This is a genomic window from Vibrio algarum (assembly GCF_028204155.1).
Taxonomy (GTDB): Bacteria; Pseudomonadota; Gammaproteobacteria; order Enterobacterales; family Vibrionaceae; genus Vibrio; species Vibrio algarum.
In genome coordinates this window covers 692,057-1,153,429 of record NZ_JAQLOI010000003.1, presented here as the reverse complement: position 1 = coordinate 1,153,429, position 461,373 = coordinate 692,057, and the positions used below count along the sequence as shown (strand labels likewise).

The 461,373-nt window shown below is 40.6% G+C and carries 393 protein-coding genes, 36 pseudogenes and 1 riboswitch (2 of these 430 only partly in view); of the genes and pseudogenes, 226 read left to right on the top strand and 203 right to left on the bottom strand.

What is annotated here, in order from left to right; genetic code table 11:
* The 3 genes from PGX00_RS20600 to PGX00_RS20590 all read left to right on the top strand — a co-directional run.
* On the top strand, positions 1-622 hold the final stretch of the coding sequence (locus PGX00_RS20600) for a TRAP transporter large permease (RefSeq protein ID WP_272140946.1). It extends 692 nt beyond the left edge of the window; 622 of the gene's 1,314 nt are visible here — the last part of the coding sequence; its start codon lies beyond the left edge, outside the window; its stop codon occupies positions 620-622.
* 35 nt (positions 623-657) lie between these two features.
* A complete protein-coding gene (locus PGX00_RS20595) occupies positions 658-1,623 on the top strand; it encodes a TRAP transporter substrate-binding protein (RefSeq protein ID WP_272140089.1) in 966 nt (321 codons plus the stop codon).
* 167 nt (positions 1,624-1,790) lie between these two features.
* Positions 1,791-2,558: a GntR family transcriptional regulator gene (locus PGX00_RS20590; protein ID WP_272140087.1), complete on the top strand. Its 768-nt coding sequence runs from the start codon at positions 1,791-1,793 to the stop codon at positions 2,556-2,558.
* A gap of 57 nt (positions 2,559-2,615) precedes the next feature.
* Here the strand turns inward: PGX00_RS20590 and PGX00_RS20585 are convergent, their stop codons facing one another.
* From PGX00_RS20585 to PGX00_RS20575, 3 genes and pseudogenes are all read right to left on the bottom strand, one after another.
* Complete coding sequence (locus PGX00_RS20585; protein WP_272140085.1) at positions 2,616-2,906, bottom strand: antibiotic biosynthesis monooxygenase family protein; 291 nt, start codon at positions 2,904-2,906, stop codon at positions 2,616-2,618.
* Between the two features lie 68 nt (positions 2,907-2,974).
* Positions 2,975-3,744 (bottom strand): annotated as a pseudogene (locus tag PGX00_RS20580) (phosphotransferase).
* A gap of 214 nt (positions 3,745-3,958) precedes the next feature.
* Complete coding sequence (locus tag PGX00_RS20575; RefSeq protein WP_272140082.1) at positions 3,959-5,257, bottom strand: carbohydrate porin; 1,299 nt, start codon at positions 5,255-5,257, stop codon at positions 3,959-3,961.
* A gap of 444 nt (positions 5,258-5,701) precedes the next feature.
* Here PGX00_RS20575 and PGX00_RS20570 point away from each other — a divergent pair, with 444 nt between their 5' ends.
* Positions 5,702-6,703, top strand: a complete 1,002-nt coding sequence (locus PGX00_RS20570) for a LacI family DNA-binding transcriptional regulator (RefSeq protein WP_272140081.1) — start codon at positions 5,702-5,704, stop codon at positions 6,701-6,703.
* A gap of 42 nt (positions 6,704-6,745) precedes the next feature.
* Entirely contained in the window at positions 6,746-7,117 is a 372-nt protein-coding gene (locus PGX00_RS20565; protein ID WP_272140079.1) for a DUF4225 domain-containing protein, read from the top strand.
* Between the two features lie 14 nt (positions 7,118-7,131).
* Here PGX00_RS20565 and PGX00_RS20560 read toward each other — a convergent pair whose 3' ends face one another.
* The 7 genes from PGX00_RS20560 to PGX00_RS20530 form a co-directional block, all read right to left on the bottom strand.
* Complete coding sequence (locus tag PGX00_RS20560; protein ID WP_272140077.1) at positions 7,132-8,424, bottom strand: DEAD/DEAH box helicase; 1,293 nt, start codon at positions 8,422-8,424, stop codon at positions 7,132-7,134.
* Positions 8,425-8,935: 511 nt separating this feature from the next.
* Positions 8,936-12,385, bottom strand: a complete 3,450-nt coding sequence (locus PGX00_RS20555) for a hypothetical protein (RefSeq protein WP_272140075.1) — start codon at positions 12,383-12,385, stop codon at positions 8,936-8,938.
* Between the two features lie 46 nt (positions 12,386-12,431).
* A complete protein-coding gene (locus PGX00_RS20550; RefSeq protein ID WP_272140073.1) occupies positions 12,432-13,412 on the bottom strand; it encodes an ABC transporter ATP-binding protein in 981 nt (326 codons plus the stop codon).
* A gap of 11 nt (positions 13,413-13,423) precedes the next feature.
* Positions 13,424-14,377 carry an ABC transporter ATP-binding protein gene (locus tag PGX00_RS20545; protein ID WP_272140070.1) on the bottom strand — a complete coding sequence of 318 codons (954 nt, stop codon included), beginning with the start codon at positions 14,375-14,377 and terminating at the stop codon, positions 13,424-13,426.
* A complete protein-coding gene (locus tag PGX00_RS20540; RefSeq protein WP_272140068.1) occupies positions 14,374-15,354 on the bottom strand; it encodes an ABC transporter permease in 981 nt (326 codons plus the stop codon). The genes PGX00_RS20545 and PGX00_RS20540 overlap by 4 nt, the downstream gene beginning before the upstream one ends.
* 8 nt (positions 15,355-15,362) lie before the next feature.
* Positions 15,363-16,337, bottom strand: coding sequence for an ABC transporter permease (locus tag PGX00_RS20535; RefSeq protein WP_272140066.1), 975 nt, complete (start codon positions 16,335-16,337; stop codon positions 15,363-15,365).
* A gap of 124 nt (positions 16,338-16,461) precedes the next feature.
* Positions 16,462-18,096 (bottom strand): ABC transporter substrate-binding protein, encoded by a 1,635-nt coding sequence (locus tag PGX00_RS20530; protein ID WP_272140064.1) that lies wholly within the window; start codon positions 18,094-18,096, stop codon positions 16,462-16,464.
* Between the two features lie 631 nt (positions 18,097-18,727).
* On the opposite strand from PGX00_RS20530, the gene PGX00_RS20525 reads away from it, so the two are divergent.
* Both PGX00_RS20525 and PGX00_RS20520 read left to right on the top strand, forming a co-directional pair.
* On the top strand, positions 18,728-19,537 hold the full coding sequence (locus PGX00_RS20525) for a type 2 periplasmic-binding domain-containing protein (RefSeq protein WP_272140062.1): 810 nt from the start codon (positions 18,728-18,730) through the stop codon (positions 19,535-19,537).
* Between the two features lie 152 nt (positions 19,538-19,689).
* Positions 19,690-19,980, top strand: a complete 291-nt coding sequence (locus tag PGX00_RS20520) for a putative quinol monooxygenase (RefSeq protein WP_272140060.1) — start codon at positions 19,690-19,692, stop codon at positions 19,978-19,980.
* A 321-nt stretch (positions 19,981-20,301) separates the two neighbouring features.
* Here PGX00_RS20520 and PGX00_RS20515 read toward each other — a convergent pair whose 3' ends face one another.
* From PGX00_RS20515 to PGX00_RS20495, 5 genes are all read right to left on the bottom strand, one after another.
* Entirely contained in the window at positions 20,302-21,834 is a 1,533-nt protein-coding gene (locus PGX00_RS20515) for a GGDEF domain-containing protein (RefSeq protein WP_272140058.1), read from the bottom strand.
* Positions 21,827-23,161 (bottom strand): ABC transporter substrate-binding protein, encoded by a 1,335-nt coding sequence (locus tag PGX00_RS20510; RefSeq protein ID WP_272140056.1) that lies wholly within the window; start codon positions 23,159-23,161, stop codon positions 21,827-21,829. The genes PGX00_RS20515 and PGX00_RS20510 overlap by 8 nt, the downstream gene beginning before the upstream one ends.
* 299 nt (positions 23,162-23,460) lie before the next feature.
* Positions 23,461-23,721 carry a hypothetical protein gene (locus PGX00_RS20505; RefSeq protein ID WP_272140053.1) on the bottom strand — a complete coding sequence of 87 codons (261 nt, stop codon included), beginning with the start codon at positions 23,719-23,721 and terminating at the stop codon, positions 23,461-23,463.
* Positions 23,722-23,938: 217 nt separating this feature from the next.
* Positions 23,939-24,700 (bottom strand): DeoR/GlpR family DNA-binding transcription regulator, encoded by a 762-nt coding sequence (locus PGX00_RS20500; protein ID WP_272140051.1) that lies wholly within the window; start codon positions 24,698-24,700, stop codon positions 23,939-23,941.
* A gap of 17 nt (positions 24,701-24,717) precedes the next feature.
* On the bottom strand, positions 24,718-25,443 hold the full coding sequence (locus tag PGX00_RS20495; protein ID WP_272140049.1) for a PfkB family carbohydrate kinase: 726 nt from the start codon (positions 25,441-25,443) through the stop codon (positions 24,718-24,720).
* Positions 25,444-25,788: 345 nt separating this feature from the next.
* Here PGX00_RS20495 and yihU point away from each other — a divergent pair, with 345 nt between their 5' ends.
* From yihU to PGX00_RS20455, 8 genes are all read left to right on the top strand, one after another.
* Positions 25,789-26,736, top strand: coding sequence for a sulfolactaldehyde 3-reductase (yihU, locus tag PGX00_RS20490; protein WP_272140047.1), 948 nt, complete (start codon positions 25,789-25,791; stop codon positions 26,734-26,736).
* Between the two features lie 47 nt (positions 26,737-26,783).
* On the top strand, positions 26,784-27,845 hold the full coding sequence (locus tag PGX00_RS20485) for an aldose epimerase family protein (RefSeq protein WP_272140045.1): 1,062 nt from the start codon (positions 26,784-26,786) through the stop codon (positions 27,843-27,845).
* Between the two features lie 441 nt (positions 27,846-28,286).
* A complete protein-coding gene (locus PGX00_RS20480) occupies positions 28,287-29,534 on the top strand; it encodes an AGE family epimerase/isomerase (protein ID WP_272140043.1) in 1,248 nt (415 codons plus the stop codon).
* A 463-nt stretch (positions 29,535-29,997) separates the two neighbouring features.
* Entirely contained in the window at positions 29,998-30,858 is an 861-nt protein-coding gene (locus PGX00_RS20475; RefSeq protein WP_272140042.1) for a class II fructose-bisphosphate aldolase, read from the top strand.
* 296 nt (positions 30,859-31,154) lie between these two features.
* The gene (locus tag PGX00_RS20470) at positions 31,155-31,685 is read left to right on the top strand and encodes a TRAP transporter small permease (protein ID WP_272140040.1); all 531 of its coding nucleotides are present in this window, start codon (positions 31,155-31,157) and stop codon (positions 31,683-31,685) included.
* Between the two features lie 11 nt (positions 31,686-31,696).
* Positions 31,697-32,986, top strand: a complete 1,290-nt coding sequence (locus PGX00_RS20465) for a TRAP transporter large permease (protein WP_272140038.1) — start codon at positions 31,697-31,699, stop codon at positions 32,984-32,986.
* Positions 32,987-33,054: 68 nt separating this feature from the next.
* The gene (locus tag PGX00_RS20460) at positions 33,055-34,104 is read left to right on the top strand and encodes a TRAP transporter substrate-binding protein (RefSeq protein WP_272140036.1); all 1,050 of its coding nucleotides are present in this window, start codon (positions 33,055-33,057) and stop codon (positions 34,102-34,104) included.
* 196 nt (positions 34,105-34,300) lie between these two features.
* Entirely contained in the window at positions 34,301-36,307 is a 2,007-nt protein-coding gene (locus tag PGX00_RS20455; protein WP_272140034.1) for an alpha-glucosidase, read from the top strand.
* A gap of 109 nt (positions 36,308-36,416) precedes the next feature.
* Here the strand turns inward: PGX00_RS20455 and glpK are convergent, their stop codons facing one another.
* Positions 36,417-37,925 carry a glycerol kinase GlpK gene (glpK, locus tag PGX00_RS20450; RefSeq protein WP_272140032.1) on the bottom strand — a complete coding sequence of 503 codons (1,509 nt, stop codon included), beginning with the start codon at positions 37,923-37,925 and terminating at the stop codon, positions 36,417-36,419.
* A gap of 293 nt (positions 37,926-38,218) precedes the next feature.
* Between glpK and PGX00_RS20445 the strand changes: the two genes are divergently transcribed.
* The 3 genes from PGX00_RS20445 (at position 38,219) to nrtS (ending at position 40,245) form a co-directional block, all read left to right on the top strand.
* A complete protein-coding gene (locus PGX00_RS20445; RefSeq protein WP_272140030.1) occupies positions 38,219-38,653 on the top strand; it encodes a hypothetical protein in 435 nt (144 codons plus the stop codon).
* 2 nt (positions 38,654-38,655) lie between these two features.
* Complete coding sequence (locus PGX00_RS20440) at positions 38,656-39,924, top strand: ATP-binding response regulator (RefSeq protein WP_322107887.1); 1,269 nt, start codon at positions 38,656-38,658, stop codon at positions 39,922-39,924.
* A gap of 75 nt (positions 39,925-39,999) precedes the next feature.
* Positions 40,000-40,245: a nitrate/nitrite transporter NrtS gene (gene nrtS, locus PGX00_RS20435; protein ID WP_272140028.1), complete on the top strand. Its 246-nt coding sequence runs from the start codon at positions 40,000-40,002 to the stop codon at positions 40,243-40,245.
* 18 nt (positions 40,246-40,263) lie between these two features.
* On the opposite strand, the gene PGX00_RS20430 is transcribed toward nrtS, so the two are convergent.
* Positions 40,264-40,935: a haloacid dehalogenase type II gene (locus PGX00_RS20430; protein WP_272140026.1), complete on the bottom strand. Its 672-nt coding sequence runs from the start codon at positions 40,933-40,935 to the stop codon at positions 40,264-40,266.
* A 169-nt stretch (positions 40,936-41,104) separates the two neighbouring features.
* On the opposite strand from PGX00_RS20430, the pseudogene PGX00_RS20425 reads away from it, so the two are divergent.
* Positions 41,105-41,721 (top strand): annotated as a pseudogene (locus PGX00_RS20425) (DsbA family protein).
* A 112-nt stretch (positions 41,722-41,833) separates the two neighbouring features.
* Positions 41,834-42,964: a site-2 protease family protein gene (locus tag PGX00_RS20420; protein WP_272140024.1), complete on the top strand. Its 1,131-nt coding sequence runs from the start codon at positions 41,834-41,836 to the stop codon at positions 42,962-42,964.
* 40 nt (positions 42,965-43,004) lie between these two features.
* Here the strand turns inward: PGX00_RS20420 and PGX00_RS20415 are convergent, their stop codons facing one another.
* The gene (locus tag PGX00_RS20415) at positions 43,005-44,990 is read right to left on the bottom strand and encodes a peptidase U32 family protein (RefSeq protein WP_272140021.1); all 1,986 of its coding nucleotides are present in this window, start codon (positions 44,988-44,990) and stop codon (positions 43,005-43,007) included.
* 138 nt (positions 44,991-45,128) lie between these two features.
* Positions 45,129-45,575, bottom strand: coding sequence for a hypothetical protein (locus tag PGX00_RS20410; RefSeq protein WP_272140019.1), 447 nt, complete (start codon positions 45,573-45,575; stop codon positions 45,129-45,131).
* 559 nt (positions 45,576-46,134) lie between these two features.
* Between PGX00_RS20410 and PGX00_RS20405 the strand changes: the two genes are divergently transcribed.
* Positions 46,135-46,602 carry a YhcH/YjgK/YiaL family protein gene (locus PGX00_RS20405; RefSeq protein ID WP_272140017.1) on the top strand — a complete coding sequence of 156 codons (468 nt, stop codon included), beginning with the start codon at positions 46,135-46,137 and terminating at the stop codon, positions 46,600-46,602.
* Positions 46,603-46,709: 107 nt separating this feature from the next.
* On the opposite strand, the gene PGX00_RS20400 is transcribed toward PGX00_RS20405, so the two are convergent.
* The 3 genes from PGX00_RS20400 to tnaC form a co-directional block, all read right to left on the bottom strand.
* Positions 46,710-47,330: a LysE family translocator gene (locus PGX00_RS20400; RefSeq protein WP_272140015.1), complete on the bottom strand. Its 621-nt coding sequence runs from the start codon at positions 47,328-47,330 to the stop codon at positions 46,710-46,712.
* A 230-nt stretch (positions 47,331-47,560) separates the two neighbouring features.
* Complete coding sequence (tnaA, locus tag PGX00_RS20395) at positions 47,561-49,027, bottom strand: tryptophanase (RefSeq protein ID WP_272140013.1); 1,467 nt, start codon at positions 49,025-49,027, stop codon at positions 47,561-47,563.
* 70 nt (positions 49,028-49,097) lie between these two features.
* On the bottom strand, positions 49,098-49,190 hold the full coding sequence (gene tnaC / locus PGX00_RS23080; RefSeq protein ID WP_407702400.1) for a tryptophanase leader peptide: 93 nt from the start codon (positions 49,188-49,190) through the stop codon (positions 49,098-49,100).
* Between the two features lie 393 nt (positions 49,191-49,583).
* Here tnaC and PGX00_RS20390 point away from each other — a divergent pair, with 393 nt between their 5' ends.
* Positions 49,584-49,808, top strand: a complete 225-nt coding sequence (locus PGX00_RS20390; protein WP_272140011.1) for a DUF2798 domain-containing protein — start codon at positions 49,584-49,586, stop codon at positions 49,806-49,808.
* A gap of 81 nt (positions 49,809-49,889) precedes the next feature.
* On the opposite strand, the gene PGX00_RS20385 is transcribed toward PGX00_RS20390, so the two are convergent.
* The 6 genes and pseudogenes from PGX00_RS20385 to PGX00_RS20360 form a co-directional block, all read right to left on the bottom strand.
* Positions 49,890-51,218 carry an alpha-amylase family protein gene (locus tag PGX00_RS20385; protein WP_272140941.1) on the bottom strand — a complete coding sequence of 443 codons (1,329 nt, stop codon included), beginning with the start codon at positions 51,216-51,218 and terminating at the stop codon, positions 49,890-49,892.
* Positions 51,219-51,752: 534 nt separating this feature from the next.
* Positions 51,753-52,946 (bottom strand): hypothetical protein, encoded by a 1,194-nt coding sequence (locus tag PGX00_RS20380; protein WP_272140009.1) that lies wholly within the window; start codon positions 52,944-52,946, stop codon positions 51,753-51,755.
* On the bottom strand, positions 52,946-53,656 hold the full coding sequence (locus PGX00_RS20375) for an ABC transporter ATP-binding protein (protein ID WP_272140939.1): 711 nt from the start codon (positions 53,654-53,656) through the stop codon (positions 52,946-52,948). The genes PGX00_RS20380 and PGX00_RS20375 overlap by 1 nt, the downstream gene beginning before the upstream one ends.
* Positions 53,657-53,675: 19 nt before the next feature.
* Positions 53,676-54,910: pseudogene (locus PGX00_RS20370) on the bottom strand (ABC transporter permease).
* A pseudogene (locus PGX00_RS20365) lies at positions 54,900-56,128 on the bottom strand (ABC transporter permease). The pseudogenes PGX00_RS20370 and PGX00_RS20365 overlap by 11 nt, the downstream one beginning before the upstream one ends.
* Before the next feature lie 65 nt (positions 56,129-56,193).
* Positions 56,194-56,945 (bottom strand): annotated as a pseudogene (locus PGX00_RS20360) (outer membrane lipoprotein-sorting protein).
* A gap of 227 nt (positions 56,946-57,172) precedes the next feature.
* Between PGX00_RS20360 and PGX00_RS20355 the strand changes: the two are divergent.
* Both PGX00_RS20355 and glgC read left to right on the top strand, forming a co-directional pair.
* Positions 57,173-58,054: a LysR family transcriptional regulator gene (locus PGX00_RS20355; RefSeq protein WP_272140007.1), complete on the top strand. Its 882-nt coding sequence runs from the start codon at positions 57,173-57,175 to the stop codon at positions 58,052-58,054.
* Between the two features lie 184 nt (positions 58,055-58,238).
* The gene (gene glgC, locus PGX00_RS20350) at positions 58,239-59,456 is read left to right on the top strand and encodes a glucose-1-phosphate adenylyltransferase (RefSeq protein WP_272140005.1); all 1,218 of its coding nucleotides are present in this window, start codon (positions 58,239-58,241) and stop codon (positions 59,454-59,456) included.
* Between the two features lie 184 nt (positions 59,457-59,640).
* Here the strand turns inward: glgC and PGX00_RS20345 are convergent, their stop codons facing one another.
* Complete coding sequence (locus tag PGX00_RS20345) at positions 59,641-60,513, bottom strand: sterol desaturase family protein (protein WP_272140003.1); 873 nt, start codon at positions 60,511-60,513, stop codon at positions 59,641-59,643.
* Positions 60,514-60,665: 152 nt separating this feature from the next.
* On the opposite strand from PGX00_RS20345, the gene PGX00_RS20340 reads away from it, so the two are divergent.
* Together PGX00_RS20340 and PGX00_RS20335 are read left to right on the top strand one after the other, a co-directional pair.
* On the top strand, positions 60,666-61,949 hold the full coding sequence (locus PGX00_RS20340; RefSeq protein WP_272140001.1) for an imelysin family protein: 1,284 nt from the start codon (positions 60,666-60,668) through the stop codon (positions 61,947-61,949).
* A 72-nt stretch (positions 61,950-62,021) separates the two neighbouring features.
* Positions 62,022-63,488, top strand: coding sequence for a di-heme oxidoreductase family protein (locus PGX00_RS20335; RefSeq protein ID WP_272139999.1), 1,467 nt, complete (start codon positions 62,022-62,024; stop codon positions 63,486-63,488).
* 302 nt (positions 63,489-63,790) lie between these two features.
* Here PGX00_RS20335 and PGX00_RS20330 read toward each other — a convergent pair whose 3' ends face one another.
* From PGX00_RS20330 to PGX00_RS20320, 3 genes are read right to left on the bottom strand one after another with little or no spacing between them, the layout of a single operon-like run.
* On the bottom strand, positions 63,791-64,630 hold the full coding sequence (locus PGX00_RS20330) for an energy-coupling factor transporter transmembrane component T family protein (protein WP_272139997.1): 840 nt from the start codon (positions 64,628-64,630) through the stop codon (positions 63,791-63,793).
* Positions 64,627-66,321 (bottom strand): ABC transporter ATP-binding protein, encoded by a 1,695-nt coding sequence (locus PGX00_RS20325; RefSeq protein ID WP_272139995.1) that lies wholly within the window; start codon positions 66,319-66,321, stop codon positions 64,627-64,629. Before PGX00_RS20325 ends, PGX00_RS20330 begins: the two co-directional genes overlap by 4 nt.
* A gap of 6 nt (positions 66,322-66,327) precedes the next feature.
* Entirely contained in the window at positions 66,328-66,876 is a 549-nt protein-coding gene (locus tag PGX00_RS20320) for an ECF-type riboflavin transporter substrate-binding protein (protein WP_272139993.1), read from the bottom strand.
* A 643-nt stretch (positions 66,877-67,519) separates the two neighbouring features.
* Between PGX00_RS20320 and PGX00_RS20315 the strand changes: the two genes are divergently transcribed.
* Positions 67,520-69,097: a putative bifunctional diguanylate cyclase/phosphodiesterase gene (locus tag PGX00_RS20315; protein ID WP_272139991.1), complete on the top strand. Its 1,578-nt coding sequence runs from the start codon at positions 67,520-67,522 to the stop codon at positions 69,095-69,097.
* Between the two features lie 22 nt (positions 69,098-69,119).
* Here the strand turns inward: PGX00_RS20315 and PGX00_RS20310 are convergent, their stop codons facing one another.
* Positions 69,120-70,001, bottom strand: coding sequence for an AraC family transcriptional regulator (locus PGX00_RS20310; RefSeq protein WP_272139989.1), 882 nt, complete (start codon positions 69,999-70,001; stop codon positions 69,120-69,122).
* An 89-nt stretch (positions 70,002-70,090) separates the two neighbouring features.
* Between PGX00_RS20310 and PGX00_RS20305 the strand changes: the two genes are divergently transcribed.
* The 7 genes from PGX00_RS20305 to PGX00_RS20275 all read left to right on the top strand — a co-directional run bounded on the left by PGX00_RS20305 (position 70,091) and on the right by PGX00_RS20275 (position 77,895).
* Complete coding sequence (locus PGX00_RS20305; RefSeq protein WP_272139987.1) at positions 70,091-70,324, top strand: hypothetical protein; 234 nt, start codon at positions 70,091-70,093, stop codon at positions 70,322-70,324.
* Complete coding sequence (locus tag PGX00_RS20300; protein WP_322107897.1) at positions 70,324-70,740, top strand: glycoside hydrolase family 3 N-terminal domain-containing protein; 417 nt, start codon at positions 70,324-70,326, stop codon at positions 70,738-70,740. The genes PGX00_RS20305 and PGX00_RS20300 overlap by 1 nt, the downstream gene beginning before the upstream one ends.
* A gap of 34 nt (positions 70,741-70,774) precedes the next feature.
* Complete coding sequence (locus tag PGX00_RS20295) at positions 70,775-72,289, top strand: glycoside hydrolase family 3 C-terminal domain-containing protein (RefSeq protein ID WP_272139985.1); 1,515 nt, start codon at positions 70,775-70,777, stop codon at positions 72,287-72,289.
* 325 nt (positions 72,290-72,614) lie between these two features.
* Positions 72,615-74,273, top strand: a complete 1,659-nt coding sequence (locus PGX00_RS20290) for a sensor domain-containing diguanylate cyclase (protein ID WP_272139982.1) — start codon at positions 72,615-72,617, stop codon at positions 74,271-74,273.
* A 544-nt stretch (positions 74,274-74,817) separates the two neighbouring features.
* The gene (locus PGX00_RS20285; RefSeq protein WP_272139980.1) at positions 74,818-76,485 is read left to right on the top strand and encodes a methyl-accepting chemotaxis protein; all 1,668 of its coding nucleotides are present in this window, start codon (positions 74,818-74,820) and stop codon (positions 76,483-76,485) included.
* A 280-nt stretch (positions 76,486-76,765) separates the two neighbouring features.
* A complete protein-coding gene (locus PGX00_RS20280) occupies positions 76,766-77,563 on the top strand; it encodes an EAL domain-containing protein (RefSeq protein ID WP_272139978.1) in 798 nt (265 codons plus the stop codon).
* Between the two features lie 53 nt (positions 77,564-77,616).
* Complete coding sequence (locus tag PGX00_RS20275; RefSeq protein WP_272139976.1) at positions 77,617-77,895, top strand: putative quinol monooxygenase; 279 nt, start codon at positions 77,617-77,619, stop codon at positions 77,893-77,895.
* A 14-nt stretch (positions 77,896-77,909) separates the two neighbouring features.
* On the opposite strand, the pseudogene PGX00_RS20270 reads toward PGX00_RS20275, so the two are convergent.
* Positions 77,910-78,489 (bottom strand): annotated as a pseudogene (locus PGX00_RS20270) (GGDEF domain-containing protein).
* A gap of 842 nt (positions 78,490-79,331) precedes the next feature.
* Between PGX00_RS20270 and PGX00_RS20265 the strand changes: the two are divergent.
* Positions 79,332-80,171, top strand: a complete 840-nt coding sequence (locus PGX00_RS20265; protein WP_272139973.1) for an AraC family transcriptional regulator — start codon at positions 79,332-79,334, stop codon at positions 80,169-80,171.
* Positions 80,172-80,218: 47 nt separating this feature from the next.
* Positions 80,219-80,854: a LysE family translocator gene (locus PGX00_RS20260; protein WP_272139971.1), complete on the top strand. Its 636-nt coding sequence runs from the start codon at positions 80,219-80,221 to the stop codon at positions 80,852-80,854.
* A gap of 91 nt (positions 80,855-80,945) precedes the next feature.
* Here the strand turns inward: PGX00_RS20260 and PGX00_RS20255 are convergent, their stop codons facing one another.
* Positions 80,946-81,665, bottom strand: a complete 720-nt coding sequence (locus PGX00_RS20255) for a helix-turn-helix transcriptional regulator (protein WP_272139969.1) — start codon at positions 81,663-81,665, stop codon at positions 80,946-80,948.
* Between the two features lie 183 nt (positions 81,666-81,848).
* Between PGX00_RS20255 and PGX00_RS20250 the strand changes: the two genes are divergently transcribed.
* The 6 genes from PGX00_RS20250 to PGX00_RS20225 all read left to right on the top strand — a co-directional run bounded on the left by PGX00_RS20250 (position 81,849) and on the right by PGX00_RS20225 (position 87,592).
* Positions 81,849-82,814, top strand: a complete 966-nt coding sequence (locus PGX00_RS20250; protein WP_272139967.1) for an alpha/beta fold hydrolase — start codon at positions 81,849-81,851, stop codon at positions 82,812-82,814.
* A 307-nt stretch (positions 82,815-83,121) separates the two neighbouring features.
* A complete protein-coding gene (locus tag PGX00_RS20245) occupies positions 83,122-83,400 on the top strand; it encodes a YdeI/OmpD-associated family protein (RefSeq protein WP_272139965.1) in 279 nt (92 codons plus the stop codon).
* Between the two features lie 296 nt (positions 83,401-83,696).
* Entirely contained in the window at positions 83,697-85,679 is a 1,983-nt protein-coding gene (locus tag PGX00_RS20240) for a methyl-accepting chemotaxis protein (protein ID WP_272139963.1), read from the top strand.
* A 202-nt stretch (positions 85,680-85,881) separates the two neighbouring features.
* Positions 85,882-86,670, top strand: coding sequence for an MATE family efflux transporter (locus PGX00_RS20235; RefSeq protein WP_272139961.1), 789 nt, complete (start codon positions 85,882-85,884; stop codon positions 86,668-86,670).
* A complete protein-coding gene (locus PGX00_RS20230) occupies positions 86,670-87,245 on the top strand; it encodes an MATE family efflux transporter (protein ID WP_272139959.1) in 576 nt (191 codons plus the stop codon). The genes PGX00_RS20235 and PGX00_RS20230 overlap by 1 nt, the downstream gene beginning before the upstream one ends.
* 80 nt (positions 87,246-87,325) lie before the next feature.
* Entirely contained in the window at positions 87,326-87,592 is a 267-nt protein-coding gene (locus tag PGX00_RS20225) for a DUF5062 family protein (RefSeq protein WP_272139957.1), read from the top strand.
* A gap of 66 nt (positions 87,593-87,658) precedes the next feature.
* Here the strand turns inward: PGX00_RS20225 and PGX00_RS20220 are convergent, their stop codons facing one another.
* Positions 87,659-87,850: a YwbE family protein gene (locus tag PGX00_RS20220; protein ID WP_272139955.1), complete on the bottom strand. Its 192-nt coding sequence runs from the start codon at positions 87,848-87,850 to the stop codon at positions 87,659-87,661.
* A gap of 165 nt (positions 87,851-88,015) precedes the next feature.
* Positions 88,016-88,915, bottom strand: coding sequence for a DnaJ C-terminal domain-containing protein (locus PGX00_RS20215; RefSeq protein WP_272139953.1), 900 nt, complete (start codon positions 88,913-88,915; stop codon positions 88,016-88,018).
* A 151-nt stretch (positions 88,916-89,066) separates the two neighbouring features.
* On the opposite strand from PGX00_RS20215, the gene PGX00_RS20210 reads away from it, so the two are divergent.
* The gene (locus PGX00_RS20210) at positions 89,067-89,681 is read left to right on the top strand and encodes a 3'-5' exonuclease (protein WP_272139951.1); all 615 of its coding nucleotides are present in this window, start codon (positions 89,067-89,069) and stop codon (positions 89,679-89,681) included.
* Between the two features lie 35 nt (positions 89,682-89,716).
* Here PGX00_RS20210 and PGX00_RS20205 read toward each other — a convergent pair whose 3' ends face one another.
* The 7 genes and pseudogenes from PGX00_RS20205 to PGX00_RS20175 form a co-directional block, all read right to left on the bottom strand.
* On the bottom strand, positions 89,717-91,321 hold the full coding sequence (locus PGX00_RS20205; protein WP_272139949.1) for an ABC-F family ATPase: 1,605 nt from the start codon (positions 91,319-91,321) through the stop codon (positions 89,717-89,719).
* A 194-nt stretch (positions 91,322-91,515) separates the two neighbouring features.
* Entirely contained in the window at positions 91,516-92,031 is a 516-nt protein-coding gene (locus PGX00_RS20200) for an RNA methyltransferase (RefSeq protein ID WP_272139947.1), read from the bottom strand.
* Positions 92,032-92,125: 94 nt separating this feature from the next.
* Entirely contained in the window at positions 92,126-92,893 is a 768-nt protein-coding gene (locus tag PGX00_RS20195; protein ID WP_272139945.1) for a GNAT family N-acetyltransferase, read from the bottom strand.
* Between the two features lie 18 nt (positions 92,894-92,911).
* Positions 92,912-93,756: pseudogene (locus tag PGX00_RS20190) on the bottom strand (patatin-like phospholipase family protein).
* 694 nt (positions 93,757-94,450) lie between these two features.
* The gene (gene uxuA, locus PGX00_RS20185) at positions 94,451-95,650 is read right to left on the bottom strand and encodes a mannonate dehydratase (protein WP_272139943.1); all 1,200 of its coding nucleotides are present in this window, start codon (positions 95,648-95,650) and stop codon (positions 94,451-94,453) included.
* A gap of 83 nt (positions 95,651-95,733) precedes the next feature.
* Positions 95,734-96,504, bottom strand: a complete 771-nt coding sequence (locus PGX00_RS20180) for an FCD domain-containing protein (RefSeq protein WP_272139941.1) — start codon at positions 96,502-96,504, stop codon at positions 95,734-95,736.
* A 217-nt stretch (positions 96,505-96,721) separates the two neighbouring features.
* On the bottom strand, positions 96,722-97,708 hold the full coding sequence (locus PGX00_RS20175; protein ID WP_272139939.1) for a TRAP transporter substrate-binding protein: 987 nt from the start codon (positions 97,706-97,708) through the stop codon (positions 96,722-96,724).
* Between the two features lie 365 nt (positions 97,709-98,073).
* Between PGX00_RS20175 and PGX00_RS20170 the strand changes: the two genes are divergently transcribed.
* The 13 genes and pseudogenes from PGX00_RS20170 to PGX00_RS20110 all read left to right on the top strand — a co-directional run bounded on the left by PGX00_RS20170 (position 98,074) and on the right by PGX00_RS20110 (position 111,519).
* Positions 98,074-98,571 (top strand): TRAP transporter small permease, encoded by a 498-nt coding sequence (locus tag PGX00_RS20170; RefSeq protein ID WP_272139937.1) that lies wholly within the window; start codon positions 98,074-98,076, stop codon positions 98,569-98,571.
* Between the two features lie 25 nt (positions 98,572-98,596).
* Positions 98,597-99,898, top strand: coding sequence for a TRAP transporter large permease (locus tag PGX00_RS20165; RefSeq protein ID WP_272139935.1), 1,302 nt, complete (start codon positions 98,597-98,599; stop codon positions 99,896-99,898).
* A 57-nt stretch (positions 99,899-99,955) separates the two neighbouring features.
* A complete protein-coding gene (locus tag PGX00_RS20160) occupies positions 99,956-102,352 on the top strand; it encodes a glycoside hydrolase family 31 protein (RefSeq protein ID WP_272139933.1) in 2,397 nt (798 codons plus the stop codon).
* Positions 102,353-102,365: 13 nt separating this feature from the next.
* The gene (locus PGX00_RS20155; protein ID WP_272139930.1) at positions 102,366-103,832 is read left to right on the top strand and encodes a mannitol dehydrogenase family protein; all 1,467 of its coding nucleotides are present in this window, start codon (positions 102,366-102,368) and stop codon (positions 103,830-103,832) included.
* 9 nt (positions 103,833-103,841) lie between these two features.
* Entirely contained in the window at positions 103,842-105,254 is a 1,413-nt protein-coding gene (gene uxaC, locus PGX00_RS20150; protein WP_272139928.1) for a glucuronate isomerase, read from the top strand.
* Positions 105,255-105,258: 4 nt separating this feature from the next.
* Positions 105,259-106,242 carry a sugar kinase gene (locus PGX00_RS20145; protein ID WP_272139926.1) on the top strand — a complete coding sequence of 328 codons (984 nt, stop codon included), beginning with the start codon at positions 105,259-105,261 and terminating at the stop codon, positions 106,240-106,242.
* A 30-nt stretch (positions 106,243-106,272) separates the two neighbouring features.
* Positions 106,273-106,899 carry a bifunctional 4-hydroxy-2-oxoglutarate aldolase/2-dehydro-3-deoxy-phosphogluconate aldolase gene (locus PGX00_RS20140; RefSeq protein ID WP_272139924.1) on the top strand — a complete coding sequence of 209 codons (627 nt, stop codon included), beginning with the start codon at positions 106,273-106,275 and terminating at the stop codon, positions 106,897-106,899.
* Between the two features lie 257 nt (positions 106,900-107,156).
* Positions 107,157-107,744, top strand: coding sequence for a hypothetical protein (locus PGX00_RS20135; protein ID WP_272139921.1), 588 nt, complete (start codon positions 107,157-107,159; stop codon positions 107,742-107,744).
* A gap of 180 nt (positions 107,745-107,924) precedes the next feature.
* Complete coding sequence (locus PGX00_RS20130) at positions 107,925-108,491, top strand: VTT domain-containing protein (protein WP_272139919.1); 567 nt, start codon at positions 107,925-107,927, stop codon at positions 108,489-108,491.
* Positions 108,492-108,612: 121 nt separating this feature from the next.
* A pseudogene (locus PGX00_RS20125) lies at positions 108,613-109,688 on the top strand (D-alanine--D-alanine ligase).
* 12 nt (positions 109,689-109,700) lie between these two features.
* Entirely contained in the window at positions 109,701-110,228 is a 528-nt protein-coding gene (locus tag PGX00_RS20120; protein ID WP_272139917.1) for a DinB family protein, read from the top strand.
* Entirely contained in the window at positions 110,228-110,977 is a 750-nt protein-coding gene (locus PGX00_RS20115; protein WP_272139915.1) for an NRDE family protein, read from the top strand. Before PGX00_RS20120 ends, PGX00_RS20115 begins: the two co-directional genes overlap by 1 nt.
* A gap of 71 nt (positions 110,978-111,048) precedes the next feature.
* A complete protein-coding gene (locus PGX00_RS20110; RefSeq protein ID WP_272139913.1) occupies positions 111,049-111,519 on the top strand; it encodes a YHS domain-containing (seleno)protein in 471 nt (156 codons plus the stop codon).
* 41 nt (positions 111,520-111,560) lie between these two features.
* On the opposite strand, the gene PGX00_RS20105 is transcribed toward PGX00_RS20110, so the two are convergent.
* The 5 genes and pseudogenes from PGX00_RS20105 to PGX00_RS20085 form a co-directional block, all read right to left on the bottom strand.
* Complete coding sequence (locus tag PGX00_RS20105; protein WP_272139911.1) at positions 111,561-112,079, bottom strand: NUDIX hydrolase; 519 nt, start codon at positions 112,077-112,079, stop codon at positions 111,561-111,563.
* A 20-nt stretch (positions 112,080-112,099) separates the two neighbouring features.
* Positions 112,100-113,283 (bottom strand): annotated as a pseudogene (locus PGX00_RS20100) (MFS transporter).
* 81 nt (positions 113,284-113,364) lie between these two features.
* The gene (locus tag PGX00_RS20095; RefSeq protein WP_272139909.1) at positions 113,365-113,991 is read right to left on the bottom strand and encodes an HAD-IA family hydrolase; all 627 of its coding nucleotides are present in this window, start codon (positions 113,989-113,991) and stop codon (positions 113,365-113,367) included.
* Positions 113,988-114,527: a GNAT family N-acetyltransferase gene (locus PGX00_RS20090; RefSeq protein WP_272139907.1), complete on the bottom strand. Its 540-nt coding sequence runs from the start codon at positions 114,525-114,527 to the stop codon at positions 113,988-113,990. The genes PGX00_RS20095 and PGX00_RS20090 overlap by 4 nt, the downstream gene beginning before the upstream one ends.
* A 24-nt stretch (positions 114,528-114,551) precedes the next feature.
* Positions 114,552-115,025 carry a GNAT family N-acetyltransferase gene (locus PGX00_RS20085; RefSeq protein WP_272139905.1) on the bottom strand — a complete coding sequence of 158 codons (474 nt, stop codon included), beginning with the start codon at positions 115,023-115,025 and terminating at the stop codon, positions 114,552-114,554.
* Between the two features lie 169 nt (positions 115,026-115,194).
* Here PGX00_RS20085 and PGX00_RS20080 point away from each other — a divergent pair, with 169 nt between their 5' ends.
* Positions 115,195-115,434, top strand: coding sequence for an RNA recognition motif domain-containing protein (locus PGX00_RS20080; protein WP_272139903.1), 240 nt, complete (start codon positions 115,195-115,197; stop codon positions 115,432-115,434).
* 259 nt (positions 115,435-115,693) lie between these two features.
* Here the strand turns inward: PGX00_RS20080 and PGX00_RS20075 are convergent, their stop codons facing one another.
* Entirely contained in the window at positions 115,694-116,356 is a 663-nt protein-coding gene (locus tag PGX00_RS20075; RefSeq protein WP_272139901.1) for a type 1 glutamine amidotransferase domain-containing protein, read from the bottom strand.
* 165 nt (positions 116,357-116,521) lie between these two features.
* Here PGX00_RS20075 and PGX00_RS20070 point away from each other — a divergent pair, with 165 nt between their 5' ends.
* The 3 genes from PGX00_RS20070 (at position 116,522) to PGX00_RS20060 (ending at position 119,030) form a co-directional block, all read left to right on the top strand.
* Positions 116,522-117,376, top strand: coding sequence for a LysR family transcriptional regulator (locus PGX00_RS20070; RefSeq protein WP_272139899.1), 855 nt, complete (start codon positions 116,522-116,524; stop codon positions 117,374-117,376).
* 160 nt (positions 117,377-117,536) lie between these two features.
* A complete protein-coding gene (locus PGX00_RS20065; protein WP_272139897.1) occupies positions 117,537-117,707 on the top strand; it encodes a hypothetical protein in 171 nt (56 codons plus the stop codon).
* A 144-nt stretch (positions 117,708-117,851) separates the two neighbouring features.
* Positions 117,852-119,030 carry an HD-GYP domain-containing protein gene (locus PGX00_RS20060; RefSeq protein WP_272139895.1) on the top strand — a complete coding sequence of 393 codons (1,179 nt, stop codon included), beginning with the start codon at positions 117,852-117,854 and terminating at the stop codon, positions 119,028-119,030.
* 49 nt (positions 119,031-119,079) lie between these two features.
* Here the strand turns inward: PGX00_RS20060 and PGX00_RS20055 are convergent, their stop codons facing one another.
* From PGX00_RS20055 to PGX00_RS20040, 4 genes are read right to left on the bottom strand one after another with little or no spacing between them, the layout of a single operon-like run.
* Positions 119,080-119,973, bottom strand: coding sequence for an FAD:protein FMN transferase (locus PGX00_RS20055; protein WP_272139892.1), 894 nt, complete (start codon positions 119,971-119,973; stop codon positions 119,080-119,082).
* Between the two features lie 17 nt (positions 119,974-119,990).
* Positions 119,991-121,286, bottom strand: a complete 1,296-nt coding sequence (locus PGX00_RS20050; protein WP_272139890.1) for a DUF3570 domain-containing protein — start codon at positions 121,284-121,286, stop codon at positions 119,991-119,993.
* Positions 121,277-121,498, bottom strand: coding sequence for a DUF4266 domain-containing protein (locus PGX00_RS20045; protein ID WP_272139888.1), 222 nt, complete (start codon positions 121,496-121,498; stop codon positions 121,277-121,279). Before PGX00_RS20045 ends, PGX00_RS20050 begins: the two co-directional genes overlap by 10 nt.
* Before the next feature lie 9 nt (positions 121,499-121,507).
* Positions 121,508-121,990 carry a TlpA family protein disulfide reductase gene (locus tag PGX00_RS20040; RefSeq protein WP_272139886.1) on the bottom strand — a complete coding sequence of 161 codons (483 nt, stop codon included), beginning with the start codon at positions 121,988-121,990 and terminating at the stop codon, positions 121,508-121,510.
* Between the two features lie 260 nt (positions 121,991-122,250).
* On the opposite strand from PGX00_RS20040, the gene PGX00_RS20035 reads away from it, so the two are divergent.
* The 3 genes from PGX00_RS20035 (at position 122,251) to PGX00_RS20025 (ending at position 127,186) form a co-directional block, all read left to right on the top strand.
* Complete coding sequence (locus PGX00_RS20035) at positions 122,251-122,616, top strand: EF-hand domain-containing protein (RefSeq protein WP_272139884.1); 366 nt, start codon at positions 122,251-122,253, stop codon at positions 122,614-122,616.
* 113 nt (positions 122,617-122,729) lie between these two features.
* On the top strand, positions 122,730-124,055 hold the full coding sequence (locus tag PGX00_RS20030; protein ID WP_272139882.1) for an efflux RND transporter periplasmic adaptor subunit: 1,326 nt from the start codon (positions 122,730-122,732) through the stop codon (positions 124,053-124,055).
* Positions 124,052-127,186 carry an efflux RND transporter permease subunit gene (locus PGX00_RS20025; RefSeq protein ID WP_272139880.1) on the top strand — a complete coding sequence of 1,045 codons (3,135 nt, stop codon included), beginning with the start codon at positions 124,052-124,054 and terminating at the stop codon, positions 127,184-127,186. Before PGX00_RS20030 ends, PGX00_RS20025 begins: the two co-directional genes overlap by 4 nt.
* Positions 127,187-127,425: 239 nt before the next feature.
* On the opposite strand, the gene PGX00_RS20020 is transcribed toward PGX00_RS20025, so the two are convergent.
* Together PGX00_RS20020 and PGX00_RS20015 are read right to left on the bottom strand one after the other, a co-directional pair.
* A complete protein-coding gene (locus PGX00_RS20020) occupies positions 127,426-128,025 on the bottom strand; it encodes a thiol:disulfide interchange protein DsbA/DsbL (protein ID WP_272139878.1) in 600 nt (199 codons plus the stop codon).
* Positions 128,026-128,153: 128 nt separating this feature from the next.
* Positions 128,154-128,519, bottom strand: coding sequence for a hypothetical protein (locus PGX00_RS20015; protein WP_272139876.1), 366 nt, complete (start codon positions 128,517-128,519; stop codon positions 128,154-128,156).
* Between the two features lie 204 nt (positions 128,520-128,723).
* Here PGX00_RS20015 and PGX00_RS20010 point away from each other — a divergent pair, with 204 nt between their 5' ends.
* Positions 128,724-129,314 (top strand): GNAT family N-acetyltransferase, encoded by a 591-nt coding sequence (locus PGX00_RS20010; RefSeq protein WP_272139874.1) that lies wholly within the window; start codon positions 128,724-128,726, stop codon positions 129,312-129,314.
* On the opposite strand, the gene PGX00_RS20005 is transcribed toward PGX00_RS20010, so the two are convergent.
* Positions 129,311-130,213: a LysR family transcriptional regulator gene (locus PGX00_RS20005; RefSeq protein WP_272139872.1), complete on the bottom strand. Its 903-nt coding sequence runs from the start codon at positions 130,211-130,213 to the stop codon at positions 129,311-129,313. The two genes, PGX00_RS20010 and PGX00_RS20005, sit on opposite strands and share 4 nt — an antisense overlap.
* A gap of 164 nt (positions 130,214-130,377) precedes the next feature.
* Between PGX00_RS20005 and PGX00_RS20000 the strand changes: the two genes are divergently transcribed.
* The 3 genes from PGX00_RS20000 to PGX00_RS19990 all read left to right on the top strand — a co-directional run bounded on the left by PGX00_RS20000 (position 130,378) and on the right by PGX00_RS19990 (position 133,313).
* Complete coding sequence (locus PGX00_RS20000; protein ID WP_272139870.1) at positions 130,378-130,899, top strand: NADPH-dependent FMN reductase; 522 nt, start codon at positions 130,378-130,380, stop codon at positions 130,897-130,899.
* Between the two features lie 190 nt (positions 130,900-131,089).
* Positions 131,090-132,193, top strand: coding sequence for a mechanosensitive ion channel family protein (locus PGX00_RS19995; RefSeq protein ID WP_272139868.1), 1,104 nt, complete (start codon positions 131,090-131,092; stop codon positions 132,191-132,193).
* Positions 132,194-132,323: 130 nt separating this feature from the next.
* Complete coding sequence (locus tag PGX00_RS19990) at positions 132,324-133,313, top strand: Gfo/Idh/MocA family protein (RefSeq protein WP_272139866.1); 990 nt, start codon at positions 132,324-132,326, stop codon at positions 133,311-133,313.
* A gap of 144 nt (positions 133,314-133,457) precedes the next feature.
* Here PGX00_RS19990 and aroG read toward each other — a convergent pair whose 3' ends face one another.
* The 5 genes from aroG to PGX00_RS19965 all read right to left on the bottom strand — a co-directional run bounded on the left by aroG (position 133,458) and on the right by PGX00_RS19965 (position 137,328).
* Positions 133,458-134,513 carry a 3-deoxy-7-phosphoheptulonate synthase AroG gene (gene aroG, locus PGX00_RS19985; RefSeq protein WP_272139864.1) on the bottom strand — a complete coding sequence of 352 codons (1,056 nt, stop codon included), beginning with the start codon at positions 134,511-134,513 and terminating at the stop codon, positions 133,458-133,460.
* A 233-nt stretch (positions 134,514-134,746) separates the two neighbouring features.
* Complete coding sequence (locus PGX00_RS19980) at positions 134,747-135,622, bottom strand: DMT family transporter (protein WP_272139862.1); 876 nt, start codon at positions 135,620-135,622, stop codon at positions 134,747-134,749.
* 89 nt (positions 135,623-135,711) lie between these two features.
* On the bottom strand, positions 135,712-136,059 hold the full coding sequence (locus PGX00_RS19975) for an XRE family transcriptional regulator (protein WP_272140935.1): 348 nt from the start codon (positions 136,057-136,059) through the stop codon (positions 135,712-135,714).
* A gap of 173 nt (positions 136,060-136,232) precedes the next feature.
* Entirely contained in the window at positions 136,233-136,847 is a 615-nt protein-coding gene (locus PGX00_RS19970) for a fumarylacetoacetate hydrolase family protein (protein ID WP_272139860.1), read from the bottom strand.
* A 28-nt stretch (positions 136,848-136,875) separates the two neighbouring features.
* Complete coding sequence (locus PGX00_RS19965; RefSeq protein ID WP_272139858.1) at positions 136,876-137,328, bottom strand: MarR family winged helix-turn-helix transcriptional regulator; 453 nt, start codon at positions 137,326-137,328, stop codon at positions 136,876-136,878.
* 116 nt (positions 137,329-137,444) lie between these two features.
* Between PGX00_RS19965 and PGX00_RS19960 the strand changes: the two are divergent.
* Positions 137,445-137,866 (top strand): annotated as a pseudogene (locus tag PGX00_RS19960) (organic hydroperoxide resistance protein).
* A 99-nt stretch (positions 137,867-137,965) separates the two neighbouring features.
* Here PGX00_RS19960 and ppnP read toward each other — a convergent pair.
* From ppnP to PGX00_RS19945, 3 genes are all read right to left on the bottom strand, one after another.
* Complete coding sequence (gene ppnP / locus PGX00_RS19955; protein WP_272139856.1) at positions 137,966-138,247, bottom strand: pyrimidine/purine nucleoside phosphorylase; 282 nt, start codon at positions 138,245-138,247, stop codon at positions 137,966-137,968.
* A gap of 81 nt (positions 138,248-138,328) precedes the next feature.
* Positions 138,329-139,063 (bottom strand): putative bifunctional diguanylate cyclase/phosphodiesterase, encoded by a 735-nt coding sequence (locus PGX00_RS19950; RefSeq protein WP_272139854.1) that lies wholly within the window; start codon positions 139,061-139,063, stop codon positions 138,329-138,331.
* Positions 139,029-140,825: a sensor domain-containing protein gene (locus PGX00_RS19945; protein ID WP_272139852.1), complete on the bottom strand. Its 1,797-nt coding sequence runs from the start codon at positions 140,823-140,825 to the stop codon at positions 139,029-139,031. The genes PGX00_RS19950 and PGX00_RS19945 overlap by 35 nt, the downstream gene beginning before the upstream one ends.
* 435 nt (positions 140,826-141,260) lie before the next feature.
* Between PGX00_RS19945 and PGX00_RS19940 the strand changes: the two genes are divergently transcribed.
* Positions 141,261-143,213, top strand: a complete 1,953-nt coding sequence (locus PGX00_RS19940) for a PAS domain-containing sensor histidine kinase (protein WP_272139850.1) — start codon at positions 141,261-141,263, stop codon at positions 143,211-143,213.
* A 102-nt stretch (positions 143,214-143,315) separates the two neighbouring features.
* On the opposite strand, the gene PGX00_RS19935 is transcribed toward PGX00_RS19940, so the two are convergent.
* Together PGX00_RS19935 and PGX00_RS19930 are read right to left on the bottom strand one after the other, a co-directional pair.
* A complete protein-coding gene (locus PGX00_RS19935) occupies positions 143,316-144,860 on the bottom strand; it encodes a DUF3369 domain-containing protein (protein WP_272139848.1) in 1,545 nt (514 codons plus the stop codon).
* 269 nt (positions 144,861-145,129) lie between these two features.
* A complete protein-coding gene (locus PGX00_RS19930; RefSeq protein ID WP_272139846.1) occupies positions 145,130-145,330 on the bottom strand; it encodes a restriction endonuclease subunit S in 201 nt (66 codons plus the stop codon).
* Positions 145,331-145,645: 315 nt separating this feature from the next.
* Here PGX00_RS19930 and PGX00_RS19925 point away from each other — a divergent pair, with 315 nt between their 5' ends.
* Genes PGX00_RS19925 through PGX00_RS19890 form a run of 8 tightly spaced genes read left to right on the top strand, consistent with a single transcriptional unit; the run spans position 145,646 to position 152,513 of the window.
* A complete protein-coding gene (locus PGX00_RS19925; protein ID WP_272139844.1) occupies positions 145,646-146,602 on the top strand; it encodes an AAA family ATPase in 957 nt (318 codons plus the stop codon).
* Between the two features lie 55 nt (positions 146,603-146,657).
* Positions 146,658-147,605, top strand: coding sequence for a DUF58 domain-containing protein (locus PGX00_RS19920; protein WP_272139842.1), 948 nt, complete (start codon positions 146,658-146,660; stop codon positions 147,603-147,605).
* The gene (locus tag PGX00_RS19915) at positions 147,602-147,847 is read left to right on the top strand and encodes a DUF4381 domain-containing protein (RefSeq protein WP_272139840.1); all 246 of its coding nucleotides are present in this window, start codon (positions 147,602-147,604) and stop codon (positions 147,845-147,847) included. Before PGX00_RS19920 ends, PGX00_RS19915 begins: the two co-directional genes overlap by 4 nt.
* Positions 147,835-148,080, top strand: a complete 246-nt coding sequence (locus tag PGX00_RS19910; protein ID WP_272139838.1) for a DUF4381 domain-containing protein — start codon at positions 147,835-147,837, stop codon at positions 148,078-148,080. Before PGX00_RS19915 ends, PGX00_RS19910 begins: the two co-directional genes overlap by 13 nt.
* Before the next feature lie 4 nt (positions 148,081-148,084).
* Positions 148,085-149,050, top strand: a complete 966-nt coding sequence (locus PGX00_RS19905; RefSeq protein ID WP_272139836.1) for a vWA domain-containing protein — start codon at positions 148,085-148,087, stop codon at positions 149,048-149,050.
* The gene (locus tag PGX00_RS19900) at positions 149,043-150,851 is read left to right on the top strand and encodes a VWA domain-containing protein (RefSeq protein ID WP_272139834.1); all 1,809 of its coding nucleotides are present in this window, start codon (positions 149,043-149,045) and stop codon (positions 150,849-150,851) included. Before PGX00_RS19905 ends, PGX00_RS19900 begins: the two co-directional genes overlap by 8 nt.
* 1 nt (position 150,852) lies before the next feature.
* Positions 150,853-152,256: a BatD family protein gene (locus PGX00_RS19895; RefSeq protein ID WP_272139832.1), complete on the top strand. Its 1,404-nt coding sequence runs from the start codon at positions 150,853-150,855 to the stop codon at positions 152,254-152,256.
* Between the two features lie 35 nt (positions 152,257-152,291).
* Positions 152,292-152,513, top strand: coding sequence for a hypothetical protein (locus PGX00_RS19890; RefSeq protein ID WP_272139830.1), 222 nt, complete (start codon positions 152,292-152,294; stop codon positions 152,511-152,513).
* Positions 152,514-152,963: 450 nt separating this feature from the next.
* Here PGX00_RS19890 and PGX00_RS19885 read toward each other — a convergent pair whose 3' ends face one another.
* The 4 genes and pseudogenes from PGX00_RS19885 to PGX00_RS19870 all read right to left on the bottom strand — a co-directional run.
* Complete coding sequence (locus PGX00_RS19885; RefSeq protein WP_272139827.1) at positions 152,964-153,674, bottom strand: substrate-binding periplasmic protein; 711 nt, start codon at positions 153,672-153,674, stop codon at positions 152,964-152,966.
* A gap of 119 nt (positions 153,675-153,793) precedes the next feature.
* Positions 153,794-154,258, bottom strand: a complete 465-nt coding sequence (gene soxR, locus PGX00_RS19880; RefSeq protein WP_272139825.1) for a redox-sensitive transcriptional activator SoxR — start codon at positions 154,256-154,258, stop codon at positions 153,794-153,796.
* Positions 154,259-154,553: 295 nt separating this feature from the next.
* Entirely contained in the window at positions 154,554-157,199 is a 2,646-nt protein-coding gene (gene mngB, locus PGX00_RS19875) for a mannosylglycerate hydrolase (RefSeq protein ID WP_272139823.1), read from the bottom strand.
* 276 nt (positions 157,200-157,475) lie between these two features.
* Positions 157,476-157,958: pseudogene (locus PGX00_RS19870) on the bottom strand (fructose PTS transporter subunit IIA); the annotation flags it as partial.
* A gap of 276 nt (positions 157,959-158,234) precedes the next feature.
* On the opposite strand from PGX00_RS19870, the gene PGX00_RS19865 reads away from it, so the two are divergent.
* Positions 158,235-158,954, top strand: coding sequence for a GntR family transcriptional regulator (locus tag PGX00_RS19865; RefSeq protein WP_272139821.1), 720 nt, complete (start codon positions 158,235-158,237; stop codon positions 158,952-158,954).
* A 199-nt stretch (positions 158,955-159,153) separates the two neighbouring features.
* Positions 159,154-161,952, top strand: coding sequence for a M16 family metallopeptidase (locus PGX00_RS19860; RefSeq protein ID WP_272139819.1), 2,799 nt, complete (start codon positions 159,154-159,156; stop codon positions 161,950-161,952).
* Between the two features lie 135 nt (positions 161,953-162,087).
* Here the strand turns inward: PGX00_RS19860 and pstB are convergent, their stop codons facing one another.
* From pstB to PGX00_RS19780, 16 genes are all read right to left on the bottom strand, one after another.
* On the bottom strand, positions 162,088-162,837 hold the full coding sequence (gene pstB, locus PGX00_RS19855) for a phosphate ABC transporter ATP-binding protein PstB (RefSeq protein ID WP_272139817.1): 750 nt from the start codon (positions 162,835-162,837) through the stop codon (positions 162,088-162,090).
* A 67-nt stretch (positions 162,838-162,904) separates the two neighbouring features.
* Entirely contained in the window at positions 162,905-163,774 is an 870-nt protein-coding gene (gene pstA / locus PGX00_RS19850) for a phosphate ABC transporter permease PstA (RefSeq protein WP_272139815.1), read from the bottom strand.
* On the bottom strand, positions 163,774-164,694 hold the full coding sequence (pstC, locus tag PGX00_RS19845) for a phosphate ABC transporter permease subunit PstC (protein ID WP_272139813.1): 921 nt from the start codon (positions 164,692-164,694) through the stop codon (positions 163,774-163,776). Before pstC ends, pstA begins: the two co-directional genes overlap by 1 nt.
* Positions 164,695-164,789: 95 nt before the next feature.
* Positions 164,790-165,611, bottom strand: coding sequence for a phosphate ABC transporter substrate-binding protein (locus PGX00_RS19840; RefSeq protein ID WP_272139811.1), 822 nt, complete (start codon positions 165,609-165,611; stop codon positions 164,790-164,792).
* 334 nt (positions 165,612-165,945) lie between these two features.
* Positions 165,946-166,497, bottom strand: coding sequence for a DUF1097 domain-containing protein (locus PGX00_RS19835; RefSeq protein WP_272139809.1), 552 nt, complete (start codon positions 166,495-166,497; stop codon positions 165,946-165,948).
* A gap of 8 nt (positions 166,498-166,505) precedes the next feature.
* Positions 166,506-167,390: a 3-hydroxy-5-phosphonooxypentane-2,4-dione thiolase gene (lsrF, locus tag PGX00_RS19830; protein ID WP_272139807.1), complete on the bottom strand. Its 885-nt coding sequence runs from the start codon at positions 167,388-167,390 to the stop codon at positions 166,506-166,508.
* Between the two features lie 9 nt (positions 167,391-167,399).
* Complete coding sequence (locus PGX00_RS19825; protein ID WP_272139805.1) at positions 167,400-168,041, bottom strand: DAK2 domain-containing protein; 642 nt, start codon at positions 168,039-168,041, stop codon at positions 167,400-167,402.
* A 191-nt stretch (positions 168,042-168,232) separates the two neighbouring features.
* Positions 168,233-169,228: a dihydroxyacetone kinase subunit DhaK gene (locus PGX00_RS19820; protein ID WP_272139804.1), complete on the bottom strand. Its 996-nt coding sequence runs from the start codon at positions 169,226-169,228 to the stop codon at positions 168,233-168,235.
* Positions 169,229-169,278: 50 nt separating this feature from the next.
* On the bottom strand, positions 169,279-169,593 hold the full coding sequence (locus PGX00_RS19815) for a VOC family protein (RefSeq protein ID WP_272139802.1): 315 nt from the start codon (positions 169,591-169,593) through the stop codon (positions 169,279-169,281).
* 317 nt (positions 169,594-169,910) lie between these two features.
* A complete protein-coding gene (locus tag PGX00_RS19810; protein ID WP_272139800.1) occupies positions 169,911-170,273 on the bottom strand; it encodes a helix-turn-helix domain-containing protein in 363 nt (120 codons plus the stop codon).
* A gap of 140 nt (positions 170,274-170,413) precedes the next feature.
* Positions 170,414-171,754, bottom strand: coding sequence for a DEAD/DEAH box helicase (locus tag PGX00_RS19805; protein ID WP_272139798.1), 1,341 nt, complete (start codon positions 171,752-171,754; stop codon positions 170,414-170,416).
* 53 nt (positions 171,755-171,807) lie between these two features.
* Positions 171,808-172,410: a GGDEF domain-containing protein gene (locus tag PGX00_RS19800; RefSeq protein WP_272139796.1), complete on the bottom strand. Its 603-nt coding sequence runs from the start codon at positions 172,408-172,410 to the stop codon at positions 171,808-171,810.
* A gap of 110 nt (positions 172,411-172,520) precedes the next feature.
* A complete protein-coding gene (locus PGX00_RS19795; RefSeq protein ID WP_272139794.1) occupies positions 172,521-172,898 on the bottom strand; it encodes a hypothetical protein in 378 nt (125 codons plus the stop codon).
* A gap of 55 nt (positions 172,899-172,953) precedes the next feature.
* On the bottom strand, positions 172,954-173,418 hold the full coding sequence (locus tag PGX00_RS19790) for an oxidoreductase (RefSeq protein WP_272139792.1): 465 nt from the start codon (positions 173,416-173,418) through the stop codon (positions 172,954-172,956).
* 216 nt (positions 173,419-173,634) lie between these two features.
* Complete coding sequence (locus PGX00_RS19785) at positions 173,635-174,180, bottom strand: hypothetical protein (protein ID WP_272139789.1); 546 nt, start codon at positions 174,178-174,180, stop codon at positions 173,635-173,637.
* 342 nt (positions 174,181-174,522) lie between these two features.
* Entirely contained in the window at positions 174,523-176,157 is a 1,635-nt protein-coding gene (locus PGX00_RS19780; RefSeq protein ID WP_272139787.1) for a PTS fructose transporter subunit IIC, read from the bottom strand.
* Positions 176,158-177,121: 964 nt separating this feature from the next.
* Here PGX00_RS19780 and PGX00_RS19775 point away from each other — a divergent pair.
* The 3 genes and pseudogenes from PGX00_RS19775 (at position 177,122) to PGX00_RS19765 (ending at position 179,020) form a co-directional block, all read left to right on the top strand.
* On the top strand, positions 177,122-177,394 hold the full coding sequence (locus PGX00_RS19775) for an Lpp/OprI family alanine-zipper lipoprotein (RefSeq protein WP_272139785.1): 273 nt from the start codon (positions 177,122-177,124) through the stop codon (positions 177,392-177,394).
* 176 nt (positions 177,395-177,570) lie between these two features.
* Positions 177,571-178,346 (top strand): annotated as a pseudogene (locus tag PGX00_RS19770) (ribonuclease H1 domain-containing protein).
* Between the two features lie 74 nt (positions 178,347-178,420).
* A complete protein-coding gene (locus PGX00_RS19765; protein ID WP_272139783.1) occupies positions 178,421-179,020 on the top strand; it encodes a hypothetical protein in 600 nt (199 codons plus the stop codon).
* Between the two features lie 8 nt (positions 179,021-179,028).
* Here the strand turns inward: PGX00_RS19765 and PGX00_RS19760 are convergent, their stop codons facing one another.
* Entirely contained in the window at positions 179,029-179,265 is a 237-nt protein-coding gene (locus PGX00_RS19760; RefSeq protein WP_272139780.1) for a DUF1059 domain-containing protein, read from the bottom strand.
* Positions 179,266-179,326: 61 nt separating this feature from the next.
* Positions 179,327-180,228: pseudogene (locus PGX00_RS19755) on the bottom strand (L,D-transpeptidase family protein).
* A gap of 253 nt (positions 180,229-180,481) precedes the next feature.
* On the opposite strand from PGX00_RS19755, the gene PGX00_RS19750 reads away from it, so the two are divergent.
* The 7 genes from PGX00_RS19750 (at position 180,482) to PGX00_RS19720 (ending at position 187,911) form a co-directional block, all read left to right on the top strand.
* Positions 180,482-180,826: a hypothetical protein gene (locus PGX00_RS19750; RefSeq protein ID WP_272139778.1), complete on the top strand. Its 345-nt coding sequence runs from the start codon at positions 180,482-180,484 to the stop codon at positions 180,824-180,826.
* 246 nt (positions 180,827-181,072) lie between these two features.
* Positions 181,073-182,188 (top strand): phosphoserine transaminase, encoded by a 1,116-nt coding sequence (locus tag PGX00_RS19745; RefSeq protein ID WP_272139776.1) that lies wholly within the window; start codon positions 181,073-181,075, stop codon positions 182,186-182,188.
* 52 nt (positions 182,189-182,240) lie between these two features.
* On the top strand, positions 182,241-183,410 hold the full coding sequence (locus PGX00_RS19740) for a phosphoglycerate dehydrogenase (protein ID WP_272139774.1): 1,170 nt from the start codon (positions 182,241-182,243) through the stop codon (positions 183,408-183,410).
* A gap of 231 nt (positions 183,411-183,641) precedes the next feature.
* Positions 183,642-184,994 carry a molecular chaperone gene (gene yegD / locus PGX00_RS19735; protein ID WP_272139772.1) on the top strand — a complete coding sequence of 451 codons (1,353 nt, stop codon included), beginning with the start codon at positions 183,642-183,644 and terminating at the stop codon, positions 184,992-184,994.
* Between the two features lie 90 nt (positions 184,995-185,084).
* Positions 185,085-186,785 (top strand): vWA domain-containing protein, encoded by a 1,701-nt coding sequence (locus PGX00_RS19730; protein ID WP_272139770.1) that lies wholly within the window; start codon positions 185,085-185,087, stop codon positions 186,783-186,785.
* Positions 186,785-187,333 (top strand): sigma-70 family RNA polymerase sigma factor, encoded by a 549-nt coding sequence (locus tag PGX00_RS19725; protein ID WP_272139768.1) that lies wholly within the window; start codon positions 186,785-186,787, stop codon positions 187,331-187,333. Before PGX00_RS19730 ends, PGX00_RS19725 begins: the two co-directional genes overlap by 1 nt.
* On the top strand, positions 187,330-187,911 hold the full coding sequence (locus tag PGX00_RS19720; RefSeq protein WP_272139766.1) for a hypothetical protein: 582 nt from the start codon (positions 187,330-187,332) through the stop codon (positions 187,909-187,911). Before PGX00_RS19725 ends, PGX00_RS19720 begins: the two co-directional genes overlap by 4 nt.
* A 32-nt stretch (positions 187,912-187,943) precedes the next feature.
* Here the strand turns inward: PGX00_RS19720 and PGX00_RS19715 are convergent, their stop codons facing one another.
* The 5 genes from PGX00_RS19715 to PGX00_RS19695 form a co-directional block, all read right to left on the bottom strand.
* Entirely contained in the window at positions 187,944-188,390 is a 447-nt protein-coding gene (locus PGX00_RS19715; RefSeq protein WP_272140933.1) for a GNAT family N-acetyltransferase, read from the bottom strand.
* Positions 188,391-188,563: 173 nt separating this feature from the next.
* Positions 188,564-191,008 (bottom strand): molybdopterin guanine dinucleotide-containing S/N-oxide reductase, encoded by a 2,445-nt coding sequence (locus PGX00_RS19710; RefSeq protein ID WP_272139764.1) that lies wholly within the window; start codon positions 191,006-191,008, stop codon positions 188,564-188,566.
* Between the two features lie 93 nt (positions 191,009-191,101).
* On the bottom strand, positions 191,102-192,196 hold the full coding sequence (locus PGX00_RS19705) for a NapC/NirT family cytochrome c (protein WP_272140931.1): 1,095 nt from the start codon (positions 192,194-192,196) through the stop codon (positions 191,102-191,104).
* A gap of 116 nt (positions 192,197-192,312) precedes the next feature.
* The gene (locus PGX00_RS19700; RefSeq protein WP_272139762.1) at positions 192,313-193,143 is read right to left on the bottom strand and encodes a hypothetical protein; all 831 of its coding nucleotides are present in this window, start codon (positions 193,141-193,143) and stop codon (positions 192,313-192,315) included.
* Positions 193,071-193,496 carry a hypothetical protein gene (locus PGX00_RS19695; RefSeq protein ID WP_272139760.1) on the bottom strand — a complete coding sequence of 142 codons (426 nt, stop codon included), beginning with the start codon at positions 193,494-193,496 and terminating at the stop codon, positions 193,071-193,073. Before PGX00_RS19695 ends, PGX00_RS19700 begins: the two co-directional genes overlap by 73 nt.
* A 376-nt stretch (positions 193,497-193,872) precedes the next feature.
* Between PGX00_RS19695 and PGX00_RS19690 the strand changes: the two genes are divergently transcribed.
* The 4 genes from PGX00_RS19690 to PGX00_RS19680 all read left to right on the top strand — a co-directional run bounded on the left by PGX00_RS19690 (position 193,873) and on the right by PGX00_RS19680 (position 195,530).
* A complete protein-coding gene (locus PGX00_RS19690) occupies positions 193,873-194,292 on the top strand; it encodes a helix-turn-helix domain-containing protein (protein ID WP_272139758.1) in 420 nt (139 codons plus the stop codon).
* The gene (locus tag PGX00_RS23075; protein ID WP_407702421.1) at positions 194,202-194,420 is read left to right on the top strand and encodes a cupin domain-containing protein; all 219 of its coding nucleotides are present in this window, start codon (positions 194,202-194,204) and stop codon (positions 194,418-194,420) included. The genes PGX00_RS19690 and PGX00_RS23075 overlap by 91 nt, the downstream gene beginning before the upstream one ends.
* Positions 194,421-194,569: 149 nt before the next feature.
* The gene (locus PGX00_RS19685; RefSeq protein ID WP_272139755.1) at positions 194,570-194,872 is read left to right on the top strand and encodes a PAS domain-containing protein; all 303 of its coding nucleotides are present in this window, start codon (positions 194,570-194,572) and stop codon (positions 194,870-194,872) included.
* A gap of 31 nt (positions 194,873-194,903) precedes the next feature.
* Complete coding sequence (locus PGX00_RS19680) at positions 194,904-195,530, top strand: GGDEF domain-containing protein (RefSeq protein WP_272139754.1); 627 nt, start codon at positions 194,904-194,906, stop codon at positions 195,528-195,530.
* 398 nt (positions 195,531-195,928) lie between these two features.
* Here PGX00_RS19680 and PGX00_RS19675 read toward each other — a convergent pair whose 3' ends face one another.
* Positions 195,929-196,807, bottom strand: coding sequence for a nuclear transport factor 2 family protein (locus tag PGX00_RS19675; RefSeq protein WP_407702399.1), 879 nt, complete (start codon positions 196,805-196,807; stop codon positions 195,929-195,931).
* Positions 196,808-196,905: 98 nt separating this feature from the next.
* On the bottom strand, positions 196,906-197,781 hold the full coding sequence (locus PGX00_RS19670) for an AraC family transcriptional regulator (RefSeq protein WP_272139752.1): 876 nt from the start codon (positions 197,779-197,781) through the stop codon (positions 196,906-196,908).
* Between the two features lie 199 nt (positions 197,782-197,980).
* On the opposite strand from PGX00_RS19670, the gene PGX00_RS19665 reads away from it, so the two are divergent.
* The gene (locus PGX00_RS19665; RefSeq protein WP_272139749.1) at positions 197,981-199,372 is read left to right on the top strand and encodes a sensor domain-containing diguanylate cyclase; all 1,392 of its coding nucleotides are present in this window, start codon (positions 197,981-197,983) and stop codon (positions 199,370-199,372) included.
* A 1-nt stretch (position 199,373) separates the two neighbouring features.
* Here PGX00_RS19665 and PGX00_RS19660 read toward each other — a convergent pair whose 3' ends face one another.
* Complete coding sequence (locus tag PGX00_RS19660) at positions 199,374-200,279, bottom strand: LysR family transcriptional regulator (protein WP_272139747.1); 906 nt, start codon at positions 200,277-200,279, stop codon at positions 199,374-199,376.
* A gap of 123 nt (positions 200,280-200,402) precedes the next feature.
* Here PGX00_RS19660 and PGX00_RS19655 point away from each other — a divergent pair, with 123 nt between their 5' ends.
* Positions 200,403-200,762 (top strand): antibiotic biosynthesis monooxygenase family protein, encoded by a 360-nt coding sequence (locus PGX00_RS19655; protein ID WP_272139745.1) that lies wholly within the window; start codon positions 200,403-200,405, stop codon positions 200,760-200,762.
* 157 nt (positions 200,763-200,919) lie between these two features.
* Here PGX00_RS19655 and PGX00_RS19650 read toward each other — a convergent pair whose 3' ends face one another.
* Complete coding sequence (locus PGX00_RS19650; protein WP_272139743.1) at positions 200,920-201,204, bottom strand: hypothetical protein; 285 nt, start codon at positions 201,202-201,204, stop codon at positions 200,920-200,922.
* Between the two features lie 228 nt (positions 201,205-201,432).
* Between PGX00_RS19650 and PGX00_RS19645 the strand changes: the two genes are divergently transcribed.
* Positions 201,433-202,695, top strand: a complete 1,263-nt coding sequence (locus tag PGX00_RS19645) for a hydroxymethylglutaryl-CoA reductase (protein WP_272139740.1) — start codon at positions 201,433-201,435, stop codon at positions 202,693-202,695.
* A 22-nt stretch (positions 202,696-202,717) separates the two neighbouring features.
* Here PGX00_RS19645 and PGX00_RS19640 read toward each other — a convergent pair whose 3' ends face one another.
* The 3 genes from PGX00_RS19640 to PGX00_RS19630 form a co-directional block, all read right to left on the bottom strand.
* Positions 202,718-203,158 (bottom strand): Mpo1 family 2-hydroxy fatty acid dioxygenase, encoded by a 441-nt coding sequence (locus PGX00_RS19640; RefSeq protein WP_272139738.1) that lies wholly within the window; start codon positions 203,156-203,158, stop codon positions 202,718-202,720.
* A 193-nt stretch (positions 203,159-203,351) separates the two neighbouring features.
* Positions 203,352-205,751, bottom strand: a complete 2,400-nt coding sequence (locus PGX00_RS19635; RefSeq protein ID WP_272139736.1) for an EAL domain-containing protein — start codon at positions 205,749-205,751, stop codon at positions 203,352-203,354.
* 28 nt (positions 205,752-205,779) lie between these two features.
* Positions 205,780-206,526 (bottom strand): transporter substrate-binding domain-containing protein, encoded by a 747-nt coding sequence (locus PGX00_RS19630; RefSeq protein WP_272139734.1) that lies wholly within the window; start codon positions 206,524-206,526, stop codon positions 205,780-205,782.
* Between the two features lie 275 nt (positions 206,527-206,801).
* Here PGX00_RS19630 and nfsA point away from each other — a divergent pair, with 275 nt between their 5' ends.
* Together nfsA and PGX00_RS19620 are read left to right on the top strand one after the other, a co-directional pair.
* Positions 206,802-207,524: an oxygen-insensitive NADPH nitroreductase gene (gene nfsA / locus PGX00_RS19625; RefSeq protein WP_272139732.1), complete on the top strand. Its 723-nt coding sequence runs from the start codon at positions 206,802-206,804 to the stop codon at positions 207,522-207,524.
* A 143-nt stretch (positions 207,525-207,667) separates the two neighbouring features.
* The gene (locus PGX00_RS19620) at positions 207,668-208,219 is read left to right on the top strand and encodes a hypothetical protein (RefSeq protein WP_272139730.1); all 552 of its coding nucleotides are present in this window, start codon (positions 207,668-207,670) and stop codon (positions 208,217-208,219) included.
* A gap of 112 nt (positions 208,220-208,331) precedes the next feature.
* Here the strand turns inward: PGX00_RS19620 and PGX00_RS19615 are convergent, their stop codons facing one another.
* From PGX00_RS19615 to sbcD, 5 genes and pseudogenes are all read right to left on the bottom strand, one after another.
* Complete coding sequence (locus tag PGX00_RS19615) at positions 208,332-208,865, bottom strand: acyl-CoA thioesterase (protein ID WP_272139728.1); 534 nt, start codon at positions 208,863-208,865, stop codon at positions 208,332-208,334.
* Positions 208,866-208,981: 116 nt separating this feature from the next.
* Positions 208,982-210,250 carry a histidine kinase N-terminal 7TM domain-containing diguanylate cyclase gene (locus tag PGX00_RS19610; protein WP_272139726.1) on the bottom strand — a complete coding sequence of 423 codons (1,269 nt, stop codon included), beginning with the start codon at positions 210,248-210,250 and terminating at the stop codon, positions 208,982-208,984.
* Positions 210,251-210,259: 9 nt separating this feature from the next.
* Positions 210,260-210,883, bottom strand: a pseudogene (locus tag PGX00_RS23070) (SbcC/MukB-like Walker B domain-containing protein); the annotation flags it as partial.
* A gap of 2,434 nt (positions 210,884-213,317) precedes the next feature.
* Positions 213,318-213,964: pseudogene (locus PGX00_RS23065) on the bottom strand (AAA family ATPase); the annotation flags it as partial.
* On the bottom strand, positions 213,961-215,193 hold the full coding sequence (gene sbcD, locus PGX00_RS19590; protein WP_272139718.1) for an exonuclease subunit SbcD: 1,233 nt from the start codon (positions 215,191-215,193) through the stop codon (positions 213,961-213,963). The gene sbcD and the pseudogene PGX00_RS23065, both read right to left, overlap by 4 nt.
* Before the next feature lie 145 nt (positions 215,194-215,338).
* Between sbcD and PGX00_RS19585 the strand changes: the two genes are divergently transcribed.
* Positions 215,339-215,824 (top strand): acyl-CoA thioesterase, encoded by a 486-nt coding sequence (locus PGX00_RS19585; RefSeq protein ID WP_272139716.1) that lies wholly within the window; start codon positions 215,339-215,341, stop codon positions 215,822-215,824.
* A 180-nt stretch (positions 215,825-216,004) separates the two neighbouring features.
* Positions 216,005-216,256: a hypothetical protein gene (locus PGX00_RS19580; protein ID WP_272139714.1), complete on the top strand. Its 252-nt coding sequence runs from the start codon at positions 216,005-216,007 to the stop codon at positions 216,254-216,256.
* 76 nt (positions 216,257-216,332) lie between these two features.
* Here the strand turns inward: PGX00_RS19580 and malG are convergent, their stop codons facing one another.
* The 3 genes from malG to malE form a co-directional block, all read right to left on the bottom strand.
* Complete coding sequence (gene malG, locus PGX00_RS19575) at positions 216,333-217,223, bottom strand: maltose ABC transporter permease MalG (protein WP_272139712.1); 891 nt, start codon at positions 217,221-217,223, stop codon at positions 216,333-216,335.
* An 11-nt stretch (positions 217,224-217,234) separates the two neighbouring features.
* The gene (gene malF / locus PGX00_RS19570; protein WP_272139710.1) at positions 217,235-218,803 is read right to left on the bottom strand and encodes a maltose ABC transporter permease MalF; all 1,569 of its coding nucleotides are present in this window, start codon (positions 218,801-218,803) and stop codon (positions 217,235-217,237) included.
* A 119-nt stretch (positions 218,804-218,922) separates the two neighbouring features.
* On the bottom strand, positions 218,923-220,104 hold the full coding sequence (gene malE / locus PGX00_RS19565; protein ID WP_272139708.1) for a maltose/maltodextrin ABC transporter substrate-binding protein MalE: 1,182 nt from the start codon (positions 220,102-220,104) through the stop codon (positions 218,923-218,925).
* A 783-nt stretch (positions 220,105-220,887) separates the two neighbouring features.
* Between malE and malK the strand changes: the two genes are divergently transcribed.
* From malK to PGX00_RS19455, 23 genes and pseudogenes are all read left to right on the top strand, one after another.
* Positions 220,888-222,006 carry a maltose/maltodextrin ABC transporter ATP-binding protein MalK gene (gene malK, locus PGX00_RS19560; RefSeq protein WP_272139706.1) on the top strand — a complete coding sequence of 373 codons (1,119 nt, stop codon included), beginning with the start codon at positions 220,888-220,890 and terminating at the stop codon, positions 222,004-222,006.
* A 242-nt stretch (positions 222,007-222,248) separates the two neighbouring features.
* On the top strand, positions 222,249-222,575 hold the full coding sequence (locus PGX00_RS19555; protein WP_272139704.1) for an STAS domain-containing protein: 327 nt from the start codon (positions 222,249-222,251) through the stop codon (positions 222,573-222,575).
* Positions 222,576-222,611: 36 nt separating this feature from the next.
* Entirely contained in the window at positions 222,612-223,448 is an 837-nt protein-coding gene (locus PGX00_RS19550; protein ID WP_272139702.1) for an OmpA family protein, read from the top strand.
* A 46-nt stretch (positions 223,449-223,494) separates the two neighbouring features.
* Positions 223,495-225,567: an SLBB domain-containing protein gene (locus tag PGX00_RS19545; RefSeq protein ID WP_407702420.1), complete on the top strand. Its 2,073-nt coding sequence runs from the start codon at positions 223,495-223,497 to the stop codon at positions 225,565-225,567.
* The gene (locus PGX00_RS19540) at positions 225,567-226,256 is read left to right on the top strand and encodes a P-loop NTPase family protein (protein WP_272139700.1); all 690 of its coding nucleotides are present in this window, start codon (positions 225,567-225,569) and stop codon (positions 226,254-226,256) included. Before PGX00_RS19545 ends, PGX00_RS19540 begins: the two co-directional genes overlap by 1 nt.
* A gap of 73 nt (positions 226,257-226,329) precedes the next feature.
* Positions 226,330-227,142 (top strand): phosphate/phosphite/phosphonate ABC transporter substrate-binding protein, encoded by an 813-nt coding sequence (locus tag PGX00_RS19535; protein WP_272139697.1) that lies wholly within the window; start codon positions 226,330-226,332, stop codon positions 227,140-227,142.
* A gap of 11 nt (positions 227,143-227,153) precedes the next feature.
* Positions 227,154-229,427, top strand: a complete 2,274-nt coding sequence (locus PGX00_RS19530; RefSeq protein ID WP_272139695.1) for an ATP-binding protein — start codon at positions 227,154-227,156, stop codon at positions 229,425-229,427.
* A gap of 91 nt (positions 229,428-229,518) precedes the next feature.
* Positions 229,519-230,677 (top strand): annotated as a pseudogene (locus PGX00_RS19525) (sigma-54-dependent transcriptional regulator); the annotation flags it as partial.
* Positions 230,678-230,838: 161 nt separating this feature from the next.
* Positions 230,839-231,006, top strand: a pseudogene (locus tag PGX00_RS23060) (helix-turn-helix domain-containing protein); the annotation flags it as partial.
* On the top strand, positions 230,981-232,069 hold the full coding sequence (locus tag PGX00_RS19520; RefSeq protein WP_272139691.1) for a glycosyltransferase family 4 protein: 1,089 nt from the start codon (positions 230,981-230,983) through the stop codon (positions 232,067-232,069). The pseudogene PGX00_RS23060 and the gene PGX00_RS19520, both read left to right, overlap by 26 nt.
* 156 nt (positions 232,070-232,225) lie before the next feature.
* Positions 232,226-232,486: a hypothetical protein gene (locus PGX00_RS19515; protein WP_272139689.1), complete on the top strand. Its 261-nt coding sequence runs from the start codon at positions 232,226-232,228 to the stop codon at positions 232,484-232,486.
* Complete coding sequence (locus PGX00_RS19510) at positions 232,471-233,418, top strand: glycosyltransferase (RefSeq protein ID WP_272139687.1); 948 nt, start codon at positions 232,471-232,473, stop codon at positions 233,416-233,418. The genes PGX00_RS19515 and PGX00_RS19510 overlap by 16 nt, the downstream gene beginning before the upstream one ends.
* Before the next feature lies 1 nt (position 233,419).
* On the top strand, positions 233,420-234,856 hold the full coding sequence (locus PGX00_RS19505; protein ID WP_272139685.1) for a lipopolysaccharide biosynthesis protein: 1,437 nt from the start codon (positions 233,420-233,422) through the stop codon (positions 234,854-234,856).
* On the top strand, positions 234,853-236,238 hold the full coding sequence (locus tag PGX00_RS19500) for an O-antigen ligase family protein (RefSeq protein WP_272139682.1): 1,386 nt from the start codon (positions 234,853-234,855) through the stop codon (positions 236,236-236,238). The genes PGX00_RS19505 and PGX00_RS19500 overlap by 4 nt, the downstream gene beginning before the upstream one ends.
* An 87-nt stretch (positions 236,239-236,325) precedes the next feature.
* Positions 236,326-237,035, top strand: a pseudogene (locus tag PGX00_RS19495) (acyltransferase).
* 33 nt (positions 237,036-237,068) lie between these two features.
* Positions 237,069-238,184, top strand: coding sequence for a glycosyltransferase (locus PGX00_RS19490; protein WP_272139680.1), 1,116 nt, complete (start codon positions 237,069-237,071; stop codon positions 238,182-238,184).
* Positions 238,181-239,605: pseudogene (locus PGX00_RS19485) on the top strand (GumC family protein). The gene PGX00_RS19490 and the pseudogene PGX00_RS19485 overlap by 4 nt, the downstream one beginning before the upstream one ends.
* 148 nt (positions 239,606-239,753) lie before the next feature.
* Complete coding sequence (locus PGX00_RS19480) at positions 239,754-240,860, top strand: glycosyltransferase (RefSeq protein ID WP_272139678.1); 1,107 nt, start codon at positions 239,754-239,756, stop codon at positions 240,858-240,860.
* Entirely contained in the window at positions 240,860-242,059 is a 1,200-nt protein-coding gene (locus tag PGX00_RS19475) for a glycosyltransferase family 2 protein (RefSeq protein WP_272139676.1), read from the top strand. Before PGX00_RS19480 ends, PGX00_RS19475 begins: the two co-directional genes overlap by 1 nt.
* Before the next feature lie 19 nt (positions 242,060-242,078).
* A complete protein-coding gene (locus tag PGX00_RS19470) occupies positions 242,079-242,711 on the top strand; it encodes a sugar transferase (protein WP_272139674.1) in 633 nt (210 codons plus the stop codon).
* Positions 242,712-243,860: a glycosyltransferase family 4 protein gene (locus PGX00_RS19465; protein ID WP_272139672.1), complete on the top strand. Its 1,149-nt coding sequence runs from the start codon at positions 242,712-242,714 to the stop codon at positions 243,858-243,860.
* A gap of 100 nt (positions 243,861-243,960) precedes the next feature.
* A pseudogene (locus tag PGX00_RS19460) lies at positions 243,961-246,070 on the top strand (LruC domain-containing protein).
* A gap of 10 nt (positions 246,071-246,080) precedes the next feature.
* Positions 246,081-246,560 (top strand): hypothetical protein, encoded by a 480-nt coding sequence (locus PGX00_RS19455; RefSeq protein ID WP_272139671.1) that lies wholly within the window; start codon positions 246,081-246,083, stop codon positions 246,558-246,560.
* A gap of 15 nt (positions 246,561-246,575) precedes the next feature.
* On the opposite strand, the gene PGX00_RS19450 is transcribed toward PGX00_RS19455, so the two are convergent.
* The 18 genes and pseudogenes from PGX00_RS19450 to PGX00_RS19365 all read right to left on the bottom strand — a co-directional run bounded on the left by PGX00_RS19450 (position 246,576) and on the right by PGX00_RS19365 (position 262,818).
* Positions 246,576-246,830, bottom strand: a complete 255-nt coding sequence (locus PGX00_RS19450; RefSeq protein ID WP_272139669.1) for a hypothetical protein — start codon at positions 246,828-246,830, stop codon at positions 246,576-246,578.
* A 177-nt stretch (positions 246,831-247,007) separates the two neighbouring features.
* Positions 247,008-247,562 (bottom strand): tetratricopeptide repeat protein, encoded by a 555-nt coding sequence (locus tag PGX00_RS19445; protein ID WP_272139667.1) that lies wholly within the window; start codon positions 247,560-247,562, stop codon positions 247,008-247,010.
* A gap of 14 nt (positions 247,563-247,576) precedes the next feature.
* Positions 247,577-248,188: a tetratricopeptide repeat protein gene (locus tag PGX00_RS19440; RefSeq protein WP_272139664.1), complete on the bottom strand. Its 612-nt coding sequence runs from the start codon at positions 248,186-248,188 to the stop codon at positions 247,577-247,579.
* Positions 248,185-248,859 (bottom strand): energy transducer TonB, encoded by a 675-nt coding sequence (locus tag PGX00_RS19435; RefSeq protein WP_272139662.1) that lies wholly within the window; start codon positions 248,857-248,859, stop codon positions 248,185-248,187. The genes PGX00_RS19440 and PGX00_RS19435 overlap by 4 nt, the downstream gene beginning before the upstream one ends.
* Positions 248,860-249,264: an ExbD/TolR family protein gene (locus tag PGX00_RS19430; RefSeq protein ID WP_272139660.1), complete on the bottom strand. Its 405-nt coding sequence runs from the start codon at positions 249,262-249,264 to the stop codon at positions 248,860-248,862. It lies immediately after the preceding gene.
* Positions 249,261-249,791: pseudogene (locus PGX00_RS19425) on the bottom strand (MotA/TolQ/ExbB proton channel family protein). The gene PGX00_RS19430 and the pseudogene PGX00_RS19425 overlap by 4 nt, the downstream one beginning before the upstream one ends.
* An 11-nt stretch (positions 249,792-249,802) precedes the next feature.
* Entirely contained in the window at positions 249,803-251,131 is a 1,329-nt protein-coding gene (locus PGX00_RS19420; RefSeq protein WP_272139658.1) for a MotA/TolQ/ExbB proton channel family protein, read from the bottom strand.
* Positions 251,128-251,925 carry a DUF3450 domain-containing protein gene (locus PGX00_RS19415; protein ID WP_272139656.1) on the bottom strand — a complete coding sequence of 266 codons (798 nt, stop codon included), beginning with the start codon at positions 251,923-251,925 and terminating at the stop codon, positions 251,128-251,130. The genes PGX00_RS19420 and PGX00_RS19415 overlap by 4 nt, the downstream gene beginning before the upstream one ends.
* Before the next feature lie 7 nt (positions 251,926-251,932).
* Complete coding sequence (gene fhuB, locus PGX00_RS19410) at positions 251,933-253,921, bottom strand: Fe(3+)-hydroxamate ABC transporter permease FhuB (RefSeq protein WP_272139654.1); 1,989 nt, start codon at positions 253,919-253,921, stop codon at positions 251,933-251,935.
* 26 nt (positions 253,922-253,947) lie between these two features.
* Positions 253,948-254,898: an iron-siderophore ABC transporter substrate-binding protein gene (locus tag PGX00_RS19405; protein WP_272139651.1), complete on the bottom strand. Its 951-nt coding sequence runs from the start codon at positions 254,896-254,898 to the stop codon at positions 253,948-253,950.
* A complete protein-coding gene (locus PGX00_RS19400) occupies positions 254,892-255,659 on the bottom strand; it encodes an ABC transporter ATP-binding protein (protein ID WP_272140925.1) in 768 nt (255 codons plus the stop codon). Before PGX00_RS19400 ends, PGX00_RS19405 begins: the two co-directional genes overlap by 7 nt.
* Positions 255,647-256,372 carry a siderophore ferric iron reductase gene (locus tag PGX00_RS19395; protein ID WP_272139649.1) on the bottom strand — a complete coding sequence of 242 codons (726 nt, stop codon included), beginning with the start codon at positions 256,370-256,372 and terminating at the stop codon, positions 255,647-255,649. The genes PGX00_RS19400 and PGX00_RS19395 overlap by 13 nt, the downstream gene beginning before the upstream one ends.
* Before the next feature lie 61 nt (positions 256,373-256,433).
* Positions 256,434-258,605, bottom strand: coding sequence for a TonB-dependent siderophore receptor (locus PGX00_RS19390; protein ID WP_272139647.1), 2,172 nt, complete (start codon positions 258,603-258,605; stop codon positions 256,434-256,436).
* A gap of 149 nt (positions 258,606-258,754) precedes the next feature.
* The gene (locus tag PGX00_RS19385) at positions 258,755-259,213 is read right to left on the bottom strand and encodes a GyrI-like domain-containing protein (RefSeq protein ID WP_272140923.1); all 459 of its coding nucleotides are present in this window, start codon (positions 259,211-259,213) and stop codon (positions 258,755-258,757) included.
* Positions 259,214-259,254: 41 nt separating this feature from the next.
* Positions 259,255-259,677 (bottom strand): helix-turn-helix domain-containing protein, encoded by a 423-nt coding sequence (locus PGX00_RS19380; RefSeq protein WP_272139645.1) that lies wholly within the window; start codon positions 259,675-259,677, stop codon positions 259,255-259,257.
* 538 nt (positions 259,678-260,215) lie between these two features.
* Positions 260,216-260,763 (bottom strand): annotated as a pseudogene (locus tag PGX00_RS19375) (DUF1415 domain-containing protein).
* A gap of 20 nt (positions 260,764-260,783) precedes the next feature.
* Complete coding sequence (locus PGX00_RS19370) at positions 260,784-261,959, bottom strand: MFS transporter (protein ID WP_272139643.1); 1,176 nt, start codon at positions 261,957-261,959, stop codon at positions 260,784-260,786.
* A 13-nt stretch (positions 261,960-261,972) separates the two neighbouring features.
* On the bottom strand, positions 261,973-262,818 hold the full coding sequence (locus PGX00_RS19365) for an alpha/beta fold hydrolase (protein ID WP_272139641.1): 846 nt from the start codon (positions 262,816-262,818) through the stop codon (positions 261,973-261,975).
* Between the two features lie 174 nt (positions 262,819-262,992).
* Here PGX00_RS19365 and PGX00_RS19360 point away from each other — a divergent pair, with 174 nt between their 5' ends.
* Positions 262,993-263,952 carry an AEC family transporter gene (locus PGX00_RS19360; RefSeq protein ID WP_272139639.1) on the top strand — a complete coding sequence of 320 codons (960 nt, stop codon included), beginning with the start codon at positions 262,993-262,995 and terminating at the stop codon, positions 263,950-263,952.
* A 63-nt stretch (positions 263,953-264,015) separates the two neighbouring features.
* Positions 264,016-264,630 (top strand): START domain-containing protein, encoded by a 615-nt coding sequence (locus PGX00_RS19355; RefSeq protein WP_272139637.1) that lies wholly within the window; start codon positions 264,016-264,018, stop codon positions 264,628-264,630.
* A 29-nt stretch (positions 264,631-264,659) separates the two neighbouring features.
* On the opposite strand, the gene glgB is transcribed toward PGX00_RS19355, so the two are convergent.
* The 3 genes from glgB to PGX00_RS19340 form a co-directional block, all read right to left on the bottom strand.
* A complete protein-coding gene (glgB, locus tag PGX00_RS19350; protein WP_272139634.1) occupies positions 264,660-266,855 on the bottom strand; it encodes a 1,4-alpha-glucan branching protein GlgB in 2,196 nt (731 codons plus the stop codon).
* Positions 266,856-267,093: 238 nt separating this feature from the next.
* Positions 267,094-269,271, bottom strand: coding sequence for a 4-alpha-glucanotransferase (gene malQ, locus PGX00_RS19345; RefSeq protein ID WP_272139632.1), 2,178 nt, complete (start codon positions 269,269-269,271; stop codon positions 267,094-267,096).
* Positions 269,272-269,431: 160 nt separating this feature from the next.
* Positions 269,432-271,885 carry a glycogen/starch/alpha-glucan phosphorylase gene (locus tag PGX00_RS19340; RefSeq protein ID WP_272139630.1) on the bottom strand — a complete coding sequence of 818 codons (2,454 nt, stop codon included), beginning with the start codon at positions 271,883-271,885 and terminating at the stop codon, positions 269,432-269,434.
* 564 nt (positions 271,886-272,449) lie between these two features.
* Between PGX00_RS19340 and malT the strand changes: the two genes are divergently transcribed.
* From malT to sstT, 8 genes and pseudogenes are all read left to right on the top strand, one after another.
* Positions 272,450-275,158, top strand: coding sequence for an HTH-type transcriptional regulator MalT (gene malT / locus PGX00_RS19335; RefSeq protein ID WP_272139628.1), 2,709 nt, complete (start codon positions 272,450-272,452; stop codon positions 275,156-275,158).
* A gap of 139 nt (positions 275,159-275,297) precedes the next feature.
* The gene (locus PGX00_RS19330) at positions 275,298-275,981 is read left to right on the top strand and encodes a DUF4336 domain-containing protein (RefSeq protein WP_272139626.1); all 684 of its coding nucleotides are present in this window, start codon (positions 275,298-275,300) and stop codon (positions 275,979-275,981) included.
* Between the two features lie 337 nt (positions 275,982-276,318).
* Positions 276,319-277,233 carry a DUF368 domain-containing protein gene (locus PGX00_RS19325; protein ID WP_272139624.1) on the top strand — a complete coding sequence of 305 codons (915 nt, stop codon included), beginning with the start codon at positions 276,319-276,321 and terminating at the stop codon, positions 277,231-277,233.
* Positions 277,234-277,372: 139 nt separating this feature from the next.
* Positions 277,373-277,798 (top strand): hypothetical protein, encoded by a 426-nt coding sequence (locus PGX00_RS19320; RefSeq protein WP_272139622.1) that lies wholly within the window; start codon positions 277,373-277,375, stop codon positions 277,796-277,798.
* The gene (locus tag PGX00_RS19315; RefSeq protein WP_272139620.1) at positions 277,795-278,406 is read left to right on the top strand and encodes an SCO family protein; all 612 of its coding nucleotides are present in this window, start codon (positions 277,795-277,797) and stop codon (positions 278,404-278,406) included. The genes PGX00_RS19320 and PGX00_RS19315 overlap by 4 nt, the downstream gene beginning before the upstream one ends.
* A gap of 53 nt (positions 278,407-278,459) precedes the next feature.
* Complete coding sequence (locus PGX00_RS19310) at positions 278,460-278,909, top strand: copper chaperone PCu(A)C (RefSeq protein WP_272139618.1); 450 nt, start codon at positions 278,460-278,462, stop codon at positions 278,907-278,909.
* A gap of 318 nt (positions 278,910-279,227) precedes the next feature.
* Positions 279,228-280,276, top strand: a pseudogene (gene rsgA, locus PGX00_RS19305) (ribosome small subunit-dependent GTPase A).
* 253 nt (positions 280,277-280,529) lie between these two features.
* The gene (gene sstT, locus PGX00_RS19300; protein ID WP_272139616.1) at positions 280,530-281,741 is read left to right on the top strand and encodes a serine/threonine transporter SstT; all 1,212 of its coding nucleotides are present in this window, start codon (positions 280,530-280,532) and stop codon (positions 281,739-281,741) included.
* Positions 281,742-281,843: 102 nt separating this feature from the next.
* Here sstT and PGX00_RS19295 read toward each other — a convergent pair whose 3' ends face one another.
* Entirely contained in the window at positions 281,844-282,971 is a 1,128-nt protein-coding gene (locus PGX00_RS19295; protein ID WP_272139614.1) for a tetratricopeptide repeat protein, read from the bottom strand.
* Between the two features lie 440 nt (positions 282,972-283,411).
* Between PGX00_RS19295 and PGX00_RS19290 the strand changes: the two genes are divergently transcribed.
* Both PGX00_RS19290 and PGX00_RS19285 read left to right on the top strand, forming a co-directional pair.
* Positions 283,412-285,217: an alpha-amylase family protein gene (locus tag PGX00_RS19290; RefSeq protein ID WP_272139611.1), complete on the top strand. Its 1,806-nt coding sequence runs from the start codon at positions 283,412-283,414 to the stop codon at positions 285,215-285,217.
* Positions 285,218-285,362: 145 nt separating this feature from the next.
* Positions 285,363-286,334 (top strand): tyrosine-protein phosphatase, encoded by a 972-nt coding sequence (locus tag PGX00_RS19285; RefSeq protein ID WP_272139609.1) that lies wholly within the window; start codon positions 285,363-285,365, stop codon positions 286,332-286,334.
* A 69-nt stretch (positions 286,335-286,403) separates the two neighbouring features.
* Here PGX00_RS19285 and PGX00_RS19280 read toward each other — a convergent pair whose 3' ends face one another.
* The gene (locus PGX00_RS19280) at positions 286,404-287,228 is read right to left on the bottom strand and encodes a MalM family protein (protein ID WP_272139607.1); all 825 of its coding nucleotides are present in this window, start codon (positions 287,226-287,228) and stop codon (positions 286,404-286,406) included.
* Between the two features lie 73 nt (positions 287,229-287,301).
* A complete protein-coding gene (locus tag PGX00_RS19275) occupies positions 287,302-288,639 on the bottom strand; it encodes a carbohydrate porin (RefSeq protein WP_272139605.1) in 1,338 nt (445 codons plus the stop codon).
* Positions 288,640-289,114: 475 nt separating this feature from the next.
* Between PGX00_RS19275 and glgX the strand changes: the two genes are divergently transcribed.
* A complete protein-coding gene (gene glgX / locus PGX00_RS19270) occupies positions 289,115-291,076 on the top strand; it encodes a glycogen debranching protein GlgX (RefSeq protein ID WP_272139603.1) in 1,962 nt (653 codons plus the stop codon).
* Between the two features lie 77 nt (positions 291,077-291,153).
* On the opposite strand, the gene PGX00_RS19265 is transcribed toward glgX, so the two are convergent.
* Complete coding sequence (locus PGX00_RS19265; RefSeq protein WP_272140921.1) at positions 291,154-292,122, bottom strand: arginine deiminase-related protein; 969 nt, start codon at positions 292,120-292,122, stop codon at positions 291,154-291,156.
* A 409-nt stretch (positions 292,123-292,531) separates the two neighbouring features.
* Here PGX00_RS19265 and PGX00_RS19260 point away from each other — a divergent pair, with 409 nt between their 5' ends.
* Together PGX00_RS19260 and PGX00_RS19255 are read left to right on the top strand one after the other, a co-directional pair.
* Positions 292,532-294,376, top strand: coding sequence for an ABC transporter ATP-binding protein (locus tag PGX00_RS19260; protein WP_272139601.1), 1,845 nt, complete (start codon positions 292,532-292,534; stop codon positions 294,374-294,376).
* 151 nt (positions 294,377-294,527) lie between these two features.
* Positions 294,528-295,231 (top strand): annotated as a pseudogene (locus PGX00_RS19255) (DUF445 domain-containing protein).
* 90 nt (positions 295,232-295,321) lie between these two features.
* Here the strand turns inward: PGX00_RS19255 and PGX00_RS19250 are convergent.
* On the bottom strand, positions 295,322-296,281 hold the full coding sequence (locus PGX00_RS19250) for a helix-turn-helix domain-containing protein (protein ID WP_272139599.1): 960 nt from the start codon (positions 296,279-296,281) through the stop codon (positions 295,322-295,324).
* Between the two features lie 309 nt (positions 296,282-296,590).
* On the opposite strand from PGX00_RS19250, the gene PGX00_RS19245 reads away from it, so the two are divergent.
* The 7 genes from PGX00_RS19245 (at position 296,591) to PGX00_RS19215 (ending at position 302,921) form a co-directional block, all read left to right on the top strand.
* Positions 296,591-297,100, top strand: coding sequence for a TRAP transporter small permease subunit (locus PGX00_RS19245; RefSeq protein ID WP_272139596.1), 510 nt, complete (start codon positions 296,591-296,593; stop codon positions 297,098-297,100).
* Complete coding sequence (locus tag PGX00_RS19240; RefSeq protein WP_272139594.1) at positions 297,097-298,419, top strand: TRAP transporter large permease; 1,323 nt, start codon at positions 297,097-297,099, stop codon at positions 298,417-298,419. Before PGX00_RS19245 ends, PGX00_RS19240 begins: the two co-directional genes overlap by 4 nt.
* Before the next feature lie 86 nt (positions 298,420-298,505).
* A complete protein-coding gene (locus PGX00_RS19235) occupies positions 298,506-299,546 on the top strand; it encodes a TRAP transporter substrate-binding protein (RefSeq protein ID WP_272139592.1) in 1,041 nt (346 codons plus the stop codon).
* Positions 299,547-299,612: 66 nt separating this feature from the next.
* Positions 299,613-301,016 (top strand): ethanolamine ammonia-lyase subunit EutB, encoded by a 1,404-nt coding sequence (locus PGX00_RS19230; RefSeq protein WP_272139590.1) that lies wholly within the window; start codon positions 299,613-299,615, stop codon positions 301,014-301,016.
* Positions 301,016-301,891, top strand: a complete 876-nt coding sequence (eutC, locus tag PGX00_RS19225; protein WP_272139588.1) for an ethanolamine ammonia-lyase subunit EutC — start codon at positions 301,016-301,018, stop codon at positions 301,889-301,891. Before PGX00_RS19230 ends, eutC begins: the two co-directional genes overlap by 1 nt.
* 216 nt (positions 301,892-302,107) lie before the next feature.
* The gene (locus PGX00_RS19220; RefSeq protein WP_272139586.1) at positions 302,108-302,428 is read left to right on the top strand and encodes a DUF1840 domain-containing protein; all 321 of its coding nucleotides are present in this window, start codon (positions 302,108-302,110) and stop codon (positions 302,426-302,428) included.
* Positions 302,429-302,510: 82 nt separating this feature from the next.
* Positions 302,511-302,921 carry a PAS domain-containing protein gene (locus PGX00_RS19215; RefSeq protein ID WP_272139584.1) on the top strand — a complete coding sequence of 137 codons (411 nt, stop codon included), beginning with the start codon at positions 302,511-302,513 and terminating at the stop codon, positions 302,919-302,921.
* Between the two features lie 104 nt (positions 302,922-303,025).
* Here PGX00_RS19215 and PGX00_RS19210 read toward each other — a convergent pair whose 3' ends face one another.
* Positions 303,026-304,630: a BCCT family transporter gene (locus PGX00_RS19210; RefSeq protein ID WP_272139582.1), complete on the bottom strand. Its 1,605-nt coding sequence runs from the start codon at positions 304,628-304,630 to the stop codon at positions 303,026-303,028.
* A 356-nt stretch (positions 304,631-304,986) separates the two neighbouring features.
* Here PGX00_RS19210 and PGX00_RS19205 point away from each other — a divergent pair, with 356 nt between their 5' ends.
* Together PGX00_RS19205 and PGX00_RS19200 are read left to right on the top strand one after the other, a co-directional pair.
* A complete protein-coding gene (locus tag PGX00_RS19205) occupies positions 304,987-305,676 on the top strand; it encodes a peptidoglycan DD-metalloendopeptidase family protein (protein ID WP_272139580.1) in 690 nt (229 codons plus the stop codon).
* Between the two features lie 12 nt (positions 305,677-305,688).
* A complete protein-coding gene (locus PGX00_RS19200) occupies positions 305,689-306,333 on the top strand; it encodes an HAD family hydrolase (protein ID WP_272139578.1) in 645 nt (214 codons plus the stop codon).
* Between the two features lie 25 nt (positions 306,334-306,358).
* On the opposite strand, the gene PGX00_RS19195 is transcribed toward PGX00_RS19200, so the two are convergent.
* The gene (locus PGX00_RS19195; RefSeq protein WP_272139576.1) at positions 306,359-307,000 is read right to left on the bottom strand and encodes a substrate-binding periplasmic protein; all 642 of its coding nucleotides are present in this window, start codon (positions 306,998-307,000) and stop codon (positions 306,359-306,361) included.
* Positions 307,001-307,246: 246 nt separating this feature from the next.
* Between PGX00_RS19195 and PGX00_RS19190 the strand changes: the two genes are divergently transcribed.
* Together PGX00_RS19190 and PGX00_RS19185 are read left to right on the top strand one after the other, a co-directional pair.
* On the top strand, positions 307,247-307,492 hold the full coding sequence (locus PGX00_RS19190; protein WP_272139574.1) for a hypothetical protein: 246 nt from the start codon (positions 307,247-307,249) through the stop codon (positions 307,490-307,492).
* Positions 307,493-307,577: 85 nt separating this feature from the next.
* A complete protein-coding gene (locus tag PGX00_RS19185) occupies positions 307,578-307,946 on the top strand; it encodes a hypothetical protein (protein WP_272139572.1) in 369 nt (122 codons plus the stop codon).
* 5 nt (positions 307,947-307,951) lie between these two features.
* Here PGX00_RS19185 and PGX00_RS19180 read toward each other — a convergent pair whose 3' ends face one another.
* The 5 genes from PGX00_RS19180 to PGX00_RS19160 form a co-directional block, all read right to left on the bottom strand.
* Positions 307,952-308,431, bottom strand: coding sequence for an Lrp/AsnC family transcriptional regulator (locus tag PGX00_RS19180; RefSeq protein WP_272139570.1), 480 nt, complete (start codon positions 308,429-308,431; stop codon positions 307,952-307,954).
* A 592-nt stretch (positions 308,432-309,023) separates the two neighbouring features.
* Positions 309,024-310,517, bottom strand: a complete 1,494-nt coding sequence (putP, locus tag PGX00_RS19175; protein ID WP_272139568.1) for a sodium/proline symporter PutP — start codon at positions 310,515-310,517, stop codon at positions 309,024-309,026.
* 76 nt (positions 310,518-310,593) lie between these two features.
* Positions 310,594-311,283, bottom strand: coding sequence for a 1-pyrroline-5-carboxylate dehydrogenase (locus PGX00_RS19170; RefSeq protein WP_272139566.1), 690 nt, complete (start codon positions 311,281-311,283; stop codon positions 310,594-310,596).
* Entirely contained in the window at positions 311,280-314,411 is a 3,132-nt protein-coding gene (putA, locus tag PGX00_RS19165) for a bifunctional proline dehydrogenase/L-glutamate gamma-semialdehyde dehydrogenase PutA (protein ID WP_272139564.1), read from the bottom strand. Before putA ends, PGX00_RS19170 begins: the two co-directional genes overlap by 4 nt.
* A gap of 176 nt (positions 314,412-314,587) precedes the next feature.
* Positions 314,588-315,412 (bottom strand): AraC family transcriptional regulator, encoded by an 825-nt coding sequence (locus tag PGX00_RS19160; protein WP_272139562.1) that lies wholly within the window; start codon positions 315,410-315,412, stop codon positions 314,588-314,590.
* Between the two features lie 357 nt (positions 315,413-315,769).
* Between PGX00_RS19160 and PGX00_RS19155 the strand changes: the two genes are divergently transcribed.
* Both PGX00_RS19155 and PGX00_RS19150 read left to right on the top strand, forming a co-directional pair.
* Positions 315,770-316,873 (top strand): PEGA domain-containing protein, encoded by a 1,104-nt coding sequence (locus PGX00_RS19155; RefSeq protein WP_272139560.1) that lies wholly within the window; start codon positions 315,770-315,772, stop codon positions 316,871-316,873.
* A 186-nt stretch (positions 316,874-317,059) separates the two neighbouring features.
* Positions 317,060-318,883, top strand: a complete 1,824-nt coding sequence (locus tag PGX00_RS19150; RefSeq protein ID WP_272139559.1) for an SUMF1/EgtB/PvdO family nonheme iron enzyme — start codon at positions 317,060-317,062, stop codon at positions 318,881-318,883.
* A gap of 103 nt (positions 318,884-318,986) precedes the next feature.
* On the opposite strand, the gene pdxH is transcribed toward PGX00_RS19150, so the two are convergent.
* Positions 318,987-319,640: a pyridoxamine 5'-phosphate oxidase gene (pdxH, locus tag PGX00_RS19145; RefSeq protein ID WP_272139557.1), complete on the bottom strand. Its 654-nt coding sequence runs from the start codon at positions 319,638-319,640 to the stop codon at positions 318,987-318,989.
* Between the two features lie 292 nt (positions 319,641-319,932).
* Here pdxH and PGX00_RS19140 point away from each other — a divergent pair, with 292 nt between their 5' ends.
* From PGX00_RS19140 to PGX00_RS19125, 4 genes are read left to right on the top strand one after another with little or no spacing between them, the layout of a single operon-like run.
* Complete coding sequence (locus PGX00_RS19140; protein ID WP_272139555.1) at positions 319,933-321,324, top strand: HlyD family type I secretion periplasmic adaptor subunit; 1,392 nt, start codon at positions 319,933-319,935, stop codon at positions 321,322-321,324.
* A gap of 48 nt (positions 321,325-321,372) precedes the next feature.
* The gene (locus PGX00_RS19135) at positions 321,373-322,038 is read left to right on the top strand and encodes a transglutaminase-like cysteine peptidase (RefSeq protein ID WP_272139554.1); all 666 of its coding nucleotides are present in this window, start codon (positions 321,373-321,375) and stop codon (positions 322,036-322,038) included.
* A 5-nt stretch (positions 322,039-322,043) separates the two neighbouring features.
* Complete coding sequence (locus PGX00_RS19130) at positions 322,044-323,954, top strand: bifunctional diguanylate cyclase/phosphodiesterase (RefSeq protein ID WP_272139553.1); 1,911 nt, start codon at positions 322,044-322,046, stop codon at positions 323,952-323,954.
* A gap of 31 nt (positions 323,955-323,985) precedes the next feature.
* A complete protein-coding gene (locus PGX00_RS19125; RefSeq protein ID WP_272139552.1) occupies positions 323,986-326,100 on the top strand; it encodes a type I secretion system permease/ATPase in 2,115 nt (704 codons plus the stop codon).
* A gap of 62 nt (positions 326,101-326,162) precedes the next feature.
* Here the strand turns inward: PGX00_RS19125 and PGX00_RS19120 are convergent, their stop codons facing one another.
* From PGX00_RS19120 to PGX00_RS19105, 4 genes and pseudogenes are all read right to left on the bottom strand, one after another.
* The gene (locus tag PGX00_RS19120; RefSeq protein WP_272139551.1) at positions 326,163-327,842 is read right to left on the bottom strand and encodes a DUF342 domain-containing protein; all 1,680 of its coding nucleotides are present in this window, start codon (positions 327,840-327,842) and stop codon (positions 326,163-326,165) included.
* Positions 327,843-328,004: 162 nt separating this feature from the next.
* Positions 328,005-330,011: a GNAT family N-acetyltransferase gene (locus PGX00_RS19115; protein ID WP_272139550.1), complete on the bottom strand. Its 2,007-nt coding sequence runs from the start codon at positions 330,009-330,011 to the stop codon at positions 328,005-328,007.
* A gap of 76 nt (positions 330,012-330,087) precedes the next feature.
* Positions 330,088-331,058, bottom strand: a pseudogene (locus PGX00_RS19110) (ParB/RepB/Spo0J family partition protein).
* Between the two features lie 6 nt (positions 331,059-331,064).
* Positions 331,065-332,299: pseudogene (locus tag PGX00_RS19105) on the bottom strand (ParA family protein).
* Positions 332,300-333,434: 1,135 nt separating this feature from the next.
* On the opposite strand from PGX00_RS19105, the gene PGX00_RS19100 reads away from it, so the two are divergent.
* The 5 genes from PGX00_RS19100 to PGX00_RS19080 all read left to right on the top strand — a co-directional run bounded on the left by PGX00_RS19100 (position 333,435) and on the right by PGX00_RS19080 (position 338,515).
* On the top strand, positions 333,435-335,423 hold the full coding sequence (locus PGX00_RS19100) for a replication initiator protein RctB domain-containing protein (RefSeq protein WP_272139549.1): 1,989 nt from the start codon (positions 333,435-333,437) through the stop codon (positions 335,421-335,423).
* Positions 335,424-335,989: 566 nt separating this feature from the next.
* Positions 335,990-336,184 carry a PA3496 family putative envelope integrity protein gene (locus PGX00_RS19095; RefSeq protein WP_272139548.1) on the top strand — a complete coding sequence of 65 codons (195 nt, stop codon included), beginning with the start codon at positions 335,990-335,992 and terminating at the stop codon, positions 336,182-336,184.
* A gap of 190 nt (positions 336,185-336,374) precedes the next feature.
* Positions 336,375-336,584, top strand: coding sequence for a DUF3283 family protein (locus PGX00_RS19090; protein WP_272139547.1), 210 nt, complete (start codon positions 336,375-336,377; stop codon positions 336,582-336,584).
* A 77-nt stretch (positions 336,585-336,661) separates the two neighbouring features.
* Positions 336,662-337,387, top strand: coding sequence for a YebC/PmpR family DNA-binding transcriptional regulator (locus PGX00_RS19085; RefSeq protein WP_272139546.1), 726 nt, complete (start codon positions 336,662-336,664; stop codon positions 337,385-337,387).
* 255 nt (positions 337,388-337,642) lie between these two features.
* Positions 337,643-338,515 carry an NAD(P)-dependent oxidoreductase gene (locus PGX00_RS19080; RefSeq protein ID WP_272139545.1) on the top strand — a complete coding sequence of 291 codons (873 nt, stop codon included), beginning with the start codon at positions 337,643-337,645 and terminating at the stop codon, positions 338,513-338,515.
* A 107-nt stretch (positions 338,516-338,622) separates the two neighbouring features.
* Here the strand turns inward: PGX00_RS19080 and PGX00_RS19075 are convergent, their stop codons facing one another.
* Positions 338,623-340,287 (bottom strand): methyl-accepting chemotaxis protein, encoded by a 1,665-nt coding sequence (locus PGX00_RS19075; protein ID WP_272139544.1) that lies wholly within the window; start codon positions 340,285-340,287, stop codon positions 338,623-338,625.
* Positions 340,288-340,560: 273 nt separating this feature from the next.
* On the opposite strand from PGX00_RS19075, the gene PGX00_RS19070 reads away from it, so the two are divergent.
* Positions 340,561-340,917 (top strand): YibL family ribosome-associated protein, encoded by a 357-nt coding sequence (locus PGX00_RS19070; RefSeq protein ID WP_272139543.1) that lies wholly within the window; start codon positions 340,561-340,563, stop codon positions 340,915-340,917.
* Between the two features lie 147 nt (positions 340,918-341,064).
* Here the strand turns inward: PGX00_RS19070 and PGX00_RS19065 are convergent, their stop codons facing one another.
* Complete coding sequence (locus tag PGX00_RS19065) at positions 341,065-341,931, bottom strand: glycerol kinase (protein ID WP_272139542.1); 867 nt, start codon at positions 341,929-341,931, stop codon at positions 341,065-341,067.
* 198 nt (positions 341,932-342,129) lie between these two features.
* Between PGX00_RS19065 and PGX00_RS19060 the strand changes: the two genes are divergently transcribed.
* Entirely contained in the window at positions 342,130-342,381 is a 252-nt protein-coding gene (locus PGX00_RS19060; RefSeq protein WP_272139541.1) for a DUF3081 domain-containing protein, read from the top strand.
* 44 nt (positions 342,382-342,425) lie between these two features.
* Here PGX00_RS19060 and nhaD read toward each other — a convergent pair whose 3' ends face one another.
* Positions 342,426-343,865, bottom strand: a complete 1,440-nt coding sequence (gene nhaD / locus PGX00_RS19055) for a sodium:proton antiporter NhaD (protein WP_272139540.1) — start codon at positions 343,863-343,865, stop codon at positions 342,426-342,428.
* 347 nt (positions 343,866-344,212) lie between these two features.
* On the opposite strand from nhaD, the gene PGX00_RS19050 reads away from it, so the two are divergent.
* A complete protein-coding gene (locus PGX00_RS19050) occupies positions 344,213-345,574 on the top strand; it encodes a diguanylate cyclase domain-containing protein (RefSeq protein ID WP_272139539.1) in 1,362 nt (453 codons plus the stop codon).
* A 38-nt stretch (positions 345,575-345,612) separates the two neighbouring features.
* Here PGX00_RS19050 and PGX00_RS19045 read toward each other — a convergent pair whose 3' ends face one another.
* From PGX00_RS19045 to PGX00_RS19035, 3 genes are all read right to left on the bottom strand, one after another.
* Entirely contained in the window at positions 345,613-346,635 is a 1,023-nt protein-coding gene (locus PGX00_RS19045; RefSeq protein ID WP_272139538.1) for a GGDEF domain-containing protein, read from the bottom strand.
* A gap of 257 nt (positions 346,636-346,892) precedes the next feature.
* Positions 346,893-348,023: an HlyD family secretion protein gene (locus PGX00_RS19040; protein WP_272139537.1), complete on the bottom strand. Its 1,131-nt coding sequence runs from the start codon at positions 348,021-348,023 to the stop codon at positions 346,893-346,895.
* The gene (locus PGX00_RS19035; RefSeq protein WP_272139536.1) at positions 348,023-348,433 is read right to left on the bottom strand and encodes a DUF3302 domain-containing protein; all 411 of its coding nucleotides are present in this window, start codon (positions 348,431-348,433) and stop codon (positions 348,023-348,025) included. The genes PGX00_RS19040 and PGX00_RS19035 overlap by 1 nt, the downstream gene beginning before the upstream one ends.
* A gap of 153 nt (positions 348,434-348,586) precedes the next feature.
* Between PGX00_RS19035 and PGX00_RS19030 the strand changes: the two genes are divergently transcribed.
* Positions 348,587-349,474 (top strand): DMT family transporter, encoded by an 888-nt coding sequence (locus tag PGX00_RS19030; RefSeq protein WP_272139535.1) that lies wholly within the window; start codon positions 348,587-348,589, stop codon positions 349,472-349,474.
* Between the two features lie 13 nt (positions 349,475-349,487).
* On the opposite strand, the gene PGX00_RS19025 is transcribed toward PGX00_RS19030, so the two are convergent.
* The 6 genes and pseudogenes from PGX00_RS19025 to hpaA form a co-directional block, all read right to left on the bottom strand.
* Positions 349,488-351,071, bottom strand: a complete 1,584-nt coding sequence (locus tag PGX00_RS19025; RefSeq protein ID WP_272139534.1) for a GGDEF domain-containing protein — start codon at positions 351,069-351,071, stop codon at positions 349,488-349,490.
* Positions 351,064-352,548 (bottom strand): hypothetical protein, encoded by a 1,485-nt coding sequence (locus tag PGX00_RS19020; protein ID WP_272139533.1) that lies wholly within the window; start codon positions 352,546-352,548, stop codon positions 351,064-351,066. Before PGX00_RS19020 ends, PGX00_RS19025 begins: the two co-directional genes overlap by 8 nt.
* A gap of 156 nt (positions 352,549-352,704) precedes the next feature.
* Positions 352,705-354,172: pseudogene (locus tag PGX00_RS19015) on the bottom strand (transposase).
* 54 nt (positions 354,173-354,226) lie between these two features.
* Positions 354,227-354,937, bottom strand: a complete 711-nt coding sequence (gene deoD, locus PGX00_RS19010) for a purine-nucleoside phosphorylase (RefSeq protein WP_272139532.1) — start codon at positions 354,935-354,937, stop codon at positions 354,227-354,229.
* Positions 354,938-355,225: 288 nt separating this feature from the next.
* Positions 355,226-355,651 (bottom strand): homoprotocatechuate degradation operon regulator HpaR, encoded by a 426-nt coding sequence (gene hpaR / locus PGX00_RS19005; RefSeq protein WP_272139531.1) that lies wholly within the window; start codon positions 355,649-355,651, stop codon positions 355,226-355,228.
* Between the two features lie 34 nt (positions 355,652-355,685).
* Entirely contained in the window at positions 355,686-356,582 is an 897-nt protein-coding gene (hpaA, locus tag PGX00_RS19000) for a 4-hydroxyphenylacetate catabolism regulatory protein HpaA (protein WP_272139529.1), read from the bottom strand.
* Between the two features lie 235 nt (positions 356,583-356,817).
* Between hpaA and PGX00_RS18995 the strand changes: the two genes are divergently transcribed.
* The 5 genes from PGX00_RS18995 (at position 356,818) to PGX00_RS18975 (ending at position 361,575) form a co-directional block, all read left to right on the top strand.
* On the top strand, positions 356,818-357,987 hold the full coding sequence (locus tag PGX00_RS18995) for a p-hydroxyphenylacetate 3-hydroxylase oxygenase component (RefSeq protein WP_272139527.1): 1,170 nt from the start codon (positions 356,818-356,820) through the stop codon (positions 357,985-357,987).
* 270 nt (positions 357,988-358,257) lie between these two features.
* Entirely contained in the window at positions 358,258-359,283 is a 1,026-nt protein-coding gene (locus PGX00_RS18990) for a TRAP transporter substrate-binding protein (protein WP_272139525.1), read from the top strand.
* Positions 359,284-359,288: 5 nt separating this feature from the next.
* On the top strand, positions 359,289-359,813 hold the full coding sequence (locus PGX00_RS18985; protein WP_272139523.1) for a TRAP transporter small permease: 525 nt from the start codon (positions 359,289-359,291) through the stop codon (positions 359,811-359,813).
* A complete protein-coding gene (locus tag PGX00_RS18980) occupies positions 359,810-361,108 on the top strand; it encodes a TRAP transporter large permease (protein WP_272139521.1) in 1,299 nt (432 codons plus the stop codon). The genes PGX00_RS18985 and PGX00_RS18980 overlap by 4 nt, the downstream gene beginning before the upstream one ends.
* Positions 361,109-361,230: 122 nt before the next feature.
* Positions 361,231-361,575 (top strand): RidA family protein, encoded by a 345-nt coding sequence (locus PGX00_RS18975; protein WP_272139519.1) that lies wholly within the window; start codon positions 361,231-361,233, stop codon positions 361,573-361,575.
* Positions 361,576-361,774: 199 nt separating this feature from the next.
* On the opposite strand, the gene PGX00_RS18970 is transcribed toward PGX00_RS18975, so the two are convergent.
* The 7 genes from PGX00_RS18970 to hpaC all read right to left on the bottom strand — a co-directional run bounded on the left by PGX00_RS18970 (position 361,775) and on the right by hpaC (position 368,235).
* Positions 361,775-362,722, bottom strand: coding sequence for a LysR family transcriptional regulator (locus PGX00_RS18970; protein WP_272139517.1), 948 nt, complete (start codon positions 362,720-362,722; stop codon positions 361,775-361,777).
* A 115-nt stretch (positions 362,723-362,837) separates the two neighbouring features.
* Positions 362,838-364,172 (bottom strand): MATE family efflux transporter, encoded by a 1,335-nt coding sequence (locus PGX00_RS18965; RefSeq protein ID WP_272139515.1) that lies wholly within the window; start codon positions 364,170-364,172, stop codon positions 362,838-362,840.
* Between the two features lie 178 nt (positions 364,173-364,350).
* Positions 364,351-364,791, bottom strand: coding sequence for a DUF411 domain-containing protein (locus PGX00_RS18960; RefSeq protein ID WP_272139513.1), 441 nt, complete (start codon positions 364,789-364,791; stop codon positions 364,351-364,353).
* A gap of 10 nt (positions 364,792-364,801) precedes the next feature.
* A complete protein-coding gene (locus tag PGX00_RS18955; protein ID WP_272139511.1) occupies positions 364,802-365,401 on the bottom strand; it encodes a hypothetical protein in 600 nt (199 codons plus the stop codon).
* Between the two features lie 744 nt (positions 365,402-366,145).
* The gene (locus tag PGX00_RS18950) at positions 366,146-366,562 is read right to left on the bottom strand and encodes a MarR family winged helix-turn-helix transcriptional regulator (RefSeq protein WP_272139509.1); all 417 of its coding nucleotides are present in this window, start codon (positions 366,560-366,562) and stop codon (positions 366,146-366,148) included.
* Complete coding sequence (gene dmeF / locus PGX00_RS18945) at positions 366,559-367,512, bottom strand: CDF family Co(II)/Ni(II) efflux transporter DmeF (protein WP_272139506.1); 954 nt, start codon at positions 367,510-367,512, stop codon at positions 366,559-366,561. The genes PGX00_RS18950 and dmeF overlap by 4 nt, the downstream gene beginning before the upstream one ends.
* Before the next feature lie 210 nt (positions 367,513-367,722).
* On the bottom strand, positions 367,723-368,235 hold the full coding sequence (hpaC, locus tag PGX00_RS18940; RefSeq protein WP_272139504.1) for a 4-hydroxyphenylacetate 3-monooxygenase, reductase component: 513 nt from the start codon (positions 368,233-368,235) through the stop codon (positions 367,723-367,725).
* Between the two features lie 436 nt (positions 368,236-368,671).
* Here hpaC and hpaH point away from each other — a divergent pair, with 436 nt between their 5' ends.
* The 10 genes from hpaH (at position 368,672) to PGX00_RS18890 (ending at position 377,417) form a co-directional block, all read left to right on the top strand.
* Positions 368,672-369,475: a 2-oxo-hept-4-ene-1,7-dioate hydratase gene (hpaH, locus tag PGX00_RS18935; protein ID WP_272139502.1), complete on the top strand. Its 804-nt coding sequence runs from the start codon at positions 368,672-368,674 to the stop codon at positions 369,473-369,475.
* Between the two features lie 9 nt (positions 369,476-369,484).
* A complete protein-coding gene (gene hpaI, locus PGX00_RS18930; protein WP_272139500.1) occupies positions 369,485-370,297 on the top strand; it encodes a 4-hydroxy-2-oxoheptanedioate aldolase in 813 nt (270 codons plus the stop codon).
* Between the two features lie 31 nt (positions 370,298-370,328).
* Positions 370,329-370,979, top strand: a complete 651-nt coding sequence (locus PGX00_RS18925; protein WP_272139498.1) for a fumarylacetoacetate hydrolase family protein — start codon at positions 370,329-370,331, stop codon at positions 370,977-370,979.
* Positions 370,979-371,749, top strand: coding sequence for a fumarylacetoacetate hydrolase family protein (locus tag PGX00_RS18920; protein WP_272139496.1), 771 nt, complete (start codon positions 370,979-370,981; stop codon positions 371,747-371,749). The genes PGX00_RS18925 and PGX00_RS18920 overlap by 1 nt, the downstream gene beginning before the upstream one ends.
* A 14-nt stretch (positions 371,750-371,763) precedes the next feature.
* Positions 371,764-373,287: a 5-carboxymethyl-2-hydroxymuconate semialdehyde dehydrogenase gene (gene hpaE, locus PGX00_RS18915; protein ID WP_272139494.1), complete on the top strand. Its 1,524-nt coding sequence runs from the start codon at positions 371,764-371,766 to the stop codon at positions 373,285-373,287.
* 39 nt (positions 373,288-373,326) lie between these two features.
* A complete protein-coding gene (locus PGX00_RS18910) occupies positions 373,327-373,731 on the top strand; it encodes a 5-carboxymethyl-2-hydroxymuconate Delta-isomerase (protein ID WP_272139492.1) in 405 nt (134 codons plus the stop codon).
* Positions 373,732-373,825: 94 nt separating this feature from the next.
* Complete coding sequence (hpaD, locus tag PGX00_RS18905) at positions 373,826-374,677, top strand: 3,4-dihydroxyphenylacetate 2,3-dioxygenase (RefSeq protein WP_272139490.1); 852 nt, start codon at positions 373,826-373,828, stop codon at positions 374,675-374,677.
* Positions 374,678-374,705: 28 nt separating this feature from the next.
* Positions 374,706-375,317 carry an MFS transporter gene (locus PGX00_RS18900; RefSeq protein WP_272139488.1) on the top strand — a complete coding sequence of 204 codons (612 nt, stop codon included), beginning with the start codon at positions 374,706-374,708 and terminating at the stop codon, positions 375,315-375,317.
* Positions 375,275-375,901 (top strand): MFS transporter, encoded by a 627-nt coding sequence (locus tag PGX00_RS18895; protein ID WP_272139486.1) that lies wholly within the window; start codon positions 375,275-375,277, stop codon positions 375,899-375,901. Before PGX00_RS18900 ends, PGX00_RS18895 begins: the two co-directional genes overlap by 43 nt.
* 70 nt (positions 375,902-375,971) lie before the next feature.
* A complete protein-coding gene (locus PGX00_RS18890) occupies positions 375,972-377,417 on the top strand; it encodes an NAD-dependent succinate-semialdehyde dehydrogenase (RefSeq protein ID WP_272139484.1) in 1,446 nt (481 codons plus the stop codon).
* A gap of 17 nt (positions 377,418-377,434) precedes the next feature.
* Here PGX00_RS18890 and PGX00_RS18885 read toward each other — a convergent pair whose 3' ends face one another.
* Entirely contained in the window at positions 377,435-378,199 is a 765-nt protein-coding gene (locus PGX00_RS18885; RefSeq protein WP_272139481.1) for a type 2 periplasmic-binding domain-containing protein, read from the bottom strand.
* Between the two features lie 192 nt (positions 378,200-378,391).
* Here PGX00_RS18885 and PGX00_RS18880 point away from each other — a divergent pair, with 192 nt between their 5' ends.
* A complete protein-coding gene (locus PGX00_RS18880; protein WP_272140919.1) occupies positions 378,392-378,916 on the top strand; it encodes a DUF1439 domain-containing protein in 525 nt (174 codons plus the stop codon).
* A gap of 121 nt (positions 378,917-379,037) precedes the next feature.
* Here the strand turns inward: PGX00_RS18880 and PGX00_RS18875 are convergent, their stop codons facing one another.
* Positions 379,038-379,316 carry a hypothetical protein gene (locus tag PGX00_RS18875; RefSeq protein ID WP_272139478.1) on the bottom strand — a complete coding sequence of 93 codons (279 nt, stop codon included), beginning with the start codon at positions 379,314-379,316 and terminating at the stop codon, positions 379,038-379,040.
* A gap of 308 nt (positions 379,317-379,624) precedes the next feature.
* On the opposite strand from PGX00_RS18875, the gene PGX00_RS18870 reads away from it, so the two are divergent.
* The 15 genes and pseudogenes from PGX00_RS18870 to PGX00_RS18800 all read left to right on the top strand — a co-directional run bounded on the left by PGX00_RS18870 (position 379,625) and on the right by PGX00_RS18800 (position 391,020).
* Entirely contained in the window at positions 379,625-380,269 is a 645-nt protein-coding gene (locus PGX00_RS18870; protein WP_272139476.1) for an LON peptidase substrate-binding domain-containing protein, read from the top strand.
* A 58-nt stretch (positions 380,270-380,327) separates the two neighbouring features.
* A complete protein-coding gene (locus tag PGX00_RS18865; protein WP_272139474.1) occupies positions 380,328-380,966 on the top strand; it encodes a sigma-70 family RNA polymerase sigma factor in 639 nt (212 codons plus the stop codon).
* Entirely contained in the window at positions 380,959-381,711 is a 753-nt protein-coding gene (locus PGX00_RS18860) for a ChrR family anti-sigma-E factor (RefSeq protein ID WP_272139472.1), read from the top strand. The genes PGX00_RS18865 and PGX00_RS18860 overlap by 8 nt, the downstream gene beginning before the upstream one ends.
* A 33-nt stretch (positions 381,712-381,744) precedes the next feature.
* Positions 381,745-382,689, top strand: coding sequence for a YbgA family protein (locus tag PGX00_RS18855; protein ID WP_272139470.1), 945 nt, complete (start codon positions 381,745-381,747; stop codon positions 382,687-382,689).
* Positions 382,686-384,079: pseudogene (gene phrB, locus PGX00_RS18850) on the top strand (deoxyribodipyrimidine photo-lyase). Before PGX00_RS18855 ends, phrB begins: the two are co-directional and overlap by 4 nt.
* A 12-nt stretch (positions 384,080-384,091) precedes the next feature.
* Positions 384,092-384,523 carry a nuclear transport factor 2 family protein gene (locus PGX00_RS18845; protein WP_272139468.1) on the top strand — a complete coding sequence of 144 codons (432 nt, stop codon included), beginning with the start codon at positions 384,092-384,094 and terminating at the stop codon, positions 384,521-384,523.
* Entirely contained in the window at positions 384,523-385,239 is a 717-nt protein-coding gene (locus PGX00_RS18840; RefSeq protein WP_272139466.1) for an SDR family NAD(P)-dependent oxidoreductase, read from the top strand. Before PGX00_RS18845 ends, PGX00_RS18840 begins: the two co-directional genes overlap by 1 nt.
* Positions 385,240-385,241: 2 nt before the next feature.
* Positions 385,242-386,507: an NAD(P)/FAD-dependent oxidoreductase gene (locus tag PGX00_RS18835; RefSeq protein ID WP_272139464.1), complete on the top strand. Its 1,266-nt coding sequence runs from the start codon at positions 385,242-385,244 to the stop codon at positions 386,505-386,507.
* Positions 386,504-387,231, top strand: a pseudogene (locus PGX00_RS18830) (DUF1365 domain-containing protein). Before PGX00_RS18835 ends, PGX00_RS18830 begins: the two are co-directional and overlap by 4 nt.
* 53 nt (positions 387,232-387,284) lie before the next feature.
* Positions 387,285-388,565 (top strand): class I SAM-dependent methyltransferase, encoded by a 1,281-nt coding sequence (locus tag PGX00_RS18825; RefSeq protein ID WP_407702398.1) that lies wholly within the window; start codon positions 387,285-387,287, stop codon positions 388,563-388,565.
* A complete protein-coding gene (locus tag PGX00_RS18820) occupies positions 388,543-389,046 on the top strand; it encodes a DUF2878 domain-containing protein (RefSeq protein WP_272139462.1) in 504 nt (167 codons plus the stop codon). The genes PGX00_RS18825 and PGX00_RS18820 overlap by 23 nt, the downstream gene beginning before the upstream one ends.
* 8 nt (positions 389,047-389,054) lie before the next feature.
* Positions 389,055-389,573: a chalcone isomerase family protein gene (locus tag PGX00_RS18815; RefSeq protein WP_272139460.1), complete on the top strand. Its 519-nt coding sequence runs from the start codon at positions 389,055-389,057 to the stop codon at positions 389,571-389,573.
* Positions 389,570-390,091 (top strand): DUF3833 domain-containing protein, encoded by a 522-nt coding sequence (locus PGX00_RS18810; protein WP_272139458.1) that lies wholly within the window; start codon positions 389,570-389,572, stop codon positions 390,089-390,091. Before PGX00_RS18815 ends, PGX00_RS18810 begins: the two co-directional genes overlap by 4 nt.
* A gap of 96 nt (positions 390,092-390,187) precedes the next feature.
* Positions 390,188-390,462 (top strand): annotated as a pseudogene (locus PGX00_RS18805) (nitrogen fixation protein NifW).
* 78 nt (positions 390,463-390,540) lie between these two features.
* Positions 390,541-391,020 carry a hypothetical protein gene (locus PGX00_RS18800; RefSeq protein ID WP_272139456.1) on the top strand — a complete coding sequence of 160 codons (480 nt, stop codon included), beginning with the start codon at positions 390,541-390,543 and terminating at the stop codon, positions 391,018-391,020.
* A gap of 62 nt (positions 391,021-391,082) precedes the next feature.
* Here PGX00_RS18800 and PGX00_RS18795 read toward each other — a convergent pair whose 3' ends face one another.
* The 7 genes and pseudogenes from PGX00_RS18795 to PGX00_RS18765 all read right to left on the bottom strand — a co-directional run bounded on the left by PGX00_RS18795 (position 391,083) and on the right by PGX00_RS18765 (position 398,803).
* Entirely contained in the window at positions 391,083-391,418 is a 336-nt protein-coding gene (locus tag PGX00_RS18795) for a hypothetical protein (protein WP_272139454.1), read from the bottom strand.
* A 132-nt stretch (positions 391,419-391,550) separates the two neighbouring features.
* Positions 391,551-393,503 carry an alkyl/aryl-sulfatase gene (locus tag PGX00_RS18790; protein WP_272139452.1) on the bottom strand — a complete coding sequence of 651 codons (1,953 nt, stop codon included), beginning with the start codon at positions 393,501-393,503 and terminating at the stop codon, positions 391,551-391,553.
* 283 nt (positions 393,504-393,786) lie between these two features.
* The gene (locus tag PGX00_RS18785; protein ID WP_272139450.1) at positions 393,787-395,058 is read right to left on the bottom strand and encodes a hypothetical protein; all 1,272 of its coding nucleotides are present in this window, start codon (positions 395,056-395,058) and stop codon (positions 393,787-393,789) included.
* Between the two features lie 60 nt (positions 395,059-395,118).
* Positions 395,119-395,912: pseudogene (locus tag PGX00_RS18780) on the bottom strand (HAD-IIB family hydrolase).
* A gap of 18 nt (positions 395,913-395,930) precedes the next feature.
* The gene (locus PGX00_RS18775; protein WP_272139448.1) at positions 395,931-397,214 is read right to left on the bottom strand and encodes a TRAP transporter large permease; all 1,284 of its coding nucleotides are present in this window, start codon (positions 397,212-397,214) and stop codon (positions 395,931-395,933) included.
* A 9-nt stretch (positions 397,215-397,223) separates the two neighbouring features.
* Positions 397,224-397,700, bottom strand: coding sequence for a TRAP transporter small permease (locus PGX00_RS18770; RefSeq protein ID WP_272139446.1), 477 nt, complete (start codon positions 397,698-397,700; stop codon positions 397,224-397,226).
* Between the two features lie 83 nt (positions 397,701-397,783).
* Positions 397,784-398,803: a C4-dicarboxylate TRAP transporter substrate-binding protein gene (locus PGX00_RS18765; RefSeq protein WP_272139444.1), complete on the bottom strand. Its 1,020-nt coding sequence runs from the start codon at positions 398,801-398,803 to the stop codon at positions 397,784-397,786.
* Positions 398,804-399,089: 286 nt separating this feature from the next.
* On the opposite strand from PGX00_RS18765, the gene PGX00_RS18760 reads away from it, so the two are divergent.
* Positions 399,090-399,794, top strand: coding sequence for a glycerophosphodiester phosphodiesterase family protein (locus tag PGX00_RS18760; RefSeq protein ID WP_272139442.1), 705 nt, complete (start codon positions 399,090-399,092; stop codon positions 399,792-399,794).
* Positions 399,795-399,809: 15 nt separating this feature from the next.
* Positions 399,810-400,544 (top strand): DeoR/GlpR family DNA-binding transcription regulator, encoded by a 735-nt coding sequence (locus PGX00_RS18755; protein WP_272139440.1) that lies wholly within the window; start codon positions 399,810-399,812, stop codon positions 400,542-400,544.
* A 113-nt stretch (positions 400,545-400,657) separates the two neighbouring features.
* Here the strand turns inward: PGX00_RS18755 and PGX00_RS18750 are convergent, their stop codons facing one another.
* Entirely contained in the window at positions 400,658-402,103 is a 1,446-nt protein-coding gene (locus PGX00_RS18750; RefSeq protein ID WP_272139438.1) for a sucrose-specific PTS transporter subunit IIBC, read from the bottom strand.
* A 238-nt stretch (positions 402,104-402,341) separates the two neighbouring features.
* Between PGX00_RS18750 and PGX00_RS18745 the strand changes: the two genes are divergently transcribed.
* From PGX00_RS18745 to PGX00_RS18730, 4 genes are all read left to right on the top strand, one after another.
* Entirely contained in the window at positions 402,342-403,331 is a 990-nt protein-coding gene (locus tag PGX00_RS18745) for a LacI family DNA-binding transcriptional regulator (RefSeq protein ID WP_272139436.1), read from the top strand.
* Between the two features lie 67 nt (positions 403,332-403,398).
* On the top strand, positions 403,399-405,072 hold the full coding sequence (locus tag PGX00_RS18740; RefSeq protein ID WP_322107884.1) for a glycoside hydrolase family 32 protein: 1,674 nt from the start codon (positions 403,399-403,401) through the stop codon (positions 405,070-405,072).
* A 28-nt stretch (positions 405,073-405,100) separates the two neighbouring features.
* Positions 405,101-406,024 (top strand): aminoimidazole riboside kinase, encoded by a 924-nt coding sequence (locus PGX00_RS18735; protein ID WP_272139434.1) that lies wholly within the window; start codon positions 405,101-405,103, stop codon positions 406,022-406,024.
* Between the two features lie 272 nt (positions 406,025-406,296).
* The gene (locus tag PGX00_RS18730; protein ID WP_272139431.1) at positions 406,297-407,406 is read left to right on the top strand and encodes an HD-GYP domain-containing protein; all 1,110 of its coding nucleotides are present in this window, start codon (positions 406,297-406,299) and stop codon (positions 407,404-407,406) included.
* 21 nt (positions 407,407-407,427) lie between these two features.
* Here PGX00_RS18730 and PGX00_RS23055 read toward each other — a convergent pair whose 3' ends face one another.
* The 3 genes and pseudogenes from PGX00_RS23055 to PGX00_RS18715 all read right to left on the bottom strand — a co-directional run bounded on the left by PGX00_RS23055 (position 407,428) and on the right by PGX00_RS18715 (position 409,079).
* A complete protein-coding gene (locus PGX00_RS23055) occupies positions 407,428-408,312 on the bottom strand; it encodes a sensor domain-containing diguanylate cyclase (protein WP_407702419.1) in 885 nt (294 codons plus the stop codon).
* 12 nt (positions 408,313-408,324) lie between these two features.
* Positions 408,325-408,678, bottom strand: a pseudogene (locus PGX00_RS23050) (PAS domain S-box protein); the annotation flags it as partial.
* 20 nt (positions 408,679-408,698) lie between these two features.
* A complete protein-coding gene (locus PGX00_RS18715; RefSeq protein WP_272139429.1) occupies positions 408,699-409,079 on the bottom strand; it encodes a PAS domain-containing protein in 381 nt (126 codons plus the stop codon).
* 448 nt (positions 409,080-409,527) lie between these two features.
* Here PGX00_RS18715 and PGX00_RS18710 point away from each other — a divergent pair, with 448 nt between their 5' ends.
* Entirely contained in the window at positions 409,528-410,076 is a 549-nt protein-coding gene (locus PGX00_RS18710; protein ID WP_272139427.1) for a carboxymuconolactone decarboxylase family protein, read from the top strand.
* A gap of 82 nt (positions 410,077-410,158) precedes the next feature.
* Here PGX00_RS18710 and gltS read toward each other — a convergent pair whose 3' ends face one another.
* Positions 410,159-411,385 (bottom strand): sodium/glutamate symporter, encoded by a 1,227-nt coding sequence (gltS, locus tag PGX00_RS18705; protein WP_272139425.1) that lies wholly within the window; start codon positions 411,383-411,385, stop codon positions 410,159-410,161.
* A gap of 184 nt (positions 411,386-411,569) precedes the next feature.
* Positions 411,570-412,471 (bottom strand): annotated as a pseudogene (punR, locus tag PGX00_RS18700) (DNA-binding transcriptional activator PunR).
* A gap of 142 nt (positions 412,472-412,613) precedes the next feature.
* Between punR and punC the strand changes: the two are divergent.
* Positions 412,614-413,818 (top strand): annotated as a pseudogene (punC, locus tag PGX00_RS18695) (purine nucleoside transporter PunC).
* 133 nt (positions 413,819-413,951) lie between these two features.
* On the opposite strand, the pseudogene PGX00_RS18690 reads toward punC, so the two are convergent.
* Together PGX00_RS18690 and hisC are read right to left on the bottom strand one after the other, a co-directional pair.
* Positions 413,952-414,718 (bottom strand): annotated as a pseudogene (locus PGX00_RS18690) (ABC transporter substrate-binding protein).
* A 19-nt stretch (positions 414,719-414,737) separates the two neighbouring features.
* A pseudogene (hisC, locus tag PGX00_RS18685) lies at positions 414,738-415,828 on the bottom strand (histidinol-phosphate transaminase).
* A 182-nt stretch (positions 415,829-416,010) separates the two neighbouring features.
* On the opposite strand from hisC, the gene PGX00_RS18680 reads away from it, so the two are divergent.
* Complete coding sequence (locus tag PGX00_RS18680) at positions 416,011-416,883, top strand: LysR family transcriptional regulator (protein ID WP_272139423.1); 873 nt, start codon at positions 416,011-416,013, stop codon at positions 416,881-416,883.
* A gap of 34 nt (positions 416,884-416,917) precedes the next feature.
* Here PGX00_RS18680 and PGX00_RS18675 read toward each other — a convergent pair whose 3' ends face one another.
* The 9 genes from PGX00_RS18675 to add form a co-directional block, all read right to left on the bottom strand.
* A complete protein-coding gene (locus PGX00_RS18675; protein WP_272139421.1) occupies positions 416,918-417,451 on the bottom strand; it encodes a hypothetical protein in 534 nt (177 codons plus the stop codon).
* Between the two features lie 135 nt (positions 417,452-417,586).
* Positions 417,587-419,344 carry an FAD-dependent oxidoreductase gene (locus tag PGX00_RS18670; RefSeq protein ID WP_272139419.1) on the bottom strand — a complete coding sequence of 586 codons (1,758 nt, stop codon included), beginning with the start codon at positions 419,342-419,344 and terminating at the stop codon, positions 417,587-417,589.
* A gap of 5 nt (positions 419,345-419,349) precedes the next feature.
* Positions 419,350-419,565: a 4Fe-4S dicluster domain-containing protein gene (locus tag PGX00_RS18665; RefSeq protein ID WP_272139417.1), complete on the bottom strand. Its 216-nt coding sequence runs from the start codon at positions 419,563-419,565 to the stop codon at positions 419,350-419,352.
* A gap of 24 nt (positions 419,566-419,589) precedes the next feature.
* Entirely contained in the window at positions 419,590-420,708 is a 1,119-nt protein-coding gene (locus PGX00_RS18660; protein WP_272140910.1) for a ferredoxin reductase family protein, read from the bottom strand.
* Between the two features lie 35 nt (positions 420,709-420,743).
* Positions 420,744-420,989, bottom strand: a complete 246-nt coding sequence (locus PGX00_RS18655) for a hypothetical protein (protein WP_272139415.1) — start codon at positions 420,987-420,989, stop codon at positions 420,744-420,746.
* Positions 420,990-421,163: 174 nt separating this feature from the next.
* Positions 421,164-423,467, bottom strand: a complete 2,304-nt coding sequence (locus PGX00_RS18650; protein WP_272139413.1) for a sensor domain-containing protein — start codon at positions 423,465-423,467, stop codon at positions 421,164-421,166.
* The gene (locus tag PGX00_RS18645) at positions 423,455-424,318 is read right to left on the bottom strand and encodes an ABC transporter substrate-binding protein (protein ID WP_272139410.1); all 864 of its coding nucleotides are present in this window, start codon (positions 424,316-424,318) and stop codon (positions 423,455-423,457) included. The genes PGX00_RS18650 and PGX00_RS18645 overlap by 13 nt, the downstream gene beginning before the upstream one ends.
* Before the next feature lie 273 nt (positions 424,319-424,591).
* Positions 424,592-424,948, bottom strand: a complete 357-nt coding sequence (hpf, locus tag PGX00_RS18640; RefSeq protein ID WP_272139408.1) for a ribosome hibernation-promoting factor, HPF/YfiA family — start codon at positions 424,946-424,948, stop codon at positions 424,592-424,594.
* A 291-nt stretch (positions 424,949-425,239) separates the two neighbouring features.
* A complete protein-coding gene (add, locus tag PGX00_RS18635) occupies positions 425,240-426,235 on the bottom strand; it encodes an adenosine deaminase (RefSeq protein WP_272139406.1) in 996 nt (331 codons plus the stop codon).
* Positions 426,236-426,259: 24 nt separating this feature from the next.
* Positions 426,260-426,359, bottom strand: a riboswitch (purine riboswitch).
* Between the two features lie 187 nt (positions 426,360-426,546).
* Between add and PGX00_RS18630 the strand changes: the two genes are divergently transcribed.
* Complete coding sequence (locus PGX00_RS18630; RefSeq protein ID WP_272139404.1) at positions 426,547-426,963, top strand: hypothetical protein; 417 nt, start codon at positions 426,547-426,549, stop codon at positions 426,961-426,963.
* Positions 426,964-427,114: 151 nt separating this feature from the next.
* Here the strand turns inward: PGX00_RS18630 and PGX00_RS18625 are convergent, their stop codons facing one another.
* Both PGX00_RS18625 and narQ read right to left on the bottom strand, forming a co-directional pair.
* Complete coding sequence (locus tag PGX00_RS18625; RefSeq protein ID WP_272139402.1) at positions 427,115-427,744, bottom strand: response regulator; 630 nt, start codon at positions 427,742-427,744, stop codon at positions 427,115-427,117.
* 13 nt (positions 427,745-427,757) lie between these two features.
* Positions 427,758-429,449, bottom strand: coding sequence for a nitrate/nitrite two-component system sensor histidine kinase NarQ (gene narQ, locus PGX00_RS18620; RefSeq protein WP_272139400.1), 1,692 nt, complete (start codon positions 429,447-429,449; stop codon positions 427,758-427,760).
* 244 nt (positions 429,450-429,693) lie between these two features.
* On the opposite strand from narQ, the gene napF reads away from it, so the two are divergent.
* The 8 genes from napF to PGX00_RS18580 all read left to right on the top strand — a co-directional run bounded on the left by napF (position 429,694) and on the right by PGX00_RS18580 (position 435,955).
* Positions 429,694-430,206, top strand: coding sequence for a ferredoxin-type protein NapF (gene napF, locus PGX00_RS18615; RefSeq protein WP_272139398.1), 513 nt, complete (start codon positions 429,694-429,696; stop codon positions 430,204-430,206).
* On the top strand, positions 430,207-430,458 hold the full coding sequence (locus PGX00_RS18610; protein ID WP_272139396.1) for a chaperone NapD: 252 nt from the start codon (positions 430,207-430,209) through the stop codon (positions 430,456-430,458).
* Positions 430,459-430,468: 10 nt separating this feature from the next.
* Positions 430,469-432,955 (top strand): nitrate reductase catalytic subunit NapA, encoded by a 2,487-nt coding sequence (gene napA, locus PGX00_RS18605; RefSeq protein ID WP_272139394.1) that lies wholly within the window; start codon positions 430,469-430,471, stop codon positions 432,953-432,955.
* Positions 432,956-432,978: 23 nt separating this feature from the next.
* Complete coding sequence (gene napG / locus PGX00_RS18600; protein WP_272139392.1) at positions 432,979-433,779, top strand: ferredoxin-type protein NapG; 801 nt, start codon at positions 432,979-432,981, stop codon at positions 433,777-433,779.
* Positions 433,776-434,651 (top strand): quinol dehydrogenase ferredoxin subunit NapH, encoded by an 876-nt coding sequence (napH, locus tag PGX00_RS18595; RefSeq protein ID WP_272139391.1) that lies wholly within the window; start codon positions 433,776-433,778, stop codon positions 434,649-434,651. Before napG ends, napH begins: the two co-directional genes overlap by 4 nt.
* Complete coding sequence (locus PGX00_RS18590; RefSeq protein ID WP_272139388.1) at positions 434,641-435,075, top strand: nitrate reductase cytochrome c-type subunit; 435 nt, start codon at positions 434,641-434,643, stop codon at positions 435,073-435,075. The genes napH and PGX00_RS18590 overlap by 11 nt, the downstream gene beginning before the upstream one ends.
* Positions 435,076-435,083: 8 nt before the next feature.
* Positions 435,084-435,665, top strand: a complete 582-nt coding sequence (napC, locus tag PGX00_RS18585; protein WP_272139386.1) for a cytochrome c-type protein NapC — start codon at positions 435,084-435,086, stop codon at positions 435,663-435,665.
* A gap of 146 nt (positions 435,666-435,811) precedes the next feature.
* Complete coding sequence (locus tag PGX00_RS18580) at positions 435,812-435,955, top strand: hypothetical protein (protein ID WP_272139383.1); 144 nt, start codon at positions 435,812-435,814, stop codon at positions 435,953-435,955.
* Positions 435,956-436,144: 189 nt separating this feature from the next.
* Here the strand turns inward: PGX00_RS18580 and PGX00_RS18575 are convergent, their stop codons facing one another.
* Positions 436,145-437,287 (bottom strand): GGDEF domain-containing protein, encoded by a 1,143-nt coding sequence (locus PGX00_RS18575; protein WP_272139381.1) that lies wholly within the window; start codon positions 437,285-437,287, stop codon positions 436,145-436,147.
* A 302-nt stretch (positions 437,288-437,589) separates the two neighbouring features.
* On the opposite strand from PGX00_RS18575, the gene PGX00_RS18570 reads away from it, so the two are divergent.
* Complete coding sequence (locus PGX00_RS18570) at positions 437,590-439,950, top strand: Lon protease family protein (RefSeq protein WP_272139379.1); 2,361 nt, start codon at positions 437,590-437,592, stop codon at positions 439,948-439,950.
* Between the two features lie 84 nt (positions 439,951-440,034).
* Here PGX00_RS18570 and PGX00_RS18565 read toward each other — a convergent pair whose 3' ends face one another.
* The 3 genes from PGX00_RS18565 to PGX00_RS18555 all read right to left on the bottom strand — a co-directional run bounded on the left by PGX00_RS18565 (position 440,035) and on the right by PGX00_RS18555 (position 443,823).
* On the bottom strand, positions 440,035-440,748 hold the full coding sequence (locus PGX00_RS18565) for a flagellar brake domain-containing protein (protein WP_407702418.1): 714 nt from the start codon (positions 440,746-440,748) through the stop codon (positions 440,035-440,037).
* Between the two features lie 304 nt (positions 440,749-441,052).
* Positions 441,053-442,738 (bottom strand): glycoside hydrolase family 13 protein, encoded by a 1,686-nt coding sequence (locus PGX00_RS18560; protein ID WP_272139375.1) that lies wholly within the window; start codon positions 442,736-442,738, stop codon positions 441,053-441,055.
* Positions 442,739-442,782: 44 nt separating this feature from the next.
* Complete coding sequence (locus PGX00_RS18555) at positions 442,783-443,823, bottom strand: LacI family DNA-binding transcriptional regulator (protein ID WP_272139373.1); 1,041 nt, start codon at positions 443,821-443,823, stop codon at positions 442,783-442,785.
* A 281-nt stretch (positions 443,824-444,104) separates the two neighbouring features.
* Here PGX00_RS18555 and PGX00_RS18550 point away from each other — a divergent pair, with 281 nt between their 5' ends.
* From PGX00_RS18550 to PGX00_RS18535, 4 genes are all read left to right on the top strand, one after another.
* The gene (locus PGX00_RS18550; RefSeq protein WP_272139370.1) at positions 444,105-445,454 is read left to right on the top strand and encodes an ABC transporter substrate-binding protein; all 1,350 of its coding nucleotides are present in this window, start codon (positions 444,105-444,107) and stop codon (positions 445,452-445,454) included.
* Between the two features lie 148 nt (positions 445,455-445,602).
* Positions 445,603-446,613, top strand: a complete 1,011-nt coding sequence (locus PGX00_RS18545) for a carbohydrate ABC transporter permease (RefSeq protein WP_272139369.1) — start codon at positions 445,603-445,605, stop codon at positions 446,611-446,613.
* Positions 446,614-447,777: a carbohydrate ABC transporter permease gene (locus PGX00_RS18540; protein ID WP_272139367.1), complete on the top strand. Its 1,164-nt coding sequence runs from the start codon at positions 446,614-446,616 to the stop codon at positions 447,775-447,777.
* Positions 447,778-447,798: 21 nt separating this feature from the next.
* Positions 447,799-448,890 (top strand): ABC transporter ATP-binding protein, encoded by a 1,092-nt coding sequence (locus PGX00_RS18535; protein ID WP_272139365.1) that lies wholly within the window; start codon positions 447,799-447,801, stop codon positions 448,888-448,890.
* 132 nt (positions 448,891-449,022) lie between these two features.
* Here the strand turns inward: PGX00_RS18535 and PGX00_RS18530 are convergent, their stop codons facing one another.
* Complete coding sequence (locus PGX00_RS18530; RefSeq protein WP_272139363.1) at positions 449,023-450,603, bottom strand: BCCT family transporter; 1,581 nt, start codon at positions 450,601-450,603, stop codon at positions 449,023-449,025.
* A 384-nt stretch (positions 450,604-450,987) separates the two neighbouring features.
* On the opposite strand from PGX00_RS18530, the gene PGX00_RS18525 reads away from it, so the two are divergent.
* The 5 genes from PGX00_RS18525 (at position 450,988) to PGX00_RS18505 (ending at position 455,618) form a co-directional block, all read left to right on the top strand.
* Complete coding sequence (locus PGX00_RS18525; protein ID WP_272139361.1) at positions 450,988-451,485, top strand: MarR family winged helix-turn-helix transcriptional regulator; 498 nt, start codon at positions 450,988-450,990, stop codon at positions 451,483-451,485.
* A gap of 407 nt (positions 451,486-451,892) precedes the next feature.
* Entirely contained in the window at positions 451,893-452,876 is a 984-nt protein-coding gene (locus tag PGX00_RS18520) for an ABC transporter substrate-binding protein (protein ID WP_272139359.1), read from the top strand.
* 74 nt (positions 452,877-452,950) lie between these two features.
* Complete coding sequence (locus tag PGX00_RS18515; protein WP_272139357.1) at positions 452,951-453,850, top strand: ABC transporter permease; 900 nt, start codon at positions 452,951-452,953, stop codon at positions 453,848-453,850.
* Positions 453,843-455,075, top strand: coding sequence for a quaternary amine ABC transporter ATP-binding protein (locus PGX00_RS18510; protein WP_272139356.1), 1,233 nt, complete (start codon positions 453,843-453,845; stop codon positions 455,073-455,075). The genes PGX00_RS18515 and PGX00_RS18510 overlap by 8 nt, the downstream gene beginning before the upstream one ends.
* 141 nt (positions 455,076-455,216) lie before the next feature.
* Positions 455,217-455,618 carry an OsmC family protein gene (locus PGX00_RS18505; RefSeq protein ID WP_272139353.1) on the top strand — a complete coding sequence of 134 codons (402 nt, stop codon included), beginning with the start codon at positions 455,217-455,219 and terminating at the stop codon, positions 455,616-455,618.
* Positions 455,619-455,627: 9 nt separating this feature from the next.
* Here PGX00_RS18505 and PGX00_RS18500 read toward each other — a convergent pair whose 3' ends face one another.
* Positions 455,628-456,380, bottom strand: coding sequence for an alpha/beta fold hydrolase (locus tag PGX00_RS18500; RefSeq protein WP_272139351.1), 753 nt, complete (start codon positions 456,378-456,380; stop codon positions 455,628-455,630).
* A 349-nt stretch (positions 456,381-456,729) separates the two neighbouring features.
* Between PGX00_RS18500 and PGX00_RS18495 the strand changes: the two genes are divergently transcribed.
* Positions 456,730-457,089 (top strand): DUF2850 domain-containing protein, encoded by a 360-nt coding sequence (locus tag PGX00_RS18495; RefSeq protein WP_272139349.1) that lies wholly within the window; start codon positions 456,730-456,732, stop codon positions 457,087-457,089.
* A 12-nt stretch (positions 457,090-457,101) separates the two neighbouring features.
* Here the strand turns inward: PGX00_RS18495 and PGX00_RS18490 are convergent, their stop codons facing one another.
* Both PGX00_RS18490 and PGX00_RS18485 read right to left on the bottom strand, forming a co-directional pair.
* Entirely contained in the window at positions 457,102-457,998 is an 897-nt protein-coding gene (locus tag PGX00_RS18490; RefSeq protein ID WP_272139347.1) for a cation diffusion facilitator family transporter, read from the bottom strand.
* Positions 457,999-458,183: 185 nt separating this feature from the next.
* A complete protein-coding gene (locus PGX00_RS18485) occupies positions 458,184-459,062 on the bottom strand; it encodes a LysR family transcriptional regulator (protein WP_272139345.1) in 879 nt (292 codons plus the stop codon).
* A 168-nt stretch (positions 459,063-459,230) separates the two neighbouring features.
* Here PGX00_RS18485 and PGX00_RS18480 point away from each other — a divergent pair, with 168 nt between their 5' ends.
* Both PGX00_RS18480 and PGX00_RS18475 read left to right on the top strand, forming a co-directional pair.
* On the top strand, positions 459,231-459,806 hold the full coding sequence (locus PGX00_RS18480) for a class I SAM-dependent DNA methyltransferase (RefSeq protein ID WP_272139343.1): 576 nt from the start codon (positions 459,231-459,233) through the stop codon (positions 459,804-459,806).
* A 123-nt stretch (positions 459,807-459,929) separates the two neighbouring features.
* On the top strand, positions 459,930-460,178 hold the full coding sequence (locus tag PGX00_RS18475; protein WP_272139341.1) for a hypothetical protein: 249 nt from the start codon (positions 459,930-459,932) through the stop codon (positions 460,176-460,178).
* Positions 460,179-460,365: 187 nt separating this feature from the next.
* Here PGX00_RS18475 and PGX00_RS18470 read toward each other — a convergent pair whose 3' ends face one another.
* On the bottom strand, positions 460,366-461,373 hold the 3' portion of the coding sequence (locus tag PGX00_RS18470) for a glycerol dehydrogenase (protein ID WP_272139339.1). The gene runs 78 nt beyond the window's last position; the window shows 1,008 of its 1,086 coding nt (coding positions 79-1,086); its start codon lies beyond the right edge, outside the window; its stop codon occupies positions 460,366-460,368.

Below are 461,373 nucleotides of genomic sequence, written 5' to 3'. Positions count from 1 at the left end.
ACTCGTTGTAATTATCATGGGTGGTATTGTAGGTGGAGCATTCACTGCAACTGAAGCATCAGCAATCGCTGTTGTATATAGTTTGATACTTGGCTTTGTTTATAGAGAACTTAAAGTCGCTGACTTGCCATCGATATTAATAGACAGTGTATTAACAACTTCGATTGTGCTGCTCATGATTGCTACTTCATCCGCTATGTCGTGGGCAATGGCAAACGCTGATATTCCAAATGCAATTGCAGACTTTGTTCTCAATTATTCAACGAACCCTATCGTTATCATGCTACTAATGAATATCGTGTTGCTCGTTGTCGGTACATTTATGGACATGTCACCAGCCGTCTTAATTTTTACCCCTATTTTCTTACCTATTGCGGTTCTACTAGGTGTTGACCCAGTTCATTTCGGGATCATCTTAGTATTTAACCTTTGCATTGGTATCTGTACCCCTCCTGTCGGCACTGCATTATTTGTAGGTTGTAGTGTGTCAGGAAACAAAATTGGAGAGGTGGTGCCAAAACTACTGCCACTTTTCCTCATTATGGTATTCACGCTGGGATTGGTAGTGGCATTTCCTGCACTGACCATGTGGCTACCTGAATTAGCAGGATATAAATCCTAAAATCTCTACAATATTAAAAATAAAGGAACAAAAAGATGAAACTTAATAAACTGTTACTCGCAACACTTGTTGCGGGAATGACCTGTAGTACAGCAGTATATGCAAAAACAATTAAACTTGCTCATATCCTGCCAACAGAGCATCCAGTTCACCAATCTCTTGACTGGTTTGCGAAAGAAACAAGTAAAGAAATTAAAGATAGAATCAAGGTTTACCCTAATGGGACTTTGGGCAGTGAGACAACTTCATTGCAGATGGTTCAAAATGGTACTATCGGGCTAACTAAGGTAAGTGCAGCACTTTTAGAGTCATTTTCTGACTCATACAAAATTTTGTCTCTACCTTATTTGTATCGCGATTTAGACCATTATTATAACGTTGTTAATGGTCCAATTGGCCAAAGCATCTTAGATTCTTCTCGCGAGAAAGGCTTTATCGGTCTAGCTTTCTTAGATGCAGGTGCAAGAAGCTTTTACACCGACAAGCCAATTGTTACACCATCTGATCTTACAGGTATGAAAATCCGAGTACAAAACTCACCATTGGCTATTGATATCATCAAGTCACTTGGTGCAACACCAGTGCCTCTACCTTATGGCGAACTATACTCAGCACTTCAACAAGGTGTTGTAGATGGCGCTGAAAATAATATTCCGTCTTATTTTTCTTCACGTCATTTTGAAGTCAAAAAGTACTACTCTTACGACCGTCATACTATGGTGCCAGACGTATTAGTTGTTTCTACTGGCGTATGGGATAGCTTTACTAAAGAAGAGCAAGAAAAAATTCGCAATGTGATCAAAAAGACCCTCGAAGTTCAAAAGAAAAACTGGAGTGATTACGTAGCTGATGCGAAAGTTGAACTTGCTGCACAAGGCGTTACGTTTGTAGAAAGTGACACACCAACGTTCCAAGCGGCTGTTGTACCTGTGTATGATAAATTTAAGAAAGAATATCCTCAGTTCGGCGATATGCTTAAAGATATTCAAAACACTAAATAAGCGACTCTATTCGCTTTAACCCTAATAAAACGATACCTTTGGGTATCGTTTTTCATTATCTGCAACAAAAAATCACTTCGTTTTTTCTCTGTTTCTGTTCCTATCTTATTAAATAGGTATAATAGATTTCATCAAGATCTGAACCAACAGAATCACATGAGGATCCCATGAGTAAAAAAAGGCTATACCAGCAAATTGGAGAGCAAATTCGCGACAAAATTATTCAAGGTGTTTACCCTGTTGGCACTAAGCTTCCTCCAGAAAGGCTTATTTCCGATGAGTTTTCTGTTAGCCGCACAGTGGTAAGAGAGGCCGTCATCATGCTAGAACTTGAAGGTTATGTTGAAGTAAGAAAAGGGTCTGGCATTCACGTATTGAGCATTGAGGCGAAAAAAAACAATAGCAGCTTTGATGAAACAGAAAGTTTTATACGTCACATTGCTAATGAACTTAAAGGTGTCGGTCCATTCGAAATGCTTCAAGCTCGACAGTTAATTGAATGTTCAATCGCAGGGTTTGCCGCTTCACAAGTAACAAAAAGTGACATTGATGAATTAAATAACATTCAACAGAAAGGCTACGAAGATAGCGATCGAAGAGATTCTGAATGGGATAAAAAATTCCATCAAAAGATTGGTGATATTACGAATAATTCTGTTCTTTCACTTATCGTTGAGTTGATGTGGTTTGGCCGGAATCAAAACCCATTGTGGCTTAAACTTCACGAACATATTGAAGAAGATAGACTGAATACCTGGGATGATGAACATAACGAAATAACCAAAGGCTTTACCATGAAATCCCCGGAGCTCGCCAAAAAAGCGATGTGGAGTCATTTAGAAAGCACAAAAAATGCGCTCTACAACGCATCATCAGTAGAAGATAATCACTATGACAAGTTTTTATTTCAAGATGACCCGATAAAATATACTTAGCCACGTAATCATTTAAGGGCCTATGTCTTTCCGGCCCTTAAAGCTTAATCTGACCTATTAAGGAAAACTATAACGCCTTTGAATTTCTACAACCTCAACAGTATACGATTGATACCACTTCTCTCGGCCAAGTTTTTGAGCCACAGTATGTTGTGTATCACTATGCCATCGTTGAATATCGTTCTCTGACTCCCAGTAGGATATGGCGATCTCCTGATCGCCCTCTGAGACAGCGAAAAAATCTAAACAGCCGTATTTCGAAAACGCCAGTTCTCGCATTACGGCAACCATATCTAGATAATCCTTATCTTGTTTACCCACTTTTGCTTTAAAAATCACCGCAAACATACTCATTCCTCACATATTCAATACCAACGCATTGCCACTATAGGCCGACCGTTTTTTGGCGCCAAATATCACTTTAGACCAATAGTTATTTCGTGTCTGTTTTCCGTCAAATACTCAATATCCGCTAAATAGCTAAGGTGATGGCCATCATCCAAGTTTTGTTGAAAATGTTTGTTACCCTCTGCTGCCTCTAAACGCATAAAGTTGACCAATTTGTTCAACCTATTAATCATAATGTCTACCAGTATGTTTCTCTGGTGTTCGGAAATGTCATAAGCATCACAAAATATTTTTGCTCGTTGAATTTGCTGGGCAATATTCCCTAATGCGTCATCCGGATTAGTTTTAAAAGGTGCCCAACAATAGACGGAATAAGCAATATCCCACACTCTCGGGGCTGGGTGAGCAGTATCAAAATCAAATACACCAACCACATCATTGTTTTTTAACGCTACGTTATAGGGTGTGAAATCACCATGGCAGATAACTTCTTGTGGCTCTATTGGGTTCAGCATCCAGTAGCAACCTGTATCTTGGTTAGCATTGACAAAACCTACAGAGCTATCATGAAGTTTACGTAGCATTTTAGCTGCCGAAATAAGCGCGGTGTCACTCGCTATTGCTCCCTTTAACGGGTAATTAAACGTATCACCTTCTATGAAGCTAAGTTTTTCCTTTCCGACTTCTATTGCTAATAGCTGCGGGCATTGATTAAATCCATTTGCGTGTAAATGTTCTAATAACCGATGAATTGTAGGTGACCATTTATTAGAGGGTCTCCAAACACCATCACCAGAGCGATAAATCACTGCTTCGCGTCCCCCTTAAGTTCTTCCATACGTTCAAACCTTTTTAATACGATGTCGAATTACAAGAATACCTATAGAATTAGGCCTGAAGTTTGGTTTACACGACATCTCCAAATATAATTGTTTATCACTATTTTAGACAGTGATGTCATAAAAAAAGGGTTCAGTTTAAAAAACTGAACCCTGTTACAAAACTAAATAACTATTTTCTTAATCAAACCAATAAGGCAATTGGATTTTAACTTACCACCACATATCAGCCTGGATGCCCACGATTACATCGCTTTTTTCACGAGCTGTTCCGTCTAAATATGTTGCAAGGAAACGAATTTCTGGCGCTGGTCCCATGCCTGTATTAACCACAACCGTTGGCGCAATCGTCAGTTTATAGTCGTTGTCTGTTCCTGTAGTTCCATCTACATTTTCATAACCGGTATGTTGAAAGCCCAGTTCAGTTGCTACAAAGAAGTTATCACTTACGGTATAAGTAGGGCGAACCATTGCCGATGCCCAATAGTCATTACCACCATCATCGTAGTCATTGTATTGACCTTGAATCGAAGTAAAATAATTCATCTTACCCTCAGGGAAGTAGCCACCCCAAGTAAGTAGACGGAAGGAGTTATCTCCATCTTTAACTTGCGTTAAGTAGCTTTGACCTTGACCGCGACCTGAGCCCGGCTTATACGCATTGTACTCCGTCATTGTGCCACCAAGTAGTTGACCCGAACCCAACCCAGTACCGGCTTGACCAATCACTTTTGAGAAACCATTCCCAGGTAAACCCCAAAGGCTATCGATATGATAAATACCCGTCACTTCGAAACCAGTTTCGGCGTAGTCACCTGTTGTTACGTCGTCAACGGTGTTGTAGTTGTCCGGTAAATACTTAGCCATCGAATGAATCTCAAACTTACCAAGATTTACACCTACATGTACCGAGTGCATTGTGTTGTTGGTATTATCACCCCAACGTCCCGCATCATTATCATTTTTGTCACTCGCCATATAGGCAAAGTCCCAAACGTATTCGCCGAGTTTAATACCTTCAACACCAGCACCAATACCTGACATATCAGTGTAGAAAAAATCTGTCATAAATATGTAGTTATCTTTTCCGTAAAAACGCTTACCACCCCAAACCACACCTGTTTCGGTAACGCCTTCAAATTCTACAAATGTTTCCATAATACCGATGTCGCCACCGTTAACATTAGAAGAAAGTTGGTTTGTCGCATCGCCATTATTATTGTCTGCACCAGCACGCGTTTTAATTCTAATTTTTTGGCCATTATCTAAATCAAAGTTTTTTTGCAAAGCGAGTTCATAATGGTTGTCAGATTCAATACCCAAGCGCCCCAATGTCTCTTTTGTTGCTGGGAATTTTGATCTCTTTAAGTCATCTTCAACACTAAAAATGGCACCTGCTCGAAAGTAACCATGGAACTCAAAACCGTCAGTCGTGTCAGCGACTGCAATAGGTGAAAGGGAAATGCCCGATGTTGCCATAAGACAAGCTAAAGATATTTTTGATAATTTCATGTTCACTCCGTCGAGGGTACTTTTTATAACACTTTAAAGCGGATGGCACCCCGCTAAGAAAGCGCTTTCTTTATGGTTTTAAAAAAGTGACCAATTGGATAGATAAAAACTTTCCTTATCTAAAAAATACCGCGATAAAGGTTATTTCACTCGCCTAATTGGCCTTCGGAGTAAATTATACTGTTCAAGACCCCCTACAAAATGTGACACAGACGCACAAAGAAAGCGCTTTCTATCATCAGCTTCACATTTTGAGAGGTTAGAAATATTAAAAAGGAATTACCTAGAAAAAATTGACACTAATACTAAGTTCTATAGTCGAGGTTTGATAAAGTAAGTGCTATCAAAGGTGCGTAAACGAAAACTAGTGACAAAAGTTAAATCGTGTAAAATCGATAATATTAGCGAATGGAAACACTCCATACCATTAAGGACTTAAGAACATTGATAACCATTAAAGAAGTCGCGGAGTATGCCCAAGTATCCCAGTCGACTGTTTCTAGGGCTTTAAACGGCCATGAATCTGTCAAAGAAAAAAATAGAGTAAAAGTGTTCGACGCGATTGAAGCATTGGGTTATCAACCCAATGCTTTTGCTCAAGCGTTAGCGTCGAACAAATCGTACAGCATTGGCATGTTAGTCGGCACACTAGATGGTCCATTCTATGGTCCGATGATGCATAATGTCGAAGAAGCCGCACGTAAAGAGAACTATCACGTTATTATCTCTAGTGGCAACGAACTATACGAACAAGAGCAAGAATCTATTGCTTTTTTACGTTCGAAAAAAGTTGATGGATTGGTTCTAACATCCGACATGCTAGCCGATAGTGATATTCTTGAAATAGTAAAGCATACCCCTGCGACCGTCTTACTTAACCGCTATATCCCCGAGATTTCAGAACAATGCATCTACATTGATAATGAGCACGGTGGCACCATCGCCGTTGACTATCTAATCCGTATGGGACATAAAAAAATCGGCTGTATCACCGGGCAATTAAGCAAAATTGATAGCCGGGACCGCCTGCAAGGCTACCGGAATGCATTAGCAAAGAATGGGATTGAATACGATACGAATCTCGTTGTTGAAGGCCGATTTGACCACAAAGGTAATGACAGTGCGGTAAGGCGTCTACTTGACAGAGACACAGATATGACAGCAATTTTTTGCATGAACGATAATATCGCGATGACCGCTTATGGAGTTTGCGCAGAAAAAGGGCTTCGAGTAGGTGAAGATATGTCGATTATCGGTTTCGATAACAATAACTACAGTCAATACATGAACCCTAGCTTGACGACTATCGACTTCCCACTGAAAGAGATGGCTATTCAGGGCGCAAGTTATGTACTCAATGAACTCACAAAAAAATCACAAAAACCTATTGAAAGAAGGTTGGAGCCAACTTTAATAGAGCGTCAGTCAGTTAAAGACCTGAATTGATAGACATTCATTTTTTGTTTCCATCATTATTTCTCATAACTTATGAATATGTACTTATGCAACAAGTTTTTTGACAGAAGCAGCTTAGGCTCTTCTTCCTCTCATGGTGATTTCGCCTATTACGGGGCCGATTTAGCTTTGTCTGCTTATGGAGCTCTTGCTAAAACAACCACGATAAAAAATGCCACAAACGCTAAGCAAATCGCTTCAAAGCCCAACTTACATTTCATACCTTGGACAAGAACCAGAAAAGCGAAGCAGTTCAAGTTATTTAGATACAGTTCTGAGGATTATTTAAGAGGGTATAAGACCACATCGAAAGAGGCTCTATTAAATGGAGCTCTATCTGATGGATTTACGCTACAAGCATTAAACGACACTAAAAACCGATTGACTTGCATCATTGCCGTTTAGTGCCGTTGACTAGCTTACTTCTTAGTGGCTGCAGCTCTATTTCTCACGATGTTACGTAATCTAGCGCATCTCTCAGCAGAGCCCTGGTTAGCATCAGAAGGGTTGTTCGTACGAGTTTTACGGTCTTTGAACGCTGGTTTGCTGTGCATTTTCTGTAATAGTGCATCACGATTCTTTGGCTCGTATCCTGCTTGCTCTACACGTCGAATCGTATGGCCAATCAACGACTCTACTTGTTGCAACGTCAGTTCTTCTTCACGACTGACAAAAGACACAGCGTGTCCTTTTTGGCCAGCTCGACCTGTTCGGCCAATACGGTGAACATAATCTTCTGCCAAAAATGGCATATCGAAATTCACTACGTGCGGAAGGCCTTTAATATCTAGGCCGCGAGCAGCCACATCGGTTGCAATCATCACACGTGCCTTGCCTTCTTTAAACTCGTCAAGCGCTCTACGACGGGCACTTTGTGCTTTATCTCCGTGACATAGTACCGCTTTAATACCGTCCAGTTTGAGTTCTTTCAATAACATGTTAGCCGTTTCTTTGTAGTTCACAAAGACCAATACCTGTTTCCAATTCTTACGACCAATAAGTTCAGATAACATTTCATTCTTTCTTTCTTGGTCTACTGGGTAGACAACATGCGCGATAGTATCTGCCGTCACGTTTTCTTGAGCTACGGATACTCTTTTCGGTTGATTCAACATTTCAGCCGCTAATTTGTTCATTTGCGGAGAGAACGTCGCCGAGAACAGCATAGTCTGTGGCTCCGTTGAAACACCAGACATAATGGTTTCAATTGATGAAATAAAGCCCATGTCTAACATACGGTCGGCTTCATCGAAAACCAAGAACTCAAGGTTCTGCAGGGAAACACTTTTCTCATCCAGATGCTCAATTAAGCGACCTGGTGTAGCCACTAAAATGTCGACGCCGTTCTTTAGCTTTTGAACCTGAGAAGACATCTTCACACCACCATAAATGGCAGCAACACTCAATGATGTGTACTTGATATAATCTTCAATGCTTTGCGCAATCTGTGCGGCCAATTCACGAGTTGGAGCAAGAACCAGTGCTCGTGTTTGAAAATGGTTATTAACTTTGGTCTTGTCTAATAACTGCTGAATAATAGGCAGAGCGAAAGCGGCAGTTTTACCTGTCCCTGTTTGAGCATTCGCTAAGATATCGTACCCTTTACGAGCGAGTGGGATCGCTTTCTGCTGAACAGGCGTAAGTTTTTCGTAGCCGCACTCGGATAGTGCTTTCACAATTTCTGGAGAAAAATTCTGAGATGAAAATGACATTGTTGTTTTCCTAAAATTAAACGGCTACGACCACGTAAAGCATAACCAAAAATACGGTCGCAGATTGTAGAACAAACTGTATCGGAACGGCAGACTTTTTACCAATTTGTCGCAATAAGCTCGAAAATACGAAACTTTAATGGCAACAAGTCCTTTAGAGACTATGTTTTGCAAGGTAAAAGGCTACTTAACCACTCTCAACGACTGACAGTGTAGTGGATTGGCAAATTTGGTCAGGTAGTTAGAGTTCTAGGCATGAAAAAAAGTAAGTCAAATAATGCTTTGGTGAAGAGTGTGTTCAATCGGTCGAAAGGCACAAAGGGGCAGATTCGTGTTAACGAGCATAGCAAACACAGTGACTAACTCGATAAAACCCTAAGGCGTGCTTAACTCACTTTGATATTCTGTTAGTACGCTAATTTAGTCACTCATTTTCCTGCTACACTTTCGGAGGCACATAACATAAAAAAACAGACGCTTTTAGCGCCTGTTTTTCTTTACTAGATTAACGTCAATTCCAACAACGTTTTGCTGGAACGAACACCCTTATTTTCTCAACCTCACCAGAACGACGGAAGATTTTTTCACAAATAGCGGAAGGTATTTGTGAACCCTGTACTAACGTCTCGCTACCATCTTTCATCACAATGCTTATCTCCATTTCTCCTTCGTAGGTCATTTGGTAGATAAACGGCACCTGGCAGTACGTAAACGCAAGACATCCTTTATCTATTACTTTAACCACTGAGTCACCAAATACATTCTCGAATTTAAATGATTCAGATTGAGATAAAAACTCGCTAACTTTTAATAACTTAGGGTTAATTGAAATAATTCCATCAACGATATTAAGCCCCAACTCACCAAACCGTGTGATAATTTCTTCTTTAACTTGCCCTGTCATACCTGGTTGCTGCGCACCTGAATGCTTTGGCGTATGAGAATAAGGGTCAGTAGGGAAAGCACCATAATTTTCTGGTGTTTTGTTAAATCCAATACCTTGACGCACGAGGTAATAATACTCGGCCAGTTTTTGAGTTTCTGAGCTTGCAGAGTCAATCAACAAGGAAGCTTGATAGTTCTCTTGTACCGCTAACAATAATTTAGAAACCATGTGCCAATAAATGCTCCCCAACCCTTCATAACCAAACATGGTTCCAGAACGACCAGTAAAGGCACGATGATTGAAGACTTGCTCATAAATACTCATAACGCCTTGAATACTATCGTCAGGTATTTGCGAATAGTCACTACGAACTTGTTCCAACACCTCTTGAAGGTACCCGTTATTTTCAAAATTTGCGTTGAAGTGATATTGATTCGAAGCGTCTTTATTAATAACTCGTACATCACCTTTTTCTAACATCAGAGTAAGCAGATAATTTCCGTCAACTAACTCATTGTCAATGCAATTTTTTTGCGTAAAGGTAGCCAACTCTCTGTCTGGGTAAAGCATAAAGCTTTGTTGATCTTCACGATACATCTCACTTGAAAACAGTTTGTCTAATAACTGAACCGCTTGTTTTGGAGAAAGCACTCCTGAACTAAGTATCGCGACTTGACCTTCTAACATTGGGTATAGTTCTGAAACCTCTACCTGTTCTCCAGAGTAATTGATGATGTTATAGGCGTTATAAAGACCATCTTCACGCTTGTTGTTAGCGATCGTATCATCTAAAACAGCCAAACTTACGTCCATCAGTTTGACTATCTCAGCTACCTCTACATTGGCTTTTCCAGAAAAACCATTCATGCGATACACTTTTTCACGATACTCTTCAGCTGCTTTCTCTAACTTAGTAAGAATCGCTTTACGAGTTTGACGAGTTACGGTTTTTTGAGTGATTTCTAACGCAGCTTCTGACAAGATTTTACTCGTAGCAAACATCCATGCAGACACCTCTTTTGAAAGTGCGATTGATGTCGGGGCTTGAGCGAGTAACTTTCGCAAGAAGGTGACGTATCGACGGATATAATAGAGCGTTACCATCGACAAACCATTACCAACAATAGCATTATTGGCGTCATTCCATTCTGGCCTTTGGGTATTAAGCCAAATACCACCATCAAGTACTAAATTACTTAGTTTAGACAACAATGGAACGAGCATTTTTTCCATCAGGTTAACTAAGTAAACATCATCACCATTGTGTAGCATTAAGCGACCATCGCTACCAATTTTTGATACGCGATGTTCAATTTTCTGCTGCTTTGCGCTATTAAATACAACCGTATCTTTAGGGTTGGCGAATAAAGCCTCAACACCACACAATTCATAAGGCACATTGGCATAGGCATACAACTCTTTATCTAAAAGATTCCCGAGATCAGATTTACCATATTTATCGGCCAATTCTAGAAACTTAAGTAAATAGATAATTTGATGATCACCCCAGTAACCTATGTTGCTCCATGGGTCTTCCTCGTCAAGCAGCTCCCAATCCACACCCTCTTTAGTGATACGGTAAGGGTTATAACCATCGACAGTTGATGCATTAACAAACTTCGCGATAAAAGACGGGATAAAGCCCGGATAACTCAATGCTGACGCTTCCCAGTTTTGGAATATATCGCGCCAGTTTCCTTGGTAAGAAAGTAGTCTGTCTCCATTCTCATCTCTTACTTTTATCTCGTAATGATTCCAAGGTCTGCTCGGGTCACCATGACGACGTCCAAATGTAAGTGGTAAATATTCGTAACACAGTCGCGTTAGTTGCGCGTCGCCGGTTTCTTCGGCTTGTTTAATCAAAGCGCTGTGCGAGATGACGTCTGGTAACGCAGCAAAAAACGATTGGTTTCTCCCTACTACTTGCTGGTTAGAATTTTGCATCGTTTTAAGAACATCTGCCGACTCTAAGTCGTAGTTGCTTTCAAAAACACCACCACGCATATTATTAAACAATACGTTGGCGTAGTGATGAACACTGGTATTTTCTTCTGAAGTTAATTGCCAAGCATCGGCACCGGACATCAAACTAATAAGTTCAGAATGGTTATCTTCAATACTTCTTTCTATATCCGTGGCTAATTCACTGGCATGGTTAAGAAGTGGTTTTAAGCTCTCAATATCAGAATGGGTTTTATCGATGTCGGCAACAATTGTCCATGTGTTCGTTTGTAAACTCTCTAGAGAAATCGCCTTACGAACGAAGTACGCACCTCTAAGCCCCTTCGTTAACGGTTCTGCCGTTACCATCTTGCCTTTACGAAACTCGTTTAGCTGTTTACTTGAAAGTAGGATATCTCGGCTATCACTATCGACACTAAATACGGTTGTCGCTCTTAAAGATTCGGCAGGTTCAGCTTTGTCGCTTAGCATTGCGTACATACTAAAGAGTGCTAATGGTGTCTCTTCGACCTGCTCATTCCACTTATAAGCATCGACTAATGCACTGCGTGTTTGCAAAGCTTGCAATGGAGCACCTGAAGGTAAGATATTTTGAATACCGTCAAGTAACTCAATCTGTCTTACTTCATTGGCTAGGTTAGTCAGCTCAGATTTGCGTACAAAGCCAAATTTTTCGCTGGTATTCCAGCTGTACTGAAACTTGATCTGCAGAGTGATGTTAATCTCTTCAAAGGTAATCTTATCGCCAATACTGTTTTTATATAGATTTCTTTGGACTTCATATAATCCATCATGATGAGAGTTAAACGGTTCCCAGTTATTTACACCGTCTTTTGAAGTAAGTCTAATCACGGTTTTCGCACCCGTATTTTCGGCACTCTCGTGGATGTGATCGACAGACCGATAGGGGAAAAGTGCATTCTCAGGGCGAATCCTACCCGCTGATAGACAGCCAGTAGAAGAGATGAACAACCAGTGATTGCTCGCAGAAACGACACTAATAAAGAACGGATCCATTTGATCTACGTTTTCAATTTTATAGAAACGCTCACCATCTAGGTTAACGAACTCACCTTTAACGTGCGTTGATTTTTCATATATTGAATGTTGCATAAAAATACCAATAGTACGGAGCGCAATAACGCGCTTAATTTTTAAATTATAGGTGATGACAGCGAGCAAAGTGTTCTTCACCGATTTGAGTCGCTTCAGGCATAGATTCACTGCATTTCTCTGTTGCTTTAAGGCAACGAGTCGCAAATGGACAGCCGACACTGTCTGGTTTCCACATCGGAATTTCGCCTTTCTTAACTGTTAATTCTCGGCGACCCGATTTGCCCACTTCAGGAACCGCAGATAACAAAAGTTGCGAATAAGGGTGCTGTGGGTTTTGCGTTACACTATCACTGCTGCCCCACTCCACCATATGACCCACATACATTACCGCAGTTTTTTCAGCAAAATAGCGAGCTGTCGCAATATCATGGGTAATATACATAAAGGATATGCCATGTTTGTCCTTGAGATCTGACATTAAGTTCAAAATACCAAGGCGGACCGATACATCGAGCATTGAGATAGGCTCATCGGCTAGGATAACCTCCGGACTAACCGCTATTGCTCTTGCTATAGCAACCCGTTGTCGCTGGCCGCCACTTAACTCATGAGGGTATTTTTCAGCGGTTTCTTTCACAGGTTGAAGGCCAACGAGTTCTAATAACTCATAGACCAGCTTCGCGACATGTTTTTTCTCGGCTCGCTTATGAATAAGTAGCGGTCTAGCGATATGATGATAAATCGTATGTACAGGGTTCAATGAGCCAAATGGGTCTTGAAAAATCATCTGTACTTGGCGTGCATATTCCAATTCACCATTTTTGTCGATGTAATCTTGGATTGGCTCGCCTTTAAAAGTGACATCACCGGCCGTCTTATCATAAATACGGGTAAGAATTCGCGCTCCGGTACTTTTTCCAGATCCTGATTCACCCACAATCGCTAATGCCTCACCCTTGCGTAATTCAAAGGTAACATCATTGACTGCTCGCATTAGATTGCTCTTAGAAGACTGACCAACAGGGAAGTCTTTAACCAGATTACTAACCGAAAGAACAACTTCTTTTTCGTTTACTTGTTCCATTATTTTATCCCCTACACAAGATGACATGATACTTGATGCCCTGCGTCTAACATGGACAATGTCGGTTCGTTCGCTTTACAGTCTGAAAAACATTTTGAGCAACGCTCTTGAAAGTTGCAGCCTTGCGGTATCTTGAGTAAGTTCACAGGGTTGCCAGGAATACCATACAAACGTTCTTTCGGTCCATGTATGGTTGGAAAAGACGAAATCAAACCTTGAGTATAAGGATGCTGTGGCGAACCAAAGACGGTTTTGGCGGCACCTAACTCAATTAGGTTACCTGCGTACATCACACCAATTCTGTCAGCGATTTCACCCATCAAACTTAAATCATGGCTGATAAACAGAATTGAGAAACCGAATTTGGTTTTTAAATCATAAAGCTCGTTAAGAATTTCACGCTCTACCACCACATCCAATGCCGTAGTTGGTTCATCCATAATGATGAGCTTGGGTTCTAGCGCCAAAGCGACAGCAATAACAACACGTTGTCTCATTCCACCACTAAGTTGATGAGGAAAACTCGACAAACGGTCAGCGTGTATTCCAACTATTTCAAGTAACTCTGCTGCTTTTTCGTAAGCCTGTTTTTTTGTGACAGGTTTGTGCGCTAGAATCACGTCCGTTAACTGCTCACCAATCGTGATTACGGGATTTAGCGAGTTCATTGCACTTTGGAAAACCACCGATACATCATTCCAGCGGAAATCTCTAAGTTGCTTATTGTTCATTTTGAGAACGTCTTTACCTTTGTAAAGAATTTCGCCTTCAGAGATAAGTGCAGGTGCTTTATGCAATCTTGAGATGGCGAATGCTAGAGTGCTTTTACCACAACCTGATTCACCAGCAATACCTAACGTTTCACCTGGTGCAATGGAAACGCTAACGTTGTTTACCGCTCTCGCGATACCATTTGGAGAAACATAATCAACACAAAGGTTGTTTATTTCTAATAAATTGCTCATCTTAGACCTCTGCGTATGTCAGCTTCTTTTTTCAGCTTATGCCAGACTTTTATATGTGGACCTGTCTTCAGTTTCGGATTACTCACCTGATCAATCGACATATTAATCAGTGCCAAAGCACCGCCAGTTAATGCAAGCGCCATCGCAGGAACGATCATTTCCCACCATGCTCCGGTATAAAGAGAAGAAGAGGTCTGCGCCCAATAAAGCATTGAGCCCCAGCTCACTTCCGTCGCATCACCTAGGCCCAAAATACCTAAGCCAGCTTCTGCTCCCATGGCATAAATAACCGTTCCCAAAAAGCCACCAAATACGATGGAGATCAAATTTGGTAATATTTCGACCAGAATAATTCGGATTTTCGATTCCCCCATCACTTCTGCTGAAATAATGAACTCTTTACTTCGGATCGCCATGGTCTGTGCTCGTATAACCCTAGCCCCCCATGGCCACGATGTAACCCCTAATAGCACCGTAATAACTAAGGAACCGACTTGCCCGAGAAAGGCCGCGAGTACTATTAACAAGGGGAGCTGTGGGAAGACCAGAAATACGTTCGTGACAAAATTTAATCGTTCGTCGATCTTGCCTCCGAAATAACCAGACGATACGCCCACAATAATGGCTAGCGTCATGGCAATAGCACCCGCTAAAATAGCCACGGTTAATGATTTTCTTGCACCATAAAGCACTTGGCTATACACATCACGACCACTTCGTGTTGAGCCCATAATATGCTCTGAGTTCGGAGCAACGTGTGGCCTTGCGACACGCTTTTCAGGGTTGTGTGTAGCAAATACTGGCGCCATTATTGCTCCAGCTAAAATAACTGATAACAAAACACCGCCAATGATTGCTGGTGGATTTCCGTAGAAAAAAGCGTAAACCTTGCCCATCACCTCTTTCACTTTTTTCCATGAAAAAGTTGGCTGTTTTACTTCAAATTCAGTCGGTTGATTTGGAATAAGCTTGTCCATGATGCACCCTAATTTGAGATTCGTGGGTCTAGCCAAACATATAGAAGATCGGCAATGAAGTTGGCGGTTAGTACCGCAGTGACCAGTATTAAGAGAATGGCTTGTATAAGCGGATAGTCACGCGCGACAATCCCTTTCAATAGGATGTTACCCAAACCTTGATAGTTAAATACCACCTCAGTCATGATTGAACCTGCGAATGAAAACCCAATAGCCATCGCGATGGCTGTCGCGACAGGAAGAATGGCGTTACGACCAGCATAGCGATACATAACTCGGTAACTACTTAACCCTTTCGCTTCTGCCATGGTGACATAATCTTCACCAAGCACGTTGATCATGGCATTTCGCATATTGAATACCCATGTAGAGATACCAACCACTACCATTGACCCTACTGGAAGAATGGCGTGTTTAGCGACACTTCCAATAAACTCCAAGGTGAAACCTGGCGTAAGTGACGGGTCATATGTGTAAGCAAGTGGTAATAAATCGAGTTTTAAGCCAAAGATATAGAACAGCAATAGCGCGGTAACGACATAAGGGAAATTACTGATAAAGGCAAGCACTGGCGGAACAACCTGACCAAAGATGCCAGCACGATTGTACGAGGCATATGTACCTATGCTGACACCAATAATGAGTGCAACGATAAGTGAGCCAAGGGCAAGAAACATCGTCCAAGGAAGGGCCATTGCTATAACATCAGACACACTGACAGGAAACATCAGCACTGATGGCCCCAGGTCCAACGTGAACACGCTTTTCATATACGCGAGGTACTGTTCGAAAATATTGCCATCAAGGAAGCCATACATCTCACGAACAGCATCCATTTGAGCAATATCCATTCGACCTTGCGCTGCGGCAAATAGAGCCTCAACAGGGTCACCTGGCATCAAACGTGGCAGCATAAAATTAAATGAGATAGCAATTAAAAATGCAGTGAAATAAAAGCCAAAGCGGCGAAGTAAAAACGACATAAGGAATCTTTTAACCTAGGAGCCACAGACTACTGTGACCCCTTATCAAGGTACATTTACTAACGAGAATTCGATGATGAAACGAGTCTCTGGGATAGGGATATTTCCCTACCCCAGTTTCATGCTACTTAAGATGTAGATTGTTAAGAATGATCACTCGTTTACCACCGTCATACCATACTGGTTGAACATATGGGTCTTTCTCACTTGGCCAACCCACAATTTTATCTGTGCGGTACTGGAACCATGTTGGGTTTGAGAATAATGGGATAAATGGCATATTCTGAGCGGTAAATTCTTGAAGCTGATCCAGAATTTTTTGCTGCTCTTGAGTGTCACCTGTTTTACCAAAACTATCGATTAAAGCGTCGATTTCAGGTGTATGTACACCGTGGCCAGCATGCCAAGTTTTACCTATACGAGAAGTTGAAAAATACTCTTGGTAAGCAAGGATTGGGTTTGTAGCAACCATTGACCAATTGATAGACATCTTATATTTGCTCTCTTTAAGATTCTTATCGTAAACCGCCCAATCGACTGTTTTAACGTTGGCCTTAACACCGACTTCTTCAAAGTATTCCGTTACCATCTGAACCACTTGAATCCAATCAGTCCATCCGTTCACGACTTCGATATCAAACTCAACGGTATTGCCATCTTTATCATCACGGAATCCATCACCGTTTTTATCTATCAGACCAACTTCATCAAGTATCGCGTTGGCTTTGTCAGGGTTGAAAGCCGTTAACGATTTATATTTATCGGAGATGTCTGTGTTGATGTTTGTTTCGTAAAGTTCACCAATACCACCAGCGTTAAAGTTAGCGGTTGGATAACCGTAAGCAGCGATATCTACAATTGCATCACGATCAAGTGACATTGATAATGCCTGACGAACGCGCAAATCATTAAATGGCGCTTCTTTGGTGTTTACATACAGGTGAATCGCATCGTTTGCTGGATACCAGTAGTGGTTCGTTTCTGGTGACGCCTCTACGAACGTCGCATCGATATCAGCGATAAAGTTAGAACCCCAGTCAATCTCGCCTTTTATCAATGCAGGCTGAAGCTGTGAGTTATCGTTATAAGAACGGTATGTCACACAATCCAGATACGGACGCCCCTCAAGATAGTAATTTGGGTTACGACATAATTCCATCTGTTGCGCTTTAAGGTATTTAACCGTGGTCATTGGGCCACTACCTACTGGATTAGGGTTAGTGAATGTCGTTAAATCCTCTACCTCACCCCAGATATGCTTCGGTACGATATGGTATCTTTCTAAGTTCCAAATAAACGTTGAATCCGCTTGGTTCAACTCAAACGTAATGGTCGTATTGTCAACGGCTTTAATTTCCGTCAAATTTTTACCAGACCAAATACCTTTTTGGTCAAACGCTGGTGCATCTTTCGTCAATAAAAAGCTGAATACAACATCTTCTGCGGTAAGAGGCTTTCCATCGGACCATTTTAAGCCGTCACGAAGTTTTACTGTGATTGTTTTTAAGTCATCAGAATAAGCAGCAGACTCTGCAAGGCGATAATTCGTTTCACCAGTCATGTTGTTAAACACCATCAATGGTTCAAACATGATTCCATGAAAAACGTCTTTTGTCGTATACGGGTTAAAATTATCAACAAAGCCAGTGTTAATAATTGGCACCGTAAGCGTACCGCCTTGTTTAATTTCTTCTGCCTGAACTGCAGAAACAAACATAGCACTACATAATAATGAGGCCAGTAAGGTTTTGTTTTGCATCACGTATTCCTTTGTTATGTGTATTATTGACTTAAAAAGAAAGCGCTTTCTTTGTTGCCCAAAAAAATTATCCTACTTGCTTCTTCGTGTTAGAATCACAAAAAAGAAAGCGCTTTCTTTGATGGGAGACTACATCAGCGATAATCTATCAACAACACGAAATAGCCCGAAACCCTACTAATGTCACAAATATCCCAGCAAACAGGAAAGTAATATATTTCCTTATAAAACAGATAATTACAGAAAACGCAGTACGGGCACTATATTCGCATTCACAGTTAAAGCATTAAAAACATTGAAAAAAAACACCTTGCTTATAACATTGACCTTTGGTTCTAATTTTGTGATGAGACAGACAGACCGCCCCTTACTATTCCGTTTTTCTCTTTCTCGATAGCATTTTAATTTAACCCCCAAAGGGATGTGCTTGTTTTTTTATCAATAAATTTGAATTTGGAAGATTTTAAACAACCAAACTGGCGATTCATCCACATTATTTCTTGTCACCTCAAACTTTTCACACGTATAGAAAGCGCTTTCTTTACAGTGGCTATATGGTACGCTAGTCTGGTTAGATTACTAAGAAAAGTATACATCCGCTATTACCCTGAGTATCTACGAATATAACACAATGAAAAACATACATTTTTGGAACGGCAATAAATCCCCTGTTCGTCAGCAATATGAATTTGAGATTCTCACTGCCGCGTTGCAAGCAACGAAAAGTGCTACAAACTCAAAACCTTCCGTTATTATTGATACTACAGACTATCCATCTGCAAAAGATGAAGGAAACGTCTTTTCCAACGGAACCGACGTACTCGTAACCGTTGCGGGAAACCTCAAGTTTTCCAACAAAGCGTTTATCCCCATCAACAAACCAATAACCAAAGGACTATTGGGGTACCGTATATTAATAACTCGGAAAAATTTCAGCTCGATAATCAGCCATACGTTAGAAAGCACCAAACAAACAATCAGCACACTAAAGGCAGGTATCCCCGCTACATGGGCTGACGCAGATCTGTTTAGGCACAATGGTTTTCAAGTGTTTGAGAAAGGCAGTTTCGAAGAAATATTTCATTACCTCAGCAACGGTGAGTGCGATTACGTCTCTTTAGGGGCAAATGAAGTAGAGACTGTTTTTGAAAGTATTACTCATAAGTTTCCTAACCTGATCATTGAACCGGATTTGGTACTTTATTATCCATTCCCTCTAGTATTTTACGTACACCCAGAAAAACCTGAACTGGCAAAACAGATAGAACTGGGATTAACTTATCTAATTAACAATGGCGGACTTGATGAGATATTTGACCGTTATTTCGGTGAGTGCCTAGATAAATTAAATCTAAATAACAGGGATATGGTTTTGCTGTCCAACCCTATTTTACCAATAGCGTTAGACGGCGCTATTACCGATTCTTTAATAAGTAGCTAGGCAATAGTCAATACCCACATTTAGTGTCTTCCTTTTTAAGCGTAGAAATGAATAAACCTAGATCTCTTTCCTATGGTTTACTCATATTAATCTTATTATTCATCTCAGCCACAGACCGACACAAACCGAACAAGACTATCGAGGAAGACCCCATGACGAAATTGACTATTGTCGCCAATATCGTCGCTAATAAAGACAAAATTGAGCCAGTTAAAGCCGAGCTTTTAAAATTGATTGGTAGTACTCGTTCTGAAGAAGGTTGCATCAACTATGATCTTCACCAGGATAACGAGAACCTTGCTCACTTTACGTTCTATGAAAACTGGGTATCTCGTGAATTATGGCAAACACATATGAGTAATACACACTTAGCTGAATACATGGTCGCCACAGATGGCGCAGTCATGTCGTTTACGCTAAACGAAATGACACAGATCGCTTAACGCTAAAAATCAAATAACATTTACATACAAGGCCTCTAATTTAGAGTAATGCTGTTCGGTTAAGGTCATTTAAACCTGTAATCCCGACGAAAACCGACGTCATCCCCATGAAAATCGGGATCTAGTACAGCCAAGATTCCCGTTTTCACGGGAATGACGAAGTATTTAGCACTAACCGAACGGCATTATCTAATTTAGAGGCCTTGTTTTTTGAGTACATTATTGACGAAACTCAACATAAACGTCAGGTGACATTTCAGTACAACTCAAGCAAAGAGAAATACTTGATGAAGGTAAAAATAATATGCCAACTTTATCAGTTTAAATGTCGTTATAATGTAAAACACAGTTCCTATTGTTACGCTTAGCCTTATAAAGCGCTCTATCTGAATAACTGATAAGCGTTTCAGTCGGTATTTCTTCCTTGTCAGTCATTGTTGCGACGCCCATGCTAATTGTGACAAACGCGTTAATTGAAGACGTTCGATGAGGCACTTTAAGGCCTTCTATACTAAGCCTCATTTTTTCAGCAATGTCTAATGCCATTTTCGCAGACGTGTTGGGTAAAATTATCACAAATTCTTCGCCACCGTATCTTGCGACAAAATGTTCGGGTCGGTTACATGTATTATTGATGGAAGCTGCGACTCTTTTAAGGCAAAGGTCGCCCAGTTGATGACCGTACTCATCATTGTATTTTTTAAAGTAATCAACATCACACATGATTAAAGAAAGCGGCTTACCCTCTCTTTTCGCTCTAATCCCCTCTCTCTCTAAACCTATATCGAACGCTCGCCTATTAGCGACTTGTGTTAAGCCATCAAGGTTAGATAGATCTTGTAACTCTTGAAATATAGGAGCAATTATCTTTCGTAAAACAACATAAATAAGCGCTAAGTTAATCAAAATTGCAATAATGACAGCCGCTAACAATTGAAGCTGAGTCGTTCGCACCAACTCTTGGGTCAAGTTATTACCCTTTTTGTACTCATCTTCAATACGCATAGCTATTTTTGAAGACGTTTGAACAACTTTTAATTCATGATCGTCTAACTTTTTGGACAACCTTCTTAAAGAGATGTTGGCGCGATGTATATCAAGGAAAGTATTATAATAAATTCTCAATTCTTCCTGCGCTTTCATTGCGTTATTAACTATGTCTGAATGTATTGAGGCTTTAGTCATGGCCTGAATCAAGTCAGAAAATGCATCCGTAGAAAGCTCATAATTGTTCTTAAACATCACAAAGTACTTTTCATCATTTTTACTAAGATACTTTGACTGCTGTAAGCGCATCAACTCGAATGAAGCTCGAGCATTTCCAAATGAAAAATAGATGTCTGGAACCTGAACGATACCAACATTTATACGAATAGCAGATAATTGATTTTCTACGAGAAGTTCTTGTTTCAGAAAAATTGTAGACAAGAGTGATTGCTGATACATGATAAGTTTGGTTATCTCTTCAAACTCTTTCAAATAAATATCTGTTTCTCGTTGAATATAATGCACCATATCCAACGTAACTTCGTCGCTGATCAAAACGCTTATACTATCTAAACTAGCCTTTAAATCTAAAACCTTTTCGTTAAAGGAATCTAAATCTACTTGATGGTATAAACGTTGGTATCTGTCGGTATAAAACCCAACCAATTGGAGTTTGTTGTCAATACCCTGAGCGAGGTTCCGAGTCTCGGTCAATCGATTGGTAATATCATCGACAGTAGCATTAATCTTATTTAGCCCAGTAAAAGCTAAGAATACAATAACAATGGTAAAACTAAGCGCTAAAACATATCCAAGAATAACTCTACGGACTATATTTCGTTTAATTAACGGCTTAGTCTTAGTCATGTTGACATTGTTGCGCAGGCAAATACCAAGAAGAGATCCCTTCTTGAAGGTTGTCTGCTGCCTGTTGTGGCGTGATTAAATTATTCATAACATCAGCTGAAGCTTGGACCGCTACTTTGTAGTCACTTGGCTCCCCTTGCTCAATTTGTCTCCAGATACGAGTCGCTGTTTTATATTGGTTATGTAAATCCAGAAACAAGTTAGCGTGTGGATTCTTGGTGCTTGTCACCTCATAGTGCATAGGAAAAAAACCCGGCAACTGCTCTTCAAAAAGCACTGCAAATTCTTTGGTTGTCATCCATTGCAAAAATAGCTTAGCTTCTTCTATATAAGGCGACGAACTATTCAGACCGATTCCCGCATCAGGATGAAACGTGACGTAATACTCTTTTCCATCTGGTGGCGGGATAGCAAAAACGCTCCAATCAAAATCAGGGTTTTGAGCCTCAAAAAACGGAATATCCCATGAACCACCAAACCACATTGGTGATTTTCCTTGGATAAAGAGTTGTAAGCTATCCGCATATTTTAGTAGTCTATGGTTCGTTGCTATATAAGAAGAAATATCTTTAACTGCCTTAAAAACACTAACCATCTGAGCATCGTTAAAACAACGTGTCCCATTGTAATACTCTAATCGACCTTGATCCCCACCGATAATTCCTGGTAGGACGTTTTGCAATATCAATCCATTCGTTGTCCAGTTATCACCGGTTGCATTCGCAAATGGAATAATCCCTTCGGCCTTAAGCTTTTCAGCTAAAGATAGCAAAGCTTCCCATGAAGTAGGCACTACCAAATTATTTTGCTCAAAAAAGGATGCGTTAAAGTAAATTCCATGAGACACGGCCATTAACGGGACACCGTAGATATTTTCTTTTGTGGCCCAAGCATTGAGCATTTGCGGCGGAAAATTATTTCGAATATCAGTCAGATCATTAAGCCCAACGAGATAACCTTTATTAAACATCTCTGCCGATGCGCTATGAGAACGAAGGTAAAACAGATCTGGTGCTGTACCACCTTCTAATTGAGCAGCAATAACGTCGTTATATTGAGAAGGTTCGGTCGGGTCAAATTTGATAACAATATGCGGATACTTTTCATTGAATTTCTTTAAAATAAACCCTATCTGCTCAACATCGTCTTTCCTCCATGAACCCATGGTCAAAATTATCTGTTTTAAAGGCTCTGATGCTTCTTGTTCGTTTTTTATCGTTGTATCGATACTTGGGCTTTCGGTGGTCGTATTTTTAGTTGGGGAATCACATCCAATCAATAGCAATGCTGTCAATAATCCTGTGATTAACTGAAACGTTGGTGTCATCCTAACTCCCACTTATGTACTCAAACAGGTCAATCTGGTAAATAATATTACTTATCAACTCTAACACATTGGTTAAATGGACAATACGGCAAATGATAAACCAATCATGTATTCAGCTCACTAATTCTATAATTATTACTTTCAATAGTAGTATTAACTGCCTTTTGATTAGGTAATGACAGAGATCAACACCTAGGAACTTAAATTCAGTCAAGCGAAAGGGAGATTTGGGGTAGGTACGAAAAAAGGTCAGTACACAGCGTGCCTGACCGTTAGGGAAGTATCATTTAAATTATGAATTAATAAGAACGTTTAGCGACTGTTGGTAACTTAAATAGTCCTCGTTCAACGCCAATTTTAGCATTAGCAAACGCTAAGATTCCGATCGAACATACACCCGCGGTAAAGATAGCGCCAATGATCGCGTTCATTGCATAAACACTTGAAGGGATAGTAAAAGCAATAACTATAATTAAAAAACTTAATACCATTAACCCTTCTAGAAAAAACAGAATACTGTACTTCTCTGTAGTCACTTCGTGTTGTTGTTCTTTTTGCATGGTTAACCCCTATTTCTATCAATGTTATACATCGCAATAAAATCTTATTGTACGACAAATTATCTACCCACATATTACTACCCAGATAGAGATTGATAGGTGCGCTAACAGTCAGAGAAATGTCAATTTCCTGTTTGTTATGACAGAAAAGTGATTTGGGATCACAAAAAAGGAGAGTACCCTCTCCTTTTAAAATTTTGAATTACGCTACTTAAGCTTAACTACCACAGACTTCTAATTTCACCGTCGTCTGATTCAGAACTTCCTGAATATCAGTGGGTGGCTGTACATCCGTGAAGAAAACGGTCGCCTCGCGTATATGCCCCAATTCTATAGAGCCTTTAGGTGTGTATTTAGTCGAATCTATCGCGACAAATACATTTCTGGCTGACTTCATCACCGATTGAGCAATAGCTGTTTCATTTAAATCGTACTCCAAGAGCGTACCATCTGCATCAATAGAACCAGCACTCGTGATCAGATAATCAAAACGGAAGTTATTGATAAAATCAAGCGCTTCTGTTCCAACGATTCCACCATTTGTTGCGCGAATTTTTCCGCTTGGTATAAGTACATCAAAGCTTTTATTACTATGCAGCACATTGGCAACACGCAATGAATTAGTAATGATTTGAAGGTTACTTTTTTTAAGCAAGTGAGTCGCAATAATTTCTGCAGTCGTGCCGATAGTCAAAAATACTGTCGAACTATCAGGGATCATATCTGCTATTCTTTCACCGATTGCATTTTTTTCATCAGTTTCAGATACTTTACGAATTTCGTAGTCTAAATTTACAGTGCTAGAAGGAGAACTCGCTCCCCCATGGTGACGCACAATTAGTCTCTCATCACTAAGCTTTTTTATATCTCGTCTTATCGTTTGTGTAGAAACTTGTAAAGTTTCTGCCAAATCTTCAACGGTACAGTAACCTTTATCGATAACTAATTGTAATAATTTGTCTTGTCTAGGATTAGTCATGATAAACCTTGTTGTTATTAATTTATATCGGCGTTAACAATTTCCCTACTTGGAATACCTTCACGCCCACCTAACTTGGTGCATTTCAACGCTGCAACTGTGTTTGAAAAAATAACGGATTGTCTTGTTTCCATCTGTTCTGAAACCGCGACAGCAAAGGCTCCGTGAAAAACATCGCCCGCACCAGTTGTATCTACTACGTCTACAACTTTGCCTGTTTGGTGCTTAAGTTCGCCATTTTCTAACCAGTAACAACCTTTCGCGCCAACGGTAACATAAACTTTACCTTTTGTCCTTTTCTGAGCGATTTTTAACCCTTCAATTGGGTCACTTGTCTCAGTAAACCTTTCTAGGCCGGGTTCAGAAAAAGCAACATGATCAGCAAGTTCCACCAAATCGGCGATTGAATCAGGTGATAAATCCGCATCCAGCACCGTTGGAACGTTATACTTTTTAGCCTGTTCTAGTGCATATTTTGCACCTTCTGGCCAACGCACATCACATAAGATGGTTGAGTATGTAGAGAAATCGACAGATTTAAGAGGCTCGATATCTCGTATAAGTGATTTGTCTTGATAATTAATAATCATACGCTCACCTTCATCATCAACTAATACGGCTGAAAACGCCGATGATGCATTAGGAATACGAATGACTTTACTAACATCCACACCATAACTGGATAATTCTGCCAGCATAGTTTCAGCAACAGAATCACCACCAACGCGGCCAATAAAATCCACTTCACATCCCAACTTAGCTACTGCTACCGCAGCTGTAGCAGCTGGACCGCCACCAATTTCGAAATAATCTGTCGCGACAAATTTCCCCCTGTTGTCGGGAGTTGTACTACTCGCTGTACTCTATCTAATACAGTAATTCCAAGACACGCAATCGGCATTATTTAATTCTCTTTTTAATTATCACATATCTGTATACACATGGATTATCAACACCAGCACAGATAGGTATAGGGCTACAGTATGGTTACATTATAAGAAATCTGTTGATTTCTATTGAGATTGCAATCACAAAACAACAACAAATGAACACAAAACGACAAAATGTGACATTGATTACAGTAGTTTTTGGTAAAAACGTTATATTGGCGACAATCCCAATATGCATACAAGGAACAAATCATGTCAACTATCGGCTTTATCGGTCTTGGTCAAATGGGCAGCCCAATGGCGGCTAACCTAATTAACGGTGGTCACACGCTAAAAGTTTTCGACATCAGCGAAGACGCAATACAAGCACTAGTAAGCCAAGGTGCGGTAGCAGCTGCTTCTCCAGCAGACGCCGCTTCAGACGTTGAATTCATTGTTACTATGCTGCCAAACGGTGCGCTAGTAAGAAATATCATTTTTGGTGAAAATGGAATCACATCAACCATGAGCAAAGAAGCGCTTTTGATTGATATGTCTACTATCCACCCATTTGAAACTGACGCACTTGTAAAAGAGATGGCAGACAAAGGTTTCTCTATGATGGAAGCACCAGTAGGTCGCACATCAGACCACGCGATCAAAGGTGAACTTCTTATCTTAGCTGGTGGCTCAAAAGAGCAAATAGCTAAGGCGCAGCCTCTTTTCGATTGCATGGGGAGTGAAACAGTAGACGCTGGCGGTGCTGGTAAAGGCATCCGCGTAAAAATCATCAATAACTACATGAGTATTGCTCTTAACGCGTTATCTGCAGAAGCCATTACGTTAGCAGAAGCAATCGGCTTAGATTTCGATACGGCAATGGCTGTAATGAGTGGCACCCCAGCAGGTAAAGGTCACTTCACTACAACCTGGCCTGGTAAAGTATTATCCGGAGATTTGTCTCCTGCGTTTATGGTTGATCTTGCGCACAAAGACTTAGGTATCGCTCTTGATTTAGCTAACCAAGTTAATGTTCCTATGCCATGTGGTGCTGCGTCTCGTGAGGTTTATAGCATTACTCGCGCTGCGGGCCGTGGTCGCCAAGACTGGTCAGCAGTATTAGAGCAGTTACGAGTAACTTCAGGTCTAGAACCAAAGATCAAATAGTCTTTCGTTATCACATACCATAACTAATATTATCAGAGGCCAATAACGTGGAACTTACCATCACCTCTTGGGGATCAGTAGAAGGTCAGGATAAACCTGTTCAACTTTTTACGCTCACCAATACAAATGGCATGAAAGTATCGGTCACCAACTACGGTTGTATCGTCACCTCAATCGAAACACCAGACCGCGATGGCAATTTAGCCGACATCGTTCTAGGTTACGAAAGCTTAGAAAAATACCTTGGTGGTCACCCATTTTTTGGTGCTATTGCTGGTCGTTTCGCGAACCGTATTAAAGATGGGAAGTACTCTCTTGATGGTATCAAGTATCAGTTAGAGACCAATGAATCACCAACAGTGCAACACTTGCACGGTGGTTCAAAAGGATTCGACAAATACGTATGGGACTATTCTATTGAAGAATCGGAACAAGAAACCTTCATCCACTTTAGTCGCGTGTCACCAGATGGTGAGTCCAGCTACGGTGGGACATTGAATGTTGTTCATACTATTGGTCTAGACGAAGATAATCAGGTGCACTACAACTTTAAGGCGACGACCGACAAACCTACAGTCATTAACCTCGTAAACCATAGCTACTATAACCTTGGTGGTCATGACTCTGGCTCAATAGACGGTCACCAGCTGAAAATTTATGGCGATTACTACACACCAACCGCTGAGAATATGATACCTACAGGTGAAATTTTGTCCGTTAAAAACTCAGGACTAGACTTTACCTCAATGGTAAATATTGGCGAAAATAAGTCTCATGTCCCTGATGGTGCATATGACCATAATTACATCTTGCACAATCGAGACGTAGAAGGTGAATATGCCTTCGCTGCTGAATTATATGAGCCCAATAGCGGCCGCTTTATGACCGTGTTGACCACTCAGCCAGCTGTCCAGTTCTACAACGGTTCTAAACTGTCTAACAAGCCTTGGATTGCTCGCAACGGTTATAAATATGAATCGTGTAGCGGTATGTGTTTGGAAACTCAGCACTTCCCTGATAGTCCTAATCAGTCTCACTTCCCGACAACTCGTCTGAACCCGGGCGAAATTTTCGAAGAGAAAACGGTCCATCGTTTCAGTATTAAATAAGCCAACGCTTTATTTGAATTCAATACTGGCGCTCTATTACGAGCGCCTTTTTTAGGAAACCCCCGACGGATACCACTTAGTACACAAGTATCTTTTTGTCACTTATTGTGTGCTAACGCTCAAAAATGTCCATTTATGGCTGTTTTTGTACAAAATGCTACATAACTAACAGAAATATAGCCACAAGCTGATAATATCAGTAGTAACAAACAGTAAAGAGAAATATCCAAAACAACTCAACAAGATAAACTAAGAATAGCACTGTTAAATCGGTCTCAACTTAGCTTAATACACTTTATAAATGTTGTTTATGTTTCGGCCTTGACCTTTATTAAACTTAATTAGAACTTAACACACACCTTTACTTTCGAATTTGTAGTTATTTGGTTTGGTTAAGCTTCGCACTATCTTATTATTTGTTTTCACAAGAGGAAATTTTGTATGAAGTGGATTAACACCAGATCCCATAATTCTTGGTTAGAAACTGAAACAGATCGAATTTTTGAATTTGGAAGAAATGCAGTAGTACCAAACGGATTTGGTTGGGTTGGCAATAATGGCAGCATTCGTGAAGAAATGGGAACACGCCTATGGATCACGGCACGAATGTTACATTGCTATTCTCTCGCTGCTTTGATGGGACGTCCTGGTGCGTATGATCTCGTTGAACATGGCATTGCTGCATTAGAGGGACCACTAAAGGATACTACTCATGGTGGTTGGTACGCTACTATAGACAACGAAGGTAACGGAATTGTCGATGCATCAAAACAGGGTTACCAACACTGCTTTGTTTTACTTGGTGCAGCAAGTGCTGTAACAACGGGACACCCGCGTGCCCAAGCGTTACTAGACGAAGCAATTAAAGTAGTTGAGCAATACTTCTGGAGTGAAGAAGAGCAAATGTGCCTTGAGTCTTGGGATGAAAAATTCTCAGAGACTGAAGACTACCGTGGTGGTAATGCCAGTATGCACGCTGTTGAAGCTTTCTTGATTGTTTACGATGTAACAAAAGACAAGAAATGGCTAGATCGAGCACTACATATTACTGAGTTTATGATCCACAAGACAGCCAAAAGCCTCAGCTACCGTGTAAACGAGCATTTTGACTCAAACTGGAATCCACTTCCTGACTACAACAAAGAAACGCCAGCAAGCCATTTTCGTGCCTACGGTGGTACTCCTGGTCACTGGATCGAGTGGGGACGTCTAATCTGCCATCTTCGTGCCACATTACTAGAAATTGGTGCAGAAACCCCAGATTGGCTACTAGAAGATGCGAAAGGCTTATTTGATGCAACCGTTCGTGATGCATGGTCGGTCGATGGTGCACCGGGTTTTGTTTACTCTGTTGATTGGGACGGTAAACCAGTTGTTCGTGAACGTATCCGTTGGACTCCTGTTGAAGCTATCGGTACAGCTTATGCGCTATTCACCGTCACCGGTGATAAAAAATATGAAGAGTTTTATCAAACTTGGTGGGATTACTGCCGCACCTACCTAATGGATTACGAAGGTTGTTCTTGGTGGCAAGAACTTGATTGTAATAACGTAGTGTCAGCAAAAGTGTGGGATGGTAAACAAGATATTTATCACCTAATGCATTGCTTAGTCATTCCAAGGTTACCTCTCACTCCTGGTTTAGCTCCAGCATTAGCTGCGGGTTTGTTAGACCAAGACATGAAGTAAATTAATATAATTTTACTGACATTTGTTAGTGAGAGATTGAAAGATGATGGCCTTTGGCTGTCATCTTTTTTTGTATGTTAAAAAACGCTCAGACAGTTCAACTGTTTGATCTATCGCAGGGTATCGACTTTAGTAAACTTTACGCTGTTCACTCCCAGCTAATATAAGAATGCCATCAATTGGGATGCTACATCTCAAAGCACTCAAAGCTTTCCAGGGCAGTCGCAATGGCTTTCCATACAAACAAGCTTGCTCATTGATGTTTGCTTTACCACATCTAATTTGCTGAACAGTGACTTATCTTAATTAGAGTCAATAAAAGTGCATTGATAAGATGTGCACTAGCGCTCACTTTTGTCCATTGTTGTTTGTTTATGTCGTAAAATGATACTTATCTAACAGAAATGAACTCTGATGACTGATAATTTCTACAGTAACAAACAAATACAGAGGAATATCTCCAATGCCTTACTTATCCGGCAAAACAATGATCAAAGAAGCGTGGGAAAACGGCTACGCTATCGGTGCATTCACAGCTCACAACCTAGAAACCATCAAAGCGGTACTTCTAGCGGCACAAGAAGAACAATCTCCTTTTATGTTGCAAATTGGCCAAAAAGCCATTAACGAAATTGGTATGAAGCCTCTTCGTGACGCAGTGGACTCTCTTATTCAACATCACAACATCACTGTTCCAGTCTGTATTCACCTTGACCACAGCCGCAAGTTTGAGCAATGCATGGAAGCAGCCACTCGTGACTTCCAGTCTTTAATGTTTGATGGCTCTGCTCTACCTTTCGAAGAAAATATTCGTATCACAAAAGCCGTTGTTGAAGTCGCTGCTGCACTTGGCCTTGGTTCAGAAGGTGAAATCGGCAAGATAGGCGGTACAGAAGATGATATCACTGTTGATGAAAAAGATGCGATGATCACAACCGTTGCAGAAGCTTTAGATTTCTCAGAGCGCACAGGTGTTGATTATCTAGCAGTTTCTATCGGCACTGCTCACGGTGTGTATAAAACAACACCAGAACTTAAGTTTGAGCGCCTAACTGAAATCAAAGAAGCTGTGAAAAAACCTATTGTTCTACACGGTGGTTCAGGTGTGCCAGATGACCAAGTTATCGAAGCCGTTAAACGTGGTGTTGCAAAAATAAATGTTGATACAGAATTGCGTCAAGGCTTTATCCGAGGTGTACAAGCACATTGGGCTGAAAATCAAGACGACTTTATTCTAGCAGACGTTAACAATTCTGGTATCGCCGCAATGATGGAAGTAGTTAGACACAAGATCCGTCTGTTCGGTTCAAACGGTAAAGCTTAATAATAAGTCACTTTTATTTAGGGAGTTTACTCCCTAAATAATGTTAGAAATGTGACATGAAATATGCAGATAATGACAAGCATTGTTTGGATGTGAAAAGCATCACGGTCGAAAATTACCAAAATGCTAAAATTTCGCCAAACCAAACGGACAATTTACGGAAAGCAAGCTTAGTCATAAAGAGCACAGGATGTGCTTAAATAAGCGTGAACTAACTCTACAGAATATCAGCTACAAATTATTGATTTAATAAAAATAATTCTAAGTTTGTAATGCTAAATTCTAATGGTGACTATATGTTTAAGGGTATTGAAAACGCGTTACATAAGATTAACGCACCTATAGCAAATTTTACTGCTCAGTTTTCAGGTATCTTGTTATTAATAATGACAGCAATCGTTCTTCTTCAGGTCGGCTGCCGTTACATTTTGAACATCCCTCTAAGTTGGACCGATGAATCATCACGTTTCCTGATGATATATATGACTTATTTGTGTTTGCCTATCGTGTATTTACGTGATCAAAACATCGCAATGACGTTTATCACAGACAAGTTTAAGAATATGCGTGTTTACCACATCTTTATGATTGTCGCACACATTGCTGCTCTCATACTGTTCACAATTTGGATCTATTACGGATACATATTCTATACCACTGGTGGTGTAATGGCTGATAGCTTGCCAATCCCGATGTACGTCATTTACATCATTCCACCTGTTATGTTGACGCTATCTTGCTTTACTGCATTAGAAAAGTTAGCTGCATCGATACACAATTTCATCCACTTTGCTGACGAAACAAAGTTAGCTGAAGTAACTGAATAGGACGTCGTATTATGATTTCTCCAATTTTCCTCGTCTATTTCATGACATTTTTGCTCATTGGTGTACCTGTTCTTTTTGCTCTAGGTCTTTCACCAATCATCACTTTTGTTCAGGACGACCAAGTTTTATTTATTAACATGTTGTATCAACGACTTTATTCAGGCCTTGATAACTTCCTTCTACTTGCACTGCCGTTCTTTATGCTTGCTGGTGAATGTATGTCTAGTGGTGGTATCACCCCTCGTATCGTGTCATTCGCTCAAACTCGTGTACAGCACATGCGTGGTGGTTTAGGCCATGTAGTTATTATCGCAGCGACAATGTTTGGTGCTTTAACAGGTTCATCTGTAGCAGCGACATCAGCGATCGGTAACATGCTTATACCTGAAATGAAAAAGTATAAGTACGATGCAGCATATGCAGCAGCACTAACAGCAGCAGCAACGGTACTGGGTACTATTATCCCACCATCCGGCATCATGTTGATCTACGCATTTGTAATGAATACTTCTGTAGCAGCAATGTTTCTCTCTGGTATTGTACCTGGATTGATCTTCTGCTTAGGTTTAATGCTGGTTAACCGCTTCCAAATTCGTCATTATCCTGATATCCAACCGTTTGAACGTGCTTCAAAAGAAGAGCGCCGCAAGAGCATGAAGATGGCAATTTTGCCGCTAATGACTCCGGTAATCATTCTTGGTGGTATCTACGGTGGTATCTTCACCCCTACGGAAGCTGCGGCAGTTGCTGTACTGTATGCCATCATTCTGTCGGTTTATATTCTAAAAGTAAGCACTGTTAAAGCCACTTACGCTCTATTTGCAAAAGTAGCAGTTAACGCAGCAGCAATTCTAATAATCGTTGCCGCTGCAAGTGGGTTTGCTTCTGCTATCAGCTTCTCAGGTATATCTAACAGTGTTGCAGAATTCTTTAACGGTATTACTGACAACCCTTACCTGCTGTTCTTCATCATCAACATCTTCCTATTCATTGTAGGCATGTTCTTGGATGCAGGCCCAGCGATCTTGATCTTTGCGCCAATCATTGCCCCTATCATGATTGCCGCTGGTATCGACCCCGTACACTTCGGTGTAGTAATGGTGTGTAACCTATCTATTGGGTTAGCTACTCCACCTATGGGTCTCGTACTATTTGTGGCGTCTGGTGTATCCGGTGTACCGCTACAACATATTTCGAAGGCGATTATTCCATTCCTTGCAATTGAGTTTTTAATCATCTTCTTAATTTCGTTCTTCCCTCAGCTAGTTATCGGCTTGCCGCAACTACTCGGGGTTATGTAATACCCTCATTGATATACGTGAAATAAAAGCCCCGGCTTTATAATAAAATATATTTAAAGGAACATAATATGAAAAAAACACTACTTGGATTAGCTACTACGGCAATTCTAGCTTCTGGCGCTGCAACAGCTGCAGACTACAAACTAACTGTGCCGCACGTATCAAACCTAGATAGTTATAACCATCAGTCTCTACTTGTTTTCAAAAACTACGTTGAGTCTCGTTCTAACGGTGCAATCTCTGTTGATATCTATCCTTCAGGTCAGTTATGTAGCAATGCTAAAGAGTGTCTTGCTGGTATCCAAGCGGGCATGTTTGATTACTTCCAAACAACTATTGCTGAATTAGCAAACTACTGGCAACCAATTGGTGCATTTGATCTACCTTACATGCTTCCAAATGACCGTGTCGCTGAATGTGTATACGACAATGAAGAGTTCCTAGGCGACGTGCGTGGCAACATTTTGAAAACCGCTCCTAACTCACGTTTAATGATGGTTTCTAACTCTGGTGGCTGGCGTAACATTGCAACCACTAAGAAACAAGTTAAGTCTCCTGCTGATCTAAACGGTCTAAAACTACGTACTGTACCGGCTAAGATTCAACAAGAACTTGTTAAAGAACTTGGTGCAGCTCCAACGCCTATCGCATGGCCTGAAGTTTATACTGCACTTTCTACAGGTGTAGTAGACGGAACTAAGAATGGTATCGTTGATATCGTACAAAACCGCTTCCAAGAAAGCTTGAACTACATCATTCTTGATGGTCACGCATACATGGGTGGTGCTTGGGTATTTAACGACAAGAAATTCAAGTCGTTCCCAGATGAGTTGAAGCAAGTAATTATTGACGCAATCGACGCTCAAAACCAGTACCTACGTTCTTATCCTAAGCACCGTGAATACACAGCTTACGAAGAGTTCAAGAAAGCTGGTGGTACGGTTTACAGCCCGACTGCGGAAGAAAAAGCTGCATTCCAAAAAGCGGCAGCTCCAGTTCGTGATTACTTCGCTAAAACAGCAGGTGCAGACGGTCAAGTTTGGCTAGAACGTTTCCAAAACGAAATCAAAACTTGTGAAGCTAAATTAGCATCAGACTACAAAGTTCAGTTTAAATAAGCTAAACATATAAGTAGTAATTAAAATCCCTCCCTATTCTGGGGGGATTATTTAAAACAGACGCTGAAAAACATTTGTATAGGTTATTTATTTCTACTCTATTTATATTTAATTATCATATGTAGATTATAAATAAATAACTTTAAATCAAACCAATTAATTTAGTCGTTCCCTCTTACTATTTCGGAGCTATAGAATGGATATATCCAACAACGAAAGTGCTTTAATTATAACGCATAAAAATAGAACCATATTTAAGCACTCTGCACAAAACCCATCGCTATTTCTAGGCGTGGGTGAAGCAAACTACGATATGTATCGCGGTAACTTTGATATTACTGATTATGTCACAGAAAGATTACCTCTTCGCCAATATACCGTGGAAGAAACCGGCGATAAGACTGTCATTACTTTTAACTTTGATGGCCAACCAGCAATTAAAATGCTGCTTTCTGAAACCGCAGAATCGCGTTTAAAAGCAGAATTTGAAGCACTTGATCCTAAATACAACAGATTCTGGTTTCGTGTAGCCGCAACAGAAGACGAGAAAGTATATGGTTGCGGTGAGCAACTTACCTACTTCAACCTCCGTGGTAAAAACTTCCCACTTTGGTCTTCAGAACCAGGTGTAGGTCGTAATAAAGACAGCTATGTCACATGGCTTGCAGATACTAAAGATAAAGCAGGTGGCGATTACTACAACACCAATTACCCACAACCTACCTTCGTATCAGACAAAAAATATTTCTGTCACCTGGAAACAACTGCTTACGCTGATTTTGATTTTACCAATGATGAATTCCATGAACTTCAATGTTGGAACATACCTGAGTACTTACTTCTTGATGCGGAAGAGTCTTTCCCATCATTAGTTGAAAACATTACAGGTGTCTTTGGTCGTCAACCTGAATTACCGGATTGGGTAACGAATGGAGTGATCCTCGGTATTCAAGGTGGTACTGAAATTACATTAGAAAAAATCGAAGCCGCCAAGGCCGCTGGTGTTGAAGTTGCTGGCGCTTGGTGTCAGGACTGGCAAGGCATCAAGATGACTTCGTTTGGTAAGCGTCTTCAATGGGACTGGCAGTGGAACAAAGAGCTGTATCCTGAATTAGACACAAAAATTCACCAGCTAAAAGAAGAAGGTGTTCGTTTCTTAGGCTATATCAATCCATACGTTTTGGAAGATTTCCCCCTTTACAACGAAGCGGCAGAAAAAGGTTATTTAGCCACTAAACAAGACGGTTCGAAATACGTTGTTGATTTTGGTGAATTCTACTGCGGTGTGGTTGATTTCACCAATCCTGACGCTTGCGAATGGTATAAAGGCGTCATCAAGACAAACATGATCGATTTTGGTCTAGACGGTTGGATGGGTGATTTCGGTGAGTATCTGCCGACAGACTGTTCTTTAAGTAATGGCGTTAGCGCTGAAATAGAACACAACAAATGGCCTTATCGTTGGGCAAAAGTTCAGCACGAAGCTATTGAAGAAGCAGGTAAAACAGACGATATCTTATTCTTTATGCGCGCCGGTGGTACTGGCATTCAAGGCAACTGTCATACGTTGTGGGGTGGCGATCAGTTGGTAGACTGGTGTATTGATGACGGTCTTGCTTCTGTAATACCAGCAGCACTGTCTTCTGGGCTAATGGGTAATGGTATCCATCACAGTGACATCGGGGGTTACACAACACTTCACGGCTGTAAACGTTCAAAAGAACTATTCCAACGCTGGGCAGAAATGGCCGCATTTACGCCTATCATGCGTAGCCACGAAGGCAACCGTCCTGGTGATAATCATCAGTTCGATACCGATGCAGAAACATTAGCGCATCTAGCTCGCATGACTAAGATCTTTAAACACCTTAAGCCTTATATCAAAGCGGCGTCTAAAGAGAACTCTGAAAGAGGAATGCCGGTTCAGCGTCCTTTGTTCATGCACTATGAAAACGACACTGAAGCATACGAAATCAAGTTCCAGTATCTGTTTGGCCGCGATTTACTTGTTGCTCCGGTTTATAACCAAGGCGAAGAAGTTAAAAAGGTTTACCTACCAGAAGATGAATGGGTCCACGTATGGAGTGGTAAGACATTTACTGGCGGATGGATTGAAGTTGACGCACCAATCGGTCAACCTGCTGTGTTCTATAGAAAAGCATCTAAAGATGTCGAGCTATTGAGCCAAATCGCTGCTATTTAATCCAGTAGTCTAGGTCACATAGAAAAAACCACCTTCAATACAATGAAGGTGGTTTTTTATTCTCTTTAAATAATCGTGTTTATCGCCATCTCACGACAATTCGGTGAGATCAATGCTCTGCATCAGACCAAGCTCGAACCGCTTTTACGGCTCTCTTCCATCCGTTATACCGCCCCGTTCGCTTATCTTCATCGTCGGCGGGTTCGAAAGTCTTATCAATTTCAGCTTTATTTCGCACCTCTTCAATACTGTCCCAATATCCTACCGCTAACCCAGCAAGATAAGCCGCCCCCAATGCAGTTACTTCGGTTACTTTAGGCCGGTGGACATTAGTATCTAAGATGTCGGCTTGATACTGCATTAAAAAATTGTTCGCGACCGCACCACCATCGACCCGAAGATCAGTAAGCTTAATACCCGAATCCGCTTGCATTGCATCGATAACGTCACGGCTTTGATAAGCAATACTTTCTAACGTCGCTCTAATGATATGATTTACGCCCGTACCACGAGTCATTCCCAAAATAGTTCCACGAGCGTAGGCATCCCAATAAGGGGCTCCAAGACCAGTAAAGGCGGGAATAACATAAACACCATTCGATGACTCTACTTGAGTTGCAAAGTATTCAGAATCCTTAGCGTTAGCGATCATTTTCATTTCGTCACGCAGCCACTGTATCGACGCTCCAGCCATAAAGACGGAGCCTTCCAGAGCATAAGCAACCTCACCTTTGGGACCGCAAGCCAACGTCGTTAACAAGCCATTAGAGGAAGATACTTTATCTTTCCCTGTGTTCATCAGTAAAAAGCAGCCGGTACCATAAGTATTTTTTGCTTGACCAGCCTCTACGCACATTTGACCAAACAGCGCAGCTTGTTGATCACCCGCTATACCCGCGATAGGTATGCGAGTACCTCCTCTGCCACCCAAATTTGCTTGACCATACACCTCGGAAGAGGCTTTGACTTCCGGCATCATAGAAAAGGGAATACCGAATTCATCTAAAATTTTACGATCCCATTCTAGGGTATTAATATTGAAAAGCATGGTTCGAGAAGCGTTAGTGTAATCCGTAACGTGAACTCTACCCTGAGTCATTTTCCATACAAGCCAAGAATCCACCGTCCCAAACAGTAATTTACCTTCTTCAGCTTGCTCCCGAGCCCCCTCGACGTTATCTAAAATCCATTTAACTTTTGTACCCGAAAAATAAGGGTCTAAAACTAGTCCGGTGTTGTCACGTACGTATTCTTCGAACCCTTCATGTTTTTGAAACTCTTCGCATATTGCGGCTGTTCTTCTGCATTGCCAAACAATAGCGTTATATACCGGCTTACCTGTTTCTTTATTCCACACGATCGTGGTTTCACGTTGGTTGGTGATCCCAATTGCTGCTATCTGATCAGTAGATATGCCTACTTGAATAAGTGCTTCAATTAATGTTGTTGTTTGCGTTGCGTAAATTTCCAAGGGATCATGCTCTACCCACCCTGCTTCTGGATAAATCTGAGTGAACTCTCGTTGTGCAACACTAACAACATTGGCATCGTGATCCAGTACAACTGCTCTTGAACTCGTGGTCCCTTGATCAATTGCAACAATATATTTGTTATCCATATGCAGAGCCTTCGTGTTTTTTCTTTATCTTTTATTAAAATTATACCAGACACCAAATACACACAAGAATGCGTATCAAAAACCACATTAGCGCCATTAGTGAAATAGTTATCATTACGAAACCATTATGCAGTTTACTTATAAAACCAAGACCTTCAACACCAAAAATCACCTGAACACACGCTCAATGTCACAATTATTTAACTTAAATGAACATTTGTAATGCTCGAACGAAACATTCGTTCGGTTTTTATTGAACTAAGATCCAGGCTTAGCATTATCAAGGCATTTACATGGGAGTGATGCTATTTACGGATGTTGAGTATTTCAACAACATAGCCCCTATAAATGCGATTAATTTAAGGCTTGAAAAGATGTTGTTCCCACAAAATTGTTTAGATATCACCATGCTCTCAAACCTAGTTTCTACTAGCATCAACAATGAAGAGCAACTCCATCTGATATCCTACATTATCGATGATGTCGAGGCAGTTATATGCGCTAAAGATACAAAAGGTAGGCACTTCATCGCCAATAAATATTATGAAAAAAACGTAGGCGTAGACCGAAAAAACGTATTTGGTAAAACAGATGAAGAAATATTTTCATTTTCACCAGAAACAGCGAGAAAAATCAGGGAACGGGACGCAGAAATAATGCGAACCAAGAAAAAACTTCTTTTGAAGAACAAGTACCCTGCTCTTGTGGAGAAATCAAATACTATCTGACGATGAAATCTCCTATCTTAGATTCTAATGGTTCATGCGTTGGTATCATGTGTCTTGCTGTTGATATCAGTACACAAAAGATGCTAGAACAGAAACTAGTACGCGCTACCACCGCCAAAAACCTATTCCTTGCAAAAATGAGCCATGAGATTCGCACACCAATTAGTGCTGTAGCTGGTTATGTCGACCTTATCCATAATTCTGACCCATCACAGCATCAAAAATACCTTAGAAATATATCAACCTCTGTTGAACACCTATTAAACCTTGTTAATGATATTTTAGATATATCTTCAATTGAAGAAAATAAAATAAACTTAGCTCATAAAAAGTTCAACATACTTGAAATATTAAATAGCGTAATTTCCACCTTAAAGTTCAAATCTAATATCAACAAAATAAAAGTGGTTACGAAAATACAAGCCAATCAAAGTAAATATTTTGTTGGTGATGAAACAAGAATAAAACAGATTATTCTTAACTTAGTATCCAATGCTGTTAAATTTTCCAATGGGAAACCGATTGAAGTTAGAATTTCAATTGGTAAAAGTAAATATAATGAGAAAAAGAAAATTTCAATAATGGTGAAGGATCAAGGATGTGGGGTAAATACATCCAATAGAGAAAAAATCTACCAAGCCTTTAGTCAATTAGGAAGCTCTGAGAGCTACTTCGAGGGAACTGGCCTTGGGTTAGCAATAGTAAAAGAACTATCTCAACTGATGAATGGTTCTGTGAAAATTTTTTCAAAAGAAGGTCACGGTACTCTTGTCGCAACCGCGATACACCTTGAAGAATCCGATCGAATAAACCATCAAGCCCCCAAGTTTACGGTGTATGACTCCAGCGAAAGCAAATTACTAAAAAATAAAACCATTTGCATTGCAGAAGACCAAACATTCAACCGTGAAATTCTTAAATTAATGGCTCAAAATGAGGGTGCAAAAGTAATTGCCTATGAGGATGGCGATGATTTAATTAAGGCCGTTAAGTCAAACCATTTACCCGCGAAGATCGATTGTTTTTTTCTTGATATCCATATGCCCATTATGAGCGGCATTGAAACCCTAAGCGTACTAAGAGAGTTTAAGGAATACGAAAAGACACCAGCTTATTTCATTACTGCTGATGCGGTACAAGACAACCTTGAGCGCTATCGTTCAAATGCTTATAACCTCAGTGGGATCTACTTAAAACCACTAAAACGACAAGAGCTTATCCATTGCGTAAACAATAGCATTGAGCTAACCTTGAACGACAGTTCATCATAGATTATTGCCCATAACCCGTACGCGGTCCAACAGCGTCAATAACAACGTGCAATGCTTTGCAGAAGGAACATAAAAGTGCCGCAACAGACGAAAGTAAAGCTAGTACTCAATACTGCTTTTTCTGCCAAAATTGTCCAACGTTCATTGAAGGTATCTGCGGTTGTCGGCACAATCTTAATCGTTATAAATCACGGAGAAGCTCTGCTGGCAGGGAATATAGAACCTCAACGGCTGATAAAAATGGCACTAACCTATTGTGTGCCTTATTTAGTATCAACCTATTCAGCCGTCTCAACCACACTAGAAAATAATCACCCTTAATACTCACTCAAGCTCAGGTTAAATCTCTATCGCTTTCTCTAACATAGACAAGTTAGAAACGATTGCCGTGGGTTCGATTTCCCATGGATCAAATATCGCCTCATCGGATCGCTTAACCCAGGCCGATCTCAGACCTGCAGAGATAGCACCAGTAACGTCAAATGGATTACTGGAAATCAACCAAGCTTCGCTGCCCTTCGCATCAGATTCACGTAAAAAATGACTATATACGGCAGGATTGGGTTTATAAGACTGCATATCATCACAACTAATTACACCGATAAACAATTCTCTAATTCCCGCACATTCTAGGAGTTGATTAACCGCAGCCCGACTGCCGTTAGAGAAAGCGTACAAGCGATACCCACTCTGCTTTAGTTGTAACAGTGAAGCTGTTACATCATCAAAACAAGGTAAGGTTTTATATCCTTCTAATAAGACTTGTTTCTGCTCGACCGTTAAGCTAATTTTATGAAACGCACAACTATAATTAAGCGCATCGCGAGTACAAATGGCGAAATTTTTGTAGTTTTGCATTAAGCCTCGACGAAACGAATACTCTAACTGTTTGTTTCTCCATGTATGGGAAAACTCATCCGCTTTCTTCCCCATAAATTCTTTCAAAATAGCGGTAATTCCATGAGTGTTTATTAACGTTCCGTACACATCAAACGCGAGTGTTATTGACATTGAATCCCCCTAAGTAGATAGTGAACTTGCTGATTTAATTCAACTTACCAAACATTACAATATTAGAAGTATGGTGAAAGATGAAGTAATAACGGTTGTTTTCTACAGCTCACTACTTAATAAATTAGCATCGTTATGGATAACAAACATTTAAATAAGGAAATAATTAATGTCTTCTTTGCCAAAACTCTATTACGTGTATGACCCAATGTGTTCATGGTGCTGGGGGTATAAGCCCACCTGGGCTGAACTCGAAAAAAGCTCGCCAACCAGTTTGAAATTGTTTACCTACTTGGAGGATTAGCGCCCGATTCTGACGTCCCTATGCCCGAAGAAATGCAAAAGCAGATTGCATCGTATTGGAAAAAAATAGAAGACTATTTAGGCACTAAGTTCAATTATCAGTTTTGGCAAGAAAATACTCCTCGGCGTTCAACCTACCCTTCTTGTAGGGCTGCTTTAGCGGCAAGAAATCAAGGCGCAGAAAAAGAGATGTTATCTGCCATTCAACATGGGTATTATCTAGAAGCTCGGAATCCAAGCGATAATGAGATGCTCATCCAACTCGCAGATGAAATAGGTTTAGACACGGAAATATTCACCCAAGATCTCGTGTCAGACGAAACAAATCTCGCCTTGATGGAAGAGATCGGGTTCGCTCGTTCTATTGGTGCTAATGGCTTCCCGTCATTGTTAGTTAGAAAAAATGACAATATTGTAAATATCCCTATTGATTATCAAAATGCTGAAGTAACCATTAGCCAAATCAAGGAAGTTATAAAATGAGTCAATAATCACTAACCCAAGGTTAAAGCATCAAAGGTGATACTGAGTGACTCAAGTGATCCCAATTTCAGATTATTGGTTTGGTTAAAATTGGAAAGAAAAAGAGAACACATTGGAACTATTAAATATCGATTGTTTAGGAAAACCGCTTCGTCTCGAAGGGTCTTTAGCCGGTTGGCAGCAACTTTTTTGGGGAAATACACCTGTATCCGTTATACCAGCATCTACCGATAACCAAGGTATTAAAGAACATACATTTGAATTAAAGGTGCAAACCAAAAATACGGGGTCATCAACAAACGGCTCTGAAGAAGCCAATTTAGAAAAGACCATTACCGTCCGGTTAGTCACAGATTTAACTTGGCAACCATTTACTATTAACTATCAGCTATTTATCGATGAACAACCTTTAGTACAAGGCTCACGTGACACTAAGGACATCGAGCAACAAATTCCCGTAACACCAATAAAAAAACAGACAAAACTCAGTATAGTTGGCCTTGCATCATTAGGCTTCAAACTGCTGAAAAGCGCTAAGATCATCAAAGTTGTCTTGATGGGGGCGAGTGTTGCAGCCTATTCATGGTTGTTTTCATTCCAATTTGCATTAGCACTTATTGCCTGCTTAGTGTTCCACGAATATGGCCACATTCGCGCCATGAAATACTTCGGCATGAAAACCAAAGGTATTTATCTCATTCCCTTTATGGGTGGCCTTGCCTTAAGTGATGAACGCATAAACACTCGTTGGCAAGATGTGGTTATTTCTATAATGGGCCCAAGCTTTGGCCTATTAATGTCGGCACTGTCTCTTATTATTTATTGGATAACCGATGTGGATTTTTTTGCTGGCTTAGCCGCTTTTAATGCGTTGCTGAACCTTTTTAATTTACTGCCTATTTTGCCACTTGATGGTGGACATATATTAAAAAGCATCAGTTTTTCTATGAACTCAGTGGTGGGGTTAGCGCTGTGTATTGTAGGTGCGTCGTTAGGTGTCTACTTAAGCTATACCTTAAACCTGACCCTACTTGGATTGATGTTGCTGATTGGCAGCATGGAAATTGTTTTTGAATGGCGAAGTCGGCACGCTAGCCACCTTTTGCCCTTAGACAGATCAGGGCAAATCTTTTCTACTTGTTGGTATCTTGTCACTGTTACCTGCTTAATCGGCATAATTTGGTATTTAGCAGGTAGCGGTGATGCTATGCTTGGCCTTCCATTGAAGATTTTACAAAGCTAACCCGATGATTTTTATGGCAAGCCTTTGGCTAGTAAACGGTCTACAACCCTTTAATGTACTGGTTGTTGACCGTTCCAATGATATTGCTATCTAAGGCTTGTTTAGCGTTCTCTTTATGGCTAATTAAATCATTGAACATAGCAACTAGCTCCTCTTTTGGAGCGTTTGCTTTGGTCATTGTTTCAATGTCCCTCAGATCCACCATAAAGCCAGTAAACAGCTCTGGTAACTCCTCTACAACATTAGGATTGTAGAAATGGTTATTACCATACAGGGTATTATGGCTTCCTTTCTGCTTATCGATAATATACGACGATTCATTAAAGTTAATTATCGAGGTGTGCTTTTCACAGCGAGGTAAACAACCTTTGTTGATTTTCATCTTTTTACAGCCGCTGGTTTGCTGGAAGAGACATTGGCGACTGGTTAATAAGCCATTAGGGTGATAAATACTATGCAAGAGCTGAAATTCGTCAGGACGAACAATTCGTCTCATTTGAAGCCTTGTAATCTCATTTGAGATGAATGCGCCACTGCAATTAAATTCCTCTTTCAAGCATTTTAGAGCGTAGGAATTAACCGTATTAAATTGTGGACCCGCTATCCATGCAACGCCTTTTTCAGCCGCAAGATAACCAATACCCATGTTGTTAGTCACTATCAACTTTGGTTTGACTTCATCAATAAATTCGACAGCCGCATCATAGTCTTTATCGATCAGAACCGCAGGGAACCAAGGGATCAGCGTTGAATTAGATTGAAAAACGTCTACCATCTCTTTTAGCGAATAAGCCAGTGCATTGGGTAGCTCAAAATAGCAATCAACATTATCACTCTCCACCTTCTCTATGTCCGCTTTATTTGAAATCAATACACTAAGACGCGCATTATCATCCTGCGCAACATGTGGTGTTAATTTTGGTATCGTGTCTACACCACCAGCTTTTAGGCTGATTGCCGGTGATGACTGAACGTCGGACATCAGATTTTTAGTTTTTTCCTCCACCATGCGCATGATGTCGGTTTTTTTATCAAACAGATCTTGTTGGACTTTCTTTATATCCGCTTCAGCTGTGACACCGTATATTTTAACAAAGTGTCTTGAGGCATTGTCACGTGGATGGTTTATGTACATGTTTCTGCTAATTTCGCCTTGTAGATAACCGTCTGAAAAATCGCGGTTAAAAACCGTATAAAGCTCAGAAGTATCCGTTAGCAGATCACTACCTTCGCAGTAAGCATCAATCTGTTTACGCCAGTTATCCACTACCGTATAGACGTAGTGCGCTTTCTTAATTCGGCCTTCAACTTTAAGAGAATAAACACCAGCATCCGCCAGTTCTTTTAAATCTCCAAATGCAGAGTTGTCTTTCATATTTAGCGGATAATCACTACCGACATCCGTGGTTTGGTATTGATCACGGCATGGCTGGCTGCAACGCCCTCGGTTTCCGGAAGCGCCATTTCTCGCAGAGCTCATATAACAAAGCCCTGAGAAGCCAATACAATATGAACCGTGAACAAACACTTCCATTAATACGTTATGGTTTAAGCCAAACTGAGCCAGACGCTTTATCTCTGTGATATTTAATTCTCTAGAAAGATTTACTCGGCTAACGCCAAGCTTATTCATAAAGAGAATCTGTCCTTCATTATGGGTGTTGAGTTGCGTAGACGCGTGGACATCGAGCTCAGGGAAGTGATGTTTAAGGATATATGCAAGGCCTATATCTTGCACAATCACACCGTCTACTTTCGTACTAACGAGCTCTTTTAACAGACGGGTGATCGCCGGTATTTCATTTTCTAAAATAATGATATTGAGCGTGAGGAATATTTTACAATCGTGTTGATGTGCAACCTCAATAACTTCATTGAGATTCTCTAAACTCAGGTTTTCAGCTCTATTTCGGGCGTTAAATCTATCCAAACCACAGTAGATAGCATCAGCACCAGCAACAATAGCCGCTTTAATCGACTCTAAATCACCACCCGGTGCTAACAACTCAAATTGACTTCTATCCACGATTTTACTCACCTCACTCTTTTAGAGGCGGTATTCTACTGTGCTACAAACAATATTTCTCGTGAAATTTTAAGATAGTTTAACAAAGTAGTTAAATCGCAACTTCGCAGTGGTTTTTCACTACGTTAAGTACTCTTTCTAATGACGGCTAAGTATCTCTTTTAAAACGACAGACAGAGATCCTTCTACCTGTTTATTCTTCCCTTGCATTGCATCACGGTATTTTGCGTAATGATCGTCCATTAAGAATTGTAATTGCGCTTTTAGATCTTTTTCCGTGCAGCTTCTAATCACTTTTTTTAAATCATCCAAAGATTTACTCAAATACTCGTCCGCCAACACTTCTTTGTCATCTTCGTTTAGAAGGGTCAACTGCTTCAGTGCGTCTGAATAAGGATTGCTTAATGCGTATTCACTAAAGTCGTTATAGTCATATTTTTTAAGAACTCGAGCCATTATCGAATCTTTTTCGGCTATATACCCCAACATATCATTGACTATCACATTGCTGACACCTTCATCATCTATTTGGCAATTCGCGTTAACATTAAAGGATAGGATCAGAAGAAGTAACCATTTTTTCATTAAACAATTCCACACATTTTGTTATAAATTGGATATCAACGAACGACACAGAACCTCAAGCTTGGATCTGTTTAACGCTATAGCCAATATGAGAATATATAGGGCAAGATTCTAGGGTATTTTGTTTCTTTTTACTATTCGTATACTCAAAGAGGCGAAAGCAAAAGATCAGGCCGTTATATAGGCCACAAAAAACAAACCCCATCAACTAAATCAGTTGATGGGGTCTTTTGTTATTCTTCTGAACGGGTGTCGTATCCGAGTTTTATACTAACGCTAACACCGAAACAATCATTGCCAACGAGAACAGGCAAGTGCGCTCGATAAAACCTAGAGATTCATTATTTATCGTTACTGGCTTCATTCTTATATCTCCTCTATATATTTTGTATATACATTGTAATTCAAAATGTATGGCTTGTCTACGCTTATTAATTAAACAAAATCAATTTATTGATTTGTAATTATGCCAACATCCTATGAAAATGAGAGGAACCCCTTTTGTTGTTACTTACAATCCTGATATGCTCTTGTAATACAAATTAATATGGAAAACAGTATGCACACTGGTAACTTGAACAACCTCATTCTATCTTCGCAACTTCACCCTGCCGTTAAAGAGATCCTTAACATCGTGGCGGATAAAGTTAAAAACAATGATCTGCCAACAGAGAAACTCTACCTTCAAGAGGATGTTTTTCTATTTACTGCCGAAGTGGTCACTGAAACATTGGATATGAGACGTTCTGAAATACATCGAGATTTTATGGATATTCAGATACTACTGGAAGGAGAAGAGAAGTTTGGATATAGCTGTAAAGGCTACGAAACAATTACCGATGACCAACTTGATACTAATGATGTCGCGTTTGTAGACAACGTTATTGATGAGAAATATGTCGATCTAGCGGCTGGAGATTTCGCTATTTTTTACCCAAATCAGCCCCACAGACCCATGATTTGTGTTGATACACCTAAACCAATCAAAAAGATTATAGTTAAGGTCAACAAAAAAATTCTGTCTTAATTTTACCTGCTACATTAAGTCATACATAATACAGAGCCGGAATCAGTTCAAACACCAAACTGACTTTGGCTCAATTACCTTCGCAAACTCATTAAACTGAATCTAAACTAACTTACAAATAACCACACGCCCACACCCATCATAAGTGTCCCTGATATTCTATTCATAAATCGAACGTTTTTAGAATGACCAAGTACTCGCTTAAGGCCCTTTCCTCCCGTCGCATATAGCGTCATACAAATAAACTCTGACACCATAATAATCGATACCAATAGAACTAATTGGATAGTAAGTGGTTTGCTATTGTCGATAAACGGAGGCAGCAGTGACACCATAAATGCCCATCCTTTGGGGTTAGCAATGGCAGTAACAAAGCCCTGTACGACTAGATCCCAGTTTTTTCCAACCGGTACTTCTGTCGTCTCACTGCTCAGTGCTAATTTTCCTTTAGACAACCACATCTGAATACCTAAATAAAATAGATACGATGCGCCTATCGCTTTGAAAGCCACAAATAACCAAGGGTAATTAAGCATAACCGCTGCAATACCCAGCACGGCTGCAATAGCAACCAATGCGACACCAACTACTTCACCCGCCATCATCCATAGTGCGCGCTTATAGCCAACGCTCATTCCCAAACCGAGTGCCAGAGTCATGCACATACCCGGGGTAATCGACACAAAGAAAAATGTAGGGATAAAGACACTCAAAAGAGCCCAATTCATTGCGATATCCTTCTCGCTAATTTTGTTACTTGCAGCCCTTTAAAATAACGCGACTTTTTATAAAAAGATACAAGAATAATCGTATCGAATTGAAAGAGTTACCTTAGTGGTGTAACCATCATATGTGTTACCAAAACGTTATCGTGACTGCAACTATCGCGAGAACACGAAATCCCCACTTTCGTGGGGATAACACGCTCTCATGTTGAGCAGTATACTGCGTCTGTTAGTTATGCTTCCTGTAACTCTACTGCCTCTATATCAGCTTCTTGTTTCGAAACTTCAACTTCTTTAAGGCGGGCCGTAAAATGGCGAAGTACACTAGGTTCATAAGTAAAATCTAATCCCTTCACATTAAGCGCGTTCTCTTTTACCTTTTCGAAGGCTTCAATAATGAAATCCATATGGGTTTGCGTATACGTTGCACGAGGAATCGTTAAACGCAATAATTCAGCGGGACACGGATGTTGTTTACCCGTTGCAGGATCACGCCCAAGCAATAAAGACCCTATCTCCACGGCTCGAATACCAGCTACCTTGTAAAGCTCGCACGCTAACGCATGAGCCGGGAACTGCTCTGCTGGAATATGAGGTAATAATTTACCGGCATCAACAAAGGCGGCATGACCACCAGCTTGTTGGCAAACAATACCTACTTTTTCTAGTCCATCCACTAAGTATTGAACCTGACCAATTCGATAAGCTAACCAATCTTGACGCATGCCATCATATAACCCGACTGCTAAGCGCTCCATCGCTCCACCTTCTAATCCTCCGTATGTCGGAAAGCCTTCCTGAACAACACATAAAGTGCGACATTCAGTGAACACATCCATCATGGCATCATCTTTAAAGCAGAGTAATCCACCCATTTGTACCATGGCGTCTTTTTTCGCGGACATAGCAAGGCCATCCGCATACTTATAAGACTCTTTGGTGATAGCTTCAATTGACCAGTCTTGATAACCTGGCTCACGCTGCTGTATAAAAAACGCGTTCTCAGCATAGCGGGCCGAATCCATAATCACTGGGATATCGTACTTTCGAGCGATCTCATAGACACCCTTAAGGTTGGCAATTGAGACTGGCTGACCACCAGCAGAATTACAGGTAATAGTACTTACAATATAAGGAACATTAGCGGCACCAGCTTCGATGATAGCTTCTTCAAGCTTAACAAGGTCAAAATTACCCTTGAAGTCACCTTTAACTGAGGTGTCAAACGCGTCTTTGGTGTAGACATTTTTGGCCACACAGCAATTAATTTGGGTATGTCCTTGTGTGGTATCGAAGAAATAATTCGATAAAGCGACCATTTTACTGCGGTCTAAGCCTTTTTCCATTTGGCGTTTCTTGATAAGTACCGGAATGTAAATCTGCTCCGCACCGCGTCCTTGATGGGTCGGAATCGTCAGCTCATAACCAAATATATCTTTCACTGCATTGGAGAGTGCATAGTAACTACGGCTGCCACTGTATGCTTCGTCACCACGGAACATAGCGGCCTGCATCTCTTGCGTAATTGCACCAGTTCCACTATCAGTAAGCAGATCGATAAATACATCTTCACTGTCTAGTAAAAACGGATTCATCCCAGACTTAATTATCGCTTCTTCGCGGTACTCACGCGTAGTACGCTTAACAGGTTCGATAACACGAATACGAAATGGTTCAGGTAAGTGTTTGAAGTTTTCCATTGTTAATCCTTTGTTTTTCTTGTGCTTATAGGCACTTTTAATCATTTAAATTGAATAAAGTGAGTTAATTTTAGAAAAACAAAACGATAGGAAAATAACGAGAGATCTTATGATCTTCGTTATACCACCTAAGTTGAGGTGAGGTTTTATTGTGAGTATTCATTCATTTATCCTAGAAAACACTATTGTAAAAAAATATTAGAAATAGCCGTACTAGGGATTACTTGCAGAAAAAGAGAACAGAAAGTTTATGATCCAAATTGAACCATGACATTAAAGTCTGAAAAGAAGTGGATTGCCATTTTAGGTACACGCTCATGAACCGTTCCTATGCAATAAGCCGTGGGGTAAATAACCTGACCATAGTAGATAACAAAACCATTATTGTCTACATTAGTGTTCAGTTGGAATGTTGAGAGATCTATACCGAATAAATGACATAAAATCGGATAGTTACCAAGGTGGACAATCTACAGATTGATGCATTAGCTTATTCTGATATACTTTCGACTAAAGTAAATTCAAATATAAGAATAAAAAGAGGCTTGTAAACAATATGTTTCCTAAACGTTTTTTACCCATTGTTGCACCACTGTTGATGTCGATTTTTATGGTAACGCTAATGACAGCCGTCATTACCCTAGCAAATACGGGCTTCGATGAAGGTTATTTCATGCGTTGGGGTAAGGCGTTTACTATCGCATGGCCGATAGCATTTTCATTTATCTTCTTATTCTCAAAGCGAATTGCAGCACTTGCCCAGCGATTATGTAGTTTGTAGTTTTACCGTTGAAAACCTAAACAACTTTGCAAGAAAACAAGATTACCCATGTCTTAGGTAATCTTGTCTACAAACTATGAATCAATCTGCAATAATCATCATCTTGCAACTTTGCGGTTCAAGCGTAAAATTAAACTCCCCTTTGTCCACTTTCATTTCGGAATCAGTGAGTAAATCGTACATATCTTTTTGCCAATCTATACTAATTTCTATGGTTTTATCCGATTTGTTTATTGCAACCAGTCCTTTATCTCCACGAGACAATATTAGGAAATCTTCATCACCAAGAACTCGCTTCATCGGTTCACCGTGCGCATAGTTATGAAACGCGATCATCTTCGCCATTTTCGGGTCCTTCCAAGCATTAAGCCATCTTGGCTGACCTTTTATATCTCGTATCCCACTTGTATCTAAGTCTGTGTAGATCAGAGGAACGCCACCGTCTCTACCAAGAATATAACAGTAGGCTAGCCATTCACTTGTTTCATCCATAATTAGATTTAGGAACACATCGTTATTTGGAATATCGTGTGTAATAACAAAGGTTATCGCGCGGTTATTCGATAGAGCTTGACCAAAAGTGTAAGGGTTAATTAAAGACGTCATATCCCCCGAGGGTTTAAACGCTTCAAATACCGTATTGAATAATGGAAAATCATACGCACCCAGTTGCGTTGATTCCAAATAAGGCTGAAGAAATATCTCGTACTCTTCTTTTGTCGCACCACCGTCGGTAATGATCTCACCGAAGATATGCACGTCCTGCATAATCTCTTCTGTCCAAACCTTACACAAGTGCTCTAGGGTCATATGCTTTGCAGCATCAATGCGAAAACCGGCAACACCCATTTTTTTCAATGCTTTTAAGTAAGCTTGCTGTTGCTTCACAACATGCTCATTATCACGCAAAGTCGGTAGCCCTGGGTCCTCTTTACCACCCGTTATACGACCATTTTGCACCTGCCACTTATCTTTCCAATCTTCAATGCCGAACGCTTCAACAAAATCATCTTCCGTAAAAAGAGGTTGGCTTAAGTCACCGAATAGCTTCAGTTTTTGAAACTCTTCCCAGTGAGTGCGATAACTTTGCCTGTCAAATTCATTAGGGTAATCGAGATCAGGCCTTAGATAGGCTTCATTAGCCATATGATTAAAGACTACGTCCGCATAAACTCTCACACCAAATTCACTTAGTGTTTGGACCATAGTAATGAAATCTTTAGTATTCCCGAGCTGATTATCAATTACTCGATAATCTTGAGGCTGGTAGCGCTGCCACCACTGCGTACCATCTTTATGAATAGCCGATTTCATGGGTGGTGAAACCAATACCGTTTTATAACCTAGTTCACTGATCTGTTTAGCATTTTTAGTGACATCTGAATATTGCCAATCAAAGGCATGAAGCATAACGTCAGTCTTGCCGAAAAGTAGATCATATTTCTTAGAGAAACTTCGATTCTCTGAATTAAAATTAGTCATTGCTCTCTCCTTCTATGAGAGCTTGCTTGAGAATATCATCGGACACATTTCCGATAGGAGAAAAAGCAAGCTACTTGGAGCAACTAGGTAACGCGATAAGCGCGCTGACCTAATACTGTAAGAATTGGGTGCATTATAAATACCAACATGAGAAGTAAATCACCCTTTTGTGTAAAAATTCAGGGGTAGTAATGGGGGCGTAGAGTGTTTATTAAACAGATTCTTGGATAAAAAATGGCTATTTTTTGCACTTCACGTTTTATCTTGAAAAATAATCAAAGATTATCAATCAGTTAAACAAATAAATAATTTGATCATTATTTAATCAAATAGAATACTGACCATTTATTTATATAGTAAATAAATGAATCCCTAAATATGAACTTTTTATGACACAGATAAATTTAAAGATATTTTTGATTGGAATTGGTTAATTTTTCACCAACTCGGGGCAAGTATGCACTAAAAACTCCATTTCACTTGCGCAAAAATGAGGGTACTCGAAGATTCAGAAAACAAGCTATCGCTCTCACCAGCAAAATATTGGACAACACCTAGTAGTTGCCAGTTATTAGATAAGGAATAGTTATTCGAAAGACCCAAGAAGCATGATCCATCTTGGTAATAGATATTCGATAAGGTGATTCGACTTAAAGCTGAAAGGTCAAAGCTTGCATCCAGATAGCTAGTGAACTCAGTGAAACTTAATGTTTTGGCCGTTAGAGGTAAACGGAGAAAAGCGGTTGCATTTATTGGCTCTTGTGGATTTGAGTTATGCAACAATGCCCCTTTTATCATCCAGTTGCCTACTCCTGCAAAACTGTAATCCATTTCGATGCTTGAAATCGTTGCGCCAGCTTGCTCTACGCCTTGCCAAACCTTCTCTGTAGGGTCGAAATAACTGATCTCCGCCCTCAAGCCTGCGCCTTTTATATCCCCTGCAATGCCGGTACCTATAAAATGGTCTAATCGAGCTTTACCCATTAACACCTGCGCATCCCATTGAGCGACATTAAATAAATACCTCGCTGCATAGCTGTTTAATTGATTTTGTTTATTTGGGCTATAAACAACATCAAAATTACTCGCATAACCAAGTTTTTTACTTAACAACACAGCATCGGTACCCGGCCTCTCTTCGTAATCAAAGTCATAAACAGAATAAGAATTAAAAACATCGTTTGGATTCCATATTGTCGTCATACCCCAATTTATACGAAATCGTCCCCCAGTAAACTGCCAATCCGCCTTTGTCCAGTCAATATAGAGACGATCGAACTGGCTGTTGCCAACGTAACTGTCGTCAGCATTGTGGCCACCAAAGCTCCAATTTTTTGATAAATCAAAGTAACCCGTATCCAGTTCTATATAATCGGCATAGTAGGGGTTTTCTGCAGAGTCACCCCACATAAATCGATTTCTCATCCCTACGTTAAAACGTAAGGATGAATTGAATCGATATTCAAAATTGAATCGCTGATGTATCAGATTATCGAATAAGAACTCACCCGAATCAGGCAGTGTTCCCGTCCCCATATACTTAACATAACCATTCAAATCCCACGCTTTAGCAGGCTGTAAGCCCGGAATAGCCGCATGAGAAAAAATCGGCAATAGCAGTAATAATAACCCTATATATAAACGTAATCTGTTCATTAGGCTAAGGTATCTATACCGTTGTTAGTGTTAATGCGGTCTTCCTTAAGTTGACCATCTTCAAATACAATCACGCGTCTGGCGCGCTGTATCACTCTTGGGTCATGGGTAGAAAAGATAAAAGTGGTGCCTTCTTTTTCATTGAGCTGTTGCATAATATCGAGCAATTCCGCAGTACTTTTCGCATCAAGATTAGCGGTTGGCTCATCGGCCATAACAAACCTTGGCCTAGGCGCTAACGCCCGCGCCACCGCGACACGCTGCTGCTGTCCACCCGACAATTTATTTGGCACTTTATTCAATTGATTTTCTAATCCTACTTGCGTCAACAACTCCTTCGCTCGACTTAAACACGCTTCATTACTCTGACCTTGTAATTGCATGACAAATTCTACATTTTCTACCGCAGTGAGCACTGGTAAAAGACTGTAATCTTGGAAGATAAAACCGATATTATCCCGTCGAAACGCTATGAGTTCTTTCTCTCTTAACGTGCAGATATTACAGCCATCAATATTCACTTCGCCTGAAGTGGGCTTATCAATCCCACCCAACATATTTAGCAGCGTCGTTTTTCCAGACCCCGAAGGCCCCATCACCGCGACAAACTCACCCTGATCAATAGTTAAGTCAAGATTTTGCACCGCGTGGACAGGGTAATCCGTCTCTTGATTGTATGTTTTGCACAAACTCGTTATCTGAATAGCCATATTCACTCTCTTGGATAAATCAATGCTTCTCTGACATAGCTTCGGCAGGTTGCGTTTTAGTATTTGGCGCGCGGGATAAATCGCAGCAACAACACTTGAAAACACCACCGTCAGAAATATGGTCTGGTACTCAAATGTCGATACTCTAGGATAAAGCACCGTATCAACACCATACGCTCCTAGACCTTCAGCCATTTTCCCCAAAGGCAAACCAGTAAATTGTAAAACCTGAATCATCGCCATACAGGCAATGAGTCCAAGCGCTGCACCGCAAACTCCGAGCCACACTGTTTCCAGCATGATCAAGATAAAAATCTTATGCTTTTGCATACCAACCGCCATCAGCACACCAAATTCTTGAGTTCGTTCAAAAACAGACATCAACATGATATTAACGATACCAAACCCCATCGCGATAACAAAAATCACCAACATGATGAGGTTACTTATCCCCATCGTAGCGATCATGGATGCCAACATGGGTTGAACTTCAGTCCAATCGCGGATGCTATTCTGAGAAGCACTGATAGCGGTTAAACCAGCAATTGTTTTGGATAGGTCTTTAAGGCTTTGTGTATTGATTTCGTCTTGCAAAAGAATCGCTATTTCATGGACACCTACCATATGGGCCACTTTTTCAATATCCGCTTTTCTCACATAGACGTTATTGTCGTCAAAAGTAGTGTTAGGTGTTTTGAAAAAACCTCTCACTCTAAAAGCAGAGCCCGTCATCTCTCCCTGCCCATCAGTAAAGGTAATCACCACCTTTGAACCAATACGAAGTTTCAGTCTACCCGCTACTTTCTGTGAGACTAAAACCGGGTTACGACCCTCGCTAGTTAGGCTTTCACCTTCGGTTATACTGCCTGTTATTGGCGTGAGGCGACTTTCGGATTCAATATCAACTCCGTTGATTCTGACCCCTCTTGTACTTCTTGCCGAACCGATCATTCCATCAACCAAAAATCTCCCTGACCACGCAAGTACGTCTGGGTTTATCCTCAATTCTCCAATAATGGCCTCGGGTTCAATAATAGTGGCGGTAATATCAGGGTTTTCAACATACTCTTTATTTTGGATCTGAACATGGCTGGTTTGCCATGCAATCGCATTATGAACCATGTTATCCACCATGCCAGACATAAACCCCATCATGACAACCACGCCCATTAAGCCAAAGACCATCGCACCTAACATAATTCCGGTTCGAAGCTTATTACGCCAAAGGTTACGCCACGCTAATCTAACGAGCATGTGCACCTCCTTTTAAGGCGCTTACTAATTCCAGCTTCAAGATACGGATCATCGGATAGATAAGGCTGAGAACCAAGATAACTAACACAGCTACTATTTGATTAAAAAACAGGTAAGGTGCTAAGAGTACCGGCATTATGGGTTCAAACCCCGAGTCACGCATAAGTTGAGCCGACTCTCCAGTGATCTCAATTGGGTTGAAATATAGATAAGTCAGCACGGGAAACGCAAAAATCAAACCTAAAATCACACCGATAAAGGCAATGAATACTGACTCTATGGCAACTAATTGCAATAGACGATTTCGCAGCATTCCAGTCGCTAACATAACGCCAAACTCTCTTTGGCGTTCTAGCGTCATCATTAATATTGTTGCAAATAGGCCAAAACCAACCACACCGTAAAGCACATAAATAAGAAAGATACCCCCTGCTTTATCCATTGCGATCTGCTGAGCTAATTCAGGTGCTAAGTCTTTCCAGTCTCTCACCTTATATTTATCGCCATAGCTGAGGTTCAGTTGCGCAACAGTTTGATTTAACTTGCTGATTTTTTTGTATGCAGTACCCATGCTGTTACAAAATTATCAGTACTGTACAACGTTTGCGCTAATTTAAGGGGAAGATAAACTAATTGGTTGTCGAGCTGGGGTAAAGGAAAGTGAATAATTCCCTTAATTTTGTATAACCCTGCCGCTGTTTGACCTCGATACCCTTGTCCGTACAAAACAAGCTCGTCCCCTACAGACAAATCAAAAAAGTCAGCAAGGCCTTCTCCGACGAGAACCTGTTTGTCATCCGCATTTAGATACTCTCCTGACACCATTTTTTCACTGATTTTCGAATAACGGTCCTCTTTGTCTGGTTCAACGCCCATTACGATAACCCCTTTAGATTTTTCTCCCGAAGCGGCTAATGCAAACGACTCAATACGAGGCAGTACAACGCTGATATTTTGATTGGATTGGATGGGTGCCAGAACATCTTCTGAGGAACCAATAACATCATCAATACTTAAGCTATCCGCATACTCGATGTTTTGAATCTGTATTAAACCGGTATAAAATCGAGCGGAGTTTTCAATATTTGCTTGATAAGTCCCTTCTTGAAGCGTTCTAACTAACAGAGAAAGAAACAGAGCCAAAGCCAAAGCGGAAGCCGTCAAAAACGTACGCCGTTTTTGCCTCCATAGATTACGCCACGCTAACTTAACTAACATGCTCATCCCTTATCATTCGCTGTGCTGTTTCTTTTGGTCAGATAATGTTGCTCATTGTATTTCTTTTAGTCACGCAGCGACTTCATCTGGCTTTGCGAGAAAAATTCATCCCCTACTTCAAAATCAAACTGTGCTTCATGGGTTATCAACTCTGTTTTGTTACCTTTTTTTCCGCTGGTATCATCTCCATGCGAGTTGCTAGCATTCTGCCCCCCATTTCTTTTATATCAAAGGTTTGCATGAGGTTAACCTGCTCGTCGAACTCATCATAAAATACCACTTTGCGTTGCAGATAAGTCTCTTTTGAAATCCATAGACGCACCTTGCTCCACACGACTGGCGCGTCTGGCTTCGCAATAGCATCAATGACATAGGTAGTTTCACCATCAAACGGTTCTTCATGGATAAGCGTATGATCATAGTCGACCACGATAGACGATTGGTTAATTAGATCGTCATTAGTAAAATCTGAACCCATCCAGGATTGACTCAACATAGATGGCGCGATTTTTATGATACGCTCAATACCAGGAATCCAATTCCACATCTCGCGCTGACGCTTAAGAGAAGCGCTGCCTTTATCCTTTGCTGGTGCTGTCACTAGGACCAAAGAGAGCTCTTTACCTTTTGTCCAGCTTTTCATGCTCATGCTCCGAGTCCAGTCTGGCCGAATAATATTCATAGTAGATACGGTATAACTAGAATCTCCGCGCATTTGTTTGTCCGATTTTTCGACAATATCGTAAGCTGACTCAGCAAACACAGAGCAAGAAAAACACATGAGTACTAAAACAAGCAACTTGGGTAAAGAGCACATAGTTGTATCCAAATATCAAATACCTAGAGTAAATATAGCACGTGAACTGAAATATTATTTAGAAGTAGAAAGCAATGTAAGAAAACAGTTTCTGCATGATGATCATTGTCGTTTATCAACGCTATCGGAGATTAAATAACAGAAAAAAATACAGCACTAGATTTAATAATAATTATCAATTAACCTTATTTTAATAATTTATTTTTATTGAAACAAGGCTCACCTCCATGCTTAACGCTCAGTGGCTCAATACGTTTATTACCTTGGTTGAAGTCGGTCACTTCACAAAAACAGCCGAAAAATTATTTATGACACAACCAGGAGTGAGTCAACACATCAAAAAGCTAGAGATGCAACTCAATGTAGAACTACTTGAAAAAAATGGTAAGCAGTTCGAACTTACAGATGCGGGTCAACAGGTATACCAATATGCTTTAGCTTTGCAGAGCAAAGAAAACGAACTCATAGAAGCAGTAAAAGTTGACTCTCCTCATGCAGGTAAATGCTTATTTGCGATGTCTGGCTCTCTTTGCATGCAATTTCAGGTGCTCTTTCTCGACCGACAAATTGACCACCCTGCTCTATTTGTCTCTTTAGAATCAGCACCAAACTATCGCATTGTTGACGAGTTATTGAGTAGCAAAATTGACTTAGGTATCGTCACACAAAAAATACCTTCTCCTCAGCTAGAGTACCAACTCATTGGAGAGGAAAAACTCTGTTTAGTTGTACCTTTTGGTTTTGATCTTCAGAACTGGATGTTAAATGACTTAATCTCCCTCGGTGTGATCAATCATCCTGATTGCGAGCATTATTTACTGCAATTCTTATCCACTTGTAATCAAGAACACGAGTTGAATAATATTCCCCACACTGGCTATATTAATCAACTGAGTCAAATCCTTAATCCTGTTGCAAAAGGATTAGGTTTTACTCTCCTTCCCGAAAGTGCGGTAAACGCCTTTCCCTCACAAGATCAGATATCCATATTACCTCTAACAGAAGAAATTAAAGAACCCTTGTATCTGGTGCAAAAGCGGTATCGCTCTCTTCCTAACCGTTATAACTGGTTCATAGACACCATAAAAGAGTCATTTAGTCGCATATAAAAATGGCGAACCGCCTTATATTGGTGCGCCAGCATTTTTAGCTCGCCCTAATATGGTGCGTAAAAATTAGTGAGTTTTCAAATAATCATATAATTCATAAGGTTAATTATTGGCTCGATACTTGAATTGTTATCTGTAAAACAATCCGTAAATATCAAATGCACTTAATCAGGGAGTGATAAAAATGCTAGACACTTTAACGGTAGTACTCGCCGGTGGAATGGGCTCTCGCCTCTCACCATTGACCGATAATAGGGCAAAACCAGCGGTTCCGTTTGGTGGGAAATACCGAATTATTGATTTTACTTTGACCAACTGCCTTCACTCCGGCTTACGACGTATCTTAGTACTTACGCAATACAAGTCGCACTCACTTCAAAAACACTTAAGAGATGGTTGGTCAGTATTTAATCCAGAGTTAGGTGAATACGTTACCGTTGTTCCTCCTCAAATGAGAAAAGGTGATAAATGGTATAGCGGTACAGCAGATGCTATTTATCAGAATTTATGGCTTTTATCACGTAGCGAAGCAGAGTATGTAGTGGTACTTTCTGGCGACCATATCTACCGCATGGACTATGACCCTATGCTACAACGCCATAAGAAGACAGGTGCGGATTTGACGATTGCGTGCATGGAAGTACCAATCAAAGAAGCGACAGAGTTTGGTGTAATGGCCATTGATGACAAAAGCAAAATTGTCGCATTTGAGGAAAAACCAAGTAAACCCGCTTCGCTACCCGATAATCCTGAAAGAAGCTTGGCGTCTATGGGAATCTATATTTTCACTACCGAGGCGTTAATCAACGCGTTAGAAAAAGATGCAGAAAACCCAGACTCTAGCAACGATTTTGGCAAAAACATCATTCCAGACCTGATTAATCAAAATAAAGTATTTGCTCATAAATTCGGTGGCGATTCTGGACGAGTAACTAAAGATGCATACTGGCGCGATGTGGGTACAATCGACTCTTTCTATCAAGCCAATATGGATTTATTAGAACCCGTCCCACCTATGGACTTATATCAGCGTGATTGGGCAATTCGTACTTATGAACCACAATTACCACCAGCAAGAACCACCTCATCAGCAACAGGTAACGAAGGAATATTCATTAACTCCTTAATTTCAAGTGGTGTGATTATCTCTGGTGGTTCGGTACAGAATTCTGTTCTTTCATCCAATGTGCGCGTCAATGATGGCGCAACTATCGCCGACAGTATTTTATTCGACCACGTAGAAGTGGGCGAAAACTGTCAGCTTAAAAATTGTATTATTGATAAACACGTTAAAATTCCCAATGGCACCAAAATAGGGCTCAACCCAGTAGAAGATGCTAAACACTTTACCATTTCTGAAAAAGGCATTGTGGTAGTGCCTGAATCATATGTGTTTGACTAGTTGCATGACTCCATAAGACAAATACTTACGGAGTATGATGTATACCAAATAGGCTGAGCAGACTTCTGTTTCAGCCTATTTCAATAAAGCGATCTGTCGAGATTCGACACGAAATGATAATCAAGCTAACCACTCTCTTTTGTCTACAACGCCTTATTAATCCACTTTGCAACACTCGATGATATTAACGAATGCCACTCCACTGCTGTTTAATTGTATTTCGATTAATGGTTGATTTATCTAATCCAAAGCCATGCACCTGTTGTGTATTACTTAAAAGATGGCACTTAAACAACTTGTCCCAAATGGCCAAGGCTGAGCCGAAATTTTTATTAAAGTGTTTACGATCCAAACTATGATGGATTTGATGCTGTGCTGGACTAATAAAGAGGTGTTCTAGTTTTGAGAATCCCAACCAAACTGGACTATGGCGCAAATTACTTGCACACATATTAAATACGAAGATAAACACATTCACCCCCATAATTTGCGTTATAGCGAGTTTGTTTTTAAACAAGTATAAAAATAAACCTGTCACGATTGCACCGATGAATAGACTCCGGACAGCATTAAGACACATTTCAACAGGGTGGATACGGTATAAGGTCAACGGAGTCATGCTCGTTGCACTATGATGTACAGCATGAAAACGCCACAACAAGGGTATTTTATGCATCATAAAATGCACCAAAAATTTAAACAAATCCTGAGCAATAAACAGACAAAAAGTGAACAAGAACATAACCCAGAATGGGTCTAACTGCCAGTAGTTGCCAATCCCAAAAACACCAATTAGCACTTGGTTAACCGATAGTGCATAACTAATTTGCAATGCCATCATCGGCACTAGTAATAGCTTAAATAACCATTGGTTAATAATGAGCCATGACACATCAACAAAGCTAGACGCATTAAACCAAAGCTTGAATCGAAATAACTGATTACCAGCAATCCAATAAGCGATGAGACCACTGCTTAACAAGTACAACCAATAAACTCGCTTGTCTGGTGAAATTAGAAAAGTTAGCGGTGATATAACCGTTTCAATCCAATCCAAAATCGCCCTCCTATCAGAAATTTATATTAATTAATTTGATTATTATCAACTGAACGCTTGTTTTTGTAAATGATAATCACTACGATATGCAAATGATAACAATTATCATAAAAAGATTATTTTACGCAGTTCTATATCAGGAAGATAACTACATGTTCACAAAAAAAACCATATCTATCGTCGCCTTATCGCTTGCAGCTATTGTTGGACGCGCCACAGCAGAAAGTGAAACAAAACCAGACCAACAAGTTAGAATAGTTACCGAGCAATTGATTAAAGCAAACTACATAAATATGGCGCATGCCGCTTACACTGATTCACTAATTACCGCAAAAACCTTACAACAATCGGTACAAGCATTGTTGGCGAACCCGACTAACGAAAACCTTAATAATGCGAAGGCGGCCTACAAACTGGCTCGTATACCTTATCAACAGTCAGAAATTATGCGTTGGGATACCGACATCACTATTGGTGCAGGCCTAGAAAGTAGCGGTGGTGTAGCGAGCGTCGACGAATGGGAAGGCCAAGTAAATGCATGGCCACTTGATGAACAAGCCATTGATTACGTTGAAGGGAATGATAGTTCTGGGATCATCAACAAAAAAAATGGCAAAGCAATCACGACACAATACTTGATAGATCAAAATGGTGTTGGTGGTGAAGCAAATGTAACCACTGGGTATCATGCCATTGAGTTTCTATTATGGGGCCAAGATCTAAACGGCACAAAAGCGGGTGCCGGAGAGCGCAACGTCAATGACTTCCAAACGGATGCAAGTGATCTATGCAGCGCTTCGAATTGTGACCGCCGCCGCGAATACTTAAGTGTTGTCACACAGTTATTAGTCGATGACCTAGAGACCATGGCAAACGAATGGAGTGCACAAGCGGTTTCGACCCAAGGCACATTAGCAAACAACTTTATCCTTTCAGAAGATGGCATTCGTTATATCCTATTTTCTATGAAAGCAATGGCAACCGATGAACTAGCTTCTGCACGTATGAATGAAGGCTTAGAAGGTCGAGACCCAGAACAAGAGCATGATTGCTTCAGTGATTTAAGCCATGTGGCTATTTACTATAACCTTCAAGGCATTCGCAACGCCTTTTATGGTCATTATTACAAAGTGGATGGATCGATAATATCGGGTGACAGCGTCTCTGATTTAATTAAGCAAAAAAGCCCATCTCTATACCAACAATTTGATTCTGCCTTCAATAACATAGAAAAAAACATGAAAGTCGTCTTCGATGCCGGTGAGCAAGACATGCCAATTCGTTTCGATCAAATTATTGGTCAGAATGACAATGGTATAGAGAGACAAGCCGCATATGCTGCAGTTTATCAACTAACAGACCTAAACTCTGCGTTTACTTCTGTTGAAGAATTACTCTCAATTCACGCCCTATCACTCGATGCAGTCGGTGATTAATTTCGCTACCTTCACACCCCTTTTGAAGACAGCTCTAGGGTTGTCTTTTTCTCGTTAAAAGAAGTTTTAAAAATGAAAAAATCGTTCATCCCATTAATCTGCGTATTCTCAGTGACCGTTTTTGCAGCAGAAGTAGATCAAAAACAGCATTTATCCGCAGGTGATACGTCGGTTAAATCTGAGTTTGCCTCTGCTTTTTCATCACCTTCTGCCAATATGAAGGCAGGCAAAAGTCTTTTACAGTTTCATGGTGGTAACAAGTTTTTTGAAGAACCATGGGCACAAAGTGCGGGTTCAGTTAGCTCACAGGATGGCTTAGGCCCACTTTTTAATAACAACGCCTGCCAAGATTGTCATGTTAGAGATGGTCGTGGCCACGCTTCAGAATCCGTTAATGGACAGCGCGGGACCGACTTTAATAGCATGCTTTTACGCGCCTCAAAAAGCGATATAAGTGAAGAGCAAAAAGCCGCGATCAATCAATCTCTAGTAGCAAACGTGCCAGACACATGTATTGGTGGTCAATTACAACATCAAGCAAACTTTGGTATAAAAAAAGAAGCCAGCCAAGCCGTTAGTTATGATTACCAATACATCACATTCGCTGATGGTGATAGCATTGAACTACGAAAACCCATTTGGCATATAAAAGCCAATGGCTGTGAAATTAATGACGATACCGTACTTTCCGCTCGAGTTGCCCCTCCGATGATCGGCTTAGGCTTACTAGCCCTAATAGATGCGCAACAGGTTATTGACAACCAAGATATAGATGACAAGAACAACGACGGTATTTCAGGGCGAGCTAACTTTGTCTGGTCAATTGCAGATAACGGTGTGATCTTAGGCCGTTTTGGTTGGAAAGCGGGTCAACCAACTATTCATCAGCAAGTAGCGGGAGCATTTTTGGGTGACATGGGGTTAACGACGGAGTTATTTAAAATAGAAAATTGCATGCCAAAACAAAAAGACTGCCTTGAAGCCCCTACCGGAAATAGCGATACAACAGGGGAATATAACTATGAGGTATCAAGTAGAATTTTAGATAAGGTCACTTTTTATTCTAACCACTTATCCGTACCCCAACGGCGCAATGCATATGCAGAAGATGTATTAGCAGGTAAGGCTCTATTTAACGAGATTGGCTGTAATCAATGCCACAATGAAAGCTACACAACAGTAAGTTCCGTTGAATTCCCAGAACTATCAGAACAAAAAATATACCCATACACAGACATGTTATTACATGATATGGGTATTGAGTTAACGGACTTTGATAAAAACAGCCAGTTTGTCAAAGGGGATATTCAAGTTGAGTTTTTAGCGCAAGCCAATGAGTGGCGAACCCCTCCCCTATGGGGACTAGGGCTTACGCAAACCGTCGACCCCAACGCCACATTTTTGCACGATGGGCGCGCACGAACCATTATGGAAGCAATTTTATGGCATGGAGGAGAAGCTCAGCCTCAACAACAGGCGGTATTAAAATTAGATAAGACTGAAAGAGAAAATCTAATACGTTTTTTAAGGGATCTTTAATAAAGTTATTTTGGCAATTGTTCGTTGGTAGGTGTTGCTTGAACTATATCGAGATGTACTACATAAATGGTTAAAACATATACTTTTAGCTATACATTTTTCTACCTTTAAAAACACCACAAGAATTTGTGTAATGCCGTTCGGTTAAGGTCATTTAAACCTGTAATCCCGACGAAAACCGACGTCATCCCCATGAAAATGGGGATCTAGTACAGCCAAGATTCCCGTTTTCACGGAAATGACGAAGTATTTAGCACTAACCGATCGGCATTAACAAGAATTTGTGGTTTTTTTAAAGGTATTTACATTGGATACCAGAACAAGGTGTCATCCATAATTCGTTTTGCTATAGACAACACAACACAAACCCCGATAACCACTAAGCACGTTATATCTCTACTAGTTAACGGTCTTAAGCTATACCAAGTGCGTGTTTTATGCCGTCCGAACCCTCTCAAGACCATTGCATTAGAAATTTCATCTGCTCGATCTAAACTAGAAAATATAAGCGGACCCAAAATTTTAGATACGTTCTTCATACGCATAAATAAAGATGTATTTTTGGAAAGGTCAACTCCTCGAGCTTGTTGCGCATGAGTGATATTTATAAAATCTTTTTTCACCTCAGGAAGATAGCGTAAAGTCAAGCTCACCGCATATGCAATTTTATAAGGAACGCCTATACGGCATAAACTAGCCGCAAACTCGGTTGGATGAGTACTAAAAACAAAGACCAATGCTATAGGGAACATACTAAAATATTTCAACGTAATGGTAGACAAATAGAATAATGTCTCTTTCGTTAAGGTGTAATTACCCGGTAATTCAAGCAATATATTCTCACTACCAATCAGTATGCTCCCTTGTTGAGGGGCAAGTAGGTACATAAAAAACGCATTGAGTAATAGCACACTTCCAGTACCAATAACCAAAGGTCTATATACTTTAAACGGAATTCTAGAAATCTTAAGTAAAAGCAATCCCAAGCAGATGAGAGATAGAATAATTCGCAAATCAAAAGTGATTAGTACAACAGTTACCCATGCTAAAAACATCACTAACTTAGTAATGCCATTGAGCCTATGTAAAGGGGATCCGGTATCGATATAATTGATACCAAAAGACATTTTAGACGTGTTCATGCTACTACCTTATCTTGATTAATAAAGTGCAACATAAAATCATTTGCATCATCAATGTTCAGCATTTGAGCGAGTTGAAACAAGCTTGTGGTTGCAAGATTTGCTTTATCTAATAATTTCGGCTGGCTGAATACTTCTGTCATTGGTGCATCGGCAATCAACTTACTGTCCGAAATCACAATAGAGCGAGTAGTATATTCAAGAACAAGGTGCATATCGTGAGAAATAATCACAACTGTAATACCCAGTTTTAAGTTAAGTTCACGGATAAAGGCTAACATAGAGGTGTAGTTGTGATAATCCTGCCCAGAGGTAGGCTCATCAAGTATCAAGAGTTCTGGGTCTAGTACTAAAATAGAAGCAATGGTTACACGTTTTTTTTGACCATAACTTAACGCATCAATTGGCCAATTTCGGTATTTTTTCAAACCACACAGTTTCAATATATCAACAACTTTCTTATCTATTTGTTGTTCATCCATACCTCTGTTGCGTAACCCAAATGCAATTTCATCAAAAATCATATGATGAGAAATCATATGATTTGGATTTTGCATAACAACCCCAATTTTATTACTTCTCTCAAAGATAGATAAACCTGATAAGTCTTCACCGTTAAGCAAGAATCTACCAGCATCCGTTTCTAGCACACCCATAAGCAACTTAGTAATGGTGGATTTACCCGATCCGTTTTTACCTAAAATAGAAAGAAACTCGCCTTTATTCACTGTAAAACTGACATCTTCAAGCGCATTTTGTTCGCCATCATAGGAATAGGTGAGGTTTTCGATCTCAAGTAACGGGAGTTGCGCAGTGTAAACCGCTTTTTCTTGTTTTGTTTTAAACCAGAGTTCAACTTCTCTTTGGAATTTATTCAAGGGCATTCGAGATAGACAGGAGGGATTATCTTGTGGAGTGATCGTGCATTGCGCTGCTTTCAAAGCTGACAGATAAAGTGGTTCACGAATACCGTGTTGTTGAAGCAACCCTGATGCTAGTAGTTCATCAGGGGTACTGTCAGAAACAATTTCACCATTATCCATTAGGATGATCCGGTCAACATCGCGATGAAGAACATCTTCAAGGCGGTGCTCAATGATGATGGTGGTTTTGCTCTGTTTTTTGTGTAACTGGTCAATAATCTCAATGATTCTCTTGCCCGTTTTAGGGTCCAAAGAAGCCAAAGGTTCATCAAACAAAAAAATATCGACATCATCTACTAATATACCCGCCAGAGAGACACGCTGTTTTTGACCTCCAGAAAGATCATGGGGGGAATGCCCAAGCATAGCCTCTAAGTCCACCATTTTCGCAGTGGCTTTTACTAACGGGTACATATCGACCGTTGACACAAGCTGGTTTTCTAGCGCAAAAGCAATATCTTCACCAATGCTAAGTCCAACAAACTGACTGTCGGTATCTTGCAGCACTGTACCCACGTGCTTTGTAAATTGGTGCATATCGAAAGAGGAAGTCCCAATACCATTTATGGTCAGGACTCCTTTTATATCGCCTTGATAAGAATTCGGAATAAGACCGTTTAAGCATTGCCCTAGCGTTGATTTTCCGCTTCCGCTTGGTCCAATAATGACAACCTTTTCACCTTGCTCAATTTTTAAATTGATATTCTTAAGTGTTGGTTTATCTAACGACTGGTACTTAAACGTAAAATCTTTAAATTCAATGCTCATTTAGCGCTATTCTTCCGTCAAATTACGACTCTGTTGGTTACGCTTGGCAACGCTTTTTAAAATGAAGTATCCAACAATAGCGATCAAAATAGTATTGCCGGCAGCAATAATACAAAGTTGCGTAAATACTTTTGCAAACGGTTCAGCATAAAGCACGGTATCTAAGAAAGCGGAACAGCCATAACCAACAACATTACCTATAAGGGCCAATACAACAAAAATCGCGAAATCCTTAGAATTAAACTCCCCTAACTCCAATCGGCCACCGGTAACTTTTGGAAAGATACCAATCACAATACCCACGATACCCGAACCCAGAACCCAAGTGAACCAAACACCCCACCCCGCAAATAAGTCAGTCACCCAGTGACCAATAAAGCCAACCAAGAAGCCCACAATAGGTCCAAAAAGAACAGAGAACAAAGCTAATACAGCCATTGCTGGTTTTAAAGTAGTATTGGCAAATACTGGCACACCAAACATTGGCAAACCGCCAATCCCATATAGTGCAGCGCCGATCGCAATTACTACAACTGTTTTTGCAGTTAAATTCATAGAGTAACCTTCCTTAGTTTGAGAGAATCCATAGACAATTCATAATATTATCTATGGATGATAATGGAATTCGAATCAGATGGATAGACTTTTAGATGGCTGCCTGTATTTTTTTGTATCTGCACTTTAACGATCAAGATCTCGATGTCAACTGGGCTACTTGACTCTCGGTTATAAATTAAGCGTCATATTATTTGTACTCGGCTCTATTAACTCAAAGGAACGTCCTTTCCCGCTCTGGGAAATTTGATTCATATTAAAGCTGTTGTCGCTAACCAATCGTTCTTTTGGCACACTCAGTTTTCTGTCTTTTAATATAAATTATTGAACACCGACCCTTAATTGCACCGCGAATAAAGCCGAACAATGAAAGCCTCTTTCGTTCTCTTTAACCAAAAAATACAAACCTATCTACATAAACAATCATCATAAGTAAATTATATAACTCTAATTAATTTCAAACAATTTCAAATAAATTCAAATAAATTATTCAAATTTTTCATTGATCTTCATAATATATAATATAAAATTATATTTTATTTAAATAGCTCATGACTCCGGTGCACAATATTCCTTCATGCAACTGTCATTCTTAAATGATGCTACGCAGAGGTATGCGGCTAGTCTTATGACAGGAAACGCAATGCAAGAACAATTACGAAAACAGATAATTCGAGATTCAATAATATCGCTTGCTGTGTTAGTTCTTGCCACGATATGGTTCACGAAGTATGAAACATTTGAAAGTATTATGCTTTTCCTACAACAGCATGAAAGCTGGGAACTTGATGAGCTATTTCTAGTCCTCCTTCTTAGTCCAGCAATTCTGTTATGGTTTGCCATGCGACGATTTAGAGATGCGCTTACTCAAAACCGACAACGAGTATTAGCTGAACAAGAATTCCAAAATAAATTGAAATTTGACTCGTTGACGGGCCTCCCTAACAATGCCTTCTTAGAAAGCTTACTTGATGAAAAAATAGAGGCCATAAATAACTCAAATAATACTTTAGTGTTCGTCATTATTAGCATAGTAAAATATGAAGCCCTATATGAATGTCACTCCTCACAGGAAATAGATGACAGCTTAATAAAACTAAGGAATAGAATTAGTGACATCTCGGATTTAGACTGGATTATTGCTAAACCTAGTCGAAATAGATTTGCGCTAGTGATTGAAATACCTGAAGAGAAAAACATTGAAGTTTTGGCGCATAAATTGTCAGAGCAACTAAAATTTATACCACTGAACACCAGTGAACCAGTGATTCAATGTAAATTAGGGCTAACTTACTTTAACGACAATGATGAGCCAATTTCTTCAGTTAATATGATGATGCAAGCATATGAAGCTCTTCCTAAAATTCAACATGACGATACGGCGTATACTATTTTTCAAAAAGCAGAAGAAGCAAATAAACTTAACGATTGCAAATTGAGAAAAGAACTCAGCTCAGCAATAAGCAACAACGAACTCGTCTTACATTTCCAACCTCAAGTGGTATTGAACTCCGGTGAAATTCTAAGTGCAGAGGCCTTGGTTCGGTGGAATCACCCTGAAAAGGGTTTCCTTACTCCAGATAAATTTATCCATCTAATCGACCATCATCCCATAAGTAGCTTTTTCGGAGAGTGGGTCATTGAGGCTGCTCTCAATCAAATAAAAAAAGACGCCCGTGTAGCAATTAGTGTGAATATAACAGTTTGCCACATTGAGCGTGCTGAATTTTCCCAGAGCCTAGCGAAACTACTGAGTCGTTACCCAATGGTCTCCCCTAGTAAATTGAAAATTGAACTCACAGAAAGCGCAGGTATCACCGATTATAAGAAAGTGGCGTTGTCTATGAAAGCGTGCACAGCTTTGGGTATACGTTTTTCCCTCGATGACTTTGGTACGGGGTATTCTGCATTGAATCAACTGCGGGTGCTTCCTATCGCCCAAATCAAAATAGATAGAAGTTTTATTCGAAATTTTTTGACTGACCAAACTGATTTTATGATGGTGAGTTCCTTAATTGGCCTTGCAAGTAACTTCAATCTTGAAGTGGTCGCGGAAGGTGTTGAGACCTTAGAACAACTTGCAAAACTCAACGATTTGGGTTGCCATAAAGTTCAGGGTTTTTTATTTTCTAAGCCCTTGAGCGCACCTGAATTTGTATCTTGGATAAATGAATATAACGAATTGAATTTCTTACCTAAAAAACAAGTAATCCGCCAGTGATAACTCTGCTCATAGCAAACAGTTACCGAGTAATCACGAACTGTAGTTTACGATACTCTCTTGGAGAAAGTTCGGTCTGTTTGCGGAACACACGAGAGAAATAGTTACTGTCATTAAAGCCGCAGTTCTCAGCAATTTGATTGATATTAAGGTTGATGTCGCTAGCTAATAGCTCTTTTGCACGTGAAATTCGCTTGTCGTTTAAGTACTGGCTAGGAGTAGTTTGAAAAAACTGGTGAAACAACCGCTCTAACTGCCGAGTGCTAAGAAAACTTCTCGTAGCAATATCGTTAGCACGTAAGCTTGGGTCATAATAATGCTGCTCTATAAAAGATAAAGCCCGTGCTAGCGCTAGCGTGTTTTTTTGCTTTGCATTGGCTTGTTCTGGGTAGTTTCGCACAAGCAATACTGCGAGATGTTGCAGCATAGCTGTTAATACGGATTCAAACCCCAATTTGGCCTCATTATACTCTGTATAAATTTCTTTCAACAATCGCTCCACATGAGCCAATATATCCCCTTGTATGTTCAAGTAAGGTACGCTCGATTCCTGTTCTCGAGCCAATGGGTCAATATTAAATAGCGCTTGATAACCGGGCAAAACACGTATTGCTGGCGTTTCAAAAAACGGCTTCCGTTCATCGAACATCAAGTTAAATATCATCAATTCATTCGCATTACTAAAACCATGCTCTACGGTGCCATTAATAACAAAAACATCCCCAGTTTTGATCGTTGATCGTTGTTTACCAACAATATGTTCTGCTTGACCAGATAAGACAATCATGAGTTCAGAGAAATCGTGGCGATGTAAATGGAATGCGCCATCGTGTATTGCTGGCTGAATACAGAATGGAATATTAGAATGAAGAAGGTGAGAGCTAAGTCTATAAGTCGTAGTCATGTCGATATAATGCTAATAATTGTCGCTTTTGACAAGGTTTATCGACCATCGACATTTTATGGTAATCCAAATTTATTGGAGATACCAAGATGAATCACCCTTACCAGAATCCAAACTTAAGCATTAAAGACCGTCTTGAAGACCTTTTATCACGCATGACCGTTGAAGAAAAAGTTGGTCAGATGTTGCAGCTTCCTGCGCACGACCAAGTTCATGTGGATAATTTAGAAGCGATGAATGTTGGTAGCTACCTGCACTGCACTGGTGACCAACCTCAGAAGCTTCAAGACAGAGCCGCAAATACTCGTCTTGGAATCCCCTAATATTTGGGATTGACGCCATTCATGGCCATTGCTTTGAAAATGAAGCGACCGTTTTCCCTACTCAGCTAAGTGCATCTTGTTCTTGGGATAAAGACTTAATGGAAAAAATGGGGCAAGTGACTGCACTTGAAACCCGCGCAGCAGGACAACACTGGACCTTTTCTCCAGTGCTATGCGTAGGCCGTGACCCTCGCTGGGGACGCGTAGATGAAACCTATGGTGAAGACCCATGGTTGATTGGAGAACTTGCCGCCTCGACCATTGTTGGTTACCAAGGAAACGACTTTAAGAATGAAAACTCTATTTTAGCCTGTGCAAAACACTATGTTGGTTATGGAGAAACTTTAGGGGGCGTGATTCCTACGAAGCCGATACTTCGAAACGAAAACTACTGTCACTGTTTTTACCCCCTTTGAAAAAGCCGTCAAAAAAGCAAACTGTGCGACATTGATGACAGGTTATCAGTCTATTGATGGCGAACCATGCACCACAAACTCTTGGTTATTAAAAACAGTAGCTAAAGAACAGTGGGGCTTGAACGGATTTATAGTAACCGACTGGAATAATGTTGGGTCGCTACATGACAAACAGGGTGTCGCTGCAAACTTAAAAGAAGCGAGTTACAAAGCACTCGTTGGTGGTAATGACATGATGATGACCACTCCTGAATTTTATCAATCAGCGATTGAATTGGTAGAAGAAGGAAAAATTGATATATCCATCATTGACGACTCTGTCAGCAGAATCTTAGAGGCGAAATTTAAACTAGGACTATTTGACGAAAATCGTTACACCTCCATTGAACGCAAAAAGTTACTTGGAAGCGAGCAAGCATGGGACCTGTCACTGGAGGCCAGCCGTAAAAGCTTAGTATTACTCAAAAATGATGGGGTGTTGCCGCTTAAACCAAATAAGGTTAAAAAGGTTCTGGTTGTAGGGCCAAATGCCGATGATATTATCGCTCAGTTAGGCGACTGGTCTTTTGGTTCAATGCAGGCAGAAGCCAGCGATGAAAGTTTCCACCGAGCGCAAACCATTACTCCTTTAGCTGGGCTGCAAACCATGGCAAAAGAGCTAGGGTTTGAGGTCGAGTATATAAAAGGGGCAGACTGTTTAGACACAGAATTTGAAGAAATAGACAAAGCCCGTTTAGCAGCTGAAAGAGCAGATGTGGTTATCGCTTGTGTTGGTGATACATTAAAACAAAATGGTGAATTCCACGACAGAGCGAATTTAGATTTAAGTGGTTATCAAAACCAATTACTTGAAACCGTGTCTTGTACTGGAACCCCAGTCATTGGCGTACTAGTGGCTTCCAAACCACTTACCATTCCTAAAATGGCGCAACAAAGCAATGCGGTTGTATGTGCATTTAACCCTGGTTGTAAAGGGGGACAAGCTTTAGCTGAACTTATATTTGGTCATTATAATCCTAGTGGAAAACTGACAATATCGTTCCCGCATCATGTTGGTCAAGTTCCTGTATATTACAACAAATATGTTGGCTGGCATGCGCGCTTAGAAGCGGATCTCGGAGGGCAAGAGCGTTATATAGACATGCCGGAGACACCCTTGTATGTGTTTGGCGAAGGCATGTCATATACCCAGTATGAGTATTCGGAACTACATATCAATAATCCAACCCTTAGCCCTGGTGACGACCTTAAATTTAGTATTAAAATAACCAATGCGGGTACACGAGATGGCGTTGAAATAGTGCAAGCCTACTTCAACGACGTGTACAGCTCTGTAACCACTGAAATTAAGAACTTGCGCGCGTTTGAACGCATTGAACTGAAGGCAGGAGAAACCAAAGAGGTTCATATGACTATTGCGTTTGATGATTTAGCACTGGTTAACTCCTCTCTTGAACGTATCGTCGAGCCGGGAGACTTTGAGTTAATGGTTGGTTCCAGCTCCAAAGATAGTGACTTAACAACAGCGACATTTGAGGTCGTTGCTTAAATTCTGCCTCTACAGCATGCCAAATCACATTGAGTGTGGTTTGGCGTGTTTTGACAAAATACACTCTTCTTTAAGTTTACGTGCACTCGTTGAAGTCAGACTCTAACGACCACATCATCACAGAATTTTCATCTCGCGACTTCAACCTTCTATAGACTATGGAAATTTTAAGCTATGAGTTACGCCAATATTATTGATAGACTCGATAATATTGGCGTAATCAATTACCTTTATGTCTAGTGTCGTAGCAAATGACTATTTCTCTAGATACAGTGATAGAAATCAATTTGTATCACTTGAACAGTACCATTCACCAAGGTGCGATATGCAGCATAGTATCAAAACGAAAATTATTTTCAGTTACTCTCTTGTTACCATCATGTTCACAACGTTGCTGATGGTAGCTTTGTATACTAAAGAGAAAGACAACGTATTGGAGTTGGCACTAAAAAGTAGTTCTGAGCTAGCGAGTATGCACGCCAACTTATTAAGTCGAGAATTTTCTCAGTATATCTCCATGCTCAAGGTCGTCAGCGGCGACATTCAGATAAAGCAAGGTGACACCGAGCATATAAAATCAGCGCTAAATCGATTGATGTCAGTTGGAGACGATAGTTTCTTGAATGCCGTCTATGTGGATAACGCCTTAAATCTAATAGACTCTAAAGGCTTTACCGGAAAGATAAGCCATAGCGCCTTTTTAACCGCAGAGCAATGGCGTGGCAAAGAATTCAATATTACCTCTCCTTTGAAAAGTCAGTTTGAAGGAGAGCTAGTTACAATGGTCGCCGTACCAATCCTCGATGACGATAATAATTGGCAGGGGACGCTTGCTACTGCAGTATCCCTATCTAAACTGAGCGATAGACTTTCTTCTATTAAACTAGCTCGAGACAGTTACGCATGGCTAAGTGATGCTAATGGAAACATAATTTCTCACCCCAATGATGATTTTATAATGAGCTTTAATCTCTCTGAAGCAGAGTCTTTTGGATTCCCAGGTTTTGACAAAGTACTTAATAAAGTCAAGGTTCAAGAATTTGGTTATGGTGAGTATCAAGATATCAATATTGATGAAGAAAAAGTGGTAACGTTCGCCAAAGTCGAAAATGTCCCTGGTTGGACGCTTTATATAACAACTTTAAAGTCTGACATTATTAAGGATGTTAATGAGATTTTAATTAGCCTTTTAATAACCTCAATCTTCTTAATGACCATATGCCTATGGTTTATTTACCAGCTATCTCAAAGAATGACTAAACCAATTGTGCAATTGACTCGCGAGGTTAGTCATTCAATTAACATGCCCGGTTCTCCGATTACTGTTATCCGTTCAGGAGATGAAATCGAGAAACTCTCTATTGCTTTTTCTCAAACCCTGATCAAAACAAATATGTATGCTCAGTACTTGGAAGAAATGGTAAGAAGTCGGACCAAAGAAGTGGAAGCCAAAAATAACCAACTGGAAACACAGAACGTAAAACTTGAGGAACTCGCATCGAAAGATGCGTTAACAAATCTCTACAATAGACGAGCGTTTCAAATCTTTGTGACAAAAGAAATAGCAAGAGTGAAGCGATATCGCAGTGAGGCGTCACTTGCCGTGGTCGATATTGACCATTTCAAACAGATAAACGATACGCACGGCCACGCAGTTGGAGATGACATATTACGTAAACTAGCAGGTATCTTAATAACTCAATCCCGTATAGAGAATGTCAGTTGTCGCTGGGGAGGAGAAGAGTTTGTGATACTTATTCCTGAAGCCGACTCTCAAAAAGCGTTTTGCTATATTGATACGTTACGTACCACAATTTCGCAAAGTGATTTTAGTCCAGTAGAAAGTCTCACTATAAGCTCTGGGATATCATCTTGCCAGCTGACAGATACATTCGAAAATTGGTTCCAAAGGGCGGACGCTGCGCTTTACACTGCCAAAAACAGTGGACGTAATAAAGTCATTGTGGATAAATGCCATTTATAATCCGCCACAGGTTAGTATTTCATTATCAAATTGAAGACTAACCAGCGGCACAATATAACCGCTCTTTCAATTTTTCTTACTAGTGGGTGGGTAGTGATATCCATCTCACAAATGCATATTTTATCAACAATGTGATCTTATTATCCATCCCATATTGTGTTATTTTGCTGCTCTGGATCATCTATTTAAAGGGCAGTAACAATCCATAGGTATCACGCTATCCAACTGATATTAAAAAAATTAAATACGCCCCTATTACTGATTTATTTTTAACAAACTATTTTCATGTTTCTTTTAAGTTTGTCCAGTAATTCACTATTGTTAATTTTGTTAAATTAGGTCCATAATAGTATTAAAGTGTTCTAAACCAATAATCGGTTAGCGACAGAACAGCCTACTTAGATGCGGTTGGTTCTGTGTCAGGTTAATGGTGCATATCTAAAATATGGACGACTAGAATCCAAGCTGTGTGAATTAGATAACTTTAATAAAAATAAAACCAACGTAACGTCTGATTGGCTCTTTTAAATTTGAGGAGCTAACAATGCCTGTTTTATCCATAAAATCTCGATTATATCTATTATCTATCGTCCCCCTATTAATTCTCGCTGCAGGAATGATGATAGAGACTTATCTAAAAATGTCAGAACTTGGCACTTCTCAGACCAAAATGGTTCGGTCTGAAATGCTTGAAATGCAAAAAAATGGGTTAAAAGCTTATGTCGAAATTGTTGACACCGTCTTGTTGCCTCTAAAAGAAAGCAATGCTTCAATCGAAAAGGTTGTCGACGAACTTTCCAAAATTAAATACGCAGAGGCCGGTTATTTTTTCGGTTATTCAAGTAAAGGCATCAGGGTATTTAGTGGTAGTAGCACGAAAGGAATAGGAGACTCTTTTTGGGACGCCAAAGACTCTAAAGGCAATTTATTCATTCAAGACATTATCAAAAACGCGAAAAAAGGTAACACGTTCACTTCTTATTACTTCCCCAAATTAGGTCAAAACGAACCTTTAGAAAAGCTCAGTTTTTCAATATATGAACCACAATGGGATTTGGTTATTGGTACCGGATTCTACCTAGACGATGTAAACGCCACTGTGGCCAACATGAGTGCAATAACCAACGCACAAACGTCTGATAGCTTCACAACAATAGCGACATTTGGAGCCGTGATAATAATAGTGTCTACGGTGTTAGCCTTTTTTGTGTCTCGAAGTATCCTCGCACCTCTCTACCAGTTTGGCTCTTCAATTGCCGATTTTGCTGAAGGGAAAGGCGATTTAACAGCACGTATGGACCAATTTAAAGTCCCTGAGTTTGCTAAATTAAGTTCCAATTTCAACGTATTTATCGCTAACCTTCAATCTATTATTAAAAATGTAACGGAAGTGAGTGGAGAAATAGAAGAAGAAACCACAAACATGAGGGGGCGTGCAGACAGGGTGGATTCGCTTTCAAATCAACAACGTGAAGAAACTGAACAGGTCGCCACAGCAATGACTGAGATGACAACGACAGCTCAAGAAATCACCACTAACGCAGTAAGTGCGGCAGAGGCTGCCCATATTGCAGAAGATAAAGCCCAAGAAGCCGTATCGACAGTGGATACCGCCGTTGTTTCTGTCGAATCGTTAGCGAAAATCATTACCGATGCCGCTATTTCTATGGGCAAACTAGAAAGCAATGTAGAGAATATTTCTAGTTCACTTAATGTGATTGAAGAAATAGCTGAACAGACTAATTTGTTAGCGCTTAACGCAGCTATTGAGGCAGCACGAGCAGGAGAACAAGGCAGAGGGTTTGCTGTTGTTGCCGACGAAGTCAGACAGTTAGCAAGTAGAACACAGCAGAGTACACGAGAGATTAGCGAGGTGATTAGCCAACTAAAAGTGTCTACTAATGAAGCCGTTTCTGCTATGAATAATAGTAATAGCCAAAGTGATCTTACCGTCGAGCAAGCCACTCAAGCTGGTACGGCTTTACAAGAAATTTTATCTGCCATTGCAACAATAATGGATATGAATGCTCTTATAGCCACCGCGACAGAAGAACAGAGCCAAGTAGGTGTCGAAATTTCAGAGAGAGTGGTTGTGATATCCGAAACGAGCAATGAAACAGCCAATGTTGCCAATACTAATAGGCAAGCAAGTGGTCATCTAAACTCTAAAGCTAAAAATTTGAGCGAATTAGTTAGCCAATTCGAAGTTTAACCACATTAAAAATTGAGTTAGGTGTTGCGCTTGGCTCAATTCAACTGATCAAATAAAATAAGTTCGATGTAGCACGTATAAATAGCCCGTTCTTTATCTAAACAAACGTTATATCTATGCGTCCGATGCAAGGGACCTTATGCGGCTTGCAAAATTGACCCCATCCAGATCACATAATCAACATAAATGGTAAGCCCATCAATAATCGGCTCGCCAAATCATTGACTTGTAGAGTTAATACTCTATTTTATAGAAAAAATTAAAACAAAATATAATTCAAATGTCAGACATTAAGCTAGATGAGCTTCAGTGGTACTTCGTCGCACAAGAAAATGAATGGGTCGCCAGCTACGGACAATATACTCTCAAGTCTTTTTTTCAACCAATATACACTCAAAATATAGAGACAATTTATGGCTATGAATGTCTTATCAGAGTCTACCTATGTAATGGCCGAACTATCAGCCCATTAGATTTTTTTGCTTATTTTTTAGACGAAGATGAGCTTGTAAAAGTAGGTATTGTATGTGCTTGGTTACACATTCGAAATTTTGCCAAGCTTAGTTTAAATGGCAAAGTGTTTATTAATATTCATCCAAACATGTTTGCTTGTACTCAAACGATTAAAAATGCCACTTCGCAAATCCACAATCGGATTTGCGAAGAAGGGTTATCATCAGAACAAATAATTTGGGAAATTACCGAATTTAAAGAAAGCAATGTACAAAAATTTATCGCTGGTGTAGAAGAATTCCGACAGTTAGGTCACCAACTTGCTATTGATGATTACGGGCAACAATTTTCTAACGATGAACGAGTCTCTCTACTGAAACCCGATATTGTGAAAATTGACCGCAGTCTGATCCAAGAATTTTTCGGTACAACCAACGCAACATACCTTCCTGAATTACTAGAAAATTTCAACCAAAATGGCATCTGCACAGTTATTGAAGGCATTGAGACTAAAGAAGAATATGAACGTATTAAACACCTCCCTTTTTCTTTAATCCAAGGTTACTTTACCGGAAAGCCTTATTCCATGAGTTGCATATCTAACACTAACTTTACCAACTTCTGAAATATGTATATCGTGGCTTCTATGTAGAAAAAACGGATTAATCGGAATGTAATATGGCGAATGTCACACTAAAAGGGTTTATCCTTGTGCCAAGCGATAAAATTAAACTTGTTGAACGAGAGCTTCGAGTTCATACGGATCTCACACTTAAAGAATATGGCTGTATTACTTTTCAAGTCACTAAGAACGAAAAGATTCCTAATAGGTTCGATGTTTATGAAGAGTTCGTAGATCGAGCCGCTTTTGACGCCCATCAAGCGAGAGTGAAAGCATCGTATTGGGGAAAAGTAACCGTAAATGTTGAGAGACACTACGAGGTCATTGAAAAATAGAGTAAAACGCTAAACTAGTATTCAATTTCTGTCGTCGTTTGCCATGCTCGAGTACAGTCCCTACCTTGACGTTTCGCTTCATACAAGGCGGAATCTGCACGGCGAATTAAGTCTTTAGTAGAAATATTACTTTCATAGGCTGTTAGGCCGACACTTGTCGTTACCAAGTCACCAAACGAAAATTGGTTATTTCTAACTTTGTGTCTTATACCTTCACATATATTTGTGGCTTCATTTACGTTTGTACTAGGTAGTAACAATACGAATTCTTCTCCCCCATCTAGCTAGCGTATCAGTTTTGCGGATACTGTCATTAATTAAGGCTGCAAATTCTTTGAGTACTACATCTCCTGCCGTGTGTCCGTACTTGTCGTTAACCTTCTTAAAATGGTCTAGATCAAAAATCGCCAATGTAAAACTCGTTTTAACGCGTTGAAATCTTAAAATCTCACTGTCTAAACTTTGCAAAAATATATATCTATTCCAGCATCTGGTTAACTCATCTTTTGTCGCGCTGTCACGCAACTTGTCTATCACTTTTTCCTTGCCGACTTCTAAGTAACAAGCGGCACCACCACCAAGTAAGAGAGCCATAACGTGGTTATAAATAAAGGCATTTGGAGTACCCGCCCCTACTTCTGGCGTATTTAACGCAAGGTTTCCGATGATAAAAATAGAAAACGATACCGACAGTACAGAGCCCCAAACAATTCCGATCAGTGAAAATGAAATGAGTGGAACGAGTAATAATAATGGTGCTGCGAGAACTGGGTTACGATAGGCAAGATCGCCAATAACCCATGCGAGTGACAGCGAAGCCACCCATGAAGGAAAACCAAGACGATACTTTACTTTAAATTGATAGTAAGCCAGTGCGATAACGACGCACCACACTATTCCTATCACAAGCTCAAAGTTATCCCCCATGTAAATATAGTTTCGGATTGTTGACCGAAACAACATCACTAAACCAAATAGCAATAAAAAATTTAGTAGTTGAGCTTTTCGATAAGCGTGTAGATCATTAGGCGAAAAAAATTGGGGAGTTATAAACAACTTAAGTGGGTTCATAATATAGGTGCTCATTACTTATTAAGCTTATACTCTCAAATAATCAATCAGCTAACAACTATTGATAGCGCATATACACCTAGTGACCCCTGAACGATTTAAATGTATTGACGTGTTACTAGCCATTCAAGATCATCGCTTAGTCGTGTCATCTTACTAAAACTTTACATGATTACCTAAGACGTGTGCTCTGGTTAATTCTTTTCAAAAAAAGGCTGAATAGCCCTTTCTATTGTTTCGCAGTTAATGATGATTAGATGTCATGGTGTGAATATGTGTAATCTACATCTACGACAGCATCAAGCATTGCGCAAAACTTTTCTGTGAAATACGATAGTTGAATAGTTAAATCGGAGTTAAGAACTGTGGCAAAGACTGTACGTGACATTAATCAGCGTTTTTGGGCTCATCAGACTATCCCACACCTGACAATACGTACTACAGGTGACAGCACGCACAGCTACAAAGCACATAGCCATTCTGAACTGTCTATTGGCATTATTGAATCGGGATCGACACGCCTGTCGATGCCACAAGGAGAGATTGTCCTCAATAGAGGAGATATCATTCTCATTGAACCTAATATGGTGCACGCGTGTAATCCGATTGGTGACAGACCTCGCAGTTATCATATGCTTTACATCGATAAGGAATGGTGTTGTAAAGTGTTATCAAAGTTATATGGGTATGAAGTTAATCAGTTTAGTTGCGACCAAAACCGGCTTTCTCAAATAGAAAGTACCATTAATTTACCTGCCTTAATCTCCTTACTGCTAAACCAAGAACCTCAAAAGGTTTCTTCAGAACTAGATAATGGTTTATTCAATATATTAAGTCGATTCTGCTCACCGAAGTACAATCGAAATAATGATAATAAACTAGCCTACAAAGTGAAAAACCGCCTATTACAAGACATAACATGTACTCCATCACTTGATGCTATTTCTCTAGAGTTAGGTCGCCCCAAAGAGACATTAATTCGCAATTTCAAAAGTCATTTTGGTATAACACCAAAGTCATTTTTGAATAACCATCGTATTGAAAAATCTAAATTTTTATTAAGATGTGGCATGAGCATCGTTAATGTCGCCACTGAAGTTGGCTTCTCGGATCAAAGTCAATTTCATCGGGTTTTTGTTAACTATACGGCTTCTACGCCAAGGCAATATCAACAGTTAACGTCAATTTTCGACAATAATTCCTAAATAGAAATATCTATAGTTAGTTAATATTTTTACTATGGATACCGTTTATGTCTTTTTCAACCTTTTTTCCTGTGGCTTTTCCAGCATTAGCCTTGGCTCATTTCGTTGCATTATTAAGCCCAGGACAGGACTTTTTCTTAATCGTCGCTCATTCGATCCGACATAGGTTGAAAGGAAGTCGCTTTATTTGCCTTGGGGTGGCATTAGGAAATGCTGTCTATATCGGGGTGGCAATACTTGGTTGGGCGAGTATCCATGATAACCAAGTGGTTTTCTCAATTGTGGAGGTATTGGGAGCCATTTACCTATTGTGGTTAGGCATAGGACTACTAAAAAGCAAAAAAAATGACTTATTACTAGATACAGAACAACCCAAAGCACCTTCCGCACTGAGCCAACTGATACTGGGTTTAAACTCAGCGCTGCTCAACCCTAAGAATGCCCTGTTCTATATGAGCTTAATGACGGTCGTTTTAGGAAATGACGTAACGCTAATACAGCAATTGTCTTGTGGGATATGGATGTTCCTTGCTGTCCTAGTTTGGGACTTACTGGTTGCTATTACAATCGGTCAACCTCGAGTACAGAAATACTTAAAAGGCGGTATACACGTTGTCGAAAGAAGTGCAGGAGTAATCTTAATCTTTTTCTCTATTGCACTATTCACTGATTATCTAGCTTAAAAAAAGCCTACAGCAAGTGATAGAGAAACAATCATAATGCATTTCTCTATTTGGTCTACCTAAACAGATAAAGGAGTGCAGTGTGTACAAGTCAACGAGCGAGGTTACGAATTGGAGATACATAATCTTCGAACGGCACATGTCTACGCAAAAATGTTGTCCCTTCAACAAATTCAGGCTTACTGATCCGATCCATTCGAAAATGACGAAAATCTTGGCGAGACGGATCCCAGGCCACTAAATACCATAGTGGTGGCAAGATCAGCATGGCTTGGGGCTCAACATATCGATGGGTGACAACCCCTTTCACATCGCGGTATTCAAAGCGCAAATGGAGCCGTTGCAAAAAAGCCGTCTCGAAAGCAGTCAGCAACTCAGGATCCACCTCGCCCATGCTTGTTGTGTCAACTTGCGGTGCAAGTTTCCCGACATATAAACAATCCAATAGACGGCGTAAGTCGCGTAGCTTATCTGCTGGTAATGCTTTTTCTATTTTGGAAAGCCCAGCATCTGCCAAGCCCAAAAAAGGGATGCCTCCCGTCGCATACATCGATGCCACGCTGATAAGAAGCGCAAAGACCTCGGTAACCGAGAGGCGTATCGTGGTTTGAATAGAGCGAGAATCAAGTTGCAAACCTCCTCCACGCCCTGGTTCCGAATGAATAACATAGCCCTCATCACGCAGGGCGCTAATATCTCGTAACACGGTGCGCCTAGACGTACCAACCTCCTCTGCCAGGTTGGCGATCGTCGACGTGCCGTTGCGGCGAAGACTGCGCACGATGGCGTCTTGTCGTAGGCGAACATTCATTTGGTAAGGCCTCCATTCAATGGTGACAATATTTGTCACCATTAGCTTATATACTTTGTCTGTCAACGCCAGCAAAAGATTACGAAGATATACGTACAGCTGAAAATTTCCGATTTGTGAATTGAGTAGCCCCTAAGAAAAAGGCTTTGTATGTACACCCAAAATAGATATAGGAAAACAACAATGTTTGATCCAACCGAATTTCCCAAACCCACACTTATTTCAGTCAACGGTGTGACATTAGAAGTCTTCGAAGCGGGTACAGAAAATGTAGGTAAGCCCATTGTGCTCTGTCATGGATGGCCAGAACATGCCTTTTCTTGGCGTTACCAGATCCCCGCCCTAGAAAAAGCTGGTTACCATGTCATCGTCCCTAACCAACGGGGTTATGGCAACTCTTCTCGCCCGACAGAAATAACTGAATATGACATTGAACATTTGTCGGGTGATCTGATTGCACTTCTGGATCACTACGGATACGAAGATGCCACTTTTGTTGGCCATGATTGGGGGGCAATGGTTGTTTGGGGCCTAACCTTATTGCATCCAAACCGTGTCAACAAAGTGATCAATCTTAGCCTTCCCTACCAAGAAAGAGGGGAAACACCTTGGATAGAATTAATGGAACAAATACTTGGCAGTAACAACTATTTTGTCCATTTTAATCGACGACCAGGTGTTGCTGATGCCATATTAGAAGAGAACACGTTCCAATTCTTGCGTAACCTGTACAGGAAAAATGAGCCACTAAGAGAACCAGAATCAGGCATGGCGATGATCAATCTAGCCAAAGCTAAAAAACCACTCGGTGAAGCAGTGATGAGCAACAACGAATTGGCTGTTTTCGTATCAGCATTCGAATTAACAGGATTTACTGGCAGTATAAACTGGTATAGAAACCTTGACCGAAACTGGCACTTATTGGCGAGAGTGAACCCAATAATCCACCAACCAACGTTGATGCTTTATGGCGACAGGGATGTGATCCCAAAATCTGAAAAACTACCCGAGTTCGTGCCTAATGTGGAGGTGATCAATTTAGATTGTGGTCATTGGATCCAACAAGAAAAACCGGAAGAAACAAACCAGACAATTTTAAAATGGTTGGAACAACAGACAACGCTCGAAGATACAGAAATTATTTACTAATTGGGATAGGCGAAAAGATGGCAGATCTTATTTTTTTAAGAACCAAGAAGAATTTAACCAGTGGTTAGCAGCGCATCATGCTGATGCTAGTGAACTTTGGGTCGGTTATTACAAAAAAAGTACCGCGCGTGCAAGCCTTACATGGTCAAGTTCAGTTGATGCAGCCCTATGTTATGGGTGGATTGACGGTATACGAAAAACGATTGATAAAGAAAGCTATAAGATTCGCTTTACACCGCGCAAAATAAATAGTGTATGGAGCGCAGTAAACGTACAGAAGGTAAAAAACCTAATACAACTTGATAAGATGAAACCAGAAGGAATAGACATTTTTAACCGCAGAATCGATACACAAGGTTATTCCTCCGAGCAAAGAAATATACAACTAGCAGAAGAGTATGAAGAACAGATCAAAGCAAATGAACCAGCTTGGCGATTCTTCACTCAATTAGCACCATCGTATAAAAGAGATTCTATCTGGTGGGTAATGAGCGCGAAGAAGAAAGAAACACAAATAAAAAGATTGTGTGTGTTAATTGCATCTTCTGAATCGGGTCTAAAAATACCCAGCTTGCGAAAGAAGTAAAGAAAGTATTCCTTCTGATAAAAACTTGTCAAACAAGCTTAATAGTGCATAGTTGAGCTCTTAAAGTAACAACTAATTTTTCTATTTGGGCCTTTAAATCAGCCCAAACTGAAAAAGTAGAGTTAGCTTCAATACAAAATTTTAATTTTACTTCTACACTATTTACAATTGTAGCGAGTTCAACTTTTGAGCGTTTCAGTATGAAAAAGCCTCTAACTGTATTAATTCTTAAAAAATTCAATCGATTAAGTGGCCCTGCTATTAACTATCTCCACTAAGAATAAAAGAGAGCGAACATGAATTTACCTTTTAAGACGATAAGACAAAAATATAGTTTTTTATTGATAGTGTTCGTCGCTGTTATTAGCGTTTTGACTATCCTAGGTGTAAAACAATGGGTACAACCTAACTTAAGAGCCGAAGAAGAAAAGAACTTATCTTTCGCAGTAAAGGATATAGCAACAGAAATCAAACTTACTTTGGCAGCAGTTAAAGCTCAGCAACGTGCAACTACCCAACTGGTGCCAAATCTCCAAAGTGACCAAATCGATGAAGTTCTTCCTCATATCGTCGATCAATACGGAAACCAATTGGTCTTCGGTGGTGGTATTTGGCCACTTCCAAACATGCGAGAAAAAGGGGTTGATAGAGCAAGTACTTTCTACCATCGAGATGGTTCTGGAAAATTGATAGAAAACACCTACTGGAATAGTGATGAAGCACCCTCATACTATACGCAAGCGTGGCACATGGCCGGTCAACAGGCACCAAAGGGAGAGTGTGTTTGGGCGAACGCGTATAAAGACGGAGCAAGCACACAACCAAGAACCAACTGCGCGATGGCTATATATCAGAATTCAAAGCTCTATGGTGTATCAACGGTAGATGTGACCTTAGGCTTCTTTAATACCTTAGTTTCGAACAAAGAACGCGAACTCAACGCCGAAATATTAATCGTTGAATCAGACGGAAAGATATTAAGTAAAAACAAGGTGCTGACTGGTGATGATGTCATTCTTAGTCAATTAAACGGGCAGAACTATTCAATGGCAACTGAACTCGACAAAGCACTAAAAAATAAAGAGTTTAGACGGGAGTACACCCAAAATGGCGAGGACCATACATTACTAATACAAGATATTGAAGGCACCCCTTGGCTCGTTGCAGTTTCGCAACCAACTCGCCTTTTAACCATACATACGCAAGAAACAATGAATATTTTAGCCAAGATACAGCTGCCTATGATTTTCCTTTTGCTGGCTGCATTATTAATCGCTTTTACTAACTTAGGGAATCGCTTTAAAGGCTTAAAAGAAAATGTTGATACTTTATCGGCTGGGGACGCAGACTTAAGCATGAGGTTGCCTATAAATGGTGAAGACGAGCTAGATGCTGTATCTGAGTCCATGAATAATTTCATCGTTTATCTTCAACAACTTATACAAAAAGTGTCAGATGCAAATCAAAAGTGTAGTGAGCAAATTGTATCTATGTCGACAGTCACAAAGCAGTCGTTAGTTATTTTGGAAAACCACGTTAAAGAAACAGATATGGTTGCGGCAGCGGTCAATGAATTGAGTTCTTCATCTCTAGAAGTCGCTGGACACACAAGCCAAAGTACAGAAATTACCAGCCAAGCTCAAGAGCAAGCCTTAGAAGCCAACAGATCGGCAAATGAAGCAACAGAAGGCGTCGGGAACCTAATGAGTAACGTGGAATTAACCGCAAAAAATGTTGCGATGATGCAAGAAAATGCGGCCTCTATTGAATCCGTACTTCAAGTTATTGGCGGTATTGCAGAACAAACAAATCTACTCGCGCTAAATGCAGCCATTGAAGCGGCAAGAGCAGGAGAACAAGGCCGAGGATTCGCTGTCGTAGCTGATGAAGTACGTAATTTAGCGGCAAAAACACAGCAAAGCACATCTGAAGTAGCCGACATGCTAGATACTTTAAAAATGGGCGTTGAAACAACGGTTTCCTCAATGAACAATACTAAAGAGCAATGTGTTAAAACTTCCGAATTAACGCATAAAGTAACCGACGGTATTGCAACCATGCAAGAGTCAGTCATTAATGTAGACGATGTAAGTGTGCAAATTGCAACCGCAGCAAGAGAACAAAGTGAAGTGGCAGATGGCATTAACCAAAGTATGGAATCTATTCGTGTCATGCTTCAACAACTTCATTCACAAGGACAAACTTCAGAACAACATGCTCACGCACTTGAATCCGCAAACACTGAACTACAAACCCTTGTAGGGCAATTTAAGCTATAACAACATAACAAAAATCGTCACTTTAGGTTCCTCACTTGATTTCATACTTAAATCGAGAGAGGAACTTTCATACATTCGCAAAACACAGCTCATAAATGGACTGGATAACTCGATTCTTCAACTCACTAATGGGCGTCCGTTGGTGTTCCCTATCAATACCTGTTACCTTAAGCTCCGCTTTTATTCTCTAATAGAGTTCTTGATGGACGCCACACTCGCTCAAAAAAACAGTGCCTTAGAAGGGCCGATTATAACCACATTTTTAAGGTATCTATTACCTTCTATTGTTGGCATGCTTGCGATGAGTTCAGCCTCTATTGTCGACGGAATCTTTATTGGAAATTTTGTTGGTGTCCCTGCCTTGGCAGCGGTCAATCTGATCATCCCAATATTATCTGTGCTGTTTGGCGTTGGCTTAATGCTATCTATTGGCGGCTCGGTAAGAGCCGGCAAATATCTGGGAGAAAAAAACAACACCGCCGCTTCAGCAATATTTAGTAAAACGCTGATCGCTGTTATTTTCTATGCCATTACCATCATCACAATGGGTTTGATTTTTGAGCCCTTCTTATTTCAATTACTTGGTGCAGGGGAAGAGCTTTCCCCATTAATGAGCGAATATTATCGTGTCATTATGCCTTTTCTGTTGGCACAACTGGTCACAATCGTGCTGTACTTTTTCGTTAGGTTAGACGGATTCCCTTCACTCGCGGCTACGGCTCTGGTGATAGGTTCGGTGCTTAATGTTGTTCTCGATTATTTTTTTATTGCGGTCTTTGGTTGGGGGCTTAATGGCGCAGCGTGGGCCACAGGTCTGTCACAATTATTGCCGATGCTAACGCTGTTATTGTATTTTTTAGCCGTAAGCGAAAACTGCATTTTTCACCGAACCAAAAAAACTGGTCTGAAATTTATCAAGCCGCATACAATGGTTTATCTGAGTTTATCAATGAAATTTCTGGCGGAATTATCGCTTTTATTTTCAATTTGATGCTTATTTCTCGCGCTGGTGTTGAAGGTGTTGCCGCCATCACCGTATTAAACTATCTGTTGATGATTGGCTTTATGGTTTATTTTTCCATTGCCGACACCGCGCAAGTAATGTTGAGCCAGAATTTCGGGGCGCAGAATGAACAACGGCTCAAACAGTTCTTAAAAATCACTTTTGTTATGACTAGCATCGTCAGTTTAATCACTATTTTGGTTCTGCTAATTTTTAACGAGTCACTCATCTACTTGTTCTTAGACGATCAAGGTACAGATACCACAGTATCAATGGCGGTTGAATTCGTCTATTACGTCTGGCCTCTATTTATATTCGCTGGTGCCAACATGACGATATCTGGCTACCTTACGGCTATTCATTTACCGTTCCAATCCGGTATCGTCTCTTTATGCCGTAGCCTTATATTTCCTGCTTCTTTGTTAATTCTGCTGTTTATGTTATTTGACGACAACCGCTTCGTCATTGCTCTCCCTATTGGTGAATGCATGACCTTCGCAATCGCCCTAGCCTATTTTATTCGCCATAAACCGGAACGAGCGATTGCGGAAGAAAATGTTTGAATTGCGATTTTCGCTTAGTCTAAAAGCGAGTCGTTTGATATATACTTACAACATAATTGAATATGAACCATGGGTTACCTATGTCGAAAACCGCTAAGATCAACAACGAAGACAAGCTGTTCAAGAAAGCATTAGAAGTTGGTAGTCAGATTGCAAAAATGCAGGGATACAAGCTTTTTGACAAAAATACATCGCAACCCAATAAGGTAATGGCTGTTTACCTGTTCTTAGTCGAAGTGCGTCAGATCACGCCCTTACCCGCCGATAAAACCGACGGCAAAAATATTAAAAAACGATTAGCACTATGGATTCATAGCGCATTGCCTGACGATGACCCTTTAAAGTAGTCTTTAATATTAAGCCCCACGAAAAACGAGGGGCAGATCGATTGCTCGCGAGCGAGCAAGAGTCAACTAAACGATGACTTTAACTCGGCCTACATCGCCACTTTCTAAACGCACTTTAATACCATGAGGGTGGTTGGGTGACTTAGTCAAAAGATCTTTCACAATTCCAACGGTAAGAGTACCGCTACGCTGATCTTTCTTAAGTACAATTTTTACTTCTAGTCCGGGATGAATATCCGCTCGTGTCGTTCCACTCATTATTTCTGCCTTCAATTTCAATGTATCGTATGTAACCTAAGCTAAAATACGTGCTGTTGAACCAGTGAGCTGACATCCTTGGTGCTGATACCATTTTCAATGGCCAGCAAGGTCTTGTCATTACTATGGCCACTACAATAAGTGACCATTTTCTAAACCCAGTAATTACACTAACGTCGCTTTAAACTGCTCCATTAGTTCAGTTTGCTCACGAGTTAGATTGGTTGGCGTTACCACTTTAATTTTAACTAAAAGATCGCCAGTTTCACCCTTGCGGCTCGTTACGCCTTTGCCTGTCACCTTAAACTTTCTACCATTTTGAGTACCCGCAGGAATTTTAAGTTTAAATCGATTCTCTAACGCCTGAACTTCCAACTCACCACCTAATGTGGCTGTTGTGATATTCACTTCTGAATGGCAAATTAGGTCATTTCCATCGCGCTCCAAATACGCATGAGGGCGAATCAGTATCTTGATAAACATGTTGCCTGCAGGTCCACCGTTTAATCCCGGAGCGCCTTTGCCTGAAAACCGGATCTTTTCTTCTTCTTTAATCCCTTTCGGGATTTTGATATTAATTTTTTTCTGCTCACCGTTAACAGGTAGCTCTACCACTTTTTCAGCACCTTGAATGGCGTCGACAAAATCGACAGTGACGGAATATTCAACATCCTGACCTTTTTGAGCACGTGGTTGACGGTTTCTTGCTTGAGAGAAGACATCATCAAAACCACCCGCACCTCCAAAGCCTTGTCTACGCTGGCCAAAAGCATCACCAAAGATATCTTCAAAGCCACCAAACCCTTGAGAACGCCCCTGACCGCCACCAAAGCCACTGTTTTCAAAACCAGCGTGACCAAATTGATCATACTTGCGGCGCTTGCTTGTATCTGTCAGCGTTTCGTATGCTTCTTTAACTTCTTTAAAGCTGCCTTCTGCTGTGGCGTCTCCGGGGTTTTTATCCGGATGATATTTCATTGCGAGCTTTTTATACGCCTTCTTAATGTCTTTTTCAGAGGCGTCTTTAGAGACACCGAGCACGCTGTAATAATCGCGTTTAGACATGTTTTACCTCGATAATAAAAATATTTGGTCGTCTGGGCCTTTCAGCCTAAAATTCAGAAAGTAGAAGTGTATGGCTTGGGCGCTACTCTGTCTATTTTAATATGTTAACCTATGGCCCTATTTTTAAAATTGGCACGTTTTCAGGAATCTCATGACCAACTCCTCCGCTAAATCCGTCATCGTACTCGACTTCGAAACCACCGGTTTGTCTCCGAATATGGGAGACAGGGCAATCGAAATTGGGGCGGTAAAACTCGTCGATGGGGTAGTCAAAGATACCTTTCAACAGCTTATGAATCCGGGTTTTAGAGTCAGTGGGTTTATAGCGAACTACACAGGAATTTCTAACGCTATGCTAAGCAACGCACCTTCTTGCGATGAAGTGATGACTGAATTTTCTGAATTTATTGGTGATCATCACTTAGTTGCCCATAACGCATCGTTCGACAAGCGTTTTCTTGATGCCGAATTTGAGCGGATTGGCGCAAGCTATGCCGGTCAATTTGCCTGCTCTATGTTAATCGCGAGAAGACTAATACAAGATTCTCCTACTCACAAATTAGGCGATCTCATTAGGCACAAGCAGATTGAACACGATGGTGTCTTTCACCGCGCCTTAGCCGATTCAGAGATGACGGCTAAATTATGGATGGTGATGGTAGAAGAACTGGAAGCGCAAAATATCGTAAACCCAAGCTTTGCTCTCATGCAAAAAATCAGCAAAACCAGTAAAAATGCTATACCGGCTTTGCTAAATAACCTCTAACCAAATAGACCAAGGTTCTTGTCTGGATTGATAAGTTATGCGCCAGTTAATGTTTTCACTTGATGGGCAAGGTATTCATTATAAGTACCTTGAAACTGTACTAGCTTTTTGTCTTTTACATCAATGATTGACGTGGCAAGAGACGACACAAACTCGCGGTCATGGCTGACAAAAATTAACGTACCCTGATAAACTTTAAGTGCGTTGTTCAATGCTTCGATCGCTTCCATATCCATGTGGTTTGTTGGCTCATCCATCACAAGAACATTGATGTCTTGCATCATCAACTTACCAAACAACAGGCGATTTTTTTCGCCACCAGAGCAATTTTTTGCTTTTTTATTCGCATCGTCAGCGGTAAAGAGTAAGCGACCTAAAATGCCACGAACCATTAAATCATCGTGTTTTACGGTTCGCCACTGAGATATCCAATCAAAGATACTTAAATCGTTATCAAAGTCAGCAGTGCTATCTTGTGGACAATACCCAATAGACGCATTTTCTGACCATTTTACGATACCTTCCGATTGCTCCAGCTCGTTCACTAGACAACGTAAAAAAGTAGTTTTACCCACGCCATTCTCACCGATAACGGCTAAACGGGTACCCGCTTCTAAAAGTAAATTACCTTTTTCGAACAGCAATTCATCTTCAAATGAATGGCCAAGATCTTTTAACTCTAGCGCCAATCTATGCAGTTTCTTGCCTTCACCAAAATTAATCGATGGGCTGATACGGGTAGTCGATTTAACCTCGTCGAGCTTAATTTTGTCCATTTTCTTGGCGCGAGAACTTGCTTGTTTAGCTTTAGATGCGTTTGCGCCAAATCGATTGACGAAATCTTGTAGTTCGCTTATTTCAGCGGCTTTTTTAGCGTTACTAGAGAGTAACTGTTCGCGTATGAGGCCTGATGCTTCAAGGAAATACTCGTAGTTACCCGGATAAATACGCAGTTCACCGTAATCGATATCGGCCATGTGTGTGCATACAGAGTTTAGAAAGTGACGATCGTGCGAAATAATGATCATCGTACACTTACGTTGATTCAGTTCTTCCGCGAGCCAGTTAATCGTATGAATATCCAGGTTGTTGGTTGGTTCATCTAATAACAAAATATCTGGATTAGCGAAGAGTGCTTGAGCAAGTAACACTCGCAATTTCCAACCCGGAGCAACTTGTTGCATTAGGCCAAAATGAAGCTCTTCTTCAATACCGGCTTGTAATAAAATATCGCCTGCACGGCTCTCGGCTGTGTAGCCGTCCATCTCTGCAAATTCACTTTCAAGATCCGCTACTTTCATTCCGTCTGCTTCACTCATCTCTGGTAGTGAATAAATCCGGTCACGTTCTTGTTTAATTTCCCATAGCTTACGATCACCCATGATTACCACATCGATAACGTTGTGCTGCTCAAAAGCGAACTGATCCTGACTCAATACGCCTAGCTTTAACCCTGGAGTAATAGACACGTTGCCAGAACTTGGCGCCAACTCGCCACTAAGAATTTTCATGAAAGTTGATTTACCACATCCATTGGCACCGATTAAGCCGTAACGATTACCGTTCCCGAACTTAGCAGAAATGTTTTCAAATAAAGGCTCAGCGCCAAATTGCATGGTGATGTTTGCAGTAGATATCAAAGAAATATTCCTAGGTATTAGGACTGGCGAATCGCTTAATGAAAGACGCCAAATCAACAGAAATGAAAGTAAGAAACAATAGGCGGCGAATTATACAGACTTATTGAACAATTAATAGATGTGAGACCTAAGTCACAGAAGGTAGCTCTGTAATGGTAAACCAGATCAACCAATTATCTTTTGTTCAATAATGGTTAACTCTTGCTTTTTACACGAAGCCTATTGTTATTATCACGACTGCTGCGGATAAGTTCATCCCCCAGCGCTATATTTTCAGTTTTTGCTAAACGGTCATATAAAAGTACATTCACTGTTGCAGCGAGATTCATACAACCAACCGTGGGGACGTACACAACATGGTCCGCTTTATTGGCGATTTTTTGATTGATAGAACCGTCTTCTGGACCAAATATATAAATCGCTTTCTTAGGATGCTGAAATTGCGGCAACGGCGTGGCTCCCTCGGCAAGTTCAACACAAACAATCTTTGTATCAGACGGTAGATCATCAAGTAATGAATCTACACCGGTCAATGGGATAGTATGCCTTGCAGACTTAGTATCCGTTGCTAATTTGACCGCACGCTCATAGCGTTGCCCCGTATATTTCACACCATCGGCTTGATAGCATCCAGCCGCGCGCATTACGCTACCAACGTTTTCAGGGCTTTTAGGGTTAATTAATCCAATGATTGTATGGGTGTCTTTCATATCGCGTGTCTTTACCTAACTTTGTTTATCAAGGTATTGCCTAATAATAAAGTGGGGCATTCTAACTCAGTTTTGCCTTTAACGCTTTTAGATTCTATTTTACTAGGTACTCGTACGGGGTAGTGGTTGTTATAAACCTAAAGCCATACTTTTCAACGATTGGCCTGCTCATATCAGACGCATCGATGGTCAAATATTTTACTCCGCGTTTTTTGGCATCATTAATTCGTTTATGAAGCAATGCACTGTAATGACCTCGACCTCTGAAATCTTCCAATGTTGAACCACCCCAAATACCGGCAAAGGGGCTATTAGATGTGTATTCAATTCTGGCCGACGAAACCGCTAAACCGTTCTCGTAAATAACATAGAGTGACGTATTCTCTGGTGCGTTTTGCTTACTGGCGATCAAGTGTGCTTCTTGACCACTATGGTCGCCACCCCATACTTTTTCAGCTACTGAAATATAGTCTCTTATGCCTGCTGGATCAGTCACCTCAACGCATGCGTTTGACTCTGGTAAATAGCCTTCAATCTCGCTCAAATCCATCAGCATGAAAGATTCAGCTTCACCTTCTTCAAAACCATGCTGAATAAGATATTGTTTTATTTCTTTTGGTTTATCAGTGTCATAAACTTTCCATTCGAAATTCTTACCACACGATTTGAAAAACTCGATCTCTTTTTCTATCGCCTTTTCAAGTTGATCGGGTCTAAGTTGGTAGTAAGAAACAAAACTACCCCACTCTTGCTGTGCAACAAAACGGATAACATTTCCCAGATTCATTTTTGAATAACCAGGAACTTCTATGCCGACCCTCTCGTGCTTTGCATATTCATCCATCACGCTATTAATTTTCATACTCTTCCTTGTTAATCTTTATTCTTGCCAACGTAATAGCGCTACTTTTCCAATCTCTATACCTAGTTCATAACCTTTTATTAACGGCTCGGGATCCCGAGTTAATCGTTTAAGTTTAAATGATTCAGGTGGGCATATTTCTATGATCTCGACACCCAATGGCGGATTTCGGATCAACTCAAGCGTTTTATTATACTGGTGTGATCGATTTAACATTGGTCCAATTAACGCGGGGGATTTTCTTAACGCATGCTTAAGTAGAAGAGAAGCCTTCGAAGCTGATTTTTTATAGGAATAGGGGCGGCTACGTAGCACCATAATTTTTTTGCGCCACGGCGAATCGCCTCTGCAACCGGGATAGAATCGGACGCACCACCATCAACATAACATTGCCCGTTTATGACTATATCGGGTTTATACATAATAGGGAGCGCACTGCTCGCCTTCATTGTCTCGACCAGTGTTGACGACCGCGCCAGATGATATTCTGATTTGCCCGTCCCCTTATTGGTCAGTCCCAAATAAAATGGCCGTCCATCTTTTTCAATCATATCTAGGTCGATACCCAGATCCTGCATGGTGATCTTCCATAGCCAATCTATGTCTAAAAGATCGCCTCCACGAATAAATTTTTCTGGTGTGAAGAACTCTTTTCGACAGCTGTAATCTGAATAGATTTTCAGATTTCTACCCGGCATTTTAGCCAAATAGGCTGCAACATTTGATGCACCAGCAGACACGCCCCAAAAGCTATCGAATGGAGAAAAGTCGACCGACAAAAAATGGTCTAAAACACCGCAAGAGAACACACCTCTCATTGCACCACCTTCTACAACTAGCGCATTAGTACCGACCGTGTCCATTCGTTAATCCTTTAATTATGTTTTACTAAATATATATCAAAACTCTAATTAATTGTCAGCACCTTCATTAATAAAACCAATAAGTTATGTAAATGTTCGCCCTGTTTTTCTTCGATTTAATAAAAAAAATGATAGTGCTAGTTTGACAATACTCATATTAGCACTACAATTTAGTTGTGTGTCACAGCTGTTGAAACTAACAGTTAATCTAGAAAAGCTCCAAACAGTAATACAATTGGTAAATAGAAAAGCAACATCAACGCTGCTGAAACTAGCAGTAACAAGTAAAGCTCCAAAAGGTTACACTTGGTAAATTAGAAATATGTAACACGCATGCTAAATTAGCATTTTTTAACTTAGTACAATCGTAAATTAACTTAGTAACATTGTAATTTAACTTAGTAATATCGTAATTTTAACTTAGTAACATAGTAAATTAGTTTAGTAACACCGTAAATTAAGTATATTTCGTGAAAAGTAACATCGTAAATTAAGTATGTTTTGTGAAAAGTAACAGAAACACTGTAACACGTACAAAGTAATAGAAATTGTTAAGAACCAATCTATAAATGCTACAAATGACACACGCTTACTACCAAATAGGTAATGAGTTTTGAGTAATAGGTAGTAATTGTTAAAAAAAACAGCAACCCTCGGGTTGCTGTTTTTCTTTGTATGTATTGAATAAAATTAATTATTTTTTAGCATTGGGTTTATCAAAGAATGAGCGCTGCAAAGCCACTTCAAGCCCTCTGATTTCAGCCAGTCCTTTCAAACGACCAATACATGAATAACCCGGATTGGTTTTTTTATTGAGATCATCAATCATCTGGTGGCCATGGTCTGGACGCATTGGAATTAAGCGTGTCTCACCCTGTTGCTTACGGCGGTTTTCTTCTTCTAAGAGTGCCATGACAACATTGTACATATCAACGTCACCAGATAAATGAGCAGCTTCATGGAAGCTCATTTGGTTCTCTTCACGCTGGGTAGAACGTAGGTGCGTAAAATAAATCCTATCGCCATACTGCTTAATCATATTAACCAGATCATTGTCACCACGAACACCATAAGACCCTGTACACATTGTAATGCCATTCATTTGGCTCGGTACTTCTTTTGTTAACCAACCAATATCATCAATGGTAGAGACAATACGGGGTAAACCGAGAATAGGACGCGGAGGATCATCGGGATGCACCGCAAGCTTAAGACCATATTGGTCACAAACTGGCATCAGTTCCTTAAGAAACAGCGCCATATGCTCACGCAGATTATCTTTGCTGATACCTTTATAAGTGTCTAGTCGTGCTTGAAATTCATCAAGCGTATAACCTTCTTCTGCACCAGGTAAACCTGCAATGATATTCGCCGTCAGCTTATCGACATCTGCTTGACTCATATTATCGAAATAAGCTTGAGCTTCTGCTTGATCTTGCTCTGAATAATCGGCAGGTGCGCCGGGACGCTTTAAGATATGCAGTTCAAATGCTGCAAAGGCTATCTGGTCAAAACGCAGTGCTCTTGAGCCATCTGGCAATTCAAACTCTAAGTCCGTTCGAGTCCAATCCAATACGGGCATGAAATTATAACAGACAGTATCGATACCACATTTCGCTAAGTTTTCTAAAGAGATACGATAATTTTCTATCCACTTAGCGTAGTCACCTGTGCGAGTTTTTATCTCCTCGTGTACAGGAACACTCTCAACAACAGACCAAGTTAGACTGTTATTTTCTAGTAGCGTTTTACGCTTTTGTATCTCTTCAATACTCCAAACTTCCCCATTGGGAATATGGTGCAGCGCTGTTACTACGCCTGTTGCACCTGCTTGGCGGATATCATTTAACGATACGGGATCATTTGGACCGTACCAACGCCATGTCTGTTCCATAACCTTCACCTTTCAAAAATTCTGAGCTTTAATACCAAACAAAGTTCGTGAGAAACACGATTGTTTACTAGCGTTTTATTGTTCTAATTTGTTACTGGATAAGAGTTAAACAAAAAACCATCAAATTTCGGATCATCAACATCCGACAAGTCAAATAGAGTCTGTTTTACATTTTCTAAATGAAGCCACATAGCCTCTCGCGCAGCGGTCGGATCTTTACGTACCAATGCTCTATAAATCTTTTCATGGTCAGCTAACCACCGTCTGCGATAATCTTGATTTGAAATCCTTTCATGCAATTGACGCCACATAGAGCTTTTTTCACGACGAACCCAAAGCTCTTTAACCATGTCGCAAAGCACACTATTCTGAGTCGCTTCTGCAATCACAATATGAAACATCTCATCGCCGTCATAATCGAGGCAATTGTCATCTAAGTGCTTACGCTCCATATCTAGAGCTTCTCTCAACTTAGAGATGTCACTTTTGGTTACTTGAGCAGCTGCAAATTCCGCTATTCGACTTTCTAAAAATTGTCGCGCTTGCAACATCTCAAACGGACCCACGTCATCATCATCTTCTGCGTCAATTTCGAGCTTCTGCTGCTCTTTCATCAACTTTTGAGCATCATCAGGAGTATTAATAACGAAAACACCGGAGCCCTTGCGTACTTTCACAATATTTTGTAGTTCTAACATTATGAGTGATTCACGGATCACGGAACGACTGACTTCCATTTGCTCGGCAATCTCTCTTTCCGGTGGGAGTTTTTCCCCAACCTTAAAGTCGCCTGCGGCAATTTTATCTTTTAGTTTTTGACCTATCTGCTGGTATAGGCGCTTAGTATTTGTCATGTCTACATCAAACCTATTGTTCTAATTTCACTCAGAGAATTTTGGCCTGACATCATATCAGCAATTATCGAATCCTCAATAAATTGGTATGTCAGGTACTACTTTTGAATCAAAAAACCTATATGTTTTTCTGCATACATAAGAATGAAGAAATAGATACAGCCTCTTATACTCGTTTGTTTTAAAATTAGGGGCCTGTTAAAGCCCCTATCTAATATTACTTCGCTAGAGCATCTATGCCTTTCACGTACTCTGCAATTGCAGGGTTTTTAAGTGCTTCGTCATGCATTGGTTTAACAGCATCGATAAACGGTTGTTTTTCAACTTGAACAACTTTTACATTCATTGATTCTTTCGCTTTTTCTACAGCAGCATCGGTCATCTCTTTCCACAGTACTTTGTGGTAAGCCATAGAGTCATCAGCCGCTTTCTTAACTGCTTCTTGCTCTTCTTTTGTTAGCTTGTCCCACGCTTTAGAAGAGATTAATAACACATCAGGGATCATCGTGTGTTCGTCTAAGCTGTATACTTTTGCCACTTCACCGTGACGTGAGTTCGTTAATGCTGTTGGGTTGTTTTCAGCACCATCTACAACGCCTTGTTGCAATGCAGTATAAAGTTCACCATAAGCTAAAGGTGTAGGCGAACCACCCATTAACTTAATCATGTTTACTGCTGTCGGACTTGGTTGAACACGGATTTTTAGACCCGCTAAATCTGCTGGGCTATTGATTTCTTTGTTTGCGTAGAAGCTGCGTGAGCCACCATCATAATAAGTCAGACCAATAAAGCCTTTATCATAAGAAGTACTTAGAATTTTCTGACCTACTTCACCTTCCATTGCACGATAGTAATGGTCACGGTCACGGAAAATGTAAGGGATATTGAATGCGCCGTAAGCAGGTTCAAATGATTCCATTTCACTTGCGTTCGACTTCACCATGTCTAATGCACCATTTTGCATAAGCTCCATAGATTCACGTTGAGTACCCAACTGACCATTAGGATAGATACGAATTTTAACTTCGCCATCTGTCAATTTTTTCACTTCATCAGCCATAAACTGCATTGATTTATGAACAGGGTGGGTTCTGTCCTGGTTATGGCTTAGCTTAAATGTAGTTGCTGCATAAGTTGGTAGAGAGGCAGTTGCTGCAACCGCACAAGCGATAAGTGTTGCAACAGCAGTTTTATTCCCAAACATAGTATTCTCCATTCTCATTTATATGAGTATTGAACCGGGGTTAAGTATGATTAATTCCGTTACTTTTTATAGTCGACTTTTTGTACGTCCACGTTATTGCCCCGACAATTTGGACCAACATCTTTTGCAATACAATTTAAAATAACCCACAACTTGACCTACCTCACAAACAATTTAACTCAAATTGGCCGGACCAATTATATGTGATCTAGCTCTCTTGGTCCAAACAGTTATGAGAATATAATCCGGAAAATATTTTGTCCGTTGTGGAAAATAGCTAGTCAACTAGGTTCATACCTAAATACATTGGCCGTGTTCATTACGGTAAAAATACAATCACTCAAAATATTAATTTGGAAGAGACAATGAAAAAGCTAATTTCAGTGATGGATAAATCTCTGTCTATGTTCTGTATCTCACTCAGCAGCTTCTTAGTGTTGTGTGTTGTGTGGCAGGTATTCTCTCGATATGTGCTTAACGCTCCGAGTACAATGACAGATGAAGTTGCTCGTTTCCTATTTATTTGGGTCGGATTGATGGGCGCGGCTTATACACTAGGAAAAAAACGCCACCTCGCTATCGACCTACTCTCTATGAAACTGGAACACAACCCGTCAAAGCAAGCTCGTCTTCACTTAGTTATCAATATCATCAGCATTATTTTTGCTGGCGTTATCATGGTATATGGCGGAGGTTCGCTTATGCTGAAAACCCTCTCGACTGGTCAAGTTTCTCCCGCTTTAGGCATTGAAATGGGCCTAATCTACGCTGCAATACCTATTTCCGGTTTCTTTATGATGATCTATCTATTAGAAGATTTTATGAAGAACCTGTCCCTTATCAATAAGCCTGTCAACGGCTAACTCAACTTATATCAGGAGAAGCCTAATGGAATGGCAGGTTATTATTGTATTGTTTGGTAGTTTTTTTGTATTTCTCGGGATTGGCGTGCCAATCTCATTCGCGATTGGTGTTGCTTCACTACTTACGATTTTATTGCAGCTACCCTTTGATGCCGCGATTGCGGTTATTTCTCAGAAAATGGCCTCTGGCCTCGACAGTTTCGCACTACTCGCAATCCCGTTTTTTATCTTAGCGGGTAATATTATGAACCAAGGCGGCATCGCAATCCGGCTAATCGAATTCGCCAAGGTGCTAGGTGGCAGGTTACCGGGCTCACTTGCTCACGTAAACGTGATAGCCAATATGATGTTTGGTGCAATTTCAGGGTCAGCGGTGGCCTCTGCCGCAGCGGTGGGTGGCACCATGTCTCCATTGCAGAAGAAAGAAGGCTACGATCCAGCGTACTCGGCTGCTGTCAACATTACATCTTGCCCTACGGGTCTACTGATTCCACCGAGTAACACCTTCATTGTTTATTCCCTTATTTCTGGCGGTACCTCTATCGGGGCACTATTCCTTGCGGGATATATTCCTGGGATGATTATGGGACTGAGCCTTATGATGGTTGCTGGTTTCATCGCTAAAAAGCGGGGATACCCGGTTTCAGCCAAACCATCCACTTCTGAAGTCGTTAAAAAAACACTAGACGCACTGCCAAGCCTTGGCCTAATTATTGTGATTATGGGCGGTATTATTGGCGGTATCTTCACCGCGACAGAAGCATCAGCAATAGCGGTGGTGTATACCTTGATTCTTGCTTTTGTCTTCTACCGCGAAGTTTCTATCAAACAGCTTCCTAATATTATTCTGGAATCGGTAGTAACAACCTCTATCGTGTTGTTATTGATAGGCGCTTCAATGGGTATGTCTTGGGCTATGGCAAACGCAGATATCCCTTACATGATAAGTGATGCTCTTTTAGCCGTATCTGAAAATCCAATTATTATCTTACTGATTATCAATATCACTCTATTGGTTATTGGTGTGTTTATGGATATGACCCCAGCCCTGCTTATCTTTACTCCTATCTTCCTTCCTATCGCGATGGACTTAGGTATGGATCCAGTGCATTTCGGTATCATGATGACATTTAACTTATGTATTGGTATCTGTACTCCTCCAGTAGGTAGCGCACTGTTTATTGGTTGTTCGGTTGCTAAGGTGAAAATCGACAAGGTCGTGAAACCCCTTCTTCCTTTCTACGCCGTGCTAATTATTGCTCTTATGCTTGTAACCTTCGTACCACAGCTTAGCTTGACGCTTCCTCAAGTTTTCCTAGGTTACTAATCTATATAAACGGGCAGGTTCCTCCTGCCCTATCCCAATTGTTTAAAGGAAATATAAATGAAAACAGTAAAACAGTGGCGCTTTTTACAGCAACAAAACAATCGCATCGATATCGAGTGCGACGGTCGTCACCAACTGCATATTTTCGTACTAGAACAAGACATCATTAGAGTGATGTTTAAAAACAAAGGTGAGCTGCGATTAGATAAAACTTGGTCGATTGCACCAGGTCAAAAAGATGTACCGTGGGAAGGCCGAGACAAGTTTTCAACCGAAGGCTTTACTTGTCCTAAGTATCATACTGAACAAGAAGAAAACCTATTTAGAATTGAAACTGAAGCGTTGCGACTTTCTATACACCAACCGCTATGGATGGAGTGGGAATACAAGAAAGATGGTCAATGGCTGCCATTAGCTACAGACCGTAAAACAGGTGCTTATCAGTTAGGTGTATCAGAAAATGGCGTAGCACATTTTATGAACCGTGACCTATCAGACCAATATTATGGGCTCGGTGAAAAAACAGGCGATCTAAATCGTTCTGGCAAACGCTTCGAAATGCGTAATCTCGATGCAATGGGTTATGATGCTAGCTCAACGGACCCCTTGTATAAGCACATTCCTTTCTACATTACGCGTGTTACGAATCAAGAAGAAGCAGTAAGCTTCGGTCTTTATTACGATAACTTAGCCAGTTGTTGGTTTGATCTTGGTAACGAACTAGATAACTACCACGTGAAATACCGTAGCTATCGCGCCGAAGATGGCGATTTAGACTTCTATTTCATGCTAGGTAAAACGGTCGCTAATGTTTCCAAGAAGTTTGTTCGATTAACCGGTGGCACGGCCTTTGGTCCTCGTTGGAGTTTAGGTTACAGCGGCTCAACCATGCAGTATACCGATGCGCCAAACGCTCAAGAGTTGCTTGAAGGATTTGTTGACAAATGTGAAACGCACGCCATCCCATGTGACTCATTCCAACTCTCTTCGGGCTATACATCTATTGGCAACACACGCTATGTATTTAACTGGAACTACGACAAGGTACCAAACCCGAAAGGGATGGCTGATGTATTCCATAATGCGGGTCTAAAATTAGCTGCCAATATCAAACCATGCCTATTGCATGACCACCCTAGGTTTTCTGAAGCTCAAGAGAAAGGGCTCTTTATCCTTGATTCAGAATACGATGAACCAGAAAAATCTGTTTTTTGGGATGCTGATGGTTCTCACTTAGATTTTACCAATCCTGATACGATTAAATGGTGGCAGGATAACGTCAAAGAGCAACTACTCGAGAAGGGCATTGATTCTACTTGGAATGATAACAACGAATACGAAATATGGGATAAAGGCGCGCGCTGTTTCGGCTTTGGAAACACAATTCCTGTTAACCTAATTCGACCTCTTCAACCGCTACTTATGATGCGTGCATCGTATGAGGCTCAGGTTGAATATGCTCCCGAAATTCGTCCTTATCTGATATCTCGCTCTGGCTGTCCGGGTATGAATCGCTATGTTCAAACTTGGAGTGGTGACAACCGTACCAATTGGACGAGCCTAAAATACAATATCCGTATGGGCTTAGGGATGAGCCTTTCTGGTTTATATAACCTAGGCCACGATGTTGGTGGCTTTTCTGGCGAAAGGCCTGACCCTGAATTGTTTGCACGTTGGGTGCAAAATGGTGTCATGCATCCTCGCTTCACTATCCATTCATGGAATGACGATGGCAGTGTTAACGAACCTTGGATGTATCCTGAAGTCACTCCAATTATTCGTGATGCGATGGCTATCCGCTACCGTATTATGCCGTACCTTTATAACTTGTTATGGCAAGCGCACAGTGAAGATGAGCCAATGATGCGCCCTACTTTCTTAGATCACGAAAACGATCCTCGAACGTTTGAAGAGTGCGACGATTACTTGTTAGGCAAAGACTTATTAGTCGCTTCCGTCGTAGAAGAAGGCCAAAGAGAAAGAGAAGTATATCTGCCAAACAACGGGCAAGGTTGGTACGACTTCTATACTGGTCAGTGGTTTAGTGGTGGACAGCGCATTGTTGTTCCTGCTCCTCTAGAAACACTGCCCTTATTAGTAAAAGCCGGCACAGTTTTACCAACTAGCGAGCGTATTGCACATAGCGATCATGCTAAAGACAGCATCAGAAACCTTGAAGTATTCCCTCTTAAAGGTTGTGCAGAAACCACACTAACGATCTTTGACGATGACGGTGAAAGCCACAACTACAAAGAAAATGGTTTCTTGAAACTGACCATTAACATGAAATGTAACCAAACAACAGTTGCGCTTGATATTCAATCGGAAGGTGACTTCAAACCCGCTTATCAAACCTTTGCGATTAAAGTGCCTGATAGTGAAAAACGCGAATTGATTATCAACGGAAAAACGTACAAAAACGGTGATTCACTGTTACTTGCAGACGTAAAATAAGGAAAGCGAAACGATGACAACTACTATTTCTAATACACCACTTAAAACAGGTGTCGTTAATCCTAGTTATGACCGAAGCCGTCTTAAAACCAAGATAGTCCATTTGGGCTTTGGTGCTTTCCACCGTGCCCACCAAGCTTTGTTTACTGACGAAATTGCTGGAAAGTCAGAGAGCGATTGGGGTTACTGCGAAGTCAATCTATTCGGCGGTGAAGAACTCATACAAAAACTTAGAGAACAAGATCATCTGTATACCGTCGCCGAAAAAGGGGCGAACAAAATTGATGTTAAAGTGATTGGCTCTGTGGTTGAATCTTTACATTCAACCTTTGATGGCACACAAGCCATCTTAGAGAAGATGGCCGAACCGCAAGTGGCTATTGTCTCAATGACCATTACTGAAAAAGGGTACTGTTCAGACCCCGCTACAGGCCAACTTGATAAAACCAACCCACTTATCGTGCATGATTTAGCAAACCCGACAGACCCAAAATCAGCTATTGGTTACATCGTACAAGCACTTAGGCTACGTAGAGACCGTGGTTTAACACCTTTTACTGTGATGTCTTGCGACAACGTTCAAGAAAATGGGCATGTGGCGCGCGCGGCGGTAATGGGTTATGTGCAACTATTGGATCAAGATTTGGCTCAGTGGATTGAATCTAACGTCACATTTCCATGCACCATGGTAGACAGAATAGTACCAGCAGCAACAGAAGATACCTTATCAGAGATCGCTGAGTTATTAGGTGTTACAGACCCTTGTGGAATCGCATGTGAACCTTTCCGCCAGTGGGTAATAGAAGACAACTTTGTTGCGGGCCGCCCTGACTGGACTCTTGCGGGCGCTGAGTTTGTAGAAGACGTTATTCCATTTGAAGAAATGAAACTACGTATGCTTAACGGTAGCCACTCTTTCTTGGCTTATCTTGGTTATTTAGGTGGTTATGATCATATTTCAGATACGATGACAGACCCAGCCTACAAAGAAGCCGCGCTTAACTTAATGCTTAAAGAACAAGCCCCAACACTAACCATGCCTGAGGGGAGCAATTTAAGAGCCTATGCTGAACTGCTTATTGACCGCTTTACTAACCCAAGTTTAAAACACCGTACCTGGCAAATAGCAATGGACGGCAGTCAAAAATTACCACCGCGTATGCTTAATTCCATCATGTCTCATTTGGAATCTGGTACCGAATATAAGTATCTAGCATTGGGCGTAGCCGGATGGATGAGATACGTGTCTGGTATAGATGAAAATGAGCAACCTATTGAGGTTCTCGATCCCTTGGCTAATGAACTTAAGTCCATTTGTGATAAACATGGACGCAATGTTTCTGTCGTACAGGCATTAATGTCCATTGACTCTATTTTTTCACCAGAGTTGGCTAACAACCATCTGTTTATTGAAGAAATAGAAAAGGCCTACAGCAACCTAATTACTCTTAGCGCGAAAGGCGCTGTAGCGGCTTTGTAAGGAAAAATAATGAAAGACTTTATGTGTGAAAATTTTCTGCTCACAACAGAAACAGCAAAACGTCTATATCATGAATATGCTAAAAATCAGCCGATATATGACTATCATTGCCACCTGAACCCGAAAGAAATAGCCCAAGATCGTCGCTTTGAGAATCTTGGACAGATCTGGCTTGAAGGCGATCATTACAAATGGCGAGGAATGAGAAGTGCTGGTGTTCCAGAACACCTAATCACCGGAAATAGTACCGATTTAGAAAAATACAAAGCTTGGGCGAAAACGGTACCTCAATGCCTAGGAAACCCACTTTATCACTGGACCCATTTGGAACTTCGTCGTCCATTCGGTATCAGTCGCAAACTGTTTGGTCCAGAAACCGCAGATCGTATTTGGACTCAATGTAACGAACAACTCGCCACTCCGGAGTTTAGTGCTCGCGGGATCATGAAGCAGATGAATGTACGTATGGCGGGCACAACTGACGACCCAATAGATTCATTGGAACATCATGCCACTATAGCCGCTGATGACAGCTTTGATATCGAGGTTTTACCAAGTTGGCGACCAGATAAAGCCTTTAAAATTGATCTCGAAGGTTTTGCTGCATACATGTTAGCCCTTGGAGAAGTAGCGGATACTGAAATCCGTTGTTTTGACGATCTGTTAACCGCGCTATCAATTCGATTAAAGCACTTCGACCAACACGGATGTCGTGCAGCTGATCACGGTATCGAAATCGTTCGTTATGCCAAAATCCCGAGTGAAACGGCATTAGATAACCTGATGACGCGTCGCCTAAAGGGTGAAGAGCTAAACGAGACTGAAGTTGCTCAATTTAGTACAGCGGTACAGGTTTGGCTTGGCAAGCAATACGCTAAACTTGGTTGGGTGATGCAGTTACATATCGGAGCACAGAGAAACAACAGCACACGCATGTTCAAGTTGCTCGGTCCAGATGCAGGCTTTGACTCTATTGGTGACCGTTCTTTTGCTTATGAGCTATCATCGATTCTTGATGAAATGGACAAAACCGATGAACTACCAAAAACCATCCTTTATTGTCTAAATCCAAGAGACAACGAAATGATGGCGACCATGATTGGGAACTTCCAAGGTGGTGGTATTGCAGGGAAGATCCAGTTCGGTTCAGGCTGGTGGTTCAACGATCAAAAAGATGGCATGCAACGTCAAATCGAACAACTGGCTCAACTCGGCTTACTAAGCCAGTTTGTTGGCATGTTAACCGATTCCCGCAGTTTCCTTTCTTACACGCGACACGAATATTTCCGTCGTATTTTATGTGAAATGATTGGCCGCTGGGTTGAAAATGGTGAAGTACCAAACGATGACTCATTGCTAAAACCTATGGTCGAAAATATCAGTTTTGGTAATGCGGCGAATTTCTTCAAGGCGGCGAAATAGCGCTATGACAGAAAATGATACTCCTAAAAAAATCGCAATTATCGGCGAATGCATGATTGAGCTGAACGGTAAACCGTTCGGCAACATGCTGCAAACCTTTGGTGGAGACAGCCTTAACTCTGCCGTATATCTAGCACGGGCTGCAAAGCAACAAGTTCAGATAAATTACGTCACAGCGATGGGCTCTGACGCACTCAGTGAAGGTATGATTCAACGCTGGCAAGAAGAAGGCATCAATACGCAATTTGTGCTAACTGATAACACTAGGCAACCGGGCCTATATCTTATTCAGCTTGATGATCAGGGCGAACGAACTTTTCTGTATTGGCGAAACCAATCTGCTGCGCGCTATATGTTACAGCACCGAGATTTCGAGCTGTTAACAACCAAGCTTGAAAAAATGGACATGGTTTATCTCAGTGGAATTAGCCTAGCCATATTACCAGAAAAAGATCGGAAAACTCTGCTTACATTACTCAGAAAGCTCTCGGAAAAGGGTGTTGAAATCGCCTTTGATTCCAACTTCAGGCCAGCACTTTGGCCACAGAATGAAGACTGGAAAACCGTTAAGGACCACTATGCTGAACTACTGTCGTTCTGCGATCTGGCGTTGGTTACCTTTGATGACGAACAAGCAATTTGGCAAGACATCTCTCCAGAGGCAGCATTAGATCGCCTCGAACACGCCGGTGTTAAAAAAGCAGTAATAAAACTCGGTGCGGAAGGGTGCTTATATAAAAACCTACAAAAGAAAGAGAGCGATGCGTTATTCATTACCACGACACCTATCGAAGAGGTTGTAGATACAACGTCTGCCGGTGACTCTTTTAATGCTGGATATTTAAGCGGCCACCTAACTGGGTTAGAACCTGAAAGATGTTGTGTACGAGGCCACCAACTTGCTAGTGCGGTCATTCAAAGCCAAGGGGCCATTGTGCCACTATCTGCAACCCAATCTATCACCAACCAATTTAAATTAACTGACTGATCCTTCAGTCTTAACAACGAGGACAAGTAGATGAGTACAACATTGGATAAACTGAAGGAACTTAAAGTCATTCCGGTTATTGCTATAGACAGAGCCGAAGACATTATTCCTTTGGGAAAAGCGTTAGCCGAAAACGGTTTACCTGCAGCAGAAATCACCTTCCGTTCCGATGCCGCAGAAGAAGCAATTCGTCTACTTAGAGAAGCACAACCAGACATGCTTATTGGCGCTGGGACCATTTTAAATAGAGAGCAAGCCATTGCAGCAAAAGAAGCAGGCGCGACCTTTATAGTTTCTCCTGGGTTTAACCCAAACACAGTAAAAGCGTGTCAGGAGATAGGCATTGATATTGTACCGGGTGTCAATAACCCGAGTACAGTAGAGGCAGCATTAGAGATGGGCCTCAAAACGCTCAAGTTTTTTCCAGCAGAAGCATCTGGTGGAATTGCAATGGTGAAATCGCTACTCGCGCCATATACCGATATTGAACTAATGCCAACGGGCGGTATTAGCTCAAAAAACATCAATGATTATCTCGCTATCCCTAGAGTTATCGCATGCGGTGGAACTTGGATGGTAGACAAAAAACTCATCAACGAAGGGCGGTGGGACGAAATTGGGCGTTTAGCAAAAGATGCAGCTGATTTAGTCAAATAACAGAGTAAGCACTGCGCAAAGCAGAACTAGTTTCATTGCCATCTAGTACCATTCAGTGTCTCTTATCAATAGCTATAAGCCTCTACAATTTTATCTTAATCGTAGGGGCATTTTTGATCTTGTTTCGCATTTATTACGTCACTATAAACCAATAAAAAATCAGAAATTTGCTGCAAATATCAATATTTAAACTATTTTATATATATAGTATCCATTCGATTTACCAATAATAAACAACCAAAAACAATAGGCTTTTTATGAAAGGAACTTCTTTAATATCGCTTGCGCTAGTGTCAGTTCCCTTTTTTGCTTTCGCGGATGAGGCCCCCTCAGATAATTCGGCACACCATCAATTAGGCATTCGTGGTGGCTGGGTTATGCAACAACCAGAATATAATGGATTGGATGATGCAGATGACCGTACGACAGGAAACGTCTATGGTATTGACTACACCTTTTTAAAATCCTTTGGAGAATCTCGGAAGTTTAAGTGGGGGGTCAATGCCGGGGTCGATAAAGTGAAGAATACGGTTGATTTTACAGTTGATGGTCGAACTACTTCTTATCCTCTAGATTATTATTCTACCCGAGCTGCAGGTGTATTTGCATATGGTATCACCCAGCAGATCGACGTATACGGTAAATTAGGGCTAAGCTATAATTATGGAGACTTAGGCACTCAGCAAATAAATGGAATCGGTATATTCGAAGCCGTTGGCTTTAGCTATCAATCATCTAATGGTGCTTTCTCTGCCATAGAAGGTCAAATCGATTCATTCAAAGACGGTGATTACGAAGCGCCATTTAGCTTATCTCTCATTATTCGAGCTGGTTTCACTTTTTAACATCGATTCGTCACTTACTTTTAAAAAACGGCTATCTCTTGATAGCCGTTTTTTATTTTGTTCTTTTTATTCTCGTTAATGTGAAATAAATCCTAATCTTTAAAGGTCTAGTAATTGTAATCACTTAGATTTAACCAAAATATACATCTAAAAATAACACAAAGCATCAATAGGAAAGAAATGACAGAGTGGCTTACACAAGAATTAGCATTACCAGGAAACTTGACGGTTCCCGAAATTGTTGTGTCTATTATTCTGCTTTCTTACCTATTGGAAGACCTTGCAATTATCACTGCTGCACTGTTAGCCGCTGATCAGGCTATCTCACCTTCTCTTGCTCTGATGGCTATTTTTATTGGCATCGCTACCGGTGACATCGGTTTATACGGAGCCGGAATGCTAGCAGCCAAATGGCGAGGTTTACGTTACCGTTTATTAAAAAACAGAGGAATGCGTATTGTTAGAGCAAGGCTCAAACACCAACCTCTTTTAAATATTGCTCTCATTCGCTTTATACCCGGCTTAAGGACCATAGGCTTTACGTTAAGCGGTCTATTTGGCATTCGGTTTTTCCATTTTATGGGGGCTGTACTCTTAGCAACTGCGGCTTGGACCGCGCTTATATTCTTCTGCATCTATCAATTAGGGTCCATCAGTTGGCTCAGCGATAGTGAATGGAAATGGGTTATCGCGCCATGTGCATTGGCAGGCCTATGGTCAATAAATAGAACTTCAAGAAAAAATTAAATACTCACGGTAAAGGAGTGTCAGTTTGAGTGCACTAAATCAATCAAAAACAGCCAATCAAATAGACCAGAGTAATGTCCTTCCTCTCAACAAAGGACAGTCTATTGAATCACGATTAGGTATGCCTGAAATGGATAAATCAGGCCCGGTCGTTTCTCGTTACGAGTTTTGGCCTACCTGGTTTTTTTATACCCCAGTCATTTTTCAAAGCCTATGGCATAGCCTTAAGTATCGCAGCATTGGGCTGCCTCTGATAGCCAACCCTTCAATATGGCTAAGTGGAATGGTAGGTGAATCGAAAAAAGATATTCTGAACCTAGCGGGCAAAGAAGCAAAACAGTGGATATTACCGTTCACTACACTAAGAAAAAACAACCAATCTATCGATATTCAGATTCAAGATGCACTTGATGCAATGGAAAGCGAAAAACTCGAATTCCCTGTTGTCGCAAAACCCGACAAAGGCTGCCGAGGCGCTGGTGTCAGGCTTATCCATAATAAAAAGCAACTTGTCGACTATGTTAAACGCTTTCCGAACGGTGCTGATTATCTACTACAAAAAAATCCGACTACGAGGCTGAAGTGGGCGTGTTTTATATGCGCTATCCCGGGGAAGCCAAGGGGCAAGTATTCTCTATCACATTGAAATACGCACCCTATATCGAAGGCGATGGTGAAAAGACGCTACAACAGTTAATTCACGATGACCCAAGAGCTGGGCAGCTTGCTCATATATATGAACAGAGGCATCAGCACAAACTCGATTGGGTAGTTCCCAAAGGCTTAGAATTTAGATTAGCCTTCGCTGGTAGCCACAGTAGAGGAAGTATTTTCAAAAATGGCAATCAATACATTTCATCTGCGTTAACAGAACAATTAGACAACATTTTTGATGATTTTGATGGTTTTCATTACGGTCGATTGGATATCAAGTTCAAAAACATTGAGAGCTTAACCGCAGGTGAAAATTTTCAAATAATTGAGATTAACGGTGCGAGTAGCGAAGCAACACATATTTGGGATAGTAAAACTACCCTATCAGAAATTTTTTCAACCTTACTTTTCCAATACCGTTCGCTATACAAAATTGGTTATTTACAGAAAAAGGCTGGCCACAAACCACCGAAACTCAAATCATTATTTAAAGCGTTGAAAGAAGAAAATGAACTCATTAAACAATATCCATCAACGGACTGAGCAGGCCAAAATATGAATAATGAACCTATTTGCCCATCTATTATCGGCAGCTTAGAAGCAATAGAACAGAGTTTAACGTTGTGCGAAAAACTTGATCATACTAGCTATAATTTTAAAGCGGTTCCTCATGTACAAAGCTCGATAGGTGAGCATCTTCGCCATATCTTGGATATGTTTCTTGCCTTAATGAATCAGTCAAACATCGGTGTTATTGACTACGACCATCGCCGTAGGGGCGACCCGGTGGAGTCTAATCTATCCGTAGGCGTTTCAGAGCTAAGTGACGTAAAGGTATGGTTATGCAAACTAACGAGTCAACAATTAGATAGCCCCGTCACTATACTGTCGGAAGCAACAATATCGACACAGAAGATTTGCGAGATGACGTCTACATTAAGACGAGAGCTGTTATTTGTGTCAAGCCATACTATCCACCACCTTGCCATCATTAAAGTAATCACTACTCATTGTGACATAGAAACTAATGAACATTTAGGCTACGCGCCCGCAACAGCAACTTACTTAAGAGGACAGGCTTAATGTGCACAGCATCGTGGCTTCTAGATGAAACTGGCTACCAAGTTTTCTTTAATAGGGACGAACAAATTGGTCGCGCTAAGGCACTACCACCTGCTCAGTTTACTAGCGAACAAAGTATCAATTATTTGATGCCTGTAGACCCTGTTGGAAAAGGAAGTTGGATTGCAACCAATGAATTTGGGCTCACGTTATGTCTACTCAATTTCTATCAAGGGGAATTACCTAATGGGGAGTTGGTCAGTCGCGGTCAGTTAGTAAAGTCGTACGCTCATTATTCTAACGCGGAAGCCCTAATCGCTGATTTCACGACATTAAGCCTCACCCAGTATGCACCATTTACCTTGGTTATCTTCGATACACAATTAAGTTCCGAACAAGGTCATGTCAAAGCGCTACAGTGGGATGGGAAGAGCCTCGTTGACTCTCTGCCATTGCCACCACTTATTTCTAGCGCTGTTGATGCAGATAACGTGAGAGCGTCTCGTAGAAGCTTATTTGCGAAATTTAACGCCATTGAAGAAAACACGACGTCTAGACTATTATTCCATCACAGCCATGAACCAGAGCAAGGGCACTTTTCACCTTGTATGCATAGAGATGACGCCCACACCGTTAGTTTCACTCATATCACTGTCACTAAAGCGACCATACAAGTGAATTATCAGGATGGCTCACCGTGCCTTCAATCTCCATATCATAAAAGTAGCCTGAGTAAACTCAATGCCAAACAAATAGAAAAATTCGCTTAATTAGCTGAAAGTTTTCCTCTCTCTCTTCTGTCTACTCTGTTAACTGCGAATAATTAGCAAAGGAATCTACAATGAGAAAGTGGTTATCAAGTTTACTCGTATTGGTGGCAAGTGTTTTTTATACCCTTCCCGTACTAGCAGAGGCTCCCGTCTACACCGGCTTTTTTAATAACAAAGCCGTAGATGGGTACGATACTGTCGCTTATTTCTCGCATAATAGAGCGATTAAAGGTAACAACAAATTCAAACTCGAATATATGGGTGCTGATTGGTATTTTACGAGTCAGAACAATATGGATAAGTTTAAAGCCGACCCGACCAAGTACGCGCCACAATATGGCGGTTACTGCGCCTGGGCAATTGCGGAAAAGAACGACTTTGCTCCAGGAAACCCAGAGCAATGGACGATTGTAGATGGCAAGTTATATCTAAATTACAATCGAGATATTCAGAACAAATGGTTAAAAGATGTCCCCGGGTTTATCGCTCAGGGAGATAAAAACTGGCCGATGCTTTTTAAGAAAGACAACATTAATAACTAATGAACTTATGGCATATAGAACAACTTAAATAATCAGGTAACTTACCTGATTATTTCTTTTTTAAAACCGATTAACTGCTGAAAGGCAACCTTTGCAGACTCAAAAGCAAACTTGCTGATTTCTACATCAGTTATTGCAACCCAGAGAATTTGCGCCACATCGTCTTGTGCCTTCATTTTAGGCTTTTCATCCAATTCAACCACAAAAAAGCTATCGCAGGTTTTATAGATAATATCTTTATATGGGTAAGTATTGGGATTGGACCCCACATATATCGCGCTATCAACAACAAGGTCAAGCTCCTCGTATAGCTCTCTGATTACCGCCTCTTCTAGCGTTTCGTCTGGGTCAGCAAAACCACCCGGGAAGTCCCACATACCTATACCTGGCTCTCTTCCTCTAATAGCAATAAGAACCTCATCTTTGCAGGTTATCACCACCATAACGGCAGCGGCTACATTTTGAAACAATGTGAACGTACACTCGCTACAGGTATAAAGTTTCGCTGGTGTATCTTGAATTACTAACGATTTTGAACCACATTTTGGGCAAAACTGCATCTTGAAATCCCTCTGCTTATCTAAGTCCAACTCAATATTCTTACTTCGTTACCTTCTGTCGGTTTTTCAGGCACGTTCAATGCTAATAACAAAGAAACAACGGCCATTCCTGCACCCAAAAAGAATACCGCTGACGGTGAAACAAGCCAAATAACACCGAAGGTAACCGGGATAACAACCGCTGCAATATGGTTTATAGTGAAAGCCACACCTGCGGTGGAGGCCATATCCGCAGGATCGGCAATTTTTTGAAAATAGGTACTAATCGCAAGCGCCAACGCGAAAAACAGATGGTCGATCACGTAAAGTGCGGCTCCCCACTCGGCTGTTTCAACAAAGGCGTAGCCGAGAAAGACAGCAATTAACCCGATATATTCAAATGCCAAGGCTTTACGTTCGCCAACTTTACCAATTAGCCGCCCAATTTTCTTGGCAAACAACCAATTAAATACGTAGTTAATTAGAAATAATAAGGTGATATCTCCAGCTGAGTAACCAAATTTTTCTACCATTAAAAAGCCCGCAAAAACAGTGAATATCTGCCTTCTGGCACCACTCATAAAGGTAAGCGCATAATAAAGCCAATAACGTTTTCTCAAGAAAAGTTTTTTGTTCTGCTGAGTATGCGTTTCAAAAGCAGGAAAAGCGAATGCAAGTACAAGAGTAATAATAAAAGCCAAGCCGCCCGCGATAAGATAAACCCAAACATAATCTAGTTTTAGTTGTTCTAACGCTAACCAGAGTGCCCCATAGGTGAAAAGCGAGGCGAATGCGCTAACAGAAATGAGTCTACCTAATACTTCAGGCGCTTCAGACTTTGTTAACCATTGTAAAGAGAGTGATTGTTTTAGAGTTTCAAAATAGTGGAACCCGATAGACATTATTAGCGTTGTAAATAACAACCCCCAAGAGACGGGAAAAAACCGGTAGCCGCAGTACCCAAACCACACATTGCCAATGCAATGATCATGAATTTCTGTTCACGTATAAACAGAAGAACAAATACCACAGTGAAAGCCAAAAAACCTGGGATTTCTCTAACGCTTTGAAGCAGACCAATGTCCGCACCATCAAAGTTGGCTTTCTCTACTACAAAGTTGTTAAGTAGTGCCTGCCAACTAGAAAATGTAATTGTGATTACAATAGAGGTGAGTATTAAAAAATTTTGTGGGTTTTGCCAACCATGGCGTTTAGACGTTTGCACAAATTATCCTTAATGGTGCGCATGTATCATGCTATTTACCTAACGTAAATATTGAGAAAATCGAGTATATGGTAAAGTAACCTATGACAATAACCTAAGGATGTCTAGCATGGATGAAACTCGATAAGTTGCTTTTATATCCGAATGAATATGATGAGGATCGTAAAGAACCACTTTCATTCCCGCGGCTTTTGCAGCCTGTATCCCTACTGGGCTGTCTTCAACGACTAAGCAATTCTCAGGTTTATATCCCATTTCCTCACTGGCGTGTAGGAAAATATCGGGTTCTGGTTTCCATATCCCAATGTCGAAGCAGCTAAATATATTTTGCTTAAAAAACATATTCAGATTAGTCAGTGCTAACGCTTGTTCTATTTTTGGTCTAGGTGCTGACGAGGCTACACACATTGGTAATTGGATGCTTTCAAGTAGCCCTTTCACCCCTTCGTTAGCCGTTAAAGAAAGTGCAAACAGTGCCTTTACCTTTTCACGATATTCAACTTCAAAATTGGCAGGTAAGGCGATTGAGTATTCGACTTCTATAACAGCAAGAATGTCGGTAAACTTTACCCCTCGAAATCTATCTACTAACTCTTGGGGACTCACTATAATGTCGAGTTCAGCAAGTTTGATAGCTAACGCTTCATTACATAAAAGCTCGCTATCTACTAACGTACCATCGCAGTCAAATATAATTAATTCAATCACTTAATTTTATCTTTATGTAATCCGTAAATGGCATGATCGACAATGCGACCACCAAGGTATTCTTCATTTGTAATGACACCTTCTAACGTCATTCCTAAGCGTTCACAAACCGAGCGGCTCGGTTTATTTTCTACTGCTGCCGATATTTGAATTTTCTGCATATCAAATTCCGAAAACGCTATTTCAATTAGAGCCCCGCATACACGAGTCATGACGCCCTTACCTTGAAAAGGCTTAGCAAGCCAATAGCCTATTTCTACTTTTTTCAAGTCGTGGTTTATAGTATTAAAGCTGGCATTCCCAACCAACTCATTCTGATAAAAAACTGCACACACCATTGACTTACCGTCGGCATAATCATGTAAAGAGTGCTGTACGAACTCTTCAAAATCTAGCTTGCTTTTACAGTGTGGCGGCCAAGCTAACCACTCTTCAAGATATTCAAAATTTTCTTTCGCTAACTGGGCATATCGAGGGGCAAAAGACTTATGGACTAACGCTAATTTTACCTCACTGTCTATTTCTCTATAAAACACCGAACTTTTCTCCACGACTCATTTTTAGTCAATTTTCTTGGTCATATTGTACCCTGTGACATTAAATGCCAGTTTTTGGTACAGTTTTTTTGCTCGTTCATTATTAGACGCCACTCTTAAATTAAGAAATTCGACACCCCTCGCTTTTAAGCGAGACTCCAGTTTGGAAAAAACCTGAGTTCCAATACCGCAACCTCGGAAACCTTCAAACACATAAAAATCATAGATAAAGGCGGTTTTATCTGGTTCGGCAACTTTGTACCATAAATAGCCAACTAGTTGAGCAGCCGATTCAACACCAAACTCAATACAGTACATTTCATGGTCACTTGTTTCTATACCATCGGGGAAGCATTCCGTTAACTTGTTATCTGCGATATCTGCAGCTTCATTCAATGTATAACCGTAATTTTCAGCTAAATCACTTCCATAGGCTAACATAGAGTATTGCCGATAGGCCGAAAACTCATCATCTCGCATTTTTCTGAGTTTTATCATGGCGTACCTTCCTATCAACATATATGAATATTATTAAGACAATAGCTCGAATAGGTTGAAACTCAAGTAGAACAGAGGGTAAACAGAAAGAAAAAACTAACAATTAGAGCTTGGTTCACCTAGCAATACCTGAGACAATCGAGACTATAATTTAATATACAGGTTTTCTATGAAACTTTTAGTTCGCAACCTTGCTCGCTCTACCACCGAACAAGAACTTCGCACCCTATTTTCTGAATTTGGTTCAGTAAAACAATGCAACTTAGTCTTGGATCAAGAAACAGGACTATCAAAGGGGTTTGCATTTGTTGAAATGCCAGAAGAGAGCGAAGCGACCTCTGCCATTACGGCCTTAAATCAAAAAACGGTGGCTAACAACAAAATCAGAGTGAAAAGAGCTAATCAGTAGTGTCTGAAAAGCCATATCTATCAGCACAAAGATCAGATACTACCACTGGCTACTTTTAAATATACCGCGGCAAACAGCCCAGCAAAAACAAGTACCGTTACAAGTAGTTTGAGCCATAAGAATTTCATGTTGTGCCTCTGATGTTAAAAGTAAGATAGTCACACAACGTTAACACTTAACGTGCAATTGAAAAAGCCCGATTGTGAATCACAAACGGGCTTAAATTTATTAATGTCTAACCATTAACTTTAAATTGGTATTACAGCATACCCAATAATTTTTCAGCAGCAGACTCTGAACTCGCTGGGTTTTGACCAGTAACAAGAAGCCCATCTTGTACAACAAACGGAGTCCAATCACTTACTTTTTGATAGTCAGCACCACGATTTTTCAGCTCGTCTTCTAACAAGAAAGGAACGACTTCGGTTAGCTGAACCGCTTCTTCCTCGGTATTACTGAAGCCCGTCACCGCTTTTGAATTCACAACGTACTCACCTTCAGCGTCTTTTACGTTTAATAATACGGCCGTTGCGTGGCAAACTGCAGCAACAGGCTTATTATTCGCAAGAAATGATTCAACCAATGAAACTGAATTGCTATCTTCAACAAGATCCCATAATGGTCCATGGCCGCCTGGATAAAATACTGCATCGAATTCAGATTCGTTCATCTCTTCTAGCTTTAGCGTGTTTGCCAGTTGTAGTTGACCAGCTTTATCTTCATCAAATCGTTTTGTAGCGGCTGTTTGAAAGTCTTCCAGTTCGCTACTAGGGTCAATCGGAGGTTGTCCACCTGCAGGAGAAGCTAGAGTCACCTTAATGCCAGCATCCAGAAACGCGTAATAAGGGGAAGCAAATTCTTCAACCCAAAATCCGGTTTTTTTACCTGTATTGCCTAACTCTGAATGTGACGTAAGAACCATCAGTACTTTTTTTCTGTTGTATTTGTCATGATTGTTTTCTCTTTTTCAATTCGTTGAATGACCTTATTGGGTATGGAACTTACTATATATTCGTCATCCTATTTAGACAATGACCTAATTTTGAACTATATTAGTTCAATTATTAGAACAATAGCTGTAAAGAGTATGAACCTATCAATTGAGCAACTAAAAAGTATGGTGGTATTCACCCATATTGTTGAGCAAGGCAGCTTTAGTGCAGCGGCAAAACAAGTGGATCTTTCTAGAACAGTGGTCAGTTACCATATGAAGAAGCTAGAAGATAACTTGGGTGTAAAGCTTATTAACCGATCGACAAGAAGCTTATCTCTCACCGAAGCTGGAAAAGCCTATTACGAAAGTTGTCGAGTGATCACTGAACAAGCTCAGTTTGCACAGCAAAAGATGGACAATTTTAAAAACGAACCTCAAGGTTTGATTAAGATTACCTGCCCAGTAAATGTGGGGCTGCAGTTGATTGTCCCTGCGCTCAATGAGTTTAAAGAACAATTCCCAAAAATAGACTTAGACGTCATGTTATCAGATGATGTTATTAACATTATTCAAGAAGGTATCGATTTAGCTATCCGTGGAGCCCCTTTACCAGACTCGGGTTTAATCGCCAGTAAATTATCGACCCTTCAAACCTGTTTATGTGCATCACCAGATTACCTCAATAAACATGGCCGTCCTAAAACTCCGACCGATCTTGATACTCATACATGGGTCGTTTACAAGCAATCGTCTACAACGTTAGAATTAACCAAAGGCACTCGATCATTTCGAGTAAAAGTGGCTGGGAGCATCTCCACCAACAACGCGGCCGCAAGAACCGCATTCGTTGAAGGTGGGCACGGATTGGGGCGCATTCCGGTTTATGATGTTGCTCCTCGACTTAAACAAGGAAAATTAGAAACGGTTTTAGATGATTATTTTCTTTCACCTATTCATGTTTATGGCGTTTTTGCTCCAGGTGCTTCTGATTCAAAAAAATCAGGGTGATACTCGATTTTCTTAAATCTTATTTTGCCAACCGACAAAGCAAAGAGACAAGCGGGCTAATTTAAGTTGGGCGAAGACTCAAACATCAGGCAATATCAATATCGGCGGAAAAGCCACGTATATTCTTGGTCTACACTTTCAATGAACAAGAGATAAATCGATGAAAAAATGCTGTGGAAACTGCAGGCAGTTTATTCGTTCAACTGGTAAGCCAGTCGATGTATGCGGAGCTTGGGGAAACCCGACTACCGCTGATAGAGTGGCATGCGATTTTTGGATGCTGTTAGTAAAAAAGAAAAACGATGAAAGAACGAAGTACAACGACAATTAATGTTATTTTATTCTGTCGAGCAGCATACTATTCACATTCTATGCGAAAAGCAGTACTCCATTACTAGGAAAAACCATTATACTTATGCTACATCAGTTACTTATGTTGATAATTTGAACAATTCTAATAGGCACCGATTCATAAATGCACAATGAGATTAAAATTTCCGAACTAAAGGTAGGAATGTACGTAGTTGAAATTACTGAACAAGCGAGTAATTTTCGGCTAAGTAGTGCCAGTTGGATTAGAAATCAAGCCGCACTTGATCAGCTTCAAAAATCGGGTGTTACCAAGGTTTTAGTCGATCCTACCAAACGTAAGTTTCCCAAATCTAAAAACCCTTTAAAAACAGCTCAAAGTAAGAGCGTATTTGAAGAAATAGAAAAAGCACAAGAGATCCTTAACGAGTCTAAAGAAGTACAAAAAAAGGTTTTTGACAATATCCAGAATGGGTTGCAGATTGATATCGACGAGGTAAAAGTTACCACGCGTAAATATATCAATACTCTATTTGAAAACCCTAACGCTATTGGCTGTCTGCAAAATATCAGAGACAAAGATCAGTATCTATTGGAGCACTCTTTAGGCGTTGCGACATTAACGGCCATGTTCGCTCGATATTTAAATTTAGATGAAGAGATAATCCATCATATGGCTATTGGTGCCATATTGCATGATATCGGCAAAGTCGATATTCCCGACAGTATCCTTTATAAGCCAGCTCGTCTTACTACTGCTGAATTCGAAGTCATGAAGTCTCACGTTACCGAATCAATCAAAAGACTTAAAAAAACACCGGGTGTCTCTAAGTTGTCATTAAATACAGCCGCTCTACACCATGAAAAGTTAAACGGTAATGGCTATCCAAGAGGATTAGCCGATACTGATATCCCGATCAATGGCAGAATTATTGCGATTTGCGATGTATTTGATGCATTAACCGCAACACGATGTTACAAGCAAGGTTTTACGCATACAAAAGCATTTTCTATCATAAGAAAAATGGCAGCAGAAGGGGAACTGGACGAAGAGTTAGTGAAACGATTTATTGATTGTGTCGGTTCTTACCCAGCCGGTTCTGTCGTTGAACTTAGCTCAGATAAACTTGCGATTGTAGACAATAGAAATACGCAAGATTCTACTAAACCGCGTGTCTATTCATTTTATGACCTTGCCACACGGCAGTATTGCGATGTGAGTTATATTGATCTAGAAACCATCGAAAACGTGCAAATTGTAAAATGTATCCAAGCAGAGCAATATGGGATTAACGTCGGTGAGTCGGTAGATTATGTCTCTAGAAACAAAGAAAAATCAGCTTAAGTAGATCAATACATTCCTATTGTTACACCGTTATTTTTACGCATTGGCACTATTCTATTAACCAAAACGGTATTCCTTGCGCTTCAAGAAAAGCTCTCGCTTCTCCTCCTTGCAGCATTGCTATCGTACTAATGAGCCCTGCTTGAATACAATTACTCCCACCAACGGTCACTTGCTTAGGGGCATGTTCGACTGGATAGCCTGTTTTGGGGTTCAAGATATGGCTGTAGCGAACACCGTTTTTAAGTAGGTATCGATTAGCGTCTCCACTTGTTGCTAGTCCTCCTTTAACCAAATTAATCGCTTTATGGTCGTCGTTATTTAATGGCCTCTCAAAACCAACGAGCCAAGGTTTACTCGACAACTTAGGCCGACTTATCGCCAGATCACCACCGAAGTTAATAAGCACCGATATTTCTGCTGCCAATAACTTCATTTCTGCAGCCACTTTATCAACGGCGTATTCTTTACCTATACCACCAAAATCGACTTCCATCCCTTTAGGGATAAAAGCCTGCTTTTCATCGAATCGAATTTTATCCCAACCGATAAACGGTAATAACTGCGTAACCTGATTTTTAGTGGGGATTTTGTCGCTTCCGTCAAACTGCCACGCTTTTCTTAAAACACCCGAAGTAATATCGAACATCCCTTCACTCACTTGATAACAAGTGTCCGCAAACTGAAACAGACGAAATGTTTCTTCATCAATCGCGACCGCTTTTCCATTGCTACAATTAAGCTGAGCACACAAGTTGCCGTCTCTATACCGGCTAAATTTTGTTTCTATGCCCCGAGTAATTGTAGCCGCACTGTTGAGTAACTGGGCAGCGATGTCCTTCTCACAAGGCTCAAGTAATATCTCACATGTGCTTGCCATGGCAGGGAACGACCCCCGCCAGTGGTCACCTTTCCAATCTAGTACAACTCCGTCAGTAACCATATATCTCCTTGGTTTGCTTAAAACGAATAATTGACTTGCGCGATAATGGCACTAATTTCTGGATATAGATCTTGTTGTGCTAATTGTCCTGGCTCGTCAAATCCTGCATTTTTTGGCTGCTGGACGTAATACTCTAACCTAAATGCTAATTCATCATCATTAATTGGTAAGCCATATTTAAAGCCTAAAGTGTATGTGTTCATCTTGCCTAGTCGATAATCGGCACTCATGAACTCAGGTACTTGCGACGATTCCATTAAATAAGGCGAATAGAAATCGGCTTCGGATTGAGTATAAAAACGAATATGAGGTTCAAAATAATGATTGTTGCTAAACGTATAGTTATACCGCAAATCGATAGTATGAGAATCCATTTCCCAATCATCTAACATATACCGATAACTCACATCTAAAACTTGCCCGCTAATATTAGCTTTAGTCTGCCAAAACAAGACATGTTTGGTTCGTGAATCAGGGCGATTTTCGTATAAAATTTGCTGAGTAGTACCTGAATCATCGACAACACTCATCAGCTTAAATGGGTCGGTTAAATAACCGCTAACCAGTGAATAGTTGTAATTAAATGATGTGATTAACCACCGGTTAATTACTTGACTCACACCAAAATTCAACTCAGTCGTGGCCTTAGTTTCACTGCTATCTCGACGCGTATTTTCAAAGGCTGCGTTAAATTCAGCATCGGATGAATAGTCATTACGATACACCATTTCCGAACCACCTACAGGCACTCCACCTTCCGGTTCTATAGTATCGAAGTATCCGCCAATCCCCATCGAAAATTCTGTATTATTTTGATTCAAGGCACGAGTAAAACCCAGATTCCCACCTAAAGAAAGGTAGTCGTACTCTTTACTCAAATGAAGTCCAGTAGACCAATCCCAGACGCGATTAATAGGTGAACTCCAACCTAGATTAAGCTGAACACGTGTGTCATGAAAAGTATCGTCTAACGGCGTATCACCGGGAGCCACTACATAAGAACCATCTCCAGAAGGCCTAGTAAAGGTTTGCGCTTCATTCTGTGCTACCGCTCCGGTTGGAGATGCGCCTGTTAGTGCATCAATCGTGAGCTTGGAACTAAACACTTGCCCGTCGCCATTGGTTCTTTTCGCAGCAAACATTCCTTCTGAAGCCATAACTCTGTCAGAGTCTTCTCCATAGTATAAAAATGCACTATCAAAATCCCACATGGCATCTGAATTACTTTCATCCGCTTGCGCGTTCGGAGAAATCAGTAATTGACTCGCAACCGCAAGAGCGCTGCTAATTTTTCCTATGTTGGTTAATTGCATCCGCAACCTCCCGCAGCGCTGCCACGACCACCACTTGTGGCTTCTTTACTAAAATAAATATGATCATCAAAACTTTTATCAACTTCATTCCCTTGCAATTCCATACGCGGATCAGCAAGCAGATCTCTTTCCCATGGTTGAACACCCAATTGGCTACAGGCCGCTAATAGACAAACACCGACTACCATCATTGAGATCTTAATACTATTCATTCTCGTCCCTTAAGGCTGAATTAACGCCCTTATTTGTTCTTTTAATTCACGCTTATCACTCGTTTTGAAACCGATATGTATACCCACAATCTCACCATTTTTGATCAAATAACTGGTAGGCATTGCAGGCACTTTATAAGCGCTCGCGATGTCGCCATTCGAATCATAAACAACCGTAAAATTTGCCGGATTATCATTCAAAAACTGATCGGCTAATGACTTTTCCTTGTCGACATTAACCGTAACGACTTTTAACCCTTTGTCGCCAAACTCACTTTGTAGCTCATTCATAAAAGGAAATGAATATCGACAGGGACCGCACCAACTAGCCCAAAAATCCAAATAGATCCAACTTTCCTTTGACAAGGCATGCAAGCTCGTTTCTTGGTTCTTCATATTGATAGGAAAATCTGGAGCAACATCATTTTTTGCATATGTATACGTACTAAAAACAACACACAAAATAAAAACTAGTCGATTGATGGTTTTCACTAATAAAACCTCTTTAGTTCGTTTATCGTTAATGTGCCTTTAATTAAGACATTCACTGCTGATAAACCTATTGTTATATTTATAAAGCTTAGATGAAGTTATGTGAAAAAAGTGTAAACAACTTTTATATATGACAAACAAGAATAAAAATCATCATCATTTTAATTTATATCAAGGGTTTACATTAATTTACACTAGATTACGTTGCTATACATTCACGCTGCTAATGTTAAGGTGTATACATAACTGAGGGATGCATTATGAACAGTAAATTGATGCTTTCAACAATCGCGATTTTAAGTTTGACTATTGCTGTTGGAGTTAACGCGGCAGGTCAAGGCAGAAACATGGTTGGGAATAATCAAATGCCAACCTTTGTAGAAATGGACACCAATCAAGATAGCGTGATTAGCTTAGATGAGTTTAATGCCTTTAGAGCCGACAAAATAGCTCAAAAAACAGAAGAAGGTCGCGCACTAAGAAACATTTCAAACGCACCCATGTTTGAAAATCTTGATACCAACGGAGATCAGTTCATTGACAAAGACGAATTTCAAAACATGCCATGCAATACCAATCAACGTGGTGGTAAAGGTCGCAATAAAGGACAGCGTAATGCTTCATAAAGACTAAAGTCCCATATTTATAAATATGGGACTTTTTTATCATTCATCTTAAGAGATGATTTTTTTAATCTTTAATTAGAATATTATCATTTACTAACATTAAGGAAAGTAAGATGTCTCACTTCAGTTGGAAACAGAGAGTGCTCATTGTTCCTCCAATCGTTCTCGGCGGTATTTTATTGTTCCTTGCTCCAGGGATGAAAGCCGAACCACCAACATCAACTCAGTCAACAGGTAAAAAGGTGGTTCGTATTCTAAAAATCGAACCGCGACAACTTCAACCGGTTGCCGTTGGTTATGGACATACTGAACCCGCGCAAGAATGGGAAGCACAATCAGAATTAGACGGTACAATTATTTGGAATTCTGAAAAATTTCAGGAAGGAAATATCATTAGCAAAGGGACACCGCTTCTGAAAATTGACCCTTCATCCTATGAACTTGAAATCGCAAAACTAGATGCTGAAATTAAAGTCGCCAAACTAAAAGATGAGACTATCTCCGCATCCTTAAAAATCGCATCCGAAGAGTACAAAATTCAACGTTCCGAATATGAACGCTCACTACAGTTAAGTAAAACCGGACATATATCCAAAACGGAAAAAGACCGCGCAACACGAGAGTTATTAAGTAGTCAGCAGCAATTGCAGACTCTTAAGAATAATTTAGTGATTAATCAAGCTGAGCAGCAAGTCCTACAGACGCAGCTTTCTCTCGCCCAACGTGATTTAAAACAGACGACAATATCCGCCCCTTTCGATCTTCGTATTACGGAAAAACTGGTTGGTTTCGCAGAATATGTCAATAAAGGTGAGATTTTACTTCGAGCTGACGGTATTGCAGCAGTAGAAGTAAGCGCACAGTTCCCTTTAGGTAAAATGCGCCCCCTTCATCAGGCAATCAATAAGAACAATATCTCTGGTGACCTACATAACGAACTAGACGTTTTGATCGAACTAAATGCAGGCGAGCGTATCATTTCATGGAACGCAAAAGTAAACCGCTCCGGTGGACATATCGACGCACAAACTCAAAGCCAAAGCATTGTGGTTCGAATTGATGATCCATATGGCCAGGCTCAACCAGGCAAAAAACCGCCTTTAATTCGAGACACATTTGTAAAAGTAACCCTGATGGCGCCTGTCCTTAAAAAACAAATTCTCATACCTGCCAATGCTATTCATCAAAATAAGGTTTATGTCGTAAATGACGAGGGAAAACTCCAAATTAAACCCGTTAAAGTTGCCTTTATTCAAGACCAAATAGCCGTAATAAAAGAAGGTATTGAAGTAAACGACAAAGTTATTGTTAGTCAGCTCTCTCCGGCGGTAAAAGGTATGCCACTCAAACCCCAACCTGACAAAAAAATGATTGAATGGTTAAATAAAACAACAGGATTTGACGTTAAGAAAACACCAAAAACGGAGGGTAAATCATGATCACCTTCTTTGTCCGCCATGCAACCGGTGCGAATGTCTTGATGATAGTGGTACTGTTGCTCGGTCTGTTTGCTTTACCCAAGCTGCAAAAAGATACCTTTCCCGTCACTCCGACCAAAGATATAGAAGTCCGTGTTAGTTATCCCGGAGCATCTCCTGTAGAAGTACTTGAAGAAATTTGCTCTCCGTTGGAAGATGCCCTCGATAAGCTTAATGGTATTAAAGAGATCACTTGCGATGCGAGAGAAAATGTTGCCATTGCCAACGCTGAAATTACTACTGGTGAAGATATTGATATTCTCACCACAGACATCCAACAACAAGTCAACTCTATTGGTGACTTTCCAGACCGAGTAGAGCAGGTAACCGTCACTAAGCTAGACCGTACCGCTACGGTTGCAAGTGTCGCTATTACAGGCGACATGTCTGAGAAAGACCTTTATCTATTCGCACAAGACGTAAAACAGAGACTAAAAGCCAATCCTCTTATTGCCCAAGTTGTTGTCTCTGGATTTTCTGATCAAGAAATAGAAGTGCGTATCTCTGATTGGAAATTAAAACAGTATGGTTTAAGTATTTCTGACCTGTCTACCTTAGTCGAGCAGCAAAATATTAACAGCCCTGCTGGCGTATTCACAAGCCAGTTAGATGAGGTTAGTGTTCGCTTTAATCATCAGAGCACAACAGTAGAAGACTTCAGAAATCTCGTCATTAAAACCAATGAACTGGGTACTCAAATCCGACTCGGTGACATCGCGGTGATCGAGCAAAAATTTGCTTTAGACGAAGAGAAAATCCTATTTAATGGGCAACAAGCCGCCCTATTACAAATATCTAAAACCTACTTTCAAGACACGTTAAAAGTAAAAGACGCACTCGACACCCTTATCGCTAAAGAACAAGCAATGGCAGTGCCGGGCATAACGTTTACTGTCACCCAAGATGTCAGTGTGAATATCAATGAACGGCTTCGCATATTAACCAGCAACGGAATTCAGGGGTTAGCGCTGGCCTTTTTAATGCTATGGGCATTTTTTAACATCCGATTTAGCTTTTGGGTTGCAATGGGGTTACCAGTTTCATTTCTTGGTTCTATTTTTGTTATGCATTTACTTGGTTACACGATCAACATGATGACGATGGTTGGCCTAATTGTCGCTATCGGTTTGCTTATGGATGACTCGTTGATCATTGCCGAAAACATTGCAGCAAAACGCCAAGCAGGTATGCCTTCTTTCGAAGCGGCAATAGAAGGCACCAAACAAGTCTTTCCAGGTGTTATTGCTTCGTTTGCAACAACATTAATGGTCATTGGCCCACTCATGTTTTTGAGTGGAAAATTAGGCGAAGTACTGAGGTATATTCCTATAATTTTGCTCATTACCTTATTAGTGAGTCTTATAGAAGCTTTTTTAATCTTGCCTTCACACTTAGCCCATAGCCACTTAAATTCTAAATCAAACCCAATTAGGGATAAGTTTCTCGCTACATTCGAAGTCACAAGAGATAAAGTTTTTGTACCCCTCTCCTTTAAGGCGATGAATGCTCCCTATTTTACGCTAGGTATTATGCTCATGGTTGTGCTCGTTTCGTCAGCTACTTTCTCTGCAGGTTGGCTCAAATTTAAAGCCATGCCTTCCCTAGAGAGTGACACCCTGCAAGCCCGAATTTTATTACCTCAAGGGAGTTTGCTAGATCAGACTGAAACGGTCGTGAATAAAGTGTCGGGTGCACTCGCGGAAATCAATCAAGAATATGCTGCTAAATTTCCTAATTCTGAGCCCTTAATAGAAAGCACCACCATCATGTACAACACCAACATAGATGCGAACGAATCAGGCCCCCACTTAGCGACTGTGAGCGCAGATTTACTCGCTGCACAATTTAGACAAGAAAGTATCAAATCATTGATTCAGAATTGGAAAAGCAAGGTCGGCCCAACAGCCGATGTGGTATCACTCAAATTCACCGACAAAGAACGGGGCATTGCGGGTAATGGTATTGATATCAGAGTACAAGGAAACTCTTTGGATGAGCTAAACAAAGTCAGCCGCACCCTTATCAAGTGGTTAAAAGGCTTTGATGGGGTATTTAACCTTTCAAGTGATTTACGCAATGGCAGAACAGAGATCCACGTCAGTTTAAAAGATGAGGCCGGAGTCATGGGTGTTAACTCCGCACAAGTTGCCCAAACACTAAGAAGCGCAGTTAAAGGCACGACCGATCTTTCTGTTTTTCAAAATGGAGAAACCTTGGATATTACAGTTCGACTAGACGAATTTACTTATCAGGCGAGTTTAAGTGGCTTAAAAGACTTAGCTGTTACTGCTTCAAACGGAACCTTAGTTCCCCTTTCTAGTGTGGCTGAATTTAAAGAAGAGCAGTCCTACTCACGAATTAATCGCGTAAATTCGGTGAATACGGTTACTGTACAAGGCAATGTGAACACGAGAGTAGCAAACTCTAGAGAAATCATGCAAAAATTCTATAACGAGTTTGTTCCCACATCGAAGAAAACATTTCCTGATGTCACCTTTGTTTCTCAAGGGCAAGATAAAGAGAGCTCAGATACCGGCTCGTCTCTAATGACGTTCTTTGCAATGGGGGTAGTGGGTATTTTCTTAATCTTAGCTTTCTTGTTCCAAAGTTTCAGCCAACCTATCGCCGTTCTGCTTGCGATACCAATGGGGTGGATTGGTGTTATTTGGGGACATTTAGGGATGGGGTTAGACCTTACTATTCCTAGCTTAGTTGGCTTCGCAACGCTTGCCGGCATCGTGGTGAATGACAATATTTTATTGGTGAACTTTGTTAAAGAAAATGTAGCAAAGGGCCAACCCTTGCTCGCAGCTTGTAAAGAGGCTGTTCATGATCGCTTTAGAGCCATATTTATTACATCGTTGACGACTTTTGTTGGTCTACTGCCTTTACTTACAGAAAGCAGTACTCAAGCGCAGTTCCTAATACCGCTGATCGCAAGTATCGCATTTGGGTTAATGTCCGCAACACTGCTCGCCTCTATCACTGTCCCCTGTGTTTTACTGATATTAGACGATTTGGGGTTAACGTCATTCGGCAATGCAGAAAAACAGCCCGACAGTAAAGAGCAGGTAGTGATAAACGAATACTAAATGGTAATAACAGAGAGAACTATGAAACGCGTTCAACCACTATTTGTGAATTAGATTCCAAATCAATAGCGGCTCTAGGACCAGGTCCTGAACCGCTACAACATCCTGCTAATAATAATATACAACTAACAAAGGCTAACCATCTCATTTTACTCTCCTCGCAATACTCGTACTCAGCAAATAGAGTATAGGTCAGCATGGAGAGTAAAATGTGACTTAATCAATAAGTCAGTAGATTGCTAGAGTGTTAATAGATAATTGACTAGCTGATAATACTCATCAATCGTTTTAATTTCATCGGCCTTAACAATGTATTTATTATTAACAACCACCCCAGGAACGCCTGTTAACCCAGTTGCTTTAAACTGTTTATCAAATCGTTTCTGCATCGAATCAACAGCGAAACCATTGAACGTAGAATCAAATTTTTCGCCAGAAACACCATTATCTACAAAAATCTGACGTAGTTCAGAAACGTTGCTCGGTGCATTTTTGAAGTCATGAATCTGTTTGAACATAGGCATAACGACTTGGTCTTCCACTTTCAGGGCCACCATAGTCGCATAAGCCTTAGCCATTGGAATCGCCATGCTATTGCCCATAAAAGAGACATGCACTTTCTGGAACTTAGCTCCATTGGGAAGCTCATCTTTTAACCCTTCCATCACAGGTTCAAATCCGTAGCAGTGTGGGCAATAAAACGAAAAGAACTCTGTCACGGTTGGCGTTGACGATTTAGATGCCTCCAATACGGTATAGTGTTTACCTTCAGAAAAATCAGCGGAAAAGGCTGACATGCTCAACAATGTAGTCGCGACCAACAAAATAAATTTTCTCATTATTAACTCATTCTCCTAAAATCCAATATGGATTTTATATATTACTTTTCAAGTACCTTAATCCCGTTAGGCAAACTCGTCGTTCACCCAACACGATAATATTTAATTACAGATTACATAGTGAAAAGCTAAGCGATTGGAGGCTTATAAAGAGATTGGGCTAAAAAATTATTTTTACGAGGGTGCTCTTTTTCAATGAGCGCTAAACTAAAAGAAGGCGCCAAATGTAAGCTTTGGCTAAGCGAAAACGGTGGGTACAATGCATGCGAGGCAGACGCACAACATTGAGATGCAGCTGACGTTTTTGATTCTATATGCACGTTGTCAGATTGAATAGGATCAGCAAAAACAATCTCCACGTTTTCTGATTCTACGGGACAAATATCATAATTACTAAATGATACAACCACAGATGCACTCGCACTAAAGCTCATCATCAATAAAGAAATGAGTAAAAAGCAGGTTAACAAAAGAGATTGAGTACGAAGTAACATAATATCGCTAGCAGTTGAGAATTGATCTCATCATACATAAAGGTATTCACGTTAACAACGATGAAGTCGTTTTAAAATAAGATTGAAGGGTGTAACTTAGAGTCTGTACTTCTAACTGCATGTGCAGGCAACAAAAAGGTACAAACACATTATATCGACACAGCTATTTTGTGGGATAGGTATTAATTGGGATACGCAGCAGACATGCAAGAAAAAACAAAATTGAATAGTGTTACATCAGCGTCAAGTCAAAGCCCTATATTAGAAACGACTCGATATTTCATTCGAGCGTTCGAGAAAAGTGATTTAACGGCATTCGCACAGTATAGAGCAGATGAAAACGTAGCTCGCTATCAGAGCTGGACCAACTACACCTATCAAGATGCGTTAAGGCTATTTAACCAAATGGATTACTCCACCTTTGGCCGCATAGGCCATTGGTATCAATTAGCCATAGAGAAAAAATCTTCCCATGAGGTGATTGGCGATCTTGCTGTCCATTTCATTGATCAAGAAAAAATGGAAGTCGGATTTACTATTTCGGCAGATAATCAAAGAAAAGGTGTCGGATTTGAAGCTTTATCCGCGCTACTTGATTTTTTGTTTCTAACACTAAATAAACAGAAAATAGTCGCCTTTGTGGACATGAAAAATGAAGCATCTTATAAACTGCTCGAAAAAGCAGGATTTAAGCGAGCAGCGAACCTTAAAGCCGATACTTCACCACAAGCTGGCTGGGGAGATGAATATTTCTACATGAAACTGCGTTCTATGCATATCAACCCACCAGCTTAATCACCTAACTCATCCATGACAAAATCTATAAAACTCCTAACCTTTGCCGACATATGCTTTCTACTTGGGTAAACCATATAAATACCAATCGAAGGCTTTGGCCAATTTTCGAAGAGTTCGACAAGTTTACCCGTCTCCAATTCATCTTTTAACGCAAAACGTGGGATGCGGAAAATACCTTGATCAGCGACCGCTAATTCCACCTCTAACATTGAATTGTTGGTCAACACATGACTATCAACATGAACTTGAATTTGCTCACCATTAACATCATCGAATATCCAAACATTCGGTTGTTTGAGATTGCTATAACTAATAATTTTATGCCGATCCAAATCGTAAGGATGCTTCGGTGTTCCATGTTTAGATAGATAGCGAGGAGAAGCCAATACCAATGCCTCAGAGCGTGTTATCTTGCGGCTGATGAGACTAGAGTCTTCTAGGCGCTGTGCCGCTCTGATAACAACATCGAACCCGTCAGAAATGAGATCAACCTTTCTGTCATTGAGTTCCAGATCTAACTTAATTTTTGGATAACCATCAATAAATCGACTTAAAACGGGGCTAAGATTAGAGAGCCCGTAGGACATTGGACAACTCACTCTCAACAAGCCATGAGGTTCACCCTGCTTGCCAATGATGGCGTTTTCTGCCTGTTCTGCGTCCTCAATTATTTGTTGGCACCGTTGATAGTACAACTCACCTTCTGGCGTTAGGCTTAATGAGCGAGTGGTTCGATGCAGCAACCGTACGCCTAACCGCGCTTCTAGCTTGCTGACTTCTTTACTTATATATGAAGTCGAATGACCGCTAACATCAGCAGCTAAGGTAAAACTGCCTAACTTAACGACCTGAGCAAAAATAGCCATACCATCTAACAACGTACTTTTAATCGCCATACGGATACTTTTCTCCCTATTAAAAATACTTAAGCGCTATTCAAATCACAAACAGCCAATTAAGAGTCATTTGGAAACAATCTGTCCACAATAAGACCATTAATTAACGTATGAGAATAATTTAAAGTGTATCCATCCAAGCAGAGAAAAGATAGGAAATGATGATGAAAGTACTCGCGTTTGCAGCCAGTAGTAGCAAAAACTCAATTAACAAACATCTCGCTAATTATGCCGCGCAACAAATAGAAGAAGCACAGGTAGAGCTTCTAGATATCAACGACTATGAAATTCCGCTGTTTAGTGAAGACAGAGAAAAAGAACTTGGCCAACCAGAACTTGCAAAAGCGTTCCATCAAAAGCTTGGAGAAGCCGATGTCATTGTTATTTCATTTGCAGAACATAATGGATCTTACACCGCAGCTTATAAAAACCTGTTTGATTGGACCTCTCGCATTAGCAGAGATGTATTCCAGAATAAACCCGTGATCATGCTGGCGACCTCTCCGGGTCCTGGTGGCGCAGGTAATGTGCTTGCCGCGGCAAAAGCTTCTGCGCCTCATTTTGCCGCCGATGTCAAAGCAACTCTGTCAGTGCCTAATTTCTACGACAATTTCGATTTAGAAAACGGTATCTTAACCAATAAAGAACTCGTCGATCAGTTACTAAGTGCCATCTCTCAGCTTTAGATAATCGCTGATTCGTCAAGATGACAGAAAAAGTTGGATTAGATTTAATGTCTATTTCACCTTTTTCCGTTTTGATAAATAATAATTTAATGCTTTTGCCCAAATACCCGCTAAATATTTATTTTTCCTAGAGAAAAACCAGAAAATCTGCTACTTTTTTCCTTACACACTATAAGGAAGTCCTATCTACATGGATTCATTAATTACCCAACTACAAGACTATTTTTCTCAGCCTGACCAAGACTGGGGTAATGATGTTCTATTCATCACTGGTATCAGCTTTTTTGCTTGGGTAGCATGGCGAATCATCTACTCTCGATTGGAAACGATAGCGGACAAAACCAAGATACAGTGGGACAACGTTATTATTGGTGCTTTAAAAACACCAATCAGCACCTTGCTTTGGTGTTGGCCTGCTACTGTCTCTATTGGGTTAGTCATGCAAAGCTATATAACACACTCTCTTGATTGGCTCGCAACACTCAAAATGTTGCTCATCATTGCGATTTTCATCTGGATTATCCTACGACTTATCAATAATGTTGAAGAGTATGTACTTGAGCAAAAAACACGAGATGAAACTACCGTTCAAGCGATAGCCAAAGTGGCAAGGCTATTATTTATCATGATGGGTGTTTTATCTTTCATGCAGACGCTAGGACTAAGCCTATCAGGTCTTCTTACTTTTGGTGGTGTGGGTGGATTAATTGTCGGTCTGGCAGCAAAAGATCTGCTATCTAATTTTTTTGGTGGCATGATGATCTACTTCGATCGTCCTTTTAAAGTTGGCGATTGGATCCGTTCACCAGATAGACAGATCGAAGGAACAGTTGAACGAATTGGTTGGCGCATGACTATCATTCGTACCTTTGATAAACGACCACTGTACGTACCGAACTCTGTTTTCAGTAGTATTGTCGTTGAAAACCCTTCTCGCATGTCGAATCGACGCATATATGAAACTATTGGCCTTAGATACGAGGATGCCCATAAAGTCGATAGTATTATTGATGACGTGAAAATCATGCTGCAAAATCACCCCGATTTAGACATGTCACAGACTTTAATCGTTAATTTTAATGCCTTTGGCCCATCTTCATTAGACTTTTTTATCTATTCGTTCACTAAAACCGTGAATTGGGTGCACTATCACGAGGTAAAGCAAGATGTTCTATTAAAGGTCATGGACATCATCCACGATCATGATGCTGATGTCGCTTTCCCAACGCAAACTCTAAAGGTCGAACAGTCCACACCGCCAGCCGGATTTCCTTTTCCCAGCATCGGAAAGTAAGTAGTCATGCTGAACAACGGCAACAGACAGGCTTTTTATCCATTCTGTTGCCGTTGTTTGAGTGTTATCTCAAACGTTTTCATAGTATTGCTGCAAAATAGCTACAACTTACATTTAGGACGACGACAAAATGGAACAGAGCATAAATTGGGGGGTTATCGCCCCAGGACGAATAGCACATCGATTTGCGCAAGGGTTTGAATCTATAGACGACGGCAGACTCTTCGCCGTAGCGAGCCGAAATATTGAGCGCGCAACCAGCTTTGCAAAACAATATGAAATCCCCCATGTAATGGCTGATTACGAAGAGATAATTAATCACCCGGATATCGATGTAATCTACATCGCAAACCCTCATCGCTACCATCATGAAACCGTCAAGCAGTGTTTGCTGGCAGGAAAAGCCGTACTTTGCGAAAAACCGCTAACGGTAACTGCAAAACAGAGCATCGAACTGTTTGATTTAGCAAAAAAACAAAATGTGTTTCTAATGGAAGCGGTCTGGAGTCGTTTTTTACCGTGCTGGACTCAGGTAAAAGTGTGGTTAAATGAAGGCATTATTGGGGATGTTCAGCTACTCCGATCCACATTTGGCTTTCAGCCACCTAAAGATGAAACTGATCGACTTTTTGATATCAATCTTGCTGGTGGAGCTCTTTTAGACACCGGTATTTATAACATTGCTCTTTCGGAATTTGTATTAAGTCGACAGCCAAATCGAATTCAATCTGCCGTCTTAGTTGGCGAAACAGGTGTTGATGAACGCTGCACTGTGACATTAGATTATGGCGACGTCACAAGCCAATTTACATGCACTTTCCTTAGTCAATTAGATAACCAGTTCCACATTATTGGCAGTAACGGTACCATCGTCATCAATGGTAACTTTTGGGATGCGCAAAGTGCTACGTTAACCACTAATGTTGGCGAAGTTTTAAAGTGTAATAAACCACAACGTGCGAGTGGCTTCGAATACCAAGTCGATGAAGTACACCGTTGTTTAAGAAACGGGCAAATAATTTCCGAGAACATGCGTCCTGAAGTGACAATTGCCAATATGAAGGTTATGGATCAAATATTGGAAGACGCAGGTGTGGTCTATCCATTTGTAGAAAGATAAAACGATATTAAATAAGTCTATGAGCAGCATCGATGTCATTCCGTTTACATCAATTGAATCCCATTCATCAGACAACTCAGACTCATGTAAACGCATAAAAAAGGCCCGCTTAAGATTAAGCAGGCCTTTCATTTATAAACGTATCTATTTTGCTTTGCGTCGGTCTTCTACTGCATCTGCTAATTGACGAAGTACTTTTTCAGTATCATCCCAACCAATACAAGCATCGGTAATAGACTGACCATAACAAGCTGCGTTACCATCCACAAGATCTTGGCGACCTTCTACCAAATGTGATTCAATCATGACACCAAAAATGGCGTCCTGACCGTTAGCCATTTGAGCCGCGATATCTTCTGCAACCACCATTTGACGCTGAAACTGCTTAGAGCTGTTTGCATGACTGAAATCGATCATTACTTTTTGTGGTAGACCTGAAGCCGCTAGTTGAGCTTTTGTTGTTTCTACATGGTCAGTACTGTAGTTTGGCTCTTTACCACCACGAAGAATAATATGGCAGTCAGGATTACCCGCTGTTTCTATGATCGCAGAATGACCATATTTAGTTACAGAAAGGAAATGATGCGATGCTTCCGCACTACGAATAGCATCTGTTGCTATCTTGATATTGCCGTCAGTACCATTCTTAAACCCAACCGGGCATGAAAGACCAGACGACAGCTCTCTATGTACTTGGGATTCAGTCGTACGCGCACCAATTGCCCCCCAACTAATTAGGTCTGCAATATACTGTGGAGTAATCATATCTAAGAACTCTCCAGCAGTTGGCATACCCATATCCGTGAGATCAAGAAGAAGCTTACGACCAATTCTTAATCCATCATTTAATTTGTAGGTATCATTTAGATACGGGTCATTGATCAACCCTTTCCACCCAACCGTAGTGCGAGGCTTCTCAAAATATACTCGCATAACAATTTCAAGGCGGTCACCTAATTCATCACGCAATACTTTCAGCTTTCTACCGTAGTCTAGTGCCGCTTCAGTGTCATGAATAGAACAAGGTCCAATGACAACGAGGAGACGATCATCTTTATCGTTTAAAATGTCAGAAATAGCCTTACGGGCTTGATATGTCGTTGAAGCTGCCGTTTCTGTTGCTGGAAACTTCTCTAACACTGCTACAGGGGGAAGTAATTCTTTTACTTTATTAATTCTTACGTCGTCAGTTTGATACATTGCTACTACTAATCCTATTTATTTTAGTGAGCCAATTTTTCTAATGAAAATTCTAAGGCTCTTTCCATTCTCTATTCTTGTAACTTATCGAGTAAAAAAGATAACTGCAACCACTTTTTTTAACAAAGTTCAATAAAACACCCTAATTTACACTTTACACAAGATGTAACGTTATATTTACACCTAAAAAGAACAATTTCCGACCACTTTCATTACTACCAACAGCCGCTGTATTAATGCCACATTACTAATACAGCGGCTGTTGCAACCATCATAAGCGCGATGATGTCTTTTCTTTTTATTTTTTCTTTAAGCCAAAAGAAGGAAATAAGCATAGTGAAAAACACTTCAACCTGACCCAAGGTTTTAACATAGGGGACAGCTTGAAGAGACATAGCACTAAACCAGCCAAAGGAACCAATAAAACTGGCAACGCTTGTCATTATGACCAACTTGGGTTTACGAAACATCGTTACTAACGTGTGCCTATCTTTCAACAATAAATAACTGATCAGAATTAACGTTTGCAACAAAATGATCAGAAATAACACCCAAGCAGCACGATGCGGAAAAGGTACAGAAAGGCTTAAACTTGCTTCGCGCACCCAAAGTGAAGTTAGAGCAAAGGCCGTGCTGCACGCTAGGCCGAGTAATGCGGTATTCAGTGATAGGCTTCTAAACCCCTGCGGGCAGCTGAGGATTAACACCGCAATACCGCCAAGTAACACCCCAACCCAACCTAATAATGTTAAAGATGTGCCAAAAAATAAAACACCTAAGAAAGCAGAGACTGGTGCTTCGCTTTTTGCCAAGCCGGCACCAATAGCAAAGTTTTTTTGTTTAAATAAAACGACCATCAATGCGGTTGCAACGATTTGCATTATCGATGCACCAACGATGTAAAACAGCGAATAACCGGTGACATGAGGGAGCGAGGCTGGCTGCCACTGATAAAGAAAGGTTAAATAAATTAAGGCTAAAGGGCTCGCCCATAAAAAACGAGCGAGTGTCACACCAACAGTACTTAGATCGGCGCTCAATTTGCTTTGAAAAGCATTGCGCCATGACTGACTAAAAGCAGCAAGAAGAGTAAATAGAATCCAGCTCAAAATAGTTATTCATTCAATGAATTAAGTTTTTCATCATAGAATAAATAATCTAGGGCGTCATCAGGATACGACGATAAAACGAATAAGGCTTATTCTGCTCGATGGATATATTCGACAATCACTTGATTGCCTTCAATATAAGCTCGTTGAATTTCACCATCTACAGAAAGGCGAGTTTTTAGAAAAACGTGTTTTGTCGCTGTCATTGCACCATTTCTCAATGAAGGAATCGCCTGTTGTGGTTCTATGCGCATAATTTGACAAAACTGTTTCACAAAACCGTATGTTAAAGGCGCATTTCCACGTAAAAGCTCGGAAAATTCTTTTTGAGAGATACCTAACTTTTTGACAACCTCCATCTGCATCAGCCTCATTTTGGCCTTTTTTGACATCCAAACCTGGTAAAGCTCTTCTCTATCTTGTTGTGTAAAATCCACATTCGTCCCTTGAATAATATATTGAGGCTGTGAATATGCCTTTTCCAGCAAAAAAAATGTCAATTCATGGTAAAAATTATCCAATCAAAATTCAAATTGGAAGCGAGCGCAATAAGGGTCGTTTATTCAAGAAACCTTTGGGTCGATACAGACTATATTCGAATTAGTATAATTTATTCTGCCACCCATTCTGCTTCAACAATAACTTGATCCCCACATTTGATCCGGCCTGTAAATATGTCCCCTTGATAAACAACACCGACACCTGCAGGCGTTCCACTCATGACTATATCGCTGGTTTCTAACTGTGTATAACTCGCCAGTTCTTGTATTATTACTCGTGGTGGATACAACATCTGACTTACATGACCACTTTGAATACGTACTCCATTGATGAAAAGTTCAATACTAAGATTATCAATATCAACACCATCTAAAGGAACAAATCGACTAAGAACTACAGCACCATCGAATGCCTTGGCTCGCTCCCAAGGTAGCCCTTTCTCTTTAAGCCGACTTTGTAATTCTCTTTTGGTCAGGTCAAGACCAAAACCAACAGCCGCAAGCTTTTTTCGCCTAACCATAAAGCAAATCTCGGCTTCGTAATGCAAGGGCTCTTGATGAAAGGATAGTAGCCGACTCGAAATTGAAGAGTTAGGTTTATTAAACACCACCATTTGCTCAGGGATCGCATTATTAAGCTCTTTTATGTGTTCTACATAATTTCTACCTACGCACAATACCTTACTTGGCTTCACCTTTTTTATTCCTAAAACTACGGTATTCATCTACTAGATCCTTCTAATCATATCGATATTATTTGTTTAATTTTTCAAGTACTTTTTCACACAGTCTCTTTAATTCAACCAACTCGGTTACTTCCATGTCTAGTTTACATGCCATACCATTCGGTACTAAAAGTGCCTTTTCTCTTAAGTCCATTCCTTGCTCCGTGAGATACAGCATCCGCACTCTTTCATCATCTAGCCCTCTCTTTCTACTGACTAATCCTTTCCCTTCTAACCTTTTCAATAGTGGTGTCAGGGTCCCTGAATCAAGGTGAAGCTTAGCCCCTAACTCTTTTACATTAATTCCATTTGTTTTCCAAAGTACCAGCATCACAAGATATTGCGAATAGGTTAAATCAATGACCTGTAGAAAAGGCCTATAAGCTCGAATCACAGCATTTGCAGCGCTGTATAACGGGAAACAGACTTGATTCTCCAGCTCCAATGCTTTCTCATTTTTTGTCGAAACACACGATGTCATATACACCCTCCAAACAATATTGCGCACAATATACTTGCATTCTAGTTTTACATCGATATATAATTGCAAGCAACTTAATTGCGCACAATATATATTTTAACTAAAGGTAACCCCCTATGACAACTCTATACAAAACTAAAGCAACAGCATTAGCTGGTCGTAACGGAAAAGTAGCAACGGATGATGGATTACTTGAGGTAAACCTAAGTTATCCAAAAGAAATGGGGGAGCTGGCACAGCAACCAACCCAGAACAACTTTTTGCAGCTGGCTATTCAGCGTGTTTTTCTAACGCTATTCTACATGTTGCAAGAGAAGCGAAAGTGAAAATTGACCAAGCACCAGTCACAGCAGAAGTCGGTATTGGACCAAACGCAGAAGGTGGCTTCGCTTTAACTGTAAGCCTTGCCGCAACGTTAGATTTGCCACAGGAAAATGCGTTAGAAATCGTACGTATGGCACACAAAGTCTGCCCTTATTCAAACGCGACTCGCGGTAATATTGATGTTGCAGTCACTATCAATGGTGAAACCATTTAAACTAAAAGGGTTATTATAGATTTAACTCCATTGACGACTATCCCGATATTCGAGCCAGCTCATAGTATGAGCTGGCTCTTTTTAATCACTGGACATTATTTAAAGATATTCACAGAGGTAAGCTGTCGACTCTACTACTTTGACATCAAAAGACGAATCACCAACGACATCAAAAGCCTGGCCAGCAGCGAAGGTCGTCCACTCTGTTTCACCAACGCGCTTGATCGTTAGCGAACCTTTAACGACCGTCATTTTTTCAGGAGCACCAGTACCAAATGTATATTCACCTGGCGCCATAACACCAACGCTACTGTCGCCATCTTGTTGGGTAAAACCTAATGATTTAACACCACCATCAAAGTAAGTATTTTCTTTAATCACTTTACATCCTTGTTGTTTCGTTAATCGAACATATGTTTGTATAAGAATTAGCGATGATTAACAAGCCTTAAAAGACCCTCTTTATAATTTATGAGCTCTTTTTTCTAACAGAGGGACAATATCTTCTGCTAATAGCGGCTTACTAAAGTAATAACCTTGCGCATGTAAACAACCTCTTTGTACCAAGAAATCAGCTTGTTCAAGCGTTTCTACTCCTTCAGCTATTACCGTAAGAGAAAGTGCATTACCTAGTGCAATGATGGCGTCAGTAATAGCGATATCGTGAGTATTTTCTGGCAAATTCATAACAAAAGAACGATCTATTTTAAGTTTATTAAGTGGTAATTTCTGTAAGTAACTTAATGAAGAATATCCAGTACCAAAGTCATCCATTGATAATTCGATACCGTAAGATCTCAACGTCATTAACTGCTTAACGGCGTTTTCTGCGTTACTCATCATGAAGCCTTCGGTCACTTCAAGTTCGAGATATTTCGATTCCAACCCTGTTTCTTTCAAAATGGATATGACCTGCTCAGCAAAATTATTACGCTGCAATTGAGGGCCAGCCACATTCACTGCTATTTTCCCAAATTTATAACCTTTATCTCGCCACTCGATGGCTTGTCTGCAAGCCTCTCTAACGACACGCAAACCTATTTCTTGTATTAGTCCTGTTTTTTCTGCAATAGGGATAAATACATCAGGAGGAACAAAACCAAGTTTAGGGTCATTCCAACGAATCAAGGATTCTAAGCCCACCAACTTGCCCGTTTTCATATCAACTTGAGGCTGGTAGACCAAAAAATCTTTCATTATCAATCGCTTCATGAAGCGCAGCCTGCAATTTTAGGTGGGACTCAGATTCTTTGGTTAGCGCTTCTGTGTAATAGGCGTAGTTATTGCGTCCTGTTTGTTTAGCGCGATACATGGCTGCATCAGCATTACTTAACAATAAGTCACTGTCGTTTCCATCTTGTGGGTAGAGAGCGATACCTATGCTACCCGTTAATCTAAATGGATCTGTTTTGCCTATTTCAATTGGCTTTTCGAAAACCGACATTATTTTCTGCGCAATGATAGAGATAGAATCCACATCAGCAATCCCAGGGAGGAGAAGTACAAACTCATCGCCACCAATACGAGAAACCGTGTCGACTTCACGTAAGTTGTTTTTTAACCTAGAAGCAATTTCACACAACACTTCATCACCAACAAGGTGCCCGTAGCTATCATTAATATGCTTGAAGTGGTCAATATCGATAAAAATCGTCGCAAAACTCTCCCGATTTCTTTTAGCATGATATATTTCTTGCTCGATTTGGCTTGTTAACTTGGTACGATTAGGGAGATCGGTAAGAGGGTCATGGTAAGCCATGTGCTGTAAATCATTTTCTTGCTGTTTTTGTTGAGAAATATCGGAAAATACAGCCACATAATTACAAATATTTCTGCGGTCATCATAAACGACACTTATCGTGGAAAGCTCAGGGAAAATTTCACCATTTTTACGTCTGTTCCATATTTCGCCTTTCCACTGACCTTCATTAATCAAATTCGCCCAAATGTTTCGATAAAAATCAGTGTCATGGCGACCCGACTTCAAAAACCTCGGATTTCGCCCTATTGCCTCGAGCTCCACATAGCCGGTAATTTCGCAAAATGCTTTGTTTACATAGATGATCATACCGTCTTTATTAGAGATAATGACCCCCTCTACTGAATTCTCAAAAACAGTTGCCGCAACTAATAATTGATCTTCTATCGCCTTTCGATTTGTTACATTACGGGTCATACCAACAATCCCAACAGTACGCCCTAGGCTATCCAACACAGGTGCTTTAATCGTCTCTAGCCACGTTTTGCTTTCAGGATTAACCGCATTAGCACATTCTTCAACTACGGTTTGTTTTCCCGCTGCGATGACTTCATCGTCTGCAGCTATAAATTTTTCAGCTACTTCAGGATCAAACAGCTCATAATCGGTTTTACCTATTATCTCTGATACTGGTTTTCTCCAAGCCTGACTCACTTCCCTATTGCAATGAGTGTAGACGCCCTCTACGTTTTTAATCCACAGGTGGTCGCTAAAACTATCGATGAAATTTTGAAATTCCGGAGTAGGATATTTTTTTGCAGCATTGGTTAACTCAAAGTCGACCTGCTGTTGATCTTCTTTAACAACTTTAAGAAGATCTTGTTCTATTTGAATCACTATACCGTTCAATAAATCATAGTGCTCCGGGAGAATTGACCTATCTTTGCTAAGCACCAATAAAACGCCAAAATGCGACGAACTAGGCCAACTAATAGGGAATCCAATCGAGTGTTTAAACCCAGCTATCAAAGCGTCTTTTTCAGAAGGTTCATGATGAAATAGTACATGTTTACAAAACGAATCAATTTCTAAGATGTCTTCAATAAAATCCATCGATTTAGAAGCTACCACCATTGGTTGATATACATTATGTTTTACTGTTGTACACAACGTAAACTCGTAACCTAATACGTTTTGGTAACTTACAAATAATTTTTGCCAATGTTCTTGTACTTCTAAGGGGACGACAATATCTACCATAACCAACTTCTGCGAATATCTAATTAATACGAGCGCTCATTCGACTTTCTTACAACACGAGCATAAGCTCGAATATAACTTAATGCTTAACTAAAAGATAAAATAATCTTGAGTTCCGTTAGCTCACAAACAATTCAGACCTCTCGTTCATCTTCTAATTAATGATTAATGGGCTTTCCGATGCTATCGAGTAAGACTTGAAATCACATAGAATAAAAATTATAAACGGTGCTTATTATAGGCCCAAAAGGGCATCATTCTAATCGCCATCGGAAAGTTGCTTAAGAAGATATGTCCAATTTATTTACCGAACCTCGAATTAATGCGCGTTTTTATAATTTCCCGTGTAATAACTTCACGTTATGAGTAAGTGTTGGTTCTCGATATCTTAAGGTTGCGTCTATACTTATTTCGGTAACTGTTCTAGGGAAGGATATGGGAAAACTAAAAGAAGTTTCAGATATTATTGGCAGCCCTATGCGAAGTCGTATAGGTAGACGAATTATCTTAATTATGGTTCTAATTAGTAGCACGGTGACGTTAACCGCGACAACGTTGCAGCTTGCATGGGATTATTCGCGAGAAGTAACTGCAGTAGAAAGCCGACACAATGAAATAGAAACAATACATGTCCCGTTGCTAGCCGCTTCTTTGTGGGAATTTGATCTCAAACTTTTGCAACAAAAATTAGAAGGTTTGATCAATCTGCCCCGCATTAACTATTTGGAAGTTCGTTCAGCCAACGAACTGTTTTATGCCGGTAAGCCAGTTAAAAATAGGCCAATAGTTGATGAATACTTAATCGTTTACCAGTCTAGTTATCACGAGGAACCGGAAGTTTTAGGAACGCTACGTGTCGAGTCCGATGAACAAGAAATTTACGATTACCTCCTTGAACAGTTTCTTATTACACTCGCTATTAATGCATTCAAAACGTTGATCGTCTGTTTTGTAATCATGATTGTAATTCACGAGAGCATCAACAAACGGATATTCTCTATCGGTAAATACCTGCAAAAATATAATCCTAGACATCCAAGTAAGCCTCTACACCTATCATCCAAGAAAATTATTACTCAGGCATCTGATGAGCTCAGTGAACTTGGCAATGAAACAAACAAGATCACGACACGTCTTACCCTTCTCTATAATAATATCCGTTATGAACAAGAACGCTTTAGTGATTTTGCTAACGTTGCATCAGACTGGTTGTGGGAAACAGATGGTGATGATGTATTAATCTATGCCTCTATTGAGATGCGACAAAGCTTAGGTATTGATGAGTTTTCTAGGGTACATTTTAGAGATTTACCCGTGTTACGTAACGCCAGAACTCTGCTTTCGAACATTGAAAAAAAACAAAGCTTTTCTTTTTGCCAAGAAACCGTTGTGATAAACGGGTCGGCTCATTATCTTCTTTTTCAAGCTATTGCAAATTATAAAGACGGTGAGTTTATTAGTTATCGCGGTACAACTATCGACATTACTGTTTTACAGCAGGCTCAAATTGAACTGGAAGAACTCAACAACAACTTAGAACGCAAAGTAGCAGAGCGGACACACGATCTTGAAAGCAGCATGTATCAGTTGCAGCGCACCCAGCAACAATTGATAGAGTCTGAAAAACTGGCGGCGCTTGGAGGCTTAGTCTCAGGAGTTGCTCATGAGGTAAACACCCCTCTAGGAATATCCGTCACAGCCGCTTCTATTATCAAAGAAAGCATTGATGATTTAAACCAACGCTTCGATAATAATACACTCACAACAACGCAATTTTCTGACCTAATGAAGCGCTTAGGCGATAGTAACTCAATGTTGGAAAGTAATTTAAATAGAGCCGCTCGATTGATCAAAGACTTTAAACAAACGGCGGTTGATCAAGTTTCAGAAAGTCGAATTCAATTCTCTATTTACCAAGTACTCTCCTCGCTACTCGCCAGTCTCCACCCAGAAACAAGAAAGGTCCCAGTAGAACCACAACTTCTCGGTGACACAGAACTGGTTATGAACAGTCTGCCAGGCGTACTCACTCAAATAGTTTCTAATCTAGTACTAAATAGCGTCAATCACGCCTTTTCCACACAGAGCACACCTGAAATTTCAATTTCATTTGTTGAAGATGGTGAGGAAGTTGTGTTTGTCTACCGTGACAATGGAGCGGGAATAGATAAGGCTTTACATCAAAAAATATTTGAACCCTTTTTCACTAGCAAAAGAGGTAAAGGTGGCTCAGGATTAGGGCTCTATCTTGTATTCAATCTAATACAGCACAAAATGAAAGGTACTTTGAAGTTTGACTCCGAACTTGGTCAAGGCGTGCAGCTTACCTTCAGGCTACCTCGTCAATTACAAAACTCTGAAGATGATAGTTCTGATGCACAGGTTTGAGCAGTAAATTGAATTCATATTGATCACATCACTAATATAATCGGAATAACACAAATACAAAAGGGCGACATAATGTCGCCCTTTTGTATTTAATTTTGTTGTTTAATCGGGAAATCTTGCTCTTATCTCCACAAAGTCATCCCAATACTCAACCATCAAATCGACGAGTCTAGGCTCAAAGTGCAAACCTCTTTGTTTAATAATTTCCGCTTTTATCTCATCATTAGACCACGGTTCTTTATAGCTACGCTTAGAACCTAGTGCATCAAATACATCGGCTATGGCCGTCAAACGCCCGCTAATAGGGATATCTTTACCCTGTAAATTATTTGGGTAGCCAGTGCCGTCCCATTTTTCATGATGAGTACCAGCAATCTCTTTAGCAACTAGCATTAATCGACGTTTCGAATTACTTAATATCTCGACACCATAATCGACATGCTTTTGCATTACAGCCCACTCTTCTCTATCAAGCTTACCTGGCTTATGCAAAATACTATCAGGGATAGCAACTTTACCTACATCGTGCAGTGGTGACGCATGTTTTATCATCGTGGTTTCTTTTTCAGGTAAACCATAAAGCAAACCTAGATGTTCGCTAATCAAAGAGACTCTTTGTACATGCGCCCCCGTTTCTTTACTTCGAGCTTCCACTGCATTCGCTAAGTTATAGACTAGCTCCTTAGTAGTGTCTTGGAGGTCCACCATTAAGTTAATATTCTCAAACGTTAAGCATATATTCTGCATATATAATTCTAAGAGTTGCTTATCTAAATCGCACGGCTCTGTATTTAAATTAATATAAAGAATACTTTTTACACCTTGATCATCCACACTATAAAAAACATAAGCGTCCGGATAATTGATCGACTGACAGGTATCGATTGCTTCTTGGCAACGATCAGCTACATGATCGGGTAACAAATCTAATGAACATTTAGGGTGGAAGTGTACAAAATCACCTGTTGCTGCCAATGTTAGGGCCCGAGTTGCTTCCCCAGCATCACTCGGTTGAACAATACAATAAAATGCTGAAGCTTCTAATTTAAGTAAGCCGGTAAGCTGCTCAAGTACGCTCGTCGCATACTTTTTCAAAGTACCTGTACTCTGAACATTTGCAGATGCTTTGATTACTCTGCTAAGCCCTTGCTTTTGATCTTCAATTAAACAGATGTCTCTATAAGCTCTGAGCGAAGAGTATAATAAGGTTCGTAATTTCTGAGTGGTTAACTCTGTTTTCTCTTTATAATCATCAATTTCATATTCACGAATGACGATATCTTCTGGTGCTTGCCCTGCCTGCCCTGTTCTGAGTACTAAGCGAGTAAGATGATTCTTACATTCTGAACGAATATAGTGAACAAGCTCAAGCCCGGCATGCTCGGTCTCCATTACTACATCAATCAAGGCTACCGCAATATCTTTTTCACGAGTGATAATTTCCTTTGCTTGCTCACCAGAATAAGCAGAAACAAGCTCCAAGCCACGATCCTGAAATTCGAAGCCATTCAACGCTATCTGAGTTATCTGGTGCATTTGTTCGTCATCATCGACAAGCAGCACACGCCAAGGAGCCCCTAATGTAGCTACTTTTTCTCTCGGAACCTTATCACTATCAGGATCGCGTAGATCAGCGAACAACTCCATTCCCACCCCTTAACAATTAAAGTTCTTCTCAGTTGTTTAGAGAAGCCATATAAAGACCGATCTATAACATTAGAATGAGCGTTTATACTAAAATATCAAGTAGAACATTACATACACTTCTAGAATCTTTCTTAATTTGAGACATCAACTTTATCGAATTCATTCATAGATGAAACAAGGTGCATACTTGTTGTCGGTAGTCAAACGTCCTTAAACTAAAGCCCTACTAAAAGATAGTTGGGCTTTAGTCTTAAATCCAACTGTCAAACCTAATGAATTGGTTTATCTGAATTTTTATTAAATTGTCCAAAATGTTTTTCTAGTACTTCAGGAGTAAGTTTACCTTCGGCTTCTAGCTTTTTTAGCTCCTCAACCACGGCTCTTTGTTCTTCCATCGTTGGTAGCTTAGTCTCTTCTTCATCACCCATCTCTATCGACAAATCCTGAAGCTCTTTTTCGAAATCACTCATTTTCAAAACCTTACATTACTGTTATTTAAGTGAAGTTTACCCATTTCCACATTTTGATTCTAGAAAAACTCGTTTAGCTGAGTAACGATATGGAGTAGCCTAACTTCAAATCAAGTAGTTAGCTACTGACAGTCGTTACAAACAGCTTGAATTTCATCAAATGAATCGCATACTGTTCTCATAAGCTTAACTGCCATGCATTAATCAATGCTGAATAAACTCGATATTGTATAAGAAATCGGCAACTAAATTGATTATCAGGAACTTAATTTCATTTCAGACGACAAAGCATTAAAAGTAGGAGATATGTCGTAAATGCATTCAGAAACATTTCAAAAACTTCAGCGCTATCTTAATTCACAAGTGATAGGTCAGTCTGAACTGGTCCAGCAGCTTCTTGTTGCCTTGTTAGCCGACGGCCATATATTAGTGGAAGGCCCTCCAGGTATCGCGAAAACTCGTGCAGTACAAAAGCTCGCAGAATGTATTGAGGGGGAGTTTCATCGCGTTCAGTTTACTCCTGACCTATTGCCTGCGGATTTAACAGGCACTGATATTTTTAGACCAGAAACCGGAGAGTTCACTTTTCAGCCAGGTCCTATATTCAACTCGTTGATTTTAGCTGACGAGATTAACCGTGCTCCCGCTAAAGTTCAGGCTGCAATGCTCGAAGCTATGGCAGAAAAACAAATTACAGCAGGCCGAAAAACCTATCCTCTTCCTGAGCTGTTTTTGGTAATGGCGACTCAAAACCCAATAGAGCAAGAAGGCACCTACCCTCTACCGGAAGCGCAACTTGATCGCTTTTTATTGCATTTAGATGTGCAATATCCCGATGCCCAAAGTGAGTTAGAGATACTCAGGTTAAATCGCGGAGAAGCGCTGGGAATGGAGGCAATAGAAAAGGCATACATTACTCAAGAGCAAATTTTTAAAGCTCGCAAAGAAGTGTTATCCATCCACATGGCTGAAAGTATTGAGCAATATATCGTTCGACTGGTTTTAGCCACTCGACACCCAGAACAATACAGCCCTAAGCTAGTAGAATGGCTTGAAATGGGGGTTAGTCCTCGAGCAACGATAGCTTTAGATCGATGCGCAAGAGCGAGAGCATGGTTAGAAGGACGCGATTACGTGACTCCAGACGATGTGCAGCAGATGGCTTTTCCGGTAATGAGGCACAGATTGCTTTTGAGTTACCCCGCTCAAGCCGAAGGGGTACACCCTAACCAAGTAGTCCAACAGCTAATATCAACGGTTGGCAGCGCGTAATGAGAGATGTAAGTACTTTCAACATCACGTACAGAATTGCAATCGAGAATACGCTGTGTTTGTAAAACAAGAAATAGCCCATTCTGAACTTCCAGAGCATGCTGATGGGGTAACTCTATCACTTGGAGAATTACTTTATTACAAAACACAAACTGTCCGTTGGCTTCCTCCTGCAAAAAGCCTTTGGTCACAGATCAATGGCCAGCACAAGAGTACACAAAATGGTCGTGGCATGAATTTTTCCGAAGTCCGCCAGTACCAACCTGGAGATGACATTCGTTCTATTGATTGGCGTGTAACAGCAAGGACAGGCAAGCCTCACACAAAGATATTTCATGAAGAGCGAGAACAGCCAGTCATGCTTTATTTAGACTTTGGCAAATCAATGCGGTTCGGGTCTAAGTTGATGCTCAAATCAGTACAAATGGCGCATATGGCAAGTTTAATTAGCTGGTTAGCTGTCGATCAAAAAGACCGGATAGGTGCAATTCTCGACTCGGGGAGTGACCTATTTGATATTAAACCTACCTCTCGAAATAAAGGACCGTTGCAGCTTTTTAACCAACTAATTAAAATGCATAACCAAATACTTACTACTGACGTAGAGCATGAAAGTCCTTTATCTAAAGGTTTAAATGCACTGCATCGATTATGCCCTAAAGGTAGTGAAATCATTATTTGTAGCGACTTTATTCGCTTTGATCATGTGAAAGACAAGGTACTATTGACTCAACTACGGCAGCACAATAGAGTTCAGTTCGTTCAGTTTTTTGACCCGCTAGAACTCGGACAAACCAACTTTAGGGGTGTAGAAAAGGTAACTAACGGACAACAAACTAGATGGCTCAGCTTTTCAACGAAGCAAAATAGACAGAAGTTAGAAAGCGCATTTCAATCTGAGCAGCAGAAAATCGCTTCTTTGTGTCGCTCGCTTGCGATACCTTATTACTCTATTTCCAGTGCCGTACCCTTAATTTCTCAAATTGCCGGAACCAATAAATGACCGAAGCAACGACTGTAACTCATCCACTTTCACTAGAAGCGATCCACCTTCCTTCTGCCCCGGAATTTTGGCCTTTGCCATGGGGCTGGTGGAGTTTACTCGCTATTTTTGTGCTCTCTACGCTCACTGTTATTGGTCTTTTTAAGTGGCGTAAACGCCGATTAAGAGCAAAAAAAGCGGCTATTGCGTTACTTTCACTAGAAAAAAACGTATCACCCCGTCAGGTGCAATGGAAATCGTGAGGCAAGCCGTTCTTAGCTATTATCCTCGGGACCGTGTAGCTCACTTATCTGGTGAAAACTGGTTAGCCTTTTTAGATTCACAAGTAAAAACACCTATATTTGAAGCTCATGAAAAAGAGTGGTCGAACGCGTTATATCAAAAGAATTCGACAACGAATAATGAGGTTCTCATCTCTCAATGCGAAACTTGGCTAAGTAGCGCATTACCACCAAGCAAGGGAGGTCGTGGGTAGCCTCATGCACTTTGAGTTTATGTGGTGGTGGATGCTACTTTTGTTTCCACTTCCTTTACTTATTTATTTTGTTCTCCCTCCAGTAAAAGAAAATGCAGCAATATCTCTACCCTATCTTCCGGAAGAAGGTAGTGTCGCCGCACCGTCAAATATTCTCGCTAAATCGATAGCGATATTTATATGGCTGCTATTAATTATTTCATGTGCCAGACCAGTATGGTACGGAGACCCTATTGAAAACCGACCTAAACATCGTGACATGATGCTTGTGGTTGATTTATCCGGTTCAATGAATACTAAAGACATGGCATTTGAAGACCAGCATATAGACCGCTTAACAGCCGTCAAACATGTTCTCTCTGACTTTATACAAAAGAGGAAAGGCGATCGCTTAGGTTTGGTGCTATTCGCTGATCATGCCTACTTGCAAACGCCTTTAACACTGGATCGAGATACTATCGCCTCACAATTAAACCAAACGGTATTAGGTTTAGTTGGCAATATGACGGCGATTGGTGAAGGAATTGGGTTGGCAACGAAAACATTTATCGATGGTGATGCCCCTCAAAGAGTCATGATTCTACTTAGTGATGGTGAAAATACCTCTGGGGTTTTAGACCCAATAAAAGCCGCTGAAATTGCAAAAAAATATCAAACCACCATCTACACCATTGGTCTCGGCGCAGGGGAAATGGTGGTGCAGGATTTCTTTATGACTCGCAAAGTCAATACGGCAAAAGACCTTGATGAAGAATCACTAACCAAAATTGCAGAAATGACGGGCGGTGAATATTTTAGGGCTCGAAATCAAGACGACCTTCAGAACATATATGACAAAATTAACGGCCTAGAGCCTGTATCAGGTGACATTCAAACATGGCGACCTCAAACCGAATGGTTTGCTTATCCACTAAGTCTCGCATTAATACTTTCATTTTTATTGGTCGTATGGAGAAAGATTCGTGTCTGATTTTACCTTCCTTACACCTATATGGTTTTTGGCATTAATCCCGTCAACTTGTGTTTTATACTGGCTACAGAAAAGCCAATCAGCATCAGGACTAATCGCATCACATATCGCTGAAAAAATAGGCTTGTCCCCACAAAAAAGCCGAACTAAAAACGTATTCTTACTTGGTTTGACCTGGCTATTGGCTATAGTTGCTTTAGCTGGCCCGAGTATAGACAAAGTTTCCCAACCTACCTTTGCCGTTGACTCTGCACGAATGTTGATTCTAGATATGTCCCGCTCACTCTACGCTCAAGACATAAAGCCAAATCGACTCGCGCAAGTAAAATACAAAGCAAAGGATTTACTCCCATATTGGAATGAAGGAAGTACTGGGCTTATAGCCTATGCTGGGGATGCCTATACAATCAGTCCACTGACATCAGATTCGTCTACCCTAGCAAACCTTATTTCACATTTGTCCCCCGAATTAATGCCATATCCGGGTGCTAACGCGGCAAAAGCCGTTGAACTTGCTATTAATAATTTGCAACAAGCTGGCTATAGCAGAGGGGATATTATCTTGATTGCGGATGATCTTGATGAACAAGAAATGACAGAAATTCAAGCACAGCTTGATGGAACATCATGGGTATTTTCCATACTTGCCGTCGGTACTGAAGAAGGAGCCCCAATACCGATGCAGGATGGCTCAATTCTCACTAATAGTGCAGGAAAAACGGTTATTGCCAAAACCAATATGCACAATATGCAAAAAATCACTAAAGCATATTCAGGCGCTTTTGCTCCTGTTCAGATCACGAATACCGATATTGAACTCATCGCTAAAACAACGACAACAGTTGAGATGTCTAATACTAAAAAGGGTAACCAGGAAGTTGAAGAGCGTATCAATAACGGCTATTGGCTGCTCTTTGTCTTGATTATTCCTGCTCTCACTCTTTTCAGAAAGGGCGTCTTATTTGCACTGGTTATTGGTGTTTTACCACTGACAACATCTCAACCTGTAGAAGCTTCACCTTGGCTAAATAGTGACCAACAAGCCTACCGAGACTTTCGAGCTAAAAACTTTAAAGCTGCACAAGAAAAATTTGAAGACACTCGTTGGAAAGCGGCATCAGCCTATGAGGCTGGTGATTACCAAACAGCGATAGACCAACTCAAAGATAGGCAAGATCTCGAATCTAAATACAATTTAGGCAATGCTTACGCTCAGTCTGGACAATTCGATAACGCGATAGATACCTATGAAAACGTGTTAGCGAAACAACCAGAGTTCTCAGACGCTAAGACTAACCTAGATAAAGTGAAGAAAGCGCAACAGCAACAGCAACAGCAACAGCAACAGCAACAGCAACAGCAACAGCAACAGCAACAGCAACAGCAACAGCAACAGCAACAAGATAAGAGCTCACAATCAGACAGTCAACCATCTGATTCACAAGAAAATAATTTATCTCAGGAATCTCAGGAATCTCAGGAATCTCAGGAATCTCAGGAATCTCAGGAATCTCAGGAATCTCAGGAATCAAAAGATAGCACCAAACAGCCAGACAACAAGCCAGCATCGGAATCGGAATCGGAATCGGAATCAAAGTCTATAGAAAATAAAGATGAATCCGATTCTAAACAACCGACTGAAAGCTCAGCCAAAGCAGACAACAGTCAACAGGTTGATCCTGAATTGCGTGAGCTAGAGCAAGTGGAAAATGCAAGAGATCCGAGCCAGCTGATTCGTGCACAGATGATTTTACAGGCGCGAGACAGAGAGACACCAAAAGTTAACGGTAAGAGTTGGTAGCATGAATTTAAGTAACGAAAAACTTCACATTAATAGTATTACTCTATTTATAACTGGCATTGTTCTTCTTTTATTAAGCCATCTATCGCACGCTGCTGTGATCGCATCTGTCTCTAATAATAAAATGGCAAAGGGTGAAATATTTACACTGAAAATTGTTTCTGACAACCAAGCAGATTCAGGTGAAATTGATTTTTCTATTTTAGAAGACAGCTTTTACATGGGTAGACCTAGTTTTTCCTCTTCCATGAACAGCATAAACGGAACTCGCTCAATTCGCAGCGAATGGACAGTATCGCTAGCGCCTCTTAAAGCTGGGAACTTAACCATACCTTCTTTCGATGTTCAGGGAGAACAAACCGTACCAATTAAAATAACATCAAGTATTGACCCAAAAACCCCTAACACAGATGATCTAGTCAGCCTACAAGCGCAACTGAGTAAAAACGAGATCTATCCTGGAGAGATAGCTCAATTAAACACTAGGCTAATCATCAAAACAGACGCAAGACGAGTACAAAACCCCAAACTGGTACCGCCTGGCTCCCTTGAAAGTCTCAATATCGAGCCAACAGGAGAAGCAAAGCAGTATTTAAGTATTATTGATGGCATTGAAGCGACAGTAATCGACCAAAGCTATCAAATTACAGCGAATGACGCAGGTCTTAAGTCCATCACTGGTCCAAGGTTCACCGCCACAATTTTAGATAGAAATAATAACACCGGAGCAACGAGGTTAATTCCAGTAAGTGCAGAGACCGGTCAAGTTTCGATTAACGTTCTTGCCAAGCCAGTCGATTTTATTGGTTCATGGTTACCAAGCCCTAACCTTACACTTTCTCAGAAATGGCTAGATGACAATGGGAATGAACTCACTAACGTAGAGAGTATCAGCACGACTGCAGGCTCCGCAATTACCCGAGAAATAGTGCTCACAGTAGAGAGTATCAGCCCATCACAGGTGCCAAACCTAGCAGTAAGTTACCCACCTGAAATTCGTTATTACGACGAACCGCCAAAAATCACGCAAGATGGTAATAAAGTATCAATGACACTTAAGCATGTATTAATACCGAAAGCAGAAGGTAACATCGACCTCCCTTCACTATCAGTAAACTGGTGGAACACGACCAAAAAAGAAGCACAAACGACAGAGCTAAGCGGATTAGTTTTAACGGTAACACAGAGTCAAACCCACAGCATTAAGCTTGATTCGAGCGAAAACCTAAAGACTCAACCGATTCAGACACCAACAGAGACCGTCATCGTTAAAGATTCAGGTATATGGCCCTATTTAACCGCCCTAATAAGCGCATTATGGTTAATTACATTAACACTGCTGATCAAAAAAGCAGAAACACCCAAATATCCAAACCCGTTATCGAAGAAGGTTCAGACCGTGTAGACAACCTGATAGCTTCAATAAAAGATAGAGATGGCATGAAAGTACAAGCTAATGTATCCGCTTGGTTTATAGAAAACCCTCACATAAATGAATCAGAAAAAGTGAATATCGAAAAAGAAATAAGCTTGATGATGGCTGATATATATTCAGATAAAGCAACCTCTTGGCAAGATAATGAACTGATTAGATTAATCAAACAAACTAAGAAAAAAGGACGCGCAAAGAAAACAGAACAACAAAGCTTGGCGCAACTATAACGACTGACCACACCGAATAGGTTGTATATCACGACACTACACGTTGTTGCATCAAAGTGAATCTGGCTGCGAGTTATCAGGCATTTATATCACTTTACTTCGGCATTAATAGGGCCATACTAAATGAGTCGTATATGATCTACACGTTATAGTAGGCATCATATATAACAACAGCCCTTCAGTTGGCAAAACTGACTCTAGGTTAATGATTACTAACAAATGGTAAATATCATGAGCAAAGGTCAACAAACGAAAAAAGATTCTAAGAAAAAACCACTTCTCACTGCCAAAGAAAAGAAAGCAGCAAAGGCAGCGAAAAAAACACGCCAAGCATCTTAGGCAGCAATTCATAATACTCAGGTTCAATCTTTTATCGAATAATATTGATGACAAAAGCCAGCAGACTAAAACCTGTTGGCTTTTAAACTTCTCAAACAGAGCGTCAGGGAATCAATTAGATTGAATCAATTCCTCAACATATTGGTTCCATAATTTCAGCAGTTCACCCGATTCCGTCATCTCCTTCATAATGCTTTCTATTTTCTTGATCGTCTCTGTGTGTCGTTCATTAATGTAATGATAGCCCGCTTGAACTTTTACTGGGTCAGAAATAGGTTCGATATTCGTTTTTGGGTGCTTATTTAGCTCAAAACGAGCATTAATTTCACTGACGACAGCGACATCTACCTTTCCTCTATCGAGCTGCTTCATCAATATGTTAACGTCTTTCAAATAATAGATATAAGGGTAACTTTGAACAAATTCATTCGTGTGTCTAATCCCTTTTACCACGGCAATCTTATATTCACGTAACTGATTCACATCAATGGTTTTGTCGCCGACACGGGCGTACAGCCGCGTCTTAACAAAGCCCAATGGATAAGGGATTCTATAAAGGCCTGTTTTGTCTGTCCCATAGGTTAAAATACGCAATATCTCACCATCTTTATCACCTGAACCGGTTTCAAAAGAAGCACGTTTTGCTGGAAGCTGTACGATTTCCATTTCTATTCCAGCTCTCTCGTATACTAACTTAAGTAATCTCTCTGCTACATTTTGTATTGGGCTATAGGCTATTCTTGCATATTCAAGTTTGTCTTCACTAAGCGCAAACCCTGGTAAAAAAAGTAACGTTAGAAAAACTAAAGAAATTGACCTCATTTATTACACCATGTCTAATTCTATGTTCATGCAAATAAATATTAGCATTGCTCGCTATTTACTAAATTATAAATTATAAATTAGCGGCCTTGAAATGCAATTAGACGGATGTCCAATACTCACTCTTGCTTTTTCGGGGCTCCATCTATTAAGTATCGAGGTCCGGTTCCGTTGAGAGCCGCTTCGTCATTAGGGTTAAATAATTGACAACTTTTTAAAGACAGGCATCCACAACCTATACAAGAATCCAAGTTTCCTTTAAGCCTTTGTAGTTCTAAAATCCTCTGATCGAGTGTATCGGCCCATTTTTTCGACATTTTCACCCAATCTTTTTGCGTCGGTTGCCTTCCATCAGGAAGCGCTTTTAGAGCAAGTTTAATCTCTTCTAACGAAACCCCTACTTTCTGAGCTGCACGAATAACAGAGATAGTTCTTAATGTCGCAGCCAAGAAACGTCGCTGATTACCATGAGTACGAATAGAATGAATTAAGCCTTTTGACTCATAAAAGCGTAACGTTGAGGTCGCAACGCCACACCGTTTTGCCGCTTCGCCGATTGTAAAAAAACGTGGGGTATTCTTCATTAAAGCATCCATCTTTAAAAAATAATTAAAGTGAAGTTTAACTATAAGTTTACCGCTGTAAATTTCAAATTATAAAACGAAAAAAAGCCCACCGTTAAAAGTGAGCTTTGGCACAAAAAGTTTGACGATCGATAGTATTAACGTGCCATTAATTTACCAATAAAACGACATTTAAATGCGATACACAGTTACTCTACGGGGGTGAGACTAACAAACCGCACGAGCCATAAAGCCGTTTTTTGACATTGGTAAGGGGTTGCCAATTCTTACGCAAATAAGAACTGGCAAATACTACTTAAAACTGAGCTTTAAATGTCTTTGCTTGGCACTGAGCTAAAGTTCCAACTGAGCCATTTTCAACAACCTCAGCATCAATTTTCGCTGTCTCATCAAGCATAACCTCAGTCCATGTTGTAATATCAGTAGTAAAACTGATCTCATCCGACAATTGTTCTGTCTCTGATGGGTTATACATACGTAAGATTAACGCATCGTCATCTTCTGCTTTCTTAAGTACACTGATCACTGAACCGTCTTCACTCTTATTAAGCAAGCTATAGCTTAGAGGTAAGTTCTGCTCACCAACATTAAGTTTCATCGCGTTATATGGGATTTTGTTGTAACAAACGACGGGAGTGACATACTCACGCGCTTTCGTCATTACATTTGCTGAGATATGCTCCCCAGCAAAACCGTATATAGCAAACTCAAATACCAATTTACCGCGTACTTGAGAATCTGGCGCTGGGATCTTAATACCAGAAGGGCGACCAGGGCGTAAAAGTAACTCTTCTTTACCAAGCACACCAACAGAACGGAACAGAGTAAGAGCAAACGTATCACGGACTTCTGAACCTTTACCTGCGATAACTTCAAACTCGCGAAGGCCATTAGTAAACAACGCAATACCTGCTTTGCCATTTTGCACGGCGGCAAAGTTCATCAATTGATAGATAGGTACTGGTGCTTCTTTCCACTTTTCTTCTTCCCACACCTGCATAGCCGGGTCATCAACTGGACGAGTGATACAACCAAATTGATTATCCGCTACAACGGTTTCTGGCGTGAAAGGTGTTGGAACTAATACACGTACACGATGATCATCCGCTTGGTTATCTAATTCCATTCGTACTTCGATACGACGAGAATCATCTTTCAAAACAACTTGGCATTTAACATCAACGTAGCCGTTTTGACCTGTACGATCTTCACGTTCAGTCAGATTTTCTGGAACGTTCATACGGAATGCGATATCCGCTACAGATTGGAAGCCTTCGCGTTTAATGCTTGTTTTAACTTCAAATTCATCTGAATATAGAAGCCATTCTTGACGAGATGGGGAATAATCGTATTCATCACCGTCATCAGAACCATCTTCCAAACGAAGTACTTGTTCAAATGTTTCTTCGGTTTCTTTATCAAAAACAGATAAAGTACCATCGTTGTTAACAGTAATTTTGTAGAAACTATTTTCAAGGACATCCATGTTTTGGTCAGCAACTTTTACTGAACCTTTTTCATTGGCTTGAATATGTAGCGTTGTATAGCCCATTGCAGGCACCTTGATATTCAATTGGATATCAAATTCCATAAATGGGTCATAGTTGCCATAGTGAACAATTTGGCGATCTACTTTTCCTGGGTCAATTTGGCGTTTATCTTGAACAAAGTATTCAACTTGATTGCCGTTCTCATCGAAAATAGAAAACTCTTGAGCACGAATAGTAATCATAGTGTTCACTACTTCGTTACGCTCATAAGGCATCAGATTAAAGAATGCTAGCTTATCGCAATCACCTTGCGCTGGCATATGATCAACAATCTTACGTTTGTAAAAATGGATAAGGTTGGTCGCCATATCGTCCGCTAGAATATATCGGTTTAGAATTTCAGCATGTACTTTATCAGAGCAACAACAACCGATTGAATCGTGAGCATGGTTTTTCATGCTCTCTTTCCACATTTTTTCAATCAAACCATGGTGATATTCAAACCCGAGAGACCAAGCAATAGAAGCTAAAGGCTCAAGAATATTAACGATTTTGTTCTCTATTTCTGCGTGGATAAGTTTAATATCCATACGCGTAGAAGAGATAGAACGGTGAACACGCATGTATTTACCATCGTTAAATTCACCTTTAATGGTATCAAGTTGATCGCGCATCGCTTCGATCTTCTCAAATACTTCTTCATAACGGCTCATATGGAATTCACGGTCTGGATAGATTTCACGTAGTTTATCCATAACATCAAAAATGTCTTTTTGGATAGGCATTTGGTCGTGACCATTTGGAAGTAAGATATCTTTTGTAACAGAAGCCGCTTCAAGAACAGGAAAATACTTATCTAAACGAGCACGTAACCCTGCTTCATCAGTTGGCAAATATTTACCGATCGCATAACCAAGTGGTAGTACTTGAGCCGTTACTTCACTGCCGTCATTACTCTGCCACAAGAATTCCGTTTTATTTGTTCCGTGACGCTCACTACAACCACGCCAGAACATAGTGCGGTCGATACCAAAACCATTATAAATCATTGGCAGTTGCGAACTCATAGAGAACGAATCTGGTAAATAACCAATTTTCATCGCGTCACCAAACTTAAGGCAATCACGGATACCATACATCATGTTACGAACAATAGACTCACCAGATACTTGCATCGTATCCGTCTGTGAATACCAAGGACCAATAATTAGCTTGCCTTCTTGAACTAGAGCTTTAACACGCTCAGTATTCTCTGGCTTAATTGCAAAATAATCTTCCAATACCGCAGTTTGACCGTCCAGTACGTAGTACTTATATTCTGGATCATTCTCTAGACGAACCATGATCTCTTCCATGTTATTCACTAGTAGAATTCGTGATTCTTCCGTCGTGAAATACCATTCACGATCCCAGTGCATGTGTGGAGTAATATGAACGCGTGATGTAGTCATTGTTTTTACCTGATGTTGTCGTTACAAGAACAACCTAAAACAATATATTTAGGTTGTTCTGTTAACGAAAATTAAAATTTGAAAAAGTCATTCGGGTGCAATGTGTGATGCTAGAAATTGGGAGTAAAGTGACAATAGTCGTGTTCTCACTTCTTCAACATCATTTCAGAAAACTCAGGATTTAAACCAGCCCGCCACTTTTCCGAAGAAAGAAGTAGGTTCGTTCTTTGGAGCAGGTGCTGGAGCAACTTCTTGAACCGGTGCTGGTGCTGGTGCTTCTTCTTCGTCGTCTTCACTTTGAGCATCAAAGATAGCTAAAATTTCTTTCGCAGAAGAGGCGTTAAGAACCGCTTCGCGTACATCATCGTCAACAAGCGTAGATGTCAACGCAGTAAGCAAATGCATGTGAGTCGAACCCGCTTCTGCATTAGGAATTGCAATTAGGAAAATTAGGTTTACATCTTCTTCATCGTCATCCTCATCAATACCAGGCCATTTCACATCTTCTGTAAGAGTTGCAACTGCAAACGCGGCTTCTTTTACTGCGTCTGTTTTACCATGTGGAACCGCTAAACCTTCACCTAGTGCAGTTGCACCATGTGCTTCACGTGCAAATACCGCTTCTAGGTACTCATCAAGGTTGTGAAGTTTGCCTTGCTGCATAAGTTGCTCAGCGAGCGCTCTAATCGCTTCATCTCTATCAGTGAATTTAGTTTTAATGTTGATTAGCGATGCATCGGTAATAGTTGTTAGTTTCATGGCCTAGTCTCATCGTCAAAGAAATAAGTTTGGGTAACACCGTTAAACATAGAAACTCTCAGAGTTTTAGTAAGTATTGTTATCGGCTATGCATTAATAATACACCATTAATACAAATCATCTGTGATCTACGCCTCACTTTGATACATATTTGTATTCTTGTTGTATTGCTAAGTGCAAATTCATGATTAGATTGGAGTTGTTTTATTGTGATTAATTTGTATCATGTAACCTATACTAAATAATTGTTACTTTGCACAAATTAAAGAGGTAGGCATGGCTAGACTTCCAATGTATCGCCAAATTGCTGATGCGATCCGAGAAAAAATAGGTAATGGGGAATATAAGGTCGGTGAAGCTTTACCTACTGAAGCTAATTTACGTGAGGAGTTTTCAGTTAGCCGAGTGACTGTTAGACAAGCATTAAAATTACTGATTGAGAACGGAGAATTAGAAAGCGTTCAAGGTAGTGGTACTTATGTGAAAGCTAGCAAGGTTAATTACGATATTTATCAACAAACTAGCTTCAATGAAAAATGGGCTCATTTAAACGTGGCTACCCACAGTGATGTGATCGCTTTTGAAATAACATTGCCTAATTTAACTATGGCAGACCACCTCAACATCACTGAAGACGAGCGTATTTTTTACATTAAACGCGTGCGATTTTTGGATGACAATCCTATTACAGTTGAAGAAACATGGATGCCACTCAGTCTGTTTCCAGATTTGACTTACGAAGTAATGCGAAACTCAAAATATGACTATATTGAGAATCAAAAAGGTATGATTATCGATCGTAGTGAGCAAGAAATTGTTCCAGTGCTCCCACCTGAAAAAGTATCTGCCTTACTTGGCATTGACCCTTCCCAACCAATAATAGAAAAGCGCACTCGGGGCTATTTATTAGACGGGACCGTATTCGAATATAGCCGTAACTACTTTAAATCAACGGACTACAAATTTACCTTGATAGCGAAAAGGCATAAAGGGTAACGGTAAGCATCATTCTCGCCTCTCATAGAAAGCAGTTGCGGCTGCTTTTTTTAATTTTCTAGAATTGGTTCCAATTCCTGATGAAAAATCCATCCTTTCTACATTATTACTCGCATATAAAACACACTAAATTGCCAACCAACGAGAAAATTTGATATTTATATATTCTTTATATATTACATATGGTTAATAGTACATTATGCTTATAAAAACGATATTTACTAGTATTTTTATCAGTGCTTTTTCATTAATTATTTTAGGATGTACTAACCCTACACTTAAATCATCTAGAGACATTATTCAAGACCCTCATTGGCACACTCAAGAACTAGATAACGGACTTAAATACCATCTATATTATCTGGAAGGTGAACCTATAGAGATGCGTATGCTAGTAAAGGTAGGTAGCTATCACGAAGATTTAACTCAATTAGGTTACGCGCATTTTTTAGAACACATGGCTTTTAATGGAAGTAAGCACTTTAAAGACAATCAGCTTATTGAACAATTTGAACATGAGGGCGTTACTTTTGGAGCTGACCTCAACGCTTACACCGACTATGAAGTCACGAGCTATCAAATGTCACTTCCTAACAACAACAAAATCGATGAGGCCTTAACTTGGTTTCGTGATATAGGTGATGGGTTAACTTTATCACCAGAACAAATTGAGCGAGAAAAAGGCGTCGTATTAGGAGAATTCAGAGTCACCAACACGAATGAAGTCCCATTATATAACCAGATATACGATGAACTAATAGAGGAATCAGGGCTTGGTAGCTATGACCCTTTAGGTAGTGAAGACCACATAATTACGATAGATAAAAATAAACTAACTCGTTTCTACAATAAATGGTATCACCCAAATAATACGGAAATCATCATTGTTGGTGACATTTCACACCAAAACGTAAAACAGAAAATAGAAGATATTTTCTCTGACTGGAAGTCAAACCCAATACCAAAAACATCCAAAGTACAGTTAGAACATATTAAATCGACAGGATCAGTAGCATTTGCTATCCCTACTTCAGACCCGGCTTCTATAACACTTCTACAACCTCTAGGGCGTTCAGAAGAGCGAACACGACTAGACCAACAAAACCTTCTCAATTATATATTTGCATATCAGGCAATACACAAACGACTAGACACTAAAGCGTATGAAAAATCACTTAATATAGAGTCCATTTACGCCGATTATTTCGATCTTTATCAAATTAGATATGGTGAAATCACCTTAGGTTTTTCTGAAAAGAACAGAGAAAAAACACAAACGTTCCTAGCAAACGAACTAGCAAATTTACGAGATCAAGGGCTAAGCCAATCAGAATTTTCTACCGTTTTGATGGGGTTTAAAAACGTATTTGATGAAATGGAAACGGAGCATCACAATAGGACCTCTCAAGAGGTCATTGACGAAAAAGAAAATTCGGTCTTAACTGGTAACCCCTACCAATCTTTTCTAGATAAGAAGGAAAGCTTTCAACAGTTCTTAACCGAAGTAAGCTTAACGAAAACTAACGAGACACTGAATAAAATACTAAGTACAGAACACCAAAAAATAGCACTTGGTACCCCAGTATTACTCGAATCGTTAGACTTTGCTAAATTTCCGGTTAATAGATATTCCGACGCATTTAACACCATTTTTTTGCAAAAAAGTAGCGAAAAACCGACAGATATAACCAATAAATCTCTTTCAATTTCAATCGCTAATGGAAATGTAGTGGCGTTTGAGACGGTAAAAGAGCAACTACACAAGTGGACATTAGAAAACGGTATCGAAGTCTGGCTAAATCAATCTGAGCAGGCCGAAAACAACGTCTTTATGAACTATATCAGCGAAGGAGGATTGCTGAGTGTAAACAATCAATTTAACCCTGCCTATTATCTGTTTTTAGAAACGTTACAACAAAGCGGCATAACTGGGTTAAGCGTTACCGAACTGCAAACAAATTTAATCAATAATGCGACCGACATTTACCCGTTTTTTGACATCAACACACACGGCTTTCAGATAGATACAAGGTTACAGTACCTAAACAACGCCTTTACTTTATTGCACCTAAGTGCAACTGACGCTCAGATTGACTCAAAACAATTTCATTTGATCAAAAACCGCATCGTAGACGAGAGAACAAACCTACAGAACTCTTCAATAGACGCCTATTACTCAGATTTACAAAAAGAGCAGTATGGTGAAAACAGTGCGAGAGCAGATTCTAAGCCGAATGAAATTGCAGCAGTAACAGCAGGTTCTTTAGAGGAGCTCTATCATTTATTGTTTCGAACAGACTACCCGTTTCGGCTTATTATAGCTGCAAACATTACTCCAGAAGAACTCACACCATATCTGGAAAAGTATGTCGCTAATATTCGTTTCGACGCTAAGCAACACAATAATCAACGCATAACGATTGCATCACATAAAACTGAATTAGAAAGAGCAACGTCAAACGAAGATTCTGTCCTTTACGGTATCTACTTTTCAGAGCAGTCAACTATTGCAGACAGCAAAGAGAGCGTTGTTAACGATCTAATTTACAAAATCATTGATTCACGCTATTACAAATTGATTCGAGAAGAAAAAGGGTTAGATTACTCTCCAACCGTCGGTTTGAATAAGATGGATGGATCTAACATTGGCGAAATATGGTTTGAAATGACACTAGATCCAAACGATGTAGAAATAGCCAAGAAAGCAATGCAAGAATTTTTAGATCACTTACTTACAAACGGTATAACTGAAAATGAATTGCAAACAGCAAAAAAACAAGTGACTAGCGACATAGAAAAAAACGATAGCGTAACGGATAAGTTAGATAAGCTGACTCGTTACCTAACTTTTGACTACTCTCTGGACGCTTATAACAATCCTCAATCCGTTATAGATTCAATCACTATTGACGATCTGAATAAAAGAATTGATGCCTTAATAGGTGCAGATTCACATCGTATAAATGGTTATTTAAGACCAATAAAGACTAAGTCATAGCAGGTTTTAGCCAAAAAAACCCCACTCATAGAGTGGGGCAAGGTTTCCATCGCATATTATTATAGTTAATTGCCAGTAAATAAGGGTTAATTACCAGTAAATATTGTTCGTTGTTAATAACATTAATTCCGCTATTTAGCCAAAATCACCGTTTACATAACCTTTTGTACGGTCATCTTGCGGATTGGCAAAAATGTTCTGCGTAGCATCATGCTCGACCAGTTCACCCATTAAGAAAAAAGCAGTACGGTCTGAGATACGACGCGCCTGTTGCATGGAGTGGGTGACAATAACAATCGTGTAGTTTTTCTTTAATTCTTCCATCAACACTTCAATTTTATGTGTTGCAATTGGATCAAGCGCCGATGTTGGTTCATCCATCAGAATAACATCAGGCTCCATGGCGATAGTGCGAGCAATACATAAGCGTTGCTGCTGCCCACCAGATAAACCAAAAGCGTGGGACTTTAAGCGATCTTTAACTTCATCCCAAAGCGCAGCACCACGTAGAGAATTTTCAACGACGGAATCGATGTGTTTTTTATCTTTAATACCTTGGGCACGAAGACCATATGCCACATTTTCGTAAATACTCATAGGGAATGGGTTAGGTTTTTGGAAAACCATTCCCACCTTGATACGCAGATCAGCAACATCGATATTTCCATAAACATCTGTGCCATCCATCTCAAGTAAACCAGTAATTTTAACGCCTTCAATTAAATCATTCATGCGGTTTAAACAACGTAATAATGTTGATTTTCCACACCCTGACGGTCCTATAAGAGCGGTAACCTGACGGACAGGTATTGGTAAGTTTATCGCCTTCAGCGCTTGGTTTTCACCATAAAAAAGATCAAGGTTTTCGATATTAAACTTGTTCATATTCATCATCTCTAAATTCTTCGAATCTGTTCTCGCCGCTTGTTTGTATCAGCCACGAGATATTCAATTAGTAGGTCGCTGTGTTAAAGCGTTTTGCAATAAGCTTGGTCACCATATTAATAAACAGCACGAGCACAATCAGTACGGTTGCTGTTCCGTAAGCTTGGTTCCATTCATCTATGGTAAATAGCTCTGTCGTTAACTTATATAGGTGAACGGTGAGTGTTCTGCCAGAATCGAACAAGGACTCTGGTACACGTGCCACCATACCAGCGGTTAAAAATACTGGGGCTGATTCGCCGATAACACGACCAATACTAAGGATAACCGACGTTACAATACCCGGTGTAGCGCTTGGTAGAATTAATCGCCAAATTGTATATATTTTTGAGGAACCTAACGCATACGACCCTTCTCGATATGTTTGTGGTACCGCTATTAACGCTTCTTCTGTGGTACGAATAATCACCGGAAGAATAAGAATGCTTAGCGTTAATGCACCGGATAAAATCGAGAATCCAAGTCCAAGAACCCCTACAAAAAAGGTCATACCAAATAGACCAAATATAATCGAAGGTATACCCGCTAGAGATTCCGTACAAAAACGAATAACTTTAACTAAACGACTGCCTACTTTTGCGTACTCAGTTAGATAAATTGCGGTCATGATCCCTAATGGTGCTGCTACGGAAATTGACGCTATAACCATATAAATGGTTGAAACAATCATAGGGAATATACCCTTTTCATCACCCGTCGCCGTATAGTCACTAGAGATGAACTCCCAGTTCACATATTGCAGACCGTTAGAAAGGATGTACCAAATAATCCACAATAAAAAACCAACAGTTAACGCTGCTGCGCCCCAGATTAAAGTAGTAAGCACTTTATCTTTAATTTCACGAGCTTGTTTTAATTTTACCGTATCCATAGTCATTACTTCGCTCTCTCACGGTTCAAGTAAAGTAGCGCTGCATTTAACAGCATAATAAACACCAGTAACACAACACCTGTAGCGTAAAGGGCACTCGCATGGATACCACTTGCATAAGACATTTCTATTGCTATGTTAGCCGTAAGTGTTCGAGCTGCATCTAAAATACCTTCTGGCATCGCAGGAGCGTTTCCCATCACCATGATAATCGCCATGGTTTCACCAAGAGCACGACCAATACCTAAGATAACACCGGTCATAATGCCGGAACGAGCAGCAGGGACAAGCAGCTTAAAAATGGTAAAGATGCGTGAAGCCCCCAATGCCAAAGAGCCCTCTTTATATGAATGAGGTACCGCTCTAATGGATGTTTCGGAAACCGTTATTACTGTCGGTAAAATCATAATACCTAGAACGATAATACCAGCCAAAATAGTATTACCTGCTGGCACATCAAATACGTTTTGTATCAATGGCACAATAATGACTAGACCAAAGAATCCGTATACAACGGAAGGGATACCAGCGAGCAGTTCAACCGCTGGACGAATGATATCCGCTAATTTTTTGGGGGCTATTTCAGCAATAAAAATCGCTGTTAGCACACCAATTGGTACACCTACAATCACTGCACCGAAAGTGGAAACCACTGAAGCGACAATCATCGTCAATACGCCGTAAAGCGCTGGTGGTAGCCAATTTGTTCCAAGTACAATGCCTGAAACACCGGCAGCTTGGAAAGCGGGAATACTTTCTACAATGATGGAATAGCCGATCACTGCAAGGGATAAAGTACCAATAATTGCACTGGTTAAGAATAAGCCATGGAAAATACGTTCTTTCCAATCAACACCTTTTTTTGTACGTAAACCGTTTGATTTAACGCTTGGCATAAGCTCTTCACTATTAGTCGCGATGGTCATATAAAACTCTCACATTTCGATTTATTCGATATGGAAAAGGAAAAGGCTCAGCCCTAAAGATTAGCGGACTGAGCAATCATTACAATTGGTTAAACTTAGTTAACTGAGATGTAGCCCTTTGCATCAACGAGCTTCTGCGCTTCGTCTGCTACCATCCAATCTAAGAACTTTTGAGTCTCAGCAGACGGTTTGCCTTCTCGGTATAAAACTAGGAAAGGACGAGCGACTTTATAAGAACCGTTCTTAACGTTATCAACTGATGCGTCAACACCGTCAATCGCCAGAGCATGGACGGATGAGTCAACCGTGCCTAAAGAAATATAGCCAATTGAGTAAGGGTTAGAAGCTACATTAGTCTTTAGAGCACCGTTACCAGCAGCAACTTGTGCGCGTTGAGAAATAGCCGATACTTTCATGCCAGAGACTTTTTGCTTCAGGCTCATGATATCTTCGAATGCACCACGAGTACCTGACGCTGTATCGCGAGTAATGGCAACGATTGGTTTGTCTTCACCGCCAACATCTTTCCAGTTAGTAATATCGCCTTTATAGATTGCCGTTACTTGCTCACTCGTTAGCCCTTGAATCTTATTCTTAGGGTTCACGACAACAGCGATGCCGTCACGAGCAACAACAAGCTCTTTAAGTGAGTCTTCTTTTTCTGAATCTTTAAGATCTCGAGATGACATACCTAGGTCAGCGGAACCATTTTTTGCGGCTTTTACACCCGCTGAAGAACCAGGTCCTTGGACCTCAATGAAAACGCCTTCATGCGATTTCGTATATGTTTCGCTAAAAACTTCCATCAGTGGAGTTACACTTGAAGAACCTACAGCTGAGATAGTTTCTTTCGCTGAAGCTGGAGTTACTGCTAGAGCACCAAGAAGTGCAATTGCACCGATTACTGTCTTTTTCATCACAATTTCCTTTAAGGGCATATTTGCCGTATGTGTTTTGTTTGAACGAGAGTAACTTTAGGGCTTAAATGTGACAGTTGTGTTTCAGTCTGTTGAACACTCTATGACAGTGATATTTATTCAAGGATTCGACAGGATTAGTTCTTAGCTTTTGAATATTAAGTGATTTAATTGATTAGACCGTAGATATTTGGATAACTTTCAGCCATTAAATAATCAATGACATAAATAATATTACCGTTAACAAAACCATTTGTGATAATAGAAAAAAATAAAACCCCAACCCTATTTCGTATAGGCTTGAGGTTTCAACTGTATTTTAATTCACGCGTTTCTAGTGGCTAGTATGCATATCATGAGTTGGACTGTGGCTTTCGACATACGCTTCATATCGACCGCGAAGCACAATCGTAACTAAGCCATAAACAAGACCAATGACACAATAAACAAGTTCTGTAATCGTCGCAGAAACGTAGGTCGCTCCACCTACATAAGACATAAAGCCAAAGAAGGTACCCGCACCCACAAACAGAGCAGGAACAAAATCAAATGGTGGTATGCGCTCTAAGCAAATACAGGGAATAACAACAAAGAAAACAGCAACGGGAAATGCAAAGAACCCAAGGGTAGCTAAAGATCCACCCAGCTCCATTATCGCTACCGATGCAACTATTCCTGCAATATAACCGAAAAACGTTTTTTTACCGCCTTCAATGTTACAGCCCGCCATGAAATACATCGCCCACGCGATGAAGGCTATCCAGCCGAATCCTACATTATTTTCAACCGGCATAAACCCAGCAATTAATTGATCCAAAATCTGAATCGTAAATGCTAAGAATGCCACCATTATGGGAATAAGTATAAACTGTGAAAATTTCATCATTACCTTCCTTAAGCTTGTGCGCTCTTTTCAGTTTCATATAGGTCGTACGCTTGTATTGGTGTTAGGCCACTATGTACAACACCATTGATTGCTTTGATCATTCCCACTGGACTGTCTGACTGGAACACATTACGCCCCATATCAACACCTGCAGCACCTGCTTGAATGGATTTATACGTCAGTTCTAATGCTTCCATTTCGGTTACTTTTTTGCCTCCAGCAACAACAATAGGAACGGGACAAGCAGCGACTACCTTTTCAAAATCATCACAATAGTATGTTTTCACTATGTGTGAGCCGAGCTCAGCCAAAACACGTGTCGCCAACATGAAGTAACGAGTGGTTCTTGCCATCTCTTTCCCCACCGCTGTAACACCTAGAGTCGGGATACCTAAGCGAGCCCCTGAATCAATCGTTTTAAGTAAATTATTTAAGCTTTGACATTCACCATTTGCGCCAATAAAAACTTGAACAGCAAGACAGGAAGCATTAATTCGCACTGCATCATCAATATCCACAGCCGTAACTTCATGGCTCATATCATCTTTTAATACGGTGCTACCCGCACTTGCTCTCAAAATCACAGGTTTATTATGTATAGGTTGGATACAACTTCTTAATGCACCGCGAGTTGCCATTAATGCATCCGCATAAGGCGCTAAAGGCTCTATGCTCAAATCCATACGTTCTAATCCAGCCGTTGCGCCCATCATATAACCGTGATCAAACGCTAACATTACTGTTTTACCAGTATCTGGCCTAAAAATACGGCTTAGGCGATCCTTCATCCCCCAATCAACATGGTCCATTCCTTTTACATAAAACGATTGGTTTGCTTGTGGGACATCCAAGCCATAATCTTTAGCCAATTTCATTCCATCTTTATCTGCCATTTTTCTCTGCTAGCCTCTTAATTGTTCTATATATTGTGTAAATGATTCGAAAAGAAGCGCCATACTTGTTGCACCTGGATCAACATATCCAATGGCTTTCTCACCCATATTTTTTGCTCGCCCACGGGTTGGAACCATTTCAATCGTTGCTTGACAACCTTGTTCTGCTGCATGCGATGCAGCTTGGAACATTTGATCCACACCAGCACCGTTATCGGCATAGGTTTCTAGCGTTTCTATAGCGGGGATCAACGCATCTAACATGGTCTTATCACCTTGGTGAGCACCGCTAAATTGAATCATGCGATCTAGTCCTGCTCGAAAAGTAGCGGCAATCTGTGAAGGTGAAAGTTCAGGTTCAACTAATCCAGAACCAATCCCAATAAATAAATTCCCGATTAACATACCTGCGGAACCACCGTCTTGACCCATAATTGTCCAGCCAAGCTCGTCCACTTGTTTACTCCAATCACCAGATGCAGGGTGTTGCATAAACTCTTCTATACAGTGGCAAACACGTAACATGGTCGTTCCATGATCACCATCCCCCGTCTGCCCATCTAATTCATTAAGGTGTGGCACTTGCTCTAATATTCGCTCAGAAGCGTGTGCAAACATGCCAAATAACAAATCTTGATTGAATGTGATCATTATTCTTCTCCTGATTTATGGCAAAACGATGCCCTACGCCTAAGCACAAAACTTGGGCATATATAACTTTGAGTATTCGTTTTATTAATAAGTTTGGCTTGCCAACTCGTTGCTCATTGAATTATTACTCAATAAGACAATCGTTTATTTAAATACCGAACCTTTTATAACGTTGGCAAGCTCATAATCGATTATTGTTGAGTCCAATATGGTGTGTTACATGGCTTATCCCAAAAACTCAGCGTTTCGGCATCAAACTTACCAACACACATCTGGAAACCAGCCATCTCTTGAACCGTTAAGATTTCCTCTACTTTAGATCGCGCTACCGTCGCACCTTTTTCATTGAGTGACAAATGGCTAGCACGTGCAACAATAAACATCTCCATTAAGGTAGTCGCGCCAGTACCATTAATGACGAGCATCAGGTCATCACCTTTTTGCAATTCAATCGCCTTACATAATTGCTCTAGCATAATGTTAGCGGTGTCATCTGCGGTTTGAATCTTCATACGACCACCCCCACCTTCGCCATGCTGCCCCATACCAATTTCCATTTCATCGTCAGCCAAGTCACCAATAACCATCCCTGATTGAGGGTGCGTTGCATTACTCATCGCCACTGCCAATGTCGCCATATTTTGATTGAATTTTTCAGAAATTCGGTAAACTTCGTCCAAATCTAATCCTGCTTCTGCAGCCGCACCAGCAATCTTGTAAACGGGTACGCAACCGGCTAGGCCACGACGATCTTTAATATCGACATCCAAACCTGCACTAATATCTTCATGGGTAAGCAACATTTTCACATTGATACCTTCGCGTTTCGCCATCTCCATTGCCATGTTAGCTGACATGACGTCACCTTCATGGTTGAGAACAATGAACAACACTCCAGCAGGACAGTTCGCTAATTTCAGTGCTTCGAATACCTTAGGAGCACCTGGAGCGGCAAAAATGTCACCGACCACCGAGTAATCCAACATACCTTCACCAACATAACCGCTCAATGCAGGCTCGTGCCCTGCACCACCAAGAGTCACAATAGCGACTTTATTCGGATCTTTGGGTGTACTGCGACAAACAATTTTTTCTGAAACTACTTTAACTTTTTGTGGAAAAGTTAAAGCTAATCCTTGAAGGAGTTCTGAGGTGATATTTTCACTATTATTAATAAATTTTTTCATTGTAGGATTCTCTTATTACGTTATTCGATATATCAACGTTGGTAATTATTTTATAAAAATTGCATTAGCTCTACTGGCGCTTCATCTTCCATTACAAACGCAATTTTTAAGGATTCATTCGCATTAAATGGTTCAAGCAATACTTTTTTACCTTTCATCGCTTCATCCAAATCATCTACCTCATATGCGATATGAGCGGTTGTTTTTAACTCTTCAGGCATCGGGCTATCTTCTAGAAATCGCAACCACTCAATACGATTTTCGCTATCGTTAAAATCTGTGCAATACAAACCAATATCAGCATTAAGAACTTCACCTTTATGCTCGACATTTGAAGGTATACCTATGTGATTAAATTTCTTCATTTCTCGCTCCTTGGATAAATCACTTCATTTAGTTGACGAGACTAATATAGACAGCTAAATCAAAGTAAAACGTGATCATAGTCACACCCGGGGGCTTATTGTAAGTCATTGTTTTTGATAGATTAATGTGTTTTATTGCACTTTTTAATTAGCAAGTGCAACAGAATGGGCATAGATTGACAAACAGGCAAGTGCAACAGAGTAAGTTCGTATTTTACGGGCTATATGTGAATATTCAGCAGCAAGTGCAACAGAACAGGGTTACGTATCGATGGGGGAAAATGAGCAAGTGCAACACGTGACTCAACTCTCAATTTCTAAACTTTTTTAGCTAAAATTCCGTCATCGATTAATTTATTTATCTGTTCAATGGTAAGTTCTGGGTGATGATGCAGGATAAACTCCTGACATTGCTCTCGCTTCCAACCAATACTCACCAACTCTTTAACGAGTTCTTCGTATTGCTTTTCTATAATCTGCGTATGAAATTTTTTACGGTAAATGGCCATTCTTTGGGCCAGTTGAGGCTCATAGCCATAAGGGCCAGAGTTTCGGGAAAGTTCTCTACTCACTGTTGAACGGTGAACCTCGAGAACATTAGCAATTTCCGTTTGAGATTTACCCTCTTTTCTAAGAGCCCAAATCTGCAATCTTTTTTCTTCCGTCAATTGCTTATACATTATCGTCCCTTTAACTGTCTCAAGTTGTTGTGATTAGAGTGCAATAAATAAAACAATTATTCTGTGAGAAGTGATTTATAACCGCATTAAAAAAGCCCTACCAATCAAGATTAGTAGGGCTTCGAATTTACGATGTTTTCTTATTCATCAGACGCTGGTGGCTCGGATTTCACCACTTTCTTTTTCGGAACAAACACAGCATCACCAACCGCTACATTTTTGTAGAAAGTCTTGTCATGCTTAACCGGTTTTTTGTTCGTTTTCTTTGCCTGTGGTCGTTGTTTTTTCTGTGAATTATCGCCCTTTTTAAAGGCTGGTTTGCGAGGTTTAATCCCTTTAAACTTACCTTTTAAGCCTTCTAGTTCTGAAAACACGATATCTTGTTGCAAGAACGTTTCTACGCGCTTAAAGCTTTCCCAGTCCTTTGGTCCCACTAATGAGATAGCAGTGCCTTTATTACCCGCACGCCCTGTACGACCGACACGATGCACATACTCTTCCATATGCTTTGGCATATCAAAGTTGATCACATGCGTCACGTTAGCAATATCTAACCCGCGAGACGCAATATCCGTAGTGACAAGAATCTTAAATACGCCACGTTCAAACTGACTCATGATAGTATTACGTTGAGTTTGAGTTAAATTCCCGCTTAACGCTACGGCCTTTAGACTTTTCTCTGCTAACTCTTTAGTTAAGCGTTCAGTATCTGCACGTGTTGCTGTGAAAATAATAACTTGGCGATAATCTGCTTCACTAATGACACGATTTAATATCGCCTCTTTATGATCTAAGTGATCACACAGATAAAATGACTGAGTAATATCCTTATGCTCTTCATTTGAAAGACCAATAGAAATACGTTTTGGGTCCTTCAACATTTCGGAAGCAATACTATTTACTTCAGCATGATCCATCGTCGCTGAGAACATCAGCGTTTGGCGACGACGATGCTTAGCTAAACTATTGATTTTTCGAAGCTCAGGCGCGAATCCTAGATCGAGCATTCGGTCTGCTTCGTCTAGTATCAATGTGTCGAGAGTATCGATAAAGAATGAGCGGTGCTCAAGATGATCCGCTAATCGACCAGGCGTGGCTACAATGAATTTTGGGTGCTTTCTTAACGCTTTAACTTGATCGTTAAAGTTTTCACCACCAACGATAAGCGTCGCCGTATAAGAAAGGCCACCTAACATACCACGTAGTTCACCATACACCTGTTTAGCCAGCTCACGAGTAGGAGCAAGAATAACAGCTCTAGGATCTCGCGCGGAAAACGATTTTGTTTTTAGCGCCTTATGCAGCATTGGCAATACAAACGCCAACGTTTTACCTGACCCAGTTTTTGAAGAAGCCATCAGATCCTTACCAACAATCGCAACAGGAATTGCTTGCTGTTGGATATCTGTCGCTTCTTTAAACGCGAAATGGTTAAGGTTTTTTAATAAGCGATTATCTAGGCCTAGGTCTTTAAACTGCAAAAGTGTGTCTCCGATTATGAGGTTAAAAATAGCGCGCTATAATAACGCAGATCCTAACCCAATAGATAGAGATCACAGAGATTATTTACAATCGCGTTATTCTTCTTTTTATCTCTATGCGAGAATTTCATTTGATACATTCTTTGATCCGCATGGCGAATAAGCTCATCGATATCATCGCTGTCCTCAGGGAAATTTGCAAAACCGATACTAGTAGACAACTCATAACGTATATCTTCATGTTTAAAGGGTTGTTGAAATACCTGTTCCAACGCTTTGCAAAAGTCGTCTGCTGAAAGTACTTCATTTTCAGGCACCACTACTGCAAACTCATCACCACCTATTCTGAACGCATGAGCTTTTGTCATTCTTATCGAATTTAGACGCTTTGCCACTTCAATCAAGGCGCCATCACCAACTTGATGTCCGAATTGGTCATTCACTTGCTTAAAGCCGTTGAGATCCAACAGAAATAAGTTAAATGACCTGTTTTCATGATTGAATTCATCAACCAAATTAAACAACGAAAATCGATTAGGCAACGACGTCAATGTATCTGTCATAGCAAGGCGTCGGCTATGTTTAAGCTCCCTTGAAAAGATAAACCCAATAATTAAGATGCACACAACCAAAATTAAAAGAAGGGCTGTTTGCATAAACTCCAAATTATTAACCTGACTTCTTCTTTCTAAATACAAAGGACTAGCGACCCGAAAATTACGATTAGTATATTGGACCAACTTTTGATGAACTTCGGTTGCTTTATTTACGAATTCAATAGAACTTTTCGACGTGTTTTCTCCAATCGTCTCCAGTAGAGGTTCCATTTCTTTAAACTCATCGAATAGCTGAGTGAAAAAAATTTTGTACCCTCTAATGACATAAAATCATCCGCTTCTTTATTAGTAAGCAGTAAATCAAAACGACTCCAAGCAAGATCATATTTGAGTAATACTTCAGGTAGATGACCATCTCCATCGCCTAAATGACTCGCATTTGATACAAGGTCAATCAACTCCTTATTCAGTTGAAAAAGATACCATGTTGCTTGATTCTGCTGACTAGCAAAAGAAGATCCTAACTTCTTAGTTTCACCCAATATATAGATGTTCGCTATTAGGATAAGCACTGCTATTGTTGCCATTAACGTTTTAGCCGTTTTTGAATAGAGATGCATTTTTTTATGGGGCGGGCTCTCTTCATAGCTTACCTATCTGTATTTTTTCTAACTGCCAAATCATTTGAGAATGATAAAGGCTGTGATCAATACTAGGGTGATCAGAAAGAGAATAAATAATCCAATAAGGCCCTTTTTCTCTTACTGTCATTTTCTTCCCATCTTTCAAATAGGCAATGATAGGGTTATATCTTTCAATGTCGCTTTTTCCAATTTCTATCGAGTAATCGTTCAAGGCTTGGAAGTACACTATATCTGGGATTTTTCCGTATTCGTTCATCAAAAAGTCTGATAATGAAACCCCTGTAAACTCTGCTTCACCAAGAAACCAAGGTAAATGGGTAGTAATAGGGGTAACAGGCATCCTACTAAGTTCATCAAAGGTGAACGATTTACTGGGATGATCTGAAACCTCAAAAACCAAATCACGCGCCAAACTTATCGGGCTCAACAGTACCATCATTAATACAAAGATAAGAACTCGCATGTAACCCCCTACATATCAAATCTTTATAATAACTATAATGCTAACTATCAATTGTTACAAATAGGAAACAAAAAAGTAACAATTCTCATTGAGCTATGCATACCTATTCTAGTTTCATCCTTTAAGCTTAAGACCGACTATTTGAGTTATCTATTTCATTTTTATCAACAACGGGATCACAGATTATCAAACTAAAGTTAGTTATTAGCTATTGCACTAAGCCTTTTCGTTGTCTAATTGTTGGTTTTTTTCTAGAACTTCTAACAGTTTTGCGTGCGTTTTAGTGCTCTCTTCTAAGGATGTTGCTGTCAATTGAATGGAGTTTGCCATACTTGCAACATTACTCGTGGCCGACATGATCGTGTTCTGTATAGGTCGAATCACAAACCAATATAAGCAAGCAATAACAACAACTAAGGCCACCAATATCAAAATGAGCATAATAAGTATATTCATCTTAAGATCGCTCAAAAAAACTTGAGTATTTGCAACAACTGATTCCTTTGCTTTTGTAATCGCCTCTGGCAAAGCTTCGACAACCTCTGTAGACGACATTGTCAATTGGTTAATATTTCCTGATGTTAAGGTAATTACTTCCGCTTGCTCAGGGGTAAGCTCTTGATTTTCTGATATTCGATCTAACGCATCAATCACTTGTTCCATTGATTGGTTGGTAATCAGTATTGCCTCTTCTATCCCTGCTGTGTCCACCACAACATCAAGTTCAATAAAAGGTCCACGTATTTGCGGCTCAGTTTCCAACTTATTCTCCGCAAAAGAGAAACAACTGACCATCAAACAACAGGTGACTAGCATTCGCATCATTGCATTACATTCCTATTTGTATTCATGACATTACCAATAAGAATGACTTTAGCTCATCCGCGCAACGAATGTATTTATTTTTATAGAAAACAAAAAGCCCATCCGAAAGGATGGGCTGTAGGCACAATATTGAAATTGCAAGACAGCGGAATCAACTTCATGCCTCAACATCTTGCTTATTGGAACAACATCTTGCTTATTGGAACAACATCTTACTTTACTTAAAAACTCGGCACTCGCTATAACTTAGTGAGTGCCGATAAAACTAAATACCTTTAATTACGCTTTTGCTTCTGATTTTGCTTCTGCTTTACCTTGCTTGCTCATCATCTTAAGGCCAATCGTAAGGGCCATTGATACTGCAATACCGATTACAAAGTAAGTTAACCATGCCAGTGGCTCGCTGATTACTGGCAGCATGAATACCGCACCACCTGCAACCGTACCAATGGTAATCTTAGAAGAAAGAATCAAGCCTGCTGCAATACCACCACCAATCATATGGGCTGGGATGATACGCATTGGGTCTTTAACAGCGTAAGGGATTGCACCTTCAGTGATGCCACAAAACCCTAGAATTGCTGTAGAAGGACCTGCAAGACGGTCTTCCTTGTCGAAGAAGCGTTTAAATACGAACGACATGATACCTAGAGACATACCTGGGATACATTTAGCCGCAGTAAATGCTGCGTAGAAGATAGATGCATCACCTAAGAAGCTACCACTTGTACCAACACCAATACAGAACATGTAAGCGGCTTTGTTGACCGGCCCCCCCATATCGAAACAAGCCATTGCACCGAGGATGAAACCAAGAATTAGAAGGTTATTAGTTCCCATTGATGTCAACCAGTCTACTAAACCAGAGTTTAGCGTTGCGAAGAACTTACCAGGGCCAGCGTACATGAAGAGTAGAGTTAACACACCTGCAAGAAGCGGGGTGATGATAATCATCTTAACCGATTCTAATACCGCTGGTACCTTAATCTGACGGACAAGCATTACAAATAGCGCTGCTGCCGCACCAGCTACCAGACCTCCAAGAAACCCACCGGTCATAATAGAAATCTTGCCGAAACCGCCACCCACAGCAACGTAACCACCTACAAAACCTGGAGCAAGACCTGGCTTACCAACCATACCGTAAGCAGTAAATGCAGCTAGAACACAAATCAACAATGGGTTGAATGCTTTCAGCGTACTGTAGTACAGAAAGTGCATAATTCCCTGGAATGATGATTCGAACTGCGCTTTTGCTTCAGGCTCTGCAATCGCAGCATAGACTTCTTTCTTAATTGCACCTATTTCGCTGTTTGCCAAACCTTCGGCGGCATTAATAATACCTAGATCAGCATAAGTTTTACCAGTGTACTCAGTTAGGATCGCTTCATCATAAAGGTGAGTATAATCGTAACCAAAGAATAGGTTTAATAGACCTACACAAAGACCACCGATTATTACAAGAGGGATGATGTGAGATACGCCTGACAATGCTCCTTTATACCAACTCTTAAGGAACTTCATCACGAAATTGTCGTTGTTTTCTTCTTCTTGCATAAATTCGTTAGAAGCTGAAGTTGCAGAGGCTTTCTTTTCACCACCACTGGCTTCAATTTTTTGCTCTAGAGCATCAATCATTTCGTCAGCTTTCTTAATGCCGTCTTTCACTTTACCTTGAACAGAAAGCAAACCGTCAAAACGTTCCATTTCCGCAACACCAACATCTGTTGCGAAGATGATACCTGAAGCTTCAGCGACATCTTTTGCAGTGATACGGTCATCGATACCGTTAGCACCTTGCTTCTCTACTTTAATTTCGTAGCCGCGCGCTTTTGCCTTATTTTCTAAGGTCTTAGCCGCCATATAGGTATGAGCGACCCCAGCGGTACATGCAGTAATTGCTAAGATTTTCATCTTGTTATCCTTTGTTTCGTCTCTCTACAGTTTCGAACTAGTTGTGCTCTTTATCAATACTCTCTTCGATCTCGTAATAAAGGGAGACACCACTATTTCAGAAATATATGAGTCAGTCACGACTTACTCAGTGACTATATAATCGTACTATTTGTCCTAATTATCCGTGACAAAAATCACATAAGAAGATTTTTATGTATTGTAATTGTATTATTCTGCATGTGATCACATTAATACAACTAGATAATACAATGATAATTACCATGCAAAAACAAAAACAAAAACTTGTATTACATTTTAACTTATTGTTTATAATTGAAAAAATAAAGAAATATTGGCTAAACCACCTTTATAAACCAAAAAATAGAACGGCACCCTCACCGTATATCTTAGAAAAACATTACATACTTGTTAGAACGAATTGGAAATAAAAGTGACCACCCTCGGTTAGAAAATAGAAGTGTAGTAAACAAATTACAGTATTGGTATGAACATAATTTCAACATCAATTTATCTTGCTTGCTTGAGCTAATCCAATACTAAAATGATGTTCGATTAACGAAATACTGATACTTTTGTACTCAGACCAAAATGTCTGCACATTATCGAAACGCGATTACTTTGTGGTTTACTCAGAAAAATAGCGGTATAGCCGGACAGGAATGTTCATCAACTCGAAACAAAACAGGTATGAGGGCCTTCATTGATACGGTTTATCACATAATACAGTTGTTTATGGCATTGCTCTCAGCCCATTATTTGAATATCTAAACCGAGAAGAAAAGGAATTAATATTAGATAAAGATCTCATTTATACTGTCTTACTAGTGAGACATGAGTATTTTTACAACGTAAATAGTGATACTAGTGCATATCTATATAAAAATATTCTAGTGAATCAATAAGATCAGGTCTACACTAAACAAAGTCCGGAACAAGACTACAATACATAACAGGAGTGTGCATGAACAAAAAATTATTATTAGCAGCTGGTATGGGTTCTCTTCTTTTACTTGGTGGCTGTGCATCTGGTCCAGATGAAGAAACAACAAGTCAACTAAGTGCTCTGTCTTCTCAAATAGACGAGTTAAGCAGTGAAGTTGCAGCACTTAAATCAGAGCAGTCAATGGCTGAAATGAAAGCAAGCAAAGCAACAGATGCAGCAATGTCGGCTCAAGACGAAGCAGCAAGAGCAAACGAGCGTATCGATAACATCGCTCAGTCTTATACTAAGTAATAGTATAAGGTAACGCGGTTTACTTAACTAACTAGCTCAATGTATCTAAGCTCTAACTAGTGTTAGGGCTTTTTTTGTTCCTGCTTAAAGGTTAAAAACTTCGTATCCAATTGAATTGACGCGAATAGTGTAATACATTCGCTCTGTCTTTAATTCATTAGGTTTAGAAGCGTAAATTGGCAAAATTTTATGTTGTTTGGCAAGGTCGTAAAACCGGCATTTTTACTGATTGGGCCACGTGTAAAGCTCAAGTCGAGAAATTCCAGGGGGCTCGCTACAAATCATTCCCTACTCGTATAGAAGCAGAACAAGCATTCGGCAAACCTACGAGTGCGGCTCAGAAAACTAAATTGACCGCATCCAACTCTAAGCTTATCAATAAGTCCAAAAAAGCAAAATCCTCACCACTAACGAATGACCAAATAGATAGCATGCCATATGATATTAAAATCTTTACCGATGGCGCCTGTGAACCTAACCCCGGCGAAGCAGGTTCTGGCATCGCTATCTATAAATCTAATCAACTTACTGAGCTATGGTTTGGTATCTATCAAGCGGACGGAACAAATAATACTGCAGAGTTGAATGCGCTTTATGAAAGTTTAAAAATCAGCCAAACCTATCTAAATAACGGTAAAACAGTTGCTATCTACAGTGACTCTAGCTACTCGATACAATGTTTAACTACATGGGCTAAAGGTTGGGCTAAAAATGGCTGGGTCAGAAAAGGGGGCGAAATTAAGAATGTCGACCTTATTAAAGAGATGTACGCCCTTTATCTGACGCTAGGAAACAAAATTGATATACACCACGTTAATGGTCACATTGGTGTAGAAGGCAATGAACTTGCTGATCGAATGTCGATATTAGCCATAGAAAAAAACAAATAGATCTATGCTTATACACCGAAGCGTTAGACATAGATGAAATTCTAAAGAAACGCCGTGGCTAATTTATGGCTCGAAAAATAAACAGCATTAATAAAAGCAGAAACAATCAGCACCAAGTTGAAAGGAAATATTTTAGATGAGCACTCTTACACCTGAACAAGAACAAGCTATTGCCGTTTTCAAAGGTAATCTTCACCTCCCTGACGGCGGATTTCACCGGCTCATCCTAAACCTTTGTATAGAGTTCCAACTACCATTTCAAAAAGTAAGGGCGGTACTGAAAAAGTCTCAACTTATCATTGAGAATAAGATACGTCATGAATTTGAAAGCGTAGACGAAAATACGCTAACTAAAGAAAACTGGTTAAATATCATTAAACGAACGCTAACGATTATGGCAAATGATAATCAGCCTCTTATGGAAGTTTTAGCTAATAATTCATACTACATAAAAGCACTAGAAAGTATCAAGCACCCTATGACCAGTGAGCAGGACCGAGAAAGCATTCTCGCCGATCTTAGTCAGGCCTATGAGATGGAAGTGTACAAATCTTTGTCTGAGATGCTTTATACCTCTGACCTCTATTGGCATTTATCGGATGACTTAGCTGAAATGACTCAAGAACGCCGCATCCTGTTTAAAGACTACACACAGCACACCGAAGCGATGAACCACCTTAGCGAGTTGTATCTAACCACAGTGTCTCTTACACTAGCAAAAGACGAGAAAAACTAGGCTTTGTTCTAATCCGGTTGGAGTTGTTCAAACTCTGTTCTTTTGCTATCAAACCAAGCTTTCATTGCTTCTGGATCTTGCATCAGTTTTTGAATTCGTGCCATCGCTTCTAAATGCTCAGCATCTTGTTGTTGAAACATCTCCATTCCATGCTGCTTACTCAATTCAGCAAGCTCGTCAAAGGTGTTAGCACTAAAAGTTTTATCGCAAGCACCACCCAGTTGTTTGCATGTCATTGTCTTCATCGGTTTATCCCTCAATCTTAATTTATCTAATATGACCCGATTAATTGTAGTACAAACCAGTTTAAAATTGAGGTTCAACTATTTCTAAAGGTACACCGCTTTGTACTAATATTGCTGCTTTTGCTTTGCGCTTAGACATATCAAATTCGTCCATAAAAGCTTCTAAGTTCTCCGGAACTACTAACATTTTTTCTCGCCATTACTTCTCGTTAGTGGCTCGTGAACCTCCATGAAGACACTACTGTCAGGCTCTAGTGTCATTTTTACTGGAGTGTTAACGACGGTGACCTTTTCTTTGCGAGAAACGCGGTTAAATAACCATTCGATATCTTTTGGCTCCATCCGGATACAACCAGAACTTACACGCAACCCGATACCAAAATCCTTATTGGTGCCATGAATAAGATAATCGCCTACACCATAAGCTAGGCGCAATGCATATAAGCCTAGAGGATTATTCGGTCCCGCAGGAACAACCTGAGGCAACTCAATACCATTGGCTAAAGACTCGGCTCTAATTGTTTGAGTTGGAGTCCAAGTAGGGTCTTTAATTTTTTCGTTAATATAAGAGACCATTTCAGGAGTATCGCGTCCAATACGGCCAATGCCAACAGGAAAAACGTGTACATGTTTTTTATCTTTATCAAAATAGTAGAGTCGTAATTCTGCAAGGTTAATTACGATCCCTTCGCGCTCTTTCGACGGCAAAATAAACCGTGATGGTATAGTGAGGACCGTCCCTTCTTCAGGTAAAAAAGGGTCGACCCCTCTGTTAGCGGCCATTAGAGATAAAAAACCAACATCATATTCTTTCGCTATTTGAGCCATTGTTTGGCCTTGTTCCACCAAATGATTTTGAACCCGCCCAACTAAACGACTGCCATCGGTAGGAAGCTGATAAGTTGCCGCCTGTAGAGGCGAAATCAGAAATAAGCAAAACAAAACTATCCATTTAAAGTTCATCAAATATCGGTTCCTTTTCAATTCGATACACAAACTCATCATCCGTAAATAATAGATTACAATAAAGTAAACCGATCTTATACACCAGAACTGTCTACCGCCCTTGCCAATGGTTATAAGCAATAAAAACTGGGTGATGTATAATCTAGTCAAAGCTAAGCTCATATATCGGCCACAACTGAAATAAAGTTAACTATATGATTTTAAATAAATGTTAAGATGTATGCTGATATAATGAAATGAAATAAACTCTATGAGAACACTGTTTAACACATTACTTTTTTCCGTATTGATGAACACATTTGTTGGCGGTTCTATTTTCCTTATCAGTACGCAAACGGATTTTATATCTGTCAATTTCATCTCGGATTACTTTTTTTATTCGGTAGTTATCCAGTGGGTTGTTGGCGTCTTTTTTATGGTTTCAACACCAACGACTGCGCGCTATATAAATCACAGCCCGAATATCGCAACAAGAAAGGCGGCTTCAATAAGTGATAGCTCGGGTGAACAGGCGTTTACCTATGTCGATCTGCCGTTAAGCCAACGGCTTTTTATTTCTGGTACGGTCAGTCTGTTGATCTGCTTAATTATTTGATAGGGATTACGTCGCCACCATTAGGCGATAACGCTATATAAGATAAGAGCGACAACTAAATCATTCTATTTTCTCTCTCTTAAAGAAGCATCCGCTAAATTTTACTAAAGTTGCACTTAAACAGCGTAAATATTCACGCATGTACGAAAATCCCGCAAGGATCATGTTTCCAAATCCCTTTAATTTTTATACTCGTTGGCTTGATTCAACTTATTTTCGAATCGGCTGTTGCCCCCAAGGAGTATTATGAAACCTCAGCAAAAACCCGCTAACCCGAATTTCTCTTCTGGCCCTTGTGCCAAACGCCCAGGATACGATGTAAATCAATTAGATTTGTCAACATTAGGACGTTCTCATCGTAGCGCAATTGGCAAAGCCGCATTGCAATCAGCTATTGAGCAAACAAAGACAGCCCTTAATATTCCAGACGATTACAGGGTTGGAATTGTGCCCGCATCAGATACCGGTGCGATGGAAATGATACTTTGGTCCATGCTAGGCCAAAACCCTGTTGATATTTTCACATGGGAATCATTTGGTGAAGAGTGGCTAACCGATGTAACTAAGCAGCTCAAACTCGATGATGTACGTCACTTTGGCGCCGATTATGGACAACTACCCGACCTTACTCAGGCTAATTCCGATCATGATGTCGTGTTTACATGGAACGGTACAACATCAGGTGTGTGCGTCCCTGATGGCAATTGGATTGATGATTCACGTAAAGGGTTAACCATCTGTGATGCTACCTCTGCCGTCTTCGCAATGCCAATGCCGTGGGAAAAGTTAGATGTCACAACCTATAGTTGGCAAAAAGTACTTGGTGGTGAAGGTGGTCACGGTGTCATCGTGTTGAGTCCAAAAGCCGTCGCACGATTAGAAAGCTATACACCAAGTTGGCCTATGCCTAAAATCTTCCGACTAACTAAAGGTAATAAACTTATTGAAGGTATCTTTAGTGGCGCTACCATCAACACTCCGTCAATGCTATGCGTAGCCGATTACCTAGACGCGTTACAGTGGGTCGAATCCATAGGTGGCCTTTCTTCTTGCATCAACAAATCTCGCGAAAACCTCGCGGTCATGGAACAGTTTATTGCAGAAAATGAGTGGATAAACTTCTTAGCCGAAGACCCAGAAACACGCTCCAATACCAGTGTCTGCCTCTCTTTAGACGCAACACCCGATCAGGTTAAAGCCTTAGTTAAGTTGCTCGATAATGAAGGCGTTGCCTACGACATTGGCGCTTACCGCGATGCTCCTGCAGGGCTTAGGATCTGGTGCGGCGCAACGGTCGAATCAAGTGATCTTAAATTGCTGCTTCCTTGGCTTAGCTGGGGTTATCAGCACGTTTGTAAATAATCATAAGGTCTCTATTTTTGGATAGAGACTCATGTATAAGAGAGTCATGTCAATGAGAAAAATTCGTACTTATAATAGTATCAGCGCCCATGGATTGGACCGTTTTCCTCGTGATAGCTATGAGGTAGCCAGTGAAATAAGCGAGCCCGACGCCATTATGTTGCGCAGTCAAAGCTTACATGAAATATGTTTCCCTGATCGAGTGAAAGCGATTGCTCGATGTGGAGCAGGCGTTAATAATATTCCAGTGAGAGATTGTACTCATCAAGGAATCGTTGTATTCAACACGCCCGGTGCCAATGCTAATGCCGTTAAAGAGCTTGTCTTGACTGGTATGTTGATGTCTTCACGTAACATAATTAGTGGTATCGACTTCACCAGAACCCTTGTCAACGAACTCGACAACCCTCAGTTTTCAAAACTCGTTGAAAAAGAAAAGAAGAATTTCGTAGGTTCAGAGTTAGCAGGAAAAACATTGGGTGTGGTTGGTTTGGGCGCTATTGGAGCCAGTGTCGCCCACGCTGCGCTAGCGTTAGGTATGAATGTTGTTGGTTACGACCCGGCACTCAGTGTCGATACCGCATGGCGACTCTCTTCACAAATACAACGAGCCGAAAATCTACAATGGCTACTTTCTCGCAGTGATTTTGTCAGCTTACACGTTCCTGCCAATGAACATACTAAAGATATGCTTAACACCGAGACCTTCTCCCATGCAAAACCCGGCTCCGTGATACTAAACTTCGCTCGTGGTAGCATTGTCAATCAACAAGCCTTAATGAGCTCACTAGAACTAGGCACCGTTAAGCAATACGTTTGTGACTTCCCATCACCGGAGCTCCTAGAGCACCCTAAGGTTATTTTGTTACCGCATCTTGGCGCTAGTACAGAAGAAGCAGAACAGAATTGCGCCACGATGGCAGCCGATCAACTAATGGATTTTCTTGAAAATGGCAATATTCGTAATTCTGTTAACTTTCCAACCATTCGTTTAGATAGAACTAAAGGTTATCGAATTGCTTTTGCCAATGACAATGTACCAAAAGTATTGAGTCAGGTTCTTGTGGTTCTATCTGATTTAGAAATTAATGTTATCGATATGCTTAACCGAAGTCGCGATGACATTGCCTACACAATCGTCGATATAGAATCGGAACCCACCGAGCAGCTATTGGCTCAAATAACCGCAGTAGAACATGTATTTAATGTCAGTGCGTTTTAACTGAATAGGATTTCTGGGGGAGTCTTTCGACTCTCCTTTTTTATACGTTGCTGTTGGGTGTCCGAGCGGACAAACACTGTAAAAATACAAACCTAGTATGATTAAATAAAGTGACCGTTTACTAAAACACCAATCGGATCAAAAAACGAATAAATCGTTTGACCTGACTATGGGGGAGCCTTTATAGTATGGCGCTTTTCGACTCGCTAATTTATTTCAGAAAGGTTGTTTATGGCTATTGGTTTTGATTTTGGTACTGCAAATTGCTCGGTAGCACGTATAGTAGATGAGCAGGTGCGAGTCATCCCTCTATCTGAAAATGATGTTTACCTGCCATCAACACTCAGTGCTCCCAACGCAGAGACAGTATCTGAATACTTGTTTAAATGCCTGAACATCAAGCCTGCCAATACTATTGGCGAATCTGTTCTCCGTCGCGCCATAAAAATTAATCATGAAGAGGGATTAAACGTTCGTCACGATGATGTCCATTTTGGCCAATCAGCATTAGACCTCTACCTAGATGATCCTAAGTACGTTTACTACGTACAATCACCAAAATCATTTTTGGGTACGCAAGGCTTGCGAGACGTGCAACTTTCCTATTTCGAAGATCTCATCTGCGCCATGATGGCAAACGTAAAACAGCAAGTAGAAAAGCAACTCGACAACGCTGTTTCAGACGTAGTTATTGGCCGCCCTGTTAATTTTCACGGTAGGGGTGGCGAAAAGTCCAATATCCAAGCAGAAGGGATATTGCGCAGTGCGGCTAGGCGTGTGGGTTTTAAAAATATTGAATTTCAGTTTGAGCCTGTTGCAGCTGGTTTCGAATATGAATCCACTTTAACCGCTGATAAAACGGTATTAGTCGTTGATATCGGTGGTGGTACGTCGGATTGTTCACTTATAAATATGGGCCCCAGTTGGCAAGGTAAGGCGAACCGAACAGACTCACTTCTTTCGCATAGCGGTTTATCTGTTGGTGGGAATGACTTAGATATCGCGATAGCTTTCAAAAAATTCATGTCTGAATTTGGCTTAGGGACCGAACAACTCTCCGGATTACCCGTCCCTATTTCTCAGTTTTGGAACTGTGTTGCAATCAATGATGTAATTGCTCAAAGAGATTTTTACACACTTGAAAATTTGAAGCAGCTGTTAGATCTGACCAAAAACGCAAAGCAACCTGAGAAAATCAGGCGATTGTCCTACCTCCATAAAGGCACATTAGGACACAGCGTTGTAAGAGAAGCTGAGCTTGCAAAAATCGCATTGGGCAAGCAAGAGCAGTACGTCTCCAGCCTCAATCTATTAGAAGACACCGTAGAACTTAACCTACTAAAAGAACAGATGGCTGACGCCATTTCTGAACCTGTCAGAAAAATCACGCGGATGATTAAAGAGGCAGAACAACAAGGACAGACCAAACCAGATGTCGTCTATATGACGGGTGGATCAGCGCGATCACCAATACTGAGAGCAGCAATAAAATCGGTATTGCCAAATACCGAAATCGTAAGCGGTAGCTATTTTGGCTCGGTAACGGCTGGCTTATCTCGTTGGGCAGACGTTTGCTTTAAGTAAATTTAATCGAACTATATAAAAATAAATAACCCCTTTTGAAAACTCATCCGTTTATATACGAAACAGACTGAGACACAGAAGGAAATTCATATGACTTTAGGCAAAATAACAACGGTATGCGCCGCACTAACAATGGTAATGGGTTGCAGTGACAAATTAGCGAACGAACAAGACCAAGCATCGAGTTCAAAAAAAGATCAAGCCGTCATCGCTGATGTTATAGCCCGAGAAACAAAAGCGCACGCGATACAAGAGCAAGAAATTTATACCGTTGCAACATTAGAAAGACAATCGAAATCTAAAATATCCAATCAAGCCGTGCGCGCTATGCCAGCATCACAAATGGATACGATGCTGAGAATCGAACCGCCTGTTTACAATCAAAATAGAGATAACTACCTTGAAAGCGTAAGTAACAACGTCCATCAAGTTATTAACGCGCCTCTATCGACCTTTTCAATTGATGTCGATACAGGCAGTTACACCAACGTTCGAAGTTATTTGAATATGGGACAAAAACCCCCTGTTGATGCCATTCGTGAAGAGGCGTTTATCAACTATTTCGACTATCAATACGCGCCACCAGAAAACAAAGATCAACCGTTCTCAGTAAACACGGAGATAGCACCTTCTCCGTGGAATGAAACAAGGCAATTACTTCGAATCGCATTAAAAGGTTATGACATCCCTCATTCAGAACGCAAACCTTCCAACCTTGTTTTCCTCGTGGACGTTTCCGGCTCTATGAACGACGCAAATAAACTACCTCTGCTCGTTCGCAGCCTCTCAATGCTAGTCAAAGAGTTGAGTGAGAATGATAGCGTAAGCTTAGTCACCTATGCTGGCCATTCAAGTGTGGTTCTGAAACCAACAAAAGGAAACGAAAAAGAGACCATCATTAATGCACTAAAAAACCTAACAGCGGGTGGTGGCACATACGGAGAAAGTGGTATCACTATGGCTTACCAACAGGCAAGAGCGAGTTACATTGAAAACGGTGTGAATCGAATTATTTTAGCCACCGATGGCGATTTTAATGTCGGCGTAACCAGCATTGACGCGCTAAAAGAGACGATCGCGACAGAACGTAAACAAGGTATTTCACTCACGACAATCGGGTTCGGACGCGGCAATTATAATGACGCTATGATGGAACAGTTGGCCAACATTGGTGATGGCAATCATGCTTACATCGACACGCTGCATGAAGCGAAGAAAGTATTATTACGCCAGATGAGCGGTACGCTTCAAACCATTGCTTCAGACGTTAAAATCCAAATCGAGTTCAACCCTGATATCGTCAAAGAGTATCGCCTTATCGGATATCAGAATCGTATGCTAAAAGACGAAGATTTTAACAACGACAAAGTCGACGCGGGAGAAATAGGAGCGGGCCATACTGTCACAGCACTTTATGAATTAACCCTTGCTGGTAGCAAAGGTCAAATTGACGATCTGCGTTACGGCGCAAAAACCGCAATAAAACCAAATTTCGACGGCGAAGTTGCACAGGTAAAAGTTCGCTACAAACGACCAAACTCTAATGACAGTACATTGATATCTACGATAATCAGTAGCGAACAGATTAAAGAACAATTTAGCCTTGCTAGCGAAGACTTCCAATTTGCCTCTAGCGTGGCGGCGTTTGCACAAAAACTCAAAGACAATAATTATCTAAATGATTTATCCTATGAGCAGATCGCTGATATCGCACGAGAAAATAGAGGTAACGACCCATTCAATTACCGCGGTGAATTTATTAGCTTAGTTGAAGTAACTCAGAGTCTTTAATGAAAAACCGAACCGACGAACAACTGATGACCGTATTTGGTAAGGGCGACCAAGTCGCCTTTACCGAACTCTACCAACGGCACAAAGGACCACTCTATCGCTACTTTGTGAGGCAACTCGACCCTTCGCAAGGTGCGCGTGCAGAAGAGTTGTTCCAAGAGGTATGGTTCAAAGTAGTAGATAAAAGAGAAACTTATCAACCGTCCGCCAAGTTCACTACATGGATCTATAAAATCGCGCACAATCTAGTCGTAGATGAGTTTAGAAAGCGCATGTCTGAAAAAGCCTACAATACGCAACTCGACAATGAGCCATCTGAAGAGTTGTACGACCCAACCGAACAAAACAAAAGTGCCATCAAACATTGCATGTCACTGCTCGCTCCGCTTCAGCGTGAAGCTTTTCTACTACGATACGAATCTGGTTTTGAACCAGCACAAATTTGCAGCATTGTTGAGGCAAAACCAGAGGCAATAAAAACACGGCTTCGCTACGCATTAGATCAACTGCGTCAATGCTTAGCACGTAAATTGGGAGGTCAGGAATGAACAGGCCATTAAAAGATGAAGAGATCGTTTCCCTTTATGAACAAGGTGCAACGGAGTCACCCTCACCCGATTTAGACAAAACGATATTAAATTACGCGAACACTCAAACTAAGAACAAAAACCAAAGAAATTGGTGGCCATACTTTGGGTTAGCAGCATCCGTCACCTTTGTCACCCTTCTCGCACCATGGGAATGGGCTGAGCAAACTTTAACGGCGCCTACTCAACTCGATAATCAACAACAAACGCAGCAAATGGAAGCCGCACTTAACAAAAGGGTAACATTAGAGAAAAAGGCAAAAGAAATGAATGTGGAATCTTTGCAATCTCGTTCATTAATGAAGTCAGCACCTCAAGCCGAAGTGCTCGAAATGCGAATAGAACAAGAGCTAGCGAGCGCGGACGATTATATAGATGAACAACCTTCACCTTTTAAAGAAGTCGAAGATCTACTAGCAAATGGTGAGAAAGAGCAAGCACTCAAACTGTTAGAGGAAATCCTTACTGAAAACCCTAGATTAGAAATACAATTACCGGAAATTCTGAAAGCATTACGATTAGATGACGCAGATGAGTAGCGAGTATCACTATAGTTAGCTTAAGCCGACGGCTATACGTGTGATTCAGGTTTGAGTGAAATACTCATTACATTATGATTTGGCTCGCTTTCTATATCCACAACGGACCAACCCAATGAGATATAGAGAGGGGCAACGTTGGTATAAACATAAAGCTGATCCTGAATTTGGTGCGGAACTTGTCTAACACCACAACGTATCAACTTACTGGCGATACCTTTTCCTCGCCATTCTTCACGAACATATACCGCATTTATCCAAATTACCTCACTGCTTTGGTGAGGTTCTTTAAAGCGGCTATACGCTAACCCACCAACAACCTTACTACCAACAACCGCAACGATGACAAGAGGAAGATCAACACCATCACTATACGTATCTTTGAATCGAAAATCTGACCATTTTGCCTGAAAAAGACGCTCCAACTCATCAATAAACAACGGATCGGAAGTGCACTTAATCAATTCAGCCTTTTCAATTTCTGTCACATTGTCTCCAAGATATCTCATTCTCGAACCACGATACTACCATTATATAGAGTTTCGGTTGCCTACGTTGAGGCTTAAAGAAAACCATTGGTAAAAAAACGCCAGTCAGATTATTAACTGACTGGCGTTTAAATAAAGGCTTTCAAGAAATAGTATTTAATCCACTATCCATTCTTAGGTGGAGTAAATGCCATTAATCCCGGAGCTTTGCCTTTGAACTTCTCTATACGAACCAGAGAGGAGTTAGCAGCACAACCGTTAGCTAATCGCGAGGTTGGAATATCACGAGTCAACACATTTGGTCCACCGTTACGACATAGACCATTTTCATCTAGATCTGGCCATGCACCTTCATGTACACAAACTGTACCCTGCTTAATACCATCAGTCACCAATGCGCCGACTAGGATCTGTCCACGATCGTTAAAGGCGCGCACCAAATCACCATTCGAAATACCACGAGCCTTCGCATCATTTATATTGATCGAAATTGGTTCACGATTAGCTATCGCATATTGTTCACGAAGTTTCGCGTAATTAAACTGACTATGTAAACGGTCTGCAGAATGCGAAGTGATCATGGTTAATTCATCTTTCTTAGCGCTGCCTTTGTACTCGTCTGGCTCCATCCAAGTTGCATGAGGTGGACAATCTTGTAAGCCAAAGCCTTCAATCGTCTTGGAGAAAATTTCAATTTTACCGGAAGGTGTCCCTAGCGGATTCATGATTGGATCTTTACGGAAACCGGCATGGCGCACAAACTTTTCATTCTTTTTGTTCGGTTTCATCTCAATCAATTCATTAGTGTCCCAGAATTGATTGAACTTAGGCATACGAACACGTGCACGTTTTGCCCCTTTCGCAGCTTCGTCATAAAAATACTTCAACCAATCCATTTCCTCTTTACCTTCAGTAAAGATTGCACGGCCTTCTCCAGGTATTAGAAGTTCAGACATACCAGCGAATACTTCAAAATCGCTTCGAGATTCAAATTGAGGCTCAATAACTTTTGGCATTGGTACAATATGCGCTTTTGAGTAGTCCCCTGTCATGGTCATGTCGTTTCTTTCAAACGATGTCGTGATTGGGAATACGACATCCGCATGTTTCGCAGCCGCTGTCCAATAGATTTCTGACACAACAGACAACTCGAGTGTTTGCCACGCTTTAACTAAGCGATTGGTATCTTGATGGTGTGTAAAGTTGCCCCCACCAGTCCACCAGACAAGTTTCAATTCAGGGAACGTTAATTCATGCCCGTTATGCATGTATTTTTTGCCTGGATTTTCCAAAGCTTCAACAATACGAGCAACAGGCAAAGCATTTACCGCTTCTTTTGAAGCTGAGCGTGCACCCGACTTACCAGCTTTTCCAACAGTAGCTCCCATTGCTGGAAGAACACCGCCATCACGAGTTGGATTACCACCATTAGAATAGTGGTAAGAAAGCCCAAAACCACCACCGGGAAGTCCAATTTGTCCCAACATTGCCGCCAACGTCGCTAACATCCAATGACGTTGTTCACCGTGTTGCTGGCGTTGCATAGACCAACCAGACATTAACATAGTACGATTGCCGCTAAAGATATCCGCTAATGTTTCGATCTGCTTCGCTGGCACGCCACAAATGTCTTCAGCCCACGCTGGAGTCTTTGGTATACCATCAGATTTACCCAACAAGTATTCTTCAAACTTGTCGTAGCCAACGGTATATTTGTCTAGGAAACTCTTATCGTGCTTTTTCTTATCCACAAGAGAGTAAGCAACACCGAGCATCATCGCTGTGTCAGTAAATGGATGGGGGGCAATCCATTGTGCTGCATCGCCGAAGAAATCGATGGTTTCAGAGCGCATTGGGTCAATGCAAATAACCGTCTTACCTGATTTTTTAAGCTGATGGAAGAACTCGATACCTGAGTTTTCTGTCGACGTCCAAGCAATCTTTAGTGTATTCATTGGGTTCATGCCCCACATGACCACAACGTCACTGCTTTCCATTACCACAGGATGTGTTGTCTGCTGCTCATACACTTCAATTGAGCCCATAACGTGAGGCATGATCACTTGAGTCGCCCCTGTAGAATAGTCACCAAGATGGCTTGTATAACCACCAGCAAGAGACATATAACGACGTAGCAGTTCACGGCCTTTATGTAACACACCCGATGATCGCCAACCATATGCACCTGCAAAGACAGTCTCATCACCATATTTGCCACGAATACGCATATGTTGGTCATGAACAAGCTTCATTGCTTCATCCCACGAAACTCGAACGTATTCGTCTTTACCACGTGGTAGAGCCGGATTTTCAGGGTTTTCTAAATAGCTTTTACGTACCATTGGGTACTTAATACGCGCTTTTGTATGTACTTGGTCCGGTCCAGTTGTTTGCAAACTGTTTGGTACTGTTTTTGGCAATGCTCCTTCTGTTGCAACCAACTTACCATCTTTAACCATGGCGTAGAGTGGGCCCATACGAGATGCCGTTAACACCCCTTTCCCTTTCACGTTCGCTTTTGCAGACAAGGGTACTAATGATGTAAATACACAAGCACCAGCAACAGCACCTGTACTTTTCAGAAAGCTACGACGGGTAAAATTTGTCATAGAGATATCCTCTTATTATTAATTACCTATTCCCTGAACCCAATTCTCATGCAATCGAAAATTTGTCAGGTAAACAGATTCCTGTATTGCGTTTTAATGTCCTGAACCAGCAATGTCTTTCGCGTGGTTTTGGAAATATTTAGTCAGTATTTCTAAATCGAGTTCAGAGATATCGGTACGTTCCCCCATACCTTTCGCAACCGGCCCCCACGCATTGACCGTAAAGTGACCTGGTGGAATTTTTGCGTGACATGCCGAACAATAAACGTTGTCCAATTCCTCTGCATAGGCCCACATTGGTTCGAATGAAGACAACACTGGGGCATCAATTTTGGTCACGAGTTGGACATGACGCCATTCGTTATCGTATTCATCTGCTTTGAACTCACCTACGGTTAGCGTGGCTTGCCCTTGTTCAGAAAGAGTAGCAATAATGGAGCGCTTCCCTTGACCCATATAAACAACCTGCTCTGCACCTTTCATTTGGTATCCAGATAGCTTGATTTCACGTTCATAACCGTTTGAATTGATCACTTCAACTTGAACCGCTGGATTGATGCGGCCAAGGTCACCCATTTCGGCACCGTCTATAGTTACTGCATTTTTAACGCTATCACCCGTTTTTTCAGCTTGTGCCAATAGGTTGTCGAAAGCCTCAGAATCGAGTTCTAATACAGGAGGGAAGTGAGCGACACCTTTATGACAGTCAATACAGGTTTGATTGTTTTCTTGACCATAAGCATGCATTTTCACAGCTTCATTAGATTGCTCGTAAGTATCCATAGCATCAAACTCATGACAAGAACGACAGGTCGCAGAATCATTTTCCTTCATTTGCTCCCAGACAGTTTGAGCCATGGCCATACGATGTTCTTCGTATTTCTCTTCGCTACTTATCTTGCCGGTTACAAACTCATGATAGATATCTTTTGATGCGCGGATCTTAGTGATCAGATAATCAACCGTGTCTTCGGGGATATGACAATCCGCACATTCCGCCCTTATACCTTTGGGGTTACTGTAGTGAATGGAGCCTTGGTATTCCTCATATGGGATTTGCATGGTGTGGCAGGACAAGCAAAATTCGGTATCGGAAGTACCATGCATTACTAACTGAGTACCACCTAAAGAAACCCACCCAATGACTAAGCCAACCAACAGAACTACTATCGTTTTTTTCATCTCAATTACACTTCGTACGTTATATGGGAATATCGTACGTTATATGGGATAAAAAGCAAGATTACAGCGGGATCATTTATGGTGCGAATGAATTTATGTTATCAACCTCAAATTTAATAAGGTTATTTTTGCGAAGTATTTTCTAAAATACGCCTATCGCAACTTAATTTATAAGACTCAAGGGGCTGGTCCTGACGCAAATATTTCTCATCTTTCGTCTTAACAATGAAATAGCGGATAACTACTACCCCACAAACAACCGCTCCGGTATAGCCACAATAAGTCATGATGTAATTCAATAAAGTTTGAAATGGGATAAACAAAGTAACAAAGTAGACAACAGTACCAGCGCAAACACACGCCAGCTTGTACTTAAGGCCATTTTCATCCTTGATGCACATTGAGACACAAGTCCAGAGAATAGGACAGAGAGTACTGTAAACCGCCACAAGAATAACGATTGCAAACACACCGCTCATCACCCCGAATATCTCGCTGGCAAGCAACAGGTTGGGGATCGCAGAAGCAGAGGAAGCTTCTATGTTTCCAATATGATTGAGCCCCATGAGAACATTAACAAAGGGAAGAGAAAAAGCGGTGACGCAAAAAACAATTTTGCTGTACTTAAAATGGTATTCACGCAAATTGGAACCCATCCGACCAACCATCGCGGAAACAAGTAAAATACAAACTCCCCCATAGGAAAGACCGGATAACACAACACTACCACCAGCGCGAACAACTTGAACTTCACCACTATTAATAGCTGCATTACCCTCGGTAATAAGAGGATAATAATGTACCGAAGAAATAACGCCTATAAGTAAAATGAACCCCATAATAACAGGACCAATTTTGCCAATAATATTGGACATATTGTTCAGCCCAGCCGCAGCTGTAACCACAGAAATACCGACACCGATAGCATTTCCAATAGCAAGAGAAACCCCCATTGCTGCAACATTACATTGCCAAAGCAAGAAACCATAAACACATAAGCACAACCGTTGAATATCCACGCAAAAGCTTCGAATAACCGACCAAAAATAGGGCCAGAATAAAACTCGAAGATTCCAGAGACATCATCAATGCTTCGGGTTCGACCAACATAGGCATAAGCTGAATAGGCAAGATACATCATAAAAAAAGTGATAACACCAACAAGCAAAGTCGCCCACACAGAGCCCCAACTAGCAAAAAACTGCACGGTCTCTTGGCCAGAGGCAAAACCCGCCCCTATCAAATAGGCAAATAAGGTACCGATTAAAGTCGCTAGCCTACCGATACTCATTTTTTTATTGCCCATAACTTTATACCTTAGAAGTTATATTGGTTTAACACTTCCGTTCCGTATTCACTTTACAACCTATAAGGCTCTATCGCTTAATTACGACACACATCAATCGTTCGCTATAGCTACCATATATCCTTTATAGTGTTATTGAGTTAGTTGTTAATGTCAATTTTGCACTTTAGATACGAGACATAACTCAAGCGAAATAGATACGATGTTAATATACAAGGCGCTTATACTTCAGCACTAACTTATCGTCCTCAAAAGTATTTCTAAGCTAGGCTTCCGGAATTAATATGATTTTCTCGGCATCATTTGTTAATGTGTGCAACAAACTCGAAATGTAGATGACTACATCAACCAAATTTCAATATAGAGGTAAGACGACATGTCAGATTTTTCTGCGCTGGGAGAAAAGCTAAAAAGTACCCGTAACAAAATGGGCCTGAGCCTTAACGAAGTCTCTTCCATGACCGGTGTAAGCAAAACGATGCTTAGCCAAATAGAGCGATCAGAATCAATGCCGACGATCTCGACTGTTTGGAAGATAGCCAATGGTCTTAAGATTAAGCTAGAGACTCTGTTAGATAATTCGAACAAACTCTACGATGTGAAAAATATCGATGATATGATTCCGATAAAAGACGATGACGAAAAAATGATCATTTTTAGTATTTTTCCGTTCTCACCAACAAGCGGTTTTGAAGTTTTTACGGGATATTCAAACCGGGGTGCAACTATTCAAAATCCAACCACAAGAACAGTAGTACAGAACAATTATTTGTTTCCCAAGGTGAACTTGAATTAATCGTAGGAAAAAACACCTATCAAATAAAATCTGGTAGCTCTATCACTTTCGACTCAAAAGAGACTCACCGATATATTAACCGTTGTGATGTAGATGCAAACGTACTCATTATTGTCAATTATGAATAATGCCTTATCGAACTCAGGACAAGCGAATAAACTGTATAGTGACAATTTTCACTGATAAAACCATTTAAAAATTTAATAGCCCCATTAGCAAGACAGATCATCTGATTGCCTTTTATAATTCGGTTATACTGTATTTATGGTAAATCTATGTGAGTCGTCGGCAAATGAATGAGCCGCTTAGTGAGAGCATCGAGCATATTATCCAACAAGGTTTAGATGTCTCCCCTGATTGCTTTGGAATTCTAAACCCTGAAGGTAAGGTTATATTCTGCAACAATACTTTCGCTGATGCCTACGGCGTATCGAAAGAAGCCGCCATCGGTAAATCCAACAAAGAACTTCTAAAACTTGCGTGGAAAAACAAGAAAGGAATCACTATAAACACGGATGACTTCGAGCTTTGGTATAAAAAAATCGAAGAGCTCTATAGAGAAAAAACTGAACCAATTTGAAACTGATTTTATCGATGGACGCTGGTTCAAGATGACAAGAACTAACCTAACAAACGGTTATGTCATTCTTTTCGGGAGTGATATTAGTGATCTTAAAAATACGCAGAGCCATTTAGAAAAAGCCAATTTAAGAGTTGAAGCGCTCGCGATTACCGATCAATTAACTGGTATAAATAACCGTCGCTCAATGGATACGGTTTCCGAACACGAAATTAAGAGAGCTAGGCGCTATAAACAACCTTTATCCGTCCTGATGCTAGACCTAGACCACTTCAAACTCGTAAATGATAGTTATGGTCATAACGCAGGCGATTTTATTCTGCGTGAGTTTGCTTATCTATGCACCCAACAGTTAAGAGAAACAGATTTTATATTCAGAGTTGGTGGTGAAGAATTTACTATCTTGCTGCCTATGACGGACATCGCCACGGCTTATACAATTGGTGAGCGGATACGCTTGTTTACTGAAAGCCACATTTTTTATTTTAAAGAACTAAACCAGAAAATTGATATATCTGTTTCTATCGGTATAAGTTGCTTTTCAGACACCTCCCCCTCTTTTAAAGAGTTGATGACACAAGCGGACAAAGCCCTTTATAAGGCTAAGCAAAATGGCCGTAATCAAGTTTGTGCCTATTCAAATTCCGAATCAACTTAAGATTGAACGAAAGCAAAGGGCTTTCAGTACCGTGACTTATTTATGTAATAGTCCGCAACCTTGATAATAAATTTCTGAACTAGAGCAACCTGTTTCGAATATGGGCACCAAATCCAAACAAGCCAACACCATATTGCTCAATGCTCTCCCTTCCAATAACTACCATGACCTCAATGGATCGTTATTTTTTGACCATACAAACCATCTTTATCGGACAGAGTTCGTGTCCATTTTCGCCGTCCGGCTAGAGCGAGTCTCTAACACGAATTACTAATAAGTATTCACAAAGTAAAAGAGATCGCTAAGCGACCTCTTTTACTTTCTTCATTACTATATACCTAATACCATTACATTAATTCTGCCAACACTTTTAACTGAAGCATTATCTAGTGGTATTGCTACTTATTAAACCCAAACTTACCATTGGCATTCTTCCAGTCAGCTTTAGCAGGGATTTCTTCGATTGTGTCCCAATGCTCTACGATCATTCCATTATCAAGGCGGAACAAGTCATAAAAAGAAACATGCTTATTCATGAATGTGCCTTCACTTATTGCCAATACAAAATTACCTTGACCTAGAATTTTATGGTTTTCTGTGTAAATCATTGGCAATCCTGCATCATTTAACGCTTGAACCGCTATGCTTAATCCACTTAAACCGTCTGCAACACCGATGTTATGTTGCAAATAATCGCTGTCTTCAGGGCCAATAAACTGACCTATTTTCGAAAAATCACCTTTTATAAAAACCGTATCAACTAAATTCGCTACAATCGCTTTATTCTCTTCCGTTTTGTCTAAATCTGTTACTTCCGTCGGTCCATCAAACTGAGTACGTCCGCTAATGTTTGCTGGTGCTATTTCTTGCAGATTATCCCAATGCTCAACGATTTTACCTTCTTCAAAACGGAAAACATCAAAGCCGGCTTTAGGACCAAAAAAATTGTACTCTGTATGCAGAACAACAAAATCACCGTCTTGGAAAGCTCGTTTTACTTCTGCCTTAGCGCTCCCCTCTGGCAACATGTGCATGACAGCACCAAAACCAGCAAGGCCATCGCCAACGGCCAAATTATGTTGGATATATCGCTCTGGGTTAATGTAAGCAATTGGTGCTACATCACCGGTTTCAATTGAGGAAACCAATGCAACGGCTTTGTCTTTATTTGAAAGAGTAGTTGTATCGGCAACAACTGCCGAACAGGCAGCAAGGCCTAGTATGCCTGTTGCCATTAGAGTTTTACCGAATACATTTGAAAGTGATAGTTTGTTCATTGTTGTAGCCCCTTTAATTGGATGAGTACATGCTAGTCTCTATCTTCAAACAGGGGCAGGGTGGATATTTGCCTAAAAATGGTAAATATTGAACAAAGTTATAAAATCGGCTTTAAATATGCCTTTTGAAATTGGCTTGGTGTAAGTTGGGTGTGTTTCTTAAAAAACTTCACAAAGTTGCTGGCATCTTCAAATCCAAACTCATAAGCAATTTGCTGCGTATTGATATTACTCACCACCAAATTTCTTTTTATTTCTACTACTGTGTAAGCATCTATTAATTGTTTTGCGGTTAAATCGGTTGCAAGTTTGCACACCTGATTCAATGTTTTATAGGTTGTATTAATCTGGTTTGCGTACCAATTTGCATCTCGTACTTTTTTAAAATGTTCAAAAAGCAGATCTAAAAATCGTGCAAATTTGCTGCTCTGCTCATATGAAAGCTTGTCGTGACGAAGCTCAGGCCTTAGACGGTGCAATATTAACGAAAGAGAAGAAAAAAGATACATAACAATCAAAGGGTCTGACTTTGCATGGGTAAGTTCATTGTGTATTTCACCAATCAAAGTCTGACAGCGATTACTATCGTGATCATTCAATTGAACCAATGGAGTATGGTGGCTGTTTAAATGCGTTGGCGTGTAGTTAGGTAAGCGCATATTAGCGTGCACTCTGTCTAAGAAATCTTGCGTAAATAGAACCACTTTTCCTTTAGGTTTTGATGAAAAATCAAATGAGTGAACCTGTTCTCGTTGAACAAATATAAAAGAACCCGAAGAAAAAGGGTATTCTTCAAAATCCACCATATGAACACCTTGCCCTTGTTCGATATATAGAAGCATGAAAAAAGTGACACGGTGAGGTTTTTCGGGGCTATGATTCCATTGCCTGTTATAAAGAGATTCGAGATCGATCATTTCAAACTCGGCTTGTTCAAAATTACTGTGTCTAAATCCGATCTCTGGAATGTTCATTCCATACTCCATCTACTACATTTCAACCCAGTCTAATCAATAGGCGAGAAGATACAAGATTCATCCACCTAAGTTGTACTAAATATATCAATTATATATTGGTAAGGTCTCTATTAAAATTAGCAACTATTTGAATTATCTAAATTTAGAGCGATACTATTAAAGTCCCCTATTAATAATTGGATGCTAAGAGCATTTTATGACCAAACAAACCGACACTAAATTACTATTAGACGCTAAAATCCTATCGTTTGTGTTTGCGCATATCGAAACAGCCGTCATCCTTGCAAGTTTAGACCGAAAAATAGTCAGTGTTAACGATGCAGCAAGGCATTTATTTGGTTATTCGGAAGAAGAACTGCTTAACAAAAGTACTCGTGTTCTTTACGCTCATGAACATGATTTTTCTAATTTAGGTAAACGCTTTAACGATACCGCAGACTATATTGACGACACTTCCACTGTTACCTGCAAGAATAAATCTGGTTATCTATTTAAAGCACAAGTTACCGGCGGCCCAATTAAAAATGCGGCGGGTAAAAACCTGTTCTATGTAGCAATGATTCAAGACGATTCGTCTCGCCTCAATGCGGAAGATACATTGAACAAATTGCATTCCATTACTTCAAACCAACGACTTAGTTTTAAGCAAAGATTAGATGCCATACTTCACTTAGGCAGTGAACATTTTGGCTTACCCATAGGTATATTTAGTAAAATAACAGGCGACCAGTACGTTATACAGCAAGCTATTCATCCAGACGACTCTTTAGAAGAACAGATGTCTTTCAATTTAGGAGAGACCTACTGTTCCCATGTCTATCAGGCCAATGAGGTTAAAGGCTTCCACAACGCAAGTAATAGCGAGATCGAATCGCACCCCTGTTACCAAAGTTTCAAGCTTGAGGCCTACATTGGTGCACCTATCTTTGTAGACGGGCTTCGCTACGGCACACTCAATTTTTCAAGTAATAACCCGACAAAACCATTTATCAGGCAAGACTTTGAACTAATTCGTCTTTTTGCAGAATGGGTAGGGCATGAAATTGCTCGGAAGAACGATATTAAGGCGTTAAAAAAAGCGCATGACCAACTTGAAATATTGGCCAATACAGACGCATTGACTGGGTTAGTTAACCGAGGTTTTTTAGAGCAGGAGCTACAAGACAGCATTGATAAAAACGTTCAATATAGGAGAGAAATGGTCGTTGCACTTTTTGATTTTGATAATTTCAAAACTATTAACGACAAATTTGGTCATTCTGTTGGCGATGAAGCTCTTAGAGTTTTTGCCCGTGTTGTCAATGAGTTTGGTCGTAGCGAAGATGTGTATGGCCGTTGGGGTGGTGAAGAATTTATGGCCATTCTGCCTACAAAAAATATTCAAGGTATCTCTGTTTCGCTCACAAGGTTACAAAAACAGATCCGAGAAGCGGGCCTTAAGATTGCAGAGCAAGAACTCATATTAACGGTAAGCGTCGGTGTAACAATGCTGCGTGATGATGATGACATTCACTCCATCTTAAAAAGGGTCGATACTTTACTGTACAAAGCTAAAGACAACGGACGCGATCGCATTGAAATTGGTTAACTCAAACCATTTGATCCCAATAGGGCTCGTCCCCGTAGTATTTAGAGACGAAATCGACAAAACTACGTACTTTGCTCGGTAAAAACTTTCGGTTTGCATACACCATGTAAAGCCCAATAGATTCAGGCTCATAATCTTTAAGGATACGTACCAACGAACCATCAGCCAGCGCCTCTCCTGCTATAAACGTTGGCTGAATAGCAATACCACCACCGTATATCGCCGCATTGACTAATAAATCACCATTATTAGCTCTAATATGGCTCGACAACTTTAAGTCAATCAAATTCTTATCAAACCGGCTAAAAAGGAGTGAGGTATCTGCGTAGGTATATTTAAGATAAATGTGGTTCTGGAGATCTTGTGGCGACTGAGGAATACCTCTACGTTGCAAATAATCTGGAGATGCCACTATCGCGATATTAATAGGCGCCACTTTTTTAGCAATCAGAGACGAGCTTTTTAGCTTTCCAATCCTAAGTGCCACATCAACGCCTTCTTCTACAATGTCTATTTTTACATCGGTGAGTTTTAATTCCAGTTTAACTTCGGGATATTGCGCTTGAAAATCCACCAATAACTTCGGTAAATGCTTTGCTCCAAAAGACATAGGTGCACTTACTGTCAAGACCCCAGAGACATGCTGGCTTATGTTCGTAAGCGAGTTCTCCATTTCTTCAATGTCTTCTATTACCTGCTGACAGCGAAGATAGTAATTATCACCAGCTTCAGTGGTACTCACCTTTCTTGTCGTTCGATGAAGTAAGCGGGTGTGCAAGTTGTCCTCTAATGCCGAAACATACTTACTGACTAATTGAGGTGACATGTCGAGTTTTTCTGCCGCTTTTGAGAATGAACCCTCTTTCACCACAGCCAAAAAAGTTTTCATTGTTTCAATTTTATCCATTTTAGCAACACCTTGTTGATAGTGTGTAAATTAATACCATATTTATCTTTATTTTGACAACCAATATAGTACTCCTCAACGAATAGAGATAAACAAAACAACACTGAAATTGGAGATACATCGATGAACATAAAAAACTCAATAATCCGTACACTTGCCCTTTCTGCTATTACAATTTTACCAACCACTTCTTTTGCAGAAGTCATTGAAGTTGTGACAGTAAATTTAAAAGAAGGTGTGAGCTATCAACAGTTTGCGCCACTAGATCAAGCCGTAGCAATAGAGCATGTCTCTAAACAACCAGGATTTATTTCACGCGAATCTGCGAAGGGTCAAAATGGTGAATGGTTAGTACTCGTTCATTGGGAAACGACCGAAGATGCCGAAGCTTCTATGAATTCTTTTATGGATGCTAAAGCGGCCAGTGACTTTGTAAATAACATAGACCCGTCAACGATGGTTATGAAACGTTATACTAAGTAAAATTCGTTTTCCTATTGTTAAGTAACCCCGATTTAACGGGGTTACTTCTGTTGTTTAACAAAGAAAAAATCGCTTAGTAATATCATATATATGTCATAGCTATGCACTTAACAGAACTTCCGCCAAAATCTAATGCTAAGTAATGCACACTTACCTCCTAAGACAAAATAGAAACACCTTCAATTTCTGTCACGGTATTCGCATTTGCTCGTTCAATGACTTTAAGTAAGGTCGTTTGAATCACTTCATCTTCTCGAACATCGGTTTTACCGGCAAAACGCTCTTCCATCACTTCTCCACCTTCATGTAGTGTGAACTGGATGACGACTTCAGTAGCACAATCTGCGCTCTCACCAAAGTAGGCCATCGAAATAATGGGATAACCTTTGTGACCTTTTTTAACATGCTTTGCTATACGTTTTTTCGCTTTATCTATATTCATAGATAGTCCTTAGAGTACTGACCCGTTGTTTCGTATAAATGGTATCTCTCCACCATAGTCGATTGATTGAACAAGGTATAACGAAATAAAAGTGATTTATAAGCTGGCTCAAGCTTTAAATCCTGATGCCTCAACTAAAACTCAGCAAACTGTAACACCATATAACCAATCCTTGTGTCTGAAACAGAAATCCGTAGAATCGGCGAAAACTTTAAACTAGAGAAAGATATGCCTAAACTCGAACTGCACCGACGCGACTATGTTTCCATTCTAGGTGGCGATATTACAGCAGAAGAGCTAAAACATACGCTGTCATCTAAATTCACACCTTCGACGAAAAACCTACCTGCGAGCCCTTATCTTACAAAAAAGAACGTAGAGCGACGTTGGAGCCAACTGGATGCACCTTCATTGAAGGCTGAACTCTTAGATCCGCACACTCAGAGCCAGTCTGATGCTTACCATAAAAACATCGAAAATTTTATTGGCACAGTTAAAATTCCAGTTGGGTTGGCTGGCCCATTGAGAGTAAATGGCCTATTTGCTCAAGATGATTTTCTCATCCCATTAGCCACTACTGAAGCCGCATTAGTCGCTTCGTATAATCGTGGGGCAAAGCTGCTTACCGCCTCTGGTGGCGTAAGCGCTATGTTACTTAATGAAGGTGTAACAAGAACGCCGGGGTTGGCCTTTTATAGCCTAGCCGAAGCGGGTCAGTTTGTTGCTTGGGCCGTCACTCAATACGCCCAGTTTAAACAGATAGCACAGTCGACCACATCCCATGGCAAACTGACTGACATCAATATAAACATTGAAGGCAACCATGTTTATCTGGTGTTTGAATACCTCACAGGTGACGCCTCAGGTCAGAACATGGTGACCATCGCAACCAACGCCGTATTCGAATACATCTTAGCGCACACGCCTGTTGAACCTGAATATGCATTTTTAGATGGCAACTTATCGGGAGACAAAAAAGCCAACAGTCAAACCCTAAGAAGTGTACGCGGAAAGAAAGTCACAGCAGAAGCCCATATTTCTGCAGATCTCATCCAAAAATATCTGCACACCACACCAGAAAAAATGATGCAGTTTGGTCAAATGACCACCGTAGGGGGCGCGTTAAGTGGAGCTATTGGTATCAATGCCCATTACGCTAATGCACTCGCAGCTCTTTATATCGCTTGCGGTCAGGATGCTGCGTGCGTAGCAGAATCGGCCATAGGTATGACACGCATGGAAGTAGACAAACATGGGGGACTTTACGCGAGTGTCACCTTACCAAACTTAATGATAGGCACTGTGGGAGGTGGTACCAACTTACCAAGCCAGAAAGCTTGTTTAGACTTAATGGGGTTATCCGGTAATGGAAAATCTCAAGCGCTGGCTGAAGTATGCGCGGCACTCTGTTTGGCTGGTGAACTCTCTATCGTTGGGGCTTTTTGTGCAGGCCACTTTGCACGGGCTCACCATAAATTAGCGCGAAAATAATACACACTACACCTCGCTGTTATTAAGGCCGATTTTGTCGAAACACCCAGATCGGCCCAATCAATAAAAATTGTATATCATCAAAAAAAGACGGTTTTTTACCTTCCACTTTATGGCCAATAAATTGGAATACCCAAAGTACTATAAACAATCCAATTGAGATATTAAGAACGGGAAAACTCGCCTTCTCTAAAGAAAAAACAACCGCTACACAAGCCAAACTGAACCCCGTCATCCATAAGAAAATCACACGTGACAGCGAATAATAAAAAGCCAATACCGGCAGCAAAACTACCCAAACCCAATTTATTGAAACGTCAACAATAGTTAAGTTAGGGATAGACCACACAAGGCCGACGATAGAAAGAAATATTCCTGGTACCGCCACTTTATGAATTCGGCGATTCATTAAATTTTGGTGGCTCTCTCCGTAGGCTGACAACCATTGATCCAATGTTTTCATTTCTCTTCCTTGATCTTATTCCCGACACGTTAGCTATAACATTGAAAGAACGCGGAGCAAAGTTGCATGTTAACATTTTGTTAAATAGATCATTAACCCTAGGAAAGAAAGACCGAACACATGATCGTCGTATGTCGGTGATCGGTGATCGGTGATCGGTGATCGGTGATCGGTGACATTTAGTATCAACAACTTATTTATAAAGTAAATTTGTAAATTCTGCAGATGGTTGAGGACGACCAAGAAGGTAGCCCTGAAATTGCTTACAGCCAAGTTTACTTAGCAGGTCTCGTTGCTCTTTGGTTTCAACACCTTCAGCAATAACACCTAATTGTAAATTCTTCGCCATTGTAATGACAACTTCAACAATTGATTGAGTGTTAGACCCATCTGTTAGCCCATTGACAAATGAACGGTCAATCTTAAGCTCATCAAGCGGCAGTTCTTTTAGATATTTTAAAGAAGAATACCCCGTACCAAAATCATCGATAGAGAATGATATCCCTCTATTTTTTAGCTGTAACATCTTATTTTTCGCAAGTTCAAAATTGTTCAGTAGTAAATTTTCTGTAATTTCTAAAACAACTAACTCCCCGGAGACTTGATATTTATTTAGTAAATCAATCACATAAGCAACAAAATCAATCTGTAAGAAAAAGGTAGAGCTAACATTGATTGACAACGTTTCAAGCTTTCCTATCACCTCGTCAGTTTTCCATTGAGTAATCTGTTTCAGGCTCTCATTTAACACCCACTTATCAATTTCAATAATGAGCCCACTCTCTTCTGCATGAGGGATAAAAGTTGGAGGAGATAGTAAGCCACGCTTAGGGTGGTTCCACCTAACAAGAACCTCCGCGCCAAATAAAACATCATCTATGTTTACCTGAGGTTGGATCCATAGCTCAAATTCATTCTGATCTAAGGCTTGGTGTATACCTTCTTCCAACTCCAAAAGGTGTTGTGCTGCATATTGCATTTCTCTTTCGAAAAACTGAACCCCATTTCTACCCAACGATTTCGCTTTGTACATTGCTGTATCTGCGCGCCTAAGAAGTTCGTTGGCGTCTATAGATTCATCCGGAAAAAATGCGATACCGATACTGCCTGTCGTATGCAAAGTAACGCCTTCGAAATGTAAAGGCTCAGAAATACCAGATAAAAGACTATTCGACATCTGTAATGCTTGCTCCGCCGCATAACTGAGATTATCGGCGAGGTCTAAAAGTCCTATGACAAATTCGTCACCTCCAATTCTCCCACACAACGCGTCAGCACCAAACATCTGTCTGACCCTAGAGCCAACTTCGATTAATACGTTATCTCCTACGGAATGACCTAAAGAATCATTAATTTTCTTAAACTGGTCCAGATCAAAATAAAGCAATGCGCCGTATCTCTGATTGGCTTGGTGCAGCTTGATCTCTCTTTCTATCTGCTCGGTGAAAAGGCTTCTATTAGCAAGTCGTGTTAATGAGTCAAAATAAGCAAGTTCGTGTATTTTTTCTTGAGCAAGTTTTTTTTCAGTTATATCTCGAGCATTTACCATAACGAAAGCTTCATTGTCTATTACAATACTGCAAGCCCTACACTCTAAATATATGTTCTTTTTCTTCTCACCAAGGGTGAGTACAAACGTGTCCTCATACCCCTGAATTTCCTGAAGAATGACTTTGCTAAAGATGCTTTCGAGATCACTATCAGAGTAAATACCACTGAAGCCAGCCAAACTCTTACCGATAAGTTGAGTAGCGGAATAGCCCGTTAAGTTTTCTGCAAGGTTATTGACTAAATGAATTTTAGTACCGTAGTGGCACAAAAACATTGCGTCGCTTGAGTTTTCCATCAACAGCCTTGCGAACCGTTCACTTCTTTTAAGGTTTTCTACCATCTCGTTTAATTTTATAGAGGCGGATTGATTTGATTGCCATTCTTTACTAAATCTATTGACCAGTATCCCCAATTCATCATCTTTTGTATATGGGAGGGTAACCAAAGCGTCTTCTCTATTGATATTCTTGACCCAGTGAGCAATGTTTATTACCGGTTTAGAAATATAAACATAGCTGAGAGTGACAAGAATAATCGCCAGAACAATGGTAAACAAAACAGAAACACTAAAATTCACCAATAACCTATTTAGCAGCTCGTGGGCTAAAACCGACTCATCGATTGTAACCGTTAGTTGAGCGTATCGGGAACTATCGGAGCCAACGCTGATATCATAAGATTGCACGGACGGAATATTAGCTAGAACAGATGCTAACGTCAGATAACCCGTCATAGGGTATGTATCATTGCGTCTCTGCTCTGCCAAAACATCTTTAAAATCATCTAACAGCAATGCGTGCTTTATTAAAGGCTGACGTATTAAAGAGATTAAGATTTCGTTGGCTTGTGATTCATCCAGTATGAATGCCGCGCTTCCAAGCGTATCTCGGTGTAAATCGATAGAACGAGCTAGCGTTTCTGACTGAACGGCTCTGTCTTGTTGTATACCGAGATACATCTGTACAGCAGAAGACAAAGCGCCACAACACAAAGAAGCAACGAGAACGTAAACGGCTTGTCTTACGGAAATACTGAGTTTCACGTGCGCGTTAATCCTTAAAAATATTCAGTTAAAAATACGTCGCTTGTATTTCTTGATACTTACCGTTTTGTTTAATAATTGCGAGGCCATTATTGAAGCTTTCTAAAATTTCTTCACTATTAGGGTATCCTTTACTAATGCATAAATGAAGCTTGTTTGAAGGTATGTCATCTAAATATGTGGCTTTAATACTAGTATTGTCTCCCATCATTTTTGCACTGTGCTTAGCGGGTATTTCTGGTCCATATAGAACATCAACGCCGCGATGAAGCACATTGACCAATCCAGAGCGTATATCCTTAGATTCAACATAATCAATTTGGCGATCCCGAAGCATATTTTCAGTCCCCCATCCAGAAACGGTTGTCACGCTATGATTTTTCAAATCATCTAGATTTTTAATCTTACTCGTATCCATTCCATTTCGAGTGATAGCAGCCTGCCTAGTTTCACTAATATTGTCGCTGAAAAGCATAAAAGTCTCTCTGCCTTTACGCTTGCTGCACGAAAGTCCGCCGGCTATCTCTCCAACCTGCATAAGCTTCATTACACGCTTCCACGGCAATACGCCAAAAGCGACAGACTGTCCACTCTCTTTAAAGGCGGCTGAAACAACATCAACGTCCATTCCAGATACTTCGTTTTTCTCATTAACGATCATATAAGGAGGATAATCGACGACATAAAATACAAGTCCTTCCTTTGCTAGCACTGAGCCACTGAATAAAAATAAACCCAAAAATAGTAGTTCATATTTCAAATGATTCACTTCCATGTCTAAAAACCATACTATTAAAATTGGCTTATTTTTTAGGTAAAAGCAACTAAGTTTCTCGTTCAACCATTGAATTCAATGATAAAGATCACCTCAATTACATTCATCACAATTTTATAAACCTTTAACGTATCTATTATTCGAGTAACTGAGTATTAACCCAAAGATACGTCTAATGACCACCTAATGATCGTTTCATTTAAGTTTACCTTAGCAACAAATATCGTTATTGTAATTTGTCTCATCATCATAACCACAAGGACTGTTTTAGACTTATGAACAGCACGATTGAAACCATGCTAGGCCACCGTTCCATTCGAAAATATACAGAACAACCGATAGAACAACACCAGCTGGACACCATTATTCAAGCTGGACTTGCTGCGTCATCGTCTAGCCTGTTACAGGTTGTATCCATAATAAGAGTCACTGACAAAGATAAGCGCCAACTGTTGGCTCAATATGCGGGCAATCAAGCTTATGTAGAAAGTGCTGCAGAATTTTTAGTGTTTTGCATCGATTATCAGCGCCACGCACTAATAAACCCAGAAGTCCAAGCCGACTTTGCGGAACTGACTTTAATTGGTGCGGTAGACTCAGGCATCATGGCGCAAAATTGTTTATTGGCAGCCGAATCATTAGGTTTGGGTGGCGTGTACATCGGCGGTTTGAGAAACAAGGTTCAAGAAGTCGATGAACTTCTTGGCCTGCCCGACAATACCGCTGTACTGTTTGGCATGTGTTTGGGTCATCCTGACCAAACACCTGAAGTAAAGCCCCGCCTACCTGCTCACGTCGTTATACACGAAAACCAATATCAATCACTAAATTTAGATGATATTAAAAACTACGACCAGTCTATGCAAAGCTACTATGCGAATCGCTCTAGCAACCAAAAACAAAGCAGCTGGTCGCAGGAAATAACCGCTAAGCTATCCGGCGAGTCTCGCCCGCATATCCTTACTTATTTGAATAGAAAAGGCCTGATTAAGCGATAAAAAGGACATATTAGAACGCCATATTGAAGCAACAGGCGTTGATATCTTTATCATCGCCACGTTTGGCTGATAAACCTCAAGGAAACCGCGCACAGTATGCCTTAATATAAACAAATTGAAGGTAGGAACGAGATAACTCCAAAATGAAACAAATACTATTGGGCATTCTGATATTCACTTTTGCGCACAGTGCAAACGCTGGTGTTTACTGTATTGATAGTAACTGGAATAAGCTGAGCACTTTATTCAACGAATCTGCAAGGAGCTACAACCGACTGGTTAAGGAAATTGATGAATATGAAATAAAAACCAAAGCATCAGCGTTTATCCACAATAGATACTCATTAGAAGAGTACTCATCCATGTGGAATATGAATAATGATGTGGACAGAAAATCTGTTGAAGGATTTATCGCTAACACCAACAAGCAGATAAAGCGCATTGAAAAATTCAATACTCACCTGAAAATAATAAAAAAGGATGGACGAAACTTAGAACACAATTGGGAGAAGTTAGCTGAGTATTGTTACGATGAAGATCAATATGATAACTACAAAATAGCTTACAAAAACTATGAGCGTTCAGCAAGCAACCTCAAAAAAACCAAAGAGCTAATAGAGAGCCTCAAAGTAACAAAAGCTCACTATTACACTGAGCTAGAATTTTTTGTGAAAACGAAAGAGCTTTCGAAATAACACAATGAAAGGGAATCCGATCTCAAGAAGCTCTTTATCTGAAGATCCACTTAACTGCGTATATCCAAAATAGGACGGTTTTATTATCCATACCGTTAAATATTACCTTCTTCTATTGCCCAATAGGTGGCCAAGGTCTGTGCTGCTCTGATTCAACCCACTCCGTAACCCATAGAGGTAACTTTGGGGATTCTACCGGTTCATCCATAGCTTCTAGTATTTGATGTGGTGCAATTAAACCATTTTTGGAGGTCACGCCGGCTCGAATTAACACCGATGAGCATGGTTGGCCATCAACCCACATAGATTGCTCGACATACATCCATCTATCATCCCAGCCTACACATTGTGTATACATTTTTACTTTGTGAAACATATGAACGCGTTTGCGATAGCGCACCGAACTGCCCGCCACGACCAAAGCCCAACGTTTACTCGCTAGAACGTTCATCAAACCACAACGAATACCCAACTCAGTACGGCCCAAATCATAAAGAGTAAGCACTCGGCCATTGTTCATCTCATTAAAAATATCGAGATCCCATGGATGGCACGAAAAAGAAATTTCACTTTTGTCAGTAACATGAATGGACGTGTTGCGCTTGGCTTGCCACATCACTTTTGCTAAACGTAAAAACGGATACATATTCAGCTTTTCCTTAAACTGTTATTATTTTTCTAACTTACTTAACTTATATTATGAAAATAATATAAGTTTGCTACACACTATAGAGTTAACATTCTAAATACAAGTCATTAACATCAGTCTGTGAACATTGGCAAATTAGAAACACTAATCGTGTTCTTACCTTGGTGCTTAGAGGAATAGAGAGCTTGATCTGCATAGGATAACAATTGTTTCGAGAGATCTTGAATCATCACGTGTTCTGGCCCTGCACTTACAATACCAAAAGAACATGAAGCACTGAATTTATCAGGACCGATACCAAATCGCGTTTCAAGAATATTATTTCGGATACGGTCAACAATGGTAAATGCTTGATTATCTTCCTCTAAACCAGTAAGAAGAAGAACAAATTCATCACCACCTAAACGAGCAAAACAGTCACTGGGGCGAATCGCTTCTTTTGTAATTCTAGCAATTCCCTTCAACAATTCGTCTCCATTTATATGGCCATGATGATCATTAACCGTTTTAAAATCATCTAGGTCAAATATACACACGTATAAACGGATGGAATCACTTCGTGACAGTGTTTTAAGTTCTTCAGAAAAACGAATCTCAAAGTAACTTCGTGAGAAAGCCTGTGTCAGATGATCATACATAAGACGGTTGCTCATTTGACGCCGATCTTCATAAAGATCATCTATATGAAGAACCAAAATCCAGGCAATACAGCAAGTAACTAAAAAAGAACCCACCCAGGTTAAAGGCGGTAGATCTACGACCTGTATTCCGGTTAGCGTATCGCAAACACCCGCTATCATCCAAATCGTACTAGCAGCCAAAAGCAGTTGCACCGTACCCATAGATTGATTCTTTTCACTTCTAGATTTACGTAAATAAACCCGAACAAGAATAGTGATGCAGTACGCTGCCAATATTAATACCCAAACTCCCCAAAGTTGGAACAGCGGGCCATATACCAACCCAGTATAATATTCTGATGTTGAAAGGAACTCCTTGGCTAGAAAGTATGGATTAGGAACCAAAGATAACAGTGAGAAAATCGTAGATATGGCATAGCACCATTTAAGGAAAACCGGGGCTTTATAGTCAAAGAATGACACATAGAAATGCAAGCCCAAAACAATGGTAAACATAGAGGTAATGATAGCTAACCGATTGGATATATTAAGATAATCTAGATTATCACCTGAGTTTATGAGTACAGCAAAAGCCCCTAAAAAAATACCACTAACCAGAGCCGATAACGAGAATACAAAGTAATATTGCACCGATTCATCATAGCGAGACCTAAGGCGATAAAATAAAAGCATGAAGAATAACCCTAGTATCAAACTGATACTAGAAGTGACAATCAAAGGTAAAGATAATACCTGTACCATACCGCTTCCTTATAGCCGATAAGTGGAATCTAATTCACTTATCCCTAAACCACTCTTTTTACTTACCTTAAGTTGCACAGGAATACGTTCTTTCATCGCCTCAACGTGACTTATTACGCCAATCATTTTACCTGATGCATTCAAGCTATCTAACGCGTCTAAAGCTAAATCTAACGTTTCAGCGTCTAATGTGCCAAAGCCTTCATCAAGAAACAAAGAATCTATACTAGTTTTGTGACTAACGAGATCAGATAATCCAAGCGCTAATGCTAGGCTCACTAGAAAGCTTTCACCCCCTGACAACGTCTTTGTATCGCGCACTACATCACCCTGCCACGTGTCTACAACCGAAAGCTCCAACCCTTCACCTTTGCTGCGTTGTAATTGGTAACGACCATGCAAACGAGATAATTGACGATTGGCTAGATATACCAAGTTATCTAAAGTGAGTCCTTGGGCAAATTTTCGGAATTTGTCACCGCTGCTAGACCCTATAAGAGAGTGTAAATATTGGATATCCTCATAAGAAGCGGTCTGTTTCTCTATCTCATCAAAAAGAGCCTGTTGCTCTTGACGGCGACGTTGGTCTGACTGAAGCTCGTTTGCTAATTCACCCTCTCTTTTAGTCACTTGCCTAATTAACTCTTTTAGTTCCACTAAACGTTGTTCAACTTCCGTTTTATCGGCCTTTTGGTATTCTTGTCCCTGCTTGTCGCTTAAAAGAATTTCGCACTGCTTATTTGTTGAATCCAAAATGGCCTGTGCTCTTTCCAAAGCCATAGCCAAAGTCTGTTTCATCTCGGTTAAACGGGTTCGTTCTTCATGGTCAAGTAACGCAAGCTCAAATGCTTGCGTAGAGCTAAACTGACTCTGCTCTAGCAATGCGTTCCATTGTTCCTGCTGTTTTTCAGCTTGTTCTTTTGCTGCCTGTAGATTCGCGTTAATAATTTTCAGTTCACCTTCAATTGCCTTTTGTTCTTGCTGCACTTGCTGAAAGTTCTTTTGAGCATTAGCCAGCTCTTGTTCTGATTGAGCGAGTGCATGCAAACTACGTTGTCTTTCCTGTTCCACCACTCTTTCGCCAAAGATCTCCTGACGCTTATCGACTAGATCGTTAAGTTTTCGTTCCTGAACACTCAACTGCTTATTTTCAACAGCGAGGATTTGCTCAATATCTGACAGTCTATTCTGGTGAACCGCTAGGTTAGATTGCAGTGCCGCAAGCTCTTTTTGACTCTCATTAAATCGCAACTCATTCGTTTGCCATTTCGTAAAATCCTCTTGCTTGAATTCAATCCAAGAGAACAAGTCTGTCTGTGGTTCGATAACATAACCACAATCAGAAATATGGCTTATTAATGAACGTCGCTGCTGCTCAGTTTCAGAGTCTATCTTCTCAAGCTGCCGTTGTGCTTCATCTCGAGTTTTTTGTTCATGCTCCACTTGCTGCTGGTGCAATTTAACCAATGAATCGAGTTGATGATGCGCCTGCTCTGATTGAGACACACTCTCTCTTGCCTTAAATAGTTGGTCTTCTACGTGACGAAATTGCACGGTAAAGTCCGACAATTTGTTGCGTTTAGTTTCAAATTCCAATGCATAGGTGTTTAACGCTTGATTATTTGCAATTGGATCTGAGTAGCTTATCGTTATTGCCGTTTTCTGCCATAGCTGAGATAGCGTTGTCTGTTCATTTTCAAGCCAAATAACCCGCTTATCGGTATCGTCTATGTGACGAGTTAGAGAGTCAATTTCACCTTTTAGATTTACGCCATTTGATTGCGTAATATTGAGTTCAGCGACAACCCTATCCAATTCGATCTGCTTGGCGGACACGTCATATTGCTTACTGTGGTCAGCAAATGGATGCTCTATTGAACCGCAGAGCGGGCAAGGGAATTCACCTCAAGTTGACTGCGATAGATAGCAAGGACCTGCTCTTGTTCTAGTAAGGCTTTTTCTTGCTTAACCTGCTCTTCTAAGGATTTTTTTAAACTATCTTGTAAGCGATACTGTTCTCTAAGATGAGTGCGTTGGATCTCTTTTTCTTTTATCTGAGCATCTAAATCAATTTTAGACCGCAGTTTCTCTCGTTTTTCCGTCTCGTACCCTATCCATTGGGTCTGGTAACCATGTAACGTCTGGGCGATAGAAATATGTTGATTGAGTGTACTCAGTTGCATCTCTACTTGAGCAAGTGTGTCGGTAATATTCGAAGACGATAGTAAAGCTTGTTTATCTAATTGGATTTGAGCAACTAATTGCTTCTTTTGTTCAAGTTCCGCTGCACTTTCTGATAGGCTTTTCTCTTTTGATTTTCCTTGATCACTCAATGTCTTTATTTGCTGGTCTAACTGCGAAATATGTTTTTTCTGGTGCTGTAGATTCACTGAATGACGTTCTATCTGACCTAACTGCTCATTCCATTTGGCCATATATTGATTAAGCAATGCGTCGGCTTTGTGGTCGTTTTGATATTGAGATAGTACCGCTATCGTCTTCTCTACTTCTTTCTGATCCGTAAGCGCTCTTTGTTGAATATTTTGAAAACCAACAAACTGCTCATTTTGTTCAGCAACCCGCTTCTTTATTCCTTCAAGGTTACTATTTTCTAGTTTTATCTGACTATCTAAAGGAATGATCTGGTGATTTATTAAGCCTTCTAACTGGGTGTTTTCTTGCTTTGCTAACGTTTGCTTTTCATTTGCCTTAACGTTAATCCGTTCAAGTTCCGTGACGCGACTAACGATTGTTTGATTCGTATATTGCTTATCTGTGAGACGTTCATTAATAAGTTGTAAGTGAGCACTCGCTTCTTTCAGAGCTCCATAATAAGGACGCATTTTTTCTGCTGGCTCACTGCTAGAAAGCTTATCTAAATCAGGTTTAGCTTGCTCTAATTTGCGTTTTACACCATCTAGTTTCTCCTGCGCTTCCATTTTCTCGATGGTGCATTTTTCAAGATTTACATACCAGTTAAAATTCGCTTCTAGTTTTTCAAGGCGGTTTTTCTGTTGTGATTGTTTTTCACTTAAAGCGTCATATTCCGTAATGAGGTCTTTTTTCTGTTCTTCACTAAGCAGTTGCACCCCTTTCGCCTGCGCTTCGAGTTCTGCCAAGTCTTGTTTAGCCTGGCTATAGTGCTCATGTACCTTTTGGGAAATCTGACTGTAGATCTCCGTTCCGGTTAACTCTTCGAGTAACTCGGCTCGCTCTGACTCTTTTGCATTGAGAAACGCAGCAAATTGTCCTTGTGACAGCAACATGGATTTTGTAAATCGACCAAAATCTAGGCCAGTGATAGACTCAACAAGCTCTCCTTTTTTTCAGTTGGTTGGCAAGTACTTTACCCGATTCAACTTCAGCTAGTTCAACGCTTGCTGGTTGCAGTTTCCCATCTATTTTCCCTCTAGCCCGCTTCATTCCCCAAAAGGCACGATAAGCTTTGCCTTTCACTTCAAACTCCACTTCGGATAGACATTCAGCCGTACCACGAGTCATCAATTCATTGTTTGCAGGGGTGATCGGCCCCAAACGTGATGTTTCTTGATACAACCCAACGCAAATTGCATCCAATATTGTCGTTTTACCTGCGCCAGTTGGGCCAGTAATAGCAAATAAACCATATTCAGAAAAAGGTGGTTGAGTGAAGTCAATTTTCCACTCACCTTTTAAGGAGTTCAAATTTTGAAAACGTAAGCTTAAAATCTTCATTCGCTCTGTTCTCCGTTTTCAACTTCTTCGACTATTTGATTGAAATGCGTCCTTAATCTTGTAGACCTTTCCGAACTGCCGTCGCTATCTAAAACCTCGCCTTCCAGCCTTTTTTCAAACACATCGAAGGGAGTAAGTTCCGCAAGGGTTTCTAACTGCTCTTGCTTTAAGCTAGGGTTCTGCTGGCCTCTTGCTCGGCGTAATTGCAACACTTCAACATTAAGATTTTCTGTCAATACCTGTACCTTTTGCTGTAAATCAGAAAGAAAGTCTTGTACCTCTACTTCAATAGCAAGCCATACCGATTCATCATCTACAACATCACGATAGGCTTGGAGCTGCTTTTCTATCTCTGCCAAGTCCCCTTTTATCGCTTCCATTCGCTGAAAAGTGGGGACTTCTTCAATTTTTATCCCGACTCGTTTCTCTTTTTCAAACTCTACAATCACTACCTGTTTGTTGGATTTGAGTTCATCAAAACTTAAAGGAATAGGTGAGCCGCTATAACGAATATGTTCAGATTTCGCCACAATTTGTGGACGATGAATGTGGCCAAGCGCAATATAATCAGCAGGAGGAAAACCGTCTGCTGCAAAGGCATCGAGTGTACCGATATAAATGTCTCGTTCTGAATCGGTTTTCGTCACTCCTATTGCCGTTAAGTGCCCAGTAGTAATAATGGGTACTTGCAGATTTCTCTCTTGTTTAATCTGCTCTGCTTTTTGGTAAAGGGCGTAATAGTGCGCCTTAATCGCGTCACCCAACTGCTTCTGTTTGTCATTGCCAGAAGACCCCGAAACACTTTGCATTACGTCTCTCGCCCTTACAAATGGAACCGCACACAGTAAGGCACCTGTCTCGCCAGAAGCCTTTAGTTCTATAATCTGACTATCTAAATCGTCAGAGGTATTTGCGACCACATGCGTATTCAAACATTCAACAAGAGGCTTAGATTCATTGAGCATTGAAACGGAATCATGGTTTCCACCTAAGACCACCAAGGTACAATCCAACGCGTTAAGTTGTACGACAAATCGGTTATACAACTCTCGGGCGTAACTCGGAGGTGTCCCTGAATCAAATACATCCCCTGCAATAATCAAAGCATTGATCTGCTGCTCTTTAACCATGTCAAGTAACCAAATAATGAACGCTTGATGCTCATTTTTTCGGCTTTTAGTAAAGAAGGACTGTCCTAAGTGCCAGTCGGAGGTATGGAGAATTCGCATAGAAAGTTCTTATTATTTAAAGGCTATAAGCTCTTGATTGTTCAATTGTGCCAACTATGTGGCCTTCATACAACGAATAGCCCTTTTAAGTGGCTGATTTTTGTTTGATACTTAACGCGCAATCAAAAATAATAAGGAAATGAGAATGGCCGAACAGCAAAGGGATATTACACTCCGATTTTTAGCAGAACCGGGAGATGTCAATTTCGGCGGAAAAGTGCACGGTGGTGCAGTCATGAAGTGGGTCGATTTAGCGGCATATGCATGCTCGGCAGGTTGGAGTGGAAAATACTGTATTACCGCTTATGCTGGTGGTATTCGCTTCGTCGCACCTATCCACGTAGGCAACTTGGTAGAAGTCAGTGCTAAGGTTATTTATACCGGTACAAGCTCTATGCATATTGCATTAGACGTTCAGGCCAGTGACCCAAAAGAGCTAAATAAGACGCTGACAACACACTGTATCGTCATAATGGTTGCAGTAGATGCGAACGGTAAACCCACCAAAATACCTGAGTGGATTCCGGAAACAGAAGAAGATATCAAACTTCGTGATTCTGCTATTAAGCTGATGAATATGCGCAAAGAGATTGGCGAAGAGATGGAGATGCATGTAAAGATGCTTAGATAACCATTCGAGCAATAGTGCATCGCCTTAAAAAGTCGCTTACTTCTAAACAGAGGTTAGCGACTTTTTCTTTTTTCACTGTCATTTTTCTTTAACGCTTTTCTGCTTTAATTCTCAAACCATTAAAAATATATCGATAACGTTTCCTTTAGAAAACGCTCCAAAATAATAGCAGGGTTTCAATTGATAGATGACCGCTCTCTTATCACATTAAGCGATGACACCATTGGTAATCCAAGTGCCGTTGAGTATCAGTGGGTACGTACTATGTACGTAGAAGGTTATCAAAGCGACGATATCAACCACTATATACAGACTTGCTTCGGTGGTGATGGTATTTTTGCTGACCTTTTCAGAAAAGTGGCTCTACACGAAGAGAGTATCTATGTATTGATGCAGTACGTTGGGTGCGCGCCTTCAAGTAGAGAGCTATAGAGCGAAACGAAGTAAGTTTGTGAACAATATAAAAGTAAAAGAACGACTTTACCGTCGCTCTTTTACTTCTTAAGTACTATCCCTTAACACCACCAGCGGTTAAACCACCGACCAGCCAACGCTGTGCTAATAAGAATACCACTGTAATAGGGACTGCAGACAAGACGGCTGCCGCTGCAAAATCACCCCATAGGTAGTTTTGTGGATAGAGGTACTGCTGCATGCCCACTGCAAGTGTGTAATTATCTACGTCAGACAACAATAGCGATGCAACCGGCACTTCACCAACAACACCAATAAACGACAAAATAAACACAACCGCTAGAATTGGCACTGATAGAGGAAGCAGAACCAATCGGAATGCTTGCCATGGCGTCGCTCCATCAAGTGCAGCCGCTTCTTCTAAGGAATTATCAATAGTCTCGAAATAGCCTTTGATAGTCCATACGTGCAATGCAATCCCACCTAAGTAAGAGAAAATCAGGCCACCATGCGTATTCAACCCAAGGAAAGGTATGTACTGGCCTAACTTATCGAACAAAGCATACATAGCTACCAATGCCAATACGGCAGGGAACATCTGAAATATCATCATCGCTTTCAAGATAGTGTTCTTACCACCAAACTTCATTCTCGCAAATGCGTATGCGGATGTCGTTGATAACGCAACGATGAAGATAGACGAAATAGCCGCCACTTTTACCGAATTCCACAACCATAATAGGACAGGGAATGGGGGTGGTGTCACTGAACCATCTGCGTTAGTCACCGAGAACCCTAGCGCAAGTTTCCAGTGCTCTAAAGATGGATTTTCAGGAATCAAGCTACCCGTTGCGAAGTTACCTTCACGAAATGAGATAGCAATAACCATCAACAGTGGGAAAATAATCATTGATAGGAATACCCATAGAGCAATATGGGTTGCCCATACACGATATTTCAAGTTTTTACCTTGTACAATTGCCATGATATTGCTCCTTAATCCTGTGATAGTTTAGTGAATCGTAGGTTAAATAGTGCTAGACCACCAACCAATAGGAAGATAAGCGTTGCAATTGCACTAGCTAGACCAAAGTCTTGACCACCACTACCTTCAAACGCAATACGATAGGTATAACTTACCAGTAAATCCGTGTAGCCAGCAGGTTCAGAAGTACCAATCATGTTTGGACCACCACCGGTTAACAGGTAGATCATTACAAAGTTATTGAAGTTAAACGCGAAGCTAGCAATAAGTAGCGGAGTCAGCGGTTTAAGCATCAAAGGAAGCGTTATCTTAGTGAAGTTCTTCAACGGCCCTGCCCCATCTATTGCCGATGCTTCATAAAGATCATCTGGAATCGCCTTAAGCAGACCCATACAAAGAATCATCATGTAAGGGAAGCCTAACCAAGTATTCACTACAACAACCATAACCCTAGCGAGAACAGGGTCTGAGAACCAATTTGGACTCAATCCAAATATGGTCTCTAACACCATGTTTATTTCACCAAAGCTTTGGTTAAATAAACCTTTAAAGATCAAAATAGAAATAAACGCAGGGACAGCATATGGCAAGATAAGCAGCACTCGGTACACTGCGCGACCTTTCAACGCTTCCCATTGGACGATACTTGCTAAAACAAGACCAATGACCAGTGTTAACCCAACACTTAGCGCTGAGAAGGCAACTGTCCAAATGAAGATACTAATAAATGGTTCTTTGATTCCGTCGTCTTTCCAAACGCGTTCGAAATTTGCCGTATTAATATTAACGATAAACCCAGGAGAGACCGTTGAACCAATAAACGCCCCATTTTCATCAATAGCTTGATAGAAACCAACATCCATATTTGGTTTTAATGTCTCGCCTGTCTTGTTATTGATCATGGATTCACCATCATCTTGCAACGTATACAGCGAAACAACCGAGGCAAACTTACGCAGGCCACTCATGCGGACATCCGCACCATCAGGCATGTTCAGATCAACATTACCTAAAGAAGATTTATTTTGAATTATGGTTTTTATCTTCTCTTTCTCACCCTGAACGTCTGACACAGGAGTAAGGTCAAGCTCACTGGCTGAAAAGCTTTCTAATATAAATTCATCGGTTGCTAACAGCTGGTCGCCTTTTGTAATAACTATTCTGTGGCCATTATCTGTTTTGTAAAGATTGAAAGGATAACTATCACCGCTTTGATACGTTCTATCCAGTAATACAGTTTGTGCTCGCTCTAACGACAATTGGTTCTTAGCGCTGTAGTTTGTGAACGCTAGACCGACAGTGTAAGCAAGAGGGAAGAGAATGAAGAGAATCATTCCTGCTACACCCGGATAAATATAGCGGTGTGCGTAAGTCTTTTTACTACCAAAAATATAAAGGGCCAGAGCGGTTAATACCACAGTAAGCAGCGCAAATGCGAGCTCACCGCGAGAATACATAAGAATTGTGGCATAGCCATTCACAATACCTACCGATGCCAATAATGCCCATTTGATAAACACTTTTTGACTTGAAGGTAATGCGGCAGATGACATTGCATCTGTACCTTGAACTGACTGCATAAGAAAACCTGCTAGCGATAAAAAAATAAAAAAACTAAGGAGAGGTTACCCTCTCCTAAAAAAGGTTAGAACCTTCAGTTGTATAGCGATATAAACTATAGGTCCTATTTATTAACTTGTTACTTAGTCATTTGCTTGTCTGCATCAGAAAGTGCAGCATCAACCGTTTGACGGCCATCTACGATATTGATAATGGCATTTTTTGCACTACCCCAGAACGCACCCATTTGAGGGATATTAGGCATAATTTCGCCATTCATTGCGTTGTCCATTGTTGCCGCGATACGTTGATCACTGTCTAATTCTTTCTGGAAAGAGTTAAGAGCAACCGCACCTAGAGGCTTGTCATTATTCACCATACGCAGACCATCGTTAGTTAACAGGTAGTTTTCAATAAACTCTACCGCAAGATCTTGGTTAGGTGACGCTGTGCTAATACCAGCCGTTAGTACACCAACGAATGGCTTAGAAGATTGACCGTTGAATTTAGGAAGCGTTGTAACGCCGTAGTTGATACCTGATTTCTCAATGTTGCCCCACGCCCAAGGACCATTAATAGTCATTGCTGTGTTGCCCTTATTGAACTCGGCTTCAGATACTGAGTAATCCATATCAGCAGAAATAACGCCTTTATCTACTAAACCCTTAACAAAACTCATAGAAGCTTTAACGCCATCTGTAGCAATACCGGCATCTTTTACATCGTAACCAGATGACGTGTATTTAAATGCGTAACCACCATCTGCAGCCATTAATGGCCAAGTGAAATACGGTTCTTTTAGGTTCCACATGATCGCCGTTTTGCCATCTTTTTGAAGTTTCGCGTTTAACGCTTCAACTTCTTCCCAAGTTTTAGGTGGCGTAGGGACTAGATCTTTATTATAGATAAGAGATAGAGATTCTACTGCTACTGGGTAACCGATCAGCTTTCCATCATACTTAACTGCATCCCACGCAAAGTCTACGATACCATCTTGGATTTCTGTAGATGGTTTAACTTCCGCTAATAAACCCGCTTCTGCGTAACCACCAAAACGGTCATGAGCCCAGAATACGATATCTGGACCATCGCCAGTCGCCGCAGTTTGTGGGAACTTGTCCTGAAGCGCATCAGGGTGAGCAACCGTCACTTTAATACCCGTATCAGCTTCGAACTTCTTACCAACTTCTGCTAGACCATTGTAGCCTTTGTCACCATTGATCCAGATTGTTAGTTGACCTTCTTCAATGGCTGCATTTGCACTTAGTGAACCAAGGGCGGCTAATGTACACACAGCAACAGTGCTAAGGGCTTTTTTCATGTTTATATCCTTTTTATGTGAGATGTAGGGCTCTTTCAGATGTTAAGCCATATTTCGAGGTATATAATGTAAAAATACTAACGACTAATCATCATCCTATTTTCTACGCCCCAGATAGTATGGGATATTTTCGTGATCGTCATCAGCTTCGACACGAGAAGCAGCTCACAAAATCGTAACAAAATGAGATAACCAGCACATTTTGCATCTGTTTTTATTTGAAGTAGATCTTGTTTTGTATTTCTATGCCCCCTACGCCTCATCCCCCTCTACTCCCCCTGAAAATTATTTATAATGGAGGATGTAAAAGTAGTGTTTTTGAAAGAAACTGAGCATATCCAAGAGTAATGACTAACTATCAAGTGAAGAGAACTTATTATAAGTGGCGATAAAAAGCCGTCTCACAATAAGATTAAAGTAAGTTGAAAGTTAGTTGTGGTGGATGTATTGAGTAGAGGTAAGTGTATTTTCCAGTAGTCCGACTAAGACGAACACTGGCTTACGTTGCCGGATAAATAAGTAATCACGTCCAAAAATAGAAGTTTACGGGGGATATTTTTGGAATTATGTGGGGGTATCCTTACTTATTTATTTTTGGCACTAATGGGTGATGATTGACTTATGCAGAATCAATATCGCCCATTTTTTCTTACCAAAATCGATGCTACTAAAACCTTATTTTTTAAGTAAATTACTCAAAATTGTTTCCTACTTTTTATTGTCTAGCATACTATTTAATTAGTAAAAGACGATGAAACAAAAAATTAATCGAGGACAAGCTACATGGCGAGCGTCACGTTAAAGAATGTATGTAAAGCTTATGGCGACGTACTGATCTCCAAAAATGTTGATCTAGAAATCAAAGAAGGCGAATTTGTTGTTTTCGTTGGTCCATCGGGTTGTGGTAAATCTACTTTGCTTCGCTGTATTGCAGGTTTAGAAGATATCACATCAGGTGACTTGTATATTGGCGAAGAACGCATGAATGACGTGGAGCCTTCTAAACGTGGCGTTGGCATGGTATTCCAATCTTATGCCCTATACCCTCATTTAAACCTCTATGACAACATGTCATTTGGTCTCAAACTAGCAAAAGCAGACAAGACTGAAATAGACAAACGCGTTTCCCATGCCGCTGAAATATTACAACTTGCTCACCTATTAGAAAGACAACCTAAAGCGCTTTCAGGTGGTCAACGTCAACGTGTTGCCATCGGTCGAACACTTGTCTCTCAGCCTAATGTGTTCTTACTTGATGAACCACTGTCGAACCTTGACGCTGCTTTACGAGTTAATATGCGTAGCGAAATCACCAAGCTACAACGTCAACTCGGCTGCACTATGATCTACGTTACGCACGATCAGGTAGAAGCAATGACAATGGCCGATAAAATCGTGGTGTTGGATGATGGATTTGTATCTCAAGTTGGCAAGCCTCTTGAGTTATACCATTACCCTGAAAACCGTTTCGTTGCTGGATTTATCGGTTCTCCTAAGATGAATTTTATGAGCGTTCACATTGAAGATGTTGAAGCAGAGCGTGTGTTAGTTCAACTTTCAAATGGGAATACTCTCTGGATTCCAGTTGACGGTACTACCGTAAACAAAGGTGATCGCATGTCACTGGGCATCCGCCCGGAACACTTGCTTAATGCCGAACAAGCCGATGCGGCAATTGAAGGTGATATACAAATCGTCGAGAAGCTCGGAAATGAAACACAAATCTACCTTCACTTAGACAGTGCTGACGCCGACGTAATTTATCGTGCACCGGATACGCTACCAGTAGAGGTAGGCGATAAGTTTTCTATTGGTTTATCCGCTCATCGTTGCCACTTGTTCCACAGTGATGGCAGAGCATGCCGAAGATTACACAAAGAAAACGGTGTTGATTTTGATTAAACTTTTGAGTTCGATTAAATCATAGTTAAGACGCTCTACCGACTTTAAAAACCTTACATGTAATGTAAGGTTTTTTGTTTTTTAGCCCACCGTCAAATCGATTCTCAATTTGAGAATTCTTTTTTTATTTATTTTTTCTTTTTAAGAATCTCATTTTTATTCCATACTTTTCATGACGTTATAATGTGGCACGGTACATGCGTTAACCTCTGTACATCCACAATGCATAGAGAGTCACGGTCATGGAACTTAGAAAAATAGACGCTAATAATACCCTTCTTACTTTGCAACTTTCGGGAGACCTTGATGCAAATGGAAGCAAAGAAGCGCTTCCCCACATCGATCAAGTACTTACCGAAGATAATCACCCAGAAATAGAAATCGACCTCAAACATGTTTCATTTTTAGATTCTTCCGGAGTGGGTGCCATCGTTTATATGTACAAACGCTTAATAGAAAGAGAAAGAAAGATGTGCATCGAGAATGTGCATGGACAACCACTTGAAATTATTACCTTGCTACGAATCAATCAAGCCATTTCTGTGAACAAGAAAAGAGAAGCTGCTTAAAGGTGTACCGCATTTAGACATAAGGGAGAAACCAGCATGAAAAATAATTTCTATCAACACTTACTCATTCTTTGCAGCATTAGTTTTCTTGCTGCCTGTAGCAGTAGCTATCCAGAAAAAGGAAGTGGTGGGTTGGCGGAAAATGACTTTTCTGCTGGCTTCTCTCCGGTACTACCCGATGAACCATTAGGGCCAGAGCATGGGCTACGATTCGACTGGCAAATTAACAAGCTTCATCTTGATATGTTAGTACAAGAAGGGGCCAAATGGTGTTTTCCTGCTGCTGTGGTACAAAATCAAGAACGACAAAATAGAATCGCTCGAGAACTAGAAGGAAACTTGCTGCTTGATGCAGCTAATGACCTCATCATCCAAAGAAAAAGCCTCAATAAGCTAGAACAGCAACTAACCTATGTCACCAGTCAGGCAGACTGTACACCACCGAATAACCAAGAAAATCAACAACAAGAATTGACCACTATTAATACGCTCTTCACTTTATTAAACGTAGATAATCAGTTCGCTCACAACTCAAGTGAAATCAATCCAAAATATATGGGGAATCTCGCTCAAGCCGCCAATATATTAGATGAGAACAACGAACTCACTCTCTCGATTACCGGTCATGCTGATGCGTCCGGTAGTGTCGACTATAACGAAAAGCTCGCCTTAGATAGAGCTAATCAGGTTAAACGTTATCTCTCGATATTCGGTTTGAATCCTAAGAGAATCAACGCAAGCTCCCTTGGATCTAGCGCTCCACTTTTTCAAGGCGATACAGCCGCGGTCCAATTGACCAACCGAAGAGTAAGCGTAGAAATACTGTCAAAGAGCAACACAAGCGCATCCACAAATCCAAGGGGCTTATTATGAAAACGATAAGTATATTTGTCTGTACGTTACTGAGTTTAACTCTGCTATTTTTTCTTCTCTATCTCGTGCAGATTCGAATGAGACAATAAGCATAGGTGACAGTATTCAGGTCAATCTACCAGGAGAAAAAACGCTCAATAAAGGCTTTCAAGTTGATCAAAAAGGGAATATCACACTACCAGAAATAGGGGCTGTGTTTGTTGCTGGGTACGATGATACTCAACTAAAAAAAGTCGTTTTAGAACGTCTCTCCGTTGCCTTTCGAGATCTACGTAATGCCGATGTTTATGTCTCTAAAAAACAGTTAATAGTAAAAGTACAAGGATATGTTAAAACTCCTGGTCAGTTCACCATTATGCACAATGCCGGTATTCAAGCAGCATTAACCGCTGCCGGAGGCCTTAGAACCGGGGCGCAACTTGATAAAATACAGCTAAAGCGGGCCACCGACACTATCGTCTTCAATTACAAAAATTTTCTCGATACCGGCAACAATAGCGTTTTACCTCAACTTCAATCTCTAGATACTATTTTTGTCCCTGCTTCACCGTTAGTTGGCAATATCGAACAAGATTTCAATCCATTGTCTCAAGCAAATTCAGGAGATAGTTCAGACCCGAAATCGGCAATTAAGGTTTTTGGCGAGGTCAATTCTCCGGGGTCTTTTTCATACACTGAAGAGGCAAGTTTAGTCGACATTCTGATGCGCTCAGGGGGCGTTACCCGCTATGCAAGTGTTGAGCAAATCCGAGTCATCACTAATAGCAATCCTATTCTATTTAACCTTAAAAGATATCTAGATTCTGGCGACAATGATCTGTTACCTGTTCTGCTGCCTGGCTCAACTATCTTTGTGCCAAAACAGGAAGAAGAGATAAAGTCGGGTGCTAATACCGTTTACATTATGGGAGAAGTTGCGGCTCCGGGCGCTTACGAAGGGAAACGAGGCGCTAGCTTTATGGATATTCTCGCCAATGCGGGTGGACCCACAAGATTTGCTGAATCAAGACAAATACGCGTCATTAAAAGCGGTGGTCAGGTAATTAAATTTGACCTGACGGCTTACACAGAAGGAATTGGCGCAAATCGTCCACCAGCGATTATGCCCGGCGACGCTATTTTTGTACCTGAAAAGACCGACATGAATGAGAAATCATGGTTAAAAGTATCCCCTAACCGTGCGGTCAACGTTATTGGTGAAGTAGTGAGACCCGGCAGAATTGAATGGTCTGACGAAATGGACTTTATGGATCTACTTGCTCATGTTGGAGGACCAACTTTAAGAGCAGATACCACAAAGATTGAGGTTGTTTCAACGAATATGGCAACAGGAACACGAGAATTACAGACCTTCAATCTGGATAAGTTTATCAAAGCAGGTGCCAAGCAGTCGGATCAACCGTCCATTTCAGCTGGCGCAATCATCCGTATTCATGACCTTCCACAGGACCCATCCGACAATAAGTCTCAATGGGTTCGACAAAGCTCGGACGCGTCTATCTATGTATTTGGCCAAATTAATGCACCGGGACGTTATCGTTTCACAGAAGAAATGCACTTTTTAGATATTCTATCCGCTGCAGATGGCCCAACCAAAGACGCAGACATTCACAATATTCGTGTCACGCACAGAGATAAAAGTTATTCAAAAGTAAGTAAATTAAACCTATCACTGTATTTTGAAACGGGTGACGAATCACTACTCCCTATAGTCACAACAGGCGATACAATCTACATCCCTGAAAAAAACCGAAATTGGCTAGAACGTTCAAAAGAAAGCACGGTAAGAGTGTTAGGAGCAGTCAATGATCCCGGCAGGTATGTTTTCAACGACTCGATGACGATTTTAGATATCTTGGCAGAAGCGGGCGGGCCAAGTGAAGATGCCTACTTAGAAAAAATCAGCGTCGTGAATATTTCTACAAGCCAAAGTCAAGCACGTACCTTTGACCTCATCGAATTTAGCAAGTCAGCCAGTTTTAGAAATCTGCCGGTGATCCGCGCAGGAGACACAATTTATATTCCTGATAGAAGAGAAAGCCTAGCGGAAAAAATTCGACTAGGGCTTAAAGATGTCCTTCAAGTCGCAACCACTATTGTATTGATAGGAGCAATCTAATGACGATTCCTGCTACGCACGCTGAAATAGAGCAGATATTCATACAGGCTGAATTGGCTCACTGCCAATCTTTATGTATCACGTCAACTCAATCTGGTGAGGGGGTCACTTCGCTAGCCATCGCTTTGACAGAGAGATACCTACTCGCGGGGTATCGCACGTTAATTGTTGATCTCAATGTGCACAAACCAAGTTTCAATATCTTAGATATCCCATCCCTAGAGAAAAATGAATTTTGGTTAGAACATGCAAATTCAACACAATGCTTTACCGGTGTGCCTTCTCCTATCAATTCACAAGAACAGCTAGATTATAAAAGACCGGGATATCTGAAAAGGAATATAGATGTTTGGCGCAAAGAGTTTGACCGCATCGTCATAGACACCTCACCTTTGCTTAACGTAAATAAGGGCAATATTCCGGCTCAGATTGTGGCAACAGCTTGCGACCACACCATATTAACTGTATTGGCAGGTGTAACGAACAAGCACGACATCGTTCAGGCGATAAAAATGCTTGGCTCGAACCAAATTCAATTACTAGGTACTGTCCTAAACACAAAAGAACAACCGAGTTTAATATTTGAACTTTGTCGTGAAGTAAGCAGACTGGTTTTACTGCCTGAAAAATGGCGAACCGTAATAAAAAACAAAATAAGAAATAACCACTTTCTTTCCATCTCAATATAGTAAAAGATGGATTATTACCTAAACTGATACTACAACCATTTGAAAAGATGAAGATTATTGATAGGAATTAATAATGATAATAGTTAGAGCCATCGCGATATCCTTGATAATGCTACTTTCTACTCCTGTTTTTGCTCATCACTATACTTTTAGTATTGTGCCTCAACAGTCTGCAAGTCGACTGGCTAAACAGTGGGCGCCTATTTTAAAAGCGCTTTCAGAAGAAACGGGGCACGAGTTTGTATTTAAAACTACTTCGGATATTCCAACCTTCGAGAAAAACCTGTCGAGAGGCGAATACACTTTTGCCTACATGAATCCTTACCATTTTGTAGTTTTTAACCAATCCCCGGGATATCAAGCAGTAGCAAAGGCAAAAGATAAAAAAATCAAAGGCATAATTGTTGTAAAAAAAGACAGTAACATTACCTCTTTAGAACAACTCAATAATACCGAGCTTGCGTTTCCAGCCCCTGCGGCTTTTGCTGCCACGGTGCTCCCGCAAGCACACTTAAAAGAAGCCAATGTAAATTTCACATCTAAATATGTTTCTTCTCATGACTCTGTTTACTTATCAATAGCCCGAGGTTTCTTCCCAGCTGGTGGAGGGGTGATGAGAACCTTTAATGCGATGGACCCTGAAATTAGAGATCAACTCAACCCTATCTGGACGACTAAGGGCTACACGCCTCACGCGATTGCGGCACATCCATCTATTGATCCTAAATTAAACGCTCAAGTTCAAACATTTTTTTCTAACCTAGCCAACACCCCTGAAGGCCAAGCCCTTTTAGAACCGCTAAAAATCAAGGCATTTATGCCTGCAAAAAACAGTGATTGGGACGATGTCCGCGCTCTGAATCTTAACCTAATTCAGGCGAAGTAAAAGGCGACAAGATGAATCTTCGTAACAAAACAATCGCTGGTATTGCAGCCATTGAAATCTTTCTTCTAGTGATTCTAGTTGTTAGCGCTATGTCATTTTTAAGCGACTCTAATGAGAAACAGTTATTGCAAAGAGCTCACGCAACAACAACCATGTTTTCACATGCAATTAAAGATGCGGTGCTGACGACCAATCTAGCGACATTAGATGATCTCGTAAATGACATTATGGTTTTAGAGGATGTTTTATATGTCCGAGTAAAAAGCTATGGAGATACGCTATCCGTTGGCGGCAATATAGAACTTCTAGAAAAAGTCGAACAGATTGATAGTGATTTACGGTCCGTCAAAGATGGGGTTTTTGACACGAAAATCAATATAGAAAGCAACGGAACCATTTATGGTTCTGTCGAAATAGGTTTTGCCACCACCGCGATTAGCGATATGTTAGATGACGCTCAACAGGCGATTATTAGCATCGCTTCTTTAGAAGTTGTTCTTGTTGCGTTATTTTCATTTGTACTTGGAACCTACTTGACTAAAAATCTAGTCAAACTAAGAAAAGCCGCACACACCGTCAGTAAAAAAGGACCCGGTTATCAAATTAATCTTAAGCAAAACGATGAGCTTGGTGAAGTGGCTAATGCATTTGATACCATGTCTAGAAACCTGGAAGAGAGCTATAAAGACCTCAAAATGGCAAGAAATCAGGCAGAAAAAGCAAATGAAAGTAAAAGCCTCTTTCTTGCATCTATGTCTCATGAAATAAGAACACCGATGAATGGCGTCGTGGGGTTACTTAATTCACTCAAGCAAACAGACCTAAACGATGAACAAAAAAAGTTAGTTAATGTGGCGACAGATTCTGGACTCTTTCTGTTATCGTTAATTAATAATATTCTCGATTTTTCTAGGATGGAATCTAACAACGTAACCATCGATAGGAAAGTATTCAATCTTCTCGATTCAACTCAATCTGTCATCAATAACATTGCCCCTATAGCAAAAGACAGAGGTCTTAACTTAAATCTAAAATCCAATCACCTTCCTGAGCACCTCATCGGCGATGAAAATCGTTACAAACAAGTTCTACTTAACATCATCGGCAACGCTCTCAAATTCACTGAAATAGGTAGTATTGAAATAGAGCTGTTTAGCACAAAATTATCTGACAATAAGGTTAAGGTTAGTTGCAAGGTCACTGATACGGGCATAGGCATTCCTGCTGAATCGCTGAATTATCTATTCGATGAATTTACCATGGCTGATCAATCCTTCTCACGTCATTATGAAGGCTCTGGATTAGGTCTTGCGATATGTAAGAAATTACTAGACTTAATGGACGGAGAAATAACCGTAGAAAGCACTGAAGGCGTAGGAAGTTGTTTTACGTTTCATCTACCATTCGAATATGCGTCAAGCAGTGACTACCTAGAATCCAACTCAAGACCTGATAACTTACACCCCACCTGCTCTGGCTGTCGAATTTTGGTGGCAGAAGATAACAAGGCTAATCAACTCGTTATTCAGAACCTTTTTAAGCATATAGGATTAAAGATAGATATTGCTAATAATGGAATTGAAGCCGTTCAAATGGCATACGACAACACATACGATATTATCTTCATGGATATCTCCATGCCAGATATGGATGGCCTAGAAGCCAGTGATATCATTCGTCATTCCGACAACAACACCAAATCTTGTTTACCCATTATTGCATGCACAGCCCATGCGTTACCGGGTGATAAAGACAAATTCATCAATGCTGGTATGACGGATTACTTATCAAAGCCGGTTAATCTTTCCAGTCTAATTAATACGCTCAATAAACATGTAGCCCAGACAGATGAAATGGTCATGCCATCTTTATCACCTAACGAACGACTTTCAAACGATCCTGAATCCATGAGCTCGAAAGCGACATCACCCAATGCTGAACTCACTATTAATGAGTCAACGTTAATGCAGATGGTCAAAGATACCAGTGCAGAAGTGATGCCAATGTTGATCGAACACTATATAGATGAAGCACAAAAAAACATCAGTATCATGCTTGAAGCAAGAAACAACGACGATTTTGAGACGTTGAAATTTGAAGCACATACGTTAACAAGTTCTTCTCTCGCGTTAGGTAATACTGCCCTTGCAAAACTGGCAAGAGAGATAGAAAACCTATGCATTGAAAACAAATACCAAGAAGTAAAACGAATCACAGAAAACCTAAACTCTGTTGCACAAGGCTCTTTAAACGCACTGCATAGAAGAAAAGAACAAGGATTTTAATAAGATATAACAGGAATAAACTTTTATATGGCCTATAGTAAGCCTATCTTTAAAAGTAGAAATCCATAATAAAAATATAAAAGGTATAGGTATGCGGCCAAAAGTATTACTTGTCGAAGACTCAACGTCACTCGCAATTTTGTACAAACAGTACGTCAAGGATGAAGCATATGACCTACTGCATGTAGAGACAGGAAAAGAAGCAAAAAATTTCATTCTTAACTATGCACCACAGTTGGTTATTCTTGATTTACAACTGCCGGATATTAGTGGTCAAGAGATACTGGAATGGATACAAGAGAACGAAATCCCTTCATCCGTCATCATTGCTACTGCTCATGGTTCCGTGGATGTCGCCATAAGTTTAATCCAACGCGGGGCTAAAGATTTTCTAGAGAAACCTATTCAAGCCGAAAGACTTAAAACATCTATCCGCATTCACTTAAAAAATGCCAAATTGGAACACTTAGTAGAAGACCTTGAAAATAGCTTGGATCGCTCTAATTTTCACGGTTTTATTGGCTCTAGTGTACAAATGCAAGCGGTATATAAAACCATTGATTCTGTTGCCCCTACTAACGCAAGTGTATTTATAAATGGCGAAAGTGGTACAGGTAAAGAGGTATGCGCAGAAGCTATCCATCGGCAAAGCGATAGAAAAAATAGGCCATTCATCGCAATAAATTGTGGTGCTATCCCAAGAGACCTAATGGAAAGTGAGATTTTTGGTCATGTTAGAGGTGCTTTCACTGGAGCAACGACGGATAGAAAAGGGGCAGCAATGCAGGCCCACGGTGGCACTTTATTTCTAGACGAATTGTGTGAAATGGAACTAGAGATGCAAAAGAAACTGCTGCGGTTTCTTCAAACAGGCACCTTTACACCTTTGGGTGATAGCAAAGAGAAAAAAGTAGATGTGCGCATTATTTGTGCCACCAATCGAGACCCTCTCCAAGAAGTCGAAGAAGGCCGATTCCGAGAAGATCTTTACTATCGAGTACACGTTATTCCAATAGAAATGCCGCCCCTAAGAGAACGCGGTAAAGACATCATTACTCTAGCAAACCACTTCCTTAAGATTTATGCGAAACAAGATGGTAAAAAATTTACCGGTCTTGATAAACAGGTTCAACAACGAATGAAATGTTATCGGTGGCCTGGGAACGTTCGCCAGTTACAAAATATTATTCGTAATATTGTTGTTCTCAACGACGATACTCATGTTGCAATAGAGCACCTACCTGCTCAATTAAACGACAACAGCACAACGAAAGAAGATAAAAAAACACGTCCTGTCGAAGTCGTTGAACATATAGAAAGAAAGCAGATTGAAGAACCTATGATTGACGAGTTACAAACGGCAGAACAAACCACAGAACAGAGAGTAGTAAACAAACCAACTCACTCAACCATCCGGCCAATGTGGCAAGTTGAAAGAGAGACAATCCAAAACGCTATCGATTTTTGCGATGGTAATGTTCTCAGTGCGGCGGTTCTATTAGAGCTGAGCCCTTCGACTGTTTATCGTAAAAAACTAGCTTGGGAAACCGAGGATGAACACAACGAAGCTCAAATCTAAACCAACATTAAACAATGAATACTGGATAACCTTGGACAGCCAAGTTTTTGGAGGCATTGAGACACATGTCTTAGAATTGGCTGCTGGGCTTATTCAGTTTAAGCAAAACGTAAGAGTCGTACTATTAACGGAATATGCCAACTCGCAACCGATTATCAGCAAGTTAACATCAGCCAATATTCCTTTTAACTTTGTATCGGAGTTATCTAGCGGTAAACCACATATTAATATATTAAAGCATTTTTATAGTGCCATTCAGCAGCATCAACCCAAATTGATTCACGCTCATGGGTACAAAGCGAGCATTATCAGTCGACTCGCCTGTTTACAGTGTAAATGGCACTCCCAAAGCCATCCACCCGCACAAATGACGACCTACCATGCAGGAGAAACACCTAAGGGTAAGGTCAGGTTCTACGATATGCTTGACCGTTTCTCTGCCTTCATGTCCAACCGTAACTTCGCTGTGAGTCATGACATTGCTCATAAAATCCCCGACAAAACGGTCGTGTTAAATAACTTTGTTTCACTTCCCCCTTACCCTAAACATTTTGGTAAAAATATTGCCTATGTAGGCAGGTTGAGTCATGAAAAAGCACCCGATAGATACCTCGCATTAGCGCAATATTTTCCAAATGATCATTTTCATCTATATGGCTCTGGTCCAATGGCGGCAGAACTGAAACCATTGGCGACAGAAAATGTCCTGTTTCACGGCCATATCGACGACATGAACGCGGTGTGGGATAACATTGGTGTACTTCTAATCACATCGCGGTTTGAAGGATTACCAATGGCCGCACTAGAAGCGATGAGCCGAGGTATTCCCGTTATTTCAACAAATGTTGGCGCGATAAGTTCACTTATCGAACATGATAAAAATGGTTGGATAGGATCCAATGTGGAAGCATTAAGGCAATCACTAAACAGTTGGTTAACTCTCTCAGAAGTGCATAAGGCGGAAATTCGAAAAAAAGCACGCCAAACCATCGAACATCATTTCTCAATACAAGCGGTTATTCCCCAATATCTAGAACAGTATGAAGAGGTGTTAAATCGATAATTTCCCCCTTATTAATTTGATTCTCAATTTGAGAAAGAAATAGGATGAAATATTACATTTATATAAAAACGCTTTTATTCAATAAGTTAACCACAAAATCCAGCTTGGCATTGAGATTGCTTTTATACCATATCGGTCAATCAAATGGACGTTGGTATGAAACAGACAACTCGCAAAGAACAACCAGAAAATCACTGCCTAGTATTTGACCCTATCCCATTTTTTGGGGGTTCCAAAGTCGCCACGCAAGAGGCATTAAATCAGTGTCATAGTGATGATGTCTTTTTTACTGTATTAACCGTCAACCCTTCATGTTGGCAAAAAGAGTTTTCATTAAATACTCATCAAATCAAACTCATTCATCTAAAGGCTCCTAAATTTTTTTCTCGGCAAGCCATGGGGTGCGATTTTGGATAAAACAGCTTTATTTTGCGCTCATGCTTATGATGACCTTGCTTCGTATTCACCCTGTAAATTCGGTTGTTGGAATGTCAGGACCGGGCATAGACATGGCACTCTATCTGATTAAACCTTTTTATCATTTTAAATTGATTCAGCTTATTCACGGTCCCGTGGGTTGTTCACGCTCAATTGGATACTGTTTAGTCAAAGCAGATTTAATCTTTGCTCTCGAATCTGCTCATCCTTCGATTAACGCAGCATTTATCCATTATTTCAGTTGGAAAGTGAATACTGAATCAGCAACGGAATTCGCCCAATTTACATTGTCTACACCACGGTATCTATTTTTCACTAATGGTATTAGTCATCACCATTGGCCTACTTCCTGTACTTACGGTGAGCCACGTCTTTTTTGGTCAGCATCACTACTAAAATGGAAAGGGTTAGACACCCTCATTGATGCGGGTAAACATTTAGCCGAATCAACGCCTATTCCCACCGATATTTGTTATATAAAACCAGAACGCACTGCGCTTTCTATCTCTCAAGCTCCCGTAGATCTGCCTTGTTTTACTTGGCATCAAAACCCAAGAAACCTTGATGAAGTGAGATCACAAAACAATATTTTCGCTTCTACCAGCCAGAATGAACCTTTTGGATTATCGATATTAGAAGCGATGGCTGCGGGAATGTGTGTCTTGATCCCAAGAGATGGCGCGTACTGGGATAGAATATTGACTCATAATGTTGACTGTATTAAATACCAACCCAACAATTCAAAAGATCTTTTTCTCTCGATTAAAAAACTCATTCACTCCCCCGAATTAATTCCGATGCTAGGTCAGAAAGCGAAAAAAGTGGCCGAGAATTATCATGCAGAAACCAGTTATCGCGAGATTGTCTATGCAATTTCGCACCCATACAGCCGTGCAGTGAGGAGTGACTAACATGAAAATTCCATTCTCTCTGCCCTCAAGCTTTAGCAACGTTGCCTATTATGGAATAGGGCTATTTTTAATGAAGGGATTATCCCTTATTATGCTGCCATTTGTCGCTGCCAACTTAGCCATTGAACAGGTAGGTAAGCTTGAATTTCTAGGCAGTATTGCCGCCTTTCTTGGTCTAATTATCAATCTATCCATGCACGAAGCACTGTATCGTTATTCCGGTGTACGCAAAAATCCATCAAGCAAAAAACAGGTCGCCAATCAAATTTACACCTTAACCACATTGATGGCGCTCACCAGTTTCCCTGTGTTAATTCTATTGTCTAAGCATGTACTCACCCATTCTATTGATTTTGTTAGCCATCAAGAATTTTCAATTTTAGCCTTTGGGTTATCTATCGAAGGGGCTTTAGGAATATCGTTAGCATGGTTGAGAATGAAAGACCGAGCAAAGTGCTTTGTCGCCGTCACTGCGGGAAGCGCCTTATTACAAATAATTTTAGTTATTGTCGCTATACGACTAGAAGCAGGTGTCTCCGGAATACTGTTATCTTCCGTTATCTCACACGGGATCCAATTAGGTATTCTTCACCGAATAAATTATTGGTCTTTTGTCCTCCCCAGTAGGAAACAGACTAGAATATTTTTGCGTTACTGCTTTCCACTGGCCTTAGCCAGTACGATTGGATTTGCCTTAAATGGGGCCGATCGTTGGATACTCGCTTATTCAGGATCTCTGACAGATATTGCTGTTTACGCCATTGCACTTAAGTTCTCACTCGCCATGTGCATTCTTGTTCAACCTTACGGCCTTTGGTGGATGCCCAAAAGATTTCAACATATGGAAAGTTGCGGGCCAAAATCAACCGCAAGGTTATCCCAATACGGAATAGTCTGGATTGCAATGTTAACCGTATCGATTGCTTATTTAGCCCCCGCTTTTATCACTCTTGCACTTCCTGAAAGCTATTCAGAGTCTACAAAATATGTACTGGGCACGCTTTCCATTGCTCTGATGAAAGAACTGGGCGAAATCGTGAATATCGGCATTCTCTACAAGAAGAAAACTAACGCACTATTGGCCATAAATATTATCGCCGCTATCGTTGGTATTTCCGCGGCATGGTTACTTAAAGAGTCCGGTATTTGGGGAGTCATTTTGGCCCTAAATATCGCTCAATTTCTTAAACTCGCTTTGATCGTTACTTTAAGTCAGAGGTGGTATTTCATTCCCTATCAAATTCGAGCTATCACCATGGTATTTGTATTTACCGCCGCTTTCATTTTCGGTTCCTATACCCTGAATACACTCATCATTCAGTGTTGTCTGGCTATCGTTGCACCGTTAAGCCTTTTGGTTGTCGCAAATCTCACTGGTATGACACCTTTATTGCCAATATTAGCCCAAAGTAATAGCAAAAGACTGGGTCGATTATGACTGTACTTACGAGTATCAACGATCGACCTAATTCTCGTTTTTGCGGTGCGACGCTAGTTGTATTGTGCTGCTCATTGATTTCACTTATCTGGTACTTTGCCCCTAACCCCGTCGTAGCACTTGTCTTATGCGCTTTACCGTTAGGTATTCTTTTTGTTTTAAATCATATATTTTGGCTGGTTATCTTCTTTGTTCTCTTTTCATTTTTTCGAATTCATGAAGTCATTCCGGCTCTTTATCCACTAAAGATTCCGTTGTTGCTGTCTGCGGGTGCGCTGGTTGCTCTTGCTTGGCACAGTCTTGTCAGCCGAAGGCTCACCCCGTACTGGCATCCATCTCTATCATGGCTTGCCGCCTTCTGGATTCTCATATTGATTGGCATTGCTCTCGCGTCCAGCCGTCCTATTGCCATTGAATATTTTAAAAATATTTATTGGAAAATCATGGTTATGACGCTGGCTATTGTCTGGATAGTAAACCGAGAAAAGTACCTCTCTTACATCACCCTTCTTATCAACGCTTCAGGCTTTTTGGTCGGTTGTACTGCCCTATACAACTCAATAAATGGTATTGGATTGGTCGAAGGGACTCGGGTAACAATTGGTCGTGATATCGGCTCAATGTTAGGTGACCCAAACGATTTAGCCTTGGTACTTATGTTTCCGCTCGCCTTTTCAATATCAACTTTCATTGTCAAACAAAACCGCTTACTACTTAGATTTTTTGGATTGCTGACAAGCGCAATACTGGTTTTTTCGATTGTAGCGACTCAAAGTAGAGGTGGGTTACTCGGTACTCTGGCTATTTTCTCTGTACTGGTTTTATTTAGAATCAGGTCCAAAGCCTTGTTAGTTTCCCTTGGTATTGCGGTGGCACTATTTCTCTATTTCGTTGCCGATATTTCGCAACGAGCTTCTGGTGGCGCTGCTGAAGTTGGTGTCGATGCATCGGCGATGGGACGTTTATATGCATGGCAAGCAGCATATCGAATGGCCATAGAAAACCCGTTGACTGGCGTTGGGCTTAACAATTTTTATTCTAATTATTTTTATTACAGTTCCCATTGGGATGGTCTAAATCACGCGGTTCATAGCACTTGGTTTGGTGTATTAGCTGAAACAGGGATACTCGGGCTCATCGTATTCATTAGCTTTATCGTATCCCTCATCAGAACAGCCAGAAAAACAGTGAATAATCTAAAAAATCAAACCTGCACAGCCAGCGTAAATACGATGGCTAATGCAGTTTATGCAGGGCTGATTGGTACCGCCGTCTCGGGGACTTTTTTGACCCAAGGGTTCAATTGGCCCATTTATATCCTTGCAGCACTCACCATTTGTGTTGCTCAAATTGCTTGTCAAAATGAGAATCTAAAAAAATAAAAACATAACCACCTGATTTTATGTTATTTATTATCTGGCACATTCTGTGAAAGTCTTTAAAGAAATAAAGCAGAATGAGACGTTCACATGACCACTATTTCTCCAAATAACATCAAAAACTGGCTAAAAAACCATCCAGATCCACATTATCAAAAAATATTTGTGTGGTTAAAAAAATTAGAAGCTTTGACCTACCTACTCCTAGGTTACTTAACAAGTGCCTCTACTGGCTTGTCCTTTTCAGTAGAAATCTATTCGGCAGCCTTACACGCATATTCCTTTACACGCCGGCGTTCAAAGGGCGAGTAAATTTCTGTGGGAAAAATCTTTATCTTTACACAGGCATTCCTTTTATTTCCGGCCCCCTTTCTATAGCTATTGGACAAAACTGCCGAATATCGGGGCAAACCACGTTTAGCGGACGCTCAGCGAGCCACCAACCCTCGCTCATAGTTGGCGACAATGTGGGTATTGGTTGGCAAACCACTATCGCCGTTGGCACTAAGGTAGTTATTGGAAACAATGTAAGAATAGCAGGAAGAACCTCTCTATTTGGCTATTCCGGCCATCCAATTGACGCTAAAAGTCGAGCTGCAGGTCATCCCGATCTTATTAATCAAATTGGGGACATTACGCTAGAGGACGATGTATGGCTGGGTTCAAATGTCACCGTACATAAAGGCGTTACGATTGGTAAAGGGTCCGTCGTCGCTGCAGGCAGTGTAGTAACCAAAAGCATACCTTCCTTTGTCATTGCAGCTGGTAACCCTGCAAGAGTTATTCGATCGATTAACTAAAACTTTTTCATAACCATAAAACTGAGGCGAATTATGCGTGATCTGATTGTATTTGGAGAAGACTTGGGTGGCTTACCTTCTAGCACACAGCACCTAATTACCCGTTTGGCAAAGGATAGAAAAGTGGTTTGGATAAATTCCATTGGGTTGAGGCAACCAAAGTTAAGCAGTAAAGACCTAAAGAGAGTATATGACAAGTTAATACCTAAAAGACAAAGCAAGCAAAATAGAGCCAGTCAAAGAATCGAGCATGACAACATCATTGAGGTGGACTTATTAACCATTCCAGCCCCACAATCAAAACTTGCGCGATATATCGCAAAAGACATGATAATAAGCCAACTAAAGCCGGTTATTGAACAAGCAAACCTCACTAACCCTATCCTTTGGTCATCACTCCCTACCACAGCCGACCTTTGCGGTAATTTGGGCGAATCGGCCGTAGTTTACTACTGTGGTGACGACTTTAATGCCTTAGCTGGCGTAGACCATCGTACTGTCACGAATCACGAGAAAAAATTAGTCGATAAAGCGGATCTCATTCTGACAGCGAGTGACAGCCTTAGACTTAAATTCCCACAGGCCAAGACACACCTTTTACCTCATGGCGTCGATACTGAGCTGTTCACCCAACCGACACAAAGAGCCGAAGATCTTCCTACAGGAAAACCCATTGCCGGCTTCTATGGCAGCCTATCTAATTGGATAGATTATCCGCTCATTGAGTTTTTAGCGAAATCGATGCCCGATTGGAATTTTGTCTTTATAGGCCCTAACGAATTGGATCAGCTAAAGCTGCCAAATTTAGACAATGTATTCTATTTAGGCAGTCGTCCTCATCACATGCTGCCCAGCTACAGTCAACACTGGGATGTGAGTATGCTGCCATTTATTGACAACCCACAAATACGGTCATGTAATCCCCTAAAATTAATGGAATACATGGCGTCTCGTCAGCCTATTGTCACTGTTAATTTTCCTTCACTAGAACCCTACCAACAGCACGTACATGTTGCATCGACACACGACGAATTTCGCCAACAACTTTACCGAGCCGCGCAAGCTCCTCGCATCTCAAGACAAGCCGTTTCGAATCAAAGTTGGTCAGAGCGCAGCCAATTTCTCAATTGGCTATTGGAGTTATTATGATAGAGCTAAAAATAAAATTACTCGCGATCATGCAAGGAGCATGGCGACGTAGATATATCATTATGATGCCTATTCTCATCATGCCTTTTGTTGGGTTTATCGTCAGTAAACTCGCGCCTGCTCAATATCATTCCCACACCAGCATGCTTATTCAAGAAACGGCAAAAATGAATCCATTTCTTGAAGATATCGCGGTTTCAACGGGATTCAAAGATCGAATAAACGCCCTGAGTACTCTACTTAAGAGCCGACATATTCTCCAATCTGTTGCTCTGAATCTTGGTTTGATTAATGCCAGCATGAGCGAAAAAGAGTCGGAAAAAGTGATTGAAACATTGTCTAACCGTGTCTCTGTGCATCTATTAGGAAAAGAATTTGTACAAATTAAACTGACTGCTTCAGAGCCTACAGGGATGAAAGCGCTGCTAGAATCAATCAGCGACCACTTTATCGATCAAGTACTGGCACCGGAAAGATCCTCAATCAAAGATTCGGCTGAATTTCTTACTTTCCACATCAATAAACGTTTAGAAGAACTCAATAATGCAGAACAAGCATTGGCTGATTTCCAAAATCTGAATCCCAATGTCTCTCCAGAGCGGCAAAACGAAAAGCTATCAAGACTCGCCGCACTTAAGCAGACTTTATCTGAAAAAAGCCTCGCTTGCCGGTGTCGAAAAAAGTCTCGGCAGCCTTGACCAACAGCTATCTAGAACCAATCCCGTTGTCGGAAAAATAGAAGAGCAAATTATAGATGCTCGCAGTCAACTTACTCTGTTAAGTGCAAATTACACCGAAAATCACAGTGCGGTACAAGCCAAAAAAGAGAACTTTTTAGATTAGAAGCTGAACGTGAGGCAATGGTCAACGTCAGCGCATCCAATCTTTCTAGTGATAAGCTATGGGACATCGCCAGCAGCATTCAGTTATCACAGATGGGTAATGTGCAACCTCTGCTAATTACCCAACTTCAAAGCTTACAATTGATTAGAAGTCAGTACGAATCTCTCCAAGAAGAAAGTAAAAGTTTGCAACAGATGATCTATGAACTGGAACAAGAGACAAACCAATTTGGAGATCAATCCAAAAATCTATTTAATCTTACCCGTAGTGTCACCAATAAAAGACGCCTCTATGATGAACTTGTCGAGCGGTTCGAAATGGCGCAATTAACGGGATCTTTAGGTAACTTCGAACAAAATAAACGAGTAAAGGTTATTGATTTACCCTTCACACCAAGCCAACCGTCAAATTTTGCTAGCTGGGTATATATTCTGTCTGGACTTATCGCGGGTATTTTTCTTGGTGTTGGGATAGCCACCTTATTGGAATTATTTGATACCACTATTCGTAGACAAGATGAACTACGTGCTCTCACCAGCGTTCCTGTGTTGAGTAGCATACCTAGGATTGATTATTAATTTCATTCTCATATTGAGAAATACGATTAAGACACAAACCTCAAACACTAACCAACTGTTATTAAAGGAAAATAAACTTGGCACGCTCCCTGCAAAATAACTATTGAAAATCCAATAAGTCCCACATTTTTAATAGAAGGATAGCGTTATGAATATTACCTCAGCGCAAAGACACGGGAAAAAAGTCATCCATGTGGTTCAACATCTCGCCCCTGGTGGACTCGAAAGCTTAACCCTCGATCTATTGAGTTTCGCAAATCCTTGCGATCAGGTACTCATAGTCAGTCTTGAAGGGACAAAAGATGAATCGCTTAAAAACTGGCCTCGACTACAAGCTTTTGAAAATCAGCTGGTATTTTTAAACAAAAAATCCGGTGTTCAATTGAGCTTAATCCTCACTCTAATCAAAGCATTCAAGGCAGTAAAACCTGACGTTGTTCATACTCACCACATTGGTCCATTACTGTATGCTGGATATGCTGCGCGCATGGCTGGTGTACCCGTAAGAATTCACACAGAACATGACGCATGGCACCTAGAAGATAAAAAGCATAGACGTATTCAGGGTATGGTCCTTAAAGCAGCAAAACCAACCTTGGTGGCGGATGCTTCTCACGTAAAAGAGAAACTCAATGCCTGTTTTTCAGGTTCCAGATCTATTGTGATTAAAAATGGGGTGGACTGTACTAAGTTTAAACCGGGATCTAGGCAACTTGCTCGAGAACTATTCAAATTACCTGAGAACAAGATAATCATTGGTTCTGCAGGCAGATTGGAGCACGTAAAAGGCCATGACTTAGCCATTAAAGCACTTGCACTGCTCTCCAAAGACACGATATTAGTCATTGCTGGTGAGGGTTCTCAAAGAGCAAATCTAGAAATCTTAGTAGAAAAGTTGCAATTAAAAGGCCAAGTTATTTTTCTTGGTTTAGTAGAAAATATGCCGAGGTTTTATCAATCACTTGACCTATTTTGTTTACCTTCTCGATTTGAAGGTTTACCGCTATCACCATTAGAAGCTCAAGCGTGTAACATTCCTGCAGTAGTGACCAATGTTGGCGCATCAGCTGAAGTTTTATGCTCACATACAGGATCATTAGCAAAATCGAATAACGTGGCGGATCTTGCTCAATCACTTGCAAGAAGTTTGGCAAATCAATCCAATAGACTCCCTAGAGAATTTGTTGTAACAAACAATAACATTCATCAGATGGTCAAAGCCTATGATGAGCTATCAATGGGAGAACTAGCGTAATGGAAACCTTTTTAATCCTATGCTGTTTAATCAGTGCCAGCTTAATCATATATAACCATGTTGGCTATCCAATATTGCTGAGCTGGTACAGAAAAAACAGACCGTTGAAACTCGTTTCGGTGGCCTTGAGAAATTTCAAAAAAGACAAGGGAGACAGTGTTTTACCTAGAGTTTCACTTATTGTTCCCGCTTACAATGAAGCACGATGGATCCAAGAAAAAATACGAAACATCGCAAGCTTGGATTACCCCCGAGAAAAGCTTTGTGTGGTTATTGCGTGTGATGGCTGTACAGACAATACCGTTGAACTCGCTGAACTCGCTATACAAGAAGCAATATGTGCAGATGTTCATTTAGAGATAATTAATTTTACCCACAACCGAGGAAAAATTGCCGTTATTAACGAGTTAGTCACTCGAGCAACTTCAGATATTGTGGCGCTCAGTGACGTTTCCGCTCTTCTATCGATAGATTCTCTTCAAATAGCGGCTCAATCTTTCCAAAACGAACGAGTCGGAGTAGTTAACCCTAATTATTGCATGACGTTTAGCGGAAAGAGTGACGAAGAAAAATACTGGCAATACCAAGCCTCAATAAAAGGAGGTGAAGCCAGTTTAGGTGCGACGATTGGCTGCCATGGCGCTTTTTATTTATTTCGTCGCTCGTTGTTTCAGGCTCTTGACCACGACACCATTAATGATGATTTCGTTTTACCCATGAAAATCGTAGAGCAGGGTTATATCGCCATATTTGAACCTAGAATTAATGCCGTTGAACTGGAAGAAAGCAGCCACAAAGACGATTTTAAAAGACGGCTTAGAATTTCGGCAGGTAACATGCAACAGGTACTTCGTTTATTCCATTTATTCAAACCTAAATATGCGAGTACCGCCTTCACTTTCTTCTCAGGAAAAGGGTTAAGACTGCTAACTCCCTATCTGATGATGGTCTGTTTTGTGTGTTCATTTCTTCTTGCAGACACGCCATTTTTCTTTTTCGCTCTTGTCGCCCAAATTGCGCTTTATAGCATGGGGTTAGCTTGTTACAGCCTACCTTCGTTAAGAAGCAATAGAGTCATGTCGGTAATCAGTTATCTGCTGGCTGGGCACTTAGCTAATTTTATAGGCGGTATACATTATTTATTGTCAGGCCAAAAGCCTGATGAACGCCCAGATAAAACCAAACATCTAAATATCTGAACATTTCGAGGGAAACGCAATGAATAATCACCACCGGGAAATCCACATCGCGAAACGCATCTTTGATATTTTAGTTGCAACGTGCGTCTTAGCATTATTACTGCCACTATATCCTATTATGGCGCTATTGATTAAGACCAGCTCTAAAGGACCTGTTTTTTATAAACAACTGCGTGTGGGAAAATGCACACCAGAGACAATCACCTTTTTTGAAATTATTAAATTTAGAACCATGTATCAAAACGCTGAAGAAAAATCTGGCGCAGTTTGGGCGGTGGATAACGACCCTAGAATCACACCCATAGGCCGGTTAATGCGTAAAACACGCTTGGATGAGATACCTCAACTGATCAATGTACTAAAAGGTGAAATGTCGTTAATTGGCCCACGGCCGGAGCGTCCTAGCTTTTATAAAAAACTCAATCAAGCTATCCCGTTTTTTGTAGAACGTACCTATGGTGTTTCGCCTGGCATTACGGGGCTTGCTCAGGTCAATCAGGGATACGATACTTGCATCGATGACGTAAGAAGAAAGGTGGGCTTTGACCATAGTTACGCGCTTGCAATGACTTCATTTTACCATTGGATCGCGATAGATTTTACGATTTTAGTTAAAACCGTTACCGTCATCTTTAATGGACGAGGCCGCTAAATGGAGCAGCGAAAAACCATTCTCTTTGTCCACTATGGGGAGAATTGGATTCGAGGTAGTGAACAAGCACTACTCAATATTATTATCCACATTGACAAAGAAAAATTTAGGCCAATAGTCTGGACAAATTGTACGGCTCTTCATAATAAACTGAATTCCCTGTCCATTCCGACACAGCTAGATAAGTTTTCACTGTTATTTGGTTGGGCTAAACCGAAGTATTCGGTTAGCAATTGGTTTCGGTTGATCTTTAAAGGATGTGATTTAATTAGAAAAAACAGCGTGGATATTGTCCACGTTAATAGTGGCGGCCCTGTTCAATGGATGGCGGCCGCATGCAAAATAAGTAACGTACCTATGCTGACCCTATTACATTGCGACTATACGTTGCGAGATAGAGTGAGCCTAGGCTTATATCTATCACAAAAAACTGTCCTAGTGAGCGAAGCAATAAGCCAAAATTTACGTAACGATGGCTACCCTAGTAATCGTATAAAAGTCATTCATAATGGTATTGATCTGTCATTACTTACCAATACCCCAATAATCAAAGTAAAGCAGAGGCTAAACCTTTCAGAAAACAGCTTCCTGTTTGTCACAATAGGTTCGCTTATTTTTAGAAAAGGTATCGATAAAATCATAAAGGCAATGCAAGACATTAACTGCCAATCACGTGATATCCATTTGCTCATCGTGGGCGAAGGTGAAGAAAAACAGACACTATCCGATCAAGCTCAAGGGCTCGGTTTAGAAAAACACATTCACTTTGTCAGTGAACAAAACAGACCAATTGCTTGGTTAAGAGGGGGATGCGATGCCTTCATTAGTGCTGCTCGTAGCGAAGCTTTTGGGCTCGTTATCGCAGAAGCAGGGCTCTCGGCTTTACCTATTATTGCACCCAATATCGATGGTATTCCTGAAGTGGTTCATCACAACCAATCCGCTATTCTCTATGATCCTAACAACAAATACGCATTACCCAGCGCTATGTTGCGCCTACATCAATCAAAACCATTGCAAAACTGGCTTGCAACAAATGCACACAAAAGAATTGTGAAGAACTTTTCCATTACCCAGAAAGTGAACGATATAGAGCTTGAATATTTCACTTTGATAAATCGTTCTCAAAATGAGATTCAATTTAGATAACTCTTCCCATTTAAATTTATTTCCTTATATTTCAATGATATAAATATGGCACAAAGATTGAAACACCTTACTAAGTCACTCATTAAAAAGGGATGTTTCAATGAAAAAACTACTTTTACTCATACTACTTATCAGCATATCACGTAGTGCAAATGCACTCCCTTTCGATACCTGTCCCAGTAAAGCTTATCTGTTTCAATCAAAACCCGTTAAAGTCTATGGGGTAAATCTAGTAACAGGACAAACGAGCTTGTTACAGGGTGACACAGGGGTCAGAAGCAACATCAATGGTGTCGGGTTTGATTTTGAAAGCCGATATATTTATGGATATGACACAACCGTAAAACAGATAGTCCGATTAGGTAAAGATTTTCAGGCCGAAACTGTAAAGACGACAGGCTTACCAGCAGACTATACTTTTTATGTCGGGGATGTGTTTAACAAACACTATTACCTTTATCGCACCGGTAAGGGCTTGTTTAAAATAGACCTTTCCCCCTAGATATAGACAGCGATAGCACACTAACCGTTGAGAAAATCACAAGCGAGGCAACCGTTAACCTAACGGACTTCGCCTTTCATCCCGGAAACAGCCTGCTTTATGGAGTGGACAACAATACAGGTTACCTCTATGAGTTTGATACCGTCACTGGCGACAGTTCTTATGTTGGCGACACAGGTCAAACAGGGACATTTGGAGCGGGATACTTTGATGTAAACGGATACTACTACGTTTCCCGAAACCAAGATGGCGCTATCTTTCGCATCGACCTATCCGATCAATCGAATATTAATAATGGTTTAGTAACCGCGGTTAAGTTCGCAGATGGCCCTAGTTCAAACCAAAACGATGGTGCCCGTTGTGCTAATGCACCGGTCATAGATGAAGATTCAACCATTGATTTTGGAGATGCACCAGACTCCTATCAAACCACTCTCGCCAGTAATGGCCCAAGACATCAACTTGATAACCTCACTTGGATGGGTTCTCTCGCGCCAGACGGTGAGCAAGATGGATTGGTCGCACCTCTCAGCGATAATACCGTTGGATTAAATGATGAAGATGGCGTTGGATTTGTTACCGCGATTGAGGCGGGGCTAGATACTATCATTACCGTAGAAGCTTCAACACAAGGTTATCTTTCTTCATGGTTCGATTGGAATCAAGATGGTGACTTTACCGATGAAGGTGAACAAGTATTCACCGATATATTATTAGAAAAAGGCCGTAACACTCTTTTTTCACGGCTGACATACAGGCGATAGAAGGGCTAACGTGGAGCCGCTTCCGTTTTAGCCAACAAACAGGCCTATCCCCTGCGGGAGGGTCCACCTCTGGTGAAGTAGAAGATCATCAAATAATGGTCATTTCTGAAGGGGTCACCGTTCGACATTTCCCCAGTGAAACTGGATACGCAACGCTGGCTTACGAAGATAATTGGCCCTATACCGCCGACTACGATATGAATGACGTTGTCATGCATTATCGTGTCACCGAAGTGCTAAAGGATGGAGAAGTTAAAAAATCTTTTATTAAAGGACGATTGGCAGCGTTTGGCGCTGACTATCACAACGGCTTTGCTGTCCGATTGCCCGGGCTTCACCGTGAACAAATTGATACCTTGCTTACCCGCCAAACTCATAACGATATGCAACTAGAAAACAGTGGACTTGAAGCCGATAGCAACGATGCCATTTTTATCGTCTCAAATGAACTCAACAAGGAAAAAGGCCAAGACTGCCGCTACTTTAGAACCCTATCCAACTGCCGCGAGAACGAATCTTTCCTTTTTGAGCTGCACATCTCATTTATTGATGGCGTTGAGGCAACAGAACTCGCAAACATGCCCTATGACCCCTTTATTTTTTCTACACCGGGTTACTACCACGGTGAAAACCTTCCCCTTCATCCGGGTCGAAAATGGGAAGTACACTTACCGGATCAAAGCCCTACAGAAAAATTTGATGGCGAGTCTATGTGGGGATTAGGTGTTGATGCCAGTGACGACAGCAATGACATCTATTTCAAAACCGCTAACAATCTACCTTGGGCATTAATGATCAGCGATGAATGGCAATGGCCACTAGAAAGAGTTGATCTTGTTAATGCTTATCCCGCGTTTGCTAACTATGCAGAAAGCGGCGGTGCGTTAGAAAAAGACTGGTTTAAATCTGAAAAAGCAAACAAAGACAAAATCTATCAACCTTAGGAGACACGTTATGAAAATCGTATGGATAATGATGCTGGTTTTACTTCAAGGTTGTGGCGGCGGCGGTGGCGGGGATGGTGAGAGCAACTCGTCACCTGTGGCTGATTCCCTTACAGAAACAGTCACAGACAGCTCACCGCAAATTGAACCTGTCGCGCTTCGAGATATGCAAGATCTCTCTATTCCTGATGGATTTAGCTACGGATCAGTTGAGACCTATCAATTGGAAGTTAGTGTCTCTGAGTTATTCTCTAAGCGAAGTTACTTATCGATTTACACAGAATTCTTGATGGGCTCGGATGGGACTTATCAGGCTAATAATGGTAGTAAAGTCACTGCTGTGCCTTTGGAGTCAGGTGAGATAGAGGTTTCGTTTTCACTACCAAGTGCAACATCAGAATTTCTGGTGGAGATCTGGTCTTACGATGGAAACCCGCCTTTGCAAAGGGTATTTCAAACCGCAGAAGAGCGTGCTACTTGGCAAGAGTAATTTCCAGAGATGCGTTTATTCAAGGAGACAATCGGAGCTTATGACGAATTGGCTCTCTTTGCCTTCAGCATCGTATATCACGGTTAGTGGGAACTGCTCTGCGTTCATGCTGTAATTAACCGTTGAGCCTTTATAGATGATACTCGATAAACGATTACCAGAGCCAGATAAAATAGTCAGTTGCCCTTTCTTATCATTTGAGGTTACAAACAGACGTATTTGAGATTCTTGTTTACTGCAGTCAATGGAAAGGCCTCTATGTTTAATCATAGATTCACTTCCTATAGCGGAATTAGAAATGAGTAAAGAGGCGCTTTCGTTCAGGATATATACAGAGTTACCGTCGGCGTTTTCTTCGTCTGTTAGAGATTCTACCCATAGGGATATTATTCTCCGGTATCGATGCTGGGGCTGGGTACCTTTTAAGAAGTCTTTTTACGGAAAATATCAATCCTTAGTCAAATACTTAATCCAATGCAACGAATTATCGCTAGGGTCTACTTTATGTAATTCAGTTACGACTTGAAGCGCCTGACTTCTGTGTCCCAAAGCGCTAAGTGCTTGAGTTTTGGCTAGCAATACGTCACTTGTTATTTCACTTAGTTGATTGATGCTGGCTAACGCCGCAGTAAAGTCGTTCAGTTTCAGCATCAGAAGTGTATGCTGCCAGTAGTATTTTTGATCTAATGTTGCGGCTTTTCGCCAACTAGAACTCGCCTTACTCCACTCTTTGGCTAACTGCCAATATGTGGCTTGTTGTGCCAACAACTCTGGTCTACTCTCCAACGACTTTAGTCTCGCGTACGTTTCGCCCGCTTTCTGAGGTACCTTATTTTGTGCATATAATTGAGCCATCAGTATCAGCAATTGCTCACTCAGTTCGAATCCCGCGCGATCAGCCTGTTGAAGAGTAATCAAAGCTTTATTGTGCTGCTCGGTGTAGATGTAGAGCGTGGTTAATTGCTTCCACCACAGGTAGTTATAGGGCTCCAGTTCTCTCAACGATTTCGCCGTGGTCAATGCACTGTGCCATTTTTTTGAGCAATCTGCGCGCCAAGCTTCATATTGAGCGGTGTTACCTTTGGTTGAAGTTTCGCTTCTTTAAGGTAACGTTGCTGATGATTAATCGATGTCTCAACCAGAGACCATTTCTGCTGTTGATATTGAGCCTGTGCGATTCTGAGCCAAACCAGTTCTAAGTCACTTACCCGTGTATAGACTGGAACGAGTTCTCGGTAGGTGTATTCCGCTAATTGGTATTCCCCTTCCATCAACAGAATATCGGCTAACATCCGTTGGGCATCTCTATGCTGTTCACTCGCTAATACTTTTTCTTCGACCGCCAATGTTAACGCTTTGATTGCTTGCTTCGGTTGCTCTATTTGCCAATAAAGCCCGCCTAACATCCGCGCTATATAAGCGATATCGTACTTTTTAGTTGTTGATACGCCTTTTAGGAGGTCTATCGCCTCATTTGGCTTTTCATTTAGTTGCATTTCGTACGCTAATTGCACCTGCCTTGCCGTCCGCTGGGTCAGTTGTTCAGACTCGGCTCGAACTTGTGGTGAGGCCATCACACAGAAAGCGAGTAACGCGAGAACCATAGAGTTTGCCTTAAGTTTTATCACTGGATCTTAAACTCCAACTTTACCCGTTGCCCATATCTTGTCTGCGCCAATCCATTAACCAACATTGGCTGATATTTCCATTTTTTTAATGCTCGTAATGCTTCTCGATTAAATACCCGTGAAGGATAGGATTCTTCAATTATGATGTTTTCTGGTTTACCTGAGCGATCAATATCGAATGAAACCACAACATAACCTTCTATCTTTCTTTGCAGCGCTTTTTTCGGGTAATCCGGTTCTTTTCGATGCAAAGGCATTACTTGTTGCGTTTTTCCTAGTTGAATAGGTTGCGTTTGTTGTGCTATTGAGGCCTTGTCATACGCTACACTTGGCAATGTTGGCGCAATCGCCGCGAACTTTACAGGAGCAACAGACAATTCTACGTCCATCTCCGTCACAGGCTCTAACGTTGGCGTATCCAACGGTTGTTTTCGGGTTATGGCCGAAAAGGTCTGCTCAGGTGGTAAAGGTTTCATTTCAGGTGGCTTCGGCAGGTCACGACTTTTTCTCTGACTCGCTTGTTCCGTTTCAGTCATAAAGAAGTTAAATCTCAACGCTTCATGTTCCGACTTCGTCTCTTTCGTATTCAGGTCAACCATCCACGCCATCATACCCACTAAGCTATAACTTAGTAATACGGCTAAAGGTAAGGCCATCAATAGACGAATCATCTATTTTTGCTCCGTTGCCAAGGCGATATTTGCTACACCGGCTCCTTTAGCCGAATCCATGACCAAAATAACTGTACCATTAAACGCAAACTCATCAGCCTGAATAACCACCGACGCGTTGGGTTGTTCTGTTAATAATTGCTCTAGATTGGCTTGTACTCTTTCTTTGTCTACTATTCTCTTATCAATATAAATTTCGTTGTTTGCTGTGATAGCGATAAATATTCCTGCTTCCTTTTTACTAACGGAATTGGATGCTTCAGGCCGATTCACTTCAATTCCAGACTCTTTAACAAACGAACTAGTGACGATAAAAAAGATCAACATAATAAACACAATATCCAACATCGACGTCATATCTACCTGAGCTTCATCCTGCCCCTTGCTGCGATTACCAAGTCTCATGTTCGACTCCTCATCAGTTTTTCCAGATGTATTTCACGCTTTCTTAGTGCAGAAAATAGACGAGAGTAAAAAAACACCAACCAACGCTGCGACCATTCCTGCCATAGTAGGCAAAGTTGCCATCGATATTCCAGACGCCATTAAGCGAGGTTCCGAGGTACCCTCAACCGCCAGCACATCAAAAACAGAAATCATTCCAGTTACTGTTCCGAGCAAACCGAGCATTGGAAATAAACTAATAATGACCTTAAGCAGATTTACATTCTGAAACAGCGCCATATGCGCTTGATTTATCCAGGAGTCTCTTTGTTTTTGCGCAAACCAAGAATGATGGTCTTCCCTACCCCCCAGCTTTCTAACCAATCTTTCTGCTTGTTGGGGAACGTAAACAGTAAAAACAGTACCCTTTCAATGGCGATAATCCAAAACAGTAGAATCAGCAATGCAAGCCACCACAGCACCGGGCCACCTTTAGACATAAATAAGCTCAACGTGTTGCTAAAGTTTAGATCTAAAATCAGACTCATCCATTCCACGTTTAGCTTATCCTTACGTCTTGTTCAGCACGTTGTGCAACTAAACCAACCCCTTGTTTCTCCAATAGTGTTCGTACATTTTCTGCTTGAGTACTTAACACATTGTGCATAAACAACATTGGCATGGCGGCAGTCAAACCAAGCACAGTGGTAATAAGCGCGGTAGAAATACCCGAGGCCATCATCTTAGGGTCCGCATTGCCAAATTGAGTAATCACTTGGAATGTTTCAATCATACCGGTAACTGTGCCAAGTAAGCCTAACATGGGCGACAATGCGGCCAGTAGCTTGAGCATCGACAATCCTCTTTCTAACTTTTGTTGTTCATCTAATATCGTCTCGTATAAACGCAACTCCAACGCCTCTACGTTAGGCGACTGATCATACTTATACACTCCTAAAACTCGCCCTAATGCGTTGCTCCCTATGTTCTCTTTGTCTTTTAATTGTGCATTGATTTTCAAGCGACTTATGAGTAAGAAAATACCTTGTGTTAAACCGATCAATAAACCAATGGAGAGCAAAACCAATATTACCTTGCCAATAACACCAGCTTGTTTAACTCTCTCTTGCAACGTAGGGGTCAATGACAGTTGTTCCAGTAACTTACCGCCAGAGGGGTCGAGAGTAGCCAATTTTTGATGGCTCATTGTTACCCCCATAGGGGGAGGATTGGGAGGCTGAACATCGTAAGATTTTGCGCCTCTGCGTTCTCCTGACCAATCTAAGTACCCATTTTCATCAATCAGACCAAATGAGCCAATCCGTAGCACTGGTTTGTTTATCACAATGCCATCAGGCTTAACATAAGACACATCGAGCATAGTGACACTTGAACCTATCGCTAACTGGCGATTAAACGCTTCCCAAAGTGCATATAAGTGTGACTTAGATGGCAAGGTTTTGGCAGCAGCAATAAACTCAGCATTAGCTATAAACTCTTCCTCACCAATTGCGCTTACTGTATCTTCATGACTTGACTGAAACTCCTTTGCGACCTGCCTAGCCACACCAAATAACTCACCTAAACTACCCGATTCTAAGTGCAGCTTTTCTTCAGTTTGCGCGAGAAGCTGCTCGTTATCACTAAATTGTTCGGTTAGTTTCGCGATATTAAGATCCAGTTTCTGTCGTTTAAAAACAAGCTGGTCGCGTAGCTTCAATAACGCTTGTTCATCAGCCTGAAAAGCGTGTTCTCGCGCTCTATTTTCTATCTGTTGTTGTTCCCGTACCTGTTTTGTCGTTTTTAACAAATCGGCTTGAACATGGGAAGACAACACCAACAGCATCGATAAAACAGTCATACGACCTTTGTTCATTTCAATCTTCATTGGTTTACCTTCGACACGGAAAGAGGCAGCTTTAAAAGCGATGGGGTTGCGAGCTTTTCGGCAACAGAATAAGCATGGTTAAGTTCATTGTGTAGAACCGTATCCAATGATACCCACATTTTTTGTTTCGCTACCCACACCCAATAATGTTGCTTATCTAAGCTACGAGCAATGAAAGATATATGCCCGAGATACAGTTGCTCTGTTTCTCGGACGACGCCTTCTATTTCAATTGAGCTGGTATAAGTTCCAAGCTTATTAACGTAATCAACCTCTATTTGGTACGCCTCTAAAATTCGACGAAATTTTTCAGCATCGCTGATATCAGCCTGAACCATTAATTCATTAAGCGACTTAATTCTCTCCTCTCGCGTATCCTTTCGAATTGGCATATCTTGCGCAACATACGCAGTTAAGGTGTCCAGCATCTGATACATCAAAGGCACAATACTTTGTCTTGTACTTGATATTTGATTGAGTTGAGACTCCGCGCTTTCAAGTTCTTTAGCTTGACTATCTATAAGACGGTTAAGGTGATTTTCGTACACTTCTAAGCCATTAATTTCAGCTTTAAGCGCCTCGATTTCCGTTCGCAATTCAAACGCATGATCGGAACTATCGCTAACAATATTTTGACTCTTTTGAGCACTATTGATAATGGCACGCTCAACTTTTGCAGACTCTTCGATTTTTGCAGACCCATCGATAGAAGCGGCATGACTGGCTCCTGTGATCATGAAGAGGCTTAGCATCACTCTACTTTTTGAACCCAAATTGTTTTTAAATTTTTTCATAACAAGACTAGCTTTTTAATCGACCTTTGATTAAGAGGAGTATGAAATAAACCCCGCCTATAATGGATACTATCGTGCCCGCCGCAATTTGCGAAGGATAGACTATATTTTGCCCTAACCAATCAGAAAAGAGCATTAATGTTGCTCCAGTTGAAGCTGCCGTAATGATCTGTTGGCCCGCTTTCTTTGCACCTAACATAACGGCGATGTGAGGCGCTAATAAACCGACAAAAGCCACTGGCCCCATAACGCTTGTAACTACACCGCATAATAACGCCACACAACACAGCAATATGATAAATACTTTTTCAACCTCAACGCCTCTTGATTGTGCAAAGGCTCTGCCAGCAGAAATAAGCGTTAACCACCGCTGCATCACGCATACGGCCCCGATCAACAAAGCAACAACAACCGCTAAAAATAACGCTGAATAAGGTGGTACTCGGTAGGTGGACCCTGCTAGCCAGCTAAGGATAATATACGAATCCTCATTACCACGTACTAAAGAGAACTGAACTAAGGCTTCAATTAATGCGGTAAGTGCAATCCCACTTAGTACCATCATCGAAGGGACATAGTTATGTCTTTTTCCCAGTAGTATTAATATAGCTAGTACCACCAAACAACCGAGAAACGCAGTTAACGGAGCAGCATCAAATATATTGACGCCGAAAAACAGACTACCGACAACCAGAGAAAACGTAGCTCCAGCCGAAATACCAAGAATATCTGGACTCGCTAACGGATTGTATATTAAACGTTGAAGCAAGACGCCAGACACTCCAATGCCAGCACCTGCTGCTATTGATGTAACCATCCGTGGCCATCTCAACTGCCATCCAAATTCCGTCGGTATTTTCATTACCCACACGGTTGAGTCATCAACGACTTGTCTAGCCAAAAAAACACTCACAAACAAAACCATGCAAAAAACAAAAGTAAGGATTGATATCGTTGAATGTGTAAAAACTAAATGCGTTTTCGGTTGTGATAACGATATATTGTCTTGCGCATTCAATTTCTTTCTCGAAAAATAGATTAACGCCGGAGCACCAATAAACGCGGTTGCAATTCCACTTGGAACAATTTCTAAACTTATCGAGCTAAGCCAAATAGCTAAGGTATCCGTAAAAACTAATAGAAGTGCTCCCAACAAGGTACTAAGCACTAACTCATTTCTAGGTTTACTAGCCCCAAATTGCCTAGCAAAATTTGGGGCTAGTAAACCAATAAAACTGATCACCCCGACTACAGAGATAGCCGCTGATACTAACCACAACGCCAAACAAAGTAGAGCAAAAAACATAGGGGCAATATTTAACCCACGAGCAGTTGCGTTAGTTTGACCCAACCTCAACAACATGAGTACTCTCGGTGCAAAGACAAAAACAAATAGCGCAGGCGCAATGTTAGGTAACAACCAGACAACCTGATCCCAACCATTTTGGGCGAGATCTCCCGCTCCCCATATAAAAAGGTTTTTTGCGTATTGATCATTAAGTAAAACGATAGCAGTGGCGATAGCCCCTAATAAAATGTTTACAGCCATACCCGCTAGTACAACTGGGAGACCTGACAAATTTCGTACCCCAGCAATTAAAACCACCAGCAGTAATGTCATGATTGCACCAGAAAGTGCAAAAATAGTTGAAAAGTCATTTACTAATACAGGGAAGAATATATTGCAAATAACCAAAGCTAACCAAGCTCCCGAAGCCGACCCCAGTGTAAGTGGGGAAACAAGTGGGTTCTGAGTCAATTGTTGCATTACACTACCAGCAAGACCGAGTACACCGCCGACTAAAAGTGCCATCGTTAGTCTAGGTAAACGGGATTCCACAAACAAAATCGATGCATATTCGGATAGCTCAGTCTGCCTTGTAAATAGACTACCAATCAGATGCCACTGCTTCATGAGACTGATTTCGCTACCCACTTGTAACGACAAAAACAACCCAACAACTAGGACACCAAAATAGCGATAGGATCGAATCATCTGAATTTACCTACATATTCGTTCATCTATTTATCCGAACTCGTTTTTATCTTATGCGGTGCTATCTCCAGCAGTGATTGTGTTAATGCTTCTGCATTGTAAATTATCGACATGGCTCCACCGTAACTCCAAACAGATTCAACACTATTTACTCGGTTATTTTGGACGAAAGGCATCGCTTTCCATAGAACTGAAGATTTCAGTTTCTCTTCTTGGTCAAACGGCAGAATATAAAGTGCCACACTGTCATCAAATAGCTTATTCAAATCCATTAATCTTTTTTGTGTAACTCCCCATTGTGTTGAAGGCTGTGGAAGCGCAGGATTAATCCCTAATTGATTCAAAGCGTATTGAGTAATTGAATTATCACCATATAAATAGATCGATGTTAAGCTAGAGAATCGAAAAACAGCCACGTTAGGAAGAGAGCCACCATAAGCAATGGACAGTTGTTGTTTCAGATCATTAAGCCTTTTTCTCATTGTATCTAAACGCTGCTCTGCAAATTCGACTTTGCCCAATACCTTCGCGATTCGACGGTAATTTTCTATTGCCGAACTTATATTATTATGATCAGCACTATAGGTTTGATAATAAAGCACAGGAGCGATCTGCTCTAATCTATCTAGCAAGTCAAGTTGCGGAGAAGCAATAATTATAACGTCCGGATTTAACTCCGCTAAACGCTCTAAATTCGGTTCAACACGGGTACCAATATCTTGAATTGAGTTCGATGCTGTAGGCTTTACAACCCACTGTTTATACCCTTCAATATTGGGCATGGCGATAGGTGTAACGCCTAGCTCTATTACTTGTTCAGCAACATCCCAATTAAGTGTGGCAACCCTAATCGGCACACTGGATAACGTTCGTTTTCCTAGGCTATCTTCTACTGTTATTTGTGCATAACATGGGTTAAACACAAACAGCAATATTAACGCTAAAAACGATAACGAATATGGCAATTTCATTAACATATAACGGCTACTTTTGAATGATGGTTTGGGTGATTAATTAATCGCACTTTAGTAGAAAAAAGCTCAGATAATGTGTCGGAATTTAATAGTTTTTTAGCTTCACCTTCAAAGGCAACACGCCCATGTTTTAACGCTACTACGTTGGTGGCATATCGAATAGCTAAGTTGAGGTCATGAAGGATCACGATCATTCCCTTCCCCGTTTCTTGATTCAAACATTTGAGTAGATCCAAAATTTGGTATTGATACTGTATGTCCAACGCTGACGTAGGCTCGTCTAAAATCATTAAGCTTGATTGCTGCGCTAATAACATTGCGATCCAAGCGCGCTGCCTTTCTCCACCTGAAAGTTCGTCTGCCAAAAAATTCCGAGAATGAACTATATTGGTTTGTTCCAATGCTAAGTCGATATATTTTTTGTCTTTCATATTCCAGCGAGAGAGTAAACCACGCCATGGGTACCGTCCAAGACGAACCAATTCTTCTACATTTAGTCCTGCAACTTCGGGCAACTTTTGTGGTAAATAAGCTACCTGACGAGCAAGATCTTTTCTGCTATATCGAAATAGTGGCTCACCATTTAACGTCACTTCCCCATTATCAGGTCGTACTAAGTTAGCCAGCAAGTTTACTAGGGTCGACTTCCCTGAACCATTGTGTCCAAGCACGATAGTAAATGCCTTAGGGTCAATCGTGAGTTCGTCAATGTCCAATATGGTTCTATTATCACGGATCACTTTTACGTTACTTAATTGGTACATAATGGCTCTCTTATGCGCGGGCAGTTTGCACATCGCTCACCACCTTCTGTTTTATACACGAGGCAGCAACTGCGCCTTTTAAAAAGCACAGCCCCATCATTATTTGTTGCAAAAGATCTGAGATTACCTAATGGTAAACCGCAAGAAGACAACCACCATTTAGAATGCTGAATAACCTTTATAGCTTCTAGTTCAGGACAAACTTCTTTCATTTTAATGATGTTAGCCAATAGTGCATCTGCAAAAATCTGGCTTACAAATCCGGGGCGGCACCGCAACCAGGAGGCAAGCAGCATCCGATAATGAGAAAATAGTTTGGTCAGTTGTGCACCAGCAAATTCAATTAGTCGTTCCGTTTCAGCATCAGTAGTAAACTTAATCGTTTGAAACTGAAAGCCCATGACGTATGCACCGTGTTTCTTCTGAGAAAACCCTTCAAAGCTAGGCAACACCTTCATCCCATAAATGGCAATCATACTAATATAAATTGGCTGCCAACAAAGCATGTCCCACGTCCGGGTTAACCAGTAAGCAGGACCAGCTTCAGGATGATCCGATTGTATAGCGCGATACAACTGTTTGATGACAGCCAAGTCACTCATTTCGCCTATTAACATAGTCGCGTCATTACGAGCAACATCTCCCTTTAAATAAGGTGTTACTTGTTGACACAAAGTGTCCAACTGCTGAAATAATTCTCTGTGTTCAGTCACGTTATATATCTTTTTAAGAAAGCAACCGCCACATGCTCAAGCATGTGGCGGTTGCAAAGCTTTAATATTGAAAGTTGAAATTGAGCTCAACCGTTTGTTCTGCTCCATACCAGCAGTTCGCAGAGTCATAACAGGTGTAGTATTCAGTATTAAACAAATTATTAGCGACCAAATTTACGCTGGCTCCGTTAAATGATTCCGATACACCTTTAAGATCATAACCAACAGATAGATCCACCAGAGTATAACTTGGCACTTTATCAGTATTGGCTGCATCCATTTGCATTTCCCCTACATAACGAACGCCGGTACCAACTCTAGTCCCAGCCAGTACTCCTTGATAAAACTGGTAAGTAGACCAAAGATTCGCACTGTGCTCTGGGACATAAATCGGTGTTGTACCTTCTAATCCACCTTCACTGTCTTGAGTTATTTCCATATCGATATAGGTGTAACTAGCATTAACATCCCAAGAATCATTGAGAAGAAACTGAGCTTGGACTTCCAGTCCTTGCGACGTAACTTCACCTAACTGAAGTTCAGGACCCCAAAGATCGTCTGGGTTAGCCATCAGAGCATCACTTTTAACAATGTGGAATATGGATACGGAAGCATTCTTTGTTTGGTCATCTGATTGGTATTTGAGCCCTACTTCTATCTGCTCACCCACTTCTGGTTTATACGCTTCACCATCAGCATTAACGCCAGTAGCAGGTTCAAAACTCGTCGCATAACTTGCAAATGGAGCGACACCATTATCGAACTCATATAATGCCCCTAAACGATAAGAAAACTGCTCGTGATCAGCTTTTGTGTCTGAAGTCGAATAATCATCAACATATTTACTGTTACTTTCGTAACTATCATAACGGCCACCAGCGATAAGAACTGCCTTTTCCCAGCGCATTTGGTTTTGAAAGTAAACGCCGAGTTGCTCAACAGAAATATCATCTTTGGCGTTATAAGATTCAGTCAATGAGTTTCTATCTAACATGTCATTATTTGGTGAAAAAATATTAAATGCGTAGAAAGACGCATTTGACGTCGAATATTCTTTATATGAAGATTCACCATCAAGTTTTTGATAGTCCAAACCAAATAACAGGTTATGTTCAATATCACCGGTATAGACGTAACCTGACAACTGATTGTCGATGACAAAACCCGTCGATTCTTCTTCTGTGCTATAGATATTCCTACCTAAAACACCGGTTGATTCGTCAAAATTTGAGGCTATATGATAGGTATTCTCTTGCATCAAATCGGCGTCTGTGTAGCGAACATTTTGTAAAAATGACCAGTTATCACTAAGATCATGATTAATTTTATATCCTAGCATCAAAAACTCACGTTCAAATGCACTCCAGTTGTTATCACCAGCGAAGGTGGAAGCACTTGTCGTTCCATTTGTATTAGACGTAATCATTCCCGATGATGGGAGAGAAGAGTTCATTCCCATAGCAGGATCATTTTGATAATACAGATTGAAATTTATTAGCGTCTTGTCGTTCACTTGCCAGTCAACTGATGGTGCAATGACATAACGTTCTTCTTCAGTATTGTCAACTTGGCCATCTTGCTTGCGCGCTAATGCAACTAAACGATAATTCAAGCCGCTATCACCAAATTGCCCTGTTGTATCAATAGATGCTTCAATTAAGTTACGTGAACCCGCTGCTAAACCTAGGTTTGTTGCTGCTTCTTGTTGAGGTGTTTTTGCGATCATATTAACCATTCCACCCGGTGGCATTGACCCATACAACACCGATGAAGGTCCTTTAAATATTTCGACTTGCTGGAGTGCTATCGGATCGATTTGCGGCTGTAGGTTCCAACCATTTAGATATTGCAAAATCAATCCATCATAATAACTTTGCTGTACACCAAATCCACGAATGGCAAAAGTATCGTACATCGTCACCGCGCCACCTTTCGTTTCTGTCACAACTCCGGGGGCATAGCGAAGCGCTTGATTTAGTGATTTAACGCCGCGCTGTTCTAGTACTTCTCCATCAATAACCGTTACCCCTTGCGGAGTTTCTTCAGGCTCTAATGACGTTTTCGTTGCCGTGTTTCGATATGACTGACCTAAAACTTGAATAGTTTCTGTATCTAAATGAGGATCGGTTGTATTAGCAAGTGCGACTCCAGAAAAAGAGAATGTCAAAGTGAGAGCAATTGCACTTGTGATGGCACTGAGTTGAAACTCAGATTTGTTGCGATTTTTATTCATAATAGCCTACATAATAATAACGGTATTAACATATTTACCGACCCCCACTAACACTAATGAGAATCATTATCATGTGAATGATAGATGAAATCAATAAGAAAAAATTAACAATTTGGTGCAACTAAACAACACTATTCAACTAATTCCAGCTAATTAACATCAATAACAGCCTTTTGTTTAACAATAGGTAACCAATATTCAGCGATGATACTTTGGTGACCACTATCGAACGGCGGGTAGTAGATTTCCATCTCAAAAGCATTGTCTACAGTCACGTATCCTGACTCTGGTAACCACATGGCAGTTAACCATGTCACGGCTTTATGGAACTCATCCACATCACCTCTATATGGCAATACCGCATAGCTACACGCACCAATTTCTAACTGTTTGCAAATAAGTGCATCGTGCGTTGACAAACTTTCACTCGTTTTCTCCACCCCAGCCCAATAAATCAGTTCTCCGTCTATTTGACTAGCGGATAAGTCAATGATGCCGATGTGTGGACGCTCATCAGCTTTGTTTAAGCCTGCTTGCTTAAAAAACCGATCCCACGCGTAAGGAACTGTGCTTGAAAAGTCTGGTTCAGGTGAAAGTAAGCCTTTAATTACAGAGGGAACCCCATCTATAACAAAGGATTTTTTATGGTCTAAACGGACTTGATAGAGTGCATTCTCTGGAAAAAAACGGTTTCATTTAACTTAATCGGTTTCACCAAAGGAGACTTAATTCCCTTTTTAACCCCGTTAATTTGGTAGCGTTTAGGAGAAACTCCGAAAAACTGCTTAAATGCGCGACTAAAAGCGATTTCCGAATTAAATCCAAATTCATACGCGATGTCCGATATTCTATGCTTTCCACCAAGTACCATGATCGCGGCCTCACTCAGCTTAATCTCACGCACGTACTGAGCGACACTAAAACCGGTATAAGCTTGAAAAACTCGTTGCAACTGCCACCGCGACCAACAACTCTTTGATGCTAATTCTTCTAGACTTAGGGGCTTTCGAATATTGTCATGAATATAACCGAGTAGTTTTTCGATTCGAGTAAACGTGATTTTAGTATTCATGCTGTATCTTTCACTCGCTCATTATCAATTAACGCAAGCCTACCTAGTGAATAAACCATATAGACCTTATTATTCTCTGAATTCATGTAGGTGACATATACTGTAGAGTGACATTTCTTTTTCACGAGCAATCCTTAATTACATCTATAGGTTATTTATGAGAAAGCCCACACTCAAACGATAATGAGAATCCTTATCAATTGGTATAGTACCACTTCAATTGAAAATGAAAAGGATAACTATAGATCTATCAACGGAGACACCCCTCAAAAGAATTAAAAGGGCGTGATTGCATAGGACTGTACAAATAGTTCGTATTAATAAGGCTCTACGAGGTAACAACAGGGGGGATTCAGATAAACAATAGGGACCAATGACGAATTGACATCCGCTTCATACCAACAGTTATCATCTGTATTTCCATAATCATATATATCGAAATCCACCTTGTGAAAGAATGCGCTCATTCTTCAGATAGAGTCTATTTTGAAGCTAACACATAAATAATAACTATTTTCAATGTTATTGATATATGGCTCTACACAAACAGATAAGGAAACAATCGGCGTTTTTCTTCGTCTGTTAAAGATTCTACCCGCTGGATATTATTCTCCGGTATCGATTCTGGGTCTGGGTAGTGCTTTAATACTCGTTCCATACTTTCTTCTCTTATCAAGTGAAGTATCGGAAACGGTGATCGATTGGTTAGGTTCTCTTCATCATCTGGATGAGCCCCACCAAAACAATAGTCAGGATGGAATGTAGCGACTTGGTAAACGCCTTCCCAATCTTGCTGCTTGATCAGTGCATCAACCCAATCCAAAAAAGATTGTAGTCGTAAAAATCTTGAAGCATATCCGGTATCACAACCAGGGTAGTTTCTAACTGTTCTGCGCTATTTGCGTCTAAGACCATTAGCTGAGCGAGTATATCCTCTAGCAAACTCTCTTCATTTTGCGCATGAGATACCTCTATTTTAATCTGTTGGTTACGATTAGGTTTAGCCGCAAATGGACAAAGGTTTAAACCAATTACGACTTCTTCTAACCATTGTTGGGTTTGCGTTACTATTTGATTATCTTTCAAGACTCCTCCTTAGAAAGCGTTCAATTCTGGTTATTTTTAAGTAAATAACATAAAGAAAATATAGTTAAGCAGAGCAAAGTACCTCCAGCCATCACGGCGGCCCAAGCACCTTGTTGCCAGCAATATATGAGAAAAAATCCTCCCAGACTGCCGCCAACATAGTAGTGAACTAAATAAAGGGCGGTTGCAGTCGCCTTCGAAGTTATGGCTTTCTGGCTCACCCAACCGTACGCAAGAGCATGAGTAAAAAAAGCGCCACTGCTGATCAATAACAAACCAATAAGCATAAACGGAATACTGTCGACGTAAGCGATGAACATGCCTATCCCGGCAATCGTTGTCCCTAAAACCATCCCAGCAATCGGATGTCTTTTCTCTACCCATTTACCACTGTAACGAGAACTTAATGTGCCCGATAAATAACAGAGGAATGTAAGGGAGGTTAAGCTAGAAGGCAGGCTATAAGGCGCATCAGATAATCGAAAGCCGATGACTGTAAAGAGATTCACAAATAGAGCGAAATTAAAGCCACCAATCAACATTGCAAACCAAACTTCTCTATTCTTTAAATGTTGTAGCAATTGACGATTATGGTGGAAAAACAGGCCTCGTTGTGGCTTAAAATATTTTTGTGCTGGTAGATTTTTTAATACGGCAACGCCACCAATTAATGTAATCAAGGCAATAGCCATCGCAGCCACTTGCCAACTAAATAGATCGGTCAGCACCCCACCCACAATCCTTCCAGTAATCCCACCAAGCGAATTAGCTGCGATGTAACCCCCTACCGCTTGAGTTAAAGCAGACGGAGACATCTCTTCAGCCATATACGCAACAGCAACCGAAGCGAATGCAGCTAACGCTATTCCCATAGATGCTCTCGCAATGACCATGCTATAAAAGCTGGAATCGAATAACATGACGATATTAATGATTGGAGGAACAAATAACCCAACCAACATCACTTTTTTCCGACCAAACGATTCAGACACTAATGCCCAAGGGACTAAAAAAACCGACAACGTTAAGGTAGTTGAAGCAAATATCCAATTGACCTTGGTTGCTGATATCTCTAGCTCTTTTGCCAACTGAGGAAGAATCGGCTGAAAAAAATAGAGATTACAGAAAATCAAAAATGAGCCCAGCGCCATAGTAAAGCTAACTTTTTTATACTCTTTACTACCGAATTCGATCATACGGGCCCACTACCTAAATCAATTGATCAAAACTATCCATTACTTGCTGACACTTCATCACTCGCCCATGACCTTGCCCAGTTGTGGCAACCAAAGAAACGTTATTACCTTCTTCTGCGGCCCTTTTAGATACCGAGAACTTGGTAAACTTATCCACCTCATCATGCACAATAATTGTTTGAGAGCTGCGGCCCATTAAGTGCTGGTATGGGTCGATGATATGAATCGGGTAATGATATTGTTGCGATATTTCTGTCACAACATCTTTGAACAACTTAATTGAATAACCAGATCTTTCTACACTACCAAATAAGTTATCTAAATAATCTAATACCGGTGCAATCAAAAGCATCGGACAATTGGCAATTTTCACATGCTTACATTCGAGAGCAGAAGCAGTACCCATGCTATGACCAACAAGACCTGCCACTACATCCACGTTATCTAATACTTGCTCTAGGCAGAAAACAAAGGCAGGGATATGACCATATGCTCCGCCACTTTCACCGTGGCCTGGATGATCGTACGCAAAGGCGGTAAAACCTTTTGAAGCAATGTGTTCCATCAGTGGGTAAAACTGACTAGCGGTGCCGGACCACCCATGAGTAAGTATCCATATTGGCCCACTTCCCAACGAATACGTTTTAATAATGCCTTCTGAAGTCTCTACCTGACCACGTTTCAAGCCTTCTGGCTCTTGATTAAATGGTTTACTTCTTACCGGGGTTAACAGAAGCTTCCGAGCTGTTTTTTTGGCATGATTTGGCGCAAGCGTATGGTGAAGTCGGGTAGTGACATTAATCAATTTTCGTTTAACACCGAACTTTCCCGCTGTATTAAAATATATTTTCTCACTCACGATATTACCTTTATTCTCTTTGCCATTTTTAGACTGATTGCACTATATCAGCTTAGCTCTAAAATCCCAGTAACATTTATGAAACATTCTATCCCTTTAAACTGAGTTTTCATTCTTCAAGAGGTATGCAACAATGTCAAACAGCGATAACTTACTACCTTTAAAAGGATTTTCATGGGCAGCTTTATAGAGCAATTACTGTTTTCCGCCTCAATCACCGGACCAATCTGTCTCATGTTGCTACTTGGTGTTGTCTTGAAGCGCATCGCGCTAATTAATGACGAGTTTATTGATGTTGCATCAAAGTTGGTGTTTCAAGTCACGCTTCCAGCGCTACTTTTTCTAAGTATTGTTGGCTCAGAACACGATTTTTCTAATAGTACCTCCCTCATCGGCTACGGCATTACCGCCAACTTACTGTTCTTCATTATTGTGGTGATCTTTACTAAACGTATCTTCCCAAATTCGGATGACAATGGCGTTGTTATTCAAGGTAGCTATAGAGCCAATACTGCCATTATTGGGTTAGCTTATATTGCCAATGCGTATGGTGATACTGGCGTGGCGCTTGCGGCGATTTACGTTGCACCAATGACTATTTTGTACAACATACTCGCTGTCATCGCTTTGAGCCCGAAACAAAAAGAAAGTGGCCACTTTGAAGCGTTAGGCGTCATCGTTAAAACCATTACTAAGAACCCTCTCGTTATTTCTATTATGCTTGGTTTGGCCTTTTATTTCTTAACGATACCAGTCCCCAACATGATCATGGATGCAGGCCAATACTTTGCAAGAATGACTCTCCCACTGGCTCTCTTATGCACGGGGGGATCATTAAACATGAAGTCTATGAAAAACGATCAAGTCGCCACATGGTTTGCCACCGTGAATAAACTCGTTTTTGCCCCTATTTTTATTACCGTTGGAGCACTTTTGTTTGGTTTTCGAGGTATTGAGTTAGGTATTGTCTTCTTCATGAGCGCGGCTCCAACCGCCGCGGCAAGTTATGTTATGGCTAGAGCAATGGGAGGAAATTCTTCTTTGGCTGCGAATATAATTGCGCTAACAACAGTGGCATCTCTCATAAGTTGCACACTCGGTATATTTATACTTTCTAGCTTAAACTTAATGTAGCGATCTTTAGCCCATTACCACCTACAATTGCAGAGACGTTATTTTATAAAAGGAAAGCTCGATTTGAACATTCACGCTGGTTTAATTTGGCTGACTTTCCTCTATTGTTTACCTATCGTTAGCGTGCAAGCAGGCGAAAGCTGGCAACCAGTCGTAACCGAAAGCGGTATACAGATTCATAAACGAGAAAAGCACGCAGGGTTAGTCGAAATTAAAGCGCAAACACTTACTCCTACCTCTTTAGAGGCGTGTAGAGCACTACTGAGTGATGCAGAAAATATTTCCACATGGGTGTCCCATGCAAAAAAGGCGAATATTTTACAAAAGTTTTCTGAAAGCGAATATCTAGTTCAAACCATATTTACTACTCCCTGGCCCTCATCCAACCGAGATATGGTGACGCATTCCACGTTCTTTCAGCCCGATAAAAACACCTTAGTGCTTAATGTATTAGATGCCAACCAATCTTACCCGCGACAGGCCGGACTTGTGCGCATTACCGATGTGGAAGCGAATTGGACATTGCAAAAACTAAATAATGGAATGGTTCATATTTCATATACTGCTTATGCAAATCCAAATGGTATGTTACCAATATGGTTGGCCAATAAACTCACCATTAGCAGCGTATTGGAAACTTTTCGAGGCCTAAAAAAACGCCTTCCACTTTATCAGTGAAAGGCGTCGATATAAGTAAAGCGCGTGGACTACACCGCTATTACTTTAACTAATTTATAAAACATCGTCGAAAGCGGAGGAAGATTGATAGCAAGTGACTGATCTAACCCTTCACTGGCTTTCTTATCCGTTTTCACTGATTTCAGTACTTTATAGCCACTACCACTGTATTTTTCATCATCAGTATTAAGTAACAACTCGTATTTACCTGCGTTTGGAACGCCCAAGCGGAAACTTTCATGCGGTACCGGTGTAAAGTTTGTGATGACAAGTATTCTCTCGCCAGATTCACTGATACGTTCATGCGCTAAAATACTTGCGTCATCAGCATCTTGCAGACGCCATTCAAAGCCTTTTGGATCGCAATCTTGGTCGTGCATTGCAGGCTCGTCACTGTACAGGTGGTTCAGATCACGAGTAAGTGCTTGCACACCTTGATGACGTTCAAATTCAAGAAGATGCCATTCTAACTGCTCATCATGGTTCCATTCGGATGTTTGCCCGAACTCTGTTCCCATGAAGTTTAGTTTTTTACCTGGCTGACCATACATATAGCCTAAGTAAGCTCTTAAATTCGCTGTCTGCTGCCATTCATCACCTGGCATCTTATTATGAATTGAACGCTTACCGTAAACCACTTCATCATGTGAAAGTGATAATACATAGTTCTCACTGTGTGCATAAATAAGTGGGAACGTAATGGTATTGTGATGATATTTACGATGAACAGGATCTTCTTGCACATAAGATAAACTATCGTGCATCCACCCCATGTTCCACTTGAACCCAAATCCTAAACCGCCCATAAATGTCGGTGCAGAAACACCAGGGAAGGCTGTAGATTCTTCGGCAATGGTCATTGCATTAGGGAAATGTTTGTACACCTCTTCATTTACCCACTTAAACATCGCGATGGCATCATAGTTTTCGTTGCCACCATCTTGGTTTGGAATCCATTGGTCGTGGCTACGAGAATAATCAAGGTACAACGTAGAGGCGACAGCATCGACACGAATTCCATCAATATGGAACTGTTCAAACCAATACAGTGCGTTGGAAACTAAGAAACGACGAACATGTTCTCTACCAACATCATAAATGTAAGAGTTCCAATCTTGATGCCATCCTCGGCGAGGATCAGGATCATGATAAAGCGGAGTTCCATCGAAATTAGCAAGGCCATGGCTGTCTGCAGGGTAGTGCGCAGGAACCCAATCTAAAACCACGCCGATACCGGCTTCATGACACGCATCTACGAAAAACTTAAAGTCATCAGGCGAACCAAAGCGGCTTGTTGGTGCAAATAATCCAACCGGTTGATAACCCCAAGATCCATAAAATGGATATTCTGAAATAGGCATCAATTCTACGTGTGTATAGCCAAGGTCACTTAGATAAGGAACCAATTCAGCCGCTAATTCACGATAATTAAGGAAATTGCCATCTTTGTTTCGTTTCCATGAACCGGCATGTAGCTCATAAAAAGAGAGTGCTTCTTTGCGTTTTTCCGTAACTTCTCTGCCTTGCCACTTTTTATCTTGCCACTCATAACGATTATGATCATAAACGACAGAGGCAAATGAAGGATGCTGCTCTGCATGGAATCCCCATGGGTCAGCTTTATGAGGTAACCCTTCACCATTAGGGCCTTTTATCTCATATTTATATTGGGTGCCTTCGGCTAAATCAGGAACAAATAATCCCCAAATACCATAGTCTAAACGCTGCATAGGATTACGACGTCCATCCCATTCATTAAATGCGCCAATGAGGCTCATCGCTGATGCGTGAGGAGCGTAAACCAAGAAACGAGTACCGGTAACCTGATCACCATCCCGTTCCATAGTGACGATTTGCGCACCCATATGATGATACATTTGAACAGGAGAATGAAGTTCTTCAAACTCTCTATATAAACCATGATATTGATAAGGGTCATCAACGATTTGTTCTGTACCGTTCCAATCTACGGCTAATTTATAATGCGTAAATCTTAAATCTTTTTGTTGCTTTAAGATAAAACCATCACCGTTTGTTCTTTCTAGCTCTACGCGAGGCTCATCACCAACGACTAACTCAACTTTACTAGCGCCAGGTATCCAAACTCGTAAAGGAACATTGTCTGCATAGTGATACGGACCTAAAAATGAAAACGGATCCGCAAATGCTGCTTTTGAAAGCTGATCAAACGTTTGTGTTTCTTTTGAAATCTCTGTTTTTTTCAACTGTCGTCTCCCGATGCAATAAATTTTTATTCTCACTCTCTACTCAGTAAATATTCAATGTCATAAATACTGTCGTGAAAATTTCTCATAACTGATAAAGCACTAACAACTAACGTAAGTTAATCTTTCTTACCTACAAAAAAATACCCGCTAAAAGCGGGTATTAGCGAGATCCCATTCTATCGGACTCTCGGTAAATGTGGAGTGACTTAATCGATATTTTCTACGAGAAAATGATCTATCTTCCAGCTTCTTGACGCACTTCCGTCAGTCTTCTTGCAATTCTATTCACTTCTTCACGAGCAAATATGTCATCTAGACCAACAGAAAGCTTACGACGCCAGTTAGGATACTCATTTACCGTACCTGGAATATTTACTGGTTTATCCATTTCTAACCAGTCTTCTAGTTGCACACTTAGCAAGGTTGAAGAACCCGAGGCAAGATGAAGCTGCAATGCTTCACTTAAATGCTGATCCATTGGCACCATGGTTGCGTCTCTTCCTACGCTGTCTGGCAAATAACCGTGCCAAGCAACACTATTCAGTATCTCTTGCTTACACTTTAAGCGGTCATCAAAAAGAAGTTCAAGCTGTTTTTCGTCAGGGTATAACCCTAGCTCTTTACCCATTTTCAAATCGTCGCAATGCCAGAAACCACGTAATGTCGGCATGTCATGTGTACAAAGAGCGGACATAGACTGCTCTTTGTAATGCGACGGAGAATAATAACCACCATCTTCTGCTACTTCGAAAAAGAATACCTTGTAAGAATGTACCCCTGCTTCAGCTAGAATATCCACGATTTCATCGGGTACGGTACCCAAATCTTCACCAATAACAGAACATTGATGACGATGAGATTCAAGTGCAAGAATGGCAAGCATGTCTTCTACAGGGTAGTAGATATAAGCACCTTCTGTTGCACCTTCACCTTTTGGTATCCACCATAAGCGTAATAGACCTAAAACGTGGTCAATTCGTAGAGAACCACAATGCTTCATATTGGCACGAAGAAGTTTAATGTAGGCATCGTAACCCGTTTCTTGCAGTACTTGTGGGTTAAGTGGTGGTAAGCCCCAGTTTTGGCCAAGAGGGCCCAAAACATCGGGTGGCGCTCCAATACTTGCATCTTGAACAAGTACACCATCATCTGCCCATGTTTCAGACCCAGAGTCTGCAACACCCACGGCTAGATCTCGATAAAGGCCAACTGACATGCCCTTCTCTTCAGCCAAAGCTTGTGCTTCATGGATCTGGCTATCTGCAACCCATTGAAGATAAAGATACAGTTGAACTAACTCTTGATTATCCGCGATAAATTTTTGTACTGCGCTATTGTCAAAATGGCGATACTCCTCAGGGAACACCGGCCAACCCCAAATAGAGGAATCGTCTTTATGTAGCTTGCTGTGAAGCGCATCAAAAGCAGCCTGATGCTGCAAGCTTGCTCCACCCTCTTCAACGAAAGCCAAAAATTCAGCAGCACGATCACTTTCTTTGTCCAAATGACGTGTCTTAAATTCTTTGTATAACAGAGGTAATACACTCATCTTGAGCTCAGCAACTTCAGTGTAATTTACCCAGTGCGCATCACGCACTCTCTGCAGACGATGTTGGAAGTCTGTGCTACCGACTTTTTGTTGAGCTTCAATACTCAATACAAACTCAGGAACAGAACTTACGTCAATATAAAGAATATTCAACCAACGACGTGAAGAGGGACTATAAGGACTAGCACCTTCAGGATTTGCTGGAAATAATGAGTGAATTGGGTTCAAACCAACAAAATCACCACCACGGGACGCCACTTCGGCTACAAGCTGCTTGAGATCACCAAAGTCGCCAATACCCCAGTTATGCGGAGTACGAAGCGTATAAAGCTGAACACTCGGGCCCCACATTTTTTTACCCGCTTCGATTTGCTCTTGCTTGTAACAAGATGTCGGCGTAACAATCAATGTCATTTCATAAGGTGTCTTGCGACGTTTACGACTAACAATCAGTTTATGATAGCCCCAAGCAAGGTTTGGTAACTGAAAGATTAGCGCTCCGCCATCAGCTCGATCATCTCTAACAATCTGAGATTGCAAATACCCTTCAAGGACTTCGCCTTGCTCTGTTTCTAGACGCCAACTAAATTCGCTTTCACGTGCGCTCACGCCTAAGTTTAATTTGACTTCAACGGGTTGGTCGCTACCGCGGACAACAAGCACAGGATCGAGTACATCTTTTTTGTGCTTCTTTTCAGCCGATTTGAGCATCTTCTCATCACTCGACGTATCGTAACCGAGAGAAGTGAGTAATCGACGAATCGTCTCGTCTTTAACGGTCGCTTCTTCTCCCCATGCACTGACATAACTATCTGCAATTCTAGCTATTTCAGCGACTTGTTTTAGTGCTGATTGTTGTTTCATTATTTTCTCCGAAGCTGCCTTAGCATCTTCATTTTAAGTAGGGGTATGCCATGGATACCAAATCCAGTAATAGTCTCGAATCGACAACTCAACAAGGCTAAAACTGCTAGTGGATTGGGTATCAAAGCCAAGGTATTACTACCTTGGCTTTGGCTTTAAATTAGCGTTTAACCGCTTCTAGTTTCCAAATATTGTTTACATAATCACGGATTGAACGGTCAGAACTAAATTTACCCACTAGTGCTGTGTTCAGAATCGCTTTATGAGCCCAACCTTCTTGGTCACGATATTGAGCGTCCATATCTTCATGAGCTTTCACATAAGATGCGAAATCGGCTAGACACAAGTACGGGTCACCACCATCTAATAGGCTATCAAATGTCGCACGAAGCTTACCTGGTTCTCCTGGAGTGAATTCATCACTAAGCAGTAAATCCATTGATGCTTTAAGTAGGTGATCGGCATTGTAGTAATCGAATGGGTTGTAACCACTCGCACGCAGTTCTTCAACACCGTCTACATCCAAACCAAAGATGTAAATATTGTCGTCACCGACTTCTTCACGGATCTCCACGTTAGCACCATCCATAGTACCGATAGTTAACGCGCCGTTTAGAGCCATCTTCATGTTACCAGTACCAGATGCTTCTTTACCTGCGGTAGAAATTTGCTCAGATACATCCGCAGCAGGGATAATGATTTCTGCCATGCTTACACGGTAATCAGGAATAAATACAACTTTAAGTTTATGGTTTACACGCTTGTCATTGTTGATCTTCTCCGCCACTTTATTAGTTGCGTAAATGATCTCTTTTGCTAGGTGATAACCTGGTGCCGCTTTTGCTGCGAAGAATACAACACGTGGTGCCATATCAAATGTCGGATCATTTAGTAAACGATGATACAAAGACAAGATGTGCAGCAAGTTTAAGTGCTGACGCTTGTACTCATGAAGACGCTTAATCTGTACATCAAAGATCGCATTAGTATCTAGTTCAATACCCATGTTCTCTTGTACCCAGTCGGCAAGACGCTGTTTGTTTTCTTTCTTAACAGCCATGTATTTTTTCTGGAACGCTTTGTCATCTGCAAATTTTGCGATCTGAGTAAGCTGATCAAGATCTGCTGGCCACTCTGTACCAATTTTCTCAGAGATTAGATCTGAAAGACCCGGGTTACAGAACTTCAACCAACGGCGTGGTGTTACACCATTTGTAACGTTTTGCAGTTTGTTTGGATATAGCTCATTAAACTCTGGGAACAAGTCACGTTTAACTAGCTCTGAGTGAAGTGCCGCTACACCATTGACAGCGTATGAACCAACAACACAGAGGTTAGCCATGCGAACCATGCGGTGGAAACCTTCTTGAATAATAGAAAGTTTACGCTGCTTATCAACATCACCAGGCCACTTAGCGCGCACGTCTTTTAAGAATAAGTGGTTGATTTGATAAATTATTTCCATATGACGAGGAAGAAGACGCTGGATTAGTGACTCGCTCCACGTTTCTAATGCTTCTGGAAGCAAAGTATGGTTTGTATATGCAAATGTCTTAGTACAGATCGCCCATGCATCGTCCCAAGATAAGCCACGCTCATCCATTAGAATGCGCATTAGTTCAGGAATAGAGATTGTTGGGTGCGTATCATTTAGCTGTATCGTTTCATACTTAGGCAAGTCAGTAATTTTATGACCTGCAGCGTCGTGACGACGTAAAATATCCGCGATTGATGCAGCACTATGGAAATACTGTTGCATCAAGCGCAGTGTTTTACCTTTTTCATGGTTGTCGTTTGGATAAAGTACTTTAGTAATGTTACCTGAGTCAATTAGAGCATGCTGCGCCTCAAAGTAATCACCATTGTTGAAGCTTTCAAGTGAGAATGGAGCGATTGCTCGACATTCCCATAGGCGTAATGGGTAAACGGTGTCACTTTCATAACCAACGATTGGTAGATCCCAAGGCATACCTTGAACTTCCATTCCTGGTACCCAACGACGTTTTTCAACACCGTTAACGAACTCAGATTCTACATGGCCATAAAAACCGATTTGCTGTGCGTATTCAGGACGCGCTACTTCCCACGGGTAACCTTCTACACCCCGCCAAGCATCAGGCGCTTCTTTTTGATGTCCTTGCTCAAATGATTGTTTGAACAAGCCGTATTCATAATGAAGTCCATAACCGATTGTTGGGAATTCTTGTGCGGCACATGAATCCATGAAACATGCAGCAAGACGACCCAAACCACCATTACCTAATGACGGATCACGTTCTTCTTCAAGCAAATCTGAAAGGCTCTGACCAAGTTCGTTCATTGCATCTGTTATATGTGCGTACAGACCCATACTAATCAAGTTATTACCGGTTAAACGGCCGATTAGAAATTCTAGAGAAAGATAGTTAACACTCTTCGCGTTTTGAATTGCCTTATCATTTTCTGTTTCTAATAGGTCAAATGTGGTCAATTCAGCCAATGCACGTCCCATTGCTAGGTACCATGCACGAGAGTCTGCATTTTCTACAGTTGTCGCATAAGTTGCAGTTAAGTGTTTCTTTACATTTTCTTGGAAAGAGGCTTTATCAAACTTCTTTTGTTGAGTTGGTTTCATAGCGAAATCTCATTAATTATCAATTTATCTGCGGTATATCCTGCATTGACTGAACAAGCAGAACATCCTCCCATAAACGAGGCATAGGAGGAGGAGTAGCTAGGGCGTAGATACTCCGCTCCTACACATTTCAAGATCTAAATCACATTGCTACGGTTGATTTAATCAACTTAAGTGATTCAGATCACGTGTACATCTCTTTACCTCAATTAGCCGTAAACCGGCTAAAAATGACCTATCGAAAAAAGTAACTAGAAAATGTCGAATTGGTCACAAAATAATTAAAGCTTAGAATTGTTTCAGCCATACTAATATGTACAGGTGGAATAATTTTTTATATCCAAACCTGCACAAAATGCGAGAGTCATCCCAAATATGGGGCGTAGATGATCATTAATATGCGCTGGATCATACATATATGAGAATAGCCATGTACTGAAAGGGGAACCTTAACGTAGGATTGACGTAATCAAACAAAAACAAGTGTATAAGTAGCCTCTACGACTGCTTAAATGCTAACCGTGGGATATTTTCCCAGTTCAAAATAACTCATTGAATATAAATATGTTGATACCATCAAAACTAACTAGACCAGGCCGATTGCATAACGCGATTGTTAGACCAAGAGTATTAGATTTACTACAACAAGCTCCCTATTATAAGCTTGTGCTTTTCCGTTCGCCCGCGGGTTATGGTAAAACCACCATGGCCGCACAATGGCTAGCAAATAAAAGTGCCGTAGGTTGGTATAGCTTAGATGATAGCGACAATGACCCTTCTCGTTTTGTTAACTACTTTATTCAAGCAATAAACAGAGCAACGGATGGACAATGCCCGAGTTCGCAAACACTAGCGGAAAGACGTCAGTTTTCCTCAATCCATTCTTTATTTGCCGAGGTTTTTTCTGAACTATCAGACTACGTCGGTGAGTTTTACGTTGTACTTGATGATTACCACCTCATCGATTCAGATGAAATACATGAAGCCATGCGTTTTTTCCTAAAGCACATGCCTGACAACATGACACTGGTTGCAACGAGTCGTGGCACACCGCCCTTGGGTACCGCTAACCTTAGAGTTAGAGACCTAATGATCGAAATAGATAATGGTTTGTTAGCCTTCGATACAGAAGAAACTACCCGATTTTTTAATCAGCGAGTATCTGAAGGTATTGATGATACTACTGCGACAAATTTACAAACCTATGTTGAAGGTTGGCCTTCTGCCTTACAGCTCATTGCACTGCAAGCTCAACATCAGAAGCGTACATTAGCTCAATCCGCAGAGTCAGTATCTCAATTCAACCACGCTCATTTATGGGATTATCTGATTGAAGAAGTCTTTGATTTACTTGATGAGGATACCAAATATTTTTTGATGCAATGCTCTGTTCTCGAAACGTTCAATGATTCTCTGGTCACTGACCTTACCGATCGAGAAGACTCACTTGGTATGATCGAATCACTCAATCGATTTGGGCTCTTTATTTATCACCTTGAAGGTGAGCAGGACTGGTATCGCTTCCATCACCTCTTTGGTGAGTTTCTTGCGCATCAAAGAAAAGCACGAATCGCTAATGAAGAAGTAAAATTACATCAGAAAGCGGCAAAAGCTTGGCTTAAGTTAGACATACCTTATCAGGCTCTGCGTCATGCTCAAAGAGCCAAGGATGATGCGCTAATAGCGAAAATCATCATTAATTCCGGTTGGAAAATGTTCAACAATGGTGAATTAATAGTATTAGAAAACGCATTAAATCAATTAGATAAAGATTTACTGTACAGCAACATGACACTTTCTCTTTTACGTGCATGGCTATCTCAGAGTCAACATAGATATAATCAAGTTGAAGACATGTTGAGAGTATCTCTATCAGAAATGAAAGAGCGAAATATAAAGCTAAGTACAAATGATCAAGGGCAAGTCAACACACTACTTGCTCAAGTAGCGATCAATAAAAATGACCCACAACGCGCTCTAGAACTCGCGGAACTCGCCTTAAGTCAGCTAGACACTACCGTTTATCGTAGCCGAATAGTAGCAACATCAATTGTGGGTGAGGTTAACCATGTTTTAGGTGAACTCGAGCGTGCCTTGCCTTTAATGCAACAGACTGAAAAATTGGCTCGGCAGCATCAATTATATCATCAAGCTTTATGGGCATTACTCCAACAAAGTGAAATCTTGGTAGCACAAGGTTTTGTACAAGCCGCCTATGAGATGCAAGACAACGCCTTCAAACTCATTGAAGAGCAAAAACTTCAGCAACTACCATTACATGAATTTTTGCTGCGTTCGAGAGCTCAAATACTTTGGTGCTGGAATCGTTTGGACGAAGCAGAAGAGTGCGCCTATAAAGGCATTGATGTTCTAGGTAAAGTAGACCAAAGCAAACACTTACACAGTTATTCCATGTTGGCTCGTATTGCGATTGGCCGAGGAGAACTTGATAAAGCAGCTAGATTTATAGAGCAAATTGAGCATCTGCTGGAACAATCCACCTACCACTTAGATTGGACAGCAAACGCCTCACTCTCTTTAATTCTATACTGGCAAGCACGCAATGACTTTGATTCGACAGAATCTTGGTTAAATCAGGCCAATCGTCCATCTGAAGCGAAAAATCATTTTTTACAGCTTCAATGGAGAAACATTACCCGCGCTCAGATATACGTAGGGCGCTACGATGACGCAGCCAAGAGCTTGGCGTTTTTACAAAGTGAAGCAGAAACTGCAAGACTGATCACCGACATAAATCGAAATTTGATTGTCGATGCTATCCTTGCAATAAAACAAAACAATGAAGAGCATGCTAGCGTTAGACTTAAAGAAGCATTAAGCATGACAAATCAAACCGGAATGATAGGAAACTTCCTAATTGACGGCACTTCTATTGACCACCTCTTGCAAAAATTGATGAATAAATCAACGTTAGGCGATCTAGAAAAACATAGAGCACAGCAACTTGTAAAAGATATATCTAGCAAGCAACGAAGTCGTTCAGTCCATTTTGATGAAGAATTTATAGACAAACTTCTCAATCATCCGAATATTCCTGAGTTGGTCCGAACTAGCCCATTAACTCAAAGGGAGTGGCAAGTATTGGGTTTAATCTACTCTGGTTTCAGTAATGAACAGATCGCACAAGAACTCGATGTTGCAGGGACAACCATCAAAACACATATTCGTAATCTTTATCAAAAGCTAAATATCGCTAATAGAAAAGAGGCGATTGAAACTGCAGAGAATTTACTCAATTTAATGGGGTATTGATAGCATCACCCTCATAGGCGAAATCGATATTCTAGTATTTAGTTTCGTGATTCCCACGTAAAGTGGGGATCTAATACCACATAGATTCCCGTTTCATGTTAATGACGGGGAGTTCCAATTCAACTATCACGGAAATGATATGATTCTAAAGGAATGGAAATCTAATAGGCTTTGGTATGCAGATATGTCCTATACAAAATTAGGCCTGTCACACATACACAGAATGGTCGTTATTAGGCTTTCTGACGGCTCAATAGTAATCCATAATCCTATAGATCTGAGTATTAAACTACAGCACGAACTTTCCAAACTTGGTTCCATCAAATCTATCATCTGCGCCTCTCCAAGCTACCATCAGTACCTATCTGACTGGTGGCTTTCTTACCCAGAAGCGCTCTTTTATGCGACACCAACGCTAATACAAAAACGATCAGACCTAAATTTTGATGGTGCACTATCTAACTATGCGCCTCTAACATGGAAAAATGAGCTGCTTCAAACGCCGTTATTAGGTTTCGATAAACCACGAAAAATCATATTTTGCGATCCTGAAAGTCGAACTCTGATATTAAGTGATCATTTATTAGCAGTACAGGAGTCGCTACCTATCGGCCAAAAATTGCTCACGTGGGCGCATGGCATAAATCAAGACCTTAAGATACCTTATTCAGATAAACGTCATCTAAGCAATATGGCAGCATTAAGAGCATCAATACAGGAAGTGATGACTTGGCCATTTGATAAACTTTTATCAAGTAATGGCTTATCGATAGAACAGGATGCAAAGAAACAGTTCTATCAAGCGTTTTGGTGGGCGTTTTAACAAAAAAAGCCAACCGCAATTATTGCGATTGGCTTATAGATATTGTGAACAATCTTTATTCACTAACAACGTCAGTTGGCTAGGTGACCCTCGGCTTTAAGAAGGGTCACCTGTAGTATTGCATCATCCATGCCAGCTTTTTATATGGTATTTTTCCCCATATTTATAGGTCTTTTGATAGTCATCTCGCTTTATTTGCATTTTGCAAATTGCATTTTGCAAATTAAGTGCAATTTACTATGACATTTGTTGCAAATAAGTAATGTAAGGACTCTTTTCTCTCGATAGACAAATCTTGTATACTCCTCCGTTACTTCAATCTAAAAACTATCTATTAATGAATTATTTAATTACCTTCTTCAAAGGAATGGCGATGGGGGCTGCCGATGTTGTCCCCGGTGTATCTGGTGGCACTATTGCTTTTATTACTGGTATCTACGACACCCTTTTAGAGAGCATACGAAGAGTGAATCCGAAACTATTGGTATTGTGGAAACAAGAAGGATTTAAGGCCGCATTTCGCCATATAAATGGCTTTTTTCTGATCTGCTTATTTGGCGGGATTATTACAAGTATTTTGACCTTAGCTAAACTAATCTCTTGGCTGTTAGTTACACATCCAATCCCACTTTGGTCGTTTTTCTTTGGGCTCATCCTAGTCTCTGTTTTTCACATAGTGAAACAAGTTGAGAAAAAAGACATTGTTCGCGCTATTGTCACAATATTCGGTATCGCATTTGCGTTTTTCATTACCGTGTTGAAACCGTTAGAAATGGACCCAACCAGTGTCAATTTCGTCCTCGCTGGCGCTATTGCTATCTGTGCGATGATATTACCTGGTATTTCAGGCAGCTTTATTCTTCTATTATTAGGCATGTACACCCCTATATTAGGCGCAGCTAAGTCAATACAACTCGATATACTCCTATTATTTGCTTCTGGCTGCGTATTAGGATTACTCACCTTTTCTCATTTACTCTCTTGGCTTCTCAAAACCTTTAGAGATTCCACATTAATGTTTCTAACAGGCTTAATGATAGGAACATTGCCAAAGATATGGCCATGGAAAGAAACCATTAGTTGGCGCGTAAATTCCCATGGCGAACAGGTACCTTTAATACAAGAAAACCTAACACCGTTTCAATTTGAAGCGCTAACTTCTCAGCCACATCAGTTGTTCCTCTCCATTGTTATGATGCTGTCAGCGGTAGTACTCGTGCTACTTTTAGAGCAGTTTTCCGACAAAGCCTAAACCGTCAGATTTTTAAAAAAGAACGCAAGTCTTAACGCGTTCTTTTTTTAATAAAATTCACAACTTACTAACAGATATTGTAAAATTTCACTATCATCATGTTAATATATTAAGTTATTGAACCCTATGGTTTGTCACAATGAAGATTATTCAAATATTAATAGTTACTAGCGCGGTCGCTCTTGGCTTTATTGCCCCCGACTTAATCAAGTCATTGAGTCAAGACCATAATCCAATAGATATCGACAAGTACTGTATGCTCTCAACCAAAACATGTATACAAGATGGGGTGGCCGTCACCCTTGAACATGACAATGCCAAACCTTTAGTAGAAAGCAAGATTGAAGTGCATTGGGACAATGCTGCTAGCGATACGTTATTGCTTTCTCTTCAGGGTCTTGAGATGGATATGGGTATCGCTAAGTACCAATTAACTAAACAATCAGACGGATCATATATAGGTAACATAATGTTACCCGTTTGCACACAAGATAAAATGACTTGGATAGGAACATTATCCGACGGCAACAGTGAAGTTTATCCCGCAATTAGGATGGAAAGATGAGTAGAAATTGGTCTCTAGTCATAGTTATCGCCTTTGTACTTGGTTATAGCTTAAAAGTTTATATGGAAATGCAAGACGAAGTTGCGCTAGAACAACAGCAAAAAGCAACGCAACAGATCATAAAAGATCCTGTCTTTAATGGTAAGGATGATCGTGAAACACACATTTTTGATGTGTCTGATGACAGAATTCGGGTTGTATATTTTGGCTACACGCGTTGCCCTGATGTTTGTCCAACATCACTTGCCATGTTGTCAGGTGCACTTAGCACTATTAGTGAAGAGCAATTGATAAAACTTAGGCCAATGTTTATCTCTATCGACCCAGAACGAGATGAAGCAAACGCTGCCCATCAATACGCCCAATATTTTCATAAAACTATCGAAGGGTTTTCAGCCCCGATGGAAATAACGAAGCCAATCGCTGATCATTATGGCGTCATCTTTAGAAAAACAGAATTAGAAGATTCCGCTATCGGTTATGTCGTTGACCATAGTTCGTATTTCTATTTCTTAAAACCTGATGGCACGTTAATCACTCAGGTCGCTCACACAATGAACCCAAGCCCTATTGTCGCGGCCATAGAAGATGTACTAAAAGAAAACTAAGCAGCAACCATAAAAAGCGAAGGTAACATTCGCCAATTTAAAGGGAAATTAAAATGAAACAAACATCCGTAATTTTAGCCTCGACATTATCTTTATTATTATCTTCATTTGCGTTTGCATCTGACGTGATCATTGACCACCCTTATGCTAGAGCAACACCACCCAACGCTCCAACCAGCGCTGTTTTTTTAGTTTTAAACAATAGTGATAATGTAGAAAGAAGTATTGTTTCTGCCTCTACACCAGCCGCTGGTAAAGTGGAACTTCACACTCATGTAATGGATGGAGATGTGATGAAGATGCGTCAAGTAGATTCAATCAGTATTCCTGCACAGGGACAGACCGTACTTAAGCCTGGAGGATTACATATAATGCTATTTGAACTTCAGCAAGATTTCAAAGAAGGTGGGCAGATAGATGTAACAGTGAACTTCGCCAACGGAGAAAGCCAATCCTTTACGGCCAAAATCAAAAAGGTAATGAAAGGAATGATGAAACATTAACAGCCACGTTCAATAGATCAAGTTTTCATGCAGAGGGGTTACTTATGGTGTCCCTCTTTTGTTATCATTCTTATGTAACCTAAACAATGTAATACATGGAGGACACAAAATGATTGTAACCCAAACCCACTCGGTGATAGCTAAGGTATAAAGAGTGTAAACTCATCCCTTCCTGTCGTCCGGTGATTAAAATTTACCGGGGTCAACATTCTATTTTTCAAATCTCATATTTAAATGCATCAAATGAGATTGAAACAATCGTTATTCGCCCCTGATCTAAAAACACAGATGTGCCTTGCCACATCCAGGGTTTATATAATGAATTCAAAATTCACATTGCCACAACTTGGTTGGCAACCATATTTTCAACAACAATTGACATTAGAAGACTACGAGCAAAACCGCATTGCTCGCGTATCTGCGCATCACCGCTCTGGCTACGAGCTGTTATGTGAACAAGGTTTATTATCGTTACCGATTCACCATTCTTTACCACATATGACGGTAGGTGATTGGATACTCATAGATAGTTCAAACCAATTGGTTCGACTATTAGAAAGAAGCTCTCTATTTCGACGTAAGGCTGCGGGGCCAAAAGCGACAGAACAATTTATCGCATCCAACATAGATACGGTTTTTGTTGTTTGTTCACTTAATCAGGATTTTAATCTTAGCCGAATTGAGCGCTATTTATCTATCGCTCATGAGACCGAGGTCGAAGCCGTCGTGATCCTGACGAAAGCAGATTTATGTAGCGATGTAGATGAAAAAAAGCTCAAGTTCAAGCCCTTGATAAAATGCTTATAATAGAAGTCGTCAATGCATTAGATAGTGACAGCACCAAAGGCTTATTAAGCTGGTGCAAACAGAGCAAAACTGTTGCATTTTTAGGCTCTTCCGGTGTTGGTAAATCGACTCTAGTAAACACCTTATTGAATAACAACCTGCAATCAACGGGTTCTATTCGAGAAGATGATAGTAAAGGCCGACATACCACCACCTCAAGAACGCTGCATATGATGCCATCGGGTGCCCTACTACTCGATACTCCAGGAATGCGAGAGTTGCAGTTAACTGACTGCGAGTCTGGCGTAGCTGAAACATTTGCGGATATTGAAGACATTGCTGGTCAATGCCGATTTTCAGACTGTCTGCATCAAAGCGAACCAGGTTGTGCAATACAAAAAGCGCTTGATGCGGGAACTATCGACCCACGTAGAGTGGAGAACTATTTTAAGTTAATGAGAGAGCAAGCAAGAAATACAGCAACAATCTCGGAACAAAGAGCCCACGGTAAACAATTGAGCAAAATGTACCGAACGGTGGCAAAAGAAAGTCGGAGTATGAAAAAAGGCGACGGCGCGTAAACGATTGCTAGCGTGCTAATAAAAGACCCGAGTTAAGAATATTATCTTGGGTCTTTTTCATTTTATTAACCAAAACGTAACACAAAATAAATACAAACACCTACGTTATCACACAAACTGCACTTATTTTGCTTAATATAGACTTAATTATAGACAGATTCTCTATCTGTCATAGAATATGCAGGTCGTTTATCTATGATGGAAAAAATAGAGTTCGACAAAATAAAATTCTAAATAATAATTAGGTAATTCCATGCAAAACAACAACACTCTCGTCGCTAGATTTGCTAGTGGCAATCTTGTGCTCCAAATTTTAGTCGGTATTGTACTCGGTGTAATGCTTGCTACTATTTCGCCAGAAAATGCCAAAGATGCCGGTTTGATCGGTAGCCTATTCGTAGGTGCGTTAAAAGCTGTTGCTCCAATTTTAGTATTCATTCTTGTAGCCGCTTCTATCGCCAATCAAAAACAAGGCCAACATACACATATGCGTCCTATCATTGTTTTATATTTGATAGGTACGTTTACCGCTGCGCTTACTGCCGTTCTGCTCAGCTTTGCGTTTCCAACAACCCTGACTTTAGTTGCTGGTGCTGAAGGTACTACTCCACCACAAGGTATTGGTGAAGTTCTTCATACCCTTCTATTTAAACTGGTTGATAACCCTATCAATGCGTTAAAAGAAGCTAACTATATCGGTATTTTGGTATGGGCCGTTGGTCTTGGTCTAGCATTACATCATGCATCTGCAACAACGAAAGCTGTATTTGAAGATTTAAGCCACGGCGTATCTCAAATCGTTCGCTTTATTATTCGCCTAGCACCATTTGGTATCTTCGGTTTAGTTGCTAGCACCTTTGCAACGACAGGATTTGCAGCTCTGGCTGGTTATGCCCAGCTACTAGTGGTTCTGCTAAGCGCAATGCTTATAATTGCACTTGTTGTTAACCCAGTCATCGTTTGGGTTAAAACCAAAGAAAATCCATACCCACTCGTATTCAGGTGTCTACGTGAAAGTGGTGTAACAGCCTTCTTCACTCGCTCTAGTGCTGCTAACATCCCAGTAAACATGTCTTTATGCGAAAAACTAGAACTAGATGAAGACACTTATTCAGTGTCAATTCCTCTAGGTGCAACCATTAATATGGCTGGTGCAGCAATTACTATTACGGTACTAACGCTAGCAGCTGTACACACGATGGGTATTGAAATTGACTTACCAACAGCTTTACTTCTCAGTATTGTTGCATCCGTATCTGCATGTGGTGCTTCTGGTGTGGCTGGTGGTTCTCTATTACTTATCCCACTAGCATGTAGCCTATTTGGTATTTCTAATGATGTCGCGATGCAGGTCGTAGGTGTAGGATTTATCATTGGTGTAATTCAAGATTCAGCTGAAACGGCACTAAATAGCTCAACTGACGTTGTATTTACTGCTGCAGTTTGTAAGTCGGAACAAGCATAACGGCTTGGCCCATAAAAAGACCCCCAATAATTGGTGTCCAACTATTGGGGGTCACTTCAAATCGGCAGGTTTTTTTCAACTAAATTTCAGAAAAAAATTCATTTATTGCTTATCAATCGGTGAAATAGAAAAATCTAATCCTCCACCTGAATCCTTGTTTTGCTTCTCGTCTGCTTCTTTGTTTTCTGTTTCAGCATTGTTCTTCTCGTATACTAAAAATTCATTGCCATCTATTTCAGGAAAATAGGTTGATCGCTTATAGAGTTTATTTAGCGCTTTGATCATAGAATGCTTTTCAATTGCTCCATCTGCCAACTTTCTCAGCAAAGGTTTTGCCATTTCTTGAAGCCCTACCACCGCATCAACACCAAGAATATTACCTACATCATCCCTTCTCGCTTTTGCCTTTTCATATCCGAAATACGCTGAAATATACAACCATAAGTACGCAATAGCGTTACCTTTTGAACCTCTCCCAATCCAGATATCTCCAGCAAAATACTGGGCTCTCGGATCGGCTTGCTCTGCTGCTAACTCATACCAATAAGTCGCGCGTAAGATATTTTTTTCAACCCCAATACCATCTCGATAATGTTCACCGAGTTTTATCTGTCCTTCTATACTATCTTGCTGAGCCGCCTTAAAATGCCACTCCGCAGATAATTTAGGGTTAGGATGTAAATTAGCTTCAGCATTGTACCAATCGCCCATGTAGATCTGAGCTTCAATGTGATCCCCATTCGCTACTTCTTCGATTGTGGCAATGCCCTTCTCTATATTGGCTTCAATTCCTTTACCACCAATCAAGGCTTTACCCATCTCAAATTTGGCTAAGACATTACCGTTATGGGCCTCTATTGCGGTCTGCCAAAATTTGGACTTTTCGATAAGGACAATATCTTCTTTTGCACGACCACATACTCGAACCACACCGTACATGCCCATTTCATTCTCTTGTGCGGCAGCTTGCTCATACCAATAAAGAGCTTCTCTAGGATTTTGGATCTCTGCCTCTTTAGCTAAATAAAGTTGAGTAGGTATATGGCCTGTTTCAGCCTTAAATAGGCGTTCTTTTTTCTCTTCATGCCGCTGTCTTTCAATCGCTCGCCGATACATGCGTTCGCGCTCGATTTTTTCTTCAGCGAGTCTTTTCTTCTTAGCAGATAGTGAAGCCATCCAGCCAACAATAAAAAGAAGTGATACACCTGTGGCCCCAATGGCGATAGTCATAAAATTCATTTATTAATTTGCAGCCTTTTGCAACATGAGTAGTTATTGATTATTAAAAACTTATCAAAACGAACGATTGGTTTGATTTAGGAAACATCATGCGTTTAATAACAAAAGAAACACTATAAACTATTGCTAACTTTTTCTATAGGCTAGCACTCTGCTTTCGTGTCAAAACCAAGAACTTTGTTTAGTTATTATCTAAGCCTCGTTTCGGCTCACAACCCGTTAAACACGAACATCCGGTTTACACTATTGGAGCATCATTAATGGTATTATGAACCGCTTTTATGCCTTACTTGTCAGATCCTAGTTAGATTTATCTACACCACTACCCAAAGCACCTTTTTCATTTTATATACAGATAGTATTAAGCAAATCCGCATAAAGTCAGTTTTTTAGTCAAATAAGTAATAGATAACAAGGACCATCAAATAAAAATGAACGCTCTTGATACACAAAAAATGTCCGCCTATGTAGATAAAAAAGTGATTTATCATGTTTTTACTCGGCTTTTTGGCAATTCTGAACAGAACAACATTCCATGGAGCACAAAGGAAATAAACGGCGTCGGCAAGTTTTCTGATTTTACAGACTTTGCACTGCAACAAATTAAAGAGTTAGGTGTTACTCATATTTGGTACACCGGTGTGCTACATCATGCAATTATTGGGGATTACACGGATATTGGTGTAGGGCACGACCACCCCTCTATTGTAAAAGGGCGAGCTGGCTCCCCATATGCAATAAAAGACTATTTTCAGGTTAACCCCGATTTGGCTGATAATGCAGAAGAACGTATGGAAGAATTTGAGGCCTTGATAGAGCGAACGCATCGCGCCGGGCTAAAAGTAATTATCGACATTGTTCCAAATCATGTTGCTCGCCAATACAAAAGCCTTAATAATCCAATTCACGCCAACGACTTTGGTGCGGATGACGATGTAAAACTTGAGTACCACCGAAATAACAACTTCTACTATATTCCAGAGCAGTCTTTCGAGCTACCTGACTTTCCTGAAGCGTTCCAACCTCTAGGTGGAAGTGAGCATCCAACGTTAACGACCCCATATTTTGAACACCCAGCTAAGTGGACAGGTAATGGCTCGCGCAAAGCAAAACCAAAACTAGACGATTGGTATGAAACCGTGAAAATCAACTACGGTGTAAGACCAGATGGAAGCAAAGATTTTCCCGAATTACCGGAAAACCTCCGCAATGAAGGAGTGCAAGCCCATATTGAGTTCTGGCAACATCAGAGCCTACCGGATTCATGGATTAAGTTTAGAGATATAGCCCTATTTTGGTTAGACAAAGGCGTTGATGGCTTTCGATATGACGTAGCGGAGTTGGTGCCAGTCGAATTCTGGAGCTATTTGAATTCAACAATAAAGATAAAAAACCCCGACGCGTTTTTGATGGCAGAAGTATATCAACCTGATCTATATCGTGATTTTATTCAGCTAGGTAAAATGGACTATCTATATGACAAGGTCGACCTCTACGACACGCTAAAAGCGATCATTCAGAACAAAGAGTCCGTTTCTTCTATAGTTCGCGTCCAAAAAGAGCTTGCTGATATAGAACATCATATGCTGCACTTTTTAGAAAACCATGACGAGCAACGTATCGCTTCACCAGAATTTGCGGGTAATGCTGATTTGGCTCGTCCTGCAATGTTACTCTCTGCCACCATAGGTAGCTCTCCTACTATGGTCTATTTTGGTCAAGAGGTTGGAGAGCCCGCACTCGAGAATGCAGGATTTGGGCAACCTTCCCGTACCTCTATTTTTGACTACGTTAGCGTGCCCCATCATCAACGTTGGTTGAATAATGGCGCTTTCGATGGTGCTCTACTAAATCAGTCGGAGAAAAACCTTCGAGCCTTTTATAGTTCTGTACTCAACTACTCCATAAGCAGTCCAGCTCTTATGGGGCATTATATTGATTTATACTCCCCTCTTTCTGAACAATTAGCATCTATGAAAGACCATGTATTTATATTCGCGAGACAGAAAGACAAACATACGACCTTCGTTGCGGTAAATTTCAATCCGCATTTACACTGTAAAGAAACCCTCATTATACCTGCCTTCTTGATACAACAGCTGTCATTACCGGAAGGGACACACACCTTCAAAGAACAGATTGAACAGCAACTATCGCTTGAATTAAAAGTGAACAAAGGTATTGGTAGCGTCGAGCTGTATCTGCCGCCTCTTGCTGCTTATGCTTTTGAATTATGACGCTTAGTGACCACACGAGAACATTCAATTAATGATTCATTATACTTTTACAGAACATGGCCTTTACTTTTCTATTCAGTCGGACGCAACCACTCTCTTCCTGGTAGGTTCATTCACTCATTGGAAAATTGAGAAGTCATGTAAAATGGACAGGAAAGGTAATATCCATTCCCTACTAATCAGCCATGAAAAAACGCTAACCATTGCAAATTCTGGATACCCAGAATATTACTTCTGGAATAGTGATACAGAACAGCCGTTACCATTTAATGATAGCTACCCTGACGGCTATTTCTTTAACAATCAATTTAATCAGTCGTTTAATTATTTAATCCATCATGAAGATATTGGGCCTAAGCATATTGAAAAAATTAGCACTGATAACCGCCTTTCTTTTCAAATTAAATCATCGATTTCAGACTTTAAAACAGAGGCCGAGTTGGCAAACTTTCGCAGCCTCAACGGGGGTAAACTATCGAAAAGAAAGGTTTATCGTAGTTACCATCCACAGATCCCTAGTCGTTCTCACGATCCTAGACTTTGTGACATTGAAATTGAAAGGCAAAAAGCGGTAAGAACATTGATACAAAACAAAGGGATTAATACCATTATTAACCTGTCTGATGACCATGAAAAGCTCGTTACAAAAACGGCGAATATGGCCCCCTCTATCTATACAAAAATGATGCAGAGAAACCAAATCAGGTATATTCCCATATCCTATGAAACGGCTTACTTTCTTTCGGGAAGCAATCAGGCATTCAAAGATGGAGAACTAGGCTTTGAAGATGGGATAAGGCAGTTAATTAACGTTATCGCTGAGGCTTCACCACCATATTTAGTACATTGCCGTTTGGGCTCTGACAGAACGGGCATAGTGAGTGCTTTCATTCAGATGTTATTGGGCGCTTCAAAAGAGCAGATAGTTGAAAACTATAGCCTTACGAACCAATTAGGAATAGGCGAATATAGAAGCTCAAATTTGGTCATTCAATCATTAACAAATGCACTAGGCACTCGCTGTTTTGACGATGCCGAACAGGCAACTACTGAATATCTTATAAAACTTGGTATCGATGAAAATCTGATTAAGAGGGTGAAGCAGAAGTTAGCTTAGAGTGGGCTTCTTGACGCTATTAAGCAGTGACATATCAGTGGTCACTGCTTAATCATTTATAATAAATTACTATTTCTTAACACCATTAACCGCATTCACAAAGGCTTCTTGTGCACCGTCAATGTTTAGTGCTTTTGCTTCTTCGAGTAAGGCTAAGGCTTTAGGGATATCTCCTAAATTAACTGCCTTCTTTATGGCATTTTGATAGAAAAGAACCGATTCTGCTTGAGGTTTAACGATAGATATCGTTTTTGGTTCAACTCTTTTAACGGTTGTATTTAAGGATATCGTCTTAAGCTTTATTTCTAATTCGCCTAAATAGCCATGTGTATATTTCAAATCCGTTACAATAGGTAATGGGTCGCCACTATTTACCGCTCTTACTTTAGCTGGATGTGGAATCGTAATTTCGTTGCCAATCTGGTCCTGAGGAGTGTATACAACTAAGTAAGGGGTTTTACTTGCGTCAAAAGAAATCGTCGCTTCATACCTATTTTGGCTAAAAGCATCAGAATACAATATTTTGAAGTCGTCCAAGTCATACTCATCGACGACATTAAAAGTAGAGTCTAAGGTGACCACTTTTGGTGCTAATACAGATTTTTCTACCATTTTACTGCTTAATGTAACTTCCACCGTTCTAGATTGCTCGGCAAATATGAAAGAAGCGAAATGGCTTGCACCTTCAGGGAATTCCCAAACAGGTGTCGAGTTGTCAATTTGAAACTCTATTTCTTCTGTTGTACTTAATTGAGTCCAAGAAAAATCAGAATAGCTAGAACAACACACTTCTGCATTGATAGTTGGTAATTCTACGTTATTCACTTCATCTGAAGTCGAGGCACAACCAAAAAGTACGCTACCGAATAACAAAGTTAATACTGTTCTTTTCATACAAACTCCAAAAACTGAATTAGGCAACCTTATTAAGGCTGCCTATTTTATACGTAATTAAGTCCAAATAATCTTAGAACCAAATCTCAGCTTCGATACCAACGCGAGTTTCACTGTCGCTGCCACCTTTAGACCATTCATAACCGCTATCACTTGAAGACATATATGTTATGTAAGGCTTAAGTTGCGGACGACCCCAGTAATCTGAATTTACCGTAAATACTGGTGCTAGTGTCGCCGAGTAGAAACTTGTATCTGCGTCTTCACGGCCCCAGTTTTCAGCTTTACCAATACTTTCTACAGAGTATGTTAACACCGCTTCCATACGGAAGTTTTCATTCACTTTATACGATGGTGTAACACCTAAGAATAAACGAGACAATCCATCATCTGATCCCCAAACCGAATTCGTTTCTGAGTTAGATAAATCCCAGTACGTAACTTCTGAACCTAATTGTAGATTATCAGTAATATTTACCACACCGTAAGAAGTAAAGAAGATGGACTCATCGTCTTTCTGCCAGTTACCGCTCCACTGACCAAAGTTAACGCCTCGGTTAGCTGCTACACCTTGACCATAAGTTAATGCAGTAGTACTCCAACCGTCTAGACCATAGTAGTCACGAGAATATGTAACTGCGACACCAACACCACTTTCAGCAGTTGAATCTTTATCCACATTCTCACGATGCATCAGTTTAAGGTCAAAATCAAAACGACCTGCAAGCGCTTCAACACCGTAGTAGTAAAAGTCAGCGGAAGTGACTGTCGTACTAGCTCCGTTTTCATCTAAATTACATTGCTTAGAACTTGTATTTGCGCCATCAGGGGTCGTACAGCTACCTTCACCCGGATCCGCGGACAAAAGAGCAACACCTGCATTGTTATATTGAATACCAGTACCAACACCAGAGGATTGTTTCCAGAATTCTTTTGTGATGATGCCTGCTTGGCGGTTCAAATAACGCTGACCAGCCCACATGCTTAAACCTTCAGTGAAATAAGAAAGATCACCTAATTCAACATAAGCTTCTTTAAATTCTAGTTGCCCAGATTCTAAGTGACCTTCGTTACCTGATGAAGATGTGTAAAAACCGCGTCCATTACCACCTTCATTGTTACCATATTCTGTTTTTAGAACATATTTAGACCAAGCACCGCTATCGTAGTTATTACCTTTAGTTACGGTAAATTCTACTTGCGTAGGGTTACCAGAGAATGCAGCGCCTGCTGCACGGTAATCACGGCGATGGTGGTACGACTCTTCTAGCGCCAATGACTGGCCTACATTATAAAGAAGGTGCCCATATCCATTTACCGTCCATCCTTCAGTTACTTTGTCTTCAGCTAAAGTAGATCCCGCAAATAATACACTTGCCACTGCAGTAGCAATTACGCTTACTTTTTTCATCTCGTCAACTCCTGAACGAATAATTATGTTTCTTATATTTCCTTAATCTCTTCTGAAAGGCAGAACAAAAGAAACCAATAACAAAGAATTTTATGGGAGTTGCCTCCCTGTTTTGTTTCAACGATAGGGATAATAAGCAAGCAGGCAGAGGATGACTTCCTCCACCCTTGGAAAAATATCGGGGGAGTAGAAAGGCGTAGAAAAATGAATTAGAGATGATTTTGTATGCTAGATCACTAAATATGGGGGTAGGAGAGGCTGAATAGGAGCCAAACCTTTGCACAAAGTGTTAATGTCATCATAGTTCAATAGAGGTATGCTATTAACTAGCAAACAAAAAAAATTTAAAATTAAAGTATTATTGAGACATAGAATTAATTTACTATTGATATATAGATGGCGTCGACATTTGTTCGACAGACCTTTTAGCTCGAAGTTCGCAAAAAGCTAACAATTTCTAAAAAAAGAATTAATAATGACAGACACTCGCTCCCGCCCTCACCCATTAGGGGCAACACTAGATAGCAATGGATGTAATTTTTCCATTCATGCTCCCAACTGCCCTGACATATCTTTAGCTTTATTTGCTAGCGATGATGAATATGAGTTGTTTCCGCTAATCAATGAGTATGCAGGTATTAGACATATCTACATTCCAGAAGTGAAAGCTGGTCAAAAATATGGTTATGCCATTACAACACTTGATGGAGAAAGCCTGCTTTTATCAGACCCATATGCACGCTCACTAGATAAGCCATTGCATTACGCAACACCTTATTCTAGCGAAAAAAGCTGGGGGATGAGTAAATGTGTCGTGATCGACCCGGCTTTTGACTGGCAAGGAATAAAGCCCCCTAGGATCCCAAGGGAAGAGACCGTATTATTTGAAACTCACGTAAAGGGTGTATCAAAGCTAAACCAAGACCTAAACGATTCAAAACGAGGTCGGTATTTAGGTTTGTCTAGTCGCTCAATGCTGGATTTCTATAAAAAACAGAATATCACCACACTTCAACTTCTGCCTGTTGCTGCCTGCATGCATGAAGAACACCTGCTTAATATGGGAAAAGTGAACTATTGGGGCTACAACCCCTACTTATTTATGGTTCCAGATCCTAGATATGCAAATGACGATGCAGTAATAGAACTAAAAACAGCTATCCGCGAATTACACCGTAATGGTATCGAGGTTATTCTTGATGTTGTTTACAATCATACCGCGGAAGGCGGAGAAGGCGGAGTCGTCTTTAATCTTAAAGCTCTAGATCCACGTAACTACATTAAACATGGTCCCCACTATGCCAACTTTACTGGCTGTGGTAACACAACAGATTTAATGCATCAGCCGATGTTAAATCTGGTTATGGATTCAATGAGATACTGGGTCGAAGAGTTTCATGTTGATGGCTTCCGCTTCGATTTAGCAGCAACATTAGGTAGAAATGGCGACAGCTTTAACTACCACTCACCGTTTTTTAAGTCGGTGGCACAAGACCCTGTATTGAGAGATGTAAAACTCATTGCTGAACCATGGGACATTGGTCCAAACGGTTATCAGGTTGGTGGGTTCCCTGATGGTTGGAATGAGTGTAATGACAAGTTTCGAGATATAACTCGTAGCTTTTGGCGTGGTGATGAGGGGTATCTAAAAGAGTTCGCAACGCGGATTATGGGTTCGAGAGATCTCTATAGTGCAAGTCGTTGGCCTCAAAAGTTAACCATCAACTATATTACCTACCACGACGGGTTCACGCTTCAAGATCTTGTCTCATATAGACACAAGCACAACGATGCGAATGGTGAGCACAACCATGACGGACACGGTGATAACCGTTCTGATAATTATGGTGTCGAAGGCGATACAGACAACATGATGATCAAGGCGGTGCGCGAAAAACAAAAGCGCAACTTTATCGCTAGCCTGTTATTTGCTTTTGGTATCCCTCATATTATGACGGCAGATGTACTATCTCATTCTCAAAATGGTAATAATAATGCCTATTGCCAAGATAGCCCGCTGAGTTGGATTAACTGGCGTTCATGTAATCGCATCGACTTATTTAAAGAATGGATCAGCGATATGTTAGCGGCACGCCAACAATATATGGTTCCTTTCGTCAGGGCGTTTAGTGGTGAACAGCGTAACCAAAACCGAGTCGGTTGGCGCAGAGCTGACGGAGAACATATGGAGCATGATGACTGGAATAGCCTAAATTCTGTAGCTCTGCACCTTGGTATTGAACAAGATGGTGATGAACTGATATACCTAATCAACCAATCAACCGCACCGGCTCGTTTTAAACTACCAAATAATTACGACCAAAACTGGTTTACTATTTGCGATACAAGTATGGATAAAGTGGTGCACAGTAAGGTAAACAATGATGTATTAATGGCCCCAATGTCGCTGGCTATACTACACTCAACTGCAAAGTAACCTGCTATCAATTACATATAACCATTTGATAATAAATAATTTTAAAGGCTAAGTGAACTCACCTAGCCTTTTCTGTTTTATCCTCTAGGCAAAAACACTTCGCCCAACATGCAACGAACGCTACCCCCACCAATATTCTCGATTGTCGATACATCAAAAGGAAGTAATTTACCGTGAGTCGATAACTGGCTTTTTTGGACTGTAGTAAAGGCATTAAATGCCGACAATGACATAGCAATGAGTTTATCTCCATTGGCATTTTCCAATTGAAGAATATTGCCACAAAATTGGTTCATCTGTTCTAATGAAATTGAGATGACTTGTTTGTCTTTTGCTAACGATTTAAGTACAAATCGGCGCTCAAATTCAGGGATAAGTTCATCACAAATGACACAAAATGATTCCCCAACAGCCATCATCACATTGGTGTGATAAATCGGTTGACCAGAAGGTAATCCAGTTTGAAATGAAATGACACGCTCATAACCGACTCTTTGTGCATACTCTTCTAAAACTTCTCTATCACAACGATGAGATAATGCGGCGTAGATTATACGATTGACATGATCCATAACCATCACACCCGTACTTTCTAAATAAGCATCGTTCTCAACAAACGAAACCAAAGACGAATTCGAAGTGACTTTGCGTCCTGAATTCGATAGTGATTTAACCAAGGCTTCTGGACGAACCTCTAATTGACGATTTTGACACGCCATAGGAAAAACAAATAATTCGCCTGTTGGCGTCGTGCTAAACCAATTATTTGGAAAAACAGCGTCTGGAGTCTCTTTTTCGGATACGGGGTAGTCAAATTCAACAACCTGAACCCCTTCTTCACGCAGACTGACGACCATAGATTTAAACTCAGCCATCGCATTATCACGAACCTGTTGCTCACTTAATTCAACCTTATGTTGAAACTCATTATCTTGTGCGGTTTCGGCGTTATAACGAAACTCTTTCGGTGGCACCATTACCACACAATTCGCATTTTGAAGTGAACGGACACCTTGCAAGCATTCCTTTGATTGAGTTGAGTTCATTTCATAATTATCCATCTAATATTCGTTCATTAGATTGTAAGTAGTATGTTAAATCTCAATTAACTGAAATAGGGCCTTTTTACACAGCGAAACTATGTGATTTTACTGCAAATAACAAAAATTTCCGTTATTAACGGGTATATACCGTACTCTAGCAGTATTCTACCAACGCATATTTATTCATTTGCAGTGTTCCTAAGTTCAATGGGATAACTGAGTTGCGTAAACAATGCTTATAGGTAAGCATATTTGCTACTCGAATATGCTTTTTTAAACCGGACTTTAAAAATCGTGTTCTTTTTTTATTCTTTAGGTTAGTGTGTGATGAAATAGAAACCCATCTATTTTTCTACTATCTATTCTCTTTATCGTAGACAAAACAATAACAAGATGGGATAAGGACGATCGAATGTACAAGTTTTTTGAAGGCCTAACTAAAGCCTTCCCAAACGAAGAGCCAACACAACCACCAAAGACAGTTTTTGCTTTTTGCCGGCACTATACCCGTGGTTTTGAAATACCACTGCTATTAATGGCATCTCTAAGCACCATTGTCGCAATTATTGAAGTCTCACTCTTTGGTTTTATGGGTCGCCTTGTTGATTTGCTTTCAAGCAGTAACCCCGAGACTTTTCTTGACGAAAATAGCGGTGTACTTTGGGTTGTTGGCCTCGTATTACTTCTCGTAATGCCGATACTTGTTACCATCTATTCTCTCCTTATTCATCAAAGCTTATTAGGCAACTATCCGATGTCAATTCGTTGGATGGCCCATCGGTATTTATTGAAGCAAAGCCTCTCCTTTTATCAAGATGATTTCGCAGGCCGTGTAGCGACTAAAGTAATGCAAACTTCCCTCGCTGTGCGTGAGACGGTAATGAAAACCGCCGATGTTTTCGTTTATGTCATTGTCTACTTCACTTCAATTGTCGTGATGCTGGCTCAGGCTGACTGGCGCTTAATGCTTCCGATGTTGGTCTGGTTAGCCGCGTACATAGGCATACAAATTTATTTTGTTCCCAAATTGAAATCTGTTGCTTCCGAGCAAGCCGATGCTCGGTCAACCATGACAGGACGAATCGTCGACAGCTACACAAATATTGCAACCGTTAAACTCTTTTCTCACAGTAAAAGAGAGACCAAATATGCCGAAGAAGGTATGGATGGCTTCTTAGATACCGTCTATCGACAAATGCGTTTAGTCACTGGCTTCAACATCAGTGTAGAGATAGCCAACTATTTCTTAGTCTTCTCTATCGCTGCTATTTCTATTTTCCTTTGGATGGAAAGCGCTATTACCATCGGAGCTATCGCAATTGCTATCAGTTTGGCATTGCGAATTAATGGCATGTCTATGTGGATCATGTGGGAAGTTGGTGCGTTATTTGAAAACATGGGTACCGTGGTAGATGGAATCTCCACTCTTTCAAAACCCATTGATATAACAGATAAAGAAGGCGCTAAGCCTCTAGCTGTCAAAAAAGGCCGCATCGAATTCAATAACGTAAGCTTCCACTATGGTGAAAAAGATAAAGGAGTCATCAGCCACTTGAATCTGAATATTAAACCAGGTGAAAAAGTTGGGTTAGTAGGTCGCTCCGGTGCGGGCAAATCAACGCTCGTTAATCTATTATTGCGCTTTCACGACGTAGAAAGTGGCCAGATTAAGATTGATGGACAAGTAATATCAGACGTCACCCAAGATTCACTGCGTGCCAATATTGGAATGGTGACTCAAGATACCTCTCTTCTACATCGTTCTATTCGTGAAAATATCCTCTATGGCAAACCAGATGCGAGCGAAGAAGAGATGCTAAAAGCCACTGTTCAGGCTCAGGCCCATGAATTTATTGATACCTTAACAGACCCACATGGAAACAGCGGATATGACGCTCAAGTAGGTGAACGAGGCGTTAAACTTTCCGGTGGACAACGCCAACGTGTCGCTATTTCAAGAGTACTGCTAAAAGATGCACCACTGCTGATTTTAGATGAAGCCACTTCAGCATTAGACTCAGAAGTAGAAGCAGCGATTCAGGAAAGCTTGATAGAACTGATGCAAGGTAAGACCGTTATCGCTATCGCTCACCGCCTGTCAACCATCGCTGCGATGGATAGATTAATCGTATTGGATAAAGGTCAAATAGTAGAACAAGGTACACATCAAGAGTTAATTCAAGGGAGTGGTATCTATGCTCAACTTTGGGCGCATCAAACTGGCGGTTTTATTGGTGACGAAGACAATGATAATTAAACCAGATTAGTTGCTTAGTTTAATAGCGACCTTAGTGGTCGCTATTAAACTACAGATAGAAATATCAGCAATTAAATCACTTCACATCTATTCCTTTACTCTCTAAAATCTCGCTCAATCCTAATTTGAACATCACATTCTTGAGCACAACATGAATAAAAGCCTTATCACCAACATTATTGCATTAAGTCTTCTCGCTGCCGGCTACCAGCTTAATAATCAAGTATTACTGTACGCTGGTCTTTTTGCTTTCTCTGGCGCAATCACTAACTGGTTAGCGGTACACATGCTGTTCGAAAAAATCCCTGGGCTCTATGGTTCCGGTGTTATTCCCGCTCGATTTGAAGAGTTTAAGGTTGCGATAAAAGGCTTGATGATGGAGCAATTTTTTACGAACGAAAATATTGATCGCTTTCTAACACAAGAAATTGCTGGTGGAAATAAGCTTGATTTAGAACCCGTACTCAATAGCATTGACTTCGAGCCCACCTTTGAATCGTTGGTAGAGGTGATTGCTAACTCATCATTCGGTGGCATGCTTGCGATGGTTGGTGGCACTGAAGCACTTATGCCACTTAAGCAACCCTTTGTAGAAAAAATGCAACAATCAATAATAGACATAAGCCAAAGCGATGGGGTTAAAAAGGCACTCAAAGACCAATTTGAGCAACCTAAGATGATGGCGGAGATCCAAGAAAATATAGAAAATATAATCGATCAACGCTTAAACGAACTCACACCAAAGCTAGTGAAACAGATGGTTCAAGATATGATCAAACAACATTTAGGGTGGCTGGTTGTCTGGGGGGCGTATTTGGTGGTCTTATTGGAATCATCTCCTCGTTTATCGCTTAGATTCCTTTCTACATTAATATCACACTTAAAATATTACATAGTAAGCCCCGGCAACGACTTGTTGTCGGGGCTTTAGTTATTAGATGTTAGTTACTCATTTTCACTCTGTCGCGTCTGGTTGGGTTTTTCACCAAACAAGCGTTTATAGTCTTGACTAAACTGACCCAAATGAAAAAAACCATGGTCAAATGCGATATCGGCAATCGTTTGATTGTCTGTATCATTTAAAAGCGCACGCCTAACCTGGTTAAGCCGAGTAATCTGAATGTACTGCTTGGGAGACATATCGCAACACTGGGTAAACGTATACTGCAGCGTACGTCGACTTACATGCACGGCGTCACATATCTCGCTTATAGTCACCGGAGATTTCAAGCGTGACTCGGTTAGATAACTTCTAACTCGTTTCATAATGTGCTGGCGTTGATGAGAAGCTACCTGATGTACCGGTGATACTGGTTGCGCCTGACTAAAAAGATCCAACACAGCATCTTTAAGGATAACCTCTTGGGTATCACTGCTCCAACGATTACCTTCAGGTTGCAACAGTAGCGAAAGATATTCTCTGAACATCATAAGTGTTCTTGGTGAAATATTCTCTAGCCAAAGATCATCACAGGTCTGGTTAATGAGTATTTGTTCATGTTGGTCTGTACCCTGTGTAAACAAACTTTTATGCAACACCAAGCCAAAGATAGAAAACTCGTCGGGAGTGAGTAACTCAAAATCTTTACTACCGGGACGGCATAAGAATTGATTGTTGGTCGCCTGTTTATTATTAATGCGACAGCTTTTGTTGTTTGCGCTAAACCCCAGCCATAATCCCCCTTGCTCTACTCGGCACTGCTGCCTTAACCCTCGGTTTGTATCTTCACGAAACACATGCATATGCGGGAAATTAATTTCATTGATCACGCCGAGAAAACGCCCCTGACCTAATTGGTCATACTCTTGCTGCCAATTAATCAGGTTTGCCGCTTGATGATTTGCATCACTAGAGTGAAGCGTGCACAACAATGGATCGTTACTAGTTAATGTATGTTTCTCCATATCTCTTATCCTTGTCTCGGCGAATGTACCAATACAGGGCATGACCTTACTTATATTATTGTTTTATATAAAATTTCTATCTTTGCCGATTTTTGATATAGGTTAGGAACAGATATCGCATTTCTAAAACAAAGAGAATTTAAACTTAGAAAGAGCAAAAACCGAACCAAGTAAAACGTTTTGCTTTTCAAGTTAACTAAAGTCGTTTTATGGCAACGGTAACGCTGTGATTAGCTTTACCCCCTCTGACAAGCTTTGTTCTTGTGAGAAACCATACGCCTTAAGACAGTTCAGAGATAAGGAAATGTAATGCCCGGTTTCATTGTTGCCTACGTAAAATATGTCGATTTATTCAATCGTTGTATCGGCCGATTTATGACGTATGGAATATTCCTGATGATTGGAGTACTTATGTGGTCCTCTATCTCAAAAACCTTTTTTATGCCATCACTTTGGACTCTAGAATCCGCCCAGTTCATGATGGTCACTTACTATATTCTCGGTGGTGCATATGCCATCCAGTTAAATGCCAATGTGCGGATGGACCTCTTTTATGGTGAATGGTCGGTAAAACAGCGCGCTTGGGTGGATGCATTTACCGTCTTTTTCCTTCTATTTTACTTAATTGTGCTGCTCTATGGGGGGCTAGAAAGCACACTATATTCATTAGAATATAGCCAGCGCAGTAGCTCTGCGTGGCGCCCACTATTGTGGCCTATTAAAGCAATTATGTGCGTAGGATTTTTTATGATGATCCTACAGGCCATCTCACAGTTTATTAAAGATATTGCAATTATTCGCGGAGTAGAAATCAAATGAGTTATGGCATGATCGCAACAATGATGTTCTCGTTAATGATGTTGCTAATGGCAACAGGTCAACGAGTATTTGCTGCTATAGGGGCCGTCGCATCCATCGCTGCTATTATGCTTTGGGGTACCGGCGGTATAGAGATACCCTTTACTTCAGCCATGAAGCTAATGAATTGGTATCCAATGCTCACACTACCCATGTTTATTTTTATGGGCTATATCCTTTCGGAATCCAAAATCGCCGATGATTTATACAAAATGTTCCACGTCTGGATGGGGCCAATGCCTGGAGGGTTGGCTATTGGAACCATCGGACTTATGGTGCTCGTTTCAGCGATGAATGGCCTTTCTGTAGCAGGTATGGCGATAGGTGCAACCATTGCACTTCCTGAATTACTTAAGCGAAATTACGATAAGAAAATGGTTACTGGGGTCATTCAAGCTGGCTCCTCACTTGGCATACTAGTCCCCCCTTCGGTAGTCTTAGTTTTGTATGCCATGATTGCTCGCCAGCCTGTAGGGCAACTTTGGTTGGCCGGTATCATTCCTGGTTTAGTGATGGCTGTGCTATTTATTGTTTATATCGCCGTTCGCTGCCGTATCAACCCAAGTTTAGGCCCGACCCTTAGCGAAGAAGAACGCAATGTGCCGATGGCAGAAAAACTGCGCCTACTAGGTGCAGGAGCGCTACCACTTGGTATCTTCGCAGTGATGATGATTCCATTTGTTAATGGCTGGACCAGTCTGGTCGAAAGTTCAGCGATTGGAGCTATGGCGGCACTGTTAGCCGCTATCCTCAAAAAACGAATGACAAAAGTTGTGTTCGAGAACTCTGTACGCAGCACTCTGGCTATTTCTTGTATGTTTATGTGGATCATCCTTGCTGCATTAGGTTTTGGTGCCATCTTTGATGGATTAGGCGCAGTAAAGGCAATAGAACATCTGTTTACCGAGCAACTGGGACTTAGCCCCTGGGCAATACTGATTCTAATGCAGCTATCCTTTCTCATCATGGGAACCTTCCTTGATGATACTGCGATGCTAGTGATTGTCGCTCCTCTTTATGTACCACTTGTACACGCACTTGGCTTTGATCTTATTTGGTACGGTGTTCTTTACACTATCACCTCCCAGATCGCCTATATGACACCGCCATTCGGTTACAACCTATTTCTAATGCGTGCCATGGCACCACCGGAAATCACATTACGTGACATCTACGGCTCAGTCGGCCCCTTTGTTGCCATTATGGTGTTTTCACTCATCTTAATTATGGTTTTTCCAAACCTAGCTATGTGGCTACCAGAATATGTTTATGGAAAGTAGGAATTCTCCTCTTTTCATAGTTAATAAATGACAAATTTTAAGGCGGACAAAGGTCCGTCCGCAAGTAATCCATTGGAGGGATAACAATGAACTCAAGACGTAATTTTTTAACTGGCGCTGCCGCACTCGCCGCAGGTACTATGCTGGCTCCAGCAAAAACATTTGCTGCTAGCCCTAAGATAAAGTGGCGTATGCAAACCTACGCAGGACCCGCATTAGCAGAGCATGTGGTTAAGCCCGCTATCGAAATGTTCAATCGCATTGCTGGTGAAGAAATGCAGATAGAACTTTACTTTGCCGATCAACTTGTACCAACAGGAGAACTGTTTCGTGCTATGCAAAAGGGCATAATCGATGCGGTTCAATCGGATGATGACTCTATGGCATCCCCTACAGAAGTAACTACATTTGGTGGATATTTTCCATTTGGTAGTCGCTACTCGTTAGACGTGCCCGTTCTGTTCAACCAGTATGGTTTGGATGAAATTTGGAAAGAAGAATACGCTAAAGTCGGTGTTAAACACATCTCTTCCGGTGCATGGGATCCATGTCATTTTGCGACAAAAGAGCCGATTAATAGCCTCGAAGATCTAAAAGGCTTAAAAGTATTCACGTTCCCGACAGCAGGCCGTTTCTTAGCTAAGTTTGGTGTAGTTCCTGTTTCTATCCCTTGGGAAGATGTTGAAGTTGCCCTACAGACTGGTGAACTAGATGGTATTGCTTGGTCAGGCATCACGGAAGACTATACGGTTGGTTGGTCGAAAGTGACAAACTACTTCCTTACCAACAACATTTCAGGTGCGTGGATCGGTTCTTTCTTTGCCAATATGGACCGATACAACGAGCTTCCAGATCATCTTAAAGATCTACTTGCACTCTGTATGGACAGCTCCCACTACTATCGTCAATGGTGGTACTGGGGTGGTGAAGCGAAACTACGCGTTGAAGGAAGTGATATGAAACTAACCTCCATTCCTGATGCGGAGTGGGCGACCGTTGAAGCGGAAGCACACAAATTCTGGGATGAAATAGCAAAAGAATCTCCAACGAAAGCGAAGATTGTCGAGATATTCAAAAAGTATAACTCAGATATGGAAAAAGCAGGCAGACCATACCGTTACAGCTAAGGCGATAAACAACAGCGGCTATAGCCGCTGTTGTTCTTATCTGAATAAATGACCAAAGGGAAAGCTATGACCGCTACATATCGCTGGCAGCAGGGAGACAGGGTATACATCTTCAATTCACTTGCAGAAGTGATGGCAAAAGCAACACCAGCACGATCTGGCGATGCGTTAGCAGGAGTAAGTGCCGACACAGCGGAACAGAGAGTAATCGCTCAAATGACTCTAGCGGATCTGCCGCTTAAAACCTTCCTCAACGAAGCTGTTATTCCCTACGAGTCCGATGAGATAACACGACTGATCATCGATAGTCACGATACCACTGCATTTGATCCGATTTCTCATATGACCGTAGGTGACTTTAGAAACTGGCTACTAAATGCAGATACCGATGGGGAAACATTGGCGAAAATTCGCCCCGGTTTAACACCCGAAATGGTCGCAGCTGTCAGTAAGATCATGCGCAATCAAGACCTCATATTAGTTGCAAAAAAATGCCGTGTAGTCACTGCATTTCGTAATACTATTGGATTAAAAAATCGACTATCCACACGTTTGCAACCTAATCACCCCACCGATTCATTAGATGGTATTGCGGCGACCATTTTCGATGGCTTAATGTACGGCAGCGGCGACGCTGTAATAGGTATTAACCCCGCAACAGATAATGTCACTCAAACCATCAAACTATTGTCTCTTATTGACGAGGTTATTCATCACTATCAGATCCCAACTCAGTCTTGTGTACTAACTCATGTCACCAACACCATTGAAGCAATAGAGAAAGGTGCTCCAGTTGATCTGGTTTTTCAATCTATAGGTGGAACTCAAGGTACCAACGAGACGTTTGGCGTAAACCTAAATGTATTGAAAGAGGCACAGGAGGCTGCACTCTCTCTCAACCGGGGAACGGTAGGCAACAATGTGATGTATTTTGAAACAGGACAAGGAACAGCACTTTCTTCTAACGCCTATTTCGGAGTCGATCAACAAACTTGTGAGGCGAGAGCTTACGCTGTCGCCCGTCACTTTGATCCCTTACTTGTGAACACTGTAGTAGGATTTATAGGGCCTGAATACCTATTTGATGGGAAGCAAATTATTCGCGCCGGCCTAGAAGATCACTTTTGCGGTAAGCTACTCGGACTACCGATGGGGTGTGATATCTGTTACACCAATCACGCCTATGCCGACCAAAATGATATGGATAACCTCTTAACCTTACTGGGTGTGGCCGGCTGTTCATTCATCATGGGCATTCCCGGTTCAGACGATATTATGCTTAATTATCAAACGACTTCATTCCACGATGCCTTGTATGCACGCAAAGTACTCGGCCTTAAGCCCGCACCAGAATTTGAAAACTGGCTTACAAAAATGGAAATATTCAAAGATGTAGGGCAAGTACAGCTAAACAAAAGCCTTGCTAAACCCTTTAGTAAATCACTATCTTTACTACAACAGGAGGGCTAATGAGCAAGCTTTCTGAAAAAAACACCTCTAATAGCGATCGACTGATAATCAAGAACCCGTGGCAGAGCTTAAAACAATTTACCTCTGCGCGTATCGGACTGGGTCGGGTTGGGAACAGTATACCGACTAATGAACTGTTAGCCTTCCAACTCGATCATGCAAGAGCGATAGATGCCGTGCACAAAGCACTGGATGTTAAAGCATTGCTTGAACATCTTAGCACGTCACAACCACTATATAATGCGACACCAATGAATCCTATTGTGCTCGATAGCAAAGCAAGAGACAGGATGGAGTACCTACAAAGACCAGACCTTGGACGTCAATTGAGTGATGCTTCTTGGCAACAACTGTTGGAACAACGTTCAGAAGTTGACGCAAAATATGATTTAGCGATAGTAGTGGCTGATGGACTTTCCTCCACTGCAATTCAAAATCACGCAGTTCCGCTGCTGGATAGATTGGTTGAAAAGCTGGGAACAGATCCTAAAAATAACTGGTCTCTCGCGCCGCTGACCATTGTGTCTCAAGGTAGAGTGGCTATAGGTGACGATGTGGGTGAGTGCCTAAATGCGAAAATCACCATGATACTCATTGGTGAAAGGCCAGGGCTGACATCCCCCGACAGCATGGGTATTTACATGACTTGGGCGCCGAAGCGCGGCGCAAAGGAGTCTAGCCGAAATTGTATCTCCAATATACGCCCTGAAGGTCTCGGTTATGATGAAGCAAGCAACAAAGCGTTTTATCTTCTTAGTGAGTCCATCAGACGTCAGATATCCGGTATTAAACTAAAAGATCGTTCATCTGACAATGAAGATAATGATGCACTGGAATCATCAACCACCACAAGCCACTTTCTTATCTCACCATAGGATTAATTCGTCCCAAAGTGCCTCCCAGCTTTTAACTAGCAGTTCTAATTTGGATAAGGTTAAAGGGCGTTACTATTTACATTCGTCAATATTCAACTGGAACCAAAAAATCTCGTCATTCTGAATCTGTGCTATGGTTCATATACTTAGTCGCTATGTTCGGTCTGGTTAAACTGATCGATACAAACTGACTGTCATTCTGGAAGGAAGCTCATTATGTTAATTACATTTAGCTGCACTGCATATGCAAACGTCACCATGTTTGGCGATGTGGGACTACAAATGCTCAAAATGCTTGGCCATAGCGGCAAAGTACCTGGGGCCATTTTAGCCGCTGATATTCCTGACGCATTAATCCAGTTAAAGACATCCATTGAAAATGAACAAAACATCACTGCCCCCAACGAATCCGAAGAGAATGAAGATGACATCAAAGAAGATACGGTCAGTTTGATGAATCGAGCCTTTCCTTTAGTTGAACTGTTCACTGCCGCACAAAAAGCAGAGTGCAATGTAATGTGGGATTACACTGACTAGAAGGGGTAAAGAATCGTCTGATGTTGAGTTCAGTGTTAGTGATATATACTACTAATAGTCAAACGATTAAAAGGATTTTAGTATGGTGGCCGAAGCGAGAGAAAAATTAATCAACAACGGATCACACTGTATGGATATGAATAATCGACAAAATGCCGTTCAATCATTAGATTTAAGTGGCTCTATTATTGATGTAAATCCTGCTTGGTTAAAGTTAACCGGCTATAAAAAAGAGGACGTCCTAGGAAGACATTTTGTTGAGTTTCTTCATCCTGATTCTCTACTATGCGTGGATAACCACTTCCCTCAACTAAAAGACTTTGGTTACGTTAACGATGTGCAATTAAAAATTAGAACTAAAAAAAATGAGATTTTGTCAGTTAGCCTAAATGGAACATCAAAGTACAGCTCCAATGGTACATTTGAAAGAACCTTTTGTGAGTTATCCCTAAACTCATCAAGTTGCGCAACAACTACTGAAGTTTTAGCATAGCGGCTCTTAGCTATTCTACTTTATCACCATAAAAAACAAAAAACTCCCTAGTATGAAATACCAGAGAGTTTTCAACTTAATTATTAACCTTGAGACGAACTACGTTAATTCAGTTGGTTAGTCGATAGCTGAGGTTTTTCAACTTCCGTCAATAAACCTTTAATCAGGCACACACAACCCAACAGAAGAATTATCGTAAACGGCAATGCAGCAATAATGGTGATTGATTGCAGAGTTTGAATAGACTCAGTGCCACCAATCCACAACATAAGCATAGCAATAGCACCAGAAATAACAGCCCAAACGACTTTCTGTTTGACTGGTACTTCTAACTTACCACCAGCGGTCATGCCATCAATAACGATAGAGCCCGAGTCTAAAGTTGTCACAAAGAAAACGATAATCAATGCAACAGCGATGACGGATAGAACATTTCCGAACGGATAGGCATCTAACATATAAAATAAGCTTAGAGAGACATCCGCAATTCCTTGATCAAGGCCTAATTGCCCTACCTTATCTATCACCTGTTGAATAGCAACACCACCGAAGACCGACATCCAAGCCGTTGTGACCAATGTCGGGATAAGTAATACGCAAAGAATAAATTCGCGAACGGTACGTCCTTTAGATATGCGTGCTACGAACATACCAAAAAGAGGGGCATACGCTACCCACCATGCCCAATAGAAGACAGTCCAACCGTGTAGCCAAGTGGTATCATCACGACCAGTGGTTTGACTTAACGGAAGAATGTTTTTTACATAACCCGTCAAAGCGGTAACCAATGAATCGAACACTGTAGTGACATTCAAAATTGCAATAAGACCAAGAAATACAAACGCAATGATCATATTCAGGTTGCTTAGAAACTTAACACCACCATTCATGCCGCGCATAACAGAAACCGTCGCCAAACCCATTATCAATATTATAATGGATTGCTGAAGGTAGATATTGTTTTCAATTCCGAAGACATGGCTGATACCGCTTGCCGCTTGTGCGCCACCCAAACCAAGAGAAGTCGCTAGACCAAACAAAGTAACTAATACCGTTAATACGTCAATCAAGTCACCAGTTTTCCCCCAAGCTCGATCACGTAACATTGGGTAAAACACAGAGCGCATTGAGAGTGGTAACCCTTTATTGTAAACAAAGTAGGCAAGGCTAAGCGCGGTCATACCATAGATAGCCCATGCATGTAGGCCCCAATGGAAGACCGTTGCGCCTAATGCCAATTCACGACCGGCTTCTGTATAAGGTTCTGCATTAAGTGGTGTTCCATACCAGTTCGTAAAGAATGCCGTCGGCTCGGCAACTCCCCAAAAAATGAGTCCAATACCCATTCCAGCAGCAAATAACATCGAAATCCAAGATGTTTTCGAATAATCAGGAGTAGCCTGCTCGCCACCTAAGCGAATTTTACCCAAAGGTGAAAACGCTAAAATCACGGCGAAAACTAACAGGATGTTGGCTCCCCACATGAAGAGGAAATCAAAATTTGACAACGCAGCACCCTTAATGAAATCAATAGCTGCTTTTGCATCTGCTGGTGGTAATGCGAGAAGAGTGACAATGAAGAGAATAGATAAGCCGAGTGAGGTTATGAAAACTGTGTTATGGACGTCCATACCCCATTTACTAATGTTATCTTGACCAACTTGATAATCTGTAGATTCAATACTGTACTTTTTTGATTTTAAAACCATAAATTATGATGTTCACATATCCGAATGAACGGATATAAAGACCAACTCCATATGCAATTACTACTTGATTGGCTAGCCTCACCATAAAAAACAAGGTAATGGTGATTAATGGCTTTAGCTCAACCCCAAGCGGCGCATTCTAACACCGAATAGCGTTCCCTTATTTGATGTTAACCATTAGCTTGAATGTTTCTCTGTTTACCCAAAAAGGGAATTTGCAAAATAATGGGTTCCATAATCAAAAGGACTGGTAGAGATATCGTTATATTGTTGCTGGAATCAACTCTTTCAGAGACGTTCAAATAATGGTAGAACTATCACTCTAGTTCAAAATTTATTAGCACAAGGATAGTGTAATGGCCCAACAGTACTTCCCGATTTTTGGTGACACACACCCGAAAGAGAATTGGGTGCCAATCGATCTTTCCGAGCAAAATCCTAAATTGCACTTCATTAGAACCAGTGAACCTGATTATTTAGATAAGTTTGTTAATTCGCATTTCAATGAATCGTATACCGTCGCTATTGGTGGTTATAGGGAAAAAAGAGCAACCTATCGCAATGCAGCTCACTTTTCAGATCTACCAGCATCCGAGGTGAGAGATCGCCATCTTGGCATTGATCTTTGGGTAGCCGCTGGAACACATGTCTACGCACCACTTGAAGGGATTGTACACAGTTTTAACTATAACGATTTACCATTCGACTATGGCCCAACAATCATTCTAAAACACACTATTGATAATGATGAATTCTATTCGTTGTTTGGTCACCTCTCTCTTGACTCTATAGAAGGATTAGAAATAGGACAGATAATCTCACGTGGACAAGAATTTGCTCGTATCGGAGACAGGACAGTAAATGGCGGCTGGCCACCTCACCTACATATTCAAGTGATGCGAGATATGTTTGGGTGGAAGGGGGATTTTTACGGAGCAACGAGTGAAAAAGATCAGGCCAAATTATTTGCCAATTGCCCAGATCCTTCATTCCTTTTAGGCTTGTCAAAGCAAAATTTGAAAATATCTCAACCAGCATCGACTTAATTGGACAATGAAATGAAACAAAAACAACTATTTATCTTTGATATGGATGGCGTTCTTCTCGACTCTGAACCTTATTGGAGAAGAGCCCAAATTGAAATGTTGGGTCAATTTGGTATATCGATTAATGCTGAAGATTGCATTAAGCACACTATGGGTAAGAGAATTGACGATATTTCATTGCTCTGGATAAATATGTTTAAACTGGACGCCAACCCAGAGCAATTCGCAAACCAACTTCTAGAAAAAACCGCCCTTCTAATTCGCTCTCACGCTATAGCAAGAGATGGAATTTATACATTAATAGACTTTCTACAATCAAATTCGTATCGAATAGCCTTGGCTACCTCTTCTAGCACACCAATTATCTCAGCTGTTTTGCATAAACTTGAAATAGCACATGTATTTGAAATCGCATTAAGTGCAGACGAAGTAGATAATGGTAAGCCATCACCTGATGTGTATTTAGAGGTATGTAGGAGACTAAATACCTCAACTAAAAACACCATCGCCCTTGAAGACAGCTTAACCGGTGTAAGGTCAGCGGTTGCAGCACAGATTACAACGATTGCGATTCCAGAAATTGTCAGTAATGATTTTGAAATCGCTGATTTTGTCGTGAAAAACATAACGGATGTCATTAACGTGCTTTCTTCTTAAAAAAAACAACACGTATTTTACTAGGCTATTTCTCCCACTTATTAATAATTTCACCTAAAACACCATCATTTTTCATTTTTTCAACAGCGGCGTATATTGTTTGTGCAACCTCTTTCGGAAAGCTATGATTTCCGGCTACATATATATAAGTTGACTCTGAAATGTTTGGTCCAACATACAAATGTTCAGATTTACCACCAATTTTTTTCCATTGATAACGCGCAACCAAGGTAGAATCTCCGACGCCTTCAATATGGTGATGCATCAATTTAGCCATATTTTTTTCACCATCTTTTGCTTCTTCGAGATCTCTAAAACCCAACTTCTCAAGGTAAGGGATAGCATTCCACCCACGTATTACTCCAATATGTTTATTTTTTGCTTGGGCTAACGTCGTAATTTTTTCTGTAGTCAGAGACACTATATTCATTTCATTTTTTACTAAAGGAGCAATCCAATTATATGTTGCTTCTCTAGTAGGTGTCCTAGTTAATGGTACGATTAACACTAATTCTCCATTATTCATATTTAAAATCATTTCTTGCGCTCGACGCCATGGAATTCCTAGTTCGAAATTGAAGTGAGGAGCGCCGTATGAAGTCGAAGTATTTAATATATCGACGGTAATCCCAGATGGATTTCCATCTACAATCCCGTTCCAAGGCATTGACTCATTACCGATAACGGTTACTTGGACTACTTGGTTCGCATAAACAACAGACGTAAAAGCAAAAAAAGGATAAAACAACGTATTAGCTTCATTCTTTAAATATCCACTAAATTAGTAAACATGTAACTATTATAGTAAAACAACAGAGCAACAAGATACCACTCAAAACTGACACTAGATAGAAGATAAAGTGAAGGTATTTTTTCATCAACTTTTTATTCAATTCAACCCAAAGGACCTCGCATGTATCTCGTATTGTACTGTCATAATATAGGTATGACTGATTTCTCATTTTTTGAAACTGAAGACTTTGATAGAGAAGAAGGGTATATCGTTCGGGGTAAATGGCCGAACGAACAAGCTTTTAGAGCCTATTTAGCTAACGAGTTTGGCGATATGTCAGACTATCATGTCATCGACTTAATCGCTAAAGGTCCAGAAGCAGAAACCTACTCGCAATTAGATTTAGTTCAACTATCTTTATCATAACTCTCTAGTTATTTAAAAAATAAGATTCATTTACAGTGTAAAGTAGATAAAAGCCAAACCAAATGAAGATATTCGGAGATAGGTGATGAAAGCTCGTACTAAGGCAATAACAATTACCGCCCTGTTAATTCCATTTGCCTCTTTTGCAGGGGAGGCAGATGTTGTAAATGTAAAAATAAACAAAACAGGAATTCAGACCTATAGCTTCGATGTCACGGTGCTACATGCAGATAGCGGGTGGGAGCACTATGCAAATAAGTGGGACATTATTGATAATAACGGCAATATATTAGGTACAAGAGTCCTGTATCACCCACATGAAAACGAACAACCCTTCACTAGAAGTTTAGCTGGTGTCCATATTCCACAAGAAGTACGCTCTGTTACTGTTCGAGCACATGACTTAGTTCACCAGTATGGCGGAAAAACGTTTGAAGTCAGAGTGCCCGAATAATAAAACTATGACGTTATCATGTCAGCATTGATACCAAAGCTATTTTTATGCTCACCAATAACCACTTCACTGCGAGTTTGAATAACACCAGGTAAAGTTCCCAATTTATGGGACATAAATACTTGGTACGCCTTCATATCCTTTACGCGGATTTTAATCATGGCATCAAAATCGCCAGACAATGAGTAGCATTGCTCAATTTCGGGCATTAAGTTAACCGCCTTGGCAAACTTATCAAAAATTGAAAAACTAGATTGGTCTAAACGAATATGAATAAATACTTGCACATCTAACCCTAGTTTTTCTGGGCAAATTTCAGCATGATATCCTGTTATAAACCCTTCTTTTTCTAGTCGTTTGACTCTATCTGAACACGGTGATGTGGTTAGGTGGACTTGCTTTGCCAATTCGACCATTGAGAGGCGACCTTTTTTATGCAAAATACGCAAAATATCCAGATCGGTTCTATCTAAGTTTTGAGCCATATCCTTGCTCAGCCTTCTTATTCCAATAAACTATCGTTCCAATATAAAGACTTTCCTTAGAAACAAAAGAAAAAAATCCAGATAGATAACTATCTGGATTTTTTCGTCAATTCTGCCGCTTCTCTATAATATCTATTACGCAGTATTAATTGAGGCTAACCTGTGTAGTGGCATTCAAACTACTCCGGCTCATTTCACTGTCTAATTCTATATGTTGGCAATTGCAGTCTCTGCAAAACAGCTTTGCTTCCATATCATAATAGTGATTACCACGAAATATTTGACCTATTGAACTAAATAACTGCCCTATAGTTGAATCTGGTACTGCCTGATTTTTGCACATTATTGTTTTATGAGCTGTTGTTCTTTTACACGCGGAACAAAATAAATCTGGCATGGTCGATTCCTAAAATCTAAACATATGAATAAGTTATAAAAACAGAAACAATAATAAACCTAAAACCTCAAGATTTATTAAATTAACGTAAAAACTTTGATTTATTTTCTATATGTAAGAAATTCGTCACAAAAAAAGGGCAGTCAATTCTGCCCCTTGGATCAAAGTTTTTAATAAAATTGAGCTAGATCAATATCATTCAAGCTCAACTAGAAGTTTTTGATACTTCTTATGTTGCTCACTTACCACTTGTTCTGGCTTACCAGACGCTAAGCTACCCACAACAATCGCAATTGTAGAGAAGATGATCCCTGGTACAATTTCATACACATCAAACCAACCACCAGAAAGCTGTTTCCAAACAACTATCGTAATACCTCCGACCACAATACCCGCTAGTGCTCCATTTCTATTCATACGAGACCAATACAAGCTCAATACAATAGCTGGTCCAAATGCAGCACCAAACCCTGCCCATGCATAGGAAACGAGACCAAGAACAGAACTGTCTGGGCTTGCCGCTAAAACCAAAGCTAAAATAGAGATTAAAATAACACCAATACGTCCAACTTTTACAACTTCTTCTGACGTAGCATTTGGTTTGAAAACTTGTTTATAAAAGTCTTCAGCTAAAGCAGAGGAAGATACAAGTAACTGCGAGTCCGCCGTACTCATTATGGCAGCAAGAATTGCAGCTAATAAAATTCCCGCGATAACCGGATGGAAAATGGCATTCACCAGTATCATAAAGATTTTTTCGCCATCAGCTAACTCTGCTGCTGGAGAATTGGTTACGTAAATTAACCCAACCAGCCCAACCAACAATGCACCCGCCATTGATATACCCGACCACACAACGGCAATGCGACGCGCCACTGTAAGATCTTTGTTTGTACGTGTGGCTTTAAAACGTGCCAGAATATGAGGCTGACCAAAATAACCTAAACCCCAAGCGACCAAAGAGATTATCGCAACAGCGGTTAAAGGCTCCCCTTTAGAGTCATTCCAAAGCGTTAATAGCTCCGGATTTATATTCGCAAGATCAGCCGTTAATTGACCGAAACCACCTTGCATTGCTGCAATTGGTACAATTAGTAACGCGGCCGACATGAGTAAACCTTGAACCAAGTCAGTCCAAGATACCGCGAGGAACCCACCAAAAAGGGTATAAGAAACTACACAGATAGCACCTATGACTACGGCATAACTATAATCAAGGCCAAATACAGTCTCAAACAATTTACCACCTGCTACCAAACCAGAGCTGGTATAAAAAAGGAAAAACAACAAAATAAAGAATGCAGAGATACTTTGAATGAGCTTAGATTTATCATCAAACCGACGAGCTAAAAATTCAGGAATAGTTAGTGATTCAGTTGTAATACTGTAGGTTCTCAAACGCTTAGCACTGATATACCAATTCGCCCATGTACCAATTAGTAATCCACCGCCTAACCAAAGGGCTTCAATACCTGCAGCATAAGCATATCCCGGCAAACCTAATAAAAGCCAACCGCTCATATCAGAAGCACCCGCAGATAAAGCGGCTGGCCAAGGACCTAATGAACGACCACCAAGAAAGTAGTCACTCGAGTTCGATGTACGTTGGTAGGCATAGTAACCAATCGCTAACATCATAATTAAATAAGCAGCAAATGTTGCTGTAATAGCAAAGCTATTTTCTATCATTAAAAATATCCTCTATTTCAAAATTCTTCCATGCCCTCTCCCTATTTAGAGAGAGGGTATAAAAAGGAACGGGGGATTAACTAGTTCCGCTACCCATTTCGAGTAACGTTGCGTTACCGCCAACGGCAGTAATATTTATGGTACGTGTACGCTCAGTAATAAAACGAAGTACCAGTTTTGGATCTTGAGACTGTGGAAGCCGCTCAAGATCGGTTTCCGATATAAGTGCTGTTATTGCACCTGTTCGTACAGCGAGTAACTGATTGATCTCTTTTTCTACTCGCTCACTACCTACATAGGCAAAGTTCTTAATATCTTGTGCAAGCAACCCCTTATAACTATTAAAAGGGAGGCATTGAACCACGTTGCTAAGTAATTCCTCTTTATTAACTTCATTCACCAATAACTGCGACAAAGTATCATCATCACAGCAAAGAATGGCACTGTTACCAGCAGATAATATGGCCACTATCAGTGCTACTGCCGCACAATGAGTATTTTTATGAGTAGAATCGACGACCAATACGGCAACACCTCGTCCAGCAACATATAATTCATTCGTTTCTCCAGTTGGACCAACAAGTTGGTGTACTTTAGAAGCCACCTTTTTACTATGATTAAACTGAAACTTCCCTGCTGAGATAACACTGTCAGGCATACTGGCAACATAACGACCTAGCTTCTCGTAACGACGGTCTACTTCGGTTAAATTCCATTCTTCCCATGCTACAAAAGAGTTATTAAAATGAATATCTATCTGACTCATAATACGGTCCCTTTTTCTACTTTAGCTTGAGTGAATCGGTATAAATAATGAGGACCTCCAGCCTTTGGCCCTGTACCTGATAAACCTTGTCCGCCGAATGGTTGCACGCCAACAACTGCACCCACTTGATCTCGGTTAATATAACAATTGCCTACACGTGCATTTTTCTCTATCCAACGATAAGTAGTCTCATTCCTACTATGTATACCCATAGTTAAACCGTACCCGGTTTGGTTAATTTCATTTACCACTTGCTGAATTTCATGCGCTTTAAATCGAGTAATATGTAAAACCGGACCAAAGTGCTCTTTGGACAACGCGGCGATACTATCAATCTCAAATGCACAAGGTGGTACAAAATCACCTGAATCGCATTCAACTGGGAGGCTGAGTTCTTTTACCAAGGTCTGTGTCTTTTTCATATCGTCGATGTGTTCCAGCAAATTATTTTTTGCTAGCATATCAATCACAGGGCCAACATCGGTCTTATGCTTATACGGTAAGCCCACACACAATTCATCCATCGCACCCTGTATCAGTTCGATAATTCTATCCGCAATATCTTCCTGAACATAAAGTACACGCAACGCAGAACAGCGTTGACCAGCAGAAGCAAACGCTGAACGTATGACATCTCTTACAACTTGTTCTGGTAAGGCCGTACTATCAACAATCATTGCATTTTGACCACCTGTTTCAGCAATAAACGGTACTGGAGATGCCTCTCTTTTTGCCAATGATTGATTAATTCGCATCGCGGTTTCTGTAGACCCGGTAAATGCCACTCCGGCAATAGCCGAATGGCTAGTTAATGCTGCACCGATATCTGCACCGCGTCCTAGTAACAATTGGGCCACTCCTTTTGGAAAACCAGCAAGCTCTATCAGATCAAAAGCTTTCGCGGCAATTAAACAAGTCTGTTCAGCTGGCTTAGCTATTACCGTATTACCCGCCATCAATGCCGCAGCAACCTGCCCCAAAAAAATCGCTAACGGAAAATTCCAAGGACTGATGCAAACATAGACTCCGCACCCGGTTCTTGAAATAGTCTGTATCGAGCTGTCAAAACCAGTTGAGGTTTCTGATTCAAATACATGCTGCTGCCTTGCATAAAAACGACAGAAATCTACGGCTTCTCGTACTTCGTCTATGCTGTCATGGATCGTCTTTCCTGCTTCGTGGTGACATAATGCGACCAGCTCAGCAAGATTATCCTCCAACAAATTAGCTAGATTCTCTAAATATTGGCCTCGTTGGCTAGCCGAAATCCCTTGCCATTCACCGAAAGCATGCTCAGATATCTCAATAACTTCGGAAACATGATCAAGGCTGGAAAATTGAATATCTCCAACCACTTTATTACGATCATAAGGCGAAGTTATAACTACATGCTCAACGTCTTCCTTGATCATGCTTTCGTAAATTGAGACGCCATTAATAACAGAACCCGCAGTCCACTTCTTATCAAAGTAAGCGTTTACTTTCTTTTCAAACGGTATTAATTCACTTTCGATATCAACGTTTACCCCAACCGAATTTTTTCGTTCTGGGAAAATGTTCAACGGTAACGGTATTTTATTGTTATGTAATGTAGGACAAGCAAGTAACATATCTACTGGATGTTCCGTTAGTGTTTCCACTGGGCACCGAGCATCCACTAATCTGTGTACAAATGAGCTATTTGCGCCATTTTCTAATAAACGCCTCACCAGGTAAGGAAGTAAATCCTTATGATTGCCAACAGGTGCATAAATACGAACATTGACTTTATACGTATCAATTACATGGTGATAAAGAGACTCTCCCATTCCATGTAATCGCTGAAATTCAAAGTCCTTGTGCTTAGCCATCACAGCGATTGAGGTGACTGTCTGAGCATTGTGGCTAGCAAACTGCGGGAAAATATTTCCACGAACATGCTCACTCAATAAAAAACGAGCGCAAGCAAGATAAGCCACATCCGTCGATTCTTTGCGCGTATATACAGAATAATCGTTAAAACCAGATTGTTGAGCCCATTTAATTTCACTGTCCCAATAAGCGCCTTTAACCAAACGAACAGGTATAAGATCTCCCTGATCGCTAGCAAGTTTATTAAGCCAAACTAAAACCGGTAACGCCCTTTTGGCGTAAGCCTGAATAACAAGACCAAACTTACCCCACCCTTTAATTTCAGGGCTTTGATATAATTTTTTGAAAAGTCGTAAAGAGAGCTCAAGTCTATCCATCTCTTCAGCATCTATAGTAATTGCGACACTTAACTCTCTCGCTCGACTCGCCAATTTGAGAATGGATGAATAAAGCTCTGTCATTACGCGGCTTTCATTAGCGACTTCGTATCTTGGATGTAACGCAGACAGCTTGATGGAGATTGAGGCGGTTGTTAGTTCACCTCTTGGATTACTCTTACCTATTGCTTCTATTGCACTAAGGTATTCATTGAAATATTTTTCAGCATCTTTGGTTATGAGAGCCGCCTCACCAAGCATATCAAAAGAAAAGTCATACCCTTTATCTTGATTCACTTTACCGTTTTTCTGAGCTTCTTTAATCGTCCGACCTAATACGAATTGATGCCCCATTATCTTCATGGCTTGATGCATCGCTTGACGAATTATAGGCTCAGACATTTTATTCACGAGCCTAGAAACTGCACTTGTTGGGCTCTTAGCTTCTAATTCGGATAAGCCAACTACCTTGCCAGTAAGCATTAGCCCCCACGTAGAAGCGTTAACGAATACAGAATCAGAACCTTGAAGGTGAGATTTCCAATCGGCAACAGTTAATTTGTCTTTTATCAAGGCATCGGCAGTGGCGCTATCAGGAATACGCATCAACGCTTCAGCAAGGCACATCAACAAAATTCCTTCCTGAGTATCTAAACTGTACTCAAGCAATAGCGCGTCAATCATTTGAATTGATTTTTTATCCGCACGAATGGATTCGATTAAGCTTGTTGTTTGCTGCCGGATCTGTTCTTTTTCATTTACCAAAGGCGTCGCCATAGGAATCAATTCTGATAGCCATCTAGATTCATCCACCATATATAGTGGAGAGATTAGTGACCAAATCTCGTCGATAGATTTGTCAACGAGGCCAGTTGCTAGCACATCTATTGCTCTAAACATCCATATTCCTCAATCTCAACGTCAGAAAAATCTCTAACATTTCTATAGATAGCACGCAGTGTATTTTGCGGACGAGTGCAATAGTTGTCAAAAGCTCCTGTATTTTTGTCAAAAAACCCTGTATTTAACAAAAACGGAACAAACCTCGTCAAAATTCTTAAATTATTCGATACAACTTAATTGTTGTGGAAGCGTTTTTTATATTGCGAGGGAGAGAACCCATTAAGGCGTGTAAAAACGTGAGTGAAAGTACTTTGACCTGAAAATCCTGCCAAATCAGCAACATGGTTCAGTGGATACTTACCTTTTTCGATAAGTTCTTTTGAAAAGTCGATACGTTTATTGAGAACATATTGATGAGGCGTAACACCTGTTTGTGCTTTAAATAAAGTATGAAACTGGCTTTCCCCTAAAAAAACACTGCCAGCCAATTGTGCTACTGAAATTCGTCTTCGCAGATGATGGGATATATATCGATCAACCACATCAATATCGATCCTAGCGTCTTTATTATTGGTCTGGAATGTTGATGTGTGTCTTTGTAATAATGCTAAAACCGTATCATTACATGCACGGCTCAACAATAAATCATGAGGGTGCTCCTCCATCTCAACTACTAACATTTTTATCAACTGACGTATTTGACCGTCTAATTGAAAATAAACATCAGCTTTAGCAAGCTGGCTCAAGCGTTCAAGCAAAATAGGACTGTCGTCAGTTAAGATAGGAAGATTAAGAACCAAAATATCAGAATGATCCTTAACCCCGCCAAAAGCATGATCCATCGTTGCAGATACTACAACACCTTGCCCTGGCTTAACTAAATTTCCAACGCCATTAACATCAAACTCTGTTGGTCCATTTAGCCCAATAACAACTTGAGTATAATCATGATTATGACTATTCATACAATTTGGCAACGTAACAAGCTCAGCAGGTTTAGGACTTTGCTCAGAGGTTAAATTTGATAATGTAATTTCACGTTGATCTGATATCGCCAAACGAAATATCCCCTAAAGTAAAAATCATCATTAATTACACATGCAAGACTAACATTCTAATCATGGATTGAATGTGTAGTCAAAACTCGAAACACCATACAGAATCGGAACGATGATCAAGTGAATCTAAATTACGGTGGATGTTTATTCTAAACTGTAGATAAGCTATTTGTGACATGTAGATCTCATAATATTCTCTACAGCTCAAAAATAAGCATAAAATTTTAAAAAGTATCATTAATAATGCTATGCTTATTCACTGTTATAAAACCGCTTAGAGAAGTAGAAACTGAATACAGTTTTTTAATTATTAATTAGCTCTTTTAGCCTTAATCTAAAATGTTATTGCAGGGACTTATGATCACACGCCGTATCCCAGCGCTTATTCTTGCGCTAACTTCCTTTTGGTCAGTAGCATCCTTCGCAGCAGAAGAGACACAACAAGTGGATCCTGTTATTGCGATAGATGAAAAAATTGATCAAAAGAAGGCCGACATCGATACTGTAAATCAAGAATTTGATACCGAATCGGCAAACCTTAAACGTTTACAACAGGAAAGTGCATCTCTTAAACGAGAAGCATCGGAAAGAGAAGCAAAGAGAAATCGTTCTAAAATTGCACTTGATAAACAATATGCAAGGCTACTCGATGACCCTGACACTGACCTAACCTCTTTCCAAAAAGAGTATCAAGAGTCATGGGCCGCCTTAAAAGACACCCAAGCTCGCCAGCTCAATAATCGCCAAGAGATAACTGAAAACGAAGTTAAATTATCTCAGGTTAAACAGAAAAAAGCGCGTTTTAACAATGAATATGAGAACTTACAAGAATCTCATATAGAAGCTCGTGTAAAACGTATCAATGCAGAGCTTCGTGAAAGCAATGTATTAGAAACGAGTTACACCACAACGTGTTCAACCACAATGACTCTCGGTGAGTGTGCTAATCAAGGTAAGTATCTGACTAAGCAGAAAGCGGTTAAAGCATTCAAAGCTAAGTTATTAGCTGAATTAACCGAAACAACGCTTGCGAAACAAAACCTAGATGGTGTTCAATTGAATATTCATGTTCAAGAGAGCCAACTTATCAAGAGCGGTTTTGCCGGTAGCAACTCTTACAGCACGCAAATGCAAGCGCAACTGCAAGCAAAACCTGAAGCCGTTGCTGCATGTAAGTTGTTAAACGTTGAGTCGAGGTACTGCCTAAAAGGCAAAGCTTCAACTCAAACTAATAACAAAAACAAACAGTGGGCAAACGTAACTGTTCGATCAGACCAATACAACGACTCAGTAACTATCAATGGCGTGAAGTACGGAAGTACACCTGTGGAAATCGTTTTACCAGCAGGTCGACACCAAGTCACTGTCTCAAAAGAAGGTTACGAGACTTACAATCGTGTCATCACAATTAACGGCAACGACACAGTTTGGGTAAAACTACTCGCTAGCAAAGAGAGTTAAGTTAAGATTAAATACATAAATGCTGTATTTTTCGACAAGTTAACACTTTGATTACCTGTCGGAATTCACAAAGCTGATGAATAAGCGCCATTTTGTCTAATATCAAGCAATGATATATTCTGACAAAATGGCGTTTTCGTATAGAATAGGTAAATTACCCGGTTAATCATTAAAGTAATTACGATCATGCGACAAGCTCTACCTGCATTACTACTAGCATTATCTCCATGCTTTATTCCTTTTACGGTATTGGCAACGGATGCCATTCCAACCGTAACAGTTCAGCAAGCAGATGAAACGCTACAATCTAAAAAGACAGAAATGGATGCTTCTGCCAAGCAAGTAGCAAAGCAGAAAACAGCGATCAAACTGGCTCAAGACAAACAAAGCCAGCTTGAAAAGCAATCTATTCAATTAGACAATAAATTAAAGCAAACTAAGAAAGCTCTCGATCGTGATTACGGTCGAATCACCAACGAGCCTGATTTTGATTTAAGACCTAGTCAAGGTGCTTACCAAAGCGCATGGGCCGACGTTAAAGCTAACCAAAAAGCCCGACTTGAATCGGAGCAAGAGCTGCAAGAACTATACGCAGACCTTTCACTTTTTGAAGTCGACCAAAAGCGATTAAATGCCGATTTAGACCGTCTCTCAGAACTCAAAGTCAGAGCGCGTGTTGAACGTTTGCGTAGTGAACTAAACCAACAAGATGAATTAAAAGTAAGCTTTACCAATGTATGTCAAGACGACATGACGATTGCTCAGTGTGCAGACCAAACTAAAAATCTTGCTTTACAAAAAGCGGTAAGCAGATTTCAAAGTCAGCTCATCGCGAATACTAGCGAACACAAAACAATCAAGCAGCATTTGGAAAATGTATCCCTAAACATTCATGTTGTTGGGCAAAAGGTTTCTAAAGACGGGTTTTCTGATGAAACTCGTTATCAAACGATTTTAGACGTCACTATGGAGTCGCGCCCAGCCAAAAACACACCTTGTAAATTGTTAGATGTCGAGTCCAGCTATTGTTTTGATGAAAGCGAAGTACAAACTAATGGACAGATAAAAGAGGTCCAATGGGTTACGCTAACTATCCGGTCAAATCAATACCAAGATAAAGTCGCGATTGATGGTGTTCGTTACGGAAGTACCCCACTCGATATAATGTTGCCTGTAGGAAGCCATATGGTAACGATAGAGAAAGAAGGCTATCGCTCTTTCCATCAAGAGTTAAGCATCACTGGGGATCACACATTAAGAGCCGTATTGAGAGAAAAAGAAAATGTCCCTCATTCTGGTCGAAAATTTGCTGACGCATTAAAAAACCGTAGTAAAGCACCAGAAATGGTCGTCATTGGCTCAGGGCAATACTTAGTCGGCGAGAACAGTGCAAAACAAGTTACCGTAGATAAAGCTTATGCAATGTCAGCGACACCAATTACGGTTGCCGAATTTGAAACGTTCATCAATGACACGAATTATCAAACAGATGCTGAACTTAAGAAAATTTGTACGACGGTAGAAGAGTCACAAATTGTGCCGATAACCGATAGTTACTGGCGTAACCCTGGGATTAAACAAGGTGCAAACTCACCTGTTGTATGTATTAGCCAAACAGACGCCATAGCCTACACAAAATGGCTTTCAACTCAAACTGGCTTTAAGTATCGCCTACCATCAGAAACCGAGTGGGAGGTGGCTGCACAAGCAGGTAGCCAATCCGCTTACTGGTGGGGTGATTCATTTGGTGCAGGACAAGCAAACACCGGATGGGGCGGGACCAAGTGGTCTAACATCAGCACTTCACCTGTTAAAACATTTGCACCTAATGGCTTTGGGCTTTATGACGTAGTCGGCAATGTTTGGGAATGGACTAATGATTCAAAAGGTGTGACTAAAGGTGGCTCTTGGAGCTTCTCTCCAAATCAAGCAACGGGCTACAGTCAACTCTTTATTGCGCCTAACACGGCTGCAAATTACGTTGGTTTCCGAATACTGCGCCAACTTTAAAGCATCCATTATTTAATCAAATAACGTTTTTAACAACAAAAAGACCTCGCATAAGCGAGGTCTTTTATTATTTTACTGCACCTAGAGCTAAATTAGTTTAGGCTTAAGGAGCCAAGCGTTCCACTGACCACGAGCTTTCATCTTTAACAACAGAGCTATCTTTAGTAAAAATGAATCTATCATGTAAACGATGCTCACCACCTTGCCAAAATTCAATGCTATCAGGAACGATTCGAAAGCCACCCCAAAAACTAGGAATGGGAATATCTCCGTTAGCAAACTTCTGTTTTAGTTCAAGATACTTCCCTTCCAGTAAACCTCTTGCAGACAATCGACTGCTCTGCTTACTTGCCCACGCAGCAATTTGACTTTCTTTAGGACGAGAAGAGAAATATTTCATGTTCTCAATTGCAGAAAGCTTAACAGCAGTACCAGTAATATGGACTTGTCTTTCAATTGTGTGCCAAGGAAAGTGAAGGCTTACCTTCGAATTGGCTTCAATCTGGTGCGCTTTTCGGCTACCCAAATTAGTATAAAAAACAAAACCACTATCGCCAACACTCTTTAACAATACAATTCGCTGAAATGGTTGCCCATGTTCATCTACCGTCGCAATAGTCATAGCGGTAGGATCGGCTAATTCAGCTTTAACGGCTTGCTCTAACCAAAGATTGAATTGGTCTATAGGGTTGGCTTTCAAATCCTTACGTCGTAAACCACCTTTAGTATATTCTCGACGAATATCCTTCAGTTCCATATCTTATCCTTAAAGAATTTTTTGTAATTTTGCGCTTATCAAACGATGAAAACAAGAGCATTCTCATTTGATCAAGTTAAATTCATTTTCACAAACTTAATAACTAATACCTAACTCTATGGTTAATTTTTGCCATTACAAACCCATTTAAGCCACCACTAACTTAACCCTAACTATTTGAGAAAAAATAAAAATAGGTTATTACTTAACATTTCGCTCAACAGCTAATAAAATTAATGCTACATGTCGTCAAACTAATCATTAATGGTGTAAGTAATGCCAAGGACAGCAAATGAGCAGTAAAAAGTTTAAGATGCTAAAAGATGCGGAGTTAGACTATGTGGATGACAAAACAGCCGCTTTGCTTCTAAACACGCCAAGTAGTGCCCGAATACTTCTTTGGGTAATGGTGCTGTTTTTTATTGCCGCGATCGCATGGGCCTCTTGGGCACAACTAGATAAAGTAACCGTTGGACAAGGTAAAGTCATCCCAAGCTCTCAGTTGCAGGTGGTACAAAACTTAGAAGGTGGGTTAGTTAAAAGCCTTTTAGTCCGTGAAGGTGATATGGTCAAAGAAGGACAGCAACTAATCCTGATCGATGATACTCGATTTCGCTCTGATTTTAGAGAACGAGAACAGCAAGTATCTAACTTGACCGCAAGTGTCTTACAATTGTCAGCTTCTATTACCAGCGTTCAGATCCAAGAAGAATTCGACAACGCTAACTGGGAAGACAGTGTCAAAATTGATTTTAATAAACTGGCATTCCCACCAATTTTAAGTGACACGCAACCTCTACTCGTACAACGTCAACGAGATGAATATCGACAAGATCTAGAAAACCTAAATAACAAATTGTCAGTTGTAGACCAGCAAGTAAAACAAAAAGAACAAGAGCTCATAGAGTTAACAGCAAGAGCAAAAAATCTAAGAACAAGCTACAACTTTGCTAAAAGAGAGTTAGACATTACCAAACCTTTGGCAGACGAAGGTGTTGTCCCCAAAATTGAATTGCTTAAATTGCAACGCCAACTTAACGATACACGCAGAGAACTGACTTCTACTGAGCTTAAAATCCCAAGCATAACCTCAGCAATTAGAGAAGCAATGCTAGGCAGAATAGATGCTGCCTTGAAGTTTCGTTCAGAACAGCAAGAAAAACTAAATCAGGCTCAAGATAAATTATCCGCTCTTACTGAGTCGACCGTCGGCTTAGAAGACAAAGTAAATAGAACCATTGTGTTATCCCCTGTCACCGGCACTGTCAAGAAGTTGCATATCAATACTGTAGGTGGCGTTATTCAACCGGGTATGGATCTGATAGAGATAGTCCCTTCAGAGGATACACTGCTAGTTGAAGCAAAGATTGCACCGAAGGACATCGCATTTTTACGACCTGGCTTACCTGCTATAGTTAAGTTTAGTGCCTATGATTTTACCCGCTATGGTGGCTTAGAAGGAACTTTAGAACATATTAGTGCAGACACCATACAAGACGAAGAAGGGAATAGTTTTTATATGGTCACAGTCAGAACGGACGATCACAAATTTGGTACTGAGGCAGGCTTACCTATTATACCAGGCATGACCGCATCCGTAGATATTATTACGGGCAAGCGTACAGTCTTAGATTATATTCTAAAACCGATACTGACAGCCCAAAAAACGGCTCTTAGGGAGTAGCTATTCTATGGTATTCCCTCCCCAGACTTTATCGATGAATAAGTAGCAATGAAAACGTTTATCATATTATTGATATTGCTTTCATTTTCAATGACATCTGTTGCTCTCAACACAGAGGAGCAACGTTGGGTCGATGCGGTTTCAAAAACATATGGACCAAGAGCAGGAAAGCGCACTGAAACTTGGCGTTCAGAATTAGAAAAGCTTAAAAATCAACCCGAAAGCAGTAAACTTGCCGGTGTAAATAGCTTTTTTAATCAGCTCAATTTTGTAAATGATATCGATTTATGGGCAAAAAACGATTATTGGGCCACACCACTAGAATTTATTGGCAGTAATGCCGGTGATTGTGAAGATTTCACTATAGCAAAATACTTTTCGCTACTTGAACTGGGTGTTTCTGATAAAAAGTTACGGCTGGTCTACGTTAAAGCGATTGAGTTAAATCAATTTCATATGGTTCTAGCCTACTATGAAAAATCGAGCTCAGTCCCAGTGATTCTAGATAATATTAATCCGGTAATTAAGCCCGCAACTGAAAGGCGAGATTTACTCCCTATTTATAGTTTTAATGGTAAAAACCTATGGCTAATGAAGGAAAAGGCGAGCGGACAACTAGCTGGTACTTCCTCTCGATTAAGCCTGTGGAATGATCTTCGTTCTAGAAATAAATCATTAAAACTTAACAAACCAAAACTAAATTACAATGAGTAACCACCATGACATTACATAAACAACTTGTCGCAGGTATGTTGGCTGTTTTCTTGTTACTAGTTGGCTCAGTCTTAGCGATAGAGTTCACGACAACCCGTAACTTTCTGATGCAGCAGCAACGCTCAGAAATGAATAACACCATAAATACTGTTGGCCTCGCACTTGCACCCTATCTTGAACAAAAAGATAGCGTCGCGGTGGAATCCGTAATCAATGCTTTATTTGACGGTAGCTCTTATTCAATCGTAAAGCTAACCTTCTTGGATACTGAAGAAGAGATCATTCGCTCTTATCCTGTAAAGGCTACTGGTGTGCCCGATTGGTTTATCGATATGAACTTACTTACCAAACTTCATGACAGAAGGGTGGTAACCAGTGGTTGGCTACAGTTAGCTGAAATAGAGATCATCAGCCATCCAGGTGAAGCCTATGTACAACTTTGGGGGGCAGTTAAGAACCTTGGTATCGCTTTTCTGATTGCTTTTTCGCTAGGAATGTTACTTGTCTCCGCCATGCTGAAACGAAGCCTACGCCCACTAGCGCTTATCATTATAAAAATGGAAGAGATCGCACAAAACAAATTTGGTGAACCGCTTAAGCAACCAAAAACGAAAGACTTGGTTGCGGTTGTTAATGGTATTAACACCATGTCTCAGCAAGTCGAACAAAGCTTCAGAGCGCAAGCAAAAGAAGCTGAGCAGCTTAGAGAAAGAGCCTATATGGACCCAGTATCTCAATTAGGTAACCGTTCGTTCTTTATGGGGCAGCTCAATCAATGGCTTAAAGAGTCGTCTAAAGGTGGTATAGCACTTTTAAAAGCGAACTTTATTAAAGAAGCCTATGATGAATCTGGCTATGAAGCCGGAGATACGATGATAAAAGAACTCGCCGATCATCTGAAACTCACCACAGATTCTCCTGCGGTTACTATCGCAAGGATAAACACCGAAGAATTCGCATTCATCTTCCCCAATATTGAAAATGAAGATCTCCATATGCTGGCTAAGAATATCGTCGGTAATGTGCAAAGTGTTCGGCCAGACCCAACGGGTACAGCGCCAATCGATATGGCATTAGGTCTTGTATACAACGAAACCAGAAAATCGACATCTGAAGTACTTTCACTCGTCGATAACGCCTTATCTCTCGCAGTCGCTCACCCAGAGAGAAACTACGAAATCGTATCCGACGTAAATGACCATATATTATTAGGTAAACAGCAATGGAAAGAATTGGTTGAAGAAGCAATCAGTAACCAAAATGTTGAGTTTAAATTTCAATCTGCAAATAGCAACGACGGTAAAACGTTCCATCGTGAGGTATTCTCATCTATTGAAAAAAATGGCGTTCGCTATACAGCGAACCAATATCTCTTCGCCCTTGACCAGTTAAATGCTGGTTATATTTTCGATGAGTATGTTATTGAGAGCATGATCGACAATCTTGAACAACATAATATTGAAGACACTCTCGCTATTAACCTCACGGTTAGTAGTATTTCTGAACCAAGTTTTATTCGTTGGTTAACCAAAATACTAACCAAATTCCCAAATTCCGCCAAAAAGCTGCATTTCGAAATTCCAGAAATATGTTTTATCTCACATCAGCACCATACCGCACTGCTTTGTCATGCTATCCGTAGTAGTGGTTCAGAGTTTGGCGTCGATAACTATGGCCGAAACTTCCACTCTCTAGATTACATCAACGAATTTAGGCCAAAGTACGTTAAGTTAGATTATCTATATACCCATCAGATAGAGGATGAAAAACAACGTTATACATTAACCTCTATCTCACGTACTGCACATAATTTAGGCGTAACGACTATTGCATCCAGGGTAGAAACTAAGACTCAGTTAGATTTCTTATCTGAGCATTTTATTGAAGTATTCCAAGGTTTTATAGTCGATAAATAACCACATAAAAATTATATTGAGGCCGCTTTGAATGCGAGATCCACTTTTAAATTCTCTGATTTATATCAGTCGTTATTACGGTTTGGCAAATTCCCCAGACGCACTAATTAATGGATTACCTTTATCTGATGGCTTACTAACCCCATTTCTTTTTCCCCGATCTGCGGAGCGAGCAGGGTTAGTTGCGAAAGAAAATAGAACGCCATTTAACGAAATATCAGAACTAATTTTACCTGCAGTACTCCTTCTTAAGGAGGGTGATGCCGTTGTATTAGTTAGCATCAATAGTAAAGATGGCGAAGCAGAAGTGGTTACCTCTGATTCAGACATGATGCCCGTATCTATACCCGTTGAAGAACTGACCCAGCAATACAGCGGCCGTTATTTCTTAGTAAAAAAACAGTTCAGATACGATGAACGCTCACCTGAAATATTGAAAACACGTCAAGGACATTGGTTCTGGAGCACATTGTTTGCTTCAAAGCATATCTACCGAGATGTTTTGATCGCATCAATTCTTGTGAATATGTTCGCAATTGCCGCGCCAATGTTTACTCGACTCGTTTACGACAAGGTAGTACCAAACTTAGCTTTTGAGTCTTTATGGGTTCTCGCTTCTGGAATATTCGTTGTTTTTATTTTTGACTTTGTACTTAAACTGCTACGAAGTTACTTCATCGATGTTGCAGGTAAAAAATCCGATATCCTGATATCGTCAAAGTTATACAGTAAAGTAATGGGTATTAGGATGGAATCTAGACCTCCATCCGTCGGCGCTTTTGCTAGACACCTACAAGAGTTTGAATCCATTCGAGAGTTCTTCACCTCTGCCACAATGTCTGCCCTTATCGACCTACCCTTTGCTCTGCTATTTTTAGTCATTATTTGGTTGCTTGCCGGCAATCTAGTCATTATCCCAATAGTGGGTGTAATCATTTTAATCATCCACTCTTTATTAATTCAGGCTCCTTTGAAACAAAGTATTGAAGAAGGATCTCGATTGGCTTCTCAAAAATACGCCAACTTGATAGAGAGTCTTGCCGGGTTGGAGTCGGTTAAGTTATTTGGTGCTCAAAGTCAGTTCCAATATCGCTGGGAAGAAGCGGTTGCTCATATGGCAAATTGGAACATTAAAACAAGAAGAATCACTGACACAATTCAAAATATGGCAGGATTCGTTCAGCAATCTTGCAATATAGGTATGATAATATTCGGTGTCTATTTGATCGCCGATGGGGATCTTACGATGGGTGGATTAATCGCGGCTACGATGCTGAGTGGTCGAGCGATCGGTCCTCTAGTACAGCTTTCCTTACTCTCGACTCGTTATAACCAAGCTAAATCATCAATGACGATCATCGAGCAAGTAATGGCAATGCCTGATGAGCAAGAAGAGGGCAAACGTTACATTCACCGACCTATCATTAAAGGGAAAATAGAGCTCGATAAAGTGACTTTCCATTATCCTGAGTCTGCCATCGCATCTATTCGAGACCTTAGCCTTACGATTGAACCCGGTGAGAAAGTAGCGATAATTGGGCGCATTGGTTCCGGAAAGACGACTCTTGAACGCCTTATTATGGGCTTATATCAGCCTACAGAAGGCCATGTCCGCATAGATGATACGGATATAGCCCAATTACACCATGTCGACGTACGACGCAATATAGGCTGCGTTCCGCAAGAAAGCACACTATTCTTCGGTTCTATCAGAGACAACATTACGTTAGGCCAAACGTTAGTCGATGATAGAGAAGTGATGGATGCAGCCAATCGTGCAGGAGTGACTGTATTTACTCAACAAGACCCCGCAGGACTTGAAAGGCAAGTTGGCGAAGGTGGGTTGTTACTTTCTGGAGGTCAGCGCCAATCCGTTTCGATTGCTCGTGCATTATTAGGTCGCCCACCCGTCCTATTGATGGATGAACCAACAAGTGCAATGGATAATCGCACAGAAATGCACATCAAAAATCAGCTCGGTCAAATGAGAAAAGACGAAACGCTAATTCTTATTACGCATAAAACATCTATGCTAGACATCGTTGATAGGATTATCGTGATGGAAAAAGGCTGTATTATTGCCGATGGTCCAAAACTTCAAGTACTTAACGACCTAAAGCAAGGTAAAGTTAGAACGGTTAGCTAATCGCTAGAACAACTACTTTCTACTTAAAAAAAGAGGATGCTTAAGCATCCTCTTTTTTTATATCAAAGCTCTTCGTCTTGCTCGACACCTTCTACCATTGTTCGGCAATGAATCTTATATTGGTCAAATGAAAAAACACTAACGCCTTTTTCATGCTTTGTTAAATACGTTTCATCACCGTATTGAATAGACACCCGTGTAAACACTTTATTGGCTTTTATCGTATTTCTCTCCAGTAAACGTTCGAGCTCTAATTCTGCGTTTTCTATTTTTCCCTTAGTCTGCTCAATCAATAAGTTATTCTTTTTCTTCAAATTCTGAATCTGAGCAATTTCTTGCTCGGAACGTTCTTCTTTTGGTCTTTTCATTAACTCCATTTCACTACGAATGGCGTCCATGGTTTTATCTTGAACGAACTTGTAACGCTCTTTCAGTTCGGCTAAACCCTGTTTATATTTATTGTATCTGACAAAGGCTTGTACCTTCGTTGCAGTATCGCCTTCGACACCTAAATTAAGACATTCTACTTTGCCGCCCGCTTTTGCAATACCGCCACTGAGAGTTCCGTGCTTATCGTTAGCATCTTTGACTGTAAGGTCGCCAGTGCACATCGCAATACAGCTCATACAATGAAGCTCCAGCTCTATATCACCAATAGCTTGAAGAAATGCAAACTGAGCATATTTAGATTTGATGTTTCCATTTGTCTTAACAATACAGGCTTTATCTTCACCTTCATCTACCGCGTGTCCGATAATGCCTTTGCCTACGATGATATCTTCTTGGGCTTGAACATCAGCCGATTCAATAAACCCTCCAACCGTTACAGATCCGGTTGCACGAACGACCATCCCAGGTTCAATATTTCCAGATACAACCAAACTACCTTTGAACTTAATATGGCCTGTTGATACATCAACATTTTTCAGAACCAATGAAGGATCTACATCTATTGTAGACTCTCTAATAATTGGCATTCCCGATTGGCTTGCACGTAATAAATTGGGGTTATCCCTATCGAGATTAGACCCTTTCCCTTCTTTTAGTAATTTATCAGTTCCCGGTTGAGGGGGAATTGACACACCCATAACGGTATAACCAGGCTTACCTTTTGTTGCAGGGACGCGTTTCATAATCGCCACTCCTTGCTCAACCGTTATGGTTTCCCCAAGATTCCTCATATCAACTTGGTGAGTTTTTTTATTGGCTTCTTGAGGTGCTAATATTCTAGTGCTAGCATCTTCAACTAAAGGCACAAACTGAGCATCTTTACCATTTACCGGTTGCAACCCCCGAGCAACTGGTTGTTCGATGACTTGCCCTTTTGGAAGGTCAGTACTAAGTGAGAGTATCTTTTTAAGCGCAAGTTTATTAATACCTTTTGTTACATGAAAAGTGGCAAGTGCTTGCATAATGTCGACAGCACTAATTTGTTTTCCCCCATAAGGCCCTGTAACAAACATAGTCGCTAACATATCGCTATCTGATAATTCGACTTTCACCTCAGCATCTTTTCTAAAGGCAACTACAATACCTTCAAATGCCGATTTTTTATTTTCTCTAGCAGCTCGCACAAATCTACCGGCAGCTTCATCATCATAATAAAAACTGCCAGCTTCTAGTTGAACCAGAACTTTATCAAGGCCATCAATGCTAAACGTAGGACCAACTTCCTCACCTCGAGGGAGTTGCGCAATAACGCTGTTAGAATCTTCCGATAATCGAGTTAACTCTTTCCACATTTTAGAACATAGCTCACTTCATTAGATATAATGAGTTTATCTTAAAGTATGAGACACTTTGCTAAACTTTGCGAAGAAATCATATTTGAATCACTTTTTTATTTATAAATTTATTGATTATTTGATTTACACTGTAAATCTCAAAACAGTTTACACTGTAAATTAAACCAAAATTTCGATGCTCTTTCTAAACAGGCACTCTGCTTGTTTTCTCCCACTCATTGAATATATTTCAACTATATCTGTCCACGATTTCTTTTGTAAGATCTTAGTAACCAAAATAGGATGGATATCCTTATGAGCAATATTTTCTATCAGCAATTGGCAAACTGTGTAAGCGATATTTTCATACCCACTACCACCTTGGATATATGACCTTACAAGTTGGACTTGAGCCTTTAAAACTGGGAGGGCCATTGGTCGGCTAGACTTCAATAAATTTAATACTAGTAAAGCAGGTAGGTCTTTAAAACCCTCAGGCAATAACGCAACGAAGTCCTGAGGAAATCTATTTCTGACCTGTTCTTCCCAATCATTCTTAACAATGGAACTCAACATTAGAATTGAATATGTGCCACTAGCTTGATCTAGGCTTGAACCAAGACGTACAGGATAAAACTCGTTAGCAACCCAAAATCGATAAAGCTCCTCCGTTACGCCATAGCTAGTAGAAACGAAATCAAATTGAACCTCGTTTTGACTTTTCAAAAATGACAACATTTTGCTTCCAATGCCAAGGTTCTGACAGTCTTGAGCAACCGCAATTCGCATAACTCGTAAAGATCGAGCCTCAGCGGCTTTAGAAAAACCCATTTTTCCTACAAGAACTACTGGGCATAAATGTCCTTTAGGTCGCCTTTTACCTAGCAACACATCATCTATCAGTTCAGGAGCTAACTCACCCTCGATTTTTGCAACGATACAACCCACGACTTGACTAGACACTTCATATATAAAAAGATGAACCGTATCATCGTCCAATATCTGCATAATATCATTGGGAGAGGTTTGGTAATGAGCACTTACCAGTAAAGCGAAAATCTGCTTAAACAGAGCTGGGGATTGCAATAATCTCTCTTTTTTAACACACGTAAACTGAGTTTCATCCGTGAGATAACCATGGCTAATAAAAGGCATTTCTGAATCGAGCAAAAAGGTGTTAAAAACCCATGATTCGAGAGGGTCGCCAGTTTTCCAGCGTATTGGTTGCTGTAAGTGATACTTCTTCCAGCCCGGCCTATTCTCATCTAACCATTTGAAAAACTTCACCGTAAATCCACGACCACACCCCTCGTATCCGTGAATAGTCGAAGAAAAGACCATACGATGATATTTTGAAATCAGTTTCTGTAACATAGAAACGGGTATTGCCGAAGCCTCATCAACTAAAACAACATCACATTCAACATCCGTTCGGATTAACTCATCTGGTGACACAAACTGAATAAACGACTCATTGAAGAGAAGAGCATTCTTGCCCTCATACGAAATAGAGTGCAAATGTTGTTTAGCATGAGTGAACACTGGATCAACCGCTTTTCGCGACGGAGCCGTGACAACAATTTTGGCTTGAGAGCTATTGATAAGTTGTGCTGCCGCGATTCCAAGAGCAGAACTCTTACCCCTTCCTCTGTCGGCCGTTAATATAAGAGGCCTTTTACGACGCCCACTAAAAACCTTTTTAATAAGATGAATGGCCCCTTCTTGCTCATCAAATCTAGCGCTTGGTTCATAAAAATTAACAAAACGTGGTAAAGAGGGAGTTGGGGTGTATTGCTTAAGCGTTATTGTCTCGGTCAACGCTAAATCTAACCAACGATAAAATGCACTGTTTTTGTTTGAGAGCAGAAGAAACAATATCCCACCTCCAGCAAGTGCACCTGAGGCGGCAGTAAAACTGTTAGCATCGAACCCGTCTTTGTCATCATAGATAAGACATTCAACGTTTCTACCTAACAATTGCGAACCTCTCTTAAAGTTAAGTAATTCACTACCTACCAGGGCTCTGCCACCTAGTTTAAAGCACAGTTCAGGTTCGTAACTAGTAACAACGCTCTCTAATAGTTTATCTTGCCATTCTTCTTCTCCATTTAACCTCACCAAATAACGATGTCCGTTATTTTTCGCTACTGAAATCAAAGACTGAAGATAAGATAGGGGAGAATTCATCTTGCAAATACCGGTTAAAAACGATGCTTTATGTTATCACAGCGCAAAAAAAAGCCGCTAACGCGGCCTTTATGTTTTAATTTAGTTTGGATTCGATAAACGACAAAATGTCTTGCATTACATTGTCATCTACTTTCTTTAGGTTTATAGCCAAATTGCTTCCCTTACGGGTATATGACGCTTTACCTTTGATTAGCTCTTTTTTTGTTATTGGCTCTGGCTTTTTAGGCACAAGTTCTTCTATCCAACTTTCAATATGTTCAGTAACATCTTTCGTAAGACGCGCGACGCCTTGAGCCTCACTTCTCTGCCACATGAAACCTTCTTTTGATTTGCACTTTTGCAGTAATACCACGCGACCATCATCGTCCAATTCGTTGAACTGTTTATGTAACTTAACAATGGTTGGGCGGCCTAATTCACTAACGTTAGGGTAGGCTTGCAATAACTCTAATGGCAAAGAAGCAGCCTTGAGCGCTCCACTTACCAATGCCTCACTACATTGAAAGATTTGAGCCAATGCTTTTTGATCGCTTGCTTCTCCATTTTCTAACTTGTTTAGCATCTCCTTACCACGTTCATAAAGAGAAAGTGGCTTGTGTGCATTAGCAACGTCAGAAAGAAACTTAGCGTGTTCGGGACCAATCTGTTCCGCAACGTAAATCAGGAAGTTTTTTTCGCTAAAATACATGACATACGACGACGGCTTCCATCCAACACTTCTATTTTACCGTCATTTGTCCTGCGCCCGACAGCCGGATATTGTTGACCACGCTCTTTTAATGTAACAAGTACATCCGACAGCGCATGTTCATTTAAGAAAGACTGCTCACGGGCATTTTTAGCAAATACTGTGGTTTCAGTTTCAATATCATCTGAAGGAATCTGAACAAGTTCAAATTCAACAACCTCTTGGCCAGCAACACTTAGTTCAATAGTTTGGGCTTTCTCTTTTGCCGCTGTCTGTGCTTCTTGAGGAGTTGTCGCGCGGCGCTTGTTGGCTTTACCAAATAATTTCGCGTTTAACTCAGAAGTTTTTATTGCCATCGTTGATTACTCCTGATTAAGTGAATTCCAGTTACTATGTAGTACACGCTCTAACTCTAGTGCTGCTTTTTGTATCGAATCTTGAGCTGTGTGTAATGTTTTTTTACCACCTTCAAAATCACCAACTGTAAGGTCGAATACCGTACTGTAGGTATCTGCACAAGTTTCAAATGCACGACTTCTAGGAATAGTAGCCATCATTACTTGATCATTCAGCAAGTAATTCATTTCCGTCAATACTGATACTTGTTTTTTGTTGTCATCCTCAAACATAGTCGGCATCAATCTGACAAACTCTAAGCCCTTCCAATCTTCAGGAAACATTTCGTACACTGTCGGTAGGTGTTGAAAAAAATTGACCGTCGAGGCCCAATCTAAACGCTTAGCTGCGCAAGGAATTAATAACGCGTTGGACGCATACATTGCATTCCAAACTAACGGGTCGACATGGGGCCCTGTATCAATCATTATAATGTCGAAATCGTCAGAAATCGGATCAATAAGCTTTTCTTTAAGTAAGCAAACAATGTCCAATGATTGATTCTGCGATAAGTGTTGCCAAGCCTCAGCATTGAACATCGCATCTTCTGGAAAGGCAGAAATTGTTTTTAAATTTGGGTATTGCGTAGGAAGTAAAACGTTCTTATTTAGAAATTCTCTATCTACAACAGTCCCGTCAGGCACATTATCGAGCATGATATCTACAGCAGAATATATGTTATCGTGATCCTCCGTGCTTATTTGAGGATTAAGAAACAGGCGTAATGACCCTTGAGGGTCAAGATCTATCAAACAAATTCTGTATCTCTTATCTAAATTTAACCCAAGACAAGCAGCAAGATGTACGGCAGTCATAGACTTACCAGTACCGCCTTTTTGGTTCTGTACATTGATTACCCAAGGTTTGTTATTGATGCTAGGTTTAGTTGCGCGAGGCAATTTTCGCTCATGGAACTTAGGTACACCTGCAGCGTCCATCAGCATGTGCGCTTCCACTAACGAAATAGAATAATGATTGGCATTATTCTTAGTGAACTGATGACCTTCCGCCTCTAATTTATTAATAGCATCATCTAACTTTCTTCGTGTTAACCCAGATCGAGTCTCCATAAGTGCTTTAGACATAGGGGGAAATGTTCGTCACTTCTTTCTTCCAGAACAATCTCTATTCGATCAGCTTGAACTTGCTTAGTCTGTTCAGCCAACCTATACAGGTCTTCAATTGTTTCTTCTCGTTTCATCAGCAATAATCCATACAAAATGGTTTGTCATTATTGTACATAAAAAATGATGATAAACAATAAATAGCTGAACATTCATTTTAGAGTGATATCACAATTATTAACCAGACATACTCTATTAAGCAGTAAAAATAGAATTATCAAGTCCACATTCACCAAATATTTGTTACTCAAACCAGCTAAGAATAAAAGTGTTACCGCGTCACTCATTTACAGTGTAAAAAAACAAAAATATCGGAACGATATAATAACGCCACTAACTTACGGTTCGTGTAAATTCGAATAACTCAACGAAATAATACAACTGCAAGTACTATTATTCACACGGAACGATGATCAGGGATTTAGCTTGATCATTGTTCCTAATAAAAAATGGGGTTAGGAAGAATGATCAAGGGTAAATTAGACCCAATTAATCATCGTATAAACCATAAATATCGCGATCCAACACCGGATCAATGATCAAGTAAGTAAAAACACCGGAACTATATAATACTCTCTGTAAATTACGGGAAATGCTTATTCAATATAGAGTCAAACCAAAGCGACCTTACTTACAACCGACAAGCAATGATAAATTGGAAGAAATTTCCCCCTTGATCATCGTTTCGTAAATACAAATAGAAAAGCCCAATACACATATCTCACCTATTTATTAAGATTGGAAAATACTTTGTAGAAATTACAACCGTTAATGACATTAAACCATCCTTGATCATGCTTCTGAAAGGTTACTTAGCAAATTTTGCACCCGATAAAATTCATATTCAGCTAATATGACTCTAGTTCTGTGGATAACCTGTACAAGAATCATGATCATATTTCCGCTCACTTAATGATCATTGATTCGTTACTTCAATGATCATCGTTTCCAACTTCTTTGATCATTGTTCAATAGATTTGTTGATCATCGATCTGAATGCCCCTTGATCATGCTTCTAAGCTGTGAGAAATTAACAAGCTATTTAACAATAACTTACACCTAAAAACCCATTCAGATCATTAGATCACTTAATCAATATAGATCACTTTAATCACTAAGATCAGTTATTTAAATAAGCATAAATATTTCTTTCTTTATGATCTATTTTTCATTATTCTTTTGGAACGATAGTAATATTACGGATGATGATTAGTGAACCCTAAAGTTAAACCCGATGACAAGTTACTCATAAAATTGCCAAGGACTCATAAAGATGGGCATTTGTTTGCAGTATCAGAGCTCGCCGTTGATTGGATCGAACAATATCAACACTTCAAAGGGGTGACTAAAAGTATAGTAGAATTACTTAATTTAATTTCTTTACGCAGTTTTGCTAGCAAAGATGGCTATGTTTCAACAACTGAGATCGTTGAAGCGACGGATAGACATTTAACTAGGGCCGCAATACAACAACGATTAAGAGCAGCGGTCAATATAGGGTTATTCCAACAAATTCCAGTCAGATTTGAAGAAGGTTTAGCCGGTAAAACTATGCTTCATATATTTGTTAATCCAAGTCAACTAGTATCGGTATTAGGTGCAACTAGCCTGATGACTGAGAGTACCAAACAAACTGAAAAACAAAAAAGATCAAAGGCGTTAGCTCAAACTCAAGTAAATAAACGTTTACTTACCGAATATGGGCTACAAACTCCACCAGGGCTTAAGGATGAAGCTGATCAATTTGTCGTTTCTCCTGCCAATTGGGCAGGTATCATAGATCAAGCTCTAGCCCCACCAAGAACTAGAAAAAACTACCAAAAATCTATGGTTTCAATTTCAGGATCTAGAGCTATCATTGAAACAAGATCGTCCAAAAACATTATGACTGTTGATGATCTAATGACATTATTCGCGTTATTTACTCTAACGGTGCAATACCATGAGCATCATCAAGAAGAGTATCAAATTAATATTAAGCAAGCGCCAAATAAAACACCTTTATATATTACAGATATCTTATCTATGCGAGGCAAGAAAGACAGTGGTCCTGCGCGTGATTCAATTCGAGAGAGTATAGATAGAATTGAGTATACAGACTTTCAGCTCCATGAGTTGGCAGGTCGCTGGCTAAGTGAAAACATGCCCGAAGGTTTTAAAAGTGATAGATTCCGGTTTTTAGCTCGAACTATTACAGCATCGGAAGAAGCCCCATCAGAGAATGCGGCGGGTGAAATCAAAATAAAACCCAATCTCTACATACTAGTTTGGGAGCCTTCTTTTTATGAAGAACTTCTAACAAAAGACTACTTCTTTTTGTTCCCACCAGAAATTCTTAAGCAACATACATTGGTTTTCCAATTGTACTCATATTTTCGTAGTCGTATGTCTAGAAGATATACCGATAGTATGCTTCTAAGTGATTTAAACCAAAAGCTTGCACGAAATATTGAATGGAGACGTTTTTCATCAGAGCTCATTAGAGAGTTAAAAAAATTATCTGATGAACCCATTCTAGAAACATACTTCACTGTTAATTTATGGGGTTACCATTTAACAATCTCAATGTTAGAAGCCAAAGGCAAGATTTCAGATTATCAGGTAGATATCAAATGTGATGTGGAAGAAGTGTTACGTTTTTCTCGCGCGCGAACGACGAATGCCGGAAAAAGAAATATGGCTCCGACTCTTCCTAATCCGCTAAGAAACGAGATGGTATCTAAACAAAAACTTGAAGAGTTATCTGAAATAATAGATGGAGAATTTGAGCCAATTCAACGTAAAGAGCGACAACCGAGAGGTAAATTGGGCCGTAGAGTTAAATTACGGAAACACCTTGTAGAGGTTAACGCTGACGAGTTGACTATTACTTTATCTAAATATACCTCACCAGAGGCCCTAGAACGCAGCATCACAGCGCTTTCTGCCATGACAGGGCATTCTCCTTCCTCAATAAAAGATGAGTGTGAGGAGCTTATAGCAAAGCTTGATTGGCTTCGAGTCGCTGATAATATCGTAAGCTATCAAGTGTTAAGTAAGACCATTGAGTTATATAACTCTCAATCATCTTCTAAACACCTTTCGATCGAAAAGCTTATTTCAGCTTTAGCGGTGCGAAAAAAAGTGTGTAAATCGGTTTATGACGGACATATTGATGAAGAAGTATTTAGAACTTTAGATGATGTTGCCATTGGTATTTGATTTACTTCGGACACAAGATTTACGTTTTTCTGACATTAAAAGCTGTCGGTTAGTTATAGTTAAAAACGAATAGACAACCTTTTATCATTTCTAATGAAATCGATAGATATGGCTCATATTGTTACATTCATTTTGAATTTTTAGCGAGTTGCGAAACTCGCTATTTTTTTGTCCTAAATTCAACGAAAGCTGTTCAAACGACTATAATTTCCTTGATCATCGTTCCGCAATTTTTGCTCTTTGTTAGTGATTGATAGCACTTTTTAATCGTTCACACGATTCATTAGATGCCTAGCCTAGAAAATCGACTATAATTTTATGCAGGTAGTGTAAGAGATTGGATATAAGACTCACGGGGATCGAGGATCAGATCTGGAAAGAGTTTTTAGTGCGATTCTCAAAAGTAAATGCAAAAAATCAGATAATCAAAGCCCTAATGATAGAAATATAATTTTGTTTAAAGAACTCTGTAGTAGTTCACATTCTGAGATTGTTTTACTTAACAATGATTATAGCGTTTGCTACATAAGGTGTGTCCCCGGACATGGTTTTAATCGGAGGTATTTATGTCTATTAATTCTATTGATCATGATGAAATGGCAAACATAGCATCCAATTGGGACTTCAAGGAAGAAGATGCCAAGCAATCAAAAAAACAGATTAAATCAGCTGAAGCTCGTCGTCGTATTGAAGCGATGCGCGAAATTCGAGAAAGCGGTTTAACATTGGAAGAAGCTGAGGAACTAGGATTACTCCATTGATTGTATCTTGAATGCAAATTTACAAGGGCGGCGTGATTGCCGCCCCTGATTTAACAGAATGCCAGAATCTTTTTGTATAAAAGAGATGTGTTTTTTATATTTATGCGTTTCATTAATCTTGAGTATTCACTCGTTTCCTCTCCCTGTGATATATTGCAGCACCACAAAATAAACTCTACTGAGATTCATCATGCCAGTTAATTTATCTTTGCTCCCCGTGGAAGAAAAAAATAAGATAGAGATTGATAAACAAGCGTCGTATTTGGTTTGGCAATTAAAGCAGGCTAAAATAGGCCCTAATGAGATGTTCACGCAAAGAGAAAAGCTCAAAAAAGAAGCTGAAAAAGAATGGTTTGAGCAATCAGTAGCAAAATACAAAAGAGTTATGGGAGTGGCATAACCCTCCAGCTCTATAGCAAATTGAATTCACATTTTGCTAAAATTCGTCAAATAAATTGAAGCAGAGAGAAGATCCCAATGGGAAGAAGTTTTGAAGTGCGCAAGGCGTCAATGGCAAAAACACAAGGCGCGAAAATAAAAGTTTATTCCAAGTATGGTAAAGAGATATACATGTGCGCCAAAAATGGCGGTGGAGATCCAGACATGAATCTCTCGCTAAAGCACTTGATCGCAAAAGCAAAGAAAGATCAGGTACCAGCCCATGTCATTGATAAAGCGATCGATAAAGCAACAGGTGGCGGTGGTGAAGATTATCAACCAGCTCGTTATGAAGGGTTCGCACCTGGTGGTGCAAGCGTCATTGTTGACTGCCTTACCGATAATGGAAACCGTACTTTTCAAGATGTACGCCAGTGTTTTGTTAAAACGGGTGCAAAAATTGGTAGTCCAGGTACAACATCACATATGTTTGACCACCAAGCGGTATTCCAGTTTAACGGTGATGACGAAGACGCGATATTAGAAGCGCTGATGATGCAAGATGTTGACGTAACGGATATCGAACTTGAAGATGGTGTTGTAACTGTATTCGCACCTCATACAGAATTTTTTAAAGTAAAAACGGCTCTCAATAATGAGTTTGCTGATTTAGTGCTTGATGTAGAAGAAATTACTTTCGTACCTCAAACAATGACGCCAGTGACCGGAGAAGATGCTGTTAAGTTCCAAAAGTTTTTGGATATGCTTGACGATTCTGATGATGTGCAACAAGTTTATCACAATGCTGAGTTAGACGCAGAATAATACCTAACCTAGAAAACCAACGTATTAATTAGCCGGGTGATTATCACCCGGTTTTTTTTGCCAAAATTAGAAAATTTTCCTTGATCATGCGTCCGAGTATCAACATGCAGTGCTTTCTAACTGATTGAATAGTTGTAGATAAACGGTAAATAATATTTCACTTTCTTTTTAAAATACCCATAGATAAAAGGTGAATGTTTGTTGTGTGTTTGTTAACGTGTTTACTATCCGCTTGGTAAAAAATAAGGGAATAATATGAAGGTTAGTTTTATTGGCTTAGGTGTTATGGGCTTTCCTATGGCAGGACATCTTCAAAAATCAGGGCTAGATGTTACTGTTTACAACCGAACAACAGAAAAAGCTCGTCTTTGGGCCTCGCAATACGGTGGAAACGTTGGTGTAACGGTTGCTGAGTGCGCGAAAGGTGCTGACGTGGTGATAAGTTGCGTTGGAAATGACGACGACGTGAGAAGTGTCATCACGAGTAATGATGGTGCTATCTCTGTAATGAAACCTGGAGCCATTTTAGTTGATCACACAACAACGTCTGCGAAGTTAGCTAATGAGCTCCTAGAAGCTTGTCAGGCCGCCGGAGTTGCATTTATGGATGCTCCTGTATCTGGTGGGCAAGCAGGTGCTGAGAATGGGGTTTTGACCATCATGTGTGGGGGAGATAAAGCGCTTTTCGATATGTTACAGCCGATATTTACTGCCTACGGAAAATCTTCTGTTTTGATGGGGGAGGTTGGGCAAGGGCAACGTGCAAAAATGGTGAATCAGATTTGTATTGCTGGAGCACTTAATGGTCTTTCTGAAGGGCTGTTACTTGCAGAAAAAGCCGGTTTGGATATTCCGACATTGGTTGATTGTTTAAAAAATGGTGCAGCAGGATCTTGGCAGATGGAAAATCGTGCAACGACCATGGCCCAGCGTTCATTTGATTTTGGTTTCGCAATAGATTGGATGATCAAGGATCTCGGTTTCTGTTTAGATGAAGCGCAAACGCAAGGAATAACACTTCCGTTAACCAGTAAAGTCGTGGATCAGTATAAAGAACTGTCTGAACAAGGTTTGGGTAGAATGGATACGTCCGTAATAATCGAGGCGGTAGAAAAAGAAGCCAATTAGCTTTATCTAGTTATCATAGAGCACTGACTCGTTATTTTATAAGCATAAAAAAAGAGCCAAGAAGGCTCTTTTTTTATGCTTATAAAACGGATTTACACTGTAAACAATTAAACCGTGAAGCGACCAACCAAACTTGAAAGCTCGCTGGCTTTTCCATTAAGGTGACGACTACCGTTCTGGTTTTCGTTGGCAAGTTGTGCTGACTCATGGCTTTTATCCGAAATAACAACCACTCGTTCGGATATCTCATGACCAACTTGACTCTGTTCCTCTGTTGCGGTCGCAATTAAAGAGTTCATATCCATAATGACATTGATAGAATCCTGAATTTTGCTGAGTGCATTACTCGCAGCGTTCGCTTCTTCTACCGTGACCACACTTTTAGCTCTGCTTTTGTCCATGGTTAGAACTGCAGCATCTGAAGCTGCTTTAAGTTGATTGATCATTTGATGAATTTCGAGGGTACTCTCTTGAGTTCGACTTGCGAGTTTGCGTACTTCATCTGCTACGACAGCAAAACCTCGGCCTTGTTCACCTGCCCGAGCGGCTTCGATCGCTGCGTTCAAAGCGAGTAGGTTGGTTTGCTCAGCTATACCTTGAATCACTTCTAATGAGGTTGCGATGTTTTGAACGTCGCTTTCGAGTTCAGATACGACTTCGTTTGCTTGCTCAACATCTTTCGCTAGGTCTTCTACAGATTGAGCTGCTGAAACGACGATATCCATAGCTTCATGAGCACTGCTTTCAACGTCTTTGGCTGATGCAGCGGCTTGGACTGCATTACTCGATATTTCCGTTGCGGTTGTAGTCATTTCAGTCATTGCAGTTGCGACTTGCTCTGTTTCTTCTCTCTGCTGAGTGGCTAACGTGTCTACCCGAGTTGCACGGTTTGCCATGTCGTTAGTTTCATTGACAACTTCCCCACTCACCACGGTGACATTTTTTACTATTGATTGCAGGCTTTCGACGAATAAATTGAAATTACTTCCTAGTCGATTAAATTCTGGAACCTTGAATTCTGCCATACGAGCGGTGAGATCGGCGTCGCCACTAGCGAAGGATGCAATTGATTTATCAAAAACATTTAAAGGTCTTATGATACTTTGATTTACCGCGACAGCGAATATCCCAGCTAGGATCACGATAACAAAGGTTGCGATGCCTATGCCGAATACAGCGTCATCTACTAGCACATTAGAGTTGTCTTCCATCTCTATTAGTGTTTTTTCAATATCATCTATATAGAACCCTGTACCTATAACAAGATCCCATTGTGATTCATAGATAGAGTAGGCCAGTTTGGGAGAGGCTTGTTCTTCCCCTGGTTTAGGGAAGTAATAAGTAGTAAACCCGCCACCACTTTTTGCTTTTTTTACGATATCTTGAATTAATAGAAAATTGTTAACGTCTTTTAAATTCCAATAATTATTGCCGAGGCCGTTTGTACTTTGGCCTAACAATAATCGGTCACCCTTGCTGTTGTAACCAAAAATATACCCATTCTGTCCAAATTTGATTTTGGATAGTTCGTCTATCACTTCTTCAATGGAGGCATTTTTAGATTTGAGCGGGGATAAGGCAGTATCCACTATTTCCATAAAAGATTTGAGCTCAGAGTTTTTGTTCTCCATCATATAAATTCGAGATGAATCCATATGAGACTCATTGAGGTTAATAAGCTCTACACGGGTAAAGTACATCGTGCCAAGGGCAATAATTAGTAAAGGAAGGATTGCTAAAATGTACAGTCTAGTCTTTATAGTAATATTCATAATGATTAACTCAATGTCGACAGTTACTTACAGTTTTATTAATAATATTAATAATTGTAGTCAATATATTCGGGAGGGCACATCAATATAGTGATTACATACATATCGACTATAAGTTCAAAACCTTTAATCTTTTTTGATCTTGTGCAACCAATTGATTGATAGGATATTCTTTGTTGAAGAAAAAAAGAATGGATCAAGGTGGGAAATATTAATTCATTTTTTTGTGAGATAGTGGTAGAAAGAGCGTTGATTTTATATAGGTGCAGACAAATGAGCGTTAAAAAAGAGATTCAACAACTGAATAATCGTCTAGATAAATGTAAAAACAAATTGAGTGCAGCGGTTTCTAGACGAGATCAGCCAGTAATCGCTCAATTTGACAAAGAGATAGAGCAACTAAATAAAAAACTCAATCAGTTAAAACATAAAGAAAGTTATGATCTAAACAAAGAACGTAAGATCTTACTTGATATGCCATTTCAACGTGAATTGTCTAAAGAAGAGCAAGCTGACTTAGGTCAACTCAAAAAGAAGGTTAAAGGGATAGTTGTTGTACATCCTTTGACAAAAATTGGTAAAGAGCTGAGACTCGAAGTGGTTACTGGGTTTGCACCTAAGGAGTTTTAGTTTTTTACAACTTAAACTATAAAAAGGAGCGCTCTAAGCGCTTCTTTTTAGTTGAATTAAAACAAAACGTATTTTTTGCTGGGTTATGCTTTTTGTTACGAATAAGAAAGAAAAATCACCAAATAACTATATTGCCTTGGTACTGCTTTAATGGGCTTTGATGCCAAATTTTCTTAAAGAATGAGCAAGTAGTTGATCCAATTTTTCAATTTCATCGCTTTCGATCTCTATTAAATTGAAACCATGATCAACATAAACACGGCGTTTGGCCTGTTTTGTCACTGTATCGACTGGTCCAGCATCACTTCCCCAAAATTGAATGTATACCTTGCCACTAGGAAGGTAAAAGTTGCTGTAGACTTCTTCTTCTATTGGAAGTTTACGCTCATACGCGTGGACTAGCCCAGCCATGTATAGCCAATTATCAATAATCAGTTCTCCTTTAGAGCGAACGTAGTGTCCATCAGAGGTACGATGTTTCGCGTCAAATTTTTGCTTGAAGCTTGAAAATGATTTATCTGTTGAAAGGGAATCAGCATCTGTACCTAAAAACTCTTGAATGGAATTTTTAAAATTGCGGTTTTTCAGTACGATACTGTGCCATAAGGTATACAAACTACGATTATTTTTATCTTCGCGTTGCTCTCCGCCTGCTTTTAATCCAAGTTCTGATAGTTGCCAACCGTTAGATACTTTATCTATCCAACCAAGTTCGTTCAAAATTTGGTTAATTTTCTTGGCATTTAATCCAACTTTGTCGCCAATTTGAGTGGCGGTAAATCGCGTTTTATTGCTTAAGGTTTTATCAACAACTAAATTGTTAGGCCAGACAATAAATTGGCCATATTCTGAGTGTGTAACGTATTCACCACCATAGCTGATACCTAAATTAGTTAAGACCCATTTGTTATCGTGTCTTACGATGTATCCATACTGATTTAACTCAGAAAACAGCACTTTTGAATCTACGTCATTCTTTTTGGCTAAGTTGGTCGTTGAGAGCTTCTCTTGCATAATAAATCTTTCCTAAAGAATCGCTGGGCATACGGGCTGCATGTTCTAAAACCTAACACAATTTTATAACGTTATGAATTAACTTACCTTCTGTTCGCTATACTAAGTATTTTGTTAAAAAAAGCATACTTATTGGAAAACTATTCAACTGCTACCCATACTTATTGTGTGTATTGTATTTTAAATAGGGCGTTTATTATGAAAAATGAACTGGATCCTAGCAGAGTATTACGTGCTTACGAAATGGTGATGGAAAATGGTACTCCGACTGAGTTCGGAAAAATTTATGAGGGTCTAGAGGCATATTCAGATTACGATGGTTATAACGTATTCATACGCGGCAATGGGGTTGAACTCAAGGTGGGTTTTCATAATACCTACCACCTAGAATATGATCAGGAACATTTAAGAGATAGCTTTTTGAAAAAAGTAGCGACGCTAAGCAAATAAAAACTTAGGTAGTAAGCGCTTCCTTACTACCTAAACCCTTTGTTTTAAAAACTGGATTGATTGATTAACAAGTGTAAAGCGATACTTACCGCATATCCCACAGCGATTACAGGCGTCCATTTTAAGTGACCAAAAAAGGTGTATTTTCCGTGAGCAGCTCCCATTAAAGCTACGCCTGCAGCGGAGCCTATTGATAGTAAACTGCCACCAACACCCGCTGTAAGTGTAACTAGCAACCAGTTTCCTAACGACATTTCGGGTTCCATAGTCAGAACCGCGAACATAACTGGAATGTTATCAACTACAGCTGAAAGAACCCCAACCGCCACGTTGGCCCAGATAGGATCCCATTGTGTATACATGATTTCTGAGACTACCCCCAAATAGCCGAGTAAACTCAATCCTCCAACGCACATGACTACCCCATAAAAGAATAAAAGTGTGTCCCACTCCGCATGTGAAACGCGCCTGAAGACATCAAATGGAATGATTGAGCCTAACCTTTTCAGTGCAGCTTCATCATGTGCTGCAACCGCTTTTGCTCTTTTTCGGGCAATTGAAGCCGGTAGTGTTTTGCGTAGGAAAAAACCAAAAAATTGTAAATACGCTAGGCCCATCATCATGCCTATGACTGGGGGAAAGTGGAGGAATCCATGAAATGCGACAGCAGTTAATATAGTGAGTAAGAATAAACCCACAATTCGCTTTGCACCCCGCTTCAATTCGACGTACTCATGAATGGATTCAGGTTGCTCTTTTGGGACAAAAAATGACATAACTACCGCAGGAACTAAATAGTTTGCAACGGAAGGTATGAACAGTACTAAAAACTGCGAGAATGAGACTTGTCCCGTCTGCCAGACCATTAACGTTGTGATGTCACCGAATGGGCTAAACGCGCCTCCTGCGTTTGCGGCTATCACAATATTTATGCAAGCGATATTAATAAACTTAGTGTTATTGCCCCCCACCTTCATCACTACAGCACACATTAATAGAGCCGTTGTTAAATTATCCGCAATAGGAGAGATGAAAAATGACAGGATACCGGTAAGCCAGAAAAGCGTTCTCAGATTAAAGCCTTTCCCTACCATCCATGATCTCAGTACGTCAAATAGTCGCCTTTCTTCCATAGCACTGATGTAGGTCATTGCCACCAACAAAAATAGCAGCAGTTCTGCATATTCTAACAAGTTATGCTCTATAGCTTGTTGGGCTACCTCTATTTGGCCTTGCTGTTGGTATACATAACCAATCATTATCCAGATTAAACCTGCAGCTAATAGCACTGGTTTAGACTTTCTCAGTTGCAGGTATTCCTCAGCCATCACAAGGCTGTAAGCTAAGGCAAATATAATCAAGGAGGCATAACCTATTGTCGATGTAGTTAAGCCCTCAATAACAAGCCCTGTTGATTCTGATGCGCTGGCTGAAAGTGAAATGACATAAAAGAAAATAAAAAGTGATATTGGCTTTAGTTTCATAAGGCTAACGGACTCCACCATAAAAAATATTAATTTTAGTTTAGACAATGAAATAGAATCTTCTGGAGATAATCTGCTAACTTGCAGGAATAAAAAGAAATAGTTTCTGATTAATGGTGCAATTTGTGATGTTAATCCCTTCGTTTATTAGTCATGTGTCTTTGGAATAGCCTCAATACTAGATGGGAATGATTCACATTTTGAATGAAAGGTGGTAATACATTCTTTAAGAAGCCAAATACTAACGTTACAATACCAACATTGTATACGGTTCAAATTACAGTCAGACTCGATTTTGCAAGAGAGCGCCATTGACTCCATAACGTAGAAAGGAAAGGCCGATAAGAATGAAGTACCTATCAGATTTCCGTATTCCGGCGTTTGCACTTATATCGGCGATTAGCCTTGCTACTATTCTAGTGACAGAATTTCTACAAAATCACCTTCTTGAGTCTCAAAACGATAAATTGAAAAATGAAGCTCAACAAGATCTCGCGGTGATTCGCTCTAATCTAGAAGCTCAAATTTATTCTGATATCTACTATGCCAATAGTCTCGCGACGTTAGTAAGTGTTAACCCCGACTCGACTGCTTTGCAGTGGAAGTTGATCGCTGAAAAACTGTTTAGTAAGTCAAAAAACTTGAGAAACATAGGGATTGCCCCAAATGACATTATTGAGTTTGTCTATCCACTAAAGGGGAACGAACAAGCATTAGGGCTGGATTTTAGAACGGTTCCTAATCAGTGGAGAACAATTCAGTTATCTCGAGAGAGTAAGTCGATATATCTAGATGGCCCAATTAAGTTAGTGCAGGGAGGACTAGGTCTTATTGCTCGGAATCCAATATTTATCGACCCGCCATATAATACAAAATACTGGGGAAGCTGTAGTGTAGTCCTCGATGTTAATAGTCTCTTTGCTAATTCTGGCGTTAGCCAAGTGGAGAAAAAATATCAATTTGCGATGCGAGGTGTGGATGCGAGTGGAAAGAGTGGTGAGGTATTTTATGGTGACTCAGCGGTTTTTGATAATGTTATCGCTTTTGATTCGGTTAATTTAATATCTGGCAGTTGGTATATGGCCGTATCTCGTGACGGTTTAAGTCAAACATTACCGTGGTATCAGTTATATTCAGCTAGATTAATAGGTTACCCCACACTTGTTATCATCATTATCTTATTTTCTGTAATCTATTATTTGTATCGAATTGCACATGCTAACTCACTACAGGACGAATTGACTAAGCTACCTAATCGTCGCTTTTTCATCCACTCCCTTGAGCAAAAGATGCAGGAGTCAAATGCCAAAGATAGGCGGTTTTCTTTATTGAACTTAGATTTGAATAATTTTAAATCGATCAATGATACATATGGGCATGCGGTGGGTGATGAGTTATTGATTTCTGTAGCTAAAACCGTCACAAACGTGATTAAAAATGAGGGGATTGTTGCTAGAGTTGGTGGTGATGAATTTTTGATACTTTTGTTTAACCTGACGGAAGGCGATCGCATTAAAAGAGTGATTCAGATATTGAAAACGGAATTGAGAAGAAGACCTATCAAAGCTGGAGAAGATACCATTACACCAGAGGCGAGTATCGGTTATACAATTAATCTTAATTCAGATTCTGATATTGATGAACTACTACATGCTGCCGATATCAACATGTATGCTGATAAACTAAGACAAAAAAAGAGCCATTTATAAGCTCTTTTAATAAGGTAGTTTCTGTCGTCTAACTGAGCTTAGATTGGCATAACTCTATTTTTACCCAAGCTCTTCGCTTTATAGAGCTGCTGATCAGCATTATCTATCAATGATATAGGGCTTTCGCCCTCTTCAAACTGAGCGACACCAAAAGAAGCAGAAATATTTTTAACTTGCTTACCAGAGCGTTTATCTTTAACGGTTATTTTTTCTATTGAGCGACGAACCGTTTCCGCAAATTGTCTGGCGATTCTAAGTGGTTTATTGGGTATAAGTAGAGCAAACTCTTCGCCACCATAGCGATAAGCTGCGATACCGTCTCTACAGCTAGACTGTAGACGCTTGGCAATAGCCTTAATGACCATATCTCCAAATACGTGCCCGTAGTCATCGTTTAAACTTTTAAAGCTATCAATATCAACTAAGACTAAACACAGAGGGTACGATTGTTCCGAAGAACAATAAGTAGAAATGTCTTTATCAAAAGCACCTCTGTTGAGTAGCCCTGAAAGACTATCGTGAAGGGCATCTCGTTGAACTTTTTCTAATTTTTCTCTCAGGTTAGATATTTCAGAGCTTGCCGTATTAAGCTGCTCATTGAAGTAGCTGGTAGATGATCGTATCGATTGCGCTTCACTGACGAAACTTCTAACGAGTGAAAGAAGTTCATCAAAGGTGACACCGCCATTTTCAACCTTTTCTAGGCTTGAAAAGCTTTTTTCGATCGATTTTTCAAATGAGCTCGTGTCAGCGAGGGTGTCCTTCATCGATAGAAATATTTCGTTAACTAGAATTTCTAAATTGGATCTTAGTTCGTGTATATCGGATTCTGTTTTACCAGCGATATACGTCCTGTAAAGATCTTCATTATGACTAGGAAGACATATACCGTACTCAGCGATGATCTCATCCAGTTCACTATTAAGCTGTGGTTGAGTTTTTTCGACATAGGTATACCACAGAGCATAGTTTGGTGGCGTCGTTGGTACCTGATGTTTGATCATTAAAGGTACTGCTGTTCTCAGTATTTCGGCCGCTTTTTGGAAGTCTTCTTTAGTCATTCGTTAACCAAACTAATTCGCAATAGTTATATTTGTTGTCGTTAGTCCTAATGTTAGCGAATTTATTCGATAGTTTCCTGTTTGATTACTAATAAATTCAAAAAAAGAGCAACAAATGAATGGCTGCTTTGCTACCTAAGCTATTTTGTTTACTCATTTTAGAGAATAGACATTATTTTTGAGCTCTCTTTTCGCAGTCATTAAGTAAAAACCGCTTTTATAAGCGGTTTTTAGTAATTAGGGTTTTGGAAAGAGGCTTAATGGTCTAGGTATAAATAGTTTTGCCAACTTTTCATGCGAATTAATATCTTACGCATGAGTGAAACATGTTCTAAGTGTTCTGAATAGACGGCTATTTCAGCAGCGCTACCAAGCGGCAGATTAAATTCAGATAGGTCGTCATGTATTTTCAGTTTAACCATCAATCGACCATTCGTACTTAAGGCGTTACTACCCAGTAATGAACCACGAGCCTGATATTGTCCCTCAGCTATGGCTGGTAACATTTCGACTACTTCACCTTGGAAAACTTTGCCCGGTAAGGCGCGAAAGATAAAATCTGCCTCATAGCCTGGTTTTAAACGTTGCGAAGCATTCTGTCTAAATGCACCTACATAATATTTTTCTTCTGAATGAACAAACGTCATTACAGGAGCCAATGGCAGTGGTACTGCCATCATTCCAGGTCTCAATGCCAGTTGTGACACATAACCATCTGTTGGGGCGTGTACGACGGTTTCGTCAAGTTTGAATTGAGACTGTTCTAATTCGGCTTTAGCCCTTGCTACGCTGGTATTCTCTCCATTGATTTGTGATTCAAAGGCAAGTTTTGTTTGGTTCTCGTTGGCTTTGGCGGCTAACAAGGCGGCTTCTGCGGCTAAATAGGACTGGCGACGAGTATCAACCTGTTGAGCGGTGAATGCTCCTTTCTTATAGCCAGCGTTGTACCTCTTGTATTCTCTATCGAGTTTGTCACGCTGTGCTTCAGCTTGAAGGCTTGATGCCTGGGCACCACGATAAATGGACTCAAGTTGCAATACGTTTTGTTCTGCTGCTGCTAATTGAGCGAGTTTGTTGATAACGTCAGCTTCAAAAGGGGTAGGGTCTATTTTGAAAAGAATATCCCCTTTTTTAAGTGGTTCATTTGGCTCAATGTTTACTTCGATAACCTTGCCTCGCACGCTTGGCACGATCGGTGTAGTGCTAAAGACTTGTCCACCCGTTGAGGTGTATGGGTGGTTGTAGTTCATTGCGAGAACAAGTGAGCCGACAATAACAACTCCGCCCAACACGGCGGTGGGAATAGTCCATTTATTCTTAGGGATATTGAATATCTTAAAAATCGCAATACAGAACGCGGTATAAGTCAGTATAAGTAGAGTTTCCATTAGTTTGGCTGCTCCTCATTCGTGTCCTGTTTTCCTTGAACAGCTGTCTCTATCGGTTGTTCAGCCTTGCTGCTGGAACGTTCATATTTTAACTGGCTGACTTCTTTTTGAAGTGTGGTGATTTGATCGGTTAATTGGTCTATTTTATGCTCCAGATCGTTTTGCTCTTCGGCAAGCTTGGTAAACCCCCAACCTCGATCATCTCTCCATAACGTTGCCCATATCCATAAAAATGGCCAAAGTACATGCAATGTAAATAAACTAACCCAACCCGAAACATGAATCGCATCTTGGTGTGGGTGGTTTCTCTTTTTAGCTATTTCGTAAGGTATATCGTGGATAACGATAACTCCGTAAAAAATTATCAGAACCACACATACCAGTATTATTAGTGCCACATACTCTAGCATTGGCTATTCCTTGTATTTGTTAATACTGTGCTATAGAAGTTATGTATTTGTTTATTTCATAGTCTAACAGAGAAAACAACAATAATTATAGTTATTATGGAAATGTTATGTGATATTGATGCTTGATTTAACTGAATAAAACAGGAAGTTCATTTGCAATATTTAGGAGAAATTGCGGCCATTTCTGCTGCATTGGCATGGGCGGTGGCAACGTGGGTCTATAGCCAATTTAGTCACAAATTTAGTGCCATGCAGATGAATATTGTCAAAGGTGTGGTGGCCTCAACAATGATGTTGTTTGTTCTTCCTACTTTGCCTCTACCTACTTTGGTATTGAGTCCTTCACATTTTTGGATTCTAGCTATTTCAGGGATTATAGGTATTGCGATAGGTGATAGCGCCTATTTTTCCGCTTTGAAACGAATTGGTGCTAACAAAACGCTCTTGCTGGAATCACTTGCGCCACCTTTATCTGGGATATTGGCTCTTTTAGTGCTTGGTAGTGCATTGAGTAGCCAGAGTTGGATAGGGGTGGTTGTGACCACTATTGCGGTTACGTATGTTGTGTTTCAACCCAATGATAATAGTCAGCCAAACTCATTGTCAGGTATTGGCTTTGGCTTACTTGCAAGTATCTGTCAGGCGACTGGTGTGGTTATTTCTCACTACGCATTGGTTGCTGGAGATGTCCCACCTTTACTTGGCGCGCTCATCCGCTTGAGTATTGGTGTTTTGGTTGTTTTTGCTGTGGTCGTTTTTATTGAGAAGCGACCAATTGCTTCCATGTGGAGTAAATTGAAACAACTTAAAAGCAAAGATAGAAGGTGGTTAGTACTGGCGATAATTGTTGGCACATTTTTGGCCTTATGGTTGCAACAGGTAGCACTAAAAAATGCTAATCCAGCCATTGCCCAAACCTTAATTGCCACAAGTCCGCTATTTATTTTGGTAATTTATGCTTGGAATGGTGAACCAATAACCAAGAAAAATGTTATTGGTACGATAGGGGCATTATTTGGAATATCGCTTTTCTTTTTGTGATGAAATGATGTGCTTAGTCTTCAATACAGACTTGGTTTCTGCCATTCGCTTTTGCTCGGTATAACGCTTTATCAGCTCGATAAAATGTTCTTTGAGTATTTTCGCCATCACGGTGAAGAGTAATCCCAATACTGACGGTTAACCCTCTTTCACCTAGAATTGAACTCCAACCATACGAGTAGATATGTTCGCGATAATGTTCCGCATGCATCTCTGCTCGCTCGATAGTGGATTGTTCTAAGATAACGAGAAACTCTTCGCCACCAAAACGGACACAAGAAGCTCCTTTAAACCTAAAGTGAGACTTAAGCTCAGCGGAAACACATACAATGGCTTTATCGCCAACTAAATGACTTAGTTCATCGTTGATTGATTTGAAATGGTCTATATCAATAACCAAAAATGCAAAGGATGTGTCGTGCAATAGTAAATCTTTAAGCTTTACGTCTAACCAACGGCGATTATGCAGCCCGGTTAAAGGATCGGTAAATACATCTTGTTGAAGTTTTGCAACCGCATCTTTTTGGCTTTCCGTGGTTTCTTTGAGTTCTTTGTTTTCTTGTTCTGACATGATGAGTTTTAACTGTAACTCAAAACGAGACAATCGACGTAGTTGATGAGAACCCAGTTCAGTAATGGGAATACTTTTGATTAAATCTGTCGATACTCGATAACCCATTTTCTCAAAAGTGAGTGCTTTTTGAAATTGACCTTGGTTACGAAAAACATGGCTCATCGAATCATAAAATTGTTGCAACAATAAAGGTGAGGAAGTTTGCTGTATTTTCTTCGTTGTACTTTTAAGAATAATACTTGCGTAGTCGGTCTTGCCTAATTCCGTTAGGTTGTGAGCTTGTTCGAGGCGTAGCATATTTGCTAACCAGTGAGATGTTGAACGATGGATCAAGTATTGTGCTTGGGCCAATTTTGCTAAAGCTTGATGGTGTTCTTTTCGTCGGCTAAGAAGTTTAGCCTGATAAAGAATGATCTGTCCGGCGAGATTCTTATCACTGACTAAAATACTGAGCTCTTCACACTCTTTTAGCAGGTCATTTGCTGTAGTAATACGATTGAGTGATATAAGGGTTGCGACCATATTGATTTTACAGCGCAGCCTTAATGAGCGACTACTTATAGCATGATCAATACTGTCAATTTTCTGATAATAGCGATAAGCCTTTGCGTGATCACCGTAAGCATCACAGAGATTACCCATTCCAAGAACGGCTATAGCATATTCATCGATCGAACTGTATTCGACGGCAAGAGAGGAAAGATCGACAAACTCCTTGAGCGCTTCATCATATAAACCCGCGTTAACAAGCCTTTCGCTCAAGCTGGTTTTTATTGTGATGATTTCTTCCACGTCGTTAGGGAGAGTTAAAAGATCTAACGCATTTTTCAGCTCTGATATACTTTGTCTGTGTTGATTGAGTAAGCTACGGTATTCAGCACTTATGAGGAAACAGTGTGCTTTTTCATTTTGAGATGACGCAACATGATTTCGAACGTGATCCCAGAAAATAATGGCCTCTTCTCCGGTAACAGAAGAAGGATCTAAACCAGCATCTGATACTTTACTGAGAAGTTTATCCATTTTGTTTATCCATTTGTTCTTGTTCTTGCTCTTCAAGTTGCTCTAACGTGAATGGGAAAGAGAGTATGTTGTGTAAGACGGCGACAGGTATGTGGCCCGTTAACCCACGTCGATCCCAAGGGTAGTCATTAAGAGTTTGAAGGATGAAGTGGAAAAGAGCTTCTGCTTGCTCTCCTTTTTCCGCCACTAACATACCGATTCTATCTTCACTTAATCGGGATATTAGGTCCTCTCGATTACATAAGCATTGAGCTAATTCAATACACACTTCAAGGTATGCGGAATCTTCATGCTGTATTAGAATCACAGCGTGAGTTGAGGCTTTTAATTCACTCTTAAACAAGACCATTTGTTCCCACCAATACGTTTCAGAAACTAAATTGGAATAGCCTCTTTCACCATGATGGAACTCTACCTGACGCCTAATTCTATTTATTAATTTTCGGGCGCGATTATCAAGTTGCCTTTTGGATGCTCGAGCTTTATCCATACCAAGTCGGTTGGTCTGATCTTTTAACAATTTGACAGAATATTGTCTATATTTTTGGAAGGACTCTAAGGCGTCTTGGAAGTCCCCTTGTTTTTCTGAAACCGCAGATTGCTGAAAGCAAATTTGAGCTAATAAATCACCGTCTTGGAATTTTTTTGCTGCTTTTTCTGCATTAGCTAATAATTGTTTGGCGTAACTGAGATCATTGCGAATAAGTTCGAGTCTAGCACGGTTAATGTAGGCTTGAGTTTGTAACCAGTAGAGATTATGTTTCATCGCAAGATCATAGGCTTTTAGCGTTGCTTCTTCTGCGTTTTTAACTCTTTCTAATCCAAGTAATGCTAATCCGCGATATTCCCAGATTTCGGCTTTCCAAGTTGCATTGCTATTATGCTTTAGTACTTCTTCTGCTGCATCGAGGACAGACAACATCTCGATATAATTGTTGAGTAGGTAAAAGTCTCTCGCGAGTAAAATTCTTGCTTTGCCTTCTAGCCAGTCTATGCGGGCATTATTTGCCACGTTAACGGCAAGTGAGTGTGTCGACATTGCCAATTTATGTTCATTGGTTACACGCCAAACATTGCCAAGGCCAATCAAGCTCTCTATCTCAATAATGGTTTCACCAACAAGCGCAGCTTGTTCTAATGCGTTAATCCAAAATTGCTGTGCGGAATAGTATTTGGCTTGGCCCCAGAACTGTAAAGCATGTACGTGTAAAATTTCAGGTAGGTATAGGTCGGTATCTAATCGGTTCAGTCTTGCGTGAGCGTCTTTAATTGCCTTTAAGCCCTGAGTGTAATCCATCAAGTACCAGTAGCATCGAGAAATGAGAATAGCGGTCTTGATACCCCCTTCAGGGTACAAAATATGATCAGCTCTTGCTAAGGACTGTTTTGCTAATTGCAAAACAACCTCTGGCTCTGCTTCAATACGTGAAGAGAGTTGTTCGATTTCATTTTCTAGAACGGCGTGAGCTTTATCCAAGGCTAAGTCCATGATGTTAATTACATAAACGTACTCATTATATGAATACTTTCTTACTAATCACTAATTAAAACATAATAAACGATTCGCATTTCTATAAAAATCAGCTCTAACTCACAATCTAGCAGTACGATTATAGAGTATACGAATAATTCGTTAGGATAGTAGCTGCTTTAAAGTCAGTGGATGATCAGTTAATCCAAGTCTTTGAGCTGGTGTCCTTCCATCTTTATCTTGGTAGCATAAATTATGCCATGCTCGGAATATATCTAACATAGGCAAAATACCCGCTGGTCTTAGTTTTCTACGCGGCTCGTTAATAAAGCTAGCAAAAAGTGTCTGGAATCGCTCCTGATAGAACTGAGTATTTCGTATACTGGCTCTTGGTAGCCAGTAATCAGTGGAAGGGTTATCTCCGGCTAAATAACAAATACCTTTGCTTGCGTTCTCTTGGAATGACATTGCCCATCTATCTTTCCACCAGCCCATATGAATGATATCAATTTTCTCAGGAACTTGGCTTGAATCCCAGTTTGGGTCCTCTTCTACATACATAAGGTCAACATTTTGACGTTTGATTCTTGGTAAACAAAGGGTCAAAGCTGCTGAACGAAGTACTGGGTCTTGAGGGAGATAAATCGACATGCGTTTTTCATTATTACACATTTCGAAAATCTGCATAAAATGCGCATATGAAGTATAAGGTGCACGAATTAGAGCTCCTTTAGAGGGATAGTCGAAATGTGTCATGTTACCCATAGGATCTTCGACATTTCCTCTCGCAAGAATTACCTGATATTTTTCATCAATACGTTCTCGTAAGTCGCGAGATTTTACTTTAATATCGATATTGGCCTCAGATAGATAATCTCGAGATACAAAACGAGCCGAAGCGCTATAGGGGTCATGATCAATCGGGCCGCTAGGTTCTTCGTCGGCTGAATAGTTAATGTGCTGAGAGAGAATGTAGCCAGACTGGGCTTCTCCGGTTGCAAACCACAATACAGCATTATTACTCTTTGGTTGCAGTGGCATAAAGTGTGAAGCTAGGTGGTAGTGCTCTTCATGATTGACCCAGCGGGCATCGAACATGGCAAGTTTACGACGACATCGACTCGCAATATGATCAACGTGGTCATAGAACGTTTTCGGGTTAATTTTCAGTTTTCGGCATACTTCTCTAACAGAGAAACTCATAAACAGAAGGGCAAGAAGGTTTTCTTGAAATTGAAGCTTGTTGTTAGCGCCGGACCATTTATCTACAAAGGTTGATTGGCACTCTTTACAGCGGTAACGTTGTCGATCGCCACTGTACCCAAAAGCGTGATAAAGGTTTTTATGGGTATGAACAGAAAGCCCAAAATTATTACATTCTTTGCTACGACAAGCCGGAAGCCCATCGCTATGAACTTGGCGTAGGCGTTTAAGTTCATTGAGAACTTCTTGATTGTTAAGTAAGGGGGAAAGCACCACACTCTCGACAAACCATCGTTGGACGCTTAGGGTTTACGTGCTGCAGAACATACCGCTCTGCATCACTCAATCCAAAGTTATCACACGCCAATGTTTTACAAAAGTTGAGCTGTAAACCATCTGCGCCCGTGGGTAGTTTGCCGTTTGACACGATCGCCCCCTCAGGAAATACTGCGGCTGTCAGTTAACACTGACAGCCAAAAAATTAAAGATTAATTGCTGTTTCTAGTGCAACTGTCATCATATCGTTAAAGGATTTTTGACGGTCTTCAGAGCTTAGCTTCTCTCCACGGATAATGTGGTCAGACACTGTAAGAATCGTAAGTGCTTTAGCGTTAAGATCTGCAGCAACGCCGTAGATTCCCGCTGCTTCCATATCTACACCTAAGATCCCTAACTTTTCCATTTTTTCGAAAATATCGGCTTCTGGTGTATAGAAGAGATCAGCAGAGAATACGTTTCCTACTTTTACAGGAACGTCTTGAATACGAGCTTGTTTAACGGCTTCTTCAAGTAGACCAAAATCAGCGATGGCTGCGAAATCGTGGTCGTTAAAACGGATTCGGTTTACTTTAGAATCTGTTGATGCACCCATACCAATCACAACGTCCATTAATTTTACGTCGTCACGAACTGCGCCACAGCTACCGACACGAATTACATTTTTCACACCGTATTCTGCAATCAGTTCATGTACATAGATGCAACAAGAAGGGATACCCATACCATGACCCATAACCGATACTTTTGTACCCTTATATGTGCCTGTGTAACCAAACATGTTGCGAACGTCACAAACCTGCTTTACATCATCTAAAAAAGTTTCAGCAATATATTTAGCGCGAAGTGGATCTCCTGGCATTAATACTGTTTCTGCAAAGTCACCTGGTTGAGCGTTAATATGCGGGGTTGCCATGTCGATTTCTCCGATTAAAGGGGTGAAAAATTAAATATTAAATTATCAATTACTAAATCTGTTGAAGAGATTTGTGTGTATGAAGTGAATGTTAGCGGCAAAAATGTGCGATAAGTGAGATGGGTGTCACGCTTTTGTTGTTGTTATGATTTTGAATGCAGATTGATAACTAAATATGTTGAACTGGAGAAGGCAATCGATTTGCTTGAGTTATATAAGCAGAAAGAACAGTAAAATAACCTTATTTGACGGGTTGTTTCACTGCCCTTTTTACATGACGGTATTGGATTAACTGTCTCTAAGATCAATTAATTCTTCAAGTAATTCAGCAAGCTGGTTGTATTTTTCTTCGCCGAACTTTTCCTTTAATAATACATATTGCTTATCTATATCAATACGAACTTTTTTGACGAGCTCTTCCGCTTTTTCGGTTAGACGGATATTAACTCGCCTTTGATCTACTTCTGATTTGATTTTACACACGTAATCATGCTTTTCTAATCGATTGATCACGCCTGTTAGGCTTGGACTTAATATGCACGAGTCACTTGCGAGAGTGGTAAAATCTATCTCACCATAGGCAAAAATAATTCTCATAACACGCCACTGTTGCACGGTTAAATCATTTTCAGAAAGAACAGGACGAAAGTAATCAAGGGTAACATCCCTTGCTTTTATCAACTGCAGTGGTAAGGAGTCTTTAAATTTTGTCATGTATGGTACCTTTCTATTCCTTTAGATGGTTTTTCTAGTTCAACCTTGGATTTACTTCAGATTTTTGGATATGGTTACGATACTCAGTTGCCGTCATTTGAGCATATTTTCTGAAAAAACGTGCAAAATAGGCCGGATCTCTAAAGCCCAGATCGTAACCAATTTCAGAGACACTTTTAGGGGTAAATTGTAAATGTCGTCTTGCTTCTTGCATTAGTCTATCAATAATGATTTTTTTGGAGGAAAGCCCACTGACACGACGACAGATATCGTTAAGTCGTGAGACTGAAATCCCCAATTTTTCGGCGTACTGGCTTAGTGCCCAGTGTTGATGGTAGTGATTTTCTACTAGATGATTAAAGTTATGGAAAATAGTCACATCTACGCTGCGGTTTCGAGTGTCACTTTTGTAGTTATTGGAAAGCCGCATTACTTCGATAAGTACAAGCTGTAAAATGGATTGGGTTGCTCTTTCTTTCATTATGGCCCCATTATCCATTTCTCTTTTTAGGTGGGATAAAAAATTCAAAATAGGATTATCTGTTTCTAGTCGAGTACAAAATGGTCTCATCTGATCCACCATAATATTATTTACCCCACTTTCCATATCTAAAAGTCGCCACACGAGTTGCTGTTGTATGGTTAGTACATATCCGGTAGATGTGGACTCAGTGACAAATGAGTGAGGGACGGCTGGTGGAGTAAAAAAGAGCGTAATACCTTTAAAAGAATAATGTTTATCGTCTAGATGAACATGTGTATTCCCTTCCATCACGATATGTATTTGATAAAATCGGTCGTGATAATGGACAGGCATATTTCGACCGAAAAAACTCGCAAGATTATCTAAGTATTCAAAATGAAGTTCAGCGTCTGCGTACTTTTGATCGTAAACTTGTCCGATAATGATGTTAGGAATTTCTCCAGCCATCTTTCACTCCCAATCTCGTTGAATAAACCCTCTATCTCACGTCTGACATCACATTTCCAGTAAAACAGTTAACATATTAATTAATTTCCGTGAAAAGTGCAATTGTTGTCATGCTTAATCCATTTTATAACCATTTTCTTAACATGATAATAACAATCGTTGAGAAGCCCAAATTATTTGTTTGACTCATAAGCGGAATGTATTGGGCAAGTTGCAAGATTAAAAGGAAGTAACCATGAAACGTGAAAACCCATTATTAGAACAAATTAAAAATATTCTGCCTACAATCGCTGCTAATGCTGCTCAAGCAGAAATGGATCGCACGCCACCGGAAGAGAACATTCGTCTTCTCAGAGAGGTTAAATTTTTTCGAGCTTTACAGCCTAAAAAATATGGTGGCCTTGAAATATCGCTTCCAGAATTTACAGATTGCGTCGCCGCTATTGCCGGTGCGTGTGGTGGTACAGCTTGGGGAGGAAGCCTACTTGCTACACATAGTCATCAAATGGCGATGTTTTCTGAAAAAGCACAAGAAGAATTTTGGGGAGATAATCCTGATGCAACGGCAAGCAGTAGTATCGCACCATTTGGTAAAACAGAAGAAACAGAAGGCGGTGTCATTTTTAACGGAGACATGCGTTGGAGCAGCGGATGCGATCACGCCGAATGGGCTATCCTCGGATTCCACCGACTTGATGAGGACGGTAACAAAGTCTACTGCTTTGGTGTGGTACCAAGACATGAATACACAATTATTGATGACTGGTATGCCGCTGGTATGAAATCAAGTGGAACGAAAACATTGGTTCTAAAAGATGTATTTATTCCTGAGCACCGAATCGAAACGGCAAAAGGCATGATGGAAGGTAAATCTGCGGGCTTTGGTTTGTATCCAGAAAGCGATATTTTTTACACACCTTACCGTCCTTATTTTGCATGCGGATTTGCTGCTATTAGTCTTGGGATAGCGGAGCGTATGTTAGTCGCCTATAAAGAAAAGACAAAAAATCGTGTTCGAGCCTATACCGGTGCGAATGCTGGTACTGCAACGCCAGCTCTTATGCGAATAGCAGAATCGACTCACCAAGTCTACGCTGCTCGTGCAATGTTAGAAAAAACGTGGCAGGACCATAAGGATCATGGTGAAAGAAAAGAATACCCGACTCGAGAAACCTTAACTTATTGGCGTACCAACCAAGCCTACGCAGTAAAGATGTGCATACAAGCTGTTGATCGACTATTTGAAGCGATGGGAGGCATGAGCTGGTTCTTAGATAATGAAGCTCAACGTCTTTTCCGTGATTCACATATGACAGGTGCTCACGCTTATACGGATTATGATATTTGTGCGCAAATTCTAGGTCGTGAATTGATGGGGCTAGAACCTGATCCAAGCATGGTTTAGCAGAAAAAGGCTGTAATTGACTTCAATAAAAAGAGCTTTATTTGATAAAAATAGAGCTTTTTTAATAGGTTATCTACTATTTAAGGCTTGGTTATAGACTAAGGTCTAATGAGCAAAAGTAAAATAAATGTTACAAATATGATCTTGTTAACATATTAACTAAATGACTTTTGATAGATTATTAATATGTTATCTAGTTGTATCGAATTAGTAATATTTGAATAACGTTTATAAATAAAATAACGACGACAAGTAAAACAAGGAAGTGTCATGATCAAATCTAAAATCTCCCTTTTGGTAAGCACGGGCTTATTATTACTCGCTTCAACAGGTGCTAATGCCGCGCCAGAGAAAATACTAAAAATCAGTTCTTGGGCTTCACCGAATCATGGAATAAATAAAGTGGTTTGGCCTACATGGGGCAAATGGATTGAAGAAGCTACGGAAGGTCGTGTCAGTGTAAAAATTGAATATGATTTGGCTCCACCACCATCTCAGATAGATGTAGTTACTGATGGGATTGGTGATGTTACTTGGATATTCCATGGACATAAGGCCGGTCGTTTCAAGTTAACTCAACTACCAGAAATTCCAACATTTAAAGAAGGTGTAAGCTCAGAGTTAGCGTCCAAAGCTTATTGGAACACCTATGAAAAATACCTCAAGAAAGGAAAAGAACACCGTGGTGTAGAAGTAATGGCGATGGGTGTTCATGGTCCTGGCCAGCTTATTACGAAAGAAAAGGTAGAAACTCTTGCTGATGTTAAAGGTAAGAAAATCCGCGTTGGGGGTGGTGTTATCTCTACTATTGCGAAAGGAATGGAAGTTACGCCAGTCTTTATCTCTACTACAAAGGTGTATGAGTCATTATCTCAAGGTGTGGTTGTGGGTACTTACTTACCAGTTGAGGCTTTAAGTAGCTTTCGTCTTGCTGAAGTGGCAAACAATACATTGATGTTCCCTGGTGGTCTGTATCGCGGTAGCTTCGCGATTGTTATGAATCGAGACGCGTTAGAAGGTGTCTCTAAGAAAGACCAAGAGGCTATCAAAGCCGTATCCGGAGAAAAGCTTTCACGTCTATTCGGAAAGATGATGGACGATTACGATGCGAATGCCTATAACAAGGCTAAAGAAGGGGGACATGTATTTACCGATGCTTCACCAGAATTGGTCGCTGAAGTGAAAGGTATGACAACAAGCATTATTGATGACTGGTACAAAACAGCGAAGAAACGCAAGGTTGATGGCCCTGCTGCATTCGAATATTACCAAGAGCAAATTGACAAAGGCTTGTAATCACTATGATAGCTGAAAATGTTTCGATGGCTGTAAGGCGAGGGTTGGAGACCCTTGCTGCACTTAGCTTATTTCTTATGATGGGTATTACATTTGTCGATGTATTCGGACGCTATTTTCTAAATTCACCGATTGATGGCTCAACAGAGATGATAGAAGTTCTCCTTGCTGTCATGGTCTTTATGGCTTTCCCTCTCGTGTCTTGGAAGGAAGAAAATATCTGCGTAGATTTGCTAGATGCTTACTTTCCGGACCGTTGGGTCGACGTACGACAAGCAGTAATCAACCTTATTTGTGCAGTGTCATTGGTTTTAGTGGCTATGATGAATTGGAAGTTAGCGGGCCGCTCCCTCGAATATGAAGAAGTATCCGAGATACTCGAAATCCCATTGGGGTACGTTACGTATCTTATTTCAATTACAGGGTTTGCTGGTGGCTTCCTTACCTTTATGAATGCCATTGTGTATATAGCCAGACTACCAATCTTCCGCTCAGGAACACCGATATCAGAAAGGAGTAGCAGCGAATGATTGAGTCAATAGTAGGTTTTACCATCCTCATTATTATGGTGTTTTTAAGGCTGCCTCTCGCTTTTGCAATGGGTGTTGTCGGGTTTATTGGTTTTTGGTACATCAATGATTATAACTGGACAGCGGCTATGTCGATGGCGGCTCGTCGAATTATTGATACCGGCCAAGACTATGGTTTATCGGTTATACCGTTATTTATATTGATGGGGAACTTTGTCACAAAAGCCGGTCTATCGGCTGAACTCTACCGGGCTTGTAACGCTTTTGTTGGGCATCGTCGCGGTGGTCTTTCAATGTCCACTATTCTTGCTTGTGGTGGCTTTTCCGCAATTTGTGGTTCAAGCCTTGCGACATCGGCAACCATGTCTAAAGTCGCTATGCCACCAATGCGTAAATATGGTTATTCCGATAGCCTCGCTGCAGCTTCAATAGCGGCTGGTGGAACACTTGGGATATTGATACCACCAAGTGTCATGCTTGTAATCTACGGGCTATTGACCGAAAGCAGCATACGCGAGTTGTTTGCTGCAGGTTTTTTACCTGGGTTGTTAGGTATATCGCTTTACCTATTGACGGTTCGTTGGGTTGTGTTCCGTTCTCCAGAAAGTGCGCCTCCGGGAGAGCGTTCCGACTGGAAAGAGCGATTGACCGCATTGAAAGGTATTTTCTCTACGCTTCTACTTTTTGTTTTAGTTATGGGAGGTATCTATGCTGGAGTCTTTACTCCGACAGAAGCCGCGGGAATTGGGGCTTCAGGTGCCTTCTTTTTAGCACTTTATCGTAGAAAGCTAAACTACGACATATTAAGAGATATTCTTGTTGATACAGCTAAAACATCGGCTTCCTTATTTGCTGTAGTTATTAGTGCTTTAATATTGTCCAACTTTGTTAACCGGGCTGGTTTGCCTACAGCTCTAATAGAGTTAATCCAAATTGGTGATGTTTCCCCAATGGTGGCAATGGGTATTATATTGCTGATTTACATCATCTTAGGCTGTGTGTTTGAAAGTATGTCTATGATGTTGCTAACCGTACCTATTTTCTTCCCTGTTGTCGTGGAACTTGGTTTCGACCCTATCTGGTTTGGTATTGTCGTTGTAGTGGTAACTGAAATTAGTTTAATTACACCGCCAGTAGGGTTAAATGTGTTTGTTCTTTCTGGATTAGTTAAGGACATCAGTACAGGTACTATCTTCAAAGGTATTCTACCTTTCTGGGTGGCTGATATGCTTAGATTGGCCATTATTGTCATGTTCCCTGCAATCGCGTTACTGTTGCCAAGTTTGATGTATTGACGCAACGTTAATGGAATATCAGTGCTTATTTTTGGCTTTGAGTTTTTTCTCAAAGCCTTTTTCTTTTAGATTATTTTCCTTACACTGTCTTCCTTCCCTCGTACCCACAACTGAGTTAAAACATGATTGAAAGAAAAGAGACAAAACAACGAATGAGCCGAGCTGTTATTCATAATGGCACTGTTTATTTCTGTGGCCAAGTTGCAAAAGATTCGACTAAAGGCATTAAAGAACAGACGGAAACAATGCTTGAAAAAGTCGATGAGCTATTAGAAAGCGTAGGCTCATCAAGAGAAAAAATGTTGTCAGCAACGATATACCTAAACACGATGAATGATTTTGCTCAAATGAATGAAGTATGGGACAGTTGGGTTCCAGAAGGTCATGCTCCAGCTAGAGCGTGTGTTCAGGCAAAAATGGCGAGAGAAGCACTGCTTGTGGAAATCTCAGTGATTGCGGCTGTTTAACGGTATAAAAAAACCTACCCGAGTGGGTAGGTAAGATAATTATCTTAAGAAGTAGCAGTGTTTGATTTGGTATAGAAACAAGGATATCAAAAGGGTTTGGTACCCTTGTTTGCAAATCAGCGCGCATTATAATCGCGTTATGCCATTTTGTAAGAGGTCATTAATTCTATTCACTATGGATTTATACTCCACAATAAGGCTATTTATACATTGATGCATAGTCATCGATGTAGCTTTCCCAAATGGGTGTTTCCCCAATAATCTCTTGAACCGTTTCAATAAACAATTTTACGATGGGTGTCTGATTTCTATGGGGATATACCGCATGAATATGACCAGAGGTTTTTGGCATCTTGTAATTTGTGAGTAAGGGGATGAGCCCCAGTTCTTTGATATTTTTTTCTAAAGTAAACAAGGGAACAACAGCATAACCAATGCCGTCTTGAGCCGCAGAGAGTATCGCTTTAGCCTGATTGACTTTGTATCGACCTTTCATTGTGTAAGTTTGCATATCCCCACAGCCAGGCGCTGAGCAAAAGTCGATTTTATTCATAGTGAATTCACCATTATTATAAATAATGGCTGGAAGCTTCATTAATTCTTCGGGTGTTTTTGGTTCACCGTACTCTTCAATAAACGACTGAGACGCTAAGATTGCAAGTGGATTGTCTGCGAGTTTCTTGGCGATCAAATTTGAATCTGATAATGCTCCCACACGAAATGCAATATCATACTGCTCCCCGATAATATCTGAGCGGAGGTCATCTAAATATAGACGGATATGAATGTCAGGGTATTTTTTCATGAAATAGTTCACCGCTTTGGTTAGATAAAGATAACCAAATGGAGTGGGGCCCGTTATTTTAATTAAGCCTTTTGGCTCCGAGTGATAAGACTCTGCAAGCCTTTGTGTATTTGCCAATAGCTCTCGCACCGACTCAGCCTGTTTGAGTATTTCAGCGCCCGCATCTGTTAGAGATAGCGACCGAGTGGAACGGTTAAGTAGCCGAATGCCTAAATCATCTTCTAGGTTTTTAATCTGTTTGGAGAGTACGGAGCGATCGAGATTACGTAAGTCAGCCGCTTTGGCGAACGAACCATGCTGAACAACATCGATAAAAAGATCAAGGCGGGTAGCCATATCCATAGAGAGGATCCTGAAGATAAAATATAAGGGTACATATGATACCGTTCTTTTTCTAATTAGGTATCAATTCATTTATAGGCCGTGTCATTAAGTGAGAAGAAGGTGTGTCGAGTAATTAGGTGCTTGGGCAATATTCTGTAGGTGTATTTAGATCGCGAACTCGTTGTGAAAACATAAACCAAGCGGTTGTACCAGCAAGGATGTTTGCGATAAAAATACCCCATAAAACCGATTCAATACTACCAAGTGCCACTCCAATGATCGTCGCTGGGATATAGAAGATAAACAGACGAAATGAAGAAAGAATTAATGCCTTTTGAGGTTCGCATAAAGCATTAAATACCGACACAATAACCATACATAAACCTAAAGGCCCATAACTAAGAGGAACAAACAACAAAGCATAAGTTAGTGTTGTTTTTAATGCTACGTCTTCGGTGACCACCCCTGATAAGTGCGATGCGAAAAGCATTGCGACAATGGCGATTATTAAATGATAGACAAGGACAAAACGAGCGGCACTTGTGACGAGTTCAGCCACTTTTGTTGTGTTTTTTTCACCAATATACCTGCCGACCATCGGTGGAATCGACATCGTTAGAGAAAGAGCAAGTACTAACGAAAACATTTCCATACGATTCAGAAGGGTCCAAAAAGCGATACTGGATGTTCCGAGTTGTGCGATAAAAAAAGTAACGGTCATCGCACTTACAGAGGGCAATATCTGGTTAGTTGTCGTTGGTATTGCCATTTTCATCAATTCACGGCTATAAACGAACGTTTTACGTTCAAATAGTGAAAGGCAGAACCACTGTTTTTTCTTAACCCTTGCAACCAGAATGAGAATACAGATAGCAAACGAAACAGAAGATGCGAGTGCGGCTCCTCTAATCCCCATATCAAACGTAAACATAAGAATCGGGTCGAGTATGAGATTGATAGTGCTAGCAAGAATTAGAAAATAACCTGGTGTTTTTGTTTCACCGTTTGCTCGGTAAACTCCCGATAGAAAGTAGAGCAAAGCGCCAAGGATGGCACTAACTAGCCAAACAGACCAATAGTCATCCAATAAGGTGGTTATCGAACCTTGGCCTGACACGCCATTGTTTATATCGCCAAATAAAGAAAGAAAAAATGGACGCTTCAACCACAATAGCAAACTAAGCAGAGACAAAATAAGCACGCCCACAATAATACTAATTGTTGCTGTTTTAGTGGCAGCCTCGGCATTTTTAGAGCCTACAGCTTGGGATATTATGCTGGTACTGGCGACGCCAATGCCAACTTGGATTCCGATGATAACAGTGTGAAACGGTAGGGTAAGTCCTTGAGCTGTAAGCGCATCGATGCCTAATCTTCCGATAAAAATACTGTCTATAAGTTGAACCAACATGATAGATAGAACCCCAAAAGTAAGGGGGAGGGTGTTATCTATTATTTTGCGTAGCATGTGAGCACTCTTGTTCGGAGGGGGCTAGGAATTAATCATCGCCTAGATAATAAGGTTTTTGTGGCCATAAAAATAGAATCGAATGGACAATTCACTATTGCTAAATATGCAACAATCTCCTTAAAAACAGAGATTGTTGCATATTTTAAGATGTGACTGAGTGCATCGTTAATCGATATTAATATTTACTATAAAGTGTCATCTTACCTTGCTTATCAAAAGCGATAACATTGAAGTCTTTATACTCTTCACCCGGAGCTGCCATGCCCGGAGAGTGTTGAGGCATTCCCGGTGCGGAAAGGCCGGAAATATCTGTAGGTCTCTCTTTTAGTAGCTTTGCGATATCTGATTCTGGTACGTGCCCTTCAAACATATAGCCGTCAATTACCGCACTGTGGCATGAGGTAAGTTGACCCGGCATGCCAAACTCCTGCTTAACAGATGTCCAGTCACGGCTGTGATGAACATTAACCTTATACCCTTTTTCTTCCATAATGGCTGCCCACTCAGAGCAACACCCACATGTGGGTGATTTGTATAGTTCAATTGTTGGCTTGGCGAGTACTGAAAAGCTCAGTAATGCAGCCAACATAAAGGTGAATCGTAATAATTTGTTCATTTTAGTATTCCTACTTTAATTCGTTAATTGTTTGCATCTTAACGTCATAATTGGGTTGTTTTAAATCCAACGGTTTATCGTCAGCATGCCATTGAAACGCTAGGGTCTCATATGGATTAATCGTTACTGTTGTCTGACTAATTACCTTGGGAAAGTTAAATTCAATAAAGTTAAATGTCTTATTTAAGATAACCAACTGATTACTTTTATGAGCGACAATATTGCCATTTTGATGTATTACACCATTCTCTATTGTCCATTCAATGAGGTTTAGCTTTCCAAGTTCAGTAACATAGATGGAAAGTCGTCGTCTATCATCAGCAGAGAGCGTTGGCCCTAATAAGACCATTGTGGGTTCCTTTTCCAATATGAGGTTCAAAGCTTCTAAACCTTTACCACGAATGTTGCCACCCGCATTTCCACCACCTTGCGCATAGAGTCCATGGCAGGTCGAGCATCCATATCCACCTGCGGTACGGAAAAGGTGTTGGCCTTTCTCTATATCGGTTGAATCAGGGGTTACTGTGTTAGCTGTTTCTCCATTCGATGCGAGTACAGAAACACTAATTAAGCAGACGCCACAAACTATCGATTTAGTTAACCATTTCATTGAATTAGCATTCTCGTTTTACTTTTATATAAGGGTTTAAGTCCTGATTTTTTATCGGGAAAGCCTAAATAGACAGAAGTACAGTGTATGCACGACTTATTTCTAACTATGGGATTAACCAAGAGAAATCATGCTTATTGCACTGTCGATCTAGACGAAGATAATGCTATGAAATAGGGGGACGGAATGGCGCTTGGAGTAAAGATGGGCTGGCATTAGGGTTAATATATTGAATGGGTGCTAACTTACTAATTGGCGTATTTTGGAGACTATGGCTATTGATCGTTGAATATAAGCCTGAACAAGTCGCTCCACAACAAGAGTGGGAGATACCTTCATCGTCACAACACTTTTCTTTTGAATAGTGGTGAGTATCCACGTTATGGGCCGTCATATTTTTGGGCGTCTCGTCGATGGAAGCTATGTTGTTAAAATCTATGTTGTTAGAAGCTATGTTATGCGAAATCACGAGATGCTCAGGACAGCCATGATTCATTGCCATATTTTGTCCGCTAGGCATAGCTGGGGTGGATTTGATTGTGGCAGAAGAATAAACAGGCGATATCGATAGCACCGAGAGCAAAAATGCACTCAATGTCAAAAATAAGGTAAATCGGTGTTTAATGTTCTTCAACGATATCAATTTTTTCGAAATGCCTCTAAAAAATAGATTTATAAAATTAACATTAATAGTCTATTAGAGAAAGACACATAATACGAGCAATACGCTTGATGTGCAGAAGATCAAAACTCGCGGTTCATTTTCTCAAGACACTGGATCAACACTTTCCCCTCCGCAGGATCAATATCTCTTGTGAGTTCATGCACGAGGTTGAGATGTAATTGATTATGTTGTTCATGCAGAAGATTTCCTTTATCGGTGAGACGCACAACAATTGCGCGTCTGTCTTGGGGATGCGGACAACGTTCTATGAGTTCTAATGTTACCAACTTATCCACTTGAACCGTTAGTGTCCCAGTAGTTATAGCGAGTTTTTCTGCTAGCTCTTTCATTCGCATAGCACCGTGGCTGCCTAATACTTCCACTGTATGCACTTGAGCTAAAGAATACCCCGTTTCTTTTACGACAGACTGTTCCCAAGAGGACATCTTGTCATAAAATTCTGTGAGTAATTGATTAAGAGAAGTGAGTTCATTCATGCAGATTCAACGCTATGCAGTTCAACAGTAAGATGATGAATCTTATCAAACTGGCTCAGTAATTGCCTGTAGTCAGAAACACTTTTATTAGATTGTGATTTTAATATCACGCTAGCAGCGTGGTGGTCAGCACTTACTTTCCAAATATGCAAATCGATAATTTCAGCATAGGGTTCAATGGCGGTGATTACCGAATTTTTATACTCCTGATCGATGGTCGAATCGAGCAAAATTGGGCTAGTTTGTTTTAGAAGACCGATAGCCCATTTAGTGATTACGATAGCGCCTACCATACCCATTACCGCATCTAACCAATGCCAGCCAACGTACTTACCGATAATTAGCGCGATAATTGCCAAAACTGAGGTAAGGGTATCCGCTAGAACATGCATATAAGCGGCTCTTAGGTTGTGATCTTGATGATGCCCTTGTTCATGATGATCGTGAGAATGACCATGACCATGACCATGACCATGATGGTGATGATGTTCGTCATCATTATTATGCAGAAGTAGCATACTGACAAAGTTGACAAGTAAACCAATAATAGCAACGAGAATAGCTTCGTTGAAGTGGATCTCTTGCGGATCAAACAGTCGCATGACTGATTCAGAAAACATCATCAGTGCCACGATACCTAGTGCAATAGCACTGCTAAATCCACCTAGAACGCTGACCTTACCTGTCCCGTAAGAGAATTTCTCATTTTGTGCATGGCGCTTTGCGTATCGATAGGTAAAAAGCGTAATGCAGAATGCTGCTGCATGAGTTCCCATATGCCAACCATCAGCTAGCAATGCCATCGATCCAAAAATTTTACCGGAAATAATCTCAACAAACATAGCGGTGACAGTGAGGAGAAGGACGTAAAACGTTCGCTTCTCACCTTTATTGTTGTGAGCTCCAAATTGATGGGTGTGTATTATCGGTAAATGTGTAGGTTGATTCATATAGTTTGATAGTCAAAATATTTTGCAAGAATTATATTTGATCATCAAACTATATGTCAATCAAAGTGTTTAATGAGTTTGGGAGATGTACTTAGGAAGACTAACAAATGGATTTTTTTATGTGATAAAAAAGCAAGTTAACCGCCAGATTGTTCAATGATGGTTAACTTGTAAGTTTAAAAAGGTGCTCAAATGGGTTTATTAGGCGTGTTATGCAGCGATAACCTCTTTATCTTTTGCACATTCAACGGTTTTAAATTCACGGGCAAAGTAGACCAATGCATCTTTACCTTTATTTACTGCGATGTTGTCTATTTTGACAAAGAAAACGGTGTGTGTACCCATCTCAGATATTTCTGAAATATGACCTTCTATACTTGCTAGGCAGTCACTTAATACCGGCACACCCGCTTCATTTTTAGTCCACGCAGGGTTCGCGAATCGCTCTTCCATAGTCAGTTCTGTCATACCTGCAAAGTCGAGTGACATTTGTTGTTGCTCCGATGCACACACATTAATGCAGAGATTCTTATTGTTCTTAATAATTTCGTTTGAAGCGCTGTTTTTATTTACGCACACCATAATGGTCGCGGGAGTATCGGTAATTGAACAGACAGCTGTTGCTGTAATGCCTACTGTCCCTGCTTCACCGCCTGTAGTCACAATGTTAACGGCAGCAGCTAGATTGGCCATTGCATCTCTAAATAATGGTTGATTAGACATTCTCTTTATCCCGTCTGGTTAATATATTGTTAAGTTTCTACCTGAAATTGACGATTTAAAATAGACGAAAGAAAGTAGCGCTTGCACTTTTCACGGTTTTCGTAAAAGAACACCGATATATAATGAATTGATAAATAAGTATTTTGTGTTGATTGCCAAGCTGGTTTGGTACAAAGAACGATTGTACGCAAATACCACAAATGTCACAAAATTGTGATCAAATGCTCATATTTGTTAACGAGTTGTAATGGGGTAAGTGAAGAAAATATCTATTTATCAATTGGTTAAGAGTCACATCGTCTATTGGGGGAAATTTAAGGTTTTTAGTGTCTAGTATTTAATTAAGATGTTAAGTATTATGGTTAACATGTTAATTAAAGTTGTCATTTAACAAAGCCTATAGAAACAGAAGATTTTGGCAAAGGAAGGTCAATTTATGCTTACCTCAGAACAAGTACAATCAGCAGCCGACAAGCTCTATGTCGCTGAAAAAGAGCGTTATCAGATCCCTGCGCTGACACTCGAACACCCAGAGATGACGATGGCAGATGCCTATGCAATTCAGAGTGCTTGGGTAGAACGTAAAATAAGCGAAGGCGCACAGGTCAAAGGCTATAAAATTGGGTTGACATCTCGAGCAATGCAGATGGCGGTTAACATTGATCAGCCCGACTATGGCGTATTGTTAGACAACATGTTTTTTGCTGACGGTGCACAGATTAAGGCCGATGATTTTCTCGATCCCCGCATAGAAGTAGAACTCGCCTTCGTATTAAAGTCGCCACTTAAAGGCGAAGATGTCACAATTTTCGACGTGCTGAATGCGACAGATTACATCATTCCTTCCTTAGAACTGATAGCAGCTCGCTGTCATCGCACTGACCCTGACTCTGGCTATACACGTAAGGTTTACGACACGATAGCTGATAATGCCGCTAACGCGGGCATAGTTATTGGAGGTCGACCAATTAAACCGATGGATTTTGATATGCGTTGGGCTGGGGCAATGCTCTATCTGAATGGTCAAATAGAAGAAACCGGATTAGCGGCTGGTGTACTCGGGCATCCCGCGAATGGTATCTGTTGGGTATGCAAACGATTTGCACCGCATGATATTGGTTTAGAGCCAGGTCAGGTGATTTTATCGGGTTCGTTTACTCGTCCAGTCCCTGTTAAAGCTGGCGATACTGTACACGCCGATTTCGGTCCTCTTGGCGGAATTTCCGTTAAATTTGTATAGAGATATTCCATGTCGATGTTACCAATAAATAAATTTAAACGCGCTCTGCAAGGTGACGAAACATTGTGGGGTCTTTGGTTAGGCTTACCCGATACGAGTTGTGCAGAGATCTGCTCAGGTGCGGGTTTTGATTGGTTACTTATTGATGGTGAGCATGCTCCTTTCGAACTGAAAGAGATAATGCATCATTTACAAGCTATAACACCGTATGACGTTTCACCAATTGTCCGCCCTGATGAAGGCAGTGTAGCCAAGATCAAGAAACTGCTCGATGTAGGGGCACAAACCTTACTTATCCCAATGGTGAACACGGCGGAACAAGCAAAAGAATTGGTTTCTGCTGTGCGTTATCCACCTCAGGGAATTAGAGGTATGGGGAGTTCGCTGGCCCGTGCTGCTAAATGGAATAAGGTTCCTCAGTATCTGCAAAACGCCAATGATGAAATTTGCCTCATTGTTCAAGTAGAAACCCTAGAAGCGATGGATAATTTAGAAGAGATAGTTCAAGTGGATGGCGTAGACGGTGTTTTTATTGGTCCGTCCGATCTGTCTGGCGCGATGGGTTATGTAGGGAACCCAGATCATCCAGAAGTGGTTGAAAAAATTCAGTGGGGAATGGACGTCATTCGAAAGAGTGGAAAAGCCTCGGGTATTTTGTGCCTCAATGTTGAAAAAGCTCAGCAGTTTGCAGCAAGCGGAACCAAGTTTGTTGGCGTTGGTGTAGATACATTGTTGTTGCGTTTAGCTGCGGAGCAGCTTGTTAAGAAAGTAAAGAACCCAGAACAGAAAGCAGAAAAAGCGAGCGCTTCTAGCGGATATTAGTTTGCTTAAAATAATGAGAGAAGGACTTCAAATGAATTTAAATCAGTTAGTAAAAGAGAAGTTAGTCTGCGTAGCACTCAATGATGCTAAACAGTTTGACGCGCTCAATGCTACCTTCAATGAAAAGCCATATGTAAAACCACCGACGCAACCAGTACTCTATTTTAAAACGCGTAATACATGGTCATCGAACGATGCTCCAGTTGACTACGTTGGTGGTTCAATGGTTGTTGGTGCGAGCATAGCGGTAGTAATAGGAAAAACGTGTTGCCGTGTGAGTGAAGCCGACGCATTGGAATATGTAAGCGGCTTGACTCTTGTACATGATTTCTCTTTGCCAGAAAAAAGTTACTACCGCCCAGATATAAAAGGTAAGTGTTTAGACGGCTCAGCGCCCATCGCGCAAAGCCCCATCGCGCTTTCTGATATCGCTTCATTGTCAGACCTTACTGTTACAACCACTGTTAATGGCGAGCAGAAAAGTTCGCTCAGTGTTTCTCAGCACTATCGTAGTATCGAACAGCTGATTCATTCCATATCTACTATCATGACGTTAAACGTTGGAGACGTGATTGCGGTTGGTTTCCCTGGTGAGCGTATTGCTGTTGAAAGTGGTGATATTGTTAGCACAACTATGAGTAACTTGTTGCAACTTAATAATACTTTGAAGGGAGAGTCATAATGAAAAGAGCACGTATACTCTTTCAAGAAGAGATCTTAAATGTCACCGTGGATCAAGCGGGAGATATTCTAACGGAGTCAGGTCAAAGACTTTCAGAGAATCAAGTTCAGTGGCTATCCCCAGTTGAAAATCCAGGTACTATTTTTGCGCTAGGTTTAAATTATGCTGACCACGCTTCAGAGCTGGCTTTTGCTCCTCCAACGGAACCATTGGTATTTATAAAAGGGGCCAATACGCTGACGGGACACAAGCAACCATCGTATCGTCCAGATGACATTGAATTTATGCACTATGAGTGTGAGTTGGTCGCGGTAATAGGTAAAGAAGGTAAGAATATCTCTCGTGAAGATGCGATGGATTATGTCGCGGGTTACACCGTGTGCAATGACTTTGCCATTCGAGATTATTTAGAAAACTACTATCGTCCAAACCTTCGCGTTAAGAGCCGAGACTCTCTCTGTCCAATCGGCCCGTGGATCATCGATAAAGAGGATGTTGGTGATATCAGTAACCTAAAACTTGAAACCCGAGTAAACGGTGAGTTGACCCAAGAGGGAACGACTGCTGACATGATCTTCGATGTTCCTTTTTTAATTGAGTATCTCAGCGCCATTATGACGCTTCAACCTGGAGATATGATCGCAACGGGAACGCCAAAGGGTCTCAAAGATATGCAACCGGGCGATATTGTCGTCTGTTCGATTGAAAAAGTAGGTTCGTTGGAAACGCTCATGGTTTCTGAGCAAGAATTCTACGGCGACCACTATTAATAAGGGACGAGATAATGAGTCAGGATTTTAAAAATAATATAGACAAAGCCGCAACGTACCTCGCACGTTTCAAACAGAACACGCTAGGCCACTATATTAACGGAGAGTGGACATTAGGTAGTGAAGGCGAAACGTTTGATAACGGCTCTCCCGTTAATGGCGAATCACTAGGTAAAGTTGTTAAGGCAAGCGTTGTTGATGTTGATGCAGCTTGTAAAGCTGCTGCTAAAGCTCAGAAAGAATGGGCTGCAATGAGTGGAGCGAAACGTAAAACGATTTTGCATAAACTTGCCGACAAGATAGAAGCGCGCGCGGAAGAGATCGCTTTGGTTGAATCATCCGATTGTGGTCAGCCACTTCGTTTCATGCGCCAAGCCGCTGTTCGTGGTGCCGCCAATTTTCGTTTCTTTGCAGACAAAGCGCCAGAAGCTCGTAACGGATTAGCACTGCAACAAGAAGAACACACCAATTTCACGGTGAAATCGCCAATTGGTCCAGTGGGGGTGATTACTCCTTGGAATACACCGTTCATGCTCTCTACGTGGAAGATAGCACCTGCGTTAGCGTCGGGTTGTACTGTGGTTCATAAACCCGCTGAATTTAGCCCACTTTCAGCCGCTATTTTGGCAGAGTGCGCAGACGAAGCTGGATTGCCTCCGGGCGTTTGGAACATGATCAACGGCTTTGGTGAAGTTGCGGGTAAAGAGCTGACGCAGCATCCAGATATTAAGGCGATTGCCTTTGTTGGTGAAACGGTAACGGGCTCTATGATTCAGAAACAAGCCGCCGATACTTTGAAGCGCGCACATTTCGAATTAGGTGGTAAAAACCCCGTTATTGTTTTTGATGATGCGGATTTTGACCGAGCCCTCGATGCTGTGGTCTTTATGATTTATAGCTTAAATGGTCAGCGTTGTACAAGTTCAAGCCGTCTCCTGATTCAAACTGGTATTAAGGATAGATTCCTAGCCGCATTGAAGGCACGAGTTGAAAATCTAAAAGTAGGGCATCCACTTGATCCAGCAACAGAAGTGGGGCCTCTCGTTCATACAACCCATTATGAAAAAGTGCTCAGCTACGTTGATGCTGCCATAGAAGATGGTGCGACAGTTGCTGTGGGTGGCAAACGTATTACTGATCTCGGCAATGGTAACTACCTAACGCCAACTCTATTTACGAACGCTGATAATACGATGCGTATCGCCCGTGAAGAGATTTTTGGTCCAGTGTTAACGGCTATAGAATTTGAAACCGAAGAAGACGCGGTCACAATAGCCAACGATACAAACTATGGTTTGGCCGCGTACATCTGGACAAGCAATACAGGGCGTTCAATGCGTATGGCACACAGTGTTGAATCGGGTATGGTTTGGGTTAACTCTGAAAATAACCGAAATCTACCGTCTCCATTTGGTGGTGTGAAAATGTCCGGTATTGGTCGTGACGGTGGTGATTGGAGTTTCGATTTCTATATGGAAACGAAAAACGTGTGTATCGCGTTTGATACCCATCGCGTTCCTGTATTAGGGCGTGAATGAATACAAACTCCAGTGTTAGCCAATATCAAAGGAAAAACTATGCCCCATTTTATTGTGGAATATTCTGCCAATATTGAATCAGAGTTGGATCTGCCAGAGCTACTAAAAGTGCTCAATGAAACAGCAGTTTCAACAGGTGTATTTCCGTTAGGGGGCATCCGCAGCCGAGCTTATCGAGCGGATAGTTTTCGTGTTGCGGAGGGTGACCCGGAAAACGGTTTTATTCACCTTACGGTCAAGGTCGGTAGCGGACGCTCAATGGAGATACTGAAGCAAGCGGGGGATACCATATTTGCGGCATTCACTGAGCGGCTACAGCCTGTATTTGATAAGCGCTATCTAAGCATCGGATTTGAAATGGTTGAATTGCATCCGACACTGAATTACAAAAAAATAATATACACGAGAAGCTTAAAAGCTTGGCAAAGTAATACAAGCTTGTGAGCACTGAGAACTGAAATTGAATGATAAGGTAATAAATCCGTTCGGCGAATTGAATCAAGGGACTTTTATTACTAAAAGCAAGGAGATACACAAGATGGGCGAACTTGTTGTTGCTGCAAAAATTACACACGTACCTACGATGATCATGTCTGAACAACCGGGTAAGCTTTTTGGTTTGCGTCAGCACGCGATTGATGGACATAAAGAGATTTCGCGGATAGCGCGTGAGAAAGGGGTGGATACCGTAGTCGTTCTGGATACTCACTGGCTAATCAATGCTGGTTATCATATTAATGCCAATACGCACTTTGAAGGTTTATTTACCAGTAACGAGTTTCCACATTTTATTCAGGATCTACCATACGAATATGAGGGGAATTCCAAACTGGGTGATTTGATTGCCGATATTGCAACAGAAAAGGGAGTGTTTACTCTTTCCCATCAGGTTGATTCATTAGCGCTTGAGTACGGTACGCTAGTGCCAATGCGGTTTATGAATGAAGACAAGAAATTTAAAGTGGTGTCTGTTGCGGCTTTGTGTACGGTCCACAGTATAGAATCCTCTCGCCGGTTGGGTGAAGCTATTCGTGAAGCGATTGAAGCAAGTGATAGCAAAGTCATGTTGTTGGCTTCAGGTTCACTTTCTCATAGAATTTGGCCTAATGAAGAGTACGCCGCCAACAACGGCACATTTACTATTTCTAGTGAATTTAATCGTCAAATGGACCTTCACGTATTGGATATGTGGCAAAACGGCGATATCGAAACCTTCTTGAAAATGCTTCCAGACTACGCGGCTAAGTGCGATGGTGAGGGAGGGATGCACGATACGGCAATGCTGTTCGGTGCTCTCGGTTGGGATAAATATCAAGGGAAAGGCCATTTAGTTAGTGAGTACTTCCCTAGCTCTGGTACCGGACAGGTCAACGTGCTGTTTGAGGTGTAACCATAGAGATATGGGCTAATCCATGGTTATGAAAAAAGAAATCCAGCTTACTTATTTCTTAATACTGATGGCTATGGTTAGTCCTGTTGCCCTTAATATTGTCGCACCGATTATGCCTATTTTGGCGAAAGAGTTTGGTGCGTCTAGTAATGTTATTCAACTTAGTTTTACCGCGTATTTAGCGACACTCGCCATTGGTCAGTTGTTTGGTGGACCATTGGCCGACCGCTATGGCAAACGAAATCTATTACTTTGGGGCTTTGGTCTTCATATTGCTGGGGGTGTGGTTGGTGTTTTTGCCAGTTCCGTCGAACTGATATTGCTGAGTCGTATTATGCAGGCCGCTGGTGGTTGCATTGGGATGATGCTCGCAAGAAGTATTCTTGTCGATATGTACCCTTCAGAAAAAGCGGTAGAGAAGCTTAGTTATGTCACCATGGGGGTAGCGGTATCTCAAGCTGTAGCACCGACTGTGGGCGGGGTGGTGTCTGAGTTTATTGGTTGGCATTCTGTATTTTATCTTCCTATGTTAATGGCGACGGTCGTTTGGCTAGGGGTCTTTTTCAATACCCAAGCCCCATTAATGATGAGAGGAGCTTGGGCAAGTCAATTTCGTTTATCGGAACTTACAAAAAACTAATAAGAAATAAGGCGTACGTTAGTCTCGCATTGTCCAGTACCCTTATTGCCTGTGGCTTTTTTTCGTTTGTTACCTGTGCCCCTTTTATAGTGAGTGCCACGTTAGGAGAAAGCCTGACTCAATACGGGTTTTGGTTCCTGTTTGTTGCTTTTGGTTTTATGGCCGGCAGTTTTATTAGTGCTCAGTTATCAGCAAAATTATCCCATTCAAGCACTGTGATTATTGGTCATAGCTTGTCTTTATTAGGAGGATTGATGATGTTGGTTTCCTTAGCTATATTTGAAATCAGCTATGAAAATGTATTTATCACAATGGCCTTGTTTACCTTCGGTCGTGGTTTAAGTCAACCTCACTTACAATCACTATCTATTGCATCGGTGGAAGTGAATCGAGCATCGGCTTCAGGATTACTTGGATTTATACAATTATTACTAGGTGCACTACTCGCTCAGTTGGTGGGTACATTGGTTGAATATATAGGTCCAATAATGTTGCCTATCTTTCTGGTGAGTTACGGGGTGAGTGCCTTGGCGCTTTATTTCAATTACCATCAAAAGAACCTATCTCGAGTTCAGGTAACGTAGTAAATACGATGACGTCCATCGTAACGATTAATTAGATGAAAGCGTTGAGCTCTCTATAAGGAAGTAGAAGATGAAATTGATTGATAACCGCCTATTTAAGCAAAAAGCCTACGTTTCAGGTGAATGGGTTGATGCATTGGACGGCACAGTAACCGCTATTACCAACCCTTTTAATGATGAAGTAATAGGTTCAGTGCCAAATATGGGGGAGAAAGAGACCGCGCAGGCGATAGTGGATGCGCAGGTTGCCTTTAAGTTATGGAAGAAAGAGACTTCAGAGCACCGTGCAAAGATACTACGTCGTTGGTATGAGTTGATGGTGGAAAACGCCGATGACTTGGCAACTATCATGACGACGGAACAAGGTAAACCATGGGCAGAGGCAAGAGGTGAAGTGATTTACGCCGCCAGTTTTATTGAATGGTTTGCAGAAGAAGCTCGTCGCGCTTATGGGGATATTATCCCAAGCCATAAACAAGATGCTCGAATTTTGGTGACCAAAGAGCCTATTGGTGTCGTCGGTGCGATAACGCCTTGGAATTTTCCGGCTGCGATGATCACTCGTAAGTGTGCCCCTGCTTTCGCCGCCGGTTGCCCAGTCATTCTTAAACCCGCCCCTGATACGCCTTTTAGCGCATTAGCGCTTGCAGAGCTGGCAGAAAGGGCAGGTATCCCGAAAGGGTTATTTAGTGTGATCACTGGTGACGCTATCGCGATTGGTGGCGCACTGACCAAGAGTAAAATCGTGCGTAAAATTTCGTTCACTGGCTCCACCAATGTGGGTAAGATCTTAATGGAACAATCGTCTTCAACCATCAAAAAGCTCTCTTTAGAGTTAGGTGGTAATGCGCCGTTTATTGTTTTTGACGACGCGGACATCGATGCTGCCGTTGAAGGGGCGATAATTGCCAAATTCAGAAACGCAGGCCAAACCTGTGTTTGTGCCAACCGTTTGTTTATACATGAAAATGTGTATGAAGAGTTTGCTCATAAACTGGCTAAAAAAGCCGAAGATCTAAAAGTGGGCGATGGGTTTGTTGAAGGGGTAAATATGGGGCCACTTATCAACGATGCAGCAGTGGCAAAAGTGACTCAACACATTCAAGATGCATGCGATAAAGGGGCTACCGTGCTGTACGGAAAATTGCCCGAACCTGGCAGCCGATTAATGACACCACACGTTATGATCGGTGTCACAGACGACATGTTAGTTGCGTCAGAAGAGACATTTGGTCCATTGGCAGCGTTGTTTAGTTTTAGTGATGACGACGAAGTATTGGCACGAGCAAATGATACAGAATTTGGTTTAGCTTCGTATATTTACACACAATCGTTAGCACGTGCATGGAAAGCGGCTGAAGAGTTAGAAACAGGAATAGTGGGCATTAATGAAGGGATAATTTCAACCACGTTGGCCCCGTTTGGTGGCGTAAAAGAATCTGGCTTGGGCCGAGAAGGATCGTATATGGGTATGGATGATTATCTAGAGGCGAAATACATGCTGATGGGGGGCTGAAATAGCTAAACAGCGTTCTATTTTACATTCTCCACTGCGAGTTTTCGGATATTGTCAATTTCACCAGACTTTTTCATTTCTTGCAGCACTCGAGTTATTTCAGGGACTAGATCCGCGTGTTTACTGTGAAGATAATGATATAAATGAGCAGTATAAATAGGTGGATCTAGTCTTACTATGTCGTTTAAATGGAAGGTATTATCCACGGACTTAAAACCCTTCTTCGAAGATAAGACAACCTTTACTCTATCTTTTTGTAGCTGAAGAAAATTATTCTGTGAATCTTTGCTGGCATGACCATTAAGGCCGTATTTTTCGACAGCGAGTTGAACAAAAGGTACCCCACGTTTGTACCCTAAAACATAATCAGTAGGGATGCTTTTCCAACCAGTCACTTCAAATTCGTTACCTTGTTTGGTAAATAAATACATGTTTCGGCTTGTTATTGGAACGTTCACACGAATTAAATTTTTGTAGGTATCTTCAATTTCTTCTGTTGAAAATGTTTGACCATCGGTATTACCTGAATTTGAATATATAAGTCCCCTAGATGTTGGCAAATTAGAGAACTCAACCTGAATTCCAAGCTTTCTATAAGCTTCTTTCAACACGCTTTGAATTTCTATAGCGAGAGTTTTACCCTTTACATCGGTAGCTAAAGCCGAAAAGGTGAGAGTATTCGGTGTTTGGGCACTGGCACCGAAAGATAAGTAAAGCAATGAGCTAAATAGTAGTCCTAAAAAGCGCAAAGAAAAGTATTTTTTATCTGTCAACAATCGCATGTGAAATTCGGGTTTCCTGAGTGTCTATTTATCATTATAGCAAGTACTCATGAATTATATTGGACCAAACTGAATAGAAAAAAACATAGACTTTACAGTTGTTCTATTTGCGCTCAGTATAAACTATGTAATCTCACTGAACGGAAAAGGATTGATCTTGATGCTTAAAAAAATAGTAAAAGTACTTACCCCCTGTTCACCGTATTTGCTGTAGGTGGCTGCGCTAGCTATAGCATCACAGAACAAGACATGGACGAATATTTGCAAGATACTGTCGGTCTTGAGCAATCTGTCGGCATTGAAAACGTCATGTATGCAGAGGTTTCGGTTGATGATCTTAAAGTGAAAATTGGTCGAGCGGACGCCGATCGTGTTTCTGTTTTTGCTAATACTAGCGTACAAGTTCAGATGCTAAGCGTACAGAATCTTGGTTTGGATCTTGATATCGAATTTAGTGCTATCCCGGAATATGACCAAGAAAGTGGAGAGGTATTTTTAAAGTCGCTGCGTTTGGAGCGTTTTGATGAAAAAAACCAACGGTTGACCCCAGAAATATCGGCACTTTTAAAACCGGCTGTTTCAATGATTGGTCACGCGCTTTCAATGCAACCGGTATACAAACTTGATAGTTCTAAAGTGCAACAAGCGTTGCTTAAATCTGCTGAACCTAATTTGGTCATCAGGGACAATAAACTCGTGATTGATCTGTTCGATTAGAATCTCATTGCTGCTCTAATCTGGGGATCAATGGAGTAATTGGCTATAACGCTAAGTAATAAATGAATGCGGTAGAGCTAGCGGCTTGGCTAGCTCTAGGGTAAAAATTAATAGATTTCCATTATCCAAGAGCCGAGTTTTTTTCATTCCAGAGTTCAATGATGATTGGCTCTAATGCTTTTATTATTTTTTGAAAATCATCATCGGTTTTGCTGTCATTAAACCAACCTTTAATTGAATCATGATTAAAAGCGAGTTGTTTTAGGTTACCAGAGTTCGTCAGGATTTCTTCTCCATCGGTAGACAACTGCTCTTCAGTGAGTTTTATTTGTGATTCAAAATACTGTTCGCCAGCCCTATATAAATTCCAATTATCTAATCTTGTTGCAATCAGTTCCATTGTATTTACCTGCTCAAATTTTCTTGGGGTAAATATGACACCACAATATTTAAGCGATGTATGCGATAAAACTCACATCATAGTCAGCTCTATCCTTATTTTTCTATTCAATACTAATGCGGGATACGAACTTATCACTTGGATATTGTTCACAAACTTATTTAGGTCGGTATAACTATTTTTAGCAGTCGCGATAGAGACATTTAGAGCGAGTTCAACGAGTCATTTTTCTAAATTATAGTGAAATATGTGATCGATCGGTGTTTCTCCAACGTAAAAGAAGAATCTAATCTAACACGAGTGTCGCTGTGATTAACGTCGAACAAAAAACGCATACTAATCCCTTGGAATCTATTCAATACCCTGTATTTCCCCTACCCATATTTGTACTTCCTGGAGGGATGCAGAGGCTGCGTATTTTTGAGCCAAAATATACCGCTATGATAACTAACGCTCAGAATACGGATGGCTTTGTTATTGCGTTGTATCGTAAAGAGAACGGATTCTCAGTGCCAGACTGGGGGGTTCATGTGCAGATCGTTGATTTTGATAGTGGAGAGGACGGTATACTAACGGTTGATGTGCTTGCAGATCATATGGTTAGTCTCTCCAACTTTGAACAACAACAAGATGGGTTGTTGATCGCAAAGACCACTGTAATTTCACATTGGTCCTCGAATCAAGACTCTGCGTCAACCTTCGATGGTGACTCAATAGAGCAGGTACAATTAAAGCTATCTACTGTTTTGCAAGGAGTATTTAACGCCCATAATGAGTTAAATAAGCTGTATAAAACCCAATTCTTTGACTATCCTAATTGGGTATGCGCGCGTTTGTTGGAGATTATTCCCCTTTCTTTAGATGAAAAGGAAAAGTTTGTCCAACAGCTTGAATACAAACAACTAACAACGCTCCTCAGTACGTTATGCGAAAAAGAATTAAATAAAATGTGATCTTTTTTATTTGCCCTAGCGTATTGGTTAATATCAATTACAAAGGGGTGTTGTTCAGATGCAGCAGATTGAGGTAAAAATCGAACCGATAGCGAGAGGGAATCCCATTACTCAGCTAACCACTAAGTCGGCTCACCCAGAATTGTCCGACTGGTTATCCTTGGTGGCAAAAAACCAAGACAAAGCAGCATTTACAAAGCTGTTTCGCTTCTTTGCACCAAAAATTCAGCGCTTTGGTATCAAGCAGCATGGCAACGAGAGCCAAGCAAATGAATTAGTGCAAGACACCATGACTAACGTTTGGAAAAAAGCCCACCTCTATGATGCGTCTAAAGGTGCTGCGACGACATGGATTTACACCGTTATGCGAAATGCTTCTTTTGATCAGCTAAGAAAAGTGAAAAGCAAAGCAGAGCAAAATCTCGGTGACGATATATGGCCGTTAGAACAGGCGTTAAGTGAAAGCGACAATGAGTCAACGCCATTTGGTGACCACCTAATGACAAAACAACTAGAAAGTTTGGTAGACAGCCTACCTATGGCTCAAAGGGTTGTAGTTCAAGGTGTGTACTTCCAAGAACTTTCTCAAGAACAGCTATCTCAGCAACTTGGTGTACCAATCGGTACTATTAAATCGAGATTAAGGCTAGCTTTAGAAAAAATACGACAGCAAATGGGAGAACAAGACCATGATTAATTATCACCCAAGCGAAGCTGTACTAAAAGAATTTGTAGCAGGAACCCTACCTGCATCGGTTGCCATTGTTGTTGCTAGCCATGTAGAGATGTGTGATGAATGCCAATCTCTTGTTAGCCAATTAACTGCACAGGTGGCTATGGAAGTGTTTGATGTTCAAGAAGAAACATTGAACATTGAAGATTTCGACTTTAATTTTGATGAATCAGAATTGGAAGTGGAGTCGCTCGAAACACAATCATTTAACGCTCAGTTGTTTGAAACTCAACCACAAAGCGTCGCATCACTCGACATGCTAGAAGCGATTACAGCGCAACCAGTAGAAAAAACAGCAACGTTGCCCGTTACCGTCAAGGAAATCGAAGTTTCTGGTACACGTGTTGCTCTGCCGAGGGCCATGAAATCTATCTCTTTGAAAGAGTGGCAAGGTATAGGAAAAATATCACGTGCGAGGCTGAATCTCGATGATGATGAACGTCGTATGAGCCTATTGCACATAGCTAAAGGCGGTAACGTTCCTCAACATACGCACAAGGGTTATGAGATAACTTTACTGCTTGAAGGCAGCTTTGAAGATGAAATGGGCAGTTATCATGCTGGTGACTTTATCTGGTTAGATGGTAAGCATACTCATAACCCAATGACACAAGAGGGCTGTGTTTGCTTAACGGTCTCTAGCGATGCGTTAAGGTTTACTCAAGGAGTGAGTCAGTTAATTAATCCACTAGGTAAATTGATATATTGAGCGCGTTAATATCAATCGAATAGGGCGAAAAAAATGGATAAGAAACTACAGATTGGAATCAGTGCTTGCGTTGTTGGACAGCAAGTTAGGTATGATAAAAGCCATAAACGCTCCCATTTTTGTATGGAAGAATTGAGTGAGTTTGCTGAGTTCAAGCCCGTCTGCCCTGAAGTGGCGGTTGGCTTGCCCATCCCTCGCCCTACGATAAGACAGATTTCTATCGGTGATGTGATAACCGTTTCACGCCCAGATGGAACAGGCGATGTGACGGACGCACTAACAGAGTTTGGACAAGAGCACGCCAAAAAGAGTGATGATTTGGCTGGTTTTATATTCTGCGCAAAAAGTCCAAGTTGTGGTATGGAAAGGGTAAAGATATATCAACATGACGGCAAGGGCTCTGAAATGACGGGCGTTGGAATGTTTTCCAAGCAAATAATGAAGCATAACCCTTTGCTACCGTGTGAAGAAAACGGTCGATTAAACGACCCAATTATCCGAGAAAATTTTATTACTCGCATATTTACTTATCAAAAATGGCTCGATCTGAAAGCCAGTGGGGTGACTCACCATAAGCTGATTACCTTTCATAGTGCACATAAGTATCTGGTCATGAGTCACCATATTGAAAGTTATAAAAAATTAGGTCGATTGCTTGCCAATCCAGAGCAACCTATTGATAACGTGGCGGATGAATACATTGCTATGTTGATGGAGGCATTAACCATTAAGGCGACTCGACGTAGTCATACCAATACTTTGCATCATTTACAGGGCTACTTTAAAAAGCAGCTAACTAAAGAGAAGCGTAAAGAGTTGAATGACGAGATAGACGCTTATCGACTTGGTCTTTCACCATTGTTAGTGCCGTTGACCTTAATTAACCACTACCTATTAGAATATCCAAACGACTATCTGTTAGAGCAGGCCTACTTAAATCCGCACCCTAAAGAGTTAAGACTGAGGTATGGCTATTGAGCTCACTGCTTTGGCTAAGAAGAGATTTTCGAATTCATGATAACCCTGCGTTAGTTGCCGCCCTTCAAGTGGGGGCTTCTAGTGCGGTATTTATTTCAGCCCCCAAGCAATGGAAACAGCATCACCTTGCGCCCATTCAAGCAGACTTTATTCGAAGGCACCTAGTGTTGGTCGCGAAACAATTGGCAGAATATGGTATCGAATTGCATCATTTAGAAGCTTCGGATTATCACTCTCAGACTCAGGTATTAAACGATTTTTGTCACAAGAATGATATTGATACTGTTTACGCTAATCGAGAACCAGAAATTAATGAGCTAAACAGAGATGCTCTTTTCCAAAATACTGGCATTCAACTCGCTCTCTATAGCTGCGATACCATTTTGCCTGTCGGGAGTGTTCTTAATAAACAAAATGAGATGTACAAGGTGTTTACGCCGTTTAAAAAGGCGTGGTTGCAACGGTTACAAAGTACTGGAGTTGAATGTGCAATTACGCCTGTAACGAAAGCCAAGGTTTTCGAACCAACCTCTTTGTCTTCACTAGAATTTGATTACCCAAAAGTTGATTCATCACGATGGCCATTAAGTGATGAAGTAATGAAAACGGTAGTGCCTGCTTTTTTGAAAGCAAACTAGATCTATATGGCGACAATCGAGATTTTCCTGCAATAAAGGCAACATCTGGCCTTTCACCTTACCTTGCAATAGGCGCTATTAGTTCTCGTTGGCTGGCATTACAGTTAGTGCAGAGGCAACCCGATATTGTTTATGATCCGAGCATGCCTGGTTTTGCCTGGTTTAACGAATTAATCTGGCGCGATTTTTACAAACACCTGTTGTTTACGTTTCCAGCGTTAGCGAAAGGGCAAAGTTTTCAACGCAAATATAGAAACATGGATTGGCAAGGCAACCCAGAGCACTTTCAAGCATGGTGTGAAGGCCGGACTGGCTATCCATTGGTTGATGCCGCAATGAAACAATTGGTTCAGACAGGCTGGATGCACAACCGGTTGAGGATGGTGGTGGCAAGCTTTTTAACAAAACACTTGCTGATTGATTGGCGACGAGGCGAACAGTTTTTTATGTCCCACCTTATTGACGGTGACTTGAGTGCCAATAATGGTGGTTGGCAGTGGGCAGCTAGCACTGGATGTGATGCACAACCTTATTTTCGAGTATTTAATCCTATCACCCAGAGTAAAAGATTTGATCCTAATGGCGACTTCATACGTAGATATCTACCAGAACTACATGATGTACCTGCTAAACATGTTCACTTTCCACATGAATATCTGGAATCGTTAGGCGATAAAACGACGTACTGTTCGCCCATCGTAGACCATAAAGAAGCAAGGCAAAGGGCATTAGATTTTTTCAAACAATATTAAAGGTGATTTTTTATGCAACGCTCCCTGTGGCTACAGAGTTTTATTAGCGTATATAGCAATTTAGGTACGGACAACCTGACGACGTTGCAAACTATTTACCACCCTGACGTGACGTTTATCGATCCTCTTCATCGAGTTGATGGGCTAACAGAACTCTTAGATAGCTTTAAAAGCAGCTACACTAATATCATTCAGTGTGACTTTGTCATCCAGCATGTTTTTCAATCTGAAAATGAAGCGGCGGTCTATTGGGATATGACATTTCGTCATAAAAGCCTTAATGGTAAGCAGCCTATTACCGTACTTGGGCACTCTCATCTGAAAGAAAAAGATGGTTTAGTCATATTTCATCGTGATTACCTAGATGTCGGATCAATGATATACGAACATATTCCAGTGCTTGGCGCATTAGTAAAAACCATCAAGCAAAGGGCGGTAAAATAATGCGATTATTAATTACTGGGGCAACATCAGGTATAGGTAAGGAGTTGGCACTGAGATATGCCGACCGTGGTGCGCAAGTGATTGCTTGTGGTAGAAGCGAAGAAAAATTACAGCAATTGATAGTTGAACAACCCTCAATCAAGGCACTTTGTTTCGACTTATTGGATTATGACCATTACCCCGATTTGAAAGATGACCCTAAATTACTTGATACGATCATTTTTAATGCCGGTGACTGTGAATACATCGATGATGTGCTTAATTTTGAAGCTAAAAAATTTGAACGTGTTATCAATATCAATTTGATCTCTATCGGCTATGGTTTACAGGCATGGCTTAAGCACCTGAAGCCCGGTGGTCGTTTGGTGTTGGTGAGTTCGAGCGCAGGAATATTACCACTGCCAAGAGCCGAAGCTTACGGGTCATCAAAGGCCGCGCTAAGCTACCTTGGTAAGACATTGGCGATAAACCTAAAAAAACACGATATCAACGTGACTGTGGTTCATCCGGGTTTTGTAGAAACACCGCTTACAGACAAAAATAATTTTGAAATGCCGATGATTATCTCTAGCCAAGAGGCAGCAGAAAAAATCATGTCTGGAGTAGAAAAAGGAAAATCAGACATCAGTTTCCCGACACTATTTATCTTTATTATGAAGTGTCTTCGCTTATTACCTTCGTCACTTTGGAATAGACTCGCTACTAGGATGGGTTAGCAATGACAGATAAAAATAAAAACATCGCCATTATTGGTTCAGGGATTTCAGGACTCACTTGCGCCTACTTATTAGACAAACAACATAACGTCACTGTTTTTGAAAAAAACGATTATGTGGGTGGTCATACTGCGACAGTTGATATTGTCCACCAAGGGAAAGAGTATGCGATTGATACTGGTTTTATCGTATTTAATGATAGAACCTACCCTAAGTTTAATCAGTTATTGTTAAAGCTAGGTATTGAAAGACAAGCCACAGAAATGAGTTTTAGTGTGCACAATCGTCAGACCAAGTTCGAATACAATGGTCATGGAATCAATTCTCTTTTTGCACAAAGAAGTAACCTATTTAAACCTAAGTTTTGGCGACTAATCGCAGAAATTGTTAAGTTCAATAAACTGTGTAAAACAGCGTTTAAAGAAAACAGCATTGAAGAAAAGTCCACATTGGGTGATTTTTTAAAGCAGCATCAATTTTCAGGGTTTTTCTGCGAGCATTACATTCTTCCTATGGGCGCTGCTATTTGGTCTACAAGTCTAGAAGATATGGAAAAATTTGAACTGAAATTCTTTATTCAGTTTTTTTATCATCATGGCTTGCTCAATATTGTAGATCGACCGCAATGGTATGTCGTTCCTGGTGGTTCTAGAGTTTATGTGAACCGTATACAGGAAAAACTGAGCAAAGCAATTGTTACTCAAGCGGATATAAAACACGTTACCAGAAGCGAAGGTGGCGTCGAAATCACAATGGAAGGCGGAGATGTACATTGTTTTGATGAAGTCATCTTTGCTTGTCATTCTGACCAAGCTCTTAATCTTATTGCAGACCCAACAGAACAAGAGGTTGAGGTGCTGTCCGGTATTCCGTATAGCCGAAATGAAGTGGTATTGCATACGGATACTGGTTTGTTACCAGATAGAAAACTGGCGTGGGCGAGTTGGAACTACATGCTAGATGGCGATTTAACGCGACCTTCCTGTGTCACTTACAATATGAACATACTGCAAGGGATACAAAGTAACGACACCTTCTGCGTCACGTTGAATCAAACTGAAGCAATACAGCCGAGTAAAGTCATTCGTAGTTTTGTGTATCACCATCCAGTGTTAGATGAGTTGAGTGTTAAATCACAAAGAAAACGTCACTTAATATGCGGTAAGAATAATTGTCACTTTGTTGGCGCATATTGGTACAACGGATTTCATGAAGATGGTGTGCGCAGCGCAGTCGACGTAACCGAACGCTTTGGACAATCGTTATGACAGATAACAGTGGTATCTACTGGGGTAATGTGCGTCATCGTCGGTTTGGTGCTGTAGGGCATGAGTTTAGCTATCAACTTTATATGCTGGCAATCGATCTAGATGAGCTAGCAGATTTGTCTGGTCGCAGCGTCGTATTTGGACAGCATTGGTATAACCCTATTCGTTTTTATGAAAAAGATTATGTAAAAAGTGAACCTGGTACGTTGAAACAACGTATAGGTAATAAAGTAACAGAATTAGGGGAGATTGGTCTGACATTAATAGAGTTACCCTACTGGCTCAAGCCCGATGTATGGGGATCTATTTCAGCCCAATTAATTGCTATTTTTGCTACACAGAATCTGGTGAATGCCAATACATGCTGGCGGAAGTGAGTAACACACCCTGGCGGCAAAGGCACTATTACTTGGTAGATATGACCGGAGACATGAAGGTGAAAAAGGCCTTCCATGTATCACCATTTATGGAAATGGACATGAATTATCACTGGAAAATATCGCCACCAGATAAGAGCACCTTGGTTCACATAGAGAACCATAAACAAAATAAAGTGTTTGATGCCACATTGGCATTGGCCAAACGTGAATTTAGTGCAAAGCAATTATGGAAGACCATTAGCGTCACACCAATGATGACCATAAAGATTGTATTAGGTATTTATTGGCAAGCACTAAAGCTATTTGTAAAACGTGTTCCTTTTGTGGCACACCCAAACAGTTAATGACATGTTTTTCAACATAGTTGGAAGAATTGAAACTCGCAAGTGAGGTTTACATGCAAGAATTAGCAAAACAGGATCAAACTTTAACCTATCAGAATACGACTTCTAGAAATGATGGAATGGGAAAGTATCGAAATTTGATTTTTGCTCTAATAGGTAAGCTCGATGATGCGAGTATTGAGATTATTGAGGGAGACAATCATTTTGTTTTTGGTGACAGAGATTCAGAGTTAAGTGGCAAAATAGTCATTCACGATTCGAGTTTTTATAAAGATGTGGTCTCCAATGGCAGTATAGGTGCTGCGGAAGCTTACATAGATGGTAAATGGACCAGTCCTGATTTAACGGATGTTATTCAGGTGATGGCGAGAAACCAATCTCAATTGGATGCAATTGAGAATAAGGTTCGCTGGTTCACTCAGTTTAAGAAGCGATTGCTCAGCCGAAAAAATGCCAACACTGAACAAGGTTCGAAGCGCAATATCTTGGCTCATTATGATCTTGGTAACGAGCTTTATACTCGGTTCTTAGACCCAGCAATGCAGTATTCTTGTGCTATTTATAGTGAACAGTCGAAAACACTCGACCAAGCCCAACAACTTAAAATGCACACCATTTGTGAAAGGTTAAGCCTACAGTCAGGGGACAACGTGGTAGAGATTGGCACGGGTTGGGGTGGCCTAGCAATCTATATGGCTCAACACTACGATTGTCATGTGACGACAACCACCATTTCCGATGCTCAGCATGAATATGCAGCAGAAAAAATTAAACAGTTAGGCCTCAACGACAAGATTACCTTGTTGAAAAAAGACTATCGTAAACTAACGGGCCAATACGACAAGCTTGTGTCTATCGAGATGATAGAAGCGGTAGGGCACGACTACCTTTCAACGTTCTTCAGCAAATGCTCAGATTTACTTAAACCCGATGGAAAAATGTTGATTCAATCCATCACTATTGCCGATAGCCGCTATGACAATTACCGACAAAGTCTCGATTTTATCCAAAAGTATATATTCCCGGGCGGTTGTTTACCCTCTGTTGCTGTAATGACCGATCAGATGGCTAGAAATACCGATCTAGTCGTGCATGAAATGCATGACATTGGCCTTCATTATGCGCGAACGCTATATGACTGGCGCATTGCTTTCGAGAGCCAATGGGAGCAGTTAATCGAGTTAGGGTACAACGAAGACTTTAAACGCTTATGGTTATTCTATTTGTGCTACTGCGAGGGTGCGTTTTTGCAAAGAGTGATTAGCACGCATCATGTGGTGGCGAGAAAACCACGCTATAGAGGCCAAGGCGATGAAATTGTTTTGGGTTATTAATCTTGTCTTATTTCAAGCGAGCTGGTTATGTGCGGCTTTTTTTACTGACTATGCCAATGTGATCATGCCAACGCTTTTGCTAGTTCACTTTGTTTTATCACCAACTCGACGCCAAGACCTTAGATTGTTGATGTTAGTACCTATAGGATTAATCGCAGATAAGCTTCAGTTGGAAATGGGTGTATTTGATGCTGGTGACGGCTTCTTCCCTGTGTGGCTGCTGTTGCTATGGGTGATGTTCATTATCAGCTTGAACCATAGTTTACGTTGGTTAGATAACCGTTCGGTTCTTACTCTGGTATTAGTCGGTGCTATTGGCGGTGCAAGTAGCTATTGGGGAGGTATTAAGGCGGGAGTATTAGTCCCTTTGATGCCAACGAGTACAGTACTGTTTTCTTTAATATTGGTTTGGGCGCTTTTATTACCTGTGTTTGTGATACTTAAGCGTTATGTGAACCGACCTATCAAGGTCATGAGTTGAGGTGATGTATGAAAATATGGATTTTATCGTTACTGCTAACCGCAAGTGTGGCTGCTTCACCGGTAAGCCATTTAAGTAAAGTCGGTGAAGGTGAGATGAATTACCTTTTTTGGACGATTTATCAGGCTGAGTTTTACCGAGGTGTAGAACAAGATAATGATAAACCCTTAAACGTCCTGCTAGCCAAAGATAAAAACGAAAAAGCACTTAAAATTGAATATTTTAAATCGATAGATAAAAGAGCGCTAATAGACGCGACTATCCAACAATGGCAGCACTTAGGCTATCAGCAGAGCAATATCGATAAATGGTCTGCTCCACTTGAAAGTATCTGGCCAGATGTCGAGCCGGGAAACACTATAACCTTAACGGTATTAAAAAATGGTCAAAGCCAATTCTTCTTTAATGGTGAGCCGATAGGCGCAATAGATAGCCAAGACTTTGGAGAGGCTTTTCTTTCAATTTGGTTATCAGAAAATACATCAGAACCTAAACTTCGCCAACAATTATTAGGATTTAATCAATGAAAATACTCGCTCTTTTTTCATTCGTGCTGTTGTTGACGGCTTGCGGTAGTGCAAGTTTAAAAGAACACACAAATACCACACCAGAGTTAAAGTTAGAGCAATTTTTTGATGGTGAACTAAAAGCTTATGGTATGGTGCTGGACCGTTCAGGAAACCTATTACGCCGATTCGAAGTTAAACTTCTTGCGTCTTGGCAGGGTGATGAAGGTGAAATAAAAGAGTGGTTTGTTTTCGACGATGGTGAAAAATCGACTCGTGTTTGGCAGCTAAAAAACCTTGGTAATAATCAATATCAGGGTACGGCTGGGGATGTGGTCGGAATTGCCAACGGTAAGACGGAAGGATCGGCTCTGTATTGGAAATATGACTTAGAGATCCCCGTCGATGGAACCATCTATGAAATTACCCTCGATGATTGGATGTTTCTGATTGACGAAAAACGGTTATTTAATAAAACCAATATGTCCAAATGGGGTTTCAATGTTGGTGAAGTGATTTTGTATATAGAAAAAATATAATCATCTGATGTCGGTCCTTTCCAGTAAACGCGCTATCCAGCCGTTTTTACCGATGCTCAACTAGACTTCATCCACGAATTTTTATATAAACAAAGGATGAAAAATACTGACATACAACAGAAAATAGAAAGTTTTACTTCTATTGAACAGGCGTTAGCGTATTTTGAAATCGACTTTGATAGACGGTTTATAGACGAATATGGCTTACAGGTAGTGAAACGCTTTAATGGTTATTTGCTTTTGGAAAAGCCAGACGATTGGTTTGCTGCACGGCGTGTGCTTAGAAATGCTTACTGTAAGGTTCAGAGGGGAGGCTTGATCCTAGTTCTCGTTCCGCTTGTCGCGGATGTACCTCTTGTTTACGTCGGTAATAAGTGAGCCTGACACAATTTTTTGAACCAATCGGGCTTTATTCTACCCTACCTCTTCCCTCAATGAGCATCTTCGATATGAAAAAATGGCCTCATCTTTCTATCTTCCTAATTTCTTGTTTGTTTGGTTATTCTACTGTTGCTTATGGGCAGAGTGAGCAAAATTACCTGTTGCGCCACGTTGAGGATGTGAGTCGAGATTACTTTTATATTCATCTTTACGAGCAGAATAGTGACCTAAAATTGTCTGGAATGGTAGGTGGAGAGCATCAAATACATTATCGAATATTGGGCTTTTTAGGGGACCAATTTCAAGTGAGCTTAGAGTCTGTTGACGGTATTACCTACGTTACGGTAGATGCCGAAGGTCTAGTACTAAATGATAATGAAGATAGTACAGACATCAAGGTGATGTGGGACACCGTTTGGATAGATATTGCGGTTTCAGCGAGCTCTTTCACTAGTGATTTTATCCTTACTATAAAAAAATCGACGAATGATATTCCTTTGGGATTTGATCTGTTTAATCGATTCATTGTGAACTTAGGTAGCTTGTAAGGCAGTAAAAGAAAAAGAGTCACTTACCAATAAATGACCCTTTTTAAAGCTAATACTTCAGACTAATAATTAAGCTCAATTAAACCTAATTGCTCTGATTGAACATAAGAGATCTTGTCAGAAATTAGATTACTCAATGCATACTCTGAAATAACCAGTACGTGGTCTTGGTTTTTTGGCGCTAACGAATGTATTTCTACTTTACCTGCTTTGGTGAATTTGCTCCAAAGGTGGCTGTCGGCCAAATAGATATATCCTTCTTCAGGTAACACTTCTTTATTCTTCTTAACAAAGATTTTTAGCCACCAAGCAGCGCGTTGTAAACCCTGTGCTCCATCTACTCGTTTAGGCTTCGTAATTTGGTTATCTGCCAACGCTTTTTGTGTCGCGATAACCACATCTAAAGAACCAGGATAGCTTTCGGTGAATGGGTTATTAAACTGACCATCGTAAGAGCAAGCCCAGCTAGGGTTGCTCCTAAAACAGAAAACACTAATAGCGATATAGCCAATACTTTCATACTCTTTGCCTTACGGTGTGACTATATTGAACCAAAACTTGAACTGGTCCAGCATGCCAATGAAGTCTTTAAATTTACTAGCATCCCCATCGATAACAATATCCCCATTAGCGATGGCTTTTTCAAGCGTTGTGCTACCAATTTGCACATCATCTAGAACGGCTTTAGATAACTTCAAACTAACACTTGGGGTTTCTGTGATAACTTTGGTGTAGTTCAACACTGAGTTCTCAATCGTTAGGGTGTATTGCTCGTCTAGATCAGTAAAATCGATGTTTATTGAGAAGTTCATCCCTTCCGCTTTTTCTGGAAGGATTCGAACGGATAGGTAATCAAATAGCATCTCAGGAGGCATATTTCTAATGATATCTGGAGAAGCCGTTGTTAGCCCACCGGTTGTAGGTGTGCCGTTGCGAAGTTCATAAGCCCCTTGTAAGTAAACGGAACGCCAAGGTCCAGATTCAGCTTGATAACCCAACTGTTCATAGGTGTCTGCCAGTAGCTCTTTTCCTTTGGTATTAGGGTTAGCAAATACGACATGCTTAAGAACTTCGGCTACCCAGCGATACTCACCTTTAGCAAAATCCGCTCTGGCTTTTTCTAAAACTGCACTTTCACCTCCCATATATTCGACGTATTTAATGGCGGCATTTGTAGGTGGCAAATTATTTAGGTCGGAAGGGTTTCCGGTATACCAACCCATGTAACGTTGATAAACCGCGCGGCTGTTGTGACGCAATGTGCCGTAATAACCTCGTGTCGCCCAGTTGTTTTCTAACTCTTTGGGCAATTTGATGATCTCAGATATTTCCTCTCCAGTGTAGCCTTGGTTCATTAACCGAACGGATTGGTCATGGGTGTATTTATAGATATCGCGCTGTTTCTTAAAGTAGCTGATGATATCTTCTTGTCCCCAAAGCGGCCAGTGGTGGCTTTGGAACTTAACCTCTACTTCGTTGCCCCATAATTCAATGGTTTCATTTAAATAGCTAGACCACTTCAATGCATCCCTTACTTGCGCACCGCGAAGGGTTAATATGTTATGCATGGTATTGGTGGTATTTTCCGCCATCCAAAGTGCTTTTTTCTCAGGAAACCATGTGTTCATTTCTGTAGGCGCTTCGGTTCCTGGAGTATATTGGAATACCATTTTCACGCCATCAACCATGCGCTCATCACCTGTTTTTTCGATGATGTCAGTCGGGCCAATGAGTGTAGCGACACCGGTAGACGTTGTTTGACCTAGTCCACCATTCACACCACCAAATTCATTGCGAGGAAGTAACGCACCATACATATAGATAGCACGACGACCCATTGCGTTACCTGCTATGACGTTTTCAGATACTGCGTGTTCTGTAAATCCATGAGAGGCGATAATCTCAACTTTGCCAGCAATCACGTCTTTTTCATCGACGAGTCCACGTACACCACCAAAATGGTCCAAATGACTATGGCTGTAGATGACCGCTTTAACCGGACGTTCACCGAGCTCTTTATTGACAAATTCTAGTGCTGCTTTCGCGACTTCTTGAGAAATGAGTGGGTCAAAAACAATCCAGCCTGTTTTGCCTTCAACAAAGGTAACGTTTGATAAATCGTAACCGCGAACCTGATAGATACCATCAGTGACCTTGAATAATCCATTGATCATATTTAGCTGTGCATTACGCCAAAGGCTAGGGTTCACACTTGCAGGAGATTTCTTATCAAGCGAAATATATTTTTTATAAGATTCTAAGTCCCAGACGACATCTCCGTTTTCGTTCTTAATGGTGACGGTGTCTTCGGTTGTTATTAATCCCCGTTGAGCGTCTTCAAAATCTTTTGTATCACTAAAAGGGAGAGATTTGAGAACGTTGTTATTTGCTTCTATCGTCGATTGAGTAGCGGGCTTGGAATCAATCGCCATCGCATTAGCGGAAACCGCTAATGCAATCAGTGAAATGACACTTCTTATCATGCCTAGGTCCTTCTGTAGTGTTGTGAGTCCTGTGGTATCTAAGTTAACAGCCTTGTATTGTAGAGAAAGTGCTTATATTTAACTTAGGTTATTTGTCTTTATATAGAAATAATAAATTAGAGGGTTTTGTTATCCAGTTAACATACTAGCAACAATTGTGCTGATTGGTATGCAAATTCCGCAGGATTTAATAAATTCTCATTTACGTGACTATGCAGGGAGGGGAAATAAACGGGTTTGTTTATAGGTAGGTTTACATTGTAAATTACTTAATTAAATTCGATTAAGACCAATTCACAGGTTCTAATTTTGCGATATTAGAATGAGATACTTTGACGCGATATCGCTCTATTTTGTTGTCATTAAGACGAAAAATGAGATTGATATCGTGCAACATAGAGAATTTGTTTTTGACTAATTTCCCATTTTCATAAGAGGTATGTCTTAATGTTGTATCGGGTAATAGCTCTAACAATGTATGCAGGTTTATATCCATGGTGTCTCGTAATTGAGTGAAACCATTCATGAATTTGTCATTTATTTCGTATTTCTTTTTATAGAAAATAACAATTTCATCCGCGTCTTTTTTTGTGTATTTGCCTTTACCGCGCACCGATATGATCTCATCATCGGGGATGATAAACTCTGCTAGGTCGAAGCATTGTCCCACGACTTTGTTGTCGCTATCGTACAAGACTGTCCTATAACTAAATTTTCCCTTACTCAGTTTCTTTGCAATATAAATGCGAAAAAGCTCTTTAAATCTGTCTTTAAATATATAGCTAAAACAGAGTGCCATTAGCAGAGCAAATGAGACAGTGCCATAGCCCAATTGCACGTAAAAGACGACTAACGTTGTTAAGAGCATGGATAAAAAAGCACTGAGACTGAATGCGGCCTGTTCTCGTAATACACCGAGCGTACTATTTTGTTGGGTAATATTTATCGATTTGCAAAAATAGTCTTCTTTTCTTCGGATATATTGAGCTTCTTTCGATTTTAAACCGTAGTTTGCTCTTCGATATTCTCGCTCTGAACAAGCAAACTTAATCAGTTCATCGTAAATAGCGGTGTTTTTATTCTCTTTTTTGCCAGAATGGCAGAAAGCGAGGGTTATTTGCTCTGCGTAATAGGAGCAGAGCTCATCTGCGCTTTTGAAATCTTTGATGTTGTCGTCAGTGGTTGGTGTATTGCGCAGATCATTAAGTAATGAGCTTGCAACTTCTAGAAATTCGCGTAAATCAGCTTTGTTTTTATCGGTATCTTGAACCAGTCTAGACAGTTTTAATTTGAACGTTTTTAGAAAAATTGGAAAGTCTATTGTGCTGTCGGAATTGAGCTTTTTCTGCTTGAGAAGTGGAAACTTGGCTTTTGATATCGAATAGTGGTAGCGAGACGCTTTTAGATCCAATAAAACACTGGCGCAAATATCTCGTTCCCGAATTCCCATGTCGTTGGGTAAAAACATGTACATTTCGAGTGAGGAAGTTTTATTTTTGCTGACAGTTGTTCTTACTTGCATAGAAGTATCGAGTACTTCAAGATCGAGTTTCACGCGTTAGACGCCCCCATTAGAGTTGTATTTATGTTTTTGGAGTGGTTGGTCTGAGTGTTGTTAATTACTCTTTTTTATCTGTAACAGTTGTTGTGAAAATTCAGCGAAACCATAGCCTCCTGGTTCTGTCATCATGATAGGAGGGTGGGATATCAGCTTGTCCCAGTAATGGGAAAGGTTCGCCACGCCTATGCTATTAGGTAGGGTGGCAAACATGTGTTGATCATTTAGAGAGTCACCAACATAGCAACAACGTGAGAGTATTTCCTCGTCGGTTAATCCCTTCTCTTTGAGAAAGTTAAGCGATGTTATCTTTTTGGAATGTTCGCCATACCAAGCATTTATATGAATGGAACTTGCCGTTGCATGAGCGCCCAGTGCGTTTATCTTACTAACAATATCTTCTATAATTGAGCTGCTAACTTGAGGGCAGTTTTGCCCTATATCAATAGAGACTTCACACAAACGATAGGATTGATCAAGGGTTAAACCTAGCTCTGGGTAATCTTCTAAAATAGTGAGTACTTGTCGTTTCAGTTTATGCTGTCGTTGTTTTAATTCTTCTAACGCTACGTCAGCTCTAATGGTGAGATAACTGTCTTTTTTTCGAGTATAAACGCGCCATTTTCGCCTAGCACAGCATCAACAGGCCATAGCTGAGCGATATGATCACACCAACCGGCACAAGCACCTGTAACGGCAACCACTTTAATGCCCGCATTCTGCAAATCTTTAAGGGCTATTAAGGTTTCCGGAGGAAGTTTACCTTGCCAAGTTAGGGTGTCATCTACGTCCGTTAAGACCCAGTCTATGGCTTCCCACTCTCTCGTTAATTGACTCGGTACCGATTTCATATTCGATTCCTTATTAAATTACAGTAAATTTGGCAAGAACATGACCAAGCTTTCTGAATAAGTCAGGATCATTAGCACGGTTAACAATGCGATCAATAATGGTGTTACCTCACGGACAAAATCCACCATTCTTACTTTAAGAATTGAACACACGGTAAACATCATCGAGCCAAACGGTGGCGTCACGCCACCAATCATAATATTGACTATTACGATGACACCAAAATGAACCGGATTCACACCGAGGTTGAGAACGGCAGGAAGTAGCAGAGGCGTTAAGATGATCATTGCTGCACCGCCCTCAATAAACATACCTACAACGAGCAGAAGGACGTTGATTAAGAGCAATAGCATAAGTTTGTTGTCGGTTAGCTGAATCAACGCTGACGCCACATTCTGTGGGATCTGTTCTAGCGTCATATAATATCCAAACACCATCGCACCGATAATAATAAACATGACACTACTAGTACCTTGAATGGTCTCTTTTAGTATCAGGGGTATATGAACTATTTTTAATTCTCGGTAGATAAGACCACCAATGATGGCGCACAACAACACGGCGATAGCACCGGCTTCTGTTGGCGTAAACAAGCCAAATCGCATGCCGAGAATAATGCCAAATGGTATTAGCAGTGCCGGGATTGCCTTGGAAAAATAGTGAAAACGTTCTTTTGCTTTTGCTGGTTCCGATCGTGAGGGCTTATAGCCACGTTTTTTAGAAATGATAGCAATAGTAAAGATCAATGATGAAGCCATTAAAAATGCAGGTACATAACCAGCGATAAACATCGAATGCACAGAAACGTTAGCAAGCAATGCGAAAATAATAAGGTTAATTCCAGGGGGAATAACGGGACTAATGCTTGAAGAAGCGGCTGTTACGGCTGCCGTAAAGGGCAGGTCGTAACCACGCTTGGTCATTTCTGGTGCTAATATTTTTGATTGCATAGCGGCATCGGCGTTTGCCGAACCTGAAATACCACCCATTAACGTACTTAATAGTACGTTCACATGGGCTAGCCCACCTACTTTGTGCCCGATGATTGAATCAGCGAAGGCCAATAAACTTCGACTTATTCCAGCATAGTTCATTATGGATCCAACCATGATGAAAAATGGTATCGCCAACAACGGAAAAGAAGAAGCAGAGGAGATAAATCTTTGCATGACCAAACTGACGGGAATAGACGTGTTTAGAAATAGAAAATACACCATAGATGATGCGATCAAAGAAAACGCAATGGGTACATTCAGTAGAAATAAGACAAACAGGAGGATAATCGGTAAATAAACTTCCACTTCAGCCACCTAGTGCGTATGTGTCGACGAGTTTTCATCTGAATTTCTCAAATCATCTTTGATAAATTTCAGCGTATGAATCGCCATAAGAGAAAAACAGACAACGAGTACACCGTTAATAGTGAAGTAAGACATTCCTATAACGGGGGTAACTTTGGTCGACAGCATTGTGTAATCAATACTCAAGTAAGCCAAAATCACATTTAATACTAATAAAAAACAGGCTATTACAAGACGAAAAGGTCGCTTAGCGCTGTCAGGTAGCAAGGTCATGATGACATCGACACCCATATGTAACTTGTGTTTGTAACAAGAGCTGATGCCGAAATAAACGGCCCATATAAAGCAGATGACAGATAGCTCTTCGCTCCAGGGCACAACAAAACCGAAGCCATAACGGAGGAAAACGTTAATGATGACCATTAACACTGTAATAGAAATGGCAATTGAAGCTAAGATTTCTTCAAGGTTAGTGATAAAACGCATTTGTACTCCATGAATCTACGTAAACGAGCTAGTTACAACGCCTTACATTAGGGCAAGATAAGGCGTTGTAGGTCGTCTTTTAACTATTTGCTAGCAGCGCGGATTTTGTCCAGTTCGCCGTTAATAGTTGCGTGAATACCTTTGCTCCATGATGGGAATTGGTTGTAGACATCAGCAGTAAGTTTACCGAATTCAGCGTTATCAACTTCGTTGAAAGTCACACCTAAATCTTTAAGCTTTTGCATATATTCAGCATCTAGCTTCACTAATTCATTTGTATTTGAAACGGCACCCGCTTCTAATTCTTCCATAACGATAGTTTGTTGTTCTGCGCTTAACTTGTCCCAAACTTTTGGCGAGATATATAAACCTACAGTGCCTAAGAAGTGCTTAGTAAATGACATGTTTTTTGCTACTTCATACATCTTAGTTGAGTACATCGTTAAGATAGACCCTTCAAGACCGTCAACTACGCCTTGTTGAACACCTGCATAAGTTTCAGGGAAAGGTAGAGAAGCAGGAGCAGCCCCCATTGCACTTAGAGTACTAATGAATAGTTGGCTACCAGGTACGCGAATGCGCATGCCTTTCATATCAGCAGAATTCTTAATTTCTTTGTTTGTTATCATATGGCGAAAGCCGAACATATAATCTGCGGTTAGAATTTTGATGCCTTTCTTCTCAGCCTGTGCTGTTAAATCGGCTACAAAATCAGTTTTCATCATTGCAAGGTATTCGTCATAAGAGTTGTAAAGGCCTGGGCCAGCTAGTGCTGCAAAGTCTGGTACAAAGTCGCCAAGGTAGCTTAAGTCTTCAACTGCAATCCAGTCAGCACCGTTTACTACTTGTTCTAGGTTATCTTTATAGACAGGTAATTGACCACCCGGGAATACTTTAATGTTCACGCCACCATCTGTACGCGTACGAATGTTGTCGCTTACTTTAATCAGCTCTTTGGTTAATAGTTCATTTTGGGTGAATACTAAACTCATATTGATGTTTACTGGTTTTTGCGATGCTGCCATTGCAGTTTCACTTCCAGTGACGCCATATCCAAACAGCGTTGCAGCCGTCAATACAGTTCCCAGTAGTAGCTTTTTCATTCTCTTAACCCTCTATGTAGTTAGGTAAAATGTTCCTGTCTTTACCATGCTCGTTTATGAGCGCTTGTTCACGTTTGTTGTTTTCTAATTATTAGATTACGTACCATATAATATTCATATGAATATTAATACGAACAATTACACCTTCATATGAATGTTGTGATCTTGTTATCAGAACGCTGTCATAACTTGTTTATTATTGTCTTGCGCTTGAATTTATAGTGCGGGTTAGTAACATTGGCTATTAATGAATAAATGATTTCAAATGAATGTACAGAGAGGAAACATGATTGTAGGTCACCGTGGTGCAGCGGCTTTAGCACCAGAGAATACGCTTGCAGGATTAAACAAAGCGGCTGATTCTGGTATTCATTGGATAGAGATTGATACCCAGCTCACCGCGGACGGTATTCCCGTTATATTTCATGATGAAACTTTGGAGCGTTGTACAAACGGTTCAGGGAAATTGGCTTCTCATACGCTCAGTGAATTGAAACAACTTGATGCTGGTAGTTGGTTTGATGGTGCATTTGCGGGAGAAAAAATACCAACACTTGAAGAAGCGCTGCAAACCTGCCTTGATAAAGACTTATTTATGAATCTAGAAATAAAGATACATCATGATGTTCAAGTTGTTCCTCTAGTTAAAAAAATATCAGACGTTTTAAAATCTATCGACTTTCCAAACGAGCGACTGTTGCTCTCTAGCTTTTCTAAACATGCGGTTGAACAATGCAAAACACTATTACCTGATATTAGGCGCGGTTATATTACTGAAGAAAAGTCCACTGAGTATCTTAATGAAATAGAGCATTTAAGTTTATTTAGTGTTCATGTGAATCAAGAAATGTTAACCAGTGACATGGCGAAGTCGATAACGGATAAGGGTTATACTCTTAATATATGGACACTCAATGATCCAGACAAGTTGAACGACTTTATTCAAATGAAAGTAGATAATGTTATCACCGATAACCCTGAATTATTTTAATAGGATTGAATCGTCATGGAGCTGACTCTTCGACAACAAGAAATACTTGGATACTTGAAACAGCATAGCGATGTCCAGATTGATGAGTTGTCGGTCATGTTTTCGGTGACGACGCAAACAATACGCCGTGATGTTAATTTATTGTGTGAGCAAGGCTTGGCTCGCAGAGTACATGGTGGAATAAGTTTGCCCGCAAACTTGACCAACACGACCTACCAGTTTAGACGTGAAGTTGAATCTGATGTAAAAATAGCGATTGGTCAAGAAGTAGCAAAACAGATCCCTGAAGGGGCCACGGTTATAATGGGTATTGGTAGTTCAGTGACCTATGTAGCCGAATTTTTGACGGGTATTAAAGCGCTTAGGGTGATCACTAATAATCTGCAGGTAGCCAGAATTTTTGAAAATAACCCAAATGTAGAAGTTTATCTGTGTGGTGGCTTAATACGTTGTGATCATCAAGATGTGGTCGGGCATAGTGTTTTAAAATTTTTTGGTGATTTTGAAGCCGATATAGGCATCGTTGGTTGTGGGTCTGTCACGCCTAATTTGTCTGCGATGGAACATGAGCCCCAAGAAGCGGAGATTACTAAGGCGATTCTGGTTAATTCAAGACAAAACTGGTTGTTAGCCGACGCCAGTAAGTGGGGACGATTTGCGTCAGTAAAAGTGGCAAATCTCACCTCTTTTTCGCGTATTTATACCAATAAGGCAGGCTTACCAGTCGACTTACCAGTTTATCCGGTGTAGATAGGCTAATAATCTTTAGTATTTTAAAAACGCCCAGCTAAGCTGGGCGTTTTTCTTTTATTTAGTTTTCCAAGAATTACTGCTCAAGTGTACTCACCGTCTCGATATTACCATTAAGCCGTCGCTTGAGTTTGAGCTGCATTTTTTGCTTTGTTTCTTTTCGCCAACACTAGTGTTAAGCCAAAAGAGACAGCGAAAGAAAGTAGCATGCCTATAACGTAGTAGCTGAGATCTCCAGGGCGAATGGAGATGATGCCTGGTAGACCCGCTGCACCTAATGCCGCTGCTTTCACATTGAAAAGAGTAATGAAAGCACTTGATATTGCTGCACCGATAACGGCTGCTACGAATGGGTAACGTAGTTTTAAGTTCACACCAAACATAGCCGGTTCTGTAATACCTAACAGGGCTGTAATACCAGACGGCATGGCGATACCTTTGGTTTTGATGTCTTTGGTAGTGAATCCGACTGCGAGTGCCGCTGCACCTTGTGCAACATTAGACATGGCAGCAATAGGGAATATGAAAGTACCACCTGTAATCGCAATATCAGCAAGAAGCTGGGTTTCTATAGCGATAAAGCTATGGTGCATACCTGTGATAACAAACGGGGCATAGATTAAGCCCATTAATGCGCCACCAACGAAGCCTGCGGAATCGTATAACCAGTTCAACCCATCACCAAGTAAGAAACCAATGTCACGAGTGAATGGACCAACGATAGTAAATGTTAAGAAACCAGTGATGAATATCGCCAACATTGGTGTGAGCAAGTTATCCAATACCGATGGGACAATTTTGCGCAGACCGATTTCGACTTTTGCAAGAATAAATGCAGATACAAGTACAGGTAATACAGAACCTTGGTACCCTACTTTTTGAATTTCAAAGCCCAGAATGTTCCATACTGGTATAGTGCCGGACACGCTTGCGCCACCGAATCCCCATCCATTTAGTAAGTCGGGATGGACCATTAACATACCAAGCGCTGCGCCTAAGAATGGATTGCCACCAAATTTGCTACTGGCCGAAAATGCTAACAATACTGGAAGATAAACAAAAGGCGCATTAGCAAAGGTGTTAATCATACTAGCTAAATCGGCTAGCCCCGGATTGGCATCAATTAATGATTGACCCTCAATAAATAGTCCAGTTGCGGTTAATAGGTTAAATATCCCCATCAATAAACCGCCAGCAACGATTGCCGGAATAATTGGAACAAATATGTCTGATAAACCCTTAATCGCCTGCTGTAATATGTTTTGTTTTTGAGCGCCAGCTGAAGCAACTTCTCGAGTGGACATATTGCTCATTCCAGTCAGTTTTGCTAGTTCAGCGTGAACTTGGTTTACGATACCTGAACCAAAAATGATCTGGTATTGACCTGCTACCTTAAATTGTCCTTTTACACCATCAAGGGCATCGATTGCCTCTTCATCTATGACGGAGTCGTCTTTTAGTGCTAGGCGAAGCCTAGTTGCACAATGCGCTAGAGCTTCGATGTTGTCTTTGCCGCCAAGTAGGGCTAGCAGCTCTTTAGCAACCTTTGGATAGTTCATAATGTACACTCCATTCTGTATTTGGTATTCAGAATATTATTTTAAGTTTCGGGAACGTTTGCAAAACGAATTCTTAAAGATTTAATTGATTTCGTCAAAATAAATGCTCAGTAAATGTGATTTTGATCTCCTAAATTGGTTATTAAAGCGTCAAGTTGGCTAATTTTAGGCTATCTATTCTCTAAATTAGTTGAGAAAATTGGTAACAATTGCAGTTTTGATGAGTGTAGAGGAAAGAATGGTAGGATTACATGACGTTGCTAAATTAGCCGGTGTCTCTAAATCGACAGTTTCTCGGGTGATTAATAATGAATATGGTGTAAAGCAGAGTACCAAAGAGATTGTGCAGAAGGCGATTGAAGAGTGCGGTTATGTTGTAAACCAAGTGGCGAAAGATCTAAAGTCTCAAAAAACCAACCTTATTGGGGTTATTGTCCCAACTTTGTCTTCAAATTCTACCGCTCAGGGCGTGGATGGCCTTAGCCATATATTTGATAAAAAAGGAAAACATGTACTTTTGGCTAATAGTCAGCATAAACATGAAAAAGAGATTGAATACATTCGACTTTTTAATCAAAAGAGGGTCGAAGGGATTATTTTATACGCAACACATTTAGATGAAACGTTAATGAATGTGATTAATCAATCCCAAGTCCCTGTTGTGCTTGTCGGTCAAGACGGTTCTAATTACGATATTCCGAGTGTAATACATGATGACGTTAGAGTGGGTTTTTCTGCTGGTCAGAGATTAGTTAAGGCAGGTTGCAAGAATATTGGTTTCATTGGGGTTTCAAGTGAAGATATTGCGGTTGATTCAATGCGTTACCTGGGACTGACTCAAGCGCTCTCATCACTCAAAATGGAAGGGCCTAGCTTTCATAGTCGCGGTGAGTTTTCGATGGAATCTGGCTACGAGCAAATGAAATCTTTAATGATTGTTAACAAAGACTTAGATGGTGTTTTTTGCGCCACAGATAGAATCGCTATTGGGGCAATAAAAGCGATTGAAGAGAGTGGAAAAACAGCCGGTAAAGAAATAAAGGTTCTTGGTGTTGGCAATGATGATCTTGGTATGGTTTCTCGTCCCTCGTTATCTACTTTTCACTACGCCTTTGAAGCGGCTGGTGAAACATCTGCCTCAGTGATTTTAGACTTAATAGAGGGAAAGCAACAGCTTATGAGTAAAATAGTATTAAGCTTCAGAGCCGTAGAGCGTCAATCTTGCTAGCTGATTGCTTATCTAATGTGACGCCGATCTCACTTAATTTGATGATTTCTTGAGCTCGGCCTTTTTTTTGTCTATTCTTGCAAACGTTCCCAATAAAGATGGTCTTGCTATGATAGATGCTTATATAGAAAGCTGTGGTGGTATTAACAATGTTAATCGTATTCTTAGTTCTCAAGGGCGATTAATAGTCGAAGTCGATAATAGTGACTTGTTAGCCAAAAGTGCATTGGATAATTATTGTGTCACCATGTCTCAAGTAAGCTTTGAGATTGGTCATAACATTGATTCTTCCAAACTGATTCAATTAGGTTCTGAAATTCGTAATCGACAGCTTCACGCAGTGGATAAACTAACCAGTCCCCAGAAGTGTGAATATAGACCAAGTTGGCACGTAGCTCCTCCTACAGGGTTATTAAATGACCCTAACGGTTTCATTTGTCATCAAGGTACGTATCATCTCTTCTATCAATGGTACCCTTTTGAATGTGTACACAAGGATAAATACTGGGCGCACTTAACCAGTACAGACTTAGTTAATTGGGAGGTGCAACCTCTCGCATTGACACCTTCTGATTGGTTTGACAGCCATGGCGTTTTTTCGGGGCATGCGGTGAGTACACCGGACCAATTGATGCTGTATTACACGGGTAATGTGCGTATCGGCGAACAGCGTGACCGACAAACAACACAATGCCTTGCCATATCTAAAGATGGAATAAATTTTCAGAAACTGGGTCCTGTTGTTGATAGCTTACCTGCAGGCGTGACAGCTCACTTTCGCGATCCTAAAGTGGTCAAAATTGGAGATGTATGGTGGATGTTGGTGGGGGCCCAGCGAGAAGATTTATTGGGTCGATTGGCTGTTTATAAATCTCACGACTTACTCCATTGGAAGTTTGACAAATTGTATGGTGATGATTTAGGTGACTTCGGCTACATGTGGGAATGCCCGGATCTTTTTGAATTAAATGGACAACTGATCGCCGTTATAGGCCCTCAAGGTATTCAATCGTGCAGTCGCCACCATACGGTAGCTCATCATAACGGTTTCCTAAAAGCCGCTATTTCTGAACAGGGTGAGTTGTCGTTGAGCGATTTTAAGATGCTAGACCATGGGTTTGATTTTTATGCGCCTCAGACATTAGAAACGCCAGATGGTAGAAGAGTGTTAACCGCTTGGATGGGACTTCCAGATGAGATAAATCAGCCGACAGTAGACAACGGCTGGTTGCATCAATTGACATTGTTACGTCAACTGACTCTGGTTGATGAGAAACTGATTCAGCAACCGATTAAGGAATTGGAAGCTTTGCGTTCTACATTGGAAGAGTTTGAACTTGAATACTCATCACGAGATTTGAAAACCAAGGCGTTTGAACTGCACGTAGAATTAGAATGGGGGAGTAAATTATCTTTGTTTAAAGATAGCGAAAATGAGTGCTCTATTTTATTGGATAAAAGTAGCCAGACGTTACTCTTAGATCGGTCGAATACATTGCTTAGAGAAGGCGATTGCATAAGAGAACTAAAGCTCGATAGCGAAACAGTTAGCTTCCAGATATTGGCAGACAACTCTTCTCTGGAGATCTTTATTAACGGTGGTGAATTTGTAATGACTAGCCGTGTGTTTACCCCTGAGAGAGCAACCCACTTAGCGTTAGACGGGAAAGCTAAATTCCTGTTTTGGCCGTTATCTTCAGCAAAAATCGGCCTTAAAGATAATAACCCCATTGCTATTTAACCTTAGTAGAAATAGAAAGGATCAAATTATGAATCGAATCTGGCTTTCTGGTGACGCCGTTGTTGACCTTATTCCTGAAGGAGAATCTACCTATTTAAAATGCCCAGGAGGTGCCCCTGCAAATGTCGCTGTGGCGGCTGCAAGGCTACAAAGCGACAGCGCGTTTTTTGGACGAGTAGGTAATGATCCTCTTGGTCGATTTATGAAACAAGTTTTGCAGAAAGAAGGGGTAAATACTGATCACCTTGTCCTTGATGAAGATCAGCGAACATCAACAGTGATTGTAGACCTTGATGATAGTGGAGAGCGTAGCTTTACGTTCATGGTAAAACCGAGTGCAGACCAATTTTTGCAATCCTCAGATATACCAGAGTTTCACGCTAATCAGTGGTTACACTTATGTTCGATTTCTCTTGCCAACGAGCCGAGTAGAAGCAGTACATTTGAAGCGATTGAAAGGATCAAAGCAGCTGGTGGTCACGTGAGTTTTGACCCTAACTTACGAGAAGAGGTTTGGGTAAATCCATCAGAAATTAAGCCAGTGGTACTGAAAGCACTGGCACAAGCCGATGTGGTTAAATTTTCCGAGGAAGAGCTACTTTTTTTAACTGAAACTAACAGCCTAGAAGCGGGAATAAAACAGCTTTCGCTTTTCGGTAATACTTTGGTATTGATTACTATGGGTGCGAAAGGTGCATTGGTCATTCAAAATGGTTCTGAGACACTAATCACAGGCAAACCCGTACAACCAATAGATACGACCGGTGCGGGAGATGCATTTGTTGGCGGGTTAATCGCTCGATTAGCTCAAAGCAATAATTGGAGTGAACCTGATATTGTTGCAGAAGCGGTAATGTGGGGTAATAGTTGTGGTGCTTTGGCGACCACTAAAAAAGGGGCAATGACGGCGTTACCGACAAAAGCGGCATTACTAGAATATATAGAAAGTTAAAATGGATACGTTCAACGAGTGCCACTAAATAACCGTTTAGATAAAATGTGTTCGATTAAACGAACCTCAAAGGGTAAGGATACCCTTGTCATAGATGTCACACTCATATCTCGGTAAGTTTAGATAACATTAATTGTTGATACTTAGAACCAGTACCACTTTAGTTGTAATAAACTGAGGTACAATATTTGTTGCATTTGCCTATTTGTTTGCATTGATTACCCCTTATTTTAGGGTATTCAACTAAGACAGTACTATCGCGAGTAACACAGATGAAGACTTTTACCCCTGTAGATTTAGATAACGAATTGTTGCTTGATGTGGTGGACGAAGTAGAGATTCTTTGTGAAAATAGCGCGAGCACCTTGGTTTTGTTAAGTAATGATCCTGATAACAGGGAGCTTTTAGATAAACTTTTTCGATCCGTTCATACCATTAAAGGTGACGTCGGTCTTGCTCAGTTTTCGCCACTTTTACCTTTATTATCCGCCCTTGAAGATATCCTTGGTTTTATGAGGCAAGGGGCCATTCAATATAATACTTTAATCTCGGATCTTCTTCTGAGCATTATTGAAGAAGTGAAGTCCTTTGTCGATGATATAGCGAACGCTGGGAGTGTGGAATATGATTCAGAGATGTATTCTGCAGCCACCGAGATGATGGCGAAGGTACAAATTGAAAACTTGGATGCTCATGAAGCGTTGCTAACAAAGTCACTACATATCATTGAACCACCTTTGACAGAAAGCAGTAAATCGACGATTTTTTCTCAAGAATTAGATGACCTCAGTATTGATTGGTCAAGTGAGGTTGAACCTGACCTGATGTTTTTTCAAAGCATAATGAAGCCGGTTGAAGATAGATTAGATAACTGGGATGGTCGCAGTGGTCGCCAGCTAAAATTAGCGCTATTGTTGAACCAATTTGCGGGAAAAATTGTAGACGAGAAGCAACTTAGAGCCGCGGTGTATCTACATGATTTAGGTATGTCTTTATTGCCATTGACGATGCTACGGCAGAAAACTCGCTTTACAGATTCAGAGAAAGCGCGTTTAAGAGGTCATGTTCAGCGTAGCGTGAATTTTCTATCTGAAATGCCACATTGGAGTGAAGCGCGCCAATTTATTTATGAACATCATGAACGCGCTGACGGACAAGGCTATCCACAAGGGTTAAGTAATATTGATATATCACACGGAGCAAAGATTTTGGCTTTGGTGGATGCCTTTGAAGCCATGACGCATACTCGCGAGTATCAAGTTCATACAAAACGTCATATATCTCATGCACTGCAAGAAATAAACAGTGCCAGTGGAACTCAATTTTGCCCGTATTGGGTGAATATCTTAAACAAAGTCATGGCGTCAATAATGCCGAACTAATGTGCTCGTAAAATTTATTGCTCACTGGCTGCAAACCCTGCTTCTACCATTTTTCTTAGCCGTGTATAGCAGTTTGTCAGCTCGTTTCATTGCTGATTGTAATGTCTCTTTAGGTTCTATTTGAACAACCCCTATGCTAGCACTCATAGAAGGGATATCTTTATGCAACATAGATTTTTTAGCTAATGTACTGAGAATACGATGTGCGATATCTGAAGCTTGGTCCAAATTAGATTCTATTAGTAATATCGTGAACTCTTCCCCACCCATGCGTCCAACTATGTCGATATTTCGAACGATATCGCTGCAAATTTGAGTGAAAAATATTAACGCTTTATCACCAATATTGTGACCAAAGGTATCATTAATACTTTTGAAGTGATCGATGTCTATTGTGAGCAGTGAAAGGCTTTTATTGTATCTACGCATTAATTTTAACTCGCGATCACTGCTTTCAATGAAATACCTTCTGTTGAAAAGCCCTGTTAATGGGTCTTCTCGGGTTAGCTTAATGAGTTGTTCTTCCATTAACTTACGTTTGTTAATATCTCTTGTCACCCAAACGACACCCTTTTCAAGATCAGCGGGTAAGTTGGTGTCTATTGCTTTTCCAGATATGGCGACCCAAATAGGCTTACCATCTCTATTTCTAACTTGATAGTCAAAATCAACAACCTCTCGGTTGATGAGAGAGGAATGAAATTTTTCGCCAAATTGATCATAAGCTTCATCGCTCAAATGAATCTCTCGTGATGATCTCCCCACCCAATCTTCAGGCCTATCAAAGCCTATCATATCGACGAATGTTTGGTTTACTCTTTGAACTACCCTATCTTTATCAACCACTAAAATACCGACCAAGGCATTATTGAAGATGACCTCAAGCTCATTATAAGCCTCTGCCATTTTTGACTCGGCTTCCTTTATCTCTGATATATCGTCGATGACCCAGGCAATGCCATCTTCAAAATTAGGTGGCTCGTCAGTACTGATCAGACTTCCAGAAACTCTCACCCAGATATATGAGCCATCTTTTCGGGTTAGTTGGATCTCTTTTGTTGTTTTTTCTCTTTTGAGTAGTGAGGATAGATAAAATTGGGAAAATTCATCATATACCTTTTTTGAGATATGAAACTCAAGCATATCTTTGCCGATAAGCTCATCAGCGTGGTCGTAACCGACAATATTGGCCGCGAATTGATTTGCTTGTTGAATAATCCGTTGCTCATCCAGAACCACGATGCCTGACAGGTTATTATTGAATATAGATTCTAGCTTATTGTTATTGGACTCTAATTTTTTTGGATATCGACTATTTCGGAAATATCTCTACAGGTTGTAATTCGTAATTGTTTTCCATCTTGAATGATACTTCTACCTTGTAACATCCCGATAAACTTGGTGCCATTTTTACGGATTAACTCAACTTGATAAGGTTCGGAATTGCCGGTTTTTACGTTCTCTAAGAGTTGAGGTAGGTCTTTCTCATCAACTAAGAAATCGAGATTGAGGCCAATAAACTCTTCACGTTCATATTGAAATATGCGTGTTGCCGCTTCATTTACGTCTAAGCAAATGAGGTTCTCGTCAAAAACACAAATAGGCTCAAAAGACCATTTTGAGAAAGCCCTCGTATCTAATGGTTCATTTGTTGTCTCTATTTTGTTATCCATTAAATATCGCCTGTTCCCTTAAGTTTAACGTATCGAATGCGGATGAATCATTCATGGCGAGGATATACCAATATTGATATCGCTTCAAAGACAAGCCCTGAAATAGTTAATTTAATTCAGGTTTATTATTTTAGTTTAGTTGGTTGCGGTTACTTATCCATTAAATTCTATGTTCTGGCTGACTGATGGCATGTGTCATGTTCATTTTCTGTATTCGTATAAACAAAATAGCGTATCTTGATGGACTGAGAATCAAGTGCTAAACCAATTAATACTAACTGATCATATTCACAACACTCCCTAAAGTTTGATGACTAGAGGCGTCATGAACGATTGTTCAAATATAAATTGAACAATCGTTCAAAAGTGGCTATATTGGTCTTACACCAATGGAGAGTGAATGAATTAAAGTCCATTAATTAGTCTAGGAACGAAAAGGAAGATAAGCATGAGCCATTTTAAACTGCATACGGTTGAATCAGCACCGGTAGAAAGTAAAACAATTTTGGAGGGGGCGGAAAAGCAGATGGGTGCTGTTCCGGGGTTGTTTGCTACAATGGCAGAATCACCTAGCCTTCTTAAGGCATATACTCAACTTCATCAGCTTTTCACCAACACGTCGTTAAATGCGGAAGAGCTTACGGTGGTATGGCAAACCATTAATGTAGAGCATGAGTGTCATTACTGTGTGCCTGCTCATACTGCTATTGCGCATTCAATGAAGGTTGACCCTGTATTAACGGAAGCTTTGCGTAAAGGTGGCGCAATGCCAACATCAAAATTACAAGCGCTTCACGATTTTACGCTAAATATCGTTCGTAATCGTGGTGAAGTATCTGAAGCTGAACTAGACGATTTTTATGCTGCAGGGTACGGGCAACAGCAAGTACTAGAAATTATTTTAGGGCTGTCTCAAAAGGTTATTAGTAACTATACAAATCACGTTGCTAGAACACCAGTAGATACAATGTTTGAACAGTTTGCTTGGGAAAAATAAAAGACTTGCTTTTGTTTACGCAGAATTGACTTGAAAGGTTTGAAATGCTCATCCTTACTGATGAGCATTTCTGTTTGCTATTTTATCCGATGAAGGCGATATAGCCTTGTAAAATAACAAGATTAACGGCATCGATAAAGAACGCACCTACGATAGGAACCACCATAAAAGCTTGAGGCGATGGCCCATATCGATTGACGAGTGAACCCATATTCATCACTGCCGTTGGTGTTGCTCCTAGCCCGAATCCACAGTGTCCACCAGCTATTACAGCGGCATCGTAGTTGGAGCCCATAACCCTAAAGGTAACGAAATAAGCGAAGAAACCCAACACCAAAGCCTGAACCGCCAAAATAATGAGAAATGGAATTGCGAGGTCAAAAATATTCCAAAGTTTGAGGCTCATCAATGCCATTGCTAAGAATAGCGAGAGTGACACAGTACCGAGAATATCGACGGTTTCGCTATCAAGCTTGCTAGTTTTAGTCAGTTCTAACAGATTAGTAATTATGACACCGATAAAAAGCGCATAGACGAAATTTGGGATCATTAACCAGCTTATATTGTAACTACTGATCCATTTCTCTAGATGAGTGGCTCCTGCAACACACACTAGTAACACGAAGAGTACTTCAATTACCTTTTTAGCAGTCACTTTGTCTTCTTCATATTGGTTATAAGTAATCAGCTCAGGGAATCGTTTATGAGCTTGGTCATCTATGCCATATTCAGATTGCATTTTATGTTTTTCAATCAGTTTTCTTGCAACTGGGCTACCTATTATTCCGCCAATGATGAGACCGAAGGTAGCTGCAGCCATCGCTATTTCAAGCGTATTTTCGATGCCATAAACATCGGTATATGTTTGTGCCCATGCAGCTCCAGTCCCATGCCCACCAGACAAGGTAATGGACCCAGCAATAAGACCCATAATGGGTTCTAAGCCAAACATGGTTGCCAGTGAAACACCAATGCTATTTTGAATAATAATATAGACGGATGCGACGCCTAGGAAAACAAACACCTTGGCACCACCTTTCGCTAGTTGCGTATAATTTGCAGCTAAACCGACAGTGGAAAAAAACATCAACATAAACAATTCTTGTAATGGAAGGTCAAACTCTAGCGACACCCCATTAAAATGAAGAAACGTAATAAGTGAAGCAACTAACAAGCCGCCAACAATAGGCTCTGGGATATTGTAGCGCTTAAGGATCGTAAACTTTGAGTTAATAATGTGTCCTAGAAAAAGAACACAAATAGCGATTAGAAATGACTCCAATGCGCCAATAGAATAGGTAATATTCATTGATACTCGCAATGCGTTCAGCCTACTTCTCATGCAAAAAGTATAAAAAAATAGGCTAGCTTTGGACAATCTGAAAGGATAATTAACTGATCTCTTGGTGACAACGCATTATAGGTGGCTTTTACACAACTTTTACAATGTCATACCAATGTGAAACTTGACGTTATATTGTTTTAAATCATATTTAGGATTTTAGCCAGTGAGTGTTTAATTGCTCAGATGAACCTAAATAATCGATCATCCATTTAATCAGCTTATGGCTTGAGTCTCGCTTCCACACCAAACAACAATGACTGTCTTGTTGCTGATTAGGTACTTTTTTTCTATAAGTTCTCCACTGTTCAAATAGAAATGAGCAATATGCCGAGGAAGGTATCCCACACCAGTATTATTCTTGATCATTTCTATCGCACTATACCAATTTGGAAGTAACAGTCGACGCTGGCTACTGTAGTTACCCATATGACGCTTGGGTAACTGAGTAGAGGTATCATCAAGGCATATAAAAGGGAAAGCCGATAAATCTGACTCAGTCGGAAAGTCGATATGAACGAGTGGGTGCGATGGTGATACAACAAATGCCCATTCTAATGCACCCATGTCTTTGACTTCAAAATCCCCATTTACTGGTATAGATGATGTCGCGCCTATAACGATATCGGCACGACCTTGTGAGATGGCGTCCCAAGAGCCATTAAAAACTTCCATGTTTATTTGCAGCTCAGAGTTTTGAAAAGTGTTATAGAATTCTTCTACCATGGGCTTTAATTGGTCGAGCCGTACGACATTATCTAGTGTTATTCGTAGTCGAGATTGCCAACCTAATGCGGCTCGCCTGGTTTGAACTTTAACCTCTTCCATGTGTGTCAAAAGAACATTTGCTTCTTCTATAAATATTTTCCCTGCAGGCGTTAATTCAACTTTTCTCGGTAGCCTTTTAAATAGTACAACATCCATTTCTTGTTCTACTTGTCGAACGCTATAGCTGATAGCCGATGGCACTTTATTAAGTACCTCAGCCGCAGCAGTGAAGCTACCTAAACGGGCAACGGTAACAAGCATTTCTAGAGACGATTTGGAAAACATAGTTTGCCTTCAAATTTTTTGATTGATAACTACAAAAATTGTCGTTTAATTTTTCAGTGATTAAACCATAGAATCGCGGCAATTGAATAGTGAAACCTATTATTCACTAAATACTACTGTTAAATAATTTAATTGAGCAACCATGAACGTATCAAAAATACAGATTTTTTATCTATCCGCATTATCTATGTTGGGGTTTATCGCCACCGATATGTACTTGCCTGCATTTGATTCTATGCAAACTTTTTATTCTACCGGGCCAAAACATTTAGCGCTTTCTTTAACCGTATTCTTGGCTGGTTTAGGGATAGGGCAAATTCTGTGGGGCGTACTTTCTGACAAGTATGGCTACCGTAATTCACTTATCGTTGGCTTAACGATTTTTGCTGTTGCTTCATTTGGACTCGCTTATAGTGATCAAGTTTGGCAACTGCTCAGTTTCCGGTTTATACAAGCTATTGGCGTATGTGCGCCAGCGGTTATATGGCAAGCAATGGTGATCAGTCGTTATTCTGAAAAAACCAGCCAACAACTATTGGCAACCATAATGCCCTTGGTTGCCTTATCCCCCGCATTAGCTCCTCAGCTTGGTGTTTTGTTGCTAAGTACTTTCGGTTGGCAGAGTATTTTTCTTTCTCTGACGGCTTTTAGTTTGATTCTTATAGCGTTTACTATGAAGCAACCAAACGCACCAATAGAAGTAAAAAAACCAGCACGATTGAAGATATTAAAGCCTTAGTTAAATCTAAAGTGTATATGGGGAACATCACTATATACGCATTTTCTTCGGCTGTTTTCTTTGCGTACCTCACGGGTATGCCAGAAATTATGAATCAACTAGGCTATTCCCCTAAAGATATAGGTTTGAGTTTTATACCTCAAACAGCGGCTTTTATTATTGGTGGTTATCTAGGTAAGAAATGGACGGCAAAACTCGGTTCTGACTTTGTGCTCAAAGTATTGCTCTCGTTTTTCTCAGTATCCGCGTTGCTTGTTTTTGTCGGCACGCAGTGGATACTTAGTTCAATTTGGCCAATATTGGCACCGTTTTGTCTTATCGCCATGGTTAATGGTGCGTTATACCCAATTGTGGTTAATAAAGCGTTAGCTAGTGCTAAAAATAGTCCTGCAACAGCAGCTGGTTTCCAAAATAGTTTTCAAATCGCTGTAAGTAGTATTGCCAGTGGTGTTGTCGCAACGTTTGCAATGAACGCTCAATCGATTACAGGGCTCGTGATCTTAATATGTACGCTTGGTTTGTGGGTTGGCTATATTGCGTCTGATAGAAGAGTATCAGCACATTTCACAATTCCTGATAATGCAAGAGTTGGCAGGTCAAATCGTTAAACTAGTCAATATGGCATAGATGCTCTTATCAGCTGTCTATGCCATTTTGCTTACAACGTAAATGTTTAATTGAGGCACATTATAAAATCAATGGCCTATTTAAATCGAAAAATAGCTTATTTTCCTCGATGACTTAGTCACCATAAATATCGAAGTTAAAATATTTACTGGCGATCTTGTCATAGGTACCATTGACGCGAATAGCAATGATAGCTTGGTTGAATTTTTCGGCTAGTTCACCATCTTGCTTTCTTAATGCTAGTGCGGTACCTTCGCCAATATAAGCCTTGTCTGTCACGGCTTCGCCTTTAAATTCAAACCCTTTACCTTGATCAGTCTCTAAGAACGCCAATGCGAGCTGATCTGAGTTTCCGAATGTAGCGTCCAAGCGCTGATTTGCCATATCAATATAGACTTCATCTTGGCCTGTATAGCGCTTGATTTCTGCGACATCGCCAAATTTATCCGTCACATATCGATCGTGTATGGTGCCTTGTTGTACGCCAATTACCTTACCTTTTAGCCCCGCTTTATCAATGCTAAAAGTGGTGGATGATTGGGCAACAAATCGAGCTGGGGTTTGGTAGTATTTGTTGGTGAATAGTATTTTTTCTTACGCTCTTCGGTAATTCTCATTGATGCCATAATAACATCTGATTTGCGAGCAAGCAGACTTGGGATCAGTGCATCCCAACCTTGTGATACCCATACACAATCTAGCTTTGCTTGAGCGCATAGTGCATCGGCAATCTCTATATCAAAGCCAACGGGCACACCATCGCTGTTTTTATAGTTAAACGGAGGGTAGGTAAAGTCCGAAGCGAGACGAACTTCTTTTGCCGCGACGGCAGTACTCATAAGGGCTGCGACGCAGGCGATGACTGATAGTAGTTTGTTCATTTTTGTTTCCTTCCTTGAATCAGTATTCGATAGAGTTTTTCATTACATGGGTATAACGCGCAAGAATATTCGCTACTTCACTCATGGTTTCTTTACAACCAATCGTGATTCTTACACAGCTTGTTAAAGCGGGTTCGTGGCCTTGATTTCGAGTAACGACGCCGTTGTCTAGAAGGTATTTAAATAGATCTACGGATGGGTCAGTTTTTATCAAAACAAAATTCGTGTTTGATGGATAAATAGAATCTATCCATTTAAGTGATTGAATCGATTTTATAAATCCATTACGTACTGCGTTGATCTCATGGACATTCGATCGCATTGTCGATAGCCCTTCTGGCGACAGAGCGTTCATCACAATATTCGATGAAGAGTCTGGCATTGGATAGGGGGAACCAGTTTTTTTAGGTAATCCATAACAGCTTGCTGAGCAAGTATGAAGCCGCAACGTACTGCAGCCAATCCAAAGGCTTTAGATAGCGTTCGGATTATAATTAGGTGTGGGAACTGATCTATTAACGAGACACTATTATTCTCGATATTGAAGTCAATATAAGCTTCATCCACGACCACTAAGGAAGTTTGTTTGGTCTGCTCTAGTATCTGAATAATCGTTGCTTCTGGTAGTGTATTTCCGGTTGGATTATTGGGTGAACAGAGAAAAACCACATTAACGTCATGAGATTGTAGTGCAATCTCTTCAACATCCAGTGTAAATGCAGGTGGTAATAACGGAACGTCTATTGTTTCGACAGAAAAAGAATCGGCACAAAACTCATACATTGCATAGGTTGGTGAACAAGTGAGTATTTTGTCTTTTCCTGGCTGACAAAATGTTCTAATAATAAGATCAATGGCTTCATCTGCACCGCGAACGGCGAGAGTCGGTGTATTTGTTTGGCAATACTCCTGATAAGCAGTAGCAATATCGAATGGGAGAAAATCGGGATAGCGATGATACTCACTATCTGTACCAGGGTAAATGATACCGTGTTCAAGCTCATTGGCATTTAACCATAGTCGACCACTACCACCGATTCTTCTCGCGGATTGATAAGGTATTAGTTTTTTTATGGCTTCTGGAACCAATTTATCTACTAATGCGGTCATTAAATTCCTCTTTCTTTATATTTCGTGCCATTTTATTGTTTTTATATGCGGATAATTTGAAAATTTACCCGTATTTTGACAATTCAGGTGCATAAAACCCATTCAATCAAAAAATTCATATATTAAAAAACGAAAAAAATGCATACTAGCCATGAATAAAAATCATTGCTAGGCGCTGTTTTATGAACAATAGATTACCCTCAATCAAGAGCTTGCAAGTCTTTTTGATTACGGCTAAACAATTGAATTTGACCCGTGCGGCTGAAAGGCTAAATATCACTCAAGGTGCGGTCAGTCGGCAAATTCAAATGCTTGAAGATCTACTCGGTGTTCAGCTTTTTTATCGCAAAGCGCGCGGGCTGAAACTAACCGCGCAAGGAGAGAAATTTATCCCTCATGCGGAAGATATCGTGACTCGTTTGCGTAAAGCTGTTGTTGGCATGTCTAGTCAATCGGAAATAATCAAGCTAAATGCGCCGAGTTGCATTACTTCGTGGATTTTACCTAATTTAATGAAATTTCAGGAAAACTACCCAGAAGTTAAAGTAGAGCTTACTTCAACGGTGACTCATTTTGTCACACCAGATTTTGATGTGTTTGACGCAACGATTGTTTACGGGAAAGTGCCTAAATCGTCTTATTTGGAAGCAAACTTATTGTTTGAAGAACAGCTATCACCGGTTTGTATTCCCGGGTTATTAGAAACAGAGGATCCTAAAAAGTTAGACGATAAGATTGACCAGTTTACCTGGCTGCATGCAAATGCAGAGCAAACTGACTGGAAAGCATGGTTAACTCATCGTGGTTATAAAGGAAGTCTGAGTAAGAGAAATCAAAATTTTCCTACTTTGGATCATGCGATGAATGCCGCGCTGCAAGGATTTGGCATTGTTATCGGAGACATTAAGCTAGCCGAGCGAGACATTAAAGCAAAGCGTTTGCTCAGATTGTATGATGACACGGTATCTTCAGGTATGAGTTATTTTTTTGTTCATCCTAAAAATGGTCAGCACCCCTTGCTTGCGAGGTTATTAGCTCAGCTTTTGTCTGAATGAGTTTTGGTATTTTGAGGATTAAGGTAATTTCAACCTACTTTGTGTTGGATGGTGCATCTATAAGAGCAACACAAAAACTAGAACTGAATGAAGTATTCTCGTTGGATGTTTTAGACATGTTACTGCAAACTGGGGTACTTGAATTTAGAGCGAAATTGACCTCATATTTTACATCTTCTGGGGAGTTCTTTAAGACGATCTTATTTTCTTCATCATTTGATACCGATAGTGTCGGTATGCCCATATATTCGAGGGAAAATCGATATAACCCTTCAGCTTGATCGATTGCTTTTGACTCTACTGTTAGCCCGTAGGTTACTTGTTTTGTTATTGGAAAATCTTTTTCTTCTTCGTTCTTTAGTTCGGTGAATAGTGTGATTGAATGAAGGGATTGGAACACCATTTGATAAAGGTCTTCTTTATGTTCATTTGGTAGAAGTACTTCAGAATGGTATTTTTGCCCATTTCCTAGATCAAATGAGAGGTGGACTATCTCTGTTGCGTTGACGATCGATGTAATGAACAACAGAGTCAATACTGAAGCAAATTTGTTTTTTATCTTGTTCATAAATAAGGCAGTAAAGTTCATGGCTAAAGTTAGTGTCACTTTGCATGAAGAATGTGCAGAGAAAATGGAGAAAAAACGGATTATTGATAAATTCGTTTATTCTCCATTATTCTATTTGCTCATTGAATGCCTTAATTAGCTATAATCAATCGAGTTGAATGGTTGTTTTTCAAACTGCATATCACCGTTTTCATCCTGCCATAGGTTGAGCCATGCTTGCCAGTTTTCGTAATCAACGTCTGGATAGTCTAGGCGGTAGTGACTACAGCGACTTTCTGTACGCATTAACGAGGCTTTCAGTTTCATTTCTGCAGTAATGATCATGTTTTCTGTTTCATGCGCTAATCTAAGTTGGTGAAGATCTTCCGCAATCAGCATCGGGACGTGATGCTCTTTTAGTTCTTCAACATAGGCTAAAGCGGCCTGCATCATGCGTTCTTTTTTGATGTATAGAACGAAGTTAGGGATCATAGTATTTTGTAATACTTGAGTTACCCATGCTGAGCTATAGCCTTTTTCTCTCTTCAGTGGAGCCAAGATTTCATCGCTAATGCGGTATTGTTTTGTTTGGCTAATCTTCTGTAGTGAAATACTTTTGCTTTCCAATGCCGCAGCTTCACCGGATATAGCACCTTGTACTGCGGAGCCCGCTAATGACGAACCAATTTGCGTATAAATACCACCAGACATATAAGACCCAAGTGCATCTCCAGCGGCATAAAGACCTGGTATTGTGCTCAGTCCAGTACTATCGATGGGTACTAGCCCTTCGGATTTGTGGATTGCCATACCTGCGGTTGAACCGCCTACTTGCACGCCTCCCATACCAGGAGGGCCAGAATGCGAGTTACCAGCAAAGAGCGCCCTTAGGCCTGTCTCTTCTGGTGGCTTCGGTGGTGGACCGGACTGGCGAAATGCAGGAGGAACATAAGGTCCTCCAGTTTCCTCATTGGTTTGTTTAGTAGGGGGCCCGTTAGGTTTAGAAGGCCCCATCGTTACAGGCCCACCTTGGGTATACGCTTTATAATTCATATCAACACCCAAATGGTGGTTTATTTGGACTGTTGTTGTATTTGGTTTTTCTTCTACCTGTCCATGCCAATTATCGTAGCAAGAACCAGAGTTGGTAGCGGAACCTGGATGGCCGTCGTTCCATTCTTTTCCGGTGATCTTTGCACCAATTTTATAAGCCATAATGGATCCATCATGGGTCAGGTCGCAAACCGGAAAGCCACTTGGCTTGAAGCCGCCAGAGCCTGTACAAAGAATGACAGTTTTAGCGTGGAAGTGAATGATCTCTTGTTCGTTTAAACTAAAACCAGAAGCGCCTACTATACGACCATCTTCTTTAAGCAGATGAGTAATCATTATCCGTTCTAAAAGCGGGATCTCTCTTTCTGTCATCGGTTTCATAAAGCTGTGGTTATAGAGTGCAGAATCGAAGAATCCCCACTCTTTGAGCTCTTGAACTCGATCAAAAGAGTGTTCTGCTAATTGTCGAGTAAATACAGGGTTACTGGTATCTAATGAGGACTCAGATACTTTAGCGACGAATTCATCGATACTGACGTCGGCATTGTCTTTATCGTAGCTAAAAATGCCTTTGGCAAAAGGAGTAAGGCCAGAGCTACCAAGCCGCCCTTTGGATACCATCATTACCTTTGCACCGGCATCATGGGCTTTAACCGCAGCGAATAACCCAGCCATGCCTCCACCGATAACGAGTACATCGGTTTTATGTTTTTTGGTGGTGAAGTCTTTAACATCAAGAGATGGGGTGTTTTCCTCTGCTGCTGTTTGACCGAATGGTACGGTTGCAAGAGCTGTGGCACCTAATACACCACCCGCTACGCCGATAAACTGACGTCGAGATAGACCATATTTATTACTCATCGTTGTTACCTCCACGAAACCATGACAGGAATCGATTTCTCTGGTGTGATAGTGATAGCGCCAACTGGACAATAAAGTCGACAGAGGTGACAAATTTGGCAGTCTTCAGGATATTTAATAACGGCTACTTTTTTCTGTTTATCGAATTGAATAACATCGGTTGGACAGCTTTCTATGCAAGTTTTGCAGCCTATACAACCGGATATTTGATGAATTGGCATAATTTTTCCTAATTCCGTTGGTAATTAAAAGGCGAGCTGTTCGTAGTGAATTTGGTCGCTGTTTATCTTGAGTGTTTTCGTATGTTGATTAACGGCATTGACCATAGGTGCTGGGCCGCAGACATAAATCCCCCAGTTATCTTTTTGGCCAAGATTCATGTTCTTCTCTATACACGTTTTATCAATCACACCGGTATGAATGCCTTTGATTCCAGTCTCTTCGACACAAACGAGTTGTTGGCGGAAATCGATCATTTCGGACTCTAAACTAAGAATTTCTTGTTGGCAGACCATCTGATCTAATTTGTTGTTGCCATAGATGAGTCGAATTGGACGCGTTTCCTTTTTGTGAGCTAGTTCTCTCAGGAGGCTTAACATTGGTCCGATGCCAGCACCACCGGCAATAAGGGTAATGCCTTGCATTTTCTCGCTATCTTTCAGGCTTAGGCTGCCATAAGGACCGTCAACGTAGACATCTTGTCCTTTTTTTAGAGTACCAAGTGTTGATGTGTAGTCACCTAGTTCACGGATTATGAATGAAAGGGTAGGCAGCTCATTTTTGCATGAGGCAATGGAAAATGGATGATCACTAACACCTTTGGTAGAGCCGCTGGTGTTTAGCCACACAAATTGTCCAGCTTCAAAACTGAAGTCATCACGGTTTTTGTTTTCAAGTGTGACTAACCAATCGCTGCTGCTTATTTTGGATACTTGAGTCAGCGTGAATGGTTGCTTTTTGAGTTGTGCAGGTTTGACAAAATAGTTGTATGCAACCATCAGGACAGATAGCGAACATAGAATCCACCACACAAGGTTATATTGAGTTTGAAACTGACCGTGGCTTCCTATGCTGGTTACATGCAATGTGGCAAGAATAGCGATAGCCACGAAACCGATAACGTGAGTGAAACGCCATGTCTCGTAACGCATAGGTAGGCGATTTTTAAATATAGACGTTAGTATCCAAACAATCATTAGACACCACGCGATAACGCCAGTTAGCATCTGTGGTGAGGTTATCGTTTCTATAATACTGATCAATGCATCGTCAAATGAGACTAAAAATCGTGGGGCGAGAATGAATAGCGGGTGTAGCAGAAATATCGCACCTAACCATTGCCCTACTTTTTTATGTTTTGAAATGCTCCAGTCAATGTTAGCAAAGATAGGAATCTGCTTTAGCCTGCTTCCCAGGGAAACTGAACGAAAAAGGCCATCATTGCGAGTAGATTAATCATACTTATGATGGAAACGTAGACCCCTTTATCATCCATATTCATGGCGCGTGAAATGAGATAAGGGATAAAAAGACCTAAAGAATAGATTAAAGCCAATTTCCTCTTTCGGTTAAGTGTCAATAAGCCTCGTAAGGCAAAAGAACCACGAGAACGAACAGTCGTGTTGGTTGCTGAAGAGGTTGTCATAAGGACACTCCAAGATAGAAAAACGAAGATCACAAGAAGCATTTAGCTGCTTAATTTGTGTTCATTTTCTATGAGAAAGTTGGAGGAAAAATGGAGAAACAATGGAGCCGCTATCGGTCGGTTGTTTTTTATCTTTATCTATTTGTCGATTGATAAAGAGAGTGAAGTATTTTACTAATTCCAGGTTGCATCTGGTTTCCATTGCGCTACCCATTCTGGTAGTTTTTCGGCAGGCATAGGCCTAGCGATACCATAGCCTTGAGCACGATCACAACCCATCGATAGGAGTTGAGCACCATGAGCTGGGGTTTCCACTCCTTCTGCAATGACTTGACGTCCAAATGCGGATGCTAGGCTGATTACGCCGATTACGATAGCTCGATCATCCTGATCGACCAACATGTCTCTGACGAAACTGCGGTCAATTTTTAATTGATCGACTGGTAATCGTTTTAGGTAGGTTAACGATGAAAACCCCGTTCCAAAATCGTCGAGTGAAAAACTAACACCTATATTGATGCATGCGTTCATAATGGTTAACACTTCCGCAATATCACCCAATGCACTAGATTCAAGTATTTCAAGTTGGAGCAGACGAGGATCTATCGCTGGGTGTTCAGCAAGTGCTTTAGTTAGCTGATTAGCGAAGTCACATTGTTGTAGCTGAAAAGCATCTACGTTAACACTGACCGGAATGTTAAGCCCCAAAGACCGCCATTCGGTCATCTGATTTAATGCGCTATTGATGACCCAATTTCCGAGTTCCAAACTGATGGGGTGGCTGTCTATTATAGGAAGAAAATCGCATGGGTAGATTATGCCACGTTCAGGGTGTTGCCACCGAATTAGGGCCTCTGCGCCTATCACGACACCGGTTCTCATATTCACTTTTGGTTGATAATGCAATACAAATTCGTGTTGCTCTATTCCTTGCTGGATGTGCTCAATAGTCTCTCGTTGTGTCTTGATAGATTTGTCTTCATGGGTATCAAATAAATGGTAGCGGTTTTTCCCAGTCTGTTTAGCAATATACATGGCTTGGTCTGCATGACGCATCAACTGATCGGCATCAACGCCGTCCTGAGGATAAATCGTTACTCCAATACTAGTGGATACTTTTAACGTATGGTCTCTAATGACTACCGGAGTCATTGCTGCCTGAAGTAAGCGGTCTAATATATATATGCAGTCATCCATCTTTTCTATATCGGACAATATTGCGACAAACTCATCGCCGCCTATTCGCGCTAATGTGTCACCCTCCCGCAAACTTTCATTCATCAATTTTGAAAGTTTGACCAATAGTTCGTCACCGACATCGTGACCATAGGTATCGTTAATCGCTTTAAAGCCGTCTAGATCCAGATAAGCCACTGCGAGAGATTGCTCTCGTCGTTCACATTGACTAATGGAGTGGTGTAGGCGGTCTGCTAACAGCATACGATTGGGTAAGTTAGTGAGGATATCGTAATGGGCGATGTGTTCGAGTTGCAGCTGATGTTGTTTCATTGGAGTGATATCCGAGAATAAAGCAACGTAGTTGTGTGTTTTTCCTCCGCTATCCGTTACAGCACTGATGGTCACCAATACCGCAAATAACTCACCATTCTTGCGTTTATTCCAAATTTCTCCTGACCACTGCTTGTGGGTAAGTAATGACTCCCACATATCATTGTAAAAGTTTTGGTCATGCCGTTCAGACTTGAGTATACGTGGGTTTTCCCCTAATACTTCTTCTCGTTGATAGCCCGTGATGTGGGTAAAGGTATCATTTACGTCGACAATTTTGCCTTTTTCATCCGTAATGACAATCCCCTCGCGAGCGTGAGTGAAAACACTTGCAGCAAGTTTAAGTTGTTCTTCGGTTTTCTTTTGAGCAGTGATATCTCGAAACTCTATTACCCTGGCATTTTTTCCCTTATAGATAATATTTTTGCCTTTAATCGCAAGCGGATAAGTAGACCGATCTTCACGAACCCCCGTTACTTGATAAGCTTCTGTATAGTCGGTACGCATCTTTTCTATTACGGTCTCAATATCTTCTGGTGCGATAAGTAGAAGACCATCCATTCCGATGAGTTTTGCATAGCTGAAGCCAGTTATGTCCGTTAGGCCTTCGTTACATTCAAGAATTTGGCCTTTATCATGAATGACAATACCACCATTGGTAGCAGCACTTAGGGCTCTAAATCGCTCTTCACTTTCTTGCAAGGTTTTTTGTGCTAAAGCGATGCGCCGATTAAAACAGTGGAGATAAAAATTAAATGCGCTAGTTGCAAGTACCAATATAACGGCAATGATAAGTACGGGCTTTACCCAATAGGGTATGAGATTAGGGTTTGGGTCATAAAGAAAACCATCAAAATTGTCGGTATGAGGTAGCAAACCCGAGGTGACAAAAGAATTGGCCATATGCTGCCAACGTTCATGGTTCATATGACCAATTTGAACTAAGTCTGGAAGGATCAGTTTACGCATTTCTTGCGCTTCAAAGCGAAGATGATCCCGAGTTTTTTTACTTGATATTTAGTTTTAAGCAGTTCGATTATTTCTTCTGGATTATCCATTGCGTAACGCCATCCTTTCAATGTCGCACGCAGCATCGATTCTACACGGGCAGGGTGACTACGTAGTTCCTCTTCTGATGTAAATAGAATGTCGCTATAAAAATCAACGCGGTAAGATACCGGGTCGATAATGTGATAGGGGATGTTATGTTTTCTAAGAAAATAAGGCTCGTTGGTCATATACGAATTGAAAGCATCTACCTTACCTGTAATCAAATCATCGAGCTGAAAGCTGCTAGCAATAGCCGTTATCTGTGAAGTTGAGATCCCTTCATTACGCAGCATGGTTAAGAAATCGGCATCTTGGTGTTTGTTAGCCAGCATAACCTTCTTGCCGATAAGATCATGTACGGACCGAATCCCAGAGCTTTTCAACGTAATCAATACGGAGGGAGAATGTTGGAAGATTGCGGCAAGGGCGACAAGAGGCTTTCCCTGTAATCGTTTGTACAGGATTTCACTATTTCCTTGAGCGTACTGCGCACGGCCCAATAAAACTTCTTCCACGGGTTGATGCTCGGGGTCTCCTTTACGAATTTCAACCTCGAGGCCTTCGTCCCGATAAAAGCCTTTTTCTAAAGCGGCATAGTAACCAGCGAACTGGAACTGGTGATGCCAACGCAGTTGTATAGATACTGCGTTTTCATTCGATGGATGCGATGCAAATGAACGTGGTATCCACGAAACAAGGATCAAAACGAAGCAAAGAATGATAGCTCTATATTGAGAAGCTATTTTAATTTTTACTGCAATCGCGTCCAACTATTTACACCTTTACTCTATTTGTTATCCAGAAAACCAAGGGGAGAAGTTAAATAACTGTGATATCAATGTGCTGTGCAAATAACAGTATAGGAAAGAACTATCGTTTTTGACGTGAAGATGCGAAAAAATTGCCAACTTAGGCGAAGTTTTGTTAGGGAGTGCTGAAATTGTATAGTCGATTTAGCAGACTGATTTTGATTTGGACTTGTTTAGATCTTAAAAGCCAGCTTTAAACAGCTGGCTTCACTCATCTGTGTGACTTGTGTTCAGTTAAAGTAGCTTCATTTCTTGGATTATATCCGAAGCAATTTCAGGTTTAGTGCTGGTTGGTTTTTCGTGTAGATCGGCTTTCAATTGGCCTTTACGTGTACTTAGACCAGTCTCGAGTTTTTTTAATGCTGCAGCAATACCTGGGTACATGACATCGTTAGAGGATTTTGCTGAAACCCTTACACCTTCATAGTTGGTGAATATTTCTACTTCATATTGTCCGCGTTCTTTGGTGATGATGATGTCGCTACTGATTAGTTGTGGGAAATGCGCGGATACTTTCTCAAATTTACTTTCAATTTCTTTTCGTGAGTCGTCATTAATTGATACGTGATGTGTTTGAACATTTACTTTCATATAGTTATACCTTTTCAATCACTGTGTTACTTAAACGTAGCAAACTCGGCATGCTTTCACCAAGTGTAGATTTGTATATATGTGATTAAGTTCTGTGTTATGAGAATGAAATGGACATGATTTAACCTCTAGTTCCAGAATTGCTACAGGTTTGCGCTACAACTTTCGCCTTTTTACATCTCGCTACTTTTTCAATAATGGCAGAGAGTACAGGCCTAGCGCAACATTGCTTTCATCCTCTATGTGTAGAGTCTATGCAAATAGAGCCTGATACTCTCGCCTGAAAGATTTTTACTCTAAGAAAGTTAAGAGATGCTGTTTTACTGACTCGCACGCAAATGAGCGTTCAACACTGACTCTATAGATATCAAAATAATCATTTCGGCTCAGTTGAAACTCTTCCATGACTTTGCGAACTTCTTCCGTCATGGTTGTATTCGATACTGTACGATTGTCGGTGTTTATAGTAACGAGGACACTATCTCTATAAAAATTTTCTAATGGGTGATCGCTCAGTTTCTCAACCGCTTTGGTTTGGATATTACTGCTAGGACATGTTTCTAGTACAACAGCATCATTTTTAACTAGGTTATAGGCATTTTTGTGATTTTTAATACCAATGCCATGACCGATACGCTCGGCTTTGAGTAGTGAGACAGCGTCATGCACATTCTGTCCATCACCTTGTTCGCCCGCATGAATAGTCACTCGAAACCCTTTATCAATGGCATATTGTGCATGGGGTACGAATCCATGGCTAAATCCAGAGACTTCACTACCTGCTATATCGAATGCAACAATACCGTTGTGTAGATATTTAGAACCTGCATCAATAACCTCATTAATCTTATCTTTCGGCATATGTCTTAATACGGAAAGAATGAAATTACCTTTAATGTCATATTGTTCTTCTGCTTTTTTAAGCCCCTTAATCACGCTGCGAAATACTTGGTCTAGGCTAAGGTTTTGCTGAAGATGCAGAAGGGGACCAAAACGGACTTCTAAATATTTGACGTTTTCTTTTGCTGAATCTTCAAATACTTCGAATGCAATGCGTTCTAAGCCAGATTCAGTTTGCATGACTGAAAGTGGAAGTTCAAACCGCATTAAATACTCATCAAGGCTTTGACAGGTTTCGGGTGCAATCATCATAGAACGAATGACATCAATGTCGTTGCTAGGCAAGCTTAAGCCTTGCTCATCGGCAAGTTCAATAATAGTTTGTGGACGGACACTTCCGTCTAAGTGGCAGTGAAGATCGATTTTTGGCAGGTTAAAATAATTCATGAGCCTCTACCTTTATTGTGAGTTAAATAAAGTTACAGACTTCATAATCAAGAGTTAGTGGCTCTTGGTAGAAACTCCCAAACCATATCATTGGGATTATACGAAGTAATTTTCGGCAGGATTTTAGCATTCTAATATTCGTTCTGCAAATGCGGCGATTTTTATAATACTTAAAGTTTATCTTTAAGCCTTTAGAGGCTATGTAGGTAACGAGAAATTTTGTTTCTTTTTAACCAGCGATTGACATTGTGCGCGAGTACGTAACGTATAAAAGTATTTAAAGCATCGAGCAAGAGCAAGTTATCACTATTATGAATAGAAAAACCGGACTTAAAATTGGATTCATCATTTCAGCCGTGATATTGCTAGCGGTATCTTCTTCAACCTATGCGTTGAATTATATGAGAAAGGCAACCCAACGCTACCATCACAATTCCAGTCAATTTCAAACTAATTTAAAAAAAGCCAGAAGTGTCGCTTCCTTGTGTCGCGCTCAAGTCAATTTAAAGTTGCTTGATAAAGGATATTCTCGCCCTGAATTTCATAACAATATCAACGGTAGTCAGGCTAATTCTTTTAAGGAATACATACAAAAGTCTAATACTTTGCAAGATGAGTGTCATGAAAGAAATGGTTATGATCTGTATGTTGAAGGGCATCATTATTATTTAGGTGAATCGAAGAAAATAAAAAGTCGCATAGGCAAGTTAGGGGCTCGATGGCTATAGTCTGGGTTTATTTTAAATCTGTTGAATTGCTTAAGCAGCATACATATTCACGTTAATACATCACCTTACATCTATGACAAGTAGAACATAGTTAGCAGTTTGCTGTGTCTTACTTGTCATTGATGCAGCCAGTAATACATTTACAAATTGGTTATGCTTTCCCTTGATTCTCCAAATATAGAACCGTGGCGGCAACTCGAGATTTAACACTGAGTTTTTTCAGTAGGCTCTTAATATGAACCTTAACTGTCGCTTCAGAGATAAATAATCGGTCGGCGATCTGTCTGTTGCTAAATCCACGAGCAACTTCAACTAAAATCTCTCTCTCGCGATCGGTCAGTGAGCTAAACATATCCTCAGTGACTGATTTGTCACGCATGACTTCGAGCACGTATTCATTATAAGCACTGCCGGTTACCATTGCTTGCTTTAGTAGACGTATCAGTTCATCCGGTTCGGTGTCTTTTAGTAAATAACCGTCAGCACCGGCATCGACTAGCGCTCTAATATCTTGCTTATTGTCTGAAACTGTCAGCACGATAACCGTTGCTGTTACCCCTTCTTCTCTTAGTACTTTAAGTGTATCAAGGCCAGACATCCCTTTCATATTAAGGTCTAATAATATTAGATCTGGTTCCTCTCTACACGCTGTGGCTACGGCATCGGCACCATTACTGGCTTCAGCAACAACGGTGAATTCATCTTCAAAAGAGAGGAGCTGATTGACTCCTCGTCTCATCAATGGGTGATCATCAACTAATAGTACGTTCCAGTTCGACATTCGTTTTCCTAATTTACATCTGTAATGGGAAAAGTAACTGTACGGTACAGCCTTCACCCGGATTACTAATTACTTCAAGATTGCCGTTAAGGCGATCGGCACGTTCTGACATAATGGTCAGTCCGTAATGATTTAATTTTTCTACGCTAGTACAGAATCCTTTACCATTATCGACGATGCTAATATTTACCGTGCGATCTTGCTGGTGGCAATTTATCTTAATTGTAGTCGCTCCTGCATGTTTTATCGCATTCAAAACGGCCTCTCTAATCAACTGGATAACATGCACTTGATGATTGGCGCGTAACGAAATAGAAGCGAGCGTATTGTCTAATATTATTTCAGTGTCGGTTTCTGTTTGTTCTTCTAACGTTTTAAGTAATTCCTGCAATGCTTCACCTAGATTGGCTTTTCCAATCGTCAACCTGAAAGTGCTGAGCAGTTCACGTAGTTGGGTATACGTAGCGCTTAGTTGCGTATCTATCTCTTTGGCTGTTTCAGCCGCCTGGTCCATATTTTTCTTGGCAATGCTTCGATTAAGTAGCGTTGTTTGAATTTTTAAATAGGAAAGAGACTGTGCGATAGAGTCATGCAACTCTCTGGCAATCGTTGCTCTCTCTTCCATTAATAATAGCTGTTGGTTTTGCTTTTGAGCGTTGTTGTAATAAAGACCTCGAGCAAGAATGTTCGCCACGTTGGAGATCAATTCTTGATCTGGGCAAGGGAGCGTAAATTGCCATTCTAGTCTTCCCATCAACTCGTCGTCGATTTTTAAGGGTTCAGAATGCCAATCAGATTGGCAGGCATTGCCGACTTGAAGGTGCCATTCTGCGTTTGATTCTTCAACAATAAGGCGTACAGCAGTTATCCCTTCTGTGGCTTGTAGGTAGTTCAGTATATTTTTAAAGTTTTGTTCTACAAGGTGGCTAATGGAAAGTTCTTGTTGGCATCCATATAGAACCTCGAGAGAGTTTTTTGCGTGCTCTAAACGGTGTGTTTTCTCTGCAATTTTATTTTCTAGATTGGAATAATATCGCTCCAGTTCGGTGGACATTCCATTAAATGCCCCTGCCAATACGCCAAGTTCATTTTGGCTTTTAATTTTTAATTTAAAGCTGAAATTTCCGGATTGAACCTCTTTACTCGCGACCATCAATTGTCTCAATGGTTTAACTATTTTTTTCTGTGAGAAATATATGACATATAAAACTACCGCTAATATAAGAATAAATACAAGACCATATGCAAGGGACAGTATTTGCAGTTTAAGTTGAGAGAACTTTTGTAATTCATATACAAAAATATCGATTTGATTTACATAAGCCGCGACTTCATCTAGGTAAGAAAACTTATTTTCTGACAATAAAGCGGGTTGTAATTTCTCCCACCGATCTAACAAATGCTGATAGTTTTCAATCAATGAATCTGGCGTTACCCAGCTTTCGATTGCTCGTAATGTGGGTGAATTAAGAGAACGTTCGTAGCTAACAATATGGTCGTAAAAAAGGGTTGATTGCGTTTCAATATCAAAGGCCAAGCGATAGCTCTGCATACGGAGAGAACCCGCGATATTAATAGCTTCAGCGTCATCTAAGTTGGAGTATAAAGAGACTAATGTAATCAGGGTTGAGACAACCGATAAAAGAAGAATGATTACCATTGCTCTTGCAAGTGTTTTCGTGACAGAAACCTGAGCGCGTCGCAACTATTTTTCTCCTTTCTAAACAGGGTATTTAATTGATTATTATGTGAACTAAAGCGATGGTAAATATTGATCTCGCTCAACTCCACAAGCCAATTACCTCTTTGTGGGTATTTATTAGCCTCCCCCATATCTTAGACTAAAGTTATAAAGATTAACTATAAAATATTAATGAATATGCCAACTTAAGGCTGTTTGTTAATTTTATAACGTATTAAACGATTATTTAATTTTACAGAGGAAAGCTTTGGTCGATATAGCACGGCGTCGTTTGTTTAGCCGCATACCAAAAGCGCAATTGGATACACAGACACCTCAACGTATGCCTTGGCTTATCGAGGAGCAAGCTTTTATTGATGGCTGCAGTCGTTGCAACAAGTGTGTTGATGTATGTGAAACAAACATCATTATCCACGGAGATGGCGGTTTTCCTGAGTTGGATTTTGACAAGGGTGAATGTTCTTTTTGCGAAAAATGTGCGGATGTATGCCCTGAACCACTTTTCTTACCTCGCGCAGATAAGCCTTGGAAACAAGTCGTAAAAATAACTGAAAAGTGTTTGTCTTTCCAGGGTGTCGAATGTCGAGTATGTGGTGAAAATTGCGAGTATTCAGCAATTAAGTTTCGCCTTCAAGTCGGTGGTAGTGCCAAGCCAATATTAAATGAATCTGATTGTACAGGATGTGGTGGTTGTATTAAGCCCTGCCCATCGAATGCAATCGATATTTATAAAACAGAAAGCATTAAACAGGAAGTATAAATGAGTTACCACGTGAGCAGCTTAGCGGTCCATGCCGCCGCTGACCAACTAGAAGCAGTGAAAGCTGCGATAGAGGCAATGCCGGGTACGGAAGTTCCTGGAACGAGTGAAGTAGGTAAATTAGTGGTGGTTATTGAAGGTGATAGCCGTGACAGCTTAGCAGAACGTTTTGACAAAATTAAACTATTGCCAGGGGTGCTAGCTGCAACTCTGGTTTTCCATCAAATGGATGAGCAAGTTGAGCTTGACTGAGGAAGCAAAAATGAGTGTCAGTAGACGAAGTTTCTTGAAGGCAAATGCAGCAGTTGCTGCGGCATCGATAACGGGAGTTGTTCTTCCAACATCGATTGCTCAAGCTGCTGGTAAAGATAATAAAGTAAATTGGGATAAAGCCCCATGTCGTTTCTGTGGTACGGGTTGTAGTGTTCTAGTCGGTACACAAGATGGCCGAGTAGTAGCATCGCAAGGTGACCCAGACGCACCAGTAAACCGCGGTCTTAACTGTATCAAGGGTTATTTCTTACCTAAGATCATGTACGGACAAGATCGTTTGACTCAACCATTACTTCGTAAAACCGATGGGGTTTATGATAAAGAAGGTGAATTTACTCCAGTGAGTTGGGATGAAGCTTTCGATGTAATGGAAGAGAAATTTAAGAAAACACTGAAAGAAAAAGGACCAACGGCTGTCGGTATGTTTGGTTCTGGTCAGTGGACTGTTTGGGAAGGTTACGCGGCAGCAAAACTTTATAAAGCAGGTTTCCGTTCAAATAATATCGACCCTAACGCACGCCACTGTATGGCGTCTGCGGTTGTTGGCTTTGGCCGTACTTTTGGTATGGATGAGCCAATGGGTTGTTATGATGACTTGGAGTACGCAGATGCATTCGTACTCTGGGGCTCAAATATGGCGGAAATGCACCCTATCCTTTGGTCGCGCCTAACCGATCGCCGCTTATCAGATAAGAATGTTCGTGTCGCCGTGCTTTCTACCTATGAGCACCGTTCTTACGAGTTAGCTGATAACCCAATTATCTTTACGCCACAGACTGACCTTGCGATTTTAAACTACATTGCTCACTACATTATTTCTAATAATAAAGTGAACCAAGATTTCATGGATAAGCACGTCAATATCCGCGAAGGTGAAACGGACATCGGTTACGGCCTACGTCCTACCCACCCGTTAGAAAAAGCAGCTAAAAATCCGGGCAGTAAAAAATCCACACCGATGACTTTCGAAGCGTATGCAAAATTTGTTGCTCAATACGATGCGAAGTCAGTTTCGGAGCTTTCTGGCGTCCCAGTTGATCAGCTAGAAGAGTTGGCTGAAATGTATGCTGACCCTAAAGTGAAGGTAGTTTCTTATTGGACTATGGGTTTCAACCAGCATACTCGTGGAGTATGGGCGAACAACCTAGTTTATAACATTCACTTATTGACCGGTAAAATCTCTAAGCCTGGCTGTGGACCGTTCTCTTTAACTGGTCAGCCATCTGCTTGTGGTACGGCTCGTGAAGTGGGTACGTTTGCTCACCGTCTCCCAGCTGACATGGTAGTAATGAATCCTAAACACCGTGAGATGTGTGAAACCAAATGGAACATTCCTGCTGGTACTATCCCACCAAAACCTGGTTACCATGCCATCCTTCAAGATCGCATGTTAAAAGACCGTAAGCTTAATGCTTATTGGGTACAGTGTAATAACAATATGCAAGCGGGTCCTAATATTAACGAGGAACGTTATCCTGGTTATCGTGATCCAGCTAATTTCATTGTTGTTTCTGATCCGTATCCAACGGTTACCGCAATGGCGGCTGACCTGATTTTACCAACAGCAATGTGGGTAGAAAAAGAAGGTGCTTACGGTAACGCTGAACGTCGTACTCAGTTCTGGCGTCAGCAAGTTTCTCCACCAGGAGAAGCTAAGTCAGATATGTGGCAGGTAATGGAGTTCTCTAAACGCTTTAAAGTGGAAGATGTTTGGCCACAAGAGCTGATCGACAAAAAACCGGAACTTGCAGGTAAGACATTGTTTCAAGTGTTATTCGAAAATGGTGAAGTTAATAAATTCAGCATCGATGAATTAGCAGAAGGGCAATTAAACGACGAATCTAGAGACTTTGGTTTTTACGTTCAAAAAGGTTTATTCGAAGAGTATGCCTATTTTGGTCGCGGTCACGCGCACGATTTAGCACCTTTCGATATGTACCATCAGGCCCGTGGTCTTCGTTGGCCTGTGGTGGATGGTAAAGAAACACTATGGCGTTATGTTGAAGGTTATGACCCATATGTAAATGAAGGCGAAGAGTTCTCGTTCTACGGCAAACCAGACAAGAAAGCAGTTATCTTTGCGCTTCCTTATGAGCCTGCAGCGGAATCTCCAGATGATGAATATGATCTATGGCTATGTACAGGTCGTGTACTTGAACATTGGCACACAGGTTCTATGACTCGTCGTGTACCTGAGTTATATCGCGCATTCCCAGATGCAGTTGTTTATATGCATCCATTGGATGCCAAGAAGCGTGGTTTACGTCGAGGCGATGCTATTACTATTGCATCACGTCGCGGTGAGATCACCAGCCATGTGGAAACACGTGGACGTAACAAGGTACCGCAAGGCCTCGTATTTATGCCGTTCTTTGATGCTGGACAGTTAACCAACAAGCTAACACTTGATGCGACTGATCCTCTGTCAAAAGAGACGGATTACAAGAAGTGCGCGGTTAAGGTCGGAAAAGCTTAGTTGTTGTTATGGAGCAGTAAAGAATGAAAATCTTACATTCTTTGCCATCTGCGAGTAGAAGACGTTTCATGCGAGACGCTCTTCGGACTGCGGTTGGAGTTGGTGCCGCAACGACAGTGCTTGGGTTGCAAACCAAACAGAGTAAAGCTGATACATCCGGTGTGCCTATTCGCCCACCAGGTGCCTTAGCTGAGCCAGAGTTTTTAAACTCTTGCTTACGTTGTGGTTTGTGTGTTCAAGCATGCCCTTATGACACCTTAAAGCTGGCGACGATGTTGTCACCAGTGGCTACGGGTACTCCTTATTTCACTGCGAGAAGTATTCCGTGTGAAATGTGTGACGATATTCCGTGTGTTGTAGAGTGCCCGAGTGGCGCTCTAGATAAAGGGTTAACTGATATAGCGAAAGCAAAAATGGGAACCGCTGTTCTCATAGACCATGAGACATGCTTGAACTGGCAAGGGTTGCGTTGTGACGTTTGTTATCGAGTATGTCCGCTGATAGATGAAGCCATAACGCTTGAACCTATACGTAATCAACGTACTGGTGTTCATGCTAGCTTTATCCCAACAGTGGTGTCAGATAAATGCACCGGTTGTGGTAAATGCGAAGAAGCTTGTGTGCTAGAAGAAACAGCAATCAAGGTTGTCCCAATAGCGTTAGCGAAAGGTGAGTTAGGTCATCACTATCGTTTGGGTTGGGAAGAGAAAGCAAATCACGGTGGTGAAAGTTTGATTCCTGAACAGCTAGATTTACCAAATCGTAAACCTTTGGGTAACCCTGATGGTATTAAGCCAGACGGTCCTAAACAAGGAGGCTTATGATGGCGGTGAAACCTAAGAGCGTGAAGAATCTTGCAAAAAACGCAGGTAAAGACGCAAGAGAAAAATTGGGTTGGTGGAGTGCTTACCGATTCTTAATCTTACGTCGACTGTGTCAGCTTTCGGTTATCGGTCTGTTTATTATGGGACCAACATGGGGAGTATTGGAAGGTAACTTGTCTTCTAGCGTTTTGCTAGGGACCGTACCAATGTCTGATCCTCTTCTACTGCTTCAAACAATTGCAACAGGTTACTGGCCCGAAACCACTGCCATTCTTGGCGGGGTAATAGTCGCAGGGTTTTATGCTATTGCAGGACCGAGAATGTTCTGTGGATGGATATGCCCGATGAATCTGGTAACAGATTTGGCTGCATGGATTAGAAGAAAAACAGGACTCAAAGCAAGTTATCAATGGCCGTCATCATTACGTTATTGGTTACTTGCGGCAATCCTAATTGGTAGTGCTATATCAGGCACTTTGTTATGGACATGGTTAGATCCCGTTTCCGCACTTCACCGAGGTATTATTTTCGGATTTGGTGCTGGCTCGGTGTTGATACTGTTGGTGTTCCTTATCGATTTGCTCCTTGTTGAGCATGCTTGGTGCGGTCATCTATGTCCTCTAGGTGCTACGTATGGTGTTATCGGTCGCTATAGTCTATTGCGTGTAACTGCGACCAAAAGGGAGCAGTGCAATAACTGTATGGATTGTTACAACGTTTGTCCGGAACCGAAAATATTGAGACAACCGTTGAAACAGGGCGACAGGAAAATCATGAGTCAGGATTGCATTTCATGCGGTCGCTGTATTGATGTCTGTGCTGAGAAAGTATTCGAATTTAGAATAAGAACTGGAGCTAAATATGAAGAGTAAGTTTGTCGTGTCTGCAATGCTGGCCGCTTTAGTAAGTATGGCAGCGTTCGCCGAAGTGACATCACTTCGCGGCGATCAGGGTATAAGCGATAACAATCAGGTGTCTACTATTAAGCAGCTACCTAAAAATCAAGATAAATTGGCATTAGATTATGTAAATCAACCGCCACTTATCCCACATTCAACAGTTCAAGTGCAACTGAACGTGAGTAATAATGGTTGTCTAGAGTGTCATGATGTGAGTACTTATCGCAAAACTGGAGCACCACGTGTGAGTCCGACGCACTATATGGATCGCGATAACAAAATGTTGACTGAAGTAGCGCCTCGTCGTTATTTCTGTTTACAGTGTCACGTAACACAAGTAGACGCGAAACCTCTAGTAGTTAATGATTTCAAACCAGCTGGTAAATTTGGCCAGTAGGGGGCGGTATGGGAATGATTAAACGCCTATGGGCGTGGTTTACCAAGCCGAGCCATCTGGCTCTTGGAACGCTTTTAACGGTTGGTTTCATTGCAGGTATTATCTTCTGGGGTGGTTTTAACACTGGTATGGAGATGTCAAACAGAGAAGAGTTCTGTATTGGCTGCCATGAAATGGAAGACAATGTGTATCAAGAGTACTTAGGTACTATTCACTACTCGAACCGTTCGGGTGTTCGTGCGACGTGTCCAGATTGCCACGTTCCAAAAGAGTGGGTTCCTAAGATGATCCGTAAGATTCAAGCAAGTAAGGAGCTCTACGGAAAAGTCTTTGGTATTGTGGATACTCCTAAAAAGTTTGAAGATCATCGCTTTGAGATGGCGACTCGAGAATGGGCTCGTATGAAAGCAAACGACTCTCAAGAGTGTCGTAACTGTCATAATTTTGAGTACATGGATTATGTTGAACAGAAGCCAGTGGCCGCGCAAATACATAATGCAGCAGAAGAACAAGGTCAAACTTGTATCGATTGTCATAAAGGTATTGCGCACCAATTGCCTAAAGAGCATACCGTTAGCAAAGAGTTTTAATTTAGTCTCTTTTATTAAATAGCACCCTTGGGTGCTATTTTTTTATCTTAGGCTCTAGTTTACTTGATGTTACATCTGAAATATGACTTTGATGGAGTAAGGGGTCTATAATTAATGTATAGATAATTTTTGATAGGGGAAAATATATGGCGGTAACACGCATGCATACTGACCCTGGTAAGTCCTATGACCCTAATAAGGAGCTTACCAATAATCAGCGCAAACGATTTTCCGATATAGCAAACAAAGCGGAAGAAAAAGAGAGCAGCGTGAACTCTATGATTCTGTGATCCATCCGGAAAAAGCGCGAGCTAAACAAATTGAACAAGCTAAAGCTAAACTACAGCAATCACAAGTAGATAAGTCTCAACGTAAAAGTAAAGTTCCGGAACTCACCTTCTGGCGGGTATTGATCTGGTCTATCACTTTAGGTGCATTTTGGGTCTGGATCTTGTTTATGTTTCCAAGCAATTAAGCAATTAAGCAATTGAGAGCTTTGTTGGTTTAGTACTTTCATTCTGAGCAGAATGATAAAATTGATAGCGATTTTTACCTAAATTTTTAGCTTCATACATGGCCTTATCAGCACATCTAATCAAGTCCTCTAGGCTGTTGGCATCTTCTTTATATATGGCAATCCCAATACTGAAAGTAAGGTGAGCGGCTAACTCTAATTCTGTCTGGCTTAATTCATCGTCAAACAGAGTATTGATCCTAGATACAATGCGCTGAAGATCTTCAATTGTTGGTATGTCATGTAACAAGACCATAAATTCATCCCCAGCGTACCGAGCGATAGAGTAATCATCTTTGTTTGTAGAGCGGTCGGTTGTTCTCATGTTGCTTTGAATACGCTTAGAAAAAAGTTGAAGCAATTTGTCGCCACGATCATGTCCGTATGTATCATTGATGGTCTTAAAGTTGTCGATATCGAGGAACAATAACGCAGTAATCGAACTCTGTTTGTCTGCAATTATTAATTTATCTTTTGACCAAACCTCAAAGCTCCACCGGTTTGCTAATCCTGTCAATCTATCCCTATAGGCGAGTTGGTCAATTCCTTCTTGATAAAGGCTTTGAAGATAGTCTGAAGCGTTTTTATACCCATAATTTGAAATAAGCGTCACGATGCAAAGAGTCAGTGTGGATAGAAGGAATTTGTCTACAGAAAGATTTTGATAGGTAAAATAGTCAATAGAGCTGTCAGCACCCATCATTAAGATGGTAAAAGCACCAATAAAAAATACGACGGTATAGATTAAGGAGGTTCTAAATTCATTAATCATTAAGATCGCAGAAATAATAGGATAGACCCAGAAAATCGTTCCGGTCGGTTCGGCAATGTTTATAAATGCATTGATCAATACAGCTATCGAAGGGATAAGCGGGCTATAACTGGCTGTTTTATTGATTAAAATATAGCAGATATGTCCTGCACAGCAGGTGGCACTAACAAGATTGACTAAGGCTATTAATTGTTTGCCATCAAGGTAATTGACCACGCTGTAGCAATATAAAATAACTAATGCAATCGACGAGAATGTGATCAGCAATTTTTTCTTTCGCGATTGGCGAATATCCGCCATTGCTTCAAGCTTTATTCCTCTCAGTTGATCACGCATGCCACTCGTTTCTATTCTCTATTTAGCAGCTTGTATTGTAATGAAATGCGGATAGTTACTGTTGATTTTTTGTTGAAATTACTGTGATCTCAATCTCACTGTTCATTTTTTATTGAACCGATATCACGTTTTGTTGTGTAAGTCTTAATATTAATACAACGAGGTGTCTCATTATTTTTTATTAATATTGGCTAAATACTAATCACTTGAAACTCTATTGTTGCTTAACTCACTAAAATGTAATGAAAAATCATCTACACTGACAAAAGTACCTACTACTTGAATTATCACGGGAGGTGATGATGTCGATAACTCCACTACAATTTTCTCAGCTTTATCATGTGGCAAAATTAGAAAAGTTGCCTTGCAAATCGACCAAAGAGTTGCCCCCACTAGATGAAATAGTTGGGCAGGAAAGGGCTCAAAAAGCGGTTGAGTTTGCTATGTCCATTAAGGAGAAAGGGTACAATATCTATGCTATAGGACGTAATGGTTTAGGCAAACGAACCATGGTGCTACGCTATTTAAATAGGCATCAACATGAAATCAATTCTCTGTTCGATTGGTGTTACGTCGCTAATTTTGATGATATCCGAACACCTAAGGTCCTCAAGCTACCTATAGGTACTGGAAACAAATTTAAGCATGACATCGAAAAGTTGATGGAGAAGCTGGTCAAAGCAATACCTTTAGCATTTGATAATGAAATGTACTTTACTCGAGCTGAAAAATTAAAAAGCCAGTTAGTTAAAAAACAGCAAAGTGAACTTGAAGATATTAGCAAAATTGCTAAAGGCAAAAGCATCAACCTAACGCTTACCACGCAGGGTGACTACCAATTTATCGCCATGAATGGAGAAGAAGAACACAGCGAAGAAACCTTTGATGCATTATCCAAAAAAGAACAAGAGCAGTTTGGAAAAGATATTGATGCGCTAGAAATTCAACTTCGCTCCATGGTTCGCCAATTGACTGAATGGGAAGAGTCATACAGTGAAAAAATTCAGAAATTGAACGATGAAGTCACTTTAGACGTTATTACTCATTTTATTAAAGCGCTTAAAAAAGAATATGTTGGGCTAACTGAAATTAGAAAATACTTAACTGATCTACAAAAAGATATTGTAGAGAACGTCGAAATATTTTTAGAAGAGAGCGATGAGCAGGGTGAAATCGCAGCCGCATCTTTAGATAAAAAATTACCACGTCGTTATAAGATTAATGTTTTGGTGAGACAAAGTGCTGATGCCTTTCCTATTATCGTAGAAGAAAATCCAAATTATCACTCCCTGTTTGGCTATACAGAAACCGCGACCTTTAAAGGAACCGTATTTACGGATTTCTCATTAATTCGAGCTGGCAGCTTACACAAAGCGAACGGTGGCGTTTTATTGATGGACGCAATAAAAGTACTGGAACAACCCTATGTATGGGACGGCTTGAAGCGAGCACTTCGTTCTAAGCAACTAAGTTTTACTTCTCTAGAGAAAGAGGTGACTTTAACGGGGACAGTGTCGCTAGACCCTGAACCTATTCCACTAGATGTGAAAATTATTTTGTTCGGTGATTATCGAACTTATCAGTTACTGCAAAATTATGATGCAGAGTTTAGTGAATTGTTTAGAGTTACAGCGGATTTTGAGGATGAAATGTCTCGTACGCCCGACTCTGAATTGCATTATGCTCGCTTTATATCCAGCATTGTGCACGACAATAATATGCTCCATTGTGACAAAAAGGCGATGAGTCGAATCATTGAATACAGTTCTCGTAGTGCAGCAGACCAAAATAAGCTGTCATTGCATTCTGCTCACATTGCAAATTTGCTAAGAGAGTCCAATTATGTGGCGCGAAATGCTCGTTCAAATCTGATCCGAGCCAGCCATGTAGAACAAGCACTGGATAATCAAAAAACGCGGGTTAGTCGTTTACAAGACGATGTAATGGAGAGCTTTGTCAATGGTACAACGCTTATTCATACTGAGGGTGAAGCAATAGGCCAAGTTAATGCGTTATCGGTATTAACGACCAGTGATTACATGTTTGGTGCACCTAACCGGATAACAGCGACAACATCATACGGTGATGGAGAGGTTATTGATATTGAACGCAATGTAGATTTGGGAGGTAGTATCCACTCAAAGGGCGTTTTGATTTTGTCGGCTTATTTGGCTTCTGTTTTTGGAAAAACGGCAAAAGTACCTTTAACAACTAACATTACCTTTGAACAATCTTATGGTGGCGTAGATGGAGATAGTGCGAGCATGGCCGAATTTTGCGCGGTCGTTTCTGCTTTTTCTAAGCAACCAAATCGACAGGATATTGCGATTACCGGCTCAATGAATCAATTCGGTGAAGCTCAGCCTATCGGAGGTGTAAACGAAAAAATTGAAGGATTTTTTGATGTCTGTAGTGTGAAAGGTCGAACACAAAATCAAGGTGTTATTATTCCTAGGTCTAACATTCATAATTTAATGCTACGTAAAGATATTGTGAAAGCAGTAGAGAAAGGAGAGTTTTTCATCTGGGCAATTGATCATGTGTCAGAAGCGATAGAGCTGTTTACCGGTAAACCCGCTGGAGAGCCCAGTGATGAAGGGAGCTTTCCAATCAATACTATATTCGGGATTGCTCAGGCTAAGCTAAATGCGCTTCGTAAGTGAGAATAGATTTTAGTCATTAAATGAGGATAACGACTTTTTACCTTAACTCTCCAACGAAAGTAGGTGGTAGTTAAGGTTTTACTGTCAAAGCTTGAGGGTGAGCTTTACACCGTCGAATTTGAGTAGGCCAAGTAGACTCTTAACGTGTGTTTGGCCTGTCTCACTGAATTTGAGACCATATTTAGCGTAGTGCATAGAAGATTGTAGATTGCATATCGTGCCGTACAGCGGCAGCAGTTTTACTTTAGAGTTTGATGATGTGACTATATTAATGACCACTTCTTCACCAACATCATATTTTTTCGCTAAAGGGCTCGTGATAAATCGACACCCTCCCTTAGATAAATCCCTAACTTCACATTCTAATTTGGTTTGACCTACTTCTGCATGGGCTTTAAGTGCAACATCATATCTTGGTTCTTTCCTTAGTTGATTAACCTTCATCATTCCCGGAATGGAAACCATAATCAGTGGAATAGGCTCTTTAAGAATGTGCATGATCTGCGTGCGAAAATAGATAAGAGCGCCTTCTCCCTTTTGAGAGATAGCACGAATATTCATCCAGAACCCTTCTTGGAAAAAATAGTCTTGATCGTCTTCCGATATATTAGGTATCTCTAAGAGAATAAAGTTATCAGAATGGGTTCCAATAAACTTTGTCTTTCCCATATATTTGATACCAACAGGTGTAGTCAGATTGATCGTAAGTTCACTACCATGATCAACCATAGCGATAGCGTCGGTACTGTTTATCGTACTTTCATTGCCATTGATTGCAGGGGCTTCTTTAACGTCTATTCTATCTTGTCTTTTTGATGAACCTTGTGCACTCACTTAATTGACTCCTGAGTGTGTAAACCAGTAGAGGCTTATATACATACGATTGATAATAAGGATTATTGAAAGGGTTGCAACTCACTTTTAGTATCAGAGGCGAAGATTAGCGTCTGATTGGATGATTTGTGATCTAAAGAAAAGAAAGAGTCGAGTTGCATATTACCAACCTAAGTAAGTTTATGATCAATTTGAAAGTAACTCCGCAGACCGCACCCCAGTAACCTTGTATTGGGGTGCTATTCACTTGTCCTTTTATGTAATGAATTTATTCTACATTAAAGATATAGGCTTGGTAGGGTTTTAACGTGATGTCTTGTATCGATGAACAGTCATCTTCGTAATTATTTACGATGACTTTCTTGAGTTGAAAATCATAGCTTCTTGTTTGATTTCCAGCAGTGAAATTTGCAACTACCAATAGTGTTTTACCATCATAAAATCGAAGATAGGCGTATACTTCAGCGTCGTTTTCGTCAAGTATCTTGTGATTGCCATAAACGATCACGTCACCATATTCATCACTCTTACGTAGTGAAATTAGGTTGCGATAATAATGGTATATTGAGTTGTCATCGCTAATCGCTTGTTCAGCATTTATGTCAACATAATTTTCGTTGATAGCCAGCCACGGTGTACCGGTTGTGAACCCAGCATTAGTATCTGTATTCCATTGAAGTGGCACTCTGGCGTGATCTCTTGAGAAATAGTTTAAGAAGTCCAAAGCATCTTGTTCTGGAATGCCTTTGCCCATCATTTTTTGATAATGAAATTTCGCCATCAAGTCATTGTATTCATCAATACTGGCAAAAAACTTATTGGTCATTCCTAGCTCTTCACCTTGATAAATGTATGGTGTTCCACTCATCATGTGAAGAGCTGTACCCAACATCTTCGCACTAATCACTCTGTATTCTGGACTGTCACAGCCGTAACGAGAAACGGCTCTAGGTTGATCGTGATTGCTCCAGTATAAGCTGTTCCATCCTTTCTGGTACAAGTCATCTTGCCATTTAGACATGATAGATTTGAACTCCACCAAATCAAAAGGTTTACGTACAGCGTTGTGTTCTTCTCTGTCGATGCTCATGTGTTCAAAGTGAAAGATCATACTTACTTCATTGCGATCAGGATGTGAGTAATAGCGACCGTCTAATGTCGTAGTAAAAGGGGTTTCGCCAACAGTGAGTACGTCGTAGTGAGAGAGTACTTTGTCATGCATTTCACGTAAATATTGATGAACAAGGAGATTATTAGACCAGTGTTCCCAGCCTGCGACACCTGAGTCAAAAATAGTGGCGTCAGGATAGTCAGAAGGTTTACCAATCATATTGATAACGTCCATTCTAAAACCACCAAGACCTTTTTTAAGCCAAAAATGCATCATACTATAGATGGCATCACGAACTTCGGGGTTAGCCCAGTTAAGATCGGGTTGTTTTTTACTGAACAGGTGGCAGTAATACTGACCACTAGGTTCATCAAAAGTCCATGCTTTTGGTGTGAAGAAAGATTCCCAGTTATTGGGCTCACTTCCATCTTCTTTGGGATCTTTCCAAATGTACCAATCGCGTTTTGGATTGTCTTTACTACTTTTTGATTCAATAAACCAAGGGTGCTCATCAGAAGTGTGGTTGGCAACCAAATCCATAACAATCTTGATTCCACGCTCATCAGCTTGTGCTATAAGTTCGTCCATATCCTCCATGGTGCCAAATTCAGGCGCAATATCCATGTAATCTGAGATATCGTAACCATTGTCATCCATTGGGGATTTGTAAACCGGGCTTAGCCAAATGACATTTGCTCCAAGTTGCTTGATGTAATCTAGCTTTTCAATTATCCCTGGGATATCACCGATACCATCACCATTGGAGTCGTTAAAACTACGCGGATAGATCTGATAAACAACAGCATTATGCCACCAGCGTCTTTTCAATTGTTCGGTACTCATGGGAACTTACTCCTTCAGCAAGCGAATGATCATAAATATGTAACTTAGCTGCTATGACGATTCATTAATTGGAATGGCAGCTCAACGGTTTCGTATGGGATGAGGTTTAAGGCCATCTGGGCGGCAACTCGTCCTTTTTCGGATAGGGGTTGTGCGATGGTAGTTAGTCCTTTACTTTCAGCTTCTGGAATACCATCAAAACCAACTATTTTTAATTCGTTAGGAATGTTGATGTTTAATTCATGGGCAACCTCTAATGCCGCTAACGCTATTTTATCACTCATACAAAGGAGCACATCAACATGGTCGGGTGCGGTAAGTGCTCCTCTCAATATGGTTTTTAATGAGTCGGACTCTAGGTGATGTATCTGCCAAACATCTTTTGTTGTTAATTCATGACCATTCTCTGCAAGCGCTTGTTTATACCCTTCAAATCGACACCGTGAGATAGATTCTTCACTAGTATAAAGGTTATCGAAGTTCGCCAATGATAGTGACAGAGAGGATTCGAGTCGTAAGCCTAAGATGAGCGCTTTGTATCCGGGCTCTTTAAGTGTAAGACATGCAATATCATAAGCTGCTTTCTTATTATTTATGCCAACGCTTGGGGTGTTTTCCAGGGTAAAATCCACTGTTATTAATGGTTTACCTTGTCTTTGGATTCGTTCAATGATGCTTGGTTCTACGGGTTTTCCATATACGATAAAGCAGTCTGGAATAGTTTCAACTTGAGTGCTCTGGTAGTTTTCCGCATTGGAGGGCAAAAGCAGCATGTTGACGTGTTGTGCATCTAGGGTTTGTGAAATACCTGCGAGAAATTCGGTCGCTACTGGGTCAGTAAAATTAAAAGAAAGGTTGTCTGCTAATAAGACGCCAATGACGCCTGTTTTTCCCGTGCGTAGACTTCGAGCGGTTAAACTCGGCCCGGTATACCCCAACTCAATACACTGTTTTAGGATTTTATCTCGCAAGGTCGTCGACAATTGATCAGGACGGTTAAATGCATTTGAGACGGTGGCAGTAGATACACCAAGTTTTGCGGCGACGATTTTCAGCGTTGGTTTTTTTACGTTATTCGCTTTCATGCTAACTTCCCATTCTTCGCGTCTAAAATTTAGACACACAGGGATTCTAGAACGATTAAGTAAATTTTAGAAATATGAAAGTGGAGTTAATAATTATTAATTTGAGCGAGGTCACTAATTGAGTGATACATAACCAGATAATATGATCTAATTAGCAATTATTGATTCAAAATTGGTCGAATCCAAAAATGCAGTCTACTGTGTTTGCATGGACTTAACCGATTAAGTCTTGACGTGAAACCAAGATAATAATAGCAACTAAAGACATGGAGTTCGAACCGATGAAAACTACTCTACTAACGAGCGCAGTGGCTCTAGCGATACTTTCTTCTTCCGCTATGGCTGCTGATCTCAAGTATGCGCCAGGAGACGACAACCGCTTCAACTGGCAAAGTTTTGAATACTTGAAGAAAGTGGATTTAAAAGGCGAAGTTATTACTATTCGCGGCCCTTGGTTGGGCCCAGATAAAGAATTAGTTGAAAGTGTTATTGCGTATTTTGAAGCCGCGACAGGTGCGGATGTTCAATACGCAGGCTCTGACTCTTTCGAACAACAAATTGCGATAGATGTACAAGCGGGTAGTGCGCCAAATATAGCTATCTTCCCACAGCCTGGATTAGCTGCTGACCTTGCCTCTAAAGGATTTTTAACCCCTTTAGAAGAAAGCTGGGGACCTTGGATTAAGGATAACTACGCTGCTGGTACTTCATGGGTTGATCTTGGTACGTTTGCAGATAAGCAGGGTAAAGACCATTTATATGGCTTCTTTTATAAAGTTGATTTGAAATCTCTCGTTTGGTATGTGCCAGAAAACTTTGAAGATGCGGGCTATGAAGTCCCTCAATCAATGGAAGATCTAAAAGCGTTAACTAATCAGATCGTTGAAGATGGCGAAACACCTTGGTGTATCGGTCTGGGAAGTGGTGGTGCAACTGGTTGGCCAGCGACGGACTGGGTTGAAGATTTAATGTTGCGTACTCAATCTCCAGCAGATTATGACGCTTGGACAAAAAATGAGCTTAAATTTAATGACCCTAAAGTTGTTGCTGCTATTGACGAGTTTGGTTGGTTCTTAAACGATAAGTATGTGGACGGTGGTTCTCGTGCTGTTGCAGCTACCGATTTCCGCGATAGCCCTAAAGGTATGTTCAGTTCACCAGCAAAATGTTACATGCACCGCCAAGCATCATTTATCCCAAGCTTCTTCCCTGAAGGAACAACACTGGGAGAAGATGCGGATTTCTTCTATTTCCCAGCGTATGAAAGCAAGGATCTAGGTAAACCTGTCCTTGGTGCAGGTACGATGTGGAGTGTGACGAAAGATTCGAAAGCGGCAAGAGAGTTTATGAAGTTCCTCCGTTTACCACTTGCTCACGAAGTTTGGATGGCACAATCCGGTTTCTTGACTCCGTTTAAAGGTGCAAACCTTGACGCTTACGCTAACGAAGCACTTAAGAAACAAGGTCAAATTCTTCTTGGAGCAACGACATTTCGATTTGATGGTTCTGACTTGATGCCTGGTAAGATTGGTGCAGGTTCATTCTGGACTGGAATGGTCGACTTCAGTGGTGGTAAATCGTCTAAAGATGTTGCGGATGAAATCCAAAATACTTGGGATGCAATTAAGTAATTTATAAAAACTGAAAACCAGTGCATTTGCATTTGATGCCCTTCGTAACTAGATGCATCTGTACTGGTTAAATATCTACTAGATGAATAGTAGATTACTTAATATTTCCTCTTATTTGGATTTTTTTGTCTTCTTTAGTGAGGCTGTTATGGATCAATTATATTCCTCCCTCTTTATCATGGTCCTCGGTGTTGCAGGCTGTGTATTTTACTTCTTTGGTAGCAACATTGTTCTCAATCTGATATTCCCCACGCGTGGAGTATCCAATATGCAAATGGCGAAGAATATTCGTCGAGCTGCATCAGTTAGGCCATGGTTATTTCTTGGGCCTGCATTGAGTTTCCTTGGTTTGTATTTAGTTTATCCGGTATTTGATTCATTTATGCTTTCATTAAGTGATAGAGCTGGTGAAGATTTTGTGGGTTTAAAAAACTACGTATGGTTAGTTAATGATCGAGAGTTTAGAGAGTCTCTTTTTAATAACCTTATGTGGTTACTCGTGGTTCCTGCTGCTTCTACTTTTTTTGGTCTGATTATCGCTGCTATGACCGATAAAATTAGTTGGGGTAACATTGCCAAGAGTTTGATATTTATGCCGATGGCGATTTCATTTATCGGTGCTTCAATTATTTGGAAGTTTGTATACGATTTTCGTGCTGAAGGGTCGGAACAAATAGGTATATTGAATGCGCTAGTTGAATACTTTGGTGGAACGCCAGAAGCTTGGATAACCATTCCATTCTGGAATAATTTCTTTTTAATGGTCATCTTAGTTTGGATCCAGACAGGTTTTGCAATGGTGATTTTATCCGCAGCACTTCGTGGTATTCCTGAAGAAACAGTAGAAGCAGCTGTATTGGATGGAGCGAACGGTATTCAGATATTTTTTAAAATTCTAATCCCTCAGATTTGGGGAACCATCGCGGTTGTTTGGACTACGATAACGATAACGGTGCTAAAGGTTTTCGATATTGTACTAGCCATGACTAATGGACAATGGGATACACAAGTATTGGCTAACATGATGTTTGATTGGATGTTTAGAGGTGGGGGTGACTTTGGAAGAGGCGCCGCTATAGCGGTGGTTATAATGGTTGCAGTTATCCCTGTCATGGTTTGGAATATTCGCCAAGCTAATGCTCAGATGGAGGGTCGTTAAATGTCAGAGGCAAAACTCAGCCTAAGTAAATTGAGGCGCTCCCCGTTAACTATTTTGGTTCATCTTTCCGTATTGATTATCGTTGTATTGTGGACGCTACCTACTGCCGGTTTATTGATCTCTTCTTTCCGAGATAAAGATCAGTTAGCTGTGTCAGGTTGGTGGACCGCATTGTCTGCATCAGAGCAAAATTTAATTGGTCGTACTGATGATCCAGATACGCAAGTGCTTGAAAATGGTGTCTATGTTTTAAAAGGGTCTATTGGTGAAAATGGCGAAGATGTTGATGTTAGGATGTTTGGTTGGACATCGAAAGCGCCAACGGAGCATTTTCCTGGTGATATAGCATTGATGCGTAAGGGGCAAACCCTTACAGTAAGCGCTACAGGTCAATATATAATGACATCTCCCGAACCATTTACTGGTTCTCGTGGTAAACGCGTGTTTTTTACTGCGGTCATTCCCCCTAAATTTAGCCTAGACAACTACCGTGAAGTTCTTACTGCAGAAGGTATCGGCCAGTCGTTTATTAATTCACTAACGGTGACTATTCCAGCAACGGTGATTCCCATCCTTATCGCTGCATTTGCAGCATATGCTTTGTCGTGGATGCGCATGCCAGGTCGTCCATTGTTGATAGCATTAGTTGTTGGTTTATTAGTTGTGCCTTTGCAGATGTCGTTGATACCTTTGTTGCGTTTATACAATGATATTGGTGCATTTTTTGGCGTTGGGGCAAAGACTTATCTCGGCATATGGCTCGCTCACACTGGGTTTGGCCTACCATTAGCAATTTATCTTTTGAGAAATTATATTTCTAATCTACCGAAAGAGATCATTGAGTCGGCACGTGTTGATGGAGCAACGGATTTTGAGATTTTTGTCCGTATCGTGCTTCCATTATCTTTTCCTGCCTTGGCATCATTTTCCATCTTCCAGTTTTTATGGGTTTGGAATGATCTTTTAGTTGCAACGGTGTTCCTAGGTAATGGTGAGAACGAACTGGTGCTAACCGGCCGATTGAGAGAGCTTCTAGGCTCCCGTGGTGGCAATTGGGAAATATTAACAGCGTCGGCATTTGTTTCTATTGCCGTACCTTTGGCTGTGTTTTTTAGTCTACAGCGCTATTTAGTACGCGGCCTTTTGGCTGGTTCAGTGAAATAATTGATTTAAGAGAAGAATTCAATGAATGGTTTAAAACTTACAAATATTAAAAAAGCCTACGGCGAAACTGAAGTTCTTCATGGTATTGATTTAGAAATCGATATTGGTGAATTTATTGTTTTCGTTGGTCCTTCAGGTTGCGGAAAATCGACTTTATTGCGGATGATCGCTGGATTAGAAGATATTACTGCGGGCGATTTAGAAATTGAAGGTGCGAAGGTTAATGATCTTCCTGCTGCGATGCGTGGTATCGCGATGGTGTTCCAAACCTACGCACTTTACCCGCATATGACGGTCTATGACAATATGGCATTTGCGATGCGTATCGCGAAAGAATCGAAAGAAGATATTGATAAGCGAGTCATGGCTGCTGCAGACATGCTGCAGTTGACCGAGTACTTAGGTCGTTTACCAAAAGCACTTTCAGGTGGCCAAAGGCAACGTGTTGCAATAGGTCGAGCAATTGTCCGTAATCCCAAGGTATTTCTATTTGATGAGCCTTTATCTAATCTGGATGCGGCACTAAGAGTTCAAACACGAATAGAAATAGCAAATCTGAAAGAGAAAATGGAAAAAACAACCATGATCTACGTGACGCATGATCAGGTTGAAGCAATGACGCTAGCAGACAGAATTGTTGTATTGTCGGCGGGTAGGATAGAGCAGGTGGGGACACCATTAGAGCTTTATACAAACCCAGCGAATGTCTTTGTGGCTAAGTTTATAGGTTCACCTTCAATGAACATTATAGATACTGACATTATTGCCGCAGGCGAAACCGCTAAAGTGAAGTTTGACAATGGTAATGAGACAACTTTCCCATTTCCTGTATCTGATTCGCTAGTGGGGACAACAGGACAGTTAGGGATTAGACCAGAAGACTTCCAAATAGCAACTGAGCATGACGCCTATGTTACTGGGACCGTTCTCTTTGTTGAGTCTTTAGGGGAGGTCACTTTACTTCATATAGTCGTGCCGAATCAGGAAGAAACAGTAGTGGCAAAATTATCTGGAATTATGGAGTTCCATAAAGGACAGACAATTCACTTGAAAGCGGAGTCAGACAAAATGCATCTGTTCAATAGCGAAGGTATTTCTGTGAAGTATTTGTAACCTTGCTTATGGATGCCTATTCTATCACGTGCATATTGCCGTTAGTTACTTTTCTTAAGTAAACAATAATATACGCTGAATATAAGAAAGCCCCGATTTAATTCGAGGCTTTCTTTTTTGTAGACTTAGAAATTATGGTCTATTTTTTCTTTCTGTTCTAAGGCCCATAGTTAGGCTCACACACATAAGCAGCAAAATAACCGTAAATGGTAATGCGGTTGAAATTGCACCAGCTTGCAATGCTTGAATCGCTTCAGTACCACCAATCCAAAGTAGAGCTGCAGCAATAGTGCCTTCTAAGGTTGCCCAGAATATTCTTTGCGGTACGGGCGCATCTAATTTGCCTCCAGAGGTAATGCTGTCGATAACTAGAGAGCCAGAGTCTGAAGAAGTAATAAAGAAAACCAATACAAGCACGATAGCAATCACTGAAAGTATTGAACCATAAGGTAACGCATCAAACATTTGGAACATGGCGAGCGGAACATCCGTTAATCCTTTTGCACCAAGTTCACCCACTTGATTGATAACCTGATCCAGTGCAAGACCACCGAATACAGACATCCAAATGATAGTAACAAACGTAGGCACTAATAACACCGCAGTAAGAAACTCTCTCACTGTGCGCCCTTTAGATACACGAGCGATAAACATACCCACGAATGGTGACCACGAGATCCACCATGCCCAATAGAAAACAGTCCAACCTTGGAACCAAGCTGTATCGTCACGGCCTATCGGATTACTAAGAGGTATAATATTCTCTATATATGCCATGAACGTGGTTGGTATGGTACCAAAAGTCACCGCTGCACCAATTAATGCAACCAGTACGACCAGAACAATAGCCACTAACATATTGATGTTACTTAATACTTTAACACCGCCCTCTATACCTCGAACAACAGAACCAATGGCAAGCAACGTGACAAAGGCAATAATAGCTATTTGCAAAGTAATATCAGATTCAATACCAAATACATGTTGAATACCACTTGCTGCCTGTTGAGCACCTAAACCAAGTGAGGTGGCAAGACCAAACAAAGTGGCTAATACGGCAAGAACATCCACAACATGTCCCGCTGCACCCCAAGTTCTATCCCCTAATAAAGGATAAAAAATAGAACGCATGGATAAAGGAAGACCTTTATTGTAAGTAAAGAAAGCAAGAGAAAGTGCGACAACACCATATATTGCCCATGGATGCAGACCCCAATGGAACATTGTTGCACCTAAAGCTAATTTCATCGCTTCTGGCGTATTAGCCTCGACACCTAAGGGAGTTTCGTACCAACCTGTAAAATAAGCGACAGGTTCGGCCACGCTCCAGAACATTAAACCAATACCCATACCCGCAGCAAATAACATTGCTAGCCAAGATAAAAATGAGTGATCAGCAACGGCAGCATCACCGCCTAAGCGAATTTTACCTAATGGAGAAAGGATTAGAGCAAGGCAGAAAATAACAAAAAGGTTACCTGACCAAATGAAAAGCCAGTCGAATGTACCAATAATTTTCCACTTTAGTCCATCTAACGCTGACTTGGCCGTTTCTGCATCACTGACTAGAACGGCAACAAGGAACAGAAGGACTAGTCCTGCACTGACTCCGAATACTGGATTATGTACATCGAAACCCCATTTCTGCACGTTATCTTGCCCAACATTGTAGTCGGTGCTATCTATGCTGTATTTTTTTGAGCCTATAGGCATTATATCTCTCTTAGTTTTAAGTGAGTTATCTCGTACCAACCAATTTTCTGGTTTAGTCGTTTGTACTCGTTGTATTTTTAACTGTGATTTCCCGCACATATTACGCTTTTAAGTTATTATTGCCACCTTATGGTGCAATATTGCTCAAAAAACAGTTTAATAGTCGGTTGGGTGTTGTATTTATGAGCTGTTTTACTCCAGCTCACTTTCTTGGTAGTGTTGTTAATTGTTCGATGACGAATCATTACAGGTCGTTGCATTGACTATTTGTGCTTGTTGAAGGGTTTGTCACGGCATTTTTTATAGTTAGCTCTTTTCAAGTGGTATAAAGTTAGCTATTTTCGCCTTAGTTAAGAAGTTCTTTCCCATTTACGGAGTTATGAGTTGGAAAAACACGAAGAAGTTCTAGTGTCGTTAAGACAGATTATTAGAGCTATTGATTTGCACTCAAAAAAATTAAGTAAAGATTCTGGCCTTACGGGACCACAATTGATACTTATGCGATCAATAAGAGAGTTAGGCGAGGTGACTATTCGACAGTTATCTACTCATACTAATATGAGTCCTGCGACCGCAACCACAATATTGGACCGGCTAGAACGAAATGGATTGGCAGAAAGGGTGCGCAGTACGACAGATAAAAGAAAAGTGCATGCTAACTTAACTGAAAAGGGGCGATTGTTGCTAAATAGCGCGCCACTTCCTTTGCAAGAAAGCTTTATCAATAAGTTTCACAATTTAGAAGAGTGGGAGCAAAGCCTTTTGTTGTCTTCTGTACAGCGTATAGCTTATATGATGAACGCAGAGTCTTATGATGTTGCACCTGTACTAGAACTTGGAAATATTACGGATCCAATCCCCCTGTGCCCAAAAGCTAATTAGTTATTTTCCCGCTTAAATGAATCCCGTTGCTATTTTTAGTGATGGGTTTTTTTGTATCTCAATTTCAAAATAATCATTTGAGTTGAAATTGTTAAGAAATCTTAAAATAGTGAAATAAATTAAGCAGCATCTCTGATGCTTGTTTTACTTTTGCTCATATCTTACTTTAAAACAATAACATACATGATTTATCTTGTTGGGTTTGTGGTCGACTTTAAGACGTAAGCTTAAATTTAATAAGAAATAATAGGTCTTTATTTAATGCAATCAACTCTAATCATTTGAACACTAATTATTTATTGGTTATGCTTAATTAGAGAGAGTTGATAATCTTAGCCTATAAAAAGACAAGTTTAGATTGCTGACCGATAAGTTTATACATGGAAGAAATTCAAAAAAGGATAGTTATGAAATACAAAATTGCTGCATTAGCTTTACTCGCGAGCGCAAACGCATCTGCAAGTGAATGTGGAAGTGTGTCTATTGCCGATATGAACTGGAGTTCAGCGAGTCTAATCGCAAACATCGATAGATTTATTCTGGAAGAAGGTTACGGCTGTGATGCAGACTTGATTCCTGGTGACACAATGCCAACGACAACGTCTATGATAGAGAAAGGACAGCCTGACATTGCTCCTGAGATATGGACCAACGCAGTAAAAGAAGCCATTGAGACGGGCGTCAAAGAAGATCGATTGGCTTATGCTGGCAAGTCATTAGTTGATGGTGGAGAAGAAGGTTTTTGGGTACCTAAGTATTTAGTTGATCAATATCCTGAACTGAAAACAATCGAAGGTGTAAAAAAACACGCAGATCTATTTAAGCACCCTGAAAATCCAGAAGCAGGTGGATTTTATGGCTGTCCTGCCGGCTGGGGTTGTCAGATCTCCGCTTCTAATTTGTTTGATGCGCTTAAGATGGAAGACGCTGGTTTTGAATTGATTGATCCAGGTTCAGCTGCAGGTCTTTCTGGTTCTATTGCTAAAGCTTATGAGCGAAAAGAAGGTTGGTTCGGATATTACTGGGCACCAACGGCAATACTTGGTAAGTACGAAATGGTCAAGGTTGATTTTGGCTCAGGTGTTGATGAAAATGAATACCTTACTTGTACTGCGGTAGAGGGTTGTGAGAACCCTAAGGTTACTATGTTCCCGTTGTCACCAGTTTACACTGTGGCAACTAAAGAGTTTTCTGATAAAAACCAACCTGTTATGGAATATTTGGGCAAGCGTGGCTTTTCTAATGCTGACATGAACAAATTATTAGCTTGGATGGAGGAAGAACAAGCGGATGCACAAGATGCAATGTACTATTTCTTCGAAAATTATCCAACAGTTTGGAAAGCGTGGCTGCCTGCTGAAACGGCTGAGAAAGTAGCGTCAGCGTTATAGTTTTATTATTGTTAAACAAAAAATTAAAAGAGTAACTTGCTGCAGGTTGCTCTTTTATTATTAAGGATTTAAAGATGGCTGATAGTAGCTGGTTGTACAGCTTTCCAGAAATGGACCGTTCAAGTCTTCGTTTAATACGAAAGACGCTCGATGGTGGGTATAAAGAGTTCTCTCGCGAATATGGCGATATGATAGAGTCCTTTTTTGACCCTTTACTCACTTTCCTAATTTGGTTTGAAAAATTACTATTAGGCACCCCATGGTGGATTGTTCTGGTCATCTGCACCGGTTTAGTTTTTGTTGCAAGTCGTTCTGTCAAATTAGCGGTTGCGTGTTTTATCTCTCTAATGCTCATTGGTTATTTTGGTATGTGGGAAGATACTATGCGAACGCTCAGTATTATCACCGTATGTACCTTCTTAGCGATCGCGATTGGAATACCAATTGGTATTGCGATGGCAAGGTCAAATCGAATTCAATCGATAGTGACACCAATGCTCGACATTATGCAGACCATGCCAGCATTTGTGTATCTTATCCCGGTTGTTATGTTGCTCGGTATTGGTAAAATTCCGGGTTTAATAGCGGTTATTATCTACGCTATTCCTCCAGTTATTCGTTTAACTAATTTAGGTATTAGACTTGTCGACAAAGAAGTGCTCGAAGCCGCAACTGCTTTTGGTGCCAGTCGATGGCAGAGATTAACTGGTGTGCAGTTACCTTTGGCAATGCCAACTATTATGGCAGGGATAAACCAGACCATCATGATGGCTCTATCTATGGTCGTTATTGCTTCTATGATTGGTGTTAAAGGTTTAGGGCAGCCAGTATTGAAATCAATTACCAATCAGTACTTTACTCTGGGTTTACTCAATGGATTTGCTATTGTCGCTTTAGCCATTCTTTTTGACCGAGCGTCACAAGCGTATGCAAAACGTACTCAAGCGCATTTAGGAGACCAGAAGCATGACTGAGTCAGTAATTAAGATCGCTGGTCTTTATAAAATATTTGGTCCCAATCCTAAAAAAGTGCTTCCTATGATTGCGGAAGGCTTAAGTAAGGATGAAATACTTGTTAAGACTGGACATACCGTCGGATTAAAAGACATTAATCTTGAGATTAAGAAAGGCGAAATATTCGTTATTATGGGTCTTTCTGGTTCAGGTAAGTCTACATTGATACGCCATTTTAATCGATTAATCGACCCAACAGAAGGTCAGATCGTTGTAGACGATACAGATATCATGGAGTTTGGTGTGGAGCAATTGCAGGAATTTCGTCGCCACAAAATGTCGATGGTATTTCAACGCTTTGGTTTGTTCCCACATAAAAAAGTGATCGATAACGTTGCATATGGACTTGAAGTGCAACATATTGATAAAGCCAAAAGGCTCCAAAAAGCCAGCGATTGGATTGAAACAGTTGGTCTAAAAGGATATGAAGAGCAATATCCTTCACAGTTATCGGGTGGGCAACAGCAGCGAGTAGGTTTAGCAAGAGCTCTTTGTACCGATGCTGAAATTCTACTAATGGATGAAGCATTTTCTGCTCTAGATCCTCTAATTAGAAGTGAAATGCAAGATCAGCTAATTGAACTTCAAGAAACATTGCATAAAACCATAATCTTCATTACCCACGATTTAGATGAAGCTTTAAGACTTGGTGACAGAATAGCTATTCTAAAAGATGGTGAGCTTGTTCAACAGGGGACTCCTGACGAGATCTTACTTGAGCCTGCGGATGCTTATGTGGAAGCCTTTGTTAAAGATGTAAACAGAGCAAGAGCATTAACAGTGGAAACGGTTATGCAACGCCCTGCGATGAGAATTACATCAGCAACGATTGAAGGTGCACTTGCCCAAATGAAAAAATCATCTCATGATTATGGCTACCACGTAACAAAAGATGGGTTCCAAGGCATTATCACTGAGAAAGAGCTAGAGTCTGCGGTTTCATTGGATACTAGTGGTGAAATTCAATCTGATATATATGAAGATGTACCAACAATTTCTCCTGAATCGGCAATTGAGGATGTATTAACTGACACGATTTCGTCTGATTATTCTCTACCAGTTGTTGATAGTGAAGGTAACCTAAAAGGTTCGTTACAAAAAGAATCGGTAGCAGAGATATTTTCTGACAAACCGAACCTTGATGATGAGAAAGAAGAAGACAAGGAAAAAGAGACAAATAGCTAGTTTGTTTTAGGGTTATCGACCGTTTTAACTTGTCTAAAGGGGCCTCATTAAGTTGGCCCTTTTTTATTTTTTGTAATTTAATGCTAGGCACTTAGACTGTGATTTATATAATTAGCGAAAAACTAAAGACGGAGTTTTCAAATGGAAGCAGAAGTAAAGTGGGTCGATGAATTTACCTTTATCGGTAAATCACAATCCGGTCATGCTGTTGTAATGGATGGTAATGGTGGAGATACGGCCCCTAGTCCTATGGAAATGGTATTAATGGCTGCCGGCGGGTGTAGCTCAGTCGATGTTGTCGATGGGCTTAAATCAGCAGGTAAAGAAGTTAAATCCTGTACGGCTAAATTGACCACAGAAAGAAGAGAAACAGCACCAAGAATATTCACTCGCATTAATATTCATTTCGAAATATCGGGTACGGAGCTTGATGCGACTACCGTAGAAAAAGTCACCCGAGATTCACTAGATAAATATTGTTCGGTGTGCCTAATGCTAGGAGAGGGCCTAGAGATGACTCATTCTTGGGAGTTAGTAGCCTAATCTAGTAAATTAATCATTGGTGGCCAAAAACTCTTTGGAATGTCTAATGACCCAGTTTGGATCGTCAATAGGTATGTCATGGCCAGCGCTAGGGTGCTCTTTAATGGGTAATTTCCAACGCTCTGCTATTGCATAGCTGCATTCTGGGTTAACCATTTTGTCCTTCTTGGGGACGAGAACCAACATAGGAACTTCTGGTTTATGGTCGATTTTGAAATTCATACAGGCAATCAGTTGGTTAAAAGAGCTTCTACTCGACATCGGATTAGTGTTTGCCCATTGAATCCAATTACTTAAAACTGCGTCATTAACGGGGTAGTTGGAACCTAGTTCATAACTAAACCGTTCGCGTTCTGCTGACGATTTGATGACCGACGATATTAGGCTGCCATATTGTTGCCAACGAAGCCTTTGATAAAACCCAGAAAATGATTTAGTACTTGTACTAATTAATATCGCTCTATTTATTTCATCAGGGAATCGCCGACACCATTCTAACGCTATCATGCCACCCATGGACAAACCAATGAGTTCTATTTGAGTTGTACCTGGGTAAAGATTCGAAAGTTGAGAACGAAAGTCATCGACCATACCAGCAATAGTGTTTGGCGAATTAAGGTGGTTTCTATCACCCGCACCGGCAACATTTAAGGTGATGATATTTTTATCAGGAAACTCAGATTGCAATAAATTTGGAAAGTCTCCCCAATGTCTTTTTTCACGAAAAAGTCCACGAATGAGGACGATGGCTTTCTTTGGCATATGAACCTCAATAATATGTAGGTGAACGTTATTTTCGCCGCTTGTAAATAAGGCATCTTGTCAAAAAATAATCGCGATTACAAAGGGCTAGATGAATTATTAGATTTTGCTTACAAAAAAGTCATCCTGATCTAACGTCTCAATAAACAATAATACTGTCACTATCTAATAGGCTAGGTTAGGATTAAATAGATAATAATAAATCGAAGAGATCAATAATGGCACCATTGGGGCGAACCACACAACGCAAGACGAGCAGAAGAGCCGATTCAGAAAGAGGTCCAAAGTACGCTTTGTATGTCTGGTTGGTTTTTTTCTGGTTACGGCTGCAACAGGTATATATGTCGCAGTGAAAAGCTACCGAGAGTATATTGATCCGGTCCGAATCTATGGGAATTGGTCAGAAATTGGAGCGCCCAGTTGGTCCACCGATAAATTTACAATTACACCTGAAGGGGTTATGTCCGAAAGTCGATTTATATCTTCTTCGTTCGATTTTGACGGCGCCGCTGTTTCTTTTACAACAGGTGGAGAGTTATATGAATATCAGGTTCTTGGAGCAAACAATGAGCGCTTGAAGCGTGTGGCAGGAGGAGGTCATGCTGCTTCATTTATTAAAGAAGGCTTTGAGCATACATTACCAACAGAAGATAACGCAGGTGCGGCTAGACGCGTTTCTTTAGCGGAGCATTTTCAAAGTAAAAAGTAGCGCTCTGAACTGTCATCGAGCAATGTTAAGGTTCAAATGCAAATCAAATGGCATAGTAGATAGTTGGCTAGTGATAGACTTTCTTGTTTTCTCAATGTCATGAATACTAATAGAGTGCGCATTTTGAGTATTGATATCGACAACCAATCGCAACTCACGTCCAACCTTTGTTAGTCCAACTAGTTTGATTCTCTGATTGCCAAGTTTATCTGCTTTATTTATCCCTGCTGTTACTTGACTATGTATCTCTTTGCTTGGCGCCATCATTAAAAGCTCTCTTAGCGCCTCTTTAAGCATGTCTATTGGCACCTTTATGAAATAGACTGATATGGCACACATCATGAGTGGATCGGCATATACAGCGTATTTCGCCAGTGGTGACTGAGTTATTACCCACGCTATTATAAAACCAACCGTGATAGCGATACTTAGTAGTGTATCCATTTGCCATTGCATCGACTCTGCAGCAATTAAGTCGGAAGTAAAGCGTTTGCTCCGATGGGCTATATACCACCACGCGTAACCACAACCGAGAACGTTGAGTACCCCGAACAATGTAGCGACACTCGTATCCATTTCTCTACCACCCGTGAAGAGCGATGTAACGGCCGAATGTAACGAGACGATAACAACAACTAAAATTACGATAGCCTTTACCGTTATAACAATGGGTTCGAGAATAGCTTTGCCAAAAGGGAAGTGCCTTTTTGAAGGCGATTGAATAAATTTAGATACCACCAGTGACAATATAGTTAACAGCAAACTAACCGTTGAGTAGACGCCATCAAATAGAATAACAAGTGAGCCAAACATCAAACCAAAGACTAGGCCTCCTATCGCGAATATCGATGCCAAAAGGGCTGAGAAGGTCAAGACTTGATTTTCGATTTTACTTACTTGAGCGCACATACACTATCCTAGTAGAAATAACCTGAGTAAGTTTTGGCTATGCACGTTATATATACAATATGAATTTTTAAAATTTAGAGGAAGAGGAGAAAAATAAAAATAAAAAATCTTAAATAACAAGTAATTAATATTTTTTATTCATGTCAATATAATTGACACTGACTGATTTTGTTCATTCGTATGAATTAAAAATCAAATAGGAAATCACTTAACTTGTCGCTTAACCACGTCATACCTGGGTGTTCAGATGTTCCTGAGGCCATAAACATGCAAAAATCCTCTTGAGTTAAACCATAAGTATGTTTGATAACGGCAACTTGCTCATCGCGTAAAAGGTGTCGAATCAAAGGTTCAGGTAATACCCCCCAAGCATCTTCAATAAGTATTGTATTTAGCATGTAGTCAAAACTAGAAAAACCGATATATTTAAGTGAGAACGGCTGTAATTCAGGGTTATCTTTTTCGTTTAAATAAGCCATAGATACTTGCATGGCGTTACGTAGATCTGAATCGGAGACTCGACGCATTTGGCTTAATCGATGACCTTTTTTGCAAATAGACATCATGCGTATCTTGCCTAGTGGCTGGTATATTAGATTTGGGTCATCCACTCTTTCATAATCAACCCCGAAAGCGTAATCGACCTGTTTGGTGTCGACCAGATTTGCTAAGTCGCCTGTAGAAGCTAGAACAATGTTAAATGAAGTAGCAGGGTATTTATTATTAAGTTTATGAGCCAGATTTTGCCAGAAATTGTCAGGTAATGAATCGTCTCGAGCAATCCATACTTCAGCATTGAAGTCACTCGACACCTGACGGCATGTTTGCTTAACCCTCGAATAGGTGGCGATTAAGTTTTCGCAGTCTTTATAAATGGCTTTACCCGCTTCTGATAGTGTTAGTTGGTTTCCAGTACGGTTAAATAGATCGATTTCTAGCTCTTTTTCTAATGCTTTTATTGCCATACTTAAGCTTGTTCGATTGCACTCTAATTGTCTGGCAGCCTCTGAAACTGAGCCTAGTTCAGCGACACGGCAAAATGCTTCTATATGTGAAATGTTCATGTTCGCTCCTAAATTCAGAGTGTTAGGATAGCGAAAACAGCCTAATTTACCTAGTTTAAAGCGACAAATGATAAAAAATATAAAAAGTTGAACAATTAGTCGTGAAGCATAGCGACATTTTGTTTAACATGGGGTAGCGAAAATTAAGGACGTACAAACGGAGACCACATGTCATACGATTGGGATAAACGCGCTAAAGAATGGGAAATGGAACCAGCGACCATTCGCTATGCTGAAAAGGCGTTCGAAGAGTTAGAAAACATTATCAATGTGACAAATTTACGAGTGTTTGATTTTGGTTGCGGTACGGGGTTGTTAAGTCAAAAAATCGCCCCCTTGGCTAAAGATATAGTGGCACTTGATTCATCAGAAGCCATGATAGAAGAATTAGATAAAAAATTTTTGCCAAACGTTGAGCCTGTTGTTGATATCCTCTCTCGAGGACTGATTGCTCAACATCCAGCCTTTCGTGGCCAGTTTGATTGTGTCATTGCTTCTTCCGTTTGTGGTTTTATAGAAAATTTTCAAGAAGCAGCGGAACTCATTTATTTACTGCTTGAAGATGAAGGTATTTTTGTTCATTGGGATTGGCTAGCAGAAAATGAACAAAAAGGGTTAACAGAAGCTAAGGTTGAACAAGTACTTATAGACGCAGGTTTTGATACTGTTTCGGTATCTGTCCCTTTTGAGGTGGAAACCGAACAAGGTACGTTGTCGGTGATAATGGGTATCGGTGAGAAATAGCATTTATTTATCGCTAAAAGCTTGTTACCTATAACATTTACAAACTATATAAATTGACCCAATCCTGTAATTACTTCTATCATTGGATGTAATAGTCAACACCCGAACAGGACGACAGAAATTATGAGTAATGATTCAAAAGAGCACTTACATGCATTGCGGATGATTTTGCTGGCTCTGGATGAAGTTGTGAGATCGGGGGCTGCGCCAAGGTATGAAGGTGACGATAGCGGGACAAATCCAGAGTCATTTAAAAAACTAGTTATGCAGTTTGCAGGTGACAGAGTTAGCGAAGAAACTATTGATGAAGCGTTAAAAATCCCCTTGCAAGAGATTGCTGGTCGATTAATGGACGTTTCTAAAAATAATTAATAGTAAACAGAAAACAGTGTTAAAGAAGGCCGCAGATTGCGGCCTTCTTTGTTTTTATAGCAACGTTTTTATAGCAAAAAAAACGCCACTCGAAAGTGGCGTACTAAAGATATAGTTACAAATTCTACAAAAGATATAAAGATGAATATCGTTGTAAAAATGAGGGGTACTTTCCCCTCATTAGTAATTACATAGAGCCTAGTTCGTTTGCTGTTAGCATCGCAGCAAGTACTAGAGCAGGTGTAACTTCAAATGGCATATTGTGAATAGTTTCACCTTCTGCACATGACGCTTCAGCAACTTCCATTAGCTTGTCACGATTGATTTCCGTCACACCCATGTCTTTTAGATTTGTTGGTAGACCAACAGATTTACAGAAATCTAATACCTCGTTGATCTCTGCCATTGGAGCGTTTTCTAGTACAAGTTGGGTTAGTGTACCAAATGCTACTTTTTCACCGTGATATAAGTGATGGCATTCTTCCAACTTGGTTAAACCGTTATGGATAGCGTGTGCTGCAGCAAGACCTGAACTTTCGAAACCGATACCAGAAAGGTAAGTGTTTGCTTCGATAATGTTTTCAACAGCTGTATTAGATAGGTTTTGGTCACAAGCAATTTTTGCTTTAAGGCCATCAGCGATCAGTGTTTCGTAACAAAGTTTTGCTAGTGCTTGGGCTGAACGAGTTGGAGCACCACCAGCCATAGTTGATTTACCAGAGATACCGTTTGCACGAGCTTCAAAGTACGTAGAAAGAGCATCACCCATACCAGATACAAGTAAACGAGTTGGCGCACCAGCAATGATTTGAGTATCCATAATAACCATATTTGGATTGCTTGGAATCATTAGGTATTCGGCAAATTCACCTTCTGGAGTATAAATTACAGCAAGAGCACTTGTTGGAGCATCAGTAGATGCGATTGTAGGAACGATTACTACTGGCTTTTTAGAATAGAAAGCGATTGATTTAGCAGTATCGAGTGTTTTACCACCCCCAATACCAACAACAACATCGACACCTTTTTCGTTTGCTATTTCCATTAGGCGCTCTATCTCAGGGCGGCTACATTCACCAACAAACTCAGCCATGCTTAGTTCTACACCAGCTTCTTCACAGCTTTTCGTTACAGTTGCGCCAACCAGATCAGTTACAAAACCATCTGCAATAGCAAGAACTTTCGTACCTAATGG

Coding starts and splice junctions, on each gene's coding strand:
- PGX00_RS20595 (WP_272140089.1), top strand. CDS start 658: ATGAAACTTAATAAACTGTTACTCGCAACACTTGTTGCGGGAATGACC.
- PGX00_RS20590 (WP_272140087.1), top strand. CDS start 1,791: ATGAGTAAAAAAAGGCTATACCAGCAAATTGGAGAGCAAATTCGCGAC.
- PGX00_RS20585 (WP_272140085.1), bottom strand. CDS start 2,906: ATGTTTGCGGTGATTTTTAAAGCAAAAGTGGGTAAACAAGATAAGGAT.
- PGX00_RS20575 (WP_272140082.1), bottom strand. CDS start 5,257: ATGAAATTATCAAAAATATCTTTAGCTTGTCTTATGGCAACATCGGGC.
- PGX00_RS20565 (WP_272140079.1), top strand. CDS start 6,746: ATGAATATGTACTTATGCAACAAGTTTTTTGACAGAAGCAGCTTAGGC.
- PGX00_RS20560 (WP_272140077.1), bottom strand. CDS start 8,424: ATGTCATTTTCATCTCAGAATTTTTCTCCAGAAATTGTGAAAGCACTA.
- PGX00_RS20555 (WP_272140075.1), bottom strand. CDS start 12,385: ATGCAACATTCAATATATGAAAAATCAACGCACGTTAAAGGTGAGTTC.
- PGX00_RS20550 (WP_272140073.1), bottom strand. CDS start 13,412: ATGGAACAAGTAAACGAAAAAGAAGTTGTTCTTTCGGTTAGTAATCTG.
- PGX00_RS20545 (WP_272140070.1), bottom strand. CDS start 14,377: ATGAGCAATTTATTAGAAATAAACAACCTTTGTGTTGATTATGTTTCT.
- PGX00_RS20540 (WP_272140068.1), bottom strand. CDS start 15,354: ATGGACAAGCTTATTCCAAATCAACCGACTGAATTTGAAGTAAAACAG.
- PGX00_RS20535 (WP_272140066.1), bottom strand. CDS start 16,337: ATGTCGTTTTTACTTCGCCGCTTTGGCTTTTATTTCACTGCATTTTTA.
- PGX00_RS20530 (WP_272140064.1), bottom strand. CDS start 18,096: ATGCAAAACAAAACCTTACTGGCCTCATTATTATGTAGTGCTATGTTT.
- PGX00_RS20525 (WP_272140062.1), top strand. CDS start 18,728: ATGAAAAACATACATTTTTGGAACGGCAATAAATCCCCTGTTCGTCAG.
- PGX00_RS20520 (WP_272140060.1), top strand. CDS start 19,690: ATGACGAAATTGACTATTGTCGCCAATATCGTCGCTAATAAAGACAAA.
- PGX00_RS20515 (WP_272140058.1), bottom strand. CDS start 21,834: ATGACTAAGACTAAGCCGTTAATTAAACGAAATATAGTCCGTAGAGTT.
- PGX00_RS20510 (WP_272140056.1), bottom strand. CDS start 23,161: ATGACACCAACGTTTCAGTTAATCACAGGATTATTGACAGCATTGCTA.
- PGX00_RS20505 (WP_272140053.1), bottom strand. CDS start 23,721: ATGCAAAAAGAACAACAACACGAAGTGACTACAGAGAAGTACAGTATT.
- PGX00_RS20500 (WP_272140051.1), bottom strand. CDS start 24,700: ATGACTAATCCTAGACAAGACAAATTATTACAATTAGTTATCGATAAA.
- PGX00_RS20480 (WP_272140043.1), top strand. CDS start 28,287: ATGAAGTGGATTAACACCAGATCCCATAATTCTTGGTTAGAAACTGAA.
- PGX00_RS20475 (WP_272140042.1), top strand. CDS start 29,998: ATGCCTTACTTATCCGGCAAAACAATGATCAAAGAAGCGTGGGAAAAC.
- PGX00_RS20470 (WP_272140040.1), top strand. CDS start 31,155: ATGTTTAAGGGTATTGAAAACGCGTTACATAAGATTAACGCACCTATA.
- PGX00_RS20465 (WP_272140038.1), top strand. CDS start 31,697: ATGATTTCTCCAATTTTCCTCGTCTATTTCATGACATTTTTGCTCATT.
- PGX00_RS20460 (WP_272140036.1), top strand. CDS start 33,055: ATGAAAAAAACACTACTTGGATTAGCTACTACGGCAATTCTAGCTTCT.
- PGX00_RS20455 (WP_272140034.1), top strand. CDS start 34,301: ATGGATATATCCAACAACGAAAGTGCTTTAATTATAACGCATAAAAAT.
- glpK (WP_272140032.1), bottom strand. CDS start 37,925: ATGGATAACAAATATATTGTTGCAATTGATCAAGGGACCACGAGTTCA.
- PGX00_RS20445 (WP_272140030.1), top strand. CDS start 38,219: ATGGGAGTGATGCTATTTACGGATGTTGAGTATTTCAACAACATAGCC.
- PGX00_RS20440 (WP_322107887.1), top strand. CDS start 38,656: ATGAAATCTCCTATCTTAGATTCTAATGGTTCATGCGTTGGTATCATG.
- PGX00_RS20430 (WP_272140026.1), bottom strand. CDS start 40,935: ATGTCAATAACACTCGCGTTTGATGTGTACGGAACGTTAATAAACACT.
- PGX00_RS20410 (WP_272140019.1), bottom strand. CDS start 45,575: ATGAAAAAATGGTTACTTCTTCTGATCCTATCCTTTAATGTTAACGCG.
- PGX00_RS20405 (WP_272140017.1), top strand. CDS start 46,135: ATGCACACTGGTAACTTGAACAACCTCATTCTATCTTCGCAACTTCAC.
- PGX00_RS20400 (WP_272140015.1), bottom strand. CDS start 47,330: ATGAATTGGGCTCTTTTGAGTGTCTTTATCCCTACATTTTTCTTTGTG.
- tnaA (WP_272140013.1), bottom strand. CDS start 49,027: ATGGAAAACTTCAAACACTTACCTGAACCATTTCGTATTCGTGTTATC.
- tnaC (WP_407702400.1), bottom strand. CDS start 49,190: ATGAATACTCACAATAAAACCTCACCTCAACTTAGGTGGTATAACGAA.
- PGX00_RS20390 (WP_272140011.1), top strand. CDS start 49,584: ATGTTTCCTAAACGTTTTTTACCCATTGTTGCACCACTGTTGATGTCG.
- PGX00_RS20385 (WP_272140941.1), bottom strand. CDS start 51,218: ATGCTTCATGCCTTTGATTGGCAATATTCAGATGTCACTAAAAATGCT.
- PGX00_RS20380 (WP_272140009.1), bottom strand. CDS start 52,946: ATGAACAGATTACGTTTATATATAGGGTTATTATTACTGCTATTGCCG.
- PGX00_RS20375 (WP_272140939.1), bottom strand. CDS start 53,656: ATGGCTATTCAGATAACGAGTTTGTGCAAAACATACAATCAAGAGACG.
- PGX00_RS20355 (WP_272140007.1), top strand. CDS start 57,173: ATGCTTAACGCTCAGTGGCTCAATACGTTTATTACCTTGGTTGAAGTC.
- glgC (WP_272140005.1), top strand. CDS start 58,239: ATGCTAGACACTTTAACGGTAGTACTCGCCGGTGGAATGGGCTCTCGC.
- PGX00_RS20340 (WP_272140001.1), top strand. CDS start 60,666: ATGTTCACAAAAAAAACCATATCTATCGTCGCCTTATCGCTTGCAGCT.
- PGX00_RS20335 (WP_272139999.1), top strand. CDS start 62,022: ATGAAAAAATCGTTCATCCCATTAATCTGCGTATTCTCAGTGACCGTT.
- PGX00_RS20330 (WP_272139997.1), bottom strand. CDS start 64,630: ATGAACACGTCTAAAATGTCTTTTGGTATCAATTATATCGATACCGGA.
- PGX00_RS20325 (WP_272139995.1), bottom strand. CDS start 66,321: ATGAGCATTGAATTTAAAGATTTTACGTTTAAGTACCAGTCGTTAGAT.
- PGX00_RS20320 (WP_272139993.1), bottom strand. CDS start 66,876: ATGAATTTAACTGCAAAAACAGTTGTAGTAATTGCGATCGGCGCTGCA.
- PGX00_RS20315 (WP_272139991.1), top strand. CDS start 67,520: ATGCAAGAACAATTACGAAAACAGATAATTCGAGATTCAATAATATCG.
- PGX00_RS20310 (WP_272139989.1), bottom strand. CDS start 70,001: ATGACTACGACTTATAGACTTAGCTCTCACCTTCTTCATTCTAATATT.
- PGX00_RS20305 (WP_272139987.1), top strand. CDS start 70,091: ATGAATCACCCTTACCAGAATCCAAACTTAAGCATTAAAGACCGTCTT.
- PGX00_RS20295 (WP_272139985.1), top strand. CDS start 70,775: ATGACAGGTTATCAGTCTATTGATGGCGAACCATGCACCACAAACTCT.
- PGX00_RS20290 (WP_272139982.1), top strand. CDS start 72,615: ATGCAGCATAGTATCAAAACGAAAATTATTTTCAGTTACTCTCTTGTT.
- PGX00_RS20285 (WP_272139980.1), top strand. CDS start 74,818: ATGCCTGTTTTATCCATAAAATCTCGATTATATCTATTATCTATCGTC.
- PGX00_RS20280 (WP_272139978.1), top strand. CDS start 76,766: ATGTCAGACATTAAGCTAGATGAGCTTCAGTGGTACTTCGTCGCACAA.
- PGX00_RS20275 (WP_272139976.1), top strand. CDS start 77,617: ATGGCGAATGTCACACTAAAAGGGTTTATCCTTGTGCCAAGCGATAAA.
- PGX00_RS20260 (WP_272139971.1), top strand. CDS start 80,219: ATGTCTTTTTCAACCTTTTTTCCTGTGGCTTTTCCAGCATTAGCCTTG.
- PGX00_RS20255 (WP_272139969.1), bottom strand. CDS start 81,665: ATGAATGTTCGCCTACGACAAGACGCCATCGTGCGCAGTCTTCGCCGC.
- PGX00_RS20250 (WP_272139967.1), top strand. CDS start 81,849: ATGTTTGATCCAACCGAATTTCCCAAACCCACACTTATTTCAGTCAAC.
- PGX00_RS20245 (WP_272139965.1), top strand. CDS start 83,122: ATGAAACCAGAAGGAATAGACATTTTTAACCGCAGAATCGATACACAA.
- PGX00_RS20240 (WP_272139963.1), top strand. CDS start 83,697: ATGAATTTACCTTTTAAGACGATAAGACAAAAATATAGTTTTTTATTG.
- PGX00_RS20235 (WP_272139961.1), top strand. CDS start 85,882: ATGGACGCCACACTCGCTCAAAAAAACAGTGCCTTAGAAGGGCCGATT.
- PGX00_RS20230 (WP_272139959.1), top strand. CDS start 86,670: ATGCTTATTTCTCGCGCTGGTGTTGAAGGTGTTGCCGCCATCACCGTA.
- PGX00_RS20225 (WP_272139957.1), top strand. CDS start 87,326: ATGTCGAAAACCGCTAAGATCAACAACGAAGACAAGCTGTTCAAGAAA.
- PGX00_RS20220 (WP_272139955.1), bottom strand. CDS start 87,850: ATGAGTGGAACGACACGAGCGGATATTCATCCCGGACTAGAAGTAAAA.
- PGX00_RS20215 (WP_272139953.1), bottom strand. CDS start 88,915: ATGTCTAAACGCGATTATTACAGCGTGCTCGGTGTCTCTAAAGACGCC.
- PGX00_RS20210 (WP_272139951.1), top strand. CDS start 89,067: ATGACCAACTCCTCCGCTAAATCCGTCATCGTACTCGACTTCGAAACC.
- PGX00_RS20200 (WP_272139947.1), bottom strand. CDS start 92,031: ATGAAAGACACCCATACAATCATTGGATTAATTAACCCTAAAAGCCCT.
- PGX00_RS20195 (WP_272139945.1), bottom strand. CDS start 92,893: ATGAAAATTAATAGCGTGATGGATGAATATGCAAAGCACGAGAGGGTC.
- uxuA (WP_272139943.1), bottom strand. CDS start 95,650: ATGGAACAGACATGGCGTTGGTACGGTCCAAATGATCCCGTATCGTTA.
- PGX00_RS20180 (WP_272139941.1), bottom strand. CDS start 96,504: ATGACAAATACTAAGCGCCTATACCAGCAGATAGGTCAAAAACTAAAA.
- PGX00_RS20175 (WP_272139939.1), bottom strand. CDS start 97,708: ATGTTTGGGAATAAAACTGCTGTTGCAACACTTATCGCTTGTGCGGTT.
- PGX00_RS20170 (WP_272139937.1), top strand. CDS start 98,074: ATGAAAAAGCTAATTTCAGTGATGGATAAATCTCTGTCTATGTTCTGT.
- PGX00_RS20165 (WP_272139935.1), top strand. CDS start 98,597: ATGGAATGGCAGGTTATTATTGTATTGTTTGGTAGTTTTTTTGTATTT.
- PGX00_RS20160 (WP_272139933.1), top strand. CDS start 99,956: ATGAAAACAGTAAAACAGTGGCGCTTTTTACAGCAACAAAACAATCGC.
- PGX00_RS20155 (WP_272139930.1), top strand. CDS start 102,366: ATGACAACTACTATTTCTAATACACCACTTAAAACAGGTGTCGTTAAT.
- uxaC (WP_272139928.1), top strand. CDS start 103,842: ATGAAAGACTTTATGTGTGAAAATTTTCTGCTCACAACAGAAACAGCA.
- PGX00_RS20145 (WP_272139926.1), top strand. CDS start 105,259: ATGACAGAAAATGATACTCCTAAAAAAATCGCAATTATCGGCGAATGC.
- PGX00_RS20140 (WP_272139924.1), top strand. CDS start 106,273: ATGAGTACAACATTGGATAAACTGAAGGAACTTAAAGTCATTCCGGTT.
- PGX00_RS20135 (WP_272139921.1), top strand. CDS start 107,157: ATGAAAGGAACTTCTTTAATATCGCTTGCGCTAGTGTCAGTTCCCTTT.
- PGX00_RS20130 (WP_272139919.1), top strand. CDS start 107,925: ATGACAGAGTGGCTTACACAAGAATTAGCATTACCAGGAAACTTGACG.
- PGX00_RS20120 (WP_272139917.1), top strand. CDS start 109,701: ATGAATAATGAACCTATTTGCCCATCTATTATCGGCAGCTTAGAAGCA.
- PGX00_RS20115 (WP_272139915.1), top strand. CDS start 110,228: ATGTGCACAGCATCGTGGCTTCTAGATGAAACTGGCTACCAAGTTTTC.
- PGX00_RS20110 (WP_272139913.1), top strand. CDS start 111,049: ATGAGAAAGTGGTTATCAAGTTTACTCGTATTGGTGGCAAGTGTTTTT.
- PGX00_RS20105 (WP_272139911.1), bottom strand. CDS start 112,079: ATGCAGTTTTGCCCAAAATGTGGTTCAAAATCGTTAGTAATTCAAGAT.
- PGX00_RS20085 (WP_272139905.1), bottom strand. CDS start 115,025: ATGATAAAACTCAGAAAAATGCGAGATGATGAGTTTTCGGCCTATCGG.
- PGX00_RS20080 (WP_272139903.1), top strand. CDS start 115,195: ATGAAACTTTTAGTTCGCAACCTTGCTCGCTCTACCACCGAACAAGAA.
- PGX00_RS20075 (WP_272139901.1), bottom strand. CDS start 116,356: ATGGTTCTTACGTCACATTCAGAGTTAGGCAATACAGGTAAAAAAACC.
- PGX00_RS20070 (WP_272139899.1), top strand. CDS start 116,522: ATGAACCTATCAATTGAGCAACTAAAAAGTATGGTGGTATTCACCCAT.
- PGX00_RS20065 (WP_272139897.1), top strand. CDS start 117,537: ATGAAAAAATGCTGTGGAAACTGCAGGCAGTTTATTCGTTCAACTGGT.
- PGX00_RS20060 (WP_272139895.1), top strand. CDS start 117,852: ATGCACAATGAGATTAAAATTTCCGAACTAAAGGTAGGAATGTACGTA.
- PGX00_RS20055 (WP_272139892.1), bottom strand. CDS start 119,973: ATGGTTACTGACGGAGTTGTACTAGATTGGAAAGGTGACCACTGGCGG.
- PGX00_RS20050 (WP_272139890.1), bottom strand. CDS start 121,286: ATGCAATTAACCAACATAGGAAAAATTAGCAGCGCTCTTGCGGTTGCG.
- PGX00_RS20045 (WP_272139888.1), bottom strand. CDS start 121,498: ATGAATAGTATTAAGATCTCAATGATGGTAGTCGGTGTTTGTCTATTA.
- PGX00_RS20035 (WP_272139884.1), top strand. CDS start 122,251: ATGAACAGTAAATTGATGCTTTCAACAATCGCGATTTTAAGTTTGACT.
- PGX00_RS20030 (WP_272139882.1), top strand. CDS start 122,730: ATGTCTCACTTCAGTTGGAAACAGAGAGTGCTCATTGTTCCTCCAATC.
- PGX00_RS20025 (WP_272139880.1), top strand. CDS start 124,052: ATGATCACCTTCTTTGTCCGCCATGCAACCGGTGCGAATGTCTTGATG.
- PGX00_RS20020 (WP_272139878.1), bottom strand. CDS start 128,025: ATGAGAAAATTTATTTTGTTGGTCGCGACTACATTGTTGAGCATGTCA.
- PGX00_RS20015 (WP_272139876.1), bottom strand. CDS start 128,519: ATGTTACTTCGTACTCAATCTCTTTTGTTAACCTGCTTTTTACTCATT.
- PGX00_RS20010 (WP_272139874.1), top strand. CDS start 128,724: ATGCAAGAAAAAACAAAATTGAATAGTGTTACATCAGCGTCAAGTCAA.
- PGX00_RS20005 (WP_272139872.1), bottom strand. CDS start 130,213: ATGGCGATTAAAAGTACGTTGTTAGATGGTATGGCTATTTTTGCTCAG.
- PGX00_RS20000 (WP_272139870.1), top strand. CDS start 130,378: ATGAAAGTACTCGCGTTTGCAGCCAGTAGTAGCAAAAACTCAATTAAC.
- PGX00_RS19995 (WP_272139868.1), top strand. CDS start 131,090: ATGGATTCATTAATTACCCAACTACAAGACTATTTTTCTCAGCCTGAC.
- PGX00_RS19990 (WP_272139866.1), top strand. CDS start 132,324: ATGGAACAGAGCATAAATTGGGGGGTTATCGCCCCAGGACGAATAGCA.
- aroG (WP_272139864.1), bottom strand. CDS start 134,513: ATGTATCAAACTGACGACGTAAGAATTAATAAAGTAAAAGAATTACTT.
- PGX00_RS19970 (WP_272139860.1), bottom strand. CDS start 136,847: ATGAATACCGTAGTTTTAGGAATAAAAAAGGTGAAGCCAAGTAAGGTA.
- PGX00_RS19965 (WP_272139858.1), bottom strand. CDS start 137,328: ATGACATCGTGTGTTTCGACAAAAAATGAGAAAGCATTGGAGCTGGAG.
- PGX00_RS19950 (WP_272139854.1), bottom strand. CDS start 139,063: ATGAAAGATTTTTTGGTCTACCAGCCTCAAGTTGATATGAAAACGGGC.
- PGX00_RS19945 (WP_272139852.1), bottom strand. CDS start 140,825: ATGGTAGATATTGTCGTCCCCTTAGAAGTACAAGAACATTGGCAAAAA.
- PGX00_RS19940 (WP_272139850.1), top strand. CDS start 141,261: ATGGGAAAACTAAAAGAAGTTTCAGATATTATTGGCAGCCCTATGCGA.
- PGX00_RS19935 (WP_272139848.1), bottom strand. CDS start 144,860: ATGGAGTTGTTCGCTGATCTACGCGATCCTGATAGTGATAAGGTTCCG.
- PGX00_RS19930 (WP_272139846.1), bottom strand. CDS start 145,330: ATGAGTGATTTCGAAAAAGAGCTTCAGGATTTGTCGATAGAGATGGGT.
- PGX00_RS19925 (WP_272139844.1), top strand. CDS start 145,646: ATGCATTCAGAAACATTTCAAAAACTTCAGCGCTATCTTAATTCACAA.
- PGX00_RS19915 (WP_272139840.1), top strand. CDS start 147,602: ATGACCGAAGCAACGACTGTAACTCATCCACTTTCACTAGAAGCGATC.
- PGX00_RS19910 (WP_272139838.1), top strand. CDS start 147,835: ATGGAAATCGTGAGGCAAGCCGTTCTTAGCTATTATCCTCGGGACCGT.
- PGX00_RS19905 (WP_272139836.1), top strand. CDS start 148,085: ATGCACTTTGAGTTTATGTGGTGGTGGATGCTACTTTTGTTTCCACTT.
- PGX00_RS19895 (WP_272139832.1), top strand. CDS start 150,853: ATGAATTTAAGTAACGAAAAACTTCACATTAATAGTATTACTCTATTT.
- PGX00_RS19890 (WP_272139830.1), top strand. CDS start 152,292: ATGAAAGTACAAGCTAATGTATCCGCTTGGTTTATAGAAAACCCTCAC.
- PGX00_RS19885 (WP_272139827.1), bottom strand. CDS start 153,674: ATGAGGTCAATTTCTTTAGTTTTTCTAACGTTACTTTTTTTACCAGGG.
- soxR (WP_272139825.1), bottom strand. CDS start 154,258: ATGAAGAATACCCCACGTTTTTTTACAATCGGCGAAGCGGCAAAACGG.
- mngB (WP_272139823.1), bottom strand. CDS start 157,199: ATGACTACATCACGCGTTCATATTACTCCACACATGCACTGGGATCGT.
- PGX00_RS19865 (WP_272139821.1), top strand. CDS start 158,235: ATGGCTAGACTTCCAATGTATCGCCAAATTGCTGATGCGATCCGAGAA.
- PGX00_RS19860 (WP_272139819.1), top strand. CDS start 159,154: ATGCTTATAAAAACGATATTTACTAGTATTTTTATCAGTGCTTTTTCA.
- pstB (WP_272139817.1), bottom strand. CDS start 162,837: ATGAACAAGTTTAATATCGAAAACCTTGATCTTTTTTATGGTGAAAAC.
- pstA (WP_272139815.1), bottom strand. CDS start 163,774: ATGACTATGGATACGGTAAAATTAAAACAAGCTCGTGAAATTAAAGAT.
- pstC (WP_272139813.1), bottom strand. CDS start 164,694: ATGACCATCGCGACTAATAGTGAAGAGCTTATGCCAAGCGTTAAATCA.
- PGX00_RS19840 (WP_272139811.1), bottom strand. CDS start 165,611: ATGAAAAAGACAGTAATCGGTGCAATTGCACTTCTTGGTGCTCTAGCA.
- PGX00_RS19835 (WP_272139809.1), bottom strand. CDS start 166,497: ATGATGAAATTTTCACAGTTTATACTTATTCCCATAATGGTGGCATTC.
- lsrF (WP_272139807.1), bottom strand. CDS start 167,390: ATGGCAGATAAAGATGGAATGAAATTGGCTAAAGATTATGGCTTGGAT.
- PGX00_RS19825 (WP_272139805.1), bottom strand. CDS start 168,041: ATGATCACATTCAATCAAGATTTGTTATTTGGCATGTTTGCACACGCT.
- PGX00_RS19820 (WP_272139804.1), bottom strand. CDS start 169,228: ATGAAAAAATTTATTAATAATAGTGAAAATATCACCTCAGAACTCCTT.
- PGX00_RS19815 (WP_272139802.1), bottom strand. CDS start 169,593: ATGAAGAAATTTAATCACATAGGTATACCTTCAAATGTCGAGCATAAA.
- PGX00_RS19810 (WP_272139800.1), bottom strand. CDS start 170,273: ATGTATAAGCAATTGACGGAAGAAAAAAGATTGCAGATTTGGGCTCTT.
- PGX00_RS19800 (WP_272139796.1), bottom strand. CDS start 172,410: ATGCAAACAGCCCTTCTTTTAATTTTGGTTGTGTGCATCTTAATTATT.
- PGX00_RS19795 (WP_272139794.1), bottom strand. CDS start 172,898: ATGGCAACAATAGCAGTGCTTATCCTAATAGCGAACATCTATATATTG.
- PGX00_RS19790 (WP_272139792.1), bottom strand. CDS start 173,418: ATGCGAGTTCTTATCTTTGTATTAATGATGGTACTGTTGAGCCCGATA.
- PGX00_RS19780 (WP_272139787.1), bottom strand. CDS start 176,157: ATGAAAATCTTAGCAATTACTGCATGTACCGCTGGGGTCGCTCATACC.
- PGX00_RS19775 (WP_272139785.1), top strand. CDS start 177,122: ATGAACAAAAAATTATTATTAGCAGCTGGTATGGGTTCTCTTCTTTTA.
- PGX00_RS19765 (WP_272139783.1), top strand. CDS start 178,421: ATGAGCACTCTTACACCTGAACAAGAACAAGCTATTGCCGTTTTCAAA.
- PGX00_RS19760 (WP_272139780.1), bottom strand. CDS start 179,265: ATGAAGACAATGACATGCAAACAACTGGGTGGTGCTTGCGATAAAACT.
- PGX00_RS19750 (WP_272139778.1), top strand. CDS start 180,482: ATGAGAACACTGTTTAACACATTACTTTTTTCCGTATTGATGAACACA.
- PGX00_RS19745 (WP_272139776.1), top strand. CDS start 181,073: ATGAAACCTCAGCAAAAACCCGCTAACCCGAATTTCTCTTCTGGCCCT.
- PGX00_RS19740 (WP_272139774.1), top strand. CDS start 182,241: ATGAGAAAAATTCGTACTTATAATAGTATCAGCGCCCATGGATTGGAC.
- yegD (WP_272139772.1), top strand. CDS start 183,642: ATGGCTATTGGTTTTGATTTTGGTACTGCAAATTGCTCGGTAGCACGT.
- PGX00_RS19730 (WP_272139770.1), top strand. CDS start 185,085: ATGACTTTAGGCAAAATAACAACGGTATGCGCCGCACTAACAATGGTA.
- PGX00_RS19725 (WP_272139768.1), top strand. CDS start 186,785: ATGAAAAACCGAACCGACGAACAACTGATGACCGTATTTGGTAAGGGC.
- PGX00_RS19720 (WP_272139766.1), top strand. CDS start 187,330: ATGAACAGGCCATTAAAAGATGAAGAGATCGTTTCCCTTTATGAACAA.
- PGX00_RS19710 (WP_272139764.1), bottom strand. CDS start 191,008: ATGACAAATTTTACCCGTCGTAGCTTTCTGAAAAGTACAGGTGCTGTT.
- PGX00_RS19700 (WP_272139762.1), bottom strand. CDS start 193,143: ATGGGGGTTTCTCTTGCTATTGGAAATGCTATCGGTGTCGGTATTTCT.
- PGX00_RS19695 (WP_272139760.1), bottom strand. CDS start 193,496: ATGGGCAATAAAAAAATGAGTATCGGTAGGCTAGCGACTTTAATCGGT.
- PGX00_RS19690 (WP_272139758.1), top strand. CDS start 193,873: ATGTCAGATTTTTCTGCGCTGGGAGAAAAGCTAAAAAGTACCCGTAAC.
- PGX00_RS19680 (WP_272139754.1), top strand. CDS start 194,904: ATGACAAGAACTAACCTAACAAACGGTTATGTCATTCTTTTCGGGAGT.
- PGX00_RS19675 (WP_407702399.1), bottom strand. CDS start 196,807: ATGAACAAACTATCACTTTCAAATGTATTCGGTAAAACTCTAATGGCA.
- PGX00_RS19670 (WP_272139752.1), bottom strand. CDS start 197,781: ATGAACATTCCAGAGATCGGATTTAGACACAGTAATTTTGAACAAGCC.
- PGX00_RS19665 (WP_272139749.1), top strand. CDS start 197,981: ATGACCAAACAAACCGACACTAAATTACTATTAGACGCTAAAATCCTA.
- PGX00_RS19660 (WP_272139747.1), bottom strand. CDS start 200,279: ATGGATAAAATTGAAACAATGAAAACTTTTTTGGCTGTGGTGAAAGAG.
- PGX00_RS19655 (WP_272139745.1), top strand. CDS start 200,403: ATGAACATAAAAAACTCAATAATCCGTACACTTGCCCTTTCTGCTATT.
- PGX00_RS19650 (WP_272139743.1), bottom strand. CDS start 201,204: ATGAATATAGATAAAGCGAAAAAACGTATAGCAAAGCATGTTAAAAAA.
- PGX00_RS19645 (WP_272139740.1), top strand. CDS start 201,433: ATGCCTAAACTCGAACTGCACCGACGCGACTATGTTTCCATTCTAGGT.
- PGX00_RS19640 (WP_272139738.1), bottom strand. CDS start 203,158: ATGAAAACATTGGATCAATGGTTGTCAGCCTACGGAGAGAGCCACCAA.
- PGX00_RS19630 (WP_272139734.1), bottom strand. CDS start 206,526: ATGGAAGTGAATCATTTGAAATATGAACTACTATTTTTGGGTTTATTT.
- nfsA (WP_272139732.1), top strand. CDS start 206,802: ATGAACAGCACGATTGAAACCATGCTAGGCCACCGTTCCATTCGAAAA.
- PGX00_RS19620 (WP_272139730.1), top strand. CDS start 207,668: ATGAAACAAATACTATTGGGCATTCTGATATTCACTTTTGCGCACAGT.
- PGX00_RS19615 (WP_272139728.1), bottom strand. CDS start 208,865: ATGTATCCGTTTTTACGTTTAGCAAAAGTGATGTGGCAAGCCAAGCGC.
- PGX00_RS19610 (WP_272139726.1), bottom strand. CDS start 210,250: ATGGTACAGGTATTATCTTTACCTTTGATTGTCACTTCTAGTATCAGT.
- sbcD (WP_272139718.1), bottom strand. CDS start 215,193: ATGCGAATTCTCCATACCTCCGACTGGCACTTAGGACAGTCCTTCTTT.
- PGX00_RS19585 (WP_272139716.1), top strand. CDS start 215,339: ATGGCCGAACAGCAAAGGGATATTACACTCCGATTTTTAGCAGAACCG.
- malG (WP_272139712.1), bottom strand. CDS start 217,223: ATGGCAATTGTACAAGGTAAAAACTTGAAATATCGTGTATGGGCAACC.
- malF (WP_272139710.1), bottom strand. CDS start 218,803: ATGCAGTCAGTTCAAGGTACAGATGCAATGTCATCTGCCGCATTACCT.
- malE (WP_272139708.1), bottom strand. CDS start 220,104: ATGAAAAAAGCCCTTAGCACTGTTGCTGTGTGTACATTAGCCGCCCTT.
- malK (WP_272139706.1), top strand. CDS start 220,888: ATGGCGAGCGTCACGTTAAAGAATGTATGTAAAGCTTATGGCGACGTA.
- PGX00_RS19555 (WP_272139704.1), top strand. CDS start 222,249: ATGGAACTTAGAAAAATAGACGCTAATAATACCCTTCTTACTTTGCAA.
- PGX00_RS19550 (WP_272139702.1), top strand. CDS start 222,612: ATGAAAAATAATTTCTATCAACACTTACTCATTCTTTGCAGCATTAGT.
- PGX00_RS19540 (WP_272139700.1), top strand. CDS start 225,567: ATGACGATTCCTGCTACGCACGCTGAAATAGAGCAGATATTCATACAG.
- PGX00_RS19535 (WP_272139697.1), top strand. CDS start 226,330: ATGATAATAGTTAGAGCCATCGCGATATCCTTGATAATGCTACTTTCT.
- PGX00_RS19530 (WP_272139695.1), top strand. CDS start 227,154: ATGAATCTTCGTAACAAAACAATCGCTGGTATTGCAGCCATTGAAATC.
- PGX00_RS19520 (WP_272139691.1), top strand. CDS start 230,981: ATGAACACAACGAAGCTCAAATCTAAACCAACATTAAACAATGAATAC.
- PGX00_RS19515 (WP_272139689.1), top strand. CDS start 232,226: ATGAAACAGACAACTCGCAAAGAACAACCAGAAAATCACTGCCTAGTA.
- PGX00_RS19505 (WP_272139685.1), top strand. CDS start 233,420: ATGAAAATTCCATTCTCTCTGCCCTCAAGCTTTAGCAACGTTGCCTAT.
- PGX00_RS19500 (WP_272139682.1), top strand. CDS start 234,853: ATGACTGTACTTACGAGTATCAACGATCGACCTAATTCTCGTTTTTGC.
- PGX00_RS19490 (WP_272139680.1), top strand. CDS start 237,069: ATGCGTGATCTGATTGTATTTGGAGAAGACTTGGGTGGCTTACCTTCT.
- PGX00_RS19480 (WP_272139678.1), top strand. CDS start 239,754: ATGAATATTACCTCAGCGCAAAGACACGGGAAAAAAGTCATCCATGTG.
- PGX00_RS19475 (WP_272139676.1), top strand. CDS start 240,860: ATGGAAACCTTTTTAATCCTATGCTGTTTAATCAGTGCCAGCTTAATC.
- PGX00_RS19470 (WP_272139674.1), top strand. CDS start 242,079: ATGAATAATCACCACCGGGAAATCCACATCGCGAAACGCATCTTTGAT.
- PGX00_RS19465 (WP_272139672.1), top strand. CDS start 242,712: ATGGAGCAGCGAAAAACCATTCTCTTTGTCCACTATGGGGAGAATTGG.
- PGX00_RS19455 (WP_272139671.1), top strand. CDS start 246,081: ATGAAAATCGTATGGATAATGATGCTGGTTTTACTTCAAGGTTGTGGC.
- PGX00_RS19450 (WP_272139669.1), bottom strand. CDS start 246,830: ATGATTAAACATAGAGGCCTTTCCATTGACTGCAGTAAACAAGAATCT.
- PGX00_RS19435 (WP_272139662.1), bottom strand. CDS start 248,859: ATGATTCGTCTATTGATGGCCTTACCTTTAGCCGTATTACTAAGTTAT.
- PGX00_RS19430 (WP_272139660.1), bottom strand. CDS start 249,264: ATGAGACTTGGTAATCGCAGCAAGGGGCAGGATGAAGCTCAGGTAGAT.
- PGX00_RS19420 (WP_272139658.1), bottom strand. CDS start 251,131: ATGAAGATTGAAATGAACAAAGGTCGTATGACTGTTTTATCGATGCTG.
- PGX00_RS19415 (WP_272139656.1), bottom strand. CDS start 251,925: ATGAAAAAATTTAAAAACAATTTGGGTTCAAAAAGTAGAGTGATGCTA.
- fhuB (WP_272139654.1), bottom strand. CDS start 253,921: ATGATTCGATCCTATCGCTATTTTGGTGTCCTAGTTGTTGGGTTGTTT.
- PGX00_RS19405 (WP_272139651.1), bottom strand. CDS start 254,898: ATGTTAATGAAATTGCCATATTCGTTATCGTTTTTAGCGTTAATATTG.
- PGX00_RS19400 (WP_272140925.1), bottom strand. CDS start 255,659: ATGTACCAATTAAGTAACGTAAAAGTGATCCGTGATAATAGAACCATA.
- PGX00_RS19390 (WP_272139647.1), bottom strand. CDS start 258,605: ATGAATAAAAATCGCAACAAATCTGAGTTTCAACTCAGTGCCATCACA.
- PGX00_RS19380 (WP_272139645.1), bottom strand. CDS start 259,677: ATGAATACTAAAATCACGTTTACTCGAATCGAAAAACTACTCGGTTAT.
- PGX00_RS19370 (WP_272139643.1), bottom strand. CDS start 261,959: ATGATCGAATTCGGTAGTAAAGAGTATAAAAAAGTTAGCTTTACTATG.
- PGX00_RS19360 (WP_272139639.1), top strand. CDS start 262,993: ATGGGCAGCTTTATAGAGCAATTACTGTTTTCCGCCTCAATCACCGGA.
- malQ (WP_272139632.1), bottom strand. CDS start 269,271: ATGAAACAACAATCAGCACTAAAACAAGTCGCTGAAATAGCTAGAATT.
- PGX00_RS19340 (WP_272139630.1), bottom strand. CDS start 271,885: ATGAAACCAACTCAACAAAAGAAGTTTGATAAAGCCTCTTTCCAAGAA.
- malT (WP_272139628.1), top strand. CDS start 272,450: ATGTTGATACCATCAAAACTAACTAGACCAGGCCGATTGCATAACGCG.
- PGX00_RS19330 (WP_272139626.1), top strand. CDS start 275,298: ATGATTCTAAAGGAATGGAAATCTAATAGGCTTTGGTATGCAGATATG.
- PGX00_RS19325 (WP_272139624.1), top strand. CDS start 276,319: ATGAATTATTTAATTACCTTCTTCAAAGGAATGGCGATGGGGGCTGCC.
- PGX00_RS19320 (WP_272139622.1), top strand. CDS start 277,373: ATGAAGATTATTCAAATATTAATAGTTACTAGCGCGGTCGCTCTTGGC.
- PGX00_RS19315 (WP_272139620.1), top strand. CDS start 277,795: ATGAGTAGAAATTGGTCTCTAGTCATAGTTATCGCCTTTGTACTTGGT.
- PGX00_RS19310 (WP_272139618.1), top strand. CDS start 278,460: ATGAAACAAACATCCGTAATTTTAGCCTCGACATTATCTTTATTATTA.
- sstT (WP_272139616.1), top strand. CDS start 280,530: ATGCAAAACAACAACACTCTCGTCGCTAGATTTGCTAGTGGCAATCTT.
- PGX00_RS19295 (WP_272139614.1), bottom strand. CDS start 282,971: ATGACTATCGCCATTGGGGCCACAGGTGTATCACTTCTTTTTATTGTT.
- PGX00_RS19290 (WP_272139611.1), top strand. CDS start 283,412: ATGAACGCTCTTGATACACAAAAAATGTCCGCCTATGTAGATAAAAAA.
- PGX00_RS19285 (WP_272139609.1), top strand. CDS start 285,363: ATGGACAGGAAAGGTAATATCCATTCCCTACTAATCAGCCATGAAAAA.
- PGX00_RS19280 (WP_272139607.1), bottom strand. CDS start 287,228: ATGAAAAGAACAGTATTAACTTTGTTATTCGGTAGCGTACTTTTTGGT.
- PGX00_RS19275 (WP_272139605.1), bottom strand. CDS start 288,639: ATGAAAAAAGTAAGCGTAATTGCTACTGCAGTGGCAAGTGTATTATTT.
- glgX (WP_272139603.1), top strand. CDS start 289,115: ATGACAGACACTCGCTCCCGCCCTCACCCATTAGGGGCAACACTAGAT.
- PGX00_RS19265 (WP_272140921.1), bottom strand. CDS start 292,122: ATGAACTCAACTCAATCAAAGGAATGCTTGCAAGGTGTCCGTTCACTT.
- PGX00_RS19260 (WP_272139601.1), top strand. CDS start 292,532: ATGTACAAGTTTTTTGAAGGCCTAACTAAAGCCTTCCCAAACGAAGAG.
- PGX00_RS19250 (WP_272139599.1), bottom strand. CDS start 296,281: ATGGAGAAACATACATTAACTAGTAACGATCCATTGTTGTGCACGCTT.
- PGX00_RS19245 (WP_272139596.1), top strand. CDS start 296,591: ATGCCCGGTTTCATTGTTGCCTACGTAAAATATGTCGATTTATTCAAT.
- PGX00_RS19240 (WP_272139594.1), top strand. CDS start 297,097: ATGAGTTATGGCATGATCGCAACAATGATGTTCTCGTTAATGATGTTG.
- PGX00_RS19235 (WP_272139592.1), top strand. CDS start 298,506: ATGAACTCAAGACGTAATTTTTTAACTGGCGCTGCCGCACTCGCCGCA.
- PGX00_RS19230 (WP_272139590.1), top strand. CDS start 299,613: ATGACCGCTACATATCGCTGGCAGCAGGGAGACAGGGTATACATCTTC.
- eutC (WP_272139588.1), top strand. CDS start 301,016: ATGAGCAAGCTTTCTGAAAAAAACACCTCTAATAGCGATCGACTGATA.
- PGX00_RS19220 (WP_272139586.1), top strand. CDS start 302,108: ATGTTAATTACATTTAGCTGCACTGCATATGCAAACGTCACCATGTTT.
- PGX00_RS19215 (WP_272139584.1), top strand. CDS start 302,511: ATGGTGGCCGAAGCGAGAGAAAAATTAATCAACAACGGATCACACTGT.
- PGX00_RS19210 (WP_272139582.1), bottom strand. CDS start 304,630: ATGGTTTTAAAATCAAAAAAGTACAGTATTGAATCTACAGATTATCAA.
- PGX00_RS19205 (WP_272139580.1), top strand. CDS start 304,987: ATGGCCCAACAGTACTTCCCGATTTTTGGTGACACACACCCGAAAGAG.
- PGX00_RS19200 (WP_272139578.1), top strand. CDS start 305,689: ATGAAACAAAAACAACTATTTATCTTTGATATGGATGGCGTTCTTCTC.
- PGX00_RS19195 (WP_272139576.1), bottom strand. CDS start 307,000: ATGCCTTGGAACGGGATTGTAGATGGAAATCCATCTGGGATTACCGTC.
- PGX00_RS19190 (WP_272139574.1), top strand. CDS start 307,247: ATGTATCTCGTATTGTACTGTCATAATATAGGTATGACTGATTTCTCA.
- PGX00_RS19185 (WP_272139572.1), top strand. CDS start 307,578: ATGAAAGCTCGTACTAAGGCAATAACAATTACCGCCCTGTTAATTCCA.
- PGX00_RS19180 (WP_272139570.1), bottom strand. CDS start 308,431: ATGGCTCAAAACTTAGATAGAACCGATCTGGATATTTTGCGTATTTTG.
- putP (WP_272139568.1), bottom strand. CDS start 310,517: ATGATAGAAAATAGCTTTGCTATTACAGCAACATTTGCTGCTTATTTA.
- PGX00_RS19170 (WP_272139566.1), bottom strand. CDS start 311,283: ATGAGTCAGATAGATATTCATTTTAATAACTCTTTTGTAGCATGGGAA.
- putA (WP_272139564.1), bottom strand. CDS start 314,411: ATGTTTAGAGCAATAGATGTGCTAGCAACTGGCCTCGTTGACAAATCT.
- PGX00_RS19155 (WP_272139560.1), top strand. CDS start 315,770: ATGATCACACGCCGTATCCCAGCGCTTATTCTTGCGCTAACTTCCTTT.
- PGX00_RS19150 (WP_272139559.1), top strand. CDS start 317,060: ATGCGACAAGCTCTACCTGCATTACTACTAGCATTATCTCCATGCTTT.
- pdxH (WP_272139557.1), bottom strand. CDS start 319,640: ATGGAACTGAAGGATATTCGTCGAGAATATACTAAAGGTGGTTTACGA.
- PGX00_RS19140 (WP_272139555.1), top strand. CDS start 319,933: ATGAGCAGTAAAAAGTTTAAGATGCTAAAAGATGCGGAGTTAGACTAT.
- PGX00_RS19135 (WP_272139554.1), top strand. CDS start 321,373: ATGAAAACGTTTATCATATTATTGATATTGCTTTCATTTTCAATGACA.
- PGX00_RS19130 (WP_272139553.1), top strand. CDS start 322,044: ATGACATTACATAAACAACTTGTCGCAGGTATGTTGGCTGTTTTCTTG.
- PGX00_RS19125 (WP_272139552.1), top strand. CDS start 323,986: ATGCGAGATCCACTTTTAAATTCTCTGATTTATATCAGTCGTTATTAC.
- PGX00_RS19120 (WP_272139551.1), bottom strand. CDS start 327,842: ATGTGGAAAGAGTTAACTCGATTATCGGAAGATTCTAACAGCGTTATT.
- PGX00_RS19115 (WP_272139550.1), bottom strand. CDS start 330,011: ATGAATTCTCCCCTATCTTATCTTCAGTCTTTGATTTCAGTAGCGAAA.
- PGX00_RS19095 (WP_272139548.1), top strand. CDS start 335,990: ATGTCTATTAATTCTATTGATCATGATGAAATGGCAAACATAGCATCC.
- PGX00_RS19090 (WP_272139547.1), top strand. CDS start 336,375: ATGCCAGTTAATTTATCTTTGCTCCCCGTGGAAGAAAAAAATAAGATA.
- PGX00_RS19085 (WP_272139546.1), top strand. CDS start 336,662: ATGGGAAGAAGTTTTGAAGTGCGCAAGGCGTCAATGGCAAAAACACAA.
- PGX00_RS19080 (WP_272139545.1), top strand. CDS start 337,643: ATGAAGGTTAGTTTTATTGGCTTAGGTGTTATGGGCTTTCCTATGGCA.
- PGX00_RS19075 (WP_272139544.1), bottom strand. CDS start 340,287: ATGAATATTACTATAAAGACTAGACTGTACATTTTAGCAATCCTTCCT.
- PGX00_RS19070 (WP_272139543.1), top strand. CDS start 340,561: ATGAGCGTTAAAAAAGAGATTCAACAACTGAATAATCGTCTAGATAAA.
- PGX00_RS19065 (WP_272139542.1), bottom strand. CDS start 341,931: ATGCAAGAGAAGCTCTCAACGACCAACTTAGCCAAAAAGAATGACGTA.
- PGX00_RS19060 (WP_272139541.1), top strand. CDS start 342,130: ATGAAAAATGAACTGGATCCTAGCAGAGTATTACGTGCTTACGAAATG.
- nhaD (WP_272139540.1), bottom strand. CDS start 343,865: ATGAAACTAAAGCCAATATCACTTTTTATTTTCTTTTATGTCATTTCA.
- PGX00_RS19050 (WP_272139539.1), top strand. CDS start 344,213: ATGAAGTACCTATCAGATTTCCGTATTCCGGCGTTTGCACTTATATCG.
- PGX00_RS19045 (WP_272139538.1), bottom strand. CDS start 346,635: ATGACTAAAGAAGACTTCCAAAAAGCGGCCGAAATACTGAGAACAGCA.
- PGX00_RS19040 (WP_272139537.1), bottom strand. CDS start 348,023: ATGGAAACTCTACTTATACTGACTTATACCGCGTTCTGTATTGCGATT.
- PGX00_RS19035 (WP_272139536.1), bottom strand. CDS start 348,433: ATGCTAGAGTATGTGGCACTAATAATACTGGTATGTGTGGTTCTGATA.
- PGX00_RS19025 (WP_272139534.1), bottom strand. CDS start 351,071: ATGGATAAACTTCTCAGTAAAGTATCAGATGCTGGTTTAGATCCTTCT.
- deoD (WP_272139532.1), bottom strand. CDS start 354,937: ATGGCAACCCCGCATATTAACGCTCAACCAGGTGACTTTGCAGAAACA.
- hpaR (WP_272139531.1), bottom strand. CDS start 355,651: ATGACAAAATTTAAAGACTCCTTACCACTGCAGTTGATAAAAGCAAGG.
- hpaA (WP_272139529.1), bottom strand. CDS start 356,582: ATGGCTGGAGAAATTCCTAACATCATTATCGGACAAGTTTACGATCAA.
- PGX00_RS18995 (WP_272139527.1), top strand. CDS start 356,818: ATGAAACGTGAAAACCCATTATTAGAACAAATTAAAAATATTCTGCCT.
- PGX00_RS18990 (WP_272139525.1), top strand. CDS start 358,258: ATGATCAAATCTAAAATCTCCCTTTTGGTAAGCACGGGCTTATTATTA.
- PGX00_RS18985 (WP_272139523.1), top strand. CDS start 359,289: ATGATAGCTGAAAATGTTTCGATGGCTGTAAGGCGAGGGTTGGAGACC.
- PGX00_RS18980 (WP_272139521.1), top strand. CDS start 359,810: ATGATTGAGTCAATAGTAGGTTTTACCATCCTCATTATTATGGTGTTT.
- PGX00_RS18975 (WP_272139519.1), top strand. CDS start 361,231: ATGATTGAAAGAAAAGAGACAAAACAACGAATGAGCCGAGCTGTTATT.
- PGX00_RS18970 (WP_272139517.1), bottom strand. CDS start 362,722: ATGGATATGGCTACCCGCCTTGATCTTTTTATCGATGTTGTTCAGCAT.
- PGX00_RS18965 (WP_272139515.1), bottom strand. CDS start 364,172: ATGCTACGCAAAATAATAGATAACACCCTCCCCCTTACTTTTGGGGTT.
- PGX00_RS18960 (WP_272139513.1), bottom strand. CDS start 364,791: ATGAACAAATTATTACGATTCACCTTTATGTTGGCTGCATTACTGAGC.
- PGX00_RS18955 (WP_272139511.1), bottom strand. CDS start 365,401: ATGAAATGGTTAACTAAATCGATAGTTTGTGGCGTCTGCTTAATTAGT.
- PGX00_RS18950 (WP_272139509.1), bottom strand. CDS start 366,562: ATGAATGAACTCACTTCTCTTAATCAATTACTCACAGAATTTTATGAC.
- dmeF (WP_272139506.1), bottom strand. CDS start 367,512: ATGAATCAACCTACACATTTACCGATAATACACACCCATCAATTTGGA.
- hpaC (WP_272139504.1), bottom strand. CDS start 368,235: ATGTCTAATCAACCATTATTTAGAGATGCAATGGCCAATCTAGCTGCT.
- hpaH (WP_272139502.1), top strand. CDS start 368,672: ATGCTTACCTCAGAACAAGTACAATCAGCAGCCGACAAGCTCTATGTC.
- hpaI (WP_272139500.1), top strand. CDS start 369,485: ATGTCGATGTTACCAATAAATAAATTTAAACGCGCTCTGCAAGGTGAC.
- PGX00_RS18925 (WP_272139498.1), top strand. CDS start 370,329: ATGAATTTAAATCAGTTAGTAAAAGAGAAGTTAGTCTGCGTAGCACTC.
- PGX00_RS18920 (WP_272139496.1), top strand. CDS start 370,979: ATGAAAAGAGCACGTATACTCTTTCAAGAAGAGATCTTAAATGTCACC.
- hpaE (WP_272139494.1), top strand. CDS start 371,764: ATGAGTCAGGATTTTAAAAATAATATAGACAAAGCCGCAACGTACCTC.
- PGX00_RS18910 (WP_272139492.1), top strand. CDS start 373,327: ATGCCCCATTTTATTGTGGAATATTCTGCCAATATTGAATCAGAGTTG.
- hpaD (WP_272139490.1), top strand. CDS start 373,826: ATGGGCGAACTTGTTGTTGCTGCAAAAATTACACACGTACCTACGATG.
- PGX00_RS18900 (WP_272139488.1), top strand. CDS start 374,706: ATGAAAAAAGAAATCCAGCTTACTTATTTCTTAATACTGATGGCTATG.
- PGX00_RS18890 (WP_272139484.1), top strand. CDS start 375,972: ATGAAATTGATTGATAACCGCCTATTTAAGCAAAAAGCCTACGTTTCA.
- PGX00_RS18885 (WP_272139481.1), bottom strand. CDS start 378,199: ATGCGATTGTTGACAGATAAAAAATACTTTTCTTTGCGCTTTTTAGGA.
- PGX00_RS18875 (WP_272139478.1), bottom strand. CDS start 379,316: ATGGAACTGATTGCAACAAGATTAGATAATTGGAATTTATATAGGGCT.
- PGX00_RS18865 (WP_272139474.1), top strand. CDS start 380,328: ATGCAGCAGATTGAGGTAAAAATCGAACCGATAGCGAGAGGGAATCCC.
- PGX00_RS18860 (WP_272139472.1), top strand. CDS start 380,959: ATGATTAATTATCACCCAAGCGAAGCTGTACTAAAAGAATTTGTAGCA.
- PGX00_RS18855 (WP_272139470.1), top strand. CDS start 381,745: ATGGATAAGAAACTACAGATTGGAATCAGTGCTTGCGTTGTTGGACAG.
- PGX00_RS18845 (WP_272139468.1), top strand. CDS start 384,092: ATGCAACGCTCCCTGTGGCTACAGAGTTTTATTAGCGTATATAGCAAT.
- PGX00_RS18840 (WP_272139466.1), top strand. CDS start 384,523: ATGCGATTATTAATTACTGGGGCAACATCAGGTATAGGTAAGGAGTTG.
- PGX00_RS18835 (WP_272139464.1), top strand. CDS start 385,242: ATGACAGATAAAAATAAAAACATCGCCATTATTGGTTCAGGGATTTCA.
- PGX00_RS18825 (WP_407702398.1), top strand. CDS start 387,285: ATGCAAGAATTAGCAAAACAGGATCAAACTTTAACCTATCAGAATACG.
- PGX00_RS18820 (WP_272139462.1), top strand. CDS start 388,543: ATGAAATTGTTTTGGGTTATTAATCTTGTCTTATTTCAAGCGAGCTGG.
- PGX00_RS18815 (WP_272139460.1), top strand. CDS start 389,055: ATGAAAATATGGATTTTATCGTTACTGCTAACCGCAAGTGTGGCTGCT.
- PGX00_RS18810 (WP_272139458.1), top strand. CDS start 389,570: ATGAAAATACTCGCTCTTTTTTCATTCGTGCTGTTGTTGACGGCTTGC.
- PGX00_RS18800 (WP_272139456.1), top strand. CDS start 390,541: ATGAAAAAATGGCCTCATCTTTCTATCTTCCTAATTTCTTGTTTGTTT.
- PGX00_RS18790 (WP_272139452.1), bottom strand. CDS start 393,503: ATGATAAGAAGTGTCATTTCACTGATTGCATTAGCGGTTTCCGCTAAT.
- PGX00_RS18770 (WP_272139446.1), bottom strand. CDS start 397,700: ATGCGTTTTATCACTAACCTTGAAGAAATCTTAGCTTCAATTGCCATT.
- PGX00_RS18765 (WP_272139444.1), bottom strand. CDS start 398,803: ATGAAAAAGCTACTACTGGGAACTGTATTGACGGCTGCAACGCTGTTT.
- PGX00_RS18760 (WP_272139442.1), top strand. CDS start 399,090: ATGATTGTAGGTCACCGTGGTGCAGCGGCTTTAGCACCAGAGAATACG.
- PGX00_RS18755 (WP_272139440.1), top strand. CDS start 399,810: ATGGAGCTGACTCTTCGACAACAAGAAATACTTGGATACTTGAAACAG.
- PGX00_RS18750 (WP_272139438.1), bottom strand. CDS start 402,103: ATGAACTATCCAAAGGTTGCTAAAGAGCTGCTAGCCCTACTTGGCGGC.
- PGX00_RS18745 (WP_272139436.1), top strand. CDS start 402,342: ATGGTAGGATTACATGACGTTGCTAAATTAGCCGGTGTCTCTAAATCG.
- PGX00_RS18735 (WP_272139434.1), top strand. CDS start 405,101: ATGAATCGAATCTGGCTTTCTGGTGACGCCGTTGTTGACCTTATTCCT.
- PGX00_RS18730 (WP_272139431.1), top strand. CDS start 406,297: ATGAAGACTTTTACCCCTGTAGATTTAGATAACGAATTGTTGCTTGAT.
- PGX00_RS23055 (WP_407702419.1), bottom strand. CDS start 408,312: ATGGCAGAGGCTTATAATGAGCTTGAGGTCATCTTCAATAATGCCTTG.
- PGX00_RS18715 (WP_272139429.1), bottom strand. CDS start 409,079: ATGGATAACAAAATAGAGACAACAAATGAACCATTAGATACGAGGGCT.
- PGX00_RS18710 (WP_272139427.1), top strand. CDS start 409,528: ATGAGCCATTTTAAACTGCATACGGTTGAATCAGCACCGGTAGAAAGT.
- gltS (WP_272139425.1), bottom strand. CDS start 411,385: ATGAATATTACCTATTCTATTGGCGCATTGGAGTCATTTCTAATCGCT.
- PGX00_RS18680 (WP_272139423.1), top strand. CDS start 416,011: ATGAACAATAGATTACCCTCAATCAAGAGCTTGCAAGTCTTTTTGATT.
- PGX00_RS18675 (WP_272139421.1), bottom strand. CDS start 417,451: ATGAACAAGATAAAAAACAAATTTGCTTCAGTATTGACTCTGTTGTTC.
- PGX00_RS18670 (WP_272139419.1), bottom strand. CDS start 419,344: ATGAGTAATAAATATGGTCTATCTCGACGTCAGTTTATCGGCGTAGCG.
- PGX00_RS18665 (WP_272139417.1), bottom strand. CDS start 419,565: ATGCCAATTCATCAAATATCCGGTTGTATAGGCTGCAAAACTTGCATA.
- PGX00_RS18655 (WP_272139415.1), bottom strand. CDS start 420,989: ATGACAACCTCTTCAGCAACCAACACGACTGTTCGTTCTCGTGGTTCT.
- PGX00_RS18650 (WP_272139413.1), bottom strand. CDS start 423,467: ATGCGTAAACTGATCCTTCCAGACTTAGTTCAAATTGGTCATATGAAC.
- hpf (WP_272139408.1), bottom strand. CDS start 424,948: ATGAAAGTAAATGTTCAAACACATCACGTATCAATTAATGACGACTCA.
- add (WP_272139406.1), bottom strand. CDS start 426,235: ATGAATTATTTTAACCTGCCAAAAATCGATCTTCACTGCCACTTAGAC.
- PGX00_RS18630 (WP_272139404.1), top strand. CDS start 426,547: ATGAATAGAAAAACCGGACTTAAAATTGGATTCATCATTTCAGCCGTG.
- PGX00_RS18625 (WP_272139402.1), bottom strand. CDS start 427,744: ATGTCGAACTGGAACGTACTATTAGTTGATGATCACCCATTGATGAGA.
- PGX00_RS18610 (WP_272139396.1), top strand. CDS start 430,207: ATGAGTTACCACGTGAGCAGCTTAGCGGTCCATGCCGCCGCTGACCAA.
- napA (WP_272139394.1), top strand. CDS start 430,469: ATGAGTGTCAGTAGACGAAGTTTCTTGAAGGCAAATGCAGCAGTTGCT.
- napG (WP_272139392.1), top strand. CDS start 432,979: ATGAAAATCTTACATTCTTTGCCATCTGCGAGTAGAAGACGTTTCATG.
- napH (WP_272139391.1), top strand. CDS start 433,776: ATGATGGCGGTGAAACCTAAGAGCGTGAAGAATCTTGCAAAAAACGCA.
- PGX00_RS18590 (WP_272139388.1), top strand. CDS start 434,641: ATGAAGAGTAAGTTTGTCGTGTCTGCAATGCTGGCCGCTTTAGTAAGT.
- napC (WP_272139386.1), top strand. CDS start 435,084: ATGGGAATGATTAAACGCCTATGGGCGTGGTTTACCAAGCCGAGCCAT.
- PGX00_RS18580 (WP_272139383.1), top strand. CDS start 435,812: ATGGCGGTAACACGCATGCATACTGACCCTGGTAAGTCCTATGACCCT.
- PGX00_RS18575 (WP_272139381.1), bottom strand. CDS start 437,287: ATGCGTGATCAACTGAGAGGAATAAAGCTTGAAGCAATGGCGGATATT.
- PGX00_RS18570 (WP_272139379.1), top strand. CDS start 437,590: ATGTCGATAACTCCACTACAATTTTCTCAGCTTTATCATGTGGCAAAA.
- PGX00_RS18560 (WP_272139375.1), bottom strand. CDS start 442,738: ATGAGTACCGAACAATTGAAAAGACGCTGGTGGCATAATGCTGTTGTT.
- PGX00_RS18555 (WP_272139373.1), bottom strand. CDS start 443,823: ATGAAAGCGAATAACGTAAAAAAACCAACGCTGAAAATCGTCGCCGCA.
- PGX00_RS18550 (WP_272139370.1), top strand. CDS start 444,105: ATGAAAACTACTCTACTAACGAGCGCAGTGGCTCTAGCGATACTTTCT.
- PGX00_RS18545 (WP_272139369.1), top strand. CDS start 445,603: ATGGATCAATTATATTCCTCCCTCTTTATCATGGTCCTCGGTGTTGCA.
- PGX00_RS18540 (WP_272139367.1), top strand. CDS start 446,614: ATGTCAGAGGCAAAACTCAGCCTAAGTAAATTGAGGCGCTCCCCGTTA.
- PGX00_RS18535 (WP_272139365.1), top strand. CDS start 447,799: ATGAATGGTTTAAAACTTACAAATATTAAAAAAGCCTACGGCGAAACT.
- PGX00_RS18530 (WP_272139363.1), bottom strand. CDS start 450,603: ATGCCTATAGGCTCAAAAAAATACAGCATAGATAGCACCGACTACAAT.
- PGX00_RS18520 (WP_272139359.1), top strand. CDS start 451,893: ATGAAATACAAAATTGCTGCATTAGCTTTACTCGCGAGCGCAAACGCA.
- PGX00_RS18515 (WP_272139357.1), top strand. CDS start 452,951: ATGGCTGATAGTAGCTGGTTGTACAGCTTTCCAGAAATGGACCGTTCA.
- PGX00_RS18510 (WP_272139356.1), top strand. CDS start 453,843: ATGACTGAGTCAGTAATTAAGATCGCTGGTCTTTATAAAATATTTGGT.
- PGX00_RS18505 (WP_272139353.1), top strand. CDS start 455,217: ATGGAAGCAGAAGTAAAGTGGGTCGATGAATTTACCTTTATCGGTAAA.
- PGX00_RS18500 (WP_272139351.1), bottom strand. CDS start 456,380: ATGCCAAAGAAAGCCATCGTCCTCATTCGTGGACTTTTTCGTGAAAAA.
- PGX00_RS18490 (WP_272139347.1), bottom strand. CDS start 457,998: ATGTGCGCTCAAGTAAGTAAAATCGAAAATCAAGTCTTGACCTTCTCA.
- PGX00_RS18485 (WP_272139345.1), bottom strand. CDS start 459,062: ATGAACATTTCACATATAGAAGCATTTTGCCGTGTCGCTGAACTAGGC.
- PGX00_RS18480 (WP_272139343.1), top strand. CDS start 459,231: ATGTCATACGATTGGGATAAACGCGCTAAAGAATGGGAAATGGAACCA.
- PGX00_RS18475 (WP_272139341.1), top strand. CDS start 459,930: ATGAGTAATGATTCAAAAGAGCACTTACATGCATTGCGGATGATTTTG.